The following is a 461,373-nucleotide window of genomic DNA, read 5'->3' as shown; positions in this document are numbered from 1 at the left end:
CGCGACTTCGAGCAGCATCTGGCCGCATTCACCGGTTCGGCCCGGGCCGTCGGCGTGAGCAACTGCACCGACGGGCTCCGGCTGCTGGCGCACGCGCTCGACGTCGGGCCGGGCGACGAGGTGGTGACCGTGGCGCACACCTTCATCGCCACGATCTCGCCGTTCGTGCTGCGCGGCGCCACGCCGGTGTTCGTGGACATCGGCCCGGACCACCTGATGGACACCGGGCAGCTCGCCGAGCGGGTCACCGAACGCACCAAGGTGATCATCCCGGTGCATCTGAACGGCCGGACCGTCGACATGGCCGAGGTGACCAAGGTGGCCGGCCACGTCGGCGCGGTGGTCCTGGAGGACGCGGCGCAGGCCCTCGGCGCGACCGTCGACGGGCAGACCGCCGGCACCTTCGGGCTGGCCAGCACGTACTCCTTCTATCCGGCGAAGCTGCTCGGCGCGCTCGGCGACGCGGGCGCGGTGCTCACCGACGACGAGGAGCTGGCCGAGGATCTGCTGCGGCTGCGCGACCACGGGCGGGTCGGCAAGGCGGAGATCGACGGCTGGGGTTACAACTGCCGGCTCGACAACCTGCAGGCCGCGATCCTCGATTACCGGCTGGCCCGGCTGCCCGGCTGGATCGAGCGCCGGCGCGAGCTGGCCCGCCGGTACGACGAGCAGCTCCACGACGTGCCCGGCCTGCGGATCCCGGTCGGCCCGGACGCCGACAGCCGCCGCCGTGACGTGTTCCAGAACTACCCGGTCACCACCGACGCCCGGGACCGGCTCGTCGAGCACCTCGCCGCGGACGGCATCGAGACCCTGATCTCCTGGCCGGTCCCCCTGCACCGGCAGCGCGGGCTCGGCCTGGAGCACTGGAGCCTGCCGCACACCGAGCGGCTCTGCCGTCAGGTGGTCTCCCTGCCGATGCACCCGGAGCTGGCGGACTGGCAGGTCGATCACGTGGCCGGCAGCATCCGCCGGTTCTTCGGCGCCGGGTAGGCCACCATGGAGCTGCCTTTCCTCACCGTCGTCATCCCGTGCTGGAACGAGGCCCGGTTCGTGGCCGCCTTCCTCGACTCGGTGCTCGGCACCACCTATCCGGCGGACCGGATGGAGGTGCTGCTGATCGACGGGATGAGTGACGACGGCACCCGGGAGATCGCCCGCCGGTACGCCCTCCGCGACCCCCGCATGCGCCTGATCGACAATCCGGGGCGCAGCAAGCCGGCCGCGCTGAACCGGGGCGTGCGGGCCGCCCGCGGTGACGTCGTCGTCCGGCTCGACGTGCACGCCGAATACCCGCCGGACTACCTGGAACGGTGCGTACGGGCGCTGCTGGAGAACCCCGGCGCGGACAACGTGGGCGGCGTGCGGCTCTCCCGGGCCCGTGACGACACCCTGCTCGGGCGGGCCATCGCGCTCTCCACCACGAGCGTCTTCGGCGCCGGGAACTCGAAGTACCGGACCGGCGCGGAGGGGCCGCAGTGGGTGGACACCGTGTTCGGCGGCTGTTACCGGCGGTCGGTGTTCGACCGGATCGGCCTGTTCGACGAGAAGCTCACCCGGGCCCAGGACCGCGAGTTCAACCAGCGGCTGCGTGCTGCCGGCGGGCAGATCCTGCTGCTGCCGGAGATCACCTGCACCTACTACGCGCGCAGCGACTTCCGGGAGTTCTGCGGGTGGACGATCGAGGCCGGGTACTGGCCGTTCAAGGCGAGCCGGGCGGTGGGCCGGTGGATCGGGTCGTGGCGCAACGTGGTGCCGCTCGGCTTCGTCCTCGGCGTGGCGGCGGGCACCGCCCTGTCGCCGGTGAGCCGGACCGCACGACGGGCCACCGGGACGGTGCTCTGCGCGTACGCCCTCAGTGCTCTTGCCGTCGCGGCACGTCTGGCGCGGCAGCACCGTGACCCCCGGCTGGTGGCCGCGTTGCCGGCCGTCTTCCTGACCACCCACGTGCTGTACGGCGCCGGCTCGGTCAAGGCTCTCCTGGAGCGTGGGCGATGACCGAGGTCCTGCACTACTACCGAGGGCGGGTGGCACTGCACGAGATCCTCAGCGGGCTCGGGGTGAGGCCCGGCGACGAGGTGCTGGTGCAGGCGTACACCTGCGCGGCGGTGATCGAACCCCTGCTGCGGCTGGGGGCGCGGCCGGTCTATGTGGATGTCGAGCGCGCGACCTTCGGCATGGACCCGCAGCTCGCACGGGAGGCCGTCACACCGCGCACGCGGGCGGTGATCGTGCAGCACACCTTCGGGATCCCGGTGGCGCTGGACCGGATGCCGGCGGGCGTGCCGATCGTGGAGGACCGCTGCCACGTCACTCCGGGGATCGACGCGGACCAGCGCAGTGTGGCGGCGTTCTACTCCTACGAGTGGGGTAAGCCGGTGGTGGCCGGGGTCGGCGGCAGCGCGCTGGTGCACGACCCGGGACTGGCCGCGGAGATGCGGGCACGGTACGCGCGGCTCGGCCTGCCGCCGCTGAAACGGGAGTTGTTGATGACCGCGGAGTACCTCGCTCATCAGGTGGCGGCCGGCTCCGGGATGGTGTGGCGGCTCCGATCGCTCTACCGGCGGCTCGCGGGAGCGGGCCTGGTGGTCGGCTCGTACGCGCCGGACCCGCTGGTCAGCCCCGAGTACGGGTGGCGGATGAGCCGCGGGGTTCAGCGGCGGCTGCCGGGCCGGCTGGCGACCGGCCGGGGGCGCGCCGAGCGGCGGCGCCGGGTGGCGGCCGCCTATCGGGCCGAGCTGTCCCGCCGGGGGATCCCGCACGTGGCGGCCGAGCTGCCGCTGCGGATCCCGGTCGTGGTCGCGGACAAGCAGCGGGTGCTCGGCGACGCGACGGCAGCCGGGATCGAGTTGGGTGACTGGTTCAGCTCGCCGGTCCATCCGCTGTCGGGGGACGCGCTGACCGCCGCCGGGTACACCCCGGGGTCCTGCCCGCACGCGGAATGGGCGGCGGAACATGTCGTCACGCTGCCCGTCCGGGCCGACATCACGCTGCCCCGGCTTCTCCGGCACGTCAGCTTCCTGGCCGGGAGGCAGGCGGTGGCGGCCCATGCCTGAGCAGTTCCGCATCGTCAGCCGCCCGCTGACCGCCCGGCAGATCGGCTGCATCGCCGACCTGCACGTGCTCGGCGTCTCGGAGGGCTTCCTCACCTCCCTCGGCCGGCCGGTGCTGAGGCTCCTCTACCGCCACCTGGCCGGCAGCCGGCACGGCGCCCTCTTCCTCGCCGAGCACGTCCCCACCGGCCGGCCGCTCGGATACATCTGCGGATCGACGGACACCTCGGCGTTGTTCCGCGAGTTCGCCCGGCGCCGCTGGGCCACCGCGATCCCGCTGCTGGTGCCCCGTCTGCTCGACCCCCGGCGCGCGGTCCGCCTCCTGGAGACCCTGGCCTATCCCGGGTCCACCGACCCCACCCTCCCCCGCGCCGAGATCATCAACTTCGTCGTGGTGCCCGAGATGCGCGGCCACGGCGTCGCAGGCCGACTCTACGAGCATCTGATGACCTGGTTCGCCGAGCGCGGCGAGACCGCCGTCAAGGTGGTGACCGGCGAGCACCAGCGGCGGGCGCACAGCTTCTACGAGAAGTCCGGCGCCGTGCTGCACGGCTGGACCTCGGTGCACCGGGGGGCCAGGTCCCGCGTCTACGTATATCCGATCAGCCCACCCCGACGATCTTCACTGGCTAGGCTGCGATCATGACCAGCCGCTACGAGCTGCTGAAACGCGCGATCGACATCCTGGTGGCGGGCGTCGCGATCACCGCGACGACGCCGGTCGCCGCGGTCCTGGCGTGGCGGATCAAGCGGGAGGACGGCGGGCCGGTGCTCTACCGCGGCACCCGGGTCGGCCGGTACGGGCGGCCCTTCCCGATGCTCAAGTTCCGCAGCATGGTGGTGGACGCCGCCCGGCTCGGCGGCCCGTCCACCGCCGACGACGACCCCCGCCTGACCCGGACCGGGCGGCTGCTGCGCCGCTGGAAGCTGGACGAGCTGCCGCAGCTGGTCAACGTGTTGATCGGCGACATGAGCCTGGTCGGGCCGCGGCCCCAGGTCGCCTCGGACGTGCAGCGGTACACCCCGGACGAGATGCGGCTGCTGGACGTGCGGCCGGGCGTCACCGACTGGGCGTCCATCGTGTTCCACGACGAGGGGGCGATCCTGGCCGGGCACCAGGACGTGGACCGGGCGTACGACGAGCTGATCCGGCCCGGCAAGATCGCGCTCGGCCTCGCCTACGTGGAGCGCGTGAGCCTGCGGACCGACCTGGAGATCCTCGCCCTCACCGCGCTGGCCGTGCTCGGTTATCGGCGCACCCCCGAGCTGCTGCAACGTGTGGTGCCGCTCGACCTGGCGAATGTCCGGCGGTGACGGCCGCTCGCTCGGGTCGCTGCTGAGCACCGTTCCGGCCGCCGTCCGGCGCGACTACGCCGGCACGCTGCTGGCGCAGTGGTTCGTGATCGGCGCCGGGCTCCTGCTGTTCCACCTCGTCGCCCGGCGCGGGAGTGTGGAGGGCTTCGCTTACTACCAGATCGCCCGCGGGGTGGTGAGCAGCTTCCAGCCCCTGGTCACGGTGGGCCTGGGACCGGCTCTGCAGCGCTTCCTCCCGCGCACCCACGCGGGCGCCGAGCGACTGGCGCGCCAGATCTTCCTGGCCGACGCCGTGCTGGCGATCGCGTTCGCGCTCGTCGGGCTCGCCGTCAGTCCGTGGCTCGCCCGCATGCTGGGTCTCGGTGGCGGCGCCGGGGCCGTCGGCGCCGTTCTGGTCATGCTGACCGGCAACTGCCTCTGCACCCTCGCGGTCGCCGCGCTGCGCGGCGCCCATCAGGTCGCCCGCTCCAACGCGATCTCGGCCGTCGGCCTCGGCCTCATCCCGATCATCGCGTTGTCCGTCACCGAGCGGATCGACGACTTCCTGATTCTGCAGGGCGCGGGCATGGTGCTGGTCGCGGCCTGGGGCGCGGCGACGGTCCGCCAGCACCACCCCGCGCCGCCGGCGCCACACCCGATCGCCGACCCCACCCCCAAGACCCTCTTCGGGTACGGCCTGCGCAGGCTCCCCGGCGATCTGGCCCTGCCCGCGTTCCTCACCTATCCCACCTTCGCCGTGGCAGCCGCGCTCCCCGGCGGTCCCGAGGCGGGCTACATCGGCTTCGCCACCTCCGCCGTCACGCTCATCTGCTCGTTCTTCGGCATGCTCACCCCGGTGCTGCTGCCCCGGCTGAGCCGCCTGTTCCACCACGCCGGCGACCGCGGCGCGACCAGGCACGTGCTCACCCTGCTGCCGTTGCTCGCGGCCGGCCTCGCCACCGCGGCCGCCGCCGTGTTCGCGCTGGTCGCCCCGGCGCTGGTGCGCGGCTTCCTGGGCCCGGAGTTCGCCGAGGCGACCGGGGTGCTGCGCGCCGGGGTGCTGGCCGCGATCCCGCTGGCAGTCTTCTACGCCGGCCGGCCCACCCTGGACGCGCTGCTCGAACCCCGGATAGTCAGCCGGGTGCTGCTCGGCTGCCTGGCCGTGCAGGTGCTGCTCACCCACGTCCTGTCGGTCGTCTTCGTCCCGCCGTACGCCGCCGCGCTCGCCCTGTGCACCGCCGCCACGATCCTCGGCATCTGCACGGAACGCCTGGTCGTCCGGGCTCTGCGATGACCGGTCCGGTGCTGCGGGCCGAGCCGCCGCGGCCCGGCCTCGTCATCGTCATCGCCTTCCTCGCCGCGCTCGCCGGCCGCTTCGTGCTGACCCGCCTCGGGCTGGACGTGCCGCTGCTCAACGACGTCCGTGTCGTGCTGTACCTGGTGGTGATCCTGTGCCTGCTGCTGGAGGCGCACCGGATCGGGCCCCGGGCCGCGCTGGGCGGTTACTGCGTGCTCCCGATCGTGGGCCTGCACGGATATCAGGTGCTCTCGGCCACCTGGGTGCCGCCCGGCGCGATCGTCGGGCCGATGATCGGTGACCTCTGCGCGGTCGTCTTCCTGATCGCCGTCTACTACACGCTGGCCAAATGGGACCGCGACCACGTCACCCGGGTCACCCTCGTCTGCTTCCACATCGCGGCCTGGGTGTACTTCCTGGCCGCCTCGACCGGGCGCGGCCACGACCCCAGCGGCCGGTGGGCCGCGCTCGGCGGCGGCTCCAACGTCTTCGTCCGGATCATGATCCTCGGGGTCTTCACCTCGATGTACCTGTACGCCCGCAGCGGCGCGAAGCTGCGCTGGCTGGCGCCGATCCCGTTCTTCCTGTTCGGTGCGCTAGCCTCCGGCTCCCGAGGCGGCTTCGCGGCACTCGGCATCACCGCGTTCATCGCGCTGATCGCGATCCGGCCCAAACCCCGGTGGGACCAGCTCGCCAAGCCGCTGGCCACCCTGGTCGTGCTGTCGATCATCCTGGGCCTCACCGCCGGGCACGTGATCGCCGGGTTCGTCCAGACCCGGTTCATCGACGCCACCGTCGGGCAGGGCTACACCTCGGACCGGGACGTGTTGTTCGCCTGGGCCCTGCGGCTGTTCTGGCAGCGGCCGCTGTTCGGCACCGGCATCAACGGTTTCCACGCCATCGCCAACCTGGGCGAGGGCGAGCGTTACGTGCACAACCTGCCGTTGTCGATCGCCGCCGAAGGCGGCTTCGTCGGCCTCACCCTGCTCGGCCTGGCCTGGTTCACCCTCTGGCACGCGTACGCCCGGACGCCCCGCGACCAGCGTGGACCGGAGGCGCGGACGGCCGCCTACTGCGGCATCTTCATCGGCGCGAGCTGCCTGTTCTCCGGCGACTACTTCGACGCCCGCCTGATGTGGATCCTGCTGGTCCTCGCCGCGGTGCGCCCGGCCCCGCCCACCGTCCACCCCGCCGGTACGATCGCTTACCCGTGGAGCCGAGTCTCGTCCTGATCACCGTCCCGGCCGGGACGGTGACGCTGCACGACCGCCGCTCCGGCCGCCGGTGGGACGCCGAGGTCGCCGCGTTCCGGCTCGCCGCCACCCCGGTCCTCGACGACCGGGGCCGGCCGGTCGTCGACACCTCGTGGTGGGACGCGCTCCGGCACTGCAACGCGCTTTCCGAGCGGGACGGGCTGACACCCGCGTACCAGTTCCGGCCGGCCGGCACGGCCGCGCCCGGCAGCGCGCCGCCCGCCCACGGGCGGTTCTCGGCCGGCGGCCGGGTGGACACCGAGGGCCGCCTGCTGGAGGACGGCAGCCTGCTGCCCGCCGCCGGTGAACCCGGCGTGCGGTGGGACCGTGCCGCGGACGGGTACCGGCTGCCGACCGAGGCCGAGTGGGAACACGCGTGCCGGGCGGGCAGCACCGGCCCGCGACACGGGCCGCTCGACGAGATCGCGTGGTACCGCGGGAACTCGGGCGCGGAGCTGCGCGAGGCGGGCCGCAGGCAGCCGAACGCGTGGGGGCTGTACGACATGCTCGGCAACGCGTGGGACTGGTGCTGGGACGTGTACGACGCCGAGGCGTACGGCGCTTATCGGGTGCTGCGTGGCGGCGGGTGGTTCGACGAGCACTGGAGCTGCCGGGCCTCGGTCCGCCGGCGCAGCCACCCGTCGCTGCGCATCGACGACGTCAGCTTCCGCGTGGCGCGGTCGTTGCCGGGCTGAGCCGCTGCCCGCTGGGCTCGCCGCTCCCACACGGGCTCGCCACCGCACGGGCTCGCCACCGCACGGGCTCGCCACCGCACGGGCTCACCACCCCGTGCGGGCGTCGTCAACACCGCCGGCCGGCCCCCTACCCCGCGGGCTCGCCCCCCCGCGGGCTCGCCACCCCCCCGCGGGCTCGCCACCGTCGCGGGCTCGCCACCGTCGCGGGCTCGCCACCGTCGCGGGCTCGCCACCGTCGCGGGCTCGCCGCCGCCGCGAGGCCGGTCGCTGTCCGGGTCAGAGGCGGCGCATCACGCAGACCACCTTGCCCAGCACGATCGCGTCGTCGCCCGGGATGATCTGGTAGATCGGGTTGCGCGGGACCAGCTCGACCCGGCCGGCGCGGCGGCGGAGCACCTTGACGGTGGCCTCGTCGCCGATCAGGGCGGCGACGATGTCACCGTTCTCCGCGACCGGCTGGCGGCGCACCACCACGACGTCGCCGTCGCAGATCGCCGCGTCGATCATCGAGTCGCCCTTGACGTTGAGCGCGAAGAACGTGCCGTGGCCGACCATGTCCCGGGACACGGTGATGTGGTCGGTCACGTGCTCCTCGGCGAGGATCGGCGCGCCCGCCGCGATGTCGCCCAGCACCGGCACGGTGATCGAGGGGTCGGCGACCGGCCGCCGCACATCGACCGCACGGGACTCGTTGGGGCGGCGGCGCAACAGGCCGTGCCGCTCCAGCGCCTTGAGGTGGTGCGAGACCGAGGAGGGCGAGACGAGACCGACGGCCGCGCCGATCTCCCGGACGGTCGGAGGGTAGCCGCGGTCGCGGACCGAATCGCGAATCACGGCGAGGATGCGCTCCTGCCTCGCGGTGATGGGACGGGACGGTCCCTCACCGCTGTCGATACTCATGTCCCGCACCCTACCGCACGATTAGATCACGTGTACTAATGGCGACCGAAACCGCACGTTCGAGCCACTTGGGTCGTACCCTTGAGAAGATTCCTTTGCATTGATATCTTTTCATCATGCCGCCGGACCGCACACCGCGCCACCTCACCGACGTCGACGCCCTCAAGGCGCTCGCACACCCGCTCCGCCAGCAGATGCTGTCCCGCCTCCAGCGCCGCGGCCCGGCCACCTCCGCCGACCTGGCCGCCGAGTTCTCCGCCGACCGCGGCGCCACCAGTTACCACCTGCGGCAGCTGGAGCGGTACGGCTTCATCGAAGAGGACCGCTCGGCCGGCCGCCGCCGTTACTGGCGTGCCGTCCCGCAGGACCTTCGCCTGCCACGCGGCTCCGGCGATCCCGACGTGGCGGCGGCCGCCGACGCGATCGGCAAACAGTGGCTCGAACGCTCCGAACGCGACCTGCGCGAATACCTGACGGATCGGCCCGCCTACGGCGACTTCGCGCCGGCCGCCATGCACAGTTTCGGCATCACCACGCTCACCGCCGAGGAGCTCGCCCGGTTCGGCGAGGAATACATGGCCCTCCTCAAACGCTGGGACCGCGACCCCGGCACGGCACCCGCCGGCGCACGGCAGATCACCGTGGTCTTCCACGCCTTCCCCACCCCCGACGAACCCGCCACGTCCGGCGAGGTCACCGGCCCCGGTGAGCAATGACCGCCACCGCCGCGCCCGCCGGCCTGTGGCGCAACCGCGACTTCACCGTCCTCTGGAGCGGCCAGGTCGTCTCCAACCTGGGCGCCGCGATCAGCGGCACCGCCATGCCGCTGCTGGTGCTCGCCACCACCGGCTCACCCGCCGACGCCGGCCTGGTCGGGGCCGCCGGCACGCTGCCCCACCTGATCGCCAACCTGCCCGCCGGCCCCCTCGTCGACCGGTGGAACCGCCGCCGCATCCTGATCGTCGCCGAGATCGTGGCGGGCCTGACGGTGCTCACCATCCCGATCGCCCTCTGGACCGGCGCGCTCACCGTCGCCCAGCTCTGCCTGGCCGCCTTCGTCCAGGGCCTCTGCTTCACCTTCTTCGGCCTCGCCGAACGCGCCGCGCTCCCCCGGATCGTGTCCACCGCGGCCCTGCCCACCGCGATCGCCCACAACGAGGCCCGTTCCCGCGGCGCCGCGCTCGCCGGGCCACCCCTGGGCGGCCTGCTCTTCGGCGTGGACCGGGCGCTGCCGTTCCTCGCCGACGGCCTGTCCTATCTGCTGGCCGGCGTCGCGCTGCTCCTCCTGCGCAAAGACCTCCAGGACCGGCCGGCCGAGGCGGAACCGCTGTGGAAGGCCGCCGCCACCGGACTCCGATGGGTCTGGCGCAACCCGTTCGTCCGGACCGCGGTGCTGCTCCTGGCCGTCAGCAACCTCGTCTTCCAGGCCCTGATCCTGGCCATCGTCGTCCTCGCCGGCGACCAGGGCGCCGGGGCCGCGACGATCGGCGTAATGCTCGGCCTCTACAGCGCCGGCGGCCTGCTCGGCGCGCTCGCCGCCACCCGCCTGCACAGCCTGCTCTCCGCCAAGACGATCATCATCGGGACCAACTGGGTCTGGGCCGCCCTGCTACCCCTGCTGATCCTCACCAGCAGCCCCTTCCAGATCGCCGCGATCGGGGCCGCGTGCGCCTTCGTCGGTCCCCTCTGGAACGTGGTGATCTTCACCCACGCCAGCCTGATCGTCCCGAACGACCTCCTCGGCCGCGTGATGAGCGCCGGGGCGACGGTGACGTGGGGCGTCATGCCGGTGGCCTCCCTGGGGGCCGGCCTTCTGCTGACGGGGATCGGGGCCCGGGGCACCATCGGGGTGCTTGCGGTGCTGATGGTGAGCGCGGCGCTGGCCGGGAGCCTGAGTTCGGCCATCCGTAAGGCTCCCGCTCCGCGGTGAGCGGCCTGCTCACTGCCTCGCCGTGACGCCGCTGAGGTCAACCGGCGGTCCCTGCCACTCCTGTCGTCCGGCCCCCGCCCCGCCGCTCCTGTCGCCCGACCCCGCCTCCGCCGCTGAGGTCGCCCGACCCCCCGCCCGCCGCTCAGATCGCCCGACCCGTCCCCGCCGCTCGGGTCGCCCGACCCCCGCCCCGCCGCTCGGGTCGCCCGACCCCCGCCCCGCCGCTCGGGTCGCCCGACCCCCGCCCCGCCGCTCCTGCAGCGGGTTTGTCAGCGCACGAAGAGCAGGAAGAGGCCGGCCCAGGTACAGGCGATCATGAACAGAACCATCGGAAGCTCGTCCGCGAGCACCACCATCAGCGGCCGCCCCGGGTCAGCGGCGAGGGCCCGGTCATGGGCGACCACCACCCCGATGACGTGTCCGATCAGGATCAGAGCGATCTGGGCACCGGCGACGATCTGCGGTGCCGGCGTGACGTCCCAGCTCGCCTCGGCCGCCAGACCCCACTGCTGGATCAGGAGAAGGAATCCGCGCGGCGCCTCCACCAGAAGCAGCGAAAGATAGTGGGCGAGCGTGTACCCGACCGCGATCGGAATCAGCGACGCCGTGACGTCGAGCTTTCCCGCGGTGCCCCGCACCGCGAACCACACCAGCGCACACAGCACGACAAGTCCCAGGGTGCCGAACAGCATCGTGGACCCGCCGCGGTCTACGAAGCCCGTCCACCGGGGTGAGGCGGAGGCGCTGTCGAAGACTGTGGAACCCCACCAGACCGCGAGAAAGGCAGCCATACCGGCACCCACGGAGCGTACGACCTGGCGTGCTGGATCGGCGTTCGACCGGTCAGCGGGTGACGTGGTGACGGACGAAGTTCGGGCAGCGAGCGCGTCGTCGGGAGACGCCTGGAGGTGGTGCGTTCCGACGGGTGAGGGCAGGCGCGGGGCGGTGGGTGACACAGCGGGTGAGCCGGTGGGCGACAAAGCGGGCGAGCCGGTGGGTGACGCGGGATGCGAGTCGGTTGACGGCGCGGCGGCGGGTAAGGGCGCCACCAGGCCGGAGAACGGGGTGCGCCAGCGGAGCGGGCTGAGGCGGCCGGCCAGTTCGGAGTAGACCTCGAAGCAGTCGCCCCGGGCGAACCACTCCTGTCCACGGAGGGTGGCCAGGACGAGTTGACATAGCGCGTACCCCAGGATCCACAAACCGACCGTGACCGGGTCGCCGTGATGGGGGACCACCAGCTCGAACCAGACGAAGCCCAGCAGGAACGCCGCCGCCGGCCAACTCCCCGCGCCCCGGCCGGGTGGCAGCGGGCGCAGCCCGCGCGGCGGCAGGCCGAGCAGGCCGAAAATTGTCCGCAGCGGGTTGACCACCCGCCAGACCGGCCCGAGGAGCACGCTGATCGGGATCAGTCCCACCCAGAGCCAGACGAATAGCGCGTGCGCCGCCGGGTTGCCCGGTCCGCGCGGCCCGGCGATGGCGTTGCCGACCAGGTAGAGCGCGAGCGCGAGCACGACGAGACGCACCCACGCCGGTATCGCGAGATGGCGCGGGTCGGTCGCGGTAAGCCGGGGTTTCCGCCACCAGAACGCCGAGATGAGGAAGGAGAGGACTACGGTCGCGGCGCCCGCCTGCAAAATCAGGTCCAGTGGCAGCGGCAGGTTCGCGGAGCTCCCTACGCCGTGGGCAAGCGAGGCGCCCGGCTGATCGATTCCAGTCACCGCGCCTGATCCGGGGTGTTCCGAGTCGCCGCACCTTCCATCAACGCGTTCTCAGCCGGGGCGCTCTCTGTTGTGGCGCTCGGGGTTGCGGCGCTCCCGGTTGCGACGCTCGGGGTTGCGGCGCTCCCGGTTGCGGCGCTCGGGGTTGCGGCGCTCCCGGTTGCGACGCTCGGGGTTGCGGCGCTCCCGGTTGCGACGCCCGGGGTTGCGGTGCTCCCGGTTGCGGCGTGGGCCAGCTGGCGCAGGACGCCCGCGCCGGCGATGGCGACTGCTGTGCCGAGGCCGAGCGCCAGCACGACGAGAACGCGTTCGGCGACGGCCGGGCCGGCGAAGGGCACCACCGCGCGGTGGAAGGAGGTCACGTCGGGAAGTACGAAGATCGCGGTGAGCGCCGCGCCGGCGCACACGGCGAGGACGCCGGCCGCCTTTCCGCGCAGCGCCGTGACCGCGCCGCCGATCAGCAGTGGCCAGGCCAGCAGGTTGATCCCGGCCGCGCTCAGGAAGGTGCCGGCCAACGGGGCGGACTCCACCGCCAGCGCCGACCCGGCGACATGCGCGATCGACGCTGCCGCGGCGACCGCTCCGGCACCCGCCAGCAGGAGATCCGCCCGGCGTAGCCGCCGGGAGAGCGCCACCAGCAGCACTCCGACGGCCCCACTCGCCACCCACCACATTGCCGCGGCCGGCGGTTTCTCACCGGTCAGCGTGCCGGCGACGGTGACCGGCGTCCCGTTCACCTCGAGCCGAACCGTCCACTCCACCGTCCGGCCCGCCGCGACCCGCCGCCCGTCCGGCGTGGCCCGCTCGTCGATCCAGATCAGCTCCTTGCCGGGCGCCACCACAGCCGGAGTGGCCGCCCCTCCGCCACCGCTCACGGTGATCGGCCCCGGCGTACCGTTACGCAGCCGCAGCCGGGCACCGTTCTCGATGGTGACGACGTCCAGTCCGGGAACCGCCGGACTCACCGCGACCACCCGGCCCCGCGAATCCGTAGCCGTCAGCCCACCCGCGTGCGCGATCGCCGGGGCGGCCGTCACGGCAAGCATCCCGCCGAGGATCGACAGCAGGACGGCGAACCGCTGCAGCAGGCGTCTCCCGCGCCGCGCCGGCGCCGTTCGGTGGATCGCCCGCTGCGCCGGCGCCGTTCGGCGGATCGCCCGCTGCGGCGGGCTCTCGTGCGGCGTCACTCCGGCAGGTGCTCGGCGCTGCGGGATCCCGGCAGGTGCTGCACGCCGTCCGGCTTGGGCAGATGCTGGACGCTGCGGGCGACGAGCACCGTCGCGGCCCCGGTCAGGGCGGTCAGCGTCAGCAGACCGGTCACCATGTGGATGTTGAAGCCGGTGCTGCCCGTCTCGATCTTGCCGACCAGCAGCACCGAGCCCCACAGCGCGGGCGGGGCGAGCAGGCCGAACAGGATCCAGCGGGCGTTCGTGGAGATCCTGAGCAGCGGCGTGACGGCCCGCGCCACGACCTCGATCGCGATCGCCGCGGCGGCCACCGTGAGGGCCGGCCACCACGAGTCCTCGGAGTCGAACATCAGGTGCATGAGCACGGCGATGATCGCCACCAGGACACCGGCCAGGCCGATCGGCAGCGGCCAGCGCCGTCCGATGACGACGAACGGCAGGAGCAGCAGGATGGTGCTGAACACGTACCCGTGGATCAGCTGCGCGTCCGGCGAGAAGATCGGCACCGGGTCGTTGCCGCTGCCCAGATGGCGGAACCCGATCGCCGAGGCGTGCAGCGAGTAGATGTGCACCGGCAGCACGGCGAAGAGCGTGGAGACGGCGACCAGGAACGCGCCGCCGGCGCCGAGCCGGCGGTCCGGGCCGGTGGCGAGCATCAGCGCCGGGCCCATCGCCACCAGCACCATGCCGAGGATGATGAACTCGTGGCTGGGGCTGACGAAGATCTCCATGTCCCGCTCGATGCCGAACACGTTGTGCCACAGCGTGTCGACACCGCCGCCGACCAGCAGGAACGCCATGCCGGCCAGCGGGATGCGCAAGGCGTTGGGCAGGGCCAGCAGCGACTGGTACGTCGGGATGCCGGGCAGCCGGGACCGCATGATCCAGAGCAGCGTGAACCCGGACGCCGCGATGCCCGAGTAGAGCACGCCGTGCCAGGGCGTCCAGAAGGTCTCCAGCTCCGGTGTGGTGGCATGCGCGTACGCGTCCAGCTGCAATCCGATGACCAGCCAGGCGGCGGCGACCAGCAACACCCAGCGCTCGCGCGCGGTGAACGGCACGGCCGCTGCCTCGGCGGGCTGTGTCCGCTCCATGGACGTCGTCACGATCGCCACCCCTCTGTTCTTCCGGCGATCGGTAACCTACATCGTCGGTGTCACATCATTCGATCCCGCTCGCTGACCGCGATGCCGGAATGAGGCTGATCGCTCCTCATCGACGACGGATTGACGCTTGTCCCGCGGAAGCCGCGGTTCGGCGAAAAACTGTCGCACCCCGGGCCTAAGGTCGGGGGCATGACTGAGCCGGTGACCACCACCCTGGACGTTCCCGGTGCCGTCCTGCGCTATGACGTGCGCTCGCCGGCACAACAATCCCGTGACCGACATTCCGGCAAACCCCCGCTGGTGCTGATCGGCTCGCCGATGGACGCGAGCGGCTTCGTCACCCTGGCCGGGCATTTCCCCGACCGCACCGTGGTCACCTACGACCCGCGCGGCACCGGCCGCAGCGAGCGCACCGACCCGGCGCCCGAGTCGACCCCCGAGCAGCACGCCGACGACGTCCGCCGGGTCGTCGAGGCGGTCGGCGGCGGCCCGGTCGACCTCTTCGCCAGCAGCGGCGGCGCGGTCAACGCCCTGGCCCTGGTCGCCGCACACCCCGACCTGATCCGGGTGCTGGTGGCCCACGAGCCGCCCACCGTCGCCCTGCTCCCCGACCACGAGCACGCGGTCGCCGCCGTCCGGGGCATCCGCGGCCTCTACGAGCGTGCGGGCATGGGCCCCGCCATGGTCAAGTTCATCGAGATGACCTCGCTGAAAGGCCTGGTCCCCGCCGGGTTCGCCGACCAGCCCGGCCCCGACCCCGCCACGTTCGGCCTTCCCGCCGGCGACGACGGCTCCCGTGACGACGTCCTGCTCGGGCAGAACCTCGTCACCTGCTGCCTCTACCAGCCCGACTTCGCCGCCCTGCGCGCCGCCTCCACCCGCATCGTGATCGCCGTCGGCGCCGAGTCGGAGAACGAGGTGGCCCACCGCGGCGGCCGGGCGGTCGCCGACCGGCTGGGCCTGCCCGCCACCGTCTACCCCAGCCACCACGCCGGCTTCCTCGGCGGCGAATACGGTCAGAAAGGCCAGCCAGACGCCTTCGCCGCGGCCCTGCGCGCCTCCCTCGACGACTGACCGGGAGCGCGACCCAGCCGCCAGGGGCTCCCGCCGGCACACGTGCCCGCGACCGCACGCCGGCACCGCGCGCCCGTGGCCCGTGGCCCGTGGCCCGTGGCCCGTGACCCGTGACCCGTGACCCGTGACCCGTGACCCGTGACCCGTGACTCGTGGCCCGTGGCCCGTGGCCCGTGACTCGTGGCCCGTGACTCGTGGCCCGTGGCCCGTGGCCCGTGGCCCGTGGCCCGTGGCCCGTGACTCGTGGCCCGTGGCCCGTGACTCGTGGCCCGTGGCCCGTGACTCGTGGCCCGCGCCGGGGCGCGGACCGCGTGCTGGGACCCCCCGAACGCGACTCGTGGCCCACGCCGGGCGCGGACCCACCCTGACGCCGTCGGGGTGGCGCGGCAGCGGGGGCCGCACCGCGCCGTGGGACCGTGCGGCCGCGCGCGCGGGGCCCGCGCGGGCGACGGAAAGCCGCACCAGCAACGTGGCCCGGGCGGCGGAAAGCCGCACCAGCAACGTGGCCCGGGCGGCGGAAAGCCGTGCCGGCGACGTGGGACCGTGCGGCGGCGCACGTCGGGGCCGCGCGGGCGGCGGAAAGCCGTGCCGGCAACGTGGGTCTGTGCGGCGGCGCACGTCGGGGTCACGCGTCGGTGGCGCGGGCTGTCAGGGGGCGGCGAGTTGTTCTTCCAGGTGGAAGACCTGGTCGAGGACGACCATGCCCTGGTCCGGGCGGGCCTCGCCGAGCGAGGGGAAGAACTCGGCCATCGCCGCCTGCCAGCGGGCGTTCACCTCGGTCCGGGCCATCGCCTCCTGAGCGGCGGCGAAGTCGTCGGTCTCGAGCGTGCCGACGAGCAGGCCGTCGGGACGCAGGAACAGCCGATAATCACGCCAGCCGGTGGCGGCCAGCGCCTCCAGCATCTCCGGCCAGACCGCGGCGTGTGCATCGCGGTATGCGTCCAGCTTGTTCGGGTCGACCTGCAGGGTGAAACAGACGTGGGTCAACGGGGAGCCTTCCTCGATGGCTGACGGTTGCGACGGGCTGACGGTGCGGGCACCGAACGGGGCAGCGGGCCAGAAGCGTGATGGCCGCTCAGCACGTGGAGTGGAACAGGCCGCCAACCGCCTCCGACCCGGCGAGCTCGTTGTAGAGGCGCACCGCCTCCGTGGTCTCCGCCTCGTGCACAGCCACCCCCCGCTCTCGCAGCAGTTCCAGGCTGGCCGGATCCACCTCCAGCCGGTTCTCCATTCCCCGGGACAGCACGACGACAGTCGCCCCGTGGTCGATCAGGTCGGCGACGTCCGCGGGCTGGATGCCGGGGCTGTGGCGGGTGCCGGTCTCGTTCCAGTCCCACTCGCCGCCGCCGCCCGGGTACAGCTTGAAGTCCTTGCCCACGGGCAGGTCCTCGACCTCCATCCGCCCCCAGGAGACCGACACGATGCGCGGTGAACGGTTCACGGTTCTGTCCTCCTCGTGGTCCACAGGTCACCCTAGTCACATGCCGGTTCCCGAGTTCATCCTCCGACTACGCGCCAAGATCGGACATGACCCGCTGCCCATCTCCGGGGTGACCGCGGTGGTCCGGGACGACGCCGGCCGGGTCCTGCTGGTACGCAGCGTGGACAGCGGCCGCTGGACGTTGATCACCGGCTGTCTGGATCCGGGTGAGCAGCCGGCCGCCGGGGCTGTCCGCGAGGCAGAGGAGGAGGCCGGCGTGGTGGTGGCCGTGGACCGGCTGCTCTCGGTGGAGGCGCTGGACCGGTCGACGCTGCCGAACGGCGACCAGGTGTTCATCCTGAACATCGGCTTTCTGTGCCGCCATGTGGCCGGCGAGGCCCGGGTCAACGACGACGAGTCGTCGGAGGTCGGCTGGTTCGATCCGGCCGGCGTGCCGGTGCTGCCGCCGCATCAGGCGCGGTGTCTGGAGTTGGCGTTGGGCGGTGACGGGCCGGTCTGGTTCGCGCGGTGAGCCGCCGCTAGATTAGTTCGCATGCGAACTAGCAAGATCAGCATTCTGGTGGACGGCGGCGGCACCATCGCCGGGACTCTTCGGGAGCCCGCGGGCGCTCCCGGCGCCGCGCTCGTGATCCACCCCGCGACCGCGACCCCGGAGCGCTTCTACGCCGGCTTCGCCACGTTCCTCGCCGGGAACGGGATCGCCACCATCACCTACGACTACCGCGGCACCGGCAATTCCGGCGCGCCCCGGACGCATCGGCACCTGGGCATGCGCGAGTGGATGGAGGGCGACGTCCCGGCGGTCGCCGGCTGGGCGGCCGGCCGCTATCCCACGCTGCCGCACCTGGCGATCGGGCACAGCCTCGGCGGGCATGCCCTCACGCTCGGCAACGGCACCGCCGGGCTGGCCGCCTTCGCGCTGCTGGCCTCGCACGCCGGCGCCGTCCGGGCGATCCCCGACCCCGTCGAGCGGTTCCGGGTCCGGTTACTGCTGCACCTGCTCGGGCCGGCGCTCGGTGCCGCCCTCGGCTATGTCCCGGCGCGCCGGCTCGGCCTGGGTGAGGACATCCCGGCGGCCGCGATGACCCAGTGGGGTGGCTGGGCGCGGCTGCCGCGCTATTTCTTCGACGATCCGTCGATGCGGGCCGGCGAGCGGGCCGCCGCCGTCACCCAGCCGGTCCTGGCGCTCGGCTTCACCGACGACCCGTGGGCCACTCCGGGTCAGATCGACCTGCTCACCGGCCATCTCACGGCGGCGACGGTGGAACGCCGCACCTATTCGCCGGCTGACGGAGGCGTACCCCGGATCGGTCATCATGGTTTTCTGCGCCGCGGCCTGCAGCAGACGCTCTGGCCGGAGGTGGCCGCCTGGCTGAAGCGACAGGCTGAGGCCGAAGGGGTGAGGCCGAAGGCTGAAGCGGGAGACGGCACGAGGCAGGAGACCGCATGAGGAGGAAGGCGGCATGAGGCTCGTCTTCGGGTTGATGGGCGCGGAGCGCGCGATCCGGCGCTGGATCGACGCCCGGGCGGGCGACTCGGGGATCGGCGCCGCCGGCGCCGGCGTCCTCTTCCATCTGGCCGCGCACGACAACGCGCTGGTCGGCGACGTGACCGCGGCGCTGGGCGCCTCCGCCTCGGGGATGAGCGGCCTGCTCAGCCGCCTGGAGAGGGGCGGCTTCGTCGTCAAGTCGCCGGACCCGGCCGACGCCCGCGCGGTGCGGCTCAGACTGACGACGGCCGGCCACGAGGCAGTCGCCACCGCCCGCGTGGTGGTCCGCGATCTCAACGCCCACCTGACCGACGGTTTCACCGAGGACGAGGTGCGGATCGTCGGGCGCTGGCTGGCACACGCGGCGACCATCTGATTCCCCACACTCCGCCGGGTGTTCTTCCCTTACGGCGCTGGGCATACCAGTGTGGTTCGTGGGTGCCCGGAACACTGAGGAGTTGACATGCGTCATCGTGTGGTCGTCGTGGGGGCCGGATTCGGCGGCCTCTTCGCCATCAAGGCTCTGCGCCGGGCGGAGGTCGACATCACCCTCATCAACGGGACCGCCTATCACCTGTTCCAGCCGCTGCTCTATCAGGTCGCCACGGGCATCCTGTCCGAGGGCGAGGTGGCGCCGCCCATCCGGGAGGTGCTGAAGCGGCAGAAGAACGTGGATGTCCGCCTGGGCTGGGTGCAGGACGTCGACGTGGAGGCGAAGACGGTCTCGGTGGCCGGGCCGGGCCTCGACTACACGGTGGAGTACGACACGCTGATCGTCGCGGCCGGCGCCTCCCAGTCGTATTTCGGCAACGACGACTTCGCCGAGTACGCGCCCGGCATGAAGAGCGTCGACGACGCCCTGGAGCTGCGCGCCCGGATCTTCGGCGCGTTCGAGGTCGCCGACCTGCAGACCGACGCGGAGGCGGTGGAGCGCTGGCTCACCTTCGTGGTGGTGGGCGCCGGGCCGACCGGCACCGAGATGGCCGGTCAGATCGCCGAGTTGGCGCACCGCACGCTGCCGGGACAATACCGGCGGATCGACCCGCACAAGACCCGGATCCTGCTGGTCGACGCGGTCGGCGCGGTGCTCAACACGTTCGGTGACCGGCTCTCGTCGCGGGCTCAGCAGCAGCTGGCGAAGATCGGGGTCGAGGTCAAGCTGAACACCAAGGTGGTCGGCGTCGACGCGACCGGCATCGAGGTGGAGTCGCCGCAGGGCCGCGAGCGCATCCCGTCGATGACCAAGGTGTGGGCGGCCGGTGTCGCCGCTCCCGCGCTGGCCACCCGGCTCGCCGAGCGGACCGGCACGAAGACCGACCGGGCCGGCCGGATACAGGTGGAGAAGGACACCACGCTGCCCGGTCACCCGGAGATCTTCGTGCTGGGCGACATGATGAACCTGGCCGGCGAGGACGGCCGGCCGCTGCCCGGGGTGGCGCAGGTGGCGATCCAGAGCGGGCGGCACGCCGCCGGCCAGATCAAGCGCCGGCTCGCGGGCAAGCCGGCCGGTCAGCCGTTCAAGTACTTCGACAAGGGCAGTCTGGCCACCATCTCGCGATTCTCGGCGGTGGCGAGCATCGGCAAGGTGCGCCTGTCCGGTTTCCCGGCCTGGGTGGTGTGGGTCGCGGTGCACCTGTTCTATCTGGTCGGCTTCAAGAACCGGGTGACCGCGGTGCTGCACTGGGCGGTCAGCTTCCTGGGCCGCGGCCGGTCCGAGCGGGTGGCCACCCAGCAGCAGGCGTTCGCGCGGCGGGCCCTGCGCGCCTACGGCGACCCGTTCCGGCGCGACGCCGAGGCGGCACCGGCGGCACCGGCCGCCAGCGCCGTGGAGACCGACAGCAAGGTCGATCGGAGCATCGGCGCGGACCCGGCGGACACCAAGATCAACCCGACCAGCGACACGGGTACGACGTCCGTACGGTGATCGCAGCTCGGAAGTACCGGCCCGGCCACGGCGTGGAAGCAGCCGTGACCGGGCCGGGTAGCGTGTAGCGGCCGCAGTCGGTTCCGAGAGAGGCTCGCTTTGCTTCCGGTCACTAGCCCTGTCATCCCGCGTGCAAGGACGATGGCGCCGGTCTTCCACGAGCTGACGCTGTTCCACGGCAGCATGGGCGCCGGGAAGTCGACGCTGGCCCTGCAGAACGCGTACAACCGGCGGCAGGCGGGACGGCCCGGTGTCCTGTTGACGAGCATGGACCGGGCCGGCGCCGGGGTGCTGTCGTCGCGGCTGGGGGTGATGGCCGACGCGATCGAGGTGATCGAGTCGACCGACCTGGTGTCGCTGATCTCCGACGAGGTCCCGGCGGGCGGGTTCGTGATCGTCGACGAGGCGCAGTTCCTGCACGTGGAGCAGGTGGAGCAGCTGGCCTGGGCGGTGGACGAGCTCTGCGTGGACGTGGACTGCTACGCGATCGCCACCGACTTCCGTTCGCAGCTCTTCCCCGGCTCGCGGCGGCTGTTCGAGCTGGCCGACCACACGATCGCCCTGCAGGTGGAGGTGACCTGCTGGTGCGGTCGCCCGGGGCGGCAGAACGCGCGGATCGAGGGCGGCCGGGTGGCGCGGATCGGCGCGCAGGTCGCGGTCGGCGACATCGACGACGCCGCCGAGGTCACCTACCGGGTGCTGTGCCGCCGCCACTGGCGTGACGGCGACCCCGGCCCGGCGGCGGATTAGGGGCAGCGGGCGGAGCCCCAGGCCACGCAGGTGACGGTCCACTGGTCGGCGGTCTGCAGGGCGACGCTGTCGCCGGCGTCGTCGAGGACGTTGCCGGAGCCGAGCTTCACCTCCAGCGCCTGCCCGGGCGCCAGCTTCGTGCTCGTCTCGATGGCGTACGAGTAGGGCTTGCTCACCACCACGTGCCCGGCGAGGTCCACCGTCCGGTCACCGGTGTTCACCACCTCCACCTTCTCCGGGCTGCGGTGCTGCACCCGGAGCCCGATCCGGCCCTGCACCGGGCTGCCACAGCCGGCCAGGCAGGGGTAGATCATCCAGGCGCGCAGGTCGCCCTGCGGGTCGAACAGATAGCCGCCGTCGCCGTACCCGTGGTTGGCCGGGTCGGTGTTGGTGAAGATCGGTGCGGTCAGGCCCCAGTACTTGTGCGTCGCGGTGTCGCGGCCCTTCCCCACGTGCACGTGGACCGCGCCGCCCGCCGGCACCACCGTCCCGGCCGGCAGCGTGTAACGCCGCAGCCCGGAGTCCCGCACCCACCAGCCCGCGACGGACACCGGCCGGGCCGACGGGTTCGCGATCCGGAACCATTCGCCGTTGAGGTTCTGTTCGTCGACGCCGTCCGGGTCCGAGTTGACCCGCAGGGTGAGGCCGGCGTCCTGTGCCGGACCGGCGCCGCAGCTGTCGGTGTCGTACAGGTTGCGGCGCTCGGCGGCGGCCTGCTGGGCGGCGAGCCGGTACGCCTGGTCCCACGCCCATTCGCCGCCGAACGGCAGCCAGAGAGCGTGGCCGCGGCGCACCAGGTCGAGGCCGATGTCCTGCCACTTCCCGTTGATCTGCACGGCCGCCGAGCGCAACGGCCGGTCGCCGCTGCGGCTGGCGGCGCGCAGGGAGGTCAGGCGTACGACGCCGCCGCCGGCCCGGACCAGCTGCTCGACCCGGGCGGTGGCCGCCAGCGCGTGGCAGTCACCGCGCCGGTTCGCCGGTTTCGGCGAGTACCTGGACTGCTCCATGGCCTGGATGCCGAGGAGCCGGATGGACTTGAGCGCCGTGGTGCCGTCGCCCGCGAGGTCGACCCGCAGGGTGTCGCCGTCCGCGACCCAGGACACCTTGCCGGTCCAGACCTGGCAGCGCGGGCTGCCGGCGGCCGTGGTGCAGACGGCCGTCGCCGCCTGCGCCGGGGCGGGCAGCGCTGCCAGGGTCATAGTCACGGTGGCGGCCAGGGCGGCGAGGCGGCGAAGCATGCCGCTCTCATCGGCAGTGAGCAGGGCGGACATTAGCTCTCCTGGCATCGATTCCGGCCCATGACAACTTCGTAAAACCTATAAACCCGATAGGCAATGTATATTCCCCATAGGGACACACGGTCAACCCGAGAACACCGTCAGTAGGGGCCTTCATGACAAGTCCGATCATCCACCGCCGAACGCTGCTCGCCGGTCTGCTCGGCGTCACCACCGTCGCTCTGGCCGGTTGCGCCGACGACGGCCTGGCCGGCGCGGAACTGGCCGCCGGTGACGCGCTGCCCACCACGGTCGACCCGAACACCGAGCTGGTGCTCGCCGTCCACACCACCCACGTGGCCCTGCAGGCCGCCGGTGAGCTGGGCAAGCTGCCGTTCAAGGTCCGGGACTGGCCGAACATCACCGCCGGCCCCGACGTGATCCAGGGCTTCCGGGCGCGCTCGATCGACCTGGCCTCGAACGCCGGCATCCCGCCGATCCAGGCCGCGGCGATCAACGTCCCGGCCAAGATCGTCGCGGTGCAGACCAAGGACGAACCGATCTACACGTACGCCACCGCGCCCGGCACACCGGTGCGGGACCTCACCGGCCTGCGCGGCAAGAAGATCGGCTTCTCGCAGGGGCAGGCACAGGGCCTGGTCGTGCTGCGCACGCTCAAGGAGCAGGGCCTCACCCCGAAGGACGTCGAGCTGGTCACCCTGCCGAGCACCAAGTTCCTGGTCGCGCTGCAGAGCAAACAGATCGACATCGCGCCGCTGGGCGAGCCGGTGCTCACCAAGTACCTCACCGAGTACGGCAAGGACGGCGCGATCGCCATCCCGATGACCGCGGTCGACTACCTGACCGTCCTCTGGGCGCCCGGTGAGGTGCTCGCCGACTCGGCCAAGGTCGCGGCGATCCGCTCGTTCATCCCGTTCTGGGCCCGGTCGCTGGTCTGGCGCTGGGAGAACCAGGAGAAGTGGATCGACGCCTACCACGTGCGCGACCAGGGCGTCACCGTCGCCGACGGCAGGCGGATCGTCGCCGTCGACGAGAAGCCGGCCTTCCCCCGCAACTGGGACAAGGCGGCGGCCTGGCAACGGGAGTCCGCCGACCTGCTCGTCGCCGGCGGCTTCATCAAGCAGATCGACGCCGAGGAGCTGTTCGACCGGCGGTTCGAGACCATCGCCGCCGACGCGGTGCCCGCCGAGTACCAGGAGTAGAGCATGGCGACCGAGACCCTCTCCGTACCCGCCCGGCCGAAGGCACAGGCCCCACCCGCGCGGCGCAGACGCCGGCTGGGGCCGGGACGACCCGTGCCGTACGGGCGACTGATCGGCCCGGCCCTGGTCATCGGCGCCTGGGCGGCCGCGTCGGCGTCCGGCGCGCTCGACCCGAGGATGCTGTCCGCCCCGTGGACCGTGCTCGCCACCGCGGGCGACCTGCTCGCCACCGGTGACCTCCAGGCGCACGTGCTCGCGTCGCTGCAACGGGCGCTGTTCGGCTTCCTGATCGGCGGCACGATCGGCACCGTGCTCGCCCTCGCGGCCGGGGTCAGCCGGATCGGCGAGGCGCTGATCGACGGGCCGGTGCAGATCAAGCGGGCCATCCCGACGATCGGCCTGATCCCGCTGCTGATCCTCTGGCTCGGCATCAACGAGAGCTTCAAGATCGTGCTGATCGCGATCGGGACCGCGGTCACCATGTACATCCAGACGTACGCCGGGCTGACCGGCATCGACAAACGGTACGTCGAGCTGGCCGAGGTGCAGAACTACAGCCGCTGGCAGTTCCTGCGGCACGTGGTCTTCCCCGGCGCGCTGCCCGGCTTCTTCGTCGGCCTGCGGCTTGCCGTCACCGGGTCCTGGCTGATCCTGATCACCGTCGAGCAGATCAACGCGCTCTCCGGCATCGGCTACATGATGTCCCAGGCCCAGCTCTACGCGCAGACCGACGTGATCGTCGTCGGCCTCGTGGTCTACGGCGTCTTCGGCTACACCTCCGACGCCGTGATTCGCCTCGTGGAGAGGAGGGTCCTCTCGTGGCGACGCACGTTGACGAGCTGACCGGCGTACGCATCGACAGGCTGACCCGCCGCTTCGGCGACCACCTCGTGCTGGACGGCGTGGACCTGGACATCGCCCCGGGCGAGTTCGTCGCCCTGCTGGGCCGCAGCGGCTCCGGGAAGAGCACGCTGTTGCGCGCGCTCGCCGGCCTCGACCACGAGGTGTCCGGAACCGGTGAGCTGCGCATCCCGCACCGGGTGTCGGTGGTCTTCCAGGACTCGCGGCTACTCCCCTGGCGGCGGGTCCTGGACAACGTCATCCTCGGCCGGCGGGAGCCGGACGCCCGGGACCGCGGCCTCGCGGCGCTCGCCGAGGTGGGCCTGGCCGGGCGCGAACGGGCCTGGCCCAACGAGCTCTCCGGCGGCGAGCAGCAGCGGGTGGCGCTGGCCCGGTCCCTGGTCGGCGAGCCCCAGCTGCTGCTGGCCGACGAGCCGTTCGGCGCGCTGGACGCGCTCACCCGGATCCGCATGCACGACCTGCTGCGGGCGCTGTGCAGGCGGCACCGGCCGGCCGTCCTGCTGGTCACCCACGATGTGGACGAGGCCGTGCTGCTCGCCGACCGGATCGTCGTCCTGGAGGGCGGCCGGATCGCCGTCGACCTGCGCCCCGGCCTGCCGGCGGACCGCACCCACCGCGACCCCGGTTTCCAACAGGCCCGTGACCTGCTCCTCCAAGCACTGGGAGTCTGAAGAGTGACACGACAGCTGCACCTGAACGCGTTCCTGATGACGGTCGGCCACCACGAGGCGGCCTGGCGCCTGCCGGAGAGCGACCCGTTCGCGCACCTCGACGTGCGGCACTACGTCGAGCTGGCCCGGATCGCCGAGCGCGGCCGGCTCGACTCGCTCTTCCTCGCCGACAGCCCGGTGCTGTGGAACAGCATCGGCCGCCGCCCGGCCGGTGGCCTGGAGCCGACCGTGCTGCTGACCGCGCTGGCCACGGCGACCGAGCACATCGGGCTGATCGCCACCGCGTCGACCACCTACAACGAGCCGTTCAACCTGGCCCGCCGCTTCGCCTCGCTGGACCACGTCAGCGGCGGCCGCGCCGGGTGGAACGTGGTCACCACGGCCGGTGCCGACGCGGCCCGCAACTTCAACCTGGACGATCTGCCCGCCCATCGCGACCGGTACGAGCGGGCCGCCGAGTTCATCGACGTGTCCCGCAAGCTCTGGGACAGCTGGGAGGACGACGCCGCGATCGGTGACAAGGAGAACGGCGTCTGGGGCGACGACGCCAAGATCCACCCGGCCGGGCACGTGGGCCGCTTCTTCAAGGTGGCCGGGGCGCTCAACGTGCCGCGCCCGCCGCAGGGGCATCCGCTGCTCGTGCAGGCCGGCTCCTCCGAGGACGGCAAGGAGCTGGCCGCCCGGTACGCCGACGCGGTCTTCACCGCCCAGCAGACCCTCGAGGACGCGCAGGCCTTCTACGCCGACCTCAAGCGCCGCACCCTCGCCGATGGCCGCGACCCGGACACCATCAAGATCCTGCCCGGGATCGTCCCGGCGATCGGCGCCACCGAGCGGGAGGCCCTCGCGCTCGAGGAGGAGCTGGACCGGCTGATCCGACCCGAGTACGCACTCCGCCAGCTGGCCCAGACACTCCGCGTCGACCCGGCCGACCTGCACCTGGACCGGGAGCTGCCGGCCGACCTGCCGAGCGAGGACGAGATCGAGGGCGCGAAGAGCAGGTACACGCTGATCGTGGAGCTCGCCCGCCGGGAGCGGCTCACGGTGCGGCAGCTGATCGGCCGGCTCGGCGGCGGCCGCGGGCACCGCACCTTCGCCGGCACCCCCGAGCAGGTCGCCGACGCGATCCAGCACTGGTTCGACAACGGCGCGGCGGACGGCTTCAACATCATGGCGCCGGTCCTGCCGTCCGGCCTGCAGCTCTTCGTCGACCACGTGGTCCCGATCCTGCAGCGGCGCGGCCTGTTCCGCACCGAGTACACCACCCGCACCCTGCGCGAGCACTACGGCCTCGCCCGCCCCGCAGCAGTCCTCGAAGGAGCCTGACATGGTGGAATACCGTCCGTTCGGCCGCACCGGCGTGCAGGTCAGCAACCTCACGCTGGGCGCGATGAACTTCGGCGCCCGCGGCAACCCGGACCACGCCGACGGCATCCGGATCATCCACCGGGCCCTGGACGAGGGCATCAACGTGGTCGACACCGCCGACGTGTACTCCCAGGGCGAGAGCGAGGAGATCGTCGGCAAGGCCCTCGCCGGCCGCCGTGACGACGTCTTCCTCGCTACCAAGGTGCACGGGCAGATCGGCGCCGGCCGCAACACCCGGGGCAACTCCCGCCGCTGGATCGTCACCGCGGTGGAGAACAGCCTGCGCCACCTGCGCACCGACTGGATCGACCTCTACCAGGTGCACCGGCCCGAACCGGACACCGACTTCGACGAGACCCTGGGCACGCTCAGTGACCTGGTCCGGGCCGGGAAGATCCGCTACATCGGCACGTCCACGTTCGAGCCGTCGGCCATCGTGGAGGGCCAGTGGCTCGCGGAGCGCCGCGCCCGGGAACGCGTGGTGGCCGAGCAGCCGCCGTACTCGATCCTGGTCCGCGGCATCGAACGTGAGGTGCTGCCGGTCGCCCAGCGTTACGGCCTGGCCGTGCTCCCATGGAGCCCGCTGGCCGGCGGCTATCTCTCCGGTCCGGGCTGGAAGTCGCAGCGCGCCGACCGTCTCCCGGCCCGGTACGACGCCGGCCTGCCGGCCAACGCGCCGAAGGTCGAGGCCGTCCGCCGGTTGCAGGCTCTCGCCGACGAGGCCGGGCTCTCCCTGATCCACCTGGCCCTGGCGTTCGTCCTGCAGCACCCGGCGATCACTTCGGCGATCATCGGCCCGCGCACCCTGGAGCACCTGGAGTCCCAGCTCGGCGCCGCCAAGGTGTCGTTGCCGGCCGACGTCCTGGACCGGATCGACGAGATCGTCCCACCCGGCGTGAACCTGAACCCGGCCGACGGCGGGTACCAACCCCCATCGATCGCGGACAGCGCGGCCCGGCGCCGCTGACCCGAGGAGGCCCCGGCACCCGCCGGGGCTTCTTCTCGGCCCAGATCGTTAGCTAAGCTAAACAGCCCGGACCGTGAGGACCCGCATGCGCAGAGCCCCGAAGGCCGGGATCGACCCGGATCCCGCGCAGAGCTGGCTGCGGCGTGCCTGGCCGATCGTCCGCGCCCACCGCGCCCTGCTGATCACCTCGCTGACGCTCAGCTTCATCGGCCTGATCGTGCAGGTGCAGATCCCCGACCTGGTCCGCGTCGCCATCGACCGGGCCCTGGTGGACCGCACCGGCGACCTCACGAAGTACGTCTGGCTGATCGCCGTCCTGGCCGTCGTCCAGGGCGCCATCAACTTCTTGGCCCGGCTCTACCTGCTGCGGACGGCCTACGAGATGGAGTACGACCTCCGCAACACCGTCTTCGCCCACCTGATGCGGATGTCGTACGCCTTCTACGACCGGGTCCAGTCCGGCGAGCTGATGTCCCGTGCCACCGCCGACATCCGCGCCGTCCAGATGTACCTGGCGTTCGGCCCCTCGATCGTGGTCCAGTGCACGATCGCCGGCATCGCGTTCGCCCTGATGCTCTCGATCAACGCGCCGCTCGCCGTCGTGGCGATGGCCACCATGCCGGTGATCGCCGCCCTCGGCGTCCGGATGCGCAAGGCCGTCTTCCCAGTCTCATGGCTGCTCCAGTCCCGCCTCGCCGGCGTGGCCACCGTCGTCGACGAGAACATCCAGGGCGTCCGCGTCGTCAAGTCCTTCGCCGCCGAGCAACGCCAGGTGGACGCGCTGGCCAGGGCCGCCGACGAGGTCCGCTGGGCGTACCACACCGACGCCCGGATCCGCAGCCGGTGGCTCCCGGTGATGGACAACCTGCCGCGCCTCGGGCTGGCGCTGGTGCTGCTCCTCGGCGGCCTGATGGTCCTCGACGGCGATTCCACCGTCGGCACCATCGTGGCGTTCAACTCGTACGTCCTGATGCTGCAGCCGCCGTTCCGGATGCTCGGCATGATCATCATGATGGGCCAGCGCGCGGCGGCCTCGGCGCAGCGCATCTACGACATCCTGGACACCCCGGCCGACCTGCACGACCCGGCCACGCCGCGAACGCCCGCGCCACGAGGAGAGCTGCGGTTCACCGGGGTGCGCTTCGCGTACCCCGACGGCACGCCCGCCCTGGACGGCCTCGACCTGCACGTCCGCCCCGGCGAGACGGTCGCGCTGGTCGGCGCGACCGGCAGCGGCAAATCCACCGTCGCACGGCTGGCCGCCCGCTTCTACGACGTGGACGCCGGCCGGGTGCTCCTCGACGGCACCGACGTCCGCGACTATCCCCTCGCGACGCTGCGCGACCGGGTCGGCATCGTCCCCGACGAGCCGTTCCTCTTCTCCGTCCCGCTGCACGACAACATCGCTTTCGGCCGGCCCTCGGCGACCCGCGACGAGGTGATCGCCGCGGCGAGGGCCGCCGGCGCGCACGACTTCGTCCAGAGCCTCCCGCAGGGGTACGACACGACGGTCGGCGAACGTGGCTACACCCTCTCCGGCGGTCAGCGGCAGCGCGTCGCGATCGCCCGGGCCCTGCTGGTCAACCCGCCCGTGCTGATCCTCGACGACGCCACCAGCGCGGTCGACGTACGCGTCGAACACGAGATCCACGAGGCGCTGCGCGGCCTGATGCGCGGCCGCACCACGATCATGGTGGCGCACCGGCTGGCCACCATCGGCCTCGCCGACCGGGTCGTGCTGATCGAGCACGGCCGGGTGGTCGCCGACGGCACCCACGCCGAGCTGCTGGAGTCCGAACCGCGGTACGCGAAGGTCCTGGCAGCGGAGGTGCACGCGTGAGCATGTTCGGCGGCGGGTTCGGCGGCCCCGGCGGCGGTCCCGGATCCGGGGCGGTCGGCGGCCTGGGCGGCACCGGCACCGGCGGGCGGGACCGCCGCACCGGCACCGCGACGCCGTTCGCGGGCATCCCGCCCGAGCTGGCCGCCGGCGTGGCCCGGCTGGAGGCCACCGAGCCCGCCCACCCGGCCGCGGGTGAGCGGTTCACCCAGCAGCCGGACACCGCGCGGCTCACCATCACCTCGCTGCTCTCCGGCCGTCCCGGGCTGCTGGTCACCGCCGCGATCGCCGTCCTGGTGGAGGCCCTGCTGCTGCAGTCCGGCCCCTACCTGGTGCAGGTCGGCATCGACCACGGGATCGTGGCGCGCGACGTCACCGTCCTGGTCACCGCCGCGGGCGCCTTCCTCGCATCGGTGGCGCTGACCGCGCTGGCCTCCGGCGTCCGGATCCGGCAGAGCGGCCGGCTGGCCGGTTACGCCACCCGTGACCTGCGGGTCCGCGTCTTCGCCCACCTGCAACGGCTGAGCCTGGACTTCTACACCTCGGAGAAGGCCGGCGTCACGATGACCCGGATGACCTCCGACGTGGAGGCCCTCCAGCACCTGCTCCAGGAGGGCTTCGCCCAGTTCCTCATCCACGGCATCACGATGATCGTGGTCACCGCCGTCCTGTTCCACTACAGCGCCGGCCTGGCCGCCCTCACCCTGCTGCTGGTGATCCCGCCGCTGCTGCTGCTCACCCTCTGGTTCCGGCGGGCCGCCGACGTCGGCTACAACCGGCAGCGCGACACCATCGCCGCGCTCTTCTCGCACCTCACCGAGAGCCTCTCCGGTGTCCGTGTCATCACCGCGCACAACCAGCAGGACCGCAACGTCGCCGAACACCGCGAGGTGGTCGGCGCCTACCGCGACGCCAACGACCACACCGGGCGGATCAACGCCGTCTACGGCCCCGGCACGTCGGTGATCGGCCTGCTCGGCCTGGCCGCGCTCCTGCTGATCGGCGGCCGGATGGTGCTGCGCGGCACCCTCACCATCGGTGAGCTGACCGCGTTCGTGCTCTACCTCAACGCCTTCTTCCAGCCCGTCCAGCAGCTGGTCCAGCTCTACACCAACTATCAGCAGGCCCGCGCCGCGCTCGGCAAGCTGCGCGGCCTGCTGCGCACCACCCCCGCGGTCCGCGAGGCCCCCGACGCCGTCACCCTGCCGCCGGCCGAGGGCGCCATCCACCTTCAGAAGATCACCTTCGGGTACGACCCACAGCGCCCGGTCCTGCGCGACGTCACGCTGACCATCCGCCCCGGCGAAATCGTCGCGTGCGTCGGCCCGACCGGCGCCGGCAAGTCCACCCTGGCCAAGCTCATCGCCCGCCTCTACGACCCGGACCACGGCAGCGTCTCGATCGACGGCTACGACCTGCGCGCCGTCACCCTCGACTCGCTGCACCGCCAGGTCGGCGTCGTCCCCCAGGAGCCGTTCCTGTTCGCCGGCACGCTGCGCGACAACATCGCCTTCGCCCGCCCCGACGCCCCCACCCGCGACATCGACGCCGCCGTCGACGCCGTCGGCCTGCGCGACCTGGTGGACCGCTCCCCCGACGGCCTCGACACCGTCCTGCACGAGCGCGGCCAGTCCGTCTCCTCCGGCGAACGCCAGCTGATCGCCCTGGCCCGCGTCTTCGTGGCCGAGCCCCGCGTGGTCGTCCTGGACGAAGCCACCTCCAGCCTCGACCTCCGCTCCGAACTGCGGGTGGAAGCCGCGATCCAGCGCCTGCTGGAGGGCCGCACCGCGATCCTGGTCGCCCACCGCCTCTCCACCGCCCGCCGGGCCGACCGCGTGATCGTCGTCGACGGCGGCGGCATCGCCGAACACGGCTCCCACGACGAACTCATCGCAGCCGGCGGGCGCTACGCCACCATGTACGCCACCTGGGGATCCCACACACCCGACGGGTGGTACGGCGGCACCGAGGTGGACCGGCGTCACTAGTACCTTGCTTCCATGCTCACGGTCCTCTTGGCGGCAGCCGCCGATGAACCCGCGGACTGGTCCTCCAACAAGCTGGTTCTCGCCGCCGTCGCTGCGCTCTTCGGTTTCCTCAGCGGTTACGCACTCGAACTGGTCAAGAAGAAGCGTGGCGCGCGCACCGAGCTGTCGTGGAGCCTCCGGATCGAGGAACCGAGACTGAGCTACGGAAAGGCGGAGTCCGAACAGCTCAAGATCAGTTATCGAGGGCAGGAGGTCGACCACCTGGTCAGTGTCCGGTGCACGATCGAGAACACCGGCACCACGGCCGTCAAGAACCAGTTCATCCGCTTCAAGGTTCCTGCCGACGCTCGCTTGTTGCACCGTGATCTGGAGCCCAAGCCGGAGCCCGAGATGGGCGTCAAGGATGTCACCGACTCCGAACTTGAATTCGCCGGCCCGAGATACAAGGTGGATCACCTCGACCCCCGCGAGTCGGTCTCCTTCCTGCTGGCCGCGGACGGCGGGAACTGGCGCGACTGGAACGACATCGTTTTCCGGAACGAGGATGCCGACGTCTCCTACCAGCGGCGCGATGTGTCACAGACCCGCGATGACGAGGAGCATGTCGCATCTTTTCTCTTCTCGATCACGGCGGCTCTCATCGTGGCGCTCTTGACGGGCGCTGCCTCGTTGGTGATTTCGGCCCTGGGACGCTTCGCCATCGAAGAGATCCCGTTCGTCATCACGACCATCACGCTGACGTCGCTGCTGGCAGCGGCCGGCGCCTACCTCATCTCGCGAGCCCGCGAAGCGACCCGGTCGCTGGTGCGGCTCTGGTCGGGACGCGACCGCAGCCAACAGTCGATCACGGCCAGGCACAGCTGGGTGGCGTACGCGCCGCAGGGCGTCATCCACGTCGAGGGCAACGCCTCGACACTGGAGCCGCCACCGTGACGACAGGCCGTCAGCCGCGGCGGGTGCGGTGAAGAAGCCGCCGTGCGCGCCATCGGGGACTTTCACCGGAAGGCACAGTGGGCAAGGCCCGTTTCCAGTTGTCGAGAGGTCGACGTTCGCCTGTGACCGCGCTGCTCCGCCCATGATGATCGCGGCATGACGCGATTGTTGAGAGCACTACTCGCCGCCACCGCGGCGACGATCCTGTCGATCAGTCTGGGAGCCGTGCCGGCGCAGGCCGGCGCGCCGACGACCCTGCTCACCTTGACCAACCAGAGCGGCAAGCGGGAACAGTTCAAGGTGGTCAGGAACATCGTCGAGCACCGCTGGGAGAACACCGCGGGCAGTGGCTCCTACAGCGGCTGGGTGCCGCTCAAGGCAAGCGGCAACCCGTTCGTCTACCCCATGCTGAGCGGCGCCCGGAACCTCGACGGCCGATTGGAGATCTTCGCGCACCGGCAGGCCTACGACGACGTGCAGCACATCTGGCAGAACAGCCCGGGCAGCGGGTGGAGCAACTGGGCGACCCTCGACGGCGAGATCAGCGACAACGAGAGGGGCGTGTCGACCTACGTCGAGCGCGACCGGATCCACATCGTCGTCCGCGGCACCGACGGCCACCGGCACTCCCGGATCCAGCAGCAGCCGGGCTGCTGTTGGACCTGGTGGCAGCCCACCGTCACCTGACAGCGACGGTGGTGGGCCGACCGGCCCGCCACCTAGCGCGGCAGAGCTCCGATTGGCTCGAACAGCGCGTCCGGCTGAGGGATCCGGCGCAGCGCTCTGACCGCGTCCTGCCGGTCGCCGGCGGTGACGTCCGGATTCCGGGCCAGGCGCCGCAACGCCGTGGCCAGACCGCGGGTGCCCAGTCTCTCACCGGTGCACACGGCGGCCACCTGGAGCAGCTCGCCCGGCGTGAGATCGTCCAGCGCGAGACCGGTCAAGCTGTCGCGAGCGGCCGGGCGCACCGTGGCGTCCCAGCCGGCAACGGCGCCGAGGGCGAGAACGCGCACCATCGGATCCGGTGCGGCGAACAGTTCACGGGCCACCCCGAGGCCGAGCCGGCGTGCCTCGACGCTGAGACCGACCAGCCCCGAAGCCGCCCTCTGCCGGTCCGCGACCGGCCACTCGCCGTCCTGTGCCACTTGACAGAGCGCCTCGGCGGCCCGTGGCTTCTCCCTGGCGTCCATGTCGGCAAGACCGGCGTGCAGGAACGCTCGATCCGGTAGAGGCCGGCCCGGATCGCCGAGCAATTCGCCGTACACTTCCCGGCCGAGCACGGCGTCTCCGCCGCCCGACTGCATCAGCAGTGCCGCGGCATCAGCGCGCACAAAGACGCCCGCCTCGGGATGCCGGGCGATCCGGAGTAGTGCATCCACAGCGGCGGGCCGCACCACGGGTCCGTAGGACATCAGCCGCGTGGCCGCATGGCAGGCCTGCCCGGGGTCGTGCAGATCTCGGGCGAGCGTGTCCAGGATCCGCACGCAGCTGGCGACCTCCTCGTCGTCCAACGCCGCCCGCATCTCGGCGCAGGCGATCACCTCCCAGGGATCAGCCGCGGCTTCAGCGGCCAGTGCGCCGAGCAGGCGCGCCGCCTCGGTCCGGTGCGCCACACCGAGACGGGCGAGCAGCCCGGCCGCGGTCCGCCGCTCCCAGACCCGCGCCCCGTCGTCCCCGGCGAGCTCGTGCAGCAGTCGGACCACCGCCGCACGGTGCGGCTCGCCGAGGCGGACCAACTCGTACACGGCGCGCAGCCGCTCCTCCGCCGATTGGCCGGCGCGGTCGGCGGCGACCTCCGCGAGCAGTCGCGCGGCGAGACCGTCGTGCCGGAGGTCGAGCTGAACCAGCGCCGCGGCGGCGAGGGCACGGTGCAGCGGCGAGCCGGTCTCCGTGATCCGCTCCCACTGATCGGCGGCGACGAGGCGGGCTTGTGGTCCCAGCCTTCTCATCTCGGTGAGGGCGTCGAGCCGCTCGGCCGTCTCCAGACGGTTCAGCTGCGCGTCCAGAGAACGCAGAGCCGTCTCCCTGCCGCGGCCCTCGAAGAACTCGACGGTGGACGCCACGGTGCGCGTCGCTCCGGGCTCGGTGAGGAGTACCTGCAGCAGCGCCAGCGCGCGATCGGCGGAGGCGTCGAGCTCACCCAACCGGCAGGCGGCGCTGACCCGGTCGTCGACCTCCAGACCGCGGTCGCCGGCGAGGGCGGCCAGAAGGCCGGCAGCGCTCTCCCGGTGCCGGGCGCCTTGCCGGAAGAGCGCGGCGGCAGCCTCGACCCTGTGCTGGCAGGCCAGGGCCGGGTCGCCCGCCATCCCGGTCAGCAGCACCGCGACCTCGCCGCCGGCGTTGCCGAGCGTGGAGAGCAGTTCGAGCACCCGCAGTCGCCGGGCGGGCGCCACACACGGGTCCGCGGCAGCACTCCGGAGCGCCGCGGCGGCCTCGTCGCGATATCCACGATGGATCTGCGCCAGCGTCGCCAGAGCTTCGGCGCCATCGTCGCGGTCCGGCGTCGGCTGGTTCGTGATCCCGGCCAGCAGCTCCGCTGCATTTCTCCGGTGTGCCAGCCCGAGGCCCAACAGGCTCACGACTGCCGCGTGTCGCGAGCTCACCGGCAGGGCATCAGTTGCTGCCCAGGCGGTCAGCAAGCCGGCGGCACCCGTGTCGTGGTCCTCGTCCATCGCGTGGAGCGCCTCTGCCGCGTCGGCCCGAGCCCACAGGGGCTGAGTTGGGTCGTCCGCGAGCGCGCGCAGCGCCACGGCGATGTCCGGCCGGCGGTGTCGATCGACCCGCGCCAGGTGGCGATAAGCGGCCAGCCGGTCGTGGACGCCCACCTGTGCCGACTCCGCGATGCGGCTCACCACCCCGATCGCCGCAACCTGCGCCGCGGTGCCAGCCGGAGCTTGGAGGACGGCGAGACGGATCCGGCTCTCCGGCTCGATGCTGCCATCGAAGATCACATCCCCGATCGCGGCGAGCGCCTGGTCCCGCTCGCTACGCCCCAGGCGCAACCACGCCTCGGCGGCTGCGATCCGGTCACTGTCCGGCAGCGACAGATCGGCGACCTGGGCAGCCAGCACACGTCCGGCGTCGGCCCTGTCACCGCCCAGTGCGACGAGGTGCTGGGCGAGGTGGACCCGATCGTCCATCGGTCCCGCGGACACGAACGAGGCGACCACCCGCCGGGCCGCGGCCCGGGCTTCGGGTCGCAACCAGGCCAGGAGAGCGGCCCCGGTAATCTGATCGACCGGGCTCGTGCCCGCATCGTTCAGCAGGCCCTCGGCCACCTCCGCGGTCCGCGCCGCGTGCTCGGCACCGAGTTCGGCAAGGCTGCGACCGGCACTCAGACGCGTTTTCGGCGCCATCGACGCATCAGTCAGAAACCGCGTGAGGGCACCGGCGTAGTCCATAGGGAACTGATGACCACGGCCCGGGAACGGTTGCACCAGCCGCTGCCTCTCCCATTCGGGAATGAACGGGTTCACGCATCTCTGCATGAGCTCGGCCAGCAACGCGTGGCCTCGCGGGTCACTCATCGACAACAGTCGCGTCGCCGCATCGAGGCGGGTCGTCTCCATGGCGTCCGGCCCTGTGGCGACTTCATGGTGGAGGTCTGCCGAGCGCGCCGGGTCCAACCCTTCGAGAGCCCTGCCAACCCACGAACGCGTGCCGGCATCCAGCCGTGAATCAGCGCCGACTCGCCGATATGCCTCCACGACGGCGGCGTTGTGGTCCGGGCCTTCCGTCGCCAACCAATCCGCGGCTTCGGTTCGCAACGACGGGACGATGTCGCCGTCGAGAGTGAAGGCACCGAGTGCCGCCACGAAGATCCGCCGATCGGATTCCCGCATGGCCTCGGCCAGCGCGTCGACCAGCATACGGCCTCGATCGCCGGCTGTCAGATCGCCGCCGACCTGTTCGAGAGTGCGGATGACATGCTGCCGATAGTCCTCGCTCAATGCCGCGAGCGCCGTGGCCGCACGGCACCGATGCACCACCGATGCCGCCGGGTCCTGCTGCACGCGGTCGTGCAACCGCACGGCCAGGCCCGGGAGCAGCCGTTCGAGAGCGCCGAAGTCCGAGTAATCGTATCCGCCGTACGGATTCGTCAGGTCCTTCGTCCGGTCCTCGCCTGCGCTCCGCATCCAGCGGACCACGGCGCTGCTGGACAGCGTCTCCAGGTCGGAGAGGAGACCTCGGTAGTAGACGTCTTCCGACCAGGGATCCTCCAGAGCCGCCAGCAGCATTTCTGTGGCAGCTTCTCTGCGGGCATCACCGAAATCCTGAGGGTACGAAAGCAGACCGGCCCGGTCCTGCGGGCTCCACTCCAGGTCGGCGAGGATGTCGTCGAACATCGCCCAGGCCTCGGCCCGGCAGTCGTCTTCCTGAGCCGCCAGCTTGTGGATCGCATTGCGACGTTCATAGGGGTTCAGCGCCTGGTCGGCGGCCATCGCACGCAGCAGGTCGCGCGCCAGGTGCCGGCTCGGGGCGGGAAGCACAGCGAGCGCGTCGACAGCCCGGTTCTGCGCGTCGGCATACGCACCGGACATGACGGCCAACCGGTACAGCGTCTCCGCCAGCGCCGCTCCGGACGTCGGCCGCAACGTCACCAGGACCGCCGCGGCGACGATCCGGCTGACCGGGGCCACCCGCGGATCGTCGAGCGTCGCCTGGAACAGGGCCACCATGGCCCGATGGTTGTCGTCACCGAATTTGGCCAGCTGCAAGGCGGCCTCCGCACGATCGCCGGCAGCATGCTCGCTCGTGGCCATGCGCAGCATCACGCGCGCCGCGGACGAGCGCGCGTCGGGACCGAGCAGAGCGAGACGACCCGCCGCGTTGAGCCGCTGACCCGGCGGGACGAGGGGATTCTCGGCCAGGGCAGTCAGCGCGTCGATCGCCAGCTCGCGGCAGCGCGGGAGATCCGCGAGCCGGTCCGCCGCGGAAAAGCTCCGGAAAACGCCCGCCTCGATCGGTTTCTTGGCCATGTCGTGCAAAATCCGGGCGGCCCGGTCGAGGTCGCGGCCGCCGAGCTTCGACAGCTCGTCGGCCGCGTTGTACCGGCCCCAGTAGGTGTTCCACGGATCGGTGGCCGCGTCGTACAGGATCTGCGCCGCCCGGTCACGGCCGTCCGGTTCGAGCAACGCCGCCGCTGCCCGAGCCAGCGGTATCTCGTCGGCGTCGGCCGGTTGGAGAGCCTCGAGCTGCCGGAGGGCGCTGATGGCACGGGTCCGGCTGTCACCTCCGAGCGCGCTGAGGCTCTCCGCGGCGGCACGGCGATCACTCACGCTCGCGGTGGTGTCATCGGCGAACTCGCCGAGCAGGCTCGCCGCCCGGGTCCGCTGCTCCGGCCCGAGCCTCGCGAGCGCCTCGACGGCGGAGATCTGGTCGGTCCGATCCACCGTCGCGTCGGCTGCGAGCTGGTACAACAGCGTTTCCGCCTCGGTGCGGAATTCGGTGCCGATTGCGGCGAGCGCCTCTGCCGCCCCGAACCTGTCGTCGCCCGGTGCGTCCGTGTCGGCGGCGATGGCGCGCAACGTGTCAGCCGCTACGGAGGTGTAGCGGCCGCCGAGGCGGGCGAGCACCTCCGCCACGTCGATCCGGACGCTCCCGGGGCGACCAGATTCGCGGAGCAGCCGCTCCAGGGTGCCGGCGCCCTCCTGGACCACCCGTGGGTCGTGCTCGCGCAGCACGTCGACGACCGCGGCTCTGGCGGTCGGCGGCGTACGGTTGTCATGGAGCCATCCCCACAACCGCTCTCGCACCACGAGGTGCCGGCACAGTCCGGCCGCCTTCCGCAACTCCGCGACGTACGAACCGGCCAGGATCTGCGCTTCGGCCATGTCCAGCATCGCGACGAGCTCCGCGTCGGTACACGGGGTGCCCTGGGCGATGAGCCGCCCGGCGTGCTCCCGTTCGCTCTGGCTGCGGTCCTGTAGGTGGGTGAGCACTCCGTGGCCCGCCGCATGCATGTGCAGGTAGTGGACCAGCGTCAGCTCCGCGGCCTCGTCGTCGAACAGGAAGCGGCTGATCAGATCGCGCCACACCGGCCCGGACGGCGTGAAGGTCTCCGGCAGGTCGCGCGCCCGGGCGTCGGCCGCCAGGTGCTCGGCGAACGTCTGGTGCAGGAAGCGCAGCCGGACCCCGTGCCGTCCCAGCAGGCCGGTCCGGGCCAGCCAGTGACCCACGGTGTTCTGCCACCCGGCTGGTAACGCTGCCGGCAGGGGCGCCCGTTCGCGCAGGTACTCGTCGGCCACCACGGCGAGCGGGGTCTCGCTCTGCGTGTACCGGATGGCGAGGTGCTCGAGCAGCGACGTCCTGTTCTTCTCCAGCCAGGCGTGCAGGCGGTCGTCACCGATCCCGGCGAACGCCTGGGCGGCTGGGATGCTGCGACCGGCGAACTCGGCCATGTACTCCTGGTACAGCTCGTAGCGGCTGGACGGCAGCGGCTGGTCCCGGCGGCGGGAGGCGAAAACCTTCGCGGCCACCGTGGCGAGCAGCGGCACGGTGAGCACCTGTTCGAGACCAGCACGACGGATCTGCGCCAGGAACTCGGCGGCGTCCGCCGCGCCGGCCGTGGTCTGGAACGGGTCGAACCGTCGCGCGGCGAACCTCTCCAGCGCCGCGGTGTCGAACGGCTGCAGCTCGAAGAAGCCCACCCGCGGGCCCTGCAGCTGGGCGGTCTCGCCGGGGGCGAGCGGACGGCTGGTCACCAGGAAGCGCGCGGCGCCGGGCGATGCCATCCGCATGTAGAGGGCCTTGAGCAGGCGGTCGCGGTCGACCGGATTCGGGATCTCGTCAAGGGCGTCGATCACGATGAACCACCGGCGGCCACCGACCGGACGGGTGAAGGTCTCCGCCGACACCACGTCGCTGCCGAAGAACCCGTACTCGTCGGTGACAGCGGCCGCGAGGGCCTCGCCCCACAAGCGCCCGGAGTGCGCGGCGAGGATACGAGCCGGCAGCATCAGCGGCACCAGGCCCTCGCTCGCGCCGTTCGTCACCAGGCGGTCGGTGAGATCACCGACCAGGAACCGGCCCAGCGTCGACTTGCCGAGACCCGCGGCGCCCTGCACGACGAAGTGGTCGTACTGGTCGAACACCTCCTCGAACGGCTGGGCGAGACGAGTGACCCGGCGGTCCTCCTCCACCATGGCCGGCTCGTCCAGGTCGGGATCCCAGACCTGCTGCCGCACGCCGACCGGACTGGCGACGTTCTGCCGCACGTAGACGCTGGAGAGGGCCTGCCGGTACTGACCCGGCGTGGAGTCCGGGAGTTCCTCCGCGTATTGGCGCATGAACTGCAGCAACTCCGCCAGCGCGGGCGGCACGGCGGCCGGGTGCGGAGGCGGAGTTCCGGCTGGCGGGTTCCGGGGGCGACCACCGCGATTCGCCCGGCGGGCCGCCTTGGCCTGCCGGTGCAGGATGAGCCATTCCTGGATCGGCATCGTCGGTGGGAACCCCCGGCGCTGAGCCTGCTGTTGCAACGAGGCGACCAGGAATCGGACCGCAACCTGGCTCGACGGCACGGCCTTGCCGCCGAACCACTCGCTGAGGCTGCTGTCAGAGAGGTCGATCCGCTGCGGTTGCCGGGCCGCCTGCTGAATCAGCTGAGGGTAGGGCGGTCTCCCGGCCGCGTCGTACAGCCGGCGCAGCTCCTGGGCGAAGCGGCCGACGGCGGCGGCGTCCGTCACCAAAGCGGCCGGCCGTTCCGTCTCCGGATCCGGACAGGGAGGCGTCGTGCCCGCATATCGGCACAGTAGACCGGCGGGACGTCGCCGGAAACTGTCCGGACGGGCCGAATGGGGACACCGAACCTTTCACGGCAGGAGTCGCCGATGTCTACCTTTCTTGCTCTCTTTCCTGACGCCGCGGTGACTGCCGGGATCGCGGCGCTGGTCTACACCGGAACGATCACTGGCACCGCGCTCACGGCGATGCTCGCCCGTTCTCCGGCCCGCCGCCGGGCGGCGCGCGAGGTCCTGGCCCTACTGGTGCGCCGGGGCGGGCCGGAGCGGTGAGAGAGCTGCTGGTGGCGGGCCGGGTGGCCCGCCACCGCTCACTTTGTGGTTACGAGGCGGACCAGAACAGCGCCCTGGCGTACTGCGCGTACAGGCCCTTCGGGTGGGCACGGAACAGCGGCTCGGTGCCGAACAGGACCGCGTTGCCGCCGCCGGCCGTCGTGCCGGAGACCACCGCGGCCTGGCCGGCCGCCTGGGCCGGGCCGTTGGTGCCGGCGTCGTTGGGCAGCCAGTGGCCGGCGACCAGCGGGTCCGCGCCGTAACGCTGCTCCACCGTGAAACCGGTGCCGGTGAACCAGATCGGCGAGTAGACGAACGAGTGCGGCAGCGACCCGGCACCCACGACCGGGCCGGTGTTGACCACGTTGACCACGCCGTTCGCGTCGCCGCGGCCGGCGACCGCGGTGGCCGGGAGCACCCGGGCCGCCGCGTTGAAGGCGGCGCCGGTGGCGCCGCGGGTCACCACGCCGCCGCCCCTGGCCAGGTACGCGTCGACCGCGGCCCGGGCCGTGGCGTTCAGCGCGGTGTAGGAGAGGCCGGACGAGACGAGCAGCGTGTCGACGTCCGACAGGTCGACGGTGCCGGCGTTCAGCGTCGCCGTCGACACGGTGCGGACCTGGAAGCCCATCTCGGTGAGCGCGAACAGCTCGTCGGCGGAGACCGCCCCGGCGATCACCGGCGGGGAGATCGGCGTGCCCCGGGGGCCACGAGGCGCGGTCGTGAATCGTACGCCCAGACTCTTGGCGATCGACGCGGCCTCGCGCCGCGCCTCGGCCGGCACCACGACCGTGCCCGCGCCGGTCTGCCGGACCTTGATGCCCAGCGTGAGCAGCTCGTTGACCGCACGCACGTCGGTGCCGTCGCGCAGGGTGAGCGCCAGATCCTTGCCGCGAGGCGCGTCGACCTCGCCGGTCGCCGCGGCCCGGGAGACCTTGGCGACCGCCACCCTCGGCGCGGCGTAACGGCTGATGTCGACCGGGGCGCCCCAGAGCAGGCGGTGGCTCCAGCCCGAGATGTCGTACATCTGCGGCACCAGGTCGGAGATGTCCCGGCCGGCCTCGAGGAGCACGTTGGCCAGGCCGCGCTTCGGCTGGTGCATGTCGACGAGGTAGGTGCCGGCGGCGTACCGCTTGCCGTTCATCCGGAAGTCGTGCTTGGCGCGGGTGACCCGCACGTCGTGGTCGACCAGGTGGTTGACCAGGCGCGCGGCGGCAGCGGTGCCTTCCGGGATGACGTAGGCGCGCGGGAACGTCGTGGAGTACCGGTCCTCCGCCCCGAAGCCGGGCACGAAACCGTCCGGGATCGTCGGCGAGGGCGCACCGGCCCAGCCGCGGCGGAACTGCTCGATCTGGTCGGCGAGCAGGCTCGCCCGGTTGGTGTCGGAGTACGTCAGCGCGGCCTCGATGGTGGCCTCCGCGACGTCGGTGTTGATCGCCGAGCGGCGGCGCAGTTCCTCGACCGGCAGGCCGGTGTAGTCGGCGTTGTTGACCCGCAGCGGGATCTCCACGGTGTGCCCGACGGTGCCCTGGTACATCGCGTACATCGGGGTGAAGATCGGCGGCCAGTCGTCCCAGTCACCGGGCGCGTAATCCCGGAACGGGATGTCCGCGCGCGTGGTCTCGGCGTACCCGAGCTTCTGGATCGCCGCCTCCATGCCCTCCGCGTTCGGCAGGGCGTGCTTGATGTAGAGGTCGTACTCGTAGTTCTGCCCGTGCGGCGGGGTGGCCGGCTCGATCAGCGTGGTGCCGGTGTAGCCGTGCTCGTCGAGCATCACGAACGGCTGCGTGCCGATCACCACGTCCCGCACCGCCCGCGACTCGGGCTGCGAGCTGGTGGCGTGGTCGCGGTTGATGTCGAAGCCGGCGCCGTTGGCCCGGGTGCCGGCGACCCGGCCGTCCGGGTTGTTGGTGACTGTCACATAGACCCGGCTGCGCCGCAGGAAGTCCTTCGTCGCCGTGTCGGTCGCGGTGGCCAGGCGCTCGATGACGCGCAGCGCGCCGTCGGTGCCCTCCCACTCGTTGCCGTGGATGTTCGCGTTGATCCAGACCGGCGTCTTGTAGCCGCTGCGCAGCGACCGGTCCCGCTTGGCGGCGACCGGATCGTCCTCGATCAGAGCGCGCCAGCGGTCCTGCCGGGCCGCCTCGGCGGCCGATTCCGGCGCGGTCAGGGTGACGAGATAGAGGTCGCGGCCGCCGGCCGACTTACCGATGATCTCCGCGGAGACCCGGTCGGAGGCCTTCTGCAGCGCGTTGATCTTGGGTGCGATCTCGTGGTACGGGATGAGCCCGAGCTTGATGCTCCGGTCGTCCGGATCGACGGGCCACACCGGCAGCGTCGTCTGCCGGGGATAGCCGCGGTGTTTCGGCGTCCAGCGGCCGGCGGCGCCGGCCTGGCCGACGGCCTGCTGGGCGGTCCGCAGGGACAGCGTCTCGGCCGCGACGGCGGCCACCTCGTTGCGCTCCGGCCCGTTGCCGAAGTCCCGCGTCGACGGCCCGCCGCCGACCGGCGCCGCCCCCGCGGGCCCGGTCAGCAGGGCGGTGGCCAGCAGCGCGGTGCCTAATCCGGCCAACGTTCGTGACAACTCCACAAAGCACCTCCGTTGGGATCCTTCGACCCTCCCCGGACCACCCGGCCATGCGCAATGATCTATCTGGTCGATTGACCATACCGATCAGGTCATTCGCCCGCCGTGGCTTCGCCCTCTTTCGACACATCGTGCGCGGCCGGCGACATCCCGGCCCGGTCCAGGATCCGGCTCAGGCCGCTGTCGAAAAGCTCGTCGTCGGTCCAGCGTGACTCGTCGAGGTGGCCGGAGTCCCGCAGCGTCGGGTACTCCGCGATCCGCTTCCGCGCCTCCGCCCGGCCGCCGGCGTCCGCGGTGCGGCGCCAGGTCGCCTCGGTGAGGGCGGTGCCGATCACGAAGTTCGCCAACAGCCGGGTGGTCACCGCCAGGTCGGTGCCGGTGAGGCCGCCGCGTGTCAGGGCGGCCTGGAGGAACTCGGTGCGGGCGAGCACGTTGGGGCCGAGCGCCGGCCGCCCGATCAGGGCCGGTGCCCAGGGATGGTCCAGCATGGTGGCCCGCCAGCCGCACAACAGCGCGCGCACGTCGGTGCGCCAGTCGCCGCCGGGCGGGATCGGCACCTCGCCGAAGACATGGTCGACAGCCAGATCGAGGACGTCGTCCCGGGTCTTGACGTGCCAGTAGAGCGCCGTGGAGGTGACGTCGAGCCGCCGGGCGAGCCGTCGCATCGTCAGACCCTCGACGCCGTCCGCGTCGAGCAACGCCACCGCCGCGCCCACGATGCGCTCCTGGGTCAGGGGCTGTCGTGGCGGCGCCTGCCGGGGCTTGCGGTCGTCGTCGCGCAGCCAGACCGAATCGCTCATGCCCTCACTCTATTACAGTGTTCACTGCCCTTAACACTGATAAGGAGGCGGCCCCATGACGCACCTGCGCATCCAGCTGGACACCGACCGCGGCACCGCCCGCAAGGTGATGGAGCTGCACCGGGCCGGGCGCGTGCACAAGGACTCGCGGGACGCGGCACGCGACGAGGTGTGGCGGCAGGGCCGGACCCCGGCCGGGGAGCCGGTCTTCGTCGGCGTGACCAACGGCGAACCGGTGCGCCTGCTCTACGACGTGGAGGTCTATCTGGAGGCGGGCAGCTGAGAGGCGCCCACATGAGCGTCCAGCCAGTCGCGCAGCGGGCGGCTGGCGCGCAGGAAACCGACGATCCGGGTCTTCGCGGCCGGCGTGCCCATCCAGGCGGCCGGCGGCCACTCGGCCCAGGTGGTCAGGCCCTTGTGGCGCAGCAACGCGATCCGCGGATGATCCTTCGGGTACCCGCGGGGCGCGGTCTTCAGGCTGCCGTGGCCGTGCACCTCGATGCCGGCCTTCCTGATCGAGTCGAGCACCCCGGTCAGCTCGGTGCCGGAACTCTCCGCGGCGACCGCCCGGCGATAGCGCTCCAACTGGTCCGAAGCCATCTGGTAATAACCGGACCCGGCCGCCAGCCCGTCCGCCGACAGCTGGATGTAACCGCCGGACTCCAGCCACGCCCCGCAGTGCGTCTTGTACGGCGTCTTGTCGGTGCTGAACCGCACGTCCCGGTACGGCCGGAAAATCTTCCCCGGCCCGAACTCGCCCTCCAGCGCGGCGAGAAGCTCCCGCATCGGTTCCCGCACCCGCTCCTCGTAGACGGGCAGATGTGCAGTCCAGTACGTCTTCGAATTGTCGGCGCTCAGCCCGTCGTAGAACTCGAGGGCCTCGCTCGTCCACCCACGGAAGGTCACGCCCCGCAGTGTCCCACCACCGGGCCTCCCGGCGTGCCGATCGCCCGGCCCGAACCGTGATCGAGATCCGCGCGTCGTACCCAGCGGGAAACGGGTTCGCGTTGCACACTCAATCATGACCGCCACTGCCTTCCGGGCGCTGCTCGCCGCCCCCAGCGTCACCCATGTGCCCGGCGTCTACGACCCGGTGACCGCCGCGCTCGCCGTGCGTGCCGGGCATCAGGCCGTGCATCTGTCCGGCGCGGCGGTCTCGGCGATCGCGGCGGGGCGCCCGGAGCTCGGTCATGGCCGGCCCACCCAGATCGCCGACCGCGCGTCCACTTTGATGCCGGCGCTGGACGGGGTGCCGTTGCTCGCCGATGCCGGCGCCGGTTACACCGAGCCGTCGCACGCGGTCTGGACCGCTCTGGCCTACACCCGTGCCGGGGTGTCCGCGCTGCACCTGGACGACCGGATCGGCCCGCAGCGCGGCGGGCCGGTGAGCGGCCAGGAGATCGTCGACATCAGCCTGGCGGCGGCCCGGATCTCGGCGCTGGCCGAGCAGGTGCCGGACCTTGCGCTCATTGCACGGACCGAGGTGTACGCGCTACGCGGGCTGGAAACCACGATCCAGCGGTGCCGGGCCTACGCGGAGTCGGGGGCCGACGCGGTGCTGCCGGCGGGTGTCGAATCCCTGGACGAGCTGGCCGTCCTGCATCGGGAGCTGCCCGGCGTACCTCTGGTGATCCTCCGGTCGGAGGCCACCGGCAATCGTCCGGCCGGCACCGACGCGGAGCTGGCCGAGGCCGGCGTCCGACTGGTGCTGCACCCGGTCGCCGCGCTGCTCGCGGCGATGCGCGCGGCCTCGCTGACCTACCGGGCGATCGCCGAGGGCGGCACCGCGGACCCGGTCGACCGGATGCCGTGGGCCGCGTTCACCGCGCTCGGCGACCACGACGAGGCCCGCGGCCCCGACGACCGGTACGTGCCCGGCGTGTTGGAGACGTGACCCGGACCACAGCGGTTCACGTCCGATGAGGATCGCCCCGTCCCGTGTCTGTCGACGCACGAGACGAGGGAGCGGGACGATGCACGAGATCGTGATTCTGGGTGCCGGCTATGCGGGGCTGGCCACGGCGACGAGCCTGGCCGGCCGGCTGCGGGGGCGCGACGACGTCCGGGTCACCGTGGTCACCGCGAGTGAGCGGTTCACCGAGCGGCTCCGGCTGCACCAGACAGCGACCGGGCAGGAGCTGGCCGATCTGCGCCTGCCGGAGCTGCTCGCCGGCACCGGGGTGGAGCTGGTCACCGGGTGGGTGACCGGGATCGACCGGGGCGGGCGGACGGTGCGGGTGGACGACGAGCGGGAGGTCGGCTACGACACGCTCGTCGTCGCGCTGGGCGGTACGGCCGACACCGCGGCAGTCCCGGGCGCGGACGAATACGCGTACCACCTGGACAGTCTGACCGGCGCGGAAGCGCTCGCGCGGCGCCTGGCCGGAGTGGGCAGCGGCGCCGTCGCGATCTGTGGCGCCGGCCTGACCGGCGTCGAGGCCGCCGCCGAGCTCGCCGAGCGGCACCCGCGACTCGCGGTCACGCTGATCGGCGGCAGCGAACCGGGCGCGGCGATGAGCCCGCGGGCCCGGCGTCACCTGCGGGCGGCGCTGGACCGGCTCGGTGTGCGGGTCCGCAGCGGGGTGAAGATCGTCGAGGTGCTTCCGGGCGCGGTCCGGCTGGCCGGCGGAGACAGTGTGCCGGCCGACGTGGTGGTGTGGACCGGCGGCGTGCGGGCGACCGGGCTGGCGGCGGCCGCGGGGCTGGCGGTGGACGAGCAGGGGCGGATCGTCACGGACGACACCCTGCGGTCGGTGAGCGACCCGGCGGTGTACGCGGTCGGGGACGCCGCGGCAATCCGGCAGGCGTTCGGCGTGCTGCACGGCACCTGCCAGAGCGGCATGCCGACCGGGGTGCACGCCGCCCGGTCGATCGCGCGGGAGCTGACCGGGCGGGCACCGGGACGGTTCCGGTTCGGATATCTGCACACGCCGGTCAGCCTCGGCCGCGGTGACGCGGTCGTCGGGTTCACCCGGCCGGACGGCAGCCCGCGATCCGCGGTGCTGACCGGGCGGGCGGCGGTCTGGTACAAGGAGACGGTGAGTGCAGCGCCGTGGCCGTCGTTCCGGCGGCTGGTCCGGATGCCCGTCACCGGGGTGTTCGCGTGGCGGCGTGGCGGGCGGTTCACGCGATGACCGCCGCCTTCGACGACCACCGCAACCTGCTGTTCTCGGTGGCGTACCGCATCCTGGGCAGCGTCGCCGACGCCGACGACGCGGTGCAGGACACCTGGGTGCGATGGTCGGCGGCGGATCGCGACCGGGTGGCCGAGCCGAAGGCCTATCTGGTGCGGATCGTGACGAACGTGGCGATGGATCGGCTCCGCGCGGCGCGGGCGCGGCGCGAGACCTACGTCGGGCCGTGGCTGCCGGAACCGGTGCTGACCAGCAGCGACGCGGGCGACGACGCGGTCGTCGCCGACTCGGTGTCGTCCGGGCTGCTGATGCTGCTGGAAAGCCTCAGCCCGCTCGAACGGGCGGTTTTCGTGCTGCGGGAGGCGTTCGGGTACTCCTACGGCGAGATCGCCGAGGCGGTGGAACGCTCCGAGGAGACCGTGCGGCAGGCGGCGCACCGGGCGCGTGGGCACGTGCGGGACCGGCGGCCCCGGTTCCCGGCCACCCGCGCCCGGCACCGGCAGGTCGCCGAGCGCTTCTTCGCCGCCGCCGGTGGCGGCGACATCAACGCGCTGATGGAGCTGCTGGCGCCGGACGTCACCCTCTGGACCGACGGCGGCGGGCGGGTCCGGCAGGCGATGCGCCCGGTCAGCGGCGCGCGGCGGGTGGCGGCCTGGCTGGCCGGGGTCGGAAGCCGGTCGTACGAGGGGGTCGCGCCGGCCGACATGAGCGTGCGGATCGTGGAGCTGAACGGTGCGGCCGGGCTGGTCTTCGACGGGGCGGGGCGGGTGCTCGCCACGCTCAGCCTGGACCTGGACGAGCAGGGCCGCATCGTCATCCTGCACAACGTGGCGAACCCGGAGAAGCTGACAGCGGTCGCCTCCGGGCGCCCCCATCCCCTTCCGGTTCTGTGACACGCTGCCGGTATGTCCACAGTCTCGCGCCGTACCGTCCTGGCCGCCTTCGGTGTGGCAGCGGTCCCGCCCGCCGTCACAGCCGGCGGCACCCCGGCCCACGCCGCCCCGCTCACCACGTCAGCCCGCGTGGCGGACGAGTTCCAGTGGAACTCGGAGCTCTACGCCGACCCGCGGTTCGCCGAGGGGACCGACTGGGCCCGGCGCTTCCGGCGGCACGCCGCGCAGGACGACGAAGACGGCCCCGGTGACCCCTTCCCCGACACGGCCATCCTCGCGGTGCATGGCGGCGGCATCGAGTTCGGCACGTCCGAGCTGTGCGTCGCGATCGCCGGTTACGACCCGGAAAGCGGCGCGGCCACCGGCGGCCCGGTCTACGACTACTGGATGTTCGAAGGCATCATGTCCAACGGCAACGGGATCCTGCACGTCACGTCCGCGCGTTGCGACGACCCGGTCGCGCTGGCCACCGTCGCCGCCAGCCGCCGCACCGTGTCCCTGCACGGCTGCACCGCCGAGGCCGCGAAGTTCACCGATCCGAACCATGCCGCGGTGTTGGTCGGCGGCCGGGACATCACGCTCAAGGCTGCCGTGATCGCGGCCCTCCGGGCCAAGTCCATCGATGCGCGGGACGCGGTGGCGGTGCCGGAACTCAACGGCGACGACCCGAACAACATCGTCAATCTGAACCAGCGAAAAGCCGGGGTGCAGCTGGAGATCACCACCGGGCTGCGCAAGCTGATGTTCGACAAGCACACCCGCCTCGAACGCAAGAAGACCACGACTCAGGTCTTCCGGGACTTCGTGGCGGGAACCCGCGCGGCCCTCACCGGCTGACCCGGGGCCATCCGGCGGCCATCCGGACTTCCCGCGGACGCCGCCTGGCGCCGTTAGGGTCGGCCGTGCTCCGTCTCGGGTTGCTGGCCGAACATCTGCTGCTGTTCTACGGGCTGGTCGGGCTGATCATCCTGCTCGACGTGCCGGGCGGGCCGATCCCGGTGCTCCTGGTCGCGGCGGCGGCCGTCTGGGCGTACCTCCGCCGTTTCGATCGCACCGGCCTGTGGCATGCCGGCGCCCTGCGCGCCGCGCTCCCCGGCATGCTCACCCGCTGGGCGTTGTTCTCGGTGCTCGCGGTCGCCGGTGTCGCCGTCCTCGACCGCGGGCACCTCTTCGACATGCCGCGTGCACAGCCGTGGCTGTGGCTGGCCATCGTCGTGTTCTATCCGCTGCTTTCGGTCTATCCGCAGGAGCTGCTGTTCCGGGCGTTCCTGCTGCGGCGGTACGCCCCGGTCTTCGGCACCGGCGCGGGCGCCGCCGTGGCGAGCGCGGTGGCCTTCGGCTTCGCCCACCTGATGTTCGGCAACGTGCTCGCGGTGGTGCTGACGGTGGGCGGCGGGTGGCTCTTCGCCCGCCGGTTCCAGCGGACCGGATCGCTGTTCACCGTCGCGGTGGAGCACGCGCTCTACGGCCTCACGATCTTCACGGTCGGCCTGGGACGGCTCTTCTACCACGCGGCGTAGCAGTCTGCGGAACAACTCAGGACTGTGCTGATCGATGACGGACCAGCGGCAGGAAGACCTCGTCGACGATCTCGACCAGGACGTCGTCCGGTGCGGTCGGCGCGCCCCTCGTGACGAACTCGTTGCGGAGCAGCACGATCGCCACCGTCGCGACCCGCGGGTGCAGGGCCTCCGGCGAGGCCTCCCCGCGGGCGACGGCCCGGCCCACCACCAGTAGCCACATGGCCGTCATCGCGTCGCCGGACTGGTCCGGCAGCTGACCGAGGAGTCGCTGCGCCCCGCCGGCCGCCGCCAGCAGCTCACGCAGGATCGCGCCGAGCGGCGAACTCCAGTGGCGGTTGGCGCGGCGCAGCAGTTCCAGGGCGTCGTCCCGCAGCCTGCCGGTGTCCGGCGGCTGGATCGTGGTGGCCAGCAGCTTGTACGCCGCGACACCGAGGGCGATCCGGTCCGGCCAGCGCCGGTAGATGGCGTTCTTGTTGGTGCCGGCCCGGCGGGCGACCCGGTCCATGGTCAGTCCCGCGAACCCGTTCTCGGTCAGTTCCTCGGCGGCGGCACCAAGGATCGCCTCCTCCAGCGCGGCCCCGCGCCGCCGTGTCTTCCCCTCGGTCACCCGGCCACGCTACCCTGACCGCAATAGGGTACGGTCCGTACCCAATCGAGAGAGGGGCGGGCACATGCGCGGCAAGGGCATCACCTATGACACCGGTCTCGCTCCGCATGGGGCGCATGATCGGGACCGGCTCGACCCTGTGCGGGTCGAACACGACCTGCGCACCATCAGGGACGAGCTGCACTGCACCGCCGTCCGGGTGATCGGTGGGGACGCCGGGCGGATCGACCTCGCAGCCGGCATCGCGGTCGATCTCGGCCTGGAGGTGTGGTTCTCGCCGTACCCTCTGGAGCTGTCCAAGCCGCAGATGCTGGCGCTGTTCGCCGACTGCGCCGAACGCGCGGAGCGGCTCCGGCGCCGGGGCGGCGAGATCGTCTTCGTCACCGGCGCCGAGCTGAGCGTGATGAACCCCGGCTTCCTTCCCGGCGGCACCCACGACGAGCGGATGGCGCTGCTGAGCCGGCCCGACCTGGTACGCGAGATGATCGGCCGGGTCGGCGCCCGGGTCAACGGCTTCCTGGCCCGGGCGGTGGCCGTCGTCCGCGAACGTTTCGGGGGCCGGGTCACCTATGCCTCGGTGCCGCTCGACCGGGTCGACTGGACGCCCTTCGACATCGTGTCGATGGACGTCTACCGGTCCGCCGAGATGGCCGGCCGTTTCGCCGAGCTGGTCACCGCGGGCGTCCGCGACCTGCTCGCCGGGGGCAAGCCGGTGGCCGTCACCGAGTTCGGCTCGGCCACCTATCGTGGCGCCGGCGACCGGGGCGCGCACGGGCTCGACGCCGTCGAGTTCGAGCCGGGCACGCGCCGCCCGGTGCGGCTGAACGATGTCTACGAACGTGACGAGGACGGGCAGGGCGCGTACGTCCGGGAGCTGCTGGAGATCTTCGACGCCGCCGGCGTGGACAGCGCGTTCGTGTTCCTCTTCGCGCTGTCCGACTTCCCACACCGGCCCGGCGGCGATCCGCGCGACGACCTGGACCTGGCCAGTTACGGCATCGTGAAGGTGTTCGACGACGCCGGCCGGCCGTGGGAGCCCAAGGCGGCCTTCACGGCCGTCGCCCGCTGTTACGCCTGAGCGCGCACCGCCTCGTCCTCCTTGGCCATCGCCTCCTGACGGTCGTCCTCCTCGCGCAGGATCGCGCAGTTCAGCCACTCCTCCGGCACCGCGAACGCGTCCACCAGCGTCCGCATGTGCGGCCGCAGCTCGCGGAGCAGGTCGTTCACGACCGCGGTGACCGCCTTGGAGCGGGCCGGCGTCAGCCGCCCGTGCTCCATGAACCAGCCCTTGTCGGCCTCGATCACCGACAGCGCGTACAGGTCGCACACCTTGGCCAGCAGCGCGCGGGCGGCCGGGTCCGGGGACCGCTCGACGCCGGCCACGAAGGCCTCCAGGGTGATCCGGTCGATGTGCGCCGCGGCGGCCTTGAGGACGTGGTCCTGGACGTCGTTGAAGATCTCGAAGGGACGGTCCTTCTTGGCCGCCGCGCCGCCGCGCAGCCGGCGGATCGCGCCCTCGAGGATGTGCTTCTCGCGGTCCTCGAACATGGTCAGGTGCCAGCCGCGGTCGGTGACGGCGACCTCCTCGTCGCGGCCGGGCACCGCCGCGACCAGGCGCTGGATGACCGACCGCGCGGCGGTGCGCTCCAGCACCATCTCGCGGACCTGCTCGGCCACGAACGTCGCCCGGCCCCACCCGTCGAGCGAGCCGAACGCGTCGCGGTACCCGGTGAGCAGCCCCTTCGCGACCAGCTGCATCAGCACCGTGTTGTCACCCTCGAACGTGGTGAAGACGTCGGTGTCGGCCTTCAGCCCGGGCAGCCGGTTCTCGGCCAGATAGCCGGCGCCGCCGCAGGCCTCCCGGCACATCTGGATGGTCCGGGTGGCGTGCCACGTCTGCGCCGCTTTCAGACCGGCGGCGCGCGACTCCAGCTCACGCCGGCCGCGTTCGTCGTTCGCGGGCAGCGAGGCCAGCGTCGACACCAGCTCCTCCTGGGCGAAGGCATAGGCGTACGACGTAGCCAGCGCCGGCAGCAGTTTGCGCTGATGCGCCAGGTAGTCGTTGAGGAGCACCTCGCGCGGAGCGCCGGGGCTGGTGAACTGGCGCCGCAGATCGCCGTACCGGACCGCGATGGTCAGGGCGCTGCGGGTCGCCGCGGCAGCCGCCCCGCCGACCGTGATCCGCCCGCGGACCAGGGTGCCGAGCATCGTGAAGAACCGCCGGCTGTCGTTCTCGATCGAGCTGGAGTACGTGCCGTCCGGCGCGACCTGCCCGTACCGGTCGAGCAGCATGTCCCGCGGCACGGTCACGTGGTCGAACGAGATCCGCCCGTTGTCCACACCGAGCAGCCCGGCCTTCGCGCCCGCGTCGCTGAGCGTGACACCCGGCATCGGGTTGCCTCGCTCGTCACGGATCGGCACCAGCCACGCGTGCACCCCGTAACTTCGCCCACCGGTGATCAATTGCGCGAACACCACCGCCATCCGGCCGTCGCGAGCCGCGTTGCCGATGTAGTCCTTGCGTGCGGCCTCGTGCGGCGTGTGCAGATCGAACGTCTGCGTGACCGGGTCGTACACGCAGGTGGTCCGCAGTTGTTGCACGTCCGAACCGTGACCGGTCTCGGTCATCGCGAAGCAGCCCATCAGGTTCGCCGAGATGATGTCCCGCAGGTAGGCGTCGTGGTGCCGGGCCGTGCCGAGCGCCACCACCGCGCCCCCGAACAGGCCCCACTGCACGCCTGCCTTGACCATCAACGACAGATCAACCTGCGCCAGCATCTCGGCGGCGACGGCGGAGCCACCCGGGTCGTCCGACCCGCCGTACTCCGCCGGGAACGCCGCCGCGACCCCCACACCGGTCGGCAGCGCGCGGATCAGCCGGCTGATCCGCTCCCGCGCCTGCGGCCCGGTCTCGCCGGGCACCGTGACGAATTCCGGGCCGAGTCCCTCGCGCACCGCCTGGCGGATGTGCGCCCATCGGCCGTCGAGCACCGCCTGGATCTCCTGGCTGATCATGACTCAATATTACCCGTCGGTAACCTGGGATACCGCCGCTCCGGGAGGAGATGGGTCACAGCCTCCGGCGCACCCGGGATCATCGGGTCCCGGCGGTCGGGCAGACTGACGACCATGGGGTTGTTCACGGTGGCGGAGGCGCGGGCCGAACTCGTCAGACTACGGCCGGTCCTCGACGAGATCGTCACGGTCCGGGCCGACATGGTGGAGCTGTCCGCCGCGCTCATTCCCGGCGGCACGCCGACCGACCTGGGCGGGCTGCCCGAACGCAAGGCGGCCGAGGCCCGGCTCAACGAGCTGATGACCCAGGTGCAGGAGACCGGCGCCGAACTCAAGGGCGTCGCGCCGCTGCTCGTCGACTTCCCGGCCGACCTCGACGGTGTACCCGTGCTGCTCTGCTGGCTGGAAGGCGACGCCGAACTCGGCTGGTACCACCGCGCCGACCTGGGTTTCGCCGGCCGCCGCCCGCTGCCCGCGGAATGACGGCGGCCACCGGTGGGCTGACCCTGCGCCAGCTCGGGCCGAGCGTCTACCTGCCGTCCGCGGTGTACTCCACCGCGACCGGCGCCATCGCCCCCGTGGTGGTGCTCTCCGCGACCGAGCTCGGCGCCTCACCGGCCACCGCCGCGGTCGTCGCCGGCATGGTGGGTCTGGGCCAGATCGCCGGATCGTTGCCGGCCGGGGTGCTGATCGCGCGGATCGGCGAGCAGCGCACCATGGTCGCCGCGACCGGCCTGGCGCTGCCCGCGCTGATCGCCTGCCTGTTGGCGTCCAGTGTGCTGCTGCTCGGCGCCGCGGTGGCGTTGCTCGGCGTGGCCGGGGCGGCCTGGATCGTGGCACGTCACGCGTACCTGACCGAGGCGGTGCGCCCGGCCCTGCGCGCCCGGGCGATGTCCACCCTCGGCGGAGTCGGGCGGATCGGCCTGTTCATCGGGCCGTTCCTCGGCGCCGGCGCCATGCACTTCGCCGGGCTGGCCGGCGCCTACCTGGTCGCCATCGCCGGCGTGACCGTCGCGACCGCCCTGCTCGCGCTGCTGCCCCCGGTGCCGCACGACCGCCCGGCGCACCGGGCCGGGGACTCCCCGCTGTCACTGTGGACGGTGATCCGCGACAACGCGCGGATCCTGCGCACCCTCGGGCTGGGCATCCTGCTGGTCGGCGCGCTGCGCGCGTCCCGGCAGACCATCGTCCCGCTGTGGGGCGCCTCGCTCCACCTCGACCCGGCCACGATCGGCCTGATCTACGGGTGCTCCGGCGCGGTCGACATGCTGCTGTTCTATCCGGCCGGCAAGCTGATGGACCGGTACGGCCGGCGCGCGGCCGCGGTGCCGGCCATGGCGCTGCTCGGTCTCGCCCACGGGCTGCTGCCGCTGGCCACCGACGCGACCGGCCTGACGCTCGCCGCCATGCTGATGGGCCTGGGCAACGGCCTGAGCGCGGGGCTGGTGCTGACCATCGGCGCCGACGTCTCCCCCACCGAGGGCCGAGCCCAGTTCCTCGGCGCCTGGCGGCTCTGCGCGGACGTCGGCAACGGCGGCGGTCCCCTGCTGATCGGCGCGGTCACAGCCGTGGCCTCGTTGTCGGCGGCCGCCCTCACCGTCGCGGGGGCCGGGCTGCTCGCCGCCGTCGTCCTCCACCGCTGGGTCCCCACCCCACCGAGCGTGTGAAGTTGCGGCTCGCAGGTGGGCCGAACTCCACACACAAGCTCGCACCCCACCGAACGTGTGAAGTTGCGGCTCGCAGGCGGGCCGAACTCCACACACAAGCTCGCACCCCACGGAGCGGGAGTCAGGACGCGGGTGGGGCGGGGTCCACGAAGGTGGAGTGACGGGAAACGACACGTTGCCGACTGAGCGGACAACCCCGGCGAGCGCGACAATCGACTCAGTGGCCGCGACGACCGCCCCGGCCGCCGCAGGAGGTGGCGACATGACCCGTGCGCTGATCGCCGGCGGTCTCCTGGTCGACGCCCCGGGCCGCCCCGCCCCCCGCTTCCCGCAGAGCCGGGTCCCGTGGGTGGCCCTGCGGGTCCGCGAGACCCTCGAGGAGTGGCACGTCGGTCCCGGCACGACCGTCTACACCGGCGGCGCGCGTGGTGCTGACGTGATCGTGGCCGAGGAGGCGTACGAACGGGGCGCCACCGTGCATCTCTGCCTCGCGCAGCCGCCGGACCGGTTCGAGCAGGCGTCGGTGGTGCTGCCCGGGACCACCTGGGCCGCCCGCTTCCGGCGGCTGCTGCGGCTGGCCGGCACGGTCGCGGTGCTTCCGGCGGGACGGTTCGACAAGGCGGGACGCGCCGGCCAAGCGCCAGGTGCCGACGATGCGGGACGCGCCGGCCAAGCGCCAGGTGCCGACGAGGCAGGACGCGCCGGCAACCTCTACACCAGGACGAACGCCTGGATCGTACGGCTGGCCCGGGATCATGATCCGACCCCGTACGCCATCGTGGTCTGGAACGGCCGTCCCGGCGACGGCCCGGGCGGCACCGCGGACCTGGTGGCCCGCATCGGCTATCCGCCCGGTGACCCGCGCCTGCGGGTCATCGACCCCACCCCACCGCGCCGCGACCCGCCCGCGCAGCGGCCCTGACGGCCGGGGCCGAGCCAGGACGAAGGCCAGGAATGCAGCCCGGCGCCCGTGGGGAAACGGGCGCCGGGCTGATCCGGCGACGGGGACCGAGGTGGAGGGCTCAGTCCTCGTGCCAGGGCACCACCAGCGGGTGCCGCTCCTCGTCACGTGCCGCGATCCCGGCCATGGACCGCAGGTACTGACGACGGGTGATGTCGCCGTCCATCAACTGGGCGCAGAGCACGCCTTCCAGGCTCTCCGGACCGAAGAGGGCCTCGGGGACGGTGAGCGGCTCCGACTCGGCCCGCGCGTCCGCCCGCACCCCGCGTACCGCGAGCACGCAGGCGGCAGCCAGGACCAGGATGAGCAGGGTCAGGATCAGCATTGCCACCGCCTTGTCGGTCACTGCGGGACCGGTCGTGCCCCGCCTGACCTAGAGAACGGATCATAGGCCGTGTCGGTTCGACGCTCTGCGTCACTGTCTGCTACCACATTTGCGATCAGCCGAGGCCGACGAGGGCGACCATCAGCGGGAGCAGCAGCAGGATCAGCAGCCCGCCGAGGATGTCGAAGGAGATGCCGGACCGGATCATCGTGGTGATCGGGACGACGCCGGAGCCGTAGACCACCGCGTTCTGTGGTGTGGAGACCGGCAGCATGAACCCGAACGACGCGGCGAACGTGGCCGCCAGCGCGGGCACCAGCGGGTTGATCCCGGCCGCCACCGCGATCGGGATGATGATCGGTACGACCACGGCTGCCGAGGCGGTGTTGCTGGTCGTCTCCGAGATGATGATGGCCAGCAGCACGGCGAACGCGGTGATCGCCACGGTGCTGCTGAGCCCGAGCGCCTCGGCGCTGGAGGTGCCGATGGTCTCGGCCAGCCCGGTGGAGGCGAGCAGCGAGCCGAAGATGATGCCGGTGCCGAACAGCACGATGGTGCCCCAGTCGATGCGGGCCGCGTCGCTCCAGTTGAGGGTGAACTCGCGGTCCGGCCAGGAGACCGGCAGCAGGAAGAGCAGGGAGGCGCCGAGCACCGCCACGGTGCCTTCGTTGAGGCGGCCGCTGACCAGGTCGTACACCTGCGATCCGTCGCCGGCGACGACAGCGACGACGCCCGGCGTGATCCAGAGGATCACCGTGGTCACGAACGCGATCAGGGTGTTCCGTTCGGCCTTCGAGAACGGCCCGAGCTTGGCGCGTTCGGCGGCCACGTACTCCTCGACGCCTTCGATCTTGCGGACCTCGGGCTTGTTGAGCAGCAGCAGGACGACGGCCAGGATGACGAACATGCCGAGGCAGATCGGCGCGGCCACGGCCATCCATTCGGCGAACGAGATCCGCTCCCCGGTCGCCTCCTCGATCAGCCCGCGCCCGATCAGGTTGGGCGGGGAGCCCACCGGGGTGAGCAGGCCGCCGACGCTCGCCCCGTACGCCAGCATCAGCATCAGCGCCGCGCCGACCCGCAGCCGCGTCGGGTCGAAGTCCGCGGGGGCGAGGCCACGGTCCTGCATCATCTTCGCGATCACCGAGAGGATGCCGAGCGCGGTGGGCAGCAGCATCGCGACCGTCGCGGTGTTCGAGACGAACGCGGACAGCAGAGCGGTGATCACGCCGAAAGCAATGATCACCCGGGCCGCGGAGCGGCCGACGCCCGGTACGGAGAGCAACCGGAACGCGAACCGGCGGGCCAGGCCGTGTTTGAGCATCGCCTGGGCCAGGATGAACGCCCCGATGAACGTGAACACTGTGGAGGAGCCGAACGGCTGGAGCACGTCGGCGGCCGGGGCGACGCCGAAGAGCACGATGAGGGCGACGCCGATCAGGCCGCCGATCGGGATCGGGACCGGCTCGGTCACCCACAGCACGATCACGCCGAGCAGCAGGCCGGCCAGGACCTGCTGGCTGGGCGGGATGGTCAACGGCAGGGCCAGGAAGATCAGGGTGACGACCGGCGCCAGGAACAGGCCTACGGTGCGCCGGCCCTTCTCGAAGCGCTCCTCGGCCGGGGAGAGTCGCTGCTCCCCCATGCTTCGGTAGGTACTCCCACCCAATAGTCGTTGTTCGACGTCGGTACGCGGCCCCTCGGTGGTGGACATGGGTCACCCTCCTGTGATCGCGATCACTGATCTACACGCCTCGATGCTAAGGCAGTGACACGATCGGGTACGAGGTATGTCCAGAGTTTACCTTTTTTGGATATTGTTCCACTGTGACCGGTAAAGATGCTAAATACCCTGCGCCGTATTTGCTGCGTTATTCCCGAGGCATCTGAACCTTCGAGACATCGCCGATGCAGGGAGCCCGATGACACGCCAGCACCTCGCGGAGCGGGTCGATCCGTCCGCGAGATACGACTACACCGGTTTCAGCCTCCTCGCCGGGGAGCCGGAGCCCGTCCCGGACGACGGCGACTACCGGGTCCGGCTGAGACCCCTGTCCCGGCGGCGCCCGATCCGGACTCTGCTGATCGCCGCCTTCGCGTTCTGCTTCGAGGCGACGTTCTTCGGCTGGCTGGTCGCCGAGGTCACGCTTCCGGACCGCCGGATGCACACCGGCCTCTTCGCCACCACCGTTTTCATGATCGTCGCGACCGCGCTGATCGAGCTGTTCCGCCTGGTCAACGTCGTGACGCTCTGCCTCGCCACGCTGCGGGCCCGCGACCCGATCCCGGTGCCGCCGCAACCCGGCCTGCGTGTCGCGTTCCTGACCACCATCGTGCCCGGCAAGGAGCCGATCGAGATGGTGGAGAAGACGCTGGCGGCGGCCTGCCGGATCCGGCACCCCGGCCGGTACGACGTCTGGCTGCTCGACGAGGGCGACGACCCCGAGGTGCGGGCGATGTGCGCCCGGGTCGGCGTGCGCCACTTCAGCCGCAAGGGCGTCGTCGAGTGGAACACCCCGGCCGGCGCCTTCAAGGCGAAGACCAAGCACGGCAACTACAACGCCTGGGTCGACCGGCACGGCGACTCCTACGACGCGTTCGTCTCGGTCGACCCGGACCACGTGCCGCTGCCCAACTTCTGCGAGCGGCTGCTCGGCTACTTCCGCGACCCGGACGTGGCGTTCGTGATCGGCCCGCAGATCTACGGCAACTACGACAACGTGATCACCCGCTGGGCCGAGTCGCAGCAGTACCTGTTCCACTCACTGCTCCAGCGGGCCGGCAACAAGCTGGGCATCCCGATGCTGGTCGGCACCAACAACGCGGTCCGGATCGCGGCGCTGAAGTCGATCGGCGGCCTCCAGGACTCGATCACCGAGGACATGGCGACGAGCCTGGCCGCGCACGCGGCGAAGAACCCGGCGACCGGCCGTCGCTGGCGCTCGGTCTACACCCCGGACGTGCTGGCCGTGGGTGAGGGCCCGTCGTCGTGGACCGACTATTTCAGTCAGCAGCACCGCTGGTCCCGCGGCACCGACGAGGTGTGCGTGGCCGGGTTCCTTCCGAAGATCCACAAGCTGGGGGTACGCCGGGCCCTGCACTACGCGCTGCTGATGGCGTACTACCCGCTGACGGCCGTCGCCTGGATGCTGGGCGCGGCCACCGCCGCCTGCCACATCGTGCTCGGCGTGAAGGGCGTGCAGGTCCCGCAGCAGGTGTGGCTGATGCTCTATGTGGACGCCGCGCTCTTCCAGGTCGGCCTCTACATCTGGAACCGCCGGCACAACGTCAGCCCGCACGAGGAGGCCGGCTCGTCGGGCCTGGTCGGCATGCTGCTCTCCACGCTCTGCGCGCCGATCTACGTCACCTCGTTCCTGCAGGCGGTGCTGCGCCGGCGGGCCGGGTTCGTGGTGACGCCGAAGGGCGACTCGGCGAGCCCGGACCGGCTGCTGACCTTCCGTACCCATCTGCGCTGGGCTGCCTTCTTCGCCGCCCTGCTGGTGATCGCCCTCTGGACCGGGCACGCGCACGGCTTCATGTGGCTCTGGCCGTCGCTCAACCTGGTGCTCTGCCTGACCCCACCGGCGATCTGGGCCGGCCAGACGATCACCCGTCCGCCCCAGCGACCGGAACATCCCGCTCTCGACAAGCGCGTGGAGATTCTCGTATGACGCCACGGACCAAGCCCACCGCCGCCCGCCGGCTGATCAGCCTGCTCGCCCTGCTGTCCACCCTCGCCACGCTGATCGTGGTCAACCGCCCGATCGTCGTCCTGGCCCGGGACCGTTACCACGAGTTCAGCATCAACCGGCAGTCCTACAAGCAGGAGCACGGTCACTGGTCGATGCTCGACGTCCCCGCGGACTTCCGGGTGAACGCCATCCACGCCGCCCTGCTGCGCACCGGCAAGGTGCTGATCGTGGCGGGTTCCGGCAACGACCGGGACAACTTCGAGGCGGGCAGCTTCCGGACCGTCCTGTGGGACCCGGCCACCGACGACTTCTCCGAGGTGCCGACGCCGACCGACCTGTTCTGCGCTGGACACACGTTCCTCGCCGACGGGAAGCTGCTGGTGGCCGGCGGTACCAAATCGTACGAGGTGCTCGAGGAGAACATCACCCACGCCGCCGGCGTCATGAAGATCAAGAACGAGTCGCCGGACTTCGGCCCGCGCCGCTTCGCCAAGGGCACCCGGTTCCGGTCGCCGGCCGGGCGGCTGTACCAGAGCCGGGCGGACGTCACCGTGCCCGCCGCCACCAAGCTGTGGCACGGCAACCACATCATGGTGCACGCCGGCGCCGCCGAGGTCCGGGTGGACGCGGTCGAGGCGGGCGACGGGCCGGTCGTCGCGAAGCCCGCGCAGTACGCCATCGCCGGCCTGACCGGGGACGACGCCCGCAACCTCTACGGCGTCGCCGACAAGATCACCCGGGAGAAGCAGGAGTACGGCGGGGACCGGACCTCGTACGAGTTCGACCCGCTCACCGAACGTTACGTGCGGACCGGGGACCTGGTGAAGCACCGCTGGTACCCGACGCTGGCCCCGCTGCCCGGCGGCGACGTGCTGGCCGTCTCCGGGCTCGACGAGTTCGGCCGGATGCTGCCCGGCATCAACGAGCGGTACGAGGCCGCCAAGCGCCGCTGGGTCCCCGCCCCGGGACTGCGCCGGGTCTTCCCCACCTATCCGGCGCTGTTCCTGACCAAGGACGAGCGGCTGTTCTTCTCCGGCTCCAACGCCGGGTACGGCTCGGACACCGAGGGGCGCACCCCCGGCCTGTGGGACGTCCGCACCAACCGCTTCCAGCCGGTGCCGGGCCTGCTCGATCCGAAGTTGACCGAGACCAGCGCCTCGGTGCTGCTGCCGCCCGCCCAGGACCAGAAGGTGATGATCCTCGGCGGCGGCGCGGTCGGTGACTCGCCCGACTCCACCGCCCGGACCGCGATCGTCGACCTGGACGAGCCGCGGCCCGCCTACCGCCGCGGCCCCGACCTGCCGCACCCGACGCGATATCTGAACACCGTGGTGCTGCCCGACGACACCGTCTTCACCAGCGGCGGCAGCTCCGGTTACCGGGGTGGGCCCTACCAGGGCCGCCGGCGCAGCGACCTGCTGACCGCGCAGATCTACGAGCCGGGCGGGCGACGTTTCCGAACGATGGCGGCGCCGGCCGTCGGGCGCAACTACCACTCCGAGGCGCTGCTGCTGCCGGACGGCCGGGTGGTGACGATGGGCAGCGACCCGGTCTACGACCGCACCGGGCGCAACCCGGGCACGTTCGAGCAACGGATCGAGATCTACAGCCCGCCGTACCTGTTCCGCGGCGACCGGCCGCGGATCCTCGGCGGTGCCGCCACGGTCAGCACCGGCAGCCGGGCGGTGTTCGCCACCCCGCACCCCGACCGGATCCGGGCCGCCCGGCTGGTCCGGCCCAGCGCGGTCACCCACGGCACCGACGTGGACCAGCGGTCGGTGGCGCTGGGCGTGCACCGGATCCCGGGCGGGCTCAGCCTGGCCGTCCCGAAGAGCCGGGGACTGGTGCCGGCCGGCTGGTACATGCTGTTCCTGATCGACGGCGGCGGCGTGCCCTCCCCGGCGCGCTGGGTCAAGGTCGAGGAGAAGCGCTAGTTGGTGGCGAGTCCGAGGGCGTACTCCGGCCACCACTGGCCGGCGGGCGGGGCGCCCACCCCGCACGCGCCGTCGGACTCGCCCGGCCGCTTCACCCACAGGTACGCGTCGACCAGCGGATGCCCGGTCTCGGTGGTCGGCGCCGGCCCGAGCGCGCGGCCGGGCGGGTTGCACCAGTGGCCCTCGGCGTCGCGGGCGTCCACCGCGGCCGGCCCGTTCCCGTTGCGGCTGGTGTCGATCACGAAGCGGGCGCCGCCGAGCCGCGACGAGATCTGCTCGCCGTACCCGATGTTCGCCTCGACAGTCTCGAAGTTGGCCACGTTGAGGCTGAAGCCGTCGGCCCGTTCCACCCCGGCCCGGCGCAGCGCGTCCGCGACCCGGTCCACGTCCTTCACCCAGCCCGGGTTGCCGCCGTCCAGATAGACGCGCACCCCCGGCTCCTGTTTCAACGCCCGGATCGCCTCGTCGAGCAGCGTGAACCGCTCGTCGGCGACGGCGCCGCCCACACACCCCTGGAGCACGTGGGTGACCGCGTCCGGCTCCAGCACCACCACGGCCGGCGCGCCGCGGATCGCCTCCGCCAGCCCGGCGATCCAGGCGCGGTACGCGTTCCCGTCGGCCGCCCCGCCGCCCGAATGACCGCCGCAGTCCCGCTGCGGCACGTGATAGGCCACCAGCACGGGGGTGCTCCGGGTCGCCGCGGCGGCGGTGACCAGCGCCCGGGCACGATCCGCGTAGCCGGGGGCGCCGTCGGCGAACCACACCGCGGTCGGGGCCTCGGCGATCCGGCGGATCGCCGCCGCGTCCGCCGTCCGCCCGGCCGCCTCCCACTGCACCACCTGCTCGACGGCGGGTGCGTCCGGCTCCACATAGAGCCCGCCGGGAGCCGAAGCCGACGGCGCGTAACGGGCCGGCGCCGGCGTGGATTCCGGCGCGGGAGTCCCGGTGCAGCCACCGAGAACGACGAGCACGGCGAAGCCACCGAGAGCGGGGAGTCTCTTCATCCGGACAAACTGTACTTTCAGCGTAGGGAGCGAGCCACCTCCGTCGCCTCTTCGAGTGTCCCGATTCCCTCCAACCGGTAGGTGATCGAGTCCGCCGTGGCCCAGATCAACGTCGGCCCGGCCAGTCGCGCGGTCTCGGTCCGCTGGACACCGTCACGTCCGACATAGGTCAGCGGGTGCGGGGCCGGCAGCCACAGCCCGTCGGTCCCGGCGGCGAGCGGCACCCATCGGGCGTTCGGCGCGGTCTTGAAGAACGCCGGCTCCGGCGAGCCGTCGAACTGGTCCAGCCGCACAGTGCCGCCACGGTAGGTCAGGGACACCACCCGGGGCGCACCACCCGGATCCGGATCGGACAGCAGGACCTCCTCGGGCTCCCCCAACGCCTCCGGCACGCGCACCTCGAACGCCGCGAGCCGATCAGCTTCGGTCAACGCTGCGGAGCGCTCGCTGGGCAGGGCGCTCGGCGCCTGCGGCAATGCCCCGGGTGTGGGCTCCACTCGTACCTCAATCCCGGCCACCCGCAAGAGGTCACCGACAACCTCGACCACCGCGGCGCGAGCCGGCGCGACCAGGGTGACCGTCGCGGCCAGCGCGGCCGCCGCGGCCGCCACCCAATGCCGCACGCGAGGCCGTCGCCGCGCAGGCCGGGCGAGGCGCGCCAGGATCGCGTCCTTCTGATCGACACCAGGGGGTACGCGCAAAGCACGCCCGAGGTCACGCAACTCCCCGATCAGCCGCTCGTGGTCAGGCATCGCTCGCCTCCCCCACCGGCAGCCGGCCGCGCAGCCTGGTCAGCGCCCGCGCGGTCCGCGACTTCACCGTGCCCCGCGGCACCTTGAGCATCACCGCCGTCTCCGCCTCCGACAGGTCCAGCAGATAGCGGCAGACCAGCACCTCCCGGTCCCGGGTGTCGAGCGCGCGCAACTGCTCGACCAGGAACCGGCGCCGCTCGGTGGCCTCCGCGGTCTCCGCCGGATCCGGCTCCAGCGGCAGCGGATCCTCGCGCACCGCGGCCCGCATCAGCAGCCCGGTCCGGCGGGTCCGTGACCGAATGAGATTGCGGGTCTCGTTCGCCACGATCGCGAGCAGCCACGCCTTGAACCCGGACTCGCCGCGATAGCGCCCGAGACCGCGGTACGCCTTCACGAACGCCTCCTGCACCACGTCGTCGGCGTCCGGACCCGCGCCGAGCAGCACGGCGGCCCGGTGTGCGGGCGCGCTGAAGCGCACGACCAGATGCTCGTACGCCTCCAGGTCGCCGTCGCGGGCCCGCGCCACCGCGGCCGCCTCGCCCGCGCCGGCTTCGCCCGCACCCGCTCCGTCCGCGGTCGCCTCGTCCGTCTCGATGGCCGCCCCCTTCGCCACACCCTAGAGACACCGCCCGCGGGGAACCGGTTCCCGCCGGGCGGTGTCATCAGGACATGACGACCCGGCGCACGTTCCTCCTCCTCGCGGGATCCGGCCTCACGCTGACCGCGGCCGGCTGCCGCGACGACCCCGGCCGGACGCCCGCGACAGCCGTGCCGGACGTGGTCCTCGCCGAGACCCGCGGCGGGATGTTCCGGTTCTCCCCCGGCGGCGCCGAGCAGCTCGGCACCTCGGCGGTGGCCGGCTTCGACGGCAGGCACCTCTACCGCATCACCTCCGAAGGCCTGACCCAGGTCGATCCGGCGACCGGGGCAGCCGTCCGGAGCACGGCGATCGGGGGCGGATGGCTGCCCCGGGCGATCTCCACCGACGGCCGGGCGTGCGCACTGGGCCGAACGCCGGCGACCGAGTCACCGGCGGCGCGCGCCCGGACCCCGCTCCTGGTCACCGGCCCGGCCGGCAGCCGCGAGTACGACCTGCCCGGCATCGTCGAGCCGGACGCCTTCACCTCGGACGGCTCCGGCCTGTTCGTGCTCGAATGGTTCCCGGCGACCGCACCGGACCGTTACCGGGTGCGCCGGCTGGACCTGGGCAGCGGCAGACTCGACCCGCTGTTCACGCGCAACAAGGTGCCGGTGCCGGGCGGCGCCGAGGAGGAGATGCGCGGCCAGGGGCGGCAGGCCGTGCTCTCCGCGGACGGCCAGATGCTGTTCACGCTCTACACCCACCAGCCGGGGCACGCGCACACCCGCGACCTGATCTCCGGGCGGCCCGGCAACGCGCACGCGTTCGTGCACGTCCTGCACCTCACCGAGGGCTGGGCGTTCTGCCTGGACCTGCCGCACCCGTTCGGCGAGGGCCCGGCCGCGGCGTGCGCGCTGGCCGCGACCGGACGGCACCTCGCGGTGGTGGACCTGGCCGCCGGCAAGCTGGCGTACGCGAGCGCGGCGTCGCTGTCCCTGGAACGCGTGATCGACGTGCCGGCGGCCGGCGCGGCCACCGCGTCGCTGCTGCTCACCCCGGACGGCCGCACCGTGATCGGCGGCGGCGACGTGATGACGGTCCTGGACACCGGCAGGGACGTCGAGACCGCCCGCTGGCAGGTCCGCGGGCCGCTGCGCGGGCTGGGCCTGAGCGGGGACGGCGCGCGGCTCTACGCCGGCGGTGAGCGGGAGGTGCTCTGGCTGGACGCCGCCACCGGCGAACGGCTCGGCCAGGTCGCCGCGCCGGGCCTGACCGCCCTGCGGCACGTGCGCTGACGCCCGGCCGTCAGTGGGTGGTGGCCCGCGCCTGAGGCGTCAGGCGGTGCGGCGGAGGACGTCGAGGAGGAACCACTCGTCCTCGTGGTGGACGACCCGCGTGAGGCCCGGCCGCGCGGCGAGGATCTCGTGGACGTGGAAGCCGTCGTAGTTGCCGCCGTTCTCCCGGTCCCGGAAGTGCAGCGAGACCAGGTCACCGTCCGGCACCAGCCGCTCCACCAGGCCGGTCAGGAAGATGTCGAGGTCCTCGGCGGACAGGTAGTAGAGCAGGTCCCCGATGACGATCAGGTCGAAGGTGCCGGCCGGCATCTCGGCCGGGACCATGGCCCGCTCGACGGTCACGTTCGGCAGGTCGGCGGTGTTCTCCCGGGCCTGCTGGACGGCCTCCTCGACGCTGTCGGTCGCGAGGACGGCGTCGCAGCGGGGCGCCAGCATCCGGGTGAACAGGCCGATCGAGGCGCCCGGCTCGTAACACCTGCGGTAGCGCTCCCGGGGCAGGCCGGCCAGAGTGACCGCGTACTTGCGCTGGTTGTGCCACTTGGTCGCGACGTCCCACGGATCGTCCTTCGCCAGGTAGAGCCCGGTGAAGTAGTCCAGGGAGACGGTGGTCTCCGGCGGCGCGGCGTCGCCCTCTGCTCGTGTCACGCCGGAATTGTGCCGAACGCGGGAGCGACGCCGTCAGCCGGGCCGGGTTCATCGATCCGTTCCACCGTCCGCCCCGGCCCCGGCTCCCGCGTCCCGTTCCGCCCGGCTCCCGCGTCCCGTTCCGCCCGGCGCGCGCGTCCCGTTCCGCCCGGCCCGCGCGTCCCGTTCCGCCCGGCCCCGCGCTCAGGTCTCGGCGACGGTCAGGGCGCCCACCCCGGCCTCCGCGTTGAGCTCGATACCGCCGGGCCCGGAGCCGCTGGTCAGCTCGGCCTCACGGGCGACACCCCGGTCCCGCTCGCCGTAGAGGTCCACGGCACCGGCGCCGCGCCGGAAGGCCGCCCGGACCGGGACCACGCCGTCCGTGGTGATCCGCCAGTTGTTGACGCCGCCGGCCATCACGATCGGGATGGCGGCGTCCTGCCGGGGCAGCGCGAGGCGCATCCGGGCCACGCCTCCGAACAGGTCGATCCTGGTGACCGTGCCCCGGGTCAGGTCGAAGGTCGCCTCCCGGAACCCGCCCTGCATCCGGACCGCCCAGGCGACGTCCTCGCTGAGCAGCACGTCGACCCGCGCCGAGCCTTTCGGCCCGGTGTCCTCGATGAGCACGCGCAGGGTGCCGTCCGCCACCACCGCCCGCGGGGTGATGCCGCTGTCCGCGGGGCTGGTGACCCGGAACCAGCCTTCGTCCACGGCGCCGATCGCGACGTTGATCTCGGTGCTTCCGTCCACCAGTTCGAAGGTCGCCGCGTCCGGTGCGGGTCCCGGTGCCGCGGCGGGCGGCGGTGCGGCACCGATGGAGACCGGCGGGTTGCCCGGCCGGGCCGCCGGCGGCGGTGCCGGGGAGGTGACCCGGTCGGCGAAGGTGGGCTGCCGGGGCTGGTCACCGGCGGGCCGGGCGATCAGCCAGGCCGCCGCGGCGCCGACACCGATCAGCGCGGCCAGGATCGCGGCCGTCCGCCGGCGGGAGTGGCCCGGGCGGACGCCGGCCGGGATCTCCACCGTGAGCCGGGTCGCACCGACGTTCACCTCTTCAGTGGGGCGCACGCCCGCCGGGTCCGAGGTGGGACCCACGCCCGCCGGGTCCGAGGTGGGACCCACGCCCGCCGGGTCCGAGGTGGGACCCACGCCCGCCGGGCCCGAGGTGGGACCCACGCCCGCCGGGCCCGCAGTCGTGCGGGTCTGCCATGCCGGGCTGGTCCGGGCGGGTTCCGCGCCGGGCAGCTCGTAGTGGTCGGCCTCCGGCCCGAGGCGTTGCGGCGCGTCGGGCCAGTACTCGGAGATGTTCGGCAGCGCCGGGGTCTCCGGCGCGGCCTTGTCGTCGGATTCGGCATCGGCAACAGCTGGACTGTCCACGGTGCGCTCGCCTTCGAGGATGCGGGGGCTGGTTCGCTACCAGATACGGACCAGCGGTCCGTCCGGTTCGACTGGGATCGCTCCCATGAGAATTGTTCTCATCCAACCCCTTGCTCTTCAGCGTCGATGCCGGTAGATCATTAACGGAACATTAAGTGGCTTTCCGTCGGATACCGCCGGCGCCGATTACCCCGAAGCCGATTACCCCCCAAGAGAGCGAATAGATGCCGGACGACGACGCCCAGGACGGACTCAGAGTCGGTGGCTGGGTCCCGCCGTATGCGCAGGGCGCCTCCGGCCCGGGTCCTCGGGTGCGGCCCGCCGCCCGGCCCGCGCTCCCGGCCGGCACCCGTCGCCGCGCGCTCGGACCGGGTGCCGGCCCCGCGACGCCGCTGCGCCCGAGGCTGATGCTGGCCGGTGCGATCGCCCTGGCGTGCGCCGCCACCACGGTCGTCGCCGTCGTCCTCGACGACGACCCGCCGCCGGCGCCGGTCGCCGCGCAGACCGAGGAGTTCCGGCGCCCCAACCTGCCGCTCGACCCGCTGCGCCCGACCGGGACGATCTCCCTGCTGCCCCCGCCGAGCGCCACGACCTCGTCTTTCACGGTTCCCACGACGGACACGGCCGCCACCGCGACACGCAGCCGCGCCGCGTCGCCGAGCCGGGCGAAGCCGTCACCGAGCCGCACCACGGCCCCGCCGCCGGCCGCGTTCGCCGTCGGCCGCCCGGCCGGCCTGGAGGTCGCCGACCGGCCGGGTCACCGGGTCCGGCATCGCGACTTCCGCGGGCGGATCGACCCGATCGGCGCCGGCAGCAGCGACCTCGACCGCGCCGACGCGCGGTTCACCGTCCGGCCCGGCCGGGCCGATGCGAACTGCTTCTCGTTCGAATCCGGAAACTTTCCCGGTCATTACTTACGGCACCGTAACTTCGAGATCCGGCTGGATCGTTCGGACCGCACAGAACTGTTCGATCAGGACTCCACTTTTTGTCCGGTGCCGATTCGCCGGGGCGCCGCCCTCGCGCTTCGTTCCCTCAATTATCCGGCGCAATACGTGGTCGCCGACGGCGACCGGCTGGTCCTGCGCGCGGCCACCGCCGACGGGGCGACCGCGTTCCGGCCGGGGCCGCCCCTGTGACGTGGCGCCCGGCCGGGGCCCCTCCGGCCGGGCGCCACCATGAGCTAGTTCCGGTGCAGAACGGCCACCGCGCGGGGCGCCAGCACGGCGGGCGCGCCGGGCAGGCCGGCCAGGTCGATCGGTCGGTCGGTGCGGTTGATCAGGAACTGGTGGTCGCCCCTGATCGTCAGCTCCACCTGGCCGCGCAGCGCGTCCGGAAGCTCACTGGCCACGCCGGCCGGGCCGAGCAGGGCGGGCAGCAGGGCGGTCAGGCCCGCCGGCCCGAGACGCGTGGACACGTACGCCGCCGAGCCCTCCCCCGCCGTGCGCCGGGTGACCGCCGCCCGTTCCGCCTGCTCGCCCGTCTTGTACCGGGCCAGCACCTCGACGTCGGCGCCGGTGACGTCGATCCGGTCGGTCCAGAGCGTGCCGGTGGTCCCGTTGTCGAGTTCGACGCTCTCGCCGTCGAGCAGCGGTGCGAACTCCTCGATCCGGATGCCGAGCAGATCGCGCAGCGCGCCCGGATAACCGCCGAGCCACACGTGGTCGTTGTCGTCCACGATCCCGGAGAAGTACGTGGTGACCAGGTGACCGCCGCCGGCCACGTACCCGCTGAGCCGCTCGGCCAGCGCGCCCGGCACGACGTGCAGGATCGGCGCGATCAGCACCCGGTACCGCTCCAGCGGGCCACCGGTCGGCACCACGTCCGCCCGGATCCCGCTGTCCAGCAGCGCGGTGTACCAGTCCAGCGCCTCCCGGTGGTACCGCAGCCGGTCGGTCGGGTGCGAGTCGTGCTCGGAGACCCACCAGGACTCCCAGTCGAAGACGATCGCGACGTCGGCCGGGGTGCGCTCCGACCCGGCGACCGGCGCCAGGTCGCGCAGCCGCGCCCCGAGATCGGCGACCGCGCGGAAGAGCGCGCTCCCGGTCCCGGCGTGCGGCAGCATCGCCGAGTGGTACTTCTCCGCGCCGGCCTTCGACTGCCGCCACTGGAAGAAGCAGACCGCGTCGGCGCCGTGCGCCACGTGGGTGAGCGAGTCCCGGGCCAGGTCCCCGGCCCGCTTCGCCAGGTTGATCGGCTGCCAGTTGACCGCGCTGGTCGAGTGCTCCATCAGGAACCAGGGCCGGCCGCCGGCGAGGTTGCCGGTCAGGTTGGCCGAGAAGGAGAGCTCGTCACGGGCCTGCGGACCGGGCACCACGTAGTGGTCGTTGGCGACGAAGTCGACCTCGCCGGCCCAGTCGGCGTAGTTCATCGGGTTCATCCCGCCCATCACCATGAAGTTGGTGGTGATCGGCACGTCCGGGGTGAGCTCCCGCAGGACCGCCTTCTCGGCGCGCAGGTGCTCCTTGAGGGCGTCCGACGAGAACCGGCGGAAGTCCAGCTGCTGGGTCGGGTTCGGGTGCGAGGCGGCGAGCCGCGGCGGGAGGATCTCGGACCAGTCGTCGTACCGCTGCGACCAGAACGCGGTGCCCCACGCGTCGTTGAGTGCCTCGACAGTGCCGTACCGGGCCCGCAGCCACGTGCGGAACGCGGCCGCCGCGTCGTCCGAGAAGTCGTAGACGTTGTGGCAGCCCAGCTCGTTGTTGACGTGCCAGGCGACCAGGGCCGGATGGTCGGCGTACCGGGTGGCCAGCGCGCGGACCAGGGCCAGCGCGTGCTCCCGGAAGACCGGTGAGGTGGGCCGCCAGTGTTGGCGGGCGCCCGGCCATACGGTGGCGCCCTCCCGGTTCACCGGCAGGATCTCCGGGTGTTTCGTGGTCAGCCACGGCGGCGGCGAGGCGGTCGCGGTGGCCAGGTCGACGGTGATGCCGCCGGCGTGCAGCAGGTCCATCACCTCGTCCAGCCACCCGAAGTCGTACTCGCCCTCGCGGGGTTGCAGGCGGGCCCAGGAGAAGATGGCCAGCGAGACGATCGTGACGCCGGCCTCGCGCATGGCCCGGACGTCGTCGTCCCAGACCTCGCGTGGCCACTGGTCGGGGTTGTAGTCCGCGCCGAACTCCAGACGCGCCGCCCCGGCGCGGCGGAGCCAGCGCCGGGGCGTGGTGTCGCTTTTCGAAGTCATTTAACCGTGAAGCCCTGTTCCTGGCCGTACTTGACCGATGCGTCCTGCCAGGACTTCAGCCCGTCCTGCAGGGTGCCCTGCCCGATGTACGCCTTGCCGACGGTGTCGCCGTAGACACTGTTGGCGTAGACCTGGAAGGGCAGGTACGACCAGCCGGGGACGACCTGCCCGGCGGACGCGGCGAGAACCTCGTTGACCTTCTGGCCGCCGAAGTACGGGAACTCCTTGCCCAGGAACTCCGGCGAGCCCAGCTCCTTGGTGGTGGCCGGGAAGGCGCCGTTCGCCGCGCGACCGGCGGCGCCCTCGTCGACAGTGGCGTACTTGAGGAACGCGTACGCGAGAGTCTTGTTGGCGGCCTTCTCCGGGATGGTGATGGAGCTGCCGCCGTTCTCCGAGGTGGCCTTGCCACCGGCCTCCCACTGCGGCATCGGGGCGACCCGCCACTTGCCGTTGCCGGCCTTCACGCCGGACTCCAGGTTCGCCGGCATCCAGGCGCCGATCACCAGCGAGGCGATGGTCCCGTCGGCGAGGCCCTGGTACCACCCGTCGCTCCAGCCGGGCACCGGGTTGAGCAGCTTCTTGTCGATCAGCGGCTGCCACGCCGAGGTGAACTTCTGGGTGCCGGGATCGGCGAAGTTCACGCTCACGTCGGTGCCGTTCACGGTGTACGGCTTGCCCCCGGCCTGCCAGATCATGCTGGTGGTGAAGCCGGCGTCGCCGCTGTCGCTGGTGATGTACGCCTTCGGGTCGGCCGCGTGCAGCTTCTCCGCGGCGGCCGCGTACTCCGCCCAGGTGGCCGGCACGCCCAGTTGGTGCTTGTCGAACACCTCTTTGTTGTAGAACAGCGCCATCGGGCCGGAATCCATCGGCAGCCCGTGGATGGCCTCGCCGGAGTGCACCGAGTTCCACGTGCCCGGGGTGAAGGTGCCGTTGAGCGACGCCGCGCCGTACGTGTTCAGGTCCACCACCGACTTGGCGAGGGCGAACTGCGGCAGCGCGAAGTACTCGATCTGCGCCACGTCCGGCACCCCGGTCCCGGCCGTGATCGCGTTCTGCAGCGCGGTGTACGCGTCGTTGCCGGTGCCCGAGTTGACCAGATCGACCTTGACCTTCGGGTACTTCTTCTGGAAGTCGGCGACGACCTGCTTGAGAGTCGGCTCCCACGCCCAGACCGTGATCGTGCCGCCGGCTTCGAGGGCGGCCTGGACGTCCGCCTCGGAGACCGTCGTGGCCGCCGCGTCACCACCGGTCTCGGGCTCGTCGGAGCCACCGCAACCGGCGGCCAGGAGGGTTATCGACAGGGCGGCGCCGAGGAGCGCGCGCCGGCGTGAGATCAACATGGCGCTTCCCTTCATGAGTTGGTGCACTGTGGGGGAATCACTGCTTGACGCTTCCGGCGGCCAGACCCGACTGCCAGTAACGCTGGAGGAGAAGGAACGCCGCGATCAGCGGCACGATGGTGAGCAGCGATCCGGTGATCACCAGGTTGTAGATCACGTCCCCGCCGACGGTGGTGGCCTGCTCGCCCCAGGCGTACAGGCCCAGGGTCAGCGGGAACAGGTCGGGATCCTTCAGCATGATCAGCGGCAGGAAGAAGTTGTTCCAGGTCGCGACCGTGTTGAACAGCAGGACGGTGACGATGCCGGGCGCCAGCAGCGGCAGCGCGAGGGAGAAGAACGACTTGAACTCACCGGCGCCGTCCACCCGGGCCGACTCCAGGATCTCGTCGGGCACCGCGTCCACCGAGTACGTCCACATCAGGTAGAGGCCGAACGGCGAGACCAGCGACGGGATGATGATCGCCCAGGGGGTGTCGGTCAGTCCCATCTTGGCGAACATCAAAAAAGTCGGCACGGCGAGCGCGGTGGGCGGCACCGCGATGCCCCCGAGCACGACGGCGAAGACCGCACGGCGGCCGGCGAAGCGGAACTTGGCCAGGCCGTACCCGGCCAGCGCGGCGAGCAGGGTGGCCCCGCCGGCGCCGACCGAGACGTACAGCAGCGTGTTGAGCAGCCAGCGGCCGAAGATGCCGTCCTGGTAGGCGAAGGTGTCGGCGATGTTGCCGAACAGCGCGAAATCGGCCGCGAACCAGAGGCCGAAGGAGCTGAACAGCCCGGCCTGCGTCTTGGTCGCGCTGATCGTCAGCCAGATCAGCGGCAGCAGGCTGTAGACCAGCGCCAGGGTGGTGATCACGGTGAGCGTGACGCTGCGGCGGCGGGCGGGCCGGCTCCGGCCGGCGGGACCCGGTGCGGCGCTGCGCGCCTTCGGGCGGATGGCGGGGGTCGCGGTCATCGGTCCGCCCCCCGCATGCCGCGCCGTTGGAAGAGGTACGCGACGAGCATCGTCACCACGCCCATGATCAGCGCGATGGTGGCGGAGTAGTTGACCTGCTGTCCCGCGAACGAGAGCTGGTAGGCGTACACGTTGGGGGTGAAGTATGTGGTGATCGAATTGGGCGCGATGGTGTCCAGGATCTGCGGCTCGTTGAAGAGCTGGAAGCTGCCGATGATCGAGAAGATGGTGGCCACGATCAGCGGCCCGCGCAGCGCCGGTAGCTTGATCGCCCGGATGATCCGGAACTGGCCGGCCCCGTCGATCGCGGCGGCCTCGTAGAGCGCGGTGTCCACCACCCGCAGCCCGGAGTACAGGATGATCATGTTGTACCCGACGAACTCCCAGGTCACGATGTTGCCGATGGCGGTGAGGATCAGGTCGGGCGCGAGCGGGTCGGGGATCGTGACGCCGAACGCCTCGTTGAGGTTGCCGACCAGGCCGATCCGCGAGCCGTAGATGAAGCCCCACATCAGGGTGGCCACCACCGCGGGCACCGCGTACGGCAGAAAGACCGAGATGCGGAAGAACGCCGCGCCGTAGAGCCGGCCGCTGTCGATCGCCAGCGCGATCAGCAACGCCAGGCCCAGCATGATCGGCACCTGGACGAGCAGGAAGAGCCCGACCCGGGTGAGCGCCTGGAAGAACTGCGGGTCGCTCAGCGCCTTGGCGTAGTTGTCGAGGCCGACGAAGGTGGTGCCGCCGACGAGTCGCGTGCGGAAGACGCTGAGGTACGCCGAGTAGCCGATCGGCGCCAGGAACACGAGGGTGAACACCGCGAGGAACGGGCCGGTGAACTGCCAGCCGATCCAGGAACGCCGGGTCATCGCCGCTCCCTCCACTCCGATGTTTACGTTAACAATTTCCGGCACGTGACGCGATGTTTACGTAAACGCGTGTGCCGTATAGTGGCACGCGTCACCAGGGCGGTCAAGGTTCTCAAGGGGCACCCATCGATACTCAGCGACTCCGCGCCGGTTCCGACGTCCCGGGCGGGCGCCGTAAACAGCGCGTCTCCATGGCCGACGTCGCCAAACTCGCCGGCGTCTCGTCGCAGACCGTCTCCCGCGTGGCCAACGGCCAGCCCGGGGTGGTCGAGGCCACCCGGGAACAGGTGCTGGCCGCGATGCGGGAGCTGGGGTACCGCCCGAACAGCGCCGCACGCTCCCTGCGATACGGACGGTTCAACACGATCGGGGTGATCCTCTTCGGTCTCTCGTCGACGGGCAACAGCCGCACCGTCGAGGCGATCGCCACCCACGCCGCCGCCGAGGGCTACGCGATAACCCTCATCCCGGTCGGCATGCCCACCCAGGACAACGTGCTCGGCGCGTTCACCAGGATGGGCGAGCTGGCCGTGGACGGCGTCATCGTGATCATCGAGGTGCATCTGCTGGACGCGACCGCGGTGGCGCTGCCGCCCGGCGTGCACGTGGTGGTGGTCGACTCGGACGCCGGCGACCGCTATCCGGTGGTCGACACCGATCAGGCCGACGGGGCGCGGCAGGCCGTCCGGCACCTGCTGGACCTCGGCCACCGCACGGTCTGGCACCTGGCCGGCCCGGCCGAGTCGTTCGCCGCCGAACGCCGGGCCGGCGCCTGGCGCGCCGTGCTGGAGGAAGCCGGCCGCCCGGTGCCGCCGGTCGAGCGCGGCGACTGGTCGGCCGACTCCGGTTACCGGGCCGGGCTGCGGCTCGCCGGCCGCCCGGACTGCACCGCGGTCTTCGTGGCCAACGACCAGATGGCGCTCGGCGTGCTGCGCGCGCTGCACGAGCGCGGGCGGCGGGTGCCGGACGACGTGAGCGTGGTCGGCTTCGACGACATCCCGGACGCCTCCGACTATCTGCCCCCGCTGACCACCGTGCACCAGGACTTCGCCGAGGTGGGCCGGCGGTGCGTGCGCTCGCTGCTCGACCAGATCCACGACGGCCCGTCCGGGCCCGGCACCGACCTGGTCCCCACCAGCCTGGTGATCCGCTCCAGCACCGCCCCCGCACCCGCGTGACAGTGTGTGAACTTCGGGTGCGAATCGAGCCCGAAGTTCACACACCTGGCCGGCAACCGAGCGGGGCTACTCTCCGGTGAAGCGAAAAATTCTCCGGAGAACCAGTGCACAAATCACGAGCGGGCCGCATCGAAGTGGGTGTGACCTTCGAGCAATTCGCGGTGGCCCGCCTTCCCAGCCTGTTGCGCTACGCGGTCGTCCTCACCGGCGACCGGGACCTCGCACAGGATTGCGTGCAGGAGGTGCTGGCCCGGGCACAGGTCAAATGGCGGCGGATCAGCGACGCCGACTCACCAGAGGCGTACGTGCGCAGGATGGTGCTCAACGAGTACCTCTCCTGGCGGCGGAGCTGGGCGGCGCGCAACGTGCACGCCGCCGGTGAGCGGCTGGCCGATCTCGACGACGCCCGGGGCGGGGTCCGTGACCACGCCGACGGTGTCGTCGAGGCGGACGCGCTGTGGAACCGTCTGACCCTGCTCGGCCGCAAACAACGGGCCGTCCTGGTGCTGCGCTATTACGAGCAGCTCGAGGACGACGCGATCGCCGATCTGCTCGGCTGCAGCCCGGCCACGGTACGCAGTCACGCGTCGAGGGCGCTGAAGACGCTCCGGCTCGACAACGAGCGGGAGCAGAGAAAATATGCTGAGGAGAGGTCGTGACTGAGCACGGAGACCGGCTTCGCGAAGCCTTCGAGTCGCACGAGAAGATGGCCCCGGACCCCGCCCTGGTCTACGCCAGGGTCGAGGAGATCGCCCGTAAGCACAAATGGCGGCGCCGGGGTGTCCAGGCCGCGGGGGGCGCGGTCCTGAGCGCCGGGCTCATCGCCGGCGTGGCCAACCTGCCCGCCATCCTTCCGGCCGGCCCGTCACAGACCGTGCCGGTGGCCGTCCTGCCGGCCGGCGCGGCGCCGTCGGCCTCCGCCACCGCACCCACCGAGGCCGAGCTTCAGCAGCGGTGGGACGCCTACTTCAACGCGGGGTACAACTACGCCACCGCGGTCGAGCTGGCCAAGCTGTGGCAGCTCGACGAGGACAACATCGGCCTGGTCAAGGCGGAGGCGGGCCGTCGCCTGCTGGCCGGCGAGACCCTGCCGCTCCAACCGCTCCCCGAGGCCGAGACCCCGGCGGACCCGGAGCTGACCGATAAGATGACCAAGCAGCTCAACGCGTTCTTCGGCGCCGGTTACAGCTGGGCCGAGGCCGAGCAGCTGGCCGAGATCTGGAAGCTCGACGACCCGTCGGACGCGAAGTACCAGGCCGGTCAGTGGATCCTCGACCGCAAGAAGCTGCCGCTCAAGCCCACCGCGGAGGGCGTGCGGGAGGCCAAGGAGAGCAGGCAGGTCGAGGCGTTCTTCAAGGCCGGGTACGAGATCGAGGACGCCGTGAAGCTCGCCAAGCTGTGGAAGCTCGACGAGGCGTGGGACGCCAAGGTCCTGGGCGGGAAGAAGCTGCTCGCCGGCGAAGAACTGCCGATCAAGCCGTGACCTCCCGCCTGCGCCGGCGTGTCGGCTTCGAGATCGAGCTGATGGCGCCGCCCGGCGTCAACCGGCGCACGCTCGCGTTCGACCTGGCCGGACGGTGTGGGGGCACCGTCCGGCCGGTCTGGCACCACGACAGCGAACCGTCCCTGGTCCCCGGCCTGGGACGGTTCCTGCACCTCACCCAGGCCTTCGAGGTACGACGTCCGGACGGCGCCCTGCTCTGCACGCTGGCCGACGACATCACGCTGCTCGCCGGGCTGGATCCGGCAGCGCCCGCGCTGCCCGGCTGGTTCCGCGTCCTCACCGACGACCGGCGCCTGCTGCGGCTGCTGGCGAACCAGTGCGATCCCGGCGGCAGCCTGACCGGCGTGCTCGACCCGGTGGCCCCGCTGTGGGGAACCGAGGTGCAGCGGCACGGGCTGTACCAGCGGCTGAACGACGCGGGCGGCGCGACGGTCGCCCTGGCGGCGCCGCTGACCGGGGAACGCGAGCGCCCCTGCGAGGTGATCACACCGCCGCTGGCCGCCGGCCACCGGGAGGCGCTCGAGGAGCTTCTGGCCCCGGCTCGCGAGCTGGGCTTCACGATCCCGCAGGAAGCCGCGGTGCACCTGCACGTGGACGGCGGGCCGTTCCGCCGCCCGGAAGCGCTGGCCAACCTGGTGCGGCTCTTCGCGTACTGGCGGGAGCCCCTGCGGGCGCTGCTGGCCACGAACCCGAACTGCCGCCGCCTCGCGCCGATGCCGGAACAGCTGGTGGCGGCCGTGGCCGGCACCCCGACGACGGAGCAGCTGCGCCAGGCCGCGGCGGACGGCAAGCTGGGCAAGTTCTTCGACGTGAACCTCACCCAGGTGCTGACCGACACCCCGCCGGTACGGGACACCGTGGAGATCCGCATCCTGCCGGGCGGCATCGAGGGCGGCGAGATCGTGGAGCGGGCCGCGCTGGTCGAGTTGCTGCTCGACCGCTGCGTCGATCCGGCCCCGATCCCTGCGGCGCCGGCCGACCCGGTGGACGCCATGAGCGCGTTGCTGGAACTGGCCGCCGAGGCGCTGGCCCAGCGCTGACAAAGCCGGCCGGCTCCCGGTGTTGCCCCAAGGCCCTCGGGACAGCCCCGGGAGCCGGCTCGCGGTTCGCAGCTCGGGCGCGTCCGGGCGGCTCCGGGAGCCGGCCAACCACCCCGTCGCTGCCTGCCGGAGCTGCTGCGGAACGCTCGGACGGCCGTAGGAGCGGAAAGGAACGCGGTCAGCTCGGGAAGGGACGCGGTCAGCTCAGGAACGTCAGCAGCTCGGCGGTGAAGGCGGGCGCCCGCACCGCACCCAGATGATCCCCGTCGATGACCGCCAGCCGGGCGCCGGTGATCGCCTTGGCCAGGACCTCCGGGCGGCCCGCCAGCGCGTCGTCACGGCCGGCGATCACCAGTGTGGGCGCGGTGATCGCGTCCAGCGGGATCGGCTCGGCGTGCATCCGGGCGGCCTGCGCGGCCAGCGCCGCCCGGTCCCCGCCGACTGCGTCGATGAACGCCCGGAACCCGGCCGCCGCCGGGTCGGTGATCGTCGCGGGGTCTGCCGCGCTCAGCGCCGCACGCAGCGGCTCCGGTCCCAGCACCCGGGTGTCCACGCCGCCCAGCTCCACCACCGCCGCGCCGATGCCACCGACGACAAGTCGCCGGACCCGGCGCTCCCCCGCCGCGACGATCAGCGAGACCACCGCGCCCATCGAGTACCCCACCAGATCGACCGCCGAGACGTCGAGCAGGTCGAGCAGCGTGACCACGTCCTCGGCCATCCGCTCCTCCCCGTAGAAAGCCGGGTCGTGCGGTTTGCCGGACTGCCCGTGTCCCCGCGCGTCGATGGCCACCACCGGCCGGCCCCCGGCGAGCAGCTCGTCCACCACGCCGGGCAGCACCCAGTTCGTCGTGCCGTTCGCGATGAACCCGTGGTGCAGCAGCACCGGCGGCAGATCCGAGTCCCGGTGCCAGCTCTGGTAATGGATCTCGACGCCGTCGGTGGCCTGGAACGTCGGCATGGGTGCGGTTCCCCTCTCGTCAGGTGCGGCAGACCCTATCCCCGCCGGCCGGCGTCGTGGATCGGCGAGATCGCCGGTGTCCCCATCGGGACCACGATCGCGATAGATTCGCGGTGAGCATCCGATTACTCCATAGGGGGATGGGCAGGCTGTGACCCCCACCCAGTTACGTGCGTACTCCGCGGTCGTCCGCCTCGGCTCGGTCAAGCAGGCCGCCGCCGAGCTGGAGGTCTCCGAGTCGGCGGTGTCGCTGCACATCGGGCAGCTGCGCCGCGAGCTGGGTGACCAGCTGTTCTCCCGGACCGCGGGCGGGCTGACGTTCACCCCGGGTGGCCTGCGCCTGGCCAGCCGGGCCACCGAGCTGCTCGGCCTGCAGGACATCACGGTGCTCGAGGTCAGCGCGGCCGGTCAGGGCCGCCGGCTGCTGCGGGTCGGCGCGTCCAGCCTGTTCGCCGAGCACGCGGCGCCCGGTCTGATCGAGCTGTTCGCCGGCCGGGCCGCCGACCTCGACCTGGAGCTCAGCGTCCGCGCCCCGGTCAGCTTCGTGGAGTCGCTGATCGAGCGGGCCATCGACATCGCCATCGGCCCGCCGCCGCCGCTGCCCGACCCGGCCGTGGTCTGCCGCCCGGTGATGTATTACCGGATCGTCACCGTCGCCGCTCCCGACCACCCGCTTGCCGGCACCCAGCCCACCGCGCGGCAGCTGCGCGAGCAGACCTGGCTGCTGGGGCCGTCCGCGGTCGCCGGCAGCGGCGCGATCCGCACGCTGGTCCGCCGCCTCGGCGTGCCCGACCACCGCCAGCAGATCTTCCAGAGCCACGCCGCCGCGATCGAGGAGGCCAAACGCGGCCGGGGCGTGGCCGCGGCGCTGTCGTTCACGGTGACGCCCGAGGTCCGCAAAGGACACCTCGTGCAGTTCTGCGGCCCGCAGACCAGCGTCGAGGAGGTCTGGCACTCGATCACCCTGGCCGAACCGGCCGGCCCTTCGGCGGCCGGTGAGCTGTCCCGGTTCGCCTCCACGCCCCGCGCCATCCAGGCGATGATGCGCGGCACCGGCGTCAACGTGGCCCGCTTCAAGCCGTCCGTGCACGTCACCCTCTGGAGCTGAGCCCGCCCTCTCTGGGCCCGCCCTCTCTGGGCCTGCGCTCGCTGACCCCGCCCTCGCTGAACCCGTCTTCACTGAGCCAGCCCTCACTGAGCCGGCCCTCACCGAGCCTGCCGCAGCTCAGCCGAGCGGGGTGAGCCGGCCCGAGCTGCGGCGGCGACCTCCCGACGGCGGGCCGCCGAGCTCCCGCAGGTCGTGGGCCACCTCGGCGAGATCGGCGAAGGTGGCGGCCGGCATCAGCCGGTCGCAGAAGGGCAGGGCCGCGGCCATCGCCGCCACCCGGGGACTGAAGCCGGGTGCGCCGGCGCGGGGATTCAACCAGACGATGCGGTACGCGCGACGCCGCGCCCGGGCCATCACCGCCGCCATCCTCGCCGGCGGATCGCTGTCCCACCCGTCCGAGGCGATCACCAGGATGCCGCCCCGCACCGCGTTGCCGTGGTACGAGTCGAGCAGCGCCCCGACGTTCGTGGCGATCCTGGTCCCGCCGAACCGGTCGGCCACCGCGGCGCTCGCCTGCTCGACAGCCTCCGCCGCCGACCGGTGCCGCAGCACAGTGGTCAGCCGGGTCAGCCGGATGGCGAAGGCGAACACCTCGGCGTCCGCCACCGTGGTGAACGCCCGCATCATCTGCAGGCAGGCCGCCGCCTGGGCCCGCATCGACTCGCTGACGTCGCAGAGCAGCACCACCCGGCGCGGGCGGCGGACCGGCTTCTCCCGGACCACCGCGATCGCCTCCCAGCCGGTGCGCCGGGCCCGCGCGATGGTCGGCCGCAGCGCCACCCGCCGGCCGGCCGGGTCGACCGCGTGCCGCCGGCTGCGGCGGTGCGGCCAGCGGGTGAGCGCCGACCGCAGCCGCTCCCCCAGCGCCTCGGTCTGCGCCGCGTCCAGCTCGTCGAAGGGCTGCCCCGCGAGCGCGGCCAGCGCACTGGGCCGCAACTCCGGCGCGCGCAGCCCGGAGTCGTCCGCCGTCTCGTCCACGCCGACCACGGGCGGCAGCGTCGCCCACGGCAGACCCCCGCCGGCCGCGGTGTCCTCGTTGCCGGTGCCCGGCACCGGGACGTGCACGCCGTCGTGACCGCGGGCCGGCCCGGACGAACGGTTCAGCGGCAGGGTGGACCCGTCGCCGAAGACCGACCCGAAGACCCGGTCGAAGACGGCCAGGTCGGCGTGCCGGCGGACCAGCGCTATCCGGGCTGTCCAGTACAACGTGTCCCGTCCCGACGGCGGGCTCGCCTCGAGCGCCCGCACCAGATCGTCGGTCTCGGTGATCCCGGCCGGCATCCCGGCGGCGCGCAACCGGGCCACGAACGCGACAGCGAACGCGGCCCGGTCGACGCCGCGCAGCAGAACCGGGGGGAGATCAGCGGCAGACATCGGCGCGCCGATCCGGGGTGAGGAGGCGGCTCAGCGGCGTCGCACCGCCCAGACGATCACCGCGGCGACCGCCGCCACGCCGACGACCACCGGGACGACTCGCCGGTAGATCGAGTTGCCGGCGATGCCGAGCAGGTCGATCGCCTCCGGCTCGGCGCTCTCGATCTTGTGATCGGTCCGGGCGGCGACTGCCGCCGGGCTGCCGGCCGCCTCGGCGAGCTTCGCCGGCGGGACGTTGAGCGGCGCGATCGGGTCCGGCGTTCCCGGTGCGGTGGCCAGCCGGCCGGCCGCGGGCTCGACCACGCCGGCGGAAGGATCGGGCACGACCGGCTCAGCGGTGGGTTCCGCGATGCCTGCCGAGGCGGAGACGGCCGAGGCGGAGGTGGAGCCGAAGACGGACGCGGGGGTCGAGGCGGGCGCGGAGACGGAGGTGGAAGCGGTGGGTGTGCCCGGGGCCGTGCCCTCGTTCTCGGCCGCCAGCTTGGCCTCCAGGTTCGTCACGAACTGGGCGAGCAGCTTCTCCGACACCTCTTTGATCATTCCGCTGCCGAACTGGGCCAGCTTCCCGCTGATCCTCAGGTCGGTGTCCACACTGACCGTCGTGCGGTCCGGGCCGGCCGCGGTGAGCGCCGCCGTGACGACCGCCGCCGCGTTGCCCGCCGACCGGGCGTCGCGGCCCTTGGCGTCGATCACCGCGCGGTAGGCGCCGTCGTCCTTCTCGGTGAACCGGGCAGTGCCGGTGAAATCGGAGATCACCGGCCCGACCTTCACCTTGACCTTGCCCTGGTAGACGTCGTCGGTCACCCCGGTGAGCCGGGCGCCGGGCATGCACGGGGCGATGCCCGGCAGGTCGGTCAGCACCTGCCAGGCCTGCTCGATCGGCGTGTGCACGGTGAACTCGTTGGTGATCTTCATGAGCGGCTCTCCTGAGAAACGGCCACCCGGTCGTCGGGTGTCTTGGCGATGGTGCCGAGAGTGCGCAGGACGTCGGAGGGGGCGAGTTCGCTGACGCCGAGCGCGGCCAGCGCGGACACCCAGTCGATGGTCTCGGCGAGCCCGGGCGCCTTGTCCAGGTCGAGGCCGCGCACCCGGCCGATGAACTCGCAGGCGTCGCGGATCAGCGGCGCACCGGCGCCGGGCACCGAACGGCGGACGATCTGCGCGGCCCGGGCCGGCTCGGGGAACTCGATCCAGTGATAGAGGCAGCGCCGCCGCAGGGCGTCGTGCAGGTCGCGGCTGCGGTTGGAGGTGAGCACCACGACCGGCGGCCGGGTGGCGGCGAACGTGCCCAGCTCGGGCACGGTGACGGCGGCCTCGCCGAGGAACTCGAAGAGCAGCGCCTCGAACTCGTCGTCGGCGCGGTCGATCTCGTCGATCAGCAGGACCGGCGGGGTGGGCCCGGCGTGCCGGACGGCCCGCAGGATGGGTCGCTCCTGAAGGAACGCGGCGGTGAACAGGTCGGCGTCGTCCAGGGCCACGCCACGGGCCTCGGCGAGCCGGATGTGCAGGAGCTGCTTCTGGTAGTTCCACTCGTACAGGGCTTCGCCGGCGGTCAGTCCCTCGTAACACTGGAGCCGGATGAACGGCGTGTCCAGGGCCCGGGCGAGGGCCTTGGCGGCGGCCGTCTTGCCGACGCCGGGCTCGCCCTCGAGCAGCAGCGGCCGGCCGAGCCGCAGGGCCAGGAAGATCGCCATCGCCAGCCCGTCGTCGACCAGGTAGTCGACGGCGTCGAGCCGCACGGCAACCTCAGCCGCGGAGGAGGCCACGGATGAGGCCGCGGCGGACGCCGAGGACGAGGCCGCCGAGGCGGCCGGAGCACCGGTCCCGCCCACCTAGGCCGCCGTGTACTTCTTCAGGCAGCCGGGACAACAGAACCAGTAGTCCTCGCCGTCCACCACACCGTGCGGGGTGTCCGGCCCGATCACCACGGTCATGCCGCACACCGGGTCGATCGCGGTGGCCGCGGCGGGGGTCGCGACCGGCCCGGCGGGCAGCGTCGGGCCGGCCACGAGCTCCGGTCCGGCCTGGGCGAGCGCTGCGGCCTCGCCATGGGTGGCGGCCTGCGAAGCTGCGGCCCGGTGCGCTTCGGCCTGGCCGGATCCGGCGGCCAGGCCACCGCGCCGGATCTCCCGGACGATTTCGGCCAGGACGGCCAGGGCGATCTCCTTGGGGGTACGGGCGCCGATGTCCAGGCCGGCGTGCGGCCGGATCCTGGCCCGCTCGTCCGTGGTCAGGCCCATCTCGTCGAGGACCACCGCCGACCGGGTGTGGCTGGCGACCAGCGCGATCAGCTCCACACCGGCGGCCAGCGCGGCCCGGATCGCCCGGTCCTCGTCACGGCCCAGCCCCGCCACCACCGCCGCGACCGCGCCCCGGGCGGATCCGGCCGGGGTCACCTCGAAGTCGAGGAACTCGGCCAGCTCGGCGACGGCCGCGCTGACCGGGGTGTTCCCGGCCACCACGAGCAGCGGCCTCGGCAGCACCGGGCGCAGGAAGATCTCGATGGCCCCGCCGGAGTGGCAGGGGTTGATCACGACCCGTGCGCCGGGCGTCTCCGGGAACGCGGCGGAGTCCTCCGGCAGCACCCGCAGCAGGACGCTGGTGCCGTCGCGCAGCGTGTCGAGGGCCGCGGCCCGCACCGAGGTCTCCGCGCAGACGCCGCCGACGAAGCCCTCGATCGACCCGTCCGGCAGGATCACCGCGTCGTCACCGGCCCGCGCCGAGGTGGGCTCCTGGGCCCGGACCACTGTCGCGTGCACGAACGGCCGGCGCGCGGCGGTCAGTTCCCGCGCCCGGTCCGCGGTGCTCGTCATGCGTACTCCTCCATGGTTGTGCCCTAGATCGGGGGTGTCGCCCGGCCGCGCATGGCGTCCCAGACCCGGGAGGGGGTGAGGGGCATGTCCGCGTGCCGGATGCCGAACGGCTTGAGCGCGTCCACCACCGCGTTGACGATGGCCGGCGGCGATCCGACCGTGGCCGACTCGCCCACGCCCTTCGCGCCGATCGGGTGGTGCGGCGACGGGGTGACCGTGAAGCCGGTCTCCCAGTCCGGCACCTCCAGCGCGGTCGGGATCAGGTAGTCCATCAGCGAGGCGCCGAGGCAGTTGCCGTCCTCGTCGAAGGCGATCATCTCCATCAGCGCCATGCCGACGCCGTCGGTGAGCCCGCCGTGCACCTGGCCCTCGATGATCATCGGGTTGATCCGGGTGCCGCAGTCGTCGACCGCGATGAACCGGCGGACCTTCACCTCGGCGGTGCCCGGGTCGATGTCGACAACGCAGATGTACGCCCCGTGCGGGTAGGTCAGGTTCGACGGGTTGTAGCAGATCTGCGCCTCGAGCGCGCCCTCCATGCCCTCCGGCAGGTCGCCCGCGCCGTGCGCCCGGAAGGCGATCTCCTGAATGGTGACCGACCGGCCGGGGTCGCCCTTCACCTGGAAGGCGCCCTTCACCCAGTCCAGGTCGGCCACCGACACCTCGAGCATCGCCGACGCGATCAGCTGCGCCTTGTCGCGGACCTTGCGGGCCACCAGGGCCGCCGCGGCGCCGGAGACCGGGGTGGACCGGCTGCCGTACGTGCCGAGCCCGAACGGGGTGTTGTCGGTGTCGCCGTGCAGCACGTCGATGTCGGCCGGCGGGATGCCCAGCTCCTCGGCGATGATCTGGGCGAACGTGGTCTCGTGGCCCTGGCCCTGTGTCTTCACCGAGAGCCGGACGACGGCTTTGCCGGTGGGGTGCACCCGCAGCTCGCAGCCGTCGGCCATGCCGAGGCCGAGGATGTCCATGTTCTTGCGGGGGCCGGCGCCGACCGCCTCGGTGAAGAACGCGATGCCGATGCCCATCAGCTCGCCGCGGGCCCGTTTGAGCGCCTGTTCCTCGCGCAGTTCCGCGTACCCGGCCATGTCCATCGCCAGCCGCATGGTGGGCTCGTAGTTCCCGGAGTCGTACACCCAGCCGGTCTTGGTGGTGTACGGGAACTGGTCGGGCTGGATGAAGTTCTTCAGCCGCAGCTCGGCCGGGTCCATGGCCAGCTCGTGGGCGAGGCAGTCGACGATCCGCTCGACCAGGTAGACCGCCTCGGTGATCCGGAACGAGCAGGCGTACGCCACCCCGCCGGGCGCCTTGTTGGTGTAGACGGCGGTCATCTTGCAGTGCGCCGCCCGCAGGTCGTAACTGCCGGTGAAGACGCCGAAGAAGCCGGCCGGGTACTTCACCGGCGCCGCCGTGCCGTTGAACGCGCCGTGGTCGGCGAGCACGTTGGTGCGGATCGCCAGGATCTTCCCCTCGCGGGTCGCGGCGATCTCGGCGCGCATGATGTAGTCGCGGGCGAAGCCGGTGCTGATCAGGTTCTCCGAGCGGTCCTCCATCCACTTCACCGGCTTGCCGGTGACGATGGAGCCGACGATGGAGTGCACGTACCCCGGATAGATCGGCACCTTGTTGCCGAAGCCGCCGCCGATGTCCGGGGCGATCACCTGGATCTTGTGCTCGGGGATGCCGGCGACGATGGCATAGAGCGTGCGGTGCGCGTGCGGGGCCTGGGTGGTCGACCAGAGCCGCAGCCGGCCCTCGACCGGGTCGAAGTCGGCGACCGAGCCGCAGGTCTCCATCGGCGCCGGGTGCACCCGCGGATAGACGATGTCCTCGCTGACGACCACGTCGGCGGCGGCGAAGACCCGGTCGGTCTCGTCGGCGTCGCCGGTCTCCCAGTCGAAGACGTGGTTGTTCGTCTTGCCGGTGAGATCGTCGCGGATCAGCGGGGCGTCCGGCTCCAGGGCCCGGCGGACGTCGACGACCGGCTCCAGCACGTCGTACTCGACGTCGATCAGCTCCAGGGCGTCACGCGCCTGGTAACGGTCCTCGGCGACGACGAACGCCACCTCCTGGCCCTGGAAGCGCACCTTGTCGGTGGCGAGCACGGCCTGCACGTCGTTGGAGAGGGTCGGCATCCAGGCGAGGCCGAGCCCCTTGAGGGTCTCGCCGGTCACCACGGCCTTGACGCCGGGTGAGGCCTCGGCGGCGCTGGTGTCGATGCTGACGATCCGCGCGTGCGCGAACGGCGAGCGCAGGATCGCCAGGTGCAGCATGCCGGGCAACTGCACGTCGTCGGTGAAGCGGCCGCGGCCGCGCAGCAGCCGGGGGTCCTCCTTGCGGAGCATCCGCCCGAAACCGACCGGCTTCTGGTCGTTGTCCTCGAACTCGGTGAGCTTGTTCTCCGACACCGTCGTCACTGCGCTTCCACCTTGCTCTCGTGCACGGCGGCCCAGCGGACCGAGCGAATGATCGACGAGTAACCCGTGCAGCGGCAGATCTGACCGGAGATCGCCTCGCGGATCTCCCCCTCGGTCGGGTCGGGGTTCTTGTCCAGCAGCGCCCGGCAGGTCATCAGCATGCCGGGCGTGCAGAACCCGCACTGCAGGCCGTGGCACTGCCGGAAACCCTCCTGGATCGGGTCCAGCTCGGCGCCGTTCGCCAGGCCCTCGACGGTGCGCACCTCGTGGCCGCCGGCCATCGCCGCGAGCACCGTGCACGACTTGACGGGCTCGCCGTCCAGCCACACCACGCACACACCGCAGTTGCTGGTGTCGCAGCCCCAGTGGGTGCCGGTCAGGCCGAGCACGTCGCGCAGGAAGTGCACCAGCAGCAGCCGGCCCTCGATCTCCCTGGTGTACTCGGCACCGTTGACAGTCATCGTGACCTGCATCGCGTCAGCTCCTCGCCCGCTCGACAGCCGCGCGCAGGGTGCGCCGCGTCAGTTCGTCCGCCAGGTGGCGCTTGTAGTCGGCGCTGCCGCGCTGATCGGTCACCGGGTCACAGCTGCGCGCCGCGATCGCGCCGGCCAGCTCGTACAGATCGTCGCCGGGCTGGTTGCCGCGCAGCGCGGCGGAGATCTCCGGGATGCCGGTGGTGTTCGGGCCGACCGCGGCCAGGCCCACCCGGGCGTCGGAGATCCGGCCGCCGTCGAGCCAGACGGCCGCGCCGGCCGAGACCACGGCCCAGTCGCCGGCGCGGCGCTCGACCTTCGCGTACGCGCTGCCGCCGCCCGCCCGGACCGGGATCCGGATCTCGGTGAGAATCTCGTTGTCCGCCACCGCCGTCTCGTACGGCCCGACGTGGAACTCCTCCATCGAGACGACCCGCTCGGCGCCGCCCGGCCCGCGGATCACGCAGCTCGCGTCGAGGGTTGTGCAGACCGCGGAGAGATCCTCGGACGGGTCGGCCTGGCACAGCGAGCCGCCGAGCGTGCCGCGGTTGCGCACGATCGGGTCGGCGATCACCCGCTCCGCGTCCCGGAAGATCGGGAAGACCTCGGCCAGCGGGTCGGACTCCAGCAGCTCGCGGTGCCGGGTCATCGCCCCGATCCGCACCTCGTCGCCGCCGAGACGGATGTATCCCAGCTCGCCGTGCAGGTCGTTGATGTCGATGAGATATTCGAAGTTGGCCAGCCGGAGCTTCATCATCGGCAGCAGACTGTGCCCGCCCGCCACCAGCCGGGCCGAGCTGCCCAGACGCTCCAGCAGTCCAATCGCTTGATCCACGCTCGTGGCACGCTCGTACTCGAACGGAGCCGGCACCTGCACCCTGCACCTCCCGGGAGGAATCCGCGCCGACCCTCGCGCGCCGTCCGTCCACTGTCAACAGCGACCTAAGCGTTCGCTTAACCAGTCGTTGACGGGGCTCCCACGATCACGGAAGGGTGCGGGGATGCGTGACATCGTTGACGGCCTGCTCACCTGGCGCGCCGCCGGCATCGGCTTCGCCGTGGCGACGGTGGTGAACACCTGGCGGTCGGCGCCCCGGCAGCCGGGCGCGGCGATGGCCGTCAGCGAGCACGGCGAGGTGCTCGGCAGCGTCTCCGGCGGGTGCGTGGAGGGCGCCGTCTACGCCGCCGCCGAGGAGGTCATCAGAACTGGAAAGGCACAGACGCAGACGTACGGGGTGAGCGACGGCGATGCTCTCCAGGTCGGTCTCACGTGCGGTGGCACCCTCGAGGTCCTGATCCAGCCGGCCACCGCGCTGACCGGCCTCGACGAGCTGCTGCAGGCGGTGCTGAAAGGCAGCCCGGTCGCCACCGTCTCGGTGCCGGACGCGCAGCTCGTGGTCCGGCCGGACCGGGTCGAGGGCACCCTCGGCGACGACGAGCTGGACCGGGCGGCCGCCCAGCTGGCGGCCGGGCTGCTCGCCCACGGCCGCAGCGCCGTCGTGACCGCCTGCGAGCGGGAGGTCTTCGTGCAGTCGTGGGCCGCGCCGGCCCGCATGATCGTCTTCGGCGCGATCGACTTCGCGGCGGCGGTGGCCCGGATCGGCAGGTTCCTCGGCTACCGGGTGACCGTCTGCGACGCCCGCGGCGTCTTCGCCACCGCGGCCCGGTTCCCGGAGGCCGACGAGGTCGTCGTCGAGTGGCCGCACCGCTACCTGGCGGGCACCGAGGTCGACGAGCGCACCGTGCTGTGCGTGCTCACCCACGACCCGAAGTTCGACGTCCCGCTGCTGGAGGTCGCACTGCACACCCCCGCCCGGTACATCGGGGCGATGGGCAGCCGGCGCACCTGCGAGGACCGGGTGCACCGCCTGCGTGCGGCAGGCGTCCCGGAGGCCGCGCTGTCCCGGCTGCGCGCCCCGATCGGCCTGGACCTGGGCGCCCGCACCCCGGAGGAGACCGCGGTGGCGATCGCCGCCGAGATCGTGGCGTCGTCCTGGGGCGGCTCGGGGGCGCCGCTGACCGGCCTCAGCGCGCCCATCCACCGCCCGGCGTGATCCGCCGGCACCGCGCTGATCGGCCGTTCCTGCCCGGCTGCCTGCGCCGCGGCGTCGATCAGGGCACGGCCGTCCACGGGCGGCTCGCTGTCAGCGGCGGCGGAGCGGTTGGTACCGGTGGCCGACGCCGAACTCCCAGCCGCGGCCGGCCGGGGTCCACGGGCGGCGCCGCCGGGTGAACGCGCCGCCGGGCCAGCCCCCGTCACGGCCGGGGCCGCCGCACGGGCGGCCGCGGGCGGCTCGGCGCCGGTCCCGGCGGTTGGCACAGCCGAGCAGCGCCGCATCGATGCCGGCCCGGATGCCCACGAGTGTCGATGTCATGTACGGATCATCGCCGCGGCAGGCGCCGTGAGCCAACCGGATTTCATGGGGTGGCGCCGGGCGACGGCCGGGGCGGACCGCCTGGCCGACCCGAGCCGAGCCCGGGACTCTTCCTGACGCGTACTATAAAGGGGTTTTCATCCGCGTTTCATCAGGCGGCCGACGGCAGCCATCAGTTCCGAGGCCATCTCGTCGGCGCGGCCTTCCTGCGCGCCCTCGTGCATGCAGTGGCGGGCGTGGCCGTCGAGCAGGCCCAGCGCGACCTTGTCGAGGGCGGCCTGGATGGCGGAGATCTGGGTGAGGATGTCGATGCAGTAGCGATCGTCCTCGACCATGCGGTCGATGCCGCGCACCTGCCCCTCGATCCGTCGCAGCCGCGACTGCAGGTTGTCCTTGGAAGCTGTGTAGCCGCGGGTAGGGGCAGGATTGGTCATGCCTGCCATGATACAACCCCCAGGGGGTATGACGAGCCGCACTTTGATACCCCTACCGGGTATGTGTAACGTAGGGGCATGAGGACTTCCGTGAAGCTGACTGCCTACGCCCTCGGGCTGGCCCTGACGTTCGGCGCCGCGGCCGGGGCGGGGCGGGTGCTCGGGCCGGACGAGGAGCCGGCACCGGCCGCGCCGGCCGCGCACACCGACACCCACGCCGCACCGGCGAGCGATCAGGCGCCGGCCGCCTCGCTGCCCGGCGGGCTGCAGGTCACGCAGGACGGATATCGCCTCGCGCCGGTCTCCACCCGGCTCGGCGACGGCACTTTCGCCTTCAAGATCCTGGGGCCGGACGGGCAGCCGGTCCGGCGATATGTGCGCAACCACGACAAGGATCTGCACCTGATCGTGGTCCGCCGCGACCTCTCCGGATTTCAGCACGTCCACCCGGCGCTCGGGGCGGACGGCACCTGGAGCATCCCGCTGGCGGTGACCGCCCCCGGGCAGTACAGGGTGTTCGCCGACTTCCAGCCGGAGGGTCACGACCAGCTCACCCTCGGCGTGGACGCCCCGGCCCCCGGCGACTACCGGCCCGCTCCTCTGCCGCCGGCGGCGGTCGTCGCGGAGGTGGACGGCTACTTCGTCACCGTCGGCGGCGGCCTGACACCCGGCGCGTCCTCGCAGCTCACCTTCACGGTGGCGAAGGACGGCGCGACGGTCACCGGCCTGGAGCCGTACCTCGGAGCGTTCGGGCACCTCGTCGCCCTGCGCGACGGGGATCTGGCCTATCTGCACGTGCACCCGGTCGACGAGAAAAGCCTGGCGTTCGCGGCGGAGGTCCCGTCCGCCGGGGTCTACCGTCTCTACCTGGACTTCAAGCACGACGGGAAGGTGCGCACCGCCGAGTTCACGATGGCGACCGCGGGCGTCGAGGCGCCCCGCGCCGTGGAGAAGCCGGCGCACGAGGCCGACGGCCACACCCACGACTAGGAGGACATCGTGCTCATCGAACTCGAGATCGGCGGGATGACCTGTGCCTCGTGTGCGGCCCGCATCGAGAAGAAGCTCAACCGCATGGACGGCGTGACCGCCACGGTCAACTACGCCACCGAGAAGGCGACCGCGACGGTCGAGGACGGCGTCACCGCCGCCGATCTGATCGCGACCGTGCAGAAGACCGGCTACACGGCCGCCGTCGAGGAGATCGTCGAGAAAGCGGATGAACCGGACTCCCTGCGGACCCGGCTGTGGATCTCGATCGTCCTGAGCGTTCCGGTGATCCTGCTGGCCATGGTCCCGGCCTGGCAGTTCACCTACTGGCAGTGGCTGTCGCTGACGCTGGCCGCGCCGGTGGTGGTCTACGGCGGCTGGCCGTTCCACCGCGCCGCCGCCGTCAACCTGCGCCACGGCGCCGCCACCATGGACACCCTGATCTCGCTCGGCACCCTCGCCGCCTTCGGCTGGTCCCTGTGGGCGCTCTTCTTCGGCACCGCCGGCGAGCCGGGCATGACACACCCCTTCACACTCGCTGTCACCCGCACCGACGGCGCCGGCAACATCTATCTGGAGGCGGCCGCCGGGGTCACCACGTTCCTGCTGGCCGGGCGCTACTTCGAGGCCCGCTCCAAGCGCCGTGCCGGCGCCGCGCTGAAGGCGCTGCTGGAGCTCGGCGCCAAGGACGTCGCGGTGCTGCGCGACGGATCCGAGGTGCGCGTGCCGACCGCCGAGCTGAGGGCCGGCGACCGCTTCGTGGTGCGCCCCGGTGAGAAGGTCGCCACCGACGGCGTCGTCGAGGACGGCAGCTCCGCGGTCGACCGCAGCATGATCACCGGCGAGAGCGTCCCGGTCGAGATCGGCCCGGGCGACCCGGTGACCGGCGCGACCGTCAACGCGGGCGGCCGCCTGATCGTGCGGGCCACCCGGGTCGGCGCCGACACCCAGCTCGCGCAGATGGCCCGGCTGGTCGAGCAGGCACAGGCCGGCAAGGCGGACGTGCAGCGGCTCGCCGACCGGATCTCCGGGGTGTTCGTGCCGATCGTGATCGGTCTCGCGGCGGCCACCCTCGGCTGGTGGTTCGGCACCGGCGCCGGCTGGACGGCCGCGTTCACCGCCGCGGTCGCCGTGCTGATCATCGCCTGCCCGTGCGCGCTCGGCCTGGCCACACCGACCGCGTTGCTGGTCGGCACCGGCCGCGGCGCCCAGCTGGGCATCCTGATCAAGGGCCCGGAGGTGCTGGAGTCGACCCGCCGGGTGGACACGGTCGTGCTGGACAAGACCGGCACCGTCACCACCGGCACGATGGTCCTCGCCGACGTCGTCCCCGCTCCCGGCGAGGACCGCGACGAGGTGCTCCGGCTGGCCGCGTCGGCCGAGGCCGGATCGGAACACCCGATCGCCAAGGCGATCGCCGCGGAGCTGAGCGAGCACCTTCCGGTGAGTGATTTCACCAGCTCGGCGGGCTTGGGGGTACGCGCGAAGCACGGCGACCGTCTGATCGTGGTCGGCCGCCCCGCCCTGCTGCGCGCGGAGGGTCTCGACATCCCGGCCGCCGTCCTCGCGGCGATGGAGGCCGAGGAGCGCGCCGGCCGGACGGCTGTCGTGGCCGGCTGGGACGGCGCCGCCCGCGGCGTCCTCTCGGTCGCCGACGCGGTCAAGCCCAGCAGCGCCGCCGCCGTCGCCGGGCTGCGCCGCCTGGGCCTGCACCCGGTGCTGCTGACCGGCGACAACGAGGCAGTGGCCCGGGCCGTGGCCGCCGAGGTCGGCATCGACGAGGTGATCGCGGAGGTGCTGCCCGCCGACAAGGTCGACGTGGTGAATCGGCTGCAGGCGGCCGGCAAGGTCGTGGCGATGGCCGGTGACGGCGTGAACGACGCGGCGGCGCTGGCACAGGCCGACCTGGGCCTGGCCATGGGCACCGGCGCCGACGTGGCGATCGAGGCCTCCGACCTGACGCTGGTCCGCGGCGACCTGACCGCGGCGGTGGACGCGATCCGGCTGTCCCGGCGCACCCTGCGGATCATCAAGGGCAACCTGTTCTGGGCGTTCGCCTACAACGTGGCCGCCCTGCCGCTGGCCGCCGCGGGCCTGCTGAGCCCGATGATCGCGGGCGCCGCGATGGCGTTCTCGTCGGTGTTCGTGGTCGCCAACAGCCTCCGCCTGCGCCGCTTCCGGCCCAGTTAACTCCACATTGGCCGGGTGTTCCGCCCGGCCCGGCACCGTGTCGGGTGCAAGATTCACTCGGCCCGTGGAGGAAACGTGGCTGCTAGACCCCTTCTCGCTTCGGCGGCCGCCGTGGCCGTGGTGCTCACGGCGGCCCCGGCGCCCGCGTCCGCTTCGTCGTTCCCGGCGGGCGGGCGCGACTGTTCGCCCACCGCGTCCCTGCTCGGCTTCTCGGACGCGCTGGACAAGACCACCTTCGCCGGAACCCCGGTCGCCGGGCTCTCCGCGCTCGCGCTGACCGGCCGGTCCCGCGGCCTGGCGCTGGTCGACAACATCGGCACGACGCCGGCCCGGCTCTACGACGTGGACCTGGCGCGCCCCGCGGTTCGCGGCGTCACGCTGCTCAAGCGGGCGGACGGCACCGCCTACACCGGTGCGGACTTCGACGGTGAGGGCCTGGTGGCCGAGGGCCGCACGGTCCTGGCCAGTTCGGAGCGGGAGCCGTCGATCCGCCGGTTCCGGCTCTCCGACGGCCGCGAGATCGGCTCGCTGCCGGTCCCGGCCCGGTTCCGGGTCGCCCCGGCCGGCGAGGCCGCGACCAACCAGACGTTCGAGGCGCTGACCACCACCCCCGACCACCGGGTGCTGTACGCCGGCATGGAGGGTTCGCTCGCCACCGACGGCGCCGGCAACAACCGGATCCTGCGGTATTCCGGCCGCGCCTACTCGCAGACCGCTCAGCACGCGTACCGCACCGACCCCGGGCTCAACCTGGTCGAGCTGGTCGCGCTCGGCGACGACCAGCTGCTGTCGGTGGAGCGCGGGTTCACCGCGGGCGCCGGCAACACGGTCCGCGTCTTCCAGGTCGACGCGACCGGCGCCCCGGACGTCTCCGGCGTCGCCTCGCTGTCCACCGTCACCGACCCGCGCGGGTGGCTCGGCAAGCAGCTTCTCGCCGACATCGCCGACTGCCCGCCGTCCGGCGCCACCGCGAAACAGCCGCAGCCGAACCCGCTGCTGGACAACATCGAGGGCGCGGCGCTGGGCGGGCCGCTGCCGGGCGGGCGCCGCCTGCTGTACCTGCTCTCCGACGACAACGGCAGCGCCACCCAGATCACCCGGCTCTACCGGCTCGCCGTCCGCATCGCGCCGAAGGTGACGCTGCGCGACCGGGCGATCCTGCCGGCCACCGCCTATCAGCCCGGCCCGGTCTCCGGCACCCAGCTGAGCACCACCCCGGTCAACGGCATCACCGCGCCGTTCCCGGGTCAGCCGATCCCCGGCTTCTCGGCGGTCATCCCGGCCCGGGCCGGCGACCTGTCCGGCAGGCGCCTGCTGGCCATGCCGGACAACGGCTTCGGCGCCAAGAACAACTCGGCGGACTTCCTGCTGCGTGCGTACGACATCGCGCCTGACCACCGCCGGCACACGGTGAAGGTCAACGGGTGGATCAGCTTCCGCGACCCGAACCGCAAGGTGCCGTTCCCGATCGTCAACGAGAACACCCCGGACCGGCTGCTGACCGGTGCGGACTTCGACATCGAGTCGCTGGCCCGGGACCATCGGGGCGATCTGTGGATCGGCGAGGAGTTCGGGCCGTACCTGGTGCGTACCGACCGGACCGGCAAGGTGCTCCAGGCGCCGATCCCGCTGCCGGACGGCGGGAAGTCGCCGCAGTCGCCGGACCTGGCCCCGGGTGAGACGGCCACCGTGCCGGGCAGCCGCGGCTTCGAGGCCATGGCGGTCAGCGCGGACGGCCGGACGCTGTACCCGATCCTGGAGGGCGCCCGCACCGACGACGCCGACCAGACCCGCCGCATCGTCTACGAGTTCGACGTCCGCGCGAACCGGTACACCGGCCGCACCTGGTCCTTCCACGTGTCCGACCCGTCACTGGTGATCGGTGACGCCGCGGTGCTCGACGGCCGCCGGCTGCTGCTGATCGAGCGGGACAACTTCATGGGCGCCCAGTCGCAGGTCAAGCGCCTGGTCGTCACCGATCTCGACACGGCGTCCGCCGACGGCCGGCTGTCCCGGCGCACTGCTGTCGACCTGATGCGGGTCGCCGATCCGCGGGGCGTCTCCACCCCGGCCCGTCCCGGCGAGTACGGCGTGGGCCCGCTGTTCTCGTTCCCGCTGCAGTCGGTCGAGTCGGTGCTGCCGCTCGGCGGCAGCCGGGTGCTGGTCGCCAACGACAACAATTTCCCGGGCAACGACGGCCGCGTCCCGGGCCGCGCCGACGACACCGAGCTGATCGTCATCGACGTCCCCGGCCTCCGCTGACCCTTCCCGCGGGGAGGGTTCGGCTTCCCGAACCCTCCCCGCGGCGCCTCTGGACGGGTCCCGGCCGCACCGCTAGCGTCCACCTCAGACAGATCACCGTTCCTGCAACGATCGGTCGGGTCGGATGAGTGCTGGCACCCTGCACGTACGCACGCTGAACGGTCGCGGCTCCGCCTTCGACGTCGCCCGGCTGGACAAGGCATGGGCCGGCATCGGCGCCGCCGGCTCCAGTCCGGTCGAGATCGATCTCCGCGGCGTCTGCTACATGGAGCACGAGACGCTGCTCTTCCTCGTCGGGGTGCTCAGCGAGCGGGTCCGCCGCGGCCACCCGACGTTTCTCGGCCTGCCGGACGACGCGCGAGTGCTCGACTACCTGCGGGCCTGGGCTTTCCCCGACGCCGTCACGCTCGCCACCGGCCTGCCGTTCGCGTCCTTCCTGACCGGCGAGTCCCGCATCAGGTTCGCTCGGATCAGCGGCTCACCGCCGCGTTATGTGGCGATGCTGGCAACCCCCGGCGGCGGGCGGGAGCAGCTGCTCCCCCGGACGTCGTTCGCGCTCACCGCCATTTCGCTGGCCGACAACCCGGCCGAGGCGGCCACCGTCGTCACCAGTCGCTGGCTCGACCGGCACATCGTCAGTGTCCTCGACCGTTACCTGGGGGGCTTCGGCAAGCGGATCGCGACCCAGGTGATCCGCGAAGCCGTGCTGAACGCGGCGAATCATCCGCAGGCCACCGTCGCGTTCACCTCGGCACAGGTGGTGAAGCGCCCCGACCGCCTCCGGCGGGATGTCGGCGACCAGGCCGAGATGGAGATCGCGATCTGGGACGACGGGAAGACGTACGCCGAGACGCTGGCCGGCGCGCTCCAGTCGGAGCGCACCGTGCGTTCGCCGGCCTTCGGCTTCGTCCGCGAGACCTTCGACATCACCGTGTCCGGCGAGGGGACGGCGAAGAAGGTCATCAAGCTCAGCTCCGAGGACCGGTCCACGGTCGCCAACCCCGAGCACCTGATGGTTTCCTCGTTCATGCTCGGTGTGACGTCCGTGCCCCGGCCGCGCCCGGACGGCGGGGCTCGCGGTGACACCTACGCCGACCTCGCGGAAGACCTGTTACCGGCCGGGGCGCGGGTGCACGGCGGACTCGGCCTCTATCTCATCCGCAAGACTGTCATCGATCAGTTCGGCGGGACCATCCGGTACGTGAGCGGTGACTATCGCCTGCGCCTGCGGCTCGACGACAGGCCCAACCGGTACATCGGTGAGATTCAGCGACTCGGTCCGCATGCCTGCCCCTTCCGAGGCAACCTGCTGATAGCGAGCGTCCCGCTGAGAAACGCGTGATGGCAGAGCCGCCGTACTCCATCCTCCGCATCCGTCCTCTGCCGATCATGGCAGAGGGCTTCACCCAGGACCGGCTCCACGCGATCGCCCGCTCGTTCGCCCGCCCATCGGCCGGGGACGGCCCGGGCGACGGGCCGTCGGAGACCTTTCCGGTAGCGCTCGACATCGAGGCGTTCGACGACGAGACGATCTCCGCCCTCACGGACCGCTTGACCGCCCTGACGCAACAGTCGTCCGTCGTGCTGATCGACATGGACTACGACCGCGCCGGCGGGCGGTACGCCCTCGTCGACATCCTGCTCTTCCAAGCCATGGGGAAGCTGCCCGACGCTTCGCTGCGCGGCAAACAGATCCTCATCATCGTGAAGGAGTCGCTGGCGCCGACCGACGACCTCACGCTGCTGGCCGAGGACGAACGCTTCCGCCAGTCGGTGATCATCGTCGACTCGGCCGGCCGGGTCTCGACCGCGGAGCCGCCGCAGTGGTTCGGGGAGGCCGAGAACCCGGAGTGGATCAGTCTTCGGGAACGCCGGAACATCTTCGCCGGCAAGCTCCTGCGCTCCCGCGGCGTGTTCGCCTCGAGCACCCGCACGACTGAGTACTCGGTGTACCGCTACTCGGCCGGCGGCTGCGCCACCGAGCTGCAGGAATTGCTGACGGCATACTTCGAGGACCGCCGGGTGGACTTCGTGGTGTACGACGACACCGGGTCGAAGTGGCTGACGTCGGCGGTCAACGCCGCCTGCTTCGAGGCCGGTGTCAAGGCGTACACCATCGACGACATCCGCGGCCGGACGGCGGACGACCAGGTGCTGGCCGCCGTCGCCGAGGTCGCGAAGCAGGACTTCGGGAATCCGGAGAAGCGGTTCGCGGTGGTCACACCTGCCTACAAGACCGGCCGGCGGATCTCCGAGCTGTGGCGGGAGTGCCGCGAACGCGGACGGGAGGACGCGAATCTGCTCGCGGTGCTCTGCGACCTCCCGCAGACGGCCGAGCCCGCGGACTCGGCCGTCTGCGGCACGGTCACGGTCCCGCTCGACGGCGTCGACGTGGAGCTGGACTACTTCGCCGCCGTCGACATCACCCTGCTGCGGGAGGATTCCTGGCAGGTCCGGGCGGCCAAGCTGTCGAACGAGGTCCAGCAGATGGCGGATCCGTGGCGCACACCGTCGTCCGTCTCGATGCTGACGCTGTTCGACGACTACGGATCCGCCCTCGAGTACGCGGTGCCGTCCACCCGGCAGGGCATCCGATCCTTTCCCCAGCTCCGCAATCTCGACGACTGGGACTCGCTGTGGCTGGCCGAGGCGCTGATCGACGCGATCGAGGTGCGGCTCGAGTGCCCACGAGCGCAGCTCTTGATCGTCGCTCCCGACGAGGGCACCGCGATCCGTCCCATCAGCGACGCGGTGGAACGGCGCCTGGCCGTCGCGATCGCGAAGGTCGAGCGGCAGGTGATCAAGGAAGAGCGCGCTCTGCCGGCCAAGGTCGCCGGGATCATCCATCGGTACCGCAGCTCGCGGATCGCGCTGCTGGACGAGTCGTCGGTCACCTACAGCACCCTCACCGAACTGGACCGCATCGTCCGCAAGACGATCGGGCGATCCGCCGACATCTCCGCCTCGGTCATCGAGCTGCCGGTGGGAGCGGCGCCGCGACCGGACAACATGTTGAGCCTGATCCGGTGGAACCCGCTGCGGATGACGAAGAAGGGCCGGCGACATGCCTGACGCCGCGAGTCTGCGGAACATCGCCAGCCTCGCGCTGGCCTGCGGCCGTATCGAGTCCACCGGCCGCGACCTGGCCCTCGAGAGACTGCTGTCCCAGCTGATCGACGACTATCCGAACGTGGCCCGGATCGTCGCGCCGGTCCTGGTGGCCCGGGGCGACCGGATCGGCAAGGACCTCGGCAAGGTGGTCCGGGACCGGGTGGGTGACTACGAAGGAGCGCCGTTCATGGACGAGCCGGTCGAACTCACCGTCGACTACCTGGTGCTCACCGTCAAGAAGGTGGAGCTCACCGCCTGCCTGCAGGTCTTCGGCGTGACCGACACCTCGCAGGTGGTCAAACTGGGGCACGGCCTGGAGGCCTGGACGGCCGAGGTCGACAACCGGACCTTCGCGATCGCGATGGTGGGCACGGCCGGCAACGTCGAGTCGGCGTTGCACCTGGGCGCTCTGCTCACCCTGATCCGCGCCAAGGCGTGCGTGCTGATCGGCATGGCGGGCGGGGTCAGGGGTGAGGTGAACGCGGGCGACGTCGTCGTGGCCGAGTCGGTGCTGGCCTACGAGTTCCAGGAGATGAGGCGGGGCGGTCCGGTCTACATGCCCAAGGCGTACTCCCCTCCGGAGCGGCACATCAACCGGACCGAGCTGCTCGACGTCATCGTCCGGACCTGGCCGGCCGACGTGCGGCGGGACTTCCTGGCGGACTTCGGCACGGACGCCCAGGCACCCGCCGACGAGTTGCGGACCTGGGAGCCCCGCGTACGCCGCGGAGTCGTGCTGGCCGGCAGCAAGCTGATCGAGGACGGCTCGCTGCCCGACCTGGTGAAAGGCCTGCACGCCCGGACCCTGGCGGCCGAGATGGAGGGCGCCGGCTTCGCCGCCGCGTGCGGCGAGCGGGACGTGCCCTGGCTGGTCATCCGGGGCATCGCCGACCACGGCGAGACTCCGCGCCCCAAGCACTGGCAGCTGGCGGCCAGCTACGCCGCGGCCCGTTTCCTGCGCGACGGCCTGCGCCACCAACGCATCGACCTGCTGATCTGACGCGGCGCGGGTGGCCCGGCGCACACCGGGTCACCCGCTCACGTGCTCAGTCCAGGATGGCGGTGACCGTGCCGGCGGCGACGGTGCGGTTACCCTCGCGGACGGCGAAGCCGAGACCCACCTCCAGGGCGATCTCCTTGCCCAGGGTCACGGTCACCTCGTCCAGGGTGTCCCCCGGCATGACCAGGTCACGGTCGCCGAGGTCCAGCCCGCCCGAGACGTCGGTGGTGTGGAAGTAGAACTGCGGGCGGTAGTTCGCCTCGAACGGCGTGTGGCGCCCACCCTCCTCCTTCGTCAACGCGTACATCCTGGCCCGGAAGACCCGGTGCGGCCGCACGCTGCCGGGCGCGGCAACCACCTGGCCCCGCTGCACCTGCTCGCGCTTGATGCCGCGGAGCAGGACGGCGGCGTTGTCGCCGGCCTGTGCCGACTCCAGGACCTTGCCGAACGTCTCCAGGCCGGTGGCGACGCTGGCGACGGTCGGGCCGAGGCCGACCACCTCCACCGGCTCGCCGGCGCGCAGCTCGCCGCGCTCCACCTTGCCGGTGACCACGGTGCCACGCCCGCTGATCGAGAGCACGTTCTCGATCGGCATCAGGAACGGCTCGCCGAGCTCGCGGGGCGGGACCGGCACGTAGTCGTCGACCGCGTCGAGCAGCTCCCCGACGGACGCCACCCAGCGCGGGTCGCCCTCGAGGGCCCTGAGTGCGCTGACCCGCACGACCGGGACCTCGTCGCCGGGGAACCCGTACCCGCTGAGCAGCTCGCGGACCTCCAGTTCGACCAGGTCGAGCAGCTCCGGGTCGTCCACCGCGTCGCTCTTGTTGAGGGCGACCACCAGGTACGGCACGCCGACCCGCTGGGCGAGCAGCACGTGCTCGCGGGTCTGCGGCATCGACCCGTCCTGCGCCGAGACGACCAGGATCGCGCCGTCCACCTGCGCCGCTCCCGTGATCATGTTCTTCACGTAGTCGGCGTGGCCGGGCATGTCGACGTGGGCGTAGTGGCGGTTCGGGGTCTCGTACTCGACGTGGGCGATGGTGATGGTGATCCCGCGGGCGGCCTCCTCCGGCGCCTTGTCGATCCCCTCGAACGCGACGTACCGGTTGGCAACCGGGTCGCGGTCGGCGAGGACCTTGGTGATCGCGGCGGTCAGCGTCGTCTTGCCGTGGTCGACGTGTCCCATCGTGCCGATGTTGAGGTGCGGCTTGCTGCGGATGAACTGGCTCTTCGCCATGGTTTCTCAGTCCTCACTGGATGCGAGGCATCGTGGTGTTACACGACCCGTCGCCAGGCGGGCGCGTCAGAACCCGGGCAGGGGACAGCCACCCTTCCCCGGGGTTCTGCTGCCGGTGGGGAAGGGTCAGACTCGCGTATCGGCGCCGGGAAGAGCGCGCGCGGGAGCCACCACCGTGCGGGGCAGCTGCAGACCGGGCGCGAAGAACATGTCGCCGAAGATAGCGCGCCGCGCCGGTGTCGGCCAGCGATTTAGATTTCGGCGCGGGCGGCCGGGGGCAGCAGGGCGGGATCGCCGGTCGGCCAGCTGTCCGGGGCGGTGCCGAGGGCGGTGAGCTGCTCGATCTGCTGACCGCACCAGGGCGAGAACGCACCGGGCGTGGCCGCGACGTCGCGCGTGAAGTCGGTCCAGGTCAGCCAGCGGGTGGCGGCGACCTCGTCGGGGTTGGGCCGCGGGTCGGCGCGGACGGTCGCGTGGAAGACGGGGCACATCTCGTTCTCCACGACACCGTCCAGCTCGGCCCGGTAGCGGAAGGCGGGCAGCACGAGGCGCACGGTGTCCAGCATGAGCCCGAGCTCGAACCCGGCGCGGCGGTGGACGGCGTCGACGATGGGCTCGCCCTGCTGGGGATGCCCACAGACGCTGTTGGTCCAGACACCGGGCCAGGTCTTCTTGTGCAGGGCGCGCTGCGAGATCAGGAATCGGCCGGCGGAGTCGAAGACATAGCAGGAGAACGCGAGATGAAGAGGCGTGTCCGCGGTATGCACCGTCTGTTTGTCGGCCAGGCCTTCTGCTTCACCGGACTCGTTGAGAAGAATGACGTGTTCCACGGGCGTTCCCGATTCCGAGCAGGCCGGTGCACGGCGTTTCACCAAGGCTGGACGTTTCACCAAGGCTGGACGAGGGTGAGCGCTGGTCAGCTCACCCGAGAGCATGCCGGCGACATCGGCGACGCGGGCCTGCGGGGCTGACGCTACACAGCCGGTTGGCGATCCGCCAGTAACTCAAAGTAGTTCGGTAGTAACTTTTCGCGCCGGGCGGTCGACCGATTTTGGTCTGCCTGCCCTGGTGGAACGGCGACTCCACGCCGATATCGGGCCAACAAGCGCGCTGCGTACATAGCGAATGATTTTCGCTTCTCGGGGGGCGGCCCATGATCCCTCATTTGCCGATCTCGCCTTGGTGCATGACCGCCCGCTGACCTGCCGCTTCTACAGATCTCGGAACGCTCGCGACGACCGGCCACTGCGGACAGTGACGAAAGCCCGCGCGACTATCCACTGTGATCTATGTCGCACTCGACTTCGCTTCATGATCGACATAACTATTGGTGAGAGTAGGTGATCAGCAGCAGCGCCTGCCGGTGCCGAAAAAAGTAGGACGAAGCGGGCAGGTCGACCCCAGGAAGCCGGGCGACCGGGGCAGTCGGCGGCTGCTCGGAACAGGGGTCAGGATGCAAGACTTGTCGGTAATGGATCGTCTCGGCAGCCAGCTCGGCCGCCTCTGCCACGTCGTCGGCATCGACCCCGCCACGCCGGTGGATCTGCTTTCCGGCGTCCTCGGCGAGCACGGGTCACGGCCGCTGTCCGACCCGCCCGCCTGGCCGTCCGGCGTCGCCGACGATCACACGCCGATCGAGTTCTCGCTCGCCTACAACGAGACCGAACCGCCCGCGCTGCGCATTCTCGCCGAGGTTGTCGCGCCCCTTCCCGGCATGGCCGAGAACATGGCGGCCACTTACGATTTCCTGCACCGCCACGCCGCGCGGTACAACCTTTCCACCGGCCGGCTCGACACCATTCGTGAGCTGTTCACCACCGAAAGCCCGAAGGACGACTTCGGCCTCTGGATCTCCCTGGTGTTCCGCGCCGGGCGACAGCCCGAGTTCAAGGTCTACCTCAACCCCGAGCTGGCCGGCCCCGAACAGGCGCCCGAGGTCGTCGCCGAGGCGCTGGGCCGGCTCGGACTCGGTCCGGCGTACGCGAGCATGCTGCGCCATGCCGTCCGCGCGGGTGAGCTCGGCTGCCGGGACCGCCTGACGTTCTTCGCCCTCGACCTGCACGACGGCCCGCAGGCCCGGGTCAAGCTCTACCTCTCGCACCACGACGCCGAGCCGGGCGACGTCGCGCGCGCCGCCGCCGCGGTCGACGGCGTCGACCCGGACGAGGTGGCCGCCTTCTGCCTCAGCAGCGGGGGCACCGAGCGCTTCGGCGGCCGCCCGCTGGTGGGCAGTTACACGATCACCGAGGGCGCCGACCGGCCGGTCGGCTACAGCATCTACGTGCCGATCCGCGACTACGTCGACGACGACGAGCAGGCCCTCGCCCGGGTCCTGCCGCTGCTGGAGCGCTACCGGTTCGACCCCGCCGTCCTCGACCGGGCGATCGGCGCCGTCACCGACCGGCGGCTCGCCGACGGCGCCGGGCTGCTCGCCCACGTCTCGCTGCGCCTCGGGCCGCCGCGCCCGGGCATGACGGTCTACCTGTCCTCCGAGGCGTACCGGGTGACGCCGCCTCGGCCGCTGTCGGTCCCTGTCTAGGAGCTCCCTTGCTGCCCCCGCACATCCCGCTTCCCCCGCCGTACCGGATCAAGGTGGTGGAGCCGATTCCCTTCCTCACGCCCGAGCAACGGCGCGAGGCCATCAGCGCGGCCGGGTACAACCCGTTCAACCTGCGCGCCGACCAGATCACCGTGGACCTGCTCTCGGACTCGGGCACCGGGGCGACCTCGTCCCTGCAGGAGGCCGCGGCCGCGGTCGGCGACGAGTCGTACGCCGGTGCCCGCTCCTGGTTCCGCTTCCGCGAGGAAGCCGCCGAGCTGACCGGTTATCCGCACCTCCTGCCGGTGCACCAGGGCCGGGCCGGCGAGCGCATCCTCTTCTCCGGTCTGCTGAAGCCGGGGCAGATCTGCGTCAGCAACACCCACTTCGACACCACTCACGCCAACGTCCAGATCGCCGGCGCGGAGGCACGCGACCTGCCCTGCCCCGAGGCCGCCGACCTGGACAGCACCGCGCCGTTCAAGGGCAACATCGATCTGGTCGCGCTGGAGCGCACCCTCACCGGCCCGGACGGCCCGCGGGTCGGCCTGGTGCTCATGACGATCACCAACAACGGGCTCGGCGCGCAGCCGGTCTCGATGGCCAACCTGGAGGCGGTCCAGGCCCTCTGCCGCCGCTACCGGGTCCCGTTCTTCCTGGACGCCGCCCGGTTCGCCGAGAACGCCTGGCTGGTCAAGCAACGCGAGGACGGTTACCGGGACTGGACGCCGCGGCAGATCGCCACCCGGGCCTTTCAGCTCGCCGACGGCTGCCTGATCAGCCTCAAGAAGGACGGCCTCACCGCGATCGGCGGCCTCATCGGGTTGCGCGACGACGACCTGTTCGCCCGCTGCGAGGCCAACCTGATCGCCACCGAGGGGTTCTCCACCTACGGAGGACTCGCCGGGCACGATCTGGAGCGTCTCGCCCAGGGTCTGCGCGAGGTGGTGGATCCGGCGTACCTGGCGTCCCGCGCCGAGCAGACCGCACGCTTCGCCCGCATGATCAACGATGCCGGCGTGGACACCGTCCAGCCCGCCGGCATCCACGCGCTGTACCTCAACGCCGGCCGGCTGCTGCCGCATCTGTCCCCGGCCGAGTTCCCCGGGCACTCGCTCGGCTGCCAGCTCTATCTCGACGGCGGCATCCGCTCCGCCGAGCTCGGCTCGTTGTACCTCGGCACCCTCGACGCCGAGAACCGGCTGACCAGCCCGGCGCCCTTCGAGCTGGTCCGGCTGGCGATCCCCCGGCGGGTCTACACCGAGGAGCATTTCGGGTACGCCGCGGCGGTACTCGGGGCGATCGCGAAGAACCCGGAGCGGATCCGTGGCTACCGGATCGTCTCGGCGCCACCCCTGCTGCGCCACTTCAAGGTCCGGCTGGAACCGCTGCCCTGAGATCCCGTGAGCCGGCCGTGGCTCCCGCCGCCGCATGCCTCGCGGGGCGGCGGGATCCACCGCTCTCAGGTCACCGCGCCGGCTGCAGCCGTGCCATCGCGTGCCGGACCAGGGCGACCAGCGCCTGCTTGCTCGACGACCGGTCCCGCGCGTCGAGCCACACCAGCGGCACCTCCGCGCCCAGCTTCAGCGCGCCGCGGATCTCGTCCTCGGTGTACGGGCACTCGCCGAAGAACCTGTTCACCGCGGCCACGAACGGCAGGCCCCGCCGCTCGAAGTAGTCGACGGCCGGGAAGCTGGTGTCCAGCCGCCGGGTGTCGACCAGCACGATCGCCCCGATCGCGCCCTGGGCCAGCTCGTCCCACATGAACCAGAACCGGTCCTGGCCGGGGGTGCCGAACAGATAGAGCACCACGTCCGCGCCGATGGTGATCCGGCCGAAGTCCAGCGCCACCGTCGTGGTCGTCTTGGACTCCACCCCGGTCACGTCGTCCACCCCGATGCCGGCCTCGGTGAGCAGCTCCTCCGTGGTCAGCGGAGGGATCTCGCTGACCGAGCCGACCAGGGTCGTCTTACCGGTGCCGAAGCCACCGGCCACGACTATCTTGACTGATGTGCGTCTCATTCCTCAGTCCTCGTGATCAGAGCCGCTCGAGGCCGGCCAGGACCGCGCCGAGCACACCCGGGTCGATGACCCGGTGCTGCGCCGGCGAGCCACTGTCCAGATAGCCCTGTTCCAGCAGCACGTCGACCATCACCTTGACGATCGCCAGCGGGATGTGCAGGTACGCGCCGATCTCGGCGATCGAGATCCAGTTACCGCACCGGTTCAGGATCTGCAGGTACTCGGGCTCGAGCCGGGTGGCGTCGGCCGGCAGTGCGATGACCTGGGTGGCCAGGTCCAGGTTGCTGTCCCGCGGCGTGGTCCGCCCGTTGACCAGGATGTACAACGGGACGAACCGTCCGGCCGCCGTCTCGTCGTCGCCGTCCCAGTCGTCAGTCATTGCGGCCTGGGGCGTCGGCGCCCGGCATCGCCGAGCGGGCCGGCGCACCCAGATAATCCCCGATGCGGGTGACCAGCCGGCTCACCTCGTAGGCCACCATGCCCATGTCGACGTCCTGGTCGCAGAGCACCGCCAGGCGGGCGTTCTGCCCGGCGGCCGCGACGAACAGGGTGTGCTCCTGATATTCGATGACCACCTGCTGCACCGGCCCGCTGGCGAAACGCCGGCCGGTCCCGGCGGCCACGCTGTACATCGAGGAGGCGCCGGCGGCGAGGATCTCCGCCAGGTCCTGCGCCATCGACGTCGACTTCTGGACGATCAACCCGTCGGTGGACAGCACGACCACGGAGACGACGTGCGGCACCTCGGTGAGGTCGTCGAGCATCCAGGGCAGTTCGAGGGAAGAGGTCGAGTTGGTCACGCGTTCCCGCCTTGCTCAGCTTGGTTTTCTGTCTCGTCGCGGTCGGCCGCACGCCCCGCGGCACGACCCCTCTGGTAGTTGGCGAAACGGTTGCGGGCCTCCTCCGGCGAGCGCGTCGCGAGCACGTCGCCGGTGGTCTCGCCGATCGACGCCTCCTCGCGCAGGCCGGGTGCCAGGTGCTGCTGCGGTTGCCGGCTGGGCAGCGGCGGTCTGGTCCCGGCGGTGGGGCCCGGGGTGACGGCCCGCTCGGGGGCCCGGACGGCGCTGCTCGGCTCTGGTTCGCTCACGGGGCCGCCTGCGGTGTGGTCGGAAGGCCGATCGGCGCCGGCCTCGGGTTCCAGGAGACCCACCGCGGACCGGGACACGGCGGGCGCCGCGGCGGGCCGGTCCGGCGCCCGGCGGGCACTCTCCATCGGCGGCGCGGCGGCGACGGCCTGCGGGCCGTTCCCCTCGGCCGGCAGGTCACCGGTGACGAGCAGGCGCTCGGGCAGGAGCACGACGGCGAGCAGGCCGCCGTACGCCGAGCGGCGCAGGCTCACCTGCACGCCCTCCCGTTTGGCCAGCTCCGCCACCACGTAGAGGCCGACCTGCGCGCCGTCCTTCAACTCGGTGACGTCCGGGGTGGGCGCCGCGGCGAGCAGGGTGTTCGCCCGTTCCACGGCGTCGGCGCTCATGCCCACGCCGGCGTCCTCGATCTCCACCGCGACGCCGTGGTTGACCTTCACCGCGGTCACCCAGACCGTGGTCCGGGGCGGGGAGAACGCCAGCGCGTTGTCCAGCAGCTCGGCCAGCAGGTGGATGACCTCGGCGACCGCGTACCCGACCAGGTGCACGTCGGTCGCGCTGCGCAGGCTGATCCGCTGATAGTTGTGCGCCTCGGCGAACGCGGCCAGCAGCACCCGGCGCAGCGGCATCGGCTTGGAGAACCGCCGGCCGATCTGCCCACCGGCGAGGATGACCAGGTTCTCCAGGAAGCGCCGGGTCTGATTGAGCTGGTGGTGGATGTCGAACAGGTGGCTCAGCAGCTTCTCGTCGCCGATCTGCCGCTGCAGGTCCTCGATCACCTTCAGGCCGCGCTGCAACGGGCGCTGCGGGCGCCGCGCGACACCCATCAGCATCGCGGTGCCGGCGGCCCGGGCCTTGGCCTCGTCGACGGCCGCCTCCGCGGCGGCGCGCAACGACCGGTTGAGCACGCTCGCCACCTGGCCGATCTCGTCGCTGCCGTAGTCGCCGGGGGCGAACTCGACGGCCAGGTCGACCGGTTCCCGCCGGCGCAGCTGGTCCATGACGGCCGGCAGACGCTCGTCGACGAGCGTGTCGGCGTCGCTGCCCAGCCGGGACAGGCGGACCGAGAGGGCCCGGTCGACCAGGACGGCCGACTGGCGCAGCGCCCAGAGGATCGCGCCGATCGCCACGAGCAGCGCCACCAGACTGCCGACCAGCGCGCTGAGGAGCTGGTTGTTGCCGGTTCGCAGGGTGCGGGCGGAGACCTGGTCGGCCTCGTCGATGGTCAGGTCGGACAGGCGCGCGGCGACGGCCGCGGTCGCATCGGTCCACTCGCCGCGGATCTGGCCGAGCGCGGCCGGCGTCCCCCGGCGCCACGGCCCGGCTGCCATGATCGCGTTCTCCGCGGCCAGCAGGGCCCGCCACTCGGCGGTGCGCTCGAAACTCTGCAGCTCGTCGCGGACCGCCGGCTCCATCTGCGCCCGGCTGCTCTCCAGCTGATAGTGGTACGCGTTGACCAGGCGCGCGAACTCCAGGTAATCCGAGCGCCCGAACGCGTTCGCGGCGAACGCGCCGTCCATCGTCGAGGCGGCCCGGGACATCAGGTCGCTGGCCCGGAACAACTCGGTCGCCGTGAGGCCGCCCTGCGCCGCCACCGCGTCCGGCACGATCCGGGCCTGGTTGTCGAAGAGGTCGGCCGCGGCGTCGAGCAGCTCGTTGTAGAACGTGTACGCCCGCTCGTCCGTGGTGGACCGGGCGTCGATCGCGCTGCGGGTGCTCGGCAGCTGGTCGAGATAGCCGGACAGCGTCCGCCAGCGTTCCAGGATCGAGTCCGGCGCGCGGGCCAGCTGGCTGTCGGCGACCTCACGCAGCTTCGTCAGCTGTGCGTCGGTCTGCTGCCGCTGGTCGAGCAGCGACTTCAGGTCCCGGGAGGGGCGGGCCAGGTACGCGATGCTGAGCCGGCGTTCCTGCTGGATCGAGGAGAGCGCGGTGACCGCGGGGATCGAGACCTCGCGCACCGTGATGGCCACCGTCCGGTTGTAGAAGCCCTGGAAGACCAGGTAACCGGAGGCGGTGAACCACAGCAGCAGGGCCACCACACTGGGAATGAGAACCAGGCGTACGACGCGTCGCTTGATCGACTGCTGCCGGGTCTTTTGCGGACGGGGTGCGGGGTCGGCCGGTGCAGGCGCCAACGTTCATCCAATCTGGGCAGCGTGAAGCACCGATCTGCGCTCGGGGTACGGCGCGATCGAAGTGCGTACAGACCCTAGCGTCACGGCATGATCCGCACCAGCGAGGATTTTCCGCTTTTGTACGGATCTCGCGCCGCCGGTCCAGGTCAGCGGATCTTCGTCCGCCGGTAACCGTTCGGCATACGCCGTGGCACGCTCACCGTCCGTCCGAGCCCGGTGAACAGCGAGTCTACTTTAGACGCCCCCATTCGATCATGCCGCCCACCGCCGGCCCGCCCCACCCCCGCGTGTGAAGTTCGGGCTCGTATGCGGGCCGAACTTCACACACAGGTCAGCCCGCAAAGCGCGTGTGAAGTTCGGGCTCGTATGCGGGCCGAACTTCACACGCTGGGCTGGTCGACTTGTGCGGGTATGAGCATGTGTTGGCGTGCTCCGATCGGGTAGCGGCAGAGGGTGACTTCGCAACGTGTGGTGGTGGCCGGGCAGCTGGCCCGCGATCTGGTCCTGCTCGTCGACGAGATGCCCGAGGCCGGCAGCTCCGCCGACGCCCGGCTGCGGCGGGAGATGCTCGGCGGCAAGGGCGCCAACCAGGCCGTCGCACTGGCCCAGCTGGGCGCCCAGCCGGCCCTGCTGGCGGTCTGCGGCGACGACCGGATCGGCGACGAACTGCTCTCCCAGGCACGCGCGGACGGGATCGACGTGTCCCCGGTGATCCGCCGGGCCGGCACCCCGACCGGGCTGATCGTGGAGGCACTGGACGCCGGGGGTCGCTACCGCTACCTCGAGCACCTGCCGGAGCCGATGCTGCTGACCGAGGCGGACGTGCAGGCGGCGGAACGGCTGCTGCGGGACGCCGACGCCGTACTCGTGCAACTGCAGCAACCGGGACCCGCCGCACTGGCCGCCGCCCGCCTGGGCCGCGCCGGCGGAGCGCTGGTGGTGCTCGACGGCGCACCCGGCGACGACACCGACCGCGCGGCGCTGCTGGCCGCCGCCGACGTGGTGCGCACCGACGGCAAGGAGACCGAGCAGCTGACCGGCACCGCGGCGAAGGACCCGGCCGAGCTGCGCGCGGCGGTCGGCGACCTGTCCGGGCCGTCGCTGTTCGCGTTCGAGCTGCCGGAGGCGAACTACTTCGTGTGGCGCGGCGAGCGGTGGGGCGACGGCGAGGTGCTGGTCCCGCTCAGCGACGAGAAGGTGGTCGACACCACCGGCGCCGGTGACGCGCTCACTGCCGCCCTGACCGTCGCGCTGCTGCGGGGTGCGCCGCCGGAGGAGGCGGCTCGTTACGCCGTCGCGGCGTCCGGCGCGACCGTCGGCCACCCCGGCGGCCGGCCGAACCTCAGCGATTCGGCTCTGCGCCGCCGCATCTGACCCCCGCCCTATCCGGCGGGCTCCAGCGGGCGGCTCACGTCCCAGTGCTCGACGATCAGGAAGTCCTCGAACCGCCAGATGTCCACCACCGCCTCGGCCGGGCCCTCCTCCGGGATCAGGTGGTAGTGCGCCACCACGAACTCGGCGTCCGCGACGACGTGCTGCAACTCGAGCGTGGCCGTCGCCAGCGGTGAGTTCTTGATGAACTCGATCCAGGCGTCCCGGCCGGACGGGGCGCCCGGCGTGTGCGTCACGAAATCCTCTCGGATGATCTCGAACAGCACGTCGGCGTCGCCCTCCGCGAACCGGCCGAAAGCCTCGAGAAACCGTCTCTTGTTCTCCGCGGCGATATCGATGTCAGTCATGTTCCCACAGTCGCAGAGGCGCGACGGCCTGTCGATCGCCTCGCGGACATAGCATCGACCGCGGCGTTTGTCCGGCGTTTCCGCGATGTCTGTCCGGATGTCCGGCGGGAGTGCGCCCGGACGGTCAATAAATCGCCTCGACCACACACCGGCAGGCGTTTCCCTGACGCTATTCGCTGCGCCGCACAACTGGCGAAACGTACGTTTCTCACCGGCGCTTCGGCCATGCCGGCCCATTCGTGAGGCGCATTCTCGTGCCCGTTTCTGTGATTCCGGAGGAAGATTCAATGCTGAACGCGATCACCGCCGCCACCATGCTCGCCTCGACCCTGGGCAGCGCGCCCGTCACGAACCTGCAGCTCGCGCCCCCGCCGGCCGAGGACATGGTCATCGACGTGGTCTCCGCGAACGGCTCCGGCTGCCCGAAAGGCACCGCCGAGGTGACGGTGTCCCCGGACAACAAGGCGTTCACGGTCGCGTACAGCCAGTTCGTCGCCCAGGTCGGCCCCGAGGCGAGGTCCACCGATTTCCGGAAGAACTGTCAGCTCTCTCTCGACGTGCTCGTGCCCGAGGGTTACACGTACGCGATCGCCGGCGCCGACTACCGCGGATACGCGAGCCTGGAAGAGGGCGCGACCGGTTCCGAGACGGCGAACTACTACTTCCAGGGCGAGCGGCACACCACCCGGATCCGGCACGACTTCAAGGGCTACCTCGCCGAGAACTGGCAGCGCACCGACCAGGTGGAGATCAGCTCCATGTCTTTCCTGCCGTGCGGCGAGAAGCGCTACCTGAACATCAACACCGAGCTGCGGGTGAACGCCGGCACCGCGAAGGGCGGCACCACCAACTTCCTCACCATGGACTCCTCCGACGGCAACCTCGCCACCGTCTACCACGTCTCCTGGATGAAGTGCTGATCCGCTCACCGGCCCGCCGGATGCCGGCCCGTTGCGGCCCCGCATCCGGCGGCGATCAGCCGGCCGCCGACGACGCCCCGGCAGCCCGGTGCGGTCAGGCGAGGCGTCATCGGCCGCCGCCAGGGCGGCCGGCGCCATGGCGACGACCTGACCCGAACTCCGCAGCACGTCCCCGGCCGTGAGGCGCAGCACCTCCCGGCCGGCCATCCGCAAGGCGTTGAGCCGCGACCCGTCCCCCATCGCCAGCCGACTGATCATCAAGCTCTGTGTCGGGTGCCCGGCTGCGTTCCAGAGCTGTCACGCGCGAAACGGCGCGCGTGAGATCGGCAGGCGGGTGCCCACTACGAGTTCGCGGACGGCCGCGCCCGCGGGCAGGCGCCGGAATCCGAGGGCGGCCAAGCTCGGCAGACGGCGGACGGGTGTCCCGCCCGGGGTGGCGTCGCGGCGGGCGGCATCGCGGCGGGCGGCATCGCGGCGGGCGGCATCGCGGCGGATGGCGGCGCGGCGGGCAGGGCGGCGCGGCGGGCAGGGCGGCGCGGCGGGCAGGGCGGCGCGGCGGGCAGGGCGGCGCGGGCGGGGCGGCGTGGGTGGGGATGGGCGGGCGCTCAGGCGCCCCCAGGCGCCGGGTGGCGGGCGGTGACCCGCCGGGCGCTCCGGTGAGTGGTGGTCAGCGGGGGCGGACCAGGCCGGCGTTGAAGGCGGCTATCACCAGCTGCGCGCGGTCGCGGGCGGCGAGTTTGGCCAGCAGGTGGGTGATGTGGGTCTTCACGGTCTTGATCGAGATCACCAGGGCGGCGGCGATCTCGTCGTTGGACAGGCCGTTGCCGATCAGGGCGAGCACCTCCACCTCGCGGGGCGTGAGGCCGCCGGGCGGGGCGGGTGGGCGATCGCGGCGGGGCGCGGCCACGTAGTGGGCCACCAGCCGGGTCAGGATCGACGGGGCGAAGAGCGATTCACCTCGATGCGTACGCCGGATGGCGTCCAGCAGCTCCTCGGGCCGGGCGTCCTTCAGCAGGAATCCGGAGGCGCCCGCGTGCAGGGCCTCGTAGACGTACTCGTCGAGCTCGAACATGCTCAGTACCAGCACCCGGGACCCGGCGAGCACCGGGTCGGCGCAGATCCGGCGGGTGGCTTCCAGGCCGTCGAGTCTCGGCATCCGCACGTCCATCAGGACCACGTCGGGGCGTGCCGCCCGGGCTCGCAGCACGGCCTCGGCGCCGTCGGCTGCCTGGCCGACAACGGTCAGGTCCGGCTCGTTCTCGATGATCATGGCGAGGCTCTGCCGGAGGAGCGGCTGGTCATCCACGAGAAGCACCCCGATCCGCGCGGTCCCGGAGGCGGATGCGCCGGAACCCACCGAAACGGCAGCAGTGGCACCCGGCGCACTCGGAGCAGTCGCACCCGCCGGAACCGGAGCAGTCGCGCCCGCCGGAACCGGAGCAGTCGCATCCGGCGGAACGGGAGCGACGGGATGCCGCGCATCGAGAGCCGTGGGGTGCGGCGGAACGGAGGCGGATGCCGGGTGGGTGGTCATGCGGCGGGCTCGTCGGGGATGCGGGCGGTCAGCCGGAACCCGCCGTCCACCGGCTCGGCGGTCAGGGTCCCGCCGAGGCTGCCCACTCGTTCGCGCAGGCCGGACAGGCCGTGCCCGGCCCCGGGGACAGCCCGCCAGCCGGGTGCCGACGGGCCGCGGTCGGCCACGCTGGCCACGATGAAGCGGCCGTCCCGGTGCACGCGCACGACCACGTCGGACGGTCCGGCGTGCCGGGCCGCGTTGCTGAGCCCCTCGCGTACCGTCTTGCAGACCGCGACCTGCACCCCGTGTGTCACCTCGCCGAGCGGCTCGGCCGCGAGCCGGGGGCGCAGGCCGGCCGATTCCGCGGCCCGGACGATCTCCGGCAGGGCGTCCAGGCTCTCCAACGGGGTTCGCGGGCCCGGACCGTCCGGCTCCCGCAGCACCGTGAGCATGCGGCGCAGCTCCGAGGTGGCGTGCCGGCCGGCCTCCTCGATGTCCGCGAGCGCCTCGCCCACTTCCGGCGGTTTCGGCAGGTGCCGGGTGCTCGCCGCCCGTACGGTGATCAGCCCCAGCCCGTGCGAGACCAGATCGTGCAGGTCCCGGGCGATCCGCAGGCGCTCGGCCAGCACCGCTTCGGCGGCCGCCCACTCGGTGAGCCGCCGCTCGTAGTCGGCGCGGTCGGCCCGCCACCGGCGCACCGCCCAGATCACCGCCCCGACCGCGGACCCGGCGATCAGCGGGGGGATGACCTTGGTGGCCGGGCCGGAGACGCCGACGGTGCACATGGTGAGCAGCAGCGCCGTGGCGACGACGGCGACGACCGGGACGGCGCGGTTGCGCCAGGCCGGACGCGGATGGGCGAGCACCCGCCCGACTGTAGCGGTCGGACCAGGGTCCGAGACCGGGCCGCGAACCGGGGGATCAAGGTCCGAGAAGGGGCGGTGGAACATCCGAGACCGGTCCGATGTGCCGGGGGCCCGCCCGCCGATTGACTGGAGCAATGATCACGATCGACGGCATCAGCAAGATCAGGGGTCGGACGACGATCCTGCACGAGATCACCTTCGAGGCGCACCCGGGACGTGTCACCGGCTTCCTCGGGCCCAACGGCGCCGGCAAGACGTCCACGCTGCGCATCCTGCTCGGGCTGGACCGCTCGCAGGGCGGGACCGCCCTGATCGACGGCCGCCCGTACGCCGCCTGGGACCGGCCGCTGACGAAGGTCGGCGCCCTGCTCGACGGCAGCGGAGCGCACCGGGCCCGGACCGCCCGCGCGCACCTGCGCTGGATGGCCGCGAGCAACGGCATCCCCGGGTCCCGGGTCGCCGAGGTTCTGGAGGTGGTCGGCCTCGGTGGTGACGCCGGCAAGCGGGCCGGCAAGTTCTCGCTCGGCATGGGGCGCCGTCTCGGCCTGGCCGCCGCGCTGCTCGGCGACCCGCGGGTGCTGATCCTGGACGAGCCGGTGAACGGGCTGGACCCGGCCGGCATCCGGTGGATGCGCACGTTCCTGCGGGACAGCGCCGACGAGGGCCGCACTGTGCTGCTCTCCAGTCACCTGATGGGCGAGCTGGCCGAGATCGCCGACGACGTGGTGATCATCGATCACGGTCGGGTGGTCGCCCGCGGCGCACTCGCCGAGGTCACCGGTGACCACCAGACTCTGGAGGACGCCTTCCTCGCCCTCACGTCGGCGGCACAGCCGTGGTGACGCCGGGCCGTACCCCCATCGCTCCGCTCGTCCGGGCCGAGCTGCGCAAGCTCCTCGGCCTGCCGACCGCCTGGGTGGGCATCGTGCTCGGCCTGCTCGGCGCCCCGCTCCTGGTGCTGGTCAACGCGCCGGCCACCCGCCGGGCGCTGGCCGACGGCGCTTACGGCGACCCGTCCGACATGGGCTTGCAGAACCTGATGATCAGCCTGCTCGGCGCGATGGTCCTCGGGGTGGTGACGGTGAGCAGCGAGTACACCAGCACCGGGGAGGACGCGCCGGGCGCGCGCCAGCTCACCGCGACGCTGCTGGCCGCGCCGCGCCGCGCCCGGTTGCTGGCCGCCAAGGCGGCCGCGCTGTGCCTGGTGGTGGCGGCGACCGGGGTGGTGACGGTGGTGGCGACGCTGGCGCTGACCGAGATGATGCACGGTACGGCCGTGCCGGCGCCCGAACCCGTCCGGGCGGTCGCGGCGGTCGCCTATCTTCTGCTGATCGGCCTTCTGTCGTACGCGATAACGCTGCTCGCCCGCAACGGGATAGTCACGCTGACCGTGCTGATCGTGAACTCCTCGGTCGTGTCGGTCTCGTACCTGCTGACCAAGGTGACGCCGCTGGCCGCCTATCTGCCGGACATCGTCGGGCCGCACATGTTCCTGCGCGGCATGCAGGGCCAGGAGCGGATCCCGCCGGTGACCGCCGGTCTCGTCATGACCGCGTGGGTGGCCGCCCTGCTGGTGGTCGCCGCCCGGATGTTCCGCCGGCGGGACGCATGAACGCCTTCCGGGCCGAGGTCGGCAAGCTCGTCACCCTGCCGTCCCTCCGGCTCACCGCCGCGCTGACCCTCGCTGTCACGGTGCTGCTGCGCGCTGTCGGTGCCCCCGGCTCGGCGCCGTCCCACACCCTGCCCGGCCTGCTGGTGTTCGGTGTGCTCGCGGCGGCGCACGAATATCAGGGCGGCAACCAGATCAGGGCCACGCTGCTGGCTGTCCCCCGGCGGCTGCCGCTCGCCGTCGCCAAGGCTTTCGCGCTGCTCCTGATCGCTGTGCCGCTCGCCCTCACGGTGGCACTCGCCGGCGGCGATCCGGAGGCGGCACTGCCGCTGGTCGTGTCGATGCTGGTGGCGGCCGGCGTGGGCGGGGTGCTCCGGCAGGCAGTCGTAGCTGTCGGGGCGGTGCTCTTCTCGTACGTCATGGTGGGTCCGTTGATTCGTGATCGCTGGCCCGGCAGCGGACCGTGGCTGCCGGACACCGTCGTGGCCGATCCTGAACTCGGTCTGCTTGCCGCGGTGGCCTGGGCCGTCGTCATGCTCGCGATCGCAGCCCTCGCTCTGCGTCACCGCGACGCGTAGAGGGAGGCAGCGTGCACAGCCCGTAGTCATCCTAGGAACCCATCCTGATGTCATCATCGGAGAGGGGTGGACCGTTGCGCGCGTTTCCTAGATTATCTCCCGCAGCGCCGCGGCCATCCGCCGTTCATGTCCGTGACGCTGCTTGTTCACTCCCTGCGGCCGTGAAGAGGCTGAGCGATGAAAGAGCGCACGACACTCGCGGAGATCCGTGAGCGGACCTACAAGCGCCGGGACGCCTGGTGGACGGTCTGGCTGGTCGACCCGCTGGCCTCCCGGCTGGTCTGGCTGGTCGCGCCGTGGCGATGGGTCACGCCGAACCGGCTGACCATCGGCGCCTTCCTGGTCGGCCTCGGCGCGGCCGCCTGCTTCTGGCAGGGCGAGTACGGCTGGGTGCTGGCCGGCGCGCTGCTGTTCCACCTGAGCTTCGTGCTCGACTGCATGGACGGCAAGATCGCCCGGTTGAACGGGACCGGCTCGGTCTTCGGCACGTGGCTGGATTACGTCTTCGACCGGCTGCGGGTGCTGGCGTGCGCGATCGGTCTCTTCGGCGGGCAATACCTCAAGACCGGCAACCTCGTCTTCCTCTGGCTCGCGACGGCGGTCATCTTCTTCGACATGTTCCGCTACCTGAACGCGCTGCAGATGCAGAAGGTCAAGCTGACCATGAAGGAGCGGCTGCTCGCGGCCTCCGCGGCGGCCGGCGGCCCGGCGCCGCGGTTCGCCGAGGAGGGCGACGACGACGTGGTCGTGCCGTCGCAGGACAGCACCCGCGAGCGACTCGACGTGCACGGTGAGTTCCGCACCCGCTTCGGAAGCTTCGTCAGCATCCGGGACGCGTTGCTGCGCCAGCGGATCCGGGCGCATCTGTTCAGCGGGATCGAGTTCATGATGTTCGTCTTCATCCTGGGGCCGGTGACCGGCCGGATCGTCGTCTTCACCGTGCTGTCCGCGCTGCTGCTGGGCGCGTTCGAGGCGTTGCTGGTCTACAAGCTGTGGACCACGACGAAGACGTTCCACAAGCGGATCACCAAGCTGGAGAACGCGGTGCCGGCGCTCGTCTGAGCGCGGGCACCGCGTCCCGCCCTGCTACGACAGGCGCACCGGCACCACTTCCGGTGCGCCCAGCCGGGCCGCGTCGGCGGTCTCGTCGTCCTGCTCCTCCTGGGACGCCCGTTCGGCCTCCACCCGCAGGCGGTAGTTCTCGATCTCCCGTTCCCGCTGCTCGGCGGTCCAGCCCAGCACCCGGCCCATCAGCTCGGCGGCGGCGACCGCGGCCACCACACCCCGGTCGAAGGTTTCGATCGAGATCCGGGTACGCCGGGTGAGCACGTCCACCAGGTGCCGCGCACCCTCGGCGGCGGCCGCGTAGACGAACTCGGCCCGCAGGTAGTCCTCGGCGCCCTCGAGCGGACGGCCCAGGTCCGGGTCGTCGCGGATCAGGTCGAGCAGCTCGGTGGTGAGCGTGCCGTACCGGCCGAGCAGGTGCTCGACCCGGGCGACGTGCAGGCCGGACCGGGCGGCGAGGAGCCCGCGCCGGTTCCACAGCGCGGGGAACCCTTCGGCGCCGAGCAACGGCACCTTGTCGGTGACGCAGCGCGGCACCGACCGGGCCAGGCCGTGCACGCAGGCGTCGACCGCGTCCCGGGCCATCACCCGGTACGTCGTGTACTTGCCGCCGGCGACCACGACCAGCCCCGGCTGCGGGCTGCCCACCGAATGTTCCCGGGACAGCTTCGAGGTCGACTCCGACTCGCCGGAGAGCAGCGGCCGCAGCCCGGCGAAGACGCCCTGCACGTCGGCCCGTTCCAGCGGCCGGGCCAGCACCTTGTTGACCTCGGTCAACAGGTAGTCGATGTCCTTGCTGGAGGCGGCCGGATGGGCCTTGTCCAGGTTCCAGTCGGTGTCGGTCGTGCCGATGATCCAGTGCCGGCCCCACGGGATCACGAACAGCACGCTGGTCGCGGTCCGCAGGATCAGTCCGGTCGACGACTGGATCCGGTCCCGCGGCACGACCAGGTGGATGCCCTTGGAGGCCCGGACGTGGAACTGGCCGCGCTCGCCGACCAGCGCCTGGGTGTCGTCGGTCCACACCCCGGTCGCGTTGATCACCTGCTGGGCGCGGATCTCGAAGACGCGGCCGTGCTCCAGGTCGCGGACCCGGACCCCGGTGACCCGTTCGCCCTCCCGCAGGAAGCCGATCACCTCGGTCCGGGAGACGACGTGCGCCCCGTAGGCGGCGGCGGTGCGGGCCAGGAACATGGTGTGCCGCGCGTCGTCGAGCTGCGCGTCGTAGTACTGCAGCGCGCCGACCAGCGAGTCGCCGCGCAGCGCCGGGCAGGCCCGCAACGCGCCGCGGCGGGTGAGGTGCCGGTGGTGCGGCACCCCGGCGCCCGGCCCGCTGCGCGACATCGCGTCGTAGAGGGTGACGCCGGCGCCCGCGTACAGGCGTTCCCAGCCGCGGTGCTTGAGCGGGTAGAGGAAGCGGACCGGGCGGGCCAGGTGCGGCGCGAGGCGCTGCAGGATGAGCCCCCGCTCCCGCAACGCCTCGCGGACCAGCCCGAAGTCCAGCATCTCCAGATAGCGCAGCCCGCCGTGGATCAGCTTGCTGGACCGGCTGGAGGTGCCGGAGGCGAAGTCGCGCGCCTCGACGAGGCCCACGGTCAGTCCCCGTGTGACCGCGTCGAGCGCGCAACCCGCCCCCACCACTCCCCCACCGATCACCAGGACGTCCACCTCGGCATCGGCCAGCGACTCCAGCGCGGCGTCCCGGTAGGACGGAGAAAGAGCAGTCATGTCAGTCCACATCCACCCAGTCGAGGGTCCGCTGCACCGCCTTCTTCCACTTGCCGTGACCCTCCTCGCGCTGCTCGGCCGACCAGCTCGGCTGCCACCGCTGCGACTCGTTCCAGTTCTCGCGCAGCTCGTCGGTGTTCTTCCAGAAGCCGACCGCGAGCCCCGCGGCGTACGCCGCGCCGAGGGCGGTCGTCTCGGCCACCATCGGCCGGCTCACCGGCACCCCGAGCACGTCGGCCTGGATCTGCATGCAGAGGTTGTTGACGGTGATGCCGCCGTCGACCTTGAGCACGTCCAGGGTCACGCCGGAGTCCTGCGCCATCGCGTCGACCACGTCCCGGGTCTGGTAGCAGATCGACTCGAGGGTGGCGCGGGCGATGTGCGCGCCGGTGTTGAACCGGGACAGCCCCACGATCGCGCCGCGGGCGTCGGAGCGCCAGTACGGCGCGAACAGGCCGGAGAACGCCGGCACGAAGTAGACCCCGCCGTTGTCCGGCACCGAGGCGGCGAGGGTTTCGCTCTCGGCCGCGTCGTTGATGATGTGCAGCTGGTCGCGCAGCCACTGGACGGCGGAGCCGGTCACCGCGATCGAGCCTTCGAGGGCGTAGATCGGGGCGGCGTCGCCGAACTTGTAGCAGACCGTAGTGAGCAGCCCGTTCTCCGAGCGGACCAGGTTCGTACCGGTGTTGAGCAGCATGAAGTTGCCGGTACCGTAGGTGTTCTTCGCCTCGCCGGGCGCGAAGCAGACCTGGCCGACCGTGGCCGCCTGCTGGTCGCCGAGATCGCCGGTCAGCGGGACCTCACCACCCAGCGGGCCCGGCGCCCGGCCCACGCCGTACGTGTTCGGGTCGGACGACGGCCGGATCTCCGGGAGCATCGACCGCGGGATGCCGAAGAAGCCGAGCAGCTCGTCGTCCCAGTCGAGGGTCTCCAGGTTCATCAGCATGGTGCGGCTGGCGTTGGTGACGTCGGTGAGGTGGTTGCCGCCGTCGACGCCGCCGGTGATGTTCCAGATCAGCCAGCTGTCGGTGTTGCCGAAGATCGCGTCCCCGCGCTCGGCGGCCTCGCGGACCCCGTCGACGTTGTCCAGGATCCACTGGATCTTGCCGCCGGAGAAGTACGTGGCCGGCGGCAGGCCGGCCTTGCGGCGGATGACGTCGCCGCGCCCGTCGCGGTCGAGGGCGGAGGCGATCCGGTCGGTCCGGGTGTCCTGCCAGACGATCGCGTTGTAGTACGGCCGGCCGGTGCGCCGGTCCCACACCACAGCGGTCTCCCGCTGGTTCGTGATGCCGACCGCCGCCAGGTCACTGGCCTGCAGGTTGGCCTTCTGCATCGCGGTACGCACGACGGCCACCGTGCGTTCCCAGATCTCGATCGGGTTGTGCTCCACCCAGCCGGCCTGCGGCAGGATCTGCTGGTGCTCGAGCTGATGACGGGCCACCTCGTTGCCGCCATGGTCGAAGATCATGAACCGGGTGCTGGTGGTGCCCTGATCCACTGCGCCGACGAAGTCAGCCACGACGTGCCTCCACGTTCTCGTCAGTCGGGTTCCCGTTGTGCGGGGTCGGGATCTCCCCGGGTTCCTGGGGAGCGTCCGACGGCAGGAAACGCCCGATCAAAGTTTGGTACAAGCCGGCGCCGATGACGCCACCGATGATCGGCGCGACGATCGGGACCCAGAAGTAGAGATTCCCGTACTGGTCGCGGAACGCGCCACCGTAGCCGGTCAGGAAGCTGGCGAGTCGCGGGCCGAAGTCACGGGCCGGGTTGATCGCGTACCCGGCGTTGGTCCCCCAGGCCATCCCGATCGCGACCACGAGCAGGCCGATCACCACCGGGCCGAGGTTCGCGGCGGGCGCGGTGTTGGCCATGTCGGTCAGCGCCAGGATGACGAAGAGCAGGATCGCGGTGCCGATGATCTGGTCGCGGAAGGCGCCCCATTCACCGACCGGCAGCGTGCCGTTGCCGGGCAGCGTGGAGAAGACGCCCTGGGTCTTGATGGTCAGGCCGGGGTCGGCGGCGTGCAGCACCTCGGTGTAGTTCCAGCGCACCAGCAGCGCGGCGACGAACGCGCCGAGCGTCTGGGCCAGCGAGTAGGGCAGCACCTTGCGCCAGGAGAAACCCTTGAAGACGGCGAGCGCGATGGTGACCGCCGGGTTGAGATGGGCGCCGCTCACCCGGGCGGCGACGTAGACGCCGAGCGTCACGCCCAGGCCCCAGGCCCAGGCGATGCTGTCGTGGTCCCCGATCTCGGCGGCGGCGACCTGCGCCACCACCCCGACACCGAAGAGGATGAGAATCATCGTGCCGGCGAACTCGGCAGCCAACTCGCCGAGCAGCCCTGGAGTTCTGGGTCGTGTGACCATGCTCCCTCCCCTGATCCGTTGCCTGGGACGCTAGGGAGGGGTCCGATGTGGGGCAATGAACACCGGTCGGCATTGTCGAACATCAATCACGGCGGGTCGTCACACGGTGGCATAGAGTCCGAAACATGCCCGGGACGGTGCAGTCGATCGAGCGAGCCGCCGCCATCCTGCGGATCCTCGCCGGTGGGCCGGGCCGGCTGGGGCTCAGCGAGATCGCCCGGGCGCTCGACCTGGCCAAGGGCACCACCCACGGCATCCTGCGCACCCTGCAGGAGGTCGGCTTCGTGGAGCAGGACCGGGTTTCCGGGCGATATCAGCTCGGCGGGGCGCTGCTGCACCTGGGCACCAGCTATCTGGACATCAACGAGCTGCGATCCCGATCGATCAACTGGGCGGACCCGCTCGCCGCCCGCAGCGGGGAGGCGGTGCGGATCGGCACCGTGCTGGAGGGCCGGGTCCTCGTCGTGCACCACGTCTTCCGGCCCGACGACACGTTCCAGACCCTCGACGTCGGCGCGCTGCTGCCGCTGCACGCGACCGCGCTCGGCAAGGTGCTGCTCGCCTATCGGCCGTTCACCGTCTCCGAACCGGCGGCCTACACCCGGCGCACGGTGGTGGAGCCGCGCCCGCTCGCCGCGGCGCTCGATCACGTCCGCGAGGTCGGCTGGGCGGCCGAGATCGAGGAATACCTGCTCGGCCAGGCGGCGATCGCCGCGCCGATCCGCGGGTACGGCGGTCTGGTCGTCGGCGCGATCGGCATCTCCGGACCGGTGGAACGGCTCTGCGACAGCCGGTACCGCCCCAAGGCCCCACTCGTCGCCTATGTCCGGGACGCCGCCCGTGCGGTGTCCCGGGACCTGGGAGCCGCCCGATGACCGAGCGATACGTGGTCGCCGTCGACCAGGGCACCACCTCCACCCGCTGCATCGTGTTCGACCGCCGCGGGCAGCTGGTCTCCCTGGCCCAGCAGGAACACAAACAGCACTACCCGCGACCCGGCTGGGTGGAGCACGACGCCGCCGAGATCTGGCGCAACGTGGAACGGCTCGCGCCGCTCGCGCTGCGCCGGGCCGGGATCGGCCCGGACCAGGTGGCCGCGCTGGGCATCGCCAACCAGCGGGAGACCACGGTGCTCTGGGACCGCGACACCGGCGCCCCGATCGGGCGGGCCATCATCTGGCAGGACACCCGCACCGACGCGCTGGTGCACGAGCTGGCCGCGCGCCCGGAGGCGGCGGCGGTGGAGAGACGGTCCGGTCTGCCGCTGGCCACGTACTTCTCCGGCCCGCGCCTGAAATGGGCCCTCGACGACACGCCCGGCCTGCGCGAGCGGGCCGAACGCGGCGAGGTGCTCTGCGGCACCATGGAGACCTGGCTGATCTGGAACCTGACCGGCGGCCTGCACGTCACCGACGTCACCAACGCGAGCCGGACCATGCTGCTCGACGTGCGGACCCTGCAGTGGTCGCCGGCGGCGTGCGCGTTCTTCGGCATCCCGCCCGCCATGCTGCCCGAGGTGCGCCCGTCGATCGGTGTCTTCGGCACGGCGACCGCGGCGTTCCCCGGCGTCCGGATCGGGGCGGCGCTCGGCGACCAGCAGGCGGCGCTGTTCGGGCAGACCTGCTTCACCCCCGGCGAGGCCAAATGCACGTACGGGACCGGCAGCTTCCTGCTGCTCAACACCGGCGCCGAACTGGTGCACTCGGACAACGGCCTGCTCAGCACGGTGGCCTACCAGATCGCCGGCGAGCCCGCGGCGTACGCCCTGGAAGGCTCCATCGCGATCACCGGCTCGCTGGTCCAGTGGTTCCGTGACCAGCTGGAGCTGATCTCCACGGCCCCGGAGATCGAGACGCTGGCGCGCACCGTCGCGGACAACGGCGGCTGCTACATCGTCCCAGCCTTCTCCGGCCTGTACGCCCCGTACTGGCGCAGCGAGGCGCGCGGCGTGATCGTGGGGCTCACCTCGTACATCACCAAGGGCCACCTGGCCCGCGCGGTGCTGGAGGCGACCGCCTGGCAGACCCGCGAGGTGGTCGACGCCATGAACGCCAACTCCGGGCTCGCCCTCACCACGCTCAAGGTGGACGGCGGCATGACCTCGGACAACCTGCTCATGCAGATGATCGCCGACGTGCTGGACGTGCCACTGGTCCGGCCGCTGGCGGTGGAGACCGTCTCGCTGGGCGCGGCGTACGCGGCCGGGCTCGCCGTCGGGTACTGGCCCGACCTGGACGGGCTGCGCCGCAACTGGCACATCGCCGGCCAGTGGATGCCGGCCATGGACCCGGCGGTGCGCTCCACCGAGTACGCCAACTGGCGCCGCGCGGTGGAGCGCACCTTCGACTGGATCCAGCCGAACTAGCGGGCGCCTGCCGGACTATGACGGGACAGTCGACGAGTCAGACCTGAAGGGCCGGCTCGGCGGAGTCGACCCGGCGGGAGATCGCCTACGCGGATGTCTGTCTCACCCCGTCCGCCCCGGCACCGGCGCGCGGCCGGGCCGGGGACAGCGGGACATCCACTATTTCGTGGCGCGGCCGGTGAGCTTGTCGCGCAGGCGGTCGACCAGGCCGACGCCCGGGCCGACCAGCTTGTGGAAGAGCTCGGCGTTCGGCGCCGACGGGTGCGGCCGGGTGGGCGCCAGCTTCTTCGCCGTCTCCACCTTGCCGGCCAGCTCGACCAGCTCCTCGTGCGGGATCCGCCGGCGCAGCTCGGGGAACTGCTCGTTCTCCTCGTCCTGCACGTGGTCGGCGAGGATCTCCTCGAGCTTGCCCAGCGCCTCGTCGAACTCCGGCGAGGACACGTCGAGGTCCTCGAGGCGCTTCATCGTCTGCTCGAGCTCCTTGTGCTCCTCGACGTCGTGCTCCACCGCCTTGTCGCCCTCGGGCAGGTACTTCTTCATCGCCGGGTAGATGTACATCTCCTCGGCCACCGCGTGGCGGACCAGTTCGCTGATCGCGGTGTCGGTGAGGTCGCGCCGGATCATCGGATCCTGCACCGACCGGATGTTGCCGATCAGGGCGGTCACGTCACGGTGGTCGCTGACGAGGACGTCGATCACGTCCCCGCCGCTCTGCGGGGTAGTCACGGTTCCTCCAGGGGAAGTCAGGTGTGTACGACTGCCGGGCTACCCGCTGTGCATGAAGTTATGCCTCAGTAGGCGGCCGCGCCGAGACGGTGCCGGTCGGCGTCCCGGAAGGCGCGGCAGTGGCCGCACGCCATGAAGTAGCGGCTGGGCTTCACCGGGAAAAGCGGGATGAAGAACAGGGTGAACTTCGTGGAGCGCCGCAGGATCGACTGGGGCGCCTCCCAGCCGCAGACCTCGCAGGTCATCGTGCGGGTGTCGACCAGATGGTCCTTGGTCCGCAGACCGAACAGCAGAAACACGGGAACTCCCCACATCGGCGACGTCTGACTCCCATGGTCTTACCCACTCACAAGCGCACGCATCATTGGGACCGGCGTCACGTCGCCCGGCCATCACCGCCGCCACCGGTTCCGCGATGAGCAGGGAAACCCTGCACGGAGGTGCGATCGTGACCGGTTCCAGCCTGGTGATCCGTTTCGGCGCCGGGCGGCTGGTCGTCGCCCACGACGACGAGACGGCGAGCGGGCTGCCCCGGATCGCGTACCGGGAGCCCGGCCCGGCGCCGGACTCGTCGCCGGCCGACCTCGCCGACCTGCTCACCGAGGCGTTGCGCGCCGCCGTCCCGCCGATGCCGCGACAGCTGACCATCGTGCATCCGGACGCCTGGACGGAGCGGGACCGGACCGCGCTGAGCCGGGCCGCGGCCGCGGCGGGCGTCACCGGGCCGTCGTTCCTCACCGATTCGGTCGCGGTCGCCCACGCGGTGGCCACCGGGCTTCGCCGGCGGCGGGCCGCTGCCATGGTCACTCTGGACGGGCCGGTCGCTCAGATGGCGATCATCGGGCGTACGCGCACCGCGTTCCGCCTCGTCGGAGAGCCCGTGAGCCGGCCCGTCCTGCCGACCCCGGAGAGCCGCCGGGAGGTGACCGGCGCGCTGCTCACGGTGGCCGCCTCGGCGGGACTGGCGCCGGAGCAGCTGGCCGCGGTCTATCTGGTCGGCGACGAGCCGGGGGCGCCGCTGGGCGTGGAGATCCAGCGCCGTCTGGGGATCCCGGTGTCGCCGCGGCGGGACGTGGAGACCGCCGCTGTGCACGGTGCGCTTTACGCGTACCCCCGGAAGAGCCGCACCAGCCGGAACGCGCGCCGCCTGATCTCCACCGCCCGGGCCGCGCGGGTCGTGCTGGCCATCGTGTGCGCGATGGCCGCGCTGGCCGTCGTGGCCGCCGGCGCCGCGATCCATCTGCGCCGCGGCCAGGATCCCGGTGCCCGTTTCGTGACCGCCGCACCGGCACCGCCGCCGATCGTGCGCCTGCTCGACCCGGACGCCGGGCGCCTGGTCAGTGTGGACGCCGGCACCGGCGGCGTCGTCCGCGGCGAGCGGATCCGCGGTGTCACGCCGGCCGCCGCGACGCTGGCGCCGGACGACCGGACGGTGATCATTGCCGGTCGCGGTGGCGTGCTGGTGCTCGACGGCGAAACCGGGCGGGTGCGGCATCGGCCCCCGGTCACGGGCGCCGTCGATGTGACGCTCGGTGCGGACGGCCGCACCGCCTATGTGTTGAGCCGAGCCGGGGTCACCACCGTCGACGTCGCCTCGGGCGTCCCCGGGCGGCCACTCAGCGTCGGCCGCCGCGCCGAGAAGCTCCTGGTCAGCCCGGACGGCCGCACGATCCATGTCGCCGGTGGACGGTCGGTCAGCCCGGTCAACGCCACGACCGGCCGGCGCGGCGCGCCGATCCGGATGCCGGGGGAGGTCACCGCGATGACCGGCACGCCGGACGGCCGGTCACTCTACGTGCTCTGCGCACGGAGCGGCGAGACGGATGTCGTGGCCCGGGTCGACGCGGTGGCCGGGCGGGTGCGGGCCGAGATCCCGGTGCCCGGGCTGGGTGATTCGCGACGGCTGAGCGCGGCGCCGGGCGGGCGGCGCATCCTGCTGTACGGCAGCAGCGGCACACCCGCCGTCGGCTGGATCGACACCGCCACCGACACGGCCGGCCCGCCGATCCCGGTGGGCTCCGCCCCGGCCGACATCGGCTACCTCCCGGACGGCGTCACGGCGTTCGTGCTCACCCAGTTCTCCGTGGTCAGCGTGGACACCGCCGGCGGCGTGGCGGGCCGCTCCCGGGACCTGCCGCCCGCTGTCGCAGCCGCGCGGTAGGGTCCGGGCCCATGACACCGGGCTTCGGGCGGCTGTGGACGGCGTACGCGATCAGCGCCTTCGGCACCTGGCTGGCCTTCGACGCCTTTCCGCTGATCGCGATCCTGGCGCTGGACGCGAGCCCGGCGCAGGTGTCGCTGCTCGCCGCGGCCGGCCTGGCCGTCGGCGCCGTGGTGGCCGTGCCGCTGGGCCCGTGGGTGGAGTTCCGCCGCAAGCGCCCGGTGATGATCGCGATGGACCTGATCCGCTTCGCCGCGCTGCTCACCGTCCCGGCCGCCTACGCGCTCGGCCTGCTCACCCTGCTCCAGCTGATCGTCGTCTCGGTGGTGGTCGCCGCCGCCGACATCACGTTCACCGCGGCCACCGGCGCGTTCCTCAAGTGGCTGGTGCCGCCCGGCGAGCTGCTCACCGCGAACGCCCGGTTCGAGTCGACGATGTGGGTGGCGACAGTCCTCGGCCCGCCTGCCGGCGGCGCCGCGGCCGGGCTTTTCGGGCCGGTCCTGACGGTCACCGCCAACGCGGCCAGCTTCGTGGCCTCCGCCGTTGCGCTGCGCTCGGCCGGCAGCGCCGAGCCCGCGCCGGACCGGCGGCCGGCGCCGCGCCGGACAGCGGTGCTGGCGGGCTGGCGCTACCTGCTCACCGAACCACGGCTGCGGCGGCTCTTCCTCAACGTGGTGCTGGTCAACTCGCTGATCATGGCGTCCGCGCCGCTGCTCGCCGTGCTCCTGCTGCGGACGCTCGGCTTCCCGCCCTGGCAGTACGGCCTGGCCTTCGCCGTGCCGTGCCTGGGTGGCCTGCTCGGGTCCCGCCTGGCGCGCCGGCTGGTGGCCCGGCACGGGCAGCAGCGGGTGCTCGTCGTGGCGGGCACGCTGCGGGCCTGCTGGCCGGTCGGGCTGGCGTTCGCCGGCCCGGGCTGGACCGGTCTGGCACTGGTGATGGTGGTGGAGTTCGGGCTGATCACCTGCGCCGGGGTGTTCAACCCGGTGCTCGCCACCGAACGGCTGGAGCTGACCGCCCCGGACCGGGTGGCGAGGGTGCTGACCGCCTGGTCGGTGAGCACGAAAGCGGCGACCGCCGGGTGCACGGCTCTGTGGGGGCTGGTGGCGGCGGTCGCCGGGGTGCGCGGCGCGATCGCGGCCGCGGGCGTGCTGCTGATGCTGACGCCGCTGCTGCTGATCCGGTTGCCGCGGCGGGCAGCAGTGCTGAGCCGGACAGCGGCCGCCTGAAAACCTTCAGTCCGCCGCCCGGCGACCGAACAGTCCCTGCGTTCGGATCGCTCGATGAGACAAGGACGGCTCGGCAGTGCAGACTTCCGCGGTTTACGACCAGATTCCCGTCGTCCAGGCCACCGGCCGGGGCAGCACCACCCTCTCCGCGTTCCACGACGCGCTGGTCGCGGCCGACATCGCGGTCTACAACCTGGTCCGCCTGTCGAGCGTGATCCCGCCCGGCACGGCGGTCGACCCGTCCGGCAAGGGCCCGGTGCCGCAGGGCGCCTGGGGCGACAAGCTGTACTGCGTCTACGCCGAGCAGTACGCCACCGAGCCGGGCGAGCAGGCCTGGGCCGGCATCGGCTGGGTGCAGCGCCTCGACGGGCAGGGCGGCCTGTTCGTGGAGCACGAGGGCACCAGCGAGGGCTACGTCATCCAGGCGATCAAGAACAGCCTCCGAGACGTGATCCGGGGCCACGAGGAGGCGTTCACCGATCCCGACTTCGTGGTGCACGGCGCGGTCTGCGAGGGCGAGCCGGTCTGCGCGCTGGTGGTCGCCCCGTACGAGACCGCCACCTGGGCCGGCGCCCCGCGCGGCTGACCCGGGCGCGCCGCGCGCACACAGACGTCGATTCCGGCCGGTGTGGCCCCCGTCACCGGCCGGAATCGCGCATCCCCGGCCGGGGTTCGCGCTGACATGACGACTATCGGACTCATCGGCAGCGGCAACATCGGCGGCACCGTGGCACGCCTGGCGGTGGCCGCCGGCCACCACGTGGTGCTGAGCAACTCCCGCGGCCCCGAGACCCTCAAGGATCTGGTCGCCGAGCTCGGCCCCGGGGCCCGCGCCGCGACCCCCGCCGAGGCTGCCGCGGCCGGCGACATCGTGGTGGTGACCGTGCCGTTCCGGGCCTACCGCGACGTCCCGGCGGAGCCCCTGGCCGGCAAGGTGGTCATCGACACGAACAACTACTACCCGGCCCGTGACGGCGTCTTCGCCGAGCTGGAGGACGGCTCGGCCACCTCCAGCGAGCTGCTGCAGAAGCACCTCGGCGGGGCACACGTGGTGAAGGCGTTCAACAACATCTACTTCGAGCACCTGCACCATCTCGCCCGCCCGTCCGGCGCCCCCGACCGCTCGGCGCTGCCGATCGCCGGCGACGATGCGGACGCGAAGGCCACCGTCACCGCGTTCCTCGACACGCTCGGCTACGACACCGTCGACGCCGGCCCGCTCGCCGAGAGCTGGCGGACCCAACCGGACACGCCGGTCTACGGCGGCCCGTACGGGGCATATGGAGAAGTGCCGGGGACCCCGGCGGGCGCCGCGGTCATCCGCGAGCGGCTCGCGGCGGCCCGGCCCGGGACAGCCTGAGACCTTCCTCCAGGCGAGGCCCGCCGCCAACGGGGCGTCGGCGGCGGGCCTCGCCGCCCTCTCCCACCCCGGTTCGCACTGTGGGGACTTCGGGTGCGCTCCGCACCCGAAGTCCCCACGCTCGGCATTTCCGCCGCCGGCCCGCCGCGGCGAGCGCGGGCGGGTGGATGAGGCGGTGGGTCCGCCGGGTGGGTGACAAGTGACGGATCAAGGACTTCTCTCTTTTCACCGAAAAGAATTGCGTCCACCAATACGACCCGCCATTGATCGTGGATTTGCGGGGCGAATTTCGCATCGAGGGCCGCCCCGGCCGGCACCGCGCCAACGAAAGAGATCCACTCCGGAGTTTCCAGGGTCAGCCGATCGGGCCAGGCCAGACACCACCCTCACACCGCGTGACCGGACCGAGGAAATGGAGCCTTCGGCCGACACCCACTCCCCCGCCGGTCCATTATGCGGGCAGCCGTTCGGCCATTTCAAATTGATGTGAGTTTTACTCGCATTCCTTATGACAATTGCTACTGCCGTCGTCCCGACGCATTTGCCATCGTGGGTGCAAGGCCGCGGGCCGGTGGTGCGCCGTGGCCGCACCCGGGTGCGGAGACGAGCGGGAGGGTGCCGTGCCGACGGCGATCAAGAAACGGCTGAACGAGCTGGGGCTGCGCAGCCGGCTCCGCGCCCGCCCTCGGACCCAGGGGCGCATCCTGGCGCCGGCCGGGCTGCTGCGCCGGCTGCCGAGCGCCCCCGGCCTCTACTTCCCCTTCTACCACGACGTCCTCCCGGAGTACGGCGAGGATCTGCGCCACCATCTGCGCACGCTCAGCCGGATCGGCCCGATGGTCTCCTGGGGCGAGTCGCTCGACATCCTCGCCGGGCGGCGGCCGCTGACCGGCCCGGTGTTCTGCCTCTCCTTCGACGACGCCCACCTCACCTGGCGTGACGTCGCCGCGCCGCTGCTGCTGGAGATGCGTGTGCCGGCGATGTTCTTCCTGACCTCCGGCCTGGTCGGCCGCCCGGGGAACCTCAGCTGGCGGGACTGCCGCGACCTGGTGGCCGCCGGGTTCGACTTCGGCTCGCACACCGTCACGCACACCCGCCTCGCCGATCAGGACGACGCCGCGGCCGCGCACGAGATCGCCGACTCGAAACGCCACATCGAGGACGAGCTCGGCGTCGAGATCCGCGACTTCGCCGCGCCGTTCGGTCATCCGGCCGTCGATTTCTCCGACCGCGACGTGCGCACCGCCCGCGAGGCGGGTTATCGCAGCTTCTCGACCACGCTGCGCCCGGCCATGCACCCGGGTGACTCCCCGATGTTCATCCACCGGCAGGGCCTGCACCCGGCCTGGCCGATCATGGCAGTGCGGACCCGCGTCCATGACTGACTCCCGCATCTTCCTCTCTCCGCCGGACGTCAGCGATCTGGAGCGAAAGCTGCTCCTGGCGGCCTTCGACTCGAACTGGGTGGCCCCGGTCGGCCCGGATCTGGACGCCTTCGAGGCGCAGGTCGCCGAGCTGGTCGGCGTGCGGCACGCGGTCGCGCTGAGCAGCGGCACCGCGGCGCTGCACCTGGCGCTGATCGCGGCCGGGGTGCGGCGCGGCGACACCGTCCTGGTCCCGTCGTTCACGTTCGCCGCCACCGCCAACGCGGTCGCCTATCTGGGGGCCCGCCCGGTCTTCGTGGACAGCACGACGGAGAGCTGGAACGTCGACCCGGACCTGGTCGCCGAGGAGCTGAAGGAGCGGGCGGACCACGGGCAGCTGCCGCGCGCGGTGATCGCCGTCGACATGTACGGGCAGTGTGCCGACTACGACCGGCTGCTGGACGCCTGCGACCGCTACGGCGTGCCGCTGATCGAGGACGCCGCGGAGGCGCTCGGCGCGACCTACCGGGGACGCGGCGCCGGCTCGTTCGGCCTGGCCGGGGTCCTGTCGTTCAACGGCAACAAAATCATCACCACCGGTGGCGGCGGGATGCTGGTCACCGGCGACGACCGGGTCGCCCGGCAGGCCCGGCACCTGTCCACCCAGGCGCGCGAGCCGGCCCGGCACTACGAGCACCGCACCGTCGGCTACAACTACCGGCTCAGCAACCTGCTCGCCGCCGTCGGCCGGGGCCAGGTGCTCCGGCTGGAGCAGATGATCGCCGCCCGGCGCGCGACGTTCGCGTTCTACCGGGCCGAGCTGACCGGCCTGGAGATCATGCCGATCGCCGGTTACGGCGTCCCGAACTTCTGGCTGACCTGCATGCTGGCCGCCGACGGCAACCAGCGCGACCACATCCTCGACGAGCTGGCCCGGCAGGACATCGAGGCGCGGCCGGCCTGGAAACCGATGCATCTGCAGCCGGCCTTCGCCGACTGCCGGACACGCGGCGGCGGGGTCAGCGCCGACCTCTTCCGCCGGGGCCTGTGCCTGCCGAGCGGGTCCGCCCTCACCGCCGCCGACCGGGAGCGGGTCGTGGCAGCGGTCCGCTCCGCCCAGAAGGGATGACGGGGCGGACATGCGCATCGTCTACATCCATCAGTACTACTGCAACCCGCGGATGGCCGGGGGGATCCGGTCGTACGAGCAGGCCCGCCGGCTGGTCGCGCGCGGCCATACGGTCGACGTGATCACCACCGACATCACGCCCGGCGCCCGGGAGATGGGGTGGCGGGTGACCGAGGAGGACGGGGTGACCGTCCACTGGTTCCGCGTCCCCTACAACAACAACATGTCGTACGCCCGGCGCCTGCGGGCCTTCGCCGAGTTCATGGTCCTGGCCGGTGTGAGAGCGGCCCGTCTCAAGGCCGACCTGGTCTTCGCCACCAGCACCCCGCTGACCGTGGCCGTGCCCGGCGTGCTCGCCGCGCGGCTGCGCCGGGTGCCGTTCGTGTTCGAGGTGCGCGACCTCTGGCCGGAGGTGCCGATCGAGATGGGCGCGCTGCGCAACCCGGTCCTCAAGCGGGTGGCCGGCTCGCTCGCCCACTTCGCCTACAGCAACGCCGCCGAGGTCGTCGCCCTCTCCCCCGGGATGGCCGCCGGTGTCACCGCGCGCCGGCCGGGCACGCCCACCACGGTCATCCCGAACGCCGCCGACCTGGACCTGTTCGCGGTCGACGCCGAACAGGTGCACCGCTTCCGGGCCCGGCACGACTGGCTGGGTGACCGGCCGCTGCTCGTCTACACCGGTGCGCTCGGTGCGGTGAACGGCGTGGAATACCTGGTCCGGGCCTTCCGCCGGATCCGCGAGCTGGACCCGGAGAGCCAGCTGCTGATCGTCGGGCACGGCAAGGAGTGGGAGGCCACCCGGCAGCTCGCGGCGGACAACCCGAACGTGCACATGTGGGAGAAGGTGCCGAAATCGGAGCTGCCGGTGATCCTCGGCGCGGCCACCATGTCGTCCAGCACGGTCCGCCCGATCCGCGGTCTGTGGGACAACTCGGCGAACAAGTTCTTCGACGCGCTCGCCGCGTCCCGGCCGATCGCCATCAACTACGGCGGCTGGCAGGCCGACCTGCTGCACCAGACGGGCGCCGGCCTGGTGCTCGACCCGGAGGACGCCGACGGGGCCGGCGAGGTCCTGGCCCGGCACCTGCGTGACGACCTCTGGCTGCGGCGCGCGCGGGAGGCGGCGCACCGGCTGGCCGTCGAGCAGTTCTCCCGGGATCTGCTCTTCGACCGTTTCGAAGAAGTCCTGAACCGGGCCGCCGCGGGCCGGGCAGTCCTGACGAGCGGGGGATAGTCAGCGTGGAACTGCTTGCGTACGTGCGGGCCTGCCGGCGCCGATGGCTCTGGCTCGTGGTCCCGGTGCTGGTGGCCGCCGCGCTGGCGGCCGGCCTCACCCTGTCCGGAGCGCCCGGCTACCGCTCCTCGATGATTCTCTTCGTCACCGGCGGCAACGGCGATCCGGACGCCGACGCGCGCCGGCTGAACTCGTACATCGCACTGCTGACCGGTCCCCGGGTGGCACAGGGCGTGGTGGACCGGGTCGGCCCGGAGCTCACCCCGGACCAGGTGCAGGAGAGCCTCTCCGCGCAGGTGCGCGAGGGCACCGACCTGCTGGTCATCTCGGCCACCGCCGGGTCCGCCGAGCGGAGCCGGCAGATCGTCACCACCGCCGCCTCGGTGCTGGTCAGCCTGGCCCGGCAGATCGGCACCTCCGGCGTGCCGGAGGGGCCGGCGCCCGCGGTCTCGATCGTGCAGGACGCGGTGACCGCTGAGGAGCCGGACAACCTGGTCCGCAACGTCGGTTTCGCGGCCGTGCTCGGGCTGCTGATCGGCGCCGTCGCGGTGGCTGTGCGGGAGGCGACCGCCCGGACCGCCGCCGAGGAGGACGACCTGCGCCGGCTCGGCCTGGACACGGTCGGGACGATCTCGCTGGGCGGCCGCACCGGCCGCGGCGAGCACCCGGATCAGGCTCTCGCCGAGGCGTTCCGGCGGTTGCGCAGCCTGATCCCGGGGCTCGCCGATCCGGAGGGCACCGGCCGGGGGCGGTCGCTGCTGCTCACCGGCTCGCACCGGAAGGAGGGCACCACCGCGGTGACCTGCGGGCTGGCCATCGCGATGGCCGAGACCGGCGCCCGGGTGGTGCTCGTCGACGCGAACCTGCGCAACCCCGGGGTGGGTCGTTACCTGGCGCTGAACACCGCTCCCGGTCTCGCCGAGGTGCTCGCCGGCACGGCCCGGGTGCCGGACGTGCTGCAGAGCTCGCTGAACGGGCGGGTCACGGTGCTGCCGGCCGGCGAGCACGCCCCCGATCCGGGCGAGATCCTGGCCTCGCCGCGGCTGCGGGCGACGGTCCGCACGCTGACCGAGCGCTTCGACATCGTGCTCGTCGACGCTCCGGCCCTGCACGGGGTCGCCGACGCGACGGTGCTCAGCCAGGTGACCGACAAGGCCCTGCTGGTGGTGCGGGCCAACCACACCCGGACGGCCGACGTGCGCAAGTCGATGGACCTGCTGGAACGGGTCGGCGGGCACCTGGCCGGCGCGGTGCTCAACGCGCTGCCGCGCAAGTTGCCGACCGGCAAGGACTGGCACGAGGTGGTGGCCGAGGTGCAGCCGGCCGAGGCCGGTCTCGGCCTGTTCGGCGGGGCGCGGATGGACGACACGTTCGTCTCGCTGCCGACGGTCGGCACCGCCCGCGGGCGGGCCCGGGTGGTGAAGGAGACGATCGACGCGGAGGAGGACGACAAGGCCCGCGGCTGGGCGAAGGTCTTCACCACCCCGGCGCCCGACGTGCCGGTGCAGCGCAATCCGGAGGAGGACGAGGAAGCGGGCAAGGACGGGGATGACTGAGGTCATCTCGCCCGCGCCACGCCGGCCGGCCGCGTTCGTCGGTGGCCTGCTGCGCGAGCCGTACGTGCAGCTTCTCGCCTCGCAGGTGCTCACCGGCGGCGTCGCGCTGGCCGCCAACATCCTGATGGTCCGCTCGCTGACCCCCACCCACCGCGGTGAGGTCGCGCTGATGCTCCAGGTCGTCTATCTGGCCACCCAGGTTCTTCTGCTCGGCACCGAGCGCGCCTTCGTGGCGGGCTACCACCGGGTCTCCCCGGCGCCGGCCGTCCGCGCGTACGCCCGGCTGCTCCTCGTCCCGTACGCGTTGTTCCTGACCACCGCCGTGGTCTACGCCGTCGTCGCGCCGGACCGGCTCACCCCCGGCCCGGTGATCATCGCGATGCTGGCGTGGTACGCGCTGATCGAGGCCGGCAGCCTCGCCACCCGGTCGATCGCGATCGCCGTGGGCCGGGTCCGCGACTTCCTGGTGTCCCGGGTGATCGAGGCGTTGCTGCTGCTCGCGACGCTGATCGGTCTCTATCTGACCGGCGCCGCCAACCCGGTCGTCTGGTTCCTGGCCTATCTGTTCGCCGGCGCCCTGCCCACCGCCGTCTACACGATCGTCTGGCTGCGGCTGCCGGTGACCACGGACGCCGCACCGGTGCTGCCCGGGCAGAACCGGCTGGTCCGCCGGGAGGGCCTGGCGCTGTTCCCGGCCGCGTTGTCCAACATGGCCATGCTGCGGGTGGACCGCCTGGTCATCCCGGCGCTCGCGTCGACCGCCGCGCTCGGCATCTACACGTCGGTCGCGACGATGACCGAGCTGCTCGCGTGGCCGCTCCGGGCGTACGCCGACTCCCGTCTCGGCCGGTGGCGGGCCGCCCACAACGACGGCGGCCTGCCGGTGCGCCCGATCGTCGTCGCCGCGGCCGGCTACGCGCTGGTGGTCGTCCCGATCGTGGCCGGCGTGCTGTACCTGTTGGTCGAGCCGGTCTTCGGTCACGAGTACGCGCCGGCCAAGGCGGTGGTGCTGCCGCTGGTCGTCGCCGCCGGCCTGTACGGGGTGTCCCGGGTCAGCCTGGGCCTGCTCATCGCCAAGGGGCACAGCGGCCTCGTCTCGACGGCCGAGATCCTCGGCTTCGTGGTGAGCTTCGCGGCGTACCTCGTGCTCATCCCGAAGCTCGGCGTCCTCGGCGCCGCCTACGGCTCGCTGCTCGGCTACGGAACCTGCCTGGTCTTCGCGCTGGTCACGACGATGGTGGCGAAGGACCGGTGACCTCGCGGGCCTTCTTCGCACCGGGACTGATGCTGGTCCTGGTGACGATCGGCGGCCGGTACACGCTGGACCGGGCCGGCCTGGTCGAGCTCGCATGGGTGGACCTGCGGGTGATCGGCCTGATCATCGCGCTGGTCCTGCTGGCCGTCGACGCGGCCCGCCGTACCCCGGGTGGCCGGCCCGGATCCGCGCGCAGAGAGGGCTGGCTGATCGCCGCCGTCCTGTTCTTCGTCTTCCAGATCGCGTCCGCGCTCTGGGCCCCGCCCGCCTCGCGGGTCGGCCCGCAGACCCTGGACCTGGTCCTGCTGATCGTCCTGGTGCTGGCCTTCTACGCGTACGCCGTGGGCGACCCCGACCGCGCCCTGCTGATCGTCTTCCGGTTGCTGTTCGTGGTCGCGATCGTCTTCGCCCTCGCCGCCATCTTCATCAGCGGCCCCGGCGAGCAGGGCCGGTACTCCGCGTTCGGTGGCGGCCCCAACGTGTTCGTCCGGATCGAGATCCTCGGCGCGATCAGCGCGGTCGCCCTGTTCATGCTCACCGGCCGGCTCTGGCCGCTGCTGGTGACCCCGCTCTTCCTGCTCGCCGCGGTGCTCTCCGGGTCCCGGGCCGGCCTGCTCGCGGGCGCCGCCGTCGGGTTCGCCGCGCTGCTGAAGCTGCGGCACCGGCTCCGCACCGGCCCGGTGGTGGCCGCGGGCGTGGTGCTGGTGGTCGCCGGGGCCGCGCTCTGGGCGTTCGCCCCGCCCGCCTTCACCGACCTGTTCCAGGAACGGTTCGTTGAGCAGACCGTGCAGGAACAATATCTCTCCGACCGGACGTCGATCTGGGCCGCAGCGTGGCATCTCTTCCTCGACCGCCCGGTCGCCGGCGCCGGGCTGGACGGCTTCTACGGCGCGATCGGCGTCAACCAGATGGTCGAGTACCCCCACAACTACGTGCTCGGCGTCGCGGCCGAGGGCGGTCTGATCGGGCTCGGCCTGATGACCGTCTCATTGGTGCTGTGGACCCGGGTCGTGCGCGGCGGCGGGCAGCGGCCGCAGCTGACCGGCCTGGCCGTGGCGTCCGCCGTGTTCGTGGCGCTGAGCAGCCTCTTCTCCGGCGACTACTACGACTCGCGGCTCGCCTGGATCTTCGCGGCCCTGGCGGCCGCGGCGGCGCTGACCCCGGCCGTGCCGGCGGAGGAACCGGTGCGCCCGCGGACCGGACGAGAGCCGGTCACCCGATGAGCGAGGCGAACCCACGCCGGTTCACCCGGCGCACCATGCTGATCGGGCTCGGCCTGGGCACCGCGGTGGCCGCCACCGCCGCCGCGCACAGCCTTCGAAGCAGCGGCGACGACGTCACGGAGGTCCGTGAGCCGGTGCCCGGCGCGGCCCCCGCCACCCAGGACGTCACCAGGATCAAACCGGTCGAGTTCTGGACCGGCGTCTTCATGAAGAGCTGGGACTTCGCCTACCGCAACGGCGTTCCGCTGAGCCGCTCGGTGGACAGCCGCGACCACTACGACCTGGCCTACGACGTCGACGGCTGCGTGGCCATGTTCCGGGCCACCGGCGAGCGGCGCTTCCTGGACCGGGCGCTGACGTTCGTGGAGAACGTCGTCGCCACCGCCCGGCCCTCGACCTCGCTGCCGGACAGCCAGTTCCAGGACGAGTACCTCGGGTGGGCGTCGCGCAGCTCCGGGGAGGGCGGCGACGAGGTGCCGCTCTACGAGAGCTACTTCTGGCGGTACGCGACGTCGCTGCTGGTCGCGATGCGGGACCAGCGCGCCTACGCGGAGCGGTACCAGAAGATCCTGGACTTCGCCGAGGTGCACGTCTTCCAGAAGTGGTTCCAGCGCGGCGCCGACGACACCGTCTATCGCGAGCGCACCCACATGGCCGCGCACTGGGCCCTGATCGCGGGCAACCTCGCCCGGCTCACCACCGACGCCGGCCGCCGCGCGCGGTACGCAACGGTCGCCGACACGATCAGCACCCGGCTGCGCGGGCAGCTGCGGCGCAACCCGGTGGAGCCGACCGCCTATTTCTGGAGTGACGTCTGGGACTCGGCGAAACGTCCCGGCCAGGACGTCGGCCACGGCAACGGCGTGATCGCGTACGTGGTGGAGTCCCGGGACTGGTCCGCCAAGGACATGGCGGCCTTCTCGGCGCTGCTCACCAAGGTGGTCTGGCCGTCCGGCACCACCTATCACGAGTTCGTCGACGGCACCGGCTCGGACAACGGCTGGTTCGCCGACGGCTTCGTGAAGCTGGGCCGGTACGACCCCGCCGTGCAGCTCCGGCTGGAGAAACACCAGGTGGTGAACGATCAGTTCGCCGCGAACATGGCGCTCAACGCCCGCCTGCTGCGGTCGTAGGGGCGGAAAGGAGACAAGGCGATGACGGCTGCCCTGCTGGACCCGGCGGCACGGGAGTGGAAGGAGACGCTCCAGCACGTCGGCCACGACATGTACCACGTGCCGGACTACGTCGTCCTCGACGCCCGGCTCTACGGCGGGTCCCCGGCGGCGTTCTGGTTCGAGCGCGACGGCCGGCGGCTGCTGATCCCGCTGATCGTGCGCGAGATCCCCGGATCGGACCTGCGGGACGCGCTGTCGCCGTACGGCTATCCCGGTCCGGTCAGCGACGCCGATCCGGGCGACAGCGGGTTCTGGGAGGCGGCCTGCGACGCGTTCCTGGAGACGCTGCGCGCCCAGCGCATCGTCACCGCGTTCATCCGGATGCATCCGCTGCTCAACACGCCGATCCCGGCCCTGGGCGGCAGCGGCGCGCTGGTCCACCACGGCGAGACCGTGTCGATGGACCTGACGGTCACCGTGGACGAGATGTGGAAGCAGACCCGCAGCGACCACCGCAACCACATCAACCGGGCCCGGCGCGCCGGCACCCGGGTGATCTTCGACGACTGGGACCGGCTCGCCGAGTGGGTGGAGGTCTATCACGACAACATGCGCCGGGTCGGCGCCACGTCGTACTACTTCTTCACCACCGAGCACCTGGCCGCCCTGCACGACGCGGTCGGCGACCGGATGCACCTCGCGGTCGCGCTGGAGGGCGACGAGGTGGTCGGCGGGAACACCTTCTTCGAGTACGACGGGATCGCCACCGGGTACGTCTCGTCCACCCGCCGGGCGCCGAAGCGGTACGCCGACGAGTTGCTCTACGACGAGGTGCGCCGCTGGTGCAAGGAGCGCGGCGCCGAGATCTTCCACCTCGGTGGCGGCAAGGGTGGCTGCAACGACTCGCTGTTCACGTACAAGGCGGGTTTCTCGCCGAGCCGGCACCCGTTCCACACCTGGCGGGTGGTGGCCGACCCGGCGGCGTACGAGCGGCTGGTGCGTGACCGCCGGCCGGACGCCGACCCGGCCGACCTGACCGCCACGTTCCCGTCCTACCGTTAGGAGCACGCCATGCGCATCACCTGCGTCGGCGGAGGTCCCGCAGGCCTGTACTTCGCGGTGCTGGCGAAGCTCGCCGACCCGGCTCACGAGGTCACCGTGCTGGAGCGCAACCCGGCCGGCGTCACCTGGGGCTGGGGCGTGGTCTTCTGGGACGACCTGCTCGACGACCTGTTCCGGTACGACCCGGTCAGCGCCGGGCGCATCTGGGAAGCCGCCTACCAGTGGGACGAGTACGAGGTCCGCGCCACCGGTAAGCCGGTCACCCACCTCGCCGGGTACGGGTTCAGCATGGGCCGCCACCGGCTCCTGGAGATCCTCGCCGAGCGGGCGGTGGAGGTGGGTGTCCGGATCAGATATCAGGAGGAGATCTCCGAGATCCCCGACGCGGACCTCGTCGTTGCCTGCGACGGCGCCCGCAGCCGGATCCGTGAGCAGCACGCCGAGCACTTCGGCGCCGAGGTCGAGGTCGCGCAGAACAAATACATCTGGCTCGGCACCCCGCACGTCTTCGACACGTTCACGTTCGGCTTCGAGAAGACCGAGGCCGGCTGGATCTGGTTCCACGCCTACCCGTTCGACGACCGCACCAGCACCTTCATCGTCGAGTGCCGACCGGAGACGTGGACGGCGCTGGGCTTCGACCGGCTGGACGCCCGGGCGGGCAGCGCGAAGCTGCGGCAGATCTTCGCGCGGCACCTCGACGGCAAGGAGCTCATCGACCACCGCGCCGAGGTGGGCGGCACCGGCTGGCTGAACTTCCGCCGGGTCACCGCGCACCGCTGGGACCACGGCAACATCGTGTTGATGGGCGACGCCGCGCACACCACGCACTTCGCGATCGGGTCGGGCACCAAGCTGGCGATGCAGGACGCGATGGCGCTGCGCGACGCCGTCGCCTCCGGTGACGAGCTGGCGGTCGCCCTCGAACGGTACGAGCACCGCCGCAAGGCGGCGCTGGCCCCGTTGCAGCGCGCCGCCCGGGCCAGCAGCGCCTGGTTCGAGAGGGTTCCCGATTACGCGGACCTACCGGCCAAGCGTTTCTCGTACGCTCTGTCCAACCGGCGTGGTGAATATCCGATGTGGCGTTTCGCGCTGCACATGGCGACCCAGAGCACCGTGCCGCGCGCCCTGCTGCGCCGGACGCTGAGCGCCCGGCGGTGGCGCCGGGCCCGCCGGCGGCCCGGGGCACACGCGCTACCCATCCCCAACACCGCGTAACACTTGAACGAAGGGACGACCGATGGCCGAAGGCGCCCTGCTGCAACCCGAAGACCCGTCGTGGGCGGACGCGTTGAGCCGCGTCCGCCACGACGTCTACCACCTGCCCGATTACGTCACGCTGGACGCCCGGCTCTCCGGAGGCGAACCGGTCGCGTTCCGTTACGACGAGGGGACGGACGTGCTGCTGCTCCCGCTCGTCCTGCGCCCCGTCCCGGAGACCGGATTGCGGGACGCCGTCTCGCCGTACGGATATCCCGGCCCGGTCGGCACCACGTCGGCCGGGCCCGGCTTCTGGGAGCGCGCCGCCCGGTCGATGGCCGAGCTGCTGCGCACCCACGACGTGATCACCACGTTCGCACGGATCCACCCGCTGCTACCGGCGCCGACCGCCGCCCTGGAGACCGTCGGTACCGTCGTCCACCACGGCCAGACGGTCTCCGTCGACCTGACCCGTACCCCCGAGGAACTCTGGTCGCAGACCCACCGCACCCATCGCAACCAGATCAACAAGGCGAAACGCGCCGGCGTGCGGATAGTCTTCGACGACTGGAACCTGTTGGACGACTGGATCGCCACCTATCACGCGACCATGCGGCGGGTCGGCGCCACCGATTTCTATTTCTTCTCGGCCGGCCATTTCCACCGCCTGCGCGCCGCCCTCGGCGACCACGTGCATCTGGCGGTGGCGCTCTGCGGCGACGACGTTCTCGGCGGCAACCTCTTCTTCGAGCTCGGCGGCCTCATGCACACCCACCTGCAGTCCACCCGGGACGGACAGACGTGGTGGGCCGACAAACTGCTCTATCACGAGGTGCGCCTCTGGGGCCGCGAACGCGGCAACCACGTCTATCACCTCGGCGGCGGCGTGGGCGGCGCCGACGACTCGCTCTTCCGCTACAAGGCGGCCTTCGCCGCCGGCCGCCAGCCGTTCCACACCTGGCGCGTCGTCAACGACCGCACCGCCGTCGAAAGACTCTGCGGGCCGCTCTCCACCGATTCACTGACGGGCCGTTTCCCGCCTTACCGATGAAAGACCGGACCCGGTCCGGACGTCGTAGCGATCCACCAACCCGGCCAGAATGTCCCTGGTCCGCTGCAGGTCGGTGATCTGGCTCTCGACCCGGGAGAGTTCCTCGCCCAGCCGCCCGGCCAGCCACGGCGTCCGCATCGTCTCGTCCGCGACGCACGGCAGGACGTCGCGGATCACCGCGGTGGTGAGTCCCGCCCCGAGCAGCAGGCGGATCAGTTCGACCCGCTCGACCGCGGCCGCCGCGTAGATCCGCTGGCCGCCCACGCCGCGTTCGCTGGTGAGCAGGCCCTGCTGTTCGTAGTACCGCAGCGAGCGCGCACTGGCCCCGGTCGCCGCCGCCAGATCACCGATCCGCATGAGTGTCTCCTGCGCCACAGGCTCTTGAACCTGACATCTGCGTCAAGTCTTAGCGTCATCCCATGATGACCGCAACCCGCTTGAGCAGCCCGATCTCCCTCGCCGGCCTGACCCTGCCGAACCGGTTCGTGATGGCGCCGATGACCCGCTTCCGCTCGCCCGGCGGCGTCCCGGCGCCCGAGGTCGCCGCCTACTATCGGCGACGCGCCGAGAACGGGGTCGGTTTGATCGTCACCGAGGGTGTCCTCGTCGGGCATCCGAGCGCGAGCCACGAGACGACCGTGCCGCGGATGACCGCCGGCGCCGCCGAGCGGGGTTGGCGGCGGGTGACCGCCGAGGTGCACGCCGCGGGCGGCCGGATCGCCGCGCAGCTGTGGCACCTGGGCAGCGAGCGCCGGCCGGTCGACGGCTATCCCTCGTGGACTCCGGCGACCATGACCGCCGCCGACATCGACACGCTGATCAGCGCTTACGCCGAGGCGGCCCGGGTCGCGGCGCGGGCCGGCTTCGACGCCGTGGAGATTCACGCGGCCCACGGTTACCTGCTCGACGAGTTCCTCTGGCCGCGGACCAACCGGCGCACCGACCGCTTCGGCGGCACGCCGGCCGCGCGGGCCGCCTTCCCGGCCGAGGTGGTGCGCGCGGTGCGTGCGGAACTTCCCTCGACAACCCCTTTGATCGTACGGTTCTCGCAGTTCAAGGAGCGTGACTACGACGCACGGATCGCCGCGGACCCGGCCGAGCTGGCGGAGATCCTGACCGTGCTCGCCGGCGCCGGCGCGGACGCCCTGCACGCCTCCCAGCGGCGCTTCTGGGAGCCGGCCTTCGACGGCTCCCCGCTGAACCTGGCGGGCTGGGCGAAGCGCCTCACCGGCCTGCCCACTATCACGGTCGGTTCGGTGGGCCTGCGTCACGACCTGTGGCCGGCACACCGCGACCTCCTCGAGAACGGCCTCACCGGCGAGTACGACCTGGTGGCGCTGGGCCGGATCCTGCTCGGCAACCCCGCCTGGGTGCGGCTGTTCGAACAGGACCGCCTGGACGAGGCGCGCGACTACCGCAAGGCCGACGAGGAGATCTACTTCTGATCCCTCGCCGGCCGTGCCGGGACGTCAGCGGCGGATCATGCCGTGCGGATCGAGCACGTACTTGCGGGCCGCGCCCTGGTCGAACTCCTGATAGCCGCGCGGCGCCTCGTCCAGCGGGATCGCGGTGGCGTTGACGTTCTTCGCGATCTGCACCCGGTCGTGCAGGATCGCCATCATCAGCCCGTGGTTGTACTTCATCACCGGGCACTGACCGGTGACGAACGAGTGCGACTTCGCCCAGCCGAGCCCGAGGCGCAGCGAGAGCGAGCCGACCCGCGCCGCGTCGTCCACGCCGCCCGGGTCACCGGTGACGTAGAGGCCGGGCACGCCGATCGCGCCGCCCGCCCGGGTCAGGTCCATCAGCGAGTTCAGCACGGTCGCCGGCATCTCGGTCTGCGAGTCCCGGCCGTGACCGCGCGCCTCGAACCCGACCGCGTCGACCGCCGAGTCGACGAGCGGCTGGCCGATCGCCGGGGCGGCCCGGCCGAGGATCTGCTGCACCTGCTCGGCCGGTTCACCCTCGGCCACGTTGATCGTCTCGCAGCCGAACGCGCGGGCCTGGGCCAGCCGTTCCTCGTTCAGGTCGCCGACGATGACAACCGCCGCGCCGAGCAGGAACGCCGAGGTGGCCGCGGCCAGCCCGACCGGCCCGGCGCCGGCGATGTAGACGGTGGAGCCGGTGGTCACGCCCGCGCTCACGCACCCGTGGTAGCCGGTCGGGAAGATGTCCGACAGCATCGCCAGGTCGAGTGCCTTCTCCAAGGCCTGGTCCCGGTCCGGGAAACGCAGCAGGTTCCAGTCCGCGTACGGCACCATCACGTACTCCGCCTGCCCGCCGACCCAGCCGCCCATGTCGACGTACCCGTACGCCGAGCCGGGCCGGTCCGGGTTCACGTTGAGGCAGACCCCGGTCTTGCGTTCCTTGCAGTTGCGGCAGCGCCCGCAGGAGATGTTGAACGGCACCGAGCAGACGTCACCGACCCGGACGAACTCCACGTCCGACCCGACGTCGATCACCTCACCGGTGATCTCGTGACCGAGCACGAGCCCCTCGGGCGCGGTGGTGCGCCCGCGGACCATGTGCTGGTCGCTGCCGCAGATGTTGCTGGCGACCGTCTTGAGGATCGCTCCGTGCGGCGTCCGGCGCCCGACGTTCATCTTGTTGACGCCGGGTCCGTCCTTCATCTCGTACGTCGGGTAGTCGAGATCGCGGACCTCGACGCGTCCCGGCCCCTGATAGACAACCGCTCTGTTGCCTGACATGGCGCGCTCCCTTCGAGTGGCTCCTCTCGCCATGCTTCTCGCGCTGTAGTCGAAACAGAACCGTCGGTAGTGGCATTTGGCGCATGAGCATCTACGCTCCCCGACGGATGACGCGGCCGGGCCGATCCGCCAGAGTGGACCGGTGACCAGGCCCCGACCGCGCGAGGTGATCGGCGCGCTGGTGCTGTGCGCGCTGCTCCTCACCTGGAACCACCTGCTGGCCGACCAGCTGCCCGGCATCCGCGACACCGACGCGCTCGCCGACGTGCTGGTGGCCGCGCTCGCGCTCGCGCTGACCTGGCGACGGGTCGCCCCGCTCCGGGTCCTCGCCGCAGTCGTCGTGCTGCTCACCGGCTATCTGCTGCTCGGCTTCCCGTACGGCCCGGTCTTCCTGCCGCTCGTGATCGCCGTCTTCACCGTCGCCCGGCAGCTGCCGTGGCGCTCCGCGGCGGTGGCCGCCGGCGCCACCATCCCGGTGCTGGCCCTGCACAACGCCGGCGACGGCCTGTCCTGGTCCGACCTGGCCGGGATCCTGCCCGCGGCCGGCTGGGTGGGCGTGCCGTTCATCGTCGGCACCCTGCGCGCCCAGCTGAAGGACACCGCCGCACGCGACCACCGGGAAGCCGTCGAACGCGGCCTCCAGGAGGAACGGCTGCGGATGGCCCAGGAGGTGCACGACATCGTCGGGCACGGCCTCGCCGCGATCAAGATGCAGGCCGACATCGCCCTGCACGTGCTGGCCCGGCAGCCGGACATCGCCCGGCCCACCCTGGAGGCGATCAGCACGACCAGCGCGCAGGCGCTCGACGAGCTGCGCAGCACGCTCAGCATGCTGCGCTCCACCGCCCGGGCGTCGACGCCGGGCGTGGCCGACCTGGACGCCCTCTACGAGCGGATGCGGCAGGCGGGCCTGCAAGTGCGGGTGCGCACCGTCGGGCCACCGCCGCTGCTCCCCGCGGAAGCCGACCTCGCGGTCTACCGGACCGTCCAGGAGTCCCTGACCAACGTGCTGAAACACGCGCACCCGAAGGAGGCCGACATCGTGCTGGCGAACGAGCCCGGCGCCCTGCTGATCAGGGTCAGCAGTACCCACCCGCCGGACGCGTCACCACCGGCCGGCGGCCTCGGCATCGCCGGGATGCGGGAGCGGATCGCCGCGCAGGGCGGCCGGCTCGCCGCCGGCCCGGCAACCGGGGCGAGATTCGTCGTGGAGGCCTGGCTGCCGGCGGCCACCCGATGATCTCGGTCCTTCTCGTCGACGACCAGGATCTGGTACGCCTGGGCCTGCGCACGTTGCTGACCAGCGAATCCGGGTTCACCGTGGCCGGCGAGGCAGCCGACGGGCTGACCGCGGTCCGGCTCGCCACCACCCTGAAACCGGACGTCGTGCTGATGGACATCCGGATGCCCGGCATCGACGGCCTGGAAGCCACCCGCCGCCTCGCCGGCCGGTGCGACTCCCGGGTGATCGTGCTGACCACTTTCGAACGCGACGAATACGTCTTCGAGGCGCTGCGCATCGGGGCGAGCGGCTTCCTCCTGAAAGACACCCCACCCGTCACCCTGCTCGACGCGATCCGCACAGTCGCCGACGGCGGCGCGCTGCTCTCACCGTCCGTCACCCGCACCCTGATCCGCGAATTCGTCACCAACGGACCGCGCCGGCTGGCGCCGCACCCCCGCCTCGACCAGCTGACGGACCGGGAACGCGAGGTGGTGACGCTGGCCGCCGAAGGCCTCACCAACCAGGAGATCGCGGCCCGCCTGGTGGTCAGCCCGGCGACGGCCCGCACCCACGTGAGCCGGGCGATGGTCAAGCTGGGTGCCCGGGACCGGGCTCAGTTGGTGGTTTTCGCCTACCAGTCCGGCTTGGCCCTCTGACCCACCCCGCCCCGCCCCCGACTGCCGCGCCGCGACTCGACATCGCGCCTGCACCACCGCCTGGTCGCTCGCCCCGGCGTGTTGGGTGCGCGCTCCACCGCCGCCCGACCACCGCCCGCGCCGCACCGCCGCTCACGCCGCGCCGCCACCCGACCGCCGCGCCGACACCCGACTGCGCGCCGCGCCGACTCCGCGCACCGCGCCGCCACCCAACCGCCATGCCGCCACCCGACTGCGCGCCGCGCCGACTCCGCGCCGCCACCCGGCTGCGCGCCGCCGTCCTCTGCCCGCGCACCGCCGCTCGCCCTCGTGCACCGCCGGCCCGTCCCGGAGGTCTGGCGCTCAGGCCGCGGTGAAGGTCCCCCGCGTGGGCACCGGATGGGGCTCCGCCAGAGGAAGCCGAACCACAGACGTCTCGACCGGCAACGGCGCGGCACCCGCTCCAGCGATGGGACGAGGCCGCCGCGGCTCCACCCGCCCCGAGCTCCCACCCCGCCCCGGATAGATCAGCAGCCCGTTGACCGGGTCAGGCACAGCATCCAGGGCAGCCTTGACGATAGGCAGCTCACGATAGGTCGAGAACCGTTCCTCATGCCGGAACCCGATCTCGAACAGCACCCCCCACGTGAACCGGTGCCACTCCCACTCATAGGCCCCGTGCGCGATGGCCGCCTCAATCAGCGAATTGCCGAACGAGTCCCGCCAGCCCGCCGCCGACTGCCGCGCGCCGTCCAGAACCTCGATCGACCACCATCGCAATTCCATGGTGTCCCGATGCTACTGCGCCACCCGCCGTCCCTCTCCCCCTTCGCCCACCCGCTCCCAAACTTGGCATCCTCCCCACCGCCACCATCCGAAGCCCCGCCCCAACACCGCAAACAGTCACCCACCGACTGCCCAGCCGGCATCCACGCACCTTCCCGAGCCAAGGATCATGCACCACCGCCGGCCGACCGCCGCCGGCTGGCACCCACACACCTTCCCGAGCCAAGGGTCATGCGCCACCGCCGGCCGAACGCCGGGCATGGTCCCGCGTGGGGCCGGCCAAGCCGGGCAGCCGCGGTCTGGCCGGCCGAGCCAGGGCGGGCCGGACGGGCGGGAGCCGGGCCGGACGAGAGCCGGGCCGGACGAGAGCCGGGCCGGACGAGAGCCGGGCCGGCCGGACGCGGCGGGCCGGACGCGGCGGGCCGGGCGGGGCGGACGCGGCGGGCCGGACGCGGCGGGCCGGGCGGGGCGGACGCGGCGGGCCGGGCGGGGCGGACGCGGCGGGCCGGGCGGGGCGGACGCGGCGGGCCGGCGCTGTGGGAGAGGGCCGGCGGGGGCGGGTCAGGCCGCGGCGCACCGGGCGGGCAGCGGGTCGGCGGGCGCGGGTCAGGCCGCGGTGGAGCGGCCCCCCGAAGGCAGGGCGTGAGTGGACCCGCGGCGCGGCGCGGCGTGGCGGGGGGCGTGGCGCAGCGCCGGGCGGGCGTCGCGCTGGTGGCTGTCGTGGCGGGGGCCGTCCTGATCGGCTTCCGGCCGGGTGTCCGGCAGTTGGGGGCCGGCCCAGGCCGGGATGGCGCCGCGCCCGCCCAGGGACCGGTCGGGCGGGATCCACAACGGCTGCGGCGAGGTGGCCGAACCCCACCAGAGGAATGTGCCATACCCGCGGACCAGCGGCGGCTGCAACGCCGGCCAGTGTGCCTCGGGTGGGATGGCCAGGCGCCACGCCTGGGCGGGGACCAGGGCGAGCCCGGCCTGTGGCGGGGTGGCCGGTAGACGGCTGGGCGACCCGGCGCCGGCGGGCGGGCGGCCGCCCGGCGCGGTGGCGAGGGCGGTGCCGGCAGTGGTGGCCGAAGCGGCGGCGGGAGCGATGGCGGGGTCGGCGCCGGCCGGGGCGGTGGCGGCCGGGGCCGAGGCGAGGACCACCGCCGCGCCGATGGTGACGATGCCGGCGATGAGGGCGGCCGGGCCCCAGCCGGGGCGGACGGTGTCGCCGAGCAGGGTGAGGGCGATGACCGAGGGGGCGACGACCTCGCCGGTCCAGTGGACGGCCGTGACCGGCCCCACGGCGCCGTTCTGGAGCGCGTTCGCGTACAGGATCATGCCGTTGACCGGGAAGATCAGCAGCGCCCAGACCAGCGGCTCGGTGATGATGGCGACGATCGCGGTGGTCCAGTGCGCCATGGCCTCGGGCGGGATGTGCAGGGCGCGGCCGGTGAGCGCGGCGCCGCCGAGGGAGAAGCCGCCGACGGCCGCGATCAGTGCGGGGACGCCGATCCGGGTGGTGGCCCAGCCGAGGATGACGAGGGCGACGGCGGCGGCGCAGAAGCCGAGCCGCATGGTGGTGGACGGCAGGACCTCGTGCTGCTGGCCGGCGGACATGGCCAGGACGGTCAGCGCGGTGCTGGTGCCGATGATGGCGACGACGTCACGGCGGCGCAGTTTGGATTTGAGGAACGCCCAGGCCAGCACGGCGGTGACGGCGAGCGAGCCGGCCAGCACGGACTCCACGACGTAGACCGCGAGCTGCTGCAACGCGAACATCGCGGCGACCCACGCGGAGATGTCCAGCGCGATGCCGATCATGTAGAGCGGGTGGCCGAGGGTGCTGACCGTGTTGTGGCTGCGCGCGGCGCCGACCGCTTGCAGGATCGAGCCCACCGCGTAGCTGAGCGCGCCGTAGACGGCGAGTCCCAGTGCTATCCAGCCCGCCGTCTCCACCGGCCCACCCACCAAAGATCACTCAGCGTCGATCTCTCCATCACGCCCTGATGGTATGACGTGGACCGGGCCGACGCGACCCCGCAGCGGGAACGCACCGACCACTTCGGCGATCCGGCGCACCTCGGCCGGCCCGCACCGGTGGTCCACCGGCAGCGTCAGCATCCGCGCGGCCAGGTCGGCCGCCTCCGCGTCGCCGCTCCACAGTCGGCTGCGATCCTGCCGCCAGTGCACCGGCGCGAAGATCCGGTGCCGGGCGAGATGGGCGAGGAGCGCGTCACGCTCCTGTTCGGAGGCGCATTCCAGCTGCACCCGGAACGGTCCGCCGGACCTGACCACCGAAGCGGGCGTACGCGCCAGCAACAGTTCCGCCAACTGGCCGGCGTTGCGCTCGTCGGTCGTACGCAAACCTGTCACGTCGATGAGTGGCAGCGCCGCGACCGTTGCCGCACAGGCCGGACCGGCGCTGCCGAGCAGCTCGTGCTCGCCGCGCCGCTGCAGTTCGCGGAAGCTTTCCTTGCCGATCGGCCGGCCCTGCAACCACGCCGCCTTGAGCAGCATCGCGATGAGCTTGACCTGCGCGCCCGGGCTCTCCGGCCCGTGCGGCCGGGGCAGGTCCAGCCCGCGCGGCGACCAGAGCAGCCCGCCGTCCGGCAGCGGCAGGGTCTTGCGCAGCGAGGCCACCGCGTACGCCGCCGTGCTCCCCGCCGCCCACCCGCTGAACGGATCGTGCGAGTGGTCCTCGATCACCATGATCCGGGGATGCGCCCGCATCCAGGCGTCCCACCGGGAGCCGTCGTCGCGGCCGAACAGGTTCTGGGCGAGGACCACGTCGCCCTCGGCCGGCCGCAGGGTCTCCCAGCGCGGCCCCCGCCCGTCCGGGAGATGCCTGTACCAGGTGATCGGCAGCTGCTCGCTGAGCGCCTCGGCGACGCCCATGCAGAAGTACGACGGGACGTGCAGCCGGCCGGCCGGGGCGAGCAGTCGCAGCAGCTCGCGCAGGGCGCCGCAGCCGGTGGCGAACAGTGATCGCCGTTCCGGCAGCCAGCCTGGCAGGCCACCCCGCTCCGCGCCGAGCAGGGCGGCCGGATCCCAGTGGAACTCCGAGCCGATCTCAGGCGACACGGCTGACGTCCGGCGACGCCGGTGTGCCGACCGCCGGCGTGGCCGCCGCCTGCTGACGGGCGATGTTGAGGGTGTCCACGTGCACCGGCGGCTCACCGCGCTGCACGGTGAGCGCGGTACGCCAGAGGATCTTCAGGTCCAGCGCCGGCGACCAGTTGTCGACGTACCACCGGTCGAGCTTGAAACGCTGCGGCCAGTCGATGTCGTCACGCCCGTTGACCTGCGCCCAGCCGGTGATTCCGGGCTTGGCCTCGAGCCGCCGGGCGTCCTCGGCGGAGTAGCCGGCGACCTGCGGCAGCACGTCCGGGCGCGGGCCCACCAGGTTCATCTCGCCCCGCACCACGTTGATCAGCTGGGGCAGCTCGTCGAGGCTGGTGCGCCGCAGGAAGCGCCCGCACCGGGTGATCCGCGGGTCGTTCTCGACCAGTCCGAACGGGTCGTCGATGCCGAGCTGCGCGCTGAGCGCGACCGAGTTGTGCACCATCGAGCGGAACTTGAGCATCCGGAACGGCACACCGTCCTGGCCGGCGCGGTCCTGGACGAAGAGGATGCCCTTGCCGTCGGCGATCCGGATCCAGGCCGCGACCGCGAGGATCACCGGTGCGAGCAGGACCAGCATGACGAGGGCGACCAGGCGGTTGAGGCCGTTCCAGAGCAGGCGTTGAGGGCCCACGATTACCTCCGGGGGGACAGGGTCAGAGCGACTCGACGTTCGGTCCGGTCAGGCGGCGGCGGGTGTCCAGCACGTACGCGGCGTGCTCCAGGACGAGGTCGAGGTCGAAGTCGTCGTGGTCGGCGAGCAGCACCACGGCGTCGGCGGCGGCGACCTGTCCGGCGGTGAGCGGCACCCGGGTCACGCGGCTGTCCACGTGGGCGTCCTCGACCACGTGCGGGTCGGCTGCGCGTACGTCCGCGCCCATGTCCAGCAGGAGCGCGGCGACCCGCCGGGCCGGCGACTCGCGGGCGTCGCCGGTGTTCTTCTTGTAGGCGAGGCCGAGCAGCAGGATCGTGGAGCCGTTGACCGCCTTGCGCCGTTCGTTGAGCGCGGCGACCAGGCGCCGCGCGACGTAGTCCGGCATGTGGTTGTTGATGTCGTTGGCGAGCTCGACGAAGCGGAAGCTCTGGCCGAGGGTGCGCTGAACCCGCCAGGACAGGTAAGACGGGTCGATCGGCAGGCAGTGGCCGCCGACGCCGGGCCCGGGCACGAACCGCATGTATCCGAACGGCTTCGAGCTGGCCGCGTCGATCGCCTCCCAGACGTCGATGCCAAGGTCATGGGCGTACACCGCGAGTTCGTTGACCAGGGCGATGTTGACGTGCCGGAAGGTGTTCTCGAGCAGCTTGGCCAGCTCGGCCACCTTGGGGTCGGAGACCGGCACCACCCGGTCCACGACGGAGGCGTAGAACTCCTGCACCCGGGCCAGCGACGCGGCGTTGACGCCGGAGACGACCTTGGGGGTGGTGGTGAGGTTCCACTCCCGGTTGCCCGGGTCGATCCGCTCGGGGCTGTACCCGAGGTGGAAGTCGACGCCGGCGATCAGCCCGGAGCCCTCCTCCAGCAGCGGCGCGACCAGCTCGCTCGTGGTGCCCGGATAGGTGGTCGACTCCAGCGCGACGGTGGCACCGGGCCGCAGGTACCGGGCCAGGGTGCGGGCGGACTCCTCGATATAGGTGAGGTCCGGCGTGCCCTCGCGCAGCGGGGTCGGCACCGCGATCACCGCGACGTCGAAGCCGGCGCAGGCGCGCGGGTCGGACGAGGGCTGGAAGTTGCCGGCGGCGAGGATCTCCTGGAGTTCCGCCGAGGAGATGTCGTCCACGTAGGACTCGCCGGCGGCGAGCCGCTTGATCCGGTCGTCGTCCACGTCGAACCCGACGACGGTGTGGCCGACCTGGGCGGCGCGGACCGCGAGCGGCAGCCCCACATATCCCTGACCGGCGATGACGACCCGCATGGGCTTGGTCTCCTTCTCTGCTCGGACTCGTGGCGCCCGTTCCCGGCGGGCCTTCATGGGCGGTGTCCCGGCCGGGCGGTGGCGGGTTCGATGTGCCGCTTGCTGACGACGGCGACGCCGTGCCGCCCGCTGTTGTCGTTCGGCAGCGGGCCGCCCGGCACCGGCTTCTCCCGGCCGATCGGCAGGGCCGGGCTCTCGGCGAGCCAGCGCAGGACCGCGATCAGGTCCTCGCGGGACGCGGCCGGGTCGAGCAGCGAGAGCACCGCGCCGTCCAGCGGCGGCACCGGCGCCTGGGAGATCAGCGGGTGGTTCGGGCGGTGGTCGGGCTCGCCGGGGCCGAGCAGCACCTCGGCCAGCTTCTCGGCCGGGCGCAGTCCGGTGTAGACGATCTGGATGTGCTGCTCGGCGGCGTCGGCGATGCGGCGGGCCACGTCGGCGATGCGCACCGGCTCGCCCATGTCGAGGACCAGCACCTCACCCCGGCTCTCCAGCGCGCCGGCCTGCACGGTGAGCCGGACCGCCTCCTGGACGGTCATGAAATATCGGGTGACGTCCGGGTCGGTGACCGTGATCGGGCCGCCGGCCTCGACCTGGGCGGCGAACGCGGTGAGCACCGAGCCGCGGCTGCCGAGCACGTTGCCGAACCGGACGCTGCAGTAGGTGCCGGTCGCCGCGGTGTCGGCCGCGGCGGTGAGCCGTTCGGTGATCCGTTTGGAGTACCCGAGGACGCTGCAGGGGGCGGCGGCCTTGTCGGTGGAGATGTTCACCAGCCGGTCCACGTTGTGCCGCAGCGCGGTCTGCAGGATCTGGTAAGTCCCGATGATGTTGGTCTTGAGCGCCTCGGACGGGTGCATCTCCAGCAGCGGCAGGTGTTTGAGGGCCGCGGCGTGGAAGACGACCTGCGGCTTGTGCTCGGCGAAGACCTCGTCGAGGCGCTGCTCGTCGCGGATGTCGGCGACCACCAGGTTGCGGTCGTCGAGCATGCCCCGGCCGTCCAGCGACAGCTGCACGGCGTGCAGGCCGGACTCGTCGCGGTCCAGCATGACCAGCGTGGCCGGGTTGAAGCGGGCCACCTGCCGGCACAGCTCCGAGCCGATCGAGCCGCCGGCGCCGGTGACCAGCACCCGGCGCCCGGCCAGATAGCCGGCAACGGCGGCCAGGTCGATGCCGATCTCGCGGCGGCCGAGCAGGTCCTCGTGGCTGACCGGGCGGATGTCCTCGACCCGGACGGTCCGGCCGAAGAGCTCGACCACCGGGGGTACGACCTTGAGGTCCACGTTGAGCGGCTGGGCCAGGTCGGTGAGCGCCCGGATCATCTCGGCGCTGGCGCTCGGGATGGCGATCACCACGGCCTCGGCGTGGAACCTGCGGACCACCTCGGCCATCGCGTACCGGTTGCCGGCCACCGGGACGCCCATCACGTGCAGGGTGCGCTTGGCCGGGTCGTCGTCGAGCAGCGCGACCGGGTAGTAGCGGCTGGACGGGCTGCGCAGCATGGCCCGGATGACCTGTGTGGCGCCCTCCCCGGCGCCCATCACGACCACCCGGATGCCGTGCTCGGGCGACGGGCGCAGCCGGTTGTCGCGGGCCAGGCGCACCGTGTACCGCACGCCGGATGCCAGCACCAGCATGATCAGGCCGGCTCCGATGATCGCCGAGCGGGGGGCGAGCCGGCCGAGGAGCGTGTCCAGGCCGAACACCACCGGCGTGGTGACGGCGACCGTCTTGGCCAGCGCCGCGATCTCTTCGAAGCATCCGTACGACCAGCGCCCGGTGTAGAGGCCGAACCGGATGCCGGCGACGGTCTGCACCACCGCGGCGACAGCGGCGAGCGCGACCAGTCCGGCGACGTCGACCTGGCCGACGGCGCCGTCGTGTCGCAGCAGCGTGGCGATCAGCAGGGCGAGGGACAGGGCGAGCGCGTCGGCCCCGGCCCGGGCGGCGCGGCCGGGCAGCACCGTGCGGTGCCAGGGCGCCGGGGCCGGTGCCGGGCCGAGCCGGTCGCCCGGGCCGGCGCCGGCCGCGGTTTCTCCGGGCGCTGTTCGCCGTACCTGCATGGATTCCCCCTCGTGCGTGCCGGCGCGGCCGGCCGCGGATCCTGTGCTCGACAAGCTGGATCAGTCGCGCAGAGAGCGAGTCGGCGTAAATACATTTCCGGTGCCCGGAATTGCTCGCCGGCGACCTTTGTGGAAATCAGGGTTCCAGTCGGCACGGGCCGATTACAGTAGCAATTGTCATGGGCTACATGAACAACATTCATGTTCACTGATTAGCCGGGTCAGCGCCCTTGATCGGCGATTTCAGGGGATACTTTCAGGCTGCCGGACCAGCCATTCGGCGGAGGATGTCATATCCACAGTGAGAACATCTCACCTTAGGCATGACATCTGCGACTTCCATTACGACGACTATTCCGGCAGCGTCGGGAGGCGGGCGTCGCAAGCGTTCTGTCGAGAATGCGACCGGGGGATACGAAAATGAGGGTGCTGCACGTCATCAGCTCGCCGGCACCGGGTGGGGCCGGGCATCAGCTGCGATTGCTGGTGAGCCGCCTGCCCCATGACAGCGAGATCGTGACGCTGACGCCGGACGGCACGGAGCCGCCGGCCGTGGTGGCCGACGCCGGCGCCCCGGTGCACCGGCTGGCGACCCGGTGCGACCACGATCCGGGCGCCGTCCGGCGGCTGCGCCGGTTGATGCGCTCGGGGCGTTACGACGTGGTGCACACCCACCTCTACCGGGCCTGCGTGCAGGGACGGATCGCGGCCCGGCTGGCCGGCGTGCCGCACGTGGTGGCCACCGAGCACCACCTGGGCGCCGGCGTCGTCGAGGGGCGCCGCGTCTCCCCCGGCGTGCGCGCCCTCTATCTGGCCGGCGAGCGGCTCGGCCAGGTCACCATCGCCGCGTCCCCGGCCATCGCCGGGCGGCTGCTTGCCTGGGGCGTGCCGCAGGCACGGCTCGTCACGATCCCCAAGGCGATCGACACCGCGGAGTTCCGGTTCGACCCGGCCACCCGGGCCCGGGCCCGGATCCGGCTGGGCATCGCGCCGGGCGTGCCGGTGGTCGGCGGGGTCGGCCGGCTGGAGCCGGACCGCCGCTTCGACCTGCTGATCCGCGCGATCGGCGAGGTTCCCGGCGCGACCCTGCTGCTGGTCGGCGACGGATCGGCGCGAGCCGCGCTGGAACGCCTCGCCGACATCGAGGGGGTCGCCGATCGGGTGTTCTTCGCGGGCGAGGTCGGCCACGCGCGCGAGATGCTCTGCGCGATGGACGTCTTCGCCTCGACCGGCCAGGAGACGTTCGGGCTGACCACGCTCGAGGCGATCGCGACCGGGTTGCCCGCGCTGTACGCGTCGTGCGCCCCGCTGGAGGAACGGGCCGCGGCCCGCGCCCCGGTCCGGGGCACCCAGCGGCTCTCCCGGGACCGCGAGTCGCTGCCCCGGGCGCTGCGCGCCGAGTTGCTCTGCCTCCAGGAGCGCCGCGGCGCCCGGCTGCCCGCGCGGTCGGCCGGGATCAGGTACGACGCCGACCACGTCGCCGCCTCGGTGGGGCGCCTCTACGAACGGATCGCGGCCGGTCCCCGGCGCCGGGTCATCGCACCGTTGCCGGCACTGCGCGGCCGGTTCGGGCGAAAGAACAGCTTTCCGCTGCCCGGCGGAAACGTCCGGAACGCATGAGCCGCTCGAACACCCAGAACCCGAGCGCGGCGCCGGCCGTGTTCGACATCAAATCGTTCACGTCCGCCCAGCGGTTGCCGTGCAGGGTCAGCACGAGAACCGCCTGGACGGCCTCGATCGCCAGGCTGAGCAGGAAACCGGTGAGCACCACCCGGCGCCGGTCGCGGACCCCGAACAGCAGGTACATCAGGGCCGCCATCGGCAGCGTCATCACGATGTTCAGCAGCACGTCGTGCGGGCGGGCACTGAGCACCGGCTCCAGGATGATCCGGTAGGGCTGCGGCTCGCCGGCGCCGGGACCCCAGGCCAGCGGCATCGGCAGCATGGTCGCGCCGAGTACCGCGACCGCCCACCAGCCGGCGAACCAGGCCACGCCGAGCCGGCGGCCGGTCAGCATGCGCCGGCGGTGCAGCACCAGGCCGGAGACGACCATCAGCGTCACACCCAGGGGCAGCAGGATCGGCAGCGCGGGGACGGTGATCTGATGGGTCGGCATCGGCATCAACGCTACGTCGGGAGAACGCGTCAGCGCAGCCAACCCTGCTTCCGGGCGATCCGGATCGCGTCGAGCCGGTTGCGGGCGCCGGTCTTGGAGATGATCGCGGAGAGATAGTTGCGCACCGTCCCGCCGGAGAGGTAGAGCCGGCCCGCGATCTCCTTGACCGACTCACCCTCGGCGGCCAGGCCGAGCACCTCCAGCTCGCGGGTGCTCAGGCCGCGGTCGGTGTTGAGCGAGGCGGCCTGCAGCATCGGCGAGACCACCCGCTCACCACGGGCGAGGCGGCGCACCGCATCCGCCAGCATGGCCGGTGAGGCGTCCTTGAGCAGGAAGTTCAGGCCACCGTTCCATCGGCGGGGCGGGAGCATGCCGCGCTTGGAGGGGTCGCAGAGCAGCAGCATGGAGCAGGACGGGACGGCGGTGTGCAGAGCGTCGGCGATCGGCAGGACCTGACTAACCATGTATTCCGTGTCGATGACGACGACGCCGGGCCAGAGCTGCGCGGCCCGCTGCGCGAGGTCGGCGGCGATCGGCAGGGTGTCGACGTAATGCATGTCCGGCTCGGCCTCGAGGAACGCGCGCACCGGGACTCCGAAGTATCCCTCGTCTCTGACCACCACGACCCGGATCATCACACCACCCTCGCCGATGGACGCCGGCCGGCAGCCGGAACGCTGGACGCGCTTACCTTTTTATCGCCCCGTGTCCATTCCGCGAACGGCAGGGCGGAAGATCTTTCATTGATCCGGGAAAACCGCGGTTCCCCCAGCTCACAACCCGTCTGTGCCACCTAAGGACCACGATCGGTCCCGGACTCAACGTAACGGGCGCCGGCCCTCTGCGCACATAGCGACAGCCGATCAACTGACGGAGCTCTGACCGATCTTCGAATCGGTGGGACGAAATGCGCCGGAAATTGATCGTCGCCACAACAGGCATCCCCCTTTTTCGGGACCAACCGGACAGCAAAGTGATTCTCGCTCGGTATTCGATCACTCGAAAGAGATATTGGCGGGCGCATCGCAACCGGACCGTTATTTGCTTCATTCATGAGGTCACCCGAAAGTGTCGGACACCATGGACCGGCATGATCGTGTCAAGACCCGTCCGGCTCCCGGTCGCCCAGTGGGGCGGCAACGGCCGGCTGCCGCCGCCGCACCGCGCCGCGCATCGTGGACATCGACGGCCCGCCGGCCAGGCACCAGAGCGCGATGACCGGGTCACAGATCGCGCAGCCGAACGAGGAGTCGTGCGCGAACGGGATGATCGGCTCCCCGCGCAGGTGGTGCACGACGTCCCAGACCGTGTGCAGCAGCCATCCGAGCCCGATGAAGGTCCACGAGGTCAGCCCGCGGTAGGCGACCACGGTCAGCAGCGTGGTGAAGGCCAGCTCCGCGAACCCGAGCCCGCCACCGCTCAGATAGGCGGCGCCCGCACCGGCCACCACGATCGCGTTGACCGGGCGGCGGTGCGGGTCCGGGATCAGAGAGCTCAGGCAGACGTAGAGGACGCCGATGAGGATCGGCAGGACGACGTTCATGATCCGAACGTAGGTCCGGCCGGGCCCCCGGGACAGTGGCTGGAACGCCGCACATCAACGGGTTCCAGCCACCCTCCGTGTGTGACTTTCGGGCTCGATACGCGCCCGAAAATCACACAGCGGTGTCAGCGCGGGTCGTTACCGGCCTCCTTGGCGATGCGGACCAGCTCGACGAGCCCGGACGCGTACTCCTGGGACTCCGCGTGCGCCTCCTCGTACGGCGGCTGGAAGCCGACACCCTCCCACTGCTGGGTGGCCTCGTTCCAGCGGTCGTTGCCGACCTCGAAGTTCCAGGCGGTGATGCCCAGGTCGTAATAGAGGTGGTCGGCCGAGTTGCCGGCCGCGGAGTAGAGCACGTCGGCGACCGGGCCGGTGTAGGCCGGCCAGGTGACCGTGCCCCGCTCGGCCGAGATCGCGCCGACGATCCGCTTCGCGCTGTCCAGGTAGTACTTCTGCTCGTCGATCGACGGCCGCGGCAGCGTCACCCGCCCCGGCACCTTGTACGCCCCCGGCGCCCACATGAAGTACCCGCCATAACTGTGCACGTTCATCGAGAACTTGATGTTCGTGTGCGTCTCGGCGAGGTGGACCACGTTGCGGCTCTCCGCCTCGGACAGCTCGGCGGTCCCCGCGTACGTGCCCGACAGGCAGTTGGCGTTGGCGCCCACGTAACCGTCGAAGAACGACCCGACCGCGTAGTTGCGGTTCACGTCGACACCCCACGAGTTGCGGTTGCGCGGGTCACGCGTCGCGCCGGTGCAGTGGTTGACCAGGTTCTTGCGCTGGAAGTTGAAGTCGTTGAACGAGAAGTTCGCCCCGTCCGGGTTGACCATCGGGATCACGAACACGTCCACCGAGTCGACCAGGTCACGCGTGCCCGCGTCAGTCGCGTAGTTGGCCAGCAGCCGCTCCGCGAACTCCAGCGTCACCAGCGGCGTCGCCCACTCCCGCGCGTGCTCCTGCGAATAGGCGAGCACACCCGGCCGCGAGCCGTCGCGGTACTTGCCGATCCGCAGCGCCTGCACCGTCCACGGCCGCTTCGGCACCTCGGCGCCGGCCAGGCCGTCGTCGAGCCGGGCCGGTCCGGCGACCGGCATCGTGAGGCCGGCCGAGCCGTCCTCGACGAAGGCGTTGAACCGCTGCGGGAACTTCGCCGCGATGAACGCGGCCACCTGATCGGTCGTGCTGATCACGGCGCCGGTGGCGTCGGTTGCGAGACGCACGGTCAGGACCCGGTCGCGGTACGACGCGGACAGCGGCCGATTCGGGGCGCCGGGATCGACCGTCTTCACCTGGACGCCGTTCCACCCCTGGTCACCGAACTTGACCGACTCCACGACGATCGCCGCGGTGGCCGGATCACCCAGGTACGCCACCGCCGTACGCCGATAGCCCTGTGTCTTGTTCGGCAGATTGATCACATCGACGAGCTTCGGGTACTGCCGGGCCAGCCGCTTGATCCGCGCGGCGATGTCGGTCGGCGTCATGTAGGCGTCGATGAAGTCCTTCTGATAGCCGCTGGGCGGCGCCGGCGGCGTGCTGCCGGGCCAGCTCTGCGGGGTGATCGCACGCGACGTCCCGCCCAGACTGGACGTCGCCTTCACGCTGACCGGGCGGCCGGGCAGCGGCTGCGGCAGCGCGTAGTGGTACTGATATTCGTCGGCGTCCTCGAACCGCACCAGCGGGTACGACCCGGTGGTCCCGTCCGCGGCGGTCCAGGTCACGGTGATCTCCACGTCCGGGTCGTCGCTGGCCGTGGTGAAGACCTGCGTCTGCAGGAACGTGCGCCCGTTGCTGGTCCACCAGTACGCCTGGAGGAACTGCAGGGTGTCGGCGGCCGCGGCGCGCAGGCTGCGGGCGGCGGACCGGGCGGCCGGCGCGGACTCCCGCTGGATCACCTGGACCGGCCGTGCGCCCTCCGCGGTGAGCGCGGCGAGCTCCCGATCGTCGACCACGACGTCGGCGAGGACGGCGCCCGGGATCATGCGTGGGCGCGCGGCGACGTCGGCGCCACGGGCCAGGAGACGGTCGAAGGCCGCCTCGTCGGGTAGCTGGAATCGGATCAGGCCACGCTCACCGGCGTTCAGGCTGACCGGCGCGGGTGTGGGCGCCCCCGCCTGTGCGGTGGTCGCGGGAGCGACGAGAAGAGCGCTGGTCAGGACTGCGGCGGTCAGGGTGGCCGGCCAACGGCGTCCGGACGTCATCGAACCTCCTGCGGCATCGAAGGATGTTGCCCACCCACCGCAATCCATTGATCTCGATCTGTCAATGGGGCTGGCCAATTTCGGCGCCCGGGCGCTACTCTTCCCCGCGATGGACATCTCCTCGTACGGATGGGGGGTCTCGTTCCGCGAAGGTGAGTGCTGATGCGCTCATGGACCGCGAACGGGAACACCCGCCTTCTCAGCTGGCTGCGCGTGCGCGAGTTCGCCGTGCCGCCCGTCATGATCGAAACCGCGACCGCCCGTCGTCTCGCCGGCGACTGGGCAGGGGCGTGTGCCGCCGCACGCGTCGACGTCGATCTGAGCCCGCGCGCCGTCGCTCACACGCACGGCCGCGAGATCGCGTCCCGGCTCCGCGCCGATCTGCGCCACCTCGCCCCCGACCTGCTGCGCTGGCACCTGCCCCGGATTGCTCCGGACGGCCTGCTGCGGCCGGGTCTGACCATCACCCTGGCCCGGTACGACCCACCCGGCGCGGCACCGCTGCACCTGGTGGTCCGCACTCCCCCGGCCTGGGCGGACGCCGGTCAGCGGATCAGCCTGGCGCTGTGGGAGCGGGCCGGGCCGCAACCGCACGGGCATCCGCACCCCCGCCCGGACCGCCGGTTCCGCCTCGACCTGCATCGCCACCTGTGGGACGCCCGGCGCTCCGGCGAGCTGTGGGCGCGGTCCCGCCCCGACCGGTGGTCCCGCGTGGACGCGTGTGCCACACACCGATGGGCGGACGAGGCTCGCCTGCTGATCGGCGCCGACGGCCTCGGCGCCGGGCCGGTGCTGGTCCGTCCCGGTGACGGCCGGCGACTCCTGCTCGACCCGGCGCTCCCGGCCCCGTCATATCGCGTCCACCGCGATCGCCCTGGCCGGGTCCTCCCGGTGCTGCCCGACGCCGCCGTCCGGGTGCCGCCCGACGTCGAGCTGCTCCACGCCGGACTGATCGACCCCGGGCGGCTGCACCCCCTCGTCGCGGCGGCGCTCGCGCCCGGGCACCGCCCGCCGGGCCGCCCGCGCCGCTCCCCCGGCGCGACCCGGATCGTCGAGTGCGGCGGCGCCCGGCACCGGATCGGTCTCGTCGGCGGGACGCTCGCCCCGCTCGACCACGATCCGGCCGAGCTGCGGCGCGAGGAGATGCTGACCGCGCTCGGTGGGCGGCCGATGCCGTGCCTGCGCGCGATCGATCAGGCAATCCGGCATCCGGAGTCCCTCGACGACGTCCGGGCACTGCTCGACCACGGTGACTACGACGGCGCGCTGGACGTGGTGGAGAGCCTGCTCGGCCCGGCCGCGGCACTGCGCGACGGCGCGCTCCGCGACGAGCTGGCGGCGGCCGCCGCCCGCCGGCTCACCCACAGCCTGTTCCGGGCGGGGCTCACCAATGCCGGTCCATCCCGCCCCGACCCCCGCCGCCGCCGCTCACAGCGCCACCCCAGCAGCGTGTGAAGTCGCGCCTCGATACGCACCCGACTTCACACACGACGTGCCGCCGCCTGGCGCCGCGGCCGAGACCCCCTATGGTGATCATGACTGCTTCTCTGGACATCGCTGCGGACCTTCTCGCGCTGCTCGGCGCGACCGCCACCGAGCCGCGCCCCGACATGCAACTCGAGGCGCTCACCCTCGCGGTCAGCGCCGACCTGCCGGTGCTCCTCTGGGGCGAGCCCGGCATCGGCAAGACCTCCGCGCTCACCCAGCTCGCCGACGCCCTGGACCTGCCGCTCACCACCGTCATCGCAAGCGTGCACGAACCCTCCGACTTCGCCGGCCTGCCCGTCCTCGGCGACGACCCGGCCGCGCAGGGGGTGCCGATGGCGCCGCCGGACTGGGCGGTGCGCCTCGCGCGTACCGGCAAGGGTCTGTTGTTCCTCGACGAGCTCTCCACCGCGCCCCCGGCGGTGCAGGCGGCGCTGCTCCGCGTGGTCCTGGAACGCCGGGTCGGCGCGCTGCGGCTGCCGCCCGGCATCCGGATCGTCGCCGCGGCCAACCCGCGCGCGTCCGCCGCGGACGGCTGGGAGCTCAGCGCGCCGCTGGCCAACCGGTTCGTGCACCTGCAATGGGCGTACGACCATGACGTGGTGGTCCGCGGCCTGGGCGGCACCTGGCCGCGGGCCACCCTGCCGCGGCTGGATGCCGCCCGCCTGCCGGACGCGGTCGAGGTGGCCCGGCGCGCGGTGTGCCGGCTGCTGACCACCCGGCCGGCGCTGACCCACCAGCTGCCGGCCGGCGAGGCCCGGCGCGGCGGCCCCTGGCCGTCGCCGCGCAGCTGGGAGATGACCCTGCGGCTGCTGGCCTTCGCGACCGCCGCCGGCGCGTCGCGGGACGCGCTCTCCCTTCTGGTACGCGGTACGGTCGGCGACGGGCCGGGCCTGGAGCTGCTGGCCACCCTGGACCAGCTGGACCTGCCCGATCCGGAGGAGCTGCTGGCGGACCCCGGTTCGGCAGTCCTGCCGCAGCGGGGCGACCTGCGCCAGGCGGTGCTCGACGGCGTGGTGGAGGCGGTGCGCAAGCGCCGGGACCGGTCCCGCTGGGACGCCGCCTGGGCGGTGCTGGCCCGGGCGCTGGACACCGGCGCGCCCGACCTGGTGGTGGTGCCGGCGAGCACCCTGGCCGGCCTGCGCGAGGACGACTGGGTCCTGCCGCCGGTGATCGACCGGCTGAGCGGGGCGGTCGCGGTGTCGCAGCGGGTGGGCGCGGGCCGGTGAGTCTCGACTGGGAGAAGCTGTACGCCGCCCGGCTGCACGCCACCCGCGCCCGGCCCTATCTGGCGACCGCCCTGTTCGCCCTGCACCCGGTGGAGTCCGCGCACGTGCCGACGATGGCCGTCGACCCGTACTGGCGTTGCTACGTGTCGGCGCGGTTCGTCGCGACGACGCCCCTGGAGGAGCTGGCCGGCATCTGGGTGCACGAGGTGTCGCACCTGCTGCGGGCGCACCATGAGCGCGGGGACCGCTATGTCGCCGCCGGGGGCCGCCGGGAGCCCGGGGAGCGGCTGCGGATCAACATCGCCGCCGACTGCGAGATCAACGACGACGTGTACGGCGACGGGCTGCCCTGGCCGGGGGACGCCCTGCGGCCGGAGAAGCTGCACCTCGATCCGGGCCGGCTCATGGAGGAGTACCTCGGGCAGTTCACGTTGAGCACCCGGACGCAGTACTGGGCCTGGCTGGACTGCGGCAGCGGCGCCGACGGCCAGGCCCGGCCGTGGGATCGCGGCCCGGACGGGGCGCACGGGTTGACCCGGGCCGAGCGGGACGCGATCCGGTTCCGGGTCGCCCGCGGGCTGAACGGCACCCCCGGCGACGCGCCGGCGGGCTGGAAGCGCTGGGCGGAGGAAGCGTTCCATCCGCCGCAGCCGTGGCGGGAGCTGCTCGGCGCCGCGGTGCGGGCGGCGGCCACCGGCGGGGGCGCGGGCGGCGACTACACGTACGCGCGTCCCGGGCGCCGGTCGGCGAGCCTGCCCGGGGTCATCCTGCCCAGCCTGCGGCGCACCCCGCCCCGGGTCGCCGTGGTGATCGACACCTCCGGGTCGGTCAGCGACGCCGAGCTCGGCACCGCGCTGCTGGAGGTCGCCGCGATCGGCCGGGCCGCCGGGGGCCGGGGCGCGGTGACCGTGTTCTCCTGCGACGCCGCCGCCCGTGTCACCGCACCGCTCTGCCAGGCCGAGGGGATCGAGCTGATCGGTGGCGGCGGGACCGACCTGCGCACCGGTTTCACCGCGGCGCTGCGCCGGGCGCCGCGCCCGGACGTGATCGTGGCGCTGACCGACGGCTGCACGCCATGGCCGGCCGTGCCGCCACCGTGCCGGACCGTGATCGGATTGTTCCGGCGAGACGAGCCGGAAGAGAGGTACGGGGACCACTTCGTGAGCCCGCCGGACTGGTCGCGGGTGGTTCAGATCGGCTGATGGATCGCCCGGACCAGGTCGGCGGCGGCCGGCAGGTTCTCGTTCAGCTGCCCTCGGCGGATCGCCAGCGCCCGGTCCAGCACCGCGAGCGGGTGGCCGCCGGCCGCCCGGAGGAACGTCGTCAGCATCGCCCGCACCTGATCGGCCAGGTGATGCGTTCCGCCCACCGCCACCTGGGCCAGGATGATCGCGGAGAGCGCGACGTCGACGTCCGGCGGGCCCTCGCCGGCGTTGCGCCAGTCGATGACGACCGGCCCGCGCCCGGTCATCATCACGTTCTCCGGATGCAGGTCGAGGTGCAGGATGCGGTCGTCCGGGTGGGCGCCGGTCCGGGCCGGCAGCTCGTGCAGGCGCCGGTGCAGGCCGGCCAGGAGCCCGCCCGCCCGCCGGGCGGTGAGACCGGCGCCGGCCAGGGTCGGGCCGTGCAGCCGCTCCAGCACCAGGTCCGGGCCGGCCGCGTCGAAGACCCGCGGAACCGGGAAACCGTGGCCGGCGAGGTACGCCATGGCGGCTGCCTCGGCGGTGACGTCGCCGCCGTCCCGGTAACGCCGCAGGACCCGGTGCTCGTCGAGGGCGTAGACGTCGGCTTCCTGCCCCGAACCGATCAGCTCCACGGCGGCCAATCTAGCAACGGGGGCGAGCCGTCCGGCTCGCCCCCGTCATCCGTCGCAGTGGTCGCTCAGTGCAGCACGACCGGCGCCGGGCGGTCGCCCGCCTGGTCGTCGAGCAGGTGCGACTCCTCCTTCTTGCGCGGCAGGAAGAGCGCCGGGATCAGCGTCAGCAGCACCAGCACGAAGCCGACCATGAACGTCGCCGCGAACGAGTCCGCGACGAACTGCAGGCCCCGCTCCAGGATGCTCGGGTCGGGGACCTGGGAGGCCAGGCCCGGGTCCCGCTGGGCCGCGATGGCCAGGCCCGCCTCGGTGACCGGCTCGCCCTCCGGGCCGGTCATGCCGGGGACGACCGCCGAGTCGTTCAGGTGGCTGGTCAGGATCACCGACATGATCGCCGAGCCGACCGAGCCGGCGATCTGCTGCAGGATGTTCAGCAGCGTGGAGCCGCGGGCCACCTCGTGGTTGGTCAGCGTCCGCAGCGCCGAGGTCATGATCGGCATCATGGTGCCGCCCATGCCCAGGCCCATCACGAACAGCGCGCCGCACAGCAGCAGGTAGGACGTGTCCGTGCCCACCTGGGTGAAGACGAAGAACCCGGCCGCGATGAGCAGCAGAGCGAACGGCACGGTGCGGCCCACCGGGACCTTGTCGGCGAGCACACCCGCGATCGGCATGGTGACCATGGCACCCAGGCCCTGCGGCGCCATCAGCAGACCGGCGTGCAGCGTCGTCTCGCCGTGCACCTGCAGGAAGTAGCTCGGGAACAGCAGACCGGCGCCCATGAACGCGACGGTGAACACCGCCAGCGTGATCGACGCGACCGTGAGGTTGCGGTTGCGCAGCAGGCGCAGATCGAGCAGTGGGTGCTTCGGCTTGAACGAGTAGAACACGAAGCCGATCACCAGCAGGCCACCGGCCAGCATCGGCAGCCACACCTTGTCGTCGGACATGGTGCCGGTCTCGGGCAGCGACGAGACGCCGTAGAGGAACAGCGCGAGGCCGGGCGAGAGCATCAGCATGCCGATGAAGTCGAACGACTCGGACGGTTCCGGGTTGTCCCTGGGCAGCACGAACTGGGCGTACACCAGCGCGATGATGCCGATCGGCAGGTTGATCAGGAAGATCCATTCCCAGCTGGCCACGTCGATCAGCCAGCCACCGAGGATCGGGCCGCCGATCGGGCCGAGCAGCATCGGGACGCCGAGCACGGCCATCAGCCGGCCGATCCGCTCCGGGCCGGCCGCCCGGGTCATGATCGTCATACCGAGTGGCATCAGCATGCCGCCGCCGAGACCCTGGAGCACCCGGTACGCCACCAGCTGGCCGATGCTGTCGGCGGTGGCGCAGAGCACCGAGCCGAGCGTGAACAGGAGCAGGGCGATCATGTAGAGCCGCTTCGTCCCGAACCGGTCGGCCGCCCACCCGGTCAGCGGGATGACCGTGGCCAGGGCCAGGGTGTAGCCGGTCATGGTCCACGCGACCTCGGCGTACGAGGCGTTGAACTCGACCTGGAAGGTGGGAATCGCGACGCTGACGACGGTGATGTCGAGGATCGACATGATGGCGCCGAGAACCACGACGCCGGCGACTTTGAGAACGCCGGCGTCGAGCTTGGCCGGCGCCGCCGCGGGTTGACTGCTCACGCTTATCTCCTGGAAGGGCCGGCGCGGAAACGCCGAGCGGCCGCGCATGACGCATACGCGGCGGGGATTCGGTTGATGAGCACCCCCGGCCCGCGTGATCCCCCTGGTGGCCTCGGCGAACGCTGGGATGCGTCGCCGTGAGCGTAACGAGGTGGCCGCCGCCGCACCGCCCCTTTTACCGAGCAGCTCCCGCCTGCCCGGGCGGCGGCGCAGGCGGTTCGGGGCCGGATCGCGACAGTGCGGCCGAAACGAGAATCCCCAGGCCATTGGCGGTCCAGTGGACGACGAACGGGGCCAGAAGCCCACCGGAGAACTGGCGCAGGACGCCCAGGACGACGCCGGCCAGCGTGGTGAACGCCACTTCCCCCACCGAGCCCGGATCGGGTGACAGATGCCAGAGACCGAAGAGCACGGCGGTGACCCCGGTGGCCCAGACCGGGCCGTGGTCGCGGGCGATCAGGGCCCAGAGCACCCCGCGGAAGGCGACCTCCTCGAAAGCGACAGTGGCCAGGGGCACCCCGACCAGGGCGTCGCGGACCGGGCGCGGCGACACCGGTCCGGTGAAGAGCCGGGGCATCAGCGCGGCCACCCCATAACCGATGGCGATCACCGCGGCGCCGCCCAGTGCGTACCACGAACCGGAGAGGACGAGCCCCACCTCGCCGGCGGTGAGCCCGCTCAGCAGAATCAGAAGGGCCGCGGCGAGCGGCCCGGCGATCGGCTGGGCGCGGCGTCGCCCGGTGCGGGTCCAGACGCGGAAGGCGGCCATCGCCAGCAGCGTGACGGCGATGGTCACGTCGCCCACCATAATTCGATCGACACGCGTCCGCAGCGTTCGTACGCTGCCGAGAAGATCACCGCGACCAGGAGGGAGACACCGCCGTGCGCTACCGCACCGCCGTCGTCATCCCGGCGTCGCGATTCGAGCTGATCCTCGTGTCCGGTGTGCCCAGCTCCGGCTGCGCCACCGGGGCTGGACGCGCCTGACCTCTGCCGTGAGGTCGGGCCGGCGCTGTCCGCCGTCCGATCATCTCGAAAGCAGAACGAACCATGCGAGTCCGCAATCTGGGCATCCTCGCCCACGTCGACGCCGGCAAGACCACCCTGACCGAGCGGATCCTGTTCACCACGGGCGCCACCTACAAGACGGGCCGGGTGGACGACGGCAACACCGTGACCGATTTCGACCCGCAGGAACGCGACCGTGGCATCACCATCTTCGCGGCGGCGGTCAGCGCCGAGTGGAACGGCCACCGGCTCAACCTGATCGACACGCCGGGACACGTCGACTTCTCCGACGAGGTGGAACGGTCGCTGCGCGTCCTCGACGGCGCGGTGGCGGTCTTCGACGGCGTCGCCGGGGTGGAGCCGCAGTCCGAGGCGGTGTGGCGCAAGGCCGATCGCTACCGGGTGCCGCGGATCGCCTTCGTCAACAAGCTGGATCGCGCGGGCGCGGATCTGGACGCGGCGGTGGCGTCGATCCGTGCGCGTCTCGAGGTCACACCGTTGGTGGTGCAGGTCCCGATCGGCCGGGAGAGCCAGTTGTCCGGCGTGGTGGACCTCGTCGATCAGCCGCCGGCGGAGTTCGCCGCCGCACGGCAGCGGCTGGAGGAGGCGGTCGCGGAACTGCATCCCGGCGCCCTGGAGGAACTCGGCGACATGTCGGACGAGACGCTGAGACGGGCGCTGCGCGACCTGACCCTCTCCGGTCAGGCCGTCGTCGTCCTCTGCGGCTCGGCGTACCGCGACATCGGCGTGACGCAGCTGCTCGACGCGATCGTCGACCATCTGCCCGGCCCCGACGGGGACGCGGCGGGAGATCTCGCCGCGCTCGTCTTCAAACGCCGGGACCGGCTGACCTACCTCCGCGTCTATGCCGGCACGATCAGGAAGGGAGACACCGTGTGGGACGCGACAGCCGGGCGCACCGAACGCGTCTCCCGCATCCTGCGGGTGCAGGCCGACCGGCACACCGACATCGACCGCGCGGTGGCCGGGGACATCGTCGCCGTCGCCGGGATGAAAGCCGCGCGGGCCGGCGCCACGCTGACCACCAAGCTGCGCCCGGTGCTGCTCGAAGCCCCGCGGACGGCGGAACCGCTGGTCTCGGTCGCGGTCGAGGCGCGCACCCGCGCCGAGGCGCAGCGCCTGCCGGCGGCCCTCGCCGCGCTGGTCGAGGAAGATCCCTCGCTGACCGTGCGCACCGACGCCGAGACCGGTCAGACCCTGCTCGCCGGGCTCGGTGAGCTCCACCTGGAGGTGTCCGTGGAGAAGCTGCGCCAGGCGACCGGCCTGCAGGTGACCACCGGCCGGCCGCAGGTGGCCTACCGGGAGACCGTGGTGCGGGGCGTCACCGGGTTCGTCCACCGGCACGTCAAACAGGACGGTGGGGCGGGCCAGTTCGCCCACGTCGTGCTGGACGTCGAGCCGCTCGACGGCACCGGGTTCGCGTTCGCGTCCACGGTGACCGGCGGCCGGGTGCCGGCCGAGTTCGCCCGCGCGGTCGAGGCCGGCTGCCGGGAGGCCCTGGCCGGCGGCCCGCTCGGCGGTCACCCGGTGGTCGGCCTGAAGGTCACGCTGACCGACGGGCAGACCCACGCGAAGGACTCGTCGGACCTGGCGTTCCGCGCGGCGGGCCGGTTCGGCCTGCGGGCCGCGCTGCGCGCCGCCACGCTGGAGCTGCTCGAGCCGGTCGCCGAGGTCACGGTGAGCGCGCCGTCCGACGCGCTCGGGGCGGTGCTCGGCGATCTTGCCGCGCGGCGCGCTCAGGTCGTGGATTCGCAGCCACGCACGGTGACAGCGATCGTGCCGCTGGCCGAGTTGTTCGGGTACGCGACGAGGCTGCGCAGCCGGACCTCCGGGCGGGGCACGTTCACCAGCCGCCCGGCCGGTTATCGCCCGGCGGCGTAGTCACGGCTCATCGGTCGAGGGCCACCGCCAGCCGTCGCAGCCACTGCTGCGCGGTGCCCCCGACCCCCGGGCAGACGTCGGCGAAGTTCGCCCAGTCGATGTCGTCCCAGGCCAGCACGGACTCCGCGGTGAACCGGCCGGCCGCCGGCCCCAGTTCCTCCCGCATCAGCTCACGCACCAGGTCCAGGTCGACGGTCGTGTGCTCGGCGAGCAGCACCGCGTCGTAGAGGTCCTTGCCCTGCGGATAGCAGTCGGTCGCGAGCCACTGCAGCTTCCAGGCCAGCGACAGCCCGGCGGTCGCCGCCCACACGACGCTGCCGAGCACCTCGACCGGCTCCGGCGGGATCGGCAGCTCCTCGCCGAACACGACGTCGATCTGCACGGTGCCGTCCGGCACCCCGGGCGCGGTGAACGGCATCACCAGGCGGCGGCCCTCGGCCCGCTCGTACGTCCAGATCGCCGACCGGGTGGTCCGATCCGGCCGCAGCCCGGCGGCCGGCGCCTCCCGCACCGCCTCGACGAGGTCGGACAGCAACGCGTGAGCCTCGGCGCTCTCGGCGGACATCGCCGCCGGCGTCACCACGAAATCCAGGTCACCCGGCTCACGGGCCGCGTCACCCACCCAGACCGGCATGGTGGCGCTGCCCCGCAACACCAGGTGCTCCAGCCAGCGGCTCCCGGCCACCACCGACAGCAGGTGCCCCATCGCCGCCCGCCGCGCCTCCCGCCAGCGCCGGCCACGGTCCACGTCGGCGAAGACCGGCTCCCCCGCGGTGAACGCGTTCTCGTGATGCTTCAACGCCGGATCGAACGCGCCGCGCTGGGTCACGCCCCGGCCGCGGGCCAACGGCTGATAGGTGGCCGGATAGTCGCGCGCACCGGCGCGCTGGTCCCGCGCCCGCCGCTCCCGCTGCTCCACCCACCGGTCCGGACGCGCAGGTGTCCGGTCCAGCCAGCCGCGGTCCAGGTCGAGGTGGCTGTCGTGCACCACGTACTCCTGCTCGACCGAGGCGATGTCGAGCCCGGCCGCCCGCAGATCGTCCAGCAGCTTGTGCAGCCGGCCGCTCGCGGTGAGCCGGCCGACCCGGTGGCAACGCTGGTTCACGAACCGCACCTCGGTGCCGTCGGTGTTCCTGCGCCGGGCGTTGCGGGACAGCCGCGCCCCGTGCGGCTCCACCAGATCGGTGACCGCCAGCAGCACCGCCACGTCCGCCGACGGCAACCGCAGCTTGACGTGGTGCTCGAAGTAGCGCTCGTCCGGCTGCCGGACCGCCTGCTCGTCACTCTCCGGCACCCCGCTCGACCACGGCGTCGCCTCGATCTTCGTCCGCACCGGGCTCATCCCCGCGATACGCAGCCACTCACACCACTTCTCGACCATGGCCCGCTGCTCGGCGAGGGTGCCCTTGCCGTGCAGGGTGAGCATCGGCTGAAACCGGGTGACGCCCCGGTCCAGCTCGATGCAGAGGTACTTGACGCCGTACTTCTCGGCGAACAACGCCAGCCCCTCGGCGTCGTGGTCCATGACCGTGATGTGGGTTTCGAACGTGCCGGTGATCACCGCCTGAGGCTAACCGCCGCCCGCCGCCCCGCGCTTGCGCGTTTCGAGCAGCGTGCGCGTCGCATGGGCGACGAAAGCGCCGTGCTCACGGATGTGCGCGTCCATCGCCACCAGCCGATCCCGGCATCCGTCCACATCGAAGCCCGGCACCCACCACACGCACTTGCGCAGCAGATAGACGACCGCGCCCACGTCGAAAAGCTCCATCCGGCACCGCGCCGTCCGCAGATCGACGACCTCCAGCCCGGCGGCCTTCGCCGCGAGCACCTCCCGCTCCGGGTCGCGGGGCACCTCCTGCCGGGACAGCGGCCCACGGAAAAATTCGATGATCTCGTACGCGGACGCGGGCCCGACATGCTGCGCGAAGTACGTCCCACCGTCCCGCAACACCCGGGCGATCTCACCCCAGGCCGGATCCACCGGATGCCGGCTCGTCACCAGATCGAAGGTCCCGTCCCCGAACGGCAACGGCCGCCCCTGCTCCAGGTGCACGACCCGCACCCCGCGCGGCCCCAGCAACTCCCGGGCCCGGGCCACGTTCGGCGGCCACCCCTCGGTCACCACCATCCGCGCCGGCAGCACCGGCACCTCAGCGATGATCTCCCCACCGCCGGTGTCCAGATCCAGCGCCGTCCGCACCCCGGCCAGCCGCTCCCCGATCAACCGCGAGTAACCCCACGGCGGGCGCTCCTCGGTCGCCCGGCCCGCCAACCACCCGAACCCCCACCCGGTGACGTCGGCGGCGGACGCCTCGTCGACGAGCTCCTGAAACGGTCTCACGCTGACACGCTCCCACCCCCGTCAACGCATTTCGGCGCCGCGGGTCGACCGGACCGGTGATGCCGTTCTGTCCGTCAAAAAGTCAATGTGGAGACGGGGCACGACAATGCCTCACCGGCGAAGGGGCGGATCGCATGGGACGGTTCTTCGGGATCGGGGTCGATGCGTACCAGCACCACCCGCGTCTGGCACACGCGGTCTCCGACGTCGCGGCCTTCGCCGAGCTGCTCGGGGCCGGCTTCGCCTGCGAGTCGCTGACCGACCCGACCGAGGACGCCGCGCGAACCGGGCTCCGCGATCTGCAGGACGCGGTCTCCGGCGACGAACTGGTGGTGGTTTGGGCCGGCCACGGCGTCGGATCACCGTCCGGCCTGCGTCTCATCGCCCAGGACAGCCGCACCGGGCCGGCCGCCGGGCTCAGCGCCACCGACATCGCCGGCTACTGCGCGGCGTCCGGAGCGAGCCAGCTGCTCCTGATCCTGGACACCTGCTTCTCCGGGGAGGCGCTGTCCGCGGTGGAGGTGGCGGCCAAGATTCTTCAGGATCTCCCGCTGGAGAGCCGGCACGTGTGGGTCGGCGTGCTCACCTCGTGCATGGACATCGAGACCGCGCAGGACGGCCTGCTGGGCCGGCGGCTGCGGGCGTTGCTGGCGCACGGGCCCACCGACCCGGTCCTGCGCCTGCGCTGGTCGGTGCACAACGAGCGGATCCGCGGCGACGACCTGTGCGACGCGCTGATCAAGGAGTGGGGCAGCGACCGGCAGGCGCCGCAGTACCGGCGTCAGGGCAGCGCCTGGTGGATGTTCCGCAACCCCTGCTTCAAGCCGGGCGCCCCCGAGCAGGTCGTCGAACACCTGCTGCGGGCCGCGCGCGGCGGGGCGGCCGAGGACGAGCGGTCCTGGTTCACCGGCCGCACGGCCGAAGTCGACCAGGTCGTCAGCTGGGTCAAGGCCGGCGAGCCCGGCGTCCACGTGGTGACGGGGTCGGCGGGCACGGGCAAGTCCGCGATCACCGGACGGGTGGTCGGCCTGGCGAACCCGGACGAACGCGCCCGCCTGCTGGCCGACGGATCCAGCTGGGAACACGCCGACCCGGGCGAACGGTCGGTGCACGCCCACCTCCACGCCCGCGGTCTCGCCACCGACCAGGCCGCCGAACTGATCGCCGGGCAGCTGGTCGGCCGCGGCCTGCTCCAGGCACAGGAGTCCAGCCGCAACGCCGCCGAGCTGATCGGCCACCTCCAGCACGCCGTCGACGAGGGCGCGCCGCCCCCGGTCATCGTGGTGGACGGTCTGGACGAGGCGCGCGGCGAGTCGTTCACGATGGCCGAGGATCTCCTGGTCCGCCTCGCCCGGCACGCGGTCGTCATCGTGTCCACCCGTGATCTTCCGGGAGACGACGGCAAGGCGGGACTGGTCGCCACGCTGAACCCGGCCGGCCCGGGCATCGACCTCGACACCCCGGAAGCGCGTGACCACACCCGCCGGGATCTCCGCGACTACGTCGAAGCCCGCCTGGACCGGGCCGCCCTGCGCCAGATCATGGACCCGGTGGCCGTCGCCGACCACGTCGACGACGCCATTCGGCTGGACCATTCGCCGTTCCTGCTCACGCGCCTGATCATCGACCAGTTGCTGGCCGCACCGGTGGACACGTCGCAAGCGGGATGGCATGAGCGGATCGCCGTCTCGGTGGAGCAGGCCTTCGACGACGACATCGCCTCGATCTCAGCCCCGACACGTCTCCATCAGCCGGGTCTGGCGCCTCATCAGGCCGCTCGCAGGCTGCTCGTCGCCCTGACCCGAGGCTATGGCGCCGGGCTCCCCGAGGAGGAGTGGCTGACGATCGCCAACGCGGGCGGCACGCCGGAGACCGAGCTCGACCGCGACGACGTCAGCTGGGTGCTGGACCAGCTCGGCCGTTACATCGTCCAGGACGGGGTGAGCGGCACCGCCGTCTACCGAATCGCCCACCAGAGCCTGGCGGATCATCTCCGCCCGGCGTACCGAGCCGTTCACTCGGCCATATTCGATCCCGAGGCATATCCGATCCTGGTGGCGCTGGCCAACCGATACCGGCAACGACTGCTCGACGGCCTTGACATGGACGCCTTCGACTATCTGCGGCAGTACATCTGGCGGCACGCCGCAGATGCCGGCCTACCAGGCATGGGCCTGCTTCGAGAGCTGGTCACGATGGAACCTGGTCTGGTCGTTGACCTGGCTTCTGCCGGCCTCGTCATCTCAGCTCACCTTTCCATATGGGGACAGCACACCCTGGCGGTAGCACCAGCGGAGGAGAGTGTGGCGGTTTACCGCCTGCTTGCTGACCGACATCCGGAATACCTGTCAGATCTGGCCGCCGGGCTCAGCGATCTCGGCATCCGCCACAGCAATGTCGGACGTCGCATCGATGCCGTCGTACCCGCCGAAGAAGCCGTAACCCTTTACCGGCAGCTCAGCACCGACAACTCCGCCTTCGTACCCGACCTCGCCATGGCACTCAACAACCTCGGCATCCGCTACAGCAACATCGGACGCCTCGCAGACGCCATCGAACCCACCGAAGAAGCCGTCGCCTTCTACCGGCAACTCAGCACCGACAACCCCACCCTCATACCTGACCTCGCCAGCGCACTCAACAACCTCGGCATCCGCTACAGCAACATGGGACGCCTCGCAGACGCCATCGAACCCACCGAAGAAGCCGTCACCCTCAACCGGCAACTCAGCACCGACAACCCCGCCTTCCTGCCCAACCTCGCCATGGCACTCAACAACCTCGGCAACCACTACGGCAACATCGGACGCCGCATCGACGCCATCGAACCCACCGAAGAAGCCGTCACCCTCAACCGGCAACTCAGCACCGACAACCCCGCCTTCGTACCCGACCTCGCCATGGCACTCAACAACCTCGGCATCCGCTACAGCGAGATGGGACGGCTCGCAGACGCCGTCGCACCCGCCGAAGAAGCCGTCGCTTTCTACCGGCGACTCAGCACCGACAACCCCGCCTTCGTACCCAACCTGGCCATGGCACTCAACAACCTCGGCATCCGCTACAGCAACATGGGACGCCCCGCCGACGCCATCGCACCCGCCGAAGAAGCCGTCACTCTCAACCGGCAACTCAGCACCGACAACCCCGCCTTCCTGCCCGACCTCGCCATGGCACTCAACAACCTCGGCATTCGCTACAAGGAGATGGGACGGCTCGCAGACGCCGTCGCACCCGCCGAAGAAGCCGTCGCTTTCTACCGGCGACTCAGCACCGACAACCCCGCCTTCCTGCCCGACCTCGCCATGGCACTCAACAACCTCGGCAACCACTACAGCAACATCGGACGCCCCGCCGACGCCATCGAACCCACCGAAGAAGCCATTTCTCTCAACCGGCAACTCAGCACCGACAACCCCGCCTTCGTACCCGACCTCGCCAACTCACTCAACAACCTCGGCAACCACTACAGCGAGATCGGGCGCCCCCCCAACGCCATCGCACCCGCCGAAGAAGCCGTCGCTTTCTACCGGCGACTCAGCACCGACAACCCCGCTTTCCTGCCCGACCTCGCCATGGCACTCAACAACCTCGGCAACCGTTACAGCGAGATGGGCCGCCCAGCCGACGCCATCGCACCCGCCGAGGAAGCCGTCAGCCTCCGCCGACAGCTCAGCGCCGACAACCCCGCCTCTCTGCCCACCCTCGCCATGGCACTCAACAACCTCGGCAACCACTACAGCCACATCGGGCGCCCCGCAGACGCGATCGCACCCGTCGAAGAAGCCGTCACCCTCAACCGGCAACTCAGCACCGACAACTCCGCGTTCTTGCCTAACCTTGCCAACTCACTCAACAACCTCGGCAACCACTACGGCAGCATCGGCCGCCTCGCAGACGCCATCGCATCCGCCGAAGAAGCCGTCACCCTCAACCGGCAACTCAGCACCGAGAACCCTGCCCGCTTATCCAACCTCGGCACGGCACTCATCAACGCGAGCGGCTGTCACGTCGCAGCCGGGGATATGGAAGCCGCCGAGGCGCTGTGGCACGGTGCTCTGGCTAAGGCAACGCCTGAGGAGCGGGTGTATCTGCTCGGCAGGAGAATCGCCGATGCAGCGGCCGGTGAACTACGAGCTATCCCGTGGATAGTTACTGCGCTGAATCAAGCGGGCGAGCAAGTCATCCTCACAGCCGAGCTCCGCGATCAAGTCCGGCGGCATCGCAGTGCAAACCCGGAACAATTCGATGGACAATGGCACAAGCTGGTCGGAGCCGTTCCACCATGGCTGTTCGTCGATCACGAGCTCCTCGAATCGGCTCGAGGCTGGATCGCCACTCCGACATACGGCGAAGAGCACGATTACCTGGCCACTCACGTCGAACTGCTGGAGCCGGAAGCCGACGACGCGGTCAACGAGGCGCTCTTGAAGGTGGATGCCGAGGAGGCACAGCGCTATATCGACCTGCGCGGCCGAGCACGCAGCCATGGGATCACTTCGGCTTACCGCCCGCTTCTGTTGGCGATTCTGGCCGTCGATTTCGCGGCGGCCGAGCCGGAGATACAGGCCCAGATGCTGGTAGGACGGCGGGATGATCTGCTGTCGGAAATGGTGTGGAGTGCCTTGAAGGAGTGGAGCGAAAATGACGACACCGGCTCGTTCGAGCGCGCCGACGCCATTCTCGCCCTCGCCCATCTAGGCGCGGAGGGTCCTGCGCTGGAGGCCCTCGCCGACCCGGCCAAGTTCCAGCCCTTGCTGGAAGCAATCGCGCAGCAAGCCGACGCGACCGCTCTCGACAGCACCGCGTTTCTGGCGCGCAGTGTCGCGGATGAACCGGCGGCCGCCGCTGAGGCAGACTTCTATCTGGCTGTCGCCGACGCGATCGCCGGCGATCTCGACAGCTCCGCCGAAACCCTCACCGAGGCTCGTCGCACCGCCCCCGGACACGTCACGGGCTGGATCAACCGGCTGGCACGGATCGGGCAGCGCCATCCCGAAGCACTCCCGCTGATCACCGTCCTCACCCAACCGCTCGACACTCAACCGCTCAACAACGTGCAGGGAGACGACTCTTGAGCGCTGCTACCGATCTCGTCGTTGTCCTTCCCGGCATCCTCGGCAGCACGTTGCGCCACAACGCGAAGCTTGTCTGGGCTCCCTCGGCCGGTTCCGTCATCCGGGCCGTCACCACGTTCGGCGCCTCGATCGACGCGCTGCGGCTGCCGGACGATCTCGGCGACGAGCATCCCGGCGACGGTGTCGAACCGTCCGGGCTGATGCCCGACCTGCACGTCCTCCCGGGGATCTGGACCCCGGTCAAGGGTTACGACCGGCTGATCGGCAGGCTGCGCTCGCTGGGCTACCGGGAGCAGGACGGTGACCGTCCCGGCAATCTCCTCCCGGTGCCCTACGACTGGCGGCTGTCCAACCGCTACAACGCCCACCGGCTGGGCCGCATCGTCGAACCCGCCTTGCAGCGCTGGCGGGACCAGGGAGACGCGTACGCCGATGCCAAGGTCGTACTGGTCTGTCATTCGATGGGTGGCCTGATCGCCCGCTGGTATGTCGAGCACTGCGGCGGCGCAGAGATCGTCCGCAAGGTGGTCACCTTCGGCACGCCCTACCGAGGCGCGGCCAAGGCCCTCCAGCAGCTGGTGAACGGGGTACGAAAAGGGGTGGGGCCGCTCAGCGTGGAACTCACCGGCCTGGTACGCAGCATGCCGTCGATGTATCAACTGCTGCCCGAGTACGCGTGTCTGGAGCACGACGGCGACCTGGCGAAGACCACCGAGGTCGAGCTTCCTCAGCTGGACGCCGGGAAGGTGGCGGACGGGATGCGCTTCCACACCGACCTCGCCGAGGCGGAGGCCCGGCGCCCGGACAGTCTGAACTCCACGCACGCGATCGTCGGCATCCAGCAGCCGACCAGCACCACCGCCCGCTTCTCCGGCGGACGGGTGGAGATGGTGCACACCTACCGGGACGCCGACCTGTTCGGTGACGCTACGGTGCCGCTGGTGGCCGCCACCCGCGCGGATGTGCCGATGGACAGCCCGCTGTTGCGCCGGGTGCCGGACTTGCACGGCAATTTGCAGCGCAACCCGGCCGCCCTCGACGAGTTGGAGGGCGTCCTGGCCGCCAAGCCGGTCATCGTCCGGGTGCCGCACACCGTCGACCTGCACGTCGACATCCCCGACCTGGTGCTCGCCGGCGAATATCTGCTGGTGGACGTGGCGGCCGCGGACCAGCTGCCGCACAAGGTCCGGATCACGGTCACCGGTGAGGACAACCGCATCGCCGCTTCCCGGGTCGCGACCGTGCCCGCCGGCGCCACCTCGACCACGGTGGTCGAGGGGCTGCCCCCGGGTGCGTACGCGATCACCGTGGCCGGCATCTCGCCCAGCTCACCGATCTCCCCGGTCAACGGTGACGTCCTGGTCTGGGCGTGACTGGCCGATCCCACCCCCGTCACCGCATTTCGCCGCCCGCGGCCTGCCATCATGCACGGATGCATCCAACGGTGGCGGCGGTGTACGAGATGGTGTCGGCCCTCCATCCGGCCGACGACCTGGAAGCCGAACACCTGGCGCACACCCGGGCGTGGCTGCACACCACCGACGACGTCTTCCGCCGCGTCAAACCGGCGACGCCACCCCAGCATGTGGTGTCCTACGTCGTCCCGGTCGATCCGGCCACCGGCAGCGTGCTGCTGGCCGACCACATCAACGCCGGCCTGTGGCTGCCACCGGGCGGGCACGTCGAGGTGGGCGAGCACCCGTCCACGACCGCGGTGCGGGAGGTGCGGGAGGAACTCGGGGTGTCAGCCGATCCGCGCCCGGAGCCGCTGTTCCTGACGGTCACCCGAACGGTGGGGATCGATGCCGGGCATGTCGACGTCAGCCTGTGGTTCGTACTGGAAATGGATCGCCGGGAAAGCCTGACTCCTGACGAGGGCGAGTTCCACGCGGTGCGCTGGTGGTCCCGCGCCGAGCTGCACGAGGCCGAGCCGGCCCGTTTCGACCCGCATTTCTTCCGCTTCCTGGCAAAACTCTCCACATTTCAGATTCCCACGGCCGCATGAACCTGCATCACCTCACCGGTGCTTCAACGGCGTGGTAACGGCTAGGCGAGTCGTCGTAGCGGCGGAGGGTTCCAGCGGCCGTCCAGGGCCGCGGGGCGGGGTGCGTACAGACGCAGGCAGAGGCTGAACGGACCGGCCGGTGCGGGCAGCCAGTTGCTGTGCTGATCGGTGCTCGGTGCGGTGTGCTGCACGAGGATGTCCAGCGAGCCGTCCCGGCCGAGCTTCAGGGCGTCGCGGTCACCGAGGGCGAACCAGTTGATCGGGTTGGCGATCTGGAACCCTTCCTGGTCGTACATGGTGACGGACCAGAAGGCGTCGACCGGAGGCTGCTGGCCGGCATCGAAATGCAGGACGTACCTGTTGGCGCCGTCGGTGTTGTCGCCGTCGGCGTCGGTCTCCTGCAGCGGGTAGATGGCATCCTCGACGGAGTTGGCGCCGAGTCCGGCCATCGTGACGATGGCGCGTTTGAGGTGGTAGTTGCCGTACACACCCACCGTGTCGGTGTTCATGCTCCAGCCGTTCGCGACGCGGGCCATGGTCGGTAGGACCGCGATCATGTGCTGCTGGGCCTCGGCAGGCACGCCGTCGATTGCCTCGGCCATCTCCTTGGAGATCGACGCCGGGTCGAACGACTCGCCGGCGACGACGCCGATGTGCCGCAGGCGGGCCAGGATCGACCAGTCGGTGAGGTGGGGCGGGTACGCCTTCATCAGCTCGGCCGCGAGGCTGAAGTAGTCGGCGGCGGGCATTGCATTCACCTGGCGGAGCGGCTCGGTCTCCATGTCGACCGTGGGGTCGATCGTCGCGGTCACCGGTTGCGGGGCCTCACCCCAGCGGGTCAGCGGCGTGATGGCGAAGCCGTCCTGGAGCTTGTTGACCGCGTCGTAGTCGGCCGGGCCGTTCGTCTGCGTGCGGCCGATGATCCAGATCGTGGACGTGGGCGCGTGGATGGCGGAGACTCCGTGCGGGAGCGATCCGGTCCATCCCGGCGGGACGACCGCCCAGGCAGCGGCGCCGGTGCCCGAGGTGCGCCAGCCCGGCGCGGCGAACGCGTCGGTCCACATGTCGTACATCGGTAGCAGGTAGTAGCGGCCGCCGGTGTCGGGCGCGGAGACAATGACGGGTCCGTCGCTGAGGTCCAGCCAGGCGGACGAGTACAGGGTGTCGAAGTTCGGCCGCACCACCTCACGAAAGTCGACCGTGGGAAATTGCCGCATGTGGACGAACGTGTTCATCGGTCCGTGGCCGACGGCCTGCCCCAGGGGGTTGTTCGTCAATTGCCGGCGGGTCAACTCCATCGTCACCAGGGGGTAGAAGTACGCGTACCCCTCCAGCGCGATCTGGCGTAGGTCGAACTGGGTCTCTGCCGCCTCTGTCGTCATAGTGCGATGGTCAGGCGGACTCCGGCGCGCCACAACATCCTACGAGAATGAAGGTTTTGCGCTGCTACTCCGGTCGTGCCGCTGGGCGGCGAGCACGACCGGCCACTGACCGGCCTTGCCCCGGCCGGCCGTGCCTGCTCGGCCACGCCAGGACGGAAGTTGCCGGGATGGCGTCTCCGAATTCAGGAACCGATGTCGCGAGCCATGTCGGCGAGCTCGCGCAGGCGGCGCAGGACGTGCGCCTTGTGTTCGCCGTCGGGGAGGTCCCGTTCCCCCGCCTCGACGAGGTGGTCGCGCAGCTGCGCGACGGCCTGGCGTCGTGCTTCCGGCGGGAGTTCGGCCAGCCAGAGCGATCCCAGGTTGTTGTCGACGATCTCCTGGAGCCGGGCCACGGCCTCCGGCGCCGACATGCGTTCGATGAGGAACTCCAGGGTCCAGTCGAAAAGGCCGCCGCTCGCGGTCCAGTCCGCGCCCGGCTTCAACACCAGTAGTCCCGCCATCACTGCCCCACCATGAAGACCCGCGGAGCCAGACCGCGGTCCGCGATGAACTGTTCGATCCGAGTCACCTGCTGCGGCGTAAACTGTGACACATCGACCGGGACCAGGTCGGCTTTGGTGAGGTGCCGCTCTATTTGATACCGCAGTTGCGGCCATTGCCCGTCGAAATACCGGCGGGGAAAGTTCCCGACCGCGTCGTACGTCGTACCCGCTCCGTCGACCCAGTCGGCCCTCGATCCGGGCGGCGCGCGGGTGAGGGTGACCCCGAGTTCGCCCTCGATCCGCAGGGCGGTCTCTGCCTCCGACCACCGGAACCGTCCCACCGCCGGGTCGAGGCCGAGGTCGTGGAACCGTCTCTCCTCGACTCTCGGCACGGCGAGCGGGGCGCCGGTCATGGCTAGCCGCCGACTCCGTCGAAGGCGGACGCCACCTGCCCGGCAGGGCCGGCGTCACCCATGGCGGCCTGAGCCGTCGATCCACCACTCGGCGGCATCGAGCTCGTTCTCGTCGAACATCGCTCCCCCTACCATGAGCCACCGGCATCGTACCGAATGTGACCATCGAGCGCATCCGATGAAGCGTGCCCTCGGCGCGATTCGAACGCGCACCGTCCAGGCCCTCAACCTGGTGCCTCTGCCGTTGGGCCACGAGGGCATGAGATACGCGTCCCCGGAGAGATTCGAACTCCCGACACCCGGATCCGTAATCCGGTGCTCTTTCCGCTGAGCTACGGGGACGTGCGGCCCGGCACGACGAGCCGGGCCGGGCATACCGATCCGCTGTGGAGTTGTCGAAGAAAGGCACGGGCAGCAGGAGTCGAACCCGCATCCCCCGACCTTGCCAGGTCGGTGCTCCGGCCGGTTGAGCTACACCCGCAGGAGACAGAAACGCCGCCCTGGTCCCGGTCGGGAGGGCGGCGCGAGGATCACCGGAGACGTCCGGTCAGTCGCGCCATCGACGGAGCTCTCGGCTCTGCCACATTGCGATCATCGAATGCTGCGACATTGCCGGCTCCTTTCTCTCTCGACCTGCGGTGCGGTGTTGAGGAAGAAACTAGCGACGAGCGGGGGCACCGGCAATCGATTTGAATCAGAATGACAGGCATGGGGTACCGGGTCCTGGCCGACGCGACGATGCTGCTGCACTTCGCGTTCCTGGTGTGGGTGGTGGTCGGCGGCTTCGTCGCGTGGCGCCGGCCGCGGGCGATCTGGCTGCACCTGGCCGCGGCGGCTTGGGGACTGTTGATCGTGATGTTCGGCTTCAACTGCCCGCTGACCTGGGTCGAGGACCGGGCTCGTGAGGCTGCCGGCGGTGCGGGGCTGAGCCGTGGTTTCATCGACACCTACCTGACCGGCGTCATCTATCCCGAGCGCCACCTGGCCCTGGCACAGACCGTGGTGGCCGCGGCCGTGGCGATCTCCTGGACCGGCTACGCGCTCAAGCGCCGCCGCCGACTCGGGCCGGCGCCCGATGCGGCCGCACCGACCGCGGACCAGCCCTGAGAGCCGGCTGCAAAGAACCCACACGGACCAGCCGCACAGACCCGGCGGGAGCTTCGCGATGCCGCACCCGGCCGTGGTCTCCTACGCCGGGCGGTATTCGACCTCCGGGCGGCCCGGCCCGCCGTAACGCGGGCTGCGGGAGACCCGCCCGGCGTCGGCCAGGTGCTCCAGGTAGCGGCGGGCGGTCACCCGGGACGTGCCGGTGTGCCCGGCCACCTCGGTCGCCGACAGGCCGGCCGGTGCGGCGTCGCGCAGCGCACCCAGGATCAGGTCGAAGGTGTGCCGGTCCAGGCCTTTCGGCAGGGTGTCCGGCGGGGCGCCGCGCAGCGTGGCGAAGACCCGGTCCACCTCGTGCTGGGCGGCCACCTCGCTCGATTCCAGCAGCTGCCGGCGGTACGTGGCGTACCGGTCGAGCTTGTCCCGGAACACCGCGAACGTGAACGGCTTCAACAGGTAATGGGTGACCCCGAGCGCGACCGCCTGCCGGATCATCGCGATGTCCCGGTCGGACGTGACTGCCAGGACGTCGGTGCCGCTGCCCGACGCCCGCAGCGCCCGGGCGATCTCCAGGCCGTGCTTGTCGGGCAGGTGCAGGTCGAGAAGCACCAGGTCGACCGGTTCGGCGCGCAGCCGGGTCATCGCGTCCCGGGCGGTGTGCGCCACGCCGACCACCCGGAAGCCGCCGACCTTCTCGGTGAACACCCGGTGCGCGTCGGCGATCAGCGGCTCGTCGTCCACCACCAGGACCCGGATGTCCGGCAGCGGCGGGGTCACGCGAGCACCGGGATCCGCACCGTGAGCACCGCTCCGCCGTCCGGGGCGGACGTGACCGCGCAGCTTCCGCCGTACCTCTCGGTCACCTGCCGGACCAGCGACAAGCCGACGCCGCGTCCCGCGCCCTTGCTCGACCAGCCGCGCCGGAAGGCGTCGGCGGCCTGGGCCGGGCTCATGCCCGGGCCGTTGTCGCGCACCCGGACCATCAGCTCACCGTCGTCGTGCCGGACCAGCACCCGGACCCGGCGCGGCGCCTCGATCCCGGCGACCGCCTCGAGGGCGTTGTCGACCAGATTGCCGACCACGGTGAGCAGGTCGCGGCCGGGGATCGGCTCGCCCTCCAGCCGGGACTCCTCGTCCACGGTCAGCTCCACGCCGCGCTCGCCGGCCTGCGCCGACTTGCCGAGCAGCAACGCGGCCAGCGCCGGCTCGTGCAGCGCGCCCACCACCTGGTCGGTGAGCTGCTGCGCCAGCGCCAGCTCCGCGGTGCCCAGCCGGAGAGCTTCTTCGGTACGACCCAGCTCCACCATGGTCAGGACGGTGTGCAGCCGGTTGGCCGCCTCGTGGGCCTGCGCGCGCAGGGCCTCGGTGAGCCCGCGCACCGAGTCCAGCTCGCCGGTCAGCTCCCGCAGCTCGGTGTGGTCGCGCAGGGTGAGCACGGTGCCGAGGGTCCGGCCGTCGAAGCGGGTCTCCCGGCGGTTCGCGACCAGCACCCGGTCACCGGCCAGCACCGGCTCGTCCACCGTCGGACGCCGCTCGGTGATCAGGCCGGCCACCTCGGGCGGCAGATCGGCGGCGCCGTCCGCGGGCAGGCCCAGCAGCCGCCGCCCCTCGTCGTTGATCAGTTCCACCCGGCCGTCCCGGTCGACCACCACGAGACCTTCGCGGACCGAGTGCAGGACCGCGTCGTAGTACTCGTACATCCGGGTCATCTCGGCCGGTCCGAGCCCGTGCGTCTGCCGGCGCAGACGCCGGCTGAGCAGCCACGCCCCGATGCCGGCCAGCACCAGCGCGACCCCGGTCGCGGTCGCGACGGTGGGGACCTGGGCGAGCAGGTTGCGGTTGATGGTGGCGGTTTTGATGCCGACGGAGACCAGCCCGATGACGGTGGCGGTGCCGGGTTCGAAGACCGCGACCACGGTACGCACGGAGTCGCCCAGACTCCCGCGGTACTCCTCGACGACGATGCCGCCGTGCAGCGCCGCCTCGACCGTGCCGGCGAACGGCTTGCCGATCAGGGTCTCGGTCGGATGCGTGTACCGGGTGCGGTCCGGCGCCATCACCACGATGAAGTCGGTGCCGGTGGCGAGCCGGGTGGCTTCGGCGTACGGCTGGAGCGCCGGGGTGGGGTCCGCGGTGTGCAGCGCCTCGATCACCGCCGGCGAATGCGCGATCGTCTGGGCGACCGCGGTCACCTCCTCGATCGCGGCGGCCCGGGCGTCGCGGTGAGCGAGCAGCACCGCCCCGGTCGTGCAGACCGCGACGAGCAACGTCACCACCAGCACCTGCAGCGCGAAGAGCTGCCTGGCGATACTCCAGCGTCGGGTCATCCGCTCATTTCCCACTTGGTTCTTCGAGGTGAACAGAATGAACGTAATGGTGATCCGGGCTGAGACCCAGGCCACAGTCTCGTCATGGAAACCGCTCCCGCCCCGCAGGTCAAGAAAGACCGCACCCGCTATCTCTATCCGGCGGTCGTGGTGGCCGTCCTGCTCGGCATCGGTGTCGGGCTGCTCTGGCCGGACACCGCGATCGAGCTGCGCCCGATCGGCACCGGTTTCGTCGACCTCATCTCGATGATGATCAGTCCGGTCATCTTCTGCACGATCGTCCTGGGTGTCGGGTCGATCCGGCAGGCGGCCAAGGTCGGCAAGGTGGGCGGTCTGGCACTCGGATACTTCCTCGTGATGTCCACCGCGGCCCTCGCCATCGGCCTGGTGGTGGGCAACCTGATCCACCCGGGTTCCGGCATCAGCCTGGACGCCGCGTCGGCCGAGGCCGGGCAGAAGGCCGTCGGTGACACCGCCTCGGAGAGCACCACCGAGTTCCTGCTCGGCATCATCCCGACCACCCTGGTCTCGCCGCTGGTCGGCGACAACGTGCTGCAGACCCTGCTGGTCGCGTTGCTCGTCGGTTTCGCGCTGCAGACGATGGGCGACCGGTCCGAGCCGGTGCTGCGGGCGATCGGCGTCTTCCAGCGGCTGGTCTTCCGGATCCTCGCGATGATCATGTGGCTGGCCCCGATCGGCGCGTTCGGCGCGATCGCGGCGGTGGTCGGCGCGACCGGCACCGACGCGCTGATCAGCCTCGGGCAGATCATGCTCGGCTTCTACCTGACCTGCGCGATCTTCGTCTTCGCCATCCTCGGCGCGATCCTGTGGCTGGTCGCCCGGATCAACATCTTCACGCTGCTGCGCTACCTCGGCCGTGAGTTCCTGCTGATCGTCTCGACGTCGTCCTCGGAGTCGGCGCTGCCCCGCCTGATCGCCAAGATGGAGCACGTCGGCGTCTCCCGGCCGGTCGTCGGCATCACGGTGCCGACCGGGTACTCGTTCAACCTGGACGGCACGGCCATCTATCTGACCATGGCGTCGCTGTTCGTGGCCCAGGCGATGGGTGACCCGCTGTCGGTGAGCGAGCAGATCTCCCTGCTGCTGTTCATGATCATCGCTTCGAAGGGCGCCGCCGGGGTGACCGGCGCCGGCCTCGCCACCCTGGCCGGCGGCCTGCAGAGCCACCGTCCCGACCTGGTCGACGGCGTCGGCCTGATCGTCGGCATCGACCGGTTCATGTCCGAGGCCCGCGCACTGACCAATTTCGCCGGCAACGCGGTCGCGACCGTCCTGGTCGGCGTCTGGACCCGGGAGTTCGACCGGGAGCGGGCGAACCTGGTGCTCAGCGGCGGCGACCCGTTCGACGAGGCGACCATGGTCGACGACGACCACGGCCCGGCGCCGGCCGAGCGCACCCCCGAGCCCGCGGACCGCACGCCCGAGCCCGCCTCGTCCTAGGGTCTGCCCCGCTTGCGACCCGCCCCGCCGCGGACCCCGGACCGCGGCGGGGCGTTCCCCTTCCCGCTGCCTTTGCCCGATAAGACGGAAAACGGCCGGAAGTCCACCTAGCTTGGACGGGATGAGACGAGTCATCGCGCTGACCTGCGCCGTCCCGGTTCTGCTCACCGCCCTGGCCGAAGCCGGCACCGCAACCGCCGGGAACAGCCGGCCCGCCGTCCAGGCCGTGCCCGCACCGGCCGCGTCCCCGCCCCTCGGCGACGAATACTTCACCTCCGCGCAACTGGCCCGCGGCCTGCTCACCCGCTCCGACCTGCCGGCCGGCTACACGGCCGCCGGCGAGTCCGTCGGCTCGCAGACCGGCTATCCGGTCTTCGGCTCCGGCCTGTGCACCGGTTACGAGTCGGAGATCTGGGAGTCGGTGTCCAACGCGTCGCGCGCCTTCGGCCACGACGACGGCAGCACGCTGCGCGTCTCGGTCACCGCCACCGGGGCCGCCCGGGCCGCCGCGATCGTGAACCACATCGCGGAGGCGACCCGGAAGTGCCCGGCCCCGGACGGCGAGGGCGTCACCCGGACCTACACCGCGCTGCCGCTTCCCGATCTCGGTATGCCCGCGGCGGGACTGATCATGACCGACGGGCGCACGCACGCGGTGGCCGTCGCCTACGGCCCCGTGTCCGCGGTCTTCGAGGAGCAGAGCGGCACGGCGGCGACCCGGGCCCGGTTTTTCGGGCTCGTCCGGGCCGGCGCGGCGAAGCTCGAGCAGATCAACGGTCCCAGCTCGGTGCGGGAACTCAAGCGGGGCCTGCTCGACGTCGCCGACCTGCCCGCGGGCCACCGCCAGGTCGCCGGCGGCACGGTGGACGGCGGGGACTGGTTCACCGAGCACGACTGCTCCGGCAAGCTGCGCCGGTTCGAGCCGAAAGGCACCGCGGTCCACCGCTCCTTCACGAAGGGCCGCAAGAAGGCCACGGTCCGGATGGCGGTCGGCTCGATCGGCGCGACCGGCCTCGTCCAGGCGATCCGCGACCGGCTCACCGACTGCCCCACGATCACCGACGAGTCGGGCGTACGGCGGACGGCCACCGCCCTGTCGGTACCGAGCAGCGACATCACCACGATCGGGATCCGCTACCCGGGCCGCCCGGCGATGGCCCGGGCGATCGTCGAGTACCGCGACTGGCACACCGACGTCCGCATCACGATGACCGGCGACGAGCAGGCCGACGCGGCCGCGATCGAGCAGATCGTCACCGCCGCCATGGTGCACATCTTCAAGATCGACGCCGGCTGACAGCTTCCTGGCACCGACCGGCCGGGCCGTGACAGCCGCGTGTGCGGCCGGTGCCAGCCCTCCCCCGCAGTCTCGACGTCGAGGCCGTGCGCCACCGCGCCGGCCGACACGGAGGGGATGCGACACATCGTGGAAGAACTGGTGGTGCGCGCCGAAGGGCTGCGCAAGCGGTTCGGGACGACACAGGCGCTGGACGGGGTGGATCTGGCCATGCGCCGGGGCACCGTGCTCGGCGTGCTCGGCCCGAACGGCGCGGGGAAGACCACTGCGGTACGCGTGCTGGCGACGCTGCTGAGACCGGACGAGGGACAGGCCTGGGTGGCCGGGGTCGACGTGCTGAAGAACCCGCGGGAGGTACGCCGCCGGATCGGGTTGACCGGCCAGTACGCCTCGGTCGACGAGGACCTCACGGGCGTACAGAATCTGGTGTTGATCGGTAGATTGCTCGACCTGAGCGGCCGGGACGCGCGGCGCCGGGCCGACGAGCTGCTGGCCTGGTTCGACCTGACCGAGGCCGCGCAGCGGCCGGCGAAGACCTATTCCGGAGGCATGCGCCGCCGTCTCGACCTGGCCGCGAGCCTGGTCGGCCGGCCCGAGGTGATCTTCCTGGACGAGCCGACGACCGGCCTCGACCCGGCGAAGCGCGAGGACATGTGGGGTGTGGTCCGGACCCAGGTGGCGCGCGGCGCCAGCGTGCTGCTGACCACGCAATATCTGGAGGAGGCGGACGCGCTCGCCGACGAGATCGTGGTGGTCGACCACGGCCGGGTGATCGCACACGACACCCCGGACGGCCTGAAGCGCCGGGTCGGCGGCCAGACGTTGCGGGTCCGCCCGGCCGACCCGGCACGGCTGCCCGAGGTGCTGCGGGCGCTCGACGCGGTGGCCGCGCCGGGCACGACGGCCGCCAGGGACGAGGCGGCCGGCAACCGGCCCGGATCCGCGTCGGTCCCGGTCACCGGCGACGCGGCGCTCGCCGAGGCGATCGGCGAGCTGCGCCGGCAGGGCGTCGAGGTCACCGAGCTGGCCCTGCAACTGCCCAGCCTCGACGAGGTCTTTCACACGCTGACCGGCAAGAAGAAGGCGGAGGAGTTGGTATGACCGACTGCACCGAGCGGCACCTGCCGGCGCCGAGCCACGGCGCCGCAGGCGAGGGCCAGAAGGGCATACCGTCAGGAGGCACCGCATGACAGCGATCGCACGGCACAGCGCGGCGCTGGCGCACCGCAGCCTGATCAAGACATTGCGTACGCCCGAGGCGCTCATCGACGTGACGATCCAGCCGGTGATCTTCCTGCTGCTCTTCACGTACCTGTTCGGCGGGGCGATCGGCGACGGCGACCGGCACGCTTACCTGCAGTTCCTGCTCCCCGGCATGCTGGCGCAGTCCCTCGCCATGGGCGGCGTGGCGCTCGGCCAGAACCTGAACGCCGACATCGAGAAGGGCGTCTTCGACCGTTTCCGGTCACTGCCCATCGGGCGGTCCGCCCCGCTGGTCGGCGCGGTCCTCGCCGACGTGGTCCGCTACCTGTCGGTCTGCGTGGTGATGCTGACCTTCGGCACCGTCATGGGCTTCCGGGTGGAGACCGGAGTGCTGCCCGCGCTCGCGGCCATCGCCCTGTCGATCGGGTTCGGGCTCTGCTTCTGCTGGATCTCGGTCTGGGTCGGCATGCTGGCCCGCACCTCCGGTGCGGTGCAGGGCATCATGTTCCTGCTGGTGCTGCCGCTGACCTTCGGCAGCAACGTGTTCGTGCAGACCGACACGCTCCCCGGCTGGCTGCAGGCGTTCGTCAGCGTCAACCCGCTGACCCCGCTGGTCGAGACGATCCGCGGCCTGCTGATCGGCGGACCGGTGGCCGGGCCGCTGCTGAGCACGCTGGCCTGGATGGCCGGCCTGCTGGTCATCTTCGTCCCGCTGGCGCTGCGGGCGTACGCCAGGCGGGCCTGACAGCTCAGGAGTTCAGCGCCAGCCGCGCGGGGTCGACCCGGCGCTGCGCGGCCGGCGCGTCCAGGGTCCACCCGGCCGAGTACGCCTCGGCGAACGCCTCGTCCCCCAGCGCCTGCCGCGCCTTGCCGGTCACCTCGATGACGTGCAGGTCGGTGTGGTCGTGCGACCCGCGCAGCCGGGCCGCCGCCCCGAGCAGCATCGCCGCCTCCCGGTTCTGTCCGCGCAGCGCCGCCAGCCCGGCCGCGGTGACCGCCACCACCGACACGATCGGCATGTCCCGGGTGTCCAACGCCGCCGAGTATGCCGTCACCAGCGCCTTCTCGGCGCCGTCCACGTCACCGCGGCGCAGCGCCAGCGACGCGCGCACCGCCCCGATGATCGCGATGCCGTGATCGCCGCCGAGGACCCGGGTGCCCTCCCGGCCCAGGGCGGCGGTGGCCCGGGCCAGCAGTTCTCCGGCCCGGTCCAGGTCGCCCGCCAGGACCAGCGTCCCGGCTTCCAGGGCGTCCACCAGCAGCAGCAGCTCCGCCGACGCCGACCGCTCGGCCCGGCGGCGGGCCTCGGCGACTGCCGCCCGCGCCTCGGCCCGCTCGCCGCGTCGCAGGTGCAGCTCGGCCTGGCGCAGGTCGATGAAGATCTCGTCGGCCAGGTCGAGGGAGCCGAACTCGGCGGCCAGCGCGCGGGCGGCGTGCAGGTCGGCGAGCGCGCCGTCGAGGTCGCCCGCATATTGCCGGACCAGGGCGCGCAGCGGCAGCACGGTGGCCTGCCCCCAGCGGTCGCCGATGGCGCGGAAACCCGCCAGCGCGGCGGCCACGTCCTGGCTGAGCAGCGTCTGGTCACCGTTGTTCTCGGCGACCTGGGCACGGAACATGTGCCCGAGCGCGGCCAGCCAGCGGTCCGGGCCGGTGACCAGCCGGTCGATCCGCTCGTTCGCGGCGTCGGCCTCGTCGGCCATGTAGAGCACCACAGCGGCCAGCGCGCCGGTCGGGCCGGGCAGCTCCGGGTGCGCGAGGATGCGGCGGCCGAGATCGTGCAGCCGGTCCTTGCGCTGCCGGGCGGTCTCGGTCATCAGGCCCGGCTCGGTGCCGGTGCGGTTCAGCACCAGCACGGCCTCGGCGCAGGCGGCGAGGAGGGAGTCTCGGTCGCCGGGTACGGCCAGTGCCTCCCGCAGCCAGTAGGAGCCCTCCGCGTGCCGGCCGAACATCTGCCACTGCCAGCACAGATCCAGGGCCAGCTGCAGAGCCGCGGGGGCGTCACCGCGGTCGCAGAGGTGACGCAGGGCGGCGAGCACGTTGTCGTACTCGGCGCGCAGCACCCGCAGCGCGTCCAACTGGGCCGCCGTGCGCAGCCGTTCGTCCTGCTCGGCGACGAGCGCGGCCAGGTGCGCGGCGGCGGCGTCCCGCACCTCGTCCAGGACGCCTTGCTCGGCGAGGCGCTCGATGCCGTACTCGCGCAGGGTCTCCAGCATCCGATATCGGCCACCGTCCGGTGCGAGCTGCAGCAGCGACCGGTCGACCAGCGCGGCGAGCAGCTCCGGGATCTCCCCGGCCGGCACCGCGCCGGCGCCGACCGCCGCGGCCGAGGCCACGGTGACGCCGCCGGGCAGGACCGCCAGCCGCTCGGCCAGCGCCCGCTCGTGGCCGGTGAGCAGGTTCCAGCTCCAGGCGAGCACCGCGCGCAGGGTGCGATGCCGCGGCTGTGCGGTGCGGCTGCCGGTGGTGAGCAGCCGGAACCGGTCGGAGAGGCCGTCCGCCAGCTCGGGCAGCGCGAGGGTGCGCAGGCGCGCGGCCGCGAGCTCCAGCGCGAGCGGCAGGCCGTCCAGCGCACGCACGATCCGCACGATCTCCGGCGTCGTGCCGGCGTCGACCGCGAAGCCGGGCCGCACCGCCGCGGCACGCTCGGCGAAGAGCCGGACCGCGGGCGAGCGGGCCGCCTGGTCCGGCGCGGCGTCCGGCTCGGGCAGGCCGAGCGGGGCCAGCGGCACGAGAGCCTCGCCGTCCACCGCGAGCGGCTCCCGGCTGGTAGCCAGCACCCGCAGGAGCGGCAGGCGGGTGAGCAGCGCGGACGTCAGGTGCGCGACCGCGTCGATGAGATGTTCGCAGTTGTCGACGACGAGCAGCGTCTCCCGCCCGTTCAGCCGGTCGGCCAGCACGTCGACGTCGTCGCGGTCGTCCGGGCGCACCCGGCTGGAGGGCTCGAACATGGCCGCGCCGCGCAGTCCGGCGGCGGCCACCACCGCGGCGGCCACCTTGGCCGGCTCGGTCACCGACGCGAGGTCGACCAGCCAGACACCGTCCCGGTAGCCGCCGCACCGCCGCGCCGCCTCCAGCGCCAGCCGGGTCTTGCCCGCGCCGCCGGGCCCCAGCACGGTGACCAGCCTGCCGCCGGCCAGCAGGTGATCCACTCTCGCGAGGTCGTCGTCCCGGCCGACGAAGCTGGTCAGGGGTGCGGGCAGGTTGGTCGGCGGCGGGCCGCTTCCTTTCTCCGGGCGTACGACCTTGGCGGGTACGGCCTTCGGGGGAACGACCTTCGGGGGTACGGCCGAAGCGTCCCGAAGCAGCCGGAGGTGCCGTTCCCGCAGCGCCGCACCGGGATCCGCGCCCAGCTCCCCGGCGAGGTCCGCGCGGATCCGCTCATAGGCGGCCAGGGCGTCGGCCTGGCGGCCCTGCGCCGCCAGCGCGTCGATCAGCAGTCCCGCCAGCCGTTCGTGCAGCGGGTGCTCGGCGACCGGGCCGGTCAGCCGCGCGGCGGCGGCCTCCGCGTGCCCGAGGGCCAGCTCCGCCTCGGCCAGGTCGGCGACGGCGTCCAGAACCACCTGCGCGAGCCTCGTCGCGACCGCCGGGGCGACCCGGGCCAGCTCCGGGGCGACCGGTCCGGGCTCGAGCCGCGCCGCCCCACCGAGCAGCGTGACCGCGCCGGCCGGGTCGCCGGCGCGCAGCCGGTCCCGGCCGGCCGCGGCGAGCCGCTCGAACCGCCCGGTGTCCACGTCGAGGACGTCGATCGCCAGCCGGTAGCCGCCCTCCACCTGCGGCAGCACGTCGGCGCCGAGCAGCCGGCGGAGCCGGGACACCAGCGACTGGAGCGCGTTCACCGGGTCGGCGGGCTGCGCCTCCGGCCAGAGCGCCTCGGTCAGGGCGGCAGCGCCGACCGGACGGCCGCCCGCGACGGCGAGCCGGGCCAGCAGGCCGCGCAGCCGTGCGCCGGGAACCGGCACCCCGGCGCCGGCCCGGCTCACCCGGACAGCGCCGAAGAGCCGCACGTGCAGCCCGTCGCCGTCGCGGTCCCCGTGCTCGCTCACCCGACGATCCTCCCGCGCCGCGTCCACCCACGCCGAGTCACCCGCACCGCGCTCACCCACGCCGCCGCGCGCGCCGCGCCGGCTCACGCCGCGCTCACCCATGCCGCCACCAGCGTCGCGTCCAGCCGCGCCCCGGCCGCAGTCAATTCTCCGCGGCGTAGGCCTCCACCTTGGCGGTGTCCCCGGCCACGATCAGCACCGCGCCTTCGGGAACGACGGTCTCGGGCCGGGCGTACACGAAATCCTCGCCGGGCTGTTTGGTGCCCACCACCGTGACCCCCCACTTGGTCCGCAGGCCGATGTCGGCGAGCGTGCGCCCGGCCGAGCCGCGCGGCGCCCGCACCTTGGCGATGGCGAAGCCGTCGTCGAACTCGATGTAGTCGAGCATCCGGCCGCTGATCAGGTGGGCGACCCGCTCACCCATCTCCACCTCGGGATAGATCACGTGGTCCGCGCCGACCGAGGAGAGGATCTTGCCGTGCTTGACGCTCGTCGCCTTCGCCCAGATCTCCGGCACGCCCAGTTCGGTCAGCGTCAGCACGGTCAGCACGCTGGTCTCCAGGTTCGTGCCGATGCCGACCACCGCACGCGGGATGTCCTGCACGCCGAGCTGGCGCAGCGCGTCCTCGTCGGTGGAGTCGGCCTCCACCACCTGGGTGAGCCGGTCCGACCAGTCCTGCACGATCTTGGGGTCGCTGTCGATGCCGAGCACCTCGTACCCCAGGTCGAGCAGGGCCTCGGCGACCGCGCTGCCGTAACGGCCCAGCCCGATCACCACGACGGTGCCGCCCTGCGGCGGGTTCTTGTCAGCCAACGAGGGGTCTCTCCTCCGGGTAGCGGTAGTGCCGGCGCCGGGTGTTCAACGCGATCGCGGTGCCCACCGCGATCGTGCCGACCCGGCCGATGTACATCAGGACGACCAGCACGATCTGTGCGGACGCCGGCAGGTTCGGGGTGATGCCGGTGCTCAGGCCCACCGTGGCGAAGGCCGAGGTGACCTCGAACAGCGCCCGGTCGAACGGCACGTTCTCGGTCAGCGCGTCCAGCAGCACCGTACCGGCCGCGACCAGGGCGACACCGAGCAGCGCCACGGTGATCGCCTGCCGCTGCGTCTCCTCGGCGATCCGGCGGTTGCGGACCACCACGTCCGGCTCGCCGCGGACCTCGGCCCAGATCACGTACGCCAGCAGGAGGAACGTGGTGACCTTGATGCCGCCGGCGGTGCTGGCGCTGCCGCCGCCGATGAACATCAGCCCGTTCGTCACCGCGATCGTCTCGCTGTTCATCTGCCCGAGGTCGATGCTGTTGAAGCCGCCGGACCGGGTCATCACGTCCTGGGTGAACGCGGCGAGCAGCTTCGTCGGGGTGCTGAGCGGGCCCAGCGTGTTCGGGTTCTGCCACTCGAAGATCAGGAAGACGAGGAACCCGAAGGTGGAGAGGAGCAGGGTGCCGCAGACGGTCAGCCAGGTGTGCGTGGACCAGCAGCCCGGCGTGCGCCACTCACGGAACAGCTCGAACAACACCGGGAAGCCGATCGCGCCGGCCATCACGCCGAACGCCAGCGGCAGGCAGATCCACGGGTCGGCCACGAAGCGCACCATGCTGTCCGGGTAGAGCGCGAACCCGGCGTTGTTGAACGCCTGCACGGCGTGGAACACCGCTTCCCAGACCGAACGGCCGAAGGTGTAGTCGTACGTCAGCCAGAAACGCAGGGTGAGCACCACGGAGATCAGGGCCTCCGACACCAGCATGACCGCCGCCACCCGCAGCAGGACGCCGCCGACGTTGCCACTGATCAGACCGGCGCTCTCGGCCTGCGCCAGCAGGCGCCCGCGCAGGCGCAGCCGGCGCGACACCAGCAGGCTGAGCAGGGTGGCCATGGTCATGATGCCGAAGCCGCCGATCTGCGACAGCACGGTGATCAGCACATGGCCGAAGGTCGACCAGTAGGTCGGGGTGTCGACCGCCGCCAGGCCGGTCACACAGACCGCGGAGGCGGCGGTGAACAGGGCCGTGACGAACGGGGCGTGCCCGGGCTCGGCGCGGGCGGCCGGCAACATCATCAGGGCGGTGCCCACCGCGACCGCCCCGAGGAACGCGAGGGGGACGATGCGCGCCGGATGCTGCCAAGGTGATCGCACCGATGAGTAATACCACCCGGCCGCCGTCAGTACTGCACGAGTGCCCAGCAGCCGGCCGCGAACGCGCCGGCGCTGGTCAGCGTCCGCACCGTGTTCCACCGGATCCAGGCCGGGAAGAACGCGGCGCGCACGGCGGCCGGGTCGTCCATCGTCGCCGGGTCGCCCGCGCCGTCCAGGCGGTTGTTCAGCGGGATGTTGACCACCGCGGTGATGACCAGCGTGAGCGCGTAGAGGACCAGCGCGGCCAGCAGCGGCACGAGCACTTCGGACCGGCCGCGGTTCTGGAACGCCGCGATGGCGGTGCAGACCAGCGACCCGAGAAAGATCACTACGAACAGCGGGTTCACGATGGCCACGTTGATCCGCTGCATGACGTCGACGGCGGCGCGGTCGCCTGCCTCGCGGATGCCGGGCATGACGGAGCCTGCGAACGCATAGAACAGTCCCGCCATCAGGCCGAGCAGCAGGACGGCGATCAGCAGAATCGTGGTGCGCATGCGGCGACGCTACCGGTGCTCCCGATTCCGCGGGTACCCGTGCGGTTGGGGATCATCGCGGACAGTGTTTGCAAAAAACCTGCAAACGGATATCTCTTCACATCTATGTCGCTCTATGTTTCGCTGGGCCTTGGGAGCGCTCCCCATCCCCCAAGATCCGCGCTCCGACAGGCGCCTGAACATCGATGACGATGCGGACGGATACACTGCCGCCCGCACCGGCAGGCGCACTCGGAAAAGCGGAGAACGCGATCCGAAAGAGAGCCCAAGAATGTCAGGCCGAATTCCTCGGTTCATCAAGGGTGCCGCCGTCACCGCGCTTCCGCTGGTCCTCGCGGGCACGGCCCTCACCGTCACCCACCAGGCCTCCGCCGCGCCGGTGCAGACCTACGCGATCACCGACCTGGTCGGCTGGGCCACCCAGAACGGCGGCACCAGCGGCGGCGGCAACGCCGCGACCACAACCGTGACCACCGCATCCGCCCTCACGTCCGCGCTCGGCTCGACAGCCGCGGCGACCATCCGCGTCTCCGGCACCATCAACTGCAGCGGCATGCTCCGGGTCCGCTCCAACAAGACCATCATCGGCAACGCGGGCGCCGCGATCGTCGGCTGCGGATTCAACGTCAACGGCGACCGCAACGTCATCATCCGCAACCTGTCGTTCCGCAATTGGGGCGACGACGCGATCAACGTGCAGGAGTCGGCGACCAACATCTGGATCGACCACAACAGTTTCAGCAACGGCAACGACGGTGCCGTCGACATCAAACGCGGATCCGATTTCATCACGGTCTCCTGGAACCGCGTATTCGACCACGACAAATCGATGCTGCTCGGCCACAGCGACAGCAACGCCAGTCAGGACACCGGCCACCTGCGCGTGACGTACCACCACAACTGGTTCGACGCGTCGACGCAGCGCCACCCCCGGGTCCGCTTCGGCAACCCCGTGCACGTCTACAACAACTACTACCGCAACAACAGCGGCTACGGCGTGGCCTCCACCGAAGGCGCCGGCGTCCTGGTCGAGGCCAACTCCTTCGAAGGCGTCGACGACCCGTTCCACCTCGGCGAAGGCTCCTCCGACCCGGGCACCCTGGTCGCCCGCAACAACCTGCTCGTCAACTCGGGCAGCGGACAGCAGGGCGGCAGCGTACGGGCCATCCCGTACTCCTACACCATGGACGCCCCCGCCAACGTCAAGTCCATCGTCACCGCCAACGCGGGCGCCGGCCGCATCAACGTCTGACCGCCCCGCTCCCCGAGCGGCGCCCTTCCCCTCCCGGGCAGGGCGCCGCCCCTCGCCCAACCCACCGGCCGCCAGCCGCTCCCCCACCCGAGCCATCCCAGAGGTTTGCGGATTTCCCGCCGGAGGCGAAGCCCGCCGCAGGCAGAGGGACTGGCCGCAAAGGGCTGCAAGGACGCGACACCCTAGGAGGCGAGGGCCGCCAACCGGCCACGCAGAAACTGACGCTCCACCTCACTGGGAGCCTGCTCCAACGCCACCCGATAAGCCTCAGCCGCCTCCTCCACACGCCCCAGACGGCGAAGCAGTTCCCCCCGGGTAGCGGGCAACAGATGATAGGCGGCGAGTTCCGACCGGCCGGCCAGCCGATCCAGAAGCGGCAGAGCAACCTCCGCCCCCTCGGCCTCCGCCACCGCCACCGCCCGATTCAGCTCGATCACCGGCGACGGCGTGAGCCGGCCCAACTCCCCATAAAGGGCGGCTATCTGCGCCCAATCAGTGTCTTCCGGACGGACAGCCGTGGCATGACAGGCCGCAATGGCAGCCTGGACACGGTACGGCCCCCGCCCCCGGGAGACGGCCAACAGTCGTACCCCCTCGTTGATCAGATCTTGATCCCACCGAGACCGATCCTGCTCGCGAAGGGTGACCAGCTCACCGTCGCTGCCGGTGCGGGCAGAACGCCGGGAATGGTGGAACAGCATCAACGCCAGCAGCCCGCGCACTTCGGGTTCGTCCGGCATCAGCTCGGTCACCAGGCGTGCCAGCCGGATCGCCTCATCCGCGAGACTCGCGCGGTCCGAGCTGTAGCCCTCGTTGAACAGCAGGTAGAGCACGGCGAGGACCCCGGACAGCCGGTCCGGGAGCAGGTGTGCCTCCGGGACGCGGTACGGGATGCCGGCGTTGCGGATCTTCCGCTTGGCACGGACCAGGCGCTGGGCCAGGGTGGCTTCGGGGATCAGGAACGCGCGGGCGATCTCCGGGGTGGTGAGCCCGGTGAGGGTACGCAGCGTGAGGGCCACCCGGGCGTCGAGCGGAAGCGCCGGGTGGCAGCAGGTGAAGATCAGCCGCAGGCGGTCGTCCGGCATCGGGTCGTCCTCGGTTGCGAGCAGCGCCGACGGCTCCGGCGATGCGATGAGCGGTGCGATGACCCCTGCGGTGAGCGGGGCGACGGACCGCAGGCGCGCGGTCTCGGTGGCCGCCCGGCGGAGGCGGTCCACGGCCCGGTTGCGGGCGGCGGTGGTCAGCCAGGCCCCGGGGTTGCGCGGCACGCCGTCGGCGGGCCACTTGGCGAGGGCCTGGGTGAAGGCGTCCTGGGCGCACTCCTCGGCGAGATCCCAGTCACCGGTGAACCGGATCAACGTCGCCACGATCCGGCCCCACTCCTCGCGGAAGACCGCGTCGACGGCCGCCGGCACGGTCTCCCGGGATGCCACCTAGTCCTCCCAGAAGGGGCGCAGTTCGATCGCGCCGAACCGGGCCATCGGGTGCCCGGCGGCGACGGTGATCGCCTCCTGGAGGCCGGCGCAGTCCAGGACGTCGTAACCGGCGATCCACTCCTTGGTGTCGGCGAACGGGCCGTCGGTGATCAGGGCGCCGTGGTCGCGGACCGTGGTGGCGTCCTCCTTGCCGCGCAGCTGGTGGCCCTCGACGCGGACGCCGGTGGTCCAGGCCAGCCATTCCTCGACGGTGTCGTCCTCGGCGGTGATCGGGCGGGTGTCGTCGGCGCAGACCAGCATCAGGAATCGCATCAGTTGTGCTCCATCGTGTGGAAGGGACGGATCTCGACGCCGACGCGCGCGGCGGGATGGGTGCCGGCCACCTCGATCGCCTGGTCCAGATCGGTCGCGTCGACGATCTCGTAGCCGCCGATGTGCTCCTTGGTGTCGGCGAACGGCCCGTCGGTGACCAGCACCTCACCGTCGCGCACCCGCACGGTGACGGCTTCCGACGGCGGCCGCAGCCGCTGCCCGCGGTGGCCGATCCCGCGCTCGTCGAGGCGCCGCTGCCAGGCCTGGAAACCCGGGTCGGCGACGATCTCGGACGGCGACGGCGACGGCTCGGAGGCGCCGTCGTCGAGCATCCACAACATGTACCGCACTGTCTTCTCCTCCTGCCGCGCCCCGCTGATCGGGGCTCTCATCCAGCACGACGCGCCGGTCCGCGGAAATCGACATCGCGGTGGTGTCGATTTCGGTGATCGCCCGCGTCGTCGTAGGTGAAAGGCCACCCGATCACGAGGAGGAACCACCGACATGATGCCGATGCCGAACATGATCCACCAGATCGTCGAACTTCAGGACGCCCAGGTGCGCGAGATGGAGAAGGCGATGGGCCACTTCGCGGCGCGCCTGAGCCGGCTCTTCCGCCGGTCCGGCCGGAGATCTTAGGGGTACGCCCTACGCCTACCAGGCGTTCGAGAAGGTTCTGAGTGCCTGCTGTCGCAGAGCCTCCACCGCGTCGACGGGCAGACGTGCCGCGTCAGCGTCGAGCAGGCGTGTGAAGACCCTGCCCGCGTCCGGGAACCAGGCGGTCTCCACAGCTTTCAGATATCGCTCGAAGGCGCGGATCAGCGTCTCTGGTTCCGCCTTCCGCGCCGAGGCGAGCAGCAGGGCAAACAGGGTGTGGCCCGCCGACTCGTAGTCGTCGGGCCCATGCCGTATGAACGTCACGGACAGCATGGGCTCCAGGTCGAGCAACGGGTCGAGGGTGTGCCGGAAGGCGTCGTCCGAGAACCCGCTGCTCAGGTTCATCGCCTGGACCGCCGCCGGGACGAAGTGCGAGTCGACCCCGCCGAGGGCGCCGGTGGACCCCAACGACCACCGCGGGTCGACCGGCACGATCGACGGGACGGGGACGCGTTCCAGGAGCAGATCACGCCGCCCGTCATCGGCCCATGTCTGACTCACCTGGATCGACGCCATCGCGTCGAGGAACATGCCGCTGGGGACTGCGGCCCGCCACTGCATCGACATGTCGCGCAGCCAGCCGGCCGGGTCCTTGGCGTGCCGGTACAGCTCGGACGCCCGCACCGGGCGCTCGCAGCAGAGCGCCAGCAGCAGGAGGTTGAACGAGTACGTCGCCATCCAGTAGTCGATCCGCTTGTCGACCGGCTGATAGTCGCGTGGCGTGAAGCTGGGCCTGGTCACGGCGACCCGCAGCCGGTCCACGATCCACTCCCGGACCGGCGGCGTGTCGCGGCGCTTCAGCAGGTCGGTGACGAACGGCAGGATCGTGGTGCGGGCGCACAGTGGGGTGTACCCGAGCAGCGACTGCAGCAGGTCGTCGTCCTCCGCCGTGCCCGGGTTCAGGGTGCGCGCCCGCGCCTGCGCGAGGACGACGGCATCGTCCAGCGCGCGCACCACCAACCGTGCCACGAGATATTCGCCGAAGGTGGCGTGCAGGAACTCGTACGTCCGCAGGGTCCGGTCGTCGCGGACCGCCTGGGCGCGCTGGATGAAGAAGAACCGGCCGACCATCTCCTGGCCGGCGCTGATCGCGGGCTTGAAGCCGGCGCCGGTCCGGTGGACCGGCCGCAGATCGAGCCCGCTCAGGTCGGCGTCGAGCTCGTCGGTGGTCACCCACAACCGCAGCCGGTGGAACATCGCGAACGCCACCACCGACAGCCGTAGCAGCTCCTGCTCCACGAGGCCGGGAAGCGCGGCGTCCGGCTGGTCGCCATGCACGCGGTGCACCTCGCGCAGCGCGAACTCGTGCAGCAACCGCTCGTAGAGCTGGCCGGTGTCGAACCACGCCCCGGCGTCCTGCAGCGCATTCCCGGTGGCGTCGTAGAGCGCGAGCATCAGCAGCAGCAACGGCTGCTCGGCCAGGGCCGGGAAGCGGCGCAGCGTGGCGACGGTCAACGGGCGCCGGCTGTCGGTCCAGTGGCCGGCGTTCGCGTCGGTCCAGATCCGCAGCCAGTGCTCCTGCTGCGCCTCGTCGAAGGCCTCCAGCCGGACGACCAGGCTGCCGGCCGGCACCCGGGCCCGGTCGGCGACCGCGATCCGGCTGGTCACCATCACCGCTACCGGGCGGCCCAGTCTCGCCTCACGCTGCTGGAAGGCGGCCACCCGCTGCAGGTAGTCGGACTGGTGGATGCCGGTGGCCTGGAGCAGCTCGTCGAAGCCGTCGAGCAGGACGACCGGCATCGCGGCGTCGGCGTCGCGGGCCAGGTCGGGCCAGGCGACGGTCTCGCCGATCGTGGTGCGCAGGGCCTGTTCGATCTGGTCCTGGATCTCCGCCTCGGCCCGCACCTCGCGCAGCGCGACCCGGACGACCAGGAAGTCGGCGGCGGGCAGGCGGGCGGCAAGGACCCTGGTCAGCGTGGACTTGCCCGCGCCGGGCTGTCCCAGCAACAGCAGCGGCGTGCCGGCGGCCTGCGGGGTGGTCAGGTAGGTGGCGAGGAACGCGGCCAGGTCGGCCCGCGGCTCGCTGTCCCACCAGCTCTCGTCGGCGGGACGGGCGCCGGGACCGGCCGTCTGCACCCGGAAGCGCGGGTCGAGATAGCCGAGCCCGAGGCCCGGCATCACCAGGTCGCCGGCGTCGCCGCCGAGGATCGGGCTGCCGAGTTCGGCGCGATAGGTGAGGGCGAGGGCGGCCCGCTGCCGCGCCGGGTCGCGGTGCGAGCTGACCTTGAGCAGGGTGGCTTCGAGCGCTTCGAGACCGCGGTGGGCGGCCCGGTCGGCCACCTGCCGCATCCAGAGCGCGAACTCCGGCACCTCTTCGGACAGCCGGCGGATGCTCTCCTCGTACCGCGCGACGGCGAGGTCCGGGACCCGCGCGGCGAGATAGTTGCCCGCCTGGAGGCCGAGGTCCGCGGCGGTGCGGGCCGCCGTCCGGGTGAACCACTCGTGCAGCTCGGCCAGCAGGCCGTCATAGGCGAGGTCGGGCGACGGCACCGGCAGGCCGGACGCCAGCAGCCGGGCCGGCCAGGAACTCCCGGCGCCCGCGGCGGCGACCAGCCGGGTCTGCTCGTCGCGGTCCAGGTCGGACGACTCGAGGCCGGCCGCGTCGAGGCAGATGTCCAGCGCCTCGAAGAAGGCCGTGATCACCAGCACCCCGTGGGCTGCCTGCAGTCGTTCGCTCCGGTTGAAGCGCCCGTTTCCGCGTACCAGATCGGTGATCCTTGATTCCACCGCCTGGCCGAGCCGGATCGCCTCGGTCTTGGCGTCGAAAAGGCTGACGGCGACCTCGCTGCCGCCGCCCGTGCCGAGGAGCAACGCGGTGCCCAGCGCGTTGTCGAAGATCTTCATCAGTGGCCCGGAGCCACCGAGAAGCTTGAGCGCGTCGTGGTACGTCAGCCCTTTCGCCACCCGCCCAATATAGGAAGCGGCGCCCACCGTCAGGCCGTGCGGCACCTCATGCTTTCACCAGGTCGGCGACAGCAGCGCCAGGTCGCCGTCGTAACGGCGGTAGAGCACCCGTCCGCGGCCGGTGATCGGGTCGGTGAAGAAGGCGAACGACCGGCCCGGGGTCGAGTTCAGCGTCTCGACCGCCTGCGCCACCGGCCGCACCGGCGCCGGCCAGGCGCGCACGGTCAGCGGCACCGCAGAGCCCTCCGGATCGGGCCCGGCCACCGTGCGCAGCAGGCGGTAACCGGTCGGCCCGCCGCGGTAGAGCACGCTCTCCGCCCCGGTGGTGTCGTCGGCGAACAGATGGAACGGGTAGTCCCGCAGCTCCATCGTGAAGGCGGCCGCGTCCACGTCCTGCACCGCCAGGCGGCACGTCTTGGAGCGAACCAGCTTGCGCGGCCGGGTGCGCTCCATCAGCAGCCCCGCCGGGGACGGCAGCGCGACGGCATGCCAGCCGGCCGGGCCCAGCCCGACGTCACCGGAGCGTTCCGCGGCGAGCCGGCGGCCCAGCCGGTGCAGACGCCAGCGCAGGCCAGCGGCGGCGCCGTCGATCGCCTCCCGGGCGGTCGGCGCGCCCAGCTGTGAGCGCACCATGCGGTCCGCCACCACCACGTTCACCTGGGCAACCACCAGCATTGGGAGGCCACGGCCGCCGTAGCGGGTCAGCCGGAACCGGGCCTGCTCGACCGGATGGCCGAGCCCGGCGATCTCCGGGCCGACCATGTCCTGCACGTGCTCCGCCTCGTTCTGCGTGACGGCGCCGCGGACTGCTACAGCAACGCTGCTGCGATTCGACATTCGGCGTTCCTTGTCGGCAGGGTCCGCCACCGTGGCCGGTGACGGCTTCAGGGAACAGCAGATCGGCGACCCGCCGGGCGGGTCCAGAGCCGTTCGGCCCTGTTTACCTTGATCTCGTCGAGCTGATCTCGTCGGGGCGCAGAGGGCGGGCGCAAGAACTCTGTCACTGCGGAGCTACCCAGCGCAATCCATACGGCCGAGTAGCTAGGCGGCTTGCTCGTCGATGAGCCGGCGGAGGGTGGCGACGTCTTTTACTCGTTCGGCACGGGTATTGGCGAGCGGTGACACCAGCACCGTCGTCACACCGGCGGCGGCCAGGGCGGTCAGCCTGCGCCGCACCTCCTCGGGGGGACCGACGAGCGAGGTCGCGGACACCAGGTCGTCGGGGACGGCGGCCGCGGCCTCGGCCTTGCGGCCGGCCAGGTAGAGATCCTGGATCAGCGCGGCCTCCCGCGGATAGCCGTACCGGCGGATCAGCGCGTTGGAGAAGTTGCGCGTGCGGGCGCCCATGCCGCCGAGGTAGAGGGCGAGTTGCGCGCGGTGCCGCGACAACAGGCCGGGGGCCGGATCAGCGAGGGCGAAGGGTACGGGCACCGACACGTCCAGTGGCCCCAGCGTGGGATCCCGCCGTGCCAGCCCGTCGGCGAGCGCGTCGCCGAAGACCCTCTCGACGGCGCCCGGGTCGAGGAACAGTGCCTGCCAGCCGTCGGCGATCTCGGCCGCCAGCGCGACGTTGCGCGGTCCCATCGCGGCCAGCAGGACCGGGATGCGGGCGCGCACCGGCCGGTTGATCAGCTTGAGGGGCTTGCCGTGGTCGCCGGGCAGCGGGATCCGGTAGTGGTCGCCGGCGAAGACCAGCGGCTCGCGTCGCCAGGTCCGGCGGCAGATCTCGACGATCTCGCGGGTGCGCGCGACCGGGGCGTCGTAGCGGACCCCGTGGAAGCCCTCGATCACCTGCGGCCCGGAGGCGCCCAGCCCCAGCGAGAACCGGCCGCCGGACACGTGGTCCAGCCCGGCCGCGGTCATCGCCGTCAGGGTGGGCGTGCGCGTGTAGGTCTGCATCACCCCGGAGGCCAGCCCGATCCGCTCGGTCCGGGCGGCCAGGTAACCCAGCCGGCTGACGGCGTCGAAGCTGTACGCCTCCGGGACGACCACCAGCTCGGCGCCCACCTGCTCGAACTCGACGACCTCGCTGACCACCTCGGCGAAGCCCTCGCCGCTGTAGCCCAGCTGGATCCCGAGGCGCATCAACCCTCGCTCAGCAGGACCTGGCGGATCACGTCGCCGCTGCCGAGGCTCGCCAGCGCGTCACCGGCCTGGTCCAGGCGCAACCGGCGGCTGATCATGCCCTCGATGTCGAGGCGGCCGGCCCGCCACAGCGCCAGCAGCCGGCCGAAGTCGCGGGGCGGGTCGGCCGAACCGTACAGCGACGGAAGAATGGTCTTGCCTTCGAACAGCAGCTCGAACGGGCTGAACTCGACCTGGTGCTCGGCACGCCCGGCGCCGACGACGACCACGCTGCCGCCCCGCCGTGCCGCTGTCCAGGCCGCCCGCAGGGTCTGCGGCAGGGCGACGACGTCGAACGCGTAGTCGAAGCCCTCCGGGACGATCTCCGTCTGGAGGTCGCTGAGCTCGTCGGGGGTGGCCGAGTGGGTGGCGCCGAAGCGGCGGGCCGCCTGGTGCCGGGCCGGTGCCGTGTCGACCGCGACGATCACCGCGGCGCCGGCCAGCCGGGCGCCCTGCACCGCGGCGATGCCCACGCCACCGCAGCCGATCACCACGACGGTGTCGCCCGGCCGGACCCGCGCCGTGTTGATCACCGCGCCGACCCCGGTGGTCACCCCGCAGCCGACCATGGCGGCCACCTCGTACGGCACGTCGGCGTCGATCTTCACCGCGCCGGCCCGGGGGACGACCATCTCCTCGGCGAACGCGCCGCATCCGGCCATCCCGAAGGCGGGCTGGTCACCGACGAGGAAGCGGGGCATCACGTAACCGGCCATCACGTGGGTCAGGCAGAGGTGGTGCTCCCCGCGCAGGCAGTGCGCGCAGGCGCCGCAGGAGGGCAGCCAGTTCACCGCGACCCGGTCGCCGGGCGCCATGTCGGGCACGCCGTCGCCGACGGCCAGGACGTCGCCGGCCGCCTCGTGGCCGAGGACCGCGGGCACCGGCTGCGGCAGGCCGCCGTTGACCGCGGACAGATCGGAGTGGCAGACGCCGGCGGCGCGCACCCGCAGGTGCACCTCGCCCGGCCCGGGACCGATGACGGTCACGTCGTCACGGATGTCGAGTTTCTCGTCCCCGATCGTGTGCAGCACCGCCGCGCGCATCCCGGCACCCCCTCGAAACTAGAACGCGTTCCACGCTATCCGGGTGGGTGTGACCAAGCAAGCGTTTGGCCGGGCGGCATAATGGCCTGGTGACGACCCCGAAGAAGGCCGCGCCGAACTCCGAGCGGCGCGCGCGTCTGGTCCAGCTCGCCGGTGATCTCTTTGCCGAGAAGGGGTTCCGCGCGACGACCGTACGCGAGATCGCGGACGCCGCCGGCATCCTCTCCGGCAGCCTGTACCACCACTTCGACTCGAAGGAGTCGATCGGCGACGAGATTCTCAGCGCCTTCCTGGACGACGTGCTGACCGGCTATCGGGCGGCGACCCGGGACGCCGGCGAGCCGCGAGCGGTGATCGAGGAGATCGTGCGGTCCAGCACCGCCACGCTGAGCCGGCACCGGGCGGCGCTGACGATGCTGCAGAACGACTGGGCGTACTTCAGCGCGCAGCCACGGTTCGGCTATCTGCGGACGGCCATGAAGGAGATCGAGCAGACCTGGGTCGAGCAGCTGGAACGCGGGAAGGAGACCGGCCGCTTCCGGGCCGACCTGGACACCCGCCTGACCTACCGGCTGCTCCGCGACATCCTCTGGATCCCGACGTCGTGGAGCCGGTCCCGGGGCGACGGCTGGACCCCCGACCAGATCAACGACGGCCTGCTGCGCCTGCTCTTCGACGGCATCACCGCCCCCACCAGCGTGTGAACTTCCGGCTCGATTCGAGCCGGAACTTCACACACATGGATTCTGCTAGCCTCCCAAGCAAACGCTTGGTTGTGGAGGCGGGATGGGGCGGCTGGACGGCAAGGTCGCGCTGATCACCGGCGGCGCACGCGGCATGGGCAAGGCGCACGCCCGGCACTTCGTCGCCGAGGGCGCGCGGGTGGTGATCGGCGACGTGCTCGACGACAAGGGTCGGACCGTCGCCGACGGGCTCGGCGCCGACCGGTGCCGGTTCGTGCGCCACGACGTCACCAGCGAGGACGACTGGGCCGCGGCCGTCGCCGCGGCGCTCTCCGCGTTCGGGCGGGTCGACGTGCTGGTGAACAACGCCGGCATCCTGCGGCACGCCCCGGTCACCGAGATGGAGCCGGCCGAGTTCCGCCGGGTGCTCGAGGTCAACCTGGTCGGCTCGTGGCTCGGCATCCGGGAGGTGGTCCCGGCGATGCGCGCGGCCGGCGGTGGCTCGATCGTCAACATCTCCTCGATCGAGGGGATGGCCGGGGCGGCCGGCCTCACGGCGTACAGCGCCAGCAAGTTCGGCGTCCGCGGCCTCACCCGGTCGGCCGCGCAGGAACTCGGGCCCCTCGGCATCCGCGTCAACTCGGTGCATCCGGGCGGCGTCATGACGTCGATGTCGCTGTCCGCCGCCCGGTTCATGACCGGGGTGGACGGGGCCGGCTTCCTGAAACAGCTGCCGATCGCCCGGTTCGCCGAGCCGGTGGAGATCTCCCGGCTGGTCGCCTTCCTCGCCTCGGACGAATCGTCGTACACCACCGGCGCCGAGTTCCTCGCCGACGGTGGCCTGCTCAGCGGCCCGGGTTACTGACATGCCCACGCTGGACGGCCGGGTCGCGATCGTCACCGGCGCCGCGCAGGGGCTGGGCGCCGCCGAGGCGCTGAAGCTCGCCGCCGAGGGCGCCCGGGTGGTGCTCAACGATCTGCCCGGCCCGGCCCTGGACGAGGTCGCCGACCGGATCCTGGCGGCCGGCGGCGACGCGGCCGTCTGCCCCGGCGACGTGGCCGACTGGTCCACCGGCGCGGCCCTGGTCAGGACCGCCACCGACACGTTCGGCGGGCTGGACGTGCTGGTCAACAACGCCGGCGTGCTGCGCGACCGGATGGTCTTCTCGATGTCCGAGAGCGAGTGGGACACTGTGATCCGGGTGCACCTGCGCGGCCACTTCGTGACCACCCGGTTCGCCACGGCCTGGTGGCGGGAGCGGAGCAAGGCAGCGGGCGGCCCGGCGGACGCGAGCATCGTCAACACCGCGTCGGAGGCCTTTCTGCTCGGTTCGGCCGGGCAGCCCAACTACGCCGCCGCCAAGGGCGGCATCGTCGCGCTCACCCTGGCCACGGCGCGGGGTTGTGCCCGCTACGGGGTACGGGCCAACGCCATCTGCCCGCGCGCCCGCACCGCGATGACCGGCGACCTGATGGGCCCGCCACCGTCGGGTGTCCCCGACCCGTTGGCACCGGAACGGGTCACGCCGCTCGTCGCCCACCTGGCCGGACCGGCCGCCGCCCGGATCACCGGCGAGGTGTTCGTGGTGCACGGCGACGTGGTGGCGCTGCTCGGACCGCCGACCGTCCGGGCGGCCTTGCACGCCCCGGGTGGGCAGTGGACGGTCACCGAGCTCGACGCCGCCCTGGCCGCCGTGTTCACCGACGACCCGCCCCGGCCGGGTTTCGTGTGCGAGCAGACGCTGCCGCTGGCCGGGCCGACGTTCGGAGAACAATGGCGGGATGCCTAGCCAACGCGAGACGGTGTCGATGACCGCCGACGAGATCGGGGCGTTCCTGTCGTACGAGCGGAAGGTGCAGATCGCCACGCTCAACCCGGACGGTTCCGCTCACCTGGTCCCGATGTTCTACGGTCTGTCCGCCGGCCGGATCGCCTTCTGGACCTATCGCGCCTCGCAGAAGGCGCGCAACCTGGCGCGCGATCCCCGCATCACCTGCCTGGTCGAGGCCGGCGACGACTATTTCGAGCTGCGCGGCGTGCAGATCAACGGCACTGCCGAACTGATCGACGACCTGGCCGGCGTCACCGGGGTCGGCCGGCTGATCGCCGCGCGGATGCCGGACGTGCCCGGCGAGGCGCTCGAGGCTTACGTCGAGCACGCGGCGCCCAAGCGTGCCGCCTACGTCGTGGAGCCGAGGACCGTGGCCAGCTGGGATCACCGCAAGCTGCTCGCCTGATCTATCGTGTGCCGGTGCTTGACGGGTTGGACGATGTGGACTGGGCCGTGCTCGACGGCGCTTACGGGCCGTGCGACGAGGCGCCGGGCATCCTGCGGGCGCTGGCCGCCCCGGACCCGGAGGTCGCCGCCGAGGGCCTCGACGAGTTCGCCTCGTCGATCTGGCACCAGGGCACCGTCTATCCGGTGACCGTGGCCGCCGTGCCGTTCCTGGTGGAGCTGGCCTCCACCCCGGGCGTCGAGCACCGGGAACAGCTGCTGTACGTGCTCGGCGCGATGAGCGACCCGGACGAGAGCGACGGCCACGCCCTGCCCGCGGTCCGGGCGGCGCTGACGGCACGGACCGCGGCTCTGCTGCCACTGCTCGCCGACCCGGACCCGGTGATCCGGGAGTACGCGGCCTTCGTGGCGGCACGGTGCGGCACCGCGGCGCGGGACGCGGTGGAAGAGCGCTGGGCGCAGGAAACCGAAGCTTCGGTACGGTCCTCGCTGCTCCTGGCGCTCGTGCGGCTGCACCCGGACGGCGCCGCCGGGCTGCTGCGGAGCGCGGTCACGGAGAAGTTCCCGGTGCCGGTGGCAGCGGCCGTCGGGTACGCCCGCGCCGGCCTCCGCCTGCCGTCCGAGGCGGTCGAACCGATCGCCGGCGCGCTCGGCGCCGACGACGAGTGGCAGAGCCCCTGGAGCAGCGGGGAGCCGCTCGCCGAGGTGCTCAGCGGGGTGGACCGGGCGAGCGCGGACGCGCTGGCCGCCACGATGGCGGTGGTCTCGTCCGCTCCGGCCGGGCCCGGCCGGTTCAAGAGCACGAAGTCCCGGGTCCGCGCCGCTGACGCCCTGGAGGGGCCGTTCGGGACGAGCCGGTCCGCGCCGGTGCGGATGATGCCGCAGCTGCGGGCGTTCCTGAACGATCCCGAACCGGAGGTCCGGGCGGCGGCGGCCATGTCGGCGGCGTGGGCCGGGACAGCGGCCGCGGCCGTGGCGCCGGAGCTGACGCAGTTCGCGTTCGGCGAGTTCGACGACCGGAAGTACAGCCCGGCGCAGATTTCGCTGACCATCCTGGTCCGGCTGGGCGATCCGCGGTGGCGGGAGCCGATGATGGCGGCCTGGGCCGCCGGAATCGACCCTGGGGCGGTCGGTGCGATCAAGGATCCACCGTTCGACCCGGACCTCTTCGCCGCTGCCCGCCGGCGGCTCGCCGCGATGCTGGCCGGTGGTTGGTCGGTGAACAGCCTGATCGCCATGGTCGCCCTGTTCGGCGCGTGGGGCCCGGAGGCGGCGGAGAGCGTCCCGGAGATCGCCGCGGCCATGCCGGGCGCGCCCTGGGCGGCCGCCAACACGCTCGCGCGGATGGGGGCCGGCGATGCCCTGCGCCGCGCGTTCGACGCTCCCTGGCCGGCGGCGAGCGGATCGGACCTGGTCCGGGTGGGGCACGCCCGGTGGCGGGTGACCGGTGATCCGGAACCGCTCGTCGCGGCGGCCGCTCCGCTGCTCGCCGCGCACGCCGCCCACGTCCACCACTGGGAGCTGGGCCTGATCGCGGACGCCGGGCCGGCTGCCGCGCCGCTGGTGCCATATCTTCGCCCGCTGCTGACCGGGACGGCGGGCACGTACCCGGAGCGGGACACCCAGATCGGCGCGGCGCGGATCGTGTGGCGGGCCACCGGCGACCCGGACGCCGTTCTCCCGACGATCGACGGCGTGATCCGGGCCGGTGACGTGCCTGCCCGGACGGCTGTCGCCCTGGCCGCCGACATGGCCGCCGAGCAGGCGGGGGCCGCCCTGGTCCCGGCGCTGCGGATCGCCCTGCGCAACGAGTGGGCGCAGATCGACTCGGCCCGGGCGCTGTGGCGGCACGGCGCCGAACCGGCCGAGCTGGTCGCGCCGCTGCTGGCGGCCATCAAGGACACCTACAACGGGGACGAGGCCGCCGCGCTGCTGGTGGAGATGGGTGCGACCGGCGCGGTGCCGGGCCTCACCAAGCTGGCGGAGCAGGACAAGCGGATCCACGGGCATACCGACGACATGGTCTGGCTCGACGATCGGCTGCGCCGTGACCTGTACGAGGCGATCGCGGCACTGTCCCGGGACAGCCGCCGGTCGAGGTAGGCTCTCGGCCCTGTGAAGATCCTCCCCGCGGTCGCCGCCGCGTCGATCCTGTTCCTGACCGCCTGCACCGGCTCCGCACCGGCGTCGGCCCCCACGTCGGCCCCGGTTGCACCGGACACCCGGCTGGGGCTTGCGGGCAGTGCCTGCGACCTGCCGGTGACCTTCGAGGTCGCCGAGGGCTGGGGCACCAAGGCGATCGACCTCGACAAGGTCAGCGATCCGAACCTGGCCGCCATGTTCCGCACCGGCACGTTCGAGACGGTCTGCTCGGCCACCGGCGAGCCGGCCGGCACCGAGGGCTTCCTGCGCGTGTACCTCTCGAAGATCGGCACCGACAGCCCGCGGGACAGCCTCGAGTCGTTCGTCGCCTACAACGTGGAGGGCGCCCTCGCCACCGCCGACTACGAGCTGCGCGAGGCGAAGTACACCGAGGTGACGATCGGCGGGAAGCCGGCCGCCGAGGTGACCTGGGACCGGTACAACAACAAGCGCGAGGAGATGAGCCGGTTCACGGCGTTCGCGCTGGACACTCCTCAGGGCACCGTCGTGGTGGAGCTGGTGCCGTTCCGCGCCGGCGAGCATGCCGGCCTGCTGCCCGTCTACGACCTGGCCAAGAGAACGTTGAGCCTGAGGTGAGGTCATGACGGCCGGCGCCGCCGCGGGCCGGCCGCGCGATCCCGAGGTCGACGAGCGGATCACCCGCGCCGCGGCCGAGGTGTTCGGCGCCGAGGGCTGGGCGCGGTTCTCGGTGGACGCGGTGGCCCGGCGGGCCGGGGTCGGCAAGGCGTCCATCTATCTGCGCTGGCCCAACAAGGAGGCGCTGCTCGCGGCGGTGCTGGCCACCCGGCTCTCCGGCGTGCGGGACATCGACACCGGCTCGGTCCGGGACGATCTGGTGATGCTGGCCCGTCAGGTGCTGCACGCCTTCCTGGACGAGGCGGGCGGCGCGGTGCTGCGGCTGATGGTGGAGGCGGAGAGCATTCCGTCCGGGCGGGAGCACCTGGACCGGTTCCTCGCGTCGCAGGCCACCGCCGGGCGGGCGATCGTCCGGCGCGGCATCGAGCGCGGGCAGCTACGCCCGGGGACGAGCGCGACGATGCTGCTCGACTGCATCAGCGGTGGCGCGCTGAGCCATGCGCTGGTCACACCGCCGCGGCTGCGGGCCCGGGTGTCCGCGGGCGCCGACCGCTATGCGGAGGAACTCGTCGACTTCGTGCTGGCCCCGGTCAGCGGCCACTGACCAGCGCCGCGGTGACCAGCCGGGCGTCCGGGCGGCGGACCAGGCCGGCGGAACGGATCAGCAGCTCGACGTGCGCGGCGGTCTCGGCGATCGCGGCCACCCGCATCGGCCCGATCTGCGCCCACGGCCGGGACCAGGTCAGCGACTCGGCCAGCTGCCACACCGTCGGAGCACCGAGGCGTTCCACGACGGCGAGGATCTCGGCGCACCGTTGCCGGTGGTGCCGGGCCAGTTCGCCGGCGCGGGCGGCGAGGCCGCGGAACCGGTGCTCGTGTCCGGGTAGCACCTGGCAATGGTCGTACGCCATGATCTTCTCGAGGGAGCCGAGGTAATCGGTGAGCGGGTCCGAGCCGCTCAGCTGGAGTCCGATGGTGGGGCTGATCCGGGGCAGCACGTGGTCCCCGGTGAGCAGCACCTGGGCGTCCGGCTCCAGCAGGCACAGGTGGCCCGGGGTGTGCCCGGGGGTCCAGACCGCGCGCAACCGCCGGCCGGTGAGCGGCACCAGGTCGCCGTCGGAGAGCAGCACGTCGGGTTCGGCGAGCGGGGCGAAGTGCCGGTCGACGTCGGCGCCGAAGGTCTGGATCAGCGCGGTGACCTCGGCCTCGGGCACGTGCAGGCCGCGCATCCAGTCGCCGAGGGCCCGGCTCGGTTCGGCCGGCGAGGAGGACCGCAGCGAGTCCCGCTCGGCCGGGTGCATGGCGATCCAGGCCCCGGAGGCATCCCGCAGGCGGGCCGTCAGCCCGTGGTGGTCCGGGTGCACGTGGGTGAGCACGACGCCGGTGACGTCGGCGGGCGTGGCCCCGGCCGCCGCCAGCCCCGCATTGAGCGCCGCCCAGCCGGTGTCGCTGTTCCAGCCGGGGTCGACGACGACCAGCCCGTCGTCACCCGGAACCAGGTAGCTCAGCGTGTAGCGCAGCGGATTGTCCGGGATCGGCACCGGAACCGAGACCAGGCCACCGGGCAGTTTCTCGACGTCCATGCGGCACCCCTTCCTAGACGACTCCCGTCTAGGAAGGAGAACCTACATCATCTCGTCGGTCGTCGGGATCAGCACCGTCTTCACCTCGGTGTACGCCTCGATCGAGCCGCGCCCGCCCTCCCGGCCCAGTCCGGACTGCCCGAACCCGCCGAACGCCACGTGCGGCTCCAGTTGGTAGCCGTTCACCCCCACGGTCCCGGCACGCACCGCCCGGGTCACCCGGATCGCCCGTTTCACGTCGGTGGTCCACACCGTGGCGGCCAGCCCGTACGACGTCGCGTTGGCCAGCCGCACCGCCTCCTGCTCGTCGGTGAACGGCACCACCGCCAGCACCGGCCCGAAGATCTCCTCCCGGGCGATGGTCGAGTCGTTCGCGACGTCGGCGAAGACCGTCGGCTGCACGAAGTTGCCGGCCGCCAGCTCACCGTCCGCGCGCCCGCCGCCGGTGACCAGCCGGGCGCCCTCTTCGAGACCCCGCTCGATGTAGCCGAGCACCCGCTTCGTCTGCCGCTCGTTGATCAGCGGCGAGGCAGTGGTCTCCGGATGGAACGGATCGCCGTAGTTGACCAGGCCCGCCATCGCCGAGGCGATGGCCAGGAACTCCTCGTAGACGTCCCGGTGCACCAGCGCCCGGGTGTGCGCGACGCACGCCTGCCCGGACAGGCCCAGGGTGACCGTGCCCATCGTGGTGGTGGCGGCCGCGTACACCTCGGCGTCGGCGAAGACCAGTGCCGGGCTCTTGCCGCCCAGCTCCAGGCTGGTCCGTTTGACGCCGGTCGCCGCGGCGGCGAGCACCTTGCGCCCGACCTCCCGGCTCCCGGTAAAGGTGACCTTGTCGATCAGCGGGTGGTTGATCAGCGCGTCGCCGGTCGGCTCGCCGGGACCGGTGACCACGTTCAGCACACCGGGCGGGAGGCCGGCCTCCTCGACGATGCGGGCCAGCCGGAGCGCGGCGAAGGTCGCGAACTCCGACGGCTTGAGGACCACCGTGCATCCGGCGGCGAGGGCCGGGGCGATCTTCTGCGCGGCGAGCAGCAGCGGCCCGTTCCAGGGGATGATCGCGGCGACCACGCCGACCGGCTCGCGCAACGTCATCACCAGGTGCTCACCGCCCTGATAGCCGGGCAGCGTCTCGCCGCCGATCTTGTCGACCCAGCCGGCGTGATGGTCGAAGACGTCGGCCACGCACTCGACCGACATCGCGTAGGTCTCGCCGAAGCTGACCGGCACCCCGTTGTCGAGCGCGACGAGCGCCTGCAGCTCGGTGGCGTGCGCCCGGATCTCGTCGGCGATCCGGCGCAGGACCCGGATCCGGTCCTTGGCCCGGATCCACGGCCAGGTCCCGTCGTCGAAGGCCGTGCGCGCGGCGCGGACCGCGGCGTCCACATCGGCCGGGGACGCGAACGCGAACGCGCCGACCTCCTCGGCGGTGGCCGGATGCTGATGCGTCCAGGTGCGCCCGTCGGCCGCGGCCCGCCACACCCCGCCGACCAGCAGCTCGCCGGTGGACAGGCCGATCTCGTCACGTTTCGCCTTGATCGAAAGAGCCACGCGGCACCCCCGGGTGCGAGAACTGAAACTCGTTCTACTTCTGCTTCTGCGGAGGGTACGCCCCGCCCCGGAACTCCGCCAGGTACGCCGGCCACTCCCCGCCGCCGTGCACGGCGAGGGCGGCGCCGCTGACATATCCCGCCAGCGGCGAGGCCAGCAGCAGGCAGGCGCCCGCCACATCGGCCGGCTCGGCGGTGCGGCCGGCGGGCAGCGCGACGGCCGGGCCACCCACCGGCCCGACGACCAGACTGTTGACCCGGACCAGCGGCGCCCACTCCAGTGCGAGGGTCGCCGCGAGATGAAGGAGGCCGGCCTTGGCGGCACCGTAGGCGGCGGTTCCCGGCGAGGGCCGCACCCCGCTGACGCTGCCGATCATCAGGATCGTGCCGCCCGAGGACTGCTGCTGCATGACCGCGTTGGCCGCCTGTGACACGTGCAGCGGAGCGATCAGGTTCAGCTCGATCACCTTGGCGTGCAGTCGCGGCGAGGCGCTGTCCGCCCGGACCTGCGGGCTCCCGCCGGCGTTGTTGACCAGCACGTCGAGCCGCCCGAACCGGTTCACGGCCGCCTCGATCAGCCCGGCGGCCTGCACCGGGTCGCGCACGTCGGCCCGGACGTGATCGGGCTTGCCGGACTCGGAGCGCCCGCAGACCAGCACCCGCGCGCCGGCGGCCCGGAAGGCGCGCGCGACGGCGGCGCCGATGCCGCGGGAGCCGCCGGTGACCACCACGGCGCGCCCGGTGAAGTCGAGCGGGTGCATCAGCCGATGCTAGCCACCCGAGCAAGCGCTAGGTTAGCCTTCCCGGCATGGGCGTGCAGCTGCACCGCGGCGCCGTCGCCGAGGTGATCATCGATTTCCCGCCGGTCAACGCGGTCCCGGCCGCGGGCTGGCACACGCTCGCGGACGCGCTCGACGAGGCCGGCGCCGATCCACAGACCCGCGCAGTGGTGCTCGCCGCCGACGGCCGCGGTTTCTGCGCCGGCGTGGACATCAAGGAGATCCAGCGGGCCGGCGGGCACCGCGGACTGCTGGCCGTGAACCGGGGCTGCGCGGCGGCGTTCGCGGCGGTCTACGAGTGCCCGGTGCCGGTGATCGCCGCGGTGCACGGCTTCTGCCTCGGCGGCGGGGTCGGCCTGGCCGGCAACGCCGACCTGGTGGTGGCCACCGACGACGCCACGTTCGCGCTGCCCGAGGTGGACCGCGGGGCGCTCGGCGCGGCGACGCACCTGGCCCGCCTGGTCCCGCACCAGCTGATGCGGACGATGGTCTACACCTGCCGGCCGGTCACGGCGTGGGAGCTGCACCGCTTCGGCACGGTCCTGGAGGTCGTGCCGGGCGCGGGCCTGCGCCCGGCCGCGCGGCGGATCGCCGAGCAGATCGCGGGCAAGGACCCGACGGTCGTCCGCCGGGCCAAGGAGTCGCTGAACGGCATCGACCCGGTCGACGTGAAACGCTCCTACCGCTTCGAGCAGGGCTTCACCTTCGAGCTCGACCTCGACGGCGCCGGCGATCGGGCCCGCCGGCGGTTCCTGGCCGAGCGGGAGGGCCGATGAGACTCACCATCGACGACGTCGCCGGCGAGATCCGCGACGGCATGACGATCGGCGTCGGCGGCTGGGGGTCGCGGCGCAAGCCGATGGCTCTGGTCCGGGCCGTCGCGCGGCGCGGGACGCGGGATCTGACCCTGGTGACGTACGGCGGGCCGGACGCCGGCCTGCTTCTCGCGGCGGGTTGCGTGTCCCGGATCGTCACCGGGTTCGTGTCGCTGGACAGCATCCCGCTGGAACCGCACTTCCGGCGGGCGCGCAGCGCCGGGACCGTCGAGCTGACCGAGTACGACGAGGGGATGCTCTACTGGGGGCTGCTCGCGGCGGCGCACCGGCTGCCGTTCCTGCCGATCCGGGCCGGGCTCGGCTCCGACGTGATGCGGGTGAACCCGGGCCTGCGGACCGTCACGAGCCCCTATCCCGACGGCGCCGAGCTGGTCGCCATGCCCGCGGTCCACCTCGACGTGGCACTGATCCACCTGAACCGTGCCGACGCCGGCGGCAACGGCCGCTACCTGGGCCCGGATCCCTACTTCGACGACCTGTTCTGCCTGGCCGCGAAGCGCCGCTTCGTCTCCTGCGAGCGGATCCAGGACACCGCGGAGCTGATCGCGGGCGGCCCGCCGCAGACGCTGCTGGTGAACCGGTCGATGGTGGACGGTGTGGTGGAGACCCCGCACGGCGCGCACTTCACCAGCTGCGAGCCCGACTACGGCCGGGACGAGGACTTCCAGCGGGAGTACGCGACCGCCGACTGGGCCACCTTCCGGGCCCGGTACCTCGACGGCGACGAGGCCGATTATCAGCGGGCGGTCCGGCGATGACCCGGGCCGACGTGTGCGTGGTGGCGTGTGCCGAGGCGTGGCGGGGTGACGGGGCCGTGCTGGCGAGCTCCGCCGGGCTGATCCCCCGGCTCGGCGCCCGGCTGGCCCAGCTCACCTTCGCCCCCGACCTGCTGGTCACCGACGGGGAGGCGACACTGTTGCGCGACGACCGGCCGGAGGGCTGGCTGCCGTACCGGTCGGTGTTCACGATGGTCGCGGCCGGCACCCGGCACGTGATGATGGGCGCGAGCCAGCTCGACCGGTTCGGCAACCAGAACATCTCCTGCATCGGCGACTGGCGCCGGCCGCGGTCCCAGCTGCTCGGGGTGCGCGGCGCTCCCGGCAACACGGTCAACCACCCGACCAGCTACTGGGTGCCCCGGCACTCGCCGCGGGTCTTCGTCGAGCGGGTCGACATGGTGTCCGGCGTCGGCCACGACCGGGGCGCGCACGAGATCCGGGTGGTCGTCACCGACCTCGCGGTCCTGGACTTCGCCACCCCGGACCGCTCGATGCGGCTGCGCTCCACCCATCCCGGCGTCACGGTGGCCGAGGTGGTCGCCGCGACCGGCTTCCCGATGACCGTTCCCGGCCACGTGCCGCCGACCCGCGAGCCGACCGCCGGGGAGCTGTCGCTGCTGCGCGGCCACCTCGACCCGGACAGCCTGCGGGAGAAGGAGGTCCGGTGCGGACCGCGCTGACCGACCTGCTCGGCTGCCGGCACCCGATCGTGCAGACCGGCATGGGGTACGTGGCCGGCGCCGGACTGGTCGCCGCGGTCGGCGAGGCCGGCGGTTTCGGGATCGTCGCCTCCGCCACGATGAGCCTCGGCCGGCTCCGCGCCACGATCCACCGGATCCGGGAGCGCACCGGCGCGCCGTTCGGCGTCAACCTGCGCGCCGACGCCCCCGACGCCCGCGAGCGCGTCGACCTGCTGATCCGGGAGAAGGTGCGGCTCGCCTCGTTCGCCCTGGCCCCGGACCGTGATCTGCTGCGCCGCTGCGCGGACAACGGGGTGCTGACGATGCCCTCGGTCGGCGCCCGCCGGCACGCCGAGAAGGTCGCGGGGTGGGGCGCCGACGCGGTGCTCGTGCAGGGCGCCGAGGGCGGCGGGCACACCGGCCCGGTCCCCACCACGCTGCTGCTGCCGCAGGTGGTGGACGCGGTCGACGTGCCGGTGGTGGCGGCCGGCGGCTTCTTCGACGGGCGCGGGCTGGTCGCCGCACTGGCCTACGGCGCGGCCGGGGTGGCGATGGGCACCCGGTTCCTGCTCACCTCGGACAGCCCGGTCGCCGAGAAGGTCAAACGCATCTACCTCGACGCGCCGGTGACCGGGACGGTCGTCACGAGACGCGTGGACGGCGTGCCGCACCGGGTGCTGCTCACCGCGTACATCCAAGGGCTGGAAAGATCGGGACGGGCGAGCGCCCTGCTCAGGGCGACCCGGCACGCGCTGGTGTTCCGCCGCCTGGCCGGGCTCTCCTGGCCGCAGGTGGCGCGGGCCGGGCGCGCGGCCCGGCGCGGCCGGGAGCTGAGCTGGGCGCAGACGATGATGGCGGCGAGCACGCCGGTGCTGCTGCGCGAGGCGATGGTGCGGGGGCGGCCGGAGTACGGGGTGCTGCCGGCCGGGCAGGTGGCCGGCCTGATCACCGACCTGCCGTCGTGCGCGGAGCTGATCGACCGGATCATGGCCGAGGCGGCGCTGACCATGGAGCGGCTCAGCAACGCTCGATGATCGTGACGTTGGCCTGCCCGCCGCCCTCGCACATGGTGAGCAGGCCGTACAACCCACCGGCGCGCTCCAGCCCGTGCAGCAGGCCGGTGAGCAGACGGGCGCCGGTGGCGCCGAGCGGGTGTCCGAGAGCGATCGCGCCGCCGTTGACGTTGACCCGGGCCGGGTCGGCGCCGGTCTCGCGGAGCCAGGCGAGCGCGACGCTCGCGAAGGCCTCGTTGACCTCGCAGCGGTCGATGTCGTCGATGCTCAGGCCGGCCCGCCGCAGCGCGTACGCCGTGGCGGCTATGGGTGCCGTGAGCATCAGCACCGGGTCGTCGCCGCGGGCCGAGACGTGGCGGACCCGGGCGCGCGGCCGCAGACCGTGGTCTCTCACCGCCCGGCCGGAAGCGATCAGCAGCACGGCAGCGCCGTCGGCGATCTGGCTGGACAGCGCGGCCGTGGTCGTCCCACCCGGCCGGAGCGGCCGCAGGGCCGCCATCGCGGCCGCCGACGTGTCCGGCCGCGGGCATTCGTCCACGCCGTCCCCGACGATCTCGGCCCGGAAGTCGCCGGCCGCTGCGACGGCCCTGCGGTGTGACGCGAGGGCGTACTCCTCCATCTCTGCCCGGCCGATCCCCCACTTCAGCGCGATCTCGTCGGCGCTGCGGAACTGGTCGACCTCCGCGTCGCCGTAGCGGGCCGTCCAGCCGGCGGAACCCCGGTAGGGCCCGTCCGGCGCCATCGCGCTGCCGATCGGCACCCGGCTCATGCTCTGCACGCCTCCGGCGACGATCAGATCGGCGGAGCCGCTCGCCACCGCCTGGGCGGCGAAGTGCACCGCCTGCTGGCCGGACCCGCATTGCCGGTCCACGGTCACGCCGGGAACGTGTTCCGGCAGCCCGGCCGCCAGCCACGCCGTCCGGGCGATGTCACCGGACTGTGGGCCGAGGGTGTCCACGCAGCCGAGGATCACGTCCTCGACCGCCGCCGGGTCGATCCCGGTCCGCTCGATCAGCGCTGCGAGCGCGCCCGCGGCGAGATCGGCCGGGTGCGTCGCGGCGTGCATCCCGCCCCGGCGGCCGACCGCGGTGCGCACCGCGCCGATCAGAAACGCGTCCACTGTTGACGCCCTCCCGCAACCTCGGTCTACTAATAGAACGTGTTCTAACTTAGCCGCAGTGGGGTGGCTCATGCATGTGGGATTCACACCGGCGGAGGATCAGCTACGCGCGCGGCTGAAGGACTATTTCGCCCAGCTACCAGACATGTCGGACTATCGGGCGACCATCCGCCGGCTCGGCACGGACGGCTGGCTGACCACCACCGGCCGCTCCCGGATCGAGCAGCTGATCTTCGCCGAGGAAGCCGCCCTGGCCGGCGTCCAGGTCCCCTTCCTCACGCTCTACACGGTTGCGCCGACCATCGAGCGGCACGGCACCGCGGCCCAGAAGGCCGACCTGCTCCCCAGGATCGCCGCCGGCGAGGTGCACTTCTCGATCGGCTACTCCGAACCCGGGGCCGGCACCGATCTGGCCGCACTGCGCACCCGCGCGGTCCGGGTCGGCGACCACTACGTGATCAACGGCCAGAAGATGTGGACCAGCCTGATCGAGCACGCCGACTACGTGTGGCTCGCCTGCCGCACCGACCCGGACGCGGAACGCCACCGCGGACTGTCGATCCTCATCGTGCCGACCGACGCGCCCGGCTTCTCGTGGACGCCGGTGCACACCGTGTCCGGCCACCCGACCAGCGCGACCTACTACTCCGACGTGCGGGTCCCGGTCTCCGCGCTGGTCGGCGAGGAGAACCGGGGCTGGCGGCTGATCACCGACCAGCTCAACCGGGAGCGGGTCGCCCTGGTGCCCGCCGCGCCCCTGCAGCGGGCGCTGCGCGAGGTGACCGGGTGGGCGGCCACCACCGGCGCCCTCGACCGGGAGTGGGTGCGCCTGCATCTGGCCCGGGTGCACGCCAGGACCGAGGCGCTGAAGCTCTTCAACTGGCGGGCGGCGTCCGGTGACGGCGCCGCGCCGGCCGCGGTCCAGGCCTCGGCCGGCAAGGTCTACGGCACCGAGCTGGCGATCGAGGCGTACCGGCTGCTCATGGAGGTGCTCGGCCCGGCGGCCACGGTCCGCGACGGCTCACCGGGCGCGCTGCTGGCCGGCCGCGTCGAACGGATGCACCGGTCCGCGCTGATCCTGACCTTCGGCGGCGGCGCCAACGAGGTGCAACGCGACATCATCGCGGCCGGCGCGCTCGGCCTGCCGGTCCGGCGATAGGGAGACCTCATGGATTTCGAGCCGAGCGAAGAGGCGCGGGAACTGGCCGGCCTCACCGACGATCTCGCGGCCTCCGGGCGCCCGCTGTGGCCGGCCCTGGCGGAGGCCGGCATTCTGAGCGCGTCCTTGCAGGGGTACGGGCCGGGAGCGCACGTGGCAGTGCTCGGCGCGCTCGGCCGGCACGCCGCCACCGTCCCGTACCTCACCTCCGTCGTCGCGGCGGGCGCCACGCTCCAGCACTTCGCCGTCGCCGGCTGGGCGGACCGGGCCGGCGCCGGCGCCGTCATCGCGCTCGGGGTCGACGGCCAGGTCCACGGCCTGCACCCGGACCCGGAGGCGGTCCTGGTCGTCACCGGCGAGGGCCTGTATCTGCTCGGCGCCGACGCGAAGATCGATCCGCAGCAGGTGGAGGGCGGTCCCGGCACCGGGCTGCTGCGATCCGATCTGCCCGCCCGGCCCCTCGTCAGCGATCCCGGCGCCACCGCCTGGCTGCGGGCCCGCCTCACCGTCGGCGCCGCCGCCTATCAGCTCGGCGTGACGTCCCGCGCCCTGGAGATGACCGCGGAGTACGCCGGCGCCCGTGTGCAGTTCGGCCGCCCGATCGGCGCCTTCCAGGCCGTGTCGCAGCGGCTGGCGGACGCCTACATCGACGTCGAGGCGCTGCGCCTCGCCGTCGCCCAGGCCGCCTGGCTGCTGGACACCGGCCGTCCGGCCCGGGCCGAGGTGGCCACCGCCGGGTTCTGGGCCGCCGAGGCCGGGCACCGGGTGCTGCACACCGCGGTCCATGTGCACGGCGGCGCCGGCATCGACCTGGACCATCCGCTGCACCGGTATTTCCTGGCCGCCAAGTACCACGAGTTCCTGCTCGGCGGCGCCACCGCCCACCTGCTGACGATCGCCGAGGTGTTCTGAGTGAAGTTCTCGCTGGGAATCGTCTTCAGCCCGCCCGACCAGCTGCCCGAGCTGGCGCGGACCGCCGAGGAGTGCGGCTTCGCCTCGATCGCGCTGCCGGACTCGCTGTTCTTCTCCGAGCAGGTGTCGGCGTCGTACCCGTACACCCCGGACGGCCGCCGCTTCTGGGACGCCGACACGCCGTGGGTGGATCCCATGGTGGCCGCCGCGGCGATGGGCGCCGTCACCAGCCGGATCCGCTTCTACACCCAGGTGCTCAAGCTCGACCCGCGCAACCCGGTGCTGCTGGCCCGGCAGGTCGGCTCGGTCGCGGCGATGACCGGCGACCGGTTCGGCCTCGGCGTGGGGCTGGGCTGGTCACCGGAGGAGTCACGCTGGTGCGGCACCGAGTTCCGCGACCGGGGCCGCCGCGCCGACGAGGCGATCGAGGTGCTGCGGCTGATCCTCGGCGGGGGCATGGTCTCGTTCCACGGCAGGCACTTCGCCTTCGACAAGCTGCAGATGAGCCCCGCGCCCGGCCGGCCCGTCCCGATCTATGTCGGCGGGCACTCCGAACCCGCGTTGCGGCGCGCCGCGCGGACCGGCGACGGCTGGTCGTCAGCCATGATCAAATTCGACGACCTGGGTACGACCATCGACCGTCTCCGTGACCTGCGAACGTCCTACGGGCGGGCCGGCCTGCCCTTCGAGATCCAGGCGGTGTGCGTCGACCGTCGCGGCCCGGACGGTTACCGGGCCCAGCAGGCCATCGGCGTCACCGACGCGATCGTGGTCCCGTGGCGCCGCTTCGACGCCCCGCTGCCCGAGAAACGCGACGCCCTGCACCGCTTCGCCGACACCGTCATCGGTCCCCTGGCCACCTCGTGACCCCGCCCGCTCAGGTCCACGGCTCGTGGTTGATGTCCTCGCCGTGCAGCGTCGCGCTCACCCGGCACAGGTCCTCGCCGAAGAGCTGATTGCCGCCCGTCGCGGTGCCCCACTTCTGGTCGGCGAGGGCGGCGAGCACCCGGTAGGAGCACTCCTGATCGACCCGCCACACCCGGATCTGCCGGGCCATGCCCATCGTCACCAGCAGATCCCACACCTGGATGCCGCGCCTGATCTCCACCGGGGTCCGCCCCAGCCGGTAGTGCACCACCTCGAACGGCCACTCCCGCCGCAGCCAGTCCCCCACGATCCGGGTCAGCGGCTCGTCGAGCTCCGCACGCTCCGCCGTCACCCACGACGTGGCCGTGACCCCGTCGACCGGCTTGAGGTACACGCAGCCGACCACCTCACCGGTGGCGTTGTCGAGCACCGAGTACGCGAAGTCGACCCGCCGCCGCGACCGGTCCGCGTGGCTCTGCAGATCGAGGCAGTTGTCGTCGAGACTCATCCCCTCGACCGGCGGCCAGTGCCCCTGGAAGCCCGGTGTCGCCCGGATGTGCTCGATGCTCGACGTCCAGGCCCGGTGGTCCCCCTCGTTGTGCTCCGGCCCGAGCAGCTCCAGCCGGAGCCCACCCGCGACGTGCAGCTGGGGCACCCCGAAGGAGTCGTCGACGATCAAGCTCATGCCGTCGTTTATACAGTGCCCGCCCTGACCAGCCGGATGACCGACTGCGTACCACCCGCACGGCCGGGCGAAGCACCCACTGCGCGCCCTGAAGGCCGCTCAGCCGCGGCCGCCTCCGTTGTCGTACCCGGCCAGGCCCTGCTCCTGCGCTGCCGCGCGAAGGTGCTCGTGGTGGCCCTCGATCACCGGGCGCGCGCTCGCCGCGAGCGCCTTCACCGCCTCGTTGCCGCCCTCGGCGAGCTGAGTGTCGATCATCTGCAACGCCGCCCGGTGCCCGGCCAGCTGGGTGAGGACGAAGTACTCGTCGAACGTGTCGGTCCCGGCCACGCGGTACGCCTCGTTCAGCGCCTCCTGCTCGGGCGTGGGCGCAGGGGGCAGGAAGATCCGCAGTTCGCGCGCGGTCTGGTACAACGCCGCGTCCAGGTGGATGTGGTCACGCATGATGGCCGCGGCCACGTTCTTCACCGTGCTGTCGGTCGTCTTGCTCCAGGCGACCCGGCCGGCGGCGATCTCGGCGAGGTTGGTCCGATGGGCCGTTTCGACGAAGGCGACGTCCTGAGGCGTCGGCTCCTCGTCCGCCTGCCGCACGGAGCCGCCGGCAAGAGCGGGCGCGTCCGGTGCCGCGGCGGCCGGAGCAGTCGAAGGGAGGATCATCAGCCCGGCCATGCCGAGCGAGGTCATCATCGGGCGAAAGCGCATAGCGACAGCATCACCGGGGGCCCGGCCGATTTTTTCGGATCCGGCACCCTTGACCCCACGGTGCCATCACTGGGCGAAAGCCCGGTCCACCTGCGCCTCGGTCAGCCCGAACGAGGCCAGGTCATAACGGTGCGCCGGGCGCGTACCGCCGGAGGGCGAAGCCGTCGCAGCCCGCGCCGCGTCGCTCGCAGTGAGGCCCAGGCGGTCGTAGATCGCGGCGACCGTGCCGGGAGGATCCCGGACGAGATCCTCATAGCGCACGTCGACGAACCGGGCGGCCGGGTGGCGCGCCCGGTCCGCGCGGAACCGCCGCAGGCCCCGGGACCAGAGCGCGAGCTGCGCCCGGCCCACCGCCGGCCCCGCGAAGACCGTCGACCACCCGGCGGCGGCCCGGGCGGTCAGGCTGCACACCGACGCGATCGCGGCCCGCGGATCCCGGTGCGTCTGCACGATCACCGCGTCCGGATAGACCGTGAGCAGGGCGTCCAGCGCGAACAGGTGGCCCGGGTTCTTCAGCACCCACCGACGGCCCTGGTCCGGCAGCCCGATCAGCTGCAGCACCCGGCGGTGCCGGCGGTAGGCGGCGGTCACGTCACGCCCGGCGAGCCAGGACGAGTAGGACGGGATGTGCGCCGTGCACTCGAACGACACCGAGGTCATCGACTGGCAGAGGATCCGCCAGCACTCCTCCACCTGCCCCGGACCCATGTGATGCACGTCGAGCAGCTCCGGATGCTGATCGTAGGCGGCCTTCAGCAGCGCGTAGACCGGGTGCTCGTCCCAGCCGGCGCGCGGCGGGCGCGGCTGCGGCGCCTCGGTGAGCCACAGCTCGGGCCCCTGGTGCGCGGGGTCCGCGGTGAGCAGGCAGTGCAGCGCCGTGGTGCCGGTGCGCGGCAGGCCGACGACGAAGATCGGCCCGGGCAGCGCGACCTCCGCGTGCTCCGGATGCTGCCGCCAGCCGGCCTCCGCGAGCAGGCGGGCAACCAGCGCGGAGCGCACCAGGCCGCGGATCCGCCTGCTGCCGGTGGGGGTCAGGCTCGCCTCCCGGCGGTACGCGTGGAGCAGCACCCCCAGCCCTTCGAGGTAACCGTCCCCGCCACCGAAGTCGTCGAGTCCGGTCAGCCGGGTGGCCGAGGCGTGCAGATCCTCGGCCGTCCCCACGTCGGTGCGATCCGTCGCGGTCAATGGTGGAACTCCCCGCAGGTGACGTCGAGGCACGTGCCGGTGATGCCGCGCGCCAGGTCGGAGGCGAGGAAACAGATCGCGTCGGCCACGTCGTCCGGCTCGGGGAGCCGCCGCAGGTCGGTGCCCGCCGCCACCTCGTCGTAGATCTGGCGCGCCGGCACGCCCCGCTCGCCCGCCTGGAACTCGAACCAGGCCCGCAGCATGTCCGCCCAGATCCAGCCCGGCGCCACCGAGTTGACCCGCACCCCGTCCGGCCCCAACTCGCTCGCCAGGTTCTGCGCCATCGCCAGCAGGCCCGCCTTAATGATCTTGTACGGCCCGAACGGCTTCCGCGAGTGCCGCAGTACCGCCGAGTTGACCACGACCACCGCCCCGCGGGCCTCGATCAACGCCGGGGTGAACAGCCGGATCGTGGTCAGCGCGGCGAGCACGTTGGTTTCGAAGCCGGACCGCATGTCGTCCAGCCCGACCCTGCCGAGGCTGCGCATCGGCGGCATCGTGAACGCGTTGTGCACCAGCGCGTCGACCCGGCCGAACTCGTCGAGCGCCGCGTCCACGAGGCGCCGCACCGCGGTCTCGCCGGTCAGGTCGGCCGGCACCGGCAGGGCCCGGCGGCCGGCCGCCGTCACCTTGCCGGCGACCTCGGCGAGCAGCGACCCGGTGCGGGCCGCCAGCACCACGTCGGCGCCGTGCCGGGCGGCGCGGACCGCGATCGCCTGTCCGAGGCCGGGCCCGACCCCGGCCACGACGAGGACCTTCTCGGCGAGCAGCACGGTCACCCCAGCATCCGGTCCGCGGTGGCCCGCTGGCGGGCGGCGATGCGCTCGCGGTACGCCTGGTTGCTGATCGTCTCGTGGTGGGGCAGGTGTTTCGGCAGGTCGTCCACGGCGACGATGTCGACCGTCGGCCCGTCCTCGGCGGTCAGCGGGCGGGACAGCCGCTGCCAGCGCAACTGCACATAGCCGCGGCGGTGGCCGGTGCGCTCCAGCCAGTTGGCGACGCCCGGGTCGCGCTCGCTGATCACGTACCGGATCAGCCCGTCCGGGTCGACCCGTGCCTGCGCGGTCGTGAGGCTGGTCTGGTGGTTGACGTAGTCGAGCGACACGTACCACATGCTGCCGAGCTGGATGCCCTGGTACGGGGCGCCGGAGGCGGGCACGGTGACCACCATGGCCTGGTCGTCGCCGAGGTCGTAGTGGCCGGCCGACGAGTACTGCGTGGACAGTCCGCCGGGCGTGAGCCGGGGCGCGGTGAGCGTGTTGACCGGCAGGCCGAGGTAGAACCGTTCCGCGAACGCGAGGAACGTGCGTAACCGGGACAGCAGGATCCGGCCGGCCACCCCGTACCGCCGGGTGGTCCGGTCCAGGCTGACCGGCGGTGGCGCCGAACCGAGCCGCCCGGCGCGATGGATGCGCAGCGTGCCCGGCCGTTCCGCGGCCCAGTCGCTGAACACCTCCCGGACCACCAGCATCCCGGCGCCCGGCGCCGGGCCGACGGCGAACGTGAACGCCCCGTCCGGCCCGACGCCGATCTCGCGGTCGTCGAAGGCGGCCAGGCTGCCGGGCACCTCGACCGGGGAGTAGTCGCCGTCGAGGATCTGGAAGCTGAGGTCGGCCGTGCTGCCGCGGACGCCGGTGACCACGTACTCCGCGTCCTCGCGCAGCCAGGCGTGGAAGTAGAGGGTGTCCGGGTTGTCCAGGCCCATCTTCGTGTGCGGCCCGGTGGAGCGGACGAAGAAGGGGAAGTCACGCTCGTAGGCCCACGCCATCTGGATCGAGGCCCGGATGCTGCCGGCCAGATAGTCGTAGCCCTCGGCGAGATCCTGCTCGCCGAGCACGTGCGGTGCGCCGGTGATGATCTTCTCGGCGACCTGAACGGCATCGGCGAACGACTCGGTGACCATCCCCCGACACTAGAACGAGTTTCATTAGTCGGTCAACGCCGGACCCGGCCAACTCAGCCGAGAGCTGTATCCAGGTCGAGTAAAAGAGATAACGTGTTCTAGTGAACTTGATGCGTGCCTACCGGATGACCGGCTGGCGTGAGCCGCCGGTGGCCACCACGGCGCCGATCCCGGTGCCCGGCCCGGGTGAGGTGCTCGTGCGGGTGGCCGGCTGCGGCCTGTGCCGCTCGGACCTCACCATGCGCCGGATGCCGGGGGCAGTGGGCGAGCAGCTGGGCTGGCGGATGCCGTTCACCCTGGGCCACGAGACCGCCGGCCGGATCGCCGCCCTCGGCGCCGGCGTCGAGGGACTCACGCCGGGCGAGGCGGTCGCGCTGGTCTCCCCCGCCTCCTGCGGCAGCTGCGACGCCTGCCTGCAGGGACACGACAGCATGTGCCCGCGCAGCCTGACCGGCCGGGGGTACGGACGAGACGGCGGGCTGGCCGACTACGTCCTGGTGCGGGGGCCCCGCGACATCCTGCCGCTCGGCGACCTGGACCCGCGGTCGGCGGGGGTGCTCACCGACGCGGGCGCCACGGCGTACCACGCCGTCTCCCGGATCCTGCCCGCCGGCGGCGACGTGGTCGTCATCGGCGTGGGCGGGCTCGGGTCCTTCGCCGTACAGTTCCTCGCGGTCCTCGGTGACGCACAGGTCCTCGCCGTCGATCCGTCCCCGTCGCGCCGGGACTTCGCGGCGTCCACCGGAGCCACCGCCTTCGCGGACGTGTCCGGCGTGCCCGGCGCGGACGCGGTGCTCGACTTCGTGGGCACCGACGAGACCATCACCGCCGGCATCGGCCTGCTCCGGCCGGGCGGCACGTTCGGGCTGATCGGATCGGCGGGCGGCCGGCTGACCGCACCGTGGTTCGAGGCCCTGCCCCGCGACGGCACGGTCTTCACCTTCCAGGGCTCGTCGATCGCCGACGCCGCCGAGGTGATCGCGCTGGCCCGGGCCGGCTCGATCCGCAACGAGGTCACGTACTTCGATTTCGATCAGATCGACACCGCTTACGCGCAGCTCAGCGCGGGGACACTCGCCGGCCGCGCAGTGATCGTCCTGGACTGAGCACCCGCATCCGGCGCAGATCGGCATCGGAATTGCCTTGACCTGAACCTTGGGTGAGGTGGCACCTTGCCGGTATGAGCATGGAGATGGCCGCGTGGAACTCGATGTACCACGCGATGAACCAGCAGGACGACAAGCGCCCGTTCAAGCTCGCGACGCTGCGCCGCATCGCCGGGTTCGCCCGCCCGCACCGGCGCGCGCTCGCCGGGTTCCTGGTGGTCAGCGTGGTCACGGCCGTCCTGGCCGTGGCCACGCCGGTGCTGGCCGGGCGGGTGGTGGACGCGATCGTCGACCGGGCGGACGTCGACCTGGTGATCTGGCTCGCCGTGGCGATCGGCGTGCTGGCGCTGCTCGAGTCCGGGCTCGGGCTGGTGCAGCGGTGGTTCTCGGCGAGCATCGGCGAGGGTCTGATCCTGCACCTGCGGACCGCGGTCTTCGACCACGTGCAGCGGATGCCGGTGGCCTTCTTCACCCGGACGCGCACCGGCGCCCTGGTCAGCCGGCTGAACAACGACGTGATCGGGGCGCAGCGGGCGTTCAGCGACACGCTCTCCGGCGTGGTCGGCAACGTGGTGGCGCTGGTCCTGACGCTGATCGTGATGCTCGGCATCTCCTGGCAGATCACCGTGCTGTCGCTGATGCTGCTGCCCATCTTCCTGCTGCCGGCCCGGCGGATGGGTGGGCGGCTGGCGTCGCTGGAGCGAGAGGCCGCCGGCCACAACGCGGCGATGAACACCCAGATGACCGAGCGTTTCTCCGCGCCGGGCGCGACGCTGGTCAAGCTCTACGGCCGGCCCGACGCGGAGTCGGCCGAGTTCGCCGCCCGCGCCCGCCGGGTCAAGGACATCGGGGTCCGTACGGCGATGACTCAGTGGATCTTCCTGACCGCCCTGGTCTCCGTCTCCGGCGTCGCCACCGCCCTGGTCTACGGCCTGGGCGGCTTCTACGCCCTGCGCGGGCAGTTGGAGCCGGGGGCCGTGGTCGCGCTCGCCATCCTGCTCACCCGGCTGTACGCGCCACTCACCGCCCTGGCCAGCGCCCGCGTCGAGGTGATGAGCGCGCTGGTCAGCTTCGAGCGGGTCTTCGAGGTGCTCGACCTCAAGCCCCTGATCGAGGAGAAGCCGGACGCCCGCCCGGTGCCCGACGGTCCGGTGTCGGTCGAGTTCGACGCCGTCCGCTTCGCCTACCCCTCCGCCGACAAGGTCTCCCTCGCCTCGCTGGAGGAGGTCGCCACCCTGGACACCCGCGGCGGCGTGGAGGTCCTGCACGAGGTGTCGTTCCGGGCCGAGCCCGGGCAGATGATCGCGCTGGTCGGCTCCTCCGGCGCCGGCAAGTCCACGATGGCCTCCCTGCTGCCCCGGCTCTACGACGCCGGCGAGGGCGCGGTCCGCCTGGCCGGCGTCGACGTCCGCGACCTCACCGCCGCCTCGCTGCGGCAATCCCTCGGCCTGGTCACGCAGGACGGTCACCTCTTCCACGACTCGGTCCGCGCCAACCTGCTGTTCGCCAATCCCGCGGCGACCGAGGACGAGATCTGGGACGTGCTGCGCCGCGCCCGGATAGCGGACCTGGTGTCCGCGCTGCCCGACGGGCTGGACACCGTCATCGGCGAGCGGGGTTACCGGCTCTCCGGCGGTGAGCGGCAGCGGCTGACCATCGCCCGGCTGCTGCTGGCCAAGCCGCGCGTCGTGGTGCTCGACGAGGCGACGGCCCACCTGGACTCGACCTCCGAGCAGGCCGTGCAGGCGGCCCTCGGCGAGGCGCTCACCGGCCGCACCGCGGTGGTGATCGCGCACCGGCTGTCCACGGTCCGGGCCGCCGACCAGATCCTCGTGATCGAGGACGGCCGGGTCGTCGAGCGCGGCACGCACACCACGTTGCTGGCCGCCGGCGGGCGCTACACCGAGCTCTACGAGACCCAGTTCAGCGAGACACCGGCCCAGCCGGTCGGGTGAGGCCGCCCGGCGGCCGGGGCACCAAGCGGCGGGCGCGACCGGGCGGGCGCGACCGGTCAGGCGCGACCCGGCGGGCGCGACCCGGCGGGCGCGACCCGGCGGGCGCGACCGGTCAGGCGAGCTTGCCGAGGCGGGTGAGGGTCTCGTCGGCCTCGGTCACCAGGTCGGCCAGCACCTCGGCGACCGGGCGGACCGCGTTCATCCGGCCGACGATCTGGCCCACCGGCATCGGCACCACGCTCGGGTCACCGGACTCCATCAGCCGGTCGTGCGCCCGCGACACCAGGAGGTTCTGCAACGGCATGGGCAGCGGCTCCGGCGCTTCGGCGTCCTCCCACGCGCGGGTCCAGCGGTTGCGCAGCAGGCGGGCCGGCTTCCCGGTGTAGACGCGGCTCCGGACGGTGTCGCTGGAACCGGCCCGCAGCAGGGCCTCCCGCAGGGCTTGCGACGTCTGATATTCCGTCGTCCCGAGCCAGACCGAGCCCATCCAGACGCCACGGGCGCCCAGGGCCAGGGCGGCGGCGATCTGCCGGCCGGAGCCGATGCCGCCGGCGGCCAGGACCGGGACGTCGGCGCCCACCGCGTCGACGATCTCCGGGACCAGGACCATGCTGCCGATCTCGCCGGTGTGGCCGCCGGCCTCGTAACCCTGGGCCACCACCAGGTCGACACCGCCGGCGAGGTGGCTGCGGGCGTGGTCGGCGCGGCCGGCCAGCGCGGCGACCACCAGGCCGTTCCGGTGGGCCCGCTCGATGACGTCCGGCGGGGGCGGCCCGAGCGCGTTGGCGATCAGCCGGGGCGGGTGGGTCAGGGCGACCTCCACGTGCGAGCGCGCGACCGAGTGCAGCCACCCCAGCACGCCCTCGCGACGGGACTCGTCGACGCCCAGCGGCGGCACACCCAGCCGCAACAGCGTGCGCTCGACGAAGTCCCGGTGCCCCTGCGGGATCAGCTCGTCGAGGTCGGCCGGGGTGCCCTCGGTGGGGACCCGGCCGGGCATCACCACGTCCACGCCGTACGGGCGGCCGGCCAGCTCCCGGTCCAGCCAGGTGAGCACCTCGTCCAGCTCGCCGGGGTCGTTGAAGCGCACACAGCCGAGCACGCCCAGCCCGCCGGCCCGGCTGATCGCGGCGACCACCTGCTCGGACGGGCTGAAGCCGACGATCGGGACGTCGATGCCGAGCAGGTCGCAGAGGTCAGTCCGCACGTCGCGCCTCCCCGGCCGGGGCGTGCGTGCGCACATACTCGTGCGCCCACCGGTAATCGGCCTTGCCGCTTATCGTGCGGGCGAGCCCGTCGACCAGCCACACGTCGCGGGGCACCTTGAAACCGGCGATCCGGCCGCGGACCTGACTGGTCACGTCGGCGACGTTCACGCGTACCCCCGCCCGGGGTTGCACGAGAGCGACCACCCGCTGCCCGAGCAGATCGTCGTGGGTCCCGATCACCAGGGCGTCGAAGACGTCCGGGTGTGCTTTCAGCGCGCCCTCCACCTCCTCCGGGAAGACCTTCTCGCCTCCGGTGTTGATGCAGGTGTTGCCGCGGCCCAGCAGCGTGATCGTGCCGTCCTCCTCAAGTCTCGCCAGGTCGCCGGGGATCGCGTACCGCACGCCGTCGACCTCGGTGAGCATTGCGGCGGTCTTCTCCGGATCCTTGTGATAGCCGAGCGGCACGTGCCCGCCGCGGGCGAGCCGGCCGATGACGCCGGGCGGGGCCTTGCGGCCGTGCTCGTCGATGACGATCGTGTCGGGCCCGGGCATCACGCGCGGGCCGTCGACCGCGCCGCCCTCGACGTCGGCGACGATGCCGATGCCGGCGAAACCGGTCTCCGAGGAGCCGATCGCGTCGGTGACCATGACGCCGGGCAGGGCCTCGAGATACTGCCGTTTGACCGACGGGGAGAACAGGGCGGCGCTGGAGGAGACAGCGATCAGAGAGGAGCCGTCGTGCTTGGTCGCCAGGTACTCCTCGATGATCGGGCGGGCCATCGCGTCACCGATCAGCACGACGACGTTGACCTGGCGTTCCTCGATGGTCCGCCACACCTCGGCGGCGTCGAAGTGCGGCAGCAGCACGACGGTGTCCCCGCCGAAGAGTGCGGCCAGCGCGGCCCACTGGGCGTTGCCGTGGATGAGCGGGGCGAGGCAGAGCCGGGTCATCGGCGGCATCTCGGCACCGCGCCTGGTCTGCGCCCACTCGTCCTCGAGCGGGATGCCGGACATGAAGTCGATGCCGCCGCCGAGCACCCGCCACACGTCCTCGTGCCGCCAGACGACGCCCTTCGGATAGCCGGTGGTGCCGCCCGTGTAGAGCAGATAGACGTCGTCGCCGGAGCGCTCGCCGAAGTCACGGCCGGCGGCGCCCGCGGCCAGCGCCTCGCCGTAGGACGCGTCGCCCGACCCGTCCGGCAGCGTGACCACGGTCCGCAGCCCGGGCGCCGACGGCAGCACGGCGGCGACCCGGCCGGCGAAACGGTGATCGTGGATCAGCGCCGTCAGCTCGGCGTCGGCGAAGAGATACTGCAACTCGTTCTCGACGTACCGGTAGTTGACGTTGATGACCACGGCACGCAGCTTGTAGACCGCGAGCATGGACACCACCGCCTCGATGGAGTTGCCCGCGTACAGTCCGATGTGGTCACCGCGGGCCACCCCGCGATCTTGCAGGAAGTGCGCCAGCCGATTGGCGTCCTCCTCCAGCCGGGCGTAACTCAGCTCGCGCTCGCCACAGGCGACCGCGACCCGGCCGGGAAAGGCGTCGACCGCGTGCTCGAAGAGGTCCGCAATATTGGCCGCCATCCCCTGAAAGTAGAACCTGTTATCGTTCCGGGCAAGCTTCGTCGCTCGGCCAAGGAGAACCGGTGGATGCCCTCGTCGAACAGCGCGGACCGATCCTGATCGTCACGATGAACCGGCCGCACGTGCGCAACGCCCTCTCCACCGAGATGATGGCCGTGCTGCGTGACGCCTGGGACCGGGTGGACGCCGACCCGACGATCCGGGTGGCGATCCTCACCGGGGCCGGCGGCTCGTTCTGCGCCGGCGCCGACCTGCGCGCGATGACCGAATCCCATCCCGGCGACGACTTCGCCGACGGCGGTCTCGACCTGTCCCGCATCGACGCGTTGCTCAAGGGCCGCCGGCTGAGCAAACCGCTGATCGCCGCGGTCGAGGGCGCCGCGGTGGCCGGCGGCACCGAGATCCTGCAGGCCACCGACGTGCGGGTGGCCGGCGAGAGCGCCCGGTTCGGGGTCTCCGAGGCACGCTGGGGCCTGTTCCCGCTGGGCGGCTCCGCCGTCCGGCTGCCCCGGCAGCTGCCCTACACGATCGCCGCCGAACTGCTGCTCACCGGCCGCCACCTGACCGCCCGCGAGGCGCTCGACGCCGGCCTCATCGGCCACGTCGTCCCGGACGGCCGGGCGCTGGCGAAGGCGCTGGAGATCGCCGCGCTGATCGCCGCCAACGGCCCGCTCGCCGTGCGGGCCATCCTGCGCACCATCCGCGAGACCGAGGGGATGCCGGAGAGCGAGGCGTTCGCCGTGGAATCCAGGATCGGCATGCAGGTCTTCCGCAGCGACGACGCCAAGGAGGGGCCACGCGCCTTCCTGGAGAAGCGCGAGCCGGTCTTCCGCGGCCGCTAAATCGGTTGCCCGATCCACCGCGGTCCGCTTGGCTCGCCGGCGTGAGCCTCCTTCGCCCGGACCGCTATCCCCGCTCGTCGGCGTACGACCAGGACTGGGTGCAGCGCCTGGACATGGGGCCGCACCCGCTGTGGCTGCTCGAGGACCTGGCCCGCGACCTCGACCTGCGCCCCGGGATGCGGGTCCTCGACCTCGGCTCCGGCCGGGGCGCCACCGCCGTCTTCCTGGCCCGGGAGTTCGGCGTGCGGGTGGTCGCCGCGGACTGGTGGATCCCGGCCGCGGAGGCCGCCGCCGTCTTCGCCGAGGCGGGCGTCGGCGACCGCGTCCGGGCGGTGCACGCCGAAGCGCACCAACTGCCGTTCGACGAGGAGTCGTTCGACGCGATCGTCAGCATCGACGCGTTCGAGTACTTCGGGACGGCGGACAGCTACCTGCCCTATCTGGTGCGGTTCCTCAGGCCCGGCGGGCAACTGGGCATGGCGACGCCGGGGATGACGCGGGAGATCCGCGACCTCGGTGTCATCCCGCCGCACATCAAGGAGGTCGTCGGCTGGGAGGCGATCGCCTGGCACACCCCGCAGTGGTGGCGGTTCCAGTGGGAGATCACCGAGCTCGTCACGGTGACGTCGGCCCGCCTCCAGGAGGGCGGCTTCGAGGACTGGCTGATCTGGGCCCGGGCCACCGACGGCCCGTCCTCGCCGGTCGTCCGGATGCTGGAGAAGGATGCGGGTGAGCTGCTGGGCTTCACGCTGATCACCGCACGGAAGAACCGTTCTCCAGATAACGGGTGACGCCCTCGTCGCGGGCCCGCACGGCCGCGCGCACCCGCCGCGCCAGCAGGTCCGACACCCGCTCCGCCGCCTCACCCTCACTGCACCAGGCGAAACTCCGCAGCTCGTCGGCGGGCAACCTGATCGTTGCGGCCGGGTCCAGGACCCCGCCGTCGAAGATCATCATCAGCCCCTCGGTGCGCTCCGGCCGGGGCGGCACCCAGTCCACCACCAGCAGACGGCCGACCGGCAGGGCCAGGCCCAGCTCCTCCTCGGCCTCGCGCTGCGCCGCCACCAGCGGCGACTCGTCGGCCTCCACGCACCCGCCGGGCAGCTCCCAGTCCGGCTTGTAGGTCGGCTCGACCAGCAGCACCCGGCCGGCGGCGTCGGACAGCAGCACGCCCGCGCCCATCCGCTTGCGCGGCAACGTCGCGGTGAAATCCCCCGTGGTCATGAGGGCACCGTAGGCCCAGGCGGCACGTCGAAGGCGCCCCGGTTCAAGGAACCGCCCAGAAGCGGACAGTGCGATCACGGCTACCAGTGATCAGCGTACGGCCGTCGCGAGTGAAGGTACCAGCGGTCAGGTCGCCGGTGTGCCCGCTCAACCTGCTCACCACTTTTCCCGTGACAGTGTCACGGAGAACGGCGACATCATCGTCGTTCTCAGGCATCGCGACGAAGTTCCCGTCCGGACTGAATGTCCACCACCGATGGCGGGTCTCATCCGGGTCGGTCTCGGTGGGGACCCGTTCGTATTCGTTGCGCATGTCCGCCACCAATCCGCCCGTCCGCATGTCCCACAGCCGAACGCCGATCGGCGACAGCAATTCGTCGGCGGCGAAGGTGGCTTCCGCCGCGGCGAGCCGGCCATCAGCGCTGAACATCACTTTTCCGAGTTGGTGCTGCACCGTGGGAGCCGCAAGACGGTGCCGAATCTGGCCGGTCAGCACATCCCATACGATCGCGCCTCCCGCTCCTCTCGCCGCCAGAGCGGCACCGTTCGAGGAGAAGACCAGGTCATGCAGTTCGGCCCCGCCGGTCAGATCGCGGGCCGGCACGCCGGATCGTGAGTTCCACAGTCGAATGGTCGTCCCGTCCGTGGCCGCCACGAGGTCGCCCTTCGGCGTGAAAGCAGCGCCACTGATGTCATCTCGCGAGACGGGGAGCAGGCGATCAGCAGTGCGAACGCCCGGAGTACGGATCAGCAGCCGTTCGTCTTCAGAGCTGTACGCCGCGAAGGAGGCACCGTCCGGGGCGAACATGACGTCGCTCGTCGCGCCACGGAGAACGTCGACCTCGTCGACCAAGGAGCCGGTGACCGCATTCCAGACCTTGGCGATCCCATTGTGTGTCAGCGTGGCCAGGAGCCGCCCGGTGGGATCGTATTCGATCTTCGACGTCCGGCCACCAGGGTCCAGAGCCGCGATCATATTTCCGTTACCCGTCTGCCACAGGCCGGCGCTGTCATCGAGGTCACCGGCGAAGGCGACCGTCCGGCCGTCCGGCGCGGCAGCCATGATTCCGGAGCCGCTGTTGGTGGAGAATCGGGCCAGAGGTTTTCGTTGCTTGATATGCCAGACTCCGACGTGGCCGCCCCCGGTGGCCATCACCGTGTGACCGTTTGCGGTCGTCTCTATCTCCCGCACCACACGGTCGAGCCCGGTCAACACCCCGGCCGAATTCACTCGCGGAGTCCGGAACTGGAGGGACCAGACCGGGAGAATCAGCAGGATCAAAAGGGCACCCGCCATCACCGGCATCGCGGTGGAGCGCCTCATCCGCTGGAACACATCGCGCCCGTAGGAAGGCAGCGCACCCAGACCGGTCGGTGCTTGCCGCGTAGCCAACCGATCTTGCAAACGGACGTGACGGAACTGATAGACAGCCCCCGATCTCCGCAGCAACTGCCGGTCCCGGGCCTCCTCGAGGAATGACAACAACCCGAACGGCAGACGTCGCCGAACAGCGAGCGCGGATCGCAGGATCAGGAAACGGGTCGAGGCCCTGGTCATCAGCATGACGACGCCGACGCAGAGCCCGACCAGGAGGCTGACCAGGAAAAGGAGCTCCGGGTGAGTTTGATAACGGTCCGGCGTGACGTCGTTCCAGTGGTCAGCGGCGACGAGGGCGAAGTCAGGACCACCCGGTTCACCGGGCCAGCCCGTCAGAGCCTGCGCGAAGTAACCGCACACCACGACGAAAAGGCAAGCCACCGGCATGGCGGCGGTCACAGCAAGGGTGGCCATGGCGGAGCCCGCCAGCGCGGAGTTCCGATCCTCACGGAGCAGGACTACGGGGTCGGCGCGTTGCGCCTGCTTCGGTGAATGGCTGACGCTGTCATGCGCGGCGACGCCAACCTTCACCACCGCCCAGAGCGCCGATGACACCGCAACGGTGATCACGTAACCCGTCACCCGAAAGTACGACCATCCGGTGTCCGGGGAGAACAGGATGGGAGTGACGACTGCCACGACAAGGGCAAAGGCACCGAAGACCCGGCCGGCACGGTTCGACGTCGCCCGCCGGGGTCGTGGCGAGAACACCATACGTCCGGGTGGTCGTGCGTCTGAACCGGTCGCCATCAGCACCGAGAGGAAACAGATCACGACTGCGAAAGCCCAGAGGAAACCGGCGTGATCGGCGGCGAGCGGGAACGGCTTCATGATCCAGTAGGCAGGCACCGCGAACAGCACGACGGCGACAACGGAGGCGATCACGACGCTCAGTCCATCGCGTATCTCATTCGGCAACCGCCACCACACCAGATCGCGTTCGTTGCGACTCTGCAGGTGACGAGCCAGGTAAGTCAGATATCTCTGCTGTCTCTGCCCCGGACAAGCCGTCTCCACCAACTTGTCGAGCAGGTGGTTCTCGACCTCGCGTCGGCTGTCGAGCTCCAGTAACTCGGCAGGGTCTGTGTTGTCATGACCATATGCTGTGCGAGCTACCGCGACCATCAATGGGCTACGGAAGGTCGCAGCGAGCGGACTGTTCCGGTCCCGACGCAACATGGTGAAGACAGGATCCCAGCGGGCGTCGTCGGCAGCGATGTAGCCGACGACATCCTCGACCTCTATCGGGCAGACACGCACAAGGGCGGCCTTGCGCAGCCCTCGCCCACTGCCTTCGACCACGTCGAGGAACTCGGTGAGCCGACAGGTGAGCACGAGCGGGAGCTTGCCGCCGTTCAGATGGTTGATGCCGTCGACCGCGACAGCGCGCGCAGCCTCAGGAATCTCGTCGAGTCCGTCCAAGACGGGCAGCAGCAACCGCTGGCTCAACAAATCCGCGGGGATGGTTGAAGCACCGTCGTAGTAGGCAGCAGCGAGAGTACGGGTCATCCAGTCCTCGAGCGAAACGCTGGCCGGGTCCCACGAGGACAGCGACAGGAGGACCGGAACCGCCTCGCCGGGAGCCCGGCGGCTGAGGAGACCGAGGGTCAACATGAGCGCCAGAACGGTCTTGCCCGACCCGGGCTCCCCCAATATCACCAGACGCCCGCCGGGAAGCGTTGCGTAGTCGTCGGCCAGCCCCGTCGTGGCTTCGTCGAAGTTGCCGTCGAGCCTGCCGGGCCTGGGTCGGACGCCGGGGCCGGCCATCAGGTCATCCGGGGGTTCCCAGGCCAGTGGGAGCACTTCGACACCGTGCAGCCCACGGGCTGCGGCCTCGGCCGTCCACGTGGACTTCACACGAGAGGCCAGGTCGTCAGCGATGCCCTCCTTCGAAGCGGGAGAGGCGCCGAGCATCTGGAACACGGCCAGCAGGGCACTGAGCAGCGCGAAGGCGACGCTGAGGACACCCACGACCGGATCCAGCTCGACCTCGGTGATGGCGACCAGCAGAAAACAGACGACGACGCCACCTCCGGACGCCCAAGCGATTGATCGGAGGATTCGGCGTTTCGGCCAGCCTGACAGCACAGGCCCACAGTAGAGACAGCATCACGACGGGCCAAGCAACAGTCGAATCGGTCAGATGGCGCGGTCGCGGCCGGACCAGTACGGGTCGCGGAGGTGGCGCTTGTAGAGCTTGCCGTTCGGGTCGCGGGGCAGCGCGTCGACGTAGTCGACGGTGCGAGGCAGTTTGAACCGGGCCAGCCGGCCACCGAGGAAGGCGAGCAGTTCGGCGGTGAGCGCGTGGCCGGGCGCCACGCCGGGAGTGGGCTGGACGACGGCCTTGATCTCCTCGCCCCACTCCTCGTGGGGGATGCCGAAGACGGCGGCGTCGGCGACCGCCGGGTGGACGGCGAGCTCGTTCTCGATCTCGGCGGGGTAGACGTTGACGCCACCGGTGATGATGACGTCGCTCGCGCGGTCGCAGAGGAACAGGTAGCCGTCGTCGTCGAGGTAGCCGATGTCGCCGACGGTGAACATCCGGTCCCGCCAGGAGGCCCGGGTCTTCTCGGCGTCGCCGTGGTACTCGAACGTCGCGTCACCCATCTGCAGGTAGACCTGGCCGGGCTCGCCGGGCGGCCGGTCCTTGCCGTCGTCGTCGAGGACCCGGACGCGGGTGCCGGGCCAGGCGCGCCCGACCGAGCCGGGACGCTCCCGCCACTGCTCGGCGGTGATCAGGGTGCCGCCGCCCTCGGAGGCCGCGTAGTACTCGATCACCACGGGGCCGAACCAGTCGAGCATCGCCCGCTTGACCGGCTGGGGGCACGGGGCGGCACCGTGGATCATGGCGCGCATCGAGGAGACGTCGTGCCGGGTGCGCTCGGCCGGCGGGAGGGCGAGCAGGCGGCGGAACTGGGTGGGGACCATGTGGCTGTGCGTGACCCGGTGCTGGTCGACGAGGCGGAGGAACTCGGCGGCGTCCCAGTGGTCCATCACCACGACCGGGTGCCCGAACTGCAGCGAGATCGCGGCGAAGTTCAGCACCGCCGTGTGGTAGAGCGGTGAGCAGCACAGATGCACGTGACCGTCGAACGGGCGGAGCCCGAACAGCCCGAAGAACCAGAGCGACACCGGCGGTACGTCGTCCGGGTCGAGGCCGGGCAGCGGGCGCCGGACTCCTTTGGGGCGGCCGGAGGTGCCGGACGTGTAGACCATGAGCGCGCCGAGCGTACGCCCGCCGGGTCGCCCTGATCCGCCGTCGCCCAGCGCGCCGAGAGGCAGGAAGCCGGGGATGTCGCCGACCGAGAAGCGGAAGGCGGCCGAGGCGCCGGCGTCCTGGGCGGCCGCGGCGAAGCGCTGGTGGGCGACGAAGGCCTTCGCCCCGCTGTCCCGCACGATGTAGCCGAGCTCGGCGGCGGTGAGGTGCCGGTTCAGCGGCACGACGTGCAGGCCGATCTGGACGGCGGCGAAATAGGTGACGAGCATGTCCGCGCCGTTCGGCAGCAGCAGCGCCACGGTGTCGCCGGCGCCGAGCCCGGCGGCGCGCAGCCCGCGGGCGATCCGGTCGGCCCCGGCGGCCAGTTCGCCGTAGGTGAGGGTCCGGCCGCCCGGCTCGACGACGGCGGTCAGCTGCGGCGACTCGCGGGCGACGGTCCACATCCCGATCCGGGTCATGGCGTGACTCTATAACTCGTTGCAGTCGCAGAGAAGCCGTTCCTCAGCCGCCTTGCCGTCAATATTGGAACGTGTTTCACTCGATGACGTGGAAGCCCCGATGACCATCGCCTTCGACTACACGCGCTCGCTCGGTCCGGTGCTGGGCCGGTTCATGGCGGGTCTGCGCGACGGGCGGGTGCTGGGCGGCCGGACCTCGGACGGGCGGGTGCACGTACCGCCGCTGGAGTTCGACCCGGTGACGCTGGAGCCGGTCACCGATGTGGTCCAGGTCGGCAGTGGCGGGGTCGTGGTCAGCTGGACCGAGGGGTGGGCGCTGGTCCGGCTGGACGGAGCGGACACAGCACTGCTGCACCTGCTCGACGCCGTCGAGCCGCGCACCGGGATGCGGGTGCGGATCCGCTGGGCGGCCGTGCGGACCGGGCACATCCGCGACATCGAGTGCTTCGAGCCGGGCGCCGCCGTGGTGGCACCCGGCGGCGAGGGCGAGGGTGAACCGGTGCAGATCATGACGACGCCGATCCGGCTCGACTACCGGCACACCACCTCCGCCGAGGAGGACCGCTATCTGCGCGCGCTGGCCGAGGGCCGGATCATCGGGCAGCGCTGCCCGGCCTGCCGCAAGGTGTACGTCCCACCGCGCGTCTGCCCCGCCGACGGGGTGCCGACCGACGAGGTGGTGGAACTGCCCGACCGCGGCACGGTCACCACGTTCTGCGTGGTCGACGTGCCGTTCGCCGGGCAACGGCTGAACCCGCCGTACGTGGTGGCGCAGGTGCTGCTGGACGGCGCCGACATCCCGATCTCGCACCTGGTGCTCGGCGTCGAGCCCGGCCGGGTGCGGATGGGCCTGCGGGTCGCCGCGGTCTGGCGGGACCGGGAGCAGTGGACCACCACGCCGGAGAACATCGCGCATTTCGAACCGTCCGGGGAGCCGGACGCGCCCTACGAGACGTACGCGGAGCACCTGTGAACGCCGTCGCCGTCGTCGGTTTCGCCCGGTCCGGCCACGTGCTCACCACCAGCGCGGTGGAGACGCTGGTGCCGGTCTTCGAGCAGGCGCTGCACCGGGCCGGTCTGCGGCGCCGCGAGATCGACTTCTGGTGCTCGGGATCGTCGGACTACCTGGCGGGCCGGGCTTTCTCGTTCGTCAACGCGGTCGACGCGATCGGGGCGGTGCCGCCGATCGCCGAGTCGCACGTCGAGATGGACGCGGCGTTCGCGCTCTACGAGGCGTACCTCAAGATTCTTTCCGGCGAGGCCAGGACCGCGCTGGTGTACGGGTTCGGCAAGGCGACCGCCGGTGACCTGCATCGGGTGCTCGCGTTGCAGCTCGACCCCTACACGGTCGCGCCGCTGTGGCCGGACGCGGTCAGCGTGGCGGCGCTGCAGGCCCGCCTCGCGCTGGAGGCCGGGATGTTCACCGAACAGGACATGGCGGCCGTGGCGGCACGCGACTCCGGCGCGGAGATCGGGGACCTGCTTGCCCGGCCGTACCAGCGAAGTCCTTTGCGTACGCACGACGTCGCGCGCGTGAGCGACGGCGCGGCGGCGATCGTGCTGGCCGGAAATGATCTGGCCACCCGGCTGCCGGAGCGCCCCGCCTGGATCTCCGGGATCGCGCATCGCGTGGACCCGCAGGGGCTCGGCGAGCGCGACCTGACCACCGTTCCGTCGGCGACGGCAGCGGCTGCCGACGCGGGCCTGGACGGTTCGGTCGAGGCGATCGCGCTGCACGCGCCGTTCACGTCCCAAGAACTGCTGCTGCGAGCGGCGGTCGGCGCCGGCGACACGCCGGTGATCGGCTCGGACGGGACGGACGCGATGTTCTCAGCCGGGCTGTCCCGGATCGGCGCGGCGGCCGAGGCTGTGATGTCCGGGCGCGTCGCGAAGGCCGCCGGACACGCGACGAGCGGCCCGGCGCTGCAGCAGAACCTGATCTGCGTGCTGGAGGCCCGATGAGACGTGGTGGGGCCCGATGAGACGCGCCGCTGTGCTGGGGACCGGGCAGACGCAGCACCGCACCCGGCGGACCGACGTGTCGATGGCCGGACTGTGCCGGGAGGCGATCGACCGGGCCCTGGCCGACGCGGGGACCGCCTGGTCGCAGATCGACGCCGTGGTGCTGGGCAAGGCGCCGGACCTGTTCGAGGGCGTGATGATGCCCGAGCTGTTCCTGGCCGAGGCGATCGGCGCGGCCGGGAAACCACTGCTGCGGGTGCACACCGCCGGATCGGTGGGCGGGGCCACGGCGATCGTGGCGACCAGCCTGATCCGGGCCGGGGTGCACCGGCGGGTGCTGGCCGTGGCGTTCGAGAAGCAGTCCGAGTCGAACGCCATGTGGGCGCTGTCGATCCAGCCACCGTTCACCGCGCCGATCGGGGCCGGGGCGGGCGGCTATTTCGCACCGCACATCCGCTCCTACATCCGGCGTTCCGGCGCGCCGCCGCACATCGGGGCGCTGGTCGCGGTCAAGGACCGGCGCAACGGAGCGCTGAACCCGTACGCGCATCTGCGGCAGCCCGGGATCACTGTGGAGTCGGTGCAGGCGTCGCCGATGCTGTGGGATCCGGTCCGCTACGACGAGACCTGCCCGTCGTCCGACGGCGCGTGCGCCATGGTGATCGGCGACCAGGCCGCCGCCGAGGCCGCCGACCGGGAGGTCGCGTGGATCCGGGCCACCGCGATGCGCACCGAGCCGACGTTCTACGCCGGCAAGGATCACGTCAACCCGCGCGCCGGAGCGGTCGCCGCCCAGGCGCTGTGGTCGCTGGCCGGCATCGCGGACCCGCTCGGCGCCGTCGACGTCGCCGAGATCTATGTGCCGTTCTCGTGGTTCGAGCCGATGTGGCTGGAGAACCTCGGGTTCGCCGGGCCGGGGCAGGGCTGGAAGCTCGTGGAGTCGGGCGAGACCGGGATCGGCGGGGCGCTGCCGGTGAATCCGTCCGGCGGTGTCCTCTGCTCCAACCCGATCGGCGCGTCCGGGCTGCTGCGTTTCGCCGAGGCGGCCATGCAGGTGATGGGCCGGGCGGGCGAGCATCAGGTGGCGGGCGCGTCCACGGCGCTCGGCCACGCGTACGGAGGCGGTTCCCAGTTCTTCTCCTTGTGGCTCGTCGGGAGGCACCCGTGAGAGTTGTGCGGCGGCAGATCACCGGCGCGGTGATCTTCGGGCTGGGAGTGGTCTGTGTCGTGCTGGCCGGCGCGCTCGCCTGGATCATCGTGCCTTCACTGCGACAGGTGCCGCTCGACCTCGTACCGCCGGACGTGGTGGTGGAGGGTGAGAACGTCTCCTTCGTCCAGGCCAAGACGCTGCCGGACGGGTCCTTCCAGGTGGTGGTCGAGAACGCGGGGCTGCGGACCCGGACCGGCATCAAACCGGACTTCGCGGCGGCCGCGGCGCTCGACGGCGACCTGGCCGACGACACGCTGATCTGGAACGTCTATCACGCCACTGACCGCACCGACACCGGCGAGGCGATCAACCGGTCGGAGAGCCGGGTGGCGCTGGACCGGGTCAGCGGGGCGGCCGTGCCGTGGGCCGGGCAGTGCCACACCGAGACGCCGGGCGTCACCTGCACGCCGGGCGACATACGGTTCGAGGGGCAGCTGTACCTGTTCCCGTTCGGCACCGAGAAGACGACGTACCAGTACTGGGACTCGTCCCTGCAGCACGCGTTGCCGATCGAGTACCAGGACGAGGAGAACTACAACGGGGTGCCGGCGTACCGGTTCGTGCAGCTCGTCCCGCGGCAGGTCGTCGAGATGGACCCGCAGAACATGGCGGTGCTGCTGGGGTTCCTGGCGCCCGGAGCCAGCACGGCGACGGTGAGCTACCAGGCGACCCGGACGCTGTGGGTGGAGCCGGAGACCGGGGCCATCGTGGGGTACCGCGAGCAGCAGCGCCGGGAGCTGCAACCCAACGTGGGCACGCCGGTGGTCATCTTCGAAGCCGACCTCGGGTACGACCAGGCGACGCTCGAGGTGGTCGGCGAGCGGGCGGCCGATGGTCGTACCCGATTGCTGGTCCTCGGCTTCTGGCTGCCGATCGGTCTGGTCGTCCTCGGGATCGCCCTGCTGGTGGCCGGCTTCCTGACCATCCGGCGGGACCGGGCCGGCCGCGAGCCGGCGCCGGCGCCCGCCGAGCCGAGCCCTCAGCGGGTGCCGTAGAAGTCCGGCGGCACCATCGGATCGGTCTCGGACATGTTGCTCGCCACCTCACTGGCGCTCGGATTCAGCGCCGCCAGCGTCGCGGTGACGCCGATGACCGCCAGCACGATCGCCACCGCCGCGCTGACCACCAGAGCTTTCATCGTGACCATGACTCACAGCCTCTCCAGGATGCTCGCGGTGGACATCGCCCCGCCCGCACACATGGTGACGAGCGCGGTGCCGCCGTCCGACCGCTCCAGTTCGTGCAGCGCCGTGGTGATCAGCCGGGCCCCGGTGCTGCCCACCGGATGACCCAGGGCGATCGCGCCGCCGTTGACGTTGACCCGGTCCGGGTCGGCGCGGTGCACGCCCAGCCAGGACAGCACCACGGCGGCGAACGCCTCGTTCACCTCGACCAGGTCCAGATCGTCGATCTTCATTCCGGCCCGGCCGAGGACCCGCCCGGTGGCGGCGATCGGACCGTCCAGGTGATAGAACGGCTCCGCACCGACCAGGCACTGCGCCACGATCCGGGCGCGCGGCCGCAGCCCCAGCTCCCGGGCCCGGCCGGCGTCCATCAGCAGCACGGCGGCCGCACCGTCGGAGATCTGCGACGAGGTGCCGGCGGTGTGCCGCCCGCCGGGAAGCACCGGTGGCAGCCGGGACAACCCGTCCAAGGTGGTCTCGCGCAGGCCCTCGTCACGCCGGACACCGGCGACCGGCGTCACCTCGCGGTCGAACCGGCCCTGCGACCAGGCGCGGGCCGCGTTCGCCTGGGAGCGGACGCCGAGCCGGTCCAGGTCGTCGCGGCTCAGCCGGCGCCGCTCGGCGATCCGCTCGGCCGCGACGAACTGGTTCGGCAGGTCGATGTCCCACGAGTCCGGGCGGGGCGTGCCGGCCGTGCCCAGGTTGGCCCGCAACGGCACCCGGCTCATCGACTCGACGCCGCAGGCGACGCCGGCGTCGATCGCGCCCGCCGCGATCAGCCCGGCGATCAGGTGGGTGGCCTGCTGGGCGGAGCCGCACTGCGCGTCGACGGTGGTGCAACCCGTCGCCGGGGGCAGGCCGGCGTGCAGCCAGGCGGTGCGGGTGATGTTGTTCGACTGCTCGCCGCCCTGGGTGACGCAGCCGCCGATGACCTGCTCCACCAGGCCCGGATCCAGACCGGCGCGAGCGAGCAGCGCGAGCTGGGCGGCGCCGAGCAGCTCGGCGGCGTGCAGGCCGGACAGCAGGCCGTCGCGGCGGCCGACCGGGGTGCGGACCGCGTCGACGATCACCGGCTCACCCACGCCCACCTCCAGATAGAACGTGTTCCTGTGCAGAACCTATCATCGGCAATCACGTTCGTGTATGAACGCGGTAGAACCTGTTCCCCTAGGAGGAACCGTGGCCGAGCCTCGCACCCGCATCGACTTCACCGATCCGGCGATCTACGTCCACGGCATCCCGCACGCCGACTTCGCCGAGCTCCGGCGCAGCTCCCCGGTCTGCTGGATCCCGCAGGAGCGGGGCAGCGCGGGCTTCGACGACGACGGCTACTGGGCGGTGACCAAGCACGCCGACGTGATGGCGGTGTCCCGGGACAGCGAGACCTTCTCCAGCCGCGAGAACACCGCGATCGTCCGGTTCCAGGCCGGCATGCCCCGCGAGCGGATCGAGATGCAGCAGCTGGTGCTGCTCAACATGGACCCGCCGCAGCACACCAAACAGCGCGCCATCGTCTCGCGCGGCTTCACCCCCCGCGCCATCAACAACCTGCGCGCCACGCTGACCGCCCGCGCCGAGCGGATCGTCGCCACCGCCGGGGCGAACGGTGACGTCGGCGACTTCGTCACCGAGATCGCCTGCGAGCTGCCGTTGCAGGCGATCGCCGAGCTGATCGGCGTGCCCCAGGAGGACCGGCGCAACGTCTTCGACTGGTCCAACTCCATGATCGGTTACGACGACCCGGAGTACGGCGGGGTCCAGGACCCGATGGAGTCCGCCATGGAGTTGCTCGGCTACGCCATGCAGATGGCCGACGACCGGCAGACCTGCCCCCGCGACGACATCATCTCCACGCTGGTCCAGGCCGAGATCGATGGCGAACAGCTGTCCACCGACGAGTTCGGCTTCTTCGTGCTGATGCTCGCCGTCGCCGGCAACGAGACCACCCGCAACGCCATCTCGCACGGCATGCTCGCCCTCCTGGAGAACCCCGAGCAGTGGGAGCTGTTCAGATCCACCCGGCCGCGCACCGCCGTCGACGAGATGGTCCGCTGGGGCACCCCGGTCAACGCCTTCCAGCGCACCGCCACCCGCGACACGTCGGTCGGCGGCCAGGCGGTCGGCGCCGGTCAGCGGGTCGCCATGTTCTACGGCTCGGCCAACTACGACGAGGACGTCTTCACGCGCCCGCAGGACTTCGACATCCTGCGCAGCCCCAACCCGCATCTCGGGTTCGGCGGCAGCGGCGCGCACTTCTGCCTGGGCGCGAACCTGGCCCGGCTGGAAATCGATCTGATCTTCAACGCGATCGCCGACCACATGCCCGGCATCAGCCTGGCCGGCGAGCCGGAGCGGCTGCGTTCCGGCTGGCTCAACGGCATCAAACACCTGCCGGTCCGCTACAGCTGAGCCCCACCTCCAGCGTGTGAACTTGCGGCTCAAATCGAACCCCAACTTCACACACCAGGTCGTACGCCCTCCAGCGTGTGAACTTGCGGCTCGAAACGGACCGGAACTTCACACGCACGCGGGTCAGGGGTGTTGGCTGCTGACGGAGATGACCTCGCCGGTGAGGTAGGAGGCGTAGTCACTGGCCAGGAACGCCACCACGGTCGCCACCTCCCACGGGTGCGCCGCCCGCCCGAACGCCTCCCGCCCGGCCAACGTGGCCAGTTCCTCCTCGCTGATCACCCGGCTCAGGAAGGGATGCGCGGCGAGGCTGGGCGCCACCGCGTTGACCCGGATGCCGTGCCGCGCCACCTCCAGCGCGGCGCACCGGGTGAACGCCATGACACCTGCTTTCGCGGCGGCGTAGTGGGCCTGACCCGCTTGTGCCCGCCAGCCGAGCACCGAGGCGTTGTTCACCACGGCCCCGCCGCCGCCCTGGTCGATCATCCGGCGCAGGGCCGCCCGGGTGCAGCGGAACGTCCCGGTGAGCGTGACGTCCAGGACCCGCGCCCACTCCCGGTCGTCCATCTCGGTGACCGGCCGGTCGCCACCCAGGCCGGCGTTGTTGACCAGCACGTCGAGCCGCCCGTACCGGTCGGTGGCCCCGTCGATCAGCCGCTGCACGGCCGGCTCGTCGGTCACGTCGCAGGGCACCGCCCATACGTGGGCCGGGTACGCGCCGGAGAGCTCGTCCCGCACCTCACCGAGCCGCCGCTCGTGGCTGTCGCCGAGCACCACCCGCGCACCCTCGGCGAGGCACCGCCGGGCCACCGCCGAGCCGATGCCGGCGCCGGCCGCCGCGGTCACCACGACCACCTTGCCCGCCAGCAGCCCGCGCCCGGCCGGCGGCCGCGGCGCGGCAGCCGCGCCGGCATCAGCCAACTCGGCGCCGGCCCCCGCCGACCGACGCCCGGCCACAGGCCGCACACCGTCCGGAGCCGGCGGCCCCGGGCCCACCGGGCCACCCGGAGCCGGTCGCGGAGAGCCACCCGGAGCGGACGGCCGGGGCCGGTCCTCGGGGGATCGCTGGACGCCGTCCGGGTCCTGGCGGCTCACCGCCGGTCCTGGCGGGGCAGGCCCAGCACACGCTCGGCGACGATGCCACGCTGGATCTCGTTGGAGCCGCCGTAGATGGTGTCGGCCCGGCTGAACAGGAACAGTCGCTGCCAGCGTTCGACCTCGGCCGGGCTCGCGCCGGCCCCGGCCTCTTCCAACACCTCCATCGCCAGCTCACCGAGGCCCTGCCGCCAGCGCGTCCAGAGCAGCTTGACCACGGACGGGTTGCCGGGCGGCGGCTGCGCGGCGGCCAGGCTGCGCAGCGTGTGCGATCGGAGCACGCTCAGATCGATCCAGGCGCGGGTCAGCCGCTCGCGCAGCGCCGGCCGCTCCGCCGCCCCGGTGCGGCGGGCCAGCGCAACCAGGTCGTCCAGGTCGCGCTGGAAGCCGATCTGCTGGCCCACGGTCGCCGCGCCCCGCTCGTAGGCCAGCGTCGCCATCGCCACTCTCCAGCCGTCACCGGGCCGGCCGACCACCAGGGCGGAGTCGGTGCGGGCGCCGTCGAGGAACACCTCGTTGAACTCGCTGTCGCCGGTCAGCTGCCGGATCGGGCGGACGGTGACGCCCGGCTGCCGCATCGGCATCAGCAGGTAGGACAGGCCGCGGTGCCGCGGCTCCCCCGCCACCACCGGTGACGTGCGGGCCAGCACGAAACACCAGTCGGCGACGTGGGCGAGCGACGTCCACACCTTCTGCCCGGTCAGCACCCAGCTGTCGCCGTCCAGCCTGGCCCGGGTGGTGACCCCGGCCAGGTCGGACCCGGCGCCGGGCTCGGAGTAGCCCTGGCACCACAGGTCGTCGACCGCGGCGATGCCGGGCAGGAAGCGGCGCTGCTGTTCCGGGGTGCCGTGGTCGATGAGGGTGGGCCCGACCATGGTGGTGCCGATGTGGTCGACACGGCTGGGGGCGCCGGCTCTCGCGTACTCCTCGTGGAAGATCACCTGCCGGGTGAGCGGGGCGCCGCGCCCACCGTGCGCCACCGGCCAGGCCAGCGTGGTCCAGCCGGCGGCGGCGAGCCGGCGGGCGAAGGCCAGCCGTTGCGGGAAGGCCTGGTTCTCCCGGCCGGGTCCGCCGGCGCCGCGCACCTCGTCGGTCAGGTTGGCGGCCAGCCAGTCCCGGACCTCGCGCCGGAACGCCTCGTCGTCCACTGGCGTCACCTCCCGCACCCCGCGTACGCTCACCCTACCGACCAAGCACTTGCTTGGTAAACCATCAGGAGGCCTGATGGACGACACCATCCCGGCGGCGGTGGCGCGGGCGGCTCAGCGATTCGGCCCGGCGCCGGCGCTGGTGGAGCCGGGCGCGGGCCGATGGAGTTACACCGAGGTGCTCGCCGAAGCGCGGACTGTGGCAAGGGCGTTCATCGCCTCGGGGATCAGGCCGAAGGATCGGGTGGCGATCTGGGCGCCGAACTCGGCGCAGTGGGTGTTCGCCGCGCTCGGGGCGAGTTTCGCCGGCGCGACGCTGGTCCCGGTCAACACGCGGTACAAGGGGCCCGAGGCCGCCGACGTGATCGGCCGCAGCGGCGCCCGGGCGCTGGTCGTCGCCGGTCCGTTCCTGGGCCGGGACCGGCTGTCCGATCTGGCCGCCGTCGGCGCACCCCGGCCCGATCTGGTGGTGCGGCTGCCGGAGTGGCAGGCGTTCCTGCACCGGGCCCGCGACGCCGATGCCGGCGAGCCGGAAGTCAGCCCGGACGACGTCAGCGACATTCTGTTCACCTCCGGCACCACCGGCCGCAGCAAGGGCGCGATGAGCGCGCACCGGCAGTCCCTCGGCGTGGCCGCGGCGTGGGCCGAGATCGGCGGGCTCGGCCCGGACGACCGCTATCTGATCGCGAACCCGTTCTTCCACAGTTTCGGGTGGAAGGCCGGCATCCTGGCCTGCCTGCTCACCGGCGCGACCGTGGTGCCGCTGCCGGTCCTGGACGTGCGCCGGGCCCTGGAGCTGATCGAGACGGAACGGATCACGGTCCTGCCGGGGCCGCCGACCCTTTATCTCAGCCTGCTCGACCATCCGGAGCGCGGGCGCCACGACCTGTCGTCGCTGCGGCTCGCGGTGACCGGCGCGGCGACCGTGCCGCCCGTGCTGATCGAGCGGATCCGCTCGGAGCTGGGCTTCGCGACGGTGCTGACGGCGTACGGGCTGACCGAGGCGGTGGTCGCGACGATGTGCCGGCCCGGCGACGACGTGCAGACGATCGCGCGGACCAGCGGGCGGGCAGCGGCCGGGTGCGAGGTCCGGGTCTCCGAGGCCACCGGCGAGATCCTGGTGCGGGGGCCGAACGTCATGCTGGGATATCTCGACGACCCGGACGCCACCGCGGACGCGATCGACGCCGACGGCTGGCTGCACACCGGCGACGTGGGCCGGCTCGACGAGCACGGCAACCTGACGATCACCGACCGGATCAAGGACATGTACGTCTGCGGCGGCTTCAACGTCTATCCGGCCGAGGTGGAGCGGGTGCTCGCCGAGCTGGACGGGGTGGCCGAGGCGGCCGTGCTCGGGGTGCCCGACAAGCGGCTCGGCGAGGTGGGCAAGGCCTTCGTCGTGCCCCGTCCCGGCCGCGGCGTCTCGATCATCGAGGTGATCCGGCACTGCCGGGACCGGCTGGCCGGCTACAAGGTGCCGCGCACTGTGGAGCTGCGCCGGCAGCTGCCGCACAACGCCTCCGGCAAGATCGTGAAGCACCTGCTGAAGGACGGGCCGGCGCGGTGAGCGACGTGGTGCTCTACGAGCGGCGTGGCCCGGTCGCACTGGTCACGATGAACCGGCCGCACTACCGCAACGCCCAGAACTCGGCGATGACGTACGCGCTGGACGACGCGTTCACGCGAGCCGTCGACGACCGCCGGGTGGCCGTGATCGTGCTGGCCGGCGCCGGCGATCACTTCTCCGCCGGGCACGACATCGGCACCCCGGAGCGGGACGCCGACGTCTCGTTCCCCCGGCGCGCGGTGCAGTGGTGGGACCACACGCCCGCCGACGGCGCGGACCGCCGGTACGCCCGCGAGCTGGAGGTCTATCTGGGCATGTGCCGGCGCTGGCGGGAGATGCCGAAACCGGCCGTGGCCATGGTGCAGGGCGCGTGCATCGCGGGCGGGCTGATGCTGGCCTGGGTGTGCGACCTGATCGTGGCCGCCGACGACGCGTTCTTCGCCGATCCGGTGGTGCGGATGGGGATCCCGGGCGTGGAGTTCTTCGCCCATCCCTGGGTGCTCGGGCCCCGCTTCGCCAAGGAGGTGCTGTTCACCGGGGAGAGGTTCGGTGCGCGCAGGGCGTACGAGATCGGGATGGTCAATCGGGTCGTGCCCCGCGCCGAGCTGGAGCCGGCGACGCTGGCGCTCGCGGAGAAGGTCGCCGGCATGCCGGCGTTCGGCCTGGCTCTCGCCAAACGCGCGGTGAACCTGTGCGAGGACCAGATGGGGATGCGGCCGGGGATGGACGCGGTGTTCGGCCTGCACCACGTCGCGCACGCGCACAACGCCGAGACCAGCGCGGACCCGCTCGCCGGGATGGACGCCGCCGCCATGAAACGGGCCGCGCAGTGAGCTCGTTCCGCGCCGAGGTGCGGGCCTGGCTCGCCGCCAACGTGCCCGCCGGTCCGCTGCCGCCGGTCGACACCCCGGCGGGCGACGCCGCGCACCGCGCGTGGGAGAGAAACCTGGCCGCCGCCGGGCTCGCGGCGGTGTCGTGGCCGGTCGAGTACGGCGGGCGGGCCGCTCCGCCGCGCCACGCGCTGATCTTCGACGAGGAGTACCACGCGGCCGGCGCCCCGATCAGGATCGGCCAGAACGGGTTGTTCCTGCTCGCGCCGACGCTGCTCACGCACGGCACCGCGGAGCAGTGCGCGCGGATCCTGCCGCCGATGGCCGGCGCCGAGCAGGTCTGGGCGCAGGCCTGGTCGGAGCCGGAGGCGGGCAGCGACCTCGCCGCGATCCGCTCCCGGGCGGTCCGGGTGGACCGCGGCTGGCGGCTCTCCGGGCAGAAGACATGGAGTTCCCGGGCGGTGGTCGCCGACCGGGCGTTCGGGCTGTTCCGCAGTTCCCCGGAGCCGCATCGGGGCTTGACCTATCTGATGGTCGACCTGCGCGCCGACGGGGTGACGGTGCGGCCGATCCGGCAGCTGGACGGCGGCGCCGGGTTCGCCGAGATCTTCCTGGACGAGGTGTTCGTCCCGGACGGCGACGTGATCGGCGCGCCCGGCGACGGGTGGCGGATCGCGATGAGCACCGCCGGCCACGAGCGCGGGCTCACCCTGCGCGGTCCCGGCCGCTTCACCGCGGCCGCCGACCGGCTGGTCGCGCTCTGGATCGAGAACGGTCGTGACCCCGCGCTGCGGGACCGGGTGGCGGACGCGTGGATCGGTGCCCGCGCCTACCGGGCGCAGGCCTGGGCCGCGCTGGAGACACCGGTCCCGCCCAGTGCGACCAAGCTGTTCTGGTCCGAGCTGGACGTCGCGCTGCACGAGACCGCGCTGGACGTGCTCGGGCCGCGGGCAGAGACCGACCCGGCGTGGACGGCCGGTCACCTGTTCGCGCTCGCCGGGCCGATCTACGCGGGCACCAGCGAGATCCAGCGCGGCATCCTGGCGCGCCGGGAACTCGGGCTGCCGCGCGACCAGGACACCCGATGACGTCCGACCAGGCGGCGTTCGCGGCGACCGTCGACGACCTTCTGTCCGGCTCGGATCAGCCGCCGGCGTGGCCGCGGCTGGCCGGGATCGGGGTCGCCGGGCTGCTGGTGCCGCAACGGTGGGGCGGGCTCGGCGGGAGGGTCGACGACCTGGTGGCGGTCGCCGGCGCGTTGGGGCGGCACGTGGTGCCGGGGCCGGTGATCGAGACGATGGCGGCCGTTCCGGTGCTGCTGGCGGGCCTGGGCGACGAGGAACTCGCGGACCGGTGGCTGCCGGGGATGGCGGCCGGCCGGGTGGTGGCGACGATGGCCGCGCCGCCGTGGGTGCCGTACGCCGCCGACGCCGGGACCGCCGACCTGGTGCTGCTGGCCGAGCCGGACGCGGTGTGGACGGGACGGTGTGCGAGGTCGTACCCGTCGATGGATCGCAGCCGCCGCCTGACCGAGATCGATCGCGGCAGAGTCCTGGCCGAGGGCCCGGCGGCGCGGGCCGCGGTCAGCAACGCGATCACCGTGGGGACGCTGGCCTGCGCGGCGCAGTTGCTCGGGGCGGGGCGCGAGCTGCTGCGGACCACCGTTCGGTACGCGCGGGAGCGTACCCAGTTCGGCCGGCCGATCGGCGCGTTCCAGGCGGTGCAGCAGCAGCTCGCCGACGTCGCCGTCGGGCTGGAGTTCGCGCGTCCGCTGCTCGACGCCGCCGCCCGCGCGGGCCAGGAGCGGGACGGCCTGGACTCGACGTGGCCGGAGCAGGACGGCCTGGACCCGACTAGGCCGGAGCGGGACGGCCTGCTCTCGGCGCGGTGGGAGCGGGACGTGTCGGCGGCGAAGGTCGCGTGCGGGGAGGCAGCCGGCCGGGCGGCCCGGGTGGCGCTGCAGGTGCACGGGGCGATCGGCTACACCGAGGAGTACGGGCTGGGCCCCTTCCTGACCAGGGTGTGGGCGCTGCGGAACGCGTGGGGCACGCCGTCGCAGCACCGCGCCCGGGTGCTGGCCGGTCTGGAGGAGGAGCAGTGAACGAACGGGAGGCGCTGCGCGAAGCCGTCCGCGGACTGCTGGCCGGATACGCCACCCGGGCGGCGATCGAGGCGCCCGGCGGCTACGACGCCGGGCTCTGGGCGCGGCTCTGCAACCAGATCGGCGTGGCCGGGCTGGCGGTGCCGCCGGAGCACGGCGGCTCCGGCGGCACCCTGCTGGAGACCCACGTCGTGCTGGAGGAACTGGGCCGTGGGCTGACGCCGGCGCCGATGCTGAGCAGCGTCCTGGCCGGGCAGGCCCTGCTGCGCGCCGGCGCCACCCGCCTGCTGCCGGAGATCTGCGCCGGCGACCGGGTGGTCGCGGTGGCCTTCCCCGACGAGCCGCAGGTGCTCGACGCCTCACCGGCCGGCACCCTTCTCGTCGCCGATCCCGGCGGCACGCTGTGGGAGGCGGAGGCGACGACGGTCACCGGCCGCCCCTCCCTCGACCCGACCCGGCGGCTCAGCACCGTGACCTTCGACCGCGGCGCCGCCCGCCGTCTCGGCGACGGGGTCCGGCCGCACCTGGACGCGGTGGCCTGGGTATCGCTCAGCGCGGAGCAGGTCGGCGCGGCGTCGCGCGCCCTCGAGCTGACGCTCGAGCACGTCAGGACCCGGCATCAGTTCGGCCGGCCGATCGGCAGCTTCCAGGTGCTGCAACACCGGCTCGCCGACGCTCATGTACGCCTGGAGGCCGCCCGATCCGCGTCCTGGACCGCCGCGGAGGCCCTGGTCGCCGGGGCGCCGTCCGCGTACGACCTGGCCTCGGTTGCCCGGGTGTGCTGCTCGGAGGCCTTGCAGGCGGTCGCCGCCGAGATGATGCAGATGCACGGCGGTACGGCCATCACCTGGGAGCACGACGCGCATCTCTACTTCCGGCGGGCGTACGCCTCGGCCGCGCTGTTCGGCTCGCCGGCCCGGCACGTCGAGCGGCTGGCGACGGCGGCGGGGCTCGCCTGACGGCCCGCGCTCGGGGTCGGCCGGTCCCGCTCCGGGGTCAACCGGTCCCGCTCCGTGGATCGACGGCGAGCGAATCGAAGATCCTGCGCATAGCATGTTGCGGTGCTTGTCCCCGACACCGTGCTCAACGGCCGCTACCGGCTCGTCCACCGGATCGCGGCCGGTGGCATGGGCGAGGTGTGGCGTGGCCAGGACCTGCTGCTGCACCGCGAGATCGCGGTCAAGGTGCTGCTGCCCTCGCTGATGGCCGATGACGAGTTCATCACCCGGTTCCGCAGCGAGGCGCGCACGATGGCCGCGCTGCGCCACCCCGGCATCGTCCAGGTCCACGACTACGGCGAGAACACGGTGGTCGGCGACGACCGGTTCGACTTCCTGGTGATGGAGCACATCGACGGCACATCGCTGTCCAAGCGGATCAAACACGCCGGCCGGCTCGGTGCCGCCGAGACCATGACGATCGTGGCGCAGGTGGCCGGCGCGTTGCAGGCCGCGCACGAGGCCGGCATCGTGCACCGCGACGTCAAGCCCAGCAACCTGCTGGTCCGGCCGGGCGGCGCCGTCGTCCTGATCGACTTCGGGGTGGCCCGGTCGGCCGGGCTCACCGGGATCACCAGCACCAACGTCGTGATGGGCTCGGCGCACTACATGGCGCCGGAGCAGGCCGAGGGCCGGCCGGTGTCGCCGGCCACCGACGTGTACGCGCTCGGCGGCGTGGCGTTCGCGTGCCTGGCGGGACGCCCGCCGTACGTGGGCGCGAACCCGCTCGCGGTCCTGGCGCAGCTGGTGCACGGTCCGCCGCCGACGTTGCCGGCCGATGTGCCGCCGGCCGCCGCCGGGGTGGTGCTGCGGGCGCTGGCCAGGGATCCGGCGCAGCGGTTCCCGGACGCGGCCACGATGGCCGTCGCGGCCCAGCAGGCGGCCGATCCGGGCCTCGCGACGCCGGTCTCGCCGGCCGCGATCTCCCCGGCCCCGGCCCCGCCCGCTGCGGCCCCGGCCCCGCCCGCTGCCGCCCCCGCCTCGCCTGGTGCCGCCGAGGGCTCTGCTTCGCCCGCGCCGAGCGATGTCGGAGGTCCCGAGACGGAGCGCCGGAAACGCACCGCCGTGCTCGTCGCCGCGGGCGTCGTAGTGCTGGCGCTGGCCGGGTCCGGCCTGGTCTACGCGTTCCAGCCCAAGGACGGACCGGGAACGGCCCTGCAACCGCCCGCCGCGCAGGACGTGCCGGTCGACGGTCAGCTGCCGGCCGTGCAACCGGGCGGCTCGCCGAGCGACCGGCCGGTGAGTCCGGGCGCGGTCACGCCGGCCCGGTCCCGGGCAGCCGCGGGCGCCCCGCGCAGCAACCGGCCGAGCTCCCCGGCCTCGGCGCCGACGACCCCCGCACCGGGCGCGCCGGCTGCCACCGGTCCCAGCCCGTCCCCCACCGCCACTGCCGGCGGCAGCACCAGCCCGTCACCGGCCGCCGCGACCGGGACGACGAACCCGTACGACGCGGCGCAGGTGTGCGGCACGGGCTACGAGGTGATCGACTCGGCGGTTCTGCGGTCCGGGACCGGTGCCGTGCAGGGCCGGGTCCACCTGCTCTTGCACAGCAGCGGCAAGAACTGCGTGGTCACCCTGAAGACGACAGCGGTCGGGACGGGCACCGCGATGTCGGCCTACCTCCAGGTGGAGGGCAAGAAGAAGCTGAGCGACAGCGGCTCCTTCGACTACTACGCCGGACCGGTCCAGCGCGCGGCGGCCGCGGCCTGCGTGAAGTGGGGCGGCTCGGTCGGGACGGTGGCCTACGACAGCCCCTTCGAGCACTGCGGTTGACCGAGCGCCGCCGCTCCTGCCAGACGGCGCCGAGTGGTCATGGGGTGGCGGTGACCACCGCGCGGGACCGGTCCGCGGCGATCCGCACCGCCATCACGCCGAGCGCGGTTCCCATCAGGTAGCGCTGGGCCCTCAGCCAACCCGGCCGGTCGCCGAGGAACCGGGAGATGGAGCCCGCGGACATGGCGATCAGGCCGTTCACCGTGATCGCGATGGTGATCTGGACCAGGCCGAGCATCAGGCTCTGCGCCGCGACGCTGCCGCGGACCGCGGGCCCTAACCCGCGTCCTCGATGCTGCGCCGGTACGTCGAGTCGGTCAGCACCCGGTCGATGTCCGCGGCGACTGCCTGCGCGATGCTCTGCGAACTCCGCTGCCGCGCCGTCACGGCGTCGATGTTGTCGCCGTTCACCGCCAGGCCGGGGATGTAGTACCAGCCCTCCGGCAGTTCCTCGCCGGATTTGGCGTGCAGCGCCTGCAGCCGGCCGGCCACCGCGCCGGAGACGAAGTGCTCCGGGGAGACCACCACCAGCCCGCCCCCCTTGACCGCGGCGAGCGATCGCGGATCCAGGTCGAACCCGCCGGCCACCCACGTCCCGCCGGTCTCCTTGCGAACGGCGGCCAGGTTCCAGGCGTCGGCGTCACCGGTGCCGAGGAACGCCACCGCGGTCGAGTTGACCTCGACCAGCGCACGCCAGGCCGCCCGGTTGGCGGAGGTGTCCTGCTTGACGTCGAACGGGCCGAGCACCGACACCCCCGGCAGCCGCTCCTTCAGCCGCTCCCGCATCCCCTTGGCCCGGCGGTCCAGCGCGCGGGCGCCCGGGCTGGAGGTGCCGAGCACGACGCGCCCGATGGTGTCCGGCGGCAGCTCCGCGACCACCAGGTCGGCGAGCATGCGGCCCAGCTCGTAGTTGTCGTTGCCGACGTAGAGCCGGACCCCGGCGGCGGCCAGCGGCGGATTGTCCACCGCGATGATCGGGACGCCCCGGTCGACGGCGTCGGCGATCGGCTTGGCGAACAGCTCCGGGTTCAGCGTGAAGACCGAGATGCCGTCGTCGGCGGTCTTCGTCAGCTCCTGGAACATCTGCAGCTGCCGGGATCCGTCGACGACGTCCGGGCCGGTGACCGTGGCGTTCACGCCACCCACCGAGGCCACCCCGGTCTCGAACCCGTCGCCCATCTCCTTGGCGTAGTTCAGCTCCGAGTTCGCGAGCACCAGCGCGATGCCGGGAGTTCCCTCGCTCTTCTCGGCGGTACACCCGCACAGCACGAGCAGTAGGGCGGCCGCGGCGCCGCCGAGCCGATGCCTCATCACCACCTCCGGTCACTTTCAGTATGTAAGCCGGTCACGGAACGGTGTGGCGCATTCCTCAACTCCGGCCTTTTCCGGCCGATGGTCTTCCTGACGGACGTCGGAAGGATCGGGGTACGACATGCGCGGTCGGGCCGTCGGCAGGGCCACCGCCCGGGCCGCCGTGGCCGGTCTGTCCCTCGGTGTCATCGCGCTCGCCGGACTCGCTGTCTACAGCACCTCGGCCAACGCCGAGACGACCCGGTACGTCCGGGCGGTCGGCGCGCAGAGCGGCCAGTGGGGCCAGCTCAACCTCAACGTCAGCATCGAGCACGAGGCGCTCACCGACTATCAGCGGGAGAGCAGCCTGAGCGGGCGCCAGCCGCTGCTGTCCGGGCTGCGCTCGGCCGACGGCAACCTGGCCTGGCTGGCCGAGTACGGCGACGCCACCGACGTGGAGCAGGCGGCCGAGGTCGCCGAGGTGTACACCGACTACACCCAGACGATCCGCGACCTGATCGAGGCCGACATCCTGGCCGACCGGGACCGCGTCGACCTGCTCGCCCAGCAGGCCTCGATGGCGGCGTCCGGGCTGCGCAAGACCGCGACCACCCAGGTCACCCGCAAGCAGCTCGACATGGACCGGTACCTGGCCGACGTGGAGCGGGAGAACGAGAGCCTGCTGGTCGCGTCCGCGATCATCTTCTGCGTCGACCTGGTGCTGCTGGTGGTCTGCGCGTTCGTGCTCCTCGGTTATCAGCGCCGGGTGGAGAACGAGGCGAGCGAGCATGAGCGCCGCTCGCTGCACGACAGCCTCACCGGGCTGGCCAACCGGAGCATGTTCGCCGCCCGCCTCGACCAGACGATCCTCGAAGCCGACCGGCACGAGGAGCCGTTCGGCCTGCTGGTGCTCGACCTCAACCGGTTCAAGGAGGTCAACGACACCCTCGGCCACCACGTCGGTGACCTGCTGCTGCAGGAGGTGGGGCAGCGCCTGTCCGCGGCGGTCCGCGACAGCGACACGGTCGCCCGGCTCGGCGGTGACGAGTTCGCCGTGCTGCTGCCGCAGGTGGCCTCGCCGGAGGCCTGCCTGGAGCTGGTCCAGCGCCTGCTCGACCGGGTGCAGGGGCCGGCCGACCTGGCCGGGCCCGGCGTCGAGATCAGTGCCAGCATCGGCGCCGCGGTCTATCCGGCGCACGCGGCCAACGCGGTCGAGCTGTTCCAGCGGGCCGACGTCGCGATGTACTGCGCGAAACGCAACCGCTCAGGCGCCGTGATGTATCACGTCGGCATCGAGGCGGGCCAGCCCACGCAGCCCGTGCGTGATCTCACCACGCTGGAGCCGGCCCGGGTCACATCCGATCGATCTCGGTGAGGTCGATGTCGATCGCGAACGGCAACGAGAGCCGCACCCGACCGTGGAAGATGCCGGTCAACTCGTACTGCCGGGTGGCCGGCTGCAGGTCAAACGCATGCACGACCGGTTTGCCGTCGACGTTCTCCACCCGCCAGAAGTGCTCGATGCCGGCCTCGGCATAAAGCTGCGGCTTGCGTTTGCGGTCCCGGACCTCCGAGTCGGGCGAGACGACCTCCACCGCGAGCACTACAGCATCCCCCGGGTACCACGTCTGGTCGTGCCCGGTCAGCGCGTCCGCGTGCAACAGGATCACGTCCGGTTCGGGGCGCTGCCGTTCGTCCAGAACGATCGACATCTCGCGCCGGACCCGGTACGGCGTGCCGGGAGTGCAGGCGCGCAGCTCGACCCGGCCGACCCGCCCGACTCATGACTAGCTGTCATGAAGCAATACTATATCCAGTCGGTGTGGCGGGGCCAGGCCAGCAACGTGTCGACGACCTCGGGCGCCTCATGCGGGGAGACCGCGGCCGTCCCCGTGTAGCGGCCCTTGTGGAACAGCAGCGGCCCGGCGTCGCGGCACGCCCCCAGCGCCGTCACCCGGCCCACCACGATGGCGTGGTCACCGCCCGGGTGCACCGCCTCGATCCGGCAGTCCGCCCAGGTCAGCGCGCCCGCCAGGACCGGCGCTCCGGACGGCGCCGGAACCCATCGCACCCCGGCGAACCTGTCCGCGCCGCGCACACCGAACACCCTGGAGACGTCACGCTGGTCGTCGGCGAGGACGTTGACGCAGAAGTGGCCCGCCACGCGGATGCGATGCCACGTCCCGGAGTGGTCCTGGGGGCAGAACAGCACCAGCGGCGGGTCCAGGGACAGCGGGGTGAAGGCCTGACAGGCGAATCCGGCCGGCCCGTCCGCGTCGTGCGTGGTGACGACCGTGACGCCGGTGCAGAAGTGCCCGAACACCCGGCGGAAGCGGCGGATGTTCACCGCGGCCGGACCGTGGTCAATGCCCGCCGCCCGAGAAGCGGTGGCCCCAGACGCTGTGCGCGGTGGTCTGCCGGGCCACCCAGGTCCGGTCGTCCACGGTCAGCCCGCCGGTCCCGTACTCGATGTCGAACCCGCTCGGGGTGCGCACATAGAACGAGACCATCCCGTCGTTGGCGTGCCGGCCCAGCGTGGAGATCATCGGAGCCCGGTGCCGGGCGCAACGGTCGACGGCCCGGCCCACGTCGTCGATGGTCTCGGTCTCCACCATCAGGTGGATCAGCCCGGACGGCGCCGGGATGGGCGCGAGCGCGACGCTGTGGTGGCGCGGCCCGCAGCCGAGGAACCGCATCCACAGCGGCCGGTCGCCGGGCGGCAGCCCGACGTGCTCGGGGACCAGGCGCATCGAGTCGCGCAGCCGGAACCCGAGCACCTCGCCGTAGAACCGCAGCGCGGCCGCGTCGTCGCCGGCCGGCAGCACCACGTGGCCCATGCCCTGCGTGCCGGTGACGAACCGGGTCCCGTACGAGCCGAGCGCGGGCCGGGTGTCGAGGGCCGCGCCGCAGAAGAACTCGAGGTGGTTGCCGAACGGGTCGTCGACGCTGATCATCTGGTCCACCCGGCGGGCCGCCAACTCCTGCTCGCCGGCCACCTTGACGGCCACACCCGCGCCTTCCAGCACGGCGGCGAGCCGGGACAGCGCCCACGGGTCGGCGACCTCCCAGCCGGAGGCGGCGAGGCGGTCGCGGTCGCCGGGCGTCACCACGATCCGGGCCGGCAGGTCGTCCATGCGCAGATAGGCAGCGGACTCCTCGGGACCGCGCCCGGGCGTCATGCCGAGGACCTTGGTCCCGAACTCGCTCCAGGCCGGGACGTCGGTGGCCTCGACCCGCAGATAGCCGAGGGATCGGATCAGACTCACGTGCGGTCACCCCTTGAGGAAGTCGATGGCCAGGCGGTTGAACTCGTCGAACTTCTCCAGGTGCGCCCAGTGCCCGCACCGGCCGAAGACGTGCAGCCGCGCGTTGCGCAGCACCTTCAGCGCGACCAGCGCGCCGTCGAGCGGGTTGACCCGGTCCTCGCGGCCCCAGACCAGCAGGACCTCGTGGCGCAGCCGGTGGGCGTCACGCCACAGCAGCCCTTCCTCGTACGTCTCCGGGTCGGTGAAGGAGGCGCCCATCTCGCGCATGGCGCGCTGGGCGGCCGGGTCGCTCGCCGCCCGGAGGCGTTCGTCGATCAGCTCGTCGGTGATCAGTGCGGGATCGAAGACCAGGGTGCGCAGGAAGGTGGCGAGCCGTTCCCGGCCGGGAGCGGCGCCGAACGCGCCGAGCCGTTTCACCCCTTCGGTGGGGTCGGCGGCGAAGACGTTGAGGCTGAGGCCGCCGGGACCCATCAGCAGCAGGCGACGGGCCCGCTCCGGAAAGAGCAGCGCGAAGCGTACGGCTGTGCCGCCACCCAGCGAGTTGCCCACCAGATCGACCTGCGCGAGGCCCAGCTTGTCCAGCAGCGACGCCAGCGCGTTGGCCGCCTGGGTGAAGTACTGCCCGGCCATCGGCTCACCGAGCGAGCCGCCGTAACCGGGCTGGTCGACCGCCAGCACGTCGAAGTGCGCACCGAAAACCGGGAGGGTACGCCCGAAGTTGCTCATCGCCGACGCCCCCGGCCCGCCGCCGTGCAGCAGCACCACCGGAGAGCCCGACCCGGAGCGATGGAACGACAGCGCCATGTCACACCATCGCGTCGTTGAGCGGCAGCCCGAACTCGCCGCGGCCGAACATGGACAGCGCGCGCTCCGGGTCGTTGATCGCGTGCACCCGCCCGGCGTGGGCGTCGCGCCAGAACCGCTGGATCGGGGTGCCGACGGCGAGGGCCCGGCCCCCGCTGTTCTCGAACAGGCGGTCCACCGCGCGGATCGCCAGCTCGGTGCCGCGGACCTGGTCGCGGCGGACCCGCAGGCGCAGCGGCATGGGCAGTTTCGCACCGGCCGTGGTCAGCTCCATCAGCTCGGTCATGTTGGCCGTCAGCGCGAGCCAGGCCGAGTCCACGTCGGCGGCCGCCTCGGCGACCCGGACCTGCGAGTGCGGGTCCTCGGCGGCCTTCACCCCGACGTAGGAGGCCCGCACCCGTTGCCGGGTGTGGTCGACGTGCGCGCGGTAGGCCCCGGCCGCCATCCCGATGATCGGCGTGGTGATCGCGTAGGAGAACAGCGACGCGTAGGGGATCCGGTAGAGCGGACCGGGGTTCTGCTCCTGCCCCGGGCACAGGCACCGCGCGGTGTCGTTGAAGCTGAGCGACCGGTACGCGGGCACGAAGGCGTCGTCGACCACGATGTCGTTGCTGCCGGTCCCGCGCAGCCCGACGGTGTGCCACACGTCCTCGATCGTGTAGTCGGCGATCGGCAGCAGGAAGGTCCGGAAGTCGGCGGGCGAGCCGTCCTCACCGGGCGGGACGATGCCGCCGAGCAGAACCCAGGTGGCGTGGTCGCAGCCGGACGAGAAGCTCCAGCGGCCGCTCACCCGGAAACCACCCTCGACCGCGGTGATCCGGCCGGTCGGCGCGTACGACGAGGACATCCGGGTGCCCGGGTCGTCCGCCCAGACGTCGCGCTGCGCACGGTCGGGGAAGAGCCCGAGCTGCCAGTTGTGCACGCCGATCACCGAGGCGACCCAGCCGGTGGAGCCGCAGGCCGAGGCGAGGTCGCGGACGCCGGTGAGGAAGGTGAGCGGATGCGCCTCGAGGCCACCGAAGCGGGCCGGCTGGAGCAGGCGGAAGAAGCCGGTCTCCACGAGCGACTTGACGACCTGCGGATCCAGTGCCCGCCGGTCCTCCGTCTCCTGCGCCCGCTCGCGGAGAACAGGTAACAGGTCGTGCACTCCGGCGAGGACCGCGTCCATGGGTTCACTCCAGCGGGTTGGCCTGCAAATCGACGATCCCTATACTAGAACACGTTCTAGCCGAACAGATACGGAGCCGTCATGAGTCTCGGCGAGCAACCACGCACCATCGACACCGGAGCGCCGCCCGCCAGGTTCGCCCGCGGCTGGCACTGCCTGGGGCTGGCCGAGGGTTTCCGCGACGGACGGCCGCACGCCGTCGAGGCCTTCGGCACGAAACTGGTGGTCTTCGCCGACTCCGGCGGCGCGCTGCACGTCCTGGACGGCTACTGCCGGCACATGGGCGGCGACCTGACGATGGGCACGATCAAGGGCGACACCGTCGCCTGCCCGTTCCACGACTGGCGCTGGCGCGGCGACGGTCGCTGCACCGAGGTGCCGTACGCCCATCGTGTCCCGCTGCGGGCCCGCACCCGGGCCTGGACCACCTGCGAGGAGAACCGTCAGCTCTTCGTCTGGAACGATCCGCAGGGCAATCCGCCGCCGCCGGAGGTCGCCATCCCCCGCATCGAGGGCGCCTTCTCCGCCGAGTGGAGCGACTGGACCTGGGACTCGGTGCGCATCGACGGCGCCAACTGCCGCGAGGTCATCGACAACGTGGTCGACATGGCGCACTTCTTCTACATCCACTTCGCCTTCCCGACGTTCTTCAAGAACGTCCTGGAGGGTCACGTGGCGGCACAGTTCCTGCGCACCCGCCCCCGGCCGGACGTGCCGATCACGGTCAGCCAGTCCGGTGACGCCACGCTGCGCTCGGAGGCGGCATATCACGGGCCGTCGTACATGATCGACCGCCTTTACCACAACTGGCACGGCCTCGACGTCGAGTCGGTGCTGATCAACTGCCACTACCCGGTCACGCCGACCTCGTTCGTCCTGCAGTGGGGCGTGATCGTCAAGTCGCTGCCCGGCCTCACCACCGAGCAGGCCGGCAAGGCCGCCGCGAAGTTCGCCAAGGGCGTCGGGGTCGGCTTCCTGCAGGACGTCGAGATCTGGCGGCACAAGACCCGGATCGACAACCCGCTGCTCTGCGCCGAGGACGGCCCGGTCTACCAGCTCCGCCGGTGGTACGAGCAGTTCTACGTGGACGTCGAGGACGTCACCGACGACATGGTGGCCCGCTTCGAGTTCGAGGTCGACACCAGCCGCGCCGTCGCGACCTGGGAGGCCGAGGTCGCGGCGAACCAGGCGCGGACGGCGTCGTGAGCGAACGCCACGACCATCTGGAAGGCGGCCTCGTCGACGTCGGCTGCGGGGTGTGCGGCATCGGGGTCCGGGCCGGCAAGCGGAGCGCCGTGCAGACCAGCGTGCAGTGGTCCGGCCGCGCCTGTGCCCGGCTGGCCGAGGCGGCCGGCGACCGGCCGACCGCGCTGGTGCCGACCTGCCCGCACCTGCGGGATTCCCTGGACCGGGCGGTGCGTGAGGGCCGCCTGGAGGTGGGCTGATGCCGGCGTTGCGGTGGGCGCTGGTCACCGAGGTGATCACGGAGACGCCGGACGCGTGCTCGCTGGTCCTCGACGCCGGCTTCGACTATCTGCCCGGGCAGTACCTGACCGTCCGCACCCCGGTCGGCGCCCGCTGCTATTCGCTCGCCACCTCGCCGTTCACCGACCCGGCGCCGAAGATCACGGTGAAACGCGTCCGGGACGGCGCGGTGTCGAACTGGCTCTGCGACCACGTCCGGCCCGGTGACCGGCTCGAGTTCGCCGGCCCGGCCGGCACCTTCACCCCGAGGTCGCTCGACGACGACCTGCTGCTGCTGGCGGGCGGCTCGGGCATCACCCCGATCATGGGAATCATCAAGGCCGTCCGGGGTCGCGGGCTCGGCGATCTTTCGTTGCTGTACGCCAATCGCGATCCCGCCTCGGTCATCTTCCGCCGGGAGCTGGAGGGTCTGGTGCCCGTCACGCACTGGCTCGACAGTGAACGGGGCGTGCCGACGGCGGGGGGCCTCGCGGCTGTGCTCCGGTCGTACCCCCGAGATCGTGAGGTTTTCGTCTGTGGCCCGGAAGCGTTCGTCGCGGTCGCGGAGAAGGCGTTGCAACTGGCCGGCGTCGCGGCCGGCCGGATCCGGATCGAACGGTACGAGCTCGGCCGGGAAGCCGGCGTCGCGACGGCGAGCGACGGGGAGCCCGGCGCCCCGGCGCGGGAAGGCCCGGAGACGGTGGCCGAGGTCGCGATCGACGGGCAGACGCACGTCCTGCCGTGGCCGGCCGGCAAGCGCCTGCTCGACGTGATCATCGAGGCCGGGCTGAACCCGCCGTTCTCCTGCCGGCAGGGGCAGTGCGGAGCGTGCACGGTGCGCATGGTCGAGGGCGAGGTCGACCTGGTGAACAACGAGATCCTCGAGGAGGAGGACTTCGCCGAGGGCTACATCCTGGCGTGCCAGGCCGTCCCGCGCAGCGACCGGGTGGCGGTCACCTACTACTGAGCTGCGTTCCGGGCGGCCAAACTATAACCTGTTCCAGTGACGGGTGTGGATGAGGAAGTTGACGTCGTGGTGGTCGGCAGCGGCGGCGCGGGCATGACGGCGGCGCTGACCGCGGCGCGGCACGGACTGACCGCGGTGGTGGTGGAGAAGGCCGCGGCCTACGGCGGCTCGACCGCGCGGTCCGGTGGAGGCCTGTGGATCCCCGGCAACGAGGTGCTCGGCGACGGGGCGGACGACGGAACCTACCTGGCGTACGTCGCCGGGCCCGATGTTCCGCTGGCGCTGCGGCAGGCGTTCCTGAAGCACGGGCCGCCGATGCTGGCGTTCGTCCGCGCGCACACCCCGCTCGACTTCGCCCGGGTGCCCGGCTATCCGGACTATCACCCGGAAGCCCCCGGCGGGCTGGCCGCAGGCCGCACCATCGAGCCGGAACCCCTGGACACGCGGGCGGTCGGCGCGGACCTGGAGACGCTGGCGGCGCCCTATCAAGCCGCGCCGGACGGCATGGTGATCACCGCGGTGGACTACCGGTGGCTGTCCCTCGGCGTCCGGCACCCCCGGTCGATCCTGACCGGCCTGCGCCTCGGCTGGGGCGCGGCGGTGAACCGGGCGCGCGGCCGGCGGCTGCTGACCATGGGGCAGGCCCTGGCGGCCGGCCTGCGGGCCGGGCTGCGCGCCGCCGGGGTGCCGGTGCTGCTGGCGACCCCCCTCACCGACCTGCTCGTCGAACACGACCGCGTGGTGGGCATCCGCTGCGGCGACCGGACGATCCGGGCCCGGCGCGGGGTGCTGCTCGCCAGCGGCGGGTTCGAACACAACGAGCGGATGCGGCGGCAGCACCAGCAGATCGGCACCGACTGGACGGTGGGCGCGACCGGCAACACCGGCGACGGCATCGAGGCCGGCCGGCGGCTCGGCGCGGCGACAGACCTGATGGACGAGGCCTGGTGGGGGCCGACCCTGCCGCTCACCGGCGGTGCGTACTTCTGCCTCGCCGAACGCAACCTGCCGGGCAGCCTGATCGTGGACGGCGCCGGGCGGCGATTCATGAACGAGGCCGCGCCGTACGTCCAGGCCGTGCACGCCATGCTGGGCCGCGACGGGACCGGGCCGCACCTGCCGGCGTGGCTGATCATCGACCAGACCTACCGGAACCGCTACCTGTTCGCCGGCCGGGCGCCGCGCTCGGCCCTGCCCCGCCGGTGGTTCGAGGCGGGGGTGGCGCACCGGGCCGGCTCCCTGGACCAGCTGGCGAAAAGCATCGGGGTGCCGGCCGGCGCCCTGACCGCGTCGGTGGACCGGTTCAACGGGTTCGCGGCGCGGGGCAGCGATGAGGACTTCGGTCGTGGCGATTCGGCCTATGACCGTTACTACGGTGATCCGCGGCAGCGGCCGAACCCGTGCCTGGGGGGTCTGTCGAGACCGCCGTTCTATGCGTTCTCGCTGGTGCCGGGGGATCTGGGGACCAAAGGCGGGCTGCGTACCGACGAATGTGCTCGGGTGCTGCGGGCGGATGGGTCGGTGATCGGGGGGCTTTATGCGGCGGGTAACAGCGGTACGGCTGTGATGGGTCGGGGTTATGCGGGGGCGGGCGCGACTCTCGGGCCGGCGATGACGTTCGGGTATCTGGCCGCCATGGCCATGGCCGAGGCTGTCCTGCCTCGTGGCGGCGGCCTGCCGGCCTGAGCCGGCAACCACGCATGATCCCGGGAGACCAGCCGCTCAGCCACCCCACTCCCCCACGTCGTCCAGATCATCGAGCTGCTCGTAACCCTCCAGCACGGCCCGGGCATCAGCCTCGGTGTACCCATGCCCCAACCCCTCGGTGAACGCCTCGACAGCCACCGGCCGCACGAACCTCTCCAGGATGCCGCTGCTCTGCACCCGCACCTCCGCCGAACCACCACCCTCGGTCCGCTGGGCCCGCACGGTCATCCAGCGCTGCGCGTCATCACCAACCACGAGCGCCCCTTCGGTGAACACATCCCCGGCCGCGCCGAGGGAGACCGAGCAGCTCACCACCTGCGAGCCGACAGGAAGCGCGGTCAACCGGAACGGCACCGCGCATCGGCGGGCGCCGTCGAACCGGACCCGCTCGGCGGTGGCGACGGCCTGCGCCTGCCCGGCGGCGTAGGTCTCCAGGCGCGCCCACACACCGTCGACCGGCTGCCAGCGTACGAACCACAAATCGTCGCCGGGGTCGTTCGGCTCGGACCAGGCGTCGCCGTCGCGGCCGCCGACCCGCACCGTAACCTCGCGCTTGACGAACTCCGGGGACGAGGTCGAGGTCAGTGCCTGTTTGATCGATGCGAGCCGGTCCTGGTCCGTGGTGAGCAGCAGGCGGCCCTGCCCGGCCGGTCCCCGGTATTCCACGCTTTCGATCCCGGAGCCGGACGTCCAGCTGGCGTGCGCCGCGCCGGCGACCAGGGCGTCCGCGGTGAAGTGCAGGGTCCACGGGTCGGCGCCGACCAGGTCGGGGCGGGCCGCGCCACCGGGTTCTCCGGGTGCCGCCGGTATCAGCACGCCGGCCGGCCGGGGCGTCTCCGGAGTCGCCGGAGGCATCAGGAAGACGGCGGCGACGGCGGCGGAGACCGCGGCGGCACCCAGCCCGAGCAGCCCGCGGCGGCGGATCACGCGGCGGCGGCCCTGGCGGCGGGCGCGTTCCACGACGGGGGCGGGGTCGATCTCGCCGCCGGCGCGGGCCCGCAGCGTCGCGGTGAGCCGCTGGTCTAGGTCGGACATCAGCGCACCTTCTCTGCTGCGGAGTTCACGGCGCGGAGGGCGTCCAGGGCACGCTTGGCGTGGGTCCGGACGGTGCCGGCCGAACAGTCCAGGATCTGGGCGATCGCCGCGTCGTCGAGGTCCTCGTAATAGCGCAGCACGATCACGGTGCGCTGTTTCGGCGGCAGGGCGCGGACCTGGCGCCACAGTTCGTCGCGCTCGGCCAGTTCGGCGGCGGCGTCGCCCGGGCCGGGCCGGTCGGCCACCACGGCGACCGCCGTCTCGGTGTTGCTGAGCCGGCGCCACCAGGAGTGGTGTGCGTTGACCAGCATTCGGCGCACGTACAGGTCGGGCCGGTCGGCGCGGGCGATGCGGCCCCACCCGGCGTACGCCCGGGCCAGCACGTCCTGCACCAGGTCCTCGGCCCGGTACTCGTCGCCGCAGAGCAGCCGCGCGAGCCGGATCAGGGCCGGCCCGCGGGCGTACGCGTACTCCTCGAACGTCACAACGGTGAGACGCGGTGAGCACCCTGATCCGTAGACAGGGCGGTCATCACCATCGCGACGAGCTGATCGGCGTATGCCTCGGTCAGTGGCCCGTTGCGCAGCAGCCACCGGTGGTAGAGCGGCCCGAAGAGCAGCTCGACGGCCAGGTCGAGGTCGGCGTCCGGGCGCACCTGGCCGGCCGCCTGCCCGGCGCGCAACCGGTCGCGCACCGCGTCGAGCTGGGGTTTCAGCAGTTGATCGCGGACCCGCGCACCGAGTGCCTCGTCGCCCAGGGTCTCGATGGTGATCGCCCGGGTGGTGGCGGACAGTTTCGGGTCGGCGAACTCGGCGACCGTGGCCCGCAGCACCAGGCGCAGGTCGGCGTGCACGTCACCGGTGTCCGGCAGGGCCAGGTCGGTCACCGCCGAGTCGACGAGGGCCTCCAGGATCACCTCGCCCTTGCCCCGCCACCAGCGGTAGATCGTCTGTTTGCCGACGCCGGCCCGGGCCGCGATCGCCTCGACGGTCAGGTCGCTGTAGCCGGTCGCGGGCAGCAGCTCGAGGGCGGCAGTGAGGATCGCGCGCCGGGAACGCTCGTTACGTCGGGGTGCTGTCACGAGGCAGATCCTAACGCGAGACGTGACGTCTCGTCTCGTGCTATGGTTCGGCGGATCGAGACGAGACGTTGCGTCTCGTCAGTCGCCAGGAGAGGACTCCCCGTGCCGCACATCGCCATGGTCAGCATCCCGTTCCACGGGCACGTCAACCCGAGCCTGGAGATCCTGCGCACCCTCGTCGCGCGGGGTCACCGGGTCACCTACGCCAACGACCCCTCGTTCGCCGAGCCGATCCGGGCGGCCGGCGCCGAGCTGAAGCCGTACGCCACGAGCCTGCCCACCGCAGACGAGCACGGCGGCGACACGATCGACCAGCTGACGCTCTTCCTGGACGACGCGATCGCCATGCTCCCGCAGGTGGAGGCCGCCTACGCCGACGACCGCCCGGACCTGTTCCTCTACGACATCGCCGGCTCCCCGGCCCGGATCCTCGGCGAACGGTGGGGTATCCCGGCGATACAGCTCTCCCCCACGTTCGTCGCCTGGGACGGCTTCGAGGAGGAGATGGCCCCGATGATCGACGCGATGCGCGCCGACCCGCGGGGCGCCGGCTACTACCGCCGGTTCACCGCCTGGCTGGCCGATGCCGGCTCGAGCGTCACCGACGGCCCCGCTTTCATGGGCCGGCCGGACCGCGGCCTGGTGCTGATCCCGAAGGCGCTGCAGCCGAACGCCGGCCGGGTCGACCCGGCCGTCTTCGACTTCGTCGGCCCGGTCCTCGGCGACCGGTCGGCGCAGGGCGGCTGGCGCCGACCGGAGACGGCCGAGAAGGTGCTGCTGGTCTCGCTCGGCTCGGCGTTCACCAAGCGTCCCGACTTCTATCTGCGCTGCGTCGAGGCGTTCGGCGCGCTGCCCGGCTGGCACACCGTGCTGCAGGTCGGCAGCCACGTCGACCCGGCCGAGCTGGGCCAGGTGCCGCCGAGCGTCGAGGTGCACCAGTGGGTGCCGCAGCTCGCGGTTCTGGAGCAGGCGGACGTCTTCCTCACCCACGCCGGCATGGGCGGCAGCAGCGAGGGCCTCTGGTGCGGGACGCCGATGATCGCCGCGCCGCAGGCCGCCGACCAGTTCGCCAACGCCGACCAGCTGGCCGCGCTCGGCGTCGCGCAGGTGGTCGACTCGGCCACGGTCACCGCCGAGGAGCTGCGCAAGGCGGTGCTGCACCTGACCACCGACGCGGGGGTGGCGGCCCGGTGCGCGCGGATCAAGGCCGAGGTGCGGGCCGACGGCGGTGCCGTCCGGGCCGCCGAGCTGATCGAGGCAGCGCTGCGGTGATCAGGCCGGGCCGCAGGTCTCGTCCGGCTCCTGCGAACGCCCGGCCTGCGCGAACGCGCCGGCGGCGTACGTGTAGCGGTAGGTGTAGACCACCTCGGGGCAGGCGGCGTCACTCGTCTCGTCGACGCCGTTCGCCTTGATCAGCACAGCGCCGTCGGTGTACTCCACGGAGTCGACGAACGGCTTGTCGGCCCCGACGTCGCTGAGCAGGGTGCCGAGCCGCTGCGGCCGGGCGGCGGAGGACGTGCCGTCGAAGACCTCGACCCGGGACGGCCCGTAATCGGTGTTGCCCTCGCAGGCGCGGGCCACCACGGCGTCGGGTGTCCCGTCCGCGGTCACGTCGGCCATCGCCACGTCCTGGACGACGACCAGTTCACCGGACCCGCAGGGCTCCACCAGCTTGTCCCAGGCGGCCTTCGCCCCGGCAGAGGCGACCGACGTGACGGCGGCGGCCGGGGACCCGGACGGGGCCGGGATGGTGGGATCCGCGGTGCAGCCCGCGAGCGTGAGCAGCGGGAGGGCGGCGAACAGGATGCGGCGGTTCGGCAAGACAGATCCTCAACAGCGTCGGCGGAGGACCCAGGATAGGGCTCCCACCTGCGCTTCCGCGCCGGAAACGCGACAACTCCGGCCGTCAGGCGGGTGCCAGGATCAGACCACTGGTCGGCACTCCGGTCCCCGCGGTCACCAGGACCGGCCCTTCGCCCGGCACCTGGTTGACAGCGGTCCCCCGGACCTGCCGGACCGCCTCGGCGATTCCGTTCATTCCGTGGATGTACGCCTCGCCGAGCTGCCCGCCGTTCGGGTTCACCGGCAGCCGCCCGCCCAGCTCGATCCCACCGTCCGCGACCAGGTGCCGCGCCTCCCCGCGCCCGCAGAAGCCCAGCTCCTCCAGCTGCATCAGCACGTACGGCGTGAAGTGGTCGTACAGCACCGCCGTGCGGATGTCCGCCGGCCGATAGCCGGAGTGTTTCCACAGCCGGCGAGCCACCACGCCGATCTCCGGCAGCGCCGCCACCTCGTCCCGGTAATAGCTGGTCATCACGAACTGGCCGGGCCCGCTGCCCTGCGCGGTGGCCGCGATCGCCACCGGCGGCCGGGCCAGATCCCGGGCGCGGGTGAGTGAGGTGACCACCACGGCCACCGCCCCGTCGCTCTCCTGACAGCAGTCGAGCAGCCGCAACGGCTCCGCGATCCACCGCGACGCCCGATGGTCGTCCAGGGTGATCGGCCGCCGGTGGAACCACGCGGACGGGTTGGTGGCGGCATGCCGGCGGGCGGCGACCGTGACCCGGCCGAAGTCGTCCGGCGAGGCGCCGAAGTCGTGCAGGTAGCGCTGCGCGATCAGGGCGACCATGGCGGCCGGGGTGGCCAGACCCATCGGGTGGTGCCAGCCGGAGTCGGCGTCCGGGGAGACGACGGGCCGCCCGAACCGGCGGCCGGACCGCTCGTTGAAGGCGCGGTAGCAGACCACCACGTCGGCGAGACCGGCGCCGACGGCGAGGACGGCCTGCTGCACGACTGCGCACGCGGCGCCTCCGCCGTACCCGATCCTGCTCAGGAAGCTCAGCTCGCCCATCCCCAGCTCGCGCGCGACGGCGATCTCGGCATTGGCGTCCATGGTGAAGGTGACCAGGCCGGAGACGTCGGCAGGCCGCAGGCCGGCGTCGTCGAGCGCGGCCCGCACCGCCTCGACCGCGAGCCTCAGCTCGCTGCGCCCGGAGTCCTTGCCGAACTCGGTGGCGCCGATCCCGGCGATCGCCGCGGTCATCGCGTGACCCGCACGGTGCCGGTGACGTGCACGCCGGCCGCGGTCCGCCCGACGACGGAGACCTCGTCCCCGTCCACCGACCCGGAGAAGGACAGCGTGTCGTAGGCATGGCACGGCGCCCCCAGCCGGATCGAGATCGCCCGCACATCGGCCGACGGCCCCGCCCAGTCGGTCACATAACGCTGCACCAGGCCGGTGGTGGTCAGGATGTTCACGAAGATGTCCCGGCCACCTAGCCGCACCGCCGCGTCCCGATCATGGTGGACGTCCTGGAAGTCCCGCGTTGCCAGGGCCGTGCTGATCACCAGCGTCGGGGTCACCGGCAACTCCCACACCGGCAGCGACGGCACGTCGGCCCGCCACACCGGCAGACCGTCCTCGACCGCGAACCGCACGGCGTCGCCGATCCGCACCCGCCGGCCACGGAACTCGCCGACCATCCGGACGCCTTCGCTGAGATCCACCAGCACGACCGTGAACGGCGCGCGCCGCCCCGGCACCGGCGGATGGTGGTGGACCGTGAAGCTGTGCACCCGGCCGGTGCCGGCCGCCACCACGTGCTCCGGCTCCATCGCCGCGCACCGCGGGCAGGCCGGCCCGGGCGGATGACGTAGCGCCCCGCATCCGCCGCAGCGCTGGACGCGCAGCTCACCCGCGGCGATCCCGTCCCAGAAGAACGCCGTGTCCGGCGTGATCACCGGCAGCAGCGGCTGCCCGGCGAGCGTCTCCACCGGCGGCGCGGGCCGGTAGCGCAGAATCCGGAACCGCATGTCGGCGACCGCCTCGGCACCCGAGTACCAGGTGCTGAGCGTGGTCACGAACCAGCCCTCGCCGAGCGCGGTCCGCTTCGGCCCGGCCACCGACTCCAGGCGGCTGCGGACCGTGAGATCCTCGCCGTCCCGCAGATAGCGGTGATAGGTCTGTTCGGAATCGGTCGCCACCACCGCGCTGTAGCCGCTGTCCTCGAGCACCTCGGACATCACCTGCAGAGGGTCGCCGGTGGCGGCGGGCGGGCCGAGCCCGCGCATCGTCCACACCTGGATCATCGCGGGCGGCGCCACCCGCTCCCGCTCGTACCGCGGGTTCGCGTCACCCATCGCCTCCAGCCAGCTCCGGATCATCGGCCGGTTGACCGGGTCGCGACCGGCCCGTGGCGCGGACTCGCCGGCCTCCTCCAGCCGCCGGGCGGTCTCGGTGACATCCGGCCGGTGATTCATGTCACCGATTAGAACATGTTTCATTTATCCCGCACCACCGATGGCCGGCGTCTGGAGGTAACACGCCGTTGCTAGGCTTGATTCACCGGCGAGAGGGCGACCATGGCGACAGCGAGAACGAGTACCACCCGGGGCACCCTGTCCGGCGCTGACGCCGAGCAGGGCTCGGCCGCGCAACGCGACCGGCGCCGCCGGATCCTGCAGGCCACCCTGGCCCTGGCTTCCAAGGGCGGCTACGACGCGGTGCAGATGCGCGCGGTCGCGGAACGCGCCGAGGTCGCGCTCGGCACGCTCTACCGATACTTCCCTTCGAAGATCCACCTGCTGGTCTCGGCACTGTCGGTGGAGCTCGAGGCCATCCAGGAGAAGCTCGGCCGCAAGCCGATCCCCGGCGACACGCCTTACGAGCGCACGATCTATGTGCTCGGCCGGATGACCCGTGCCCTGCAGCGCGACCCGCTGCTGGCCGAGGCGATGACGAGGGCCTTCATGTTCGCCGACCCGTCCGCCAGCGCCGAGGTGAACGCGGTGGCCCGGCTCATGGAGGAGATGGTCACCCGGGCGATCCACGCCGAGGGTGAGCCGACCGCCGACGACCGGGCCAAGGCGCGAGTCATCGGCGACGTCTGGCTGTCCAACCTGGTGGCGTGGGTGACCCGCCGGGCCTCGGCGAACGACGTGGTCAACCACCTGGAGCTGGCCACCCGGCTGCTGCTCCACTAGGCCCTTACTCGACCAGGCCCGTCAACTTGTCCAGGGCCTGTTTCGCGGCGGGCCCGGCCTGCTTCTCCAGCATCGCGGCCATCGGGCCGTTCAACGCAGGGCCGAGAAACTCCATGTCGTACGTGATGCGGGTGCCGGCGTCGGCCGGCTCCAGCAGGAAGCGGTTCTTCGCCTTCACGCCCATCGGACCGTCCCCGGCCTGCTCCAACTGCTTGCCGGTGTCCGCGGTGACGACCTTCCAGGCCATCTCGGCGGGCATCCCCATCAGCTTGACCTTCTGCTTGTACGTGACGCCCTCGGCGAGAGTGGCGGGCACGTCGCCGGTGAAGCCCTGATGCATGTCGTTCCACTCGGGTGTCCGGGACAGATCAGTGAGCACCCGCCAGACCTGATCCGGGTCGGCGGTGGTGGTGGCCGAGACGCTGACCTTGGGCATCGCTGTTCCTCCTTGAACGCTGTCGGCTGGCCGCCGCGCCGGCATATCCACGCCACCGCGATAACTAGAACAGGTTATAGGAGTGTGACCGGGTTCACTAGGCGTGAGCGTGCGCGCAGCGCCCGGCTTGGTAGAACCTGATGCTGTTTCCTACGCTCGGGAGGGCGCCCGGTGACCGACGCCGAGGACCACAACGGCAGCCGTCCACCCGCCGCGGACAGCATGCCGCTCCGCCGCGCGGCGATCAGCGACCTGGGCGACGCGCTGCGGCAGCTCATCGAGCTCGCGACCACCACCGAGATGCCGGCCGGCGAGCTGCGCCGGGCCGCCGAGCGGATCCGGCAGGCCGCCGCGCCGCTGGGCGAGCGGGTGCGCGGCCGGGACGTCCCCGCCACCGCCGACGACCTGCTGGGCGGCGTCCGGATGTACAACCCGGTGACCGGCGCCGGCAGCGCACTGGCCCCGCCCGTCACCCTCTCGCCCGGCGACGGCGTCGCGACCGGCACCTGCACGCTCGGGATGGCCTACGAAGGACCACCGAGGTACGCCCACGGCGGCGTCAGCGCGATGCTGCTCGACCAGATGCTGGGGTACGCGGCGAGCCTCGCCGGTCATCCCGGGATGACGGTGCGCCTGGACATGTCGTACCGACGCCCGGTCCCGCTGCTGACCCCGCTGCGCCTGACCGCGGCCGTCCAGACGGTCGAAGGCCGCCGGGTGACCGTCACCGGCCACATCGCCACCGCCGGCGACCCGTCGACGCCGCTGGCCGAGGCGACCGGCGTGTTCGCCGCGCTGCGCGCCGACCAGGCCGAGCGCCTGTTCGGCCCGGCCGGCCGGTCCCGGGCCTAAGGACAGCGGTGCGGGGCCCAGTCGTCGCCGCCCCGCAGATAGGTGCCGGGCGTGACCGACGCCGCCTCCGCGGGCGAGAGCTGCGGCCGGTCAGCCGAGCGAACGGCCCCCGGCCCGTGATTGCGGTACTCGGCGAACCGGGCCTCACGCCACGGCCAGACCCCGAAGTCCGACCAGGCCACAGCCGGGATGTGCGCCCCGATCACCGAGTCCCGGACGATCGTCTGGCCGACCGCGTTCGGTTCGTTGCCGGGATGCCACGGCCGGCCGAGGAGCACCGACCCCGCCGGTGCGGCCGACGTGAAGCGGCACCGGGTGAACAGGAACCCGTACGGATTGGTGGCATCGGTGCTCGGCGCGGTCACGTAACCCGCCGGGGTCCCGGCCCGGTCGAGCGAGTGCACATGGCAGCGCTCGAACACCGCCGTGGCCCGCCCGAAGATGAAGTCCACGTCACCTTCCACGTAGCAGTCCCGCAGGTAGACCCGGGCCACCACGCCGGCGGCCGAACTGTTGACGTAGAGCGTGTCCTGATTGCCGAGGAACCGGACCCGTTCGAAGACCACCCGGTCGGCGCGGGTCAGCACGGCCACCGCCTGCCGGCCCGAGATCTCCGGGTGGGCCGCCTCGTCGAAGAGGTTGGCGAACGTCAGATCGACCGCGCGCAGACCGGCGCCGTCGATCGTGACCGATGCGCTGCCCGAGGTGCCCCACGTCCCGCCGCCCGGCTTCGGGGTCCCGTTGGCCCGGTCGTCCGCGATCACCACGTCCCCCGGGCGCCGGCCGAGACCGCGCAGCTCGATCCCGGTCCGGTCGGCCGGGACGATCACCTGGCCGAGATAGGTGCCGGGGCGCACGCCGATGACGTCGCCGGGGGCCGCCGCGTCGATCGCGGCCTGCACGGTGGAGTGGTCGCCGCTGCCGTCGGCGGCCACGATCAGGTTGGGGCGGGGGCCCGCGGCGAGCGCCGGGCGAGCGGCCAGGCCGGTGGCGGCGACAGCGCTGATGCTGGTCGAGACGCGGAGGAACGAACGTCTACGCATATACGCCTCCGAGGTGCAGGAAAGGGCTTTCCTGAGGACCGTATTGCACCCGCGCCGAGCCGTCAACGCCGGACGAGCGCCCGATGCACCTCATTGAGAAGCGTCTGTGTCTCGAACGGCTTGCGGATCAACGGCGCGTCCGGCGGCAACTCCTGCCCACCGGGCGCCGGCCCGCTGGTGTAGCCGGACATGAACACCACCGGCAGGTCCGGCCGCTCGGCCCGCAGTTCGGCGGCCAGTTGCGTACCCGACATGCCGGGCATGATCACATCGGTGAGCAGCGCATCGAACTCGAGCCGCTCGGCCCGGCACAACCGCAGCGCCTCGGCCGGATGCGGTGCGGAGAAGACCTCGTACCCCGATTTGCCGAGCAGCCGGCAGACGATGTCGCGGACCGCCTCCTCGTCCTCGACCACCAGGATCCGATGACCGGCGCCGGCGAGCGCGGGCGCGGCGGGCGCGGCCGGGCTCACCCCGGGCGCGGACCGGTCGCCGGCCGGCATCCGGATCCGCAGCGTGGTGCCCTTGCCGACCTCCGACTCCAGGCTGATCGTCCCGCCCGCGTCGGTGACCACCCCGTACGCGGTGGCCAGCCCCAGCCCGGTGCCGCTGCCCCGCCCCCGGGTGGTGAAGAACGGCTCGAACGCGCGGGCCAGCACCTCCGGCGGCATCCCGGAGCCGGTGTCGGTGATCGCCAGGCAGACGCGGTCCTCTCCCCCGCCCTCGTGCTCGACCGTCGTGGAGATCGTCAGCCGCCCGCCGGCGGGCATCGCGGCCCGCGCGTTGAGGGCGGCGTTCGTCACCACCTGCTCGAGCTTGCTGCGGTCCATCAGGACCGGCGGCAGGTCCGGGGCGAGCACGGTGTTCAGCGTGATGTTCTCGCCGAGTGTCCGGGCGAGCAGCCGTTCCATGTCGGTGGCCACGGCGTTGAGGTCGAGCATCTCCGGCTGTGACGGCTCGGAGCGGCTGAAGATCAGCAGCTGGCGGGTGAGCGCGCCGCCGCGGGTCGCGGCGGCCTTGATCCCGGCCGCGTCGGCCGCGCTGGGATGGTCCTCGCCGAGGTCCTCGACCAGCATGTCGGCGTACCCGGCGATGACCGCCAGGATGTTGTTGAAGTCGTGCGCGATACCGCCGGCCAGCTGGCCCAGCGAGTCGAGCCGCTCCGCCTGGCGCAGCGTCTGCTCCAGTTCCGCACGTTGACGCTCGGCGGCGACGCGATCGGTGATGTCGGTCGAGATGCCGGCCACCGCGTACGCCACCCCCGCCTCGTCGAAGAGCGGGAACTTGACCGTGAGGTAGGTGCGGGGCCCGTCGGGGCCGGGCGCCTCCTCCTCCATCTGGACCGGTATCCCTCCGGCCAGCGCCTGCCGGTCGTTGGTCCGGAACGCGTCGGCCACCTCCGCCGGGAACAGGTCGTGGTCGGTGAGCCCGACGATGTCCTCCCGGCGCAACTCGAACAGACGCTCGTACTCCCGGTTGACCAGCAGATATCGACCGTCCGCGTCGCGCATGTAGATGACCGCGGAGGTGTGGTCGATCAGCGCCATCAGCTGATCGCGGCCGATGTCGGGCAGCGGCCAGCCGGCGTCCCGGGGGCGCCGCGTCCCGGCGCCGGTTCGTGTGCTCACACCGCTCCCGGCTCGCTCGTCCGTCAAGGTCTCAGCCAGTCAGTTCCACCAGGACCGGTGCGGCCGCTCCCCGTCCGGACCGTACCCCCGCCGGAGCGCCCTTTTCGGGGTTTTCGCCGAGAAGCACCGGGCGCAGCGGCGCGAGAACGTGGTTCTGCCGGGCCCGGGTCAGCCGCTCCAGGAAGGTTTCCGTCATGCCGGTGGTGCCGGCCCGGTTCGACACCAGCTCCCGGTCGCCGAGGCCGGCCGCGTCCCGCTGCCGTTGGGGATGGAACAGGAACCGCTTGCTCAGCATCAGATGCGCGCCGGAGACCCGGGCGTGCATGGACAACAGGCGGTGCCAGTCGACCAGGGCCGGGTGGTGGGCGACCAACCGGCGCAGGTCGCCCTCGTCGGACAATCTGATCTCCACCGGGCTCGAGCCGATCTCGTCGAGCATCCGCTCCGGGAGCGTGGGCCGGTGGATCAGGTCGTCGATCACGGTCCGCTCCGGCTCCAGCAGGGCGGGGAAGAGCCGCCGCGCCTGCTGGTCGTAATCGTCGACGGCCAGGCCGAGCAAAAAGTCACGTTTCAGCGCCTCCGGGTCCAGCGCGCCGCTCGGCGGGATGTCGCCGGCGGTCCAGTGCGCCGCGAACTGCCGGAACACGTCCATGAAGTGCTCCGGTGGCATCGACTGCTCGGAGGGCAGCGCGCCGTACTCGACGAACAGCTCCCGCAGGGCACCCAGCAGCGTGGTCGCCGCCCGGACCCGATGGCGGGCGTCCGCGCAGATCAGGCTGCGGCTCTCCCGGGTGAGCGGGCACAGCAGCTCGTTGACCGCCAGCTCGACCGCCTCGCCCTGCTTGACCAGCAGGAAGAAGCTCTCCTCGCCAGGGGTGCCGGTGTAGCTGCGGATGCGCCCGTCGTCGAAGACCCCGGGCAGCTCGGCCAGCGTCTCGTCGCCCAGCCGAACCCGGATCGTGCCCACGTTCCAGCGCACCAGCGAGGCGTAGCTGTCCCGGTGGTAGTGCCCGGTGCCGGTGTGCTCGGCGAGCTTGGCGTAGTACGCCAGGAACGGGATCTCGGCGCCACCCACGGTCAGCGGGTCGAAGGCGTGCTCCGGATGACTGGTGCCGCCCGTGGTGTGCTCCTGATAGTGGCGAGCCACCGAGGCGCCGACGAAGCCGAGCAGCACCACCAACTGCCGCGCCTGCTCCGGGGTGAGCCGCGCGACCTCCGGCAGGCAGCTCAGGACGTGCTCCGCCAACTCGTCGAGGAGCAGACCCGGTGGAGCGTGGTCGCCGAGGATCGCCTGGTTGAGCCGGGGCAGTTCGGTCAGCACCCAGTCGCCGACCCGTTCCGGAACCATCCGGTCCATCACCTCCACCGATGCGTCATCCGGCCTTTCGGCCGGGGCGGGGCGTGTGCTGAGCGGCCGGAATCGCACCAACCGCACGTTCGGTGGTTCGGCGCACCAGGTCGGGATCATGACGAACGGCACCTGGGCGGACAGTGACGGCGGTTTATAGAGTGAGGCCCGACAAAGACAGGGGGTCGACCGATGTCCGAGCCGATTTCTCGCCGTTCGCTGCTGCGCGCCTCCGCCGGGGGCGCGGTCGCGATGGCCACCGTTCCGCTGATCGGCGGGCCGGCGAGCGCCTCCGGGACACGGGTGCCGTCCGTGGTCCGTGAGCTCGACGAGAAGATCCAGCAGGCGATGGCCGCGTTCCGGGTGCCCGGGGTGGCCTATGGTCTGCGTTACCGCGGTCGCGATTTCGTGCGCGGCTTCGGGGTCACCAGCCTGACCGACCCGCAGCCGGTCGACGGCGACACCGTCTTCCGGGTCGCCTCGACCACCAAGCCGTTCACCGGCACGACAGCCATGCGGCTGGTCGAGCGCGGGCGGCTCGACCTGGACCGGACCGTCCGCAGCTATCTGCCGGGCTTCCGCACCGCCGATCCGGCTGCCTCCGCGCGGGTCACCCTGCGCCAGGCGCTCAACCACAGTGCCGGCTGGCTCGGCGACTACTTCCTCGACACCGGCGACGACGACGGCGCCCTCGCGCGTTACGTGGCGGAGATGCATCGGGTCCCTCAGCTGACCCGCCCAGGGGCAGTGTTCTCCTACAACAACGCCGCCATCTCGGTCGCCGGCCGGGTGATCGAGGTGGCGACCGGCCGGGTCTACGAGCAGGCCGTTCACGACCTGGTGACCGGGCCGCTGGGTCTGCGGCACAGCGCGTTCTCGCTGGAGGATCTGCCCGGCGTGCGCTGGGCTGTGCCGCACGGCGTCAACGAGGCGCAGACCGACGTCGAGCCACAGCCGGCGCTCTGGGCGATGCCGCGTGCCATCAATCCCGCCGGCGGCCTGATCTCCAGTGCCCGTGACCAGCTCCGCTGGGCACGCTTCCACCTCGGTGACGGCCGGGTGCCGGGCAGCGACCGGCGGCTGCTCACCCGCCGCTCACTGCGCGAGATGCAGTCCGACCGCGGTCCCGGCGGCACGCTCCTGGTCGAGCTTGACGGGATGGGGGTGGCCTGGATGCTGCGCCCGACCGCCGAGAGCGTGCGGGTGGTGCAGCACGGCGGCGACTGGGCCGGTCAGCACTCCGGCTTCCTGATGGTGCCGGAACGGGATTTCGCGCTCACCGTGCTGACCAATTCGGTCACCGGTCCGACCCTGCTCGACGACCTGTTCGCCGGGGACTGGGCGCTGAGCCGCTTCGCCGGCGTGCACAACCTCCCGGCCACCCCGCGCTCACTCAGCGACGCGGAGTTGGCGCCCTACCGCGGCTTCTACGCCGGCACGCAGATCGGTTTCGCCGGCGAGACCGTCGTCAGCGAGTTCGAGGTCGTGCCCGACGCCGGGCAGCTCAGCGTCCGCTTCCAGGGCGAGGAGATCCTGCGGCTGGTGTTCTACCGCAAGGATTACGTGCTCCCGCTGAACGCGGACGGCACGGTGGGCAACAACCGCTTCAACTTCGTCCGCGACGAGGACGGGTCGGTGGCCTGGCTGCGCATCGGCGGGCGGCTCTACCGGCACAGCGCCACCCCGACGCAGCCCACGGCGACCCCGCCGTCGACGACAGAGCCCTCGACGACACAGCGTGCGCCGGCGACCACGCTGCCGGGTCTGCCGCTCCCGGGGCTGCTTCGGCCGCTGCTGTCCTGACGCGTTCCGCCGGGCCGGCGGCGGGTGGCCATCACGGTCGCCCGGCCGCCGGCTTCGGTGGTCCGTCCGGACCCCTCAGCGGTAGGGGGCTGAGCAAGCCCCGTCAGGCGGAGGCGTCGTCCGCGCGTAGGCGCCGCTCGATGCGGCGCTGCTCGAGGAGGCGCCACCGGTCGTAGACCTGGGCCGCCGCCTCCTGCGGTTCGGGCGCCCGGCCGGCCCGCCACTGCCGGGGCAGCAGCGACTCGGCGCCCAGCCACAGCAGGTCACTCATCGGCACGGTCCCGCCGTTGAGGCGCATCAGCTCGGCGGCGACCTCGGCGGCGTGCTCACTGCGCCGCCACTGCTCAACCACGGAGTTACCCTCCGTGAGCGCGTGGTGGTCGTCCGGGTGTACCTCCATGAGAGCGCCCTCCCGTCGTATTCCCTGCTCAATGAGCCGGAGGAGTTACCTTCCTGGAGGGTCGCCCCGGGTGTCAAGTTCACCCCGCTAAGATCACGCGGCGTATCAGGACTTCGGTGACGATCCGTGAGATCGGGAGCCGAAAGCGGCCTGCGCCTCGGTGTCGGTCAGCGAGCGCGAGCGGAACGTGGTGGTGCCGGCGTCCAGCAGTTCGCGGGCGGCGTCGCGGGCCGCGCCGTACGCCGCCCAGGCCAGCGCCCCACCGGTGGAGACCCGGCGGACGCCCAGCCCGGCCAGCTCCGCCACGCTCGGGCCGCCACCGACGGCCAGCACGTTCACCGGCGCCCCGACCGCGTCCACCAGCTTGGCGATCTCGTCCCGGTCGCGCAGCCCCGGCGCGTACAGCACGTCGGCTCCGGCGTCCCGATAGGCGCGCAGCCGGGCGATGGTGTCGTCCAGGTCGTCGTGGCCGTACAGGTGGTTCTCGGCGCGGGCGGTCAGCACGATGCCGTGCCGGGCGCACGCCTCGGCCGCCGCCGCTACCCGCTCGGTGCCGGCGGCGAGGGTCTCCACGCTGCCGGTGCCCGGGTCGTAGTCCTCGATCGAGATCCCGGCCGCGCCCGCCTCGGCGAGCAACTCCACGCTCTCGCCGATGCCGACCACGGTGTCCGCGAACAGCCGCTCCGCGTCGACGTTGACCGGCACGGTCACGGCCGCGGTGAGGGCGGCGACGTGCGCGACCAGCTCGTCCCGGGTGACCTGCTGGTCGAGCTTGCCGAGACTGGCCGCGAGCCCGGAAGACGTGGTGGCGAGCGCGGCGAACCCGAGGGACTCCAGCAGCCGGCCGGAGCCGGCGTCCCAGGGGTTCGGCAGCAGGAACGTGCCGGACTCGTGCAGCGCGCGGAAGCGATCGCGGAGTGAGCTCATGGATCACACCCTGGCACAGCGGCCCCACCGCAGGCCCGTTCCAATCCTCGCGAAGTGGCCCGCCCCATTCGCGTGTGAAGTTGGGGTCCATATCCGACCGCAACTTCACACACAACGTCCCGCCCCCGGCGCGTGTGAAGGTTGGGTTCGGATCGGACCGGAAGTTCACACACGGCCGCGGGGTCAGACGGGGTGGAGGGGGGCGGTGCTCGCGCGGCGGAGGACGCGGATCGGGGGGCCGGCGTGGTCGGCGGGTGGGGCGCCGTCCAGGGCCGCCAGCACGGCACGGGCCAGCGTCAGACCGTGGTCGTGGACGTCGATGCTGAGGGCGGACAGCGGCGGCACGGCGAGCTCGCACAGCGGGGAGTCGTCGTAGACGAGCAGGCTGAGCCGCTCGGGCACCGGCACGCCGGTGCGGATCAACTCCTGCTCGGCGGCGACGGCCATCACGTCGTTGTCGAACACCACGGCGGTCGGCACCGGGTCGGCGGCCAGGAGCCGGTGCACGCCGCTGACCCCGGACTCGGCGCCGTAGTCGCCCTCGACGATGTGCACGCGTACCCCACGGGTCTCGCCCGCCGCGCGCATGGCCGCCGTGCGCTCGGCGGTGTGCAGCAGGTCGGCCGGCCCGCTGACCCGGCCGATCACCCGGTGGCCGAGCGACGCCAGCATCTCGACCGCGGCGGTCATCGCCCCGGCGTCGTCGGTCACCACGCGGGAGAAGCCGGGCGCCTCGGCCCGGCCGGCCAGGACCGCGGGCAGGCCGAGGCCGGCCAGGTGGGCCGGGCGGACGTCGTCGTGGACCAGGTTGACCACGACGACGGCGCGGACGGTGTGGTCGCCGGCCCACCGCCGGTAGGTGTCCAGCTCGGCGGCCAGGTCGGGCACCACCAGCAGCAGGACGCTGGCGCCGCGCGGGGCGAGGGCCTCCTCCATGCCGGCGATCAGCTCCATGAAGAACGGCTCGACGCCGACCCGGGCGGCGCTGCCGGTGAGCACCAGCCCGATCAGTCCGCCCCCGTCCGGCCGGCTCATCGGCCACCCGGGAGCGGACTCGAGGCCCGGCCCCATGTCAGCCGACCTTGGCCGGGATGGTGAGCGAGTTCGCCGAGCGCAGCACCTCGGCGGCGGAGAACGCCTCCGCGTCCACGGCCGCGCCGGTGGACACGGTGAACGTGTGGGTCTCTCCGGACAGCAGGTCGACGAGCATGTCATCGACGACGGCGTCGGGAGCGACCCGGTCGGCGAGCACGGCCACGTCCCGGGCGAACGACGCGGCGGTCACGGTGATCGCATATCCGCCCTCGACGGCGACGGCGTGCGCCCGTACCGCGGCGGGGTCGTAGTGCAGGTCGAAGTCCTCGGCGAACAGGTGGGTGGCGCGGTGCCCTTCGACGTCGGCGACGAGCACCTCGCGGTCCGGCTCAGCGGCGGCGAGCAGGCCGCCGTCGACCGGCAGCAGGGCCACCGAGCGGGCGGGGACGTCGAGCGGGACGTCGGCGGCGGCGAGCGAGGGGCCGTCGAAGCGGACCCGGCGCAGCGCGACGGTGGCCTGCCAGGCGGCGTCGGTGTCGTTGACCGCGGCGAGCACGGCGCCGCCGTCCCGCTTGACGAACGCGAGCAGGCGGGGGGCGTACGCGCGGCGCAGCGCGTACCAGGCCGGCTTGAGGCGCCCGGCGCCGTCGACGACCGACCACGAGGTCACCGGCCAGCAGTCGTTGAGCTGCCAGAGGATGCTGCCCATGGTGTGCGGGGCGTGCGAGCGCAGATGCTCGATCGCGTACGAGGTGGCCCGCGCCTGATTGAGCTGGGTCGCCCAGTGCCAGGCGGCGAAGTCCTCGGGCACCGTCATGTGGTGGGCCAGGCCCCGGTTCAGCTTGCCGTTGCCGTCCTCGGCCTTCTGGTGCAGCAGGAACGCCGCCGACTCCTGGTGCAGGTCGGCCGGCTCCAGGGTGGCCACGAGCGTGGACCAGGCCGGCGGGGCCTGCCAGCCGAACTCCGAGCAGAACCGGGGCGTGAAGTTGTCGTGGAAGGTGTAGTCCTGCCGGTTCCACGCCTCCCACTCGTGCCGGGTGCCGTACCGCTCGTCGTTGGGGTGCACCACCTCGGGGTCGCGGCCGGGGCTGGACGGGCTGCCGGGGTGGTACGGCCGGGTCGGGTCGAGCTCGGCCAGCAGCGCCGGGAAGTCCTCGTAGTAGTACCGCGCGCCCCAGGTGGCGCCGTTCAGCTGTTCCTTCCAGCGCCAGTCCTCATGCCCCCAGATGTTCTCGTTGCCACCGTTCCAGAGGATCAGTGACGGGTGCGGCGCGAGCCGGGTGACGTTCTCCCGGGCCTCGGCGAGGATCTCCGAGCGCAGCGGCTCGTCCTCCGCGTACGCCGCGCAGGCCAGCGGGAAGTCCTGCCAGACCAGGACGCCGCGCTCGTCGCAGACGTCGTAGAAGTCGTCGCTCTCCCAGATGCCGCCGCCCCAGACGCGCAGCAGGTTGGTGTTGGCGGCGACGGCGCGGTCCACCGCGTCCGCCAGCCGGGCCCGGGTGATCCGGGTGAGCAGGTGGTCCTCGGGGATCCAGTTGAGGCCGAGGACGAAGATCTCCTGGTCGTTGACGACCAGCGCGAACCTGCTGCCGGCCTCGTCGGGGGTCTCGTCGAGGCGCACGTCCCGGAACCCGACCCGGGTCTCGTGCGAGTCGAGCACGTCCTCGCCGCGCAGCAACCGCACCGACACCGGCACGAGGGGCTGCTCGCCGTACCCGACCGGCCACCACGTCGGCGCGTCCGGCACGTCGAGCTCCACGACGGCGGAGTCGGTGGCCGTCTCGGCGCGGACGGTCCGCGAACCGGCGGTCACCTCGACGGTGAGCGGCCCGTCAGCGACTCGTTCCAGCGACACGTGCACGGTGAGCCGGTTGCGGGTGGCCAGCGGCCGGACCGACGCCAGCCGGGCGACCCGCCACCGCTCCAGGCGCACGCCCTTCCAGATGCCGGCGGTCTGCAGGTCGGGACCCCAGTCCCAGCCGAACGAGCAGGCCATCTTGCGGACCGCGTTGAACGGATGCGGGTACGGCCGGGGGCGGCTGCCGAACTGCCGCTCGAACTCCTCCGCGTGCTCCAGGGCGGAGTCGAACCGCACGCTGAGCGGGATCGCGCCGTCGCGCAGCAGGTGCCGCACGTCGAACCGGTAGCCACGGTGCATGTTCACGGTGCGGCCCAGCTCGGTCCCGTCGAACTCGACGGTGGCGACCGTGTCCAGGCCGTCGAAGACCAGGTCGACCCGTTCACCCTCGGCAGCCGGCTCGGCGACCACGGTGGTGTCGTAGCGCCAGGCGGACCGGTGGAACCAGGTGAGGCCGGCCTCGTTGGCGCCCAGGTAGGGGTCCGGGATGACGCCGGCGGCGAGCAGATCGGTGTGCACGGTTCCGGGCACGGTGGCGGGCAGCGCGGAGGCGGCGATCTCCGGTGGGACCGGTCCGCCGGCGGCCCGGACGGTCCAGCCCACGTGCAGGTCGGTCTTGAGCATGTCGGAGTGCTCCCTCGTCATGTCGGGAAGGGGGTTGCCGCCGCGCCGGGGCTCCCACATTCTTAAGCTACTGAACGAAGTCCGTCAACGCTGGTGAACCCGGAGGCACGATGCGCCCGAGCAGCGACACCGACCGCGCCGGCCTGGTGCATCTGAGCACGGCCGGGGTGAGCGTCGTGCTCGACTGCCGCGGCCCGTCACTGCCCGCCGTCGTGCACTGGGGCGAGGCCCTGGGTGACCTCTCCGGCGCGCGACTCGCCGATCTCGCGCTGGCTGCCGCGCCGCAGCCGATCGGATTCTCCGCCGACACCCCGGTCCGCGTCTCGATCCTGCCCGAACAGTCGGCCGGATGGCTCGGGCACCCCGGGCTGGCCGGCCACCGGGACGGCCGGTCGTGGTCCAGCAAGTTCGAGATGACCGATATCGAACGGGACGCTCTGGGCGTACGCCTGACGGCTGCGGATCATGTCGCGGAGCTGGCCCTCAGGTGGGAGATCGAGTTGCACCCGTCCGGGGTGCTGCGGGCCCGGGCGACGCTGACCAGCACGGCGCCCGGAACGTACTGGCTGGACCATCTCACGTTGTTCCTGCCGGTGCCGGCCGAGACCGTCGAGCTGCTCGACTTCACCGGTCACCACCTGCGGGAACGCTCGCCGCAACGGACCGCCTTCACGCATGGGTTGCGGGTCCGGGAGAACCGGACCGGGCGCACCGGCTACGACTCCGCCTATGTGCTGTGCGCCGGGACGGCCGGGTTCGCGAACCGGCAGGGACGGGTGTGGGGGGTGCACACCGCGTTCTCCGGTGGGTCGCGGACGGTCGCCGAGCGCAACTATCACGGACATTCCGCCCTCGGCGGCGGCGAGCTGCTGCTCCCCGGAGAGATCGGTCTCGGTCAGGGCGATTCCTACACGACACCATGGATCTACGGCGCCTTCGGGGCGGACGGCCTGGATTCGCTGTCCGAGCGGTTCCACGACTATCTGCGGTCGCGGCCGCAGCATCCCTCGACCCCGCGTCCGGTGGTGGTGAACACCTGGGAGGCGGTGTATTTCGATCACGATCTGGGCCGGCTCACCGAACTTGCCCAGGCTGCCGCGGCAGTCGGCGCCGAGCGATTCGTGCTGGACGACGGGTGGTACGGATCGCGCCGGGACGACACGTCGGGCCTCGGCGACTGGCACGTGTCGCCGGACGTGTGGCCGGAAGGGCTCAGCCCTCTGATCAAGGTGGTGCGTGCGCTGGGCATGGAGTTCGGGCTCTGGGTGGAGCCGGAGATGATCAATCCGGACTCCGACCTGGCCCGGGCGCATCCGGACTGGATGATGGCGGTGGACGACCGGCTGCCGCCACCGGCCCGGTCACAACAGGTGCTGGATCTCGCCAACCCGGCCGCCGGAGCCTGGATCCTGGAGCGGCTTGACGCGCTGCTGACCGAATATGACATCTCCTACCTGAAGTGGGACCACAACCGGGACCTCGTCGACGCCGGACATCCCGGCACCGGCCGGGCCGGGGTGCACGATCAGACCCACGCCGTCTACCGCCTGATCTCCGAGTTGCGGGCCCGGCATCCCGGCGTCGAGATCGAGTCCTGCTCCTCCGGGGGCGGCCGGGTCGACCTGGAGATCCTGGAGCGGACCGACCGGATCTGGGCGTCGGACTGCATCGACGCGCACGAGCGGGTGGCGATCCAGCGGTGGACGTCGCTGCTGGTGCCGCTGGAGCTGATCGGCTCGCACGTGGGGGCACCGCAGTCGCACACGACGCACCGGACGCTGCCGCTGGACGCGCGCGCCGGCCTGGCCCTCTTCGGTCACCTCGGCATCGAATGGGATCTGACCACAGCCTCCGCCGACGACCTGGACAGGCTCGCCGAGTGGGTCGCCCTCTACAAGGAGGTGCGCGGCCTGCTGCACACCGGGACGCTGGTGCACGGCGACGTCGCCGACCCGGCGTACTCGGTCACCGGCGTGGTCACGCCGGCGGACGCGCTCTTCGCGCTGATCGCCACCGCCACCAGCGACGCCTACCCGCCGGGCACGGTGCTGCTGCCGGGGCTCGACCCGGATACTGTCTACCGCGTGCGGGCCCAGCCGCCGGGTGACGTTCCCGACGGTAACGCCGCAGCCTGGGGCGCTGCGCTACCCTGGTGCACGCCGCAGGGCGTCCACCTCACCGGGCGTGTGCTCGGCGGCTCCGGGCTGCGGCTTCCGGTGTTGTACCCCGATCGCGTCATGCTCGTGCGCGCCACAGCAGTCGACGACCAGGCTGTCAGGGTGGTGGCGAGTTGAGAGAAGCGGTCGGTGACGCCGCGCCGGTCGGCCGACCAGGACGCGGCCGCCGCCCCGGCGCCCGCGAGAGCATCCTCGACGCGATCCGCGCTTCCGAGCCGCTGAGCCGGGTCGAGCTGGCGGCGATGACCGGGCTCACCGAGGCCGCCGTGTCGATGACCGTGCGCCGCCTCCTCGAAGAGGGCCTGATCGTGGAGACCGGCCGCACCCCGACCGGCGGCAAGCCCCGCACCCTGCTGCGTCTCGACCCGGCCGCCCGGCTGGCCGTCGGGGTCTACCTCGACCGGGACGTCACCACGTACGTGCTGACCGGCCAGACCGGCGGTGTGATCTCCCGGCTGGCCCGGCCCGCGCCGACCCAGCCTCCCGCCGACGCTCTCCTCTCGCACCTGACCGCGGGCATCGACACGCTGCTGGCCGGTTCCGGCGTCGACCCGGCCCGCTGCCTCGGGATCGGCGTCGTCTGGCCCGGGCCCCGCAGCGGCGTGTCCCGCTTCGACGACGCCCCGCCCCACCTGCGCGGCTGGGACGGCGAAGAGCTCGGCAGCCGGCTGGCCGACGCCACCGGCCGGCCGGTCCTGGTCGAGAACGACGCCACCGCCGCCGCGGTCGGCGAGTACTGGGTCGCCCGGGTCGGGCCCGAGCAGGCCTTCGCCGCGCTCTACATGGGCAGCGGCATCGGCGCCGGCATCGTCGTCGAAGGCCGGGCGATGCGCGGCGGGCACGGCGCGGCGGGCGAGTTCGGTCATGTGTGCGTCCAGGTGGACGGGCCCGAGTGCTGGTGCGGCAGCCGCGGCTGCCTGGAGATCCTCGCCGGGCCGCGAACCGTGGTGCAGGCCGCCCGCACCGATCCGGCCGCGGCGGCCGAGGCGGGCATCGACCCCGGCTCACCGCGCAGCGTGGCAGCCGACTTCGCGGCGATCGCCCGGGCCGCCCGGGCCGGCGGACCCCGCTGCCTGGAGCTGCTCGAGGATTCCGCCCGCTACGTGGCTGCCGCCGCCGAGTCGGTGGTGAACCTTCTCGACATCGACCTGGTCGTGCTGACCGGGCCCGGCTTCGCGGCGGCGTCGTTCGTCTACGGGCCGGCGATCATGCGGCGGGTCTCGCCGGCGGACACCCGGACGTGGCGGCGGTCGGTGACCGTCACCGTCTCTCTCGCGGCGGCCACCGCCTCGGCCACCGGTGCTGCCGCGCTCGTGCTGCAGTCCCACCTCCGTCGATAGCCCGGTCACCCGCAGCGGGAACTAAGATCGCCGATATGACGGGGATGAATGGCAGGAAGCGGCCGAGCGGGCTGGTGACCGGATCGTTGATCGCGATCTCGTTCGGCACGGTGTTCGTGATGGTGAACAGCGGTGGACTGCCGGGGCTGTGGCCGTGGGTGATCCGGGCGGCGGGGGCGCTGATCGCGGTGGGACTGGTCGTGGCGCTGTTCCGGACCGTGGGTGGAGAGGCCGAGCGTGCGCCGGCCGGCGGTCGTGGGTTCGCCGACCGGCGATATCAGCTGATCGTGGTGGCCGAGGTGGTCGCGCTGTTCGGCGGTCTGGCGGTGATCAACGAGGTGCTGGACGCGCCCGAGGTCTCGGTCGCCTGGATCGCTGTGGTGGTGGGGGTGCACTTCTTCGGGCTGGCGTGGGCCTGGCGGATGCCGCTCTACCACTGGCTGGGCGCGGCGATGACCGCGCTGGGGCTGGCCGGCTTCCTGGTGAACGCGATGGGCGGCTCCGCGGGCCTGGTCGGGCTGGTCGCGGGGGTCGGGTCCGGTGTGGCCTTGTACGCGGCGGTGGTGCCGGCCCTGCGCGGCGCCCGGCGTGAAGCAGCCGCCTGACCCCGCGCTGGGCACCCGGAGTCACCACACGCCGGTGGTTTCAGGGGCGGTGGCCTGTTGAGCCGAGGCGGCGCTCCGGGTTCGGGGCCGCGTCGGCAAGCGTCCTCGTGTACTCGTGCTGCGGGTTAAGGATGACGTCGTCGGCCGGCCCGCGCTCCACGATCCGGCCCTTGAACATCACCAGGATCTCGTCGGAGAAGTGCCGCGCCGTCGCCAGGTCATGAGTGATGTACAGGACTCCCAGGTCTTCCTCCCGCTGCAGGGTCGCCAGCAGGTTGAGCACGCCGAGCCGGATCGACACGTCCAGCATGGACACCGGCTCGTCGGCGATCAGCACGCCCGGCTCGGGGGCGAGCGCCCGCGCGATGGCCACCCGCTGGCGCTGGCCGCCGGAGAGCTCGTGCGGGCGCCGGGCGGCGAAGTCGGGTTCCAGCCGCACGCGTTCGAGCAGGTGCAGGACGCGCCGGCGCACCTCGGCGTCGGTCATCTTCGGGTTGTGCAGGCGGACCGGCCGGGCCAGGTGGTGTTCGACGCTGTGGAAGGGGTTCAGCGACGCGAACGGGTCCTGGAAGACCATCTGCACGGTCCGCCTGTAACGGGCGAGGCCGCGGCGGGTGACCGGTTCCCCGTCCAGCAGGATCGATCCGGCGGTGGGGCGTTCGAGCTGGAGGAGCATCTTGGCGATGGTCGACTTGCCGCTGCCGCTCTGGCCGACGAGCGCGGTGGTGCGGCTGTGGTCGAGAGTGAAGCTGACGTCGTCGACGGCGCGCATGGTGCCGGCGCGCCAGCCGTCGCGCAGGCGGTACTCCTTGACGAGGCCGCGTACCTCCAGCGTGGTCATGAGGCCTCCCGGACGAAGGATCCGCGTTCGCCGGTGAGGCTGGGGAACGACGCCAGCAGCTTGCGGGTGTACTCGTGTTTCGGGTTCAGATAGAGGTCGGCGGCGTCGCCCAGCTCGACGATCGAGCCGTCGCGCATCACCGCGATCCGGTCGCTGATCTCCAGCAGCAGCGGCAGGTCGTGGGTGATGAAGATGACCGCGAAGCCGAGCTCGTCGCGCAGCCGGGTGATCTCCCGCAGGATCTCCCGCTGCACCACCACGTCGAGCGCGGTGGTCGGCTCGTCCATGATCATGATCTGCGGCTCCAGGGCCATCGCCATCGCGATCATCACGCGCTGGCGCATGCCGCCGGAGAGCTCGTGCGGATAGGACCGCAGCCGCACCGGATCCACGCCGACCCGTTCCAGCAGCTCACCGCAGCGGGCCCGGCGGGCGGCGCGGCCCATCTCCGGCCGGTGCGTGCGGAAGATGTCCTCGAACTGGTCACGGATCGAGATGACCGGGTTCAGCGAGTTCATCGCGCCCTGGAAGACCATCGAGATCTTGTCCCAGCGGGCGGCCCGCAGATCCTCCGCGCTCACATCCCCCCAGTCGATGTCGTAGCCCTCGCGGGAGTGGAACACCGCGTGCCCCGACGTGATCATCGCCGGCGGCTTGAGCAGACGGACGATCCCGTACGCCAGGGTGCTCTTGCCGCACCCGCTCTCCCCCGCCAGGCCGAGCACCTCGCCGCGCCGCAGGCCGAAGGAGACGTTCCGGACCGCGTGCACGGGTGGCGAGACCAGATAGTCCACGCTGAAATCCGCAACGGTCAGCACGGGATGGCTCACAGCGTCGACTCCTTGGCCTTGCGCAGCTGCTCGCGGGACATCCGCCAGCCACGGCGGGCGCCGCGCGTCTGGTTCCGCAGCTTCGGGTTGATGATCTCGTCGATCGAGAAGTTGATCAGTGACAGGGCCGCCCCGAAGAGTGCCAGCAGCAACCCCGGCGGTACGAACCACCACCACGCGCCGAGCCGCAGGGCCAGGCCGTTCTGCGCGTAGTACAGCATGGTCCCCCAGGTGAACGAGCCGCTGGCGCCCAGGCCGAGGTACGACAACCCGGCCTCCCCGAGGATGGCGAAGATGACCGCGAACACGACCTGGGTGGCCAGCAGCGGGATCAGGTTCGGCAGGATCTCGACCAGCAGGATCCGCCAGCGCTTCTCCCCCGCCACCCGGCAGGCGAGCACGTAGTCACGGTTGCGCAGGCTGAGCGTGGTGCCGCGCAGCACCCGGGCGGAGCCGGCCCAGCTGGTGATGGCGAGCACCAGGGAGACCAGCAGCAGGCTCTTGTCCGGGACGTACGCGGAGATCACGATCACCACGGGCAGGCCCGGGATGACCAGCATGATGTTGGTGAACAGCGAGAAGGACTCGTCCAGCCAACCGCCGGCGTACGCGCCGACGATGCCGAAGAAGCCGGAGAGCAGCAGGGTCAGAACGCCGACGATGGCACCGACGATCAACGAGCCGCGGGTCGCGTACGCCAGTTGGGCGAAGACGTCCTGCCCGGTCTGCGTGGTGCCGAGCACGTGGTCGGCGCTCGGCCCGGCCAGGCCGATGTCGCTGACCTGCGACGGGTCCTGGACGAGCAGCGGGCCGAGCAGCCCGAACAGGACGATCACCCCGCCGATGCCCAGGCCGGCGGCGAGTTTGCCGGTCATCGGCGGCAGCGCCACCCGGCGGCGCGGCACCGGGACGTTCACGGCGACGGTCTCGGTGGCCATGATCAGCTCCGGGTGCGCGGGTCGATGACGGAGTACAGGAGGTCGACCAGCAAGTTCGCTCCTAGCACGGACAACGTGATGATCAAGAAGATGCCCTGCATGAGGGCGTAGTCGTTGCCGCCGACGGCCTGCAGCAGCGCCGAGCCGATCCCCGGGTACGAGAAGACCGCCTCGGTGACGATCGACCCGGCGACCACGAACCCGAGCGAGATGGCGAACCCGGAGACGGACGGGAGGATGGCGTTGCGGGCCGCGTACCGGCGCCTGATCCGGCTCGGGCGCAGCCCTTTCGCCTCCGCGGCCACCATGTAGTCCTCGGAGAGCGTGGAGACCATCATGTTGCGCATCCCGAGCATCCAGCCGCCCACCGACGACAGGATGATGGTGAGCGCCGGCAGCGTGCCGTAATAGATGACCGAGCCGATGAACGGGCCGTTCCAGCCCGGCGTCACGTTGTAGACGTCGTACCCGCCGTTGAGCGGGAACAGCGGCCACACGCTGCCGAACAGGAACAGCAGGATCAGGGCCAGCCAGAAGTACGGGACCGACTGGAACATCGTGGTGACCGGGATAAGGCTGTCCAGCCACGAGCCTCGCTTCCAGCCGGCGAGGGTGCCGAGACCCACGCCGGCCAGAAACGAGATGATCGTGGCCAGCCCGATCAGGCCGATCGTCCAGGGCAGGGTCTGCCCGATGATGTCGATGACCGAGGCGGGAAAGAACGTCACCGAGACACCCAGGTCGCCGGTGGCCAGACTGGAGAGGTAGTCCGTGTACTGACTCCACAACGACTGGCTGGTGTCGGCGCCGAGCAGCGCCTCGATCGAGGCCCGGGTCTCCGGGCTGACCGGCCCCTTCTGGCCGAGTTTCGAGATCATGATCTCGACCGGATCGCCGGGCATGAGCCGCGGGACGAAGAAGTTGACGGTCAGCGCGGCCCAGAGGGCGACCAGGTAGAACCCGGCTTTGCGGAGCAGGAACATGGGCGCTACTTCGCCGCCGGCTTCAGGTTGGCCAGCACGATGCCGTTGTCCCACTGCTTCCAGGACGCCGGCAGCGCGTACTTGTTGTCGTTGGTCGGCCAGCCGGTGGCGTTGGCGGTGTTGAACTCGGTGAGCATCGAGTTCAGGTAGATCGGGATGTACGGCAGGTCGTTCACGATCTCCTTCTGGATGATCGCGTACTGGGCCTTCTGCGCCGCCTCGTCGTTGGTCGCCGACGCCGCCTCGATCGCCTTGTCCACCGCCGCGTTGCTGTAGCGGGCGTAGTTGCCGCTGGTGCCGGCCGCCTCACCGACCTTCGCAGTGGTCTTCGTGACGTACTTGAGGCTGTAGGTGGCGTACGGGTTGGTCGACGCGCCCAGGCCGATCGAGTCCAGCGAGAGCTGGTACTTGCCCTGCACCTGGTTGTTGTTCCACTCGTTCCAGGACAGCTGGGTCGGCTTCAGCTCGATGCCGACCTCCTTCAGCTGCTGCGCCATGGCGTCGTTGAGGGAGATGTAGTCGCTCCAGCCGGTGACCGTCTGGATGGTGAGCGAGAGCTTCTGCCCGCCCTTGGCCCGGATGCCGTCGCCGCCCTTGACCCAGCCGGCCGCGTCCAGGAGCTGGTTGGCCTTGGCGGCGTCCGGTGCGCCGGGGATGGTGGCGTGCGCCGGGTCGGCAATCCATTTCTTGTCCCGCTCCGGCGGGAGCATGGTCGGCGAGGCCGGTGCCGCGAACCCGCCGCCGGCCAGCTTGTTCAGCTGGTCCCGGTTGAGCGCGTGGTAGATGGCCTGCCGGACCGCGACGTCGGTCTGCGGGCCGGTGCAGCCCAGGGCCGCGTTGGCGCAGGTGAAGATCGAGGTGGTCATCGCCGGCGTGTTGACGTACGTCAGGTTCTTGTTGCTCGCGATCAGCTGGTCCAGGCCGGGCAGGAACGAGCTCATCCAGTCCACCTGGCCGGCGACCAGCGCGGCGCTCGCGGCGTCCGCGGTGGCCAGCGAGATGTAGCGGACGTTCTGGATCTGCGGCTTGTCCGGCTGCCAGTAGCTCGCGTTCTTCTCCATCTGGTAGCTCTGCGCGGAGAACTGCTTGAGCTTGTACGGCCCGGTGCCGACCGGGTTCGGGTTGATCGTCTTGGCCGGATCGTCGATCTTGCTCCAGACGTGCTCCGGGATGATCGGGGTGTTGCCGACGATGGCCGCCTCGTCGGTGTACGAGGTGGCCGGGAACGTGAGCACGACGGTCCTGTCGTCGGTGGCCTGCGCCGAGGTGAGCTTCAGCCCGGTCGCGTTGATCCCCGGCGTGCGGCGGATCAGGTCGAAGGTGAAGGCCACGTCCTTGGCGGTGAACGGCTGGCCGTCCGACCACTTCACGCCCTCGCGGGTGGTGATCGTGAGCTGCTTGCCGTCCGAGTTCCAGGAGTGCGCGGTGGCCAGCATCGGCACCGGCTCGGCCTCGGTGGCGAAGTTGTAGTAATAGAGCGGCTCGAAGATGAGGCCGTTGGTGGGCTGCAGGAACGTCGGCGAGAACGGGTTCCAGTTCTCCACGATGGTGCCGGTCGCGCCGTTGAAGACGGTGACCGTGCTGGTCGCGCCGTTGCCGGATTTGTTCCCGCCGGAGGACTCCGAGCAGCCGGTCAGCGCGAGCGCCACCGCGGCCGTCGCCGCGACGGCCGCGCCGGCTCTGCGGCCACGGCGGGTGAAGAGGTCATACATCAGCGAATCCCTCGTCTGGATCGCCGTCACCGACGGCGGGTGGAGTGCGCGGGATCACCCACGCCGGGGCCATTATTAAGTGGCTTAAGTTTGTGTTGTCAAGGGTTGTCGCGCAGAGCGCGACATCTCGGCCGATCGATGCCGCACTCCACTTGACCCGCTTAGTTAACTCATTTTAGATTCTGGGGAGCCCGCAACGGCAACACCCCATTGACAACGATGAAATCCCCGGCGCATCGTGGGAGCGCTCCCAACCATCCCCCATCCCACGTTCGTCCGCCACGCACCCGGCGGGCAGGGAGGAACTCATGAAAAAGACATGGTGGGGCGGCCTCGCGGCCGTCCTGACCGCGGCCTTCGCGGTGTTCACCGTCGCGCAGCCGGCCCAGGCCGCCGCCGGCTTCACGGTGTCCGGCACCCGGATCCTCGACGCCAACGGCAACGCCTTCGTGATGCGCGGCGTCAACCACGCGCACACCTGGTACCAGGACCGCACTCCGCAGGCGCTGGCCGACATCAAGGCGCTCGGCGCCAACACCGTCCGCATCGTGCTCGGCAGCGGACAACGCTGGGGACCCGACAACGCCGCCAACGTGTCCACCGTGATCAGCCAGTGCAAGGCCAACCGGCTGATCTGCGTCCTGGAGGTGCACGACACCACCGGGTACGGCGAGCAGGCCGGCGCCGCCACCCTGGCGCAGGCGGTCGATTACTGGATCTCCGTGAAGAGCGCCCTGGACGGCCAGGAGAACTTCGTCATCCTGAACATCGGCAACGAGCCGTACGGCAACGGCGCGACCGCCACCAACTGGACCGCCGACACCAGGAGCGCGATCACCCGCCTGCGCGCCGCCGGCTTCCAGCACCAGATCATGGTGGACGCCCCGAACTGGGGCCAGGACTGGCAGTTCATCATGCGTGACAACGCCGCCTCGGTCTTCGCGGCGGACCCGCAGAAGAACACCGTCTTCTCGATCCACATGTACGGCGTCTTCGACACGGCCGCCGAGATCACCGACTATCTCGGCCGGTTCCAGACCGCCAACCTGCCGATCGTGGTCGGCGAGTTCGGCTTCGACCACTCCGACGGCAACCCCGACGAGGACACCATCTTCGCCACCGCGCAGCAGCGCGGCATCGGATACATCGGCTGGTCGTGGTCCGGCAACGGCGCCGGCGTCGAATACCTCGACATGGTCACCGGCTTCAACCGGGCCGCCCTGACCACCTGGGGCGAGCGGATCTTCAACGGCGCCAACGGCATCAGGGCCACCTCCCGCGAGGCCACGGTCTTCGGCGGCACGTCCTCGCCGTCTCCGTCCAACCCCGGCTCGCCGTCACCCAGCAACCCCGGCTCACCGTCCCCCAGCAACCCCGGCTCACCGTCGCCGAGCAACCCGGCCGGCGGCTGCACGGCCACCTACACGGCCGGCAACTCGTGGCCCGGCGGCTTCCAGGGCGCCGTCACGGTCAAGGCCGGCGCCGCCATCAACGGCTGGACCGTCAGCTGGACCTGGCCCAGCGGCCAGCGTTTCACCAACAGCTGGAACGCGACCGTGACGACCTCGGGCGACGTGGTCACCGCCCGCAACGCCGGCTGGAACGGCAAGCTGGCCGCCGGCGGCGAGGCCAGCTTCGGCTTCACCGCCACCGGCGCCAACACCGCACCCTCGCGGGTCACCTGCGCCGCGAGCTGATCATCCGGTCACCCCGGTGCCGCGGAGGGCTCTCTCCGCGGCACCGGTTTCTTTCGCGGGGGTACGAGTCGACGGAGTGCCGTCCCCAGAAGACCCGCGATCACCTGCCACCCGGGGCCGCAGCGCGGCCGCCGGCGTAAATCAATGGTCCGGCCCAGACGCCCCGCCCCCTCGCCCCCAGCGTGTGAAGGTGCGGCTCGATTCGGACCCCAAGTTCACACAGTTGCTCGGTGCTCACCGGATGGCGTAGGTGCCCAGAGCCGGCTCCAGCAGCGCGAATCCCTGCTCGGCCAGCTCGGTGACCGCGCGGGAGATCTCGTCGTCGTGGTGGCCGTCGAGCGTACGCCCGAGGGTTTCTTCGAAGAGAAGCCGCAGCAGACCGCCCAGCTGGACCCCCGCCACCCGCGGCCGCAGATCGTCCGGCGCCGCGCCGGTCTCCTCGGCGAGAGCCCGGACCAGGGCTCGCTCGCGCTCGTCGTGGAACTCGCGCAGCCGCGCCCGCAACGCCGCGCTGGCCATCACCATGCGGGCGAACTCCGGCCCGGAGAAACCGATCACCGGGTCGTGCGCGCCGACGGCCACCAGCAGCGCACGGCGCAGCGCGGCCAGAGCGGACTCGCCCGGCGCGCGGTGGCGGACGGCGAAGGCGGGGCCCTGCACGAACGCGTCGCCCAGGTCGAGGGCCAGGTCCTCCTTGCGCGGGAAGTAGTTGGTGACGGTCATCTTGGCCACCTCGGCGGCGGCAGCCACCTCGGCGATCGTCACGCTGTCGAACCCGCGCTCGAGGAACAGCCGGGTGGCCTGGTGGGAGATGTGCGCACGGGTCTGCTGCTTCTTGCGCTCGCGCAGCCCGGCCGGTCGTTCGCTCACCGGCACACTATATAGGCTTGACATATTCTTATGCTCGACCTAAGTTTATTCGACAGCGTCATGCGAGAAGGGGATCGATGACTGAATTCGACCGCCAGATCCACAACCTGATCGAGCTGGGATATCCCGCGCTCACCGGCCTCGGCCGGGCCGAGTTCGAAGCTCGGCTGGCGCCGCTGAGCGACCTCGTCCCCGACTCCCCCACCGCCGCTCCCACCGAGGCCCCGGAGGCGGGCCGCGTGCCGTTCCTGCTGGTCATCACCAGGACACTGGCCCCGATCGAGGCGACCATGCCGTTGACCTCGCTGGACGGCAAGAGCAAACCCGGCTTCGTGGACCGGACGTTCGAGCCCGGCTCGCTGGAGCGCTTCGTCGCCATCCCGACGGCCGCGCTGCCCGGCCACGAGGCCTACCTGCTGCTCGGCGTCGAACGGGGCGAGGAGTTCTGCGGCGCCGTGCCGAACGACGCCATGGCGACCATCGCGGAGCGGGGCCGCACCCTGCTCACCATCGAGGAGGGCGTCGCACTGATCACCCACTTCCCGGGCATCCTGGTCAAGAACAAGTGCTTCTCCCTGGGCGGCTCCCGATCCACCGACCGCCGCGTCCCGGCCATCTGGATCAGCCGGAACGCGCCGAAGCTGGGCTGGTGCTGGGCGGGCAACCCGCACACCTGGCTCGGCATGGCGTCGGCAGCCGGCCGCGCCGCACCGTCCTGAGGTGTCACCGCCCCTCACGTGAACGTGCGGCCAGCCAGGCGAGCGCGAACGCCGCGTCGATCTGGGCGATGGTCGCGAGTGCGGTGGGATCGCCCACCACGAGGTAGCCGGCGACAGCGGCCACATGGAGGGCGCCGAGCAGGAGCAGCAGGTGAGGCATCGGGGCGACCTTTCGGGTCAGGCGTACGTGTGACCTCTCCTGTCTGCCCTTCCGGCCGCGATCCGGCGATGCCGCCGACGGCTACAGTGCGGGAATGCCCAGCTCGGACATACTTCCGGACCTGTTCCGGTTCGGAACCACCAGATGACGAGGTTCTCCACCGAGCTCCGGGAGCTCTACGAGGCAGCAGGCAGTCCCGACTATGCGACGCTCGTCCGCCAGGGCACCGCACAGACGCCGCCGGTAAAGCTGCGGGATGCCACTCTGAGCGACTGGATGACCGGCAAGTCGGTGCCGAGCGACAAGAAGGCGGTCCAGTTCCTGGTCAGCTTTCTTGAGGGACGGGCCAGGGAGAGACCCGGACACGGCGCGGGCTACTGGGAACAGTTGCGGGCGCGAGCTCAGCAGGAGCGCCGGACGGAACGGCCACGCCGCACCCCGGCACGTGCCTCCCATCCGGTGTATCTCCAGCAGGTCCGCCGGATGGCACCCGCCCACCTCACCGCACGCGAGACCGAGTTGGCGGAGCTGGCCGCCTTCTGCACACAGCGGGACGGAGCCGCCTATCTCTGGTGGCGTGCGCCTGCCTGGGCCGGCAAGTCGGCGCTGCTCTCCTGGTTCGTTCTGCACCCGCCGCCCGGTGTCCGGCTGGTCTCGTTCTTCGTCACCGCCCGGTTGGGCGGCCAGTCCGACCGGAATGCCTTCGTCGAGGTCCTTCTCGAACAGTTGGCCGGGCTGGTCGGCGAATCAGCGTCGCCCTACCTGACCGCCGCCAACCGCGAGGCCCATCTGCTGAGCATGCTCGAACGAGCCTGTCCCCTGGTGCTGGTCGTGGACGGGCTCGACGAGGATCTCGGCTGGACAACCGGTGGTGACGCACACAGCATCGCCGCCCTGTTGCCCGTCTCTCCGCCGGCCGGCCTTCGCATCATCGTGGCGGGCCGGCACGACCCGCCGCTGCCGGCCGACGTGCCCACTGACCATCCCCTGCGGGATCCGGCCGTGTCGCGTGAGCTGGTTCCGTCCGAACACGCTCAAGTCGTACGGCACGATGCCCATCGGGATCTGCGGCGACTGCTCGACGGCTCACCGCTTCAGCAGGATCTGCTCGGCCTGATCACGGCCTCGGGGGGCGGCCTCTCCAGCACCGACCTCGCCGAGCTGACCGGTCGCGGACGGCTCGAGATCTCCGACGAACTGGCGTCTGTGGCCGGGCGCGCCTTCCAGAGTCAGGCCGGGCCGGTCTACCTGCTCGCGCACGAGGAGTTGACGGAGTCCGCCTCGGACTACCTGGGGCCCACGCGACTTCATGCGTTCCGGTCACGGCTGCACGCCTGGGCTGACGGGTATGCCGCCGGCCACTGGCCCGCATCGACACCCGCCTACCTGTTGCGTCCGTATGCAAGCCTGCTGCACACCCTGGGCGATGCGCACCGGATCGTGACGCTGGCAACCGATCCCGACCGCCACGACCGCATGCTCGCCGTGACGGGTAGTGACGCGGCCGCTCTCGCCGAGATCGTCGCCGTGCCACCGATGGACCTCACCACGACGGCCCGGCTCGCCGTGCACCGCGAGCGATTGCGCCGCCGCAACGCGAACCTGCCGGCAGAGCTGGTCGAGGTTCGGGCCAGGCTCGGCCAGCGCGCCCGGGCGGAGGCGCTCGCGCACACCATGACCGGCTCCGAGCAGCGAGCATGGCGATCACTGGTGACAACGGCGGCGGAAGCCGGCGACGTGGACGATGCGCTGCGCCTCACCGAGAAGATCACCGACGAAGGTGAACGGGTCCGCGCCCTGCTTGCCGTCGCGACAGCCGACCCCGGCCGTGCCACCGAGCTGCTGGAGCGGGCGATCAGGATGTCGGCGCTGATCACCGATGCGGCACCCCGGGCCACCTGCTGCGGAGAGGTTGCCGTCGCTGCGGCTCGACTCGGCCACAAGGAGACATTCGCCGAGGCCTGCGAACTGGCGGAGTCCGCGGCGCGCTCGCTGCCGAATCCGGCGCAGCGGGCGTCAGCGCTGTCGGGACAGGTCACCCTGTCGATCCACGCAGGCGACACCGTGCGGGCCGAGCGCCTCTCGAACGAGACCTTCGACGACTACAGCCGGATCGTGCATCTGGGCGAACTCGCCGACGCCGCAGACTCCGCTCAGAGATGTCGCCAGCTCCTCGCGGAGGCCCGGGACCGAGCCGGCTCCCTGGACGACCCTCTCCAGCAGGTGATCGCTCTCACCATGACGGCCGTTCACGCGGCCGCTGCGGGCTTGACCGATATGGCTGACGCCATCGTCCCGCAGGCACTTGATGCCGCGCACCGAGTTTCGGCGACCGATATACGGGCGTGGGCGTTCGCTTCGGTCACCAGAGTCGATCCCGGTCGCCTCCGGTCCGTCCAGAGGACAGCCGAGGAGCTGGCCCGCTCGGTCCAGGACACGGAGAGCCGTTCGAACGCGCTGAAGCACGTCGCCGTCGCCGCGGCGGAGTACGACGTCGCAGGAGCCGAAGATCTCGTGCGCGAGATCTACTCGTCCAGCAGAGCTGATGAGGCGCGGGAAGAAATCTCTCGGATCGCCGCCGGTCGAGGAGACCTGGCGAGCGCGCGACGTCTGGCTCTGGCGATCGAGCAACCGCAGCGGCGAGCGAGGGCGCTCGCGGGCCTCGCGCTGAGCCTGACCGATGCCGGCGAATCGGAGGACGCGTCCGCGCTGGCCGACGAGGTGGAGAGCACCGCCAGGCTGATCGTGGCACGGGATCAGCTGGCCGGCTCCTTCCTCTCGCTCGCCTCCGCGATGTGCCGGGCGGGCGACACCGGCCGGGCCGCCGAACTGGTGTCCCGGGCAGAGCCGTTGGTGGACGCCACGCAGTCCGGCCTGGCCGTCCACCTCGCAGTGACCATGGTCCGTGCCGGTGAGTACACCGCCGCGAAGAGATTGGCGCAGCGGCCCGACAGCGACGATCCGGTGATCGTCGAGGTAGCCCTGGAGTTGGTGCGGGCGGGCAGGACCGACGAAGCCGTCGAGCTCGCCCGCTCGTTCCGCGACGTCGGGTGGCGCGTCCAGGCCCTCACCATCCTTGCCGATGACCGGATCGACGCCGGTGACCCCGACCGCGCGCGTGCACTCGCGGAGGAGGCGTCCGCCTGCCTCGCCCCCGAGTCGTCCGGGGAACCTCGGCGAGACGACGTCCCGTCCTTTCTGACACATTTGTCACGCGAATTCATCGGGCGTCCGCGTCTCGCAGAGACGCTCGCCCGGCTCGGTGAAGGAGCCCGGGCCGAGAAGATGGTCAGTGCCATCCGCCAGCCGCACACCATCGCCACAACCGCGACCGCGGTCGCCGTCGTTCTCGCGCTCGCCGGCGACCCGGTCCGGGCGATCCGGCTGTTCGACAAAGCGGAACAAGCCGCCTCGCTGGTGCCGAACACCAGAGAGATCGCTCAACTGATGTCCGCGTTGGCTCCGGCAGCCGTAGTCGTCGGCATGTCCGACCGTGCGGCGGCGCTGCTGGATCGCGCGGAGGCGGCAGCCGGCGAGCAACCTGACATGCGCGACCACCTGCTGACCACGATCGCGTTGGGTGCGGCGCGTGCGGGTGACTTCGGCCGGGCCGAACGCCTGGCACAGATGGCTACGAGACCGACCTGGGCTTCGCATGTCGAGCAGGTCAGCAAGATCGCGGAAGCTATGACCGAGGCCGGTGAGAGTCGGCGCGCGGAACGCCTGACCGGCCTCATCGCCGCCGATCGCCGGTCGCCGGTCCAGGCCCGCCTGGTCGCGAAGCTGCTCGGGCGCGGGGAGTGCCGTGAGGCGCTGCGCCTGGCTCGCTCGGTGACCGATCCCGACGTTGCGGCCGGGGCGCTGGCCGCCGTCGCCGGGGCTGACCGTTGCGCCGACACCGCCGGCCTGATCAGGGAAGCCCTGCGCAGTGGCGACTGGTCCGCGTCGGTGGACACGCTTGCGGATGTCGACCGTGCGGCGGCCATCGCCTTGGCCGATGAGTTTCTGCGCCTGCAGGACCGTGCGGCAGGCAACCGTTGAACCCACGCGGCTGCCGAACCTGGCCGCCTCGATCTCCGCTTTGACAGCCGCCCATCCTCGGATGTGAAGATCTGCCCTGCTCAGTCGGGGTGAGGTGCGGGGGATGCGCGGATGAGGTGGGCCAGGACGGCCGTCGTGGCAACGGTGGCCCTGGGTGCGGTCACGGGCTGCGCGGTGCAGGAGGAGGCGGCCGGCCCCGCCCCGGCGGCCGCTCCACCCTCCGCGCCGGCGTCCGCGGCCGGGCCGCCGGCGACGGGCACGGCGTCCGGGCAACAGCCGCCGGCGGCGGGCACGGCGTCCGGGCGACAGCCATCGGCGGCGGGCGCGGGGTCGTGGGTGGGGACGTGGGTGGGGACGTGGGCGGTCGCGGTGCAGCCCGGCGGCCAGGCCTTCCGGCGGCAGACCGTGCGACAGGTCGTGCACACCAGCATCGGCGGCGGCAGCGCACGGGTTCGGCTCTCCCATGCGTACGGCCGGAGTCCGCTCACCGTGAGCGCCGTCCACGTGGCCCGGCATGTGCGGGGCCATGCCGTGGACCCGGCCACCGACCGGGCGGTGACCTTCGGCGGGGCGAGCTCGGTGATCATCCCGCCCGGCGGCGAAGCGGTCAGCGACGAGATCGCCTTCGCGGTGCCGCCGGACGCGGACGTGGCGGTCAGCGCCTATCTGCCGGCGGACACCGGGCCGACCACCCGGCACGGGGCGGCGGCGCGGCACAACCACGTCGCGCCGGGTGAACAGAGTGGGGCGGCGAGCCTGACCGGGGCGACGACGACGGGCAGCTATTTCGTGCTGGCCGGGCTGGATGTGCGCAACGCGGCGGCCGAGGGCGCGGTGGTGGCGTTCGGGGCGTCGATCACGGACGGGATCGGCTCGCGGTTCGGTGCGAACAGGCGCTGGCCGGACCTGTTGTCGGATCGGCTGCGCGCGTCCGGTCGTACCGTCGGGGTGCTGAATGCCGGGATCAGCGGTAATCAGCTCACCGGCGACCTGCACGGCGACCGCGCGGCCGAGCGGTTCCGGCGGGACGTGCTGGAGCAGCCGGGCGTCCGGTGGGTGATCATCTCGGACGACGCGATCAACGACCTCGGTATGTCGGGCGTTCCGGCGCCGGCACTGGTCAGCGCCGTGCAGGAACTGATCGACCGCAGCCACGACGCGGGCCTCGAGGTGGTCTGCTCGACGTTGACGCCGTTCCGGGGAGCGTCCTACTGGACGCGGCGCGGGGAGCAGGGCCGGGCCGCTTTCAACGCGTTCGTCCGGCGCGAGGGCAACGGCTGTGACGCCGTCCTGGATCTGGACCGGGCGACCCACGATCCGGGCGATCCCACCCGGTTCCTGCCGCGGTACGACTCGGGCGACCACCTGCACCCGGGCGACCGAGGCATGCAGGCGATCGCCGGCGCGGTCGACGTCCGGTGGTTCCGGCCCTAGGCCCGCAGAGGGCGGACCGCGCCCTCGACGGATCGCAGGACCAGGCGCAGCGCCTCGTGCCGGGAGACCTTGGCCTCCGCCAGGTAACTCCAGCCGGCGTAGAGCTGCGACCAGATCAGGCTCTGGATCCAGAGCGGCGGCAGTTCCGGGTCGATGCTGCCGTCGGCCTGGCCCCGGCGCACCATCGCCTCGAAGCCCTCGTCACAGCCGCCTTCGTCGCCGTCGCCCGCGTCGTCGAGCGCCACCTGCTCGCGGAAGAGCAGCGACAGCACGTCACCGAGGTCGAAGTACTCCTGGCAGAGCCGGCGCACCGCGGAGACCCCGGTGTCCTCGTCGACCCGGGCCCGGCGGCGGGCCTGCTCTAGCCGCTCGTCCGCCTCGGCGTTCAGGGCGTTGATCAGGTCGCCGCGCTCCGCGAAGTACCGGTGCAGCGTGGTGCGCCCGACGTCGGCCGCCGCGGCGACGTCACCGAGCGACGCTGCCGGGTTGCGCGACAGGACTTCAATGGCGGCATCCAGGATCGCCTGCCGGGTCCGGGCGCGGCTGCCGGTGGGAGCACTCACCGGCACAGATTAACAGTTGCCCTTTCTGGAACAGGAGTGTTCCACTATGGGAATGCCGGATACCACCACGAGACTGCGAACGCTCCTGTCCGTGCTCCGCCCGCACCGCCGCACCATGCTGCTCGGCCTCCTGCTCGGCCTGATCGGCAACGCGGCCGGCCTCGCCACCCCGATGGTTACCAAATGGGTGCTGGACTCGTTCAGCGGCGACCTCGACCTGGCCCGCCCGATCACCGTCCTCGCCGCCCTCGTCGTCTGCGGCGCCGTGATCACCCTCTGGCAGTGGATCCTGCTCGGGACGCTCGCCGAGCAGATCGTGCTGGACGCGCGCACGTCGATCATCCGGCGATACTTCCGGGCCCGGGTCGGCGACCTCCAGTCCCGCCCCACCGGTGAGCTGGTCACCCGGGTCACCTCCGACACCGGCCTGCTGCACGAGGCGTCGAGCAGCATCATCGGCCTGATCAACGCCGGCATCGGGCTGATCGGCACGCTGGTCCTGATGGCCGTGCTCGACCTGACGCTGCTGGGTTGCACGCTGGCTGCGGTGGTCGTGGTCGCCGTGCTGATGGCCGCGCTGCTGCCCAGGATCAGCGTGGCGCAGACCGCCGCCCAGGAGTCGGTCGGCAGGCTCGGCGCGGGGCTCGAGGGATCACTGCGCGCCATTCGTACGATCAAGGCCAGTCGCGCCGAGGCCCGGCAGGGTGACCAGATCATCGGCGACGCGCGCGAGGCCGCGGCACACAGCGTGCGGGCCGCCAAGGTCGCGGCCTCGGTCTGGACGATCGCCTTCTCCGGCATCAACCTGGCGGTCATCCTGATCCTCGCCGTCGGCGCCTGGCGGGTCGACGCCCGGTTGCTCGAGGTGTCCAGCCTGGTGGCGTTCCTGCTCTACGTCTTCCAGCTGATGGGCCCGATCAGCGAGCTGACCCAGAACATGACGGCCCTGCAGGCCGGCATCGCCGCCGCCGGCCGCATCAACGAGCTGGAGTCCATCGCGGTGGAGCCGCCCAGCGGGAGCGACGCGACCGGCGCAGTGATCCCGGCGGCCGCGGCGCACACCGCGGAAACGCCGGTGCTGGCGTTGCGCGACGTCACCGCACGGTACGGCCCGGACGCGCCGCCCGCGGTCCGCGGCATCGACCTGGACATCCCCCGGCGGGGGCACACCGCGATCGTGGGACCGTCCGGCGCCGGCAAGACGACGCTGTTCTCGCTGCTGCTGCGCTTCGTCGAGCCGCAGGACGGGCGGATCCTGCTGGACGGCCGGCCCTATGCCGACTGGACCCACGAACAGGTGCGGGCCCGGCTGGCCTACGTCGAGCAGGAGACCCCGGTCGTCCCCGGCACGATCGCCGACAACCTGCGCTTCACCCACCCCGACGCGACCGAGGAGGAGATGCGGGCCGTCCTGCGCGCGGTGCGCCTCGACGACAAGCTCGACGAGCTGCCGGACGGCCTCGACACGTCGCTGAGCTCGACCGGCGTCTCCGGCGGCCAGCGTCAGCGGATCGCCCTGGGCCGGGCGCTGCTGCGCACCCCCGACGTCCTGCTGCTCGACGAGGCGACCGCTCAGGTCGACGGCCTGACCGAGGCAGCGGTCCAGGACTGCATCCGGGAGCGGGCCGCGACCGGCGCGGTCGTGACGATCGCGCACCGCTTGTCGACGGTCCTGGACGCCGACCGCATCGTGGTCATGGAGGACGGCCGGATCCGGGCCAAGGGCACCCACGCCGAGCTGTACGCCACCGACGATCTCTACCGCCGGCTGGTCGAGGCGCTGCGCATCGCCGCGGACACCGGCCAGCCGGCCACCGTCTGAGAAGCAACAGCGGGGGTACGACCTGACGTCAGCCGGCGCCGACCGGCCGGGTGGCCATGGTGCCGCCGACGGTCCGGTGCTCGGTGGCGCCGAGGTCGGGCTCGCCCACGTCGGCGGCCCACGCCTCGGCGTCATCGCGCGGGTGGTAACCGATCGCCTCCCCGCCGGCAGTCGACCACCAGCGGCGGGTGTTGGCGGAGACGCCCCAGACCACGTGCCAGCCGGTCGCCGTGAGGGCGGCGTCGACCAGGCGGGCCAGGTCGTCCGGTGAGAGCCAGACCGACAGGTCGCGGGGGTTCTTCGGGCGCTCGTGGCAGCCGCCGATCCGCAGGCAGACGACGTGCAGGCCGTAGCGGTCGTGGTAGAGCCGCCCGAGCGTCTCCATCGCCGCCTTGCTCCAGCCGTAGTAGCCGTCCGGCCGCGCCGGCACATCGTCGGGCAGCCCGCCCGAAGGCACGCCGGCCGGGCGCGCGTCACCGCGCTCGTGCAGGCCGGCGGCGTGGTTGCTGGAGGCGAGGACGACACGGGGCACGCCGTTCTCGTGTGCGGCCCGCAGCACGCGCTGGGTGCCGCGCACGTTGACCTCGAGCACGTCGTCGAACGGGCTCTCGTCCGCGAGGCCGCCGAAGTGCAGGATCGCGTCGACGCCCCGGCACGCGCGGGCCAGCGCCTCCCCGTCGGTCACGTCGAGGGCCTGGACGCCGTCACCGGCATCGATGTCGGTGCTGCGCAGGGTGTGGTGCGCGAGGCGTTCGCGCAGCATGGTGCCGAGTCGCCCGGAGGCGCCGGTCAGAAGGATCACCGCCATGCGACCGTGATGCCCATCCCGGCGCCCGCTATGCCGACGGCTCCCGGGTGCGATCGGGACCTTGACCGGGGTCCGGGTCGGAGCCGGAATCGGAGCCGGGGCCGGGGTCCGCCGCGGCGTGGTGGCGGCGGCGGTAGGCGGCCAGCACGAGCGGCGCCACGAGGGCCAGCACGACGATCAGCCAGAGGACGACGGTGAGCGGGCTGGACACGAGCACGCTCCAGTCACCCTCGGACAGGGCCAGGGCCCGCCGCAGCTGCTGCTCGAACAGCGGGAACAGGATCAGGCCGACGATGGCCGGGGCGACCGGGACGTCGGCGTGCCGCATGAGAAGCCCGATCAGGCCCAGCGCGGTCAGGATCAGCAGGTCCGCGACGCTGCCGCCGGCCGCATAGGTGCCCAGGCAGGCGAAGACCAGGACGCCGGCGTAGATGCCGTACGCCGGGATCGTCAGCAGCCGGGCCCAGAACCGGACCAGCGGCAGGTTGAGGACGAGGAGCAGGACGTTGCCGATGTACAGGCTGGCGATCAGCGCCCACACCAGGTCGCCGGACTCGCTGAACAGCTGCGGCCCGGGCTGCAGGCCGTAGGACTGGAAGGCGGTCAGGATGACCGCGGCCGTCGCCGAGGTGGGCAGGCCGATGGTGAGCAGCGGGACGAGCACGCCCGCGGCCGCGGCGTTGTTGGCGGACTCGGGGCCGGCGACCCCCTCGATGGCGCCGTGACCGAACTCGTGCCGATGCTTGGAGAGGCGCTTCTCCAGGCTGTAGCTGAGGAACGTCGGCACGTCCGCGCCGCCGGCCGGGAGGCTGCCGATCGGGAAGCCGATCGCGGTGCCGCGCAGCCAGGCCGGCCAGGAGCGGCGGAAGTCCTCGCGGGAGAGGACGGCGGCGCCGCGGAGCGGCTCGATCGTGCTGTGGCCGGTGCCGGCGACCAGGTGGCTGAAGGTCTCGCCGAGCGCGAAGAGGGCGACCACCACGATCACCACGTCGATGCCGTCGAGCAGGGCCGGGGCGCCGAAGGCGAGGCGTTCCTGGCCGGTGAGCGTGTCGATGCCGACCAGGCCGATCGCGGCGCCGATGATCAGGCTGGCCGCGCCGCGCAGCAGGCTGGGGCCGAGCAGCGCGCTGACCGTCACGAACGCGACGGCCATCAGCGCCACGTACTCCGGGGGGCCGAAACTGACCGCGATGTCGGCGACCGCTGGGGCGGCGACGGTGAGCGCGATGGTGCCGATGGTGCCGGCCACGAAGCTGCCGATCGCGGCGGTGGCGAGCGCCGCGGCAGCCCGTCCGCGGCGGGCCATCCGGTTGCCTTCGAGCGCGGTGGCCACCGACGCGCTCTCGCCGGGCGTGTTGAGCAGGATCGAGGTGGTGGAGCCGCCGTACATGCCGCCGTAGTAGATGCCGGCGAACATGATCAGGGCGGCGGCCGGTTCGAGGCGGAAGGTGATCGGCAGGAGCAGGGCCACGGTGAGCGCCGGGCCGATGCCCGGCAGCACACCGACCGCGGTGCCGATGGTGACCCCGACCAGGGCCCACAGCAGGTTCGCCGGGGTCAGCGCGTCGGCGAAGCCGGCGAGCAGGGCGTCCATGTCAGAACCCCCACGGTCCGGCGGGCAGGCCGAGACCGATCAGCCGCTCGAAGATCAGGAAGGCGACGGCGGCGAGCGTCCACCCGTAGGCGACGATGCGGGACGGATGTGGTGCCCCGAGCAACAACGCCGCTCCGACGAACAACGCCGCCGAGCTCACCACGTACCCCAGGAAGGGCAGGACCAGGGCGAACGCGATCAGCAGGACCACCATCGCGCCGAGGCGCCAGAGGCGCCGGGCCTCGAAGCCGAACCCTCCGGGGGTACCCGCGAAGCGCACCGACCGCACCACCAGCCCCGCACCCAGCGCACCCAGCAGAATGCCGATCACCGTGGGCGCGGCCGCGGGCCCCAGCGCGTCGTCCGAGTCGCGCATCCCCGCGGCATCGATGAGCACCACGGTCCCGCCGATGATCATGAGCGCCCCGAGCAGCACCGATGCTCGGGCTTTTGACCGCTGCTGATCGTCGGTGACGACGTCCGGCCCGGTCGTCATGCCAGCCCCATCTTCACCAGGACGTCCCGCACGATCTGGCGTTCCGTCTGCAGGAAGGTGTCGAACTCGGGCCCGGCCAGGACGGCGTCGCCCCAGCCGCGGCGCTCCAGCGTCTCGCGCCAGGCCGGGGTTCGCGTCATCCGCACCATCAGATCCTCCAGCGCCTGTTCCTCGGCGTCGGTGACGCCGGCCGGGGCGACCACGCCGCGCCAGTTCGCCAGCTCGACGTCGACGCCGCCCTCGACCAGCGTCGGCACGTCGGGCAGGTTGGGCAGGCGCTCGGCGCTGGAGACGGCGATCGCGCGGACCGTGCCGGCCTTGACCTGGCCCTCCAGCTCGGAGACGCCGGAGACGCCCGCGGTGGCCCGGCCGGAGAGCACGGTGGAGAGCGCCTCACCGCCGCCGGCGTGGGCCACGTAGTTGACGCCGCCCGGGTCGGCGCCGATGTCCTCGGCGATCAGGCCGGCCAGGATCTGCTCGACGCCGCCCGCCGAGCCACCGGCGAAGGAGACCGCGCCGAGGTCCTGCCGCATCCGGTCGACCAGGTCGCCGACGTCGCGCACCGGCGAGTCGGCGGGTACCACGATCAGCTCGTAGTCGGTGGTGAGCCGGGCGATCGGCGTGACGCTCTCCAGCGTGACCGGCGAGTCGTTGCTCTCGATCGCGCCCATCATGACCGAGCCCATCACCATGACCTGGGTGGGATCGCCGGAATAACGGGCGAACTGGCTGAGCCCGATCGTCCCGCCGGCGCCGGCCACGTTGTAGACCTCGGTGCGCCCGGCCACGTCACGCAGGGCCGACTGCATCTCCCGGGCGGTCTGGTCCCAGCCGCCACCGGGTGCGGCCGGCGCCATCAGCCGCAGTTGGCGGCCGTCCAGGAAGTCACCGGCGTCCGCCTCGTCGCCCCAGGACATCGTCACGATCAGGAGCACCGTCGCGACCGCGGCCGCCACCCAGGGGCCCACTGCCGAAGGTCGCCAGCTCATCGCCCACCCCGCCCCATCGGTCGTGTGTGAAGTCCGGGTGCGGTACGCGCCCGAACTTCACACACACACACTTTGATCGCGGGTCCATTCTCGACCCGGTGCGGGGATACCGCACGTCAGATCTTCGCGCCGACCGCCGTTCCGTTCGCCGGGACCAGGTAGTTCGACGACGGGATCGAGCCGTCCGCGGCGCGCGGGCCGGTGATCGTGGACGTGTCGGTGCCCTGCGGCGTCCAGGTGCCGCCGATGTTCCACGAGTTGCCCGAGGCGGTGGACGAGCCGAGCGCCACCGCGGTCTTGTTGCCGACGGCCAGGTTCGCGGTCAGCCTCGACTTCGAGCCGCCGTCCACGTCGAAACCGGTCTTCGCGTTCTGATAGGCCGTACTCCTGGTGATCGTGATGGTTCCGGTGTTGCCGTTGTCGGTGAAACCGTGGGCGGCGTTGCCCCAGGACATCGTGTTGCTGACGGCGTGCGCGGCGGCCGGGCCGGTGCCGCCGCTGCCACCGAGCTTGAGGCCGTTGCCGTCTCCGGAGAAGCTGGGGATGCTCCACCGGTTGTAGCCGTTGCCGTACGCGACGGTGTTCTGGATCGTGATCGGTGAGGTGAACATCCAGGCATCGAAGCCGTCGTCCACGTTGTTCCAGAGCCGGGCGCCGCGGACCACGTTGCCGCTGCCGGAGCCCTCCTTGATGCCGAGGCCGTCGGCGCTCTCGCCGTTCTTGCGCGGGTCCCGGTTGCCGTGGCTGTCCAGGTTGAGGATCAGGTTGTTCGCCGAGCTGCCCTGCAGCTGGAACCCGGTCTCGTAATTGTCCCGGGTGGTCAGCCGCTCGAAGGTGTTGTTGCTGCAGCCCGCGCAGTACACGCCGTACGGCCCGTTCCGGATCTCCAGGCCGATCAGCCGCCACCAGGAGGCCTCCATGTGGATCGCGCCGCGCTGGGCGGCCGGGATGGTCGAGCCGACCGCCCCCGGGGTGTAGCCCAGGGCCTCGCCGTCGATGACGACCTTCTCGGTGCCGTGGCTGGTGAGCGTGATCGGGCTGCCGGGCGTACCGCTCTTCGTGATCTGGATGTTGGTGGTCAGCACGTAGCTGCCGCCGCGTACCACGATCGTGCCGCCGGCCGCGACCAGGCTGACCGCCTTCTGGATCGTGGCGAGCGGTGCGGCGATGGTGCCGGCGCCGGCGTCGTTGCCGCCGGGAGCGACATAAAGCGTCGCCGGGGCCGCCGACGCGGGCGCGGGGATTAATAGGAAAGCGGCGCCGAGCATTGCCGCGGACAGCATTTTCCAGCGTCCGCCGGGGGAACTCATATGGGGATTCTCCTCGTCGGGCCGGCCGATGACGCACCGTCGCGCGTCGCACGGCCGGCGGCGTGACCGGCGACTCGGGGGAAGCCGCCAACGTGGGGGAATGCGCTTTCCTACGGAACCTAGCCAGCGCCCGCTGCGCTGTCAATGGACTGCAACATTCCTGCAAACGGAAAGCATTGACCCTGACCAATATCAAAATTTATGGTCGGGTCCTCACCCCTTGTTTCGGGGACATTACGGCGGACAATTCCCGGAGGTTCCGCGCATGAGACCAACCCGATTGATCATGGCGGCCATGGCGATGTCGGCGTCGGCATTGCTGGTCGGCGTGATGGCGAGCGGCCCAGCCTTCGCCGAGACGCTCTACTCGGACGACTTCGACGACGGCAACGCCGACGGCTGGTCGCGCAACGGTGGCACGTGGTCGGTGGTCAGCGACGGCTCACCGGCGTACCGGCAGGCCAGCACCAGCGCGAACGCCCGGGCGCTGGCCGGCAGCACGGCGTGGACCGACTACACCGTGCAGGCCCGGGTGCGGCCGATCTCGTTCGCGGCAGCGGACCGCACCGTGGGCATCGCGGCGCGCGCCCAGTCGAGCAGTCAGTACTACGCGCTCGTCCTGACCGGCGGCGGCACGGCCCAGTTGCAGCGGGTCTCCGGCGGCACGGCGACCGTCCTCGGCACCGCTGCGGTCGGCACCGGCACCTGGCGCGGGCTGGCGCTCAGCGTGCGCGGCTCCACGCTGACCGGTTTCGTGGACGGCGCCCAGGTCGTCCAGGCCACCGACAGCACGTTCCGCGGCGGGCGGATCGGCCTGGTCACCGGATATGCCAGCGCCACCTATGACGACGTGCTGGTGGACACCGCGGTGACGCCGAGCCCCAGCGGTTCGTCGACGCCGCCCACCAGCACTCCTCCCCCGCAGCCGGGCGAGTGCCGGGTCACCGGCGCACCCACCGGCTTCGCCTCGGTGAACGCGTGGGGGCAGAACGGCACAACGGGGGGCGCTGGTGGACCGGTGGTCGACGTGGACACCGCCGCCGAGCTGCTCTCCGCGATCGCGCGTGTCGGGCCGCTCACCATCTGCGTCAACGGGACCATCACCCTGCCCGCCGGCATGTACGACGTGACCAGCAACAAGTCGATCATCGGGGTTGGCTCCACGGCCGGGATCACCGGCGGCGGCTTCAACATCGGGCTGCCGGTCTCCTCGGTCACCAGCCCGCCGGCCGACGCGGTGCGCAACGTGATCATCCAGAACCTGACGTTCCGCAACGCCAGCGACGACTCGATCAACGTGCAGATGTTCTCGCACCACGTGTGGATCGACCACAACGACCTGGCACAGGGCTACGACGGCCTGATCGACGTGAAGCGGGGCTCGTCGTACATCACGGTCTCGTGGAACCACACCCACCACCACACGAAGAACATGCTGCTCGGGCACGACGACGCCAACGGGGCGCAGGACACCGGGCGGCTGAAGGTGTCGTACCACCACAACTGGTTCGACAGGACGCCGCAGCGCAACCCGCGGGTCCGGTTCGGCGAGCCGGTGCACGTCTACAACAACTACTTCGTCTACAACACCGACACCGGCGTGGCCTGCCAGAACAACGCCGGCTGCGTGGTGGAGGGCAACTACTTCGAGGACGTCGAGGAGCCCGTCACCAACACGTACGCCGGACCGGCCGGCCGCTGTGTGGCCCGCAACAACGTCTTCGTGGGTGAGTCGGGGGCGCCGGACTGCAGCGGCACCGTGCAGGAGCCGTCGACCTACTACAGCTACACGCTCGACGACCCGAACTCGATCAAGTCCATCGTCACAGCGAACGCGGGAGTGTTCTGATGTTCAGACGGGCTCTGGTCGTGGCCGGCACCGCCGCCGTCACGGTGGCACTGGCCATGACCACCACGGGGGCGCAGGCCGCCACCCTGTTCAACGACGACTTCGAAGACGGTAACTCCAGCGGCTGGAGCACCAACGGAGGCACCTGGTCGGTGGCCACCGACGGCTCGCGTGTCCTGCGGCAGAGCGGGACCAGCAGTGACGCCCGGGCACTGGCCGGCACCTCGAGCTGGACCGACTATGCCGTGCAGGCGCGGGTGAAGCCGACCGCGTTCAGCGGCAGCAACCGCTTCGCCGCGGTGCTGGCCCGGGTGCAGAGCAGCACCAGCTACTACTACCTGGCGCTGCGGTCCAACAACACCGTGGAGCTCAAGCGCCTCGACGGCGGATCGGCGACCACGCTGGACACCGCGCCGGTCCCGGTGACGGCCGGCAGCTGGTACACGCTGCGGCTGGAGGTCAGCGGATCGGCGCTGCGCGGCTCGGTCAACGGCGCGCTGCTCACCGAAGCCTCGGACACCCGGTGGAGCAGCGGGCGGGTGGGCGTCGCCACGTTCTACACCAGCGCGAACTTCGACGACGTGCAGGTGAGCACGGGACCCGGCCCGGATCCGTCCGGCTCGGCCAGCTCGGGCCCGCCGTCCAGCCCGCCGCCGTCGGACCCGCCGCCGCAGCCGAACGCCGCCGACGGCTGGGCCTCGGTGAACGCCTGGGGCCAGAACGGCACCTCGGGTGGGGCCGGTGGACCGACCGTCACGGTCAGCACCGCCGCCGCCTTCACCGAGGCGATCGCCCGGCCCGGGCCCCTCGTGGTGCAGGTGCAGGGCACGATCTCGCTGCCCGGGCCGATGCACGACGTCAGCTCGGACAAGACGATCATCGGAACCGGCTCGGGCGCGACGATCACCGGTGGTGGTCTCAACATCGGCCTGCCGATCGACAACGCGATCACCTCACCGCCGGCCAACGCGGTGCACAACGTGATCATCCGTAACCTGCGGTTCAGCGGCTGGCCGGACGACGCGATCAACGTGCAGATGTTCAGCCACCACATCTGGATCGACCACAACACCTGGACCACCGGCTCGGACGGCGGCGTGGACGTCAAGCGTGGCTCGTCGTACGTGACCATCTCGTACAACCACGCCGACGGTACCGACAAGAACATGCTGCTCGGCCACGACGACAGCAACGCCGCGCAGGACGTCGGCCGGCTGAAGGTGTCGTACCACCACAACTGGTTCGACAGCACCAACCAGCGCAACCCGCGGGTGCGCTTCGGCGACCAGGTGCACGTCTACAACAACTACTACAACGACACCGGCAACTACGGCGTCGCCTCCACCGAGGACGCCGGAGTGATCGTCGAGGGCAACTCGTTCGAGAACGTCGACGACCCGTACCACCTCGGTGAGGGTTCGTCCGGTGACGGGCGGCTGGTGGCCCGGGACAACTGCTTCGTCAACTCGGGCACGGGCCAGACCGGCGGCAGCGTCAGCCCGGTGTCGTACGCGTACACCCTTCAGCCGTGCGCCCAGGTCAAGGCCACGGTCACCGCACAGGCCGGCGCCGGCCGGATCGGCGCCCCGACCCCGGACCCGACCACGACGACCCCGACGCCGGACCCGACGACGACCACGCCGGTTCCGCAGCCGCCCACCGGCCTGATCGGCTGGGCCACCCAGAACGGCGGGACCACCGGCGGCGCCGGCGGGCAGACCGTCACGGTCAGCGACGGCCAGGCCCTGGCGGACGCGCTGGAGTCCTCCGCACCGCTGGTCATCCGGGTGCGCGGGACGGTGACCATGCCGGACAAGATGAACGACGTCCGGTCCAACAAGACGGTGCTCGGTGAGGGCGCGGTCCTGGACAACGGCCTGAACATCAGCAGCGCCCGCAACGTCATCGTGCGCAACCTGACCTTCCGCGGCTGGGACGACGACGCGATCAACGTGCAGGGCTCGACCAACGTGTGGCTCGACCACAACACCTTCGACGGCGGGTACGACGGTGCGCTCGACATCAAGCGCGAGTCCGACTTCGTCACGGTGTCGTGGAACCGGGTCACCAACCACACCAAGAGCATGCTGCTCGGCCACGACGACGGGCACACCGCCGACCGTGGGCACCTGCGCGTCACGTACCACCACAACTGGTTCGACGGCAGCAAGGAGCGGCACCCGCGGGTCCGCTTCGGCGACCCGGTGCACGTGTTCAACAACTACTACAACGGCGCGGACTACGGCGTCGCCTCGACCATGGGCGCCGGCGTGCTGGTGGAGAGCAACTACTTCGAGAACGTCACCCGGCCCACCGCCGTCGGCTACGCCGAATCGGACCCGGGCGACCTGGTGCAGCGCGACAACGTCTTCGTCAACTCCGGCACCCCGGAGAGCGCCGGCGACGTGGCCGCCATCCCCTACGAGTACGCCCGTGACGCCGCCGCCGGCGTCAAGGCGAGCGTGACCGCCGGCGCCGGCGCCGGCCGCATCACCGTCTGACACCCCCGGGCGGGGCGGCCCGGCGCCGCCCCGCCCGCCACGGAAGGAAATCCCCTCATGCACCGCAGAACGTTCCTCGCGGCCGCGGCGGGCGCCGTCGTCGCGCCCGCCGTCACCGGCCTTCCGGCGCAGGCCGCGCCCGGCGGGCCGGACGGCTTCGCCACCGTCGCCGGGTACGGCCTGGCCACCACGACCGGTGGGGCCGGCGGGCCCACCGTCACGGTGACCACGGCAGCCGCCTTCCTCGACCACATCGCGCGGCCCGGGCCGTACGTCATTCAGGTCTCCGGCACCATCACGCTGCCGCGCGGGACCAACGACGGCATGCACCCGGTGTCGTCGAACAAGACGATCGTCGGACTGGGATCGACCGCCGCGCTCGTCGGCGGCGGGCTGAACATCGGCCTGCCGGTCTCCTCGGCGACCAGTCCCCCGGCCGGCGCGGTGCACAACGTGATCATCCGCAACCTGCGGTTCTCCGGCGCCTCGGACGACCTGATCAACGTGCAGATGTTCAGCCACCACATCTGGATCGACCACAACGACTTTTCCGACGGCGACGACGGCGCGGTCGACATCAAGCGTGGCTCCGACCTGGTCACGGTCTCCTGGAACAGGTTCCACGACCACGACAAGACGCTGCTGCTGGGCCACGACGACGACAACGGCGCCCAGGACGCGGGCCGGCTGCGCGTCACCTATCACCACAACTTCTTCGACGGCTCGGACCAGCGCAACCCGCGGGTGCGTTTCGCGCCGATCGTGCACGTCTACAACAACTACTACCTGGACAACAGCTACGGGATCGCGTCGACCAACGACTCCGGCGTGTTCGCCGAGGGCAACTACTTCGTCAGCGTCAACAACCCCGGGCGGGTGGACTTCAGCGGGCCGCTCGGGCGGATGGTGCAGCGCGACAACATCCTCGTCGACTGCAACCACGCCATCGAGACGCGCGGGACCGTGGCCGATCCGCGGACGTTCTACGCGTACACCGCGGACCCGGCCTCGTCCGTGCCCACGATCGTGCCGGCCGGCGCCGGCGTAGGAAAGGTGTGACCAGCATGCGTAAGTTCCTGCCCGCCGGTGTCGCGGCGCTCGTCGCGGCGGCTCTGCTCGGCATCCCCCAGGCCGCCGTCGCGGCGCCGTCGGCCGTCGCGGACGGATTCGCCACCGGCACGACCGGCGGCGCCGCCGGACCGACCGTCACCGTCACCACCGCCGCCGACCTGGCCCGCTACGCCGGGGCGAACACGCCGTACACCATCCTGGTGTCCGGGCGGATCTCGATCAGCAGCATGGTCACCGTGGTCGCCAACAAGAGCATCCTGGGCGTCGGCTCGAACGCCGAACTCACCGGTGGCGGGCTGCAACTGGGTACCACCACCCGGCCCGGCAACAACGTGATCATCCGCAACATCACGTTCACCGACGCCGACGACGACTCGATCAGCGTCACCAACGGCGCCCACCACGTCTGGATCGACCACAACGAGTTCGGGCCCGGCTATGACGGCTCGCTGGACATCAAACGCAGGTCGACGCAGGTCACGGTCTCCTGGAACGTCTTCCGCGGCACCGACAAGACGATGCTGCTGGGGCACTCCGACAACTACCGCGACGACATCGGCTACCTGCGGGTCAGCTACCACCACAACTGGTTCGACGGATCCAACCAGCGGCACCCGCGGGTGCGGTTCGGCGAGCCGGTGCACGTCTACAACAACTACTACGACAACGTCGGTTCCTACGGTGTCGCGTCCACCGAGAACGCCGGCGTGGTGGTGGAGGGCAACTACTTCGAGAACGTGGCCGAGCCGTGCCACTCGACGAGCGGTTACGCCGAGAGCAACCCGGGCCGGCTGGTCCAGCGGCTGAACGCGTTCGTGAACTCGGGCGTGTGTGAGGCCGGCGGCACTGTGGCCGAGCCGCGGACCTACTACTCGTACACGCTGGACCCGGCGTCGTCGGTGCCGTCCCTGGTGACCGCCGGCGCGGGCGTGGGGAGGATCTGATGCGGATCCTCCTCGCAACCGCCCTGGTCGCCTCGAGCCTGTTCGTCGCGGCGCCGGCCGCCGCGGCCCCGTCAGCGCCGGACGGCTTCGCCTCGGTGCCCGCGCTCGGCATGACCACCACCACGGGCGGGGTGGGCGGCCCGACGGTCACCGTCGACACCACCGACGAGCTGCTCGACGCGATCGACACCGTGGGGTCGATGGTCATCCAGGTCTCCGGAACCATCGAGATCACCAGCAAACAGGGGGTCCGGCCGAACAAGACGATCATCGGGATCGGCGCCAACCCGACGATCTCCGGCGGCGGGTTCGACTTCTACCGCTCGTTCAACGTGATCGTCCGGAACCTGACCTTCGTCGACGCCGAGGACGACGCGATCAACGTCGGTCAGCAGTCGCACCACATCTGGATCGACCACAACACCTTCCGCCGGCCGGTGGACGGCTCGATCGACGTGGTCCGTGGGGCGGACTACGTGACGGTCTCCTGGAACCACTTCGCCGGAACCGACAAGAGCATGCTGATCGGCCACTCCGACGGGGCGTCGTCCACCGACATCGGGCATCTGAAGGTGAGCATCCACCACAACTGGTTCGACGGATCCCGGCAGCGGCATCCCCGGGTCCGGTTCGGCGAGCCGGTGCACGTCTACAACAACTGGTTCCGGAGCAACGAGCTCTACGGCGTCGCGTCGACCCAGAACGCCGGCGTCGTGGTGGAGGGCAACAACTTCAGCGCAGTGCCGTTCCCCTGCTTCTCCACCAGCGGGTACGCGGACAGCGGGCCGGGCCGTCTGGTGCAGCGGAGCAACGTGTTCAGCGGGTCGGGACCGTGCGAGGCGGGTGGCTCCGTGGCCGAGCCGCGCACCTACTACTCGTACACCCTCGACCCGGCGGCGAACGTGCCGGCGATCGTGCAGGCCGGGGCGGGCGCGGGGAAGATCTGACCCGAGGTGTTCGGTGCGGCCCGGCGAGTTGTCGCCGGGCCGCATCCGGCGTCAGGCGCTCAGGAACTCGTCGATGCGGGACGGCCAGGTCCGGACGTCGTCGACGGTGGCCGAGATGTGCAGCCGGGCGTTCGGCAGGGTCGCCGCCAGCAGGCGGGCGCTCGACACCGGGTGCACCGGGTCGGTCTCCCAGGCCAGGATCAGCGCCCGATGCGAGACTCCGCGCAGCGCCGCGTCCCCCGGCAGGTCGCTGGCGGCGGCGCCACGCATCACCGAGGGCATCAGCTTCTCCGGCACATCGGCGTCGAACACCCAGGTCGGCACGCCGGCGAAGATCGGCGGCGGCGCGAAGCACCGCACCGCGCGAAGCCAGAACTCCTTGCCCCGCTGCTCGACCACCTCGGCCGCGGCCGCATAGGTGCGGGCTGTGGCGGACCGGCCGTCGCGGACCGTCGGCGGAATCATCAGGACCAGCCGGCGGAACCGGGCGGGCCGCTTCACCGCCGCCCAGAGCAGGCTCGCCGCGCCCATCGACGACCCGGCCCAGTCCACCGGCTCCGGCCCGCCGGCCACGTGGTCCGCGACCGCGAGCAGGTCGTCGGCCAGGGCGGGCCAGGCGTACGACGCCGGGTCCGGCGCGCCGGTGGACGAGCCGTGGGCCCGCTGGTCGTGCCGCACGATCCGCCGCGACCGTGCGAGCCCGGACCAGTCGAGGACCCCGATGGAGTCCTCGACCGCCGGACTGAACCAGAGGCCGTGCGAGTATCCCAGCGGCGGCCCGTCGCCGAACCCATGGATTCCCAGGGTGGCGCCGGGCCGCTCGATGTGCACGACCCGAACTTAGCTCAGGCGCACCTTCAGCTGGGAGGCGCCGGGCTGGACCCCGACCACGGTGCCCGCCGGGTAGCGCAGCGTGTGGTCGCGATCGGTCGAGATGAGCACCAGCCCGAGCCGGTGACCGGCCTTGAACACGTGGTCGGTCGACTGCAGGTCCCACCGGAACGTGTATGCCTTGCCGTCCCGGATCGGCGTGGTCACCGCCGGCGAGAACCGGTTGCGGACGTCGATCCAGCCGCGGGTGACGATCTCGAACGGGGTGGACGCCGTCACGTACTCCCGGCGGTTGAAACAGCCCGGATCTCCCTCGATGCCCGGCCCGATGCAGTCCTGCACCGGCAGCGTCCTGGTCCCGGCGAACCGGTCCGCGGTGCCGTAGTCGACGAGCAACGCGGTCAGGTACGGCGAGTCGCCGGTCAGGTCGGCACGCACCGTCACCTCGGGAGTCCCGGAGAGCCGGACGTCCCTGGTCAGCGTCTCCGAGAGATATGCCAGCCGGTTCGGGTCAGCGGCCGTCTCGTTCGCCGCGAGGTTCTCGGCGGTCCGGGCGGTGTCGTCCACGAACGTCTGCCGCCCGAACGACGGCTTCCCGCCCAGCGTGCCCTCGCCCAGCCTCAGCGTCGTCTGCCGCGACGCCGGGAGCGGCCAGTCGCGCGAGGTCTGCCACTGGTTGGGTGCGACCTCGACGTCGGCGATCGGGTCCTTCATGATCCCCGTGTCGATCTTGTAGAGCCAGAAGTCGAACCACCGGTTCAGCGTGGTCAGCCACTCCTGCCGGCGGATGTTGAACGGGTCGGTGTGGCCGGCCTGGTGCAGCCAGATCTTGCGCGGCACCCGGTTCTTCGCCAGGGCATCCCACCACTGCCCCGCCTGCCCGGTCCGCACGTTGAAGTCGTGCAGCCCGTGCACCAGCAGGACGCTGGCCCGCACTTTGTGCGCGTCGCGCAGATAGTCACGCTCCGCCCAATACCGGCTGTAGTCGCCGGTCTCCCGGTCCTGGTCGCGTTCCAGAGCGGCCATCACATCGGCGCAGACCTCGGGGTTCTCCCGGGTCAGCACCGCCTTGGCCAGCACGTCGGTGTCCTCACCCTGGAAGCCGCCGGGCGCCACCACCCCGCCGTTGGCGCGGTAGTAGTCGTACCAACTGGAGATCGCGGCGATCGGCACGATGGTCTCCAGGCCGCGCACACCGGTGGCGGCGACCGCGTTCGGAAGCGTCCCGTTGTACGACACGCCGATCATGCCGGTCCGCCCGGTGGACCAGCCGGCCCCGATCGGCGCGCCGGCCGCGTCGTAGCCCTTCGCCCGGCCGTTCAGCCAGTCGACGACGGCCTTCATGCCGAGCGTCTCGTTGCGCCCGCCCGAGGTCGGGCAGCCGTCGGACCCGCCGCTGCCCAGGCTGTCGGCGAAGACCACCGCGTAGCCGCGCGGGACGAAATAGTTGTCCAGATAGCCGGCGAAGGTGATGGTCTCCGCCCGGTTGGCGCCGGTCGCGGACCGCAGCGCGCTCGAGCCGTCACGGTCGATGTCGTCGTGGTTGGGGACGTCGTTGAGGCCCGCGTAATACGGGCTGGGCTGGAAGATGACCGGGACCTTGCGGTCGGTGGCCGGCCGGATGATGCGCACGGCGACCCGATCGCGGACGCCGTCGGCGTCGCTGTCGGTCTCGGTCTGGACCCACACCTGCTCGCGGATGGCGGAGGCGTAGTCGTGGATCGGCTGTGTGCCCTGGATCGGCTGAGCGCCCTGGGCCGGCTGGACGCCCTGCGCACCGGAGGGCGTGGCTGTGGCCACAACCGCCCCGGTGAGGGCGACGAGCACGGATAGTGAAGCGGCAAGCATCGGCACACCCTATCGCCGGACGTCGATCGTTTGGGGGCACCGGCCGTTCGTCCGGTGCATCGACCGTGGCGATCGTCTAGGTTCATCGGTGTTCGAACTGGACAGGAGATTCCATAGATGAAGAAGCCATCCCGGCTACGCCTGGTCGCTGCCGCAGCCACGGCCGCGGTCCTGGTGCTCTCCTCGGCGAGCGCCGCCTCCGCCGGAGGCAAGGGCGGCCACGGCAGCCACGGCACCAAGTGCGTCAAGCAGGCCAACGACACCTACGAAGAGCTGCTCAAGTGCGTGACGCTCGACGGCGTGCTGAACCACCTGAAGGCATTCCAGCGGATCGCCGACCGCAACGACGGCGAGTTCTACCCCGGCTCCCGGGCCGCGGGCACCGAGGGCTACGCGAACAGCGTGAAATACGTGGCCGGTCTGCTCCGCAAGGCCGGTTACCGGGTCACCCTCGACGAGTTCGAGTTCAACTTCGTCTTCCCGGCGCTGCTGCAGCAGCTCACGCCGACCAGCGCGAGCTACCCGACCGGCGCCTTCACCAACAGCCCGGCCGGCGACGTGACCGGCCCGGTCATCCCGGTCGACGTGAACCTGACCGGCGACCGCGCCAGCACCAGCGGCTGCGAGGCCACCGACTTCACCGGCCTCGACTTCAGCGGGCCCAGCGACATCGCGCTGATCCAGCGTGGTGGCCCGCCCGACAACTCCTGCACCTTCGTGGTGAAGGCGCAGAACGCCCAGGCGGCCGGCGCCGAGGCCGTCGTCCTGTTCAACCAGGGCAACGACCCGACCCGTGAGGGCCTGATCGTCGGCACCCTCGGCGAGAACCCGACCGTCACCATCCCGGTCGTCGGCGCCAGCTTCGCCAACGGTGTCGCCCTGGCCGCGGCCGGCTCCACCGCCCGCGTGCGGGTGCTCCCCTCCGAGACGCGCACCGACGTCAACGTGATCGCCGAGCTGCCCGGCAAGAACCGGGACAACGTGGTGATGGCCGGCGCCCACCTGGACAGCGTGGGTGACGGCGCGGGCATCAACGACAACGGCTCCGGCTCGGCCGCGATCCTCGAGACCGCGCTGCAGCTGGCCAAGGTCAAGCCGCAGAACACCATCCGGTTCGCCTGGTGGGGCGCGGAGGAGGAGGGCCTGATCGGCTCCGCGGCGTACGTCGCCGAGCTGTCCCAGGCCGAGAAGGACCGCATCGCGCTCTACCTGAACTACGACATGGTGGGCTCGCCGAACTACATCTTCCAGGTGTACGACGCGGACCAGTCGTCGTTCCCGGCGCCGGTCGTGGTGCCGGAGGGCTCGACCGCGATCGAGGACCTCTTCGAGTCGTACTACACCTGGAAGAAGCAGCCGTACGACGACGCCGAGTTCTCCGGCCGCAGCGACTACCAGGCGTTCATCGAGGCCGGCATCCCGTCCGGCGGCCTCTTCACCGGCGCCGAGGTCGTCAAGACCGAGGAGCAGCAGGCCATCTGGGGTGGTGTCGCGGGCGAGTCCTTCGACCCGTGCTACCACCAGGCCTGCGACGACATCGACAACCTGGACCTGAAGGCGCTCGAGATCAACAGCGATCTGATCGCGTTCGCCCAGCTCACCTTCGCCTACTCGACCGAGTCGGTGAACGGCGTGAAGGGCAAGAAGGTCCCCGGCAAGCCGATCCGGCTGCCGGCCCCGGCCGGACCGCAGGGCACCTTCGTCACCGACGGCGGCGACGCCCCGCACCACCCGGAAAGCTGACCGAAAGGCGACGGGTCGCGGGCGTTCTCCCGCGGCCCGTTGCCCCGGCCGCCGGCTTCCGGTTGACGGGGTGTGAAACGCCTCCTCGCGACGGGCCTGCTCCTGCTCCTCGCCACCACGGTCGCCGGCGCGGTCGCCGCCGGCACCGCGGTCCGCACCCACCGCGCCGACCGGCCGGTCTGGATGCCCGCCACCGATCCCCCGCCGGGCGTCACCGTCGCCCGTTACCGCTTCGACGGAACCGGCGACACGGCCTGGGCCGACTCCTCCGGCAAGGGCCACACGCTCAGCCCGGTGCTCGGCAACAACGCCACGCTCAGCCGGGCCCGCCACGACGGCGGCCGGGCCGTCCGCTTCCCGCAACGCTGCCGGCGCAACCCCTGCCCGCGCCTGGTGCTGCGAGCCAGTAGCACGCCCGCTCTCAACCCCGGCTCCCGCAACCTGCGCTACGGCGCCACCGTGCGGCTCGCCCCCAACCTCACCACCAGCGGGCAGAACGTCCTGCAGAAGGGCTACTCCACCGAGGGCAGCCAGTACAAACTGCAGATCGACGGCCGCTCCGGCCACCCCAGCTGCGCCCTCGTCGCCGGGGCCGCCATCCACCTGGCTCTGGCCCGCGTCACCGTCGCCGACGACCGCTGGCACGAGCTGGAATGCCGGCGCGAACGCACCACGCTGACCGTCCTGGTGGACGGCGTGCCGCAGGGCTCGACCCGGATCCCGGCCGGCCTCTCGGTCACCAACGATCGGCCGCTCAGCCTGGGCGGCAAGAGCGCCCACGGCGACAACGACCAGTACCACGGCCTCCTCGACGACGTCTGGATCACCATCGGCTGACTGCCCTTTTGGTACGAACCAAACCGTCCCGTCGGCGACCAGGCGACCTGGCAGCCGCCCCGGGCCGCGCCCACCCCGGGCCGCGCCCACCCACTGTGTGAAGTTGAGGTGCGGATCGAGCCGCAACTTCACACACGGCCGAGCGCGCCCAGCGCCGGGCACACACCGCGTCGCGGGTGGCGCCGACGGGGTCCTTGGGGTTGGGTGAGTGGGCAGCTCAGCCCGGCGGTCGCGGCACGGGGCCGGGTGGCCGGCGACGTCGCGTGGCAGCCACGGGAGTGGGCACAGGTCGTACTCCTAACGGGTCTTCTGCCAGTCCTGACGGGCCGCGGCCGCCGCTGTCAGAGCTTGGAGCAGCGGCAATGCCTTTTCGGCCGCGTCGTGGCCGGCCTGCTGGAACTCGGGGATGCGGGAGAGTTCCCAGAAGGCGTACTCGTCCACCTCGGGCGTGAGGACCAGATCGGCGTCGTCGGCGAGGGTGTCGGCACCGCCCGGCTGCAGGGTGCTGACCGCGACCATGATGTGCAGCAGCGTGCTGGGCGGGCGGCGCGGCAACGGGCCGGAGACGTCGACGGCCACGACGATGTCGGCGCCGAGGCTGCGGGCGAGCGCGGCCGGAACCATGTTGACCAGGCCGCCGTCGACCAGCAGGTGGCCGTCGCGGTCGACCGGCGGGAAGACGCCGGGGATGGCGGCGCTGGCGAGCACGGCGCTGCCGACCGAGCCGTCGCGCATGACTACCTCGCGGCCGGTGGTGAGGTCGCAGGCCACGGCCGCGAACGAGCGTTCGAGCTTGTCGAACGTCAGCCCGCCGAGGGCGTTGTCGAGGAACGCGGCGAGCTTGGCGGTCTCGAAGAGCGCCCGGCGCGTGCGGGCCGGGCGGATCAGCCGTGCCCAGCGCAACGTCTGCGCCAGGCCGGCGATCTCGGCGGGGCTGCGGCCGGCCGCGTAGAGCGCGCCGACCAGGGCGCCGGCGCTGGTCCCGGTGATGATCGCGGGTTGCAGGCCGGCGCGGTCGAGAACGTCGAGGACACCGATGTGCGCGGCGCCCCGCACGGCGCCGCCGCCCAGAGCCAGCCCGATCCGGATGTCAGTCACCCTCACACCCTGCGGTTCCGCGGTGCGCCAGACAAGGGTGAGAAGAATCGGCTTGCGCCGGCCGGTGGCCGGCGGGCAGGAGTGAGACGATACCCGGCGGACAGCCGGAAGGCCGCGGTGGCCCGGCGGCGACCGTGGTGTTCCCGCTGGTCAGCGGACCGGGCCGGCGGCCTGCGGGGGCACGTGCTGGGCCGTCATGACCGGGTAGGCGAACCGGTCGATCGGGCCGACCACGCCGGACTCGACCTCGGTGGGGCCGAGCATCACCCAGCGGACGGTGCGCTGGCTCAGCACCGCGACCATCGACGGTCTGATCTGGGTCAGCCACTGTTCGATCTCGGACAGGCCGGTGGTGGGCGCGGCCACCGCCGCCTCGGCCGGGGTGAGCTGCTGCATGATCGCCGCGTCCACCCGGGTCAGCAGGTCGGAGTCGAGCGCGGTGACCTCGTGCCGCACCACCAGCGCGGGCACGTCGGGCGGCACCGGGCGCAGATAGTCGCCGGTCACCGGGCCGACGTCGATCACCACGGCGCGCGAGCGGCCGGCCGGGGCCACCTGGATCGGCTCGCCGGGTGTCGCGGGGATGAGCAGTTGCGGGCCGATGCCGGAGCGGTGGACGAAGGGTGCCCACTCCTGCGGGCGCAGCGACTGGACGATCACCTGGACGCCGAGCGCCACCAGCCGGAAGACCATCAGCTGGGCCATCGGCAGGCCGCCCACCAGCAGCAGCCGGGTCGGCTCGGGACGCAGCACGCGCAGGGTGACCGGGCGGCTCTCCCGGTCGCGGCCGACCATCAGGCCGTCACCGGCGACGGTGGGCGTCAGATCGGCCAGCGCCGACGCCGGGGCGAGGTGCGGCGCGATCTTGCTGATCGCCGACGGGTACCGGATCACAGGGGGGAACCTCCGTTCGCAACGGCTGCCGTCACAGCAGGAAGCCTCCGAACGGCAGGGTCGCCGCCAGACCGGCCGCCTGCCGGCCGTCCAGCCGCTCCACCTCGCCACCGATGGCACGCATCAGCTCGGCCAGTCGTCTGCCGGCCGCGTCCAGCGTCACCCGGTCGGGGGCGGCGAGCCGGATCACCAGCTCCATGGCGATCTTCCCGCTGTCCCCGGCGTGCACCGGGTCACCGGTCGCCGCGACCGCCACAGTGGCGGTCGTCGGCATGTTGCCGAGCAGCCGGTCGATCGTCCACTGCTGGGTGGGCCAGCGCCTGATCCGGAAGGACGCCTGCACGGCGCGGCCGGTGGTCACCCGGCTCCACGACTCGCGGGCGGCGGTCGCGCCGGTCGCCCCCGGTTCGAGGCGGGCCAGGGCGGCCGCGGCGACCAGCAGCTCCTCCGGGCCGAGCAGGCGGTTGGGCAGCTTGTCCTGGCGCAGCCGGCGACGGGCGCGCTGCACCGCGTTCAGCAGGGCGGGACGCAGGTTCTCGTCGTAACAGGCCTCCGGGGTCCGGCGCACCTGGACAGCGAGCCAGCCCTGCCGCTCGGCGGGCACCTCACCGTCGGTGAGCAGCCGGTACGAGTCGAAGGCGGCGCCGGCTCCGGGCCACGGGGTGACCGCCTCGGCCCGGATCAGCGACTGCACCACCACCGGCGGCAGGTCGGGCTCGCCGACCGGCAGCAGCGACACCAGGTCGGGCAGCCGGCGGGACTCCGCGCCGAACAAGGTGTGGTTGCCGGGCGCCAGCTCGAGCACCGCGGTGATGCCGCTGGGGTGGGCGATCGTCGCGACCGCCTGACCGTCGACCTGCAGCTCGCCGAGCACCATCGACGGCTGCAACTGGCGCAGCAGGGCGAGCCGGGGATCGTCGAGGGCGCCCGCACCGGGCTGCTTGCGGGTGCGCCACGAATATCGCAGGCGCATGCCGAGCCACTGATAGAGCCACACGCCGCGGAACGGCAGGCCGGTCACCACCAGGCAGCCCGCGGCCACCACGGCGGCGGTCGCGGTCACCGCCGGGTGGCGGCCCCACGTCACCAGCACCGCGACGATGGCGACCTGCCAGGACAGCACCTGGGCCAGGCCCAGCCGGCGGCCGCCCGGAGTCTCCGGCCGGGCATATCCGGCCGGATCGCCGGCCGGGCCGTGCGGGCCCGACGAGGACGACGCCGCGCGGGGCGCACCGGTCGCGGCGCCGGCGGCGCCGGCACCCACGCCGGCGGCTGCGACAGCTGCCCGTGCGCCCGCGGCGGCGCGGGCGGCCTGCCGGGCCGCCTCGGCGCCGGCCGTGTTCGCCGCGGCGCCGGCGTAGGCCCGCTGCTGCTCGACGCGAGGCGCGTACTGCGTGGGGACCTGGGCTCGGGCGTCCGGCCGGCGGACCGCCTGGCCCTGCTGGTCGGCCTGCGGCACCGGAACCCGGGCGGAGCCGCGCGCGGCCGCCTGCTGCCGCTGCCACTCGGGCTCGGGCGCCTGCGGGGCGGTCATGCGGTGCCTTCCATGGGCATGCCTTTCCGGCCCTCGTCCACACGGTCCCGCACAGCGGCGCCGCTGGTTCCGGGCAGCACGCGGCGCGAAACCGGAGACGTGAAGCTCATGTCAGCGCGCCTGAATCGCGGCCAGCACGTCCGGCACCGCGATCGTCCGTAGATCCTCCATGCTCGGCATCCGGCCCAGCGCCCGCAGCCGCTGCGCCTGGAACTTGCGGACGCCCTCGAACAGGGTCCGGGCCTCGCGGGCGTTACCGAAGTTGGGACCGCGGTCGACGGTGGTGAAGTGCTGCACCAGCACGCCGCGCACCTCGGGCGACAACATGTACGAGTCGGCCTCGGCGATCCGGACGGTGATCTCGCCCAGCTCCTCCGCGGAGTAGCTGTTGAACTCGATGGTCCGGGTGAACCGGGACGCCAGACCGGCGTTGGCGGCCAGGAAGTCCTGCATGTCGGCGGTGTAGCCGGCGGCGATCACGGCCACCTCGTCGCGGTGGTCCTCCATCAGCTTGACCAGCATGTCGATGGACTCCTGGCCGAAGTCCGCGCCGGCGCCGGCGGAGCGGGACAGGGTGTACGCCTCGTCGATGAAGAGCACGCCGCCGAGCGCCTCGTTGAAGACGCCCGCGGTCTTCTCAGCGGTGTGACCGATGTACTGCCCGACGAGGTCGCGGCGCGACACCTCCTTGAGGGTGTCCTTCGGCAGCACGCCGAGCGCGAACAGCAGCTTGCCGTAGAGACGGGCGACGGTGGTCTTACCTGTACCCGGGGCGCCGGCGAAGATCAGGTGGCGGCTGACGCTGGAGCTGCCCAGACCGGCGAGCCGGCGCCACTCGCTGACCTGCATCTCGTCGATCAGGCTGCGCACCTCGGCCTTCACCTCGGCCAGGCCGATCAGACTGTCCATCTCGGCGAGGAGCTGCTCGACCTGCTCCGCGCCACCACCACTGCTGTCGGCGCCGACACCGACGCGGGCGGTCACCGGGGCCTCGATGATCTCCAGAGTGGCCTCCGGATCGATCGACATGCCGGCCGAGTCGACCTTGCAGCCGTCGAGCACGCCGCCGCAGCCGGGGCCGGCCGAGATGCCGAAGTCGTCGGTGTCGCGGACGGCCGTGCCGCGGATCGTCGGGCTGCTGCCGTGCGCGATCGCGATGCCGATCCCGCGGGTGCCGATCACCTCGCAGTTGGCGATGGTGGGCTTGCCGTACTGGTAGATGTAGATGCCGCGGTTGCCGCAGTTGCGCACCGTGGTGTCGGTGATCTCCGGGTCGGCGCCGAGGCTGACGATGATGCCGTCGCCGCCGATCTCCTCGATGGTGCAGCCCTTGACGGTGCCGGAGCAGCCCTCCAGGGACAGTCCGTACTGCGAGCCGGTGATCTTCGTGGCGTCGAGCGCCAGCCGGGCGCCCTGGGCGACCTGGACGGCCACCCCGTACTGAGCGGACAGCTCGCAGTCGGTCACCCGGATCTCGCCACCGTCCACCGCGATGGCTGCGCCGTAGCCCCCGCGCACGGTCACGTCGGCGAGCGACACCGTGCCGGACTCGACCCGCAGCACCGGCTCGGAAGAGTCGGAGCTGAGCACGACGGTGCCCGGGCCGTCAGCGGCCGACAGGGTCACGTCGCGACCACGGAGGACGAGCGCCTCCCGGTATTCCCCGGGGGCGAGCGAGATGGTCCCGCCGTCGGCGGTGACCTCGAGTGCCTCACGAACGGTCGGGACGGCACCCGGGCGGTCGGACGAGACGATAACGGTGCGTGCCATGGCTCCGGGAGGGGGTCGAGGAATCGTCAGGCGACACTACAACAGGGCCGCCTCTGGCCTTGGTGCGAGCCGTCAGACTACTCGCCCCGGGGCCTTCCCCGCCGTCCCCCGCGGGGCCGCCGCCGCCCGCGGTCCGCCTTCGTCATCCCCGCTTCACCACTGTGGAGGTCGGAGGGTCCCCAGGGCTTTGCGGTGTCCGGTAAGTTCGATGCCTGAAGGTAGAAGACCATCACTCCGGCCGGTTGCCGCGGCGCCGAGCCGGAGACCGACCGAAACGGGTGGATGACCTTGGCTGACAAAGTCAATGCGGTAACTGATCAGCTGCTGGCGGCAGCGAAGGACGCGGACCAGACCGCGGAGAACATCACCGCGAGCCTCGCCCGGCTGATGGGCCAGCTCGACGAGCTGCCGGCCGGCTTCAAGGGCTCGGCGGCCACCGCGTTCGAGCAGACCAGGGTCGCCATGCAGCAGAAGCTCACCAACATCACCGATGCGCTGCACAGCGTCTCCAACGGCATCACGAGCTCGAGCCACCAGTTCGCCCACGCGGACGAAGAGGCCGAGCGCGAGGTCTCGAGCATCCTGTCCGCCCTCGGCGGCTCCTGACCGAGCCCCACCACCGGCACTGACCGCAGAGCACAAGGAGACAAGAATGAGCGACGGCTACGGCGGCATTACCTATACCTACGGCTCGATCGAGAACGCCGCGGGCAACATCAACTCGTTCGTCAGCTTCATGAACTCGGAGCTGGCCGACATCGAGAGCAAGCTGCGCCCGCTGGAGACCGACTGGACCGCCGACTCGCAGCAGGCGTACCTGGCGCAGAAGACCAAGTGGCAGGAGAACGCGAAGGAGATCGTGCAGTTGCTGGAGCGGCTCAAGGGAGCGCTCAGCTCCGCCGGCTCGCGCATGCAGGAGGCCGACTCGGCCGCCGCCAAGATGTTCCCGGGCTGATCGGCGGACCTCGGTCGCACATCGACATCGCCGCCGCCGAGCGGCGATCGTCGTCTCGGGGCCCGTGGCATGTCGTCTTCACGACAGGCCGCGGGCCCGACGTGTTTTCGCGCCTCCCGCGATTTCCGCGCGCTGTGCGGATTTTGCGCATGCTGAGCAAGGCCGCGCGCCGTGCTGTGACCAGGGCTGTGCCGCGGTCAGGGGTGGGACGTCAGTCGTCGTCCAGGTCGTCGAAGAGGCGGCGATTGCCCTCAGCCTGGGTGCGCGGCGCCGGAGCCGGGGCACGACCCGGTCGCCAGGCCCGGCGACGACCGCGGGGCATCGCGATGCCGGCCATCCCGGCGGCGGCCGCCACGGCGAGCACCACCAGCGCCGTGATCAGCGCCCAGCGCACCTGAGCTGCCCGGACCGGGTCGGTCTCCGGCGGCACATAAGCGCTCAGTGCCTGCGGTTTGCCGGGCTTCTCCTCGACCGGGCGCTCCACGACCGCGCGGACCGGCTGGACGACGCCGAAGCCGTACCCCGTGCCGTTGGCCGGAACCCGGACCGGCGCGCCACCCAGGCTGGGGTCCGCCGTGGCGAACAGGCGCCTCGCGACCTGGTCGGCCGGCAGGTCCGGCTCCCGGGACAGAACCAGCGCCGCAGCGGCGCTGACGAACGGCGCGGCGAAACTGGTGCCGGTGTACCTCGCGTACCCCGAGGCGCGCGCCGCGGCGATCACCTGGTCACCGGGCGCCACCAGGTCCACCCAGGGCCCGACCGGCGACACCCCGGCCTTCGCGCCGCTCTGGTCCACCGCGCCGACCCCGATCACGCCCGGGTAGGCCGCCGGGTACGGCGTGCGGCCCGGCGGAGCCTTCGGGTCGATGTTGCCGACCGCGGCCACGACCACCACACCGGCGTCGACGGCCTCCTTGATCGCGCTCTCCACGACCTGCACGTCGTCGTACAGCACCAGCGAGATGTTGATCACCTTGGCCCGGGCCCGGACGGCGAAGCGGATCCCCTCCGCGAATCCGGCCGCGGTGCCCGGCTCGCCCAGCCCCTCCTCGGCGCCCTTCTCGCTGACGACCACCGGCACGATCTTCACCTGGGGCGCGTAGCCGCGGAAGGCCACGCCCTCCTCACCGCCGCCGGCGATGATGCTGGCCACCGCGGTGCCGTGCCCGATGCAGTCGAAGTCGCCCGCGCCGCCACCGGGAAACAGCAGGTCCCGCCCCGGGCGGACCCGGCCGGCGAGCTGCGGGTGCCGGCTGTCCACCCCGGAGTCGATCACGGCGACGGTCACGCCCTCACCGCTCGCGAGCGGCGCCACCTGCCGCGGGTCCAGGCTGCTCTGGTGCCAGGGCAGGTCGGCGATCCGCTCGCCGGGGTCGGCGCAGTCCCGGTTCGCCGGCGGCCGCAGGGCGGCAGGGACTCCCTCCGGTGTCGCGGATGCGACGCCCGGGACGAGCGCGCCGCCGAGAGCCGTCACCAACGACACGGCGGACAGCCGTCGGAGCAGCGAGATCCCGCGCCGCACATCGCCTCCCTCTGCCGTACCGGTCGCCGCGATGGTAGTACTGTCGGGCGCCTCGCCGCGGGGCGGGACATCGTCGCGTGCCGACATTGACTATCGTCGGATGGCGATACGCGTACGCGCGTCTCGACGGGGAGCCGAGGTAACGGGGGAGACATGGATCCGGTCGCAGAATCCCGGCAGCGTCTCGAGTCGTTGATGGAGGACGCCCACAAGCTGCTGGGCAACGCCGCCGAGATGAAACGCAAGCTCGAGGAGCTCAACGTCAGCACGAAGTCGGAAGACGGCTTCGTGGTGACCACTGTCGACGCCCGGGGCCGCCTGGTGCAGCTCGACCTCGACCCGCGGATCTACCGCTCCCCCAACGCCGGCGCGCTGGCCCGCCAGATCATCGAGGCCTATCAGCGCGCGGTCGACAAGGTCGAGCAGGATTCTCGTACAATCCTCGAGAAGTACCTGCCGCGTGAGTTCGACGTCGACCGGTTCACCAACATCGACCTCGACAAGTACGCCGCCCGCCGCGACATCACCGACTTCTAGGGGGTCGCCATGAGCAACAACCTTTGGTACGACCCTCGCGGAGTGGTCGCCGGCACCGCCGACATCAAGGCCAGCGGCACGGAGCTGGCCGCCAAGTTCACCGAGCTCGCCAACGCCGCCGCCCGGATCAACGACCTGGTCGCGGCGAAGCCGGCCGGCACCGACGACACCGGCACGGAGTTCGACGCCGCCCACCAGAAGCTGATGGCCGGCTTCATCGAGCAGGGCAAGCAGGTCGGTGATCTGGTCAAGGACCTCGGTGTCGACGCGGAGACCGCGATGGCGATGTTCACCAAGACCGACGTCGAGAGCGCCGACGACCTGAAGCTGGACTGAGGCCCGCCGGATGGGATTGAGCCTTGACTGGCTGATCGAAGAGATCGACAGCTGGCCGGAGCCCATCCGCGACGCCGTTTCGGTGCTGTTCACCGGTCAGAGCTGGCCGGAAGGCGACGAGGACAAGGTCTGGGAGCTCGCCGAGGCCTGGACCCAGTTCGGTGAGCAGATCGCCCGCATCCACGAGGAGGCGAACGCCGGCGCCGAACAGGTGATGCGGAGCTGGGCCGGCGACGGCACCCCGGAGGCGTTCCAGCGCACCTGGTCGACGCTCGCGGCCGGTCCCGACTCGCCGATCGGATCGCTCTACGAGAGCGTCCGGATGATGTACGACACGACGTTCCAGACAGGACTGCAGATCTCGCAGTCCAAGTACGAGATCGTCATCGAAATCATCATGCTCCTCGTCGAGCTGATCGTTTACGCCGTGCTCCTGCCGCTCACCGGCGGCGGCTCCACCGCCGGCATGGCCGCCTCGGTCGCGCTGCGCCGCCTCGCCATCAACCGCATCATGGCCGCGCTGCGCTCCAAGGTGGCCGCGCTCGGCCTGCGCCGGATCGCCGCCACCACGATCCGCCGCGGTGCCGCTCCGGGCCTGCGGGCCGGCGGCCGGCAGGCGGCCGGCGGAATCCGCGACAAGGCGCTGTTCAAGCTCGGCGTGGAAGGCGTGCAGGAGGGCGCCGAGGAAGCCGCGACGAACGCCGCAGCGCAGGCCGGCGCCCTGCAGGACGCCGGCAAGGACCCCACGGACATCGACCTCGGCCAGGTCGGCACATCGGCGTGGGCGGGCTTCGCCGGCGGCGTCGGCGCCGGCCTCACCGGCCGGGGCCTCAACAAGCTGGGCCGCGGCGGACGCCCGGACATCACCCCCGGCGGGCGCCCGGACATCACCCCCGGCGGTACGCCGAACCCGCGCTCGCTGGGACAGAAAGCAGGCGACGCGCTCAAGCGGGCCGGCAACGACGCGGCCGTCGAGGTCGGCGGCGAGGTCGCCGGGTCGGCGGCGGTGGGGCAGCTGCCGACGCTGGAGGGGCTCGGCGGGTCGGCGCTCTCCGGCGGTTTCACCGGGCGGGTGCACGAAGGTGTGGAGGCGATCTCCACCCGGGCGGATCAGGCCCTGGGCAATCGGCTGGGGCTGACCGATCCGAGCCAGAACCCGAGCCTGAACCCGGACGGATCCGAAGAACGCGGCGGATCCGAGGAGCGGGGTGGCAGCGAGGAGAGGGGCGGATCCGAAGAACGGGGCGGCAGCGAAGAGCGCGGCGGATCCGAGGAGCGTGGCGGCAGCGAGTCGCAGACGCAGACCGGCAACGAGGGTGAGACGGGCAACCAGAACCAGCCCGGGTCCCAGAACCAGCCGGCGACGCAGGGCCAACCAGGGTCCGAGGGCCAGTCCGGGTCTCAGACCCAGCCTGGATCCCAGGGTCAGGGCGGGTCCCAAGGCCAAGGCGGCTCTCAAGGGCAGGGTGGGTCGGAGAGCCAGACCGGGTCTCAGGCGCAGACCGGCAATCAGCAGGCGCCGGTGGTCACACAGAATCAGGCGCCCGGCTCGCAGACCGGAGGCCCGCAGTCCGGTGGCCCGCAGACCGGTGGCTCGCAGACCGGCGGCTCGCAATCCGGTGGCTCGCAGACCGGCGGCTCGCAGTCCGGCTCGGGCGATCGGTCCGGTTCGGGGCAGTCGGGAGGCGGCAGCAGCCCCGAGTCGGGAACCCCGGGCGGCCAGGACTCGTCGGCCGGCGGCCAGGAGACCGGCTCGGAGCCGACCCAGTCATCCGCGGAGACCGGAAGTCAGGAGTCCGGGGACCGGCAGCAGGGCACGACGGAGCCCACTGCCAACGCCTCTGATTCCACGGCGGCCGGCACCGGGACGGACTCGAGTGCCGCGCAGGCCGACACCGATCCCTCGCAGCCGGCCACCGAAGTTCCGGTCACCGGCCAGAGCAGCATCGCCGACATCCTCAACGGGGGGTCGACCACCACTCCGGGCTCCGGGCCGACCGCCGACGGGCTCGGCGTCACCGCCGACACCGACGGCAGCACCAACGGTGCGGGACGCGACAGCTCCACCGCGACGGCGCAGGGTGGACCCGGTGTCACCGTCACCCCTGGCACCCCGGGCGGCATGTCTGTGCCCGGACCGACCACGCCGGGTCCGGCCGGCCCGTCGACCACCGCGACGAGTTCGCCATCGACCACCTCGACGTCGTCCACCACCTCGACGTCAACCACCAGCAGCACGAGCACCGCGACCGGCAGCCGCTCGGAAAGCTCGACGACCGCATCGCAGTCGACGCCCGGTCCGACGAGCACGGACGCGACCACCACCACTGATACCGACTCGGAGATCACGAGCGGCTCCGACACGAACGCGGAGGCGACGAGTGGCTCCGAAGTCGGCACGGACACGCAGACTGCGGGTGGGGCCGACACTACGACGGACTCGGAGACGGCCGAGGACAGCGATGTCACGCTGACCGGCAGCGTCGCCACCGCGCCGACGGCGAACACCACGACCATCCCGCCGCCCGCCGTCCAAACCAACGGTGCTCCGAACACGAACACCAGCCCGACGCTCACCCCGACGGTGCGCCCGCCCGCGCCGGCGACCACGTCGATCGACCCGGAACCGGAAAACGAGGACGTAGTCGCGTTCGGTGACTTCGACGATGAGTCGGACGTTGACGCCGAGACCGCAACCGACTCCGAGACGACGTCCGACGCTGAGACCGACCCCAACGCCGACCCTGTCCTGGATGCGCCGTCCTCCTCGGATCTGCCACCGATCGACAACGACGCCTTGGAACGCCAGGCGATCGCCGACCTGACACCAGCCGAGCGTCAGCTGTTCGAATCGATGCTGGCGGACGCACAGGACACCGCCGATCGCATCCTTCAGGATCTCGAGGCGGTGGCGGCCCAACTCCGGCAGGAGACCGGCCGGGACGACATTCGACCGGTCAGCACCAAGAACCGGGTCAAGACGCTGGGCTCGCTGGCTCGCAAGTACCTCGACGCGGTGCGCAGCGGCGACGTCGCGCGCGGCGACGCGGTCGGGTTCCTCAACGGCAACGACGACCTGGTGCGGTTCTCCCTCCAACTTCCGCCGGATGGTTACGACACCCTCACGAACCGGGCGCTTGCTCTGCTCGCCGAGCGCGGGCACGTTCGGGGCGAGCGGGTCGTCGACGGGGAAACCCGTCCCGACCGGCTGACGCACAGCTGGTCACCGGGCAACCGCTACCACGGCGCCAGCGTCATCCTGACCGACCCCACCGCCCAGCGGTTCGAGGTGCAGTTCCCGACACCGCTTTCGTACGCGGTCGGGAACGAGACCCACGGGTTCTACGAGGTCGTTCGTGCCCAGACGTCTGGAAACGGGTATCAGCGGCTGCGGGCGTTCCTCGAGATCCTCCGAGAGAACCAAGCGCTGTCGGAGTCGCCGGACACCGCTGGTCTGGGCAGTCCACGGCCTCGAACCCTGGCCCGGTGGATCAACTCCAACGAGGGCAGGGATGCTTGGACCGAAGCGCTGGATGAACTCAGGGAGCGGGGCCGTACCTTCGCCGACCTGGCCAACCGCTTCGGTTTGACCGAGCAGGACCTGCCGGATCCGCACGACCCGGAGCAGGGCCCGGACTGGCGACACCTGGGAGTGGAGTTCCGTGACGGAGAGTTCGTTGTCGAGGATGATGCGGGACGGCCTGAGGTACTGGGTGTACTGGGGACTGATGCCCAGGCCGGGGACACCGCAGGGGATCGTGGTGGCCGGCCTGGGGACCGGCCCGATCATCTGGGACAAGACCAAGCCGGAGTGGGAGTACAACCGCCCGGGGGTGTACGTGATGATCACGCGGGAGGGCCGGGACGTCCTGACCCCGCCGGAACGGCTGAACCCGAAGGATCCGGTGCAGATGGTCGACCGGCCGACAGCGACGCGGATCGCGGCGGAGCTGGGTCTGACCCTGCCGGAGGAACCCGGGCTGTGGGCGATCCTGCAAGCGGGGATCGCGAGCCGGGACAGCCAGAGGTGGCAGGCGAGCCTGATCCGGATGTACGGCCGCCCGCACACGTCACTGGGGCTGAGGGCCCCGTTCGATCCGGAACCGGACCAGGAAGAGCGGGAGACGACGTTCTACGCGTCGTACCCGACGGACACGGCGACGGAGCCGACCGGAGTGGCGATCATTCAGCCGTCGACGGGCGGCTACATGAGGGCGGTGGCCTGGGCGCCCAAACGGGAACGGTGGGTGTACGCGGCGAAGGCAGTGGGGTCGTTCCTGAGGGACCCGTACAACAGCATGCGCAAGGAAGTGGTCGACCGAGCGACAGCGGAACAGATCTCCCTGCGGGTGAACAAGGTCCCGCTGCCGACCGAGGAGGAGATAACCAGGATCTGCGACGAGGCGATCGCGAAGCTGCCGAGCGCGACGCGGCCGCCGAGGTAAGGGCTCTCGCGTCGACGATCGAGGGCGCGATCGTCACTCCAGGCGATCCCCCGCAGATCATCCTGGCCTCGAACGACTACGCGGAAAACCGCGCCCACCTGAACAACCTTCTGCTCGGCGCCGGATTCTCGATCGACACCGAGACAGAGACCGACGGATGGGCCGACCCGGACGGTCCCGGCGGTTACCAGGTCACCTGGCAGGACGGGAACGGCCGGCGGGTCACGGTGGCGGTGCACACCCCGGCGAGTTTCGTGGCCGGCCGCGCCGCCGACCAGCTCGCCGCTGCCGACGACGGCAACCGTGACCTCCGGCAGGAGCGCGCCGACGCCACGGCCGCCCGCTCGGAGGCGCCCGTGGACGTGGAACGCGGCCGGATCACGCCACCGGCCGACACCACGACGATGCCCGAGACCGACCCGGACACCGACGACGACACCGATCCGGACGACGACGATCCGGTCTCCTTCGGTGACCTCGGCCCGGACGACGACCCGAACCTGGACGACGGCGGCGCGGCGGTGCCCGGCGAGGCCGACACCGACAGCGACCCGGTCGCGTTCGGCGCGCCGGACGACGACGGTGCGAGCAGCAGCGACAGTGAGCCTTCGCCGGGTACGGATCCGCCGAAGGGCAAACTGACCAACGCCGAGCTCGAGGAACTAGCTATCCGGGACCTGGGCGACGCCCGGCGGGAGCTGTTCATCGCGGTGCTGGCCGATGCCCAGGTCGCCGCCGACCGGATTCTGGCTGACCTGCAGGACACCGTCGCCGAGTTGCGGGGCCGTGCGGACGGTTCGGTGACGCTGCCGGACGGCTCGCCGGCCGTCGACATGGTCAGCGTCGAGCACCGGGTGAAGAAGCTGGGCTCGCTGGCCCGCAAGTTCCTCGATCAGATCGGTACGTCGGACGGCACCAGCGACCCGCTCGAGTTCCTCGCGAAAACCGATGACCTGGTGCGCTTCTCGCTCCAGCTGCCCACCACCGGCTACGGCTCCATGGTCAACCAGGCGCTGGCACGTCTCGCGGAGACGAGCGGGCAGCAGCCGGACACCGAACGCGGCGACCAACTGAACCAGAGCTGGGTGCCCGGCAGCCGGTACCTCGGCGCCAGCGTGATCCTGACCGATCCGTCCGGGCAGCGGTTCGAGCTGCAGGTCCCGACGCCCGAGTCGTACGCCCTGGGCCACCGGACCCACGAGTTGTACGAGGACGTACGCGCCGAGGTCCAGGGCGCCGGCCTGCACCGGATCGATGCGTTCTTCCAGATCCTGCGGATCAACCAGGACCTCCTCGGCTCGCTGCCGGACACCACCGGCCTGGGCGAGCCGCGGGACCGCACCTTCGCTCGTTGGATCACCAGGGACGGTACGCAAGCCTGGGCGGAGGCCTCGCCGCAGCTCTACGGTCCCGAGAACAACATCGCGGACCTGATCAACAATCATGGCCTGCACGCGGAGGATCTCCCGGGCGCGGGCGAATTTGGAGTGGGCTTCGATGACGACGGACGCGCTTACCTACTGGGTGATCCAGACGACGGCGCCACCGGTGAGCCCGGCCGGGATCATCGTGTCAGGGGTGGGGACCGGGCCGATCAGCTGGGAGCTGACCCGTCCGGAGTGGGAGCACAACCGGCGGGGGATGTACTCGGCTCTCAGCCGGGCGGGCCGGACGACGCCGGTGCCGCTGGAGCAGCTGGATCCGGCCAGAGCGGTGCAGCCGATCGACCGGCCGGCAGCGGAGCGGATCGCGGCGGGGATGGGGTTGACCCTGCCGGCGGAACCGGAGTTGTGGGGGATGATCCGGGCCGGGATGGCGAAGCGGGACGCCCAGCGGTGGCAGGCCAGCCTGATCCGGGCGTACGGACGGCCGACGACGACGCTCGGGAGGCGGACGGGCTTCCGGAACACCCCGGAGGAGAAGCAGACGACCTTCTACGCCTCGTACCCGACGGACACGGCGACGGAGGCGACGGGTCTCGCGATCATGCAGCCGTGGACCGCGTACATGAGGGCGGTCGCCTGGGCTCCGAAGCGGAAGCGGTGGATCTACGTGGGGAACGACGTGAGTCAGTTCCTGCGGAGCCAGGACAACTGCATGCGCAAGGAAGTGGTCGACCGGGCGACGGCGGAGGAGATCTCTCTGCGGGTCAACGGAGTGCCGCTGCCGACCGAGGAGGAGATCACGGCGATCTGCGACGCGGCGATCCTGGAACTGCCGGGGGGACGCAAGGAGTTGGGGCTCGAGTAACCGCCGCCGCGGAGTCGGTCGGCAACGCGATACCGGCGAACGGCACTCCCCCGTCGGTCATCCTGACCGCCGGCAATGACTTCGCCGGTCACATGGACCGGTTCGCCGACGCGATGGCCGAGCGGGGTCTGGAGCCGGTCGGCGTCCGGAACGGCTGGATGTCCGAGGACGGCCCGGGTGGGCTGGAGACCTCGTGGCGGGACACCCGGACCGGTGAGACCGTCACGGTGCGGGTGCACAGCCCGGCCAGTTTCCTGGCGGCGCGGGCCGAAGCCGACCTCGACGGAGCCGGCGAGAACAATCGGAGGGCACGGGAGGAACGCGCCGCACGGCTGCGCGGCCTCTCCGGCGCCCCGGACGGGGTCGCGGGCCGCGAGACGAGAGAACCAGGGGTACGGCATGACGGCGACGGAACTTCCGGATGGTCTGTGGATCAGATGGAGGGGGCGGGTCCGGCGGGCCTGGGAGACGTCGGATCCGCCGGGGACGGTGCTGGTGAATCTGGAGCCCGGGGAGCCGGCGCCCGCCCGGTACGAGCGGGACGATGGGGCGGAGGACTGGATCTTCGTGCCGGAACGGGAGTTGGAGGAGCTCTTCCGGCTTCGGACGTGGGCGCTGTGGCAGGGGATGCGGTGCCCGGTCGAGCGGCGGATCGGGACGGATCGGATCCTGCTGTCGACTCCGCTGATGGGCGCGGAACGGGCGGCAGCCCTGGGTCTGACGCCGACGCTGGAGCGCGGGATCTACGCGGCGGAGGTGCCGTTGACGGACGTGACGGAACTGGTTCAGGAACGGACGGAGATCCCGCTGGACTGACCGAAACCGATCAGGGCGGCAAGGATCAGCAGGACAGCGGGAACGACGACCCGGCGTCCTTCGGCGAGAGCGACGACAACGCCGGGGAGGGCGAGCAGGACGGCGAGGGCGAGCAGGACGGCGAGGGCGACCGGGCCGCGCTGAGTCCGGAGGCGGCGCGGCGCGCGGCCGCCGGCACGACGTTCGGCGGGGCCGCCCTCGAACCCGACACCGGCCGCACCGAGCAGGCCGTCGGCGTCGGGCTGGCGGCCGCCTCCGGGCCCGGGGTCCAGGTGGATCCGGGCCGCCCGGACACCATGGTCGTGACGATCCCGGACGGGGACGGGGACGGGGCCGTCGAGTACCGGATCCGGTTCAGCGCCGAGCCGGCGATCGCGCCGGACGTCGCCCCGGTGGCCGTGATCGACGCCGCGGCGAACACGGCGACCGTGCGGGTCTCCACCGGTGCCGACCCGGACATGATTCGCCGGGCGGTGGTCAGCGCGGTGGCCGAGCTGGCCGAGGGTGCACGGCAGCGGGCCGGCGGCCGCCGCACCGACGCCACGCCGGCGCTGGTCGAGGGCGGCTTCCTGCAGGCCGACCGGAGCGATCCGACGCGGGTGGACCCGGCCGCCCCGCTCACGCTGGGTGAGCGCGACCACGGCCGGGTGGCCGAGCTGCAGCTGGTCCTGCGCGACCTGATCGACGCGGAGAGCAGCGCCCGTGGAGACGCGGACAGCGCTGGTGCCACCGACGGCGACACCGAGAGCGAGACCAGGCGCGACACCGAGCGCGCCGCCCAGTTGCGGGCGGACGTCGTGGGCCTGGCGGCGAGCATGGGCCTGCTCGATCCGGACGCCACGGTGCACCGCAACGACACCAGCCGGCCGATGGTCGGCCCGGACGCGTCGGCGGCGCGCAGGGCCGAGGTCGACGCGAGACTCGGTGCCACCTCGCCGGAGGCGGAAGCTCTGGCTCGTACCCTCGCATCGTCCGAGGCCCGGGCCGCCCTCCAGGAGATTCGCGCCGCACGCAGCGAGATGCGCGCCGCCGCTCGCGCCTGGGCCGCCGAGGCCGCGGCCCGCCGCGACGCGCTCGACCGGGAGCTCACCGCGGAGATCGACCGGCGGCTGGACGCGGGTGAGCGGCCGGTCTTCGACCGGATCATCGTCGGCAACGGGTGGGCCGCCTCGCTGTCGTTCGCGACGATGGGGGCCACGCCGCACACCGAGACCGATGGTGATCTGCCGCCGGTGTTGGCGATCGGCGATCAGCCGCAGCCGTGGTCGCAGCGCGGCGAGCTGATGCTGGGGCAGGTGCCGAGCGAGTTCCATCTGCCCGGCATGCCGTTCCAGACCAGCGACCTGGCCGACAGCGGCACCGATTTCACCCCTTCCAGCGTCTTCACCTCGGCGGTCGACGCCGGGCGCGCCACCGCCGGCATGCCGGCCTACCACGGCCGGGTCACCGGGCTGGAAGCCCGCCCGGACGGCGATCTGACCTGGCCGGACGGCGCGAACTACCGGCTCACCGTCGGCGGCCGGACGATCTACACCGCCACCGTGGACATCACCGCGGGTCCCGGACCGGCGCGGGTGGCCTCCACGCCGTCCGTCGCGACCGGCGTCTTCGTCGATCCGGAGAGCGGGTACACGGCCGACTGCACAGTGCCGCCCACGTTCCGTGACCAGGACGGCAACGAGCTGGCCTCGCCGCCGGCCGGCACCTACCGTCGGGGCAGCGGCGACGGGCTCGTGATCACCGTGGACGATGACGGCAGGCTCACCGACGGTGAAGGTCAGTCGATCGACCCGCGGGCCGTGCCGCTCGCCGTCTACACCGACGCGAACGACAACACGATCAGCCGCTCGGCGGTCTACCGGGATCCGGACGGCGCCGTGGTGGACGTCGAGGATCTTCCCGCCTCGGCGGCGGTCAACCTGGCCATGACGGACCGGGCGGGGTTGCGACTGCCGCTGTTCGCCGATCCGAGCGGGCGCCTCACCGACCCGCGCGTGACCGATCCTGACACCGGCTGGAGCGTCAATCCCGGCGCGCCGCCGACGGCGATCAACGCCGACGGCACGGAGGTCACCCTGGGTGCCCTCCCGCCGGGTGACTACACACTTGCCGGTACGGACCAGAGCGTCACCCGCCACGCCGACGGCACCTTCACCGACCGCGACGGCACCCGTGTCGACCCGGCGTCGCTCGCGTACGGCAGCTACGTCTCCCCCACCGGCGACCGCTTCGAACGCGCCCCGGTCTTCACCGGCCCGGACGGCACCGTGCGGCCGGCCGATCAGGTGCCGGACGACGCCGCCGCCGCACTCGCCGGCGTCGAGCCCGGGCAGGACCGGCCGCGGCTCGCCTTCGGGGGGCAGAACCTGGCCGGCGCGTACGACGCGGGCGACCGGATCCTGGTGTTCGGGTCGGCCGCCTCCGGCGCGTGGGACGTCGAGCAGGCCTCCGGGCAGCCCGGCCCGGACGGTGAGGCGCAGGCTGGACCGGGTGCGGACCGCGAGGTGGAGTGGACCGCCGACGTCGCGGTGCCGGCCGCCGCCGATCCGAAGCTGCCCGCCGAGACCCGGGGCCTGATCGACCGGCACAACGCCGCGGCGCCCGGCTCCCCGGAACGGGCCGCGCTGGCGCAGGAGTACGCGTTCTTCCACCAGGGCGGGTTCAACCGCCGCAACACCGTGCCGGAGCTCGGCGCGTTCTCCGAGGAGCTGCTCGCCCGCAACCAGCGGCGGCTGTCGGCCATGCGCAGCGTCCGGGCCACGCCGGACGGCCGGTTCCGGGTGGAGTTCGCCAACGGCGACCAGGGGACGTACGACCACGTCGTGCTCTCCATCGGCCAGGACGCGGGCTACGTGGGCGGGCCCGGTGACCTGCTCGGGGCCGTGACCGATCCGAACAGCCCGGCGACGCCGATCACCGGGCCACGCACCGCGGACGGCGACGACCGCCAGGTCGACGTCATCGGTGCGCAGGCCGGTGCCGGGCGGGTGCGGCTGCTCGGGTCCGCGGCAGTCACCGGACCGGTCCTCGGGCAGATGGATCAGCGCAGCCGGGACCAGGTCGGCGCGCAGGCCCGCGATCTGCCGCCGGACTCGTACAACATCGCGCCCAGCATCCGCAGCCAGGCGCTGCGCATCGCGGAGGCGAACCGGTCGCTGCCGCGCCCGTCGGGTGACCCCGCACCGGCGACGCCCGCCACCGTCGACCCGGCCGGCGGATCGATCGCCGGCGGCCAGGGCTCGGACAGCGGTGTCACCGGCGACGCGGGCCCGGGCTCAGACGGCGGTGTAGTCGGGGGCGCCGTACCGGGCGAAGGTCTCGCTCAGCCAGGGAAACGGACCGAACCGGGTGTTGAGATTGATCCCGGGCTGCGGCCAGACGACCTCGTACTCGGTGATGACGTCCCAGCTCCGCGCCTGGCCGGGGATCTCGGCCAGGACCGGGGTGACCGGGATCCGGTTGTCGTCGAAACCGAGGTAACGCAGCTCGGGCAGGACGGCGCCGGCGTTCTCACCGAGGGCGGTGACACCGGCCCGGTCGATCCGGCACTTGTTGAGACCGAGCCAGCGGACCCGGCTGAGGTGCGGCGACGCGAGCAGGGCCTTGAGCCCGGTGTCACCGAGCCGGTTGCCGCTGAGGTCGAGGACGGCCAGGCGGGCCAGGAGGGGACTCGCCGCGAGGTCGGCGGCGACCGCGGCGTCGACGCCGGACAGGATGGCGCCACGCCAGGGGACACGCCCGCCGAGTTCGGCGCCCCGGGCGAGGAAGTCGGGCCCGGACATGATCAGGATCTCGGCGAAGCCGCGCCGGAGGTACGTGTTGTCGACGAGTCCGCCGAGGTCGCCACCGATGCGGCGGGCGACGTCGAAGCTGAGGTCCTTCCGCCGCTGGACGGCGTCGGAGTCGTCGACGGGCTGTCCGGCGATCGCGAGCCGGTCGTGGCTGATCTGCAGGCGGATCAGCTCGGCGTGGGCGGGGTCGGAACCGGCGACAGCGTCGGCGTAACGCAGCCGCAGGTCCATGTCGAAGGGGTCGGCGAGAACGGCGGCGTAGAGGTCGGTGGCGTCGGTCACCCGGGCAGCGTATCCACCGGCGCCGAGCCCGTCGGCCCGCAGCCGCCGCTGAACGCCGGTCCGGACGGCACGGTCACGCTCGCCGACGGCAGCCGGGTGCGCCCGGCGTGGTCGCGCAGCGCCCTGGCCGGGCAGCCGTCGTTCGAGGACTCGCTGGCCGACCGGCTGCCGGCCGGGATGACGCCGGAGCAGTTCCGGGAGCTGCGCGGCACCGCGCCGCGGAACCTCACGCCGGAGCAGGTGGCGCAGTTGCGCGCGATCCGGGACGGCGTGGAGACGCCCGAGCGGGTCCCGGTGCAACGGGCGCTGCCGGCCGAGACGTTGCGGAACTATCTGTCGAACAACCCGATCCCGGGCATCTTCGACCCGGCCCGGGCCCGCGGGTTCACCTCGCGTTACGTGGACACCCAGATGCTGACCACGCCGGAGGGCGTGTACGAGGGGCTGCGGCTGGACTACACCGACAGCGGGTACGTCGGCCGTAACGGGCGCCCGCCGTACCTGCCGGGTGACGCGGGTGTGGCGGTGATGCGGTTCTCGCTGCGGGAGCCGGGACGGTTGTCGACGCCGTACGGCGGGCCCACACCGGAGGACCGGGCGGCGATCGGCGGCTCGGTGGACCAGTCGGCGCCGTTCACCGGCAACGGGTTCACCGGCAGCGCGCGGCACGACGTGCCGGAGTTCGAGCTCTCCGAGAACGAGATCCCCAACCGGGCCGAGATCTATCTGCTGGACCGGGACGGCAACGAGACGCTGCTGGCGCGGTTCCGGGCGCGGGACAACCAGTGGGTGGTCTCGCCCGAGGGCCAGGCCGTCCTGGACGACGCGGGCTGGCCGGGGCCGGGAGCGGACCCGGCAGCCGACCCGACGGCCGACCCGACGGCCGACCCCGCTGCTCCGCCCGCGACGGAGGCTGATCCGGAGCCTGCCGCAGAGCAGGAGCAGCAGCAGCCCGACCGCCCGACCGGGCCGGCCTTCCCCACCGCGACCGACGCCGAGGCCCTCGCCGCGATGGCGGCCAGCCTCAGCGTCACCCCCGCCGGTGTCCTCGCCTTCCACGCCGGCCCCGCCATGCCGCTGCACCCGGAGCGGCTGCGTCCGGTCCCCGGCCACACCACGATCGCCGCGCACACCTCGCGCGACGGGCACGTGATGGTCGGCGGCCTGCGGCTGACCGCCGAGCAGTTCGCGACCGCGCTCAACACCCTCGCCGCGGACGGCCGGATCGACCTGGGCTCGCCGGACACCCCGCTCCGCCTGGTGATGTGCCGGCTCGCCGGCGGCCCGGGCGCCGCGACCGTCGCCGCGGTGACCGGCCGGCAGGTGCGGGCCGCCACCGACATGGTGTGGGCCTGGCGGGACGGCTCGGAGATGGTCGCGCCCGCCGATCCGGGCCGCAACCGCCTGCCGTCGCGGACCGATCGCGGCGAGTGGCTGACCATCGACCCGGACGGCAGCGTGGTCGCCAGCGAGCCCGGCGACCGGACCACCCCGCCGGACGACGGCGACCCGGTCAACTACGGCGCCGGCCGCGGTCCGCCGGACCAGCACCAGACGCGTGTCAACGCCGCCCTGGACCGGGCGGTGACCGCGTTGCGCTCGGCGGACCCGAACGGTGAGGTCGCCGCGCTGAGTCAGCCGCAGCCCGACGCCGTGCGGGCGCGGACTCCGGAGGGCCGGACGCAGACGATCCGGTTCGGCACCGCCCCGCTCGGCCCCGAGGGCACCCGGGTGAGCCGGTCGAGCCGCCGTGACGTGCTGGTCGAACTTTCCGCCGCCCAGGTCGCCGACGCCACCGACGCCGAGCTCGACCGGTTGCTGACCCGCGCGCTGGGTCTGGGACTCGGCGAGGCGGGCGGTCGCCGGCGGCTGCTGCCCGGACGTCGTACCCCCGATCCTGTCGACGACCCGCGGCGCGCGACCGACGCCGCTCTGGCCGGGCATCTGCGGGTTCTGCAGGCCCGGCAGCAGGCCGCGCAGACCGGTCCCGAGATCGCCGCGGCCGAGACGGACCTGCAGCGTTTCATCGACGACAACGGTCTGCGCGACGGCGAGGCGGGCGCGGACCGGCGCCGGCAGGCGTTGGGCCGGCACCTGCCGCAGGACACCCGCGACCTCCTGGACACGCGGCGCGGCGTGGAGCACGCGGCCAATCCCGCGGCGGCGGCCGCGCGACGTCTCTTCACCGAGAACACCTTCCATGGGGTACGGGTAGAGCCCAGTCCCGTCGACGGCCACGACATGTACCGGGTCACGCCGCGTGGCTGGCACGCGTCCGGTCTCGCCTCGTTCACCGCCCGCGTCGTCCCGGGCACCGCCGGCCAATTCACCATCCGGCCGTCCCTGAACGGGCGGCACTTCGACCTGGTGATCGGCCCCGACCTGCTGGCGGCCCGGCCGGACACCCCGGCCTCCTGGGCGCGGGCCGAACTCGATGGCCGGGTCGCCGAGGCGCTGGAGGCGATGGTCGACCGGCAGCGGCAGCGTCCGCCGGAGATGGCCGTCGGCCTGCGCAACCGGATGCTGGAGATCGTCGGCCCGCTGGCCGGCGGTGTCGCCTCGACAGTGGTCGCCGCGACGTTCACCACCGTCAACCGGGCACTGCGGCCGATCACCGGGGGGATCTACGACGCCGTGGTGACGCCGCTGACCAGCCGGCGAACGGCGCTGCGCCGCGGCGACCGCGCGCACGACCGGACCATGGCGACGGCGCTGAGCCAGCCGCGGGTCAGCCCGGACACGCTGCGCGACGGCCTCGCCGACAGCCGTCGGCGCCTCGCCGCCCTGGCCGGGGGCGTGGCCGGCGACCCGGACCTGATCGGCTGGTCCACCACCGACACGTCGCCGCCGAGTGCCACCGACGCGCCCGACGACGCCACACACGCGGAGGCACGGCGGGTCGTGCACCGCGTGATGCGGAACCTGCGCGACGGGGTCGGCACGGCGATCGAGGGACTGCGCGGGGTGCGGGTGCCCGGTTCGCACCGCGGCGGCGCCACCCCGGAGTACCGGCTGCGGATCCGCCGGGCGCCCGGCGTCACGATCCGGGTCCGGATCGTCACCGGTGCCGCCGACCCGGACGCGGTCGGCTCCACGTCCGGCCGCGACGGGCTCACCCTGGACGTCCCGCAGGAGCTGACCACCCGCCCGGAGGAGCTGGAACGCGCCGTCCGCGAGCGGGTGGAGACGATCGTGGCCCGGCAGCGGCTGCTCGGCCGCGGCCTGGCGAGCGTCGCCGTCAACCTGCGGCGGTACGTGCTGCCCGAGTCGCTCTCCTGGGGTTCGGGCCGCCACCACGGCAACCAGATCCGTGGCCCGGTCCCGCCCGGCACGCCGCCGGCCCGGCCGGAGCCGACGTACGCCCACGACGTCGCGGCGGCGAACAGCGCCACCCGGGCGGTCGCCGAGGTGATCGGCGCGGCCCGGCGGCTGGCCGAGGAACGCGAGCTCAAGGAGCGCCGCAAGGCCTTCGACGCCACCCCGCCGGCAATGGACGCCCAGCCCGGCCGGTTCGACATCGAACAGGCCATGCCGATGCGCGGCTCGCAGCGCCGGTCGGTCGCCGAACGCCTGGTCGACGTCTTCGCCAACGGCGCGCGGGTCGCGCAGGGCGTCCGTGCCCGGGTCACCCCGGGCGACCGGGGCGAGCCGGCCCAGCCGCCGGCGCCGGCCCGGAACCGCCGGGCCTCCACCGTGGCCCAGGCCGAGCGGGCGATGCGGCAGGCGCTCCGCGGCGGCATGTTCGGTGGCCGGGGCGCCGTCCGGATCCCGGTGCGGGTCCAGCAGGGTGAGGTCACCGCCGGGCGCGTCGTCGACGTGCGGATCATCAACCGCCCGTTCCGCCAGCCCCGCATCGACATCGTGATCGCGCGCGGCGCGGACCGGGCCGAGGCGCTGCGGATCGTCACCGAGATCGGCACGGCGCTGGCCGACCGCCACGTGCACGGCATCCGCCGGCTCGGCCCGTACCTGATGTCCCGGATCCCCCCGGCGATCGTGAGCGGTCTCGGCGTCGCCGGTACAGCCTCGCTGCTGACCAGCACGAACGCGCTGGTCGCCGGCGGCATCGGCGCTGCGTTCTCGGTGGCCGGCGGCCTCAACGCCTACCGGGCGGACCGCCGCGCGGCCCTCGCCGACGCGGTGGAGACGATCAGCGACGACCCGAGCCCGGTGCCGCCGCGCGAGCTGCGCGCGTCGGCCCAGCGGCACCAGGAGGCGGTGGAGGGTCTCGAGGCGGCCCTGGCCGAGCGGCAACGGCAGCTGCTCGCCGCCCACCCCGGCGCCGCCGACCGGATCGCCGAGATCGACCGTGAGCTGGGCGGCACGCCGCGCCCGCTGGCCGCAGTGGTCGCCGACGTGCGGGCCGCGATCACCGCGGCCCAGGACCAGCTCCCGTTCCAGGCCGTTCTGGCGCCCGTCGACGGCGACCCGAACATGCTGCGGATGACCTTCTCGCGCGGCCGTGGCCTGCGGCAGCGCAGCTACACCTTCACCTTCGACATGGCCACCGGGCAGACCGGGCGGCCGGTCGAGGGAACGTCGGTCAACTCCGACGTCCACGCCTCCCTGTTGGTCGACCCCCGGGCGACACCGGAGGACGTCAACCAGCGGGTGATCGACTGGCTGCACCAGCAGATCCGGGCGACCGCCGCGATGCCCACCGGAACGCCGGGCGCCGGCATGCGCGCCACCGCCGCCGGCATCAGCGGCGCCGGGACCGTGGTGCAGTCGGCAGCCGCGCTGGCCACCGGCGCCGCCCCCGCGCTGCTCGGCGTCGGCCTCGGGCAGGCGCTCGGCTCGTCGACCGCTTCGGCGGTCACCGACGCGCAGCACGACCAGGCGCGGCAGGAAGCGACCGAGGAGGGTGAGCGGCGGCTGCGCCACACCCACAGCGACCCGTCCGAGGGTCAGCTCCTGGTCGCCGAGAACCGCAGCCGCAGCCTGGTGGAACGCACCGAGACCGCAGCGCGGCGGGCCGAGCGACTGGACCGGCTGGAGGAGGAACTCACCCAGCCGCCGTCCGGCCCGGATCCGGGCCCCGGCCCCAGCGGCTCGCAGCGTGGTGGCGGCCGCGACCCGGTGACCGCGGTCGGGGTCGACGGCACCCGGCTGCGCGGGCGGTTCGGCACCCGGCCGGAGCCTGCGGCGGTGCTGGACACCGCCCGGCGGGCCCTGCCCGAGGTGGTCACCCGGGTGCTCGGCGACCGGGTCCGGCAGATCCAGGGCCTCGGCGACGGGCGGTACCGGATCGACCCCGCCGACGGACGGTCCTTCGAGATCACCCTCGACGCGGCAGACCTCAGCGGGGTACGCACGGCGCGCGGCCGTGACGTCGTCGCGCACACGGCACGGGCCGGCCGGTCGGGATACCGGGTCCGCCTCTCCGAGCGGCTGGACGTGAACGCCGTACCCGAAGCGCTGATCCACGAGCTGCGTGAGGTGCTCGCCCTGCGGGCCGGCTCGCTGCGCCGGCGGATGACCACCCGGTTCCGCCGGGACAGCCTCACCCGGGGCTCCCAGCTGCCGCCGGACACACCGCTGTCCGGCCACGACCACGGCGGGCTGGGCCAGCTCGACCTGCACGGCGACGACGCCCAGGCGCTGCGCGGCACCGGCTGGCCGTGGGTCCGCACCGTCTTCGAGGCGGCCGCGCTCGCCCGGCACCTCGGCCTGGACCCGGGCAACCCGGGGGCGGCCGCCCGCCTCGACCGGCTCCGCGCCGAGGGTGCGATCAACCCGGCGACACGGGACCTGATGGCGATGCTCGGCTACCAGTCGTCGCTGACGCCGGCCGAACTCCTCGTGGTGCAGATGGCGCACAACCTGGCCGCTGCCCCGCCCCGGACCGACGACCCGGCGGACCTCTACGCGGGGTGGGCCCGGGCCGTGGCCGACCTGGCCGACAGCTTCAACAACCCGCGGTTCGCCGGCGATCTGGTGGACGCCTTCCTCGGCGACATGGATCCGACCCACCTGTCCCAGCTCGCCAGCCGCGACACGGCAGTGCACCAGCGCCTGACCGCAGCGCTGCCGCCGGGCACCCGGCCCGCCGGCCGGCTCTCCGCGGCCGAACTGCGCCACATGGCCGCCGCGTACCCGGCCGCCGACGACAACACCCGGCTCGCCATCCGCCGGCAGGTCGCCGCGACCGTCGACCGCTACGAGAGCCGGCGGACCCACGCTGCCGCCGACCGGTTGCTGGCCGACCTGCCGCCGGACGTACGCGACTTCCTCGGTCGCATGGCCCCGCCCCACCTCGGCCCGGCCGACATCCAGCAGGCCGCCGCGGCCCACGTCCCCGGCGCCCTGCCGACGTCGGCGGCGCTGCGGTCGGCCGACTTCGCCCGGCACCTGACGACCGGCAACCAGCCGCTGAGCGGGCCGGCCCTGCGCGAGGCGCTGGACAGGCTGACGGTGGCCGGCGAACGCGCCGTCACCAGCGTCCCTCGGCTGCCGCACCTCGCCGGGCAGGTGGTCCGGCCGGACCCGGCCTTGATGCCGATCCTCGGCAACGTCGACCCCGCGCTGGCGAACCGGGTGTGGCAGGAAGGCATCTACGTCGACCTGCGCGGCGTGGTGGACCTGAGCCCGTTCGCCGTGCAGAACCTCCAGCCGGTGCTGCTGGGCGAGATCGGCAACCACCACGACACGTCCACCCCGCAGGGACGGGACACCCTCGTGCGCGACGACAGGCGCCGCGCCGAGGTGACCTATCAGGCGGTGTACGGCCACTGGCAACCGCTGACCGGCATGCTGGCCACGCATCAGATGCACCATGTCGGTGACTCGCGCACGATGCTGCTCATCGCACCGCAGCTCGCGGACCTGGTCCGGATGATGGACCCGAATCCGGAACCTCCGAGGCCGCCGGCCCACGGCGTGTTCACCGATCCCGCGACCGGCGACGCCCGCCTTGTCGCGCACCGGCCCGCGATGGTGTCCGCCGACCGGAACGTGTCGTACGGCCGTCCGCTGGACACCGCGGTCGGCCGCACACCGCTGTGGCAGGGCCCGCCGCAGCGGGGGCAGTTCGGTCAGGGCTCGCTCGGCAACTGCGGCACGGTCGCGACGATCCGCGCGGTGGCCGCCCGCCAGCCGAACACGCTCGGCCGGAATCTGCGGGAGAACGGCGACGGCACGTACACGCTCCGACTGTCCCGGACGGTGGTCAACGGCGACGTCGTGACCCCGGACGGCAGTTTCGTCGACGTTGTGGTCGACGGGGATCTGCCGGTCGTCGACGGGGCGCCGAACCAGCCCGCGTACGGCCGCCCCAAGGGCGCGGCGTGGGGGGCCGTGATCGAGAAGGCGATGGCGTCGCTCGACCAGATGTGGGACACCCAGCGCCTGGTCGAGAACCACCGGCGGTGGTACAACGCGCTGACGGAGAGCCGCAAGGAACTCCAGCAGCCCACCCCGGACATGATGCAGGCGGCTGAGGGCGGTTATCACCAGATACAGGGGGCGTCCCTGACCCGGCTGGCCGAGATGATGGCCCAGCTGACCGGGCGGTCGGCCCGGGTGTCCCGGATGGACAGCTCGCCGAACCGAGAAGCAGTGATGCTGCAGCGGCTGCGAGAGCTGATCGCCGCCGGGAGCCCGGTCATCACGTGCACGTCGGCCAAGAAGAGCTATCCTGCCGGCTGGCAGCAGAAGATGCCCTTCGGGCTGTTCGCCAACCACGCCTACGAGGTGGTGTCGATCAACCCGGACGACACCGTGACGCTGAGCAACCCCTGGAACAAGCCCGGGATGGAGCCGGATCCGATCCCGATCACGGACCTCCTCAAGGTGATGGCCGACTATCTGGTGCACCTGGACGACGTGCCGCTGTCTCCGGTTCCGCCGGCTACGCCGGTGCCGCCGCCTCCGATGCCCGCCCCGAACAACCCGGGGCAGGACCAGAGGGCGGACCGTTCGGACAAGCTGCCGCCGTCACGCGAGGAGACCTCGAACAATTCGGACGCGGAAGTCTCCGACCGGATCGCGCCGCCCCGCCGATACACTCCGCAGTTGGTCACGCTTGACTACTACCTGCTGAGGATGCCGGACAGCACCGACGTGGGCGTGGTGATCCTGGTGAGCCGCGACGGCTCGATAACCAGCGTCTGGCAGGTGGCCGGGGACGTGGGATGGCAGCAGGGCGCCGGGCCGGTCCTGCCGGCCAGGGCTGAGGGCGCCGCGCCCGTACCGGTCGACCGGGCGGGTGCGGAGGCGGCCTGCTGGCGGGTTCTGCGCCAGCCGCTGCCGCCGGAGGCCTGGCTCAAGTCCCTGGCCGGGTAGCGACACCGAGGAGATGTGATATGGACACCGTCATTGTGAAGTCGAACATCCAGTTCGCTGAGGTGACCGACGACATCACGATGGCTGTTCGCGGTATGGATGAGACGGAGCCCCGCGTGCTCGTTCAAGTCGCGGTCGGTGAGCAGGCTGCCGAGCACTGGGTCGGGTTGGGCGACGAGTTCCCGGTCGGCGACCAGACGTGGCGGTTCGACGACATCGAGTTCGCCGGAACGGCCTCCATCTGGGCGGTGACCCTTCGCCGGGTTCACGCCGGCTCGCCGCCCTATCAGCCGCCCGCCGCCGAACGGGCCTGGAATCCCGTGCAGCTGCGCCCGTTCGGGAGCCTCGACGAGGGCACCCTGGCCGCCTTCGAACAGCGCGCCGGATTCCAGCTGCCACCGTTGTACCGGCGGTGGCTGAGCGAGAACAACGGGGCCTTCCCCACCGAGGACGCCGGACTGCAAGGCGCCTACTTCGTGCTCAACGAGATCCACCCGATCCTGGGGATCCATCCGGAGGTCCCGCATCGGGACCTCGGCCTCGGCGAGAGCCAGCGCCGCCACTGGCTGACCGACGACTACCTGGTGATCGCGGTGCCGATCGGCGCGCTGCTGGCCGTCAAGTTACGTGGCGAGTACACCGACCAGATCGTGCTGCTCAGCGACGAGGCCCGCGCCGGCGCCGGCAGCTATCCCAGGGACCTCTACCCCACGCCGGCCGATTACATCTGCGCGACGTCGTTGTACCCGGTCGCTCCGTCGATCTACTCGTTCTGCTTCGACCTGCTGCCGCTGCCGCCGGTCACGCCGGGGCAGATCGCTGCGCCGGGGCAGCCCTGGTAGGACGGGTCAGCGGCCGTTCGCGGCCTCGTACGCGGCGATCTGGTCGGCCATCGCGCGGTACTCCGCCTCGTCGCGGACGAGGCGGTCACGCCGGAACGCCTCCGGCTGGCGGTCACGGATCAGGCGTCCGGTCTCGGACCAGAACGCCGCCGGGGGAACTTCGTCGGCGCTCGCCGGCAGGAACTTGCCGATCTCGGCGAGTGCCGAGTACGCCGTGTCCAGGTGGGCGCTGACCTCGTCCAGTGCCTCCGGGGTGAGGCCTCCACCGCCGGCCTGGTCGAGCAGGGCGCCGATGGCGGCCGCGGCGTATTCCTCGACGCCTCGCCACTGGCCGGCGTCGATCAGGATGGACGGGTCGCGGCCTTCGCCGTACAGCTCGCCGGGGAGGACGTCGTCGCGCTCGCCGGCCGGCACCAGGATGGTGAAGTCGTGCAGTTCGCCGTCGTGCCGGCCGTGGACGCGCAGCTCCTGGTATCCCTCGGCCTGCACGAGTTCGGTGATGCGGCGCAGGTCGACCGGTTCGTTGGCGCCGACGACCAGGTCGACGAAGAGGTACGCCTCGTCGAGGGTCCGGGCCTGCAGCTGGGTGGTCATGCCGTCGCTCCTTCGAGGTCACCGGACGTCATGGCAGAGGGTACGTCGCGAGTTCGAACACCGTCCGGTCGGCCGACGGCGCCAGTGTCACCGCCGTCGTGGCGTCCGCGCCGACCATGAGGTGCTCGATGTCGCAGATCTCGAGCAGTTCCGTCGTCTTCCCGTCGGCCAGGGTGGTCCGCTCGACGAACCCGCGGGAGGTGATCGTGACGATCGAGCCGCTGTCCGGGCTGAACCGCATGGCCCGCACCGGGTCGGAGTAGTGGTTGGGGACCTGGATGCCGCGCCGGGACTCGAGCTCGACGACCCAGACGTCCTGGTTGGAGGACGGATCGCTCTGGCCGTATTCACGGACGGCCAGGTATTGCCCGTCCGGGCTGAAGGCGACCTCGATGCCGCCGGAGCCGGGAGCGGTGAACTGCTGCTCGAGTCTGCGGGAGCCGGTCTGCCACACCGACACCTTGCCGCTGGTGTCGGCCAGGGCCAGCCGTTCGCCGTCCGGGCTGAAGGCGAGACTGCTCGTCTGGAACTGCGGGATCTCCTTGGTCTCGGACTTCTCCTTCAGGGTGGCGACCATGCCCCCGGTCTTGACGTTCCACAACCGCACCGACTTGTCGGCGGTGCTGATGGCGACGAGTTTGCCGTCGGGGCTGACCGCGACGTCACGGACCAGGCCTTCTTCCAGGTCCGCGGGGAACACCTGGATCGCCTTGTCGCTGGTCACGCTCCACAGGGCGATGCCCTGGGCGACGCCGTTCTCGTTCTGGAACCGCTGGTGCGTCACGAACGACGAGCCGTCGGCACGGAACGACACCACACTCGGGAACCCACCCTCGTACGCCCTGACGGTCTTCCCGGTCTCCGCCACCACCAGCACCGGTTCGTCGATCGGGTGGAGCAGGTGCCGGCCGTCGGGGCTCAGCACCGGTCTCGGCGGCAAGGGATCGCTCTGCGCGGGCGCCGGGATCTCGGTGCGGACGGTCGCGGAGGGCGTCGCGCAGGTGCGGTCCTCGCCCGCCCACGGCATGTCGTCCCAGAGCGCCGCCACCCCGACTCCACCGGCAACGACCAGCGTGGCAATCCCGGCGACGACGATTTTGGTTCGGCTCATTCCTGTCCTCTGTGATCGGGTCCCGACGTGAACGCGCCGCCGGGTGGACCGGAGCCCACCCGGCGGCGCCGGGATCACCGTGCGTCCGTCGTCAGCCGGCCCCGATGGCCGGACCGCGTTCGTCGCGTTCGTGCCGCTCCGGGGTCTGGATGACCGGCGCGGCGGTGTCAGCCTCGGACACGCCGTAGTCCTCGTCGATCGGGGCGGCGGCTTTCTGCGACCGGCGCGAGGGCGGCGGTTCGACCTGCTGCGGCTGGGCCGGCCGTTCCCGGCCGAGCACCGGCGGTGCCGCGTCGCGGGCGGCGACACCCCGCTGGCGGTTGTATTCCGGGCCGTCGGCGCCCGGCTGGGGCCGGCGCACGGGCCCGCCCTGCGGGCGGCCGCCGATCGCGTCGTGGTCCATGCCGGTCGGCCGCGTCGGGCGGCTGGTGTTGCCGATGGTGGGTGGCGGGGTGCCCCAGGCCGTGTTGCCGGGCCCGATGGTGCCGGGGATCCCGGTCGGGCCGATGGGCTGGTTCTCCGTGTTCCGGCGGTCCCGCCGCTGTGCCGGCGGCGGCGTGCCCGGCCGGCCCTGCTCGTCGGCGCCGGGACGGCGGCCGATCACACCGGGACGCTGCCCGGTCGGCGGGGGCGTCGCGTTGCGCCCGGTGCCGTTGCCGGCCCGGGGCGGCGTGGCGCCGCGACCGCGCTGGCTCGGCGGCGGGGTCGCCTGCTGACCCGGCCGGCGCTGCTGACCGGCGGCCGGCGGCTGGCCACCACGCTGCGCGGGGTCGCCGGGCCGTTTGCCGATCACGCCCTTGCCGGTGCCCGCCGACGGCGGGAGCGCGGGCTTGCCCGGGCCGGTGCCCGGGCGCTGGCCGATGACGCCGGACTTCTTCATCGCGTTACGGCCCGGCGGCGGTGGCACCCCCGGACCCGTCCGGCCGCCCTTGCCGGGGACGTTGGGCACGGTCGGCGGAGTGATGCGGGGCGTTCCGCCGCCGCCTCCACCGCCGATCCTGTTCTGGCCGGGCAGGTTGAGCCCCGGGATCGGCGGCGGGACCGGCGTGCCCGGCAGACCCGGTGTGCCCGGGGGCGCCGGCACGGGCGGCGGTGTGACCACCGGCGGCGCCGGTGGCGCCGGGGCGCCGACCAGCTCCGGACCCGGTCCCGGGGGCACCACGGGCGGACCGGGCACGATCGGCGGTGCCGGCACCGGCGGGGTCGTACCCGGCGGCAGCTTGGGCACCGGCGGCGCCACCGGCGGGCCGGGCGGCGCCGGGATCGCCGGCGCACCCGGAACCTGGCCCCCACCGGGCACCGTCAGCGTGTTGGCCATGATCGGACCCTTGTAGGCGGGCAGGTCCTGCCGTTTCCGGTTGGCAGTCTCGTATTTGCCGGACAGGTCGTACATGACCGTCCGGGCCTCGGCGTCGAACTCGCGCATCTTCGCCGGGTCGATGAAGCCGTCCCCGCCCAGGATCTCCGGCCGGTTGTGCCAGAGGTCGCTGCCGACGTCCTTGACGTCTCTGCCGAAGTCCACCAGGGGGTTGTCCGAGTTGCTCGGATCGCCGAAGTCCTGCCAGTCCTCGCGGCTTCCGATGTATGCCGCGCGGCGGCGGTTGATGTCGTCCATCCGCTGCTGGGCATGGTCCACCGCGTCGGCCGTGTCGTCCAGGATGGTGGCGTAGACCCGGACCTCGTCGGCGTAGGCCTCCAGCGTGGTCACGACCTCGGTCATCCGCTCCCGGAAGGCCTCACCACCCTTGGAGTGCCAGTCCGGGGCGACCTGGTCCCGGTAGTGCCGCAGGTTGCTGCCCAACGCGTCCAGCTGGCCGGCCAGCGATCGCCAGCCCCCCGCCGACATCCGCTGACGCAAGGAGTCCTGCTGGTGGACCGCCTTGTACATCGCAGCGAAAGGGATTTCGCCCCAGTCAGTCATGAGGTCCCCCGTAACCCTCGCTCACCAAGCGCCGCCGGTCATGCGGTGACAGAGCCACTGGGTGTTCCCGATTGCGTGCCCGGATAGGTTCCCGGGGCGCCGGGCGCCACGATGTCGGTGTTCGCGGCCTCCTCCTGCTCCTCGGCCACCTTCTGCTCATACTCCTCGCGCACCTCTTTGGAGAAACCGCCGTCTTCCTCGGTTCGCTTGGTCTCGTCGACCGGGTTGCTGTAGGTCGCGTGGTGCTCGGGCAGCACGTCGGCCGGCGTGTCGTTCTTCGACGTCGGCCCGGTGAACACGGGTTTCTGGCCGTTGGACGGTGCGAACAGGATGTCGCCCTTGCTCGGGTCGATCACGCCGTCGCCGTCCAGGTCGAACCCGTCCGGGCGGAGCGCCTTCTGCATCTCGGCCGGGGTGGGCAGCTCACGGCCACCGCCGCCGCCAGTCTTGGGCGGGTCGGGGAACATGAGTTCGACCCGGGAGACCGAGAGCGCGTTGGCCTCGTCGAGGTTCTTGTAGGTCTTGGCGAGGTTGTCTGCGGCCTTGTGCAGGGCCTCCAGGCCCATGCGGACGAGCTGGACACCGAGCTCCACCTGCATGTGCGAACCCCGGTTGCCCCCGTCCAGGGTATTCGCCTCCTGGAAGATGGTGACGCCCTCCTTGAGCGCGTACTGAGCGCTGAGCGGGTGCGAGTGGCTGCTCTGCTGGTTCCAGCTCTCGAACTGCCCGTCGAAGTCCTTCAAATCGTCGGCGATCTGGTCCGCGAGCACACGAAGCGACTCCACCTTGAGGTCGAGTTTGTACCCGACACCCGTCGGGGCCCCCGTGCCTCCACCGCCGTCCGGTCTCTGAACCATGTCCCCCGCTCCCGTCTTCGGCTCTGTGGCCATCCACCCTATCGAAGGGTGGGAATAGCCCCAACCCCGTCGGTCTCACTGTCCGTCATCCGGCAGGCGGCGTCCACGCGAGCTGGACCAGCTGGCTGCCACCACGGCGCGTCATCAGGTGACCCCGGCCCGGCGGCAGCTGTTCGGGACGCCGGTTGCCGAGCAGCACGCCTTCCTCGCGGTTGCCCGACATCATGATGCCGGGCGACGCCAGCTCGCGCAGTCGGGCGATGACCGGCTCGAACAGGGCCCGCGCCGCGCCGCCGCTGCGGCGGGTGAGCACCAGGTGCAAGCCGACGTCCCGGCCCTGCGCCAGGTATTCGATCAGCGGTGCGACCGGGTTGGTCGCCCCGGCCACCAGGTCGTAGTCGTCGATGATCACGTACAGCTCGGGACCGGTCCACCAGCTGCGGTTGCGCAGCTCCTCCGCGGTGACGTCGGGGCCGGGCAGCCGCCGCTTCATCGCGGTCACCACGTCGCGGATCATGTCCGTCGTGGTCTGCGCGGAGGTCCCGTACGCCAGCAGGTATTCCGGGGGCACGGCGCCGAGCAGGCTGCGCCGGTAGTCGACCGCGATGATCCGGGCCTGGGCCGGCGTGTACCGCTGGGTGATGCCCCGGACCACGCTGCGCAGGAAGCTGCTCTTGCCGCACTCGAGGTCGCCGAAGACCAGGCAGTGCGGTTCGGCGTCGAAGTCCAGGTAAACCGGCTGCAGGTTGCTCTCCGCGATGCCGATCGGCACCCGGCCGGCCGGGCCGCCGTCCGCGACCGGCAGCTGGTCGTAGTGCAGTTCGCTGGGGAGCATCCGGACCTGCGGCGCCCGCGGCCCGGTCCACGCCTCGCTCATCTGGTGCACCAGCTTCGCCACGCCCTCGGGGAGGGTCTTGGGGTCGGCCGTGCCGTCGATGCGCGGCAGCGCGGACAGGAATTGCATGCCCTCCGCGGTGACGCCCCGGCCGGGCGAGTTCTCCGGCACGTTGAGAGCGGCCCGCCGGTCCATCACCGAGTCGGTCGGGTCGCCCAGCCGCAGCTCCAGCTTGCTGCCGAAGAAGTCGCGCAGCGACGGGCGCACGTCCATCCACCGGGCGGCGGAGGCGATCACGTGCACGCCGAAGTTGAGGCCCCGCGCGGTGACGTCGGAGACGTCCATCTCGAGGTCCTCGAACTCCTTGCGCAGCGTGCCGATGCCGTCGACGACCAGGAAGACGTCACCGAACGGGTCGTCGGCGAAGTCGCCCTGCGCCTTGCGCCGGCGATAGACGGCCATCGACTCGACGCCGTGGTCGCTGAAATAGCGTTCGCGGGCCTCGAGCAGGGACTTCACCTCGGCGACGGTCCGGCGCATCCGGTCCACGTCGAGCCGGCTCGCCACCCCGCCGACGTGCGGCAGGTCACGCAGCGCCGCGAGGCCGCCGCCGCCCAGGTCGAGGCAGTAGAACTGGGCCTCCTGCGGCGAGTGGGTCAGCGCCAGGCCGATGATCGTGGTCCGCAGCAGCGTGGTCTTGCCGCTCTGCGGGCCACCCACCACCACCAGGTGCCCGGAGGCGCCCGCGAGGTCCAGGGTGAGCAGCTCGCGGCGCTGGTCGAAGGGCCGGTCGACGAGGCAGACCGGGGCCTGCAGGGCGCCGCGGCTCTCCGAGACGCTGACCGTGAGGCCGCGCTGCGGCTCCACCTGCAGCGGCGGCATGATCTGGTCGAGCGTCGGCGGCACGTCCAGCGGCGGCAGCCACACCTGGTGGGCCGGCACGCCGCCGCCCTCCAGCCGCTCGACCAGGATGTCCAGCACGCTCTCGCCCATCGCGTCCTCGTCGGCCTCGCTCGGCACGGCGACCGGGGCCTCGGTGATCTTGGGGGCGACGTACTGGGTCGAGTAGGGCAGCGCCGGGTCCATGTCGGGGGTCAGCTCCGCGACCGTGGTGCCGGAGGTGTCCTCGTACTTGCCGGAGACGTAGGCGGCCCGGAACCGGACCAGGGCCTCGGTCCCGAACTTGAGGAAACCGTGGCCCGGCGCGCGGGGCAGCTCGTACGCGTCCGGCACGCCGATGGCCGCCCGGCTCTCGCTGCTGGAGAAGGTCCGCAGACCGATCCGGTACGACAGGTGCGTGTCGAGACCACGAAGCCGGCCCTCCTCCAGCTTCTGCGAGGCGAGCAGCAGGTGCACGCCCAGCGACCGGCCGACCCGTCCGATCTGCACGAACATGTCGATGAAGTCGGGCTTGGCGCTGAGCAGCTCCGAGAACTCGTCACAGATGATCAGCAGGTTGGGCAGCGGGGTGAGCGGCGCGCCGGCCGCGCGGGCCCGCTCGTAGTCACGCTGCGAGTCGTACTTGCCGGAGTCCTGGAGCAGCTCCTGGCGGCGGATCAGCTCACCGGAGATCGCGTCGCGCATCCGGTCGACCAGCGACAGGTTGTGCCGCAGGTTGGTGATCACCGCGCTGGTGTGCGGGAGCCGGTCCAGCTTGGCGAAGGTCGCGCCGCCCTTGAAGTCGACCAGCACCAGGTTGAGGATCTCCGAGCTGTGCGTGGCGGCGAGCGCCAGCACGAGCGTACGCAGCAGCTCGCTCTTGCCGGAGCCGGTGGCGCCGACCAGCAGGCCGTGCGGGCCCATGCCCTCCTGCGCGGACTCCTTGATGTCCAGGTCGATCGGCGAGCCGTCGGGGGCGATGCCGATCGGCACCCGCAGCCGGTCCCGGTTGGGCCGGATGCCCCAGGCGGTGGCCGGGTCGAACTGGTGCGGGTCGCCGAGGTTCAGCAGCTCGGCGAGGCCCATCTCGGTGCTGAGCCGGGACTCGCTGCGGGAGGCGACCGACAGCCGCAGCGGCGAGATCTGCCGGGCCAGCCCGAGCGCCTGCTCCTCGTGCAGCGCGTCCGGCCGGCCCACCCGGGTCCGGCCGTCGATGGTGGAGGTGTGCAGGTCGCCCTGGTCGTCGAGCTCGAGCACCAGCGAGGCCCGGTCGAGCATCCGGGGTGGGGCGGTGGTCAGGTCGATCAGCGTGACGCCGTCGATGCCACCCTCGGTCATCAGGTGGTCGGAGCCGCTGATGTCGCCGCCGTCCAGAACCACGATCAGGTGTGGGCTGACGGTCATCACCGCGTCCGGGTCGAACCGGGGCCGGGAGGCGACCACGTCCTCCAGGATCGCCTCCAGCATCGGGATGCTGGAGGCCACCATCCGCAGCTGGCCGAGGGCGTCGGTCTTGGTCGGGTGCAGGGCGTGCGGCAGCCACTTCGCCCACTCCCACTCGCCGGCCACCTCCGGGCCGGCGCAGACCGCGACGAGCAGGTCGTCCGGCGCGTGGAAGGCCACGGCCTGCGCCAGCATGGCCCGGACCAGGGCGCGCGACGGCTGCTGCGGGCCGCGCAGGTAGACCCGGCCGAAGCCGGGCAGTGACAGGGCCACCGGCAGGTCCGGGACCACGGCGTACGTCTTGACGAACCGGCGCAGGGCGACCGCGCAGACCGGTTCCAGGTCCTCCACCCGGCTGGTGCGCGGCGGCACGATCGGCGTGGCGACCTCCAGCGGGCCGAGGCCGAGCCGGACCGTGCCGAAGTCGCCGTCCACCGGGCGCCGCTCCCACAGCCGGTGACTGGCCACCGTCGACCAGAGCGCGTCCGGGTCGGGGTGCCGGTAGTACATCGCCCGGCGCTGCTCGGTGATCACCTTGAGGATCTTGCGGCGGTGCTGCGAGAGGTGGTGCATGTACTTGCGGCGGGAGGCCGCCATCTCGGCCTTGCTCGGCTGCCCGTTGTTCGAGACCACCTGGGCCAGCAGCATGCCGAGCATGCTGACGCCGAACATGGCGCCGACGATGTATCCCAGCGGTCCCGGCTTCTGGAACGAGAACATCATCGCCATGGCGGCCGAACCGGCCACCATGGGCAGCGTCATGAGCAGGTTCGACCAGCCCTTGTTCCCGGGCGGGGGCAGTTCCGGCGGTGGGTCGAGGATGACGTCACCGGACGGGATGGCGGGTGCCGGGCGCCGGGGGTACCGCTTGACGGTCACCGTGCTCACGAACTGCTCCCCGTTGGATCGACGAATGGGTGGACGCCATGTTAGGCAACCGGCTGCTAGGTTGACAGCCGCGGGAAGCCTGATCGGACACAACGGGAGTGCAAACGGTGACCACGACACCCGTCACTGGCCTGGCGCGGGTGACCGTCGCCACACCGGATCGTCGTATCGACCTGGCTCTACCGAGCAACGTAGCGCTCGCCGGCCTGCTTCCGAGTCTCATGCAGCACGCCGGTGAGAATTTCGCGGATGCCGGGGAGACGCACGGCGGCTGGATCCTGCGCCGGACCGACGGCACGGAGCTGCGGACCGACCTGAGCCTGGGCGCGCAGGAGGTCCGCGACGGCGAGCTGCTGCATCTGGTGCCGCGGTACGCGGAGTGGCCGGAGCCGGACTACGACGACGTGGTGCACACGATCGCGGCCGGCTCACGACGCCACGGCAAACCGTGGGAGCCCGCCACCACCCGTCGCGCGGCGCTGACCGTCGGCACGTCGCTGCTGGTGGTGGCGCTGCTGGTGCTGCTGCTGTCCGGACCGTCCTGGGTGGTGCCCGGGATCGTCGCCCTGGTGCTGGCGGTGATCCTGCTGATCACCGGGATCGCGCTGTCCCGGGCGATGGCCGATTCGATGGCCGGCGTCTGGGTGGCCGCCGTCGGGCTGCCGTTCGCCTTCACCGGCGGATGCCTGATCATCGCGAGCGACGGGCCGCTGACCGGGCTGGGCGCGCCGAGCCTGCTGCTCGGCTCGGTGCTGCTCTGCGGCGCCTCGCTGATCGGGTACGGCGGTGTCGCGGATCGGACCCGGGTCTTCGCCGCCGGTGTGGTGCTCGGTCTGGTCGGCGCCTTCGGGGCCGGCATCACGCTGGCCGGCCTGGACACCACGGCGGCCGCCGCGGTGGTGCTGACCACTGTGGTACTGCTCTGCCCGATGGCGCCGCTGATGGCGATCCGGCTCGGCAAGATCCCGGTGCCCGAGTTGCCGGAGAGCGCCGGCGACATCCTCGAGGACCAGCCCCGCACCCCGGCACCCAAGACGTTCGCGGCGGTGGCCCGCGCCGACGACATCCTGACCGGCGTGCTGCTGGGCGGCAGCATCGCCAGCGCGGTCTCGCTGGTCGTGGTGGGTCAGGCGGGCGGCCTGTCCACCCCGCTGCTGGCCACCCTCTGCACCGCGGCGCTGCTGCTGCGGACCCGGATGTTCCTGGCCACCCGCCAGCGGGTGCCGCTGCTCACCGCCGGCCTGGTCGGCGTCGCCGTACTGTCCGTCGGCCTGACACTGACGCTGCCGCCCGCGCTGCGGCCGCTGATCGCGGTGCTCGTGCTGGCGCTGGTCGCGGCCGCGGTGATCGCCGGCGGGCTGGTCTACAGCCGGCGGCAGTCCTCGCCGTACGTGGGACGGTTCCTCGAGCTGCTGGACACCGCGGTCCTGATCACCATCATCCCGGTGGCCTGCGCCGCCGTCGGGGTGTACTCGGCTGTCCGCGGTCACTTCGGGTGACCCGGGAGAGGTGAGGACGAATGGCAACCCGTAGGGACCGCCTGCACTCGTACCAGTTCCTGCTGCAGCGGGTGGTGTCCGCCCTGGTCATCCACGACACCGACCCGGAGCAGTCGCCGTTCCGCCGGTTCGCCGGCTCGGCGTTCGCGGGCCTGATGGTCGCGGTCATCGCGGTCGGCGGCGTCGCGGTGTACGGGATGCTGGTCAGCGGCGGCAAGACGTCCTGGCGCAACCCCGAGGCGATCGTGCTGGAGAAGGAGACCGGCGTCCGGTACGTGTACCGGGACGGCGTCCTGTACCCGGTGGCGAACCAGGCCTCGGCGATGCTGCTGGGCGCCCTGCAGCCGGTCTCGGTGTCCCGCAACTCGCTCTCCGGCACGCCGCGCGGCGAGATGCTGGGCATCCCCGGCGCGCCTGACGTGATCCCCCGCCCGGCGGATCTGCTCACCGGAAGCTGGAGCCTGTGCGTGCGCCCCGGCGACGACGGCCAGGCGCAGACCGTGCTGATGGTCGGCTCGTCGCCGGCGAGCGACCGGCCGCTCGGCCCGGGGGCCATGCTGGTCCGCGCGGTCGACAGCGGCGACAGCCTGCACCTGGTCTGGAACGACCGCCGCTTCGAGATCAAGGACGCCGACGTCGTGCTCAAGGCGCTGACCTGGGAGGGCTACGACTCGATCCCGGTGCGCGCGGCGTGGCTGAACGGCCTGCCCGCCGGCCCGGCGATCGCCCGCTTCGGTCTGCCCACGGGCTCCTCCGCGTTCCGCGACGTCAAGGTCGGCCGGCTCTTCTTCGTCCGCAACACCGCCGGGAACACCCAGTTCTACGTGGCGATGCCGGACGGGCTGGCCAAGGTCACGTCGATGCAGGCCGACATCATGCGCGGCGACCCGGCGCTCAACCCCGACGGGGTGCAGCCGGAGGAGATCCAGGCCGGTCAGGTCGTGGAGTCCGCGGCGAACCTCACCGCCGAGGACGATGTGCAGCCGCCCGCCGCCACCCCCGAGCTGGTCACGCCGGCGACCCCGGACGCACCCCTGTGCGCGGTGTTCCCAGCCGGCGCCGGCGCGCCGTCGGTGCGGACCGACGCGGAGATCCCGGAGGGCTCACCGGCCGGCAACACCCTGGGTGTCGCCGACCCCGGCACCCCGCTGGCGAACCGGGTGATCGTGCCGGCCGGCCGTGGGGCGCTGGTCCACGCGGTGGGCGCGCCGGACGCGACGACCGGCACGCTGATGCTGGTGACCGAGCCGGGCCGGGCCTTCCCGGTGAGCCCGGACATCGCGGAGAAGCTCGGCTATCCCCCGGCCGCCGCGGTCCGGATGCGCACGAGCGTCGTGGGCCGGCTGCCGGTCGGCCCGCCCCTGGACCCGGCCAACGCCGGGCTGCCCGCCGCCCGCCCCTGACGACGGCTGAGCCCGGCGCGGCAGAGGCCGTGACCGGCCTGACGGCGGCGGAGCAGCACCCGGGGACGGCGTCAGGTCGTACCACAGTGGTCGTACCTCAGAGGTCGTCGCCGAAGGCCAATCGGCCCGCATGCTGCAACGTCTGCTCGTCCACCTCGGACCATCGGTATCCCCGGGCCCGGATGTGGGCGAGCAGCTCCGGCTCGGGCGGCAGCCCGTAGTGCTCGGCGAAGTACGCCAGGGACTCCGACCAGACCCACACCCCGTCGGTGTGGATGTGCAGCGGCACCACGGGCAGATCGTCCGCGTACGGATCCTCGCCGGTCCCGAACGCCGCCAGCGCCACCGGCGCGTCCCGCAGGAAGGCGACGATCCGCGGCCGCTCCGCCTCCGGCAGGGCGGCCGCGGGCGGCGGCAGCCGGGCCGGGGTGGCCGCCTCGGCCAGCCGCAGCGGCGGCCCGGTGGTGAACTGGCGCTCCGCCTCGCTCAACGCCGCCTGCCAGCCCGACACCACCCGGCCGGCGAATTCGGCGGACACCTCGACCAGCACGTCGTCCGGGTTTTCCGGGTCGTGGTCGCGCAGCACACCGGTCGGCTCCCAGACGCCGTCGTGGCGGCAGATCTCGTCGGTCCCGCCGGCCGTCCGGCGCAGCACCGCACCGGGTCGCCGGGCAGTCTCCCCCGGCCGGAGCCGGACGTAATAGGTGTCGGTCATGTCAGAAGTCCTCGTCGTCGGCGGGTTCCGGGTGGCGGGCCTTGAACTCGTCCAGCCGGCGGGCCTGCTCGGCCCGGGCGGCGAGCAGCGCGGAGCGGTCGAACGCCGCCGGGTCGGCCCGCAGGGCGTTGCGCCCGGTCGCGGTGCGGAACGCCTCCACCGGCACCCGCCCGGCGCCTTCCGGCACGAACTTGAGGATCTCGTCGTAGGCGGTGGCGCAGCGGGCGAGCAGCGCGGTCATGTCGTCCCACGCGTCCACGTCGCGCCACGCCTTCTCCGCGTCCACCGCGCTCTCCAGCTGCTCGGTGAGCTGCCGGAGCGCGGCCGCGGCGTGCCACCACTCCCCCGGGTCGAGCAGCTCCGAAGGCGACTGGGACGGGCCGCTGAAGTCGTCCTCCGCGGCCTCGTCGACGGCCGGCAGGACGAAGCTGAACGTCCGCTGCCGTCCGCAGTTCGCGCACGCCCCGGCATAGGTCACCAGGCCGTCGGCGTCCGGCACGGTCACGTCCCGGTCGAAGGCGATCTCGCCGCAGACGCAGGGCCGCAGGTCCATGAACAGCACTGCCTCGGCGACGCTGCGGGCCGGCAGCGGGCGGTGCCCGGGCGGCGCCGGCTCGCCCGCCAGCTGCCGGTAGACGTCGCGCTGCTCGGCGAGCCGGGCCACGGTGAACCGCTCCGGCTCGATCTCGAAGACGGAGCGGCCGCGGGCCGTGCGGAACGCCTCGGCCGGGACCGCGTCGGCGCCGGCCGGCACGAAGAGCAGGACCTCCTCGACCGCGGCGGCGGCCGCCGCCAGATCGGTGCAGCGCTCGGCGGCCTCCTCGGCGGAGAGCTCGCCGTCCTCGGCCGGGTAGCTCGCGTAGCGGTCGGCGACCCAGAGCCACTCGCCGGGGTCGAGCAGCTCGGAGGGTGTGGTCAGGGTGGACCAGGCGGCGGGCGCCAGGATCGGCACCTCCGGCGCCACCGGGAAGGTGAACGTGCGGGATCGCGCGCAGGCCGGACAGGCACCGGAATATTCCACCTGCCCACCGCCGTCCGGGCCGGGACCGTAGGCGGCCGTCCGCGGGAAGTCCGACTCGCCGCACTCACACGGGTGGAGATCCATGTAGAGATGGGCTTCGAGATGCGACCGGGCGACAGGCATGGCCGCCATCCTAGGGAATGTCAGGCCGCCTCGTAGGCCGCCAGGATCCGGCGGTAGCCGTTGTCCAACGCGGTCAGCCGGCGGCGGGTGAACTGGCCCGGGTCGGCGGCCAGCACGGCGCGGCCGGCCGGCGTGAAGAACGCCTCCGGCGGCACCTCCCGGCCGTCGGCGGGCAGGAACTTGCGGACCTCGGTCAGTGCGGCCACGGCGATCGCCAGAGCCTCGCGGGCGTCGTCGCGCTCCGGCGCCGGGCAGTGCGCCGGGTCGGCCGGGACCGCGCCGGCCAGCTCGCGGGCGACGGTGAGGAACTGGCCGGCGTCGATCAGCCGGGACGGCTCCGCCCCGCCGAACTGCGGGGGCGCGGGCGGCGCCGCCGGCACGGTGAACTCGAACTCGGCGGCGTCGTTGCACTGCCCGCACCGGGTCTCATAACCGCTGATCAGGGTCCCGTCGCCGGCCTCGCCGAGCCATTGCGCGGCCACCTCGAGCGCCGGGGCGGCGCAGGCGGCGCACGGCTGCAGCTCCAGATAGAGCCGGGACTCCTCGGGTGAGCGGGTGGCTAGCGGCACGCTGGTCACCGTACCGCGTCAGCCGAGGTGGAAGAGGACCACGCCGGGGCGCTCCTCACGGGTGATCCCGAGGGTGTCGACCGGCCTGGTGAACGTCTCCGGCGGGACCGGCTCCGAGTGCGACTCGCGCGGCACCACGACCGTCCGGATGCCGCGGCCGCGCAGGAACTCGACGCTCGCCGCGTCCGGGAACGACTTCACCTTCGCCCGCAGCTCCTCCACGGCCGGTGGGATGTATCCGCTGGACCCGTTGGCGACGGCCGGGAACCCGTCGGTGGTCCACAGCATGGTGAGCAGGTCCTCGAGCTTGTTGGCCGGCAGGACGAGCACCGGCTGTCGCAGCGACGCCAGCTCGACCGGCGCCCGGGGCACCGGGCGGAACGGGGTGACCTGCACGCCCTCCAGAGCGACCAGGCCGGCCGGGATCAGCAGCACGACCGCGATCACCGGTCGCAGCAGGGCGGCCCGGGACCTGTCGCGCAGCCAGTTCCCGGCCTGCTCGGCGAGGGCGGTGATCAGGCCGGCCGAGAGCAGGCCGAGCAGCAGCGTGACCCAGAGGATCAGCCGGCCGGGGGTGCGGATGGCGTTCCAGCCGGGCAGCCAGTGGTGCAGCATCTGATAGCCGTAGTTCCACGGCGCCCGCATGCCCATGCCCACCCACGCGAAGGCGATCAGGGCGAGCAGCAGCAGCACCCGGTGCCGCCGGGACCAGACCGAGACGATCAGGCCGAGCGCGGCCAGGCCCATCGCGAAGAATCCGGGCAGGTTCCACACCTCACCGCCGCCCTGCGGGATCAGCGCGTCGCGCAGCTCCTGGTTGTCCTGGCCCCAGAGCCACTGGAAGCCGGGCGCGGTGACGAACTGGCGGACGTCGCCGGAGAAGGAGTTGATCTCGTCGAGGGTGCGTTCGCTGTTCGGGTACGCCCTGGTCATCAGCAGGTACGGAACGGCCATCAGGCCGACCGTCGCGACGAACGTCGTCACGCCGGCCACATCGGAGACGAACAGCCGCCGGGCGAACGGCGGCCGCCTGATCAGCCAGAACACTCCGGCGGCCGCGGTGAGCGTGCCCAGCACATATCCGAACGGCAGGCCCAGCCCGAACCCGAGCGTGATCTGCCACGCCGCGACCAGCCAGCCGGCCAGGGCCCAGCCCGGGCGGGCCAGTTCCGGCCGGTAGCCGTGCCGCAGTGAGTAGCCGTGGCCGCGGGCGAGCATCGCCAGGCTCAGCGCGATGCCGCCGATCGACAGGATGTTGAGGTGCGACATGTGCGCGTAGCGCCACGGCGCGTAGGCGAAGATCAGGCCGGCCACCAGGCTGCCGGTCCGGTTCGCGCCGAGCTGGCGGGCCAGGACGTACGCGCCGAACGAGGCGAGTGCGAAGACCAGCAGGAACAGGATGTTGTAACGCAGGATCGCGGCTTCGCTGCCGGAGCCGATCAGGCTGAACGGCAGATATCCGAGGAGCGTGTCGGAGTACGCGAACGACCAGCTCTCGCCGAAGTGGGCGTTGCTCTCCCAGAACCGGCCCGGGTCGTGGAGCAGCGCCCAGCCGATCCAGGACAGCTGCCACGCCTGCAGTGACGGGTCCCAGAAGTCCGAGGCGAAGGCGGTCGCCGGATCGCGCATGAGCGGCCAGGTCATCACCACCGCGAGCAGCACCGACCCGGCGGCGGCGAGGGTCCACTCGTGCCGGAGCCATCGCCGGCGGCCGGTGCGGCGCGCCCCACCCGGGGTCGCTCCGCCGGCCGGCGAAGGGCGTTCCTCCACACTGGTCTGGTTGCTCACGTGATCAGCTACTTCCCCGTCGTGCCATCGATGCCCCCAAGCGGCGTCGGGATCATACGGTGTCCGCGCGACACGCGCGCTGACCTGGTGCTGCTACCCTGCGGGCCGTGAACGAAGAGGCGACGCACAACTCGGCGGACCGCGACTGGAACAGCGACCCTGCGTCCGTGGACCGGCAACCGAAGGCTCCCACCTGGGACGGTCCGCCGGTGCCCTCGGGTAGTGGTGCGCAGACCCCGCCCTGGGAGACGTCGCCCGACCCCCAGAGTGGACCCCCTTCGCCGTGGGGTGCGCCACAGCCGAACAGCGGCCCGCCCTCACCGTGGGGAACATCTCAGCCGAACAGCGGCCCGCCCGCGCTGGCGTGGGGCGAGCCGCAGCCGCCGGAGACCTCCTGGGGCCGGCCACAGCCGGAGCCGTCCCCCGGGGAGTCGACCGCGCGGATCACGCCGGTTCCCGCGCCCAAGCCCGCGAAGCAGTCCAGCCGGACGGCCGGCTGGATCGGCGGCATCGTGGCGGCCGCGCTGGTCTTCGGCGCCGGCGGCTACTTCCTCGGCGCGGCCGGTGACAGCGACCCGTCCGGCGGGCCGGACGGCGACCCGTCGCCCACGGTGCCGCTGTTCGAGGCCAACCAGATGGCAGTGAACCGGGAGAAGCTGGGCGGCGAACTGGCCGGGCTGGGCGACCCCTGGCTGCCCTCGGTCGGCAACTGCGTCGCCAACACCGAACAGGGCGCCCCGGCCCTCGCGGCGGACGAGAGCCGCCACGTGACCTGCCGGTACGGGTCCGCGTGGGTGCACTTCGTGGTCTACAAGAGCGTCGAGCAGAAGAACGCCGCCCGCAGCTACCGCCAGCAGCTGAACCTCAACTCCGACGAGGTGGCCCCGGGCGTGCAGGACCCGGGCCGCGTCACCGGCGGCGTCTCCCAGGCGCCGGGCAAGGTGGTGGAGTACGCGTTCCGCCAGCAGAACGGGAAGGCGCTGTGCGGCATGTCCTGGGAGCGGGACGCGGATCCGCTGGCCGCGTCGATGATCGAGGCGTACTGCGAGGAAGACCTCGGCGGCGACTGGGCGGTGCTGCGGGATCTCTGGCAGCGTCACAGCTGAGCCGGGGAAGCACCGTGACCTCCTGGACGACCGTCATCGGTAACACCCTGCGGATGCGGTGGAAACGCCGGCGGGACGCCCTGCGCCCGGATGCGGGCCCGAGTGTCCCGTCACCGTCCCGGCGGGCCCTGCTCACCGGTGGCGGCGCGGTGGTGGTGGGCGCCGGGGTCACCGGTGCGGCGGTCGGGCGCTACACCTCCGACGCGGAGGTCACCTCGGCGCCGTTCCTGGACGTCCGGCAGTTCGGCGCGGCCGGGGACGGACAGACCGACGACACCAGGGCGCTGCAGAAGGCCCTGGACGCCGCCGCGGCCGGCGCGGGGCTGGTGTACTTCCCGGCCGGCACGTACCTGACCCGGCGGCTCACGCTGGCGTCCAACGTGCACCTGCGCGGCGCGGGTGGCGACGCCAGCGTGCTGCAGCTGCACCCCGGCGCGAACAGCGCGATCCTGGAGTCGGCCGGTTTCGGCGATCTGACCACCACGAACGAGCCGGCCGGCGTCACCGGCTTCAGCATCCGTGACCTGGCTCTGGACGGCAACAAGGACAAGAACCCGGAGGGCGGCTTCGGCCTGCGGGTCTACGGCTGCCAGTACGAGCTGTCCGAGCTGATCGTGTTCAACTGCCGGCAGGACGGCATCTACAGCGAGTGGAGCAACGCCGCCGGGCTGCCCGGCCTGTCGCACCAGATGGAGGCGCGGCTCACCGCGGTCCGCTCGCACCACAACGGCGGCACCGGCATCAACTTCAACGGCCCGCACGACTCGATGTTCGTCAACTGCCTGGCGTTCGAGAACGAGGGCATCGGGTTCCGGCTGGCCGGCGAGTCGCACGCCAGTTCGCTGGTGAACTGTCACGGCTGGGGTGTCGCGCAGACCGTGTCGTTCGACCTGGCCGCGCTCGCCATCGGCGCGGTGAACTGCTACGCCGACCTCAACGGCGGGGTCGGCGTCCGGATCTCCCGCAACGACGTCCGCTGGTGGGGCGGTTTCGTGCTGGGCGCCAACCACACCGGCACCCGGCGGGAGATCGGGATCCAGTTCGTGCCGGGGCCGGTCGACGGCGAGCCGGCCGGCTGCGTCATCGACACGAAGATCATGAACTGCGCCACCGCCAGCGTCGACTTCGGCAACGGGTTCGGCGACCGCTCGACGGTCCGCGCATCGCTCACCCAGCCCGGTGTCCACATCGACGGTAAATACCAGGCCGGCACCGGCCGCCCGTGGATCGGCGAACCGCATCGCAACTGCCGCGTCGAGATTCTCGAGGGCGTCGCCGACCCGACGAAGAGCCTGGTGGTCAGCCCGGCGTTCGAGATGCGCGCCCAGGAGGTGACCGGCGCGCCGGCGGCCGACTCGGTCCGGGTCTTCGTCCGGGTCTCCGGCGGCCGGACCCAGTTGTGCGCGCAGTTCCCCAACGGTGTGACCAAGGTAATAACCGGCGCCTGAGGGCCGGGAGGGGACTGCCGGGCGGCATCGTCATCCGTAAGATCGCACGGCGATCCCACCCGGCGCAGAGACGGACCTCAGTGACACAACAGTTGGCTACCGACAGCGATCCCCGTCCGGCCGGGAGCGGCACCGGCCCGGCGCCCCGGCGCGCGCCGTCGCGGCGGCTGCGGTGGCTGTGTCACGAGTGGACGGTGGCGGCCGCCGGCTCGGTCGTGCTCGCGGTGCTGATGACCTGGCCGGCCCTGCGCGAGCCGACCCGGACGCTGCCCGGTGACGTCTGGGACCCGGGTCTGCAGACGTGGCAGCTCGCCTGGGGCGGCTGGGCGGTGCGCAACGACATCGGCCGGCTGTGGACGACGAACGCGCACCACGGTGAGTCGTGGGGCCTGGCATACTCCGACACGCTGCTCGGCTATCTGCCGTTCGGGCTGGCCGGCACCGGGCTCGAGGCCGCGGTGCTGCGCTACAACGTGGTCTTCGTGCTGGCCTTCGCGCTCGCCTTCTTCGGCGCGTACGTGCTGGCCCGGCAGCTGGGTGCGGTGCGGTTCGGCGCGCTCGCGGCCGGGCTCGCCTTCGCCTACACCCCGTGGCGGTACGCCCACCTCTCGCACCTCAACATCCTCTCCACCGGCGGCATCGCGCTGAGCCTGGCCATGCTGGCCCGCGGGCACGGCTTCTCGCTGCGCCACGGCTACCGCCCGGACCGCGTCCGCCCCGGCTGGGCGCTGGCCGGGTGGCTGGTCGCGGCCTGGCAGATCACCCTCGGGTTCGGGCTGGGCCTGCCGTTCGCGTACGTGCTGGCGGTCCTCGGGCTCGCCGGCCCGGCCGCCTGGCTGTGGCGGCGGCCTCCGTTCCGCCGGCGGCTGTTCTGGTTCGACCTGACCGGTGTGCTGGGGTTTCTCGCCGTCTCGGCCGCCATGGCTGTCCCCTATCTGCGGCTCACCGCGTTCTATCCGAACAGCGAGCGCGACCTGAACGCCGTCCGCCAGTACTCGGTCGGCGTCCGGCAGTTCTTCATCGCGCCGGAACGGCAGTGGCTCTGGGGCAGGTTCGACGCCGACGCCCGCGCCGCTGTGGAGCTCGCCGGCTGGGAGGCGCACAACCTGCCCGGCTACTTCCTGCTCGTCCTCGGGTTGTTCGGCCTGGTCCGGTCGGTCTGGCCGTGGCCGTACCGGCTGATCGCCGCTGTCGCGCTGGTCGTGTCGGGCTGGCTCGCGATGGGCATGGCGGCGCCGTGGACCCGGCCGTACGAGTTTCTCTTCGCCCATCTGCCCGGCTGGAACGCGATCCGCACCCCGGGCCGGCTGACCCTCTGGATCGTCCTGATCCTCGCCCTGCTGACCGCGGGCTTCGTTACCGCGGCCGCCGAGCGTGCGCAGCGGCCGGTGCGCGACGGGCGACGGTGGCTGCTGCGCCCGGTTCTGGCCCTGGCCCTGCTGACGCCGAGCGGCCTGCTGGTGCTGGAGGGCCTGCACGACGCCGACTTCCCGGTCGTGCCGCCGGCCCCGGCCGACTTCGCAGCGCTGCGCGGGCCGGTCCTGGTGCTGCCGACGCACCTCGCCGAGGACGAGCTGACCCAGCTCTGGTCGGTCGACGGATTCGTCGACGTCGTCAACGGGTCCAGCGGCTACATCCCGCCCGGTCTGCTGGAGCTGCGGGAACGCGTCGCGTCGTTCCCGGACGCGGCCTCCGTGGCATACCTGCGCGAGCGCGGGGTCCGTACCGTCGTGGTGGAACGCAACCCGCAGGCGATTCCCTGGCCGGCGGGCGCCCGCACGCTGACCGCGCCGGTCGACGGTCTCGGTGTGACCCGCGAGGAACAGGACGCCGCCGTCCTCTACCACCTCTCGCCGTCCTGACCACCGCACGAATCCACGGGGGAAGAAAGATGAGCGTCCAGAACAGCGCGCTGCTCGCCGGCCGGAAGGTCGCGGTGGTGCACGAGTGGTTCGGCGCGACCGGCGGCTCGGAGGCCGTCTTCCTGGCCATCGCCGGTCTGCTCCCGCAGGCGGAACGGCTGGTGCTCTGGGCCGACGAGGGGGTGCCCGCCGATCAGCTGCACCTGCGGCAGTCGTGGCTGGCCCGGACCCCGCTGCGCAACAGCAAGGCGCTCTCGCTGCCCGCCATGCCGCTGGTCTGGCGGACGCTGACCAGCGAGAAGTTCGACGTGGTCGTCTCGTCCAGCCACGCCTTCGCGCACACCGTGAAGCTCGGTGATCCGGACCGGACCCGGCACCTCAGTTACATCCACTCCCCGGCGCGTTACGTCTGGAGCCCGGACTTCGACGGCCGCGGCTCGCACCCGCTGCTCAAACTGCCGCGCCGCGTCCTGCAAGCCACCGACGTGCGGCTGAGCCGGCACGTGCACGCCTACGCCGCGAACTCGCGCGAGGTGCAGGGGCGGATCAAGCGGTTCTGGAAGCGCGACGCCGAGGTGATCAACCCGCCGGTCGAGGTCGGTTACTTCGGCGGCGCCCCGGAGCACCAGCGGCACCAGTCCCGGGACTACCTGCTCGGCATCGGGCGCTGGATCCCGTACAAGAACTTCGATTTGATGATCGCCATTGCCGAGGCGGCGCGCATGCCGCTGGTCATCGCGGGGTCCGGGCCGGAGGAGGAGCGGCTGCGGCGGCTCGCCGCCGGCTCCACCACGAAGATCACTTTCGAGGTACGACCGGAGCGCGACCGCCTGCGCGAGTTGTACTGGGGCGCTCGCGCCCTGCTGTTCCCCGCGCACGAGGACTTTGGCATGATCCCCGTCGAGGCGCAGGCGTGCGGCACTCCGGTGATCGGGTTGGCGCGCGGCGGGCTGCTGGAGACGGTCCTTGACGGTGCGACCGGCTACCTGGTCGACTCCCTCGAGCCGCAGCCGTACGCGGAGGCGGTCGGCCGGCTCGGCGGGATGTCGCCGGACCGGATCCGGGCGCACGCCGAGGACTTCTCGGCCGACCGGTTCGCGCAGCGGATGACCCACTGGATCGACGATGTGGCCGGAGGCGCGTGGTGACGACCACCATTGTCGACGCGAGCGGCGTCGGCCCGGGCGGCATCACCCGGGTCCTCTCCGAGCTGGTGCGGTGCTGGCCGGCCGGCGACCGTCTGCGGATCGTGGCCGCCCCGCCCGGCTGGACGGCGCCGGAGGGCCGGGACGCCGAGGTGACGGTGGTCAGCTCCCAGCAGCACGGCCGGGTCGGCACGATCGCCGAGGCCACCCAGACGCTGCGCAAGGTGACCGGCCGCGACGCCGGGCCGGACGCCCGGGTGTTGTCGCTGAGCCCGTCGCTGGCGGTCCGCGGCAGCCGGCTGCCGGTCACCACTGTCGTGCACGACCTGGCGTTCAAGCTGTGGCCGCACGGTCTGCCGTCGTCCGTCCTGCAGTACCGGCGGCTCAGTTACAGCACCGCGATCGGCCGGTCCGAACGGCTGCTCTGCGTGAGCGCGCGGACCCGCCACGACCTGCTGGGGTTGTACGGCGTGCCGTATTCGAGGACTGCGGTGTGGCATCCCGGCAGCGACCTGGGCGTGCGGCCCGGTTCGCTGCCCGCGCCGGTGGCCGCCGTGCACGAGCGCGGCGACAGATATCTGGTGGTGGCGGGTCATGCCGCGCACAAGGGCGTCGAGCTCGCGATCGAGGCGGTCGCCGGCCTGTCGTCGTACCACCTGATGGTCTTGACCGGCGGTCAGCCGGCCGAGGAGTTCCGCCGCGCGGCGGCGGAGTCGGCAGCGGCCTCGCGGGTGGTCTTCCTCGATCGTCTCTGCGACGCGGAGTACGCGGCGGTCGTCGCCGGCGCCGCCGCCTTCCTGATGCCCAGCCACTTCGAGGGGTACGGCCTGCCCGCGGCCGAGGCGCTGCGGCTCGGCACCCCCACCGTGATCTCCCCCGATCCGGCGCTGCTGGAGGCGACCGGCGGCGCGGCGGCGCGGATGCACACCTGGACCGGCGCGGCGATGGCGCACGCCCTGCAGCAGATCGAAAGCGGACAGCTTCCGGCGGCGGGTGAGCCGGCCGGGCGGTCCTGGCAGGCGGCGGCCGCGCACCTGCACGCGCTGCTCGGCGGCGAACCAACGGCGACCGCGGCCGCGCGGTAGGGAGCGAAGCATGCGAATCGCCATGGTCCACTCGTCGTTCGCGATCCGCGGCGGCGCCGAGCAGTACGTCCGTGATCTGACCGGGGCGCTGCGGGCCCACGGCCACGACGTCCGGGTGTTCAGCCGGCCGTCCGGGCACGCGGACCCCGCCGACCAGCCGGTGGGCACCCGGGTCAGCGAGCGTCTGGGCGCGCGGACCGGTCCGTTGCGCAAGGTGTTCACCCACCTCGGCGACGTGGCCGACCCGACCGGGCTGACCACGGCGGCCCTCGCGGACTTCGCGCCCGACCTGGTGCACGTGCACAACTGGCAGGGGCTCGGCGCGCTACCCCTGGCCCGGATCGCGGCGACGTTCCCGATCTGCCACACCGTGCACGACTACGCGATCGCCGACCCCAACAACGCGCTCGGCAACCGCGGCCGGTCGCCGGTGCTCGACGCGCTGCTGCGGCTGCGGTCCGCGGTGCTGGTCGGGCGGTTCCGCCGGATCCTGCTGCTGTGGCCCGCCGCGCGGACCCGCGACATCCTGGAACAGCACGTGCCGGCGGCGCGCCGGTTGCCCGGCCGCGTCGTGCCGCTCGCGGTCCCGGAGGACGGCCCGCCGCCGCGATGGCAGCCGGGCGATCCGCGCACCTTCCTGTTCCTCGGCGCGCTGAGCCCGCACAAGGGCGTCGACCTGATGATCGACGCCTGGCGGCAGGTGGCCGCCGGGGCGCCGGCGGGTGCGCGGCTGCTGGTGGCCGGCGACGGTGTCCTGCGCGACGAACTCGCCGCCGCGGCCCGCGAGACACCCTCCCTGCAGCCGCTCGGCTTCCTCGGGACGGCCGGCAAACAGGCTGCCCTGCAGCAGGCCGGCTGGCTGGTCTTCCCCAGCCAGTGGGCGGAGAACTTCCCGATCTCCTGCGTGGAGAGCCTGCGGGCGGGACGCCCGATCATCGCGAGCACGGTGGCCCGGCCACCGATGGCCTCGGACGGCGCCCTGCTGACCTTCTCCGGACGCGACGGCCTGGCGGAGAGGTTTCGGCAGGCGATCGGCCAACCCCCCGAGTCGTACGAGCGGATGGCCGCGACCGCCGCCGAGGACGGACGTGCCCTCGACTGGGACCGGCACGTCGGCGCCATCGAGCAGGCGTACGCGGACCTGGTGGCCGGTGCGGTGCCGGAGCGGGTCCCGTGACCACCTTCCTGCACCGCCTGCCCGCCCTGACGCACCACCGGCTGCTCAGGATCGGCCTGCCGGCCCTGGTGGCGGCCGTGTTCGCCTGCGGGTTCGCCGGCCTGTCGCCGCTGCTGCCGGTGGTCCTGCTGGCGCTCGCCTACCTGGCCGTCACGCCGGTGCCGGGCATGATCTACGTCCTGGTCGTGCTGATGGCCCCGCTCGGTCTCTGGATGATCAGGGCCGACGCGTTCATGGCCTGGGTCTTCGGCGGCCGGGAGTACGCGCTGAGCCTCTCCGCCGCGGCGATCGCCGTCACGCTGATGGTGCGCGCCCTGATCAAGAATCCGCCGACCCGCCGGCAGCTCACCGTCGCGGCGCCGGTGCTGGCCGTCCTGGCCGTCTACGGGCTGATCGGGATCAGCCATCACGGGTTGGCGCAGACCGTCGCCGGCGCCCGCATCACCGCGCTCCCGGTGATCGTGCTGATCGTGTTGATCGGCCTCGCCGCCGCCGAACTGCGGCTGCTGCTCACCGTGGTGGCCGGCCTGATGGTCGCCAACGGCGTCGCGGCGGTGGTGGAGTACATCATCGGCCCGGCGAAACTGATCGCGATGGGCTTCGAGGAGGGCCGGGCGGTCCGCCTGATCGGCGACACGTTCCGGGCGCCCGGCCTGACCGAGGTGAACGCCGAGCTCGGCCTGCTGGCCGGCTCGTTCCTGCTCGGCTACACCGCGCTGTGGCTGGTCCGCCCGCTGCGCCCGGCCACTGTGCTGTGGCACGTCGCGGCGGGCGCGGCGGTTGTCGCGCTCGCGCTGAGCACCAGCCGCTCGGCAGCGCTGCTGGTGGCCGGCGGGCTCGGCGCGGCCGTCGTCCTGAACCGCGGTGGCGGGCCGGCGGCGCGCAGGCGGGCCAGGATCCTCGGCGCGGCCATGGTGGTGCTGCTCGCCGCCGGGTTCGTGGCGATCGGCGCGACCGGGGCGTCCAGCTTGCTGGAGCGCTTCCAGGTGTGGGGACGGCTGATCGAATCGGGCGGCCCCTGGTACGGCAACGGCGTCGGCGGGGCGGGAGCCGCGACCTATTCGCGGGCAGCCACGTCGGCGCAGGTGTTCGTCGACAACTACTTCGTCAGCATCGTCCTGCAGTACGGCTACGTGATCGCGGTGGTGGTGGCCGGGCTACTGGTGTGGGGGCTGATCCGGCTGTCGCGAGGGTCCGCCGCCCACGAGCACTACGCGGTCTACCTCGCCGTCCTGGCCGGCGCGGTGTGCGGATCCCTGATGATCGAGCTGTGGGAGTACGGGAGCGCGATGGCCTGCCTGGCGCTGTTCGTCGCGTACGCCATGCGGTCTGTCCCGATCCTCTCCCCGCCCGATCCCACTGCGCCCCCGCTCGACGACACCGTCCGGTTGCGGCGTTCCGGCGAGCCGGACACCGTGGTGCTGCGCCTGCCCGGTGAGGCCGACCAGTGATCGGCGGCCTGGCCCGGACGGCTCGCAAGTTGCAGGGCACCCAACTCTCCGTGCAGGCGCTGTCCCGGCTCGCCAGCGTCGTGCTGTTCCTGCTCGCCTCCTGGGCCGACACCGAACGGCTGCCGCTGGTCGCCCTCCAGGGCATCCTGCTCGCGCTGCCGTTCGCCCTGATGGAGTCCCTGGTCGGCCGTCCCGTCTCGGCCGGGCTGCTGCCCGCCCACTGGGACGTCGAGTCCTGGGCCCGTCGCGCGTCGGCCGCCACCATCGTCCCGGTCGCCCTGATCGCCGGGCTCTCCACCACCGTGGCGCTGCCCGAGGCCAGTTGGACCGACCGGTTGCTGATGCTCACACCGGTGCTGCTCCAGCTCCCCCTCGAAGCGATGTTCTGGGCGCAGGCGCGCACCCGCTCCACCGCCCGGGCCAACCTCATCCCGCAGACCGTCGCGATCAGCACCATGCTGGCCGGCGTGGCCTTCGCCCTGGCCGGCATCCGGATCGACGTCGCCGCCGTGCCCGGCCAGCTGGCCCTGCTCGCCTGGCTCCTGCTGGAACGCCGCCCCCGGCCCGTGGGCACCGTACGCCCCGGATACCTGGCCGGCCTCAGGGTCGGCGCGACCTACTTCGTCACCGCCTCGGTGGACCTCGCCTACTCGGTGGCGCTTCCCTCGGTCGCGGGCGCCCTCGCCGGCCCGGCCGCGGTCGTCGTGCTGCGCGCGCTCGAACTGGCCTTCGGCCCCTTCCACGTGCTGCTCTCCGCCACCACCCGCGAGGACGTGGTGCTCGGCCGCCGCAGCCGCCTGATCAACCCGGTCCGCCTGCTGACCGTCGCCGGGTGGGCCCTGGTCTCCGTCGTCGTCACCGCCAGCCCCTGGGTGCGCGGCCTGCTCGCCGCCGACCTGCGCGACCTGACAGTCGCCGCGGTGGCGGTCTTCTGCGCCTACAAGGGCCTGCTGATGTTCGCCACGTGGATGTCGGTGCAGCACATGATCTGGGCCCCGCCGCGCCGGTACCTGGTCTCCGGCGTCGGATCCCGGGTCATCGCCCTGGCCGCCCTCACGATCTCCGTCGTCTGGGTCGACCGGGTCCCCGACCTGCTGCTCTCGCTCCTGATCAGTGAGGTCCTCGTGGTGCTCTGGTTCGCCTGGCGCACCGCCCGGACTCCTCGGACCCCCGCGCCGCAGGTCCCCACCCCGACCAACGCCTAGCGGGCTTCGGCCGGGGCGCCGGTGCCCCGCATGCGAACGCGCCGCCCGCAACGAATGCGGGCGGCGCGTCAGAGCTGCGGGAGCAGGCTATTTCTTCTCCTCGGCGATCGCCTTGATCGCGTTCACGTCGTCCTTGCGGACCGCGGTGAACAGCGCCTTCGACTTCGCCTTGTCCGGAAGCACCACACTCTGGCCGCCGATCATGCCCGTACCCTTGGTGGGGTTGGTGTAGAAGCCGAGGTTCTCGCTGCGCATGTGGCGCAGGTCCATGGCCATGTCCACCATGTTCATGCCCTTGTCGACGCTGACCGTGTTCGTCGTCGCCTTCAGGAACGAGTTCAGCTTGCCGGGGTTGGTGACCACCCCGCCGGAGACCGCCTTGTTCAGGATCGCCTTGATCACCTGCTGCTGGTGGCGGATCCGGGCGAAGTCGCCGTCCTTGAACGCGTACCGCTCGCGGGCGTAGTCCAGCGCCGCGGCGCCGTCCATCGTCTGCGGGCCCTTCTCGAACTTGCGGATGCTGTCCGGGTTCAGCGAGTGGGTCGAGGTGAACGACGTCTCCACGTCGACCTCGACGCCGCCCAGCGCGTCGACGATCTCCTTGAAGCCGGCGAAGTCGACCAGCGCCACGTGATCGATGCGAACGCCGGTGTACTCCTCGACGGTCTGCACCATCAGCGGGACGCCGCCCCAGGAGAACGCCGCATTGATCTTGGCGTTGGTGTCGCCGTGCCGGCCGTTGGCGGACTTCGGGATGTGCACCCAGGTGTCGCGCGGGATGGAGATCAGCTGGGCCGCCGACTTGTCCTTGTTGACGTGCATCACGATGATCGTGTCGCTGCGTGAGCCGCCGTCGTTCTCCGGGTCGCGGGAGTCGCTGCCGAGCAGCAGGAAGTTCTTGGCCTCGCCGGCCACCGCCTCCTTCTGCGGGCGGCTCGCCTCCGGGACCGCGTCGAACGCGTCCACCCGCTCGAGGTCGCCCTCCACCGACTTGAGGTAGAAGGCGCCGCCGATCAGGCCGAGCCCGGCGAGGATCACCGGGATCATGAGCACGATCAGGGCGATCTTCCATTTCTTGCGCGGTTTCTTCGCCGCGTGCTTCCCCGGTTCCGGGGCGTCGACCGGCTCCATCACCGCAGTGGAGTCAGGGTCGTAAGTCGGCTGTCGGGTGGGCATGGCGACGATCGTAACTACCGGTGCAAGCCCGTACGGGGTCGTTGGTGGACTGTCCGGCGGCGACTCCGGGCGATGTATTGAAAACGTGCACAGTTCGCTCGTCATCAATGGTGAAGATCACACCGTTAGGCACGTTTCGGGGAGGAAAACGAACACGACAAAGACCACAAAAGGCAGGTACCGGGGTGGCATCGACTCATACGAACCTCTACGATCCGCTCCGATCACGGTATTAGAAACCGTGTTCAGTGCACGGGGGACTCGATGATCCAACACACCGGTCCGGCACTTCCGGGGCAGCGCTCCCCGGACGCGTCCGCCGAAAGATCGAACAGGACGGACCAGCGCGACTCGTTCGGATGGCTGACCCCGTCCCAGGAGAGCAGGCAGTTGCCGAACGTTCCGGCGCAGCGTTCCGCGACCACGCACCAGGACGCCGCCACCCGCCCGGATGCGGCTTCGCGCAAGGACGAGCCGGAGACCGAACGACTGATCATCCCCGGCGGTGACCTCGGGTCCACCGTCGTCCTGCCGTACGTGGCCTCGATGGCCGCCAAGCGCACCCGGCCGCTGCGCGCCTGGATGCTCACGTTGCCGGCCGACTTCGTCGCGCTGGTCGCGCCGCTGGCCTGGAGCCAGCAGTACTGGAAGGCCACCCTCGCCACCGCGTTCGTGACCGTCGGCCTGTTCGCCGTCGGCGGGCTGTACCGGGCCCGGCGCCACCTGAGCGTCCTCGACGAGCTGCCCAGCCTCTACCTGCGGATGCTGACCGGCACCGCCGCCGTCGCCATGGCGGTCGCGATCCGCCACGACTCGATCGACAATGTGGACGGCTTCCTGCGGCTGGCCGCGATCTCCGCGGCGCTGCTGCTGCCGGCCCGGGTGGTGAGCCGCCTCGCGGTGGTGATGGCGCGCCGCCGCCGGTGGGTCGAGCACAGCGCGATCATCGTCGGCGGCGGCCCGGTCGCCACCGAGCTGGCCCGCCTGCTGCGCCGCTACCCGCAGTACGGTCTCCGCTTCGGCGGGTTCGTCGACGTGGCCGCGACCGGGCACGACAGCAGGGAGAGCCTGCCGCTGGTCGGCCGGCTCGACGACCTGGAGACGCTGGTCCGGCAGACCGAGTGCGACGTGGTCATCATCGCCGACGTGGACTGCCCGGAGAGCCGCCTGCTGGGGACCGTCCTGGCGCCCGGCCTGCGCGACTGTGACCTGTGGATGGTGCCGCGGCTGCGCGAGTTCCCGCAGGGCCTGGGTGCGCCCGACCACATCGGCGCGATCCCGGTCGTACGCCTGCGCCGTCCCGTTCTCGAGGGCCCGAAATGGGCGGTGAAGCGGACGTCCGACCTGCTCGTCGCATCCGTGGCGCTGCTGCTGCTCAGCCCGATCATGCTGCTCTGCGCGATCGCCACATTCCTGGAGGGCGGGCGCGGCATCATCTTCCGCCAGCAGCGGATCGGCCGCTTCGGCAAGCCTTTCGACGTGCTCAAGTTCCGCTCGATGCGGCCGGTCGACGACAAGGAGTCGCAGACCAACTGGAACATCGGCCACGACAAGCGGGTCGGGCCGATCGGCCGTTTCATGCGGCGCACCTCGCTGGACGAACTGCCCCAGCTGTGGAACGTGCTGCGCGGCGACATGAGCATCGTCGGCCCGCGCCCCGAACGGCCGTACTTCGTCGATCGCTTCTCGGTCGACTACCCGGAGTACGCGATGCGCCACCGCGTCCCGGTCGGCCTGACCGGTCTGGCCCAGGTCAGCGGTCTGCGCGGCGACACCCCGATCTCGGACCGGGCCCGGTTCGACAACTACTACATCGAGAACTGGTCGCTCTGGCTCGACGTCAAGGTCGTGCTGCGGACGGTGAGTGAGGTGTTCCGCGGCGGCGGCCGCTGACACCGGCGGCGCCCCACGACCGGATCGGTAGGGTTCCGGTCATGACGTTGATCAACTTGCTGGTGCGGGCCGCCACGGAAGCACCGGACCAGGTCGTTGTCCACGTCGACAGCACCGGCGGCGAGCGCGTCACCACCTATGCGGAGCTGCACGACGACGCGCTGCGGGTCGCCGGCGGCCTGCGCGGCGCCGGACTGCGCCCCGGTGATCCGCTTCTGATCGTCACCGACGACAGCGCCGAGTTCCTGCCCCTGTTCTGGGGCGCGATCCTGGCGGGCGTGGTGGCCGTACCCCTGCCCGCCGAACCGGATCGTCTGGCCGGGGTGTGGCGGCTGCTCGGGCAGCCTGCGCTGGCCGGAGACGCCCACCTGATCTCCCCAGCGGTCCGCCTGCCCTCCCCCAACGGGCCGTCGGCAGGCGACTTGCCTTCCCCGGACGGACCGCCTGCCGCCCGGCTGCTTTCCCTCGCCGAGTTGCGTGCGGCCACTCCGCTGCCCGAACCGGTTGCGGCCGGACCTGACGAGGTGGCTTTCCTGCAGTTCTCGTCGGGTAGCACCGGCGCCCCGAAAGGCGTCGAACTCACCCACGGCAACCTGATCGCCAACCTGGACCAGTCCACCCGTGCCAGCCGCGCCGGCGCCGCCGACGTCGTGGTCACCTGGATGCCGTACTTCCACGACATGGGGCTGATCGGCACCCACCTCGCCCCGCTGTACGTGCGCTGCAAACAGGTCCGGATCAGCCCGCTCGCCTTCGCGAAGCGCCCCGAGCTGTGGCTGCGCACCGCCGACCGGCACCGCGCCACCATCCTGTCGGCGGCCAACTTCGCGCTGGCACTGACCACACGACGGGTCGGCGACGAGACCCTCGACCGCCTCGACCTGAGCAGCGTCCGCCTGGTCATGGTCGGCGCAGAGCCGATCTCCCCCACGGTCTGGCGGGCCTTCACGGCCAAGCTCGGCCGGGCGCGGCTCGATCCACGATCTTTGCAACCGGTGTACGGCCTGGCAGAGGCCACCGTGGCGGTCTCGTTCCCCCCGATGGGCGAACTGGCGCGCCCGCACCGTCTCAGCCGTGCCGCCCTGGCCCGCGGTGTCGCGGTGGACGCGGCGCCCGAGGCGCCCGCCGTCGAACTCATGGACGTCGGCCTTCCGGTGCCCGGCTGCACGGTCCGGATCGTCGACGACGCCGGAACGCCGCTCGAGGAAGGTCTCGTCGGCCACATCCACGTGCGCGGCCCCAACGTCACCCACGGCTATCACCGCGACCCTCAGGCCACCGCCGCCACCCTGACCGATGGCTGGCTGAGCACCGGCGACCTGGGGTTCCTCCGGTCCGGGCGGCTCTGCGTGACCGGGCGGCACAAGGACGTGCTGTTCGTGCACGGCCGCAACTTCCACGCGTCCGACCTGGAGGAGGTGGCGGCCGGAACGCCCGAACTGGGAACCGGGCCGATCGCGGTGGTCGGCGCCACAGATTCGGCGACCGGCCGGGAACGGGTCGTGGTGTTCGTGGCCGCCTCAGCGGCGCGCGTTCCCGAGACCGGCCCAGCGGTGCGCGCCCGGGTGGCGGAGGCGCTCGGGTACGACGGCGTCGAGGTGCAGGTCGTGCCCAACGGCACGTTCACCCGGACCACCAGCGGAAAACTGCGCCGCCACGTGCTGCGCGAACGCCTGCGACCCCTCGACGAGGCGAAGCCGCCCACGCCCACCGAGATCCCCGCAGCCGCGCCCACCGCAGCGGTTCCCGAAGATGCGCCAACGCCAGCGAGCTCAGCAGGCGCACGCACCCCAGCCGAGTTGGAGCGGATCGTCCGGGCGATCTGGTCCCGGGTCCTCGGCATCCCGGCGGATCAGATCGGGCCGGACGACCGGTTCATGGCGATCGGCGGCTCATCGTTGAAGGCCATGGAGGTCCTCGCCGCCTTGGAGGACACCTTCGGCCGCACCCTGAACCCGGTCCTGCTGCGCGACGGCGTCACTGTCACCGCCCTCGCTGACCTCCTCCAGACTTCCGCTGTCACCCGTCCCCATCACACCGTGCAGTCGGCCACCGCCGCCGGGCCCGCGGCCTCCGGCGAGGCCGGCACAGACGTCGCCATCATCGGTATGGCCTGCCGTTTCCCGGACGCCGACACCCCCGACCAGTTCTGGGCCAACCTGCTCGCCGGCCGTGACAGCGTCACCGCGGTGACCCGCTGGCCGAACGGCGGTCACGGCGCTTTCCTCGCCGACCCGGCGTTGTTCGACGCCGCCTATTTCGGCATCGGCGACACCGAGGCCCGCCACCTGGACCCGCACGCGCGAATCTTCCTGGAGCTGGCCCACGAAGCCCTGGAGCGGGCCGGTTATGCCGGACCACGCCGCCGCGGACGCCGGATCGGCGTGTTCGCCGCGGTAGGCGAAAGCGGCTATCCCGAGCTGATCGCCGCCACCCGGCCCACCCCGTCACCGCAGCCCGGCACCGCACCGGACTCGTCCGCGCTGACGGCCGCCCAGCTCAACCCGTCCGCGCTGACCGGCACCCAGCTCAACCCGTATGCGCTGACCGGCACCCTGCGCAATCTCACCGCCGCCCGGGTGGCGCACCTCCTCGATCTGCACGGCCCGGCCCTCGCCATCGACACTGCCTGCTCGTCCGCCCTGGTGGCTCTGCACCTGGCCCGCCTCAGCCTGGCCGCCGGCGACTGCGACATAGCAGTGGTGGGCGGCGTCAACCTGAACCTCACCGCCACCGGTGAAGGCCTGCTCGACGCCGCGCAGGCGCTGTCACCGACCGGCCGCTGCCGCGCCTTCGACGCGGACGCCGACGGTTTCGTGCCGGGCGAGGGCGGCGCGGCGCTGGTGCTGACCCGCTTGTCCACGGCCGGCGACGACCAGGTGCTCGCGGTCGTCCGCGGCACCGCCGTCAACAACGACGGCCGCTCACTGAGCCTGATGGCACCCAACCCCGTGGTGCAGCAGGAGGTGATCCGCCAGGCATACCGCGACTCCGGCGTAGACCCCGCCGACGTCTCCTATGTGGAGGCCCACGGAACCGGCACCGCGGTCGGCGATCCCATCGAGGCACGCTCACTCGCGCACGCCTTCCCACCGTTGCCACACGGGCAGAAGCGACTGCTCGGCTCGGTGAAGACCAACATCGGTCACCTGCTGAACGTGGCCGGCCTGCCGGCGCTGGTCAAGGTCGTGCTGGCGCTACAGCATCGCGAATTACCCCCTTCTCTGCATCACGCCCGCCCGTCGCGGAGGTTCGACCTCGCGGGAGCGGGCTTCGAGGTGCTCACCGAACGCCGCCCCTGGACCGGGCCGCTCGTCGCCGGCATCAACAGCTTCGGTTTCGGCGGCACCAACGCCCACGCGATCCTGACAGCCGTCAACCGCTCGAAGTCCCCGTCGCCGGCGGCGCGCCCGGCAGCCGGACCGCACCTGCTGACGCTGTCGGCCCGGTCCGCCGCCGGTCTCCGTGCCGCCGCCGCTGAACTCGCGGAACACCTGCGCCGCCACCCGGATCTGCACGAGGCCGACGTCTGTGCCGGCGCGTCGAACGCACGGGACGACGGAGCCCACCGGCTCGCGCTCGTCGCCGACGGAGACCTCGCCGAGCAGCTCACCGTGGCGGAGCCGGGCCCGCCGGTCGGCCGGGCACCCCGCCTCGCCTTCCTCTTCGGCGAGCAGGACGCACTGGTCCCCGGCCTGGGCGCCGCCCTCTATGCGACCGCGCCTGTCTTCCGGGCGGTTCTCGACGAGTTGTCCACCTCAGCCGGGCCGATCGCCGGCCGCTCCCTCGTCGCATGGTGCACCGGCTCGAACGCGCCCACGACTGATCTCCGACGTTCCCAGGTTGCCTCTCCTCTCGTTGTGGCGTTCGCGGTAGCTCAAGCCGCCCAACTACGCGCTTACGGGATCCGGCCGGACGCGGTGGCCGGCCACCGCGCGGGCGAGCTGGCTGCCGCCGCCATTGCCGGGATCCTCACCCCAGCACAAGCCGTCCGGCTGGCCGCAACCGGCGACTCCGATCCCAGCAGCGTCGCCGTCCACGAGGCGGCCGAAGTGCCGCTGCTGAACATGGCCACGTTGGAATGGGCCGGCACCGCCGGCCGGCCTGACCGACCCGATGGCCCCTCCCGCGAAGTGACCGAGCCGATGGCCGCAATCGCTCAGCTGCGAGCAGTTGGCTACGACACTTTCCTCGAGCTTGGCGCACCCGGCGGTCTTGCTGGAGCGATCGGCACACGCCCGGCGGGCCTCGATCCCCACGAACTCCTTTCCACCGCTGGTGCCTTGTGGAGTCGCGGCGTCCCGCTCGACCGCACCGCCCTCGACTCCGGCGCCCGGCGACTCCCACTCCCCACCTATCCCTTCCAACGACGCCGTTACTGGATCACCGACCCGCCGCCTCCCACACTCGCCATCCCCCGCTGGATCGAAGCACCCGCGCTCCCCAGCGTTTCCGTGCCCTCAAGCCTGCGGCCTGCCCTTGGGGACGAGTCAAGCCCCACCGGCGACAGTCCCCAGGCCGGAATCCATCCGAACGCCAGCACGATCACCATCATCGACGCCGGCGCACTCGATCGGAGCGACGCGACCAACCAGAGCGGCACACCCGACCCGACTCTGGATGCCCAGGTCGAAGCCGCCGCCACCGCAATGGCTGCGGCCCCGCGCACCGGTCATCTCCTGGTCATCACGCGAGACGTGCACACCACCGGCACGGGCACAGAACGCCCGAACCCGTCCCGAGCCGTCTGGTCCGGCTTGGCGATGGCCTTGGCCGACGAGAACCCCGGCCTCGGGGTACGCCTTGTCGACCTCTCCACCGGCGAGTCCGAAACCGCCCACCGCTGCGCGCTGGCCCGGGAGTCCGCCGACCCCCCGCTCCCCGGCGCCGCGCAGTCGGTGGCCTGGCGAAACGGCCGACGGCTCGTCCGCCACTTCCTCCCGGCCGACCCCAGCACAACGCACGCAGGACCGGCGCACACAGCGTCGGCCCCCGATGCAGCCACCACCGGCCTCGTCCAGGACCTGCCACCGGCGGACGGCCACTACCTGATCGTCGGCGGCGCCGGCGCGGCCGGTGCCGCGATCGCCCGTCACCTCGCCCGCCGCGGCCACCCGACGCTGCTGCTGGCCGGTCGATCCGCCGAGCCCACCGCCCTCCTCGGCGAGCTGCGAGCTCTCGGGGCCGCCGTCTCCTACCGGGTCACCGATGTGACCGACGCGGCTGCCGTGACGGCCCTCGTCGCCGGGCACCGTTTCGACGTGGTCATCCAGGCCGCGGGCATCGTGCGCCCCGGTAGTCTGCGCGCGAAGAGCGTTGCCGATCTTCTGGCGGGACTGGCGGCAAAGGTGCGCGGCACCGCCTTGCTGGCCCAGGCCGTACGCGACTCCGATCCGCTTTTCATCGCTCTTTCCTCGATTTCCTCCGTCGTCCCCGGCCTCGCCGGCGCGGTAGGCGACTATGTGGCCGGAAACGCTTTCCTGGACGCTTTCGCCGCCGCCGAACGTCTGGCCGGCCGCCGTTTCGTAGCGGTCAATCTCCCCGCACTGGCCGGCGGCGGAATGGCCATCGCCGGCGCGAACGGCCCGTCATTGCCACTCGATCAGGTCCCTGACGTCTTGTGGGCCGCGGCAGCCCTGGGCACCGCTCAGGTCCTGGTCACACCGTCCCCGGACCAGCACGGCCACCGGTCCGGGAGATCCCCGGTGGAGACGGCCGCCGACCGTCCCTCGCCTGAGCATCACGACGAGGACCACGTGATCGACACGGTCCGGGAATTGCTCGCCGGACCCCTGGAACGAGAACCCGGGACGATCGGCCTCGACGAGCCGTTCCTCACCCTGGGTCTCGACTCACTGACCGCCGTCGACCTGGTCAAGGAATTGGAGACCCGGCTGGGCCGCACCTTGTCGACAACCCTTTTCTTCGAGCACCGTACGGTCGGTGAGCTGGCCCGGCATGTGGCCGGCGCACCCGAGTTCCCGCTCAGCCCGGTGCAGCAGGCCTTCCGCACCACGGGACAGTTGTATCCCGAGGTCCCGGCGTACGCCTACGTCCGGCAGACCGTGGCCGGGCCGATCGACAGCGACCGGCTGGCGTCGGCCTTCGCCGAGCTGGAACGACGGCACCCCATGCTGCGTCTCCGCTTCGGCGCACGCGGCCAGCGTTTCACCGCGCCCGACAGCAAGCGACCGGAATGGTTCAGCCTGATCGACTTGGCCGAGCCGATCGAGGACCTCGACGCGCGCCTGCGCAACCAGACGTTCGACCTGACCCGGGAGGCCCCGGTACGCGCGGTGCTGGCCATAGCCGGTCCCGATCTGACACATCTGATCGTCGTCGTGCACCACGCGGCCGCCGACGGCTTCAGCCTCGCGGTGCTCGGTGACGAGCTGTGGTCGCTCTACAGCGGCGGGGAGCTGCCCGCGCCGCCCCGGGCCACGTTCGCCGATCACGAGGCGTCGCGCACGGCGCCGGCCGCATCCGACCTGGCCTACTGGCGACAGCGGCTCGCCTCTTGGCCTCAGCTCCCACTCCCGTTCGACGGCGACGCCGAAGCCGATCCGCGAGCGCCTTACGTCGTACACCTGACCGGTCTTGATCCCGCAGTGACCGCACGCCTGACCGCTCGGGCACGCGCCGCCGGGGTGTCGCTGTTCCATCTGCTGCTCGCCGGCTATGCCCGCTGCCTGTCGCGTTGGAGTGGGCGGACGACAGTGCCGATGGCGGTGGCGCGCGCCGGCAGACAGGCACGGCTGGCCGGAATCGATCGCATGGTGGGACCGTTCGCGGACACCCTCCCGGTGCTGGCGGAGGTTTCACCGGGTGAGCCGGCGGCGGCCCTCGCGGATCGGCTCCGGCAAGCGTGGCTGGTCGCTGAGCAGCACGGATCGGTCTCCACGGTGGACCTCGCGCGGATGCTGGCGACGAATGGCGCCGGGCCACGAACCACCAGCCCGGCCAGTTTCAGCTTCGCGCGATTCCCCGCAGCGGACGGCGCGGGGTCGAACGTACGGGCCACCGCGGCGGGCACGGCGTCCGCGGCGACCAAGCTGGGCCTGGTCTGCTTCGAGGCGCACGGCGCGCTGCACTTCTCCTGGAACTATCCGGCCGCACTGTTCGACGCCGGCACCATCGAACGCCTGGCCGCCGGCCACCTGGCCGAGATCAGGGCCCTGGCCGACGCACCGGAGCCGCCGGCACGACCGATCCCGGTCATCGAGCGGATCCGCGCCCAGGCCCACCGCACCCCCGCGGCCACCGCCGTCCTCACCAACGGCGCACCGCTCACCTACCTCGACCTGGACCTCGCCTCCGACCGCCTGGCCGCCCACCTCGCCACCCTCGGCGCCCGGCGGATCGGTCTGCTCACCGCTCCCGGCGCCGACACCCTGATCGGCCTGCTCGGCATCCTCAAAGCCGGTGCCGCCTGGGTGCCGCTGGACCTCAGTCACCCACCGGCGCGCCTGTCCTCCCAGCTCAGCCGCGCCGGGGCGGACGTCGTCGTCTGCGACACCGCCACCCGTTCCGCAGCCCGCGCGCTGGGCGGCCGGAGGCTGGTCACCACCACCGAGACCCCGCACGCCCTACCGCCTCCGATCAGCACCGGGCCGGACGACACCGCGTACGTCATCTTCACCTCCGGCTCGACCGGCCGCCCGAAGGGCGTGCCCGTCACGCACCGGGCGATGGCCAACTACCTGGACTGGTCCCTGACCGCTTTCGGCTATCGGCCCGGCGACCGGCTCGCGCAGACCGCCTCGATCTGTTTCGACGCGTCGGTGCGGCAGTTGCTGGCGCCCCTGTTGGTGGGTGCCACCGTCGTCGCCTGGGACCGGGACGTCGTCCGCGACCCCGGCGAACTCCTGCGCCGCGTCGAGCAGGACCGGATCACCGTCTGGAGCTCGGTGCCGACCCTCTGGGAGAAGCTGCTGAACGCGGCCGAGAAGCGGGCCGGGAGACCTGATCTGGCTCTGCGCTGGGTGCACGTCGGCGGCGAGGAGCTGTCCCCCGCCCACGTACGCCGCTGGTTCGACCTGTTCGGCCCCGGCCAGCGGATCGCCAACCTCTACGGCCCCACCGAGGCCACCATCAACGCCACCTTCCACGTGATCGACGAGCGGCCGGCCGACGACGTGACGCACCTGCCGATCGGGCGCCCGATCGGCGGCGCGCTGGTCGAGGTGATCGGTGACGACGGCCGGCCGTGCGCCCCGGGTGAGATCGGCGAGCTGCACATCGGCGGGATCGGCGTGGCCGCCGGCTACCTCGACGATCACTCCGACGCGTTCGTGGAACGCGACGGCACCCGCTGGTATCGCAGCGGGGACCGGGCCTACCAGGACGACGACGGCCTGCTCTGGTTCCGCGGCCGCGCCGACGACCAGGTGAAGATCCACGGATACCGGGTGGAGCCGGGCGAGGTCGAGGCCGTCCTGCGCGCCCATCCCGCCGTCGGCAACGCCGCCGTGCTCGCCGGCGACCGCCTGCTCGCGTGGGTCCAGCCCCGGCCCGGCGTCGTGGTCCCCGACCTGCGCGCCTACCTCGAGGAGCTGCTGCCCGCCTATCTCGTGCCGGCGCGCACGGAGATCGTCACGGCCCTGCCGCTGACCGCCACCGGCAAGGTCGACCGCGCGGCGCTCCAGCTCACCGCGGCCGTCGAGGCGCCCGGCGAACCGCCCGCCACCGACACGGAACGCCTGCTCGCCCGCATCTGGTCGCACCGGCTCGGCGTCCCGCACGTCGGCCGCGACGACGACTACTTCGCGCTGGGCGGCGACTCGATCGGCGTCCTGGAGATCTTCGCCGACCTGGAGAACGAGCTGGCGGCCCTGCCCCGGCCCACCGTGATCTATCAGCACCGCACGCTGACCGCACTGGCCGCCGCCATCGACGCGGCCACCGCCGAGCCGATCACGCCGGCCGCCGGCGACGAGCCCTATCCGCTCACCCCCACCCAGCGCGGCTTTCTGCTCTCCGATCTCCTCGGCACCCCGTCCACCTGGCTGGCGGCCCCCCATCTGCACGGCCCGCTCGACCTGTCCCGCTTCCAGAAGGCCGTCGACACCCTCGTCGCCCGCCACCCCATGCTCCGCACCGTCTTCACCCGTGAGACGCAGCACGAACTGCCGGCCACCACCCGTTTGAAGGTCGACTACACCGCTTCTCCCGGTCCCCTCGAGGAGGAGCTGGCCGCCGAACGAGCCACCCCCTTGAGCCCCACGACGCATCCCCCGATCCGCCTCCGGCTCCTGCGGACCGCCTCCGACGAGCACGTGCTGCTGCTGCACGCGCACCATCTGATCGGCGACGGCTACAGCGTCGCGCTGCTGACCCGCGAACTTCTGGCCGCATACGACGATCGGCCGCTCCCGCCGATCCGCTCGACGTTCCGCGACTACGCGGCGTTGCTCGGCTCGCTGCCGTCCACCGCCGTCCCGCGCAGCCGTGCTCCCTTCGAGACGTCCCCCGCCACCTCCACCGGGTTCACCCTCGACCCCGTCACCGTCACCCGCCTGCGCGATGTCGCCAAACGATCAGGGCTTACGCCTTTTGTCCCCGTACTCACCGCCTATCACCAGGTGCTCGCCCGGCTGACCACCGAGCCCGACCCGCTCATCGGCGTAGCCGTGACCGGCCGCGATCACCCCCTCCCCGACGTGACCCGGCTCTTCGGCCCCTGCGCCACCGCTGTGGCCGTGCACCCCGGCCCCCGCCCCGGCCTCCGCGACGTTGCCGAGGCCGTGCGGCACGCCCGTTCCCGGGTCTTCTCCGCCCCCGGAGGCTGGCAGTTCTTCTTCACCTATCTCGACTTCGACGCCCTGCCGCCGGTCGACGGCGCCACCCTCACCCTCACCTGGCCGGACATCGATCCGGACCTGGCTGTCCCGCCCGGCACCGACGTGCTCCTGGCCGTCCGCCCCACCAGCAACGGCCTGCGCCTCACCCTCCGCGGCCGCGTCGCCCCCGCTCTGCTCGCCGGCCTCGCCGCCGAGTTGCGCGCCGCCCTGCTACGCACCGCTGCCATTTACCCGGGCACCGCTCAGCGTGACGATGCCCGGGCCACCTCCGCGACCCGTTCGCCCGCTGCGGCGACCGCCACCGACCGGGTGGATGCCGCGCTGATCGGTTACCTCCCGGCCCCCGCGCAACTCGCGGCCATCGCGACAGATCTCCCTCCGGCGGTACGCGCAAAGCTGCCCCGCCTGGACCGGGAAACCATCCGCGCGGCCGTCTTCCCCGACGAGGCCCCCCGTCTCCTGGAGACGGTGAGCACCCCGCTCGGACGATCCGCTTTCGTCTGCCTTCCCCGCTTCGCCGACGAGCTCACCCACGACGGCCTGGCAGCCACCACCGCCCGTGCCGTCGACCTGGCCGCCCGGCACGGCGCGCGCACCGTCTCGCTGGCCGGCATGATCCCCGCCCACACCGGTTACGGCGGCGCCGTGCTCCCGCTGGTCCGTTCCACCGCCCGGGTCACCACCGGCCATGCCGTCACCGCCGCCTCGGTGGTCCACGCCACCCTCGCCGCCCTCGCCCGCCGCGGCCGCAGACTTCCCGACTGCACCCTGGCAGTGGTAGGCGCAGGCTCGATCGGTACCTCCGCACTGCACCTGCTGCTCGCCCACGCCGAGCAGCCACCCGTGGCCCTCATCCTCTGCGATCTGCCGTCCGCCGCCGGTCGCCTGTCCGCCCTGGCCACCACACTCCGAGGGACCGGATATCCCGGACCGATCAAGATCGTCGCCGCCGACCCGGCCGCTCCCGACGAGGTCTACGCCGCCGACCTGATCGTGGCCGCCACCAGCGGCGGTCCCGGAACCATCGACGCCGACCGCCTCCGCCCCGGCGCCATCCTGGTGGACGACTCGTTCCCCCACTGTTTCGACACCACCCGGGCCTTCGCCCGCATGCGGGACCACCAGGACGTACTGATCACCGGAGGCGGTCTCCTCGACTGCGGCCCCACCGACCGTGCCGTCTCCGCCCACCTCCCCCTCACCGCCGGTATCGGCCTACCCGGCACCATCGCGTCCTGCCAACTGGAGTCCCTGCTGCACGCCGCGAACCCCGGTCTTCCGCTGGTGCACGGCCCGGTAGAGCCCCACCTCGCCGCCGCGTACTGGAACGCCCTCACCGCCGCCGGCGTCCGCGCCGCTCCCCCACACCTCCTCACCCGCTTCCTCCCTCACCGATCCCACCCCAGCACTGAGCCCACCCCAGCGCTGCTCCGACCGGCCCGTACCAGCACCCACAAACAGCCGGCTTGCCGTGCTGCCCGGAGCCGGAGCTGAGAAGCGCTTTCGCAGGAGCCGGGACGACGGACCCGCGGCGCGACATTCACAGCACTCGATCCGGTTGCTAGCGTCACGGTACGTTGTTTTGCGACCACCCAGCGTGGGGAGGTTCAAGTGAGAACGACCATCCGTCGATCAGCCGCAGCAGCCGCAGCGGCCATCCTGGCCACTGTCGGACTGTTCACCGGGGCACAGGCGGCGCCCGCCGAGGCTGCCGTGCTCGCGGTGCCGGGCGCCGAAGTGGTGCCCGACAGCTACGTCGTGGTGCTCAAGTCAGGCAGGACCGCGCGCACCGTCGCCGGCCGGCACGACGCGACCGTGGCTCACGCGTACACCACAATCTTCAGTGGTTTTGCGGCGACCATGACGGCGCGCCAGGCGCGGCAGGTGGCCGCCGACCCGGATGTCGCGTTCGTGCAGCCCAACGTCATTCACCGGATCTCCGGCACGCAGCCGAACCCGCCGTCCTACGGCCTGGACCGCATCGATCAGCGCAACCGCCCGCTCGATCAGGCCTACACCTACGCCACGACCGCGTCCACCGTGCACGCGTACGTGATCGACACCGGCATCCGGACCTCCCATCAGGACTTCGGTGGGCGTGCGAGCAGCGGCTTCGACGCCGTCGACGGCGGCGCGGCGGACGACTGCAACGGGCACGGCACGCACGTGGCCGGCACGGTCGGCGGCAGCGCCTACGGGGTGGCCAAGGAAGTGCGGCTGGTCGGCATCCGGGTGCTCAACTGTTCGGGCAGCGGCACCACCGCGCAGGTCGCGGCCGGGATCGACTGGGTGACCGCAAACGCCGTGAAGCCCGCGGTGGCGAACATGAGCCTCGGTGGCGGCGCGGACACCGCCCTGGACAACGCGGTGCGCGCGTCGATCGCCTCCGGCGTCAGTTACTCGATCGCGGCGGGCAACGGGTTCCTGGGGCTCTTCGCGCTGGACGCCTGCACCCAGTCGCCCGCCCGGGTAACGCAGGCGATCACCGTCTCGGCGACCAACAGCAGTGACCAGAAACCGTCATGGGCCAACCGCGGCACCTGCGTCGACGTGTTCGCGCCGGGGATCAATATCCCGTCGGCGTGGTACACCGCTGACACGGCCACCAACACCATCAGCGGTACGTCGATGGCGGCGCCGCACGTGGCCGGGGCGGCGGCGCTCTATCTGGCGACCAACCCGGGCGCCACACCGGCCCAGGTGCAGGCAGCGGTGATCGGCAACGCCACCACCGGTGTGGTCGGCAGCCCGGGCTCGGGCTCACCGAACCGGCTGCTCTACACCGGAGCCTTCTAGGCGGATCCGCCGCCACGCGGGCACAGCGCGCTGTCGCCGGGGGCGTACCGGCCGTTCGGGCCCGAGCGGAAGCCCAGCGCGGACAGCCCGGCCGTTCGGGCCCGAGCGGAAGCCCGGCGCGGACAGCCCGGCCGTTCGGGCCCGAGCGGAAGCCCGGCCGGCCGACCCGGGTGGGCGCCGGCCGGGTCAGCGTGGGAGCTCAGCTGATCAGGAAGCGGACGTCGCGGAGCACCTCCGAGGTTGCGATCGGGCTGAGGGCGGCGAAGGAAGCGGGCCCGCCGCCGGTGCGGACGACGCGGACCTCGGTGAGGTGCTGGGGATCGTCGGCGCCCTGCCAGTGATAGCCCGGCCCGAAGTGGATCTCGGCGGTGTGGTTGCCGGGCCAGTAGCGCAGCAGGCTGCGGTGACCGGTTCCGAACTCCCATCCGAGAGCGCTGAGCGCGAACAGCCGCTTCCCGGTGATCGGAGCGCCCGTCAGGGCCGGCAGGTCGACGTCGGCGAGTGTCAGCAGCTCGCGGCCCACCTGGGGGAAGGGCTGGAGGACGGCGTAGTCGGCGAACAGGTCCGCCCAGGTCGCCGCGTCGGCGGCCAGGTGCCAGGGGTGCGCCAGGCCGACGGTGGCCGCCGGGTCCAGCGTCCATTCCTTGTCGTCGATGTCGGCGAACGTCCGGTCCTCGGCCGCCCGGAAGACCGTTGCCACCGCGCCGTGCGGGTCGAAGGTGGCCCACAGCAGGCGACGGGTCAGCTGCCACATCAGCGGGTGCCGGACGAAGTGCTGCTGGAACTCGGCGGCCGTCCACCGGCGCTGCATGACCATGGCTTCCTCGAGCGCCCGGGTGCGCTCCGACCCGACCGTCTTCAGGTCTTTCCGCAGCTGGGTGAACCGCTGGTAGGCCGCCGGCGCCGCCGTCGGATCGTCGGCCGCGGCGGGGCGGGGCAGCCGGGTGAAGCGCTTGCCGTCCTGGCCGGCGAGCACGGGTTGCAGGTGCTCGTCGAGGCTGACGGTGAACCGGCGCGGCCCGTAGTCGAGGGTGGTCCGGCCGTCGCCGTCGAATCCGAGGCCGGGCACGATCCGGTCGGCGAGCTGTTCGCGGTCGAGGCCGCGGGCAGTGGCCACCTCGGCGAGACGGTCGGCGGCGGTCCGCCGGAAACCGGCGGTCCGCGCCTTGCGGGAGAGCCGGTCGAGGTGGATCAGCGCCAGGTCGGTGCCGATCGCGGCCAGGACACCCATTCCGGTACGCACCCGGGCGCTCACCGACGACCATGCCGGGAACAGCTCGCTCAGCGCCTGCACCGTGGAGTCGTCGCCGCACAGGGCCAGCGCGGTCATCGCGAGGCCGCTCCTGGACGGGTACTCCGCGGCCTGCCACTGTTCGAAGACGGCCCAGGCGAAGGCGGCCAGGTCGGGCAGCTCGCACAGGGCGCGCACCTCGGCGATGCCCGGGTGCGGTTCGGCGATCTTGGAGACGGCGAGGAGCCCGCACAGGGCGCGTGCCGCGCCGGCCGAGAGGACGCCGTCGCTGTCCCGGACCCGCACCGCCGGAAGCCGCGGGACGACCAGCCACTCCGGCAGCGCCGGCACGCGGATGGCCCGGCCGTCCGCCCGGCGCGGTGGCCCGGACAGCACCGCGGGAGTCACCGGCGACAGCCCGGCAGCCGGCGAGGGAGCGGCAGCCGGCGAAGGATCAGGCGACGGGGCGGCCACGTGGGGATAGGACAGTTGGTGATCGCGGAACAACTCCGCGACGGCCGGCGAACGGTCCGCCTTCGCTGACAGCACCCGCCACGCCAGGTCCGGTGCGCGCTTGGCGGCGGTCAGCAGCGCCGGGCGGAAACCCTTCCTGTCCACCCGGTCCACGAGCAGGCCGAACGCCTCCTCCGTCGGGATCGCTGCCAGCGCCGCGATCACCCTCTTCTCGTCGTCGGCGCCGTCGAGCTGTTGCCGGTCCGGCAGCCGCCGTTCGAGCAGCGCAACCCAGGCGGACCCGACACCGGCACCACCGCTCTCCACGATCTCTTCCGCCCGGGCTCGCACGGCCGGTGGCAGCAGGTCCGCGGCGGCCGGCAGCAGTCGCGGCTCGCCCAGCAGCAGCCCGCCGAGAAGATCTGTGTAGAGCGGGTGCTCCGGCTCCAGCTCCACCAGGATCCGCAGCGCCCGCACCGGGAACCGGGTGAGCACGCCGGATCTCAACAGCATGGTGACCCGGCTCAGAGGCGCCTCGACGGTGTCCCGGCACAGCACCCGGAGCGCGTCGTCGGTCGGGATCGCGGCGAACAGGCGGACGGCGTCGGCACCGAGGCGGTCGCGGGCCTGCCAGTTCTCGTCGTGCAGGTGCAGGCGGCCGCGGTAGTAGGGCTGCGCCAGGATCGGCGCGGCCGCCGGCCCGACCCCGTCCAGGATGGTGGCGATCGCGCCGGTCAGGCGATGCGAGAACAGGCCTGTGTCGATGTTGTGGCGGAGCTGCTCGAGGTGATCGACGCGGCCGGCGGCGAACAGCAGGAGCCCGGTCATGTGCCGGTGATCGCCCCATTCGAACTCCTCGCCGCCGGACCGGTCGGCGGTCCACTCCCCGGCCCGGGCGCAGTCGGCGTCGACCCAGTCGAGCCGGGTCGGCATCAGGTAGGAGGAGAGGATCCGCCCCATCGGCGTGGTCCGCAGCGTGCCCAGGAGCTCACCGGCCGCCGCATGATCCGCGTCGGGGGCGGTGGCCAGGTGGGCCCGCAGCGGTCGTGCCACCGAGTAGACGCTCTGCAGGTCCTCGCCGCGCCAGAGCCTCTCGTAGGTCTTCTGCGCAGCCGCGTCGACCACCCAGAGCAGGTCGGTGGTGAGCAGCCTGATCAGCTCGCCGATCACCTGGATCGCGAACCGCACGCCGGACCGGGCCACCCACGAGTCGACCATGCTGCGCGCGGTGTCACCCCGGCCGGTGCCGGTGAGCAGGGCGGCCACGGCGGCCGCCCGTGGCGAGAAGTCGGCCGGGTGGTTCCGGCCCTGGTCGAGCAGGTCCTGGTCGAAGATGACCGCGCGTTCGAGCTTGCGGGCCACGTCGCGTGCGACCGCCTCGGGGTCGCGTGGCGGACCGGCGGCCGGGTCCGGGCGGATCCGGCCGCCTCGGCGCGGATGCACCTCCTGACGCCATGCCGGGGGCAGCGCCCAGGTGTCCTCGTCCGGCAACACGAACTTTCGCATGGCCCGGAACGCTAGACCACGGGTACGACATGCACGGTCCTCGATCCCGCGCACCGGGGCGGGAGGCGAACCCGGGTCAGCGCGGGACGCCTCCGCTGACGGCGCGGGGTGCCGGGTTGCGGTCGGTGCGGCGGCCGCGGCGGGTCACGTCGAGCTGCCAGTGCTCGGGCAGGCGGGTGCCGCAGGCGTCGAGGAAATGGGCGTCGACGACGCGTACGGTGTCGCCGGTCGGCAGCGTGATCCGGGATCCGGGTGGGGCGACGGTGTCCGGTGGGCAGAAGACCGTGCTGTCGGTGACCACGCACGGTCCGACCCGGACGGAGCCGTCGCCGGTCTCCACCTGCACGGCGCAGGGCTCGGTCGTGTGCAGCAGCGAGAATTCCAGCCAGTTCACGTTCCGCTCTCCCGATCACCGTTCTCGTCAGGGACCTGTCCTCCGACATTTCCCGATGCCGGCCTGATCAATCCCCGGCGGGTGATCATCCCAGGTGGTGGCCGGTGATTGTCCAGCACGTGCGGCGGCAAGAGATCGGCGATCAGGGCGTCGGCAACGGCGACGGCGGCTTCGTGACGGCGAAGGCGAACGTCGTCTTGATCGACGCGAGCGACGGGATGGACCTGATCTCCCGGCGCAGCAGGTCCTCGTACGCCTCGAAGGACTGAACCACGATCTTGGCGAGGTAGTCGTCGTCACCGGCGAGCAGATAGGCCTCGACCACCTCGGGGATCGCACGCAGTCTGGCCTCCACCTCGTCCACCACGGCGGAGGTGTGCGACAGGAGCGTCAGCCGCGCGAAAGCCGTGATCGACAGCCCGAGCGCCCCGGGCGACAGCACCGCGGTGTATCCCGAGATCACCCCGGCTTCCTGGAGCTGCCGGACCCGGCGCAGACAGGGCGACGGGGAGAGGCCGACGCGGTCGGCGAGCTCCTGATTGGTGAGCCGGCCGTCCCGCTGCAGCTCCAGCAGGATCCTCCGGTCGATCGAGTCCAGCGCCATGTGGCAGATTCTGCCACGCAATGTTCCGTTCGTGGCAGAAATAGCAATCGGCTGCCGCCCGAACCTTCCTAACCTTGCGGCCGTGACGAAGTCGAAAGGCGGCGCCGCTCTCGCGGTGGCCGTGCTCATGTGGGCGTCGTTCGCGCTCACCATCCGCGGTATCGGCGGATCCGGCCTGACCGCGATGGACGCCGCGTTCCTGCGCTTCGCGGTGCCCGTGCTTCTGCTGGCCCCGTGGTTGCCCCGGGCGGTGGGGGCGGTGCGCCGGGAGAGCCCCGCGGTGGTGTTCGCGCTCTGCCTGGCGGGTCTGCCGCATTTCCTGCTCTCGGCGCTCGGCGGCAGCCTGACGTCGGCGGCATTGGTCGGCCTGCTGCTGCCCGGATCGGTCCCGCTCTTCGTGGTGCTGATCCTCCGCATGCGGCACCGTGAACGGGTCGGCCCACGGCGCCTGCTCGCGCTGACCGCGATCGTCCTGGGGATCGCGGCGACGACGGCCCTGACGACGTCCGCGGCGACGGTCGCCGGGATCGGCGTGCTGCTGGCGGCCGGGTGCGCGTGGGCGGTCTACACGGTCGCGCTGCGGCCGGCCCGACTGGATCTCACCAGCCTGGTGCTGCTGGTGTGCGCGCCGTCCGCGCCGGCCGCCGCCCTGCTGGGCCTGACCGGGGCCGCGTCGTCGAACCTGCTCACCGGCACGGCGCCGCTGCGGGACGTCGCGCTCTACACGCTTCTCCAGGGCGTCGGCACCGGGATCCTGTCGACGGTGAGTTATGCCTATGCGGTGCGCTGTCTGGGCAGCGGCATCCCGGCCGTGACCGGGGCGATCAGTCCGGTGCTGACCACGTTGCTGGCCGTCCCGTTGTTCGGGGAGCCGGTCACAACCGGCATCGTCGTCGCACTGGCCCTGGTGGTGGGAGGCGTGGTCGCTTTCAACCTGACGCCGTCGCCGGGCGCAAGAGAAGCAGGCCGGGAAGGGCTTCGCGCGGGCGGAGCGGCCACGAAGCATAAAGACGCCGCTGCGAATTCCACGGGGGAAGAACTCGCAACGGCGTAGACCGCACGTTAGCCGAGAACAACCCGTCACGTCCAGTCATGATCCTCGAACCAATCCGAGAAAATTTCAGCACGGTACGGGAAAGAAGACTCAGGCCGTCTGGCGCTCCGGGGCGTAACCCGGTGGCTGCCGCGGCGGCGGGAGCATCGGTTCCACCGGGACGACCGGCCGCTCGACCGGGGTGTCCGCGGTGACCTCCACCTCCTCGCCGTAGAGCAGGATCGGCAGACGTGCGGTGTGGCCGTCGCGCAGGCTCACCCGTACCGCGTCGTGTCTCGCCTCGATCAGCAGTCGCAGCCCGTGGCGCCGCAGCCGGAACCGCAGGCCGGTGATGCCGCGCGGCAGCCGGGGGGCCAGGGCCAGCGTCTCGCCCTGCTCGCGCAGGCCGCCGAGGCCCTCGACGATCGCCGACCAGGCACCGGCCAGCGAGGCGATGTGCAGTCCGTCGCGGGTGTTGCCGTGCAGGTCACGCAGGTCGACCATGGCGGCCTCCCAGGCGTAGTCGTGGGCCAGCTCCAGGTGGCCGACCTCGGCGCACATGACGGCCTGGCTGCACGCGGACAGCGACGAGTCGCGGACCGTGATCCGCTCGTAGTAGTCGACGTTGCGGGCTTTCTCCTCGGCGGTGAAGTCCTCCCCGCACCAGTGCAGGGCCAGCACCAGGTCGGCCTGCTTGACCACCTGCCGGCGGTAGAGCTGGAAGTACGTGGCCTGCTCCATCAGCGTCTTCTCCGGCTTGGTCTCCGGGAAGTGCCACGGCTTGTACCGGGTGAAGCCCTCCGCCTGCGGGTGCACGCCGCGCCGCTCGTCGTACGGCACGTAGACGGCGTTGGCGCAGGCCCGCCACGTCTCCGGTTCCTCCGGCCGGACGCCCAGCCCGTGCGCCAGCTCCGGATGGCGGGCGCAGGCGTCGGCGGCGGCGCGCAGGTTCCGGGCGGCCATCAGGTTGGTGAAGACGTTGTCGTCGCTGACCGCGCTGTACTCGTCAGGCCCGGTGACGCCGTCGATGTGCCAGAGGCCGTCGGCGTCGTGGTGGCCGTACGACGCCCAGAGGCGGGCCGTCTCCACCAGGATCTCCAGGCCGCACTCCGCCTCGAGCTCGGTGTCGCCGGTGACCAGCCGGTACCGGTCCACGGCCCGCGCGATCACCGCGTTCAGGTGCAGCGCCGCGGTGCCGGCCGGCCAGTACGCCGAGCACTCCTCGCCGTCGATGGTGCGCCACGGGAACGCCGCCCCGGCCAGGTCCAGCACCCGGGCCCGCTCGCGGGAGTGGCCGAGGATGGAGTGCCGCCAGCGCAGCGCGTCGGCCGCGGCCCGCGGAGCGATGTACATCAGCATCGGCAGCACGTAGCCCTCGGTGTCCCAGAACGCGTGCCCGTCGTAACCGGGGCCGGTGAGTCCCTTGCCCGGGATCGCCCGCCGCTCGGTCCGGGCGCCGGCCTGGAGCACGTGGAAGAGGCTGAACCGGATCGCCTGCTGCAGCGCCGGGTCGCCCTCGATCTCCACGTCCGCGGCGTCCCAGAAATCGTCCAGATAGTCCCGCTGCTCGGCGAGCAGGCCGTCCCAGCCCGTGTAGCGCGCGTTGGTCAGGGCGGCGGCGACCTGGTCCCGCAGTGCCTCGACCGAGCGGGACGTGCTCCAGCCGTACCCCAGGAATTTGATGATCCGCAAGCGCTTGCCGGGCGGCAGCAGGGTGACCACTGTCGTGCGCGCCCAGTCCTCGCGGACGTCGGTCTCCTCCTCGTAGTCGCCGGGCGCCTCGACCAGATGGTCCATGCCGGCGGCCATCAGCAGGTCGCTGCCCTTCGTGGAGTGCAGCAGCACCGCGCCGTGCTGTTCGCGATCCTGTTCGACGGCCTGCAGCGGCCGTTTCAGGGCGGCCGCCACCCGCGGGTCGTCGGAGACCTTGACCTGCTCCTCGTTGGCGGCCAGGCCGGACTGCAGGGTGATCCGAACCTCGCGGTCGACCGCCTCGACCTCGTAGGAGATCGCGGCCACCGCGCGCTGGGTGAACGAGACGAGCCGGCGACTGCGGATCCGGACCCGCCGGCCGGCCGGCGACTCCCAGTCGATGTCCCGGCTCAGCACGCCGGACCGCAGGTCCAGGGTCCGCTCGTGGGAGTGCAGGATGCCGCGCTCGACGTGGAACTGCTCGTCGTCGACCATCAACCGGATCAGCTTGCCGTCGGTGACGTTGACGACCGTCTGTCCCTGCTCGGGATAGCCGTATCCCTCCTCGGGGTAGGGCAGTGGGCGCTGCTCGAAGTAGGAGTTCAGGTAGGTGCCGGTGACGCCGTGCGGTTCGCCCTCGTCGAGGTTGCCCCGCAGCCCGAGATATCCGTTCGACACCGCGAAGACCGATTCGGTCTGCGCAAGGCGCTCGAGATCCAGTCGCGTCTCGCGGACCCGCCACGGTTCGGCCGGGACGATGTCCTCATCGATCATGCGCCTTCCGATGCCCGGAAAACGGGGTCGAAAATCCTAGTAGTGGTTGTTGTTCTGCCAGTAGGCCCAGGCGCCGCACGGGGTCCGGTAACGACCCTTGATGTAGCCGAGACCCCACCTGATCTGGGTGGCCGCGTTCGTCCGCCAGTCGGCGCCCTCGGACCTCATCTTGTTGCCCGGATAGGCCTGCGGAATCCCGTAGGCCCCGGAGCTGCGGTTCTCCGCGAGGTGGTTCCAGCCGCTCTCCTTGTCCCACAGCCGGTTCAGGCAGGGGAACTCCGCGATCGCGAACCCCCGGTCCAGCATCAGGGCGCAGCCGGTCCGGCGATTGCCTTTGAACTCGGCGCAGGAGGCGGGGATCGGGCCGTCGAACGGCACCGAGCCGGTGGCTTTCTCCTGCTCGTCCGCCTTCTTCTTGGCGACCCGCTTCTTCTCCAGGGTCTTCGCCTGGCCGGCGGCGGCCTTCGCCTCGCCGGCGGCTTTCGCGGCGGCCTGGTCCTCGGCCGCGGTACGGAAGGAGCGTGCCGCGACCTGCCGGGCGTGCCGTTCCTTGAGGAGCATGGTGTCGTCGACCGCGGTGGTCCGCGCCGGCCGGCGCTCGTCGCGCTCGGCACCCAGGTGGACGCCGCCGACGGTGCCCGCGGCCAGCAGCAGCACCGCGGACACCCGCCAGAACCAGTTCGCCACGTTTCCTCCCCGCGCTATGACGCATGCGGCGGCGGAATTGTGGCACGGATCTTGTTACTTGCTGTCGTCGACCTCGATGGAGACCCGGTGGCCGGCCGACTGCCAACTCGGCACCGGCATGCTGGTGACGCCGCCGCCGCGGTGGCGCACGACGATCGAGGTGAACCGTTTCGCCGGGACGTACACGTCTATCCCGGTCATGAACGTGACGGCGAAGATGTCCGGGATCGGGGTGGCCAGATCGGTGACGCCGTCGCTGCCGTCGTCGAAGGCGAAGACGCCGATCACCCGCTTGGCGCGCGGCGCGTTGGCGCCGTTCAGGATGTCGCGGCCGTTGACGAGCAGTCGGTCGCCCTCGGCGCCCCACCACTCCTTCTGCCGCTGGAAGGTCAGCGCGGTGTGCCGCTCGCTGGTGTCGACCAGGGCGCCGATCCCCTCGCCGGGGCGGCTGGTCAGCAGGCGCACGAAGGAGTCGGAGCGGCGGAACGGCTCGAAGTAGAGGTGATGGGTGGCCTGGCCGGCCCGGAGCAGGGCGAACTCGTACCGCAGGTGCGGATGCAGCGGCAGCGGGCCGAAGGCGCCGTCGGCGCCGATCGCACCGGCGTGGGCGGGCCGGCCGGTCAGCCGGCGGCCGGTGAACGGGCTCACCGGATAGACCTCCAGCTTCGCGTCGGTCACCCCGGCGTTGCTGGGGAAGAGCACAGCACGACCGGAGACGTACGCGGTGCGCTGCGGGACGACCCCGGTGGTACGGGGTTCGCGTCCCTGGAAGAAGCGGTAGATCTCCCGGAACGACTCCTCGGACGACACGGTCTGGGTGTGCGACTGCTCCGGGAAGGAGACGTTGGTGGCCCCGGCGACCGTCCGCGCCGGGTCGCCCTCCCCCCAGATGGCCAGGGTCGGCACGCCGCCGGGCAGCGCGGCCGCGGGCCGGCCGTCCAGGTTGACGTAGTGCGCGACCCGGGCGGCGCGTTCGGGCGAGCTGTTCAGATATCCCTGGATCACGAAGGTGCCCAGGGAGTGCGCGAGCAGATCGACCCGGTCGGCCCCGGAGGTGGCGAGCAGCCGGGTGATCCGGGCGTCAAGGCCCGCGTAGATCGCCGGGAGGACGGTGGCGACGTTGGGTGAGTCGTACTCGTGCGCCTCGACGTGCCGGTAACCGTTGCTCGCCAGGCGCTTGGCCTGGGTGCGGAACTGCAACGCGGAGCCGGCGCTGCCGTGCACGAAGACGGCCGGGCGCGGATCGGGTCTCGCCTGCGCCGGTGCGGCGAGGCCGACGGAGGTCAGCACCGCGGCGACGGTCAGGGCCAGGAGTCTGCGCATCTACCCTCCTAAATTTTTACCTTCTTGAATTTGCACTGAGAGTGTGAATACTGCCGTGCCGGGGTCCGCCGCACAACGCCTCCGCACCGGTCGCCTACCATGGCGCGAGTTTCTCTGTCGGCCGGCCGGAGTGAGGCGTCATGCGGTGGTTTCCGTTCGGGCCGGGTAAGCGGTCGGCGCCGCAGGACCCGGGACAGCAGCGGGCGCTGCTGCAGGACATCCGGCAGCGGTTCGGCGCGCACGTGCAGGCGCCGTTCACCGCACAGGCGGACGAGCTGGCCGGGGTGATCGGCAGCGCCGGCGACGACGGCATCGCGGTGAGCGCCATCATCCTGCGGGAGTTCGCCGACTCCGCGTACGCCGAGGTCCAGGCGCAGGCCGCGGCCCTGGGGCGCCCCACCGACCGGGCGAACTACCGTCCGCTCTGGCAGCACGCCGGCACGCACCTGCGGTGGCCGCTGTTCGCGCTGCCGTGCGGCCTCCATCCGTACGTGCACGTCGCCGCGGCCGTACACGTGCTGGCCGCCCAGGCTCAGCAGGCGGTGCGGGTCACCGCGCCGGACCCGCTGCTGGTGCACATGTTCGAAATCCTCGACCTGACCCTGGACGGCTGGGAGTTCGGCCGGGTCCGGGTGGACTCCGACGCCGCCACCCTGGCCAGCCGCATCATCGTCGCCGCCACCGAGGTGCGCGCCGCGATGGGCAACCCGCCGCCGCTGCCCGGCCCGGTCCGCGAGTGGATGCGTCGCAACAGCAGCGTCCAGGTGCTGGACCCGGCCGCGAACCAGGTGCTCGGCGCCTGGAACCCGGGCCGGGAGATGCGCGAGAGGTTGCTGGCCTGATCAGGGAGTGTGCACCCGGTCGACCTTGACGGTGAGCAGCACGCGCTGCTGCTGACCGCCGCCGAAGCCGGGGTACGGGCGGCCGATGTACTTCTGGGACAGCTCGTCGATGTGCTCCCGCGCGCCGTCGGTCGTGGCGGCCACGACGCTGCCGCGCAGGGCCCAGTACCGCGAGGGCGCGGCGGGGTCGGCGATGCCGATGGCGACACGCGGGTCGCGCTCGACGTTGCGGGTCTTCTGGTGGGTGTCCACAGTGTTGATGAGCACGTGTTCACCGTCCGTACCGGCCCAGGTCTGGGAGATCTGCGGCGATCCGTCCGGCATCAGCGTGGTCACGAAGCAGATCGCCTTGGCGTTGAGGACCTCGAGCAGGTCGTCGGGCAGAGCCATGATGGGCTGGACCTTCATTTCTTCTGATCGTTGTAGAGATGGTCGATGACCGTCTCCCCGGGCGGGTCGCCCGGCAGTTCGGCGTGACGCAGGCCGGTCAGGGCGATCGCGAGGGCCCGGCGCCACAGCTCGGGGGCGGAGGCGCGTGAGGCGTCCAGGACGCTGCCCACCATGACGTGCACCGCGGCGAAGTCGGCGGGAGTTGCTCCGGCCGGCAGCTGACCGGCCCGGACGGCTCGGGCGATCAGGTCCGCCACCAGCGGGGTCATCCGGTCGTGCGCCCGCTGCACCAGGGCGGTGGCCTGATTGCGGCTGCGCAGCAACTCCCCCAGCCCCCGGCTCCGGGCCTCGATCTCGAGTTGCCGCTCCAGGAACCAGCTCAGGCCGGCCCAGGCGTCGTCGTGCCGCGCGGCCTGCTCGGCGAGCCCGATCACCGTGTCGATGTGCTCGCTGAACAGGGCGTCCAGCAGATCCCGCCGGTGCGGGAAGCGCCGATACATCGTGCCCGTCCCGGTGCCGGCGGCGCGGGCGATGTCCTCGTAAGGGACGTCGAGACCACGGGAGGCCATCAGGTCGTACGCCGTGCGCAGCAGGAGCCGGCGGTTGCGCTCGGCATCGCGGCGCAGTGGAGGGCCTGAATCGCTCACAGCACGAGGCTACTCAAGTGGAAGAATTATTCCAAGTTGAATTTTGATTCCGTTTTTGTCGGAGGGTGCTGCCCGTGGCGGCGAAGGTGGCGAGCCGTGTCCCGATCGGGTTGATCGAGCCAGGTAGGCCCCGCCCCCCGTAGGCTCGGGGTGTGGACTGCACCGACGAACTGGCCTGGCACCATGCCATGGGACAGGTTCTCGACCGCTCTCACCTGTGGAAACAGGAGCAGGTCGGTGAGACTGTCAGCGCTGCCCTGGAACAGTTGGGCATCACCGCGACGATCTATCTCGTCGATCGGGAGCAGCGCACCCTGCGCGCCCTCGGCGTGCCGGGGCGCAAGGAGGCCGCACCCGCTCCCGTGGACGCCTCGCTCGCCGGCCGGACCTTCGCGCTGGTGCGCTCGACCTCGGCCGGCCCGGACCCGGACGGGCGGTCCCGCTGGTGGGTGCCCATGGTCAACGGCACCGACCGGCTCGGCGTCCTGGACTTCCTGCTGCCCGCCGGCCTGGACCCGCAGACGAGCCTCATGCGGGAACGGTGCGAGCTGTTCGCCGGGATGGTCGGCCATCTGATCACCACCACCCAGCCCCGCGGCGATCACCTGGAGCTGATCCGCCGCACCCAACCCATGTCGGTCTCGTCGGAGCTGCTGTGGCAGATGCTGCAGCCGTTCACCATCAGCACCGACGAACTCGTCATCACCGCGATCCTCGAACCGTGCTACGCGGTCGGCGGCGACGGCTACGACTACGCCATCGACGACAACCGGGCCCAGCTGGCGATCCTGGACGGGGTCGGGCACGGGCTCAGCGCCGGCCTGGCCACCGCGGTCGCCCTGGCGTCGCTCCGGGCGGCCCGGCGGACCGGCAAGGACCTGCGCGAACAGGCCCGGGAAGCCGACGCCACGCTGCTCGCCGAGTTCCCGGACTCCCGTTTCGTCACCGCGTTCCTGGCCGAACTCGACCTGGGGACCGGGCTGCTGCGCTTCCTCAACGCCGGGCACCCGGCCCCGCTGCTGCTGCGCGACAAGGCCGCGGTCACCGAAGTGACCGGCCGCGGCCGGATGCCGCTCGGCATCGCGGACCCCGCCGCCGAGCTCGGGGAATACCGGCTGGAGCCGGGCGACCGGCTGCTGTTCTACACCGACGGCATCACCGAGGCCCGCAGCGCCACCGGTGAGCAGTTCGGCCGGCACCGGCTCGCCGAACTGGCCGTGAACCACGGCGCCGCCGGGCTTCCGGCGCCGGAGACGCTGCGCCGGCTCTCCCATGCGGTCCTCGAGCACCAGCACGGACCACCCGCGGACGACGCCACCCTGGTGCTCGTGGAGTGGGCTCCGGCCAGTGTTCGGCGTACCGTGCCATGATCCGGATGTCCAATGCAGAACGGAGCGCATGGCGATGGATCCCGACGTCCTGACCGTCACGGTGAAGGACACCTCCAGCGCCGGCACGGTCATCACCGTGGCCGGTGAGATCGACCGCGACAGCAACAAGGAACTGCGCGCCACAGCCGAGACGGTGCTCCGGGACGGCTGTCACCGCCTGATCCTCGACGTCCAGGCGGTGACCTTCTGCGACTCCAGCGGGCTCAGCCTCTTCGTGGACCTGCACCGCAGGACGGCGGTGGCGGGCGGCTGGCTGCGGTTGGCGGCGGCCACACCACACCTGCGCATGATGCTGGCCGCCACCCACCTGGACCGCCTGCTCGCCGTCCACCCGACGGTCGAGGACGCCGCGGACGTCAGAGGTCCTTCAGAACCAACGTGAGCAGCCCGTGGCCGAAACCCACGACGACATGGCCGCCGACAGGGGCACACGCGAGCGCGGTGATGTGACAGCACCGGATGACCGGACCGTCCCCGTCGGCACGGCCCTCGCCGACGGCCGGACCGTCGAGGTCGGCCTGGAAGCGCTCCGCCGGACGGCCGGAGCAGATCGGACCCCGCACGGGCCGCCGGCCTATCTGGACTCGACGGAAGTGGTGATCTGGACGCCGAACCGGGACGGTGGCCGGCCGCTGAGCCTCCAGCCCGCTGCCGAGGCTGCGGAACTCACCCCTTGAGGCCGGTGTGCGCGAGGCCTTCGATGAACTGGCGCTGGGCCAGCACGAAGACGATCAGGACCGGGATCGCGGTCATCGACGCCGCCGACAGCTGTACGTTCCAGAGCTGCCCCTGATAGGCGTCGGTGAACTGGGTCAGCGCCTGCGGCAGCGTGTACTTCGTCTGCGAGGATATGTAGACCACCGGCTCCAGGTACAGATTCCAGCTGTGCAGGAACGTGAAGATGGCGACCGCGCCCAGGGCCGGCCGGGCCAGCGGCAGGGCGATCCGGCGGAAGATCGCGGGGCGGCCCAGCCCGTCCATCCGGGCCGCCTCCTCCAGCTCGCCCGGGAGCGTGATGAAGAACTGCCGCATGATGAACGTCGCCAGCACGCTGGGCGGGCCGAGCATCGGCACCAGGATCAGCGGCCAGTGGGTGTCGACCAGGCCGAGGCTGTTGAAGATCCGGAACAGCGGCACGATCGTCACCTCGCTCGGGATCAGCAGCCCGGTCAGGACGACCAGGAAGAGCACGTTCTGGCCGGGGAACCGGATCCGGGCGAACGCGTAACCGGCCATCGCGGCGACGATCAGGGTGCCGGCGGTGACGACCACGGCGATGTACGCGCTGTTGAAGTACTGCTGGGCGAACGGCTGCATCTCGAACACCTGCCGCCACGGCTCGAACGTCCAGTCCCGCGGCCACAGCGACGGCGAGAAGATCTCCGTGTTCGGCTTGAACGAGCTGGTGATCATCCACCAGGTCGGGAAGACGAACGGCACGCAGAGGACGAGGAGCACGCCGTACAAGAAAATCTTGGCTCTATTGCTCATGGAAGACCCACCTCTTGCGCATCTGCCACTGGAGCACGGTGAGCGCCAGCACGATGACGAACAGCAGGACGGACAGGGTGGAGCCGTACCCGAAGGCGTGGAACTGGAAGGCCTGCTGGTACAGGTAATAGACGAGGACCGTGGTGGAGGTGCCCGGACCGCCTTGGGTGAGGACGCTGATCTGCGCGAACACCTGCAGCGACCCGACCACGGTGATGATCGAGGTGAGCAGGATGGTCGGGCTGATCAGGGGCAGTGTGATCCGCCGGAAGATGGTCAGCGGGCCGGCGCCGTCGGTGCGGGCCGCCTCGTAGAGTTCCTGCGGCACGCCCTGCAGCGCGGCCAGGAACAGCACCATGTTCAGGCCGACGTTCTTGAAGACCTGCACGACCACGACCGAGGCCATCGCGGTGCCACCGGAGCGCAGCCAGTTCGGGGCGTCCACGCCGATCGCGGCGAGCAGGCCGTTGATGCCGCCGTTGTCCTGCAGCAGGAAGCCCCACACGATGGTCCAGGCCAGCAGCGAGACCACCACCGGGGAGAAGAACAGCACCCGGAAGACGGTGGTGCCGCGCAGCCGCTGGTTGAGCAGCACGGCCAGCAGCAGGGCCAGGGCCAGGTTGAAGACCACCAGGCCGACGGAGAACAGCCCGGTGGCGCGCAGCACCGCCGGGACGTTCGGGTCCTCGGCGAGCTTGCGGTAGTTCTCGGCGCCGACGAAGTCGAACGTGTCGGCCAGGACGTTCCACTCGTGCAGGCTGTACCAGACCACCAGCGCCAGCGGCAGGAACACGAAGGCGATCGCGCCGGCCAGGGCCGGGGTGATGAACAGATAGCCGGTGAGCTGGTCGCGGCGCCGCGTCGTCCAGAACGATCGGGGAGGAGCGGACCGGGCCTTGACGGCCCGGTCCATCAGCACGGTCACTTGGCGAGCAGCGGGGTGATCGCGGTGCACACCCCGCCCAGGACGCCGCGCACGTCGGCGTCCGGCTTCCACAGCGGGTCGAGCGCGGAGCGCACCGCCTGGCTGATCTCGGCGCTGCCGGTGTGGCTGGGCTTGACCACGCCATCGGCGATGCCGTCGATCACCACGTCCTGCAGCTGCTCCGGCTTGAGCAGCGGGTTCGCCTTGGCCAGGGTCGCGGCGGTGAGCTGCGACTGGCGCGGCGGCGGGAAGAACTGGGCGAGCTTCTCCGAGTTGGCCGGGCTGGTGAAGAACGTGACGAACTCCTGCGCCGCGGCGACGTTCTTGCCCTTCTTGAGTACGCCGAGACCACCCTGGCCGATGACCGAGTACTCGCCCGCCGGCCCGGCCGGCAGCGGCACCAGCTGCCAGCCGAACCCGCCGTCCTTCAGCAGCGAGGCGCGGGAGATCTGGGCGATGGTCATGGCGGACTCACCGGCGAAGAAGTCCGCGGCCACGCCGGGGGCGGGCAGCGCCTTGTCGGTGAAGATCGCCTTCTGCAGGAACGTCATCGCGTCGACCATCGGCTGCTGGTCGAAGCCGCAGGTCCTGCCGTCGGCGGTCCAGGCGTCGGCGCCCCAGCCGCGGAACACGGTGGCCAGGAAGGTCCAGTCCTTGTAGTCGAAGTCCCGGACCACGAGTCCCTGCTTGCCGGTCTTCGCCGCCGCTGCCGAAGCCACCTCGACGGCGTTCTCCCAGGTCCACTCCGCACCGGCCGGCAGGGTCTGCCCGGCCTGCTTCAGCAGGTCGGTGTTGACGAACACGCCGAACGGCGAGGTGGAGAACGGGTAACCGATGAGCTTGCCGTCCTGCCGCCACAGCGCGGTGGCCGCGGGTGACAGGTCACCGGCGTCCTCGATGCTCTCCTCGAGGGGGGCGAGCGCGCCGGAGGCGACGAAGTCGGGGGCCGCGCCCTCCAGGATCCAGGCGATGTCCGGCGGGTTGCCGCCGGCGATCTGGGTGGTGACCGTGGTCGTGTAGCTCTCCAGCGGCAGCGCCTCGAACGTGACGCTGACGTCCGGGTGGGAGGTCTTGTAGTCGGCGGCGATGGCGTTGAACAGCTCCACGTGCGCGGGGTTGGCCGACCACGTGGTCATCCGCAGGGTGACGGGTCCGTCGGCCGCGGGCTCGTCACCGCCACAGGCGGCGAGCGACCCGAGCAGGACCAGGGCTGTTGTTCCGGCTGAAATACGTCGCATGGACGAGTCCTTTCTCAATAACCGCTGATGTCGGGCCAGCGCAGCTCGACGCCGTCGGCGCTCAGGTGGTTCTGGAACTCGGCGAGAAGCTCAGGGGTGTTGCGGACGGCTCGCGGGGACACCGCGCGGTTCAGGCAGAAGGCGGCGAGCGCCCCGGCCACCTCCCCGGCGTTCCACTCGACCGGGTGCAGCCGGTACGAGCCGTTGGTGATGTGCGTGGTGCCGATGTTCTTGCCGGCCGGCAGCAGGTTCTCCATCCGCCGGGGGATCAGCGCGCCGAGCGGGATCTCGAACGGGCAGGACGCGACGTCGATGTAGTTGTCGCCGCCGGTGGAGGGATGCAGGTCGATGCGGTACATGCCGACACCGACCGAGTCGGCGTAGGACACCGCGCCCTTGTCCCCGCGCACCTGCAGTGACAGGTCCTGCTCGACGACCGTGTACTCGGCGCGGATGCGGCGGCTCTCCCGCACGTACGGCGCCATGGCCAGACCGTCCGCGCTGCCGGTGACGTCGCCGCGCAGCCGCAGCCCGCGCCAGCCGGTGCCACCGTCCGGGCGGGGCGCCTCGGTCTGCAGCCAGTAGAGGACCGAGCGCGACAGCTCGCGGGCGGCGCTCTCGACCGCGCCCGGGTCCGGCGCGCCGACGTACGGCTCCTCGAAGTAGTCGATCATCGGCCAGTTGACCAGGCAGATGTCGCTCGGATAGAAGCCGTCGGCGAAGTTGCGCCGGGCGGCGATCCGCCGGAACGTCCAGAGGTTGCCGTCGCCCGGGTTGACCCGCTGGTCGGCGTCGACCAGCCACGGGTCGTCGTCCGGGTTCGGCGTGAACGACCGGGTGGAGGGCTGCAGCGTGCGCGGGTTCGGCGTCTGCCAGGAGAGCATCGGCGCGCCCCAGAAAGGCGGCTCGTAGGAACGCCAGAAGTCGTACCGCGCCGGCCGGTCGATGGTGTGGTCGCCGTGCACGTGGTCGATCGCGAAACACACCGACAGCGCCTGCATGTTCGCCGGGCCGGCGATCTCGGGTGCGTTCGGCTCACCGGTCTCGGCCTGCGACTCGGCCCCGGTCACATGCTCGGTTCCGGTCATCGGCAGCAGCTCGCCGGTCTCGGTGGCGTCCAGCACGAACGGCGCGGTCACCACGACCTGCTCGCCGTCGACGGCGAGCGTCACCGAGGTGACCCGGTCCCCCTCGGTCGAGGCCGACACCGGCGTGGCCGGCTGCAGCACGGTCAGACGGCCCGAGCCGCGGTACGGCGCGAGCATCGCCTCGATCACCGCGACGGCGACCCGCGGCTCGTGGCACAGCCGGCTGACGTGCCCGGCGCCCGGGTTGAGGTCCCGGGTGCGGCGGGCACGATCGGTCAGCGGGAAGTTGGCGCGGTAGTAGTCGCGGATCCCGTCGCGCAGCGCCCGGTAACTCGCGGTCACCCCGAAGCGTTCCACCCAGCTGTGCTCGTCCGGCGGCACGGCCTGGCTGGTCAGCTGGCCGCCGAGCCACGCGTACTCCTCGGTCAGCAGCACCGACCGCCCGGCGCGCAGGGCGGCGAGGGCCGCGGCCACCCCGCCCAGTCCGCCGCCGACGATCACGACATCGGCATGCATCTCACGCACGGGCCACCGCCAGCGTCGCCCCGGTCACCGGCTCGCACGGCAGCAGGCGCTGCGTCTCGCCGCCCGAACCGTCGATGATGGCGGCCAGCACCTCCACGGCCTGCCACCCCATCTGCCGGCGCGGAATCCGGAAACCGGTGAAATCCAGGTCCGTGCTCGCCTGCCGGGTCGGATCTCCCAGAGCGACGAAAGACAGATCATCGGGTACGCGTAAAGCACGGCGACCCGCTTCTTCGGCGAGGACCGCCCCGTCCGCGAACTCTTCCACGAAAATTGCCGTCACCTCTCGCTCGACCAGGTGGTTCATGACTTCCGCGGCCTCGGTGAACCGCACGTGCACGCCGGTGATGCCGGCGTCGGTGACCGCGGCGGTGAAGCCGCGCAACCGATCGGCGTGCGATTCCGCGCCGGCGCCCTCCCCCACGTACGCGATCCGCCGGTGCCCGAGCTCGACGGCCCGGCGCACCTGCGCCGCGGTCGCCGACGGGTAGTCGGCGCCGACGTACGGCACCGGCCCGCCGGCGTCGTCGCGGCGGCCGACGCTGACGAACGGCTGACCCTCGGCGATCAGCCGGGCCAGCTCCTCCGGATCGAGCCAGCGACCCAGCAGGATGCAGCCGTCGGCCAGCCGCAGCCTGTTGTCCTGGTGGAAGATCCGGCGCCGGCCGTCGACCACCGGTGCGCTGGTGAACAGCAGCAGGTCGCAGCGCAGCAGCTCGGCGCACTCCTCGATGCCGACCAGGAACGGATGGTAGAAGTCGCCCTGCCCGGCCGGGAACACCGGCTCGTAGGTGAAGACGCCGAGGAAGCGGTTGCGTTGATCGGCCAGGCGGCGGGCGATCGGGTCGGCGACGTAACCGGTCTTGCGGATCGCCGCCAGCACCCGTTCCCGGGTCTCCGGGGCGATCCGGACGGCGGCGTCCTCGCGCTCGTTGAGCACCATCGACACGGTCGTCTGGCTCACGCCGGTCATCCGGGCGATGTCCTGTTGCGTCACCCGTCTGCTGCTTGGTGGCACGGGGGTGTCTCCTCTGTTACGCCGCTAATACGCATTAACAAACGTGGTGCCGATCGTGGGCCACCGCATCAGCGCCCGTCAAGGCTCCCGATCGAGAAACCCCAGGAGTAATAGGTATTAGCACCTTGACCGGCGCGGCTCCGGGTGACTTAACTTCGATGTAACACAGGTGACGACCTGCGAAGAAAGTACCGCTATGGCCCGTACCCTTGCCGCGATCGGAGAACGACCATGCACCGCCGCAACCTGCTCCGCGGGGCCGCCGCCGTGGGAGCGGCCGGCTTGACCGGCCTCGCCTCCCCGAGCGCCGCTCAGGCCGCCGGCCCGGCCGGCATGCCCACCTACCGCTACCTGCGTGACGCGCTGACCATGCCGCTGCGCTACAACCCGACCGGCGAGTTCATCTTCCCGTGCGTCCGCGGCGTCTACGACAAGATCAGCGGGGCGCGCGGGCGCTACTACCTCTATTACGCGCCGCACGAGAAGCCCGGCGGGATCTGCGTGGCCTGGGCGGATTCGCTCGCCGGGCCGTTCACCGAATACACGGCGAACCCGGTCATCGACAATGTGCTGCCGTCGACGACCGTCTCGCACGTGTCGTCACCGCACGTCACCTGGATCCCGGCTGCCAAGCAGTTCTATCTCTATTACCACGGGGAGAACACCACCACCCGGGTGGCGCGGTCGCCGGACGGCCTGACCTTCCGCGACGAGACGCCCATTCTGAGCACCCGCCTCGTGCCGGGACTGACAGAGACGTCCTATGCGCGGGTCTTCGAGCATCAGGGGCGGTACGTGATGGTCTACATGGGCGTGCTGAACGGGCGGCGGAAGATCTATCACGGGTTCTCACCGAACGGGTGGGACCAGTGGCAGTTCGCGCAGACCCCGCTGGTCAGCCCGGAACCGGACGGGCTGACGGACATCTCCGGGCCGTCGTTGGTGGCGCGGAACGGGACCACCTATGTGGCCTATCACGGCAATGACGGCCGGATGCGGATCACCGAGGTGGGCAACGGGTTCGACCGCGAGATTCATCTCGGGGTGTTCCACTCGCCGGGCGCCTCCGACAACGGGCGGGTCGCGGCGCCGTCGTTCGGCACGGACGGCGGGATGGAATACATGTTCTACGAGGCGGGGGCGCGGTTGAACGCGCGGATCTGCATCGCGCGGGCGGTCTGATCTCCCGGCACCGTTCTTTGTTGACCGGGGGCTCTTTGCTGACCGGCGGCTCCTGTTGACCGGCGGCTCCTGTTGACCGGCGGCTCTTTGTTGACCGGCGGCTCCTGTTGACCGGCGGCTCCTGTTGACCGGCGGCTCTTTGTTGACCGGCGGCTCTTTGTTGACCGGCGGCTCTTTGTTGACCGGCGGCGATACCGTCGCGGAATGGCTTCGACTTCGACTCCGGGTTCCGCCGCTGCCTCTCCGCGTGCGGTCGTCTCCTATTCGCGTGCGGTATCGATGGCCGCTCTGCAGGCGGGGCTCGGTGCGGCCTGGATCGCGGCCCGGGAACTTCCGCCCGCGCGGCGGCGGCTGGCGCGGGTGGGCATTGTCGCGGTGGTCGGGGTGGTTAGCTACCTCGCCTCACCGTCCTCCGACTCCTCCAGTTCCTCTGACTCCTCCAGTCCCTCCGGCGACGATCTCGTCGTGGGCGCCCGGCCGTTCCCCGTCGCCGAAGGCGCGCCTTCGAGGGCGGACGAGCCGTTCGTTCTCGACAAGCGCAAGGCCGCGGTCGGCCTCGGCCTCCTCGGGCTGTCCGTGGCGGCGATGGCCGGCCGTCGGCAGCTCGAGAAGCGGTGGCTGGCCCGGCTCACCCGGGCCGGCCACCCGCACCCGACACGCGCGCTCGCGGTGCGGATGGCCGGGGTGGAGTTCGCCGGGCAGCTCGCCCTCCAGCTCGCCGACATGCGCAAGGCACGCGCGGACCTCACCGGCTCCACGCCGCGCCCGTGAGCCGGCGGAGGCGCCGGTAACCAGCACGGGCCACATGTCACCGCCTGCGTTCCCCGCATGGTCGCTCCGCCGCGGCCGTCTCAGCTCCGTTTACCGCTTCCCACCACGGGCAGTCCTCCCCCATGGAACCCATCGGCGACCCTGACGAGTACACCGACAACCCCGGCGACCCCAACGCCTCCGGCGACTTCGCCGAGGAGCACAAGCTGACCGAGGTCGGCCCCGAGGAGGAGAGCGACGGTGAGCCGGAGAGCCCGGGTCGCTGGACCGGCGGGCTGGACCGCGAAGGCCCGCCCTGATCGGCGGACGTGCTCGGCATCGACCTGGTGCGGGCCGCGCTCGACAACTCGACGAGGCGGGTCGCCGCTACACCGTCGAGGCCGCTCTCGGCTCAGCGACCAAGATCGCCTCGGAGGGGGCGTAGCTCGGGGCTGGGCTTTGCGCGTACCGGGAATGCTGATGGGGGCCGGGCTTTTGACCCGGCCCTTTCTCTTGCTCAGCTCCAGTTTTTCGCTCAGCTGTAGTTGAGCGAGAAGTTGTTGACGGTGAAGTTGGACTGGCCCGCGGTGCCGGTGATCTCGAAGCCGAATTGGGCCTCGCCGATCGTCACGTCGCCCCACCAGCCGTTGGTGCGGAGCCAGTTCATGATGGCCAGCAGGTCGACGTTTCCGGAGTTCGTGTTGGTGCGGATGAACGAGAAGACCGCGTTCGCGCCGTTCGAGCCGCGGTAGACGTTCCAGGTGTGGCCGCCGACCGAGAGATTGCGAACGTTCGGCACCGCGCCGTTCGCGTCGTACTGTTCGGCGATCGGGCCGACGGAGCCGTTCTGGTTGGTCCAGATCATGACTTCATAGGCGTGGTTGTTCGCCCAGATGTCGTACGTCGTCGCGTAGTCCCCGGTGCCCGGCACCGACACGTTGAACGAACTGGTCATCGTATTCAAGGAGCTCAGCGTGCGATTCAGGGTCTTGCCCGTGTTCGGGTAGGACTTCACGCCGCTGGTCCGCGGGTGATTGGCGACGACACCCCAATTGGTCCCGCTGCGCGCCCAGATGGTCTGCGATCCGGCGCCGGAGCCCCAGATGTTGTTGTAGAGGGTGTAACCGTTGTTGGTCCAGTTCGCCCACTGCCCGGAATCCACCCAGGTGGCGTCGGCGGGGATGCCCGTGCCGGGATTGCCGGTCGGGCTCGACGTCGGGGAACCGGTCGGGTTCGTCACCCCGCCCGTGCAGGCGGTCCCGTTCAGCGTGAAGGCCGTCGGCACCGGGTTGCTGGTCCCGCTCGACGAACCGTTGAACCCGAACGACACGGTGCCGTTGGTCGCCACCGAGCCGTTGTACCCAGCGTTACGGGCAGTGACCTGCGATCCAGTCTGGGACACCGTGGCGTTCCACGCCTGGGTCACCGTCTGACCGGCGCCGTAACTCCACACCAGCGTCCAGGAACCGAGCGGGTCACCGAGGTTCCTGATCGTGACATTGGCGCCGAAGCCACCGGACCATTGGCTGCTCACGGCATAGGTGACGCTGCAGCCGGCGGCGGCCGAGGCCGGCCCTGCGGCGATCGCCCCGGCTGCGGCGGCAAGGGCGGCGGTCGCGGTCAGGGCGAGGGCGAGATGACGTCTGCGCATGGCGGTCCAATCTCGTGGGGGAATCACACAACGTCCATCGAACCGCTTCGACAATTCCTCGTAAAGTTCGATGAACGTCAGTGCGAGATTGCGCCGATATTACGCGGGAGCGCTCCCAAGGAGCAAGACGCCGGTCGATGCTGAACCTGTCGGGCCCGCCGACGGTACACCGGCATGGATGGCATCCACGGTCTCGGAGGTTCCTGCGGTGAGGCTCCCCACTGAAGCAGTCCTGCAGCACACCACCACGGTCGAGGCGGCAGCCGAAGCCGTCCAGCAGGCCCGCGCCGCCGCCCGGATCACCATGGACCCACAGGCATATGGGCAGCTGTGCCAGTTCCTGCCGACAGCCTTGGGCGTCGTCTTCGAGGCGGCGATCGTCGCCATGAACGGCAGCAGCGAGGCGTTGCAGGAGACGGCGCTGAACCTGCGGTCGGCGATCTCGACTGTCACGGAGACCGACGACTCGAACGGGAAGGCGATAGGCGGAGTCCCGTGACAGTCACTTCCGTCACTGGTCTCGGCCTGGTGGAGGACGCCCAGCTGATCGCCGCCGGCATCCGGGACGGCAGCTGGGTCGACGCGACGCTGGGCGGGGTCGGGGCGTCACTGGACGGGTTGGCTCTGGCGATCGACCCGCTGGGCACTCTCGCAGCGTGGGGTGTCGCCTGGCTGATCGAACACGTCCGGCCGTTGCAGGACGCCCTGGACTGGCTCGCCGGCAACCCTGATGAGGTCGCCGCGCACGCCGCCACATGGGCCAACATCGCCGCGGCCACCACGACCGCCCACCACGACTTCACCAGCCGACTTGACTCGGAGCTAGCTGGCTGGTCTGGCGCTTCCGCCGACGCCTACCGCATCCACGCCGCCGAACACGTGACTGTGCTGCAAGGCGTCAGCACCGCAGCCGGCGGCATTTCCCTCGCCGTCGAAGGCGCCGGGCTGCTGGTCGGGCTGGTCCGCGGCATCGTGCGAGACCTGATCGCCCAGTTCATCGCCACCCTCGCCGTACGCATACCGCAATGGCTGGCTGTTGAAGGCCTCACCCTGGGAGTTGCCACCCCACTGGTCGTCAGCCAGGTCAGCGCCCTCGTCGCCCGCTGGGCCAACGAGATCCAACGCTTCATACGGGCCCTGCTCGACAGCCTGCGCCGTCTCCTCCCCCAAATCGACGACCTCAGCAGAGTTCTTGACCGTCTTCGCATGCGGTCCGAGCGCCTCGCCCGCCCCGACCCGGCAGATTCGCGAGACGCCGCTACCCCACAAGGCGGGGATGGCGCAGCCGGGCATGCCGGCGGATCTGATCCGGATCCGAAGCGGAACGACGAAACGACGACCACACGAGACGTGCACGGTTCGGACCGCGCGGCAATGCGGGATGTCGACGTCGACGATGTCTGGCAGAACGGAGAGATGTACGTCCAAAACGACGGTCAGATCGTCAGAGTCCTCGACAACGGCAACGGCACCTACGATGTCGTCGTACGGGACATGAGCAATCCGACGGGCAAGCCGACGACCGCGCTGAAGGACGTCACGCAGAACTACGTCGACAACAAACTGCGGAACGGACGTTGGGAATGACTGCGGAGAAACGTGACTGGACCGGCGAGGTGAGTGAGCGGCTCCGTTGCTGCATCTGCGGAGAGGACACGGAAGGCGCAGACGATTACGTCCTGTTGCGCCTCACCGCGGCACCGTCGGATGCCAGGCAGTGGCTGGGTGCGCACGCCACTCATCTGGACTCGGTGTTGGCTGAGGGCTTCAGCGTCGAGATCCACCTGATGTAGCGAGGGCCGCGTCGCGAGGTGCGGCGGCAGGCGTGTTTCCGGCTCGGTGAACCAGCCCCGGGCCGGGGCGGTACATCGGCGTAGGCGAATGACGGCATCCCAGTGGACGAGCCTGATTCGCTGCGCCTGTGGCCGTCGCGCGAGGAGGAATCGCCGGTGAACGCCATCAACTCAGCTGCGGAACGGATCGTCGGCGGGCCGCCGTGAGCATGCCGCTGGTGGCTGCGATCGAGGACTCCACCACAGCAATCACCGGCCTCGGTCTGGTGGAGGACGCCCAACTGATCGCCGCCGGCATCCGAAACGGCAGCTGGGTCGACGCCACATTAGGGGGAGTCGGGGCGTCACTGGACGGCCTGGCCCTGGCCATCGACCCCCTCGGCACCCTCGCAGCCTGGGGAGTCGCCTGGCTCATCGAACACGTCCGGCCACTGCAGGACGCCCTGGACTGGCTCGCCGGCAACCCTGATGAGGTCGCCGCGCACGCCGCCACATGGGCCAACATCGCCGCGGCCACCACCACCGCCCACCACGACTTCACCAGCCGACTCCACCTGGAAATCGCCGGCTGGACCGGAGCCTCCGCCGACGCCTACCGCGTCCATGCCGCTGAACACGCAACAGTGCTGCAAGCCGTCGGGACCGCGGCAGGCGGTATTTCCTTCGCCGTCGAAGGTGCCGGGCTGCTGGTCGGGCTGGTCCGCGGCATCGTGCGAGACCTGATCGCCCAATTCATCGCCACCCTCGCCGTACGCATACCGCAATGGCTGGCTGTCGAAGGCCTCACCCTCGGAGTTGCCACCCCACTGGTCGTCAGCCAAGTCAGCGCCCTCGTCGCCCGCTGGGCCAACGAAATCCAACACTTCATACGAGCCCTGCTCAACAGCCTGCGCCGCTTACTACCTGACGTCGATCGCCTGAAGGAAATCCTGGACAGGCTTCGCGTGATCGCTGAGCGATTGGGCAGGTCGGATCCGGCCGGCCGCGGGAAACCCCATGAAGGCGAAGGTGAAGGTGACGGCGCAGGCGCGCCGACGGAGAAAGAACCGGCCGGCAACCAGGAGAAGCCGGAACCGGCGGACGTCTCCCCGGCCGTCTTCGTCAACAGCGTCGTCGGCAACCCCCGGTCCCTGGTGGGACGGTCACCGCAATGGATCGCCGATCAGTTCAATGCCGCCGGGTACCCTGCGGTCGTTGAGCAGGGCTCCAAGAAGGGAACGTCGGGCAACGCCATTCAGGTCCGCGTCCGAAGACATCCGGAGATCACGAATATTCAGGTTCATCCTGGTGGTGGGCGGCATACGCCCGCAGGATCGCCCTATTGGAAGATCTCCACGAGTACGGCCGGGAAGACGTGGGTGATCCCGAAGGACTTCCGCGGCGCTGACGAATTGGGTGGGAACGTGGTGCGCTATGGCGAATGAGGTCGTGAAGGTGGACCGGGTGCGGTCGGCCGCCGAGGCCACGACTCTGGGAGCCCTCGGCGTCGACATCATCGGTGTCAACGTGGATGCGGATCCGCGGTTCGCCGATGACCGGACAGTTGGCGTCGAGAGAGTCATTTCGATACGCGATGCGGTCCCTAGCGTGCGACTTGCGGTGGGGGTGAACGCTCACCGGGATCCGGCCGACGTGGTGCGGCTGGCGAGGCTTGCCGGTGCTGATCTGGTCCAGCCGATCACCAGCGCCATCCCACCGCATCCTGTTCGCATCGCCCTTCGCGATGCCGGCATCGGCATCGTCTATGCCGGCATCGAGGTCTCCCATGACGATGATCCCGGGTGGGTCTTCAGCGCTCATGATGACGCGGAGGACCTCAACGCTGCTCTGTTCCAGGTGGACGTGCTGCCGGAGTACCGTGAGCCGTGGGCTTTTCTGCGTGACAGCTCACCCGAATTTCAGCAGGAGTTCCAGATCGAGGACCTCGATGAACTGGCGCGAAGCCGCCCGGTGGTGGTGACCCTGGATGTCACGCCGGTCAACCTCGGCGAGATCAGCACGGGGCTGCCGCACGTCCGGGGCATCGCGCTTGTTCTGGGTGAGGTGACAACGCGGACCGACGTGCGGTTCCACTCCTTCGGGGACGCCAGTCGCGTCCTGGAGGCGACACGGTCGGCAGCCTGACCCACAATTGATTCTGCCCGGTGTGGCGCGGCCATGCGGTTGGAGGCGGTGGAGCGGGCGCGGGCCACGCCGGGTGTCGAGGATGTGTGTGGCCGGCTGGCGGGCCGCCGCCCGTACCCGGGTCAGGAAATCCTTGAGTTCGGCGGCCGCCTGCCGATGGTCGCGGCGATCCCGGAAGATCACGGTCGGCCGGGCTGCGGAAGGATTTCTCGACCATGACCCTGGCCTCTGAGCGTGGCGTGCCGGTTCGCGGCGATCTCTGGCGTCCCGAGGACGAGGTGCTCAACAGCATCATTCGCAAGTGCATCAACGAGGCGTACGACCGCGCGCCCGGTGGGGACGGCAGCGCTGTGCTCGTGGCCGGTGGGCTGGTGTTGGCGATGTTCGGCGTCGTCGTGGCTGCGGGGACCGGCAATCCGATGCTGGCGCTGGGCATCGTCGTCGCGCTTGCCGTCGCGGGGCTGTGTTTTGTCGCGGTGAAGGCGGCGCCGGTCGCGGTGGACCGTTCGCAGATTCTCGCGGTTGCCGGGGGTGCGGGCAACCTGCCGGCCGGATACCTGGTGTACCCGCCGGCGTGGGAGGCGGGCATGCAGGAGTGTCTCGCCGGGACGCCGGACCGGCATCTGCGGGTGGCCGTGCGGCTGTGCCGGGAGCATCCGGGTTCGGTGTCCGGCCTGTTGCGGATGGTGCAGCGGGCGGAGAGGCAGATCGAGACGCATTCGCCCGGCCGGCGGATCACCGAGGAAGACGTTTTCCGGCTTGCCGCCCGTTTCGTGTACGAGCAGGTCAGTCACGCCCCGACGATGGTGCTGTCGCGGTAGCCGAACGGCCCGGCCGGGATCACCGGCCGGGCCGTTTCTGGTCGGCGGGGGTGGTGCGGTGCGTGCGGTCCGCCCGTAATAAGCAGGCGTGTTCGTTCGGAGTCCGGGAGGGTCCTGTGGTCAGTGGGGTGCACAATCAACTCATGATCAGCATGCGCAGGCGGCCGTAGCAGATGGAGCTCACGCCTGAGCAGTACGAGCAGATCCGCACGTTGCTCGAGGACGAGCTGCGCGCCGCGACCCGGGTCGCGCTGGACCGGGGCGCGACGGCGGCTGACGTCGAGGCGGACCTGGCGGCGCGCCGCCGCGCGCTGGACGAGTCAGTCCACGGGGTCGCGGAGGATCCGCAGGATGCGCTTGATCAGGGCGTCCCGGGCCGCGGGGTCGCCGAACAGCTCTGAGAGCAGGTCCTGGATCCCGGAGCCGGCCCGCGGAGGCTGATCGATCTCGTCGGCGCCGGTGCCTTCCAGGAAGAACGCCCGCAGCACCTTCTCCACCGTCTTGGCGGCGTCCCGGTTCGCGGTCAGCGCTTTCTCCAGCGCCCGCAGGACGGCGGCCGCGGTTTCGCAGATCCGCGACTCGAGGCGCTCACCGGGGTCGGTGGCGACGAACGGCTTCGGCTCGCCGGCGCTGTCGCCGGGTGAGCCCGCCACCGGCGCACTCTTGTGGCCGAGGGGGCGCTCCACGTGCTCCTCGTACCAGGCGGGCCGGACCCGCATCGCGGCCAGGACCTCGTCGATGTCGGCCTGCACCTGGACCGGGGTGCTGCCCCGGTGGTCGCCGGTGAAATCGGCGCGGTCGCGGGCCCAGCTCTCCAGCGGCCAGAGCACCGAGCCGGCGCCGTGCGGCAGGCCCACCCAGACCAGGATCTTGAGGGCCAGCTCACGCAGCCACGGGCGGTCCGGCAGGGCGGCGGCCAGGGTCTTGGTCATCCGGGGCCGTTGCAGCGCGCCGTGTTCGCCGCGACGGCGGCGGTACCCGTCGACGGTGGCGTTCAGCGCGCGGCGGGCCAGCCACTTCTCCAGGTCAGCGATCGGTGTGGCGGTGCCGAGCAGCAGTTCGACGACCGCTTCCACGTCGTCGTAGAAGCCGTCCAGGCAGGGGCCGTCCAGATGGCGTACGCCCCGGGCGCACTGTGGATGCCCCCGGCGGTGTTCGAGCCGCCGGGTGATCACGTCGAACACGATCGGATAGGTCAGCGCGTAGGCGGCCGGGTAGAGCCGCCGGCGTCCGGCTCCGGTGAGCGCGGCCAGCTCCCCCCGGCCGGCCAGCTCCCGTAGGCGGTCGAGGTCGTCCCAAGGGTCCCCCAACCCATCGGGTATTGTCATCAGGTCGTCACTTTCCGTGATTGGCAAGCGGTGTCGGGCGAAGGCACCTCAGCCCCGCGGCCTGCGCCCGAAGGATCGGCAACCATTGGAGCATCGGGGACACGGTGACAATCCGTTAAATGCCGGAGTCTGTTTGCTCGCCGGGGCACAGGACCGGCGAAAGCCGCACATCGCACTAGGCGTGGATCCTGTCCGTCAATACCAGGCATGTGGACGGACGCGAGACTGAGCGACGACGAGGTGCTGGCGCATCGTGCTCTCACCCCGCTCGGCGGACGGGGCGTGCCGGCTCCGGAGGGCACTCGCAGCGGGGTGCGCTGCGGCCGCCCGCTGGTCTATCCGGTGGCCGCCGAGGACCTGCCCCGGCCGTTGCGGGAACGGGCCACCGGCACCGGCCACCGCTACGCCGGGGCGCTGTTCGCGTTCGACCTGGACCCGCTGGACCCGGGCCACCGCTACACCGGCGCCCGCTTCGAGGTGACGCTGACCGACCCGGCCGCCCGCGCGGTGCGGTTGGAGACCGGCGGCGACGCGATGGGCCTGGTCCAGGATCCGGACGCCACCAGGGCGGCGTCCCCGCTGGCGGCCCGCGCCGTGGCGGCGGCGCGGGCCCGGCCCGGCTGGCTGCGCCGGCTGGCCGGGCGGCGGCAGGCGCCGCGGGCCTGGACGAGCGGCGTGCAGACCGCCACGTTCAGCTGGAACTACGACGACCCGCAGGGCCGGCTGCTGATCCCGGACACGCATGCCGTGCACGCGCTGCTGGAGCTGGCGCCCGGCGCGGCCGGGGTGGCCGGGCTGGTCACCGTGCAGGTGGAGACGACCGGGCCGGACGGTCCGCAGCGGGCCACATTGTCCGAGGCGGTGACCTTCACCGAGCGGCTGAGCCCGGCGGACACCGGGGGCGCCGCGGTCCGGCTGTGCATGGCCGCGGACGTGACCGGCTACAGCAGGCGGGGCAACACCGAGACCGCCGTGCTGCAGAGTGACCTGGTCGCGGTGCTGGCCCGGGCACGGCAGGCGGCCGGGATCCGGGAGGACGCGGTGGAGCCGCAGGCCCAGGGCGACGGCCAGTTCACCGTGCTGCCGATCGGGATCGACGAGGCGGCGGTCATCCCGGCGCTGGTCCGCGAGCTCAGCGCGGGGCTGGCCCACCGCAACCGGCACCTGCCCGACGAGCAGCGGATGCGGCTGCGGGTGGCGCTGCACCGCGGGCTGGTCAGCAAGGGCGCCAACGGCTGGGTCGGCCGGTCGGCGATCGCGGTGCACCGGCTGCTGGACAGCCCGCCGCTGCGCGACGCGATGATCCATAATCCGACGGCGGGGTACGCGCTGGGCCTGCCCGACGTGCTGTACCGCGACGTCATCGTGCACGCGATCGAGCCGCCCGGCCCCGGCGACTTCCAGCCGATGACGGTGGACCTGCCGGCCAAGGACTTCGTCGAGCACGGCTGGGTGCACGTGGGACCGGATCTGCGGTCCTGAGGCGCGGGGCGGACCGGGCTCAGGGCCACCCGGCCCGGTCGAGCCGCGCGGGCCGGACCGGGCTCAGGGCCACTCGGCCCGGTCGATCAGCGCGCGCAGGCCCGGCTCGTCGAGGACCACGATGCGCCGATAGCCCGTACGCAGGAAGCGTTGTGCCCTCAGCCGGCGCAAGGCCCGCTGCACGGTGTCCTCCCGGGCCCCGACCAGCTCCGCCAACTCGGTCTGACTCAGTTCCACGGTGAGCATCACGCCGTCCTCCACCGGCCGGCCGCAGCTGGCCGCCAGCTCCAGCAGGATCCGGGCCAGCCGCACGTGCACCGCGAACACCGGGAACTCGGAGCGGCGCTCGTTGGACCAGCGCAGCCGCCGCCCGACGAGCGCGGTGATCTGCGCGGCCACGTGCGGATGTTCGCCGACGAAGTGCAGGAAGTCGGCCTGCCGGATCACCGAGGAGACGACCTGTCCGCAGGTCGTCACCGTGGCGATCCGGCCGTTGCCGGTGAACGCGGCGAACTCCCCCACGATGTCGCCGGGCAACCGGACGGCCAGCAGCCGGGGCACGCCGCCGACCGCGGTGGTCACCTTCACCAGGCCCCGGAGGATCACCTCCACCTGGGTGTCGCGCCGGTCCTCGGCCAGCAGCCGCCGTCCGCCGGGCAGGGTCCGGGGTGTGCCCAGGGCGAGCAGCTCGGCCCGCTCCTCGGGGGTGATCACATCCAGCAGGGAGCCCGGTGTCCACGGCTGCTCACCGACGCCGGCCATGGCATCCATTGCATACGGTCACCGGACCGTTACGCAACCGCTGTCCGTCAGCCCTGGCGCTCCTGGATGATCGTCATCGCGGTCGCCACGATCCGCTGCAGCCGGCGGCCGTCGGCCAGCGCGCCGGTGATCTCACCGACCGGGTTCGGCCCGCTGTGCGGCGCCCGGTCCAGGGTGCTGGTGATCACGCCGCCGAAGACCGCGCGGATCACCTCGGTGATCACCGTCTCGGCGGGCTCGCCGCCGGCCACCCGCCGCCGGATCGCCCGGACGGCCTGGCCGGCCAGCTCCCGCAACTCCGAGTCGATCTGCTGGTCCGGATCACCGAGCGCGAGCGGGGTGAGGGGCTCCCCGTACTCGTCGGTGCCGACCGTGGCCACGGGTGGGCGCTTGGCGCCGAGCGGACGTTCCACAAAGGATTCGTACCAGGCCGGGCGGCGGCGCATGACGGCGAGCACCTGATCGACCTCCCGGCCCACCGCCGCCGGGTCACTGGACTGCCAGTCGCCGGTGCAGGCGCTGCGCTGCTGGCCCCACGCCTCCAGCGGCCAGGTCTGGCTGCCCGCCGTGCTGCTCACCCCCACCCAGACCAGGATGTTGGTGGCCAGCGTGAGCAACCACGGGTCCTGGCCGAGCGCGTCGGCGAGCCAGCCGGGGATGCGCGGCCGCTGCAGGGCCCCCCGGCTGCCGCGGCGGCGCCGATGGGCGTTGATCGTGGCGGCGTTGAGCCGGGTGGCCACCCAGGCCTCCAACGAGACGATGGGTTGCCGGGCGTTGCCGAGCAGATCGTCGACCACCGCCTCGACGTCGTCGTGGAACCGGTCCAGGCAGTCGTCGGCCAGATGGGCGATGCCGGCGGCGCAGACGGTGTGCCCGCGCTGCAGCTCGAAGCGCCGGGTGAGCCGGGCGAAGACGATCGGCCAGACCAGGTTGTACGCGGCGCCGCTCAGCGCGGCCCGATCCGGGCCGCCCCTGGCGGCCACGGCGGCCAGCAGACCCTGCCCGGCCAGCTCCGCCAGCCGCTGCCCCGGCTCCTCGGTCCGCAGTGGCCGCGGGGAACGCCGTGGCCCGGGAATCTGGACCGGACCGGCAGCGCCTGGTCCGGCAGCGACGCCCGCGCCGTCCCGTGGCCGCGCCGCTCCGGCGCCGTAAAGACTCCCTCCCGAACCGTTCCTGGGCTTCCGGATATCGCTCCGGCCCGCGATGCGCACTGTGGAATCGCCCACCGAGTGCTCCTTCCCGATATGTCGGTCCGCGACGTGATGCAGCTTGCTCGTTCTCCGACCGTTGCGATATCCCCGATAACCCCTTGTACCGGTTCGAGTACCGATTCGGCACCATCGGCCAGATTCGATGGGTCCGTTCGGTGATCGGTCATGCGGGCATGAGCCGGGCGGATCCACCACTCCGGGGGATACCGTCGTCCTTCCTTCGTCTGATGGACCGCCGCGGCCACCGGCCGGTCCGTCAGATAGCGGTACGGAGCCCGACACGCCGGAAGGTGACCCATGCCCGATCTGTACGCGCTGCTCGTCGGCATCAACCGCTACCGCTCCCCCGACGTGCCGGACCTCAGCGGCTGCGTCCACGACGTGCGCAGCGCCGCTGACCTGCTGCAGGACAAGGCGATGCCAGGGACGCGGGTCGAGACGCGGATGCTGCTCGACGACGACGCGACCCGGGACGAGGTGGTCGGCGCGATCCGTGAGCACCTGGGCCGGGCGGGCGCCGGCGACACCGCGCTGCTCTGGTTCTCCGGGCACGGCTCCGAGGCGCCGGTGCCGGACTGGGCCTGGTTCCGCGAGCCGGGCGGCCGGCTGCAGACGCTGGTCTGCGCCGACAGCCGGACACCGGGGGTGCCGGACCTGTGGGACAAGGAGCTGTCCGTGCTCCTCGACGTGATCGCCGATCGGGCCGGCCATGTCGCCGTGGTGCTGGACAGCTGCCACTCCGAGGGCGCCACCCGGGACCTGCGCGGGCACGAGCCGGCCGCCGTCGCCCGCTCGGTACAGCCCGGCCCGCCGCGCGCCCTCGAATCGCTCGTCGCCGAGGTGCGCGAGCGCGCCGCCACCGGCGCGAAGGACCACGTGGTGCTCGCCGCCTGCCGCAACGACGAGTCGGCCCAGGAGAGGCCGATCGGCGGGGTCACCCGTGGCGTCTTCTCCTGGTCGGTGCTGGAGGCGCTGCGCCGCCTGGACGGCCGCGCGACCTACCGGGAGCTGCTCGCCGCGGCACAGACCGGGGTCGAGCAGCACTCGCGGCAGCAGACACCACAGTTGCATCCCGCGGTGTCGCCGCTGGCCGACCACTACTTCCTGGACGGCCGGGCCGGCCGGCCCGGCACCGGCGTCCGGATGCGGCACACCCCGGAGGGCTGGGCGATCGACGCCGGCGCCGTGCACGGCCTGCCCAGCGGGGGCATCCGGATCGGGGTCCGGGGCGGGAAGGCCCAGGAGGCGGTGGTGACCCGGGTCCGGGCCCGGACCAGCCTGGTCGAGCCGCAGAACGGCTGGGACCCGAACCCCGACGACCAGTTCCCGGTCGCGGTGACCGAGGTGCCGCTGCCCCGCACGACGGTGGCGTTCCGCGGTGACCCGGCCGGGGCCGGGCGGATCGCCGGGGCGCTGGCCACCGCGGGACCGTCCGGCGGGCCGTCACCGCACCTGCTCGCGGTCAGCGCCGAGACCACCGTGCCCGACCTGCGCGCGGACGTGACGGCGACGGGCCGGATCACGGTCACCGATCACCACGGCGAGCGGATCGCGGACCTCAGCCTGGACGACGAGGAGAGCGTACGGGAGGTGGTGGCGGCACTGGAGCACATCGCCCGCTGGCGTCTGCTGCTGCGGCTGGACAACCCGGCGACCTCGCTGGTCCGTCCGGTGCGCGTGGAGATCGTCCTGCCCGAGCCGGGTGAGGTGCTGGCCCCCAAGACCGGCGGACGCTCCCCCGACTTCACCGACGGCGCGTACCGGCTGCCGTACCGCCGGGAGGGTGGCGGATGGGCGCCGCCCGAGTTCTTCATCCGGCTGCACAACACCAGCGACCGGATGCTCTACTGCGTGCTGCTGGACCTCACCCCGCGCTTCGCGGCGCACGCCACGCTCTTCCCCGGCGCCTTCATCGCGCCCGGTGAGCGCGGCGCGGCCCTGGACGGCCGGCGGGTGCAGGCACATCTGCCCAACGGTGTCCTGCCCGCGCCGGGCGTCAGCGTCCTGGACCGGCTGCGGCTGTTCATCGCCGAGGAACAGTTCAGCCAGCAGCCGTTCCTGCTGCCGCCGCTGGGCGGCCGGGCTGCCGCCCGTGCCGCGTTCGCACGGCGCGGGCTGATGGAACGCCTGGCCGGCGCCGCCGTGCACCGCGACCTGTCCGGCATCGAGGACAGCGGCGCCTACGACTGGACCACCACGACGGTGCTGTTGCGGACCGAGGTGCCGCGGTGATTGCCCGATGAGCGGCGCGGCGGGACTGGCCGCGCTGGACCGGTACGGCGAGTCCGGTGACCCGGCCGAGCTGGAGACGGCGGTGGTCGCGCTGGAAGGCGCGGTGACCGCGGACCCGGCGGATCCGGACAGCCTCAGATGGGCGGACGGGCTCGGCCGGGCGTACGCCGAACTGGCCGCCACGACCGGCGACAGCGGGCACTACGACCTGGCGATCCGGTGGCGCACGATCGTGGCCGGAGAGCTGGCGGACGACGACCCGGACCGGGCGGACGTGCTGGCGCACCTGGCCGAACTCATGTGGGAGCGGTACGCCGACGAGGACGTGGAACACCTGGTCGAGCGGTTGGCGGAGCTGCGCGCCGGTGGACCCGGCCCGCGGCTGCTGCACGCGATGGCCACGGTCCTGCGGGACGACCCGGTGCCCGGCATCGACGTGCTCGCGCCGATCTGGGCGGAGGCGGCCGGGGCCGCGGACGGGACCCCGCCGGGACGGCTGGCGCAGGCGGGATTTCTGCTCGCTGACGCGTACCGGGAGAAGGCCACCCGCAGTGAGCGCACCGCGGACCTGGACCAGGCTCTCGGGGTGTTACGGACCGCCGCCGCCCTGCCCGGGCTGGAGCCCGTCGCGATCGCGCAGCTGGATCTCGCGCTCGGCCGGGCCCATCACCATCGCTGGCTGCTGACCGGTGCGGACGCCGACCTGGACGCCGCCATCGCGGCGATCGAGAAGTCCGGCCGAGCCGATCGCTTCAGCCCGGCCGGCGGCGGTGCCGAGCCGCCCGCGGCCGTGACGGATCCGGCAGGGACAAACCCGACCGGGACCGACCCGACCGGGACCGACCCGGCCGGGACGGATCCAGCCGGGACGGATCCAGCCGGGACGGATCCAGCCGGGACGGATCCGGCCGGGACGGATCCGGCCGGGACGGGCCCGGACGGCGCCGGGGCCGCGGAGGAGCCCGGTGTCGACGAGGCCTGGACCGCGGCGTTCCTCGGCGAGCTGCTGCGGATCCGGGCCGAACGGCGGCAGGACGCGGCCGAGGCGGATCGGGCGGCCGCGCTGTTGCAGACGGCCGCGGCCCGGCTCGGGGACGACCCGGAGAACTGGTGGGTGCTGCACTCCTCCGCCACGGCCGACCGCGTCGCGGGGCATCTCGGCAGCCGGCCCGCGCTGCTGGTGCGGGCCGCGGCGACGCTGGACCGGGCGATGGCCGGCCCCCCACCGGAGGACGGGCGGCTGCTCGTCGTGCAGGACCGGCTGCGGGTGGAGATCGGGCTGATCGATGCCGGACAGCACGGAACCGAGCAGGGATCGTTGCGGATCCGCCGGCTGATCCGCCTGGGGGATCGGACGCTGCAGGAACATCCGCGGGCCGAGCCGGAGCAGCGGGCCCTGCTCGCCGGGGTGCTGGCCTTCGCCGAGTTCTCGGCGGTCACCGTGGACTACGCCGGGTTCGACGCGGTGCGGGTCCGGGAATGGCTCGCGCTGGCCGCGACGGCCCGGACCGGCGGGCCGGACTGGCCGGCGATGATCGAGCAGGGGCTGCAGACGGCCGCCGTGTACGACTCGCTGACCACCGGGGTTCCGCTGCAGGACGGTGCGCCGCCGATGGCGGATCTGAGCGTGCGGTTGATGGAACGGCTGCGCCAGGGTGATGTGCGGGGTGCGGCGGAGCTGGCCAAGGAGGCGCGGGAGGCACTGGGCGGACATCCGCCGGCCGGCCAGGCCCAGCCTGCCGGCGCCCAGCCTGCCGGCGCCCAGCCTGCCGGCGCCCAGCCTGCCGGCGCCCAGCCTGCCGGCGCCCAGCCTGCCGGGGGGACCGGGACGCGGCCGGCCGAGGAGCAGTTGCGGGCGCTGCTCGACGCGGTCGCGGTGATGGCCGATCCGGCAGCGGACGTGCCTGATCCGGTGGAGATCGTCCCCGGCAGCGACACCGAGGGCGCCCAGATCGCCAGCGCCCTGATGGTCGCCGCGGCAGCCGCGGCGCAGGCCGGCCGGCGCGGGGACATGGTGCGGATGCGATCGGTACGGGACTCGATGACGGCCCTCGCCACCCGCGTATCGGACCGGCAGGCGCCGCTGCGCCGAAGGGTCGCGGTGCTGGCCGCCACCATCGACGCGGCCGTCGCCCGTACCCTGATCGGCGAGCTGGCGGCCGCCGAGCACGCGGCCCGGCTGCACGAGCAGGCGCTGGCGCTGATCGACGGCCCGCACTCCCCGGAGTGGGCGGACCTGACCGTGACGCTCGCCGAGATGCTGCGGCTGAGCGGCACCACGGACCTGGCGCGGACCCGGCGGCTGGGGCTGGCCGCGGTGCGGGCCGGTGGCCGCGGTCCCGGCGAGATCGGGCCGACGCTGCCGATGGGGCCGGCCGTGGATCCGGCCGGGCTGGTGCTCGGCTGGTGCCTGGCCGACCGGCAGACCGACCCGACGGCGGACGACGACCTGATCGCGGCCCTCGAGGAGAGGGTGCGCGACAGGACAGCGGCGGGCGAGAAGGAGACGGCGAACGAGACCGTGCGCGGAATCGCCGAGGCGCTCACCGCAGCCGGAGCCGACGCGCTGGTCCATCTGGTCGCCGGCAAGGAGGGACTTCCCGGCCGGGCGGTGATCGTCGCAGCCCGCGGCCGGCTCGATGTGCTGACGCTGCCGCTGCTGCAGGCCGGCGGAAAGCCGGGAGCGGCCGGCCCCGAACCGGGAACGGCCGACCCCGAGCCGGGAACGGCCGGCCCCGAGCCGGGAGCGGCCAGTCCTGATCCGGGAGCGGCCAGTCCTGATCCGGGAGCGGCCGGCCGGCGGGACGAGGAGACCGCGAAGGACGAGGAGGCGGCGATCTGGGCCTGGGACGCCGTGATCGGACACGTGCTCACCCACGCGGCCACCTGGGGACTGGGCCGGCCTGTGCGGCTCGTGCTGGTGCCGGCCGGGGCGTTGGCGGCGATCCGGTGGGATGCGGCGTTCACCGAGGGCGCGGGTGAGCGCCGCTTCGCGCGGCGGGAGGCGGTCTTCGCGTACGCCACCTCGGCCGCTGCGCTGACCGGTCCGCTGTCCTGGACGGCCGACGCAGAACTCACCTGACTCGGAGCGGACGCTCACACCAACTGGGCTCACCTGACGCGGAGCGGACGCTCAGATCCCGCGGAGCACCAGTGCGCGCGCATGTCCCGGAGCGTCGTCGTCGCGGCGGCCGAACGTCGCCGCCCACCCGGCCGCCAGCCCGGGCACCGGCTGCCGGCCGGGATCCCGCAACCATTCCCGCACATGCCGCACTGCCTCGGCCGGTTCGTCCCCGGCGCGGAGCAGCCGATCTCGCAGGACGGTCATCGCGGCGTCCGCCACCCGCGCCGGGACCGGCCGCAGCCAGCCGATCACACCGGTGCACCCGGCGGTGAGCAAGGCGTCGGCCAGCGCCAGGGGTACGGCCGCCGACGAGACGACCACCAGGCCGCCACGGGCGCGCCCGGCCGCGAGCGCCGGCGGGGTCAGCGGCTGCGTGAGCTCGAGAGCGCCGTCGGCGGTGACGCCGCAGCCCAGGACGAGCAGCGACGCGTCCAGCCGGGTGAGCACCCCGGCCGGCGCCGGCCGGTCCAGCACCGTCGCCCCCTCGTGGAAGGCCGCGGGAACCCGGTGCGGACCGGTCACCACGACGGGGGCCTCGCTCAGCCGGCGGCGCGGCCGGGCGGCCACCGTGATCAACTGGGCGGCCGTCGTCGCGTACGAGATGGTGGTGTTCGGGGCCGGAAGCGTCCGCCTGCCGATCGCCACCACGCGCCGCGGCAGCGGCGCGCCTTCCGCCACCGGCCGGAACCGGTCGCCCACCAGCACCATCGCCCCACCGGGCCGGGGATAGGCCAGACCTGCCGCACCAAGATCTTTCAACGTCCGGTGTACGGGTGCGAAGCGCTCCGCCAGCGCGACGAGCACCCGGCCGTCCCGGTCGCGGTCGTCGAGCCACTCGGCCAGCGTGAGAGCGGCCGTGACCAGCGGTGCGGGCGCGGCCGGCAGCGCGCCTCCGGCCGCGATCAGGTGCCGGCCGGCCGCCCGCGGATCGTCGTCCCACTCTCCGCCGGGGCCCTGCCGGCTGCGCTGCGCCAGCGCGAACGCGGCCAGCACCCGGTCACCGGGCCGGTCTCCGCCGCGATGCAGGATCGACGTGGTCAGCGCGACGAGGTCGTCGGTCACGGCGACCGGCAGCGGCGGGGCGCCGGGCCGGAGCCGGGCGAGCATCGCGGTGTACGGGTCGGCGCCGCGCACCAGCCGGTCCCGGGCGGTCCGGCGCAGCTCGTCCAGGTCGCCCGACGGCTGCGGAGCCCGCTGTGCCGGAGCGGGCCGTGGCGGCACCGGCTCCGGTCCCTGCACCACGACGGGCGGGAGGTCGATGGCGTCGCGGCGGAGCATCTCGTTCACGTCGAAGCCCGGCATCGCGACGCCCGGCCCGCCCCGGCGCATCTGCTCCTGCATCTGCTGGAACCCCTGCAGCGCGGTGATCATCCCGCCCATGTCGGACCCGCGACCGCTGAACATGGCGCGCATCGCCTCGGCGGCCTGGATCATCGTGGTGGCCATCTGCCCGCTCTCCGCGCTCGCCGGCGGCCCGTCGAGGACCCGGCGGAACCAGGCCACCGCCCGGTCGATGTCCGCGTCGCCGCCGGCCGCGGCGGTGCCGCGCGCGAGCTTCAGAGCGGCGCCCGGTTCGGTCAGGAACCCGTTGGCGCGGTTCAGGTAGAGCTGGCCCAGGATGACGCGGCAGCCGTCCCGGATGACCGGCTGCACGAAGGGCGAATCCACCGGCCCGAGCAGCACAGCGATCGCCTTCTCCCGGTCCTCGGCGTCGGCCGAATAGCCGAGCGCCCGCCCGCCGAGCAGCATGCCGAGGTTCGCCTCCAGCTGGACACGGCTGGTGTCCGCCTCGTCGAGATATCCCCGCGCCTCGTCCATCGCCGCGATCGCGGCGTTCAGGTCGGGCTCGGTGGCCTCCGAGCCGATCCCGGACTGCCAGGCGCGGTGCATCAGACGCTGACCCAGATCGATCAGCGGCCGCAGTCGCGCGGGACCCCGCAGGCCCGCCAGTCTGGCGTTCAGGCGGGCGATCTCGTCGTCGTGCATCGACTCTCCTACCGGCTCATCGGCCCCAGTGGGTGAAACCCGCCCAGGCCACGACGTCCGCCGGGTCGGTGCGGGTCAGGTGCCCGCGCAACGGCCCGGGCAGCAGCTCCGGGTCGCGAGCGGGGTCGAGCATCCAGAGCTGCGCCGCGCGCAGGGCCTGCGCCGGGGAAAGCCCGCCGGTGATCAGGTGGTGGTGGAACAGGTACATCAGCAGCGAGGTGGCGCCGTCCGGGACGGGCCACTGGGTGGAGAGCACCGAGCGGGCGCCGCCGGCCAGGAACGCGGTGCCCAGGCTGTACGCCTCGTCGTAGCCGTGGATGGACTGCCCGGTGTGGCAGGCGGCCAGCACGACGAGGCCGACCTTCCGCCCGGCGGCGCTGCCCATCAGGGCGATCAGCTCGCCCGCGGTGAGCCGGTCGCCGTCGGCCAGCACCAGGTAGGCGGTGCCGCCGGCCTGGTCCACGACGCCGTGGCAGGCCAGGTGCAGGGTCGCTCCGGCCGCCGGGAAGTCGCTGGTCAGCCACTCCCGGACCGCGTCGGCGCCGCCGGGGCCGGACGGACTCGCCGAGCCGTCCGGCCACCGGCCGACGTAACGGGCGCCGCGGTAGAAGGCGCGCTGGATGGCGAACGCCTCGACCCGGGCGGCGGGCAGGCCGGGTGCGGCGCCACCGGTGGCCGGGTCGCCGACGATCAGGCCGAGCGGCTCGGCCGGGACCGGGCGCAGTCCGGCCGAGTGGCAGAGCATCCGCGCCGACGCGGCCTGGGAGATCGCGACGCGCTGCACCGCGAAGACACCGTCGCGGTCGCGGGCGGCGTGCCAGGGGATCTGCGCCAGCTCACCCATCGGGACGAGGACCAGCCGGGGTACGCGGTCCGCGCGCGGCCGGACCAGGCGGGGCACGCCGCGTTCGACGAGCGGGCCGATCGCCGACCGCCACGCCCAGTCGCACATGTCCTGGACGGCGCCGCCCAGGTCGGCCGCGGGCTCGGCGGCGACCAGGTCGCGGTCGCCGGGCCCGCGCGGACCGCGGCTGCGCCGGGCCAGCGTGCTCAGGTACCGCTCGACGTCGATGTCCTCGGCGACCCGCAGGAACGGCAGTGCCATGAACGCGGGCGGCCCGTCGGCCGGGGCGATGACCGCGAAACCGGGCAGATAACCGTCGGCCGGGACGAGATAGACGAGCGCGTCGGCGTCCAGCGTGGTCAGCGCCGTGCGGATCTCGTCCAGGGTGGGCGCGTCCAGCATCCCGGTGTCGGCGCCGGCCGCGGAGAGCGCGGACCACACCTCGGACCGGAAGTCACCCGGCAGACGGTCCGGGTCCCCGCTGGCGGCGGCCCGGCGCCAGCGGCGGGCGAGTCCGGTCAGGCCGGCCCGCTCCAGGCGCTCGGCGACGCCGACGCTGTGGTGGGCGGCGAAGAGCGTGAGTCCCCGCCCGGCATCGAGCGCCTGCATGGCCGCCGCCGGGTCGCCGTCGCTCAGGCACTGCCGGGCGATGTCGAGGGCGTCGCGGGCCGCGCCGCGCACCGCTGCCCGGGCCGCCTGCGGCGTCGACTGCACCAGCGCCTTCCAGGCGTACCGGCGCAGCCCCTCGATCGCGTGCCGGCCGGGCTGCTCGCTGCCGGGCAGCCGCCGCCGGGCGTTCGACAGCATCTCGTTGATCATCGCCCACTGCGGGTGGTGCGGGCCGCCGGCCAGGCCGCGCGCCTCCTGCAGCACCTCGGCCGCCTCTCGCACGTCGTCGAGCGAGCCGCCCAGCTCGTTGCGCCGGAACAGGCCGACGGCGAGCGAGCCGAGCTGGAAGGCGCGGTGCGGATGCCCGTCCGGCAGCACCCGGATCGCCGCGCGGATCTGCTCGATGCCGGCGTCCACCCGGTCCCGGTCGCTCTCCATCGCGAAGTTCGCGAAACCGGCCGCGGTCATGTGGAACGCGCGGTCGGCGTCGTTCAGATCCGACCGCGCGGCGCGCTCGCGCATCGCGTCCATCCGCGCGTCGTCCAGCGGGGTGTCCGGGTCGGCCATCAGCTGGGCGTACCCCTCGGCCATCACCGTCAGGTCGGCGATCCCGGCAGCCATCGGATGGCCCTCGGGCAGCCGCGCGATCGCCTCGTTGAGCTTGCTGAACGCCGCCATCGGATTCTCACCCAGCTCGGCCCGGGACCACGTCTCGTACGCCGACTCGAACAGCTCCAGGAACTGCTCCGCCTGTGGCAGGTCGCCCAGGCGCGCCCGGATCTCGGCGACCTCCTCCGCGTCCCGGAAGAAGACCGCGTCGTCGCCGTGCTGCCGGGCCAGCTCCCGGCGCACCCCCATCCGGGTCAGCGACAGGAACGTCGCGGTGATCGGGTCCGAGGGCATGGCGTCCAGCTCGGCCAGGGCGGCGCGCGGGTCGGCGAGACGGAACTCCGAGATGGCCAGCAGCATCGACGCGGCGCGGGCGGCGCTGCGCCGGCGCGGCCAGTCCGGGTCGGCCGGCGGGTCGAGGTCGGCGATCGCGAGCAACGCGTCCAAGTGTCGGATACGCGTCACTTCCGGGCTCGACGACTCACGGAGCAGACGATTGATGAGGGCGGCCGCCAGCGGGCCGCGCACCGGCAGCCCGGCCGGGAGTCTCAGCAGCTCGGCGACCGCTTCGTCGAGGTCGCCGTCGCCCCGGGCAGCCCGGCCGACGGCGGCGCACCGGGTGGCGAGGTCGGCGGTCACGGATCCTCCTTCGCGGATTCGGGTTCACCCTGCTCTGACGGACCGGCGTCCTGTCCGTCAGATACACGGCGTAAACGACGTACGAGAGGAACCACGTCGCCCATGGACCAGGAAGCGATTTTCGTCAGCATGGTCTGCAGCACCCAGCGCCAGCCCACGGTCCTCCGATTCCAGCGGGTCGGCCAGGACTACGCGGCGGTGGGGGCCTCCAAGCAACGGCCGGGCAGCGTCATCCCCGCGGGGGACGGCGGCGCGATCCGCGGCGGGTTCGGGACCATGCCGGGCTATCCCGGGTGCCCGTACTGCGGGTCGGACGGTTTCGTCCGGTGCGGACGGTGCGAGGAGCTCAGCTGTCACGACGACACCTGGGAGATCTTCAACTGCCCGCGCTGCGGCAACTCCGGTCCGATCACCGGCACCATCGACAACGTGTCGGGGCTGGGCACCGCATGAGCCCGGTCCGGTCCCAGCGGCACGTCCGTGGCGTGCACGGCGATTACCAGGTGGTCGGCGAAGCGATCAGCAAGGGCGGGGTCGGCAGCATCTTCCGCACCACCGACCCGAAGTGGGTCTACAAGGAGTACCACTCGCCGGACAAGGCGCCGCCGAACGACCTGCTGCAGCGGCTCGTCGACATCGGCCGCGACGTGCTGCTCACCCAGGGCCAGCAGATCGGCTCACGGCCCGAGTCGTCGGTGAACTGGCCGGTCGACATCGTGCGCCGCCCGGACGGCCGGATCATCGGCTGTGTCCTGCCGACCATTCCGGACCGTTACTTCCACCCGACCCACAAGACCGTGAACACCCTCGACTTCCTGGTGATGCGCCGGGCGTCGCCACCCGCGGCCAAGTACCGGATGGTGGTGCTGCTGCGGATGGCCGAGATCCTCGCCTTCGTGCACAGCAAGGGCCTGGTGCACGGCGACGTCAACGCGAAGAACGTGGCGTGGGCGCTGCAGCCGGAACCGGCCGCCTATCTGATCGACTGCGACGGGATGGTCCCGCAGGACCCGCCGCCGCAGACCGGCGTCCAGGCGAACTTCTGGACCGACCCGCGGGTGGTCGACCGGGTGGCCCCGGCCCACGACCACTACAGCGACTGGTACTGCCTGGCGCTGGCGTTCTACCGCGGACTGCTGCTGCCGGCCGGCGGCAACCTGGGCAAGGACGCGAACGGCAAGTGGCAGCCGCCCGGCCAGATCCCGTCCGACCTGGACCCCCGGATCGCCGGCCTGCTGCGGCGCGCGCTCACCGACCCGCTGGACCCGGGCAAACGCCCGGAACCGGCCGAGTGGGTGCGCACGCTGATGGAGGTCTACGTCGCGAACAACAAGTTCGACGACGCGGCGCTGGCCAAACTGGACCGCGCGCTGTCGGCGCCCAAGCCGAACCCGGTGCAGCCGCAGCCGACCCAGCCGATCCATTTCCAGACGCTGCCGCCGACGGCGCCGCCGCCGGGCCGGCCCACGCCCCCGGGCCCGCAGACGCCGCCGTGGGGACAGCCCCGTCCGTCGCCTCCACCGCCGCACCGGCCGACGCAGCCGACGCGGACCCCGCCGCCACCGCCGCAGCCCACCTATCAGCAGCCCACCTATCAGCAGCCCGGCTATCCGCCGCCGGCGCCGCCGCCGCCGGCGTACACCGCCTCGCCGTACGGCATGCAGAACCCCTACCAGCAGAACGGCTACCAACCGGCGGCGTTCGCCCGCTGGGCGATGGGCGGCGGTCCGCGCTGGTGGGTGCCGGTGGCGATCATGGTGTTCTGCCCGGGAGGGTTCCGGCCGCTCAGCATCGTCGCCGTGATCGTGTTCTCGATCGTCCTCGTTCAGACGCTGCGCGTCCCGTCCGGCTGGCCCGGGCGGACCCAGGCGCTGGTCACCAGCGGCCTGGGCGCCGGCTTCGCCGCTCTGGCGCTGTTGCAGGCCCTGACCGTATGACAACCACCTCGCAAGGAGAACAACGATGACCCAGTCCGAGCTGTTCACCGTCTTCCCGGTCTTCCTGCTGGTCGACGTCAGCGCGTCGATGGCCGGCGGCCCGATCGAGGCGGTCAACAAGGCCCTGCCCGACATCCAGAACGAGATGCGCACCAACCCGATGGTCGGCGAGATCGCCCGGGTCGGCCTGACCACCTTCTCCGACGATTCCCGCGTGGTCATCCCGCTGTGCGACCTCGCCGACGCACACCTGCCCGAGCTGATGGTCGAGGGCGGCACCAACTTCGCGGCCGGGTTCCGGGGCATGCGCCAGGCGATCGAGACCGGGATGACGTCGCTGCCCAAGGGCACGCCGGTCTATCGGCCGGTGGTCTTCTTCATGAGTGACGGCGCGCACCAGGCCCGCGAGGACTGGTCCGAGCCGCTGCGGCAGCTGCGCGACAGCAGCTGGAAGTTCGCCCCCGAGGTGGTCAGCTTCGGATTCGGTGACGCGCACAAGGAGTCGCTGCAGAAGATCGCCACCCGGTTCGCCTTCGTGGCCAAGGACCAGGACCCGGTGACCCAGGTACGGGAGATCATGAACGCGATCATCGGCAGCATCCGCACCACGTCCACCAGCCTCGCCGACCCGTCCAAGGCCCAGGGCCTGTATCTGGACACGCCGACGGAGCACTTCACGCCGTTGCCGGCGATCACCATCTGAGCGGGCGGGCATGCGCAATCCCATTCGCCGTCAGTGGCCGACGTTGCGGGACAGCCCGGAGGCTCCGGAGGAGCAGATGCCCCCGGAGGATGCGGCTCCCCCGCCGGCGGTCGACCCGTGGGCGGATCCGCCGCCCGGCTACGCTCCGGCCCCGCCGCCCGAGCATGCCCCTGTGCACGCGGCGCCGCCGCCCGCGCACGCCGCTACGCACGCGGCGCCGCCGCCCATCGCGCACCCGGCCGCCCAGCCGCCGGCCGCCGCCCAGCCGCCGGCTCCCGCGCCCGGCGCCCGTCCGGCGGCGTCCCCGCCCGGCGCCGAGGATCTCGCGGATCAGCGGGCGCCGATCTCGCCGGCCGGCCCGGCTCCCGCTGAGGCGCCCTTCGCTGAGCCGGGCGCGCCGGCCGGGGAGCCGGTCAAGCCGGAGGCGCCGCCCGTTCCCGAGGCGCCGGCCGGACCGGCCGACCTGCCGGGCAACGCGCCTACCATCGGCAGGGCGGGCGCGCCGCACCTGGGCCGGGTCAACCCGGACACGGCCCTGCGACCGCCCGCGGTGTCGCTCGACGGCACCACCGCCGGCGACTTCCGGGTGGCGGCGGCGTCGCTGATCGGCACCGGTCACCTGGTGTCCGGGCATCCACGCCAGGACGCGTACAACTTCATGGCCGGCCGGTCCGGGCGTCTCTACGTGGCGATCGCCGACGGCCTCGGCTCCAAGCCGGCCTCACAGCTCGGCGCGCACCTGTTCGTCGAGTCGGTGCTCGTGGTGGCCGCGCACGCCGAGGCCGAGGAGATCGTGCCGTCCCCGGCCGAGCTGCTCAGCCGGGCGAGCCGGCGGACCGCCCGGATCGTCGAGGAGGCGTACGAGCTGGACCCGCGGGCGGTGGGGTTCGTCGGGGCGGTGGCGGTCTTCTCCGGACGGCACTGCCTGGTCGCCCGGATCGGCGACGTGTCCGCCTTCACGCTGGCCGGTGGCGAGTTCACCGAGGCGTTCGCCGCCGACGACGGGCTGGTCAACATCGTCTCGGCGTCGATGCCCGGGGAGAAGGAGTCGGAGATCGAGGTCGTCGACCTGCCGCCGGCACCGGTCGCCGTCTTCGGCACCGACGGGCTGGTCAACGACATCCGCAACTCCGAGCAGCTGCGTGTCTGGCTGGCCGGGCAGTGGCAGCGGCCGCACCTGCCGTTCGCGATCGGGGACACGCTGCGTTACCGGCGGCAGGGTTCGCACGACGACCGTACGGCTGTGGTGGTCTGGCGTGAGGAAGGTGCCGATGAGACGTGAGCTGAGCCTGGGCGGGATGTTGTCGCCGGCGCGGCTGCCGCTGATCTTCCTGGTGCTGTGGACGGTCACGCTCTGGGCCCTCGGCCCGCTGATCGCCTTCGCCGGCGCGCTGGTGATCACGGCGGTGGTGGCGCTGACCATCGTCGCCCTGACCCGGACCGGCTGGTTCGCCCGTCGTGACCTCGCCTCCCGGACGGGGGTGCTGACGTTCTGCCTGACCGGGTACCCGGCACTGCTCACCTGCCTGATGCTGGGCACCTTCGGGCTGGGCGTGGTGTGGACGCCGATCCTCACCGTGGCGATCGGGCTCGGGCTGGTCTGCTTGCACGTCGTGACGCGCAAGCCCGTACCCCTGTCGCAGTCGACGCCCGCCAAGCCGGCGCCGGCCCCACCGGCGCCGCTACCGCCCCGGCAGGCGCCACCCCTGCGCCCGGCGCCGCCGCACCCACCGGCCCGCACGCAGCCTGCCCCCGCTCAGCCCGTCCGCTCCCAACCCGCTCCCGCCCCACCTGTCCGCACCCAATCCGCTCCCGCCCAACCGGTCCGCACGCCACCCGCTCCCGCCCCTCCCTTCCGCACGCAGCCGGCTTCCGCCCATCCTGAGCGGGCGGAGCCCGGCCGGACTCCGCCAGCGCGGCCCGCGGCAGATCATCCGCCGACCCGGGCGATGCCGGGCGATCCGGAGCTCGCGGTGGAGCGCGCCCGAGCGCTGCTGGTGTCCTCCGGCCCGGCCGCCGCCCTGCCCGTCCTGCGCGACGCCGTCACCGACCCCGCTGTCGATCCGGCGTCCGCGCTGGCCGTGGCCGACGAGCTGGTCGAGGCGGAGAGCGCCCGGGCCGAGCGGACCGCCGACGACCGCCCCTACAACGAGGCGATCCGGGTGCTCACCGATCTGGTGCAGCGGCATCCCCGGGTGCCCGGCGGCAAGAGCATGCTGCACAGCCACCGGGCGCAGTACCTGATGTTCCAGGCGGGCCGGCTGGCCGACGGGGCCGACGCGTCCGACGCCCGGGCCACCGGCCGGCTGCACGCGCTGTTCGCCGCCACCGAGACCGAACTGCGCGAGGCGGTCGCCGCCGCGCCCCGCGGCAGCTCCGTCTGGGCGCGCGAGAGCACCGCGCTCGGTCTGCTGCTCTGCCAGGGCGTCCAGCAGGGTGAACCCGACCGCACCGACGAGGGGATCACGCTGATCCGGCAGGCCGCGGAGACGCTGCCGTCCGGGCCGCAACGGGACCAGGCCCTGCTCGATCTGGCCGGGGCGCTGACCGCCCGGGTCCGCCTGCGTGACAACGAGCCGGACCGGCAGGAGATCCACCGGCTGCTCGCGCAGGTGGCCCGGCCCGGGTCACCGCTGGCGGAGCAGGCCACCGCCCTGCTGACCGGCCTGGAGGCGCACCGCCTCAGCTGAGCGGAGCCGTCGACTCGCGGGTCACCAGGCGGCCCGCGATCGTCTCCACCCCCGTGACGGGGTTGCCCTCCATCGCCGCCGACAGCCGCTGCGCCGCGATCCGCCCCAGCTGTTCCAGGTTGAGGTCGACCGTGGTCAGCGGCGGCCGGGCGTTGACCGCCAGGATGTTCCAGTTGTCGAAACCGATCACCGCGACCTGATCGGGCACGGCGATCCGTTCCTCGTGCAGGACGTCCAGAACGCCGCGGGCGATCTCGTCGGACCCGGCGAAGACGGCGTCCACGTCCGGGCAGCGGTCCAGCAGCATGCGGGTGGCGCCGCGGCCCCAGGCCTCGGACCACATGCCGAACCAGACCTCGCCGCCGGCCAACTCCAGGCCCTCCTCGGCGAGCCGGTCGAGCGCGCCGCGGGCCCGGTCGTGGGCCGCGCCGTACCCCGGGTCGCCGGTGATGTGCGCGATGCGGCGGCGCCCGCAGCGGATCAGGTGGTCCACGGCCATCCGTCCGCCGCCGACGTTGTCGGTGACCAGCGAGAGGTCCGCCGGGTCGTCCGACGGCGAGTACGCGTAGACGACCGGCACCGGCAGGTCCCGGCCCAGTGACGGCCGGGTGTCCGGCCGCGCCCCCACCACGATCAGCCCGTCGACCCGGCGGGTCAGCAGCGCCCGCAGATGGTGTTTCTCGCGAATGGCGTCACCGCGCGCGTCGCAGAGGAAGACCGACGTCTGGCCCGACCCGAACGCGTCCTCGGCGCCCATCAGGATCGGGATCGAGAACCGGCCTTCCAGGTCCGAGGTGAGCAGCCCGACCGTGCCGCTGCGCTGCGTGATCAGGCTCTGGGCGAAGGTGTTCGGCGAGAAGGAGAGCTGCTCGGCCGCCTTGACCACGCGGGCCCTGGTCTCGGCGCGGACCTGCGGCTGGCCGTTGAGCGCCTTGGACGCGGTCGCCACCGAGACGCCGGCGAGCCGGGCCACGTCACGCAGGGTCACCGTGCGATGGGCCGCCACGCCGTTTGTCGCCTCCAAGCCCCGCCTCCGCTCCCGACGATTCTCGACCGGCCCCCGCCCGGCTGTCGAACCTCTTGACAAGAAAATCTCCACAGCATTACGTTTCTGAAAACGTTTTCGGCAACTCGGGACCGAATCCCACGGCTTACTCGCCAAACGCTTTCAGCTGCCGATTTCGGTGCCGCTGCAGCTGCGAGCGTAATACACGTGGCGGCGCGTCCGAAACATTGTCCGAAACGGTTCAGGGAGGGCACAGTGCGGACACACCTATCCCGCGGCATCCGTGGAGTCGTCGCCTCGGTCGCGGCTCTCGGGCTCGCCGCCGCGATGGCCGCGTGCGGGTCCGACGACGACACGGCGCCCGGCTCGTCCGGCGCCGTCACCGCGGCGGGCACCGACGACGGCTCAGAACTGGCCCTGTGGACCCGGGCCCCCCTCGAACTGCAGGCCAAGGCCCTGGTCGAGGCATACAACAAGACGCACAAGAACCAGGTGAAGCTGACCATCGTCCCGAACGACGACTACGTGGCCAAAGTCGGCGCCGCGGCCGGCAGCGGCAACCTGCCCGATCTGTTCGCCGCGGACATCGTCTATGTGCCCAACTGGACCAAGGCCGGGCTGTTCAGCGACCTGACCGAACGGATCGGCCTGCTGCCGTACGCCGACAAGATCAATCAGGGGCATGTCAGGGCCGGCACCTACGAGGACGAGCAGTACGTGCTCCCGTTCGTACTCGATCTGTCGGTGATCTTCTGGAACAAGGCCCTCTACAAGGAGGCGGGCCTCGACCCGGAGAAGGGCCCCACCACCCTGGACGAGTTCAAGCAGCACGCCTTGAAGATCCAGGGCCTGAAGAAGCCGGACACGTACGGCACCTACTTCGGCGGCAACTGCGGCGGCTGCGGCGTCTTCACCTGGTTCCCGATGGTCTGGGCCAGCGGCGCCGAGGTGATGGACGCCGAAGGCACCACGTCGCTGCTCGACGGCCCGGCCGCCCAGCAGGTCTACGCGACCTGGCGTGCGCTGCGGGAAGGCGGGGCGATCGCGCCCGGCTCGAAGGACGAGACCGGCGCCACCTGGGTCGCCGCCTTCCAGGAGGGCAAGATCGGCGTGATGCCGTACCCGGCCACCCTGCTGCCGACTGCGTCGAAGACCGTCGACGTCGGCGTGGCGCCCATCCCGGGGGCGACCGCCGGCACCGGCGCCACCTTCATCGGCGGCGACGGCATCGGCATCTCCAAGGACTCCGCGAAGAGCGACCAGGCCTGGAACTTCCTGTCCTGGCTGATGTCCGAGGCCGCCCAGGTCGAGGTGCTCGCCGCCGGCAACAGCACGGTGGCGCGGACCGACCTGGCCGACAACCAGTACTCGGCGAAGGACCCGCGTGTCGTGACGGTCAACCAGGTCGCGGCGTCACCGCAGAGCAGGACGCCGTACGCGGTCAACTTCCAGCAGGCCTTCAACGCTCCCGGCAGCCCGTGGGTGACCCTGTTCCGCAACCAGGTCTACGGCGATCCCGGGTCCCTCGCCGACGACAACGCCGCGGTGACCGGCGTGCTCGGCCAGTGATGACGATCGACGAGGCGCCGGCCACCGACCGGGAGCGCCGCGGCGGCATGCCCGCCGCCCCGGGTCGCGGCCGGCTGCGGCCGCTGGGACTGCGCGAGGTGACGCTGCGACCCGGTTTCTGGCAGCGCCGCCAGGAGGTCAACCGCACCGCCTCGCTGGCGCACATCGAACGCTGGCTGGAGCGGGCCGGCTGGCTCGGCAACTTCGACGCCGCCGTCCAGGGCCGCCTGCCCGGCGCCCGGCGCGGCCGCGAGTTCGCCGACACCGAGATCTACAAACTGCTCGAAGCGATGGCCTGGGAGCACGGCCGCACCGGCGACCCCGGGCTGGACGCCCGGTACCGGGCCATCGTGCGCCGGGTCGCCGCCGCCCAGGAACCCGACGGCTACCTGAACACCAACTTCGGCCGGTCCGGGCAGCAGCCCCGCTACAGCGACCTGGAGTGGGGCCACGAGCTCTACTCGTTCGGCCACCTCATCCAGGCCGGCGTGGCCCGGGCCCGCACGCACGGCCCGGACCAGCTCGTCGAGGTGGCGATCCGCGCCGCCGACCACGTCTGCCGGGTCTTCGGCCCGGACGGTCTGCCCGCCGTCTGCGGGCACCCGGAGATCGAACCGGCGCTGGTCGAGCTGTACCGGGTCACCGGCGACCAGCGATATCTCGAACAGGCCCGGCTCTTCGTCGAGCGGCGCGGCCGGCAGACCCTCGCCGACATCGAGTTCGGGCGCGCGTACTTCCAGGACGACATGCCGGTGCGCGCCGCCGGGGTGCTGCGCGGCCACGCCGTACGCGCCACCTATCTGGCCGCCGGGGCGGTGGACGTGGCCGTGGAGACCGGCGACACCGAACTGCTCGCCGCGGTCTCCCGGCAGTGGCACGCGACGGTCGCCCGGCGCACCTACCTCACCGGCGGCATGGGCGCCCGCCACCAGGACGAGGCGTTCGGCGAGGACTTCATGCTGCCGCCCGACCGGGCGTACTCGGAGACCTGCGCCGGCGTCGGCTCGGTGATGCTGGCCTGGCGGCTGCTGCTCGCCGAGGGCGACGTCCGGTACGCCGACCTGATCGAGCGCACGCTGTTCAACGTCATCGCCACCGCGCCGTCCGACGACGGAACCCGCTTCTTCTACACCAACACCCTGCACCAGCGGACGCTCGGCACCGAACCACCCACCGACGCCCCGGTGCCTCGCGCCGCCTCCACCCTGCGGGCGCCCTGGTTCGAGGTCTCCTGCTGCCCGACCAACCTGGCCCGGACCTTCGCGAGCCTCGCCGCCTACGTCGCCACCAGCGACGACGACGGGCTGCAGCTCCACCAGTACACGCCGGCGCGGATCCGCACCGAGCTGCCGGACGGCCGCACGATCGGGTGCGAGATCGAGACCGACTACCCGGCGACCGGCCGGATCACCCTCCGCGTCACCGAGGCGCCGGACACCCCCTGGACGATCACGCTGCGCATTCCCCGCTGGGCCGCGGGGGCGACGCTGGACGGGGTCGCGGTCGCGCCCGGCCACGTCCGGCTCCGGCGGCGCTTCCACCCCGGCGAGACCGTCGTACTCGACCTGGCGGTCCGGCCCCGGCTGACTGCCGCCGACGCCAGAATCGATGCGGTACGCGGATGTGTGGCGATCGAACGGGGGCCGGTGGTGTACTGCGCCGAGTCCGTGGACCTGCCGGCGTACGTGCCGGTCGAAGCGCTGCGCCTCAACCCGGGGGTGGCCCCCGTGGACGCCGACGGCGGGGTGGTGGTGGCCTGCCGGGTCACCTCCCTGCCGGACGAGGACTGGCCGTACCCGCCGCCGCCGGGACGCGGGAGCGACGTCGACTCGATCAGGGTGACGCTCCGGCCGTACCACGACTGGGCCTCCCGCGGACCGTCCACCATGCGGGTCTGGCTGCCGTCGACCGTGCAGTAGGTGGTTGGGATCCGCGCCATCGGGTACATCCAGGGCGTACCGAACTGACGTGGAGGTGCCCGATGGCGTTCGATGACAAGGTTGGCAACAAGGCCGAGGAAGTCGGCGGCAAGGTCAAGGAAGGCGTGGGCCGGGCTACCGACGACGAGCGCCTGGAGGCCGAGGGCAAGGCCGACCAGACCAGCTCGAACCTGAAGCAGGCCGGTGAAAAGATCAAGGACGCCTTCAAGTCCTGATCCTGCGATCGGACCGGGCCGGGCACGCGATGCGTGTGCCCGGCCCGCTGCTGTCCGCGGACCTCAGCCGGCCAGCCGGACCGCCAGCTCGATCTGCCAGCGGGTCTTCATCCGCTCGGTGCGGGGATCGGTCAGGTACGCCTCGTACCGGCAGCCGAACCGGTCGCCGGCCGGGTCCTCGGCGACGTCGAGCGGGAGCTTCTCGTCGCGGGCCCACTCCAGCAGCATCCGGTTCGCCCGGCGGCCGTGCCCGACGTACGTCATCGTCGCGTAGCGGCCCGCCGGCAGCACACCGGCGGCGACCCGCTCACCTGCTGCCACGGTCCCGTCGGTCAGCACGCCGACCTCGACCTCCATCGAGCCGGCCATGTCGACCACCAGCAGCCGGAAGAACGTGAGCCCGTGCGGGACGCCGCGCTCGTCGAGCCAGGCGTAGAGCTCCTTCATCAGCTGGTCGCGGACCGCGAACATGCCGCCGAACGGGGTGACTGTCCGGATGCCCACGTAGTCGCGGCCGGCGATGGCCACGACCCGGGGAGCCTCGATCACCTGCACAGTGGAGCAGCTTGTCAGCTGAGGCCGCTCAGCGCAGCCCCGCGAAGAGGTCGTTCTCCGGCAGCGGCGCGCCGGTGGTGTCGTGGACCCGGACGTAGCACTCGGTGCCCATCACCGCGTCGAAGGTCTCCCGGCCGAGGCCGATGAAGAACGCGCCGTCACCCTGGCTGGCGTGCGCGGCGAGGGCGTCGAACTTCTGGTCCAGCACGGCGGACACGTCCACCCAGGTGTCGATCTCCTCGTCCGGCAGGCCCATCGGCGGCTGATCCTGCGGGTCCGGGCCGTCCAGGCCGAGGCCCATCTCCCGCATCCGCTCGCCGACCTGCTCCATCATCGACCGTGGGATGGTGCTCCAGTAGACCTTGGCCGGGCTGTCGGCCAGCTCCACCGCGGCCATCGTGACCCGGTGCACCTGGATGTGGTCCGGGTGGCCGTACCCGCCGTTCTCGTCGTAGGTGATCAGGACGTCCGGCTGGTACCGCCGGATCAGCTCGGCGAGCCGCTCGGCCGCCTCCGGGACCGGCGCCGCCCAGAACGCGCCCGGCGCCTCGTTGCTGGGCCAGCCCATCATCCCGGAGTCGTGATAACCGAGCAGCTCCAGGTGCGAGACCTTCAGCGTGGCGCAGCTGGCCTCCAGCTCCCGCTGCCGGGTCGCCACCACGGCCTCCGGGTCGTGACCCTCATCGCCCGGCTTGACGCCGTTCGGGCCGTCGCCGCACCGGCCGTCGGTGCAGGTCACCACGACCGTGGTGATCCCCTCGGCGGCATACCTGGCGAGCACGCCGCCGGAGCCGGTCACCTCGTCGTCCGGGTGGGCGTGCACTGCCATCAGCGTCAACGGGCGGTCGCTCATCAGATCACCCTATGCCCGGCCCGGCGGCCCGCCATGATCGGCGACACAAAGTGTCGGACCTCGACCGCATAATGCGCTCATGTCGTACGCCGATCTCACCCTCGCCGCCTGGCTCGACCTCTCCGACGAGGCCGCGGAGCGCACCGCCGCGGCCATCGCCCGGGACACCGGCGCCAAGCTTGTCGGGGTGAGCCGGCGCTCCTCCACGCGACAGCCCGGCCGCACCGCGTTCCTCGAGCGTGACGGCATCCGGTTCGCGCTGGTGCCGGGTGGCACCGCCCGGCTCGGTCACGACGCGGCGCGGTTCACGCCGACGGCCCGCCAGGCCGCCGACTTCGCCGAGGCCGCCGCGGAGTGGGACATCGAGGAGCCGCTGCACGGCTACCTCGATCAGGTCACCTCGCCACCGCGTGACGTGGTGCTGCCCGCCCTGCTCGTGGCCGTCCGGGCCGCGCAGACCGACGCGCTGGTGACCGCCGACGAGGACGACGAGGACTACGACCACGCCTGGATGCTGGCCGGGCTGGCGCGGCGCGGCTGGCGCCCACCGACACCGGACGAGTGGGAGTGGGCGTGCGGGGCGGGAGCGACCACGCTGTTCCGCTGGGGCGACGACTATCCCGAGGGCGAGCCCTACGGCGACGTGCCGCTGATCCGGGAGCCGAACCGGTTCGGGCTGGTCATCGCCGACGATCCCTATCAGAGCGAGTTCACCACCGACCCGGCCGTGCTGTGCGGCGGGGACGGCGGTTCGGCGCTCTGTGGTGGCTACGGGAGCTTCTTGAGCTGGATCACGCTGGCCACGGCGTTCCGGGAGCCGGAGCTGGCGGAGACCGTGGCGGACGGAGGGCTCACCGAGGAGACGCCGGTCCGCCCGGTGCTGCCGATCCCCTGAGCGGCGGCGCTGATTCCTCTCCGGCCGGGGGCTGATGATCTGCTCGCCGGCCGGGTGCCGTGACTGCGACGAGTCGCTGCCCGTTGAGCGATATGTCAGCAATCATCACGGAAAGAGGTGGCCATGCGCCTGTTCATCCGGCCGCTCACTGCGGTTGCCGTCGGCACGGTCCTGGCGGCCACAGCCGCGCCTGTAGCGTCCGCCGCCCCGGAACCCTCCGCCCCTCCTGCGCCTTCTGCCACCCCGGCGGCTCCTGCGGCTTCCACTGCCCCTGAAATGGCGACTGCGGCCTCCGCCGTCGCTGCGGCTTCCGGTGCTCCTACGGCTTCCGGTGCTCCTACGGCTTCCGGTGCTCCTGCCACTGCCGGTGCCCCTGCTGCGCGGGCGGTCAGCATGGTGTTGAACGTGTCGGCCACCACGGTCAGCCGGGGTGCCACGGTCCGGTTCAGCGGACGGGTGTGGCGGGCGCAGACGGGGAATCAGGCGCCGGTCTACTTCTACTTCCAGAAGCGCGGGACCGCGACGTGGAGCCCGGCAGGGTCGGTGCGGGCCGACAACCGTGGGGATTATGTGAAGCTGGTCCGGGCCGCCACCACGGGAACGTGGAAGGCGGTCTACCGGGGTGGCGCCGAGCGGGCGCCGGCGGCTCGCGGGCGGGTGGTCAACGTGTTGGGGACGGTGCCGCGGCAGATCGCGGCGTACACCGCGCCGGCCAGCGCCTGGCAGAGCCCCCGGCTGCGGATCCCGACGAAGCAGTACCGGGCCGTGGCGACCTACCGGTGTCCCGGCTCCGGGTGGCTCTACCTCACCTGGAACGGGGACCACAGCGCCTACGAGTCGGTGAGCTGGTCGAAGGCGTCCGGCACGGTGACCTTGAACGGGCATCAGGGTGCTCGCTCGGGCTACTTCGACGTCGCGACGTGGATGGACTGCACCTGGTCGCTGAAGGTCTACTCCGGAACCGTCCGGGTCCTCGTCTGACCTCTCGCCCCGCGACCGGACCCCCGGCGCAACGCCAAAGGATCATGCCCTCGCCGGCCCGGCGGCCTCGGCCGGCAACCACGCACCTGAAACGGCCAAGGATCATGCGTCATTGCCGGCCGAGTGGGCTCGGCTGGTTGACGTGGGCGGTGATACTGGCCGCGGCGCCCGGGCAGGCCGGGCCCGGAGGGAGCGGACCTATGACGCAGCCGCCGAACCCGGACGGCGCGGGCACCAACGGCAGCCCGGCATCCGGGTCCGCCAGGGTCCCCGGTCAGACGGCAGCGCCCGGCGGGACGGCGATGCCGGCCGGTTCGGCAGCTGGAGGGGTTTACGGCAGTCCGGCGAAGGCGCCCAGGAGCCGGCGGACGCTGCCCGCTCTGCTGATCGCGGCGCTCGCCGCAGCCGGGGTGCTCGGCGGCGGCGCCGCCGCGCAGCTCGCCCGGGACCTGCCCGCCCCGGAGCTGACCACCGAGATCAGCGCCACTGTGCGGGTCCCCGGCAAGCCGGCCGCCATGCCGTGGCCCGCGAAGGGCTCCGCCGAGCTGATGATCGAGGGTCTGGGCCGTCTCGGCGGCTCCGGTACCGGCCCGGCCCAGCCGATCGGCAGCGTCGCGAAGGTGATGACCGCCTACGTCGTGCTGAAGTCGCATCCGCTCGGCGACGGCCAGGACGGACCGGAGCTCACCGTCACCGCAGAGGACGTCGAGGACTACGAGAGCCGCAAGGCCACCAATCAGTCCCTGGTGCACGTCGAGGAGGGCACCGAACTCACTCAGCGCGACGCCCTCGAGGCGCTCATGCTGCCGTCGGCCAACAACATCGCGCGCCAGCTGGCGATCTGGGACGCCGGCAGCGAGGAGGCCTTCGTCGACCGGATGAACGCCGCCGCCGACCAGCTGGGCATGGCGAACACCGAGTACAGCGACCCCAGCGGCTTCCTGCCGACCACCGTCAGCACCGCCGCCGACCAGGTGATCCTCGGCCGGGCGGCGTTGAGGCTGCCGTCGTTCGCCGAGATCGTCGAGCTGCCCGAGGCCACCATCCCGGTGGCCGGGACGATCAGCAACTACAACGATCTGCTCGGCGAGAACGGCGTCTTCGGCATCAAGACCGGTTCCACCGACGAGGCCGGCGGCTGTCTGCTCTTCGCCGCCCGGCTGAAGGTGGGCGCACGCACGCTGATCCTGGTCGGCGCGGTCTTCAACCAGCCGGGCGCGAACACTCCGCAGCAGCTGGCCGCGACCAACAAGGTGGTCCGCAGGCTGCTCACCACGGTGCGCAAGACCGTCAAGGAGCACGAGCTGCTGCCGGCCGCGCCGGCCGGGCGGGTCGAGACCGAGTGGGGTGAGACCGCCACGATCAGCCCGGAGACGCCGCTCAAGGTGGTCGGCTGGCCCGGCCTGGCGGTGCCGGTCACGGTGCGGACCACAGCGCCGGCCGCGGGGCTCGCCGCCGGCCAGGAGGTCGGCGTCGCCGAGGCTTCGGGGGTACGCGTGAAGCTGCGCACCGACGCCGCCACCGCCGACCCTTCGCTCTGGTGGCGGCTGACCCGCCTCGACTGACCGCCACCGTCCGCTACGCCGCTTTGCGGACCCGCGCCATGGTCTTCACCTTCGCCGTCGCGCGCCGGGTCCGGCGCCGCCGCCTCTCCTGCGTCGCCAGCTGGTCGCGGCGCTTGTCCCAGAGGCGGCGGACCGCGGGCAGGACCTCGGAGACCGCCGGGATGCCCGGTTCCGGGGCCGGTTCGCCGACCGCGAGCGCCGGGGCGGAGCGGGCCAGCGAGCCGGCCATCCGGTCGATGTCGGTGATGATGGAGCCGGCGAGGACCAGCACGGCGGTGTCGTCCATCTCGGTGCGGACCTTGCGTACCGTGCGCCGCCGCGCCTCGATCAGCCCGTCGACCAGTTCGCTGAGGTGGCCGGCGTCCCGGGTCGGGTCGGTGTTCGGGTCGGCGACCAGGGTGGCGTGGGCGGCGAACGCCTCGGAGGCCGCGGTCAGCACCTGGCCGATCTCCTCCAGCACGCCCGCGGAGTACGCGCCGGCGGACGCGTCGAACATCGACCGGGCCACCGAGTTCACCTGGTGCACGCCGTGTTCCAGCGCCCGCAGCGTCTGCTGCAGCGGCAGGACCCGCGCCACCGGCGTGGTCAGCGACCAGCGGGCCTGTTTGACCAGGTCCTCGACCGCGGCGACCGCGTCGTCGAGGTCGTCGTCGAGTTCGCGGGACCGGGCCAGCCAGTCGGCGGCCTGCTCCCGGCGGTAGCCGCCACGGACCCCGGCGCCGAGGTGGCCCAGCAGCACCGCGATCTCGGTGGAGAGGTGCGCCAGCTTGACCCGGGCCCGTTCCAGCGGGGTGTGCCCGCCGACCAGCGGTGACAGGATCACGCCGACGACGATGCCGAGAGCGGTCGTCGCGACGCGCTGCCACACGAAGGCCTCGGTGACCGAGCCTGCGGCGACCAGGATGCCCAGCGAGGTGGCCGGCACCGCGACCGAGCCGTCACCGAGGCGCAGCAGGCGCCCGGCGGCCAGGCCGCAGCCGGCGATCACCGCGATCGACCACGGGGTGAGGCCGAACATCTTCCAGACCCCGACCGCGACGGCGATGCCGGCCAGGGTGGCGATCAGGCGCTGGGTGCCTTCCCGCAGCGAGGCGTGCGAGCTCAGCTGCACCGACAGCGTCGCGGAGATGGCCGCGGTCACCGGGCCGACCAGGTTCAGTACGTCGGCGGCGGTCCAGGCGATGCCACCGGCGATCGCGGTCACCAGCACCGAGCGCACGGCCTCGGCGTCGATCCGGTTCAGGCAGCGCCGGGCCAGCCGCCGCAGCCGGGCCGGCAGGTGTGGCCGCAGCCGGGTGACGGCGGCCCGGCAGGCCGCTTCCACGGCGGGGCGGACCTTGCGGCGCAGCACGGTGGCGACGATCGCGCAGAGCGCGAGTCCCACGGCGACGAGGGTGAGCGGATCGGCGTACGGGACCGGCGTCAACGCGGAGGTGACGAGGTACTGGAGCACGGGTGAGGCTTTCTCTCTCTTCACTATCTGTTACGACCAGACCGAAATTACTTTCGGCGAGGCCGACAAATAGGTGATATGAGGAGAATGTGATGGCCGTCGCGTCACTAAGGGCGTAGGGCGTGCACTCTTTCGATGGTGCCCGCCTTGAGCCTTTCCGCCTCCACGATCTTGAAGCCCGCCGCGTCGACCAGAGGCAGTTGGCGGCGGGTGAAGTGCTCGCCCGCGGCCGGCACGGTGACTCGTTCCAGCAGCCACTGCGCGGCTCTGACCGGCGGCGAGCTGCCGCCGATGTGGTCGAGCAGGAGCAGCCGCCCGCCCGGGGCCAGCACCCGCCGCATCTCATCGATCGCGGCCCGTGGCTCGGGGATCGTGCACAGCGACAGCGCACAGACCACGGTGTCGAACGAGCCGTCGGCGAACGGCAGATGCTCGGCGTCACCCTCGCGCAGGTCGACGGCGAGACCGAGCGCGGCCGCGCGCTGCCGGGCGAACCCGAGCATGGCCGGGCTCAGGTCGATGCCGGTCAGCGTCACGCCGGCCGGGTAGTGCGGCAGGTTGCGCCCGGTGCCCACCCCGACGTCCAGCACCCGGCCGGTGGCGCGGGCACCGAGCCACTCGCGCCCACCGGTGAACCAGTGCCGCTCCAGGAAGGCGATCTGCCGGTCGTAACCCGGCGCGCTGCGGTCCCAGACCCGGCGGGCCTTTGCGGTGCGCGGTGACTCGTCCATCAGCCGGCCGCCTCGGAACGCGGTGACTCGCCCATCAGCCGGCCGCCTCGTAGTAGGCCTTCATGGCCGGGTAGTAGTCGTCGAACACCGGTTGCGGCGAGCCGTCCCGGGCGGCGACGAGCATGTCCAGGTAATACTCCCAGCCGGGGCCGACCTCGCCGAGGCCGGCCAGGGTCTCGACGTGGTGCACGAAGGTCAGGACGGTGCGCCCGCCGGTCTCCGCCAGCAGCAGCTCGACGTGCCAGGAACCGGCCTCGTCGGTGCTGAACAGGCCGAGCCGGCGCGGCTGCTCGCAGGCCTCGATGCGCATGTCCATCCAGGGTGCGCCTTCCTCGTACGCCATCTGCACCTGGACGGTGCGGCCCGGGGCCGCCTCGCCCCGCCAGGACCCGAACCACCTCGCGGTCCGGCCGGGGTCGGTGAGGTCGGCCCAGATCTCCTCGATGCCGGCGTCGAAGGAGCGGGTCAGCACGAGGTCGTGGCCCCGGTCGGTGGGCACCAGGCGCCCGGTCGGTTCGCTCGTCATGCCGCCCAGTCTGGCCCACCCGGCCCGGCGGGGCTGTCCCGTAACGCGTTCAGGCGACCGGTCAGGAACATCCGCTCGGCACCGTTGCCGGTCAGGAGCAGCGCTTCCTCGTACGATCGGATTGCCTCGGGAACGCGCCCCAGCTGTCGCTGGAAATCCGCCCGGGCCGCCGCGAGATAGCTGTAACCCGCCAGGGCAGGCTCGCCGAGCAGCGGCTCGAGGGCCGCGAGGCCCGCTTCCGGACCGTCCCGCATGCCCACCGCGACCGCCCGGTTGAGCCGGACCACCGGCGACGGCCACAGCTTCGCCAGCACCCCGTAGAGGCCGGCGATCTCGTTCCAGTCGGTGTCCGCCCAGCTCGGCGCCTCGGCGTGCACGGCAGCGACGGCCGCCTGCACCGCGTAACGACCCGCCGGCCCGCTCAGCGCCTCGCTCAGCAGTGCCGTCCCCTCGGCCACGAGGTCGCGGTCCCACCGGCTGCGGTCCTGCTCGGCGAGCAGGAGCGGCCGGCCGTCCGGGGCGGTCCGGGTGTGCCGCCGGGCATCGGTCAGCAGCATCAGCGCCAGCAGGCCGGCCACCCCCGGGTCGGCCGGCAGCAACCGCCGCAGCAACCGGCCCAGATCGATCGCCGCGTCCACCAGGTCCCGGCGCATCAGCTCGGCGCCCTCGGCCGCGGTGTGCCCGGCGGTGAAGACCAGGTGCACCACGTCGAGGACCGCGCCGACACGGACCGGGAGGTCGGCGGCGCCGGGAACGCGGTACGGGATGCGCGCCTCGGCGATCTTCCGCTTGGCCCGGGTGATCCGGGCGGCCATGGTGGACTCCCGGACCAGGAAGGCACGGGCCACCTCGGCCGTCGACAGGCCGCAGAGCAGGCGCAGGGTCAGCGCCACCCGGGCCTCGTGGGCCAGCGCCGGATGGCAGCAGGTGAAGATCAGCCGCAGCCGGTCGTCGCCGACCGCCGGCGGGTCGTCGCCGTCGCCCGGTCCGGGCAGCACGTCGTCGAGGACGAGCAGCGGCAGCGAGCGCCGCAGGACCGACTCCCGGCGCAGCAGGTCACGGGCCCGGTTGCGGGCCACGGTGGTGAGCCAGGCGCCGGGACGGGCCGGCACGCCGTCGTGGGCCCAGACCCGCAGAGCCCGGGCGTACGCGTCCTGCGCGCACTCCTCGGCCAGGTCCAGGTCACGTGTCACGCGCACCGTCGAGGCGAGCACGGCGGCCCACTCCCGACGGTGTGCGCCCGCCACCGCGGCGGCGACGTCGGACCCGGTCAGCTGGCGTCCCAGACCGGGCGGACCTCCACGGCGCAGTGCTCCCAGGCCAGCTCGGGCAGCCGGCGGGCCATCGCGATCGCCGCGTCGAGGTCGGGCGCCTCGACCACGTAGTAGCCGCCCAGCACCTCCTTGGTCTCCAGGAACGGGCCGTCGGTGACGGCCGTGCCCCGCAGAGTGGTGGAGGTGGCTGCCGGCCGCAGCCGGTTGGCGTCGAGCATCGCGCTGCCCGCCACGGCGGCGAACTCCCGGTGACCGGCGTCGCGGCGCTCGATCTCGTCCGGGGTCAGCGTCTCCCGCTCCTGCTCGTCGCCGTGGATGAGCAACATGTACCTGGCCATGGTGTGCGTCCGTCTCGTCGGGGCCCGGTCGGCCCGTTCATCGAACCGACGATCGGGCCCCGCCGCCATCGACAGGTGAGGTGCGAGCACTTTCGCCGCCGGGGTCAGGGCTTGAGCACGACCTTGATGCAGCCGTCCTGCTTGTTCTTGAAGATCTCGTACGCGTGCGGCGCGTCCTCCAACGGCAGCCGGTGCGTGACGAGGTCGTCCACGCCGAGCGGGTCGTCGTCGCCGGTGAGCAGCGGCATGATGTCGTCGACCCAGCGCTTCACGTGGGCCTGGCCCATCCGCAGCGTCACTCCCTTGTCGAACAGGTCCATCATCGGGATCGGGTCGGCCTGGCCGCCGTACACACCGATGATCGAGACGGTGCCGGCCCGGCGTACCGCCGCGAAAGCTGTGTTCAGCGCGGCCATCCGGTCGATGCCGAAGGTGTCGACGGCCTTGCGGGCGACCGCGTCGGGCAGCATCCCGGCGGCCTTGACCGCGGCGGCCTGGAACGGCGAGCCGTGCGCCTCCATGCCGACCGACTCGATGACGCCGTCGGCACCGCGGCCGTGGGTCAGGTCGAGCACCGCGGCGGGCACGTCGATGTTGTCGGTGTTCAACGTCTCGATGCCGTGCCGCTGCGCCATGGCCAGCCGTTCCGGCACGTTGTCGGAGGCGATGACCCTCTCGGCGCCCAGGTGGCGGGCGATGCGGGCGCACATCTGGCCGATCGGGCCGAGGCCGGTGACGAACACCGTGTCGCCGGGCTTGATGTCGGCGTACTTGGCGGCCTGCCACGACGTGGTCAGCACGTCGGAGAGGAACAGGTACCGCTCGTCCGGGTGGTGGTCCGGCACCTTGATCGGGCCGAACTGGGCCTGCGGCACCCGCAGGTACTCGGCCTGGCCGCCGGGCACCTGGCCGTACAACTTGGTGTAGCCGAACAGCGAGGCGCCCTTGCCCTGGTCCTTGTTCTGGGTGGTCTCGCACTGGGCGTAGAAGCCCCGCTTGCACATCCAGCAGTACCCGCAGGAGATGTTGAACGGGATCACCACCCGGTCACCCGGCTTGATGTGGGTGACCTCGGACCCGACCGCCTCGACGATGCCCATCGGCTCGTGGCCGAGGATGTCACCGGAGTCGATGTACATCCCGAGGACGTCGTAGAGGTGCAGGTCCGAGCCGCAGATGGCGGTCGAGGTGATCCGGATGATCGCGTCGGTGGGTTCCTGGATCGTGGGGTCGGGGACGGTCTCGACCGAGACCTTCGCCGTACCCTGCCATGTCAAAGCTCGCATATGTCTTTGCTTGCCCCCGAGGACCGCGATCAATCGCCGGCGCCGGATCAGTCCTCGTCCTCGCAGTCACGGCCCTGCGCGATCAGCTCCCGGAAGTTCGCCATCTTGTTCCGGATCACCCGCAGGTCCTCGTCGAGTTCGGCGCGCCGCCGGTGCAGCCGTTCCTCCTGTTCCTGGAGGATCCGCAGGCGCTGACCGGCGTGCTCCGGGGTGCCCGGGCCCAGCGTGACGAACTGGCGCACCTCGGCGACCGGCATGCCGGTGCGGCGCAGCGCCTGGACCAGCCGGACGAACCGGACGGCCGCCGGGCCGTACCGGCGGCGGCCGTCCGAGGCCCGCCCGACCAGCGGAAGCAGGCCTTCACGTTCGTACCAGCGCAGGGTGTCGGGGGTCAGGCCGGTCAGCTCCGACACCTCCCGGATGCCGAGCATGGTGGTCGCGGAGATCGTCACCCGGCAAAAGTACGCGGGGACGTGCTGCTCAGGCCAGGTCGGCGAGGTCCAGCACGAACCGCCAGCGGACGTCGTTGCGGGCCAGGCGGCCGAGGGCGTGGCCGACCTCGCGCGCCGGGACCTTCTCGACGTCCGCGACGATGCCGTGCCGGGCCGCGAACTCGAGCATCTCCCGGGTGCGGGGACGGCCGGCGCTGCCCGAGGCGGCCAGGCGCTTGTAGCCGTACAGCAGGGCCATCGCCTCGGGTTCGTAGCGGTCCGGGATGCCGAGCATGCAGAGGGTGCCGTCCATCCGCAGCGCCCGGAGGTAGGGCGACGGGTCGTGCTTGGCCGACGCGGTGTCGAGGATGAAGTCGAACCGGCCGGCCTGCGCGGTCATCGCCGCGGCGTCCCCGGAGACGATCACCTCGTCGGCCCCCAGCTGCCGGGCCGGGGCTTCTTTGCCGGGCGAGGTGGTGAAGACCGCGACCCGCGCGCCGAGCGCCTTCGCGAACTTCACCGCCAGATGGCCGAGGCCGCCGAGTCCCACCACGCCGACCAGCTGTCCGGGGCCGACGTCCCAGCGGCGCAGCGGTTCGAACACGGTCGCGCCGGCACACATCAGCGGCGCCACGCCGGCCGGGTCGAGGCCGGCCGGCACCGGGTAGGCGAACGACTCGCGCACCACGTAGTCGCGGGAGTAGGCGCCGAAGGTGACGTCGCTGTACGTCAGGGTGGGGAACTCGGCACAGAACTGCTCCTGCCCGGCGCGGCACGCGACGCACCTGCCGCAGGAGTCGACGATGTTGCCGACGGCGACCGGGTCACCCACCCGGAAACCGGTCACCTCGCCGCCCACGGCCGTGACCTCGCCGACGAACTCGTGTCCCGGCACCAGCGGGCCCGATCCGGCGGTCAGCGCCTCGGCCGCGTGCAGGTCGCTGTGACACACCCCGCACCAGGTGACCCGGACGGCGAGGTCGTCCGGGCGCAGGTCGCGGCGCTCGAAGCGGTACGGCTCCCAGGTGCCGCCGGGAGCCGTCAGAGCCATACCTGTCGTCTGCATGACGGCGACGCTAGGCGCTGGAGTGCACTCCAGCGCAAACCCGCCCCGGTCACGTACCGGTTGACGACCTATATAGAGTACGAGTATGCCAAGGATGACACTGCAGGTGCGGCTGGTGCTCCAGACGCTCGCCGAAGACCCCGATCAGGAGAGGTACGGCCTGGAGATCGTCGAGTCGACCGGGCTGCTGCCGGGAACGATCTATCCGATCCTGGCCCGGCTGGAACAGGCCGGCTGGCTGTGCAGCGAATGGGAGACCGCCGCCGAACACACGCCCGGACGGCCCCGCCGGCGCTACTACCGGCTGACGGCCGACGGTGTGGCGGCCGCTGCCACCGCGGCGGCCACGGCAGCGGCCCGCGGCGCCGGACAGGCCCGCCCGGCTCTGGGCCGGATCGTTCCCGGAGGGGCGTACTGATGAGAGCTCTGCGTGTGATGCTCGCCCTGGCGACGCTGGTCCTGCCGCCCGGTCACCGCGCCCGCTGGCGCGAGGAGGCACTCGCCGTGCTGGCTGCGGTCGGCGGCCCCCGGCGCTGGTGGTACGCCCTGGACACAGTGGTCAAGGCGCCGCTGCTGGCCCGCCAGCTTCAGCAGCCGGTGGCGCCGCCCGGGCGGTGGCTGTCCGTCCTGACGGGAACCGCGCTGATCGGCGCCTCCGTCGCGATCGCGGCAGCGGTCCTGCTGCCGCCGGTCATCGGGGAGGACGCGGCCGAGTTCCTGTTCCTTCTGGCGCCGTGCGGCCTGCTGGGTGTCGTCGCCGTCCGCTCGTTCTGGACGGCCCGGTCGTACGGCGGCGGGCTGCTGCCGTACCTCGTCGCCACCCTGGTCACCGTCTTCGCCGGCACCGGTCCGATCGCCGGCGGCGCGCTGTCGGTGGCCACCGGGACGGCCGCCGTCGCGGTGCTCGGCGCGTTCGTCCCGGGCCTGTGGCTCATCGCGGTGAGCGGGGTCGCCGTGGCGCGGCGCACGAGCCCGCCCGCACTCGGCCTGCTCGGCGTGCTCGCCGGCGCCGGGCTGCTCGGCGTCCTGCTCGGCGTGCAGCTGGTGTCGCACGTCCCGGGGCTGCGCGCGGCGGCGTCGGCGCTCACCGTGCTCGGCCTGATCCTGTTGGTGCCGGCCTGGACGGTGTGGTCGGTCTGGACGGGGCTCCGGCTGATCCGGGCGCACGACCGGCAGAGACTGATCTGACCCTCCTTGCCGAATGTGAGAAGAACATCGAATGTCTGCTCGGCATCGACGGTGTGGATCACAGAAGATCCCGGATTCCGGCTCGGATTCATGGCGAGTTCGCTGAACAGGTGAATTGTCACCCGGAATGGCTCGGCACGGCTGATGAGCATCCCGCCGGGCGCCCGGCTTCCCACTTCTTCGGCCATCCGGAGGGCACACGCGCATCGAACAAGATCGGTTAGCCTGCTCCCGCATTACTCGACACGGGGGAGGCTTCTGTTGAAGCGCAAAATGATGGCTCACCTGATCGCGGTGTTCGCGGTTCTCGCGGCGACGCTGATCGGCACCGGCAGCCCTGCGGCGGCCGCTACCGCCTACACGATTCAGCCGTACACGAATGACCACTGCCTGCACCCCGTCGGCTATTCGTCGGCGGGCGGCATCGCCGTCGAGCAGACGCTCTGCACAACCGGTACCACCCGGGCCTGGACCTTCACCCTGATCAGCGCGGGTCACTATCGGATCTCCTACAACAACGGCGGAAAGTGTTTCGCTGTAAGCGGCTCGTCGACCGCCGAGCGGGCGAAGGTCATCACTCAGAACTGCGGCAGTTCCACCCTCAACGACCAGTGGCTGCCGATCAAGAACTTCAGCGCCGCCGGCGCGGACTACTACCAGCTGAAGAACCGGCACAGCGGTAAGTGCCTGGCCGTCGTGGGCAGCTCGAATCTGAACGGCGCCGACATGATGCAGTACACGTGCTACACGACGTCGAACAACCAGGCCTTCACCTGGCAACCCGCCTGAGTAACGCCGCCCGGCCGCGGCGGAGCCCGATCCGGGTTCCGCCGCGGTTCTTTTTGGCGATGATTACGGCGGTAGCGAGAGAAATCCAACTGAATACGGCTCGAATACAATCTGTGAAGAACCGCCACTCGCCCTACCCGCCGGCGGTCCGCTGCCGCAGCACGTCCACCCCTTCGCCGTCGAGGTCGGTGAGGGCGACGGTCCGGCCGGTCAGCGCCATCATCACCGCCTCGGCAGCGCCGCGGACGGCCGGCCCACTGCCCCACGACCAGTCCACATCGGTGGCCTCGAAACGCAGGCCGGCGGGCCGGCGGCGCGGCACGAAACCGATCGCACGGCCGCCGACCAAAAAGTCCAGCGAGGTCCGCAGGCGTTCCGGCTGCAGCGTGTGCGGCAGCCCGAGTGGGCGGCGGATGTCCTGGCTGTGCACCTGCAGGTCGGTGAGCTGCCCGGGATAGCCGACGATCGGCGGCCGGAACGGCTTCTCGGCGTTGTCCCGCAACGCGGTGGCCAGCTCGGCGGCCGGCCGTTCGGCCATCCGGCGGGCGAGCAGGGCGTTGGCCCGGTGCAGCCGGAAGCCGCCGCGCACCATGGCCGGCAGGATCCACCGGTCGGGGGCGGCGACGGCTGCGACCAGGTGGGCGGCCACCTCCTTGACGGTCCATTCGCCGCACAGGCTCGGGCTGTCCAGCTGCTCCGGGCTGAGACTGTCGAGCAGGCCGGCGAGCCGGCGCCGTTCGTCGCCGATCATGACGAGCGCGTCAGTGTCCACGGAAAGCCTCCTCCAGCCACCACGACGGGCGTCCCGCCGCCACTTTCAGGTCGACGACCATGGGCGTGTCACGCGGGCCCGCCACCCACCGCGCGACCGGCTCCAGGTCGGACGGCGAGCGCACCGTCACCGCCGCGCACCCGTGGCCGCGCGCGATCGCCGCCAGGTCGGTGTCCGGGAAGACCACGGTGTGCAGCGGATGCCCGTGCGGCCCGAAGTGGTGCACCTCGGCGCCGTACGCGTCGTCGTTGTACACCACGATCAGCATGCCCAGCCCGAGCCGGCGGACGGTCTCCAGCTCGGCGATCCCCATCAGGAAGCCGCCGTCGCCGCAGGCCGCCACGGGCAGCCGGTCCGGCCGGGCGAGGGCGGCGCCGAGCGCGCTCGCCAGGCCCAGGCCGACCGACTGGAACGCCTGGGTGAAGCAGAAGCCACGGTGGTCCGGAACGGACAGGAACATCGACGGATAGCCCATGAAGTTGCCGGAGTCGACGGCCACGACCCGTTCCGCGGGGAGCAGGTCGTCGAGGGCGATGCTGGCGGTCCGGGGGTCGATGTGGGTGGCGTCGCCGTCGTCGGTGAACGCGACGTCCCGCCACCGGCCCCGGGCGCGGAGCTTCGCGCGTACCCCCTCGGTCCGATAACCGGTCGTCGCAGCCGGCAGCGCGGCAGCCACCGCTCGCGCGCTCTCCGCCGCGTCCCCGACGATGCCCAGGTCGACGCGGTGATGCGCGCCCAGCGCGCCGGGTTCGAGATCGATCTGCGCGACCGTGGCGCCGGCCGGGATCAGCGCGCCGTGCCGGGTGGTCCACATGTTCAGGGCCGCACCCCAGGCCACCACGACGTCGGCCGCGTTGATCAGCTCGGCCGCCACCGGCGTGGCGAAGCCGCCGGAGACGTCCAGGTTCCAGTCGTTGCCGGCGAACAAACCCTTCGCCGCGGCCGACGTGGCCAGCAGGGCGCCGCACGTCCCGGCCAGTTCCTCGATCTCGTGGCGGGCGTGCAGAGAGCCGCGGCCGGCGATGAAAACCGGTCGTTCGGCGCCCGTCAGCAGCGCCGCCAGCTCGCCGGCGGCCTGGTCGGAGGCGCGCGGCGGCGCCGGCAGCGACCCGGGCTGCGGCGCGACCGGCAGGGCGGGCGCGGCCTGCACGTCGAGCGGCAGGTTGAGCACGACGGTGCGCCGCTCCCCCACCGCGAGCCGCCACGCCCGGGTGACGTCGGCGACCACCGAGTCCGGGCCGTGCACCCGGTCGCTGTGCGCGCCCACCGCACGGGCCAGGGCGTCCTGGTCGACCCGGAAGTTGGAGCGCAGGGCGGCCGCCGCCGGCTCGGCGGCTAGCACGATCAACGGGGTACG

At 72.0% G+C, this 461,373-nt stretch carries 379 protein-coding genes, 3 tRNA genes and 2 pseudogenes (2 of these 384 running past the window's edge); 198 read left to right on the top strand and 186 right to left on the bottom strand.

Annotated elements, in window-relative coordinates:
• The 8 genes in view from AC0NH5_RS06925 to AC0NH5_RS06890 are tightly spaced (at most 6 nt apart) and all read left to right on the top strand, a layout consistent with a single transcriptional unit that may run on beyond the window.
• Positions 1–993, top strand: partial view of a DegT/DnrJ/EryC1/StrS family aminotransferase gene (locus tag AC0NH5_RS06925; protein ID WP_474401076.1) — the 3' portion only. It extends 120 nt beyond the left edge of the window; only the last 993 of its 1,113 coding nucleotides appear in the window; its start codon lies off the left edge, out of view; the stop codon is at positions 991–993.
• 6 nt (positions 994–999) lie between these two features.
• Positions 1,000–1,998, top strand: coding sequence for a glycosyltransferase family 2 protein (locus tag AC0NH5_RS06920; RefSeq protein ID WP_474401074.1), 999 nt, complete (start codon positions 1,000–1,002; stop codon positions 1,996–1,998).
• Complete coding sequence (locus AC0NH5_RS06915) at positions 1,995–3,056, top strand: DegT/DnrJ/EryC1/StrS family aminotransferase (RefSeq protein WP_474401072.1); 1,062 nt, start codon at positions 1,995–1,997, stop codon at positions 3,054–3,056. Before AC0NH5_RS06920 ends, AC0NH5_RS06915 begins: the two co-directional genes overlap by 4 nt.
• Positions 3,049–3,699: a GNAT family N-acetyltransferase gene (locus AC0NH5_RS06910; RefSeq protein WP_474401070.1), complete on the top strand. Its 651-nt coding sequence runs from the start codon at positions 3,049–3,051 to the stop codon at positions 3,697–3,699. Before AC0NH5_RS06915 ends, AC0NH5_RS06910 begins: the two co-directional genes overlap by 8 nt.
• A complete protein-coding gene (locus AC0NH5_RS06905; RefSeq protein ID WP_474401068.1) occupies positions 3,696–4,367 on the top strand; it encodes a sugar transferase in 672 nt (223 codons plus the stop codon). The genes AC0NH5_RS06910 and AC0NH5_RS06905 overlap by 4 nt, the downstream gene beginning before the upstream one ends.
• Positions 4,354–5,640, top strand: a complete 1,287-nt coding sequence (locus AC0NH5_RS06900; protein WP_474401066.1) for a lipopolysaccharide biosynthesis protein — start codon at positions 4,354–4,356, stop codon at positions 5,638–5,640. The genes AC0NH5_RS06905 and AC0NH5_RS06900 overlap by 14 nt, the downstream gene beginning before the upstream one ends.
• Positions 5,637–6,875: an O-antigen ligase family protein gene (locus AC0NH5_RS06895; protein WP_474401064.1), complete on the top strand. Its 1,239-nt coding sequence runs from the start codon at positions 5,637–5,639 to the stop codon at positions 6,873–6,875. Before AC0NH5_RS06900 ends, AC0NH5_RS06895 begins: the two co-directional genes overlap by 4 nt.
• On the top strand, positions 6,854–7,591 hold the full coding sequence (locus tag AC0NH5_RS06890; protein ID WP_474401063.1) for a formylglycine-generating enzyme family protein: 738 nt from the start codon (positions 6,854–6,856) through the stop codon (positions 7,589–7,591). The genes AC0NH5_RS06895 and AC0NH5_RS06890 overlap by 22 nt, the downstream gene beginning before the upstream one ends.
• A 276-nt stretch (positions 7,592–7,867) precedes the next feature.
• On the opposite strand, the gene lexA is transcribed toward AC0NH5_RS06890, so the two are convergent.
• Positions 7,868–8,491, bottom strand: coding sequence for a transcriptional repressor LexA (lexA, locus tag AC0NH5_RS06885; protein WP_474401061.1), 624 nt, complete (start codon positions 8,489–8,491; stop codon positions 7,868–7,870).
• Between the two features lie 116 nt (positions 8,492–8,607).
• On the opposite strand from lexA, the gene AC0NH5_RS06880 reads away from it, so the two are divergent.
• Both AC0NH5_RS06880 and AC0NH5_RS06875 read left to right on the top strand, forming a co-directional pair.
• Entirely contained in the window at positions 8,608–9,207 is a 600-nt protein-coding gene (locus AC0NH5_RS06880) for an ArsR/SmtB family transcription factor (protein WP_474401059.1), read from the top strand.
• Complete coding sequence (locus AC0NH5_RS06875) at positions 9,204–10,421, top strand: MFS transporter (protein WP_474401057.1); 1,218 nt, start codon at positions 9,204–9,206, stop codon at positions 10,419–10,421. Before AC0NH5_RS06880 ends, AC0NH5_RS06875 begins: the two co-directional genes overlap by 4 nt.
• 269 nt (positions 10,422–10,690) lie before the next feature.
• On the opposite strand, the gene AC0NH5_RS06870 is transcribed toward AC0NH5_RS06875, so the two are convergent.
• From AC0NH5_RS06870 to AC0NH5_RS06860, 3 genes are read right to left on the bottom strand one after another with little or no spacing between them, the layout of a single operon-like run.
• On the bottom strand, positions 10,691–12,139 hold the full coding sequence (locus tag AC0NH5_RS06870) for a hypothetical protein (protein ID WP_474401055.1): 1,449 nt from the start codon (positions 12,137–12,139) through the stop codon (positions 10,691–10,693).
• Entirely contained in the window at positions 12,136–13,326 is a 1,191-nt protein-coding gene (locus tag AC0NH5_RS06865) for a hypothetical protein (RefSeq protein ID WP_474401053.1), read from the bottom strand. The genes AC0NH5_RS06870 and AC0NH5_RS06865 overlap by 4 nt, the downstream gene beginning before the upstream one ends.
• A complete protein-coding gene (locus tag AC0NH5_RS06860) occupies positions 13,323–14,432 on the bottom strand; it encodes a hypothetical protein (RefSeq protein WP_474401052.1) in 1,110 nt (369 codons plus the stop codon). Before AC0NH5_RS06860 ends, AC0NH5_RS06865 begins: the two co-directional genes overlap by 4 nt.
• 189 nt (positions 14,433–14,621) lie before the next feature.
• Here AC0NH5_RS06860 and AC0NH5_RS06855 point away from each other — a divergent pair, with 189 nt between their 5' ends.
• Positions 14,622–15,506 carry an alpha/beta fold hydrolase gene (locus AC0NH5_RS06855; RefSeq protein ID WP_474401050.1) on the top strand — a complete coding sequence of 295 codons (885 nt, stop codon included), beginning with the start codon at positions 14,622–14,624 and terminating at the stop codon, positions 15,504–15,506.
• Positions 15,507–16,154: 648 nt separating this feature from the next.
• Here the strand turns inward: AC0NH5_RS06855 and AC0NH5_RS06850 are convergent.
• Together AC0NH5_RS06850 and AC0NH5_RS06845 are read right to left on the bottom strand one after the other, a co-directional pair.
• On the bottom strand, positions 16,155–16,493 hold the full coding sequence (locus AC0NH5_RS06850) for an L-rhamnose mutarotase (protein ID WP_474401048.1): 339 nt from the start codon (positions 16,491–16,493) through the stop codon (positions 16,155–16,157).
• 88 nt (positions 16,494–16,581) lie between these two features.
• Positions 16,582–16,947: an Mth938-like domain-containing protein gene (locus AC0NH5_RS06845; RefSeq protein WP_474401046.1), complete on the bottom strand. Its 366-nt coding sequence runs from the start codon at positions 16,945–16,947 to the stop codon at positions 16,582–16,584.
• Between the two features lie 40 nt (positions 16,948–16,987).
• Here AC0NH5_RS06845 and AC0NH5_RS06840 point away from each other — a divergent pair, with 40 nt between their 5' ends.
• From AC0NH5_RS06840 to AC0NH5_RS06820, 5 genes are all read left to right on the top strand, one after another.
• Entirely contained in the window at positions 16,988–17,458 is a 471-nt protein-coding gene (locus AC0NH5_RS06840) for an NUDIX hydrolase (RefSeq protein WP_474401044.1), read from the top strand.
• A 21-nt stretch (positions 17,459–17,479) separates the two neighbouring features.
• Positions 17,480–18,397 carry an alpha/beta hydrolase family protein gene (locus AC0NH5_RS06835; protein WP_474401043.1) on the top strand — a complete coding sequence of 306 codons (918 nt, stop codon included), beginning with the start codon at positions 17,480–17,482 and terminating at the stop codon, positions 18,395–18,397.
• A gap of 13 nt (positions 18,398–18,410) precedes the next feature.
• Positions 18,411–18,812, top strand: coding sequence for a MarR family winged helix-turn-helix transcriptional regulator (locus AC0NH5_RS06830; RefSeq protein ID WP_474401041.1), 402 nt, complete (start codon positions 18,411–18,413; stop codon positions 18,810–18,812).
• Between the two features lie 87 nt (positions 18,813–18,899).
• Positions 18,900–20,360 carry an NAD(P)/FAD-dependent oxidoreductase gene (locus tag AC0NH5_RS06825; RefSeq protein ID WP_474401039.1) on the top strand — a complete coding sequence of 487 codons (1,461 nt, stop codon included), beginning with the start codon at positions 18,900–18,902 and terminating at the stop codon, positions 20,358–20,360.
• 141 nt (positions 20,361–20,501) lie between these two features.
• On the top strand, positions 20,502–21,110 hold the full coding sequence (locus AC0NH5_RS06820) for a thymidine kinase (RefSeq protein WP_474401038.1): 609 nt from the start codon (positions 20,502–20,504) through the stop codon (positions 21,108–21,110).
• Here AC0NH5_RS06820 and AC0NH5_RS06815 read toward each other — a convergent pair.
• A complete protein-coding gene (locus AC0NH5_RS06815) occupies positions 21,107–22,381 on the bottom strand; it encodes a lamin tail domain-containing protein (protein ID WP_474401036.1) in 1,275 nt (424 codons plus the stop codon). The two genes, AC0NH5_RS06820 and AC0NH5_RS06815, sit on opposite strands and share 4 nt — an antisense overlap.
• A 122-nt stretch (positions 22,382–22,503) precedes the next feature.
• Here AC0NH5_RS06815 and AC0NH5_RS06810 point away from each other — a divergent pair, with 122 nt between their 5' ends.
• The 9 genes from AC0NH5_RS06810 (at position 22,504) to AC0NH5_RS06770 (ending at position 32,862) form a co-directional block, all read left to right on the top strand.
• A complete protein-coding gene (locus AC0NH5_RS06810; protein ID WP_474401034.1) occupies positions 22,504–23,550 on the top strand; it encodes an ABC transporter substrate-binding protein in 1,047 nt (348 codons plus the stop codon).
• 3 nt (positions 23,551–23,553) lie between these two features.
• Positions 23,554–24,393: an ABC transporter permease gene (locus AC0NH5_RS06805; protein WP_474401032.1), complete on the top strand. Its 840-nt coding sequence runs from the start codon at positions 23,554–23,556 to the stop codon at positions 24,391–24,393.
• A complete protein-coding gene (locus tag AC0NH5_RS06800) occupies positions 24,369–25,082 on the top strand; it encodes an ABC transporter ATP-binding protein (RefSeq protein WP_474401030.1) in 714 nt (237 codons plus the stop codon). Before AC0NH5_RS06805 ends, AC0NH5_RS06800 begins: the two co-directional genes overlap by 25 nt.
• A 3-nt stretch (positions 25,083–25,085) precedes the next feature.
• Positions 25,086–26,408, top strand: coding sequence for an LLM class flavin-dependent oxidoreductase (locus AC0NH5_RS06795; RefSeq protein ID WP_474401028.1), 1,323 nt, complete (start codon positions 25,086–25,088; stop codon positions 26,406–26,408).
• Positions 26,409–26,412: 4 nt separating this feature from the next.
• Positions 26,413–27,417: an aldo/keto reductase gene (locus AC0NH5_RS06790; RefSeq protein ID WP_474401394.1), complete on the top strand. Its 1,005-nt coding sequence runs from the start codon at positions 26,413–26,415 to the stop codon at positions 27,415–27,417.
• A gap of 85 nt (positions 27,418–27,502) precedes the next feature.
• Positions 27,503–29,257: an ABC transporter ATP-binding protein gene (locus tag AC0NH5_RS06785; protein ID WP_474401026.1), complete on the top strand. Its 1,755-nt coding sequence runs from the start codon at positions 27,503–27,505 to the stop codon at positions 29,255–29,257.
• Positions 29,258–29,259: 2 nt separating this feature from the next.
• Positions 29,260–31,242: an ABC transporter ATP-binding protein gene (locus AC0NH5_RS06780; RefSeq protein WP_474401392.1), complete on the top strand. Its 1,983-nt coding sequence runs from the start codon at positions 29,260–29,262 to the stop codon at positions 31,240–31,242.
• Positions 31,243–31,269: 27 nt separating this feature from the next.
• The gene (locus tag AC0NH5_RS06775; protein ID WP_474401024.1) at positions 31,270–32,175 is read left to right on the top strand and encodes a hypothetical protein; all 906 of its coding nucleotides are present in this window, start codon (positions 31,270–31,272) and stop codon (positions 32,173–32,175) included.
• 156 nt (positions 32,176–32,331) lie between these two features.
• Positions 32,332–32,862 (top strand): DUF8189 domain-containing protein, encoded by a 531-nt coding sequence (locus tag AC0NH5_RS06770; protein ID WP_474401023.1) that lies wholly within the window; start codon positions 32,332–32,334, stop codon positions 32,860–32,862.
• 32 nt (positions 32,863–32,894) lie between these two features.
• Here AC0NH5_RS06770 and AC0NH5_RS06765 read toward each other — a convergent pair whose 3' ends face one another.
• Positions 32,895–39,860: an NACHT domain-containing protein gene (locus AC0NH5_RS06765; protein WP_474401022.1), complete on the bottom strand. Its 6,966-nt coding sequence runs from the start codon at positions 39,858–39,860 to the stop codon at positions 32,895–32,897.
• A 144-nt stretch (positions 39,861–40,004) separates the two neighbouring features.
• On the opposite strand from AC0NH5_RS06765, the gene AC0NH5_RS06760 reads away from it, so the two are divergent.
• The gene (locus AC0NH5_RS06760; RefSeq protein WP_474401021.1) at positions 40,005–40,187 is read left to right on the top strand and encodes a hypothetical protein; all 183 of its coding nucleotides are present in this window, start codon (positions 40,005–40,007) and stop codon (positions 40,185–40,187) included.
• A gap of 49 nt (positions 40,188–40,236) precedes the next feature.
• Here the strand turns inward: AC0NH5_RS06760 and AC0NH5_RS06755 are convergent, their stop codons facing one another.
• Positions 40,237–42,774 (bottom strand): M14 family zinc carboxypeptidase, encoded by a 2,538-nt coding sequence (locus AC0NH5_RS06755; protein WP_474401020.1) that lies wholly within the window; start codon positions 42,772–42,774, stop codon positions 40,237–40,239.
• An 89-nt stretch (positions 42,775–42,863) separates the two neighbouring features.
• The gene (locus AC0NH5_RS06750; RefSeq protein WP_474401019.1) at positions 42,864–43,571 is read right to left on the bottom strand and encodes a TetR/AcrR family transcriptional regulator; all 708 of its coding nucleotides are present in this window, start codon (positions 43,569–43,571) and stop codon (positions 42,864–42,866) included.
• 55 nt (positions 43,572–43,626) lie between these two features.
• On the opposite strand from AC0NH5_RS06750, the gene AC0NH5_RS06745 reads away from it, so the two are divergent.
• A complete protein-coding gene (locus AC0NH5_RS06745; RefSeq protein WP_474401017.1) occupies positions 43,627–43,854 on the top strand; it encodes a hypothetical protein in 228 nt (75 codons plus the stop codon).
• Here the strand turns inward: AC0NH5_RS06745 and AC0NH5_RS06740 are convergent.
• Entirely contained in the window at positions 43,833–44,477 is a 645-nt protein-coding gene (locus tag AC0NH5_RS06740) for a DUF2461 domain-containing protein (protein ID WP_474401015.1), read from the bottom strand. The two genes, AC0NH5_RS06745 and AC0NH5_RS06740, sit on opposite strands and share 22 nt — an antisense overlap.
• Before the next feature lie 115 nt (positions 44,478–44,592).
• On the opposite strand from AC0NH5_RS06740, the gene AC0NH5_RS06735 reads away from it, so the two are divergent.
• The 5 genes from AC0NH5_RS06735 to AC0NH5_RS06715 all read left to right on the top strand — a co-directional run bounded on the left by AC0NH5_RS06735 (position 44,593) and on the right by AC0NH5_RS06715 (position 49,118).
• Positions 44,593–45,465, top strand: a complete 873-nt coding sequence (locus AC0NH5_RS06735; protein ID WP_474401014.1) for an isocitrate lyase/PEP mutase family protein — start codon at positions 44,593–44,595, stop codon at positions 45,463–45,465.
• Positions 45,466–45,544: 79 nt separating this feature from the next.
• Positions 45,545–46,705 carry an NAD(P)/FAD-dependent oxidoreductase gene (locus tag AC0NH5_RS06730; protein WP_474401012.1) on the top strand — a complete coding sequence of 387 codons (1,161 nt, stop codon included), beginning with the start codon at positions 45,545–45,547 and terminating at the stop codon, positions 46,703–46,705.
• The gene (locus AC0NH5_RS06725; protein WP_474401011.1) at positions 46,702–47,598 is read left to right on the top strand and encodes an RNA polymerase sigma-70 factor; all 897 of its coding nucleotides are present in this window, start codon (positions 46,702–46,704) and stop codon (positions 47,596–47,598) included. The genes AC0NH5_RS06730 and AC0NH5_RS06725 overlap by 4 nt, the downstream gene beginning before the upstream one ends.
• A 12-nt stretch (positions 47,599–47,610) precedes the next feature.
• Positions 47,611–48,435: a poly-gamma-glutamate hydrolase family protein gene (locus AC0NH5_RS06720; RefSeq protein ID WP_474401009.1), complete on the top strand. Its 825-nt coding sequence runs from the start codon at positions 47,611–47,613 to the stop codon at positions 48,433–48,435.
• A 65-nt stretch (positions 48,436–48,500) separates the two neighbouring features.
• On the top strand, positions 48,501–49,118 hold the full coding sequence (locus tag AC0NH5_RS06715) for a CPBP family glutamic-type intramembrane protease (RefSeq protein WP_474401008.1): 618 nt from the start codon (positions 48,501–48,503) through the stop codon (positions 49,116–49,118).
• Positions 49,119–49,134: 16 nt separating this feature from the next.
• Here the strand turns inward: AC0NH5_RS06715 and AC0NH5_RS06710 are convergent, their stop codons facing one another.
• Positions 49,135–49,728 (bottom strand): TetR/AcrR family transcriptional regulator, encoded by a 594-nt coding sequence (locus tag AC0NH5_RS06710; protein ID WP_474401007.1) that lies wholly within the window; start codon positions 49,726–49,728, stop codon positions 49,135–49,137.
• 64 nt (positions 49,729–49,792) lie between these two features.
• Between AC0NH5_RS06710 and AC0NH5_RS06705 the strand changes: the two genes are divergently transcribed.
• The gene (locus tag AC0NH5_RS06705) at positions 49,793–50,806 is read left to right on the top strand and encodes a hypothetical protein (protein WP_474401005.1); all 1,014 of its coding nucleotides are present in this window, start codon (positions 49,793–49,795) and stop codon (positions 50,804–50,806) included.
• Here AC0NH5_RS06705 and AC0NH5_RS06700 read toward each other — a convergent pair.
• Complete coding sequence (locus AC0NH5_RS06700) at positions 50,797–52,743, bottom strand: acyl-CoA dehydrogenase family protein (RefSeq protein ID WP_474401004.1); 1,947 nt, start codon at positions 52,741–52,743, stop codon at positions 50,797–50,799. The genes AC0NH5_RS06705 and AC0NH5_RS06700 overlap by 10 nt on opposite strands.
• A 114-nt stretch (positions 52,744–52,857) precedes the next feature.
• Here AC0NH5_RS06700 and AC0NH5_RS06695 point away from each other — a divergent pair, with 114 nt between their 5' ends.
• The 3 genes from AC0NH5_RS06695 to AC0NH5_RS06685 all read left to right on the top strand — a co-directional run bounded on the left by AC0NH5_RS06695 (position 52,858) and on the right by AC0NH5_RS06685 (position 55,332).
• Entirely contained in the window at positions 52,858–53,226 is a 369-nt protein-coding gene (locus AC0NH5_RS06695) for a DUF2203 domain-containing protein (protein ID WP_474401003.1), read from the top strand.
• Positions 53,223–54,410: an MFS transporter gene (locus AC0NH5_RS06690; protein ID WP_474401001.1), complete on the top strand. Its 1,188-nt coding sequence runs from the start codon at positions 53,223–53,225 to the stop codon at positions 54,408–54,410. Before AC0NH5_RS06695 ends, AC0NH5_RS06690 begins: the two co-directional genes overlap by 4 nt.
• A 262-nt stretch (positions 54,411–54,672) precedes the next feature.
• Entirely contained in the window at positions 54,673–55,332 is a 660-nt protein-coding gene (locus AC0NH5_RS06685) for a hypothetical protein (RefSeq protein WP_474400999.1), read from the top strand.
• A 100-nt stretch (positions 55,333–55,432) separates the two neighbouring features.
• Here AC0NH5_RS06685 and AC0NH5_RS06680 read toward each other — a convergent pair whose 3' ends face one another.
• The gene (locus AC0NH5_RS06680) at positions 55,433–55,696 is read right to left on the bottom strand and encodes a hypothetical protein (protein ID WP_474400998.1); all 264 of its coding nucleotides are present in this window, start codon (positions 55,694–55,696) and stop codon (positions 55,433–55,435) included.
• Positions 55,697–55,811: 115 nt separating this feature from the next.
• Entirely contained in the window at positions 55,812–57,410 is a 1,599-nt protein-coding gene (locus AC0NH5_RS06675) for an SLC13 family permease (RefSeq protein WP_474400996.1), read from the bottom strand.
• A gap of 208 nt (positions 57,411–57,618) precedes the next feature.
• On the opposite strand from AC0NH5_RS06675, the gene AC0NH5_RS06670 reads away from it, so the two are divergent.
• Positions 57,619–59,367, top strand: a complete 1,749-nt coding sequence (locus AC0NH5_RS06670) for a glycosyltransferase family 2 protein (RefSeq protein WP_474400994.1) — start codon at positions 57,619–57,621, stop codon at positions 59,365–59,367.
• Positions 59,364–61,322 (top strand): radical copper oxidase GlxA, encoded by a 1,959-nt coding sequence (gene glxA, locus AC0NH5_RS06665; protein WP_474400992.1) that lies wholly within the window; start codon positions 59,364–59,366, stop codon positions 61,320–61,322. Before AC0NH5_RS06670 ends, glxA begins: the two co-directional genes overlap by 4 nt.
• On the opposite strand, the gene AC0NH5_RS06660 is transcribed toward glxA, so the two are convergent.
• From AC0NH5_RS06660 to AC0NH5_RS06650, 3 genes are read right to left on the bottom strand one after another with little or no spacing between them, the layout of a single operon-like run.
• Positions 61,319–62,326: a glycoside hydrolase family 6 protein gene (locus AC0NH5_RS06660; RefSeq protein WP_474400990.1), complete on the bottom strand. Its 1,008-nt coding sequence runs from the start codon at positions 62,324–62,326 to the stop codon at positions 61,319–61,321. The genes glxA and AC0NH5_RS06660 overlap by 4 nt on opposite strands.
• Before the next feature lie 17 nt (positions 62,327–62,343).
• Positions 62,344–63,078, bottom strand: a complete 735-nt coding sequence (locus AC0NH5_RS06655; protein WP_474400989.1) for a hypothetical protein — start codon at positions 63,076–63,078, stop codon at positions 62,344–62,346.
• A complete protein-coding gene (locus tag AC0NH5_RS06650) occupies positions 63,071–63,691 on the bottom strand; it encodes an RNA polymerase sigma factor (protein ID WP_474400987.1) in 621 nt (206 codons plus the stop codon). Before AC0NH5_RS06650 ends, AC0NH5_RS06655 begins: the two co-directional genes overlap by 8 nt.
• A 56-nt stretch (positions 63,692–63,747) precedes the next feature.
• Between AC0NH5_RS06650 and AC0NH5_RS06645 the strand changes: the two genes are divergently transcribed.
• On the top strand, positions 63,748–64,953 hold the full coding sequence (locus AC0NH5_RS06645; RefSeq protein ID WP_474400986.1) for a YncE family protein: 1,206 nt from the start codon (positions 63,748–63,750) through the stop codon (positions 64,951–64,953).
• Between the two features lie 39 nt (positions 64,954–64,992).
• On the opposite strand, the gene AC0NH5_RS06640 is transcribed toward AC0NH5_RS06645, so the two are convergent.
• Complete coding sequence (locus tag AC0NH5_RS06640; RefSeq protein WP_474400984.1) at positions 64,993–65,598, bottom strand: SAM-dependent methyltransferase; 606 nt, start codon at positions 65,596–65,598, stop codon at positions 64,993–64,995.
• A gap of 183 nt (positions 65,599–65,781) precedes the next feature.
• Positions 65,782–66,951 carry a hypothetical protein gene (locus tag AC0NH5_RS06635; protein WP_474400982.1) on the bottom strand — a complete coding sequence of 390 codons (1,170 nt, stop codon included), beginning with the start codon at positions 66,949–66,951 and terminating at the stop codon, positions 65,782–65,784.
• Between the two features lie 224 nt (positions 66,952–67,175).
• Here AC0NH5_RS06635 and AC0NH5_RS06630 point away from each other — a divergent pair, with 224 nt between their 5' ends.
• The gene (locus AC0NH5_RS06630; RefSeq protein WP_474400980.1) at positions 67,176–68,090 is read left to right on the top strand and encodes an AbfB domain-containing protein; all 915 of its coding nucleotides are present in this window, start codon (positions 67,176–67,178) and stop codon (positions 68,088–68,090) included.
• 44 nt (positions 68,091–68,134) lie between these two features.
• Here AC0NH5_RS06630 and AC0NH5_RS06625 read toward each other — a convergent pair whose 3' ends face one another.
• Genes AC0NH5_RS06625 through AC0NH5_RS06610 form a run of 4 tightly spaced genes read right to left on the bottom strand, consistent with a single transcriptional unit; the run spans position 68,135 to position 73,290 of the window.
• The gene (locus AC0NH5_RS06625; protein WP_474400978.1) at positions 68,135–70,132 is read right to left on the bottom strand and encodes a beta-galactosidase; all 1,998 of its coding nucleotides are present in this window, start codon (positions 70,130–70,132) and stop codon (positions 68,135–68,137) included.
• The gene (locus AC0NH5_RS06620) at positions 70,129–71,472 is read right to left on the bottom strand and encodes an ABC transporter substrate-binding protein (RefSeq protein WP_474400976.1); all 1,344 of its coding nucleotides are present in this window, start codon (positions 71,470–71,472) and stop codon (positions 70,129–70,131) included. The genes AC0NH5_RS06625 and AC0NH5_RS06620 overlap by 4 nt, the downstream gene beginning before the upstream one ends.
• Positions 71,473–71,509: 37 nt before the next feature.
• Positions 71,510–72,424, bottom strand: coding sequence for a carbohydrate ABC transporter permease (locus AC0NH5_RS06615; RefSeq protein ID WP_474400975.1), 915 nt, complete (start codon positions 72,422–72,424; stop codon positions 71,510–71,512).
• Positions 72,421–73,290, bottom strand: a complete 870-nt coding sequence (locus AC0NH5_RS06610; protein WP_474400973.1) for a carbohydrate ABC transporter permease — start codon at positions 73,288–73,290, stop codon at positions 72,421–72,423. The genes AC0NH5_RS06615 and AC0NH5_RS06610 overlap by 4 nt, the downstream gene beginning before the upstream one ends.
• A 191-nt stretch (positions 73,291–73,481) precedes the next feature.
• On the opposite strand from AC0NH5_RS06610, the gene AC0NH5_RS06605 reads away from it, so the two are divergent.
• The 4 genes from AC0NH5_RS06605 (at position 73,482) to AC0NH5_RS06590 (ending at position 77,012) form a co-directional block, all read left to right on the top strand.
• The gene (locus AC0NH5_RS06605; protein WP_474400972.1) at positions 73,482–74,468 is read left to right on the top strand and encodes a LacI family DNA-binding transcriptional regulator; all 987 of its coding nucleotides are present in this window, start codon (positions 73,482–73,484) and stop codon (positions 74,466–74,468) included.
• Between the two features lie 140 nt (positions 74,469–74,608).
• On the top strand, positions 74,609–75,127 hold the full coding sequence (locus AC0NH5_RS06600; protein ID WP_474400971.1) for a SigE family RNA polymerase sigma factor: 519 nt from the start codon (positions 74,609–74,611) through the stop codon (positions 75,125–75,127).
• Positions 75,124–75,951, top strand: coding sequence for a hypothetical protein (locus AC0NH5_RS06595; protein WP_474400969.1), 828 nt, complete (start codon positions 75,124–75,126; stop codon positions 75,949–75,951). The genes AC0NH5_RS06600 and AC0NH5_RS06595 overlap by 4 nt, the downstream gene beginning before the upstream one ends.
• Complete coding sequence (locus tag AC0NH5_RS06590) at positions 75,948–77,012, top strand: amidoligase family protein (RefSeq protein WP_474400968.1); 1,065 nt, start codon at positions 75,948–75,950, stop codon at positions 77,010–77,012. Before AC0NH5_RS06595 ends, AC0NH5_RS06590 begins: the two co-directional genes overlap by 4 nt.
• 199 nt (positions 77,013–77,211) lie before the next feature.
• Here AC0NH5_RS06590 and AC0NH5_RS06585 read toward each other — a convergent pair whose 3' ends face one another.
• The gene (locus AC0NH5_RS06585; RefSeq protein ID WP_474400967.1) at positions 77,212–77,973 is read right to left on the bottom strand and encodes an alpha/beta fold hydrolase; all 762 of its coding nucleotides are present in this window, start codon (positions 77,971–77,973) and stop codon (positions 77,212–77,214) included.
• 151 nt (positions 77,974–78,124) lie between these two features.
• On the opposite strand from AC0NH5_RS06585, the gene AC0NH5_RS06580 reads away from it, so the two are divergent.
• The gene (locus AC0NH5_RS06580; protein ID WP_474400966.1) at positions 78,125–79,081 is read left to right on the top strand and encodes a LysR family transcriptional regulator; all 957 of its coding nucleotides are present in this window, start codon (positions 78,125–78,127) and stop codon (positions 79,079–79,081) included.
• A 117-nt stretch (positions 79,082–79,198) separates the two neighbouring features.
• Here the strand turns inward: AC0NH5_RS06580 and AC0NH5_RS06575 are convergent, their stop codons facing one another.
• The 7 genes from AC0NH5_RS06575 to AC0NH5_RS06545 form a co-directional block, all read right to left on the bottom strand.
• Entirely contained in the window at positions 79,199–80,455 is a 1,257-nt protein-coding gene (locus AC0NH5_RS06575; protein ID WP_474400964.1) for a vWA domain-containing protein, read from the bottom strand.
• A 30-nt stretch (positions 80,456–80,485) separates the two neighbouring features.
• Positions 80,486–81,370, bottom strand: coding sequence for an SRPBCC family protein (locus AC0NH5_RS06570; protein ID WP_474400962.1), 885 nt, complete (start codon positions 81,368–81,370; stop codon positions 80,486–80,488).
• Positions 81,367–82,194, bottom strand: a complete 828-nt coding sequence (locus tag AC0NH5_RS06565; protein ID WP_474400960.1) for an AAA family ATPase — start codon at positions 82,192–82,194, stop codon at positions 81,367–81,369. Before AC0NH5_RS06565 ends, AC0NH5_RS06570 begins: the two co-directional genes overlap by 4 nt.
• A 93-nt stretch (positions 82,195–82,287) precedes the next feature.
• Positions 82,288–83,268, bottom strand: a complete 981-nt coding sequence (locus AC0NH5_RS06560; protein WP_474400959.1) for an XdhC family protein — start codon at positions 83,266–83,268, stop codon at positions 82,288–82,290.
• A gap of 23 nt (positions 83,269–83,291) precedes the next feature.
• Entirely contained in the window at positions 83,292–85,685 is a 2,394-nt protein-coding gene (locus AC0NH5_RS06555) for an aerobic carbon-monoxide dehydrogenase large subunit (protein ID WP_474400957.1), read from the bottom strand.
• Positions 85,682–86,158 carry a (2Fe-2S)-binding protein gene (locus AC0NH5_RS06550; RefSeq protein WP_474400956.1) on the bottom strand — a complete coding sequence of 159 codons (477 nt, stop codon included), beginning with the start codon at positions 86,156–86,158 and terminating at the stop codon, positions 85,682–85,684. The genes AC0NH5_RS06555 and AC0NH5_RS06550 overlap by 4 nt, the downstream gene beginning before the upstream one ends.
• A gap of 4 nt (positions 86,159–86,162) precedes the next feature.
• Entirely contained in the window at positions 86,163–87,029 is an 867-nt protein-coding gene (locus AC0NH5_RS06545; RefSeq protein WP_474400954.1) for an FAD binding domain-containing protein, read from the bottom strand.
• A gap of 130 nt (positions 87,030–87,159) precedes the next feature.
• Here AC0NH5_RS06545 and AC0NH5_RS06540 point away from each other — a divergent pair, with 130 nt between their 5' ends.
• Positions 87,160–88,212 (top strand): XdhC family protein, encoded by a 1,053-nt coding sequence (locus tag AC0NH5_RS06540; protein WP_474400952.1) that lies wholly within the window; start codon positions 87,160–87,162, stop codon positions 88,210–88,212.
• A 90-nt stretch (positions 88,213–88,302) separates the two neighbouring features.
• Here the strand turns inward: AC0NH5_RS06540 and AC0NH5_RS06535 are convergent, their stop codons facing one another.
• Both AC0NH5_RS06535 and AC0NH5_RS06530 read right to left on the bottom strand, forming a co-directional pair.
• Positions 88,303–88,533, bottom strand: coding sequence for a hypothetical protein (locus AC0NH5_RS06535; protein ID WP_474400950.1), 231 nt, complete (start codon positions 88,531–88,533; stop codon positions 88,303–88,305).
• Positions 88,534–88,670: 137 nt separating this feature from the next.
• On the bottom strand, positions 88,671–88,967 hold the full coding sequence (locus AC0NH5_RS06530; protein WP_045746267.1) for a metal-sensitive transcriptional regulator: 297 nt from the start codon (positions 88,965–88,967) through the stop codon (positions 88,671–88,673).
• 78 nt (positions 88,968–89,045) lie between these two features.
• Here AC0NH5_RS06530 and AC0NH5_RS06525 point away from each other — a divergent pair, with 78 nt between their 5' ends.
• The 6 genes from AC0NH5_RS06525 to AC0NH5_RS06500 all read left to right on the top strand — a co-directional run bounded on the left by AC0NH5_RS06525 (position 89,046) and on the right by AC0NH5_RS06500 (position 98,520).
• On the top strand, positions 89,046–89,957 hold the full coding sequence (locus AC0NH5_RS06525) for a hypothetical protein (RefSeq protein WP_474400948.1): 912 nt from the start codon (positions 89,046–89,048) through the stop codon (positions 89,955–89,957).
• A 9-nt stretch (positions 89,958–89,966) separates the two neighbouring features.
• Positions 89,967–92,147 (top strand): heavy metal translocating P-type ATPase, encoded by a 2,181-nt coding sequence (locus tag AC0NH5_RS06520; protein ID WP_474400947.1) that lies wholly within the window; start codon positions 89,967–89,969, stop codon positions 92,145–92,147.
• Positions 92,148–92,222: 75 nt separating this feature from the next.
• Positions 92,223–94,409 carry an esterase-like activity of phytase family protein gene (locus tag AC0NH5_RS06515; protein ID WP_474400945.1) on the top strand — a complete coding sequence of 729 codons (2,187 nt, stop codon included), beginning with the start codon at positions 92,223–92,225 and terminating at the stop codon, positions 94,407–94,409.
• Positions 94,410–94,533: 124 nt separating this feature from the next.
• The gene (locus AC0NH5_RS06510) at positions 94,534–95,751 is read left to right on the top strand and encodes a hypothetical protein (protein WP_474400943.1); all 1,218 of its coding nucleotides are present in this window, start codon (positions 94,534–94,536) and stop codon (positions 95,749–95,751) included.
• Complete coding sequence (locus AC0NH5_RS06505) at positions 95,751–97,481, top strand: hypothetical protein (RefSeq protein WP_474400941.1); 1,731 nt, start codon at positions 95,751–95,753, stop codon at positions 97,479–97,481. Before AC0NH5_RS06510 ends, AC0NH5_RS06505 begins: the two co-directional genes overlap by 1 nt.
• Positions 97,474–98,520, top strand: a complete 1,047-nt coding sequence (locus AC0NH5_RS06500; protein WP_474400940.1) for a 5'-methylthioadenosine/S-adenosylhomocysteine nucleosidase family protein — start codon at positions 97,474–97,476, stop codon at positions 98,518–98,520. The genes AC0NH5_RS06505 and AC0NH5_RS06500 overlap by 8 nt, the downstream gene beginning before the upstream one ends.
• Positions 98,521–98,566: 46 nt before the next feature.
• Here the strand turns inward: AC0NH5_RS06500 and tuf are convergent, their stop codons facing one another.
• Both tuf and idi read right to left on the bottom strand, forming a co-directional pair.
• Positions 98,567–99,757 carry an elongation factor Tu gene (tuf, locus tag AC0NH5_RS06495; protein WP_474400939.1) on the bottom strand — a complete coding sequence of 397 codons (1,191 nt, stop codon included), beginning with the start codon at positions 99,755–99,757 and terminating at the stop codon, positions 98,567–98,569.
• Positions 99,758–100,008: 251 nt separating this feature from the next.
• Positions 100,009–100,587 (bottom strand): isopentenyl-diphosphate Delta-isomerase, encoded by a 579-nt coding sequence (idi, locus tag AC0NH5_RS06490; protein ID WP_474400937.1) that lies wholly within the window; start codon positions 100,585–100,587, stop codon positions 100,009–100,011.
• Positions 100,588–101,210: 623 nt separating this feature from the next.
• Here idi and AC0NH5_RS06485 point away from each other — a divergent pair.
• Together AC0NH5_RS06485 and AC0NH5_RS06480 are read left to right on the top strand one after the other, a co-directional pair.
• The gene (locus AC0NH5_RS06485; RefSeq protein ID WP_474400936.1) at positions 101,211–102,296 is read left to right on the top strand and encodes a tryptophan dimethylallyltransferase family protein; all 1,086 of its coding nucleotides are present in this window, start codon (positions 101,211–101,213) and stop codon (positions 102,294–102,296) included.
• Positions 102,297–102,304: 8 nt separating this feature from the next.
• Positions 102,305–103,693, top strand: coding sequence for a tryptophanase (locus AC0NH5_RS06480; RefSeq protein ID WP_474400935.1), 1,389 nt, complete (start codon positions 102,305–102,307; stop codon positions 103,691–103,693).
• Between the two features lie 70 nt (positions 103,694–103,763).
• On the opposite strand, the gene AC0NH5_RS06475 is transcribed toward AC0NH5_RS06480, so the two are convergent.
• From AC0NH5_RS06475 to AC0NH5_RS06460, 4 genes are read right to left on the bottom strand one after another with little or no spacing between them, the layout of a single operon-like run.
• Entirely contained in the window at positions 103,764–104,318 is a 555-nt protein-coding gene (locus tag AC0NH5_RS06475) for a GTP-binding protein (protein ID WP_474400933.1), read from the bottom strand.
• A 16-nt stretch (positions 104,319–104,334) separates the two neighbouring features.
• A complete protein-coding gene (locus AC0NH5_RS06470) occupies positions 104,335–104,697 on the bottom strand; it encodes a DUF742 domain-containing protein (protein ID WP_474400932.1) in 363 nt (120 codons plus the stop codon).
• Positions 104,690–105,118 (bottom strand): roadblock/LC7 domain-containing protein, encoded by a 429-nt coding sequence (locus tag AC0NH5_RS06465; protein ID WP_474400931.1) that lies wholly within the window; start codon positions 105,116–105,118, stop codon positions 104,690–104,692. The genes AC0NH5_RS06470 and AC0NH5_RS06465 overlap by 8 nt, the downstream gene beginning before the upstream one ends.
• Positions 105,115–107,538, bottom strand: coding sequence for a sensor histidine kinase (locus tag AC0NH5_RS06460; RefSeq protein WP_474400929.1), 2,424 nt, complete (start codon positions 107,536–107,538; stop codon positions 105,115–105,117). Before AC0NH5_RS06460 ends, AC0NH5_RS06465 begins: the two co-directional genes overlap by 4 nt.
• Before the next feature lie 453 nt (positions 107,539–107,991).
• On the opposite strand from AC0NH5_RS06460, the gene AC0NH5_RS06455 reads away from it, so the two are divergent.
• On the top strand, positions 107,992–108,912 hold the full coding sequence (locus tag AC0NH5_RS06455; RefSeq protein WP_474400928.1) for a PfkB family carbohydrate kinase: 921 nt from the start codon (positions 107,992–107,994) through the stop codon (positions 108,910–108,912).
• 8 nt (positions 108,913–108,920) lie between these two features.
• On the opposite strand, the gene AC0NH5_RS06450 is transcribed toward AC0NH5_RS06455, so the two are convergent.
• Entirely contained in the window at positions 108,921–109,277 is a 357-nt protein-coding gene (locus AC0NH5_RS06450) for a nuclear transport factor 2 family protein (RefSeq protein ID WP_474400926.1), read from the bottom strand.
• Between the two features lie 287 nt (positions 109,278–109,564).
• Here AC0NH5_RS06450 and AC0NH5_RS06445 point away from each other — a divergent pair, with 287 nt between their 5' ends.
• A complete protein-coding gene (locus tag AC0NH5_RS06445) occupies positions 109,565–110,197 on the top strand; it encodes a DUF4360 domain-containing protein (protein WP_474400924.1) in 633 nt (210 codons plus the stop codon).
• A gap of 667 nt (positions 110,198–110,864) precedes the next feature.
• Here the strand turns inward: AC0NH5_RS06445 and AC0NH5_RS06440 are convergent.
• Positions 110,865–111,503, bottom strand: a complete 639-nt coding sequence (locus tag AC0NH5_RS06440) for a response regulator transcription factor (RefSeq protein ID WP_474400922.1) — start codon at positions 111,501–111,503, stop codon at positions 110,865–110,867.
• A 224-nt stretch (positions 111,504–111,727) separates the two neighbouring features.
• Positions 111,728–112,579 (bottom strand): sensor histidine kinase, encoded by an 852-nt coding sequence (locus AC0NH5_RS06435; protein WP_474400921.1) that lies wholly within the window; start codon positions 112,577–112,579, stop codon positions 111,728–111,730.
• Between the two features lie 134 nt (positions 112,580–112,713).
• On the opposite strand from AC0NH5_RS06435, the gene AC0NH5_RS06430 reads away from it, so the two are divergent.
• From AC0NH5_RS06430 to AC0NH5_RS06415, 4 genes are all read left to right on the top strand, one after another.
• Complete coding sequence (locus AC0NH5_RS06430; RefSeq protein ID WP_474400919.1) at positions 112,714–113,421, top strand: ABC transporter ATP-binding protein; 708 nt, start codon at positions 112,714–112,716, stop codon at positions 113,419–113,421.
• Positions 113,415–114,191 carry a hypothetical protein gene (locus tag AC0NH5_RS06425; protein WP_474400917.1) on the top strand — a complete coding sequence of 259 codons (777 nt, stop codon included), beginning with the start codon at positions 113,415–113,417 and terminating at the stop codon, positions 114,189–114,191. The genes AC0NH5_RS06430 and AC0NH5_RS06425 overlap by 7 nt, the downstream gene beginning before the upstream one ends.
• Positions 114,188–114,766: a hypothetical protein gene (locus AC0NH5_RS06420; RefSeq protein ID WP_474400915.1), complete on the top strand. Its 579-nt coding sequence runs from the start codon at positions 114,188–114,190 to the stop codon at positions 114,764–114,766. Before AC0NH5_RS06425 ends, AC0NH5_RS06420 begins: the two co-directional genes overlap by 4 nt.
• A gap of 177 nt (positions 114,767–114,943) precedes the next feature.
• Positions 114,944–115,828, top strand: coding sequence for a CDP-alcohol phosphatidyltransferase family protein (locus AC0NH5_RS06415; RefSeq protein WP_474400913.1), 885 nt, complete (start codon positions 114,944–114,946; stop codon positions 115,826–115,828).
• 24 nt (positions 115,829–115,852) lie between these two features.
• On the opposite strand, the gene AC0NH5_RS06410 is transcribed toward AC0NH5_RS06415, so the two are convergent.
• Genes AC0NH5_RS06410 through AC0NH5_RS06400 form a run of 3 tightly spaced genes read right to left on the bottom strand, consistent with a single transcriptional unit; the run spans position 115,853 to position 119,925 of the window.
• Positions 115,853–117,559: a glycerol-3-phosphate dehydrogenase/oxidase gene (locus tag AC0NH5_RS06410; protein WP_474400911.1), complete on the bottom strand. Its 1,707-nt coding sequence runs from the start codon at positions 117,557–117,559 to the stop codon at positions 115,853–115,855.
• Position 117,560: 1 nt separating this feature from the next.
• The gene (gene glpK, locus AC0NH5_RS06405; RefSeq protein ID WP_474400909.1) at positions 117,561–119,078 is read right to left on the bottom strand and encodes a glycerol kinase GlpK; all 1,518 of its coding nucleotides are present in this window, start codon (positions 119,076–119,078) and stop codon (positions 117,561–117,563) included.
• Entirely contained in the window at positions 119,071–119,925 is an 855-nt protein-coding gene (locus AC0NH5_RS06400) for an MIP/aquaporin family protein (RefSeq protein WP_474400907.1), read from the bottom strand. Before AC0NH5_RS06400 ends, glpK (AC0NH5_RS06405) begins: the two co-directional genes overlap by 8 nt.
• Positions 119,926–120,050: 125 nt before the next feature.
• On the opposite strand from AC0NH5_RS06400, the gene AC0NH5_RS06395 reads away from it, so the two are divergent.
• Together AC0NH5_RS06395 and glpK (AC0NH5_RS06390) are read left to right on the top strand one after the other, a co-directional pair.
• Positions 120,051–120,800, top strand: coding sequence for an IclR family transcriptional regulator (locus AC0NH5_RS06395; protein ID WP_474400905.1), 750 nt, complete (start codon positions 120,051–120,053; stop codon positions 120,798–120,800).
• Entirely contained in the window at positions 120,797–122,290 is a 1,494-nt protein-coding gene (gene glpK / locus AC0NH5_RS06390; protein WP_474400903.1) for a glycerol kinase GlpK, read from the top strand. Before AC0NH5_RS06395 ends, glpK (AC0NH5_RS06390) begins: the two co-directional genes overlap by 4 nt.
• A gap of 159 nt (positions 122,291–122,449) precedes the next feature.
• Here the strand turns inward: glpK (AC0NH5_RS06390) and AC0NH5_RS06385 are convergent, their stop codons facing one another.
• A complete protein-coding gene (locus AC0NH5_RS06385; RefSeq protein WP_474400902.1) occupies positions 122,450–123,016 on the bottom strand; it encodes a hemerythrin domain-containing protein in 567 nt (188 codons plus the stop codon).
• A 65-nt stretch (positions 123,017–123,081) separates the two neighbouring features.
• Entirely contained in the window at positions 123,082–123,315 is a 234-nt protein-coding gene (locus AC0NH5_RS06380; RefSeq protein ID WP_474400900.1) for a zinc-ribbon domain-containing protein, read from the bottom strand.
• Positions 123,316–123,464: 149 nt separating this feature from the next.
• Between AC0NH5_RS06380 and AC0NH5_RS06375 the strand changes: the two genes are divergently transcribed.
• From AC0NH5_RS06375 to AC0NH5_RS06310, 14 genes are all read left to right on the top strand, one after another.
• Positions 123,465–125,177, top strand: coding sequence for a YncE family protein (locus AC0NH5_RS06375; protein ID WP_474400899.1), 1,713 nt, complete (start codon positions 123,465–123,467; stop codon positions 125,175–125,177).
• 11 nt (positions 125,178–125,188) lie between these two features.
• Positions 125,189–126,403, top strand: a complete 1,215-nt coding sequence (locus tag AC0NH5_RS06370) for an MFS transporter (RefSeq protein ID WP_474400897.1) — start codon at positions 125,189–125,191, stop codon at positions 126,401–126,403.
• 76 nt (positions 126,404–126,479) lie between these two features.
• Positions 126,480–126,989: a pyruvoyl-dependent arginine decarboxylase gene (locus tag AC0NH5_RS06365; RefSeq protein ID WP_474400895.1), complete on the top strand. Its 510-nt coding sequence runs from the start codon at positions 126,480–126,482 to the stop codon at positions 126,987–126,989.
• 42 nt (positions 126,990–127,031) lie between these two features.
• The gene (locus AC0NH5_RS06360) at positions 127,032–127,763 is read left to right on the top strand and encodes an NADPH-dependent F420 reductase (protein ID WP_474400893.1); all 732 of its coding nucleotides are present in this window, start codon (positions 127,032–127,034) and stop codon (positions 127,761–127,763) included.
• A 620-nt stretch (positions 127,764–128,383) separates the two neighbouring features.
• Positions 128,384–129,148 carry a polysaccharide deacetylase family protein gene (locus AC0NH5_RS06355; protein WP_474400892.1) on the top strand — a complete coding sequence of 255 codons (765 nt, stop codon included), beginning with the start codon at positions 128,384–128,386 and terminating at the stop codon, positions 129,146–129,148.
• Complete coding sequence (locus AC0NH5_RS06350) at positions 129,141–130,256, top strand: aminotransferase class I/II-fold pyridoxal phosphate-dependent enzyme (RefSeq protein WP_474400890.1); 1,116 nt, start codon at positions 129,141–129,143, stop codon at positions 130,254–130,256. The genes AC0NH5_RS06355 and AC0NH5_RS06350 overlap by 8 nt, the downstream gene beginning before the upstream one ends.
• 10 nt (positions 130,257–130,266) lie before the next feature.
• A complete protein-coding gene (locus AC0NH5_RS06345) occupies positions 130,267–131,490 on the top strand; it encodes a glycosyltransferase family 4 protein (protein WP_474400888.1) in 1,224 nt (407 codons plus the stop codon).
• A 5-nt stretch (positions 131,491–131,495) separates the two neighbouring features.
• On the top strand, positions 131,496–133,046 hold the full coding sequence (locus AC0NH5_RS06340; protein ID WP_474400886.1) for a tyrosine-protein kinase domain-containing protein: 1,551 nt from the start codon (positions 131,496–131,498) through the stop codon (positions 133,044–133,046).
• The gene (locus AC0NH5_RS06335) at positions 133,039–134,301 is read left to right on the top strand and encodes a lipopolysaccharide biosynthesis protein (protein ID WP_474400884.1); all 1,263 of its coding nucleotides are present in this window, start codon (positions 133,039–133,041) and stop codon (positions 134,299–134,301) included. The genes AC0NH5_RS06340 and AC0NH5_RS06335 overlap by 8 nt, the downstream gene beginning before the upstream one ends.
• A complete protein-coding gene (locus AC0NH5_RS06330; protein WP_474400882.1) occupies positions 134,298–135,524 on the top strand; it encodes an O-antigen ligase family protein in 1,227 nt (408 codons plus the stop codon). Before AC0NH5_RS06335 ends, AC0NH5_RS06330 begins: the two co-directional genes overlap by 4 nt.
• Positions 135,521–136,657 carry a hypothetical protein gene (locus AC0NH5_RS06325; protein ID WP_474400880.1) on the top strand — a complete coding sequence of 379 codons (1,137 nt, stop codon included), beginning with the start codon at positions 135,521–135,523 and terminating at the stop codon, positions 136,655–136,657. Before AC0NH5_RS06330 ends, AC0NH5_RS06325 begins: the two co-directional genes overlap by 4 nt.
• Positions 136,658–136,678: 21 nt before the next feature.
• The gene (locus tag AC0NH5_RS06320; RefSeq protein WP_474400878.1) at positions 136,679–137,701 is read left to right on the top strand and encodes a GNAT family N-acetyltransferase; all 1,023 of its coding nucleotides are present in this window, start codon (positions 136,679–136,681) and stop codon (positions 137,699–137,701) included.
• 9 nt (positions 137,702–137,710) lie between these two features.
• Positions 137,711–138,919 carry an FAD-dependent monooxygenase gene (locus tag AC0NH5_RS06315; RefSeq protein ID WP_474400876.1) on the top strand — a complete coding sequence of 403 codons (1,209 nt, stop codon included), beginning with the start codon at positions 137,711–137,713 and terminating at the stop codon, positions 138,917–138,919.
• A gap of 22 nt (positions 138,920–138,941) precedes the next feature.
• Positions 138,942–139,952, top strand: coding sequence for a GNAT family N-acetyltransferase (locus tag AC0NH5_RS06310; protein ID WP_474400875.1), 1,011 nt, complete (start codon positions 138,942–138,944; stop codon positions 139,950–139,952).
• On the opposite strand, the gene AC0NH5_RS06305 is transcribed toward AC0NH5_RS06310, so the two are convergent.
• Positions 139,920–140,309 (bottom strand): MerR family transcriptional regulator, encoded by a 390-nt coding sequence (locus AC0NH5_RS06305; protein WP_474400874.1) that lies wholly within the window; start codon positions 140,307–140,309, stop codon positions 139,920–139,922. The genes AC0NH5_RS06310 and AC0NH5_RS06305 overlap by 33 nt on opposite strands.
• Positions 140,310–140,371: 62 nt before the next feature.
• Between AC0NH5_RS06305 and AC0NH5_RS06300 the strand changes: the two genes are divergently transcribed.
• Positions 140,372–141,397, top strand: a complete 1,026-nt coding sequence (locus AC0NH5_RS06300) for an oxidoreductase (protein ID WP_474400872.1) — start codon at positions 140,372–140,374, stop codon at positions 141,395–141,397.
• A 24-nt stretch (positions 141,398–141,421) separates the two neighbouring features.
• On the opposite strand, the gene fdhA is transcribed toward AC0NH5_RS06300, so the two are convergent.
• On the bottom strand, positions 141,422–142,660 hold the full coding sequence (gene fdhA / locus AC0NH5_RS06295; protein ID WP_474400870.1) for a formaldehyde dehydrogenase, glutathione-independent: 1,239 nt from the start codon (positions 142,658–142,660) through the stop codon (positions 141,422–141,424).
• Positions 142,661–142,802: 142 nt separating this feature from the next.
• On the opposite strand from fdhA, the gene AC0NH5_RS06290 reads away from it, so the two are divergent.
• Together AC0NH5_RS06290 and AC0NH5_RS06285 are read left to right on the top strand one after the other, a co-directional pair.
• Positions 142,803–143,900 (top strand): sensor histidine kinase, encoded by a 1,098-nt coding sequence (locus tag AC0NH5_RS06290; RefSeq protein ID WP_474400868.1) that lies wholly within the window; start codon positions 142,803–142,805, stop codon positions 143,898–143,900.
• Positions 143,897–144,541, top strand: coding sequence for a response regulator transcription factor (locus tag AC0NH5_RS06285; protein ID WP_474400867.1), 645 nt, complete (start codon positions 143,897–143,899; stop codon positions 144,539–144,541). The genes AC0NH5_RS06290 and AC0NH5_RS06285 overlap by 4 nt, the downstream gene beginning before the upstream one ends.
• 342 nt (positions 144,542–144,883) lie before the next feature.
• Here the strand turns inward: AC0NH5_RS06285 and AC0NH5_RS06280 are convergent, their stop codons facing one another.
• The 6 genes from AC0NH5_RS06280 to AC0NH5_RS06255 form a co-directional block, all read right to left on the bottom strand.
• Positions 144,884–145,306 carry a hypothetical protein gene (locus AC0NH5_RS06280; protein ID WP_474400865.1) on the bottom strand — a complete coding sequence of 141 codons (423 nt, stop codon included), beginning with the start codon at positions 145,304–145,306 and terminating at the stop codon, positions 144,884–144,886.
• A gap of 606 nt (positions 145,307–145,912) precedes the next feature.
• A complete protein-coding gene (locus tag AC0NH5_RS06275) occupies positions 145,913–147,241 on the bottom strand; it encodes a hypothetical protein (protein ID WP_474400864.1) in 1,329 nt (442 codons plus the stop codon).
• Between the two features lie 18 nt (positions 147,242–147,259).
• Positions 147,260–148,366, bottom strand: coding sequence for a hypothetical protein (locus AC0NH5_RS06270; protein WP_474400862.1), 1,107 nt, complete (start codon positions 148,364–148,366; stop codon positions 147,260–147,262).
• The gene (locus tag AC0NH5_RS06265) at positions 148,356–149,039 is read right to left on the bottom strand and encodes a sugar transferase (protein ID WP_474400860.1); all 684 of its coding nucleotides are present in this window, start codon (positions 149,037–149,039) and stop codon (positions 148,356–148,358) included. The genes AC0NH5_RS06270 and AC0NH5_RS06265 overlap by 11 nt, the downstream gene beginning before the upstream one ends.
• Positions 149,040–149,061: 22 nt before the next feature.
• A complete protein-coding gene (locus AC0NH5_RS06260; protein ID WP_474400859.1) occupies positions 149,062–150,318 on the bottom strand; it encodes a nucleotide sugar dehydrogenase in 1,257 nt (418 codons plus the stop codon).
• Positions 150,319–150,371: 53 nt separating this feature from the next.
• On the bottom strand, positions 150,372–152,375 hold the full coding sequence (locus AC0NH5_RS06255) for a polysaccharide biosynthesis protein (protein WP_474400857.1): 2,004 nt from the start codon (positions 152,373–152,375) through the stop codon (positions 150,372–150,374).
• Between the two features lie 420 nt (positions 152,376–152,795).
• Here AC0NH5_RS06255 and AC0NH5_RS06250 point away from each other — a divergent pair, with 420 nt between their 5' ends.
• Positions 152,796–153,995, top strand: coding sequence for a glycosyltransferase (locus AC0NH5_RS06250; RefSeq protein ID WP_474400856.1), 1,200 nt, complete (start codon positions 152,796–152,798; stop codon positions 153,993–153,995).
• Here AC0NH5_RS06250 and AC0NH5_RS06245 read toward each other — a convergent pair.
• The 4 genes from AC0NH5_RS06245 to AC0NH5_RS06230 form a co-directional block, all read right to left on the bottom strand.
• Positions 153,910–154,491: a VanZ family protein gene (locus tag AC0NH5_RS06245; protein WP_474400854.1), complete on the bottom strand. Its 582-nt coding sequence runs from the start codon at positions 154,489–154,491 to the stop codon at positions 153,910–153,912. The genes AC0NH5_RS06250 and AC0NH5_RS06245 overlap by 86 nt on opposite strands.
• 29 nt (positions 154,492–154,520) lie before the next feature.
• Positions 154,521–155,126, bottom strand: coding sequence for a response regulator transcription factor (locus tag AC0NH5_RS06240; protein ID WP_474400852.1), 606 nt, complete (start codon positions 155,124–155,126; stop codon positions 154,521–154,523).
• Between the two features lie 464 nt (positions 155,127–155,590).
• Positions 155,591–156,034, bottom strand: coding sequence for a DUF6010 family protein (locus AC0NH5_RS06235; RefSeq protein ID WP_474400851.1), 444 nt, complete (start codon positions 156,032–156,034; stop codon positions 155,591–155,593).
• Between the two features lie 125 nt (positions 156,035–156,159).
• Positions 156,160–158,238, bottom strand: coding sequence for a M14 family zinc carboxypeptidase (locus tag AC0NH5_RS06230; RefSeq protein WP_474400850.1), 2,079 nt, complete (start codon positions 158,236–158,238; stop codon positions 156,160–156,162).
• A gap of 162 nt (positions 158,239–158,400) precedes the next feature.
• On the opposite strand from AC0NH5_RS06230, the gene AC0NH5_RS06225 reads away from it, so the two are divergent.
• The 3 genes from AC0NH5_RS06225 (at position 158,401) to AC0NH5_RS06215 (ending at position 162,154) form a co-directional block, all read left to right on the top strand.
• A complete protein-coding gene (locus AC0NH5_RS06225; RefSeq protein ID WP_474400848.1) occupies positions 158,401–159,693 on the top strand; it encodes a hypothetical protein in 1,293 nt (430 codons plus the stop codon).
• A gap of 80 nt (positions 159,694–159,773) precedes the next feature.
• Complete coding sequence (locus AC0NH5_RS06220) at positions 159,774–160,952, top strand: AAA family ATPase (protein ID WP_474400847.1); 1,179 nt, start codon at positions 159,774–159,776, stop codon at positions 160,950–160,952.
• Positions 160,949–162,154 (top strand): vWA domain-containing protein, encoded by a 1,206-nt coding sequence (locus AC0NH5_RS06215; protein ID WP_474400844.1) that lies wholly within the window; start codon positions 160,949–160,951, stop codon positions 162,152–162,154. Before AC0NH5_RS06220 ends, AC0NH5_RS06215 begins: the two co-directional genes overlap by 4 nt.
• Here the strand turns inward: AC0NH5_RS06215 and AC0NH5_RS06210 are convergent.
• The 3 genes from AC0NH5_RS06210 to AC0NH5_RS06200 all read right to left on the bottom strand — a co-directional run bounded on the left by AC0NH5_RS06210 (position 162,142) and on the right by AC0NH5_RS06200 (position 165,207).
• Positions 162,142–162,768 (bottom strand): phosphotransferase, encoded by a 627-nt coding sequence (locus AC0NH5_RS06210; RefSeq protein WP_474400842.1) that lies wholly within the window; start codon positions 162,766–162,768, stop codon positions 162,142–162,144. The genes AC0NH5_RS06215 and AC0NH5_RS06210 overlap by 13 nt on opposite strands.
• Positions 162,769–162,833: 65 nt before the next feature.
• Positions 162,834–164,459: a DHA2 family efflux MFS transporter permease subunit gene (locus AC0NH5_RS06205; RefSeq protein WP_474400840.1), complete on the bottom strand. Its 1,626-nt coding sequence runs from the start codon at positions 164,457–164,459 to the stop codon at positions 162,834–162,836.
• Positions 164,460–164,586: 127 nt separating this feature from the next.
• Positions 164,587–165,207 (bottom strand): lysostaphin resistance A-like protein, encoded by a 621-nt coding sequence (locus tag AC0NH5_RS06200; RefSeq protein ID WP_474400838.1) that lies wholly within the window; start codon positions 165,205–165,207, stop codon positions 164,587–164,589.
• A gap of 254 nt (positions 165,208–165,461) precedes the next feature.
• On the opposite strand from AC0NH5_RS06200, the gene AC0NH5_RS06195 reads away from it, so the two are divergent.
• Entirely contained in the window at positions 165,462–167,321 is a 1,860-nt protein-coding gene (locus AC0NH5_RS06195; protein ID WP_474400836.1) for an elongation factor G, read from the top strand.
• A gap of 7 nt (positions 167,322–167,328) precedes the next feature.
• On the opposite strand, the gene AC0NH5_RS06190 is transcribed toward AC0NH5_RS06195, so the two are convergent.
• Positions 167,329–168,882, bottom strand: a complete 1,554-nt coding sequence (locus AC0NH5_RS06190; protein WP_474400835.1) for a nucleotidyl transferase AbiEii/AbiGii toxin family protein — start codon at positions 168,880–168,882, stop codon at positions 167,329–167,331.
• Positions 168,883–168,891: 9 nt separating this feature from the next.
• Positions 168,892–169,662 (bottom strand): class I SAM-dependent methyltransferase, encoded by a 771-nt coding sequence (locus AC0NH5_RS06185; protein WP_474400833.1) that lies wholly within the window; start codon positions 169,660–169,662, stop codon positions 168,892–168,894.
• A 134-nt stretch (positions 169,663–169,796) separates the two neighbouring features.
• On the opposite strand from AC0NH5_RS06185, the gene AC0NH5_RS06180 reads away from it, so the two are divergent.
• The 3 genes from AC0NH5_RS06180 to AC0NH5_RS06170 are packed head-to-tail and all read left to right on the top strand — an operon-like array spanning position 169,797 to position 176,745.
• Positions 169,797–174,740: a tetratricopeptide repeat protein gene (locus AC0NH5_RS06180; RefSeq protein WP_474400831.1), complete on the top strand. Its 4,944-nt coding sequence runs from the start codon at positions 169,797–169,799 to the stop codon at positions 174,738–174,740.
• A complete protein-coding gene (locus tag AC0NH5_RS06175) occupies positions 174,737–176,113 on the top strand; it encodes a lipase/acyltransferase domain-containing protein (RefSeq protein ID WP_474400829.1) in 1,377 nt (458 codons plus the stop codon). The genes AC0NH5_RS06180 and AC0NH5_RS06175 overlap by 4 nt, the downstream gene beginning before the upstream one ends.
• A 59-nt stretch (positions 176,114–176,172) precedes the next feature.
• The gene (locus AC0NH5_RS06170) at positions 176,173–176,745 is read left to right on the top strand and encodes an NUDIX domain-containing protein (RefSeq protein ID WP_474400827.1); all 573 of its coding nucleotides are present in this window, start codon (positions 176,173–176,175) and stop codon (positions 176,743–176,745) included.
• 41 nt (positions 176,746–176,786) lie between these two features.
• Here AC0NH5_RS06170 and AC0NH5_RS06165 read toward each other — a convergent pair whose 3' ends face one another.
• The 6 genes from AC0NH5_RS06165 to AC0NH5_RS06140 all read right to left on the bottom strand — a co-directional run bounded on the left by AC0NH5_RS06165 (position 176,787) and on the right by AC0NH5_RS06140 (position 179,503).
• A complete protein-coding gene (locus AC0NH5_RS06165; RefSeq protein WP_474400825.1) occupies positions 176,787–178,127 on the bottom strand; it encodes a DUF1254 domain-containing protein in 1,341 nt (446 codons plus the stop codon).
• A gap of 182 nt (positions 178,128–178,309) precedes the next feature.
• On the bottom strand, positions 178,310–178,627 hold the full coding sequence (locus tag AC0NH5_RS06160) for a hypothetical protein (RefSeq protein ID WP_474400823.1): 318 nt from the start codon (positions 178,625–178,627) through the stop codon (positions 178,310–178,312).
• Positions 178,627–179,022 carry a hypothetical protein gene (locus AC0NH5_RS06155; protein ID WP_474400821.1) on the bottom strand — a complete coding sequence of 132 codons (396 nt, stop codon included), beginning with the start codon at positions 179,020–179,022 and terminating at the stop codon, positions 178,627–178,629. The genes AC0NH5_RS06160 and AC0NH5_RS06155 overlap by 1 nt, the downstream gene beginning before the upstream one ends.
• Positions 179,023–179,208: 186 nt before the next feature.
• A tRNA-Leu gene (locus AC0NH5_RS06150) sits at positions 179,209–179,281 on the bottom strand.
• A gap of 10 nt (positions 179,282–179,291) precedes the next feature.
• Positions 179,292–179,364: transfer RNA gene (locus AC0NH5_RS06145), tRNA-Arg, on the bottom strand.
• Between the two features lie 64 nt (positions 179,365–179,428).
• Positions 179,429–179,503 (bottom strand) — tRNA-Ala (locus AC0NH5_RS06140).
• Positions 179,504–179,730: 227 nt separating this feature from the next.
• Here AC0NH5_RS06140 and AC0NH5_RS06135 point away from each other — a divergent pair.
• On the top strand, positions 179,731–180,129 hold the full coding sequence (locus AC0NH5_RS06135) for a DUF2784 domain-containing protein (protein WP_474400820.1): 399 nt from the start codon (positions 179,731–179,733) through the stop codon (positions 180,127–180,129).
• Positions 180,130–180,210: 81 nt separating this feature from the next.
• Here AC0NH5_RS06135 and AC0NH5_RS06130 read toward each other — a convergent pair whose 3' ends face one another.
• A complete protein-coding gene (locus AC0NH5_RS06130; protein WP_474400818.1) occupies positions 180,211–180,903 on the bottom strand; it encodes a response regulator in 693 nt (230 codons plus the stop codon).
• Positions 180,900–182,453, bottom strand: coding sequence for a sensor histidine kinase (locus AC0NH5_RS06125; protein ID WP_474400816.1), 1,554 nt, complete (start codon positions 182,451–182,453; stop codon positions 180,900–180,902). The genes AC0NH5_RS06130 and AC0NH5_RS06125 overlap by 4 nt, the downstream gene beginning before the upstream one ends.
• Before the next feature lie 84 nt (positions 182,454–182,537).
• Between AC0NH5_RS06125 and AC0NH5_RS06120 the strand changes: the two genes are divergently transcribed.
• The 4 genes from AC0NH5_RS06120 to AC0NH5_RS06105 all read left to right on the top strand — a co-directional run bounded on the left by AC0NH5_RS06120 (position 182,538) and on the right by AC0NH5_RS06105 (position 187,159).
• Positions 182,538–183,914 carry a cation:dicarboxylate symporter family transporter gene (locus tag AC0NH5_RS06120; RefSeq protein ID WP_474400815.1) on the top strand — a complete coding sequence of 459 codons (1,377 nt, stop codon included), beginning with the start codon at positions 182,538–182,540 and terminating at the stop codon, positions 183,912–183,914.
• A 121-nt stretch (positions 183,915–184,035) separates the two neighbouring features.
• Entirely contained in the window at positions 184,036–185,211 is a 1,176-nt protein-coding gene (locus AC0NH5_RS06115; RefSeq protein ID WP_474400814.1) for a hypothetical protein, read from the top strand.
• Positions 185,212–185,328: 117 nt separating this feature from the next.
• Positions 185,329–186,312, top strand: a complete 984-nt coding sequence (locus AC0NH5_RS06110) for an ATP-binding cassette domain-containing protein (protein ID WP_474400813.1) — start codon at positions 185,329–185,331, stop codon at positions 186,310–186,312.
• An 85-nt stretch (positions 186,313–186,397) separates the two neighbouring features.
• Positions 186,398–187,159, top strand: a complete 762-nt coding sequence (locus tag AC0NH5_RS06105; RefSeq protein WP_474400812.1) for an ABC transporter permease — start codon at positions 186,398–186,400, stop codon at positions 187,157–187,159.
• Between the two features lie 4 nt (positions 187,160–187,163).
• Here AC0NH5_RS06105 and AC0NH5_RS06100 read toward each other — a convergent pair whose 3' ends face one another.
• From AC0NH5_RS06100 to AC0NH5_RS06085, 4 genes are read right to left on the bottom strand one after another with little or no spacing between them, the layout of a single operon-like run.
• Positions 187,164–190,559, bottom strand: a complete 3,396-nt coding sequence (locus AC0NH5_RS06100) for an AfsR/SARP family transcriptional regulator (protein WP_474400810.1) — start codon at positions 190,557–190,559, stop codon at positions 187,164–187,166.
• A gap of 40 nt (positions 190,560–190,599) precedes the next feature.
• Positions 190,600–191,271, bottom strand: coding sequence for a potassium channel family protein (locus tag AC0NH5_RS06095; protein ID WP_474400808.1), 672 nt, complete (start codon positions 191,269–191,271; stop codon positions 190,600–190,602).
• Positions 191,264–192,598, bottom strand: coding sequence for a TrkH family potassium uptake protein (locus AC0NH5_RS06090; protein WP_474400806.1), 1,335 nt, complete (start codon positions 192,596–192,598; stop codon positions 191,264–191,266). Before AC0NH5_RS06090 ends, AC0NH5_RS06095 begins: the two co-directional genes overlap by 8 nt.
• Positions 192,599–192,624: 26 nt before the next feature.
• Entirely contained in the window at positions 192,625–193,095 is a 471-nt protein-coding gene (locus AC0NH5_RS06085; protein ID WP_474400804.1) for an anthrone oxygenase family protein, read from the bottom strand.
• Between the two features lie 271 nt (positions 193,096–193,366).
• Here AC0NH5_RS06085 and AC0NH5_RS06080 point away from each other — a divergent pair, with 271 nt between their 5' ends.
• Positions 193,367–194,347, top strand: a complete 981-nt coding sequence (locus tag AC0NH5_RS06080) for a pectate lyase family protein (protein ID WP_474400802.1) — start codon at positions 193,367–193,369, stop codon at positions 194,345–194,347.
• Positions 194,348–194,529: 182 nt separating this feature from the next.
• Here AC0NH5_RS06080 and AC0NH5_RS06075 read toward each other — a convergent pair whose 3' ends face one another.
• Genes AC0NH5_RS06075 through AC0NH5_RS06065 form a run of 3 tightly spaced genes read right to left on the bottom strand, consistent with a single transcriptional unit; the run spans position 194,530 to position 196,436 of the window.
• Entirely contained in the window at positions 194,530–195,780 is a 1,251-nt protein-coding gene (locus AC0NH5_RS06075; RefSeq protein ID WP_474400801.1) for an RNA polymerase sigma factor, read from the bottom strand.
• Positions 195,781–196,095 carry a YciI family protein gene (locus AC0NH5_RS06070; protein ID WP_474400799.1) on the bottom strand — a complete coding sequence of 105 codons (315 nt, stop codon included), beginning with the start codon at positions 196,093–196,095 and terminating at the stop codon, positions 195,781–195,783.
• Positions 196,095–196,436, bottom strand: a complete 342-nt coding sequence (locus AC0NH5_RS06065) for a YciI family protein (protein ID WP_474401390.1) — start codon at positions 196,434–196,436, stop codon at positions 196,095–196,097. The genes AC0NH5_RS06070 and AC0NH5_RS06065 overlap by 1 nt, the downstream gene beginning before the upstream one ends.
• Positions 196,437–196,599: 163 nt before the next feature.
• Here AC0NH5_RS06065 and AC0NH5_RS06060 point away from each other — a divergent pair, with 163 nt between their 5' ends.
• Positions 196,600–196,734 carry a hypothetical protein gene (locus tag AC0NH5_RS06060; RefSeq protein WP_474400798.1) on the top strand — a complete coding sequence of 45 codons (135 nt, stop codon included), beginning with the start codon at positions 196,600–196,602 and terminating at the stop codon, positions 196,732–196,734.
• A gap of 15 nt (positions 196,735–196,749) precedes the next feature.
• On the opposite strand, the gene AC0NH5_RS06055 is transcribed toward AC0NH5_RS06060, so the two are convergent.
• The 4 genes from AC0NH5_RS06055 to AC0NH5_RS06040 form a co-directional block, all read right to left on the bottom strand.
• Entirely contained in the window at positions 196,750–199,656 is a 2,907-nt protein-coding gene (locus tag AC0NH5_RS06055; RefSeq protein ID WP_474400796.1) for an NACHT domain-containing protein, read from the bottom strand.
• A gap of 54 nt (positions 199,657–199,710) precedes the next feature.
• Entirely contained in the window at positions 199,711–200,493 is a 783-nt protein-coding gene (locus AC0NH5_RS06050; RefSeq protein ID WP_474400795.1) for a sigma 54 modulation/S30EA ribosomal C-terminal domain-containing protein, read from the bottom strand.
• Positions 200,494–200,697: 204 nt separating this feature from the next.
• Positions 200,698–201,741: an LLM class F420-dependent oxidoreductase gene (locus tag AC0NH5_RS06045; protein ID WP_474400793.1), complete on the bottom strand. Its 1,044-nt coding sequence runs from the start codon at positions 201,739–201,741 to the stop codon at positions 200,698–200,700.
• Positions 201,741–202,823, bottom strand: a complete 1,083-nt coding sequence (locus AC0NH5_RS06040) for an alcohol dehydrogenase catalytic domain-containing protein (protein WP_474400791.1) — start codon at positions 202,821–202,823, stop codon at positions 201,741–201,743. The genes AC0NH5_RS06045 and AC0NH5_RS06040 overlap by 1 nt, the downstream gene beginning before the upstream one ends.
• A gap of 89 nt (positions 202,824–202,912) precedes the next feature.
• Between AC0NH5_RS06040 and AC0NH5_RS06035 the strand changes: the two genes are divergently transcribed.
• The 7 genes from AC0NH5_RS06035 (at position 202,913) to AC0NH5_RS06005 (ending at position 209,086) form a co-directional block, all read left to right on the top strand.
• On the top strand, positions 202,913–203,527 hold the full coding sequence (locus AC0NH5_RS06035) for a TetR/AcrR family transcriptional regulator (protein WP_474400790.1): 615 nt from the start codon (positions 202,913–202,915) through the stop codon (positions 203,525–203,527).
• An 82-nt stretch (positions 203,528–203,609) separates the two neighbouring features.
• Positions 203,610–204,371 (top strand): glucose 1-dehydrogenase, encoded by a 762-nt coding sequence (locus AC0NH5_RS06030; protein ID WP_474400789.1) that lies wholly within the window; start codon positions 203,610–203,612, stop codon positions 204,369–204,371.
• Position 204,372: 1 nt separating this feature from the next.
• A complete protein-coding gene (locus tag AC0NH5_RS06025; protein ID WP_474400787.1) occupies positions 204,373–205,296 on the top strand; it encodes an SDR family NAD(P)-dependent oxidoreductase in 924 nt (307 codons plus the stop codon).
• Positions 205,289–205,744 carry a pyridoxamine 5'-phosphate oxidase family protein gene (locus AC0NH5_RS06020; protein WP_474400785.1) on the top strand — a complete coding sequence of 152 codons (456 nt, stop codon included), beginning with the start codon at positions 205,289–205,291 and terminating at the stop codon, positions 205,742–205,744. The genes AC0NH5_RS06025 and AC0NH5_RS06020 overlap by 8 nt, the downstream gene beginning before the upstream one ends.
• 14 nt (positions 205,745–205,758) lie before the next feature.
• Entirely contained in the window at positions 205,759–207,846 is a 2,088-nt protein-coding gene (locus AC0NH5_RS06015) for a hypothetical protein (RefSeq protein ID WP_474400783.1), read from the top strand.
• 12 nt (positions 207,847–207,858) lie between these two features.
• On the top strand, positions 207,859–208,482 hold the full coding sequence (locus AC0NH5_RS06010; protein ID WP_474400781.1) for a lipoprotein: 624 nt from the start codon (positions 207,859–207,861) through the stop codon (positions 208,480–208,482).
• A gap of 4 nt (positions 208,483–208,486) precedes the next feature.
• Positions 208,487–209,086, top strand: coding sequence for a TetR/AcrR family transcriptional regulator (locus AC0NH5_RS06005; RefSeq protein WP_474400780.1), 600 nt, complete (start codon positions 208,487–208,489; stop codon positions 209,084–209,086).
• Here the strand turns inward: AC0NH5_RS06005 and AC0NH5_RS06000 are convergent.
• From AC0NH5_RS06000 to AC0NH5_RS05990, 3 genes are read right to left on the bottom strand one after another with little or no spacing between them, the layout of a single operon-like run.
• A complete protein-coding gene (locus AC0NH5_RS06000; RefSeq protein ID WP_474400779.1) occupies positions 209,073–210,065 on the bottom strand; it encodes an MBL fold metallo-hydrolase in 993 nt (330 codons plus the stop codon). The two genes, AC0NH5_RS06005 and AC0NH5_RS06000, sit on opposite strands and share 14 nt — an antisense overlap.
• A 42-nt stretch (positions 210,066–210,107) precedes the next feature.
• Entirely contained in the window at positions 210,108–211,616 is a 1,509-nt protein-coding gene (locus AC0NH5_RS05995; RefSeq protein ID WP_474400778.1) for an aldehyde dehydrogenase family protein, read from the bottom strand.
• A gap of 34 nt (positions 211,617–211,650) precedes the next feature.
• Positions 211,651–212,376, bottom strand: coding sequence for an SDR family oxidoreductase (locus tag AC0NH5_RS05990; RefSeq protein ID WP_474400777.1), 726 nt, complete (start codon positions 212,374–212,376; stop codon positions 211,651–211,653).
• 47 nt (positions 212,377–212,423) lie between these two features.
• Here AC0NH5_RS05990 and AC0NH5_RS05985 point away from each other — a divergent pair, with 47 nt between their 5' ends.
• Genes AC0NH5_RS05985 through AC0NH5_RS05970 form a run of 4 tightly spaced genes read left to right on the top strand, consistent with a single transcriptional unit; the run spans position 212,424 to position 215,723 of the window.
• Positions 212,424–213,170 carry an enoyl-CoA hydratase family protein gene (locus tag AC0NH5_RS05985; RefSeq protein ID WP_474400776.1) on the top strand — a complete coding sequence of 249 codons (747 nt, stop codon included), beginning with the start codon at positions 212,424–212,426 and terminating at the stop codon, positions 213,168–213,170.
• On the top strand, positions 213,167–213,988 hold the full coding sequence (locus AC0NH5_RS05980) for a CoA transferase subunit A (RefSeq protein WP_474400774.1): 822 nt from the start codon (positions 213,167–213,169) through the stop codon (positions 213,986–213,988). Before AC0NH5_RS05985 ends, AC0NH5_RS05980 begins: the two co-directional genes overlap by 4 nt.
• Positions 213,985–214,689 carry a CoA-transferase subunit beta gene (locus AC0NH5_RS05975; RefSeq protein WP_474400772.1) on the top strand — a complete coding sequence of 235 codons (705 nt, stop codon included), beginning with the start codon at positions 213,985–213,987 and terminating at the stop codon, positions 214,687–214,689. The genes AC0NH5_RS05980 and AC0NH5_RS05975 overlap by 4 nt, the downstream gene beginning before the upstream one ends.
• A 41-nt stretch (positions 214,690–214,730) precedes the next feature.
• Entirely contained in the window at positions 214,731–215,723 is a 993-nt protein-coding gene (locus AC0NH5_RS05970; RefSeq protein WP_474401388.1) for an NAD(P)H-dependent flavin oxidoreductase, read from the top strand.
• Here the strand turns inward: AC0NH5_RS05970 and AC0NH5_RS05965 are convergent.
• Complete coding sequence (locus AC0NH5_RS05965) at positions 215,707–216,822, bottom strand: acetyl-CoA C-acyltransferase (protein WP_474400770.1); 1,116 nt, start codon at positions 216,820–216,822, stop codon at positions 215,707–215,709. The two genes, AC0NH5_RS05970 and AC0NH5_RS05965, sit on opposite strands and share 17 nt — an antisense overlap.
• Positions 216,823–216,892: 70 nt before the next feature.
• Here AC0NH5_RS05965 and AC0NH5_RS05960 point away from each other — a divergent pair, with 70 nt between their 5' ends.
• The 3 genes from AC0NH5_RS05960 to AC0NH5_RS05950 are packed head-to-tail and all read left to right on the top strand — an operon-like array spanning position 216,893 to position 219,760.
• A complete protein-coding gene (locus tag AC0NH5_RS05960) occupies positions 216,893–217,981 on the top strand; it encodes an acyl-CoA dehydrogenase family protein (RefSeq protein ID WP_474400768.1) in 1,089 nt (362 codons plus the stop codon).
• Between the two features lie 9 nt (positions 217,982–217,990).
• Complete coding sequence (locus AC0NH5_RS05955; RefSeq protein ID WP_474400766.1) at positions 217,991–218,893, top strand: acyl-CoA dehydrogenase family protein; 903 nt, start codon at positions 217,991–217,993, stop codon at positions 218,891–218,893.
• Positions 218,894–219,760, top strand: a complete 867-nt coding sequence (locus AC0NH5_RS05950) for a TIGR03619 family F420-dependent LLM class oxidoreductase (protein WP_474400765.1) — start codon at positions 218,894–218,896, stop codon at positions 219,758–219,760.
• Positions 219,761–219,986: 226 nt separating this feature from the next.
• On the opposite strand, the pseudogene AC0NH5_RS05945 reads toward AC0NH5_RS05950, so the two are convergent.
• From AC0NH5_RS05945 to AC0NH5_RS05925, 5 genes and pseudogenes are all read right to left on the bottom strand, one after another.
• Positions 219,987–220,445 (bottom strand): annotated as a pseudogene (locus AC0NH5_RS05945) (N-acetyltransferase); the annotation flags it as partial.
• 99 nt (positions 220,446–220,544) lie between these two features.
• On the bottom strand, positions 220,545–221,144 hold the full coding sequence (locus AC0NH5_RS05940) for a DUF4142 domain-containing protein (protein ID WP_474400763.1): 600 nt from the start codon (positions 221,142–221,144) through the stop codon (positions 220,545–220,547).
• A 66-nt stretch (positions 221,145–221,210) separates the two neighbouring features.
• Positions 221,211–222,329 (bottom strand): sulfotransferase family protein, encoded by a 1,119-nt coding sequence (locus AC0NH5_RS05935; protein ID WP_474400762.1) that lies wholly within the window; start codon positions 222,327–222,329, stop codon positions 221,211–221,213.
• A complete protein-coding gene (locus AC0NH5_RS05930; protein ID WP_474401386.1) occupies positions 222,326–223,102 on the bottom strand; it encodes an SDR family oxidoreductase in 777 nt (258 codons plus the stop codon). The genes AC0NH5_RS05935 and AC0NH5_RS05930 overlap by 4 nt, the downstream gene beginning before the upstream one ends.
• Before the next feature lie 2 nt (positions 223,103–223,104).
• Complete coding sequence (locus AC0NH5_RS05925; protein ID WP_474400761.1) at positions 223,105–224,232, bottom strand: hypothetical protein; 1,128 nt, start codon at positions 224,230–224,232, stop codon at positions 223,105–223,107.
• A gap of 110 nt (positions 224,233–224,342) precedes the next feature.
• Between AC0NH5_RS05925 and AC0NH5_RS05920 the strand changes: the two genes are divergently transcribed.
• On the top strand, positions 224,343–225,338 hold the full coding sequence (locus AC0NH5_RS05920) for an alcohol dehydrogenase catalytic domain-containing protein (RefSeq protein ID WP_474401384.1): 996 nt from the start codon (positions 224,343–224,345) through the stop codon (positions 225,336–225,338).
• 74 nt (positions 225,339–225,412) lie between these two features.
• Complete coding sequence (locus AC0NH5_RS05915; protein ID WP_474400759.1) at positions 225,413–227,293, top strand: ABC transporter ATP-binding protein; 1,881 nt, start codon at positions 225,413–225,415, stop codon at positions 227,291–227,293.
• 112 nt (positions 227,294–227,405) lie between these two features.
• Here the strand turns inward: AC0NH5_RS05915 and AC0NH5_RS05910 are convergent, their stop codons facing one another.
• Positions 227,406–228,500, bottom strand: coding sequence for an NAD(P)H-dependent flavin oxidoreductase (locus AC0NH5_RS05910; RefSeq protein WP_474400758.1), 1,095 nt, complete (start codon positions 228,498–228,500; stop codon positions 227,406–227,408).
• Positions 228,490–230,091, bottom strand: coding sequence for an acyl-CoA synthetase (locus tag AC0NH5_RS05905; protein ID WP_474400756.1), 1,602 nt, complete (start codon positions 230,089–230,091; stop codon positions 228,490–228,492). The genes AC0NH5_RS05910 and AC0NH5_RS05905 overlap by 11 nt, the downstream gene beginning before the upstream one ends.
• A gap of 62 nt (positions 230,092–230,153) precedes the next feature.
• Here AC0NH5_RS05905 and AC0NH5_RS05900 point away from each other — a divergent pair, with 62 nt between their 5' ends.
• Complete coding sequence (locus tag AC0NH5_RS05900; protein ID WP_474400754.1) at positions 230,154–230,933, top strand: crotonase/enoyl-CoA hydratase family protein; 780 nt, start codon at positions 230,154–230,156, stop codon at positions 230,931–230,933.
• Positions 230,934–230,974: 41 nt separating this feature from the next.
• Positions 230,975–231,724 (top strand): SAM-dependent methyltransferase, encoded by a 750-nt coding sequence (locus AC0NH5_RS05895; protein WP_474400753.1) that lies wholly within the window; start codon positions 230,975–230,977, stop codon positions 231,722–231,724.
• Here the strand turns inward: AC0NH5_RS05895 and AC0NH5_RS05890 are convergent.
• The 3 genes from AC0NH5_RS05890 to AC0NH5_RS05880 are packed head-to-tail and all read right to left on the bottom strand — an operon-like array spanning position 231,687 to position 237,210.
• The gene (locus AC0NH5_RS05890; protein ID WP_474400751.1) at positions 231,687–232,157 is read right to left on the bottom strand and encodes an NUDIX domain-containing protein; all 471 of its coding nucleotides are present in this window, start codon (positions 232,155–232,157) and stop codon (positions 231,687–231,689) included. The genes AC0NH5_RS05895 and AC0NH5_RS05890 overlap by 38 nt on opposite strands.
• Before the next feature lie 43 nt (positions 232,158–232,200).
• Positions 232,201–235,623, bottom strand: coding sequence for an NACHT and WD40 repeat domain-containing protein (locus AC0NH5_RS05885; protein ID WP_474400749.1), 3,423 nt, complete (start codon positions 235,621–235,623; stop codon positions 232,201–232,203).
• A 51-nt stretch (positions 235,624–235,674) separates the two neighbouring features.
• Entirely contained in the window at positions 235,675–237,210 is a 1,536-nt protein-coding gene (locus AC0NH5_RS05880) for an acyl-CoA synthetase (protein WP_474400748.1), read from the bottom strand.
• A gap of 100 nt (positions 237,211–237,310) precedes the next feature.
• Here AC0NH5_RS05880 and AC0NH5_RS05875 point away from each other — a divergent pair, with 100 nt between their 5' ends.
• Genes AC0NH5_RS05875 through pgfA form a run of 4 tightly spaced genes read left to right on the top strand, consistent with a single transcriptional unit; the run spans position 237,311 to position 241,377 of the window.
• On the top strand, positions 237,311–238,183 hold the full coding sequence (locus AC0NH5_RS05875) for a Zn-ribbon domain-containing OB-fold protein (RefSeq protein WP_474401382.1): 873 nt from the start codon (positions 237,311–237,313) through the stop codon (positions 238,181–238,183).
• On the top strand, positions 238,180–239,172 hold the full coding sequence (locus AC0NH5_RS05870; RefSeq protein WP_474400747.1) for a lipid-transfer protein: 993 nt from the start codon (positions 238,180–238,182) through the stop codon (positions 239,170–239,172). The genes AC0NH5_RS05875 and AC0NH5_RS05870 overlap by 4 nt, the downstream gene beginning before the upstream one ends.
• Positions 239,173–239,188: 16 nt before the next feature.
• Positions 239,189–240,340, top strand: a complete 1,152-nt coding sequence (locus AC0NH5_RS05865; RefSeq protein ID WP_474400745.1) for a thiolase domain-containing protein — start codon at positions 239,189–239,191, stop codon at positions 240,338–240,340.
• A gap of 5 nt (positions 240,341–240,345) precedes the next feature.
• Entirely contained in the window at positions 240,346–241,377 is a 1,032-nt protein-coding gene (gene pgfA / locus AC0NH5_RS05860) for a cell envelope lipid trafficking protein PgfA (protein WP_474401381.1), read from the top strand.
• Here the strand turns inward: pgfA and AC0NH5_RS05855 are convergent.
• Both AC0NH5_RS05855 and AC0NH5_RS05850 read right to left on the bottom strand, forming a co-directional pair.
• Entirely contained in the window at positions 241,362–241,529 is a 168-nt protein-coding gene (locus AC0NH5_RS05855) for a hypothetical protein (RefSeq protein ID WP_474400743.1), read from the bottom strand. The two genes, pgfA and AC0NH5_RS05855, sit on opposite strands and share 16 nt — an antisense overlap.
• Before the next feature lie 3 nt (positions 241,530–241,532).
• On the bottom strand, positions 241,533–242,648 hold the full coding sequence (locus AC0NH5_RS05850) for a steroid 3-ketoacyl-CoA thiolase (RefSeq protein ID WP_474400741.1): 1,116 nt from the start codon (positions 242,646–242,648) through the stop codon (positions 241,533–241,535).
• A gap of 97 nt (positions 242,649–242,745) precedes the next feature.
• Here AC0NH5_RS05850 and AC0NH5_RS05845 point away from each other — a divergent pair, with 97 nt between their 5' ends.
• Entirely contained in the window at positions 242,746–243,975 is a 1,230-nt protein-coding gene (locus AC0NH5_RS05845) for a cytochrome P450 (RefSeq protein WP_474400740.1), read from the top strand.
• 123 nt (positions 243,976–244,098) lie between these two features.
• Here the strand turns inward: AC0NH5_RS05845 and AC0NH5_RS05840 are convergent, their stop codons facing one another.
• Positions 244,099–244,896, bottom strand: a complete 798-nt coding sequence (locus AC0NH5_RS05840; protein WP_474401379.1) for an SDR family oxidoreductase — start codon at positions 244,894–244,896, stop codon at positions 244,099–244,101.
• Between the two features lie 170 nt (positions 244,897–245,066).
• Positions 245,067–246,218 (bottom strand): acyl-CoA dehydrogenase family protein, encoded by a 1,152-nt coding sequence (locus AC0NH5_RS05835; protein WP_474401377.1) that lies wholly within the window; start codon positions 246,216–246,218, stop codon positions 245,067–245,069.
• Between the two features lie 76 nt (positions 246,219–246,294).
• Between AC0NH5_RS05835 and AC0NH5_RS05830 the strand changes: the two genes are divergently transcribed.
• The 6 genes from AC0NH5_RS05830 to AC0NH5_RS05805 all read left to right on the top strand — a co-directional run bounded on the left by AC0NH5_RS05830 (position 246,295) and on the right by AC0NH5_RS05805 (position 253,490).
• Positions 246,295–247,788: a FadD3 family acyl-CoA ligase gene (locus AC0NH5_RS05830; protein ID WP_474400738.1), complete on the top strand. Its 1,494-nt coding sequence runs from the start codon at positions 246,295–246,297 to the stop codon at positions 247,786–247,788.
• Positions 247,785–248,621: an enoyl-CoA hydratase gene (locus tag AC0NH5_RS05825; RefSeq protein ID WP_474400737.1), complete on the top strand. Its 837-nt coding sequence runs from the start codon at positions 247,785–247,787 to the stop codon at positions 248,619–248,621. The genes AC0NH5_RS05830 and AC0NH5_RS05825 overlap by 4 nt, the downstream gene beginning before the upstream one ends.
• Positions 248,618–249,706, top strand: a complete 1,089-nt coding sequence (locus AC0NH5_RS05820) for an acyl-CoA dehydrogenase family protein (protein ID WP_474400735.1) — start codon at positions 248,618–248,620, stop codon at positions 249,704–249,706. The genes AC0NH5_RS05825 and AC0NH5_RS05820 overlap by 4 nt, the downstream gene beginning before the upstream one ends.
• Positions 249,703–250,719 carry an acyl-CoA dehydrogenase family protein gene (locus AC0NH5_RS05815; protein ID WP_474400734.1) on the top strand — a complete coding sequence of 339 codons (1,017 nt, stop codon included), beginning with the start codon at positions 249,703–249,705 and terminating at the stop codon, positions 250,717–250,719. Before AC0NH5_RS05820 ends, AC0NH5_RS05815 begins: the two co-directional genes overlap by 4 nt.
• Complete coding sequence (locus tag AC0NH5_RS05810) at positions 250,716–251,678, top strand: acyl-CoA dehydrogenase family protein (RefSeq protein ID WP_474400732.1); 963 nt, start codon at positions 250,716–250,718, stop codon at positions 251,676–251,678. Before AC0NH5_RS05815 ends, AC0NH5_RS05810 begins: the two co-directional genes overlap by 4 nt.
• Before the next feature lie 102 nt (positions 251,679–251,780).
• Positions 251,781–253,490: a serine/threonine-protein kinase gene (locus AC0NH5_RS05805; protein WP_474400730.1), complete on the top strand. Its 1,710-nt coding sequence runs from the start codon at positions 251,781–251,783 to the stop codon at positions 253,488–253,490.
• A 37-nt stretch (positions 253,491–253,527) separates the two neighbouring features.
• Here the strand turns inward: AC0NH5_RS05805 and AC0NH5_RS05800 are convergent, their stop codons facing one another.
• Together AC0NH5_RS05800 and AC0NH5_RS05795 are read right to left on the bottom strand one after the other, a co-directional pair.
• On the bottom strand, positions 253,528–253,728 hold the full coding sequence (locus AC0NH5_RS05800; protein WP_474400729.1) for a hypothetical protein: 201 nt from the start codon (positions 253,726–253,728) through the stop codon (positions 253,528–253,530).
• A 38-nt stretch (positions 253,729–253,766) separates the two neighbouring features.
• Positions 253,767–254,801, bottom strand: coding sequence for a sugar ABC transporter substrate-binding protein (locus tag AC0NH5_RS05795; RefSeq protein ID WP_474400727.1), 1,035 nt, complete (start codon positions 254,799–254,801; stop codon positions 253,767–253,769).
• A gap of 121 nt (positions 254,802–254,922) precedes the next feature.
• On the opposite strand from AC0NH5_RS05795, the gene AC0NH5_RS05790 reads away from it, so the two are divergent.
• Complete coding sequence (locus AC0NH5_RS05790) at positions 254,923–256,155, top strand: diguanylate cyclase domain-containing protein (protein ID WP_474400725.1); 1,233 nt, start codon at positions 254,923–254,925, stop codon at positions 256,153–256,155.
• Here the strand turns inward: AC0NH5_RS05790 and AC0NH5_RS05785 are convergent.
• The 5 genes from AC0NH5_RS05785 to hsaA form a co-directional block, all read right to left on the bottom strand.
• Positions 256,133–256,492 carry a Uma2 family endonuclease gene (locus tag AC0NH5_RS05785; RefSeq protein WP_474400723.1) on the bottom strand — a complete coding sequence of 120 codons (360 nt, stop codon included), beginning with the start codon at positions 256,490–256,492 and terminating at the stop codon, positions 256,133–256,135. The genes AC0NH5_RS05790 and AC0NH5_RS05785 overlap by 23 nt on opposite strands.
• Before the next feature lie 95 nt (positions 256,493–256,587).
• Positions 256,588–257,127 carry a 3-hydroxy-9,10-secoandrosta-1,3,5(10)-triene-9,17-dione monooxygenase reductase subunit gene (hsaB, locus tag AC0NH5_RS05780; RefSeq protein ID WP_474400722.1) on the bottom strand — a complete coding sequence of 180 codons (540 nt, stop codon included), beginning with the start codon at positions 257,125–257,127 and terminating at the stop codon, positions 256,588–256,590.
• A gap of 16 nt (positions 257,128–257,143) precedes the next feature.
• The gene (gene hsaC / locus AC0NH5_RS05775) at positions 257,144–258,046 is read right to left on the bottom strand and encodes an iron-dependent extradiol dioxygenase HsaC (protein WP_474400720.1); all 903 of its coding nucleotides are present in this window, start codon (positions 258,044–258,046) and stop codon (positions 257,144–257,146) included.
• 6 nt (positions 258,047–258,052) lie between these two features.
• Entirely contained in the window at positions 258,053–258,850 is a 798-nt protein-coding gene (gene hsaD / locus AC0NH5_RS05770) for a 4,5:9,10-diseco-3-hydroxy-5,9,17-trioxoandrosta-1(10),2-diene-4-oate hydrolase (RefSeq protein WP_474400719.1), read from the bottom strand.
• A 1-nt stretch (position 258,851) separates the two neighbouring features.
• Positions 258,852–260,018 carry a 3-hydroxy-9,10-secoandrosta-1,3,5(10)-triene-9,17-dione monooxygenase oxygenase subunit gene (gene hsaA, locus AC0NH5_RS05765; RefSeq protein WP_474400717.1) on the bottom strand — a complete coding sequence of 389 codons (1,167 nt, stop codon included), beginning with the start codon at positions 260,016–260,018 and terminating at the stop codon, positions 258,852–258,854.
• Between the two features lie 81 nt (positions 260,019–260,099).
• On the opposite strand from hsaA, the gene AC0NH5_RS05760 reads away from it, so the two are divergent.
• Genes AC0NH5_RS05760 through kstD form a run of 4 tightly spaced genes read left to right on the top strand, consistent with a single transcriptional unit; the run spans position 260,100 to position 264,135 of the window.
• Entirely contained in the window at positions 260,100–261,224 is a 1,125-nt protein-coding gene (locus tag AC0NH5_RS05760) for a 3-ketosteroid-9-alpha-monooxygenase, oxygenase component (protein WP_474400715.1), read from the top strand.
• Positions 261,221–261,463, top strand: a complete 243-nt coding sequence (locus AC0NH5_RS05755; protein ID WP_474400713.1) for a hypothetical protein — start codon at positions 261,221–261,223, stop codon at positions 261,461–261,463. The genes AC0NH5_RS05760 and AC0NH5_RS05755 overlap by 4 nt, the downstream gene beginning before the upstream one ends.
• A complete protein-coding gene (locus tag AC0NH5_RS05750; protein WP_474400712.1) occupies positions 261,463–262,449 on the top strand; it encodes a 2Fe-2S iron-sulfur cluster-binding protein in 987 nt (328 codons plus the stop codon). Before AC0NH5_RS05755 ends, AC0NH5_RS05750 begins: the two co-directional genes overlap by 1 nt.
• A gap of 36 nt (positions 262,450–262,485) precedes the next feature.
• Positions 262,486–264,135 carry a 3-oxosteroid 1-dehydrogenase gene (gene kstD / locus AC0NH5_RS05745; protein WP_474400711.1) on the top strand — a complete coding sequence of 550 codons (1,650 nt, stop codon included), beginning with the start codon at positions 262,486–262,488 and terminating at the stop codon, positions 264,133–264,135.
• Positions 264,136–264,171: 36 nt separating this feature from the next.
• On the opposite strand, the gene AC0NH5_RS05740 is transcribed toward kstD, so the two are convergent.
• The 3 genes from AC0NH5_RS05740 to AC0NH5_RS05730 are packed head-to-tail and all read right to left on the bottom strand — an operon-like array spanning position 264,172 to position 266,272.
• Positions 264,172–265,191: a hypothetical protein gene (locus tag AC0NH5_RS05740; RefSeq protein WP_474400710.1), complete on the bottom strand. Its 1,020-nt coding sequence runs from the start codon at positions 265,189–265,191 to the stop codon at positions 264,172–264,174.
• Positions 265,191–265,676 (bottom strand): SigE family RNA polymerase sigma factor, encoded by a 486-nt coding sequence (locus AC0NH5_RS05735; RefSeq protein ID WP_474400708.1) that lies wholly within the window; start codon positions 265,674–265,676, stop codon positions 265,191–265,193. Before AC0NH5_RS05735 ends, AC0NH5_RS05740 begins: the two co-directional genes overlap by 1 nt.
• Entirely contained in the window at positions 265,673–266,272 is a 600-nt protein-coding gene (locus tag AC0NH5_RS05730; protein WP_474400707.1) for a TetR/AcrR family transcriptional regulator, read from the bottom strand. The genes AC0NH5_RS05735 and AC0NH5_RS05730 overlap by 4 nt, the downstream gene beginning before the upstream one ends.
• 117 nt (positions 266,273–266,389) lie before the next feature.
• Between AC0NH5_RS05730 and AC0NH5_RS05725 the strand changes: the two genes are divergently transcribed.
• The gene (locus tag AC0NH5_RS05725; protein WP_474401375.1) at positions 266,390–267,544 is read left to right on the top strand and encodes a macrolide family glycosyltransferase; all 1,155 of its coding nucleotides are present in this window, start codon (positions 266,390–266,392) and stop codon (positions 267,542–267,544) included.
• Here the strand turns inward: AC0NH5_RS05725 and AC0NH5_RS05720 are convergent, their stop codons facing one another.
• The 4 genes and pseudogenes from AC0NH5_RS05720 to AC0NH5_RS05705 form a co-directional block, all read right to left on the bottom strand.
• Positions 267,545–268,093 carry a hypothetical protein gene (locus AC0NH5_RS05720; protein ID WP_474400705.1) on the bottom strand — a complete coding sequence of 183 codons (549 nt, stop codon included), beginning with the start codon at positions 268,091–268,093 and terminating at the stop codon, positions 267,545–267,547. It lies immediately after the preceding gene.
• 85 nt (positions 268,094–268,178) lie between these two features.
• Entirely contained in the window at positions 268,179–269,315 is a 1,137-nt protein-coding gene (locus tag AC0NH5_RS05715; protein ID WP_474400703.1) for a lipid-transfer protein, read from the bottom strand.
• Positions 269,312–269,680: a hotdog family protein gene (locus AC0NH5_RS05710; RefSeq protein ID WP_474401373.1), complete on the bottom strand. Its 369-nt coding sequence runs from the start codon at positions 269,678–269,680 to the stop codon at positions 269,312–269,314. Before AC0NH5_RS05710 ends, AC0NH5_RS05715 begins: the two co-directional genes overlap by 4 nt.
• Positions 269,672–270,532, bottom strand: a pseudogene (locus tag AC0NH5_RS05705) (bifunctional MaoC family dehydratase N-terminal/OB-fold nucleic acid binding domain-containing protein); the annotation flags it as partial. The pseudogene AC0NH5_RS05705 and the gene AC0NH5_RS05710, both read right to left, overlap by 9 nt.
• Before the next feature lie 102 nt (positions 270,533–270,634).
• On the opposite strand from AC0NH5_RS05705, the gene kstR reads away from it, so the two are divergent.
• Positions 270,635–271,255, top strand: a complete 621-nt coding sequence (gene kstR, locus AC0NH5_RS05700) for a cholesterol catabolism transcriptional regulator KstR (protein ID WP_474400701.1) — start codon at positions 270,635–270,637, stop codon at positions 271,253–271,255.
• A gap of 4 nt (positions 271,256–271,259) precedes the next feature.
• Here kstR and AC0NH5_RS05695 read toward each other — a convergent pair whose 3' ends face one another.
• Positions 271,260–271,691 (bottom strand): type II toxin-antitoxin system Rv0910 family toxin, encoded by a 432-nt coding sequence (locus tag AC0NH5_RS05695; protein ID WP_474400700.1) that lies wholly within the window; start codon positions 271,689–271,691, stop codon positions 271,260–271,262.
• 222 nt (positions 271,692–271,913) lie between these two features.
• Here AC0NH5_RS05695 and AC0NH5_RS05690 point away from each other — a divergent pair, with 222 nt between their 5' ends.
• Complete coding sequence (locus tag AC0NH5_RS05690; protein ID WP_474401371.1) at positions 271,914–272,543, top strand: PaaI family thioesterase; 630 nt, start codon at positions 271,914–271,916, stop codon at positions 272,541–272,543.
• Here AC0NH5_RS05690 and AC0NH5_RS05685 read toward each other — a convergent pair.
• The 3 genes from AC0NH5_RS05685 to AC0NH5_RS05675 form a co-directional block, all read right to left on the bottom strand.
• The gene (locus AC0NH5_RS05685) at positions 272,540–273,586 is read right to left on the bottom strand and encodes a pectinesterase family protein (RefSeq protein WP_474400699.1); all 1,047 of its coding nucleotides are present in this window, start codon (positions 273,584–273,586) and stop codon (positions 272,540–272,542) included. The two genes, AC0NH5_RS05690 and AC0NH5_RS05685, sit on opposite strands and share 4 nt — an antisense overlap.
• 62 nt (positions 273,587–273,648) lie before the next feature.
• Positions 273,649–275,214, bottom strand: coding sequence for a hybrid sensor histidine kinase/response regulator (locus AC0NH5_RS05680; RefSeq protein ID WP_474400697.1), 1,566 nt, complete (start codon positions 275,212–275,214; stop codon positions 273,649–273,651).
• A gap of 31 nt (positions 275,215–275,245) precedes the next feature.
• On the bottom strand, positions 275,246–276,571 hold the full coding sequence (locus tag AC0NH5_RS05675) for a hypothetical protein (RefSeq protein ID WP_474400696.1): 1,326 nt from the start codon (positions 276,569–276,571) through the stop codon (positions 275,246–275,248).
• Positions 276,572–276,754: 183 nt separating this feature from the next.
• Between AC0NH5_RS05675 and AC0NH5_RS05670 the strand changes: the two genes are divergently transcribed.
• Positions 276,755–278,365 (top strand): serine hydrolase domain-containing protein, encoded by a 1,611-nt coding sequence (locus tag AC0NH5_RS05670; RefSeq protein ID WP_474400694.1) that lies wholly within the window; start codon positions 276,755–276,757, stop codon positions 278,363–278,365.
• 103 nt (positions 278,366–278,468) lie between these two features.
• Here AC0NH5_RS05670 and AC0NH5_RS05665 read toward each other — a convergent pair whose 3' ends face one another.
• The 4 genes from AC0NH5_RS05665 to AC0NH5_RS05650 all read right to left on the bottom strand — a co-directional run bounded on the left by AC0NH5_RS05665 (position 278,469) and on the right by AC0NH5_RS05650 (position 283,230).
• Positions 278,469–278,717 (bottom strand): hypothetical protein, encoded by a 249-nt coding sequence (locus AC0NH5_RS05665; RefSeq protein ID WP_474400692.1) that lies wholly within the window; start codon positions 278,715–278,717, stop codon positions 278,469–278,471.
• A gap of 153 nt (positions 278,718–278,870) precedes the next feature.
• The gene (locus AC0NH5_RS05660; RefSeq protein ID WP_474400690.1) at positions 278,871–279,692 is read right to left on the bottom strand and encodes an isocitrate lyase/PEP mutase family protein; all 822 of its coding nucleotides are present in this window, start codon (positions 279,690–279,692) and stop codon (positions 278,871–278,873) included.
• A 183-nt stretch (positions 279,693–279,875) separates the two neighbouring features.
• Positions 279,876–280,763, bottom strand: coding sequence for a LacI family DNA-binding transcriptional regulator (locus tag AC0NH5_RS05655; RefSeq protein WP_474400689.1), 888 nt, complete (start codon positions 280,761–280,763; stop codon positions 279,876–279,878).
• 1 nt (position 280,764) lies between these two features.
• The gene (locus AC0NH5_RS05650) at positions 280,765–283,230 is read right to left on the bottom strand and encodes a glycoside hydrolase family 2 protein (protein ID WP_474400687.1); all 2,466 of its coding nucleotides are present in this window, start codon (positions 283,228–283,230) and stop codon (positions 280,765–280,767) included.
• Between the two features lie 89 nt (positions 283,231–283,319).
• On the opposite strand from AC0NH5_RS05650, the gene AC0NH5_RS05645 reads away from it, so the two are divergent.
• The 3 genes from AC0NH5_RS05645 to AC0NH5_RS05635 are packed head-to-tail and all read left to right on the top strand — an operon-like array spanning position 283,320 to position 287,331.
• Positions 283,320–285,503, top strand: coding sequence for an alpha-galactosidase (locus AC0NH5_RS05645; RefSeq protein WP_474400686.1), 2,184 nt, complete (start codon positions 283,320–283,322; stop codon positions 285,501–285,503).
• Positions 285,500–286,726, top strand: a complete 1,227-nt coding sequence (locus tag AC0NH5_RS05640) for an ROK family protein (protein ID WP_474400685.1) — start codon at positions 285,500–285,502, stop codon at positions 286,724–286,726. The genes AC0NH5_RS05645 and AC0NH5_RS05640 overlap by 4 nt, the downstream gene beginning before the upstream one ends.
• 35 nt (positions 286,727–286,761) lie before the next feature.
• Entirely contained in the window at positions 286,762–287,331 is a 570-nt protein-coding gene (locus AC0NH5_RS05635) for a hypothetical protein (protein ID WP_474400683.1), read from the top strand.
• Positions 287,332–287,371: 40 nt separating this feature from the next.
• On the opposite strand, the gene AC0NH5_RS05630 is transcribed toward AC0NH5_RS05635, so the two are convergent.
• The 5 genes from AC0NH5_RS05630 to AC0NH5_RS05610 are packed head-to-tail and all read right to left on the bottom strand — an operon-like array spanning position 287,372 to position 292,635.
• Positions 287,372–288,172: an ABC transporter ATP-binding protein gene (locus AC0NH5_RS05630; RefSeq protein ID WP_474400681.1), complete on the bottom strand. Its 801-nt coding sequence runs from the start codon at positions 288,170–288,172 to the stop codon at positions 287,372–287,374.
• Positions 288,169–289,002 (bottom strand): ABC transporter ATP-binding protein, encoded by an 834-nt coding sequence (locus AC0NH5_RS05625; RefSeq protein ID WP_474400679.1) that lies wholly within the window; start codon positions 289,000–289,002, stop codon positions 288,169–288,171. The genes AC0NH5_RS05630 and AC0NH5_RS05625 overlap by 4 nt, the downstream gene beginning before the upstream one ends.
• Positions 288,999–289,940 (bottom strand): ABC transporter permease, encoded by a 942-nt coding sequence (locus AC0NH5_RS05620; protein WP_474400678.1) that lies wholly within the window; start codon positions 289,938–289,940, stop codon positions 288,999–289,001. The genes AC0NH5_RS05625 and AC0NH5_RS05620 overlap by 4 nt, the downstream gene beginning before the upstream one ends.
• A 2-nt stretch (positions 289,941–289,942) precedes the next feature.
• Positions 289,943–290,923: an ABC transporter permease gene (locus AC0NH5_RS05615; RefSeq protein WP_474400676.1), complete on the bottom strand. Its 981-nt coding sequence runs from the start codon at positions 290,921–290,923 to the stop codon at positions 289,943–289,945.
• A gap of 5 nt (positions 290,924–290,928) precedes the next feature.
• Positions 290,929–292,635, bottom strand: a complete 1,707-nt coding sequence (locus AC0NH5_RS05610) for an ABC transporter substrate-binding protein (RefSeq protein WP_474400674.1) — start codon at positions 292,633–292,635, stop codon at positions 290,929–290,931.
• 308 nt (positions 292,636–292,943) lie between these two features.
• Here AC0NH5_RS05610 and AC0NH5_RS05605 point away from each other — a divergent pair, with 308 nt between their 5' ends.
• Positions 292,944–294,332, top strand: a complete 1,389-nt coding sequence (locus AC0NH5_RS05605) for a cellulase family glycosylhydrolase (RefSeq protein WP_474400672.1) — start codon at positions 292,944–292,946, stop codon at positions 294,330–294,332.
• Positions 294,333–294,566: 234 nt separating this feature from the next.
• On the opposite strand, the gene AC0NH5_RS05600 is transcribed toward AC0NH5_RS05605, so the two are convergent.
• Complete coding sequence (locus tag AC0NH5_RS05600) at positions 294,567–295,202, bottom strand: TetR/AcrR family transcriptional regulator (RefSeq protein WP_474400671.1); 636 nt, start codon at positions 295,200–295,202, stop codon at positions 294,567–294,569.
• Positions 295,203–295,279: 77 nt separating this feature from the next.
• Between AC0NH5_RS05600 and AC0NH5_RS05595 the strand changes: the two genes are divergently transcribed.
• Positions 295,280–295,921, top strand: a complete 642-nt coding sequence (locus AC0NH5_RS05595; RefSeq protein ID WP_474400669.1) for a DUF5701 family protein — start codon at positions 295,280–295,282, stop codon at positions 295,919–295,921.
• 4 nt (positions 295,922–295,925) lie between these two features.
• On the opposite strand, the gene AC0NH5_RS05590 is transcribed toward AC0NH5_RS05595, so the two are convergent.
• Complete coding sequence (locus tag AC0NH5_RS05590) at positions 295,926–296,081, bottom strand: hypothetical protein (protein WP_474400667.1); 156 nt, start codon at positions 296,079–296,081, stop codon at positions 295,926–295,928.
• Between the two features lie 675 nt (positions 296,082–296,756).
• On the opposite strand from AC0NH5_RS05590, the gene AC0NH5_RS05585 reads away from it, so the two are divergent.
• Complete coding sequence (locus AC0NH5_RS05585) at positions 296,757–300,122, top strand: hypothetical protein (RefSeq protein ID WP_474400665.1); 3,366 nt, start codon at positions 296,757–296,759, stop codon at positions 300,120–300,122.
• 111 nt (positions 300,123–300,233) lie between these two features.
• Positions 300,234–301,556, top strand: coding sequence for a GDSL-type esterase/lipase family protein (locus AC0NH5_RS05580; protein ID WP_474400663.1), 1,323 nt, complete (start codon positions 300,234–300,236; stop codon positions 301,554–301,556).
• On the opposite strand, the gene AC0NH5_RS05575 is transcribed toward AC0NH5_RS05580, so the two are convergent.
• Positions 301,553–302,119, bottom strand: coding sequence for a TetR/AcrR family transcriptional regulator (locus AC0NH5_RS05575; protein ID WP_474400662.1), 567 nt, complete (start codon positions 302,117–302,119; stop codon positions 301,553–301,555). The genes AC0NH5_RS05580 and AC0NH5_RS05575 overlap by 4 nt on opposite strands.
• Before the next feature lie 91 nt (positions 302,120–302,210).
• Here AC0NH5_RS05575 and AC0NH5_RS05570 point away from each other — a divergent pair, with 91 nt between their 5' ends.
• The gene (locus AC0NH5_RS05570) at positions 302,211–303,941 is read left to right on the top strand and encodes an ABC transporter ATP-binding protein (protein WP_474400660.1); all 1,731 of its coding nucleotides are present in this window, start codon (positions 302,211–302,213) and stop codon (positions 303,939–303,941) included.
• A gap of 28 nt (positions 303,942–303,969) precedes the next feature.
• On the opposite strand, the gene AC0NH5_RS05565 is transcribed toward AC0NH5_RS05570, so the two are convergent.
• The 5 genes from AC0NH5_RS05565 to AC0NH5_RS05545 all read right to left on the bottom strand — a co-directional run bounded on the left by AC0NH5_RS05565 (position 303,970) and on the right by AC0NH5_RS05545 (position 309,138).
• On the bottom strand, positions 303,970–304,749 hold the full coding sequence (locus AC0NH5_RS05565) for an NAD-dependent epimerase/dehydratase family protein (RefSeq protein WP_474400658.1): 780 nt from the start codon (positions 304,747–304,749) through the stop codon (positions 303,970–303,972).
• A 28-nt stretch (positions 304,750–304,777) separates the two neighbouring features.
• On the bottom strand, positions 304,778–306,343 hold the full coding sequence (locus AC0NH5_RS05560) for a tripartite tricarboxylate transporter permease (protein ID WP_474400656.1): 1,566 nt from the start codon (positions 306,341–306,343) through the stop codon (positions 304,778–304,780).
• Between the two features lies 1 nt (position 306,344).
• The gene (locus AC0NH5_RS05555; protein WP_474400655.1) at positions 306,345–306,839 is read right to left on the bottom strand and encodes a tripartite tricarboxylate transporter TctB family protein; all 495 of its coding nucleotides are present in this window, start codon (positions 306,837–306,839) and stop codon (positions 306,345–306,347) included.
• Entirely contained in the window at positions 306,836–307,828 is a 993-nt protein-coding gene (locus AC0NH5_RS05550) for a Bug family tripartite tricarboxylate transporter substrate binding protein (RefSeq protein WP_474400653.1), read from the bottom strand. The genes AC0NH5_RS05555 and AC0NH5_RS05550 overlap by 4 nt, the downstream gene beginning before the upstream one ends.
• Before the next feature lie 116 nt (positions 307,829–307,944).
• Positions 307,945–309,138: a right-handed parallel beta-helix repeat-containing protein gene (locus AC0NH5_RS05545; RefSeq protein WP_474400651.1), complete on the bottom strand. Its 1,194-nt coding sequence runs from the start codon at positions 309,136–309,138 to the stop codon at positions 307,945–307,947.
• A gap of 265 nt (positions 309,139–309,403) precedes the next feature.
• Here AC0NH5_RS05545 and AC0NH5_RS05540 point away from each other — a divergent pair, with 265 nt between their 5' ends.
• From AC0NH5_RS05540 to AC0NH5_RS05520, 5 genes are read left to right on the top strand one after another with little or no spacing between them, the layout of a single operon-like run.
• Positions 309,404–310,987, top strand: coding sequence for a pectate lyase family protein (locus AC0NH5_RS05540; RefSeq protein ID WP_474400649.1), 1,584 nt, complete (start codon positions 309,404–309,406; stop codon positions 310,985–310,987).
• Positions 310,987–313,488: a pectate lyase family protein gene (locus AC0NH5_RS05535; RefSeq protein WP_474400647.1), complete on the top strand. Its 2,502-nt coding sequence runs from the start codon at positions 310,987–310,989 to the stop codon at positions 313,486–313,488. Before AC0NH5_RS05540 ends, AC0NH5_RS05535 begins: the two co-directional genes overlap by 1 nt.
• A gap of 57 nt (positions 313,489–313,545) precedes the next feature.
• Positions 313,546–314,547 carry a pectate lyase family protein gene (locus AC0NH5_RS05530; RefSeq protein WP_474400645.1) on the top strand — a complete coding sequence of 334 codons (1,002 nt, stop codon included), beginning with the start codon at positions 313,546–313,548 and terminating at the stop codon, positions 314,545–314,547.
• 5 nt (positions 314,548–314,552) lie between these two features.
• A complete protein-coding gene (locus AC0NH5_RS05525) occupies positions 314,553–315,503 on the top strand; it encodes a pectate lyase family protein (RefSeq protein WP_474400643.1) in 951 nt (316 codons plus the stop codon).
• Positions 315,503–316,450 carry a pectate lyase family protein gene (locus AC0NH5_RS05520; protein ID WP_474400641.1) on the top strand — a complete coding sequence of 316 codons (948 nt, stop codon included), beginning with the start codon at positions 315,503–315,505 and terminating at the stop codon, positions 316,448–316,450. The genes AC0NH5_RS05525 and AC0NH5_RS05520 overlap by 1 nt, the downstream gene beginning before the upstream one ends.
• Positions 316,451–316,501: 51 nt before the next feature.
• On the opposite strand, the gene AC0NH5_RS05515 is transcribed toward AC0NH5_RS05520, so the two are convergent.
• On the bottom strand, positions 316,502–317,281 hold the full coding sequence (locus AC0NH5_RS05515; protein ID WP_474400639.1) for an alpha/beta fold hydrolase: 780 nt from the start codon (positions 317,279–317,281) through the stop codon (positions 316,502–316,504).
• A gap of 9 nt (positions 317,282–317,290) precedes the next feature.
• The gene (locus tag AC0NH5_RS05510; RefSeq protein ID WP_474400638.1) at positions 317,291–319,129 is read right to left on the bottom strand and encodes a Xaa-Pro dipeptidyl-peptidase; all 1,839 of its coding nucleotides are present in this window, start codon (positions 319,127–319,129) and stop codon (positions 317,291–317,293) included.
• Between the two features lie 117 nt (positions 319,130–319,246).
• Between AC0NH5_RS05510 and AC0NH5_RS05505 the strand changes: the two genes are divergently transcribed.
• Both AC0NH5_RS05505 and AC0NH5_RS05500 read left to right on the top strand, forming a co-directional pair.
• Positions 319,247–320,872, top strand: coding sequence for a M28 family metallopeptidase (locus AC0NH5_RS05505; protein WP_474400636.1), 1,626 nt, complete (start codon positions 319,247–319,249; stop codon positions 320,870–320,872).
• 72 nt (positions 320,873–320,944) lie between these two features.
• Positions 320,945–321,709 carry a LamG-like jellyroll fold domain-containing protein gene (locus tag AC0NH5_RS05500; protein ID WP_474400635.1) on the top strand — a complete coding sequence of 255 codons (765 nt, stop codon included), beginning with the start codon at positions 320,945–320,947 and terminating at the stop codon, positions 321,707–321,709.
• 297 nt (positions 321,710–322,006) lie between these two features.
• On the opposite strand, the gene AC0NH5_RS05495 is transcribed toward AC0NH5_RS05500, so the two are convergent.
• From AC0NH5_RS05495 to AC0NH5_RS05480, 4 genes are all read right to left on the bottom strand, one after another.
• On the bottom strand, positions 322,007–322,807 hold the full coding sequence (locus tag AC0NH5_RS05495) for a patatin-like phospholipase family protein (RefSeq protein WP_474400634.1): 801 nt from the start codon (positions 322,805–322,807) through the stop codon (positions 322,007–322,009).
• Positions 322,808–322,957: 150 nt separating this feature from the next.
• Positions 322,958–323,701: a hypothetical protein gene (locus tag AC0NH5_RS05490; RefSeq protein ID WP_474400632.1), complete on the bottom strand. Its 744-nt coding sequence runs from the start codon at positions 323,699–323,701 to the stop codon at positions 322,958–322,960.
• Positions 323,702–323,732: 31 nt separating this feature from the next.
• Positions 323,733–325,235: a type VII secretion protein EccE gene (eccE, locus tag AC0NH5_RS05485; RefSeq protein WP_474400630.1), complete on the bottom strand. Its 1,503-nt coding sequence runs from the start codon at positions 325,233–325,235 to the stop codon at positions 323,733–323,735.
• Between the two features lie 111 nt (positions 325,236–325,346).
• On the bottom strand, positions 325,347–327,005 hold the full coding sequence (locus tag AC0NH5_RS05480) for a right-handed parallel beta-helix repeat-containing protein (protein WP_474400628.1): 1,659 nt from the start codon (positions 327,003–327,005) through the stop codon (positions 325,347–325,349).
• 288 nt (positions 327,006–327,293) lie between these two features.
• Between AC0NH5_RS05480 and AC0NH5_RS05475 the strand changes: the two genes are divergently transcribed.
• Together AC0NH5_RS05475 and AC0NH5_RS05470 are read left to right on the top strand one after the other, a co-directional pair.
• On the top strand, positions 327,294–327,611 hold the full coding sequence (locus AC0NH5_RS05475) for a WXG100 family type VII secretion target (protein WP_474400626.1): 318 nt from the start codon (positions 327,294–327,296) through the stop codon (positions 327,609–327,611).
• A 46-nt stretch (positions 327,612–327,657) separates the two neighbouring features.
• Positions 327,658–327,960 (top strand): WXG100 family type VII secretion target, encoded by a 303-nt coding sequence (locus AC0NH5_RS05470; RefSeq protein WP_474400625.1) that lies wholly within the window; start codon positions 327,658–327,660, stop codon positions 327,958–327,960.
• A 211-nt stretch (positions 327,961–328,171) separates the two neighbouring features.
• On the opposite strand, the gene AC0NH5_RS05465 is transcribed toward AC0NH5_RS05470, so the two are convergent.
• Positions 328,172–329,482 carry a S8 family serine peptidase gene (locus AC0NH5_RS05465; RefSeq protein WP_474400623.1) on the bottom strand — a complete coding sequence of 437 codons (1,311 nt, stop codon included), beginning with the start codon at positions 329,480–329,482 and terminating at the stop codon, positions 328,172–328,174.
• A gap of 153 nt (positions 329,483–329,635) precedes the next feature.
• Here AC0NH5_RS05465 and AC0NH5_RS05460 point away from each other — a divergent pair, with 153 nt between their 5' ends.
• The 4 genes from AC0NH5_RS05460 to AC0NH5_RS05445 are packed head-to-tail and all read left to right on the top strand — an operon-like array spanning position 329,636 to position 351,064.
• Positions 329,636–330,019, top strand: a complete 384-nt coding sequence (locus AC0NH5_RS05460; RefSeq protein WP_474400621.1) for a YbaB/EbfC family nucleoid-associated protein — start codon at positions 329,636–329,638, stop codon at positions 330,017–330,019.
• 9 nt (positions 330,020–330,028) lie between these two features.
• The gene (locus tag AC0NH5_RS05455) at positions 330,029–330,355 is read left to right on the top strand and encodes a hypothetical protein (protein ID WP_474400619.1); all 327 of its coding nucleotides are present in this window, start codon (positions 330,029–330,031) and stop codon (positions 330,353–330,355) included.
• Positions 330,356–330,365: 10 nt separating this feature from the next.
• Positions 330,366–350,222: a WXG100-like domain-containing protein gene (locus tag AC0NH5_RS05450; protein ID WP_474400618.1), complete on the top strand. Its 19,857-nt coding sequence runs from the start codon at positions 330,366–330,368 to the stop codon at positions 350,220–350,222.
• 20 nt (positions 350,223–350,242) lie between these two features.
• Positions 350,243–351,064: a DUF6406 domain-containing protein gene (locus AC0NH5_RS05445; protein WP_474400616.1), complete on the top strand. Its 822-nt coding sequence runs from the start codon at positions 350,243–350,245 to the stop codon at positions 351,062–351,064.
• A 6-nt stretch (positions 351,065–351,070) separates the two neighbouring features.
• Here AC0NH5_RS05445 and AC0NH5_RS05440 read toward each other — a convergent pair whose 3' ends face one another.
• From AC0NH5_RS05440 to eccCa, 5 genes are all read right to left on the bottom strand, one after another.
• On the bottom strand, positions 351,071–351,658 hold the full coding sequence (locus tag AC0NH5_RS05440) for a hypothetical protein (protein ID WP_474400614.1): 588 nt from the start codon (positions 351,656–351,658) through the stop codon (positions 351,071–351,073).
• A 28-nt stretch (positions 351,659–351,686) separates the two neighbouring features.
• Positions 351,687–352,769: a WD40 repeat domain-containing protein gene (locus tag AC0NH5_RS05435; RefSeq protein ID WP_474400612.1), complete on the bottom strand. Its 1,083-nt coding sequence runs from the start codon at positions 352,767–352,769 to the stop codon at positions 351,687–351,689.
• Positions 352,770–352,860: 91 nt separating this feature from the next.
• Positions 352,861–354,690: a WXG100 family type VII secretion target gene (locus AC0NH5_RS05430; protein ID WP_474400610.1), complete on the bottom strand. Its 1,830-nt coding sequence runs from the start codon at positions 354,688–354,690 to the stop codon at positions 352,861–352,863.
• 38 nt (positions 354,691–354,728) lie between these two features.
• Entirely contained in the window at positions 354,729–355,475 is a 747-nt protein-coding gene (locus tag AC0NH5_RS05425) for a hypothetical protein (RefSeq protein ID WP_474400608.1), read from the bottom strand.
• A gap of 157 nt (positions 355,476–355,632) precedes the next feature.
• On the bottom strand, positions 355,633–359,592 hold the full coding sequence (gene eccCa / locus AC0NH5_RS05420) for a type VII secretion protein EccCa (RefSeq protein ID WP_474400606.1): 3,960 nt from the start codon (positions 359,590–359,592) through the stop codon (positions 355,633–355,635).
• A gap of 107 nt (positions 359,593–359,699) precedes the next feature.
• On the opposite strand from eccCa, the gene eccD reads away from it, so the two are divergent.
• Positions 359,700–361,091, top strand: a complete 1,392-nt coding sequence (gene eccD / locus AC0NH5_RS05415) for a type VII secretion integral membrane protein EccD (protein WP_474400604.1) — start codon at positions 359,700–359,702, stop codon at positions 361,089–361,091.
• 20 nt (positions 361,092–361,111) lie between these two features.
• Positions 361,112–362,494 (top strand): type VII secretion protein EccB, encoded by a 1,383-nt coding sequence (eccB, locus tag AC0NH5_RS05410; RefSeq protein ID WP_474400603.1) that lies wholly within the window; start codon positions 361,112–361,114, stop codon positions 362,492–362,494.
• Positions 362,495–362,591: 97 nt separating this feature from the next.
• Here eccB and AC0NH5_RS05405 read toward each other — a convergent pair whose 3' ends face one another.
• The 4 genes from AC0NH5_RS05405 to AC0NH5_RS05390 are packed head-to-tail and all read right to left on the bottom strand — an operon-like array spanning position 362,592 to position 366,710.
• The gene (locus AC0NH5_RS05405; protein WP_474400601.1) at positions 362,592–363,209 is read right to left on the bottom strand and encodes a hypothetical protein; all 618 of its coding nucleotides are present in this window, start codon (positions 363,207–363,209) and stop codon (positions 362,592–362,594) included.
• Between the two features lies 1 nt (position 363,210).
• Complete coding sequence (locus AC0NH5_RS05400; protein ID WP_474400600.1) at positions 363,211–364,353, bottom strand: hypothetical protein; 1,143 nt, start codon at positions 364,351–364,353, stop codon at positions 363,211–363,213.
• Positions 364,354–364,373: 20 nt separating this feature from the next.
• The gene (locus AC0NH5_RS05395) at positions 364,374–364,922 is read right to left on the bottom strand and encodes a hypothetical protein (RefSeq protein WP_474400598.1); all 549 of its coding nucleotides are present in this window, start codon (positions 364,920–364,922) and stop codon (positions 364,374–364,376) included.
• An 18-nt stretch (positions 364,923–364,940) separates the two neighbouring features.
• Entirely contained in the window at positions 364,941–366,710 is a 1,770-nt protein-coding gene (locus tag AC0NH5_RS05390) for a hypothetical protein (protein WP_474400596.1), read from the bottom strand.
• 107 nt (positions 366,711–366,817) lie between these two features.
• Here AC0NH5_RS05390 and AC0NH5_RS05385 point away from each other — a divergent pair, with 107 nt between their 5' ends.
• From AC0NH5_RS05385 to AC0NH5_RS05350, 8 genes are all read left to right on the top strand, one after another.
• Positions 366,818–367,816, top strand: a complete 999-nt coding sequence (locus AC0NH5_RS05385; RefSeq protein WP_474400594.1) for a hypothetical protein — start codon at positions 366,818–366,820, stop codon at positions 367,814–367,816.
• A 14-nt stretch (positions 367,817–367,830) separates the two neighbouring features.
• Positions 367,831–369,264 (top strand): glycosyl hydrolase family 28-related protein, encoded by a 1,434-nt coding sequence (locus AC0NH5_RS05380; protein ID WP_474400593.1) that lies wholly within the window; start codon positions 367,831–367,833, stop codon positions 369,262–369,264.
• An 80-nt stretch (positions 369,265–369,344) separates the two neighbouring features.
• Positions 369,345–371,126 (top strand): hypothetical protein, encoded by a 1,782-nt coding sequence (locus AC0NH5_RS05375; protein WP_474400592.1) that lies wholly within the window; start codon positions 369,345–369,347, stop codon positions 371,124–371,126.
• A gap of 29 nt (positions 371,127–371,155) precedes the next feature.
• Positions 371,156–372,274, top strand: a complete 1,119-nt coding sequence (locus AC0NH5_RS05370; RefSeq protein ID WP_474400590.1) for a glycosyltransferase — start codon at positions 371,156–371,158, stop codon at positions 372,272–372,274.
• The gene (locus AC0NH5_RS05365; protein WP_474400589.1) at positions 372,271–373,356 is read left to right on the top strand and encodes a glycosyltransferase; all 1,086 of its coding nucleotides are present in this window, start codon (positions 372,271–372,273) and stop codon (positions 373,354–373,356) included. Before AC0NH5_RS05370 ends, AC0NH5_RS05365 begins: the two co-directional genes overlap by 4 nt.
• A gap of 10 nt (positions 373,357–373,366) precedes the next feature.
• Entirely contained in the window at positions 373,367–374,533 is a 1,167-nt protein-coding gene (locus AC0NH5_RS05360) for a glycosyltransferase (RefSeq protein ID WP_474400588.1), read from the top strand.
• Positions 374,530–375,984, top strand: coding sequence for a hypothetical protein (locus AC0NH5_RS05355; RefSeq protein ID WP_474400587.1), 1,455 nt, complete (start codon positions 374,530–374,532; stop codon positions 375,982–375,984). The genes AC0NH5_RS05360 and AC0NH5_RS05355 overlap by 4 nt, the downstream gene beginning before the upstream one ends.
• Entirely contained in the window at positions 375,981–377,189 is a 1,209-nt protein-coding gene (locus tag AC0NH5_RS05350) for a hypothetical protein (RefSeq protein ID WP_474400586.1), read from the top strand. Before AC0NH5_RS05355 ends, AC0NH5_RS05350 begins: the two co-directional genes overlap by 4 nt.
• 87 nt (positions 377,190–377,276) lie before the next feature.
• Here the strand turns inward: AC0NH5_RS05350 and AC0NH5_RS05345 are convergent, their stop codons facing one another.
• Positions 377,277–378,365: an LCP family protein gene (locus AC0NH5_RS05345; protein ID WP_474400585.1), complete on the bottom strand. Its 1,089-nt coding sequence runs from the start codon at positions 378,363–378,365 to the stop codon at positions 377,277–377,279.
• A 264-nt stretch (positions 378,366–378,629) separates the two neighbouring features.
• On the opposite strand from AC0NH5_RS05345, the gene AC0NH5_RS05340 reads away from it, so the two are divergent.
• The 3 genes from AC0NH5_RS05340 (at position 378,630) to AC0NH5_RS05330 (ending at position 392,854) form a co-directional block, all read left to right on the top strand.
• The gene (locus tag AC0NH5_RS05340; RefSeq protein WP_474400583.1) at positions 378,630–380,258 is read left to right on the top strand and encodes a sugar transferase; all 1,629 of its coding nucleotides are present in this window, start codon (positions 378,630–378,632) and stop codon (positions 380,256–380,258) included.
• A gap of 41 nt (positions 380,259–380,299) precedes the next feature.
• Positions 380,300–391,552, top strand: coding sequence for an amino acid adenylation domain-containing protein (locus AC0NH5_RS05335; RefSeq protein ID WP_474400581.1), 11,253 nt, complete (start codon positions 380,300–380,302; stop codon positions 391,550–391,552).
• Between the two features lie 117 nt (positions 391,553–391,669).
• On the top strand, positions 391,670–392,854 hold the full coding sequence (locus tag AC0NH5_RS05330; RefSeq protein WP_474400579.1) for a S8 family peptidase: 1,185 nt from the start codon (positions 391,670–391,672) through the stop codon (positions 392,852–392,854).
• Between the two features lie 199 nt (positions 392,855–393,053).
• Here the strand turns inward: AC0NH5_RS05330 and AC0NH5_RS05325 are convergent, their stop codons facing one another.
• From AC0NH5_RS05325 to AC0NH5_RS05315, 3 genes are all read right to left on the bottom strand, one after another.
• The gene (locus AC0NH5_RS05325; RefSeq protein WP_474400577.1) at positions 393,054–396,044 is read right to left on the bottom strand and encodes a DUF4132 domain-containing protein; all 2,991 of its coding nucleotides are present in this window, start codon (positions 396,042–396,044) and stop codon (positions 393,054–393,056) included.
• A 76-nt stretch (positions 396,045–396,120) separates the two neighbouring features.
• Positions 396,121–396,438 carry a hypothetical protein gene (locus AC0NH5_RS05320; protein ID WP_474400575.1) on the bottom strand — a complete coding sequence of 106 codons (318 nt, stop codon included), beginning with the start codon at positions 396,436–396,438 and terminating at the stop codon, positions 396,121–396,123.
• A 142-nt stretch (positions 396,439–396,580) separates the two neighbouring features.
• A complete protein-coding gene (locus tag AC0NH5_RS05315; protein ID WP_474400573.1) occupies positions 396,581–397,042 on the bottom strand; it encodes an Lrp/AsnC family transcriptional regulator in 462 nt (153 codons plus the stop codon).
• Positions 397,043–397,124: 82 nt separating this feature from the next.
• On the opposite strand from AC0NH5_RS05315, the gene AC0NH5_RS05310 reads away from it, so the two are divergent.
• Positions 397,125–398,096, top strand: a complete 972-nt coding sequence (locus AC0NH5_RS05310) for a DMT family transporter (RefSeq protein ID WP_474400571.1) — start codon at positions 397,125–397,127, stop codon at positions 398,094–398,096.
• A 90-nt stretch (positions 398,097–398,186) separates the two neighbouring features.
• On the opposite strand, the gene AC0NH5_RS05305 is transcribed toward AC0NH5_RS05310, so the two are convergent.
• Genes AC0NH5_RS05305 through AC0NH5_RS05295 form a run of 3 tightly spaced genes read right to left on the bottom strand, consistent with a single transcriptional unit; the run spans position 398,187 to position 402,551 of the window.
• Positions 398,187–400,541 (bottom strand): glycoside hydrolase family 65 protein, encoded by a 2,355-nt coding sequence (locus AC0NH5_RS05305; protein ID WP_474400569.1) that lies wholly within the window; start codon positions 400,539–400,541, stop codon positions 398,187–398,189.
• A gap of 36 nt (positions 400,542–400,577) precedes the next feature.
• Entirely contained in the window at positions 400,578–401,228 is a 651-nt protein-coding gene (locus AC0NH5_RS05300) for an aggregation-promoting factor C-terminal-like domain-containing protein (RefSeq protein ID WP_474400567.1), read from the bottom strand.
• 54 nt (positions 401,229–401,282) lie between these two features.
• Positions 401,283–402,551 carry an alpha/beta hydrolase gene (locus AC0NH5_RS05295; protein WP_474400565.1) on the bottom strand — a complete coding sequence of 423 codons (1,269 nt, stop codon included), beginning with the start codon at positions 402,549–402,551 and terminating at the stop codon, positions 401,283–401,285.
• A gap of 140 nt (positions 402,552–402,691) precedes the next feature.
• On the opposite strand from AC0NH5_RS05295, the gene AC0NH5_RS05290 reads away from it, so the two are divergent.
• A complete protein-coding gene (locus AC0NH5_RS05290) occupies positions 402,692–403,393 on the top strand; it encodes a hypothetical protein (protein WP_474400563.1) in 702 nt (233 codons plus the stop codon).
• Here the strand turns inward: AC0NH5_RS05290 and AC0NH5_RS05285 are convergent, their stop codons facing one another.
• Both AC0NH5_RS05285 and AC0NH5_RS05280 read right to left on the bottom strand, forming a co-directional pair.
• Positions 403,394–403,801, bottom strand: a complete 408-nt coding sequence (locus AC0NH5_RS05285) for a PPOX class F420-dependent oxidoreductase (RefSeq protein WP_474400562.1) — start codon at positions 403,799–403,801, stop codon at positions 403,394–403,396.
• Positions 403,798–404,430 (bottom strand): TetR/AcrR family transcriptional regulator, encoded by a 633-nt coding sequence (locus AC0NH5_RS05280; RefSeq protein ID WP_474400560.1) that lies wholly within the window; start codon positions 404,428–404,430, stop codon positions 403,798–403,800. Before AC0NH5_RS05280 ends, AC0NH5_RS05285 begins: the two co-directional genes overlap by 4 nt.
• Before the next feature lie 152 nt (positions 404,431–404,582).
• On the opposite strand from AC0NH5_RS05280, the gene AC0NH5_RS05275 reads away from it, so the two are divergent.
• The 3 genes from AC0NH5_RS05275 (at position 404,583) to AC0NH5_RS05265 (ending at position 406,498) form a co-directional block, all read left to right on the top strand.
• Positions 404,583–405,800 carry a PP2C family protein-serine/threonine phosphatase gene (locus AC0NH5_RS05275; RefSeq protein ID WP_474400558.1) on the top strand — a complete coding sequence of 406 codons (1,218 nt, stop codon included), beginning with the start codon at positions 404,583–404,585 and terminating at the stop codon, positions 405,798–405,800.
• A gap of 34 nt (positions 405,801–405,834) precedes the next feature.
• Complete coding sequence (locus AC0NH5_RS05270; RefSeq protein ID WP_474400556.1) at positions 405,835–406,203, top strand: STAS domain-containing protein; 369 nt, start codon at positions 405,835–405,837, stop codon at positions 406,201–406,203.
• A 64-nt stretch (positions 406,204–406,267) separates the two neighbouring features.
• Positions 406,268–406,498, top strand: a complete 231-nt coding sequence (locus tag AC0NH5_RS05265) for a hypothetical protein (protein ID WP_474400555.1) — start codon at positions 406,268–406,270, stop codon at positions 406,496–406,498.
• Here AC0NH5_RS05265 and AC0NH5_RS05260 read toward each other — a convergent pair.
• Genes AC0NH5_RS05260 through AC0NH5_RS05240 form a run of 5 tightly spaced genes read right to left on the bottom strand, consistent with a single transcriptional unit; the run spans position 406,488 to position 412,085 of the window.
• On the bottom strand, positions 406,488–407,312 hold the full coding sequence (locus tag AC0NH5_RS05260; RefSeq protein ID WP_474400553.1) for a carbohydrate ABC transporter permease: 825 nt from the start codon (positions 407,310–407,312) through the stop codon (positions 406,488–406,490). The two genes, AC0NH5_RS05265 and AC0NH5_RS05260, sit on opposite strands and share 11 nt — an antisense overlap.
• Entirely contained in the window at positions 407,302–408,237 is a 936-nt protein-coding gene (locus AC0NH5_RS05255) for a carbohydrate ABC transporter permease (RefSeq protein ID WP_474400551.1), read from the bottom strand. The genes AC0NH5_RS05260 and AC0NH5_RS05255 overlap by 11 nt, the downstream gene beginning before the upstream one ends.
• Positions 408,234–409,475, bottom strand: a complete 1,242-nt coding sequence (locus tag AC0NH5_RS05250) for an ABC transporter substrate-binding protein (protein WP_474400549.1) — start codon at positions 409,473–409,475, stop codon at positions 408,234–408,236. Before AC0NH5_RS05250 ends, AC0NH5_RS05255 begins: the two co-directional genes overlap by 4 nt.
• A 14-nt stretch (positions 409,476–409,489) precedes the next feature.
• Entirely contained in the window at positions 409,490–411,079 is a 1,590-nt protein-coding gene (locus AC0NH5_RS05245; RefSeq protein ID WP_474401370.1) for an FAD-dependent oxidoreductase, read from the bottom strand.
• A 1-nt stretch (position 411,080) separates the two neighbouring features.
• Entirely contained in the window at positions 411,081–412,085 is a 1,005-nt protein-coding gene (locus tag AC0NH5_RS05240) for a LacI family DNA-binding transcriptional regulator (RefSeq protein ID WP_474400548.1), read from the bottom strand.
• A gap of 252 nt (positions 412,086–412,337) precedes the next feature.
• Here AC0NH5_RS05240 and AC0NH5_RS05235 point away from each other — a divergent pair, with 252 nt between their 5' ends.
• The 3 genes from AC0NH5_RS05235 (at position 412,338) to AC0NH5_RS05225 (ending at position 414,358) form a co-directional block, all read left to right on the top strand.
• A complete protein-coding gene (locus AC0NH5_RS05235; RefSeq protein WP_474400546.1) occupies positions 412,338–413,288 on the top strand; it encodes a hypothetical protein in 951 nt (316 codons plus the stop codon).
• A 204-nt stretch (positions 413,289–413,492) separates the two neighbouring features.
• Positions 413,493–414,059, top strand: a complete 567-nt coding sequence (locus AC0NH5_RS05230) for a hypothetical protein (protein WP_474400544.1) — start codon at positions 413,493–413,495, stop codon at positions 414,057–414,059.
• Between the two features lie 122 nt (positions 414,060–414,181).
• Positions 414,182–414,358, top strand: coding sequence for a hypothetical protein (locus tag AC0NH5_RS05225; RefSeq protein WP_474400542.1), 177 nt, complete (start codon positions 414,182–414,184; stop codon positions 414,356–414,358).
• A 215-nt stretch (positions 414,359–414,573) separates the two neighbouring features.
• Here AC0NH5_RS05225 and AC0NH5_RS05220 read toward each other — a convergent pair whose 3' ends face one another.
• A complete protein-coding gene (locus AC0NH5_RS05220; RefSeq protein WP_474400540.1) occupies positions 414,574–415,689 on the bottom strand; it encodes a glycoside hydrolase family 12 protein in 1,116 nt (371 codons plus the stop codon).
• Positions 415,690–415,897: 208 nt separating this feature from the next.
• Between AC0NH5_RS05220 and AC0NH5_RS05215 the strand changes: the two genes are divergently transcribed.
• The 7 genes from AC0NH5_RS05215 to AC0NH5_RS05185 all read left to right on the top strand — a co-directional run bounded on the left by AC0NH5_RS05215 (position 415,898) and on the right by AC0NH5_RS05185 (position 420,828).
• Entirely contained in the window at positions 415,898–416,188 is a 291-nt protein-coding gene (locus AC0NH5_RS05215) for a type VII secretion target (RefSeq protein ID WP_474400538.1), read from the top strand.
• The gene (locus AC0NH5_RS05210; RefSeq protein WP_474400536.1) at positions 416,185–417,276 is read left to right on the top strand and encodes a hypothetical protein; all 1,092 of its coding nucleotides are present in this window, start codon (positions 416,185–416,187) and stop codon (positions 417,274–417,276) included. The genes AC0NH5_RS05215 and AC0NH5_RS05210 overlap by 4 nt, the downstream gene beginning before the upstream one ends.
• On the top strand, positions 417,273–417,482 hold the full coding sequence (locus tag AC0NH5_RS05205) for a hypothetical protein (protein ID WP_474400534.1): 210 nt from the start codon (positions 417,273–417,275) through the stop codon (positions 417,480–417,482). The genes AC0NH5_RS05210 and AC0NH5_RS05205 overlap by 4 nt, the downstream gene beginning before the upstream one ends.
• A gap of 209 nt (positions 417,483–417,691) precedes the next feature.
• Entirely contained in the window at positions 417,692–418,906 is a 1,215-nt protein-coding gene (locus tag AC0NH5_RS05200) for a hypothetical protein (RefSeq protein ID WP_474401368.1), read from the top strand.
• Positions 418,896–419,606: a beta/alpha barrel domain-containing protein gene (locus AC0NH5_RS05195; protein WP_474400532.1), complete on the top strand. Its 711-nt coding sequence runs from the start codon at positions 418,896–418,898 to the stop codon at positions 419,604–419,606. The genes AC0NH5_RS05200 and AC0NH5_RS05195 overlap by 11 nt, the downstream gene beginning before the upstream one ends.
• Positions 419,607–419,821: 215 nt before the next feature.
• Positions 419,822–420,427 carry a hypothetical protein gene (locus tag AC0NH5_RS05190; RefSeq protein WP_474400530.1) on the top strand — a complete coding sequence of 202 codons (606 nt, stop codon included), beginning with the start codon at positions 419,822–419,824 and terminating at the stop codon, positions 420,425–420,427.
• Positions 420,428–420,600: 173 nt separating this feature from the next.
• Complete coding sequence (locus AC0NH5_RS05185; RefSeq protein WP_474400528.1) at positions 420,601–420,828, top strand: hypothetical protein; 228 nt, start codon at positions 420,601–420,603, stop codon at positions 420,826–420,828.
• Here AC0NH5_RS05185 and AC0NH5_RS05180 read toward each other — a convergent pair.
• Positions 420,748–421,755 (bottom strand): hypothetical protein, encoded by a 1,008-nt coding sequence (locus tag AC0NH5_RS05180; protein ID WP_474400526.1) that lies wholly within the window; start codon positions 421,753–421,755, stop codon positions 420,748–420,750. The genes AC0NH5_RS05185 and AC0NH5_RS05180 overlap by 81 nt on opposite strands.
• Before the next feature lie 207 nt (positions 421,756–421,962).
• Here AC0NH5_RS05180 and AC0NH5_RS05175 point away from each other — a divergent pair, with 207 nt between their 5' ends.
• Positions 421,963–423,237 carry a hypothetical protein gene (locus AC0NH5_RS05175; protein WP_474400524.1) on the top strand — a complete coding sequence of 425 codons (1,275 nt, stop codon included), beginning with the start codon at positions 421,963–421,965 and terminating at the stop codon, positions 423,235–423,237.
• A gap of 63 nt (positions 423,238–423,300) precedes the next feature.
• On the opposite strand, the gene AC0NH5_RS05170 is transcribed toward AC0NH5_RS05175, so the two are convergent.
• A complete protein-coding gene (locus AC0NH5_RS05170) occupies positions 423,301–423,999 on the bottom strand; it encodes a Crp/Fnr family transcriptional regulator (RefSeq protein ID WP_474400522.1) in 699 nt (232 codons plus the stop codon).
• Between the two features lie 47 nt (positions 424,000–424,046).
• Positions 424,047–425,225, bottom strand: a complete 1,179-nt coding sequence (locus AC0NH5_RS05165; protein WP_474400520.1) for a hypothetical protein — start codon at positions 425,223–425,225, stop codon at positions 424,047–424,049.
• Between the two features lie 282 nt (positions 425,226–425,507).
• On the opposite strand from AC0NH5_RS05165, the gene AC0NH5_RS05160 reads away from it, so the two are divergent.
• Together AC0NH5_RS05160 and AC0NH5_RS05155 are read left to right on the top strand one after the other, a co-directional pair.
• Positions 425,508–427,442, top strand: coding sequence for a caspase family protein (locus AC0NH5_RS05160; RefSeq protein WP_474400518.1), 1,935 nt, complete (start codon positions 425,508–425,510; stop codon positions 427,440–427,442).
• A 7-nt stretch (positions 427,443–427,449) separates the two neighbouring features.
• Positions 427,450–430,524: a hypothetical protein gene (locus tag AC0NH5_RS05155; protein WP_474400517.1), complete on the top strand. Its 3,075-nt coding sequence runs from the start codon at positions 427,450–427,452 to the stop codon at positions 430,522–430,524.
• 51 nt (positions 430,525–430,575) lie between these two features.
• On the opposite strand, the gene AC0NH5_RS05150 is transcribed toward AC0NH5_RS05155, so the two are convergent.
• Both AC0NH5_RS05150 and AC0NH5_RS05145 read right to left on the bottom strand, forming a co-directional pair.
• Positions 430,576–432,552, bottom strand: a complete 1,977-nt coding sequence (locus AC0NH5_RS05150; protein ID WP_474400515.1) for a hypothetical protein — start codon at positions 432,550–432,552, stop codon at positions 430,576–430,578.
• A 16-nt stretch (positions 432,553–432,568) separates the two neighbouring features.
• A complete protein-coding gene (locus AC0NH5_RS05145) occupies positions 432,569–435,253 on the bottom strand; it encodes a CHAT domain-containing protein (protein WP_474400513.1) in 2,685 nt (894 codons plus the stop codon).
• A gap of 102 nt (positions 435,254–435,355) precedes the next feature.
• On the opposite strand from AC0NH5_RS05145, the gene AC0NH5_RS05140 reads away from it, so the two are divergent.
• From AC0NH5_RS05140 to AC0NH5_RS05120, 5 genes are read left to right on the top strand one after another with little or no spacing between them, the layout of a single operon-like run.
• A complete protein-coding gene (locus AC0NH5_RS05140) occupies positions 435,356–435,706 on the top strand; it encodes a hypothetical protein (protein WP_474400511.1) in 351 nt (116 codons plus the stop codon).
• The gene (locus AC0NH5_RS05135) at positions 435,703–437,190 is read left to right on the top strand and encodes a hypothetical protein (protein WP_474400509.1); all 1,488 of its coding nucleotides are present in this window, start codon (positions 435,703–435,705) and stop codon (positions 437,188–437,190) included. Before AC0NH5_RS05140 ends, AC0NH5_RS05135 begins: the two co-directional genes overlap by 4 nt.
• Before the next feature lie 25 nt (positions 437,191–437,215).
• Positions 437,216–437,893: a vWA domain-containing protein gene (locus AC0NH5_RS05130; RefSeq protein WP_474400507.1), complete on the top strand. Its 678-nt coding sequence runs from the start codon at positions 437,216–437,218 to the stop codon at positions 437,891–437,893.
• Between the two features lie 10 nt (positions 437,894–437,903).
• Positions 437,904–439,175 (top strand): protein phosphatase 2C domain-containing protein, encoded by a 1,272-nt coding sequence (locus AC0NH5_RS05125; RefSeq protein ID WP_474400506.1) that lies wholly within the window; start codon positions 437,904–437,906, stop codon positions 439,173–439,175.
• The gene (locus tag AC0NH5_RS05120) at positions 439,165–440,583 is read left to right on the top strand and encodes a hypothetical protein (RefSeq protein WP_474400505.1); all 1,419 of its coding nucleotides are present in this window, start codon (positions 439,165–439,167) and stop codon (positions 440,581–440,583) included. The genes AC0NH5_RS05125 and AC0NH5_RS05120 overlap by 11 nt, the downstream gene beginning before the upstream one ends.
• On the opposite strand, the gene AC0NH5_RS05115 is transcribed toward AC0NH5_RS05120, so the two are convergent.
• Positions 440,576–441,607, bottom strand: a complete 1,032-nt coding sequence (locus AC0NH5_RS05115; RefSeq protein ID WP_474400503.1) for a LacI family DNA-binding transcriptional regulator — start codon at positions 441,605–441,607, stop codon at positions 440,576–440,578. The genes AC0NH5_RS05120 and AC0NH5_RS05115 overlap by 8 nt on opposite strands.
• 237 nt (positions 441,608–441,844) lie before the next feature.
• Here AC0NH5_RS05115 and AC0NH5_RS05110 point away from each other — a divergent pair, with 237 nt between their 5' ends.
• From AC0NH5_RS05110 to AC0NH5_RS05100, 3 genes are all read left to right on the top strand, one after another.
• A complete protein-coding gene (locus tag AC0NH5_RS05110) occupies positions 441,845–443,158 on the top strand; it encodes an ABC transporter substrate-binding protein (protein ID WP_474400501.1) in 1,314 nt (437 codons plus the stop codon).
• Positions 443,158–445,077 (top strand): glycoside hydrolase family 127 protein, encoded by a 1,920-nt coding sequence (locus AC0NH5_RS05105; protein WP_474400500.1) that lies wholly within the window; start codon positions 443,158–443,160, stop codon positions 445,075–445,077. Before AC0NH5_RS05110 ends, AC0NH5_RS05105 begins: the two co-directional genes overlap by 1 nt.
• Before the next feature lie 62 nt (positions 445,078–445,139).
• Positions 445,140–445,313, top strand: coding sequence for a CsbD family protein (locus AC0NH5_RS05100; RefSeq protein WP_474400498.1), 174 nt, complete (start codon positions 445,140–445,142; stop codon positions 445,311–445,313).
• Positions 445,314–445,376: 63 nt separating this feature from the next.
• On the opposite strand, the gene AC0NH5_RS05095 is transcribed toward AC0NH5_RS05100, so the two are convergent.
• Positions 445,377–445,862, bottom strand: coding sequence for a GyrI-like domain-containing protein (locus AC0NH5_RS05095; protein WP_474400497.1), 486 nt, complete (start codon positions 445,860–445,862; stop codon positions 445,377–445,379).
• Positions 445,863–445,896: 34 nt separating this feature from the next.
• Entirely contained in the window at positions 445,897–446,721 is an 825-nt protein-coding gene (locus AC0NH5_RS05090) for a PIG-L family deacetylase (RefSeq protein WP_474400496.1), read from the bottom strand.
• 79 nt (positions 446,722–446,800) lie between these two features.
• On the opposite strand from AC0NH5_RS05090, the gene AC0NH5_RS05085 reads away from it, so the two are divergent.
• From AC0NH5_RS05085 to AC0NH5_RS05075, 3 genes are all read left to right on the top strand, one after another.
• The gene (locus tag AC0NH5_RS05085; RefSeq protein ID WP_474400494.1) at positions 446,801–447,616 is read left to right on the top strand and encodes a hypothetical protein; all 816 of its coding nucleotides are present in this window, start codon (positions 446,801–446,803) and stop codon (positions 447,614–447,616) included.
• A gap of 405 nt (positions 447,617–448,021) precedes the next feature.
• The gene (locus AC0NH5_RS05080) at positions 448,022–448,597 is read left to right on the top strand and encodes a hypothetical protein (protein WP_474400492.1); all 576 of its coding nucleotides are present in this window, start codon (positions 448,022–448,024) and stop codon (positions 448,595–448,597) included.
• A gap of 200 nt (positions 448,598–448,797) precedes the next feature.
• Positions 448,798–450,162: a D-alanyl-D-alanine carboxypeptidase family protein gene (locus tag AC0NH5_RS05075; protein WP_474400490.1), complete on the top strand. Its 1,365-nt coding sequence runs from the start codon at positions 448,798–448,800 to the stop codon at positions 450,160–450,162.
• A 13-nt stretch (positions 450,163–450,175) separates the two neighbouring features.
• On the opposite strand, the gene AC0NH5_RS05070 is transcribed toward AC0NH5_RS05075, so the two are convergent.
• From AC0NH5_RS05070 to AC0NH5_RS05035, 8 genes are all read right to left on the bottom strand, one after another.
• Positions 450,176–451,615, bottom strand: coding sequence for an FUSC family protein (locus AC0NH5_RS05070; protein WP_474400488.1), 1,440 nt, complete (start codon positions 451,613–451,615; stop codon positions 450,176–450,178).
• Positions 451,616–451,722: 107 nt separating this feature from the next.
• Entirely contained in the window at positions 451,723–452,346 is a 624-nt protein-coding gene (locus AC0NH5_RS05065; RefSeq protein WP_474400486.1) for a class I SAM-dependent methyltransferase, read from the bottom strand.
• Positions 452,347–452,380: 34 nt separating this feature from the next.
• Positions 452,381–452,872, bottom strand: a complete 492-nt coding sequence (locus AC0NH5_RS05060; protein ID WP_474400485.1) for an SRPBCC family protein — start codon at positions 452,870–452,872, stop codon at positions 452,381–452,383.
• The gene (locus tag AC0NH5_RS05055; RefSeq protein WP_474400483.1) at positions 452,869–454,086 is read right to left on the bottom strand and encodes an RNA polymerase sigma factor; all 1,218 of its coding nucleotides are present in this window, start codon (positions 454,084–454,086) and stop codon (positions 452,869–452,871) included. Before AC0NH5_RS05055 ends, AC0NH5_RS05060 begins: the two co-directional genes overlap by 4 nt.
• A 56-nt stretch (positions 454,087–454,142) precedes the next feature.
• The gene (locus tag AC0NH5_RS05050; RefSeq protein WP_474400481.1) at positions 454,143–454,484 is read right to left on the bottom strand and encodes a YciI family protein; all 342 of its coding nucleotides are present in this window, start codon (positions 454,482–454,484) and stop codon (positions 454,143–454,145) included.
• 104 nt (positions 454,485–454,588) lie between these two features.
• Positions 454,589–455,770: a zinc-dependent alcohol dehydrogenase gene (locus AC0NH5_RS05045; protein WP_474400479.1), complete on the bottom strand. Its 1,182-nt coding sequence runs from the start codon at positions 455,768–455,770 to the stop codon at positions 454,589–454,591.
• A 47-nt stretch (positions 455,771–455,817) separates the two neighbouring features.
• The gene (locus AC0NH5_RS05040; protein WP_474400477.1) at positions 455,818–456,222 is read right to left on the bottom strand and encodes a MerR family transcriptional regulator; all 405 of its coding nucleotides are present in this window, start codon (positions 456,220–456,222) and stop codon (positions 455,818–455,820) included.
• A gap of 28 nt (positions 456,223–456,250) precedes the next feature.
• A complete protein-coding gene (locus AC0NH5_RS05035; RefSeq protein WP_474400475.1) occupies positions 456,251–457,267 on the bottom strand; it encodes an NAD(P)-dependent alcohol dehydrogenase in 1,017 nt (338 codons plus the stop codon).
• 85 nt (positions 457,268–457,352) lie between these two features.
• Between AC0NH5_RS05035 and AC0NH5_RS05030 the strand changes: the two genes are divergently transcribed.
• From AC0NH5_RS05030 to AC0NH5_RS05020, 3 genes are all read left to right on the top strand, one after another.
• A complete protein-coding gene (locus AC0NH5_RS05030; protein ID WP_474400474.1) occupies positions 457,353–457,685 on the top strand; it encodes a PadR family transcriptional regulator in 333 nt (110 codons plus the stop codon).
• A complete protein-coding gene (locus AC0NH5_RS05025; protein WP_474400472.1) occupies positions 457,685–458,455 on the top strand; it encodes a hypothetical protein in 771 nt (256 codons plus the stop codon). The genes AC0NH5_RS05030 and AC0NH5_RS05025 overlap by 1 nt, the downstream gene beginning before the upstream one ends.
• 261 nt (positions 458,456–458,716) lie before the next feature.
• Positions 458,717–459,244, top strand: coding sequence for an RICIN domain-containing protein (locus AC0NH5_RS05020; protein WP_474400470.1), 528 nt, complete (start codon positions 458,717–458,719; stop codon positions 459,242–459,244).
• Positions 459,245–459,377: 133 nt separating this feature from the next.
• Here the strand turns inward: AC0NH5_RS05020 and AC0NH5_RS05015 are convergent, their stop codons facing one another.
• On the bottom strand, positions 459,378–460,016 hold the full coding sequence (locus AC0NH5_RS05015; RefSeq protein ID WP_474400468.1) for a maleylpyruvate isomerase family mycothiol-dependent enzyme: 639 nt from the start codon (positions 460,014–460,016) through the stop codon (positions 459,378–459,380).
• Positions 460,006–461,373: the 3' portion of a thiamine pyrophosphate-binding protein gene (locus AC0NH5_RS05010; RefSeq protein ID WP_474400467.1), read on the bottom strand. The gene runs 273 nt beyond the window's last position; the window shows 1,368 of its 1,641 coding nt (coding positions 274–1,641); its start codon lies off the right edge, out of view; it ends in the stop codon at positions 460,006–460,008. The genes AC0NH5_RS05015 and AC0NH5_RS05010 overlap by 11 nt, the downstream gene beginning before the upstream one ends.

The organism is Actinoplanes sp. 13, assembly GCF_056134165.1.
The sequence above is the reverse complement of the archived record's forward strand: the minus strand, read 5'-3'. Positions and strand labels throughout refer to the sequence as shown.

Excerpts from the sequence above, each read along its gene's own strand:
- AC0NH5_RS05325 (WP_474400577.1), bottom strand. The coding sequence starts at position 396,044 with ATGCGAAAGTTCGTGTTGCCGGACGAGGACACCTGGGCGCTGCCCCCG.
- AC0NH5_RS06280 (WP_474400865.1), bottom strand. The coding sequence starts at position 145,306 with ATGGAATTGCGATGGTGGTCGATCGAGGTTCTGGACGGCGCGCGGCAG.
- AC0NH5_RS05645 (WP_474400686.1), top strand. The coding sequence starts at position 283,320 with ATGCGCCCGAGCAGCGACACCGACCGCGCCGGCCTGGTGCATCTGAGC.
- AC0NH5_RS06720 (WP_474401009.1), top strand. The coding sequence starts at position 47,611 with ATGTCCACAGTCTCGCGCCGTACCGTCCTGGCCGCCTTCGGTGTGGCA.
- AC0NH5_RS06155 (WP_474400821.1), bottom strand. The coding sequence starts at position 179,022 with ATGACCGGCGCCCCGCTCGCCGTGCCGAGAGTCGAGGAGAGACGGTTC.
- AC0NH5_RS05590 (WP_474400667.1), bottom strand. The coding sequence starts at position 296,081 with ATGCCTCACCTGCTGCTCCTGCTCGGCGCCCTCCATGTGGCCGCTGTC.
- AC0NH5_RS06260 (WP_474400859.1), bottom strand. The coding sequence starts at position 150,318 with ATGCGGGTCGTCATCGCCGGTCAGGGATATGTGGGGCTGCCGCTCGCG.
- AC0NH5_RS05065 (WP_474400486.1), bottom strand. The coding sequence starts at position 452,346 with ATGGACGAGTCACCGCGCACCGCAAAGGCCCGCCGGGTCTGGGACCGC.
- AC0NH5_RS06825 (WP_474401039.1), top strand. The coding sequence starts at position 18,900 with ATGCGTCATCGTGTGGTCGTCGTGGGGGCCGGATTCGGCGGCCTCTTC.
- AC0NH5_RS05545 (WP_474400651.1), bottom strand. The coding sequence starts at position 309,138 with ATGAGTTCCCCCGGCGGACGCTGGAAAATGCTGTCCGCGGCAATGCTC.
- AC0NH5_RS06905 (WP_474401068.1), top strand. The coding sequence starts at position 3,696 with ATGACCAGCCGCTACGAGCTGCTGAAACGCGCGATCGACATCCTGGTG.
- AC0NH5_RS05230 (WP_474400544.1), top strand. The coding sequence starts at position 413,493 with ATGGCTTCGACTTCGACTCCGGGTTCCGCCGCTGCCTCTCCGCGTGCG.
- AC0NH5_RS05100 (WP_474400498.1), top strand. The coding sequence starts at position 445,140 with ATGGCGTTCGATGACAAGGTTGGCAACAAGGCCGAGGAAGTCGGCGGC.
- AC0NH5_RS06725 (WP_474401011.1), top strand. The coding sequence starts at position 46,702 with ATGACCGCCGCCTTCGACGACCACCGCAACCTGCTGTTCTCGGTGGCG.
- AC0NH5_RS06660 (WP_474400990.1), bottom strand. The coding sequence starts at position 62,326 with ATGAAGAGACTCCCCGCTCTCGGTGGCTTCGCCGTGCTCGTCGTTCTC.
- AC0NH5_RS06220 (WP_474400847.1), top strand. The coding sequence starts at position 159,774 with ATGACTGCTTCTCTGGACATCGCTGCGGACCTTCTCGCGCTGCTCGGC.
- AC0NH5_RS05610 (WP_474400674.1), bottom strand. The coding sequence starts at position 292,635 with ATGTATGACCTCTTCACCCGCCGTGGCCGCAGAGCCGGCGCGGCCGTC.
- AC0NH5_RS06135 (WP_474400820.1), top strand. The coding sequence starts at position 179,731 with ATGGGGTACCGGGTCCTGGCCGACGCGACGATGCTGCTGCACTTCGCG.
- AC0NH5_RS05370 (WP_474400590.1), top strand. The coding sequence starts at position 371,156 with ATGAGCGTCCAGAACAGCGCGCTGCTCGCCGGCCGGAAGGTCGCGGTG.
- AC0NH5_RS06485 (WP_474400936.1), top strand. The coding sequence starts at position 101,211 with ATGCAAGACTTGTCGGTAATGGATCGTCTCGGCAGCCAGCTCGGCCGC.
- AC0NH5_RS05815 (WP_474400734.1), top strand. The coding sequence starts at position 249,703 with ATGACGTCCGACCAGGCGGCGTTCGCGGCGACCGTCGACGACCTTCTG.
- AC0NH5_RS06245 (WP_474400854.1), bottom strand. The coding sequence starts at position 154,491 with ATGCCGACCCATCAGATCACCGTCCCCGCGCTGCCGATCCTGCTGCCC.
- AC0NH5_RS06170 (WP_474400827.1), top strand. The coding sequence starts at position 176,173 with ATGCATCCAACGGTGGCGGCGGTGTACGAGATGGTGTCGGCCCTCCAT.
- AC0NH5_RS06335 (WP_474400884.1), top strand. The coding sequence starts at position 133,039 with ATGACTGAGGTCATCTCGCCCGCGCCACGCCGGCCGGCCGCGTTCGTC.
- AC0NH5_RS06305 (WP_474400874.1), bottom strand. The coding sequence starts at position 140,309 with ATGCGGATCGGTGATCTGGCGGCGGCGACCGGGGCCAGTGCGCGCTCG.
- AC0NH5_RS05205 (WP_474400534.1), top strand. The coding sequence starts at position 417,273 with ATGACTGCGGAGAAACGTGACTGGACCGGCGAGGTGAGTGAGCGGCTC.
- AC0NH5_RS06530 (WP_045746267.1), bottom strand. The coding sequence starts at position 88,967 with ATGACCAATCCTGCCCCTACCCGCGGCTACACAGCTTCCAAGGACAAC.
- AC0NH5_RS05565 (WP_474400658.1), bottom strand. The coding sequence starts at position 304,749 with ATGGCGGTGATCCTTCTGACCGGCGCCTCCGGGCGACTCGGCACCATG.
- AC0NH5_RS05715 (WP_474400703.1), bottom strand. The coding sequence starts at position 269,315 with ATGACCGCGGCGATCGCCGGGATCGGCGCCACCGAGTTCGGCAAGGAC.
- AC0NH5_RS05170 (WP_474400522.1), bottom strand. The coding sequence starts at position 423,999 with ATGGCCGGCGTCGGTGAGCAGCCGTGGACACCGGGCTCCCTGCTGGAT.
- AC0NH5_RS05795 (WP_474400727.1), bottom strand. The coding sequence starts at position 254,801 with ATGAGGCATCGGCTCGGCGGCGCCGCGGCCGCCCTACTGCTCGTGCTG.
- AC0NH5_RS05560 (WP_474400656.1), bottom strand. The coding sequence starts at position 306,343 with ATGGACGCCCTGCTCGCCGGCTTCGCCGACGCGCTGACCCCGGCGAAC.
- AC0NH5_RS06120 (WP_474400815.1), top strand. The coding sequence starts at position 182,538 with ATGGAAACCGCTCCCGCCCCGCAGGTCAAGAAAGACCGCACCCGCTAT.
- AC0NH5_RS05690 (WP_474401371.1), top strand. The coding sequence starts at position 271,914 with ATGCCGCTCCGCCGCGCGGCGATCAGCGACCTGGGCGACGCGCTGCGG.
- AC0NH5_RS05030 (WP_474400474.1), top strand. The coding sequence starts at position 457,353 with ATGCCAAGGATGACACTGCAGGTGCGGCTGGTGCTCCAGACGCTCGCC.
- AC0NH5_RS05045 (WP_474400479.1), bottom strand. The coding sequence starts at position 455,770 with ATGCGAGCTTTGACATGGCAGGGTACGGCGAAGGTCTCGGTCGAGACC.
- AC0NH5_RS06745 (WP_474401017.1), top strand. The coding sequence starts at position 43,627 with ATGACGCACCTGCGCATCCAGCTGGACACCGACCGCGGCACCGCCCGC.
- AC0NH5_RS06615 (WP_474400975.1), bottom strand. The coding sequence starts at position 72,424 with ATGACCGCGACCCCCGCCATCCGCCCGAAGGCGCGCAGCGCCGCACCG.
- AC0NH5_RS06180 (WP_474400831.1), top strand. The coding sequence starts at position 169,797 with ATGGGACGGTTCTTCGGGATCGGGGTCGATGCGTACCAGCACCACCCG.
- AC0NH5_RS06550 (WP_474400956.1), bottom strand. The coding sequence starts at position 86,158 with ATGCAGGTCACGATGACTGTCAACGGTGCCGAGTACACCAGGGAGATC.
- AC0NH5_RS05130 (WP_474400507.1), top strand. The coding sequence starts at position 437,216 with ATGACCCAGTCCGAGCTGTTCACCGTCTTCCCGGTCTTCCTGCTGGTC.
- AC0NH5_RS06855 (WP_474401050.1), top strand. The coding sequence starts at position 14,622 with ATGACTGAGCCGGTGACCACCACCCTGGACGTTCCCGGTGCCGTCCTG.
- AC0NH5_RS06230 (WP_474400850.1), bottom strand. The coding sequence starts at position 158,238 with ATGACGTCCGGACGCCGTTGGCCGGCCACCCTGACCGCCGCAGTCCTG.
- AC0NH5_RS05630 (WP_474400681.1), bottom strand. The coding sequence starts at position 288,172 with ATGACCACGCTGGAGGTACGCGGCCTCGTCAAGGAGTACCGCCTGCGC.
- AC0NH5_RS05920 (WP_474401384.1), top strand. The coding sequence starts at position 224,343 with ATGCGTGCCTACCGGATGACCGGCTGGCGTGAGCCGCCGGTGGCCACC.
- AC0NH5_RS06070 (WP_474400799.1), bottom strand. The coding sequence starts at position 196,095 with ATGCGATTCCTGATGCTGGTCTGCGCCGACGACACCCGCCCGATCACC.
- AC0NH5_RS06045 (WP_474400793.1), bottom strand. The coding sequence starts at position 201,741 with ATGCGCCTCGGGATCCAGCTGGGCTACAGCGGCGAGGGCTTCGCCGAG.
- AC0NH5_RS06735 (WP_474401014.1), top strand. The coding sequence starts at position 44,593 with ATGACCGCCACTGCCTTCCGGGCGCTGCTCGCCGCCCCCAGCGTCACC.
- AC0NH5_RS05635 (WP_474400683.1), top strand. The coding sequence starts at position 286,762 with ATGACGGGGATGAATGGCAGGAAGCGGCCGAGCGGGCTGGTGACCGGA.
- AC0NH5_RS06420 (WP_474400915.1), top strand. The coding sequence starts at position 114,188 with ATGAACGCCTTCCGGGCCGAGGTCGGCAAGCTCGTCACCCTGCCGTCC.
- AC0NH5_RS05155 (WP_474400517.1), top strand. The coding sequence starts at position 427,450 with ATGAGCGGCGCGGCGGGACTGGCCGCGCTGGACCGGTACGGCGAGTCC.
- AC0NH5_RS05440 (WP_474400614.1), bottom strand. The coding sequence starts at position 351,658 with ATGACCACCCAGCTGCAGGCCCGGACCCTCGACGAGGCGTACCTCTTC.
- AC0NH5_RS06350 (WP_474400890.1), top strand. The coding sequence starts at position 129,141 with ATGACTGACTCCCGCATCTTCCTCTCTCCGCCGGACGTCAGCGATCTG.
- AC0NH5_RS06370 (WP_474400897.1), top strand. The coding sequence starts at position 125,189 with ATGACACCGGGCTTCGGGCGGCTGTGGACGGCGTACGCGATCAGCGCC.
- AC0NH5_RS05940 (WP_474400763.1), bottom strand. The coding sequence starts at position 221,144 with ATGCGCTTTCGCCCGATGATGACCTCGCTCGGCATGGCCGGGCTGATG.
- AC0NH5_RS06645 (WP_474400986.1), top strand. The coding sequence starts at position 63,748 with ATGACGACCCGGCGCACGTTCCTCCTCCTCGCGGGATCCGGCCTCACG.
- AC0NH5_RS05405 (WP_474400601.1), bottom strand. The coding sequence starts at position 363,209 with ATGACCGACACCTATTACGTCCGGCTCCGGCCGGGGGAGACTGCCCGG.
- AC0NH5_RS06475 (WP_474400933.1), bottom strand. The coding sequence starts at position 104,318 with ATGAGACGCACATCAGTCAAGATAGTCGTGGCCGGTGGCTTCGGCACC.
- AC0NH5_RS05335 (WP_474400581.1), top strand. The coding sequence starts at position 380,300 with ATGACGTTGATCAACTTGCTGGTGCGGGCCGCCACGGAAGCACCGGAC.
- glxA (WP_474400992.1), top strand. The coding sequence starts at position 59,364 with ATGACGCCACGGACCAAGCCCACCGCCGCCCGCCGGCTGATCAGCCTG.
- AC0NH5_RS06500 (WP_474400940.1), top strand. The coding sequence starts at position 97,474 with ATGCCTGACGCCGCGAGTCTGCGGAACATCGCCAGCCTCGCGCTGGCC.
- AC0NH5_RS06835 (WP_474401043.1), top strand. The coding sequence starts at position 17,480 with ATGCGAACTAGCAAGATCAGCATTCTGGTGGACGGCGGCGGCACCATC.
- AC0NH5_RS05180 (WP_474400526.1), bottom strand. The coding sequence starts at position 421,755 with ATGACAATACCCGATGGGTTGGGGGACCCTTGGGACGACCTCGACCGC.
- AC0NH5_RS06410 (WP_474400911.1), bottom strand. The coding sequence starts at position 117,559 with ATGACTGCTCTTTCTCCGTCCTACCGGGACGCCGCGCTGGAGTCGCTG.
- AC0NH5_RS06830 (WP_474401041.1), top strand. The coding sequence starts at position 18,411 with ATGAGGCTCGTCTTCGGGTTGATGGGCGCGGAGCGCGCGATCCGGCGC.
- AC0NH5_RS06415 (WP_474400913.1), top strand. The coding sequence starts at position 114,944 with ATGAAAGAGCGCACGACACTCGCGGAGATCCGTGAGCGGACCTACAAG.
- AC0NH5_RS06030 (WP_474400789.1), top strand. The coding sequence starts at position 203,610 with ATGGGGCGGCTGGACGGCAAGGTCGCGCTGATCACCGGCGGCGCACGC.
- AC0NH5_RS05650 (WP_474400687.1), bottom strand. The coding sequence starts at position 283,230 with ATGACGAGGGAGCACTCCGACATGCTCAAGACCGACCTGCACGTGGGC.
- AC0NH5_RS06065 (WP_474401390.1), bottom strand. The coding sequence starts at position 196,436 with ATGTTGTGGATGCTCGACGACGGCGCCTCCGAGCCGTCGCCGTCGCCG.
- AC0NH5_RS06540 (WP_474400952.1), top strand. The coding sequence starts at position 87,160 with ATGCGTGACATCGTTGACGGCCTGCTCACCTGGCGCGCCGCCGGCATC.
- AC0NH5_RS06310 (WP_474400875.1), top strand. The coding sequence starts at position 138,942 with ATGGCCGAAGGCGCCCTGCTGCAACCCGAAGACCCGTCGTGGGCGGAC.
- AC0NH5_RS05685 (WP_474400699.1), bottom strand. The coding sequence starts at position 273,586 with ATGCGTAGACGTTCGTTCCTCCGCGTCTCGACCAGCATCAGCGCTGTC.
- AC0NH5_RS05060 (WP_474400485.1), bottom strand. The coding sequence starts at position 452,872 with ATGACGAGCGAACCGACCGGGCGCCTGGTGCCCACCGACCGGGGCCAC.
- AC0NH5_RS05400 (WP_474400600.1), bottom strand. The coding sequence starts at position 364,353 with ATGCCTGTCGCCCGGTCGCATCTCGAAGCCCATCTCTACATGGATCTC.
- AC0NH5_RS05785 (WP_474400723.1), bottom strand. The coding sequence starts at position 256,492 with ATGTCGATCGTTCTGGACGAACGGCAGCGCCCCGAACCGGACGTGATC.
- AC0NH5_RS06915 (WP_474401072.1), top strand. The coding sequence starts at position 1,995 with ATGACCGAGGTCCTGCACTACTACCGAGGGCGGGTGGCACTGCACGAG.
- AC0NH5_RS05035 (WP_474400475.1), bottom strand. The coding sequence starts at position 457,267 with ATGCAGACGACAGGTATGGCTCTGACGGCTCCCGGCGGCACCTGGGAG.
- eccB (WP_474400603.1), top strand. The coding sequence starts at position 361,112 with ATGGCAACCCGTAGGGACCGCCTGCACTCGTACCAGTTCCTGCTGCAG.
- AC0NH5_RS06205 (WP_474400840.1), bottom strand. The coding sequence starts at position 164,459 with ATGCGCGGCCGCTCGGCGTTTCCGCGCCGGCCCTTCCAGGAGATAAGC.
- AC0NH5_RS05175 (WP_474400524.1), top strand. The coding sequence starts at position 421,963 with ATGTGGACGGACGCGAGACTGAGCGACGACGAGGTGCTGGCGCATCGT.
- AC0NH5_RS06820 (WP_474401038.1), top strand. The coding sequence starts at position 20,502 with ATGGCGCCGGTCTTCCACGAGCTGACGCTGTTCCACGGCAGCATGGGC.
- AC0NH5_RS05075 (WP_474400490.1), top strand. The coding sequence starts at position 448,798 with ATGACGCAGCCGCCGAACCCGGACGGCGCGGGCACCAACGGCAGCCCG.
- AC0NH5_RS05830 (WP_474400738.1), top strand. The coding sequence starts at position 246,295 with ATGGACGACACCATCCCGGCGGCGGTGGCGCGGGCGGCTCAGCGATTC.
- AC0NH5_RS06880 (WP_474401059.1), top strand. The coding sequence starts at position 8,608 with ATGCCGCCGGACCGCACACCGCGCCACCTCACCGACGTCGACGCCCTC.
- AC0NH5_RS06585 (WP_474400967.1), bottom strand. The coding sequence starts at position 77,973 with ATGCCGACGTTCCAGGCCACCGACGGCGTCGAGATCCATTACCAGAGC.
- AC0NH5_RS06345 (WP_474400888.1), top strand. The coding sequence starts at position 130,267 with ATGCGCATCGTCTACATCCATCAGTACTACTGCAACCCGCGGATGGCC.
- AC0NH5_RS05760 (WP_474400715.1), top strand. The coding sequence starts at position 260,100 with ATGAGTCTCGGCGAGCAACCACGCACCATCGACACCGGAGCGCCGCCC.
- AC0NH5_RS05595 (WP_474400669.1), top strand. The coding sequence starts at position 295,280 with ATGACTGAATTCGACCGCCAGATCCACAACCTGATCGAGCTGGGATAT.
- eccE (WP_474400630.1), bottom strand. The coding sequence starts at position 325,235 with ATGACCGCCCCGCAGGCGCCCGAGCCCGAGTGGCAGCGGCAGCAGGCG.
- AC0NH5_RS06680 (WP_474400998.1), bottom strand. The coding sequence starts at position 55,696 with ATGCTGATCCTGACCCTGCTCATCCTGGTCCTGGCTGCCGCCTGCGTG.
- AC0NH5_RS05740 (WP_474400710.1), bottom strand. The coding sequence starts at position 265,191 with ATGTCCGACCTAGACCAGCGGCTCACCGCGACGCTGCGGGCCCGCGCC.
- AC0NH5_RS05790 (WP_474400725.1), top strand. The coding sequence starts at position 254,923 with ATGCGCGGTCGGGCCGTCGGCAGGGCCACCGCCCGGGCCGCCGTGGCC.
- AC0NH5_RS05905 (WP_474400756.1), bottom strand. The coding sequence starts at position 230,091 with ATGGCGGCCAATATTGCGGACCTCTTCGAGCACGCGGTCGACGCCTTT.
- AC0NH5_RS05800 (WP_474400729.1), bottom strand. The coding sequence starts at position 253,728 with ATGCTCGGCCTGGTCCAGATCACCATCGCGATCACGGTGAACGGCCTG.
- AC0NH5_RS05270 (WP_474400556.1), top strand. The coding sequence starts at position 405,835 with ATGGATCCCGACGTCCTGACCGTCACGGTGAAGGACACCTCCAGCGCC.
- AC0NH5_RS06535 (WP_474400950.1), bottom strand. The coding sequence starts at position 88,533 with ATGACATCGACACTCGTGGGCATCCGGGCCGGCATCGATGCGGCGCTG.
- AC0NH5_RS05925 (WP_474400761.1), bottom strand. The coding sequence starts at position 224,232 with ATGGTCACCGAGTCGTTCGCCGATGCCGTTCAGGTCGCCGAGAAGATC.
- AC0NH5_RS05105 (WP_474400500.1), top strand. The coding sequence starts at position 443,158 with ATGACGATCGACGAGGCGCCGGCCACCGACCGGGAGCGCCGCGGCGGC.
- AC0NH5_RS05190 (WP_474400530.1), top strand. The coding sequence starts at position 419,822 with ATGACCCTGGCCTCTGAGCGTGGCGTGCCGGTTCGCGGCGATCTCTGG.
- AC0NH5_RS06225 (WP_474400848.1), top strand. The coding sequence starts at position 158,401 with ATGCGCTCATGGACCGCGAACGGGAACACCCGCCTTCTCAGCTGGCTG.
- AC0NH5_RS05550 (WP_474400653.1), bottom strand. The coding sequence starts at position 307,828 with ATGAGCTGGCGACCTTCGGCAGTGGGCCCCTGGGTGGCGGCCGCGGTC.
- AC0NH5_RS06655 (WP_474400989.1), bottom strand. The coding sequence starts at position 63,078 with ATGCCTGACCACGAGCGGCTGATCGGGGAGTTGCGTGACCTCGGGCGT.
- AC0NH5_RS05260 (WP_474400553.1), bottom strand. The coding sequence starts at position 407,312 with ATGAGCAATAGAGCCAAGATTTTCTTGTACGGCGTGCTCCTCGTCCTC.
- lexA (WP_474401061.1), bottom strand. The coding sequence starts at position 8,491 with ATGAGTATCGACAGCGGTGAGGGACCGTCCCGTCCCATCACCGCGAGG.
- AC0NH5_RS06875 (WP_474401057.1), top strand. The coding sequence starts at position 9,204 with ATGACCGCCACCGCCGCGCCCGCCGGCCTGTGGCGCAACCGCGACTTC.
- AC0NH5_RS06165 (WP_474400825.1), bottom strand. The coding sequence starts at position 178,127 with ATGACGACAGAGGCGGCAGAGACCCAGTTCGACCTACGCCAGATCGCG.
- AC0NH5_RS05880 (WP_474400748.1), bottom strand. The coding sequence starts at position 237,210 with ATGACCCGGATCGGGATGTGGACCGTCGCCCGCGAGTCGCCGCAGCTG.
- AC0NH5_RS05615 (WP_474400676.1), bottom strand. The coding sequence starts at position 290,923 with ATGTTCCTGCTCCGCAAAGCCGGGTTCTACCTGGTCGCCCTCTGGGCC.
- AC0NH5_RS06695 (WP_474401003.1), top strand. The coding sequence starts at position 52,858 with ATGGGGTTGTTCACGGTGGCGGAGGCGCGGGCCGAACTCGTCAGACTA.
- AC0NH5_RS06240 (WP_474400852.1), bottom strand. The coding sequence starts at position 155,126 with ATGATCCGGGTCGTGGTGGTCAGAGACGAGGGATACTTCGGAGTCCCG.
- AC0NH5_RS06805 (WP_474401032.1), top strand. The coding sequence starts at position 23,554 with ATGGCGACCGAGACCCTCTCCGTACCCGCCCGGCCGAAGGCACAGGCC.
- AC0NH5_RS05980 (WP_474400774.1), top strand. The coding sequence starts at position 213,167 with ATGAGACTCACCATCGACGACGTCGCCGGCGAGATCCGCGACGGCATG.
- AC0NH5_RS06020 (WP_474400785.1), top strand. The coding sequence starts at position 205,289 with ATGCCTAGCCAACGCGAGACGGTGTCGATGACCGCCGACGAGATCGGG.
- AC0NH5_RS06470 (WP_474400932.1), bottom strand. The coding sequence starts at position 104,697 with ATGACTGACGACTGGGACGGCGACGACGAGACGGCGGCCGGACGGTTC.
- AC0NH5_RS05660 (WP_474400690.1), bottom strand. The coding sequence starts at position 279,692 with ATGAGCTCACTCCGCGATCGCTTCCGCGCGCTGCACGAGTCCGGCACG.
- AC0NH5_RS06110 (WP_474400813.1), top strand. The coding sequence starts at position 185,329 with ATGCGACACATCGTGGAAGAACTGGTGGTGCGCGCCGAAGGGCTGCGC.
- AC0NH5_RS05620 (WP_474400678.1), bottom strand. The coding sequence starts at position 289,940 with ATGGCCACCGAGACCGTCGCCGTGAACGTCCCGGTGCCGCGCCGCCGG.
- hsaA (WP_474400717.1), bottom strand. The coding sequence starts at position 260,018 with ATGGACGCGGTCCTCGCCGGAGTGCACGACCTGTTACCTGTTCTCCGC.
- AC0NH5_RS05580 (WP_474400663.1), top strand. The coding sequence starts at position 300,234 with ATGAGGTGGGCCAGGACGGCCGTCGTGGCAACGGTGGCCCTGGGTGCG.
- hsaD (WP_474400719.1), bottom strand. The coding sequence starts at position 258,850 with ATGGCGCTGTCGTTCCATCGCTCCGGGTCGGGCTCTCCGGTGGTGCTG.
- AC0NH5_RS05975 (WP_474400772.1), top strand. The coding sequence starts at position 213,985 with ATGACCCGGGCCGACGTGTGCGTGGTGGCGTGTGCCGAGGCGTGGCGG.
- AC0NH5_RS06250 (WP_474400856.1), top strand. The coding sequence starts at position 152,796 with ATGAGGGTGCTGCACGTCATCAGCTCGCCGGCACCGGGTGGGGCCGGG.
- AC0NH5_RS06770 (WP_474401023.1), top strand. The coding sequence starts at position 32,332 with ATGACGCGATTGTTGAGAGCACTACTCGCCGCCACCGCGGCGACGATC.
- AC0NH5_RS05970 (WP_474401388.1), top strand. The coding sequence starts at position 214,731 with ATGGGGTACGTGGCCGGCGCCGGACTGGTCGCCGCGGTCGGCGAGGCC.
- AC0NH5_RS05460 (WP_474400621.1), top strand. The coding sequence starts at position 329,636 with ATGGATCCGGTCGCAGAATCCCGGCAGCGTCTCGAGTCGTTGATGGAG.
- AC0NH5_RS05480 (WP_474400628.1), bottom strand. The coding sequence starts at position 327,005 with ATGGCACGCACCGTTATCGTCTCGTCCGACCGCCCGGGTGCCGTCCCG.
- AC0NH5_RS06060 (WP_474400798.1), top strand. The coding sequence starts at position 196,600 with ATGATGCCGATGCCGAACATGATCCACCAGATCGTCGAACTTCAGGAC.
- AC0NH5_RS06395 (WP_474400905.1), top strand. The coding sequence starts at position 120,051 with ATGCCCGGGACGGTGCAGTCGATCGAGCGAGCCGCCGCCATCCTGCGG.
- AC0NH5_RS05955 (WP_474400766.1), top strand. The coding sequence starts at position 217,991 with ATGGATTTCGAGCCGAGCGAAGAGGCGCGGGAACTGGCCGGCCTCACC.
- AC0NH5_RS05225 (WP_474400542.1), top strand. The coding sequence starts at position 414,182 with ATGGAACCCATCGGCGACCCTGACGAGTACACCGACAACCCCGGCGAC.
- AC0NH5_RS05605 (WP_474400672.1), top strand. The coding sequence starts at position 292,944 with ATGAAAAAGACATGGTGGGGCGGCCTCGCGGCCGTCCTGACCGCGGCC.
- AC0NH5_RS05555 (WP_474400655.1), bottom strand. The coding sequence starts at position 306,839 with ATGACGACCGGGCCGGACGTCGTCACCGACGATCAGCAGCGGTCAAAA.
- AC0NH5_RS06315 (WP_474400876.1), top strand. The coding sequence starts at position 137,711 with ATGCGCATCACCTGCGTCGGCGGAGGTCCCGCAGGCCTGTACTTCGCG.
- AC0NH5_RS06575 (WP_474400964.1), bottom strand. The coding sequence starts at position 80,455 with ATGTCTGCCGCTGATCTCCCCCCGGTTCTGCTGCGCGGCGTCGACCGG.
- AC0NH5_RS05670 (WP_474400694.1), top strand. The coding sequence starts at position 276,755 with ATGTCCGAGCCGATTTCTCGCCGTTCGCTGCTGCGCGCCTCCGCCGGG.
- AC0NH5_RS06510 (WP_474400943.1), top strand. The coding sequence starts at position 94,534 with ATGAGTGCTGGCACCCTGCACGTACGCACGCTGAACGGTCGCGGCTCC.
- AC0NH5_RS05675 (WP_474400696.1), bottom strand. The coding sequence starts at position 276,571 with ATGGACCGGATGGTTCCGGAACGGGTCGGCGACTGGGTGCTGACCGAA.
- AC0NH5_RS06450 (WP_474400926.1), bottom strand. The coding sequence starts at position 109,277 with ATGACTGACATCGATATCGCCGCGGAGAACAAGAGACGGTTTCTCGAG.
- AC0NH5_RS05875 (WP_474401382.1), top strand. The coding sequence starts at position 237,311 with ATGACCATCGCCTTCGACTACACGCGCTCGCTCGGTCCGGTGCTGGGC.
- AC0NH5_RS05855 (WP_474400743.1), bottom strand. The coding sequence starts at position 241,529 with ATGGTCACGATGAAAGCTCTGGTGGTCAGCGCGGCGGTGGCGATCGTG.
- AC0NH5_RS06300 (WP_474400872.1), top strand. The coding sequence starts at position 140,372 with ATGATGACCGCAACCCGCTTGAGCAGCCCGATCTCCCTCGCCGGCCTG.
- AC0NH5_RS05535 (WP_474400647.1), top strand. The coding sequence starts at position 310,987 with ATGTTCAGACGGGCTCTGGTCGTGGCCGGCACCGCCGCCGTCACGGTG.
- AC0NH5_RS05525 (WP_474400643.1), top strand. The coding sequence starts at position 314,553 with ATGCGTAAGTTCCTGCCCGCCGGTGTCGCGGCGCTCGTCGCGGCGGCT.
- AC0NH5_RS05360 (WP_474400588.1), top strand. The coding sequence starts at position 373,367 with ATGCGAATCGCCATGGTCCACTCGTCGTTCGCGATCCGCGGCGGCGCC.
- AC0NH5_RS05445 (WP_474400616.1), top strand. The coding sequence starts at position 350,243 with ATGGACACCGTCATTGTGAAGTCGAACATCCAGTTCGCTGAGGTGACC.
- AC0NH5_RS05960 (WP_474400768.1), top strand. The coding sequence starts at position 216,893 with ATGCATGTGGGATTCACACCGGCGGAGGATCAGCTACGCGCGCGGCTG.
- AC0NH5_RS05315 (WP_474400573.1), bottom strand. The coding sequence starts at position 397,042 with ATGGCGCTGGACTCGATCGACCGGAGGATCCTGCTGGAGCTGCAGCGG.
- AC0NH5_RS06525 (WP_474400948.1), top strand. The coding sequence starts at position 89,046 with ATGAGGACTTCCGTGAAGCTGACTGCCTACGCCCTCGGGCTGGCCCTG.
- AC0NH5_RS06730 (WP_474401012.1), top strand. The coding sequence starts at position 45,545 with ATGCACGAGATCGTGATTCTGGGTGCCGGCTATGCGGGGCTGGCCACG.
- AC0NH5_RS05455 (WP_474400619.1), top strand. The coding sequence starts at position 330,029 with ATGAGCAACAACCTTTGGTACGACCCTCGCGGAGTGGTCGCCGGCACC.
- AC0NH5_RS06840 (WP_474401044.1), top strand. The coding sequence starts at position 16,988 with ATGCCGGTTCCCGAGTTCATCCTCCGACTACGCGCCAAGATCGGACAT.
- AC0NH5_RS05290 (WP_474400563.1), top strand. The coding sequence starts at position 402,692 with ATGCGGTGGTTTCCGTTCGGGCCGGGTAAGCGGTCGGCGCCGCAGGAC.
- AC0NH5_RS05865 (WP_474400745.1), top strand. The coding sequence starts at position 239,189 with ATGAGACGCGCCGCTGTGCTGGGGACCGGGCAGACGCAGCACCGCACC.
- AC0NH5_RS05695 (WP_474400700.1), bottom strand. The coding sequence starts at position 271,691 with ATGCCCAAGGTCAGCGTCTCGGCCACCACCACCGCCGACCCGGATCAG.
- AC0NH5_RS06810 (WP_474401034.1), top strand. The coding sequence starts at position 22,504 with ATGACAAGTCCGATCATCCACCGCCGAACGCTGCTCGCCGGTCTGCTC.
- AC0NH5_RS05295 (WP_474400565.1), bottom strand. The coding sequence starts at position 402,551 with ATGCGCAGACTCCTGGCCCTGACCGTCGCCGCGGTGCTGACCTCCGTC.
- AC0NH5_RS06255 (WP_474400857.1), bottom strand. The coding sequence starts at position 152,375 with ATGCAGGTACGGCGAACAGCGCCCGGAGAAACCGCGGCCGGCGCCGGC.
- AC0NH5_RS05245 (WP_474401370.1), bottom strand. The coding sequence starts at position 411,079 with ATGCATGCCGATGTCGTGATCGTCGGCGGCGGACTGGGCGGGGTGGCC.
- AC0NH5_RS06620 (WP_474400976.1), bottom strand. The coding sequence starts at position 71,472 with ATGTTGATCTCACGCCGGCGCGCGCTCCTCGGCGCCGCCCTGTCGATA.
- AC0NH5_RS06235 (WP_474400851.1), bottom strand. The coding sequence starts at position 156,034 with ATGAACGTCGTCCTGCCGATCCTCATCGGCGTCCTCTACGTCTGCCTG.
- AC0NH5_RS05890 (WP_474400751.1), bottom strand. The coding sequence starts at position 232,157 with ATGACCACGGGGGATTTCACCGCGACGTTGCCGCGCAAGCGGATGGGC.
- AC0NH5_RS06675 (WP_474400996.1), bottom strand. The coding sequence starts at position 57,410 with ATGTCCACCACCGAGGGGCCGCGTACCGACGTCGAACAACGACTATTG.
- AC0NH5_RS05340 (WP_474400583.1), top strand. The coding sequence starts at position 378,630 with ATGATCCAACACACCGGTCCGGCACTTCCGGGGCAGCGCTCCCCGGAC.
- AC0NH5_RS05195 (WP_474400532.1), top strand. The coding sequence starts at position 418,896 with ATGGCGAATGAGGTCGTGAAGGTGGACCGGGTGCGGTCGGCCGCCGAG.
- AC0NH5_RS06050 (WP_474400795.1), bottom strand. The coding sequence starts at position 200,493 with ATGTCGAATCGCAGCAGCGTTGCTGTAGCAGTCCGCGGCGCCGTCACG.
- AC0NH5_RS05345 (WP_474400585.1), bottom strand. The coding sequence starts at position 378,365 with ATGCCCACCCGACAGCCGACTTACGACCCTGACTCCACTGCGGTGATG.
- AC0NH5_RS06705 (WP_474401005.1), top strand. The coding sequence starts at position 49,793 with ATGCGCGGCAAGGGCATCACCTATGACACCGGTCTCGCTCCGCATGGG.
- AC0NH5_RS06040 (WP_474400791.1), bottom strand. The coding sequence starts at position 202,823 with ATGCGCGCGGCGGTGCTGCACACGATCGGGGACGAGAAACTCGACATC.
- AC0NH5_RS06325 (WP_474400880.1), top strand. The coding sequence starts at position 135,521 with ATGAGCGAGGCGAACCCACGCCGGTTCACCCGGCGCACCATGCTGATC.
- AC0NH5_RS06920 (WP_474401074.1), top strand. The coding sequence starts at position 1,000 with ATGGAGCTGCCTTTCCTCACCGTCGTCATCCCGTGCTGGAACGAGGCC.
- AC0NH5_RS05520 (WP_474400641.1), top strand. The coding sequence starts at position 315,503 with ATGCGGATCCTCCTCGCAACCGCCCTGGTCGCCTCGAGCCTGTTCGTC.
- AC0NH5_RS05985 (WP_474400776.1), top strand. The coding sequence starts at position 212,424 with ATGGGCGTGCAGCTGCACCGCGGCGCCGTCGCCGAGGTGATCATCGAT.
- AC0NH5_RS05160 (WP_474400518.1), top strand. The coding sequence starts at position 425,508 with ATGCCCGATCTGTACGCGCTGCTCGTCGGCATCAACCGCTACCGCTCC.
- AC0NH5_RS05150 (WP_474400515.1), bottom strand. The coding sequence starts at position 432,552 with ATGCACGACGACGAGATCGCCCGCCTGAACGCCAGACTGGCGGGCCTG.
- AC0NH5_RS05435 (WP_474400612.1), bottom strand. The coding sequence starts at position 352,769 with ATGAGCCGAACCAAAATCGTCGTCGCCGGGATTGCCACGCTGGTCGTT.
- AC0NH5_RS05250 (WP_474400549.1), bottom strand. The coding sequence starts at position 409,475 with ATGCGACGTATTTCAGCCGGAACAACAGCCCTGGTCCTGCTCGGGTCG.
- AC0NH5_RS05125 (WP_474400506.1), top strand. The coding sequence starts at position 437,904 with ATGCGCAATCCCATTCGCCGTCAGTGGCCGACGTTGCGGGACAGCCCG.
- AC0NH5_RS06400 (WP_474400907.1), bottom strand. The coding sequence starts at position 119,925 with ATGGTCACACGACCCAGAACTCCAGGGCTGCTCGGCGAGTTGGCTGCC.
- AC0NH5_RS06115 (WP_474400814.1), top strand. The coding sequence starts at position 184,036 with ATGAGACGAGTCATCGCGCTGACCTGCGCCGTCCCGGTTCTGCTCACC.
- AC0NH5_RS05505 (WP_474400636.1), top strand. The coding sequence starts at position 319,247 with ATGAAGAAGCCATCCCGGCTACGCCTGGTCGCTGCCGCAGCCACGGCC.
- AC0NH5_RS05185 (WP_474400528.1), top strand. The coding sequence starts at position 420,601 with ATGGAGCTCACGCCTGAGCAGTACGAGCAGATCCGCACGTTGCTCGAG.
- AC0NH5_RS06285 (WP_474400867.1), top strand. The coding sequence starts at position 143,897 with ATGATCTCGGTCCTTCTCGTCGACGACCAGGATCTGGTACGCCTGGGC.
- glpK (WP_474400903.1), top strand. The coding sequence starts at position 120,797 with ATGACCGAGCGATACGTGGTCGCCGTCGACCAGGGCACCACCTCCACC.
- AC0NH5_RS06000 (WP_474400779.1), bottom strand. The coding sequence starts at position 210,065 with ATGGACGTCGAGAAACTGCCCGGTGGCCTGGTCTCGGTTCCGGTGCCG.
- AC0NH5_RS06080 (WP_474400802.1), top strand. The coding sequence starts at position 193,367 with ATGTCAGGCCGAATTCCTCGGTTCATCAAGGGTGCCGCCGTCACCGCG.
- AC0NH5_RS05050 (WP_474400481.1), bottom strand. The coding sequence starts at position 454,484 with ATGGCCAGGTACATGTTGCTCATCCACGGCGACGAGCAGGAGCGGGAG.
- AC0NH5_RS06685 (WP_474400999.1), top strand. The coding sequence starts at position 54,673 with ATGACCCGTGCGCTGATCGCCGGCGGTCTCCTGGTCGACGCCCCGGGC.
- AC0NH5_RS06700 (WP_474401004.1), bottom strand. The coding sequence starts at position 52,743 with ATGATCAGCCAGGAGATCCAGGCGGTGCTCGACGGCCGATGGGCGCAC.
- AC0NH5_RS06430 (WP_474400919.1), top strand. The coding sequence starts at position 112,714 with ATGATCACGATCGACGGCATCAGCAAGATCAGGGGTCGGACGACGATC.
- AC0NH5_RS06900 (WP_474401066.1), top strand. The coding sequence starts at position 4,354 with ATGTCCGGCGGTGACGGCCGCTCGCTCGGGTCGCTGCTGAGCACCGTT.
- AC0NH5_RS05530 (WP_474400645.1), top strand. The coding sequence starts at position 313,546 with ATGCACCGCAGAACGTTCCTCGCGGCCGCGGCGGGCGCCGTCGTCGCG.
- AC0NH5_RS05750 (WP_474400712.1), top strand. The coding sequence starts at position 261,463 with ATGCCGGCGTTGCGGTGGGCGCTGGTCACCGAGGTGATCACGGAGACG.
- AC0NH5_RS05090 (WP_474400496.1), bottom strand. The coding sequence starts at position 446,721 with ATGAGCGACCGCCCGTTGACGCTGATGGCAGTGCACGCCCACCCGGAC.
- AC0NH5_RS06625 (WP_474400978.1), bottom strand. The coding sequence starts at position 70,132 with ATGACTTCGAAAAGCGACACCACGCCCCGGCGCTGGCTCCGCCGCGCC.
- AC0NH5_RS06760 (WP_474401021.1), top strand. The coding sequence starts at position 40,005 with ATGTCTACCTTTCTTGCTCTCTTTCCTGACGCCGCGGTGACTGCCGGG.
- AC0NH5_RS05540 (WP_474400649.1), top strand. The coding sequence starts at position 309,404 with ATGAGACCAACCCGATTGATCATGGCGGCCATGGCGATGTCGGCGTCG.
- kstR (WP_474400701.1), top strand. The coding sequence starts at position 270,635 with ATGGCGACAGCGAGAACGAGTACCACCCGGGGCACCCTGTCCGGCGCT.
- AC0NH5_RS06100 (WP_474400810.1), bottom strand. The coding sequence starts at position 190,559 with ATGGGTGAGCGCGGCGTGAGCCGGCGCGGCGCGCGCGGCGGCGTGGGT.
- AC0NH5_RS06125 (WP_474400816.1), bottom strand. The coding sequence starts at position 182,453 with ATGACCCGACGCTGGAGTATCGCCAGGCAGCTCTTCGCGCTGCAGGTG.
- AC0NH5_RS05135 (WP_474400509.1), top strand. The coding sequence starts at position 435,703 with ATGAGCCCGGTCCGGTCCCAGCGGCACGTCCGTGGCGTGCACGGCGAT.
- AC0NH5_RS06320 (WP_474400878.1), top strand. The coding sequence starts at position 136,679 with ATGACGGCTGCCCTGCTGGACCCGGCGGCACGGGAGTGGAAGGAGACG.
- AC0NH5_RS06160 (WP_474400823.1), bottom strand. The coding sequence starts at position 178,627 with ATGGCGGGACTACTGGTGTTGAAGCCGGGCGCGGACTGGACCGCGAGC.
- AC0NH5_RS05450 (WP_474400618.1), top strand. The coding sequence starts at position 330,366 with ATGGGATTGAGCCTTGACTGGCTGATCGAAGAGATCGACAGCTGGCCG.
- AC0NH5_RS05120 (WP_474400505.1), top strand. The coding sequence starts at position 439,165 with ATGAGACGTGAGCTGAGCCTGGGCGGGATGTTGTCGCCGGCGCGGCTG.
- AC0NH5_RS06570 (WP_474400962.1), bottom strand. The coding sequence starts at position 81,370 with ATGAAGATCACCAACGAGTTCACCGTGCACACGCCGATCGAGCAGGCC.
- AC0NH5_RS06610 (WP_474400973.1), bottom strand. The coding sequence starts at position 73,290 with ATGACCCGGCGTTCCTGGATCGGCTGGCAGTTCACCGGCCCGTTCCTC.
- AC0NH5_RS06690 (WP_474401001.1), top strand. The coding sequence starts at position 53,223 with ATGACGGCGGCCACCGGTGGGCTGACCCTGCGCCAGCTCGGGCCGAGC.
- AC0NH5_RS05220 (WP_474400540.1), bottom strand. The coding sequence starts at position 415,689 with ATGCGCAGACGTCATCTCGCCCTCGCCCTGACCGCGACCGCCGCCCTT.
- AC0NH5_RS05140 (WP_474400511.1), top strand. The coding sequence starts at position 435,356 with ATGGACCAGGAAGCGATTTTCGTCAGCATGGTCTGCAGCACCCAGCGC.
- AC0NH5_RS06780 (WP_474401392.1), top strand. The coding sequence starts at position 29,260 with ATGTTCGGCGGCGGGTTCGGCGGCCCCGGCGGCGGTCCCGGATCCGGG.
- fdhA (WP_474400870.1), bottom strand. The coding sequence starts at position 142,660 with ATGTCAGGCAACAGAGCGGTTGTCTATCAGGGGCCGGGACGCGTCGAG.
- AC0NH5_RS06785 (WP_474401026.1), top strand. The coding sequence starts at position 27,503 with ATGCGCAGAGCCCCGAAGGCCGGGATCGACCCGGATCCCGCGCAGAGC.
- AC0NH5_RS05470 (WP_474400625.1), top strand. The coding sequence starts at position 327,658 with ATGAGCGACGGCTACGGCGGCATTACCTATACCTACGGCTCGATCGAG.
- AC0NH5_RS05235 (WP_474400546.1), top strand. The coding sequence starts at position 412,338 with ATGCACCGCCGCAACCTGCTCCGCGGGGCCGCCGCCGTGGGAGCGGCC.
- AC0NH5_RS05915 (WP_474400759.1), top strand. The coding sequence starts at position 225,413 with ATGAGCATGGAGATGGCCGCGTGGAACTCGATGTACCACGCGATGAAC.
- AC0NH5_RS06895 (WP_474401064.1), top strand. The coding sequence starts at position 5,637 with ATGACCGGTCCGGTGCTGCGGGCCGAGCCGCCGCGGCCCGGCCTCGTC.
- AC0NH5_RS06815 (WP_474401036.1), bottom strand. The coding sequence starts at position 22,381 with ATGTCCGCCCTGCTCACTGCCGATGAGAGCGGCATGCTTCGCCGCCTC.
- AC0NH5_RS05430 (WP_474400610.1), bottom strand. The coding sequence starts at position 354,690 with ATGACTGACTGGGGCGAAATCCCTTTCGCTGCGATGTACAAGGCGGTC.
- AC0NH5_RS05990 (WP_474400777.1), bottom strand. The coding sequence starts at position 212,376 with ATGCACCCGCTCGACTTCACCGGGCGCGCCGTGGTGGTCACCGGCGGC.
- AC0NH5_RS06025 (WP_474400787.1), top strand. The coding sequence starts at position 204,373 with ATGCCCACGCTGGACGGCCGGGTCGCGATCGTCACCGGCGCCGCGCAG.
- AC0NH5_RS05725 (WP_474401375.1), top strand. The coding sequence starts at position 266,390 with ATGGTCAGCATCCCGTTCCACGGGCACGTCAACCCGAGCCTGGAGATC.
- AC0NH5_RS05085 (WP_474400494.1), top strand. The coding sequence starts at position 446,801 with ATGTCGTACGCCGATCTCACCCTCGCCGCCTGGCTCGACCTCTCCGAC.
- AC0NH5_RS06085 (WP_474400804.1), bottom strand. The coding sequence starts at position 193,095 with ATGCGCACCACGATTCTGCTGATCGCCGTCCTGCTGCTCGGCCTGATG.
- AC0NH5_RS06560 (WP_474400959.1), bottom strand. The coding sequence starts at position 83,268 with ATGACGAGCACCGCGGACCGGGCGCGGGAACTGACCGCCGCGCGCCGG.
- AC0NH5_RS05305 (WP_474400569.1), bottom strand. The coding sequence starts at position 400,541 with ATGATCGATGAGGACATCGTCCCGGCCGAACCGTGGCGGGTCCGCGAG.
- AC0NH5_RS06750 (WP_474401019.1), bottom strand. The coding sequence starts at position 43,571 with ATGAGCGATTCGGTCTGGCTGCGCGACGACGACCGCAAGCCCCGGCAG.
- AC0NH5_RS06630 (WP_474400980.1), top strand. The coding sequence starts at position 67,176 with ATGCCGGACGACGACGCCCAGGACGGACTCAGAGTCGGTGGCTGGGTC.
- AC0NH5_RS06195 (WP_474400836.1), top strand. The coding sequence starts at position 165,462 with ATGCGAGTCCGCAATCTGGGCATCCTCGCCCACGTCGACGCCGGCAAG.
- AC0NH5_RS06445 (WP_474400924.1), top strand. The coding sequence starts at position 109,565 with ATGCTGAACGCGATCACCGCCGCCACCATGCTCGCCTCGACCCTGGGC.
- tuf (WP_474400939.1), bottom strand. The coding sequence starts at position 99,757 with ATGGCGAAGAGCCAGTTCATCCGCAGCAAGCCGCACCTCAACATCGGC.
- AC0NH5_RS05655 (WP_474400689.1), bottom strand. The coding sequence starts at position 280,763 with ATGGGGCCGGGCCTCGAGTCCGCTCCCGGGTGGCCGATGAGCCGGCCG.
- AC0NH5_RS06670 (WP_474400994.1), top strand. The coding sequence starts at position 57,619 with ATGACACGCCAGCACCTCGCGGAGCGGGTCGATCCGTCCGCGAGATAC.
- AC0NH5_RS06105 (WP_474400812.1), top strand. The coding sequence starts at position 186,398 with ATGACAGCGATCGCACGGCACAGCGCGGCGCTGGCGCACCGCAGCCTG.
- AC0NH5_RS05285 (WP_474400562.1), bottom strand. The coding sequence starts at position 403,801 with ATGAAGGTCCAGCCCATCATGGCTCTGCCCGACGACCTGCTCGAGGTC.
- AC0NH5_RS05200 (WP_474401368.1), top strand. The coding sequence starts at position 417,692 with ATGCCGCTGGTGGCTGCGATCGAGGACTCCACCACAGCAATCACCGGC.
- AC0NH5_RS06505 (WP_474400941.1), top strand. The coding sequence starts at position 95,751 with ATGGCAGAGCCGCCGTACTCCATCCTCCGCATCCGTCCTCTGCCGATC.
- AC0NH5_RS05025 (WP_474400472.1), top strand. The coding sequence starts at position 457,685 with ATGAGAGCTCTGCGTGTGATGCTCGCCCTGGCGACGCTGGTCCTGCCG.
- AC0NH5_RS06605 (WP_474400972.1), top strand. The coding sequence starts at position 73,482 with ATGGCCGACGTCGCCAAACTCGCCGGCGTCTCGTCGCAGACCGTCTCC.
- AC0NH5_RS05510 (WP_474400638.1), bottom strand. The coding sequence starts at position 319,129 with ATGCTTGCCGCTTCACTATCCGTGCTCGTCGCCCTCACCGGGGCGGTT.
- AC0NH5_RS06005 (WP_474400780.1), top strand. The coding sequence starts at position 208,487 with ATGACGGCCGGCGCCGCCGCGGGCCGGCCGCGCGATCCCGAGGTCGAC.
- AC0NH5_RS06910 (WP_474401070.1), top strand. The coding sequence starts at position 3,049 with ATGCCTGAGCAGTTCCGCATCGTCAGCCGCCCGCTGACCGCCCGGCAG.